The sequence below is a fragment of the Comamonas thiooxydans genome (genome assembly GCF_002157685.2).
GTDB lineage: Bacteria > Pseudomonadota > Gammaproteobacteria > Burkholderiales > Burkholderiaceae_C > Comamonas > Comamonas testosteroni_H.
Genome location: NZ_AP026738.1, coordinates 1484111 through 1945483, shown reverse-complemented (window position 1 = coordinate 1945483; position 461373 = coordinate 1484111). Strand labels below are relative to the sequence as shown.

Genomic DNA, 461373 nt, shown 5'->3' with positions numbered 1-461373 from the left:
TCCAGCCTGGAGCGCTTCATCATCGGCGGCGGCCGCAAGATTGACGCCTGGACCGGCCAGCATCATAACGCCCAGGCCGTATTTGACCGTCCCGGAGACGAGCAGGCCTTCAGCAACGCCAACACGCTGGCCCAGTTGCTTGATCTGGAGCAAATCGCCACCGAACGCCCATCCTGATTCACCGGCACGTCAAGTCAAAAGCGTAAAGTGCCACGCAGCCCCATGGCCGCATCCCGTCATGAGGTTTTTTTATTTTTTGCTGTTATGACTGCGACTTTTCAACCTGCCGCCTCCACCAGCGCCCAGACGCTGACCACTGACCAGGTGCTGCAACAGCTGCAGGCGCTGCTGCAGCCGCTGGGTGCGGTCGCCGAGCTGGAAACCGTCGCCCTGCCCGATGCTCTGGATCGTGTGCTGGCAGCCGATGTGATCTGCCCCGTCAATGTCCCCCCTCATGACAACAGCGCCATGGACGGCTATGCCTTTGCCGGCAGCGAACTGGAGCAGGTGCGGCCCGGCCAGCCACTGATGCTGCGTGTGGTGGGAACGGCTCTGGCCGGCGGGCCGTGGCAAGGCCGGCTTGGAGCAGGCCAATGCGTGAAAATCATGACGGGCGCCGTCATGCCTGTGGGTGCGGATACCGTAGTCGCCCATGAGCAGGCCAGCGCTGGCGAGGAGTGCATTCAGTTTGACGGCTGTGCCCTGCATGCGGGCGCCAATCGTCGCCTGCGCGGCGAAGACCTGGAGCAAGGCTCTGTGGCGCTGCAGGCCGGCCAGCGGCTCACACCGGCCGCCCTGGGTCTGCTGGCCAGCCTGGGACTGGGCCAGGTCAGCGTGCGGCGCAGACTCAGCGTGGCTTACTTCTCCACCGGAGACGAGCTGCTGAGCCCCGGCGCCGAACCGCGCGAGGGAGCCATCTACGACAGCAACCGCTTCAGCCTGCAGGCGCTGCTACGCCGCCTGGGCGCCCATGTGCTGGACCTGGGGGCCGTGCCCGATGAGCCGACCGCGCTGGAAGAGCGCCTGCGCGAAGCAGCCACCCTGGCCGATGTGGTGCTGACCAGTGGCGGCATCAGCACCGGCGAGGCCGATCACACCCGCGCGATGCTGCAGCGCCTGGGCACCGTGCAGTTCTGGCGTGTGGCCATGCGCCCCGGTCGGCCACTGGCAGTGGGGCTGCTCGCTCCCGCCGGCGGGATCTCCTTGACCAAATCGGCAGGCATCCCGATCAAGACAAGCGCAAACAGCTCCCAAAGTCAGGGCAATACACCACCCACCCAACGCCCTGCGGTGCTTCTGGGACTGCCCGGCAACCCGGTGGCCGCCATGGTGAGCTTTCTGATGTTTGTGCGCCCAGCCCTGGCCATGCTGGCAGGCGAACGCGGCGCCCCCGTGCCATTGCTGCAGGCGATCAGCAGCGAGCGCCTGCGCAAACGCCCCGGCCGTACCGAATATCTGCGCGGCGTGCTCGAACTCGACGAGAAGGGTCAGGCCGCAGTGCGCACCACGGGCCCGCAAGGCTCGGGGGTGCTCAGCTCCATGGTCGCAGCCGACTGCATCATCGTGCTGGACGATGCGCGTGGCGATGTCCAGCCCGGAGAATCCGTCAACATCCTGCTGCTGCAGGGTCTGATCTGAAGACAGACTTGCCGCCTGATCCTCGACCCTCGATCCATTCTGGGAAATATTTCATGCCATACCAAGCCACCCACTGGGCCACAGAACCCACAAGGCAGGCCATCGATGCGCTCAAGGGCGCGAACTTGCTGGAATTCGGCACCCCCTGGTGCGGCCACTGCCAGCGCGCCCAGCCGCTGTTGCAGGCTGCGCTGGCGGCCCAGCCGGAAGTGGCGCACATCAAGGTGGAAGACGGTCCCGGCCGGCCTCTGGGCCGCAGCTATCGCGTCAAGCTCTGGCCCACGCTGATTTTTCTGCGTGACGGCAAGGAAGTGGCACGCATCGTGCGCCCCGAATCCGAGCAGCAGATCCAAGAAGCGCTGGCACAGATCACGAACTGAGCCAGCGCAGCTGGCCCGGCTCCTGGCTCAGCCGTTCTTGAGCGCCAACTCCACGCCCTTGTTGGCCAGCGCATCGGCGCGCTCATTGCCGGGGTCTCCGGCATGACCCTTGACCCAGCGCCAGTCGATACGGTGGCCGCTGCCCTGCACCAGCGCGTCCAGCTGCTTCCAGAGTTCGACATTCTTGACGGGTTCCTTGGAAGCGGTAACCCAGCCCTTGGCCTTCCAGCCCTGTATCCACTCGGTAATGCCTTTGCGCACGTACTGACTGTCCAGATACAGCACCACATCGCAGGGACGCTTGAGCGCGGACAGCGCCTCGATCACGGCCTTGAGTTCCATGCGGTTATTGGTGGTTCCCAGTTCACCACCGAAGAGTTCTTTCTGCGCCGATCCGGCCTGCAGCAATGCGCCCCAGCCGCCGGGGCCGGGATTGCCCTTGCAGGCACCATCGGTATAGATCACAACTTGATTCAATTTTCTTCCTTGTTACGCCAGGACATGTCCGGCGGCTGCCTCTGGGTCACGGGCGCCTTCATTCCGGCCGGCACGCTGCTCTTGCGCCAGCTCGGGCTCATCAACCGCATGCCCTGCACACGCTTGACGGCCACCACGCAATAGACGCCCCCCATCACCGGCCAGCAGCGGTGGCCTAGGCCTTCCATGAACTGCCAGCGGCTCAGCCACTTTTCACTTTGAGTGGCAGGACGATAACAGCCAAATTGCACTGCTTCGATCTCGAAGCTCAGCAATCGCAGCCAATCGCGCAAACGCCAGTAGCCCACACCCAGGCTCAGGTCCGGCAAATAACCCGCACTGCGCTCCACCCGGCGCTGCAAGCCCAGCAGACTGGAGGGGTTCAGCCCGCTGATCACCAGTCTGCCTTCCGGCACCAGCACGCGCGCAGCCTCGCGCAGCGCGGCATGCGGATCGTTGCAAGCCTCCAGCGTATGCGGCATCAGCAGCAGGTCGAGGCTGGCCTCGGCAAAAGGCAGGGCTTCCGGGGCGGTTCTGAGCGCCGGCATCAACGGGGCAAAATTCTGTGCTTCATCAGCGGGCGGCAGCGGCGGCGACACTGCGGTCGCCTTCGCTTGCGCTACAGTGCCTGCTTTTGCATCCGGAACAGGATCGAGGCCCTCCAGCGCCAGCCAGCGATGAGGCATGCGGTTGCCGCGCAGGCCTTGCAGCTGTGGCAAGCCCAGCTGCAAGGCATGGTAGCCAAAGATATCGGCCACCGCCTCGTCAAAGCGCTGCTGCTCCCATTCCAGGAGATAGTGCCCGAGGGCTGAATCCGTCCAGTGATGCATCTCTATAATTTTGCAGCTCATGAACCTGTTGCCCATTCCCGCTTTTTCCGACAACTACATCTGGATGCTCCACGATGCAGAACATGCCGTGGTCGTCGATCCGGGTCAGGCCGAGCCTGTGCTGAGCACATTGGCACAGCGGGGTCTGAAACTGCAGGGCATTTTAGTCACCCACCATCATGCCGACCATGTGGGCGGCATTGACGCCATTCGCGCGGCCACCGGTGCCCCCGTCTGGGGCCCTGCCTACGAGTCCCTGCCCGAGCCCGTCACGCGAGTGCAGGGTGGCGACAGCGTGGAGCTGCTCGGAGGCCCCTGGCGGGTCATTGATGTGCCGGGACACACCAGCGGTCATATCGCCTTCTTCAGCACCCAGGCGCAAGACCAGCCTCTGCTGTTCTGCGGCGACACACTGTTCTCGGGCGGCTGCGGCCGCCTTTTCGAAGGCACGGCAGCGCAGATGCAGGCTTCGCTGGACGCACTTGCCGCCCTGCCCGCCAACACGCTGGTGTGCTGCGCACATGAATACACAATTTCCAACCTGCGATTTGCGCAGGCCGTGGAACCAAACAACCCGGAACTGGCTCAGTATCTGGAACATTGCCAGCAACTGCGCAAAAGCGGGCAGCCCACGCTGCCCTCCACATTGCAGACCGAGCTGGCCATCAACCCGTTCATGCGAAGCCGCGCTGCCGACGTGATCGCAGCCGCCGTGCACCATGATCCCCAAACCAGGCCCGAGGACCCCGCCAGCGTGCTGGGCACCCTGCGCCAATGGAAAAACGTTTTCTGATGAAGCTGCTATCCACCCTGCTGCTGACAAGCGCACTGATATTGACCGGCTGCGCCACCACCAGCAGCGTCGACCCCATGTATCCGAACGGCCCGCTCAAACCCCTGGGCCAGGGCAAAGTCGGCAGCTCCGAAGTCGCAGAACTGGAAGCCACGGGCGACCTCTGGGTGCGTATCCGCAAGGGCTTTGCCATGCCCAACCTTGAGCAGGATCTGGTCCAGAACCAGGAGCAGTGGTATGCCACGCGCCCCGACTACATCCAGCGCATGACGGAGCGGTCGAGCAAATACCTGTTCCACATCGTCGAGGAGCTGGAGCGCCGCAATATGCCGACAGAGCTGGCGCTGCTGCCCTTCATCGAGAGCGCCTTCAACCCTCAGGCCGTATCCAGCGCCAAGGCCGCCGGCATGTGGCAGTTCATGCCGGCCACGGGCACCTATTTCGACCTCAAGCAGAATGTCTTCCGCGACGATCGCCGCGATGTGCTGGCCTCGACCCGTGCCGCGCTCGACTATCTGCAAAAGCTCTACAACATGTTCGGCGACTGGCATCTGGCCCTGGCCGCCTATAACTGGGGCGAAGGCAGCGTGGGCCGCGCCATCAAGCGCAATGAAAAGCTGGGCCAGCCCGCCGGCTACCTCGACCTGCAGATGCCGGCCGAAACCCGCAACTACGTGCCCAAGCTTCAAGCCGTCAAGAACATCGTGGCCGAACCCGAGAAGTTCAACACCGAGCTTCCCATCATCGAGAACCACCCCTATTTCCAGGCCGTGGATCTGCCGCACGACATCGACGTGGAGCTGGTGGCCAAGCTGGCCGATGTCAGCGTCAAGGACTTCAAGGCACTCAACCCCAGCTTTCACAAACCGGTGATCTTTGCGCGCGCCACGCCACAGGTGCTGCTGCCCTGGGACAACGCCAAGGTTTTCCGCCGCAATCTGCAGGCCTATAGCGAAGGCCAGTTTGCCAGCTGGACGGTATGGACCGTGCCCACCACCATCACCGTGGCCGAAGCCGCCCAGCGCGCAGGCCTGGGCGAAGCCGACCTGCGCGCCATCAACAACATCCCGCCGCGCATGCTGATCAAGGCCGGCTCGACCCTGATGGTGCCGCGCGATGCCAATGTCAAGACCGATGTGCCCGGCCATGTGGCAGACAACGGTCAGATCTCCTTCGCCCCTGAAGTCGTGACCGTGCGTACCACGGTCAAGGCGCGCAAGCGCGATACCCTGGTCAGCGTGGCCAGCCGCTATGGCATCAGCGTCTCCAACCTCGCGGACTGGAACGACCTCAAGTCCACGGCATCCTTGCGCCCCGGCCAGTCGCTGATTGCCTACCTGCCCAGCCGCGCCGCCCGCAGCGCACGCGCCGAAGCCAACGACAGCCCACGCGAGTCAGCCCGCAACACCCGTGGCGGCAGCAAGGTGGCAGCCGCCAGCAAGAACGCCAGAGCCAGCAGCGCGCCCGCTCCCCGTGGCGGCAAGAGCGAACCCAAGGCTCGTGGCGGTACACCGGCCAAGAAGCGCAAATAAGCTTCGCCGCCCGCAAAAAAGCCCGCTGTTCGCAAAAACCAGCGGGCTTTTTTATTTCTGCTCTCTCAAAGAAATCAATAGCAGCACACGCCTGATTTCAAAGCGCTGGCAGCCAATTCAAGCGATATTTTCAGCGCCTGTCCACCAGCGCGTGGGCAATCGTGCCGAGATCCACATATTCAAGTTCGCTGCCTATCGGCACACCACGCGCCAGCCGCGTAACCAGAATGCCGCGCGACTTGAGCGCCTCGCTGACAGCATGGGCTGTGGCCTCGCCCTCTGCCGTGAAGCTGGTGGCCAGAATCACCTCCTGCACCACGCCATCACAGGCACGCTCCAGCAACTGCTTCATGCCGATTTCCTTGGGACCCACGCCGTCGAGCGGGGACAGTCGCCCCATCAGCACATAGTAATAGCCCTGATAGGCCCCCGTGCGCTCCATGGCAGCCAGATCGGCCGGAGCCTCGACCACGCACAGCCGAGCCCCGTCGCGCCCGGCGTCATCACAGATGCTGCAGATCGCGCCTTCCGTAAACGTATGGCAGCGCTCGCAGTGATGAACAGAGTTCACCGCAGAATCCAACGCCCGCGCCAGCTGCAGCGCACCAGCCTGATCACGCTGCAGCAAATGAAACGCCATACGCTGCGCCGACTTGATGCCCACGCCCGGCAGTCGGCGCAAGGCCTCGATCAAGGCGTCCAGAGATTGCACATCAGACACAGGCTTGTCCTTTCAGTCACCAGAAAAAAGGCGACCCGGAGATCGCCTGATATTTGAATGCAGGATTTCGCACACTGCACTCAACGCTGGCATGCCCCAAGCCAGAGGCAGCAAGCAAGCGCCGCCGCGCAGCGAGGCTGCCGTCCCCCTCAGGGGGAAGCGGCTTCGCCGCACAGGGGGGAGCCGTTTAAAACGGGAACTTCATCCCGCCGGGCAGGCCGGGCATACCAGCAGTGATCTTGCCCATCTTCTCGTTGGAGGTCTCTTCCGCCTTGCGCACGGCCGCGTTGAAGGCGGCAGCCACCAGGTCTTCCAGCATGTCCTTGTCTTCGGCCAGCAGGCTGGGGTCGATGGTGATGCGCTTGACGTCATGCTTGCAAGTCATCACGACCTTGACCAGACCGGCACCGGATTCGCCTTCGACTTCGATATTGCCCAGCTCTTCCTGAGCCTTCTTCAGGTTGTCCTGCATGGCCTGAGCTTGCTTCATCAAACCGGCGAGTTGTCCTTTGTTGAACATGAGAATTCCTTCTTTTGTTGAAACGCCTTATTCAGGCTGAATAGATATGGGCTTGATGCTACCGGGCACGATTTTCGCGCCAAAGTCTCGCATCAAGGTTTGAACCTGCAGATTGCTTTTGACAATGTCCTCGGCCAGCAACTGGCTGGCTTGTCTTTCCAGGGCCAGTCGACGGGCAGGACTGTCCGTCACAGGCCCCTGCTCAACCTGCAATTGTCGCGCATGACCGGCCGCTTCCAGCGCAGCGCGCAGACGATCACGTGTGCCGGCCTGATTCAGCGAGCTGGACTCCACGCGCAGTAGCCACAGATCGCCGTCACGACCCAGAAGCTGCGACTGCAGTGCCAACTGCCGCGCCACGGCCACCACGGCCTCGCTCTGCAGCAACTGTTGCACCACGCCAAACCACAGATCACCCTCGGCTGTGCGCTCTACGGGGGCTGCATCCTGGGCCGTGCTGACATAGCCGCTTGCGCTCTGGGCCGCCGGCTCGTCCGACTCCATGGGCGGCATGACATGCAAGGGCTGGCCGATATCCAGGTCGGCATCATCGCCCCAGCGCCCATCGTCAGACCAGCCCTCATCGGGCATGCCTGCCCAGGCAGCCTCGCTGGCATCCTGCTCTTCGGGAGCGTCAACCATATCGGCGGCCTCGGCGCTCTCGGACGCATCGTCGGCAGGTGTCTGCTCGACCTCGGTGGCGGCTTCCTGATTCGCAGCAGCCATGTTTTGCCGAACCGAAGCAGGCTCAGGCGTCACTTCAGGAGCTGGCGGCTGGATCGACTCCGGGACTGCCTGCATCACCGGCCTTGCGACGGAATACGCAGCTGAATCCTCACGATCAGCCACCGCTTGAAGCTGTTGCGGCTCGGCCATGCCAGCGACTGACACAGGCTCTTGCGCCAGAGCCGACTCCGATGCGGGCCCCGGGGCGGCTTGCACAACAGGCTGCTGCACAGACGGCAAGGCCTGAACCTCTGCCGCTGGCTTCTCCGTCACCGCCGGAGGCGGTTGAATCTGAGCCGGAGCCTGGACAACAGGCCGGCTAGGCCTCAGCGCCGGAGTTTTTTTTTCAGCCATGCCGGCTTCGGCGTTTTCCGGCTTGAAGGCCAGCAGCCGCAGCAGGGCCATGGTCAGTGCCGCATATTCATCCGGGGCCAGTCCCAGCTCGACGCGCCCGTGCAGGCAGATGCTGTAGAGTAGCTGAGTCTCGTCGCGCGGCATCAGACTGGCTAGCCGGTCGACTTCGGCGGCCTCCGGGTCGCTAGCATCCAGCGGCATGTCGGGCACGGCCTGCAACACAGCCATGCGCTGCAACACTGCGCACATTTCTTCCAGCGTCGATGCAGCAGACAGACCGTTGTGACGCAGCTCTTCGGAGACTTCAACCACCGTGCGCCCATGACCCTGAGCCAGGGCATCGATCAGGCGGAATACATGGCTGCGGTCCACGCTGCCCAGCATCTGGCGCACCGTCGCCTCCTGCAACTGCCCGCTGCCAAAGGCAATCGCCTGATCGGTCAGGCTCAGTGCATCGCGCATGGAGCCACGCGCGGCGCGCGACAGCAATCGCAGCGCCTGAGGCTCAGCCGGCACGCTTTCCTTGTCCAGCACATGGGTCAGGTGCTCCAGCACCGTCTCCGGCGCCATGGGACGCAGATTGAACTGCAGGCAGCGCGAGAGCACAGTGACAGGCACCTTCTGCGGATCGGTCGTGGCCAGCACGAACTTCAGATACTCCGGAGGCTCCTCCAGCGTCTTGAGCATGGCGTTGAACGCGGTGTTTGTCAGCATGTGCACCTCGTCGATCATGAAGACCTTGAAGCGCCCCTGCACCGGCTTGTACACCGCCTGCTCCAGCAGGCTCTGTACCTCATCCACACCACGGTTGGACGCAGCATCCAGCTCGGTGTAGTCGGGGAAACGCCCGCTATCGATTTCAGTGCATGCCGCGCAGACCCCGCATGGGGTTGCGGTGATTCCACCATTACCGTCCAGGCCCTGGCAATTCAGAGACTTGGCCAGAATGCGCGACACCGTGGTCTTGCCCACGCCACGTGTGCCCGTGAACAGATAGGCATGGTGCAGGCGCTGCTGGGTCAACGCATTGGTCAGAGCCTGAACCACGTGCTCCTGCCCCACCATTTCAGTGAAGGTACGAGGCCGGTATTTGCGAGCAAGCACTAAATAAGACATAGCCTCTGATTCTACGGGGCCGGGACATGCCAACAAGCCTGCTCCTGGAATCTCATTTCACGGCTCGCGGAACTGTGTCGGTTTTGCATCTATAATCGAGAGTGACGGGCCTCCTCGCATGGGGAAGCAGCCAACCGGGTCAGGTGGGGAACCAAGCAGCCCTAACTGTGGATACAGTGCCGAGATCAGGCTCGTCACCTTTCGATGGAAACCTCTTTACAGACAAGAGGCTGTCTTCCGAGAAAGGCAATTCCTCACATGAACAACAAATGCTGCGGCGCTTCCCCCTGGAAAAGTGCTTCGTGCTGACGTCATGTCTTGAATCTCAAATCGACCCCGGAGGCGGTGCTGCCCCGATCTGAACCGAATCTGAGCCCGTCATTGCATCAGGATCTCCCACAGGCCATTGGCAGACAAGAGCGGTAACAAAGAGGCCAAGAGATCAGATGCAGAAAAGGCCGCAGTCGCGGCCTTTTTGTCTCTACTGGATTGAAGTGGCGCCGCACAGTGACGCCATGAAAATTCAAACCGGAACGCCCACCAGATCATGCCCCTGCGTGCCCACGATGCGCACGCTGATCAGCTCGCCCACCTTGTAGGTCTTGCTGGCCTTCTCGGGCGGCTGGATGTGAACCACGCCGTCGATCTCGGGGGCATCGGCATAGGTTCGGCCCACACCGCCCTTTTTGCCCAGGCTGACAGCCTTGTCCACCAACACCTTCATGACCTGGCCTACGCGGCGCTGCAGACGCTTGGTGGAGACCTCCTCTGCCACCTCCATAAAGCGTGCACGACGTGCTTCGCGCACTTCTTCAGGCAGCATGCCGGGAAGTTCGTTGGCGGTGGCGCCTTCGACGGGGCTGTAGGCAAAGCAGCCGGCACGGTCGATCTCCGCTTCGCGAATGAAGTCCAGCAGATGCTCGAACTCCTCCTCGGTCTCGCCGGGGAAGCCGGCAATGAAGGTGGAACGAATCACCAGCTCTGGGCAGATCTTGCGCCACTCGCGGATACGGTCCAGGTTCTTTTCACCCGATGCGGGTCGCTTCATGCGCTTTAGCACATCGGGGTGGCTGTGCTGCAAGGGCACGTCCAGGTAGGGCAGGATCTTGCCCTCGGCCATCAAGGGCAGGACCGCATCCACAGTGGGATAGGGGTAGACATAGTGCAGACGCACCCAGGCACCGTGCTGCTGCGCCAGCTTGCCCAGCTCGTCGGCCAGCTCCAGCATGCGGGTCTTGACGGGCTTGCCGTCCCAGAAACCTGTGCGGTATTTCACATCCACACCATAGGCCGAGGTATCCTGGCTGATCACCAACAGCTCTTTCACGCCCCCTTCGAACAGCGCCTTGGCCTCCTTGAGCACATCGCCGATCGGACGCGAAACCAGATCGCCGCGCATGCTGGGAATAATGCAAAAGGTGCAGCGATGGTTGCAGCCCTCGGAAATCTTCAGATAGGCATAGTGCTTGGGCGTGAGCTTGATGCCTGCATCGCCAAAGCTGCCAGGCACCAGGTCCACGAACGGGTCATGCGGCTTGGGCAGATGAGCGTGCACCGCATCCATCACTTCCTGCGTCGCATGGGGCCCCGTGACTGCCAGCACGCTGGGATGCACCTCGGCCACCATGGTGGAGCCCCCCTCTTTGCCAGCCTTGGCACCCAGGCAGCCTGTCACGATCACCTTGCCGTTGGCGGCCAGAGCTTCGCCAATGGTGTCCAGGCTTTCCTTGACGGCATCGTCGATGAAGCCGCAGGTGTTGACGATGACCAAATCCGCGCCTTCAAAGGTCTTGGAAGTCTGGTAACCCTCGGCGCTGAGCTGCGTGAGAATCAGCTCGCTATCAGTCAAGGCCTTGGGGCAGCCCAGCGAAACAAAGCCCACTTTGGGGATTGCGGTTTGCGTGGGGCTAACGGAGTCGATTGATTTCATTTGATTTTTCCAGCAGCGCAGCGTCTACGCGCCAAGCAGAAATTTTATTTCAACGGCCAAATCAGCAGACTCGACTCTGTTGTTCGAGTCAGCCACACGCACGATGAAAAACTGGTAAACGAAAAAGGCGCTACCGCTTCTATAGCTGTAGCGCCTGTATTCTGGCTGGTTCCACGAGATTCAAGCTCGCGACCAACGGACTAAAAACCCGAGTCATCGACAAGCATTGACACGGTCCAAAACAGGTTAATCGGCTGATTTTACCAGCTGCGCACCCAGGCTGCTCGCGCCCTCCAGGCCTTCCCAGGGCTAAGGTATGCGATGGAAGCTTGAAACCTCCCTGCTCTGCCTAGCAAGAGGCACCAATAGTCGCCCTCAATGCTTGCTGCAGCGAGCCCAGTCAATATGAGCAGATAAGAAGTGGCAGCAAGGCATTGCTCACTAGAGAAAAGCCGTTAGCAGAGGATTTCCGACACGCACTGGGCAAGCCGACACCCCTGACGATTGTCGAGTGCCAGGGCCACGCCGAAATTTGCTGTAATCGCGCCATGGGATTGCCGTAAATTCGCACGATGGCCCCTGACAAGAGCTATGGCCGTGGACCCCTTGTCACGACCACTCGAAATTCATGGATCAACAACTCCCACAACATATTCAAACGACTCCAAGCATTCATGCCCCCTGAGCCAACAGCGCTTTCAGCAAGAAAGATACATACTGCCAAGTGCACGGGAGTCACCTATGCGTATCGGTGAACTCGCCGCACTCACAGGCTGCACGCCCAAAGCGCTACGCCTGTATGAGGCGCACGGCTTGCTCGGCACCGTGGCACGCCGGGGTAGCTACCGCCACTACGACCTGGAAGATGTGCAGCGCGTGCAGTGGATCCGCCAGGCGCTGTCGCTGGGTTTTCGCCTGGCTGCGCTACAGCCGCTACGCAGCATCGACACCCCCGCCGGTACTGCCGCCGTCCAGGCGCTGCTCCAGACCCGGCGACGCGCCATTGCCGACGAGCTGGCGCGACTGCAAGCTGCCGACATCGCCCTGGCTGCATTGTCAATGGAGCTGAGCACATGCGACGGTGCAAAGACATGCCGTTCACCAGAGCCACTCTTCATTTGACGCTGCGGGGCTTGACTCTGTCCCCAAGGACAAGGTGATGCTGGCTGCTTACGAACTAAGCCCGCCTCTATCACCATGTCCCGTCGCATCCTGATCATCCTCGGCCAGCCCTCCACCAACAGTCTATGTGCCGCCTTGGCGAGCACCTATGCCGATGCCGCGCGCCATGCTGGAGCCGAGGTCCGACTGCTGGAGCTGGGCGAAATGCAATTCGACCCCATCCTGCGCCACGGATACGAGCATAGCCAGCCGCTGGAGGCCGACCTGCAGGGCGCTCAGCTCGACATTGCCTGGGCGCAACACCTGGTGTGGGTCTACCCGATATGGTGGGGCGGGCTACCGGCGCTGCTCAAGGGCTTTCTCGATCGCATCTTCCTGCCAGGTTTCGCCTTCAAATACCGAGCCAACTCTGCATTGTGGGACCGCCTGCTGGCCGGCCGCACTGCCGAACTGCTTGTGACAATGGATTCCCCTCCGTGGTACTACCGCTGGGTACAGCGCCAACCAGGTCATCGGCAAATGAAGCAGAGCATCCTGGAGTTCAGCGGGATCCGGCCCGTGCATGTGCACAGTTTCGGCCCGGTGGTCAAGTCCAGTGCGGCCAAGCGCGCCGCCTGGATAAAGCGCGCGCAGACGCTGGGCACCCATGCGGGCTTACGCTGACAGCGTCCTTTCTTATCCCTCATCCACCGTTCTTTGCTGCGACAGGAAGGGCCGGCAAGCCACCCCGCTTTCGTTCCGTGAAGCTCCGCGCGACCAAGGAATACGGCCACAGACTGCTGCGTGGCGGATGCATCGACCGGTTGAATCGCCGCCTGTTGCAGTCATTCATCGAAGCTAAAAACCTGCCTCCCTCCAAAAAACACTCGTCGCAGTTTTCACAAACTGCGCCGCAGCCGCGTCCCATTGGCCGCGAATGCTGACCTTGCCACGCCAGCGGTGTTGCAAAACAGCGTCTGCTTCAAGCGGTGTCACCACATCCAGCACCACTCTGTAGACTGGCCGCTCCGGGTATAGGGTGCCTTGCATGCTTCGGACCTGAATCATGCCTCCAGCTACCGCAGACAGCGCAGCCTCCGAGAGGGTACGACTCGCATCCTGATCAACGCTGCGCACCGTCAAATCCAGTACCGGACCCACACCAGCGTCAGCGATAAAAATTGCGCTGTCGCCGATGCTGATACGTTGAATATCTTCTTCCTGCACATAGGCAAGAACCTCCAGCCGATCGCCGCCCACGACTCTACCCAGCAATTCATTCCGGGCCAGCCAGTCTCCCGGTCGAAGATCCGGATCCACGTCGCGCAGAACTCCAGCACCCAAGGCATTCAGACGGTAGCGGCTTGCTTCGGTTTCCACCGCCTGCTGCTGGATGGCCGCCTGCAGCTGACGCTCTTGCAGAACCTGCCAGTCCCTGCGCAGCTCGGAGTCGAAACCTGCTGCCGCTATTTGCTGCGAATACTGGGTCCTCTGCGCATCGTTTTGAGCCTGCGCGGCCTTGAGAGCCGGGGAGTCCAGCATAAAGACAGGGGCATCAACCTCGACCATGCGTACGTCGCCAAACATTTGCTGCTGCAACTGCGATGCATCAAGCGCATGCAAAGGCCAGATTTCGCTGGATTGCAACATACCCTCGGTGCGGATTGGGGCAGGCAGAGGCAGCCAGCAAAGTGCAATAACTGCAAAGGCTCCGATGGCACTCCAACGTGCTCTTCGACTACGGACGATCTGAGGCCAGCGCAAGTACCATGCTGCAATCTCGGACCAGAGAGGTTTGGCAATGAACCACACAATCTCCACCAGAAACAGCAAGATGCCCAGCGCCTTGATGAAGAAGTGATAGACCAAGGCGGCAATACCCAAAAAAAGAACCAATCGATAAATCCAGGTAGCCCAGGCAAACAAGATGAGTCCGTGACGCTTGGCATCGGAAAAAGACTCCGGGGGAGGCTCACCGAGCTTGAATAATTTCTCTCTGAGATCCCAGCGTGCCAGTGCAAAGGCACGTGAGTGCAGATTAGGCATCTGTAGAAAGTCGGACAACAGAAAATATCCATCAAAACGCATGAACGGACTTGCATTGATGACCAGCGTGCTGACCCATGTCGTAGTGGCCAGCAAAAAAGCCATGGACTTGGGGGCTCCTTCAGGCAACCAGACCCAGGCCAGCAAGGCCCATGCGGCAATCATCAGCTCCGTTGCGATGCCAGCACCCGCGACCTTGAGGCGCTGATCGCGCCGGGTCAATTTCCAGACCTCGTTGGTATCGGTGTATGCCACCGGCCAAAGCACCAGAAAGGCGACACCCATGGTCGGAACTCGGCATCCAAATCGCTTGGCCATCAAACCATGCCCCAGTTCATGAAGCACCTTGACAAACCCTAGCGTCAAACCATAGGCCAGCAGTCCTTGCCAGGTCAGCGAATCAACCAGGGTGGCCGTGAACGTTTCCCAGGAGCGTGAAACGCCCCAGACCCCGGCAAACAGAGCCAGCAAGCTGACCCAGCCAAACGTTCGGCTGAATAGAAACTCCAGCGAGGGCGCCCATCGTGTCAGCCAGCGATCAGGCCTGATCAGCGGGACCCGAAAGAAGAGGTAGTTATGAAGAAGCCATTGCATCCAGCTTGAGCGTCTGCCCTGCCACCGTTCAGCCATCGCATCGGCGCTATTGGGAGGAGGCTCCAACAGATCATTTCTCTGCGCAAACTGCAAGAGCGCATTCACGTCTTCCTCATGGAGCGTCAATGTCGTTTGAGCACAGACATCTTGCACAATCGCGTCAGCGACGCCCAGATGCCAACGCTTGAACACCTCAAAGCTGGCCCAGTCCAGCTGAAAGAAAAGGTTGCGCACGGGATCATGCAGGGTCCAGCTGGGCTGACCATCGGGCAACACAGGACCGGGAAGCAAATCCAGCTCTTCACGCAAAGCAGGCCATGCGGTACTCATGTTGACTTACCAGGCAATAAACTGGCGCAGGACGGCCCAGGGCTTGCGCAGAACCCAGTAGACCAAAGGCACCCAATCGCCTTGCAGCTTGGCGGTACCCTTGAGGCCGATACGAGCCTCCTCCTTGGCGAGCGACATGGACGCACGCACTCGATAGGCGTAGCTGCCATCCGGCCTGGCACTGGCGTCGTATGCCATGTACCGAAGCTTGCCCTCCAGCCCTGCCATGGGATTCGCTGCCAGATACAGCTTCACTGTGGCGCCCTGGGCCAATGGAATGGCATCACCGATGGGAACCCAGGCCTCGATTTCCACCTCATCAGGCCGGGCAATACGCATCACCCGCTCACCGGTCTGTACAGGCTTGCCAAGCCATTCGGTGGGAGAGTCAAACAAAACCATGCCATCTTCAGGTGCCAGCACCCGGCTGCGATCACGCTGATCGCCCAGATATTGCACCTCGGCACGCTTCTCGCCTATGCGTCCGACAAGCGCTGCAAGCTGAGCCTTGGAGCGGGCGTCGCCCAAGGCCAGTTGGGCAGATTGTCGATATTCGGCTTCAGCGGTCAGCAGAGCTTGCCGGGCAACCTCCAGCCGACTGCTGATCTGCGCCTCATCCAGTCCAAACAAGCGCTCGCCTTTACGTACCATTTGATTGGGCTGGACGTGGATCTGATCAATGACACCGTCCAATGGTGCCCTGAGAACCACAGGCTGCGCAGCAACGAGCTCACCAGGAGCAAGCACGCTCATGTGCACAGGAACGGCGCCAAACACAAAAAGCCCGCCCAGGATCCAGATAGATTTTTTTTGCCACCAGCTTTTGGCGCTGACTCTCGATGCCGCAGGTTTTCGCCAGAACCTGGGCTGGCCTGCCTGCAATGCAGAATAGGCATGAAACCAGATATGACTCCATTCGGCGAGAAGCGGAAAGCGCTGCTCTTCAATTGCCTGCGCCCCCGAAAGAAGCAGTCCGCCTTTAGGAGCAGGCTTTTGGCCATCTTGCAGCAGAGGCACCCATACCGCATAGGGCCCCAACCATTCGCTCCATGAGCTTGCCAACTCGGAAGGAAGCTGAGCCGGTTCAATGCGCCGAACCTGCATGGGTTGCTGCTCCTGGAGAAACTGGCATACCCCATGCAGCCATTGGGCATAAGGCGTATTTCTATCGGTCTCCACCACGCCGGATAGGGCCGTTACCCCGCCGTCATCCAGCCACAAACATGCTTGACGGTAAGGTACGAGCAAACGGCTATCGTTGACCAGCAAAAAGCGCAGCTCGGCATTGCTGCGTGCAACCCTGGCGCGATGCCCCAGCTCAAGCAGCAGCATTGCCGGGTTCACGCTCTGAGGAGAAACGGCTGCGTTCATGGCGCAAGCGCCTTATATGCTGTACTCATGACTCCATCAACCATGGACATACTGGGACATCCTTTTCCCCGTCTGCTGATTTGCCGCATTTGCCATCTTCTCACTCAGTCCGGCTCGCCCTGTGGGCACACTGGATGTAGCCTGTGCATCGCCGACTATCAGCTTGACAGTTCGCACCGACTCGTGTCCCTTTCCATCGCTAACCTTGATCTGCAGAACAAGCGTTGTGCTGAGGTCCTTGGGTGCGTTGATGGTTAGCTGACCGCTATGACGGTCCAAGCGCACCCATCCGGGCAGCTCCTGCTTACCGGAGAAGCTGAACTGGAGCGACTCGATATCCCAAGGGCTCTCCGATGCCAGGAGGACGGGCTTCAGGTCCAGAGTGCTGCCCCCACTCGTGACCGAGAACTGCTCAGGTGCTGGATCAAATCCAGAGCGATTGGGTTCTGCCCGCGCGAAAAGCGATGCCCACATCCAGTCATTGACGCCTGCAATTGACTGCGGAAGGCCATATTCAGACCAGCCATCTTGACGAGGCATTCCTGCGTCTCGAGATACGGAGCCGAGCATCATCGATGCAGGGTGTAGAAAACCAGCATTCGGCTCTGGTACCTCGGAAAGTTGAAATGGAGCGAGACCAAGTCCATCAGAGGGACTACTCACAGCAAAGGCAAATGGAACAGGCACGGCAGGAGGTACCAGCGGTTCAACAACGCCGCTGAGTGACGTTACCGAAGATACATTGCCCGCAACGTCCCTTTGCTGAACCCAGAGACTGAATGCCCCGAGACCAGGTAGCTGGAGAGAGTTCCCGCGGCCTTCAATCCAGGAAACGCCATTGTCCAAGGAATACTGCCAACGACCTCCTGCTTCCAGACCAGAAATGAAGACCAAGCCCGTTGGCGAGACTTGCCGCCCATTCACCAACGTGGCTTGATCCAGAGTAATTTCTGGCGCAACCGGATCCAGGGTATCGATGGCATAGCCATTGGATGCCGTAGTGCCCGTTCCGCTATTGCCGGCCGCGTCCGCATAGCCGGTGTTGTTCAGCGTGATCACATTGCTGGCATCGGTGATGCCGGCCCTCGGCGTCAGCGTCGCCGTCCAGGTGAGACCGCCATCGCTGGTGGTCAGGTCGCTCAGCACTCCGTTCTCCACCGTGAAGTCGGACAACTCCAGCCCGGTCACGGCTTCACTAAAGGTGATGGTCACCAGCGAGGTCTCACCGACCGCAAGGCTGGTATCCGCCACGACAATGGTCGCCGTTGGGCGCAGGGTATCGATGGCGTAGTTGTTCGAATCGGTGGTTCCCACTCCGGCATTGCCCGCCTTGTCTGTCACTCCGGCATTGTTCAGCGTGATCAGGTTGCTGGTGGCCGTGATGTGGGCGGTTGGCGTGAAGGTGGCCGTCCAGGTGACGCCGCCATCGCTGCTGCTAACAGCGCTCAAGGTGCCGCCACTAACGCTCAGATCGCTGTTGTCAAACCCGTCCACCGCTTCACTGAAGGTGATGGTCACCAGCGAGGTCTCACCGACCGCAAGGCTGTTGTCCGCCACGACAATGGTCGCCGTCGGGCGCAGCGTATCAATGGCGTAGCTGTTGGAGTCGGTGGTTCCCACTCCCGCATTGCCCGCCTTGTCTGTCACTCCGGCATTGCTCAGCGTGATCAGGTTGCTGGTGGCCGTGATGTGGGCGGTCGGCGTGAACGTCGCCGTCCAGGTGACGCCGCCGTCGCTGCTGCTGACAGCGCTCAAGGTGCCGCCGCTGATGCTCAGGTCGGCATTGGTGAAGTCGTCCACCGCTTCACTGAAGGTGATGCTCACCAGCGAGGTTTCACCGACCGCAAGGCTGGTGTCCGCCACGACAATGGTCGCCGTTGGGCGCAGCGTATCGATGGCGTAGCTGTTGGAGTCGGTGGCGCCGCTGCCGGCATTGCCTGCCTTGTCTGTCACACCGGCGTTGTTCAGCGTGATCAGGTTGACCGTGCTCTCCAGGTTGCCCATGGGCGTGAAGGTGGCCGTCCAGGTGACGCCGCCGTCGCTGCTGCTGACAGCGCTCAAGGTGCCGCCATTAACGCTCAGATCGCTGTTGTCAAACCCGTCCACCGCTTCACTGAAGGTGATGGTGACGGTGCTGGTCTCGCCGACTGCCAAGGCGGCATCCGCGACCGTGATGGTGGCGGTCGGGCGCAGCGTATCGATGGCGTAGTTGTTCGAGTCGGTGGTTCCCACTCCTGCATTGCCTGCCTTGTCTGTCACCCCGGCATTGTTCAGCGTGATCAGGTTGACCGTGCTCTCCAGGTTGCCCATGGGCGTGAAGGTCGCCGTCCAGGTGACGCCGCCGTCGCTGCTGCTGACAGCGCTCAAGGTGCCGCCATTAACGCTCAGATCGCTGTTGTCAAACCCGTCCACCGCTTCACTGAAGGTGATGGTGACGGTGCTGGTCTCGCCGACTGCCAAGGCGGCATCCGCGACCGTGATGGTGGCGGTCGGGCGCAGCGTATCAATGGCGTAGTTGTTCGAATCGGTGGTTCCCACTCCCGCATTGCCCGCCTTGTCTGTCACTCCTGCATTGCTCAGCGTGATCAGGTTGCTGGTGGCCGTGATGTGGGCGGTTGGCGTAAAGGTGGCCGTCCAGGTGACGCCGCCGTCGCTACTGCTAACAGCGCTCAAGGTGCCGCCATTAACGCTCAGATCGCTGTTGTCAAACCCGTCCACCGCTTCACTGAAGGTGATGGTCACCAGCGAGGTTTCACCGACCGCAAGGCTGGTGTCCGCCACGACAATGGTCGCCGTTGGGCGCAGCGTATCGATGGCGTAGTTGTTCGAGTCGGTGGCGCCGCTGCCGGCATTGCCTGCCTTGTCTGTCACTCCGGCATTGTTCAGGGTGATCAGGTTGCTGGTGGCCGTGATGTGGGCGGTCGGCGTAAAGGTGGCCGTCCAGGTGACGCCGCCGTCGCTGCTGCTGACCGTGCTCAAGGTGCCGCCGCTGACGCTCAGATCGCTGTTGTCAAACCCGTCCACCGCTTCACTGAAGGTGATGGTCACCAGCGAGGTCTCACCGACCGCAAGGCTGGTATCCGCCACGACAATGGTCGCCGTCGGGCGCAGCGTATCAATGGCGTAGTTGTTCGAGTCGGTGGTTCCCACTCCTGCATTGCCCGCCTTGTCTGTCACTCCGGCATTGTTCAGGGTGATCAGGTTGCTGGTGGCCGTGATGTGGGCGGTCGGCGTAAAGGTGGCCGTCCAGGTGACGCCGCCGTCGCTGCTGCTGACAGCGCTCAAGGTGCCGCCGCTGACGCTCAGGTCGGCATTGGTGAAGTCGTCCACCGCTTCACTGAAGGTGATGGTGACGGTGCTGCTCTCGCCGACTGCCAGGGCGGTATCCGCGACCGTGATGGTGGCGGTCGGGCGCAGGGTGTCGATGGAGTAGTTGTTCGAATCGGTGGTTCCCACTCCCGCATTGCCCGCCTTGTCTGTCACACCGGCGTTGTTCAGCGTGATCAGGTTGCTGGTGGCCGTGATGTTGGCGGTTGGCGTAAAGGTGGCCGTCCAGGTGACGCCGCCGTCGCTGCTGCTGACAGCGCTCAAGGTGCCGCCGCTGATGCTCAGGTCGGCATTGGTGAAGTCGTCCACCGCTTCACTGAAGGTGATGGTCACCAGCGAGGTTTCACCGACCGCAAGGCTGGTGTCCGCCACGACAATGGTCGCCGTTGGGCGCAGCGTATCGATAGCGTAGTTGTTGGAGTCGGTGGTTCCCACTCCCGCATTGCCCGCCTTGTCTGTCACACCGGCGTTGTTCAGGGTGATCAGGTTGCTGGTGGCCGTGATGTTGGCGGTTGGCGTAAAGGTGGCCGTCCAGGTGACGCCGCCGTCGCTGCTGCTGACCGTGCTCAAGGTGCCGCCGCTGATGCTCAGGTCGGCATTGGTGAAGTCGTCCACCGCTTCACTGAAGGTGATGGTCACCAGCGAGGTTTCACCGACCGCAAGGCTGGTGTCCGCCACGACAATGGTCGCCGTTGGGCGCAGGGTGTCGACGGCGTAGTTGTTCGAGTCGGTGGTTCCCACTCCCGCATTGCCCGCCTTGTCTGTCACACCAGCGTTTTTCAGCGTGATCAGGTTGACCGTGCTCTCCAGGTTGCCCATGGGCGTGAAGGTGGCCGTCCAGGTGACGCCGCCGTCGCTGCTGCTGACAGCGCTCAAGGTGCCGCCGCTGATGCTCAGGTCGGCATTGGTGAAGTCGTCTACCGCTTCACTGAAGGTGATGGTGACGGTGCTGCTCTCGCCGACTGCCAGGGCGGCATCCGCGACCGTGATGGTGGCGGTCGGGCGCAGCGTATCGATGGCGTAGTTGTTCGAGTCGGTGGCTCCCACTCCGGCATTGCCTGCCTTGTCTGTCACTCCGGCATTGTTCAGCGTGATCAGGTTGCTGGTGGCCGTGATGTTGGCGGTCGGCGTAAAGGTGGCCGTCCAGGTGACGCCGCCGTCGCTGCTGCTGACAGCGCTCAAGGTGCCGCCGCTGATGCTCAGGTCGGCATTGGTGAAGTCGTCCACCGCTTCACTGAAGGTGATGGTCACCAGCGAGGTTTCACCGACCGCAAGGCTGGTGTCCGCCACGACAATGGTCGCCGTTGGGCGCAGGGTGTCGATGGCGTAGTTGTTCGAATCGGTGGTTCCCACTCCTGCATTGCCCGCCTTGTCTGTCACTCCGGCATTGTTCAGCGTGATCAGGTTGCTGGTGGCCGTGATGTGGGCGGTTGGCGTAAAGGTGGCCGTCCAGGTGACGCCACCGTCGCTGCTGCTGACAGCGCTCAAGGTGCCGCCGCTGATGCTCAGGTCGGCATTGGTGAAGTCGTCCACCGCTTCACTGAAGGTGATGGTGACGGTACTGGTCTCGCCGACTGCCAAGGCGGCATCCGCGACCGTGATGGTGGCGGTCGGGCGCAGCGTATCAATGGCGTAGTTGTTCGAGTCGGTGGTTCCCACTCCCGCATTGCCCGCCTTGTCTGTCACACCGGCGTTGTTCAGGGTGATCAGGTTGCTGGTGGCCGTGATGTGGGCGGTTGGCGTAAAGGTGGCCGTCCAGGTGACGCCACCGTCGCTGCTGCTGACAGCGCTCAAGGTGCCGCCGCTGACGCTCAGGTCGCTGTTGTCAAACCCGTCCACCGCTTCACTGAAGGTGATGGTCACCAGCGAGGTTTCACCGACCGCAAGGCTGGTGTCCGCCACGACAATGGTCGCCGTCGGGCGCACAGTGTCGACAATCACGCCAGACGTCGCGCCCAGGCCGTTAAGGGTCAGAACGAGGTTGTTGCCAGCGGCATCACGGACACTGCCACCATTGAGGTCAAGACTGGCGCTGACGCTGATGCCGTCGGCGTCGTTGTCGCCCGCCTGGACGGTGTACTGGAAGACCAGGGTCGAAGTGCCGGAACCGGACACCAGATTGGCGAATACCGTGCTGCCGCCGATATCCAGGAGCAGCCTCGGGACGCCGTTGACCAGTACTGTTTCGCTGATGTTGACCGTGAAGGTCAGGGTGTCGCCGGCATTGTAGGCAGCGCCGGCCGGCACGCTGACATTGCTGACCGTGGGCACCACGGCATCGACCAGCACACCGGTGGTGCTCGCCACGCTGTTCAGGCCGGTGATGATGTTGTTGCCGACCGTATCGCGCAGGGTGCCGCCGTTGGCCTGGATGGACGAGCCCAGGGTGATGCCATTGGTGTCCAGCTGACCGCTGGCCGCCACTAGGCGGAACACCAGGGCGCTACCACCGCTGCCGCTGAGGTACTGGGCATAGACGGTGCCGCCGATGTCCAGGGTCACAGCGATACGGGGCGTGCCGCCGCTGGTGTCGACGATGACGTTCTCGCTGAAATTCACCGTGAAATCGAGGTTTTGCCCGGCGATGTAGCTGCCGTTGGCTGGCACGTTGACGCTGGTCACCGCTGGCGCCACGCGGTCGATGGCGTAGGTCTCGCCGGTCAGGCCACCGGTCACCGCGTTGTCGACCGCATCGACGATGCCGGTACCGCTGCCGTTCAGGGACAGGGTGACGTTGCCCGCACCGCTGAGGTTGTCGATCACCACGGTGTAGGTATGCCCGTTCACCTGGGTGACACTGGCCAGGGTGCCGGTGACGGTTCCACCAAAGGTGACGTCAAAGTCGCTTGCATCGACGCCGCTGACATCCTCGCTGAAGGTCACGGTGTAGCTGACCGAGCCGCTGCTGGACGGCGAGCCGCCCGCGCGGACGATGCTGGTGACGCTCGGCGCCACGGTATCCACCACCACCTCGGCGGTGCTGCCGACGCTGTTCAGGGTCAGGTTCAGGTCGTTGCCGGCCGCATCCTTGACGCTGCCGCCATTGAGATCGAGGCTGCTGGCGACGCTGATGCCATCGGCATCGTTGTCACCGGCCTGGACGGTGTACTGGAAGACCAGGGTCGAGCCACCGCTGCTGCCGGCCACGAAGGTGGCGTAGCGGGTGGTACCGCCGATATCCACGGCCAGGCGTGGCGAACCGCTGGTGAACACGGCTTCGCTGGCATTGACGGTGAAGCTCAGCACGTCGCCGGCCTTGTAGCCGCCGTTGGCCGGCACGATGACGTCAGCCACCGTTGGCACCACGCCATCCACCAGGATGCCGCTGGTGGAAGGTGCGATGAAGCCGGTGGTGCTGTCGTTGCCGGCCACGTCGCGGATGCTGCCGCCATTGAGCTGGACGTTGCCCGCAACCCGGATGCCGTCGGTGTCCAGCTGGCCGCTGGCGACGGTCAGGCGAAACACCAGGGCGCTGCCGCCGGAGCCGGACAGGTAGTCGGCATACACGGTGCCGCCGGTGTCCAGGGTCACCGCCAGGCGTGGGGCGCCGCCGGTGCTATCGACCGTCACCGTCTCGCTGAAGTTGACGGTGAAGTCCAGGTTCTGCCCTACTCCGTACACGCCATTCGCAGGCAAACCCACATGGTTCACATTCGGCGCCATAGTGTCCAAGACATAGGCCTGCGATAGAACAGCCCCTTCATTGCCTGCGGCATCACTCACCTTCACCTGTATCGTATTGTTGCCGGGAAGAAGGCTTGCGCTTGCAGACCAACTGCTACCCGAAACAGAAGCACTGGTCCAGTTTGCACCGCCATCCAGCGAAATCAGCACCTTATCGCCTTGCGCCAACGGCGCCGACAAACTCCCACTGATGGTCTGCGCACCCACATTGGTGATGAAATCGCCTTGCACACCGCTGTCGTTGGAGAAGTGAATTCCTCCCGGTGTCGCTGTCGGCGCCACCGTATCAATCTGCAGTGAGGAAAGCATCCCCGCAGTGCCCGCATTTCCCGCCGTATCCGTATATTCACCTCCTCTGACAAGGATAGAGGCAGAACCGCTGGCGATACCGCTGTTTGGTGTGAATGTGGCAATAAACACCTTGGGGTCGCCGGTGGCCGTCAACGCGCCCAAGGTTCCCCCGGCCACAGAAATAGCGCCAGCATTAAACCCCACAGGCGCTTCCGAGAATGTGAAAGTGATCAGCGCTGGTGTCACACCATTTACCGTCGCCACATCGCTGGAGATAGCGACTGTAGGGGCTGATTGATCCAATATATAAGCCGCTGCGTAAACCGCTCCTGTGTTGCCAGCGCCATCGGCCACGCGCACCTGCAAGACCCCGCTGCCTGACAAAGTTTGGCCGCTCAAGGTCCAATCTCTGCCCACAACAGCCGCTGCTACCCAGGTCGCGCCGTTATCCAGTGATACCTGGACCAGCTCCCCTGCAAGCAGATTGGTTGACAGCGTACCGCTAATGGTTTGCGCGGAAACATTGGTAATCAGGTCGGAGGCACTTGCACCCGTGTCACTGGAAAACTGAACGCTTTCCACCGTAGTGGTCGGCACACCAGTGTCGTAATGGATAGTCGCACTGCTTGTGCCCTGCCCCAAATTGCCAGCAGCGTCCGTGTAACTGCCCGCGTTTATCGACACCTCTGCCAAGCCTGAATTTACATTCGCCGCAGGTGTGAATAGGGCCGTATAGACCCGCGGGTTGGCTGTGACTGCGAAGCCACTCAACGTTCCACCCATCACGGTGACATCGGTCAAGTCAAAGCCCTGGGGGGCTTCACTGAAAGTGAAAGTAATCACCGCAGTCTCACCCGCCTTCAGACTGCTTGCACTGCTGGAAATAAAGGCCACTGGTGCAACAGTATCGATTGCGATGGGGGTTGATATGCCTGCCCCACCCGCATTGCCAGCCGTATCGGTGTAAGTGCCGGCTGCCAACGACACAGCACCGCTGGAACCCGTAAGTCCTGCATTGGGTGTGAAATCCACCGTATAGACCAGCGGATTGGAGGTAGCAGTGAAATTGCTTAAGGTGCCATTCGTTGCTGTCAAGTCGCCCAGAGTGAACTCGCTTGGCACTTCGCTAAAGGTGAATGTGAAGGTTGCCGACTCGCCTGCTTTGAGAGCAGCGACACTGCTGGTGATTACGACGGTGGGCACTGAGGTGTCCAGCACATAAGAGAAAGAGGCAGCCGTGCCGACGTTACCTGCGGCATCTACGACTCGCACTTTCAGGGTGTCGCTGGCGATCAGCGTCTGACCAGCCAGCGACCAGTTGGGAGAGCCTGGGGAAGCAGAAGCCGTGGCCCAGGTGAAGCCATTGTCCAGTGAAACTTGTACCGATTCACCACTGGCCAGATTGGCCGTCAGCGTACCGCTGATGGTTTGTGCGGTGGTATTGGTGATCAGATCGGTGCTGGAGCTGCCGGTGTCGGCCGAAAAAGCCACTGAGGTGGCTGTGGTGGTCGGCGCAACGGTGTCGATCACGATGTTCTTATTGGCGCCCAGCGAACCGGCGCTGCCCGGCGCTGCTAGTGCCAGCGAGGCATTGCGGCCGTCGACCGCATCGGTGATGACCGCGCCGTTGAGCGCCAAGGCGTTGATGCTGGCGTAATCCAGATCGGCGCTGTTTTGGCCGACCCCCACGGTGTAGGTGAAGGTCAAGGTGCTGCTGCCGCTGCCACCGGAATAGGTGGCTGTGCCGCCGGAGCTCAGGATCAGGGTCGGCACGCCGCTAATGGTATCGACATCCACCGCGCGGCTGAAATCGACTGTGACGGTGATGGTGTTGCCGCTTTTGTAGCTGCCATCGGATGTGCTGGAGCTGACGCCGACGATACGCGGGTTGGGCTGCTCGACGTTGATCGAGATGATATCGGTATCGGACTGGGGGCCGCCGGTACCGGACTGCCCCTGGTCATTGGTGATGATCTGCAGAGAAGCCGCGCCGTGGTAGCCGGGCGTCGGGCTGAAGCGCAGGCCTGCCAGCGCATTGTTGATGTCGGCGAGAGAGCCATCGAAGGTCATGCTGGCATCGACTGTGCCATCACCGGCCAGGAACGACAGGCCCGAGGTGCTGCCCAGGGTGATCAACCCGTTGATGCCGAAGAGCGTCACGCGCAGGCTCCCACCCGCGACATCCACGTCCGAGATGGAGATCGCGTTGCCATTGCCGGCGCTGAAGACCAGCGTTTCGTTCGAGAGCACCGTCTGGGCACCCGGCACGCTGTTCACCGGAGCGTCGTTCACCGGGCTGATGGCCAGGTTGAAGGTGGCCGATGAAACCTTGGCGCCGCCCGTGCCGGTATTGCCGCGATCATCGAGGCTGACCGTCACGATGACGGTGCCCGAAGCATTGACCGCCGACAGGTAGCTCACCTGGCTGCCGGCGATGAAGGCGTTGATATCGCTCAGGCTGCCGCTGAGCACCAGCTGGTTGGTGCCCGAGCCTGTCAGCGTCACGCCGGCGCCCGCCAGGGCACTGAAGGTGCCGCTGCCCGGGGCGACGCTGAAGGTCGCCTGGACCACATCCGATCCGGCGTCGATGTCGCTGAAGCTGATGCCGTTCAGCACCAGGGGAACGTCCTCGCTGCCGCTCACCGGCAACGACGGCACCACGGGGGTGCCCGGAGCATCGTTCACCGCATCGACCTGCAGTATCAGGCTGCCGCTGTCGGTCTTCGCCGGGCCACCGCTGTTGCCTAGGTCAGTGATACTGACACCGAGGGTGACGTTGCCGTTGAAGTTCGCGTTCGGCGAGTAGAAGAGGTTCATCCCGGCGATGTAGGCGTTGATCTCCGCGACCTTGCCGATGATGTACACGGTGTTGAGCCCAACGCCGACCGTGATGTTGCCGCTGGCGGTCGCGAGCACGGTGCCGCTGTTGGCCGGCAGCGTGAAGGTGACCTGAACGTTGCCGGTACCCGCGTCGACGTCGGAGACGACGATGCCGGTAATGGTCCCGGTGGTGTCTTCGCTGAGACTGATCACGCCAGGCAGGCTGAGCTGCGGGGAATCGTTGGCGGCGGTCACGGTCACGCTGCGGGTGGCGTCGACGCTGTCGAGCTGGCCGTCGCTCACTCTGAAGCTGACGCTGCGCGTGGTGGTGTCCGGGGTGTCCGAGCTGTTGCTGTAGGTCACCGAGCGCAGCGCTGCCTGCCACTGGGCGGCGCTGGCGCCACTGGCGGAAGTGAGGGTCAGTGTGCCAGTGCCGGCGTTGTAGCTGCCGCTGATGTCGCCCATGGTGGCAGGATCGTTGGTGAAACCGAGCACATCCTCGGAGGGCCGCAGATTGCCAGTGATCTTCACCGAGGCGCTGTAGAGCAGCGGCGAATCGTTGTCCGACACGGTGAGGCCGCTGTCGACCACCACCGGCGTGGACGCCACGTCTGCCCCTTCGACGAAAGCCGCGCTGCCGCCACTGCCGGCGACCACCGGAGCGTCGTTGATCGAGATGACGGTGACGCTGGCGGCATCGGTGGACAAGGAAAACGGCGTGGTGCCGCCGCTGCTGGAAGCGTCGAGCTTGAACCCCTGTTGACCGGCGGTGATGCCGCTCTGGTCCCAGGCCTTGAAGGTGAAGCTGGCAGTGGTGCCATTGACGCCGTCGGGCACGAAGCGCACCCGGTCACTGCTGCGCAGCAGCAGCGCCGAAGCCGTGGAAACCGTACCGACGTCCTGCCAGCTGGCGCCGCTGTCCAGGCTGAACTGCCAGGTGCCACCGGCGCCGGAGTACAGGCCGGTGATGGCAATGCCCTGCACCGCGCCCGTGTCCACGTCGCTGACATGGCCGGTGATAAGGCTGGAAACTGCCTGCCCGAGGTTGTTCACGTCACTGTCGATCAGCGTGTTGAGCATCGGGCTGGAGGGAGTCAACACGGGCGCATCGTTGACGCTGCTGACGCTGATCATTGCCTGCGCGATGCCCGTCGAGAACGCCGTGCTGCCGCCGTTGGAGCTGGTATCGGAGGTGGAGCGAATGCCGTTGAGGGAGGCGATGCCGAAGGACTGGTCCCAGGCGCGGAAAGTCAGTGTGGCCGTCCCACCGTTTTTGCCATCGGGCACATAGCGAAGCAGGGTACTGCCCGACAGCAGCAGCGCGCTGCCATTGGACACCGCGCCGACATCGGTCCAGGTCACGCCATCGGTGGAGTACTGCCAGACGCTGCTGCCGGTGCTGGCCGTCAGCGCGATTCCGCCGGCGGGGCCATCGACGTCGGCGTAGGTAACGCCGCCCAGCAGGCTGCTGACCGTAACCGCCGCCGAACTGGTGTCTTCGTTGGTACCCGACCATACATAGGGGCCGCCGGACAGGGTCGGCGCGTCGTTGATGGCGATGATCGCCACCTGGACGACGGCGGTATTGGAGTCGGCGCCAGCGCTGTCGGTGACCACGAAGTTGATCTGCCGGGTGGTATCGGAACCCCCGAAGGTCGGGTCATCCGAGCTGGAGGAGAAACTCACCGAGCGCAGGACGGCCTGCAGCGCCGCGGCATTGCCGGCCCCGGTGATCGTCAGGACGCCGGTGGCGGCGTTGTAGCTGGTGGCGAAAGCGCCCGGGCTACCGACGCTGAGGGAATCGCCGATGCGCAGATCGCTGATGGTGACCGTGGCCTTCTGGAAGCTGCTGCCGTCGTCCACCAGGGTCAGCGTGGGGCTCAGCGCCACTGCGGCTGCGTTCTCGGTATAGCCGATGACGTTGTTGGCCGGCGCGAGCATCGGGGCGTCGTTGGTGGCGATCACACTGAGGGTGACGTTCGATGCTGCACTGGTGCCGCCATCGCCATCGGAGACAGTCACGCTGATGGTGCGCGTTGCGGTGTTGGGGTCGAGCCCGTTGCTGTTCACGTAGGTCAGGTTGCGCACCAGCGCGGTCACCGCGTCAGCGTTGGCATTGGCGTTGAGGGTGATCACCAGGGCGTTGCCGCCGGTGCCGCCGGCGAGCTCACCGATGCCGACACCGCCGTACAGCACGTTGCTGCCAGAGACGTAGATCTGCCCTGCGGCGGTGCCAAGGCTGAAGACCGACAGCACGTCCTCGCTGGTCACGGCATTGCCGGTGACCGCGACGCGCACGTTGCCGCCGTTGAAGTTGGCCGAGTCGGCGTCGGTGACCGAGGCGTTGGATAACGCATCGAGCAACACCGGGGCGCCGTCCTCAAGGTAGGTGACATTATCGCCATGGAGGTTGCCAATCGTCGGCGGCGCGTTCGCTGTGACCATAATGTCAAAGGTGTCGGTCGCCGTTCCACCTTTGCCGTCGAAGGCCGTCACATCGATGCTAAAGCTGCCGCTATCGCCACGGCCAGGTGTGCCGCTGAAAGTGCGGGTCGCTGTATCGAAGCTGAGCCAGGCTGGCAGAGCACCGCCTCCGGTCAATCGCGCGCTGTAAGTCAGCGTATCGCCGGCATCCGCATCGCTAAAGGTATTGGCTGCAAACTGAAATTCGAAGGCCGTCTCTTCGCGGGCAGTCCGGTCGGGTATTGCGTTGGCAACAATGGGAGCGACATTGGTAATCGGCGCCGCAATCACCAGGTCATCGATATCGAGATAGATCAGCTCTCCCGGCTTGCTTATGAAGCTAATGCTGGTGATGTTGTAGAAGTTCGCGTTGTTGGAAAAATCGACGTTTGAGTGTGTTGTGTCGGTCGCATACTCCAGAGCCAAGCCACCTGCCGGTGTCAGATAAAAAATGTTTGACGGACCACCAGAGGCTTGGGCGTCCTCTACAAAGAAACTCAGACCTATCAGGCGGAAGGCGCTGCCATCGGCCAATTCGATCTTGATACTGGTCGCACCCTCACCGAACGTATCAAAGCGGAGGTAGTTGTCAGGCCCCAGCCCTTGCCCAGGCGGAGCAAACTGCGCATTGGTCAGAAAGTGGTCGTAATTGCTGCCACCCGGCCCGGTGACGGTATACCTGAAACCATCCAAGACAAAGGTGTTGGTTCCTCTGAACTCCTGCGTGGGGTTGTCATCAAAATTTTCACCTGCGGGAGCGCTCAGCAATCTGCCATAGGCCTTTTGTGCTTCAAACATCGGCCCATGGCGCAGACCACTGGCAATCTCCGCCGCAGGATCTGCGCCCTGGGCCACATCCGCCGCAGCGGCGACCGCTGCGCCATCAAACATAAAGCGCTGCTCCAATGCCAGCGGACGCACGGCAGATACTGGCCGCGAACGCTGGGAAACATCGGTCTTCACGGTCTGTGTCGTCAATGACTGTGTCAGACGGCTCCAGAATGAGCGAGATTTGCGGGTCATCAAAGTGTCCTTCCTGTGTGAAGGTGGCATGGCGCTTGCCTGCCTTGCAGTTTCAGACCGCCGGCTTGCCCTCTTCCCGGGAGCTGTCGGTCTCTTGCTATCGGACTATAAAAATATGAGCTTTTGGCGCCTTTCATATATAGACTTCAGCATTAAATTGATCTGAAACCTTTGAATGGCATGCGCAATATGCTCTTATATTTGAATGTCTAGGGCTTGCCGGTCTGGGGTGGTGCCAGCAGCACCTGCCCGCTCATTCCGGCGATCAGCTCGGTAAACTTTCCGTGAATGGCCGCATTGACCTTGACGGACTGGCTCACCGGGTCCACCCGCGCGGCCAGGCGCTGCACCTTGGCAGGATAGGTTTTGCCGGTTTCGTCAATACGCACCTGGAATTCCGAGCCCGAATGCAGCCAGCTGAGCCAGCGCGAGGGCACCAGGAACTCCAGCTCCAGCGCGGAGTCGTCCAGAATGTCCAGCAGCGCCTGGCCCGGCTGCGCATATTGCTGCTCACGGATCTTCTGCTCGGCCACACGACCGGCATAGGGTGCGGTGATCTGGCATTTGCTCAGCAGGCTACGGTTGGCTGCGACTTCGGCCCTGGCCTTGTTCCATTCGGCCTGAGAAATATCCAGTTCCACCTTGCCGACGGAGTTCAACTCCGCCAGGCGCTGGTTGGCCTTCCAGGTCTTCTCGGTGGCATCAACGCCCGCCTGGGCCTTGTTCAGCTGGGCTTGCGGCAGGCTGCAGTCAAACTGCACCAGCAGCTGTCCCTGACGAAATGCGCCTCCCTCCACCACGGGCAGACGCTGTACCTTGGCACCGATCTCTGCTGCCAGAGTGGTGTAGCGGCGCGGTGAAAGCTGGGCACGGATCTCACGCTGGTCCAGCACGCTGGGCAAGGATGCCTGAGTCTTGGGAAGGCTCTGGGCAGCCGAGCCGCCTTGGCCATGAGCGGCGAGCGACAGGCCCAGCGCCAGGCCCAGAATCAAGGGGGACATGCAAGACTTCATTGGAATTGGCCCGCGTCCCAGCTTTGCAGCGATTTGCCAACGGCCTGCGTGAGTTCGGGCAAGGGCATGCTGTCGGAGCCCTCGATCACGGGCTCCATGCCCAGGGTGGCTTGCAGGCGGGAGCTGGCGGCCTGCATATTGGATTGGGCCTGATACCGGCGCAGCACGGAAAGAATGGTGGTGGTCTGCTGGGAGACCCGCTCAAGCGCATTGAGCTTGTCAGCCTGCACCTGATTGTTCACATGCTCGGACAGGCGCTGGTCCACCGAGGCGATGGTCTGTGCTCTTTCATACTGGCGCACGGCGTTCGCAAATTGCAGACGTGCCACGTGCAGCTGTGTCAATACCGCCATCTGGGTAGCCAGACGACGCTGATCGGCCAGTTGGACACCCGCGTCAGCCAGCTGACGCTGTGCAGGCAGTGACAGCAATCCCAGCAGATTGAAGGAAATCTGCAGGCCCGCATCCTGCCAGCGGTCGTTGATCAGATAGCTGTCGCTGCTCTTGTTGACACCGTAGTTGAAGGAAAGGCCGGGGAACATGCGCAGCATGACGCGCTTGGTCTCTTCATTGGCGATACGGGCGTTGTACAGGCTCTCGCGCAGATCCGGGTTCAGCAGCAGGGCTCGGTCTTCCAGCTTGTCCACCGGCTGCTCCAGCCAGCGCTGGGCATTCGAGGCGGCAGGCTCGATCACGCGCAGCGGCTGGTTCAGCTCTGCGGGCGAGACTCCCATCAAGGATGCCAGCTCGATGCGCGAGGAAGACAGCTCCTGCTGAATGGCCTCCAGCAGTCGGATGTTCTCCAGCAACTGGCGCTGATAGCGCAGCGGCTCCATGGGGGAGCGCAGCTTTTCCGCCTCGACCTTGCGCGAGTCTTCCAGGGCCTTGTCTGCATCCTGGCCTGCGGTCTGCAGCGAAGACTCCAGCGCCTGGGCCGCAGCCACACGCCAGTATGCGATACGTACGTCCTGGATCAGCGTGTGTATGGCCTTGCGGCGACGCTCAGCCGCAATCTGGGCGCGATCCGCGTGCTGACGAGCGGCGTAATAGCTTTGACCGAAGTCCAGCAGGCTCCAGGAGAAGCTCAGCGAAGCCAAGGTCGACTCACGATCCGACGAGATATAGGGATGGGCCAGGGAAGGCGCGCCCGTGACCGAGTCGGTGCTGCGGCTGATCAGATCCTTGTCGCGGTAGCGGTAGCCAGCCGAGGCCACCAGCTTGGGCAGCATGTCGAACTTGGCAACATTGGCCGTGCCCTGGGCCACTGCCTCTTCCATGCCACGCAGACGCTGGGCTGCGTTGTACTTGATGGCCCGCGCAATCGCCTCTTCCAGGCTCACGGGCCCGGTCAGAGGAGCGACGTCCTTGCCAAGGCTTTGCCGATCGGCCTGAACCTGGGACTGAATTTCTTCCGTGGAAAGCGCCTGGCTTGTCAAATTGGCGCAACCGGTGAGCCAGATGGCCGAGCCTAGCAGGGCCGTGAACCGGACACGGCTACGAAAATTTGTCTCAGACCGGAGGTAAGCAAGGGCGTTCATATCTGCAGGGGGATAGTGACGAAGGCTGTTTGACAAGAAGACGCCGGCGAGCTCTAGCAACAAGCCCTCAAAAAGTATGCAAAAGTCTTAATTGTCAAAAAGTGTGCCAAGAATATTAACTGGGCAAGGACTGCAAGAGCAATCACTGAAATCAGGTATTTCTTCTGCCAGAAGCACCATGCAGCCGCACTCATTTTTTGCCCCAATTGGTGCATTGAGTCCTTGGTGGTGACTGGTCAAGCGATTCGGTGGTGATGCAGTGTGTAGTTGCCTGAGGCTGCTTCCAAAGCCGCTTCCGGTTGGAGACAGCAAGGCGCTCCTTCGGGTTTTCTCAGAGCCGACGGCGCATAGCTGCTATTGGAGATTTCAGCCCTGATCTATGAATTTCAGATCAACATCGCTCACATGCGCGCTTGCCACGCATTCCCGAGGCATTGGAAGGCGCATCAAGCTGCGCCAGCAAAGCCAGGCAGTTCGATCGCGGCAGCTACATCGTCAAGCTTGAGGGATTTGGACGCCCAATGGAAATAGACCGCAACATCATGGGCGTGACGATTGCAATCGATGGTGTGGAAATGCCTCATGAGGGGTCCTGAAAACCCCGGTAGTCAATCCTGATCGCTGCCTTGCCTCAGGTCGTCCGCGACCGACGCGACAAAGCTGACGCAGAGCGTCAACACCATGAGCGCAAAACTGACAAGCAGCCACTTCATAGCGTCCTCGTGCAATTGATATTCGCAAACAGTATGCTCGCATTGATTGACAGCACTAAATAGATGTTTACGCTAGGGCCAAGCACGAACCAAGCACCCGTCACCCGAGGCTCCATATGAGCTCAGTCCCACAAGGAGTCACGAGAAGAGCCAAGGCCTGCTCGATGCAGGCGAACGAAGCCAGCCAAGCCATCTGTCTGCTGGACGAGATCGGCTGCCAGACACTTGAACGATGCGACCACCCATGCAGCGACACATCCCTCAGCACACCGACTAGTGAAGCGAGAACACCGCCGCAGCATCAATCTCAAGTGGCCTGGAAAGCAAATACCCTTGGGCGCAATCCACTCCAAGCCTTTTCAGCATATCCAGCTCTTCCGGCCGTTCAACGCCCTCTGCAATCACCAGGCTTCCTATTTCATGCGCGAAGCTGATGAGGCCTCTGGCCAGTGCACGCCGTTTCTCATCTGTATCGATAGAGTGAGTAAGACTCATATCCAGCTTGATGATCTCGGGCTCAAGATTGAGGATATGCCGCATGCTGGAATAGCCTGCACCAGCATCGTCAACCGCCAGTTTCACGCCCCGGCGACGGTAAGGCTCCAGCCCAATGGCAAGGGCTTTGTAATCCTTGACCGCAGCATGTTCTGTAATCTCCAGGACCAGACGGGAGAGATCATCAATGCCATCAAGTAGTTGATGGAATTTGCTGCTGAGCAGCAATTGTGGCGAGCAGTTGACACTTACGCTGCTGTTGACGGGCAGCCGCTCCAGCGCTGGCAGCACCTTGGAAACAGCGCACAACTCCAGGTCGATGCCTAAACCTGCCTTGTCTGCCACATCGAACCAATAATCCGGCGCATGCCTGGGCTCGACATCAAAACGCGAAAGGCTTTCAAAGCCGCAGATGGCCTTGTCACGCAAACTGCAGATCGGCTGGAAAACCATCCTCGGATCACCGTGCGCCAACGCGGATCGGACCTCACCGACCAACCGTGCCTTGACCTGCTCCTCGGCAGCCTGCTCTTCGATGCGGTCTGCCAGGATCTCTGCAAATGCGCGCAGCAATTGCATGTCGCGCTCCCCTAGCGTTGGATTCGGGAGGTAGCTGAAGCAGCAAAGCGTCCCATACACATGCCCATCCGTGAGACGGACGGGAACACTCAAATGGGAACCTATGGGAATGGCATGTGTTGCAGAAATGTGCTGAGCGGCCGGCACACAACTTGTGTCCGGAATGCACTCGGGCAGCTCGCCATGCACAACCTTCAGGCAGTATCCCTCTTGCATGGGAATGCTCTGGCCTTGATAGAGCGGCCCACCCGAAACACTGTCCAAATGCTTGAGCACCCGTTCGGCAGCACCGAAGTGTGAGACAAAGGCGATATCCATTCCCAGGTGCTTGCGAACCGCACGCAGTATGCGATCCACTCCTTCTGCGCACACACCTGATCTCATCAAATGATTGAGATGGCGATTCCCGTCAACCTCCAGATCGTTCATCTGCATGCCCCCTCCTACATACAGTCGACTCACACGGCTTTTGTCAATATTTAATCTGGAAAAGCATGCAATGTGAAGCGATGATCATCGACATTCAACAAGTGTCTCAGCAGCAGCCGTGGCGAAAATGTCAATCAATCCACTAGTTTCGCCATCCACCTGGATTTCAGCTGCTGCTCCAGGCATGTTTCCGCGGTGAGTTTTTCTGTATGACGGCTTCGTGGCACAAGCCACCACCTGTGGTCCGCTTTGAAGCCTCCTCGAATCTTCGCTCCACTCAAAAGTAGAGAACCCACCCCATGAAGGTCTCTGCATGAAGAAATCCAGAGTTGGTGAAGCGCAGATCTGCTACTTGCCCAGGGCAGTCCATTCTCGCGAATCAGTCTGCATCTGCTGCATGTTCATCAGAACCAATAACTCAAGCATGCCTGCTTAGCGCCGGGCCAGTCTTGCCCGCACCAAGGACACGATGCGATTGCACCGCTCCCCATCGAAATTGAAGGCGTCGCTGAGCGCCATATCCAGATCCTGTGAAAGCCCTTCACGAAGCATGCTTCGTGCACGGAAGAAGCGCGTGCGCACCGTAGCCTCTGGAATTTCCAGTATCTGCGACACCTCTTGCGCACTCATCTCTTCCACCCCGCGCAACATGAAAACCCGGCGGAAGTCATCGGGCAGCAGGTCAATGCGCGCCTCCATGATTTGACGCAACTCCGAACGCATGACTGTTCGATCGGGGCCCCGATCCATATCGTCCTGCTGCCAACTGGCATCCGTCTGCTGGGGCGATGCCATCGCGGACTCCAGCGGCACGATCTTCAACTGACGACGTCTAATCTGTCCAAGAGCTTCATTGACGACAATGCGTACCAGCCATGTCGACAACTTGGCATCCGCCCTGAAATTTCCCAATGCCTGCCAAGCCTGCAAATAGGCCTGCTGCACGACATCTTCGGCATCCATATCGCTTTTCAATATGGCTCGTGCGGTGCGAAACAACAAGCGATTGTGGCGTCGCATGATGGCCTCGAAAGCCACCTCATCGCCAGCTGCAGCTCTGAAAGCGAGCTCCAGATCCGAAGCATCAGCAACCGCAGGGCTGTGGCTCGAAGGTTGAGTGTGCGGCATGTACGCCTCCTTTGACCATTGGATGGTGTATCCGCATCCAGCGTTCCCGTGTCGATCTGATTCTCGGCCCTGCTGCCAACAGGGGCGGAACGTGGTGACGCGCCGATCCATCCAATGGATGAGTGCTTGTCCTGGACGCCGGATTTTCGATCTCCCAAAGCAGGCCTCGTTATCTACGAAGGAGTGCATCATGTCGTTTTTGCATATCGCTCATCCACAGGGCGCGCGCCGCCTCTTTCTTGGCCAATCCGGGCTGATGCTTTCAGGTGCCGCTGTTGCGCTATTAGCCGGCCGTGAAGCGCTAGCCGCCAAAACCGGCGATGGAAAAGCCCAGGACACTCAAATCCTGAACACCGCCCTGAGTGCAGAGCTGGAGGCCATCGCTGCTTATCAGTTGGGAGCAGAAAGCAAACTGCTGCAACCCTCCGTGCTGGATCTGGCCCTGACCTTCCAGGGCCATCACAAAGCGCATGCCGAACTACTAGCCAAGACGGTTGAAAAACTGGGTGGCAAGCCGGTGGTCCCCAAGACTGCTTACAACTTCCCAGCAAATCAGCTGAAATCACAGGAGGATGTGCTGCGCTTTGCGGCACGACTGGAGCAAGGGGCCGTCAGTGCCTATCTGGGAGCCGTTCCCTTGTTCGGCAATCGAGAACTATCCAAGGCTGCGGCCAGCATTCTGGGTGATGAAGCCATGCACTGGGCAATACTGCGCCAGGCAGTGGGCGAAGCACCGGTCCCCACGGCATTCGTATCATGAACACCGAACGGTGGCTGCTGCCTGGCATGCTGTCGTTCGCGGCGGCAGTGCATGCAGCACCAGACAAGCTTCCTGGCGAGCAGATCTACGCCCGCTGTGCGGCCTGCCATGCGCTGGCATATGACCGAGTGGGACCGCATCATTGTGGCCTGCTGGGACGGCGTGCGGGCACGGTTCCCGGCTTTGCTTACTCGGATGCCATGAAGAACTCCGGCTTCATCTGGGACGAAAAAACACTCGATCGTTTCCTGACCCAGCCCATGAAGGTGCTACCAGGTACAACAATGACGTACGCCGGAATCCCTGACTCCAAGGAGCGTAGCGACTTGATTGCCTACCTCAAGCAAGCTAACGATTCACGAGAGTGCCATTCACTTCGAGCACTCTCGCATTGAATGCATATACCCTAGCTGCCCGTCGCAATCGGCCTGAAGCAATTCACCAAGAAAATGCTCAGGCTGACCGCTTCAGGCGGTGGACTCACTCGGCCGATGCAACACCATGCCTCGCCTCCGGCGTGAGGAGTCGGCCCAACCGGAATACGCATCGCGGCAGGATGTAGACGACAGATCGCCGGCTGCATCTATTTGGGTCTAGCAGTCACAGTCGAAGGCATCGCCCACCTGGACACATTGCCGTGCAGCAATCAAGGCGAATGGGTCAAAGGTCAGAGCGTCCGGGACGACGGTACGCACAGTCCCGCGCCACGACGCCAAGCATGAGCCGACTGAATCCAGACTGGGAGCCGCATGGGCCGACTTTTTGCTTGCCAAGTCCTGTACCTTTTGCTGCCGCTTTGCAACATATCGCTGCAGTGCTTGAACTACTGTGCGACAACCTGCACACGACTCAGATCAACACCCAGTGACTGTGCCTTTTCAAGCAGTCGTCTGAATTGCTGCTCGGGCATGGTCTTGCTGCGCGAAAGCAACCAGAAATAGTCCAAGCTGTTGCCTATCACCAAGGAAGTCTGGTAAGCGTCATCCAGGCTCACCACGTTGTAGCCGCCATAGAACGGGCCAAAGAAAGAAACCTTGAGCGCTGCCACACTGGAATCGCCCTGAAAGCGCGCCCTGCCCTTGGCCTCACGCCATTTCTTCTTCGTTTCGTCATAACCTCGGTTGACTACCGTCACTGTGCCATCGTCGTTGAGGCTGTATTGCGCGGATACCTGCGTTAGTCCCGTTTCGAAACTATGGTCAATCCTTGCCAATTCATACCAGGTGCCCATGTAGCGCTTGGCATCAAAGCCGCTCACAGGCTGTAGGCCTCGGGGTACCAAGACAGCGCAACCCCCAAACGCAGCTGCAATTCCTGCAGCAACCGCCGTCAAGGCGGCAGTACGAAGCAAAGCACTTCTCGAAAAATGCATTGTTGTTCATTGAGGTTGAAAGCCTCATTCAACCATCCATCACCCTGCCCGTCTTCCAAAGCGGACTTTTCTCATTCCTGGGACCAATATGCCCGACGAGAATTCCCCGACGCTCTGTTTGCAGCGTTTGAGCCGCCACACAGGGCTCAGGCCGTTTCAAGGCTGACGCCTTGACGGGAACACAGCCCCATCCTCCAAGCAGCAACTATCCGCATCCACCCTAAAAAACCCCTTAGTAGTCGTGATTCCAACGCAATCCAAGCGATCCGTCATTCATCAGGCGAATTCACTGGACTCGCCATCCCGTCAGCTGTACCGTCTTCTTTAGGTTCAGAAACTTGATTGAAGGCCGCCTTCCCCATGAGTAAATCCAAAGAGTCCACAGTCCATCGCATCGTGGATGCAAAGCAGTGGGAACTCAATCGCGAAAAAGAGCGCATCACCTATCCTGCCAACCACGCCGGACCGATTCAAATGGACTGGCGCAAGCGTGAAAACTACTCGGCCACTGACCTGAACTACCGGGGAAGAAGCAAAACCCCATAACAGCAGCTCGGTCTCCGATCTCCTGACGAACCCCGCCACTGTTGAACTGAGCGGGGTTCTGCTTTTTCGGCAAGCACACGGCGACCAGCGCCAGCACCGCTGGCCCGCCAGAAGACAAGGCCTGGCGCCACCATCACCTCAACTGACCGATCTGCTGAGCCGCTGCCTGTCCAGTGAAAAGCAGGTTCACTACTCACTCCGACGGAGAAAGCCTTTGGTGAAGCACAAAACCTGGCTGCAGAGGCCACTCAGCCTCTGCAAGAGTCGTTTCTGTTGATTGATAACCCGGCACAGGAATGGATACGGAGCGCTACCCGAACCGTAGGCCGACAGAGCAAGGGCTGCCCGTGTCCATGAACGCTCAAGAAGGGCAAACCGCAATGCCTTGGAGCGATGAATACTCCCACCGCGGGAATAAAACATAAAAGCCGCTACAACTTTAATAGCTGTAGCGGCTTATGCATTCTGGTGGGTCCTGCGAGATTCGAACTCGCGACCAACGGATTAAAAGTCCGCTGCTCTACCGACTGAGCTAAAGACCCTGCCACACATCAAAAGCAGTAGTTGCCTAATCAGTGGAATGACGTTATTGTAATCTATTTTTCCCGGCTCTTTGCCTAATTCTTGAATTAGTTGGATTAGCTTGGTTTGCGAGCCAATTGATCAAGTACCCAGCCTGCTGCGCACTGACCAAAGGTAGCTGTCACCGCCACGACCGAGCCATAGCCGTGGCAGTTGAGACTGCCATCACCGCCCTCGATTGAGCAAGATGCATCAGGTGGTGCGACGGCCTCACGGCTGAACACACAAGTCACCCCCATGCGCTTGCCATCCTTGGGAGCACCATGCTGCTTGCGCAGTCGGTAGCGCAGCTGCGACAGAAGCGGATCATGGGTTGTCGCACTCAGGTCTGCAATGTCCACCAAGTGGGCCATGCGCTTGCCACCTGCAGCACCAACGGAGATAAAGCACTGCCGGGTCTTGCGCGCATGCGCCGCCATTTCGGCCTTGGCCTTGATCTGATCGCAAGCATCTATCACCGCATCGGCATCTGCCGGCAAGAGTTGCAGCCAGTTGTCCGGATCGACAAATTCATCGATGCAATTGACCTCGCAGCCTGGATTGATCTCGGCGATGCGATCACGCATGGCATCGATCTTGGCCTGACCGACAGTGCTGGTCAGCGCGTGGATCTGGCGATTGATATTGGACTCGGCCACATGGTCCATATCGATCAGAGTCAAACGACTCACGCCGCTGCGCGCCAGAGCCTCGGCCGTCCATGAACCGACTCCGCCCACACCAACCACCACCACATGGGCCGCACGAATCCGGGCTGCCCCCTGCACGCCGTAGAGGCGCTCCAAGCCGCCAAAGCGGCGCTGTACATCTGCTTCTTCCATAGAAAAAACAGCGCCGGATTGGGGCGCTGTTTCCGCTTGAGGCTGAGAATATTCGGCCATTACTTGAGCGTCGCCAGCTTGGACTTGGCAATCCCTGCGGCTTCCGAGTTCGGATAGGCCTGCAGCAGCTCTTCCAGGGTCTTGCGAGCTGCCTTGGTGTCCTTGAGTTCCACCAGACAGTTGGCGATGGACAGGGCCGCTTCGGGTGCACGAGCATGCATGGGCGCATTGGTCATGACCGAACGGAAATTGGCGATGGCATTCTTGTAGTCGCGCGTGGCGTACTGCGAGTTGCCCAGCCAGAAGCGCACCGACGGCGTATAGCCGCTCTTGGGCCATTGGCGCAGGAAAGCGGCGAAGGCCTGGCCGGCCTCGGGGAACTTGCCCGAACGGAACATGCCCAGAGCCTGCTCGAATTCCTGCTGCTCATTGCGATCGGCGGTGAACTCCACGCCGTCCACAGTGACGCTGACGGGCTCGAACTGGCGCAGACGCTCGTCAAAGCCCTTGGCCAGATCTTTCTGACCACGCTGCAACTCTGCGGCGTCGCGTGTCAGTTGCTCGTTCTGACCTCGCAGCTTGGCCTGGTCCGACTTGAGCGACTCGATCTGCGACTGCAGATCCAGCAGGCTGCGGCGGGTCTGCTCCTGCGATTGCTGCAGGCTGTCAACGCGCTGGCGCAGTTCGATGATGGCGCGGCGCGCCTCGTCATCACCAAACAGGGCTGCATGGGCGCTGATGGCAGAGCCGGCCAGCAGGCCGGCCGCCACCATGCGAGGCAGCGTTGCGTGACGGAGAGTCAACAAGGCCTGCTTCATCATTAACGGTAGTTGATTTCAACGCGACGGTTTTGGGCGTAAGCGTCTTCGCTATGACCTTCAGCAGCGGGCTTTTCCTTGCCGTAGCTCACAGCTTCAACCTGGGCGTCGTTCACGCCCAGCAGGCCCAGAGAGCGGCGCACGGCTTCAGCGCGCTTTTGACCCAGGGCCAGGTTGTATTCACGGCCGCCGCGCTCGTCGGTATGGCCTTCCAGCTGTACCTTGGCAGCGGGGTTGGCCTTGATGAACTTGGCATGGGCTTCGATCTGGGGCTGTGCATCAGCCTTGACAGAGTAGCTGTCAAAGTCGAAGTAGACGATGCGGCTGACACCCTGAGGGCCGGCCTTGGAAGCGGCGGAACCGGTCAGGTCTACGCCCGACACGCCACTTTGGCCCTGGCCGCTGGTGCCGGCACCCTGGCTGGACAGCGAACCGTCAACGGGCTTGTCGTCCAGCTTGACGCCAGAGCTGCAACCTGCGACCAGCGCGGTCACAGCCAAAGCCAGGGAAAGACGTTTGATAGTCAACATGAGATTTCTCCGAACAGTCCACAACGGACTTCATCACTAGAAAGAAAGAGGGAAAGCAAACTTCAGATCAGTGTTTTTGGAACGGGCCCCAGTCGGGCTCACGTATGTCTCCACTTGCACCGGCCAGACGCGCCTTGATCTTGCCGTCCAGCGTGGTGGTCATGAGTGCTTCACGGCCGCCCTGAATGGTGGCGTAAACAATCAGACGGCTATTGGGCGCAAAACTCGGGCTTTCGTCCGCCGTGGTGTCCGTGACCGAGTTCACTGTGCCTGTCGCCAGATCCATGACCTGGAGCTTGAAACCACCGCCCACGCGGGAGATATAGGCCAGCCATTTGCCGTCGGGGCTGATGGCGGGCGAGATGTTGTAGTTGCCAGTGAAGGTCACTCGCTCGGCGCTGCCGCCCGAGGACGAGACCTTGTAGACCTGAGGTGCACCGCCACGATCACTGACAAAGTAAATGGTGCGGCCGTCACTGGAGAAGCAGGGCTCGGTATCGATGCCGCTGCTTTGCATGAGACGGCGGGGCTCACCGCCCTGGGCGCTGAGCAGATACAGCTGCGAGCCGCCGTCGCGGCTCAGCGTCACGGCCAGACGGCTGCCATCTGGCGACCAGGCGGGAGCGCTGTTGGAGCCACGGAAGTTGGCCAGCAGACGACGATGGCCGCTGGCTACATCGTGCACATAGACCACGGGCTTGCGTGACTCGAAGGACACATAGGCCAGTTGCGTGCCGTTGGGCGCCCAGGCAGGGGAAATGATGGGCTCGGGACTGGACAGCGCGGACTGGGCATTCTCGCCGTCCGCATCGGCAATCCACAGGCGGTAGTGGGCACCGGCCTTGGTCACATAGGCAATGCGGGTGGAGAAAATGCCTTTCTCGCCCGTGAGCTTTTCATAGATGTAGTCGGCAATGCGGTGGGCCACGAGGCGCAGATCGCCGGTGGTGACTGCGAAGCCCTGACCACCCAGATCCTGGCCCTTGACCACATCCCAAAGGCGGAAGCGCACATCCCAGCGGCCATCCGCCAGACGCGTGATGCTGCCGGTCGCCAGCGAATCGGCACCCTTCTGACGCCACTGGGCCACATCGGGGCGTGAGGTCTCGTCAAGCGCCAGGCCTGAGGCATCCACGCCGCGGAACTGTCCGCTGCGCTCCAGGTCGGCCTGGATGATGGCGGAAATCTTCTGTGGGGCCGAGCCCTCTCCCTTGAACTGGGCAATTGCGATCGGCAACTGTGTCAGGCCCACGCCTGTTACCTCAACCCTGAACTGGGCCAGTGCCGGAAGGGCCGGCGTGGCGGCTAACGTTGCCAGCATGGCTCTGCGGGAAGCGCGCGGCCCTGCCGCCCAGGTTGTCAGGGATGGAAGTCGGTCAATAGTCATTGGCAGCCATCAAAATTTCCGGAATTGCCCGGTACAAACACAAGCGCGAATGTTACACACACTGACGGATTCCTGATGTAAGAACGTGCTCAGTAGGGTGATCAAACGCAAGTGCCACAAAACTTTCAGATCGGGAGCATGCCAGAGTCTGCATGAGTGCAGGGACAAGCCCCAGGCCAATTCTGCCGCAGGCTTGCGCTTTATATTCAAACAGGCATAGTTGGTTACAACTTCATCCCGAATTTCATCTATTGAGATCCGTGCGGACTCCAAAAGCACAAGCCCTAAAATCACGCGCTTATGCAAGCCACACCGTCCCCATCGCCGAGCGAGACCGCCAAGGCCGTCCCTGCCCCAGCTCCCGCTCAAGCAGCCCCCGTCAATCCATCCGAGCTGCCGCTGATGCAGCGCCTCAAGCGCCTGACGCCTTATTTCTCGGGCCAGCGCTGGGCCTGGGGTCTGGCCATACTGGCCACGCTGGTGGGGGCAGCCACCGAGCCCGCCATGCCGGCACTGCTCAAGCCCTTGCTCGACAGCGGTTTTACGGCTGGCTCGCTTCCGCTGTGGACGGTACCGGTGTTTCTGATCGGCCTGTTCGTCATTCGCGGCCTGGCCCAGTTCACGGGACAGTACGCCCTGGCACGCATCACCAATGACGGCATGCTGGGTCTGCGCCAGAAGCTGTTCGAGCGCCTGCTGGCCGCCGACATGAGCCTGTTTTCCAGGCAATCGGCATCGGCGCTGTCCAACACCATCGTCTACGAGGTGCAGACCGGTGCCCAGCAGCTGGTGCAGGCCATGATGAGCATCTCCCGCGACGGCTTCACGCTGATCGCCCTGCTCGGCTACCTGATCTATCTGAACTGGCAGCTCACGTTGATCGTGGCCTTCATGGTGCCGGGCGTGGCCTGGGTCATGAAGACGCTGTCGCGCCGTCTGTACCGCATCACCAAGTCCAGCCAGACGGCCACTGACGAGCTGGCCTATGTGGTGGAGGAGAACGTGCTGGCCCACCGCATGGTGCGCCTGCATGGCGCCCAGGCTTCGCAGCAGTCGCGCTTTGGCGAGCTGAGCCGCCAGCTGCGCGGCCTGAACACCAAGGCCACCATCGCCTCGGCCGCCATGACGCCGCTGACCCAGGTGCTGGCGGCAATTGCGCTGTCGGTGATTCTCTGCATCGCCCTGTGGCAAAGCCGCGAAGGCGCCGCCGCCATCGGCTCGGCCAGCGTACAGGATGTGACCGTGGGCGGCTTTGCCGCCTTCATCTCGGCCATGCTGATGCTGATTGCGCCCATTCGCCGCATGGCCGATGTGGCCAACCCCATCACGCGCGGCGTGGCCGCACTGGAGCGTGGCCTGGCCCTGCTCGAAGGCTCCACCGACGAGCAAGGCGGCAGTTTCAAGCCTTCCGCCAAGGTCAGCGGCGCATTGCAGCTGAGCGATGTGAGCGTGCAGTTCGGCCCGGACAAGGCTCCGGCCCTCTCGCACCTGAACCTGAATGTCAAGGCTGGCGAAGTGGTGGCCCTGGTCGGCCCGTCCGGCGCCGGCAAGACCACGCTGGTCAATCTGCTGCCCCGCTTTTTCTCGCCCACCAGCGGCCAGATCATGCTGGAAGGCGTGCCCGTGGCCGACTGGGACCTGAACACGCTGCGCCAGCAGTTCGCCATGGTCAGCCAGGACGTGGTCATGCTCAACGACAGCGTCGCGGCCAATGTGGCGCTGGGCAAGGATATTGACAAGGCCCGCGTCTGGTCCGCGCTGGAGGCGGCCAATCTGGGCGACTTCGTGCGCAATCTGCCTCAGGGCCTGTACACCCTGGTGGGCCACAATGCCAGCCAGCTCTCGGGCGGTCAGCGCCAGCGCCTGGCCATTGCCCGCGCACTTTACAAGGACGCGCCCATCCTGATTCTGGACGAGGCCACTTCGGCGCTGGACAACGAGTCCGAGCGCCTGGTCCAGCAAGCCCTGAACCGGCTGATGCAGGGACGCACCACGCTGGTGATCGCCCACCGCCTGTCCACCATCGAGCATGCGGACCGCGTGGTGGTCATGGAGCGCGGCCAGATTGCCGAGCAAGGCTCGCATGCACAGTTGATGGAGCTGGGCGGCCTCTATGCCCGCCTGCACAACCAGGTGCGCAGCTCGACCCCTGGCGAGCCTCAAATTTAAGAGCTACTACCGCATATGAATAAAGGACTTCAGAGTCAAACAACTCTGAAGTCCTTTTTCATTGGGCGCTAGCAGCTATCAAAATAGCTGGACCGGTACTGAACCCGTCTGCTACCAGCTCCCTCGGGGAGGCTGGGTACGGCGCTCATGCTGCAGCGCCTTGCCCAGCAGATCGACCATGTACTGCCGGTCCGCGAGTCTGGCGAAGTCCGCTGCCGTCATGTTGCGCTGGTTGCGCAGCGTGATGTCCGCGCCCTCCTCCAGCAGCAGCCTGACCACGGCTTCGCTGCTGTACTGGGCGGCCAGCATCAGCGGCGTGCTGCCGTTCGGCGACGCGGCATCGATATAGGCGCTTTCCTCCAGCAGCAGCTTGATGATGTCCAGCGTCTGCGGCGTATCGGCAGAGGCCGCGTAATGCAGCGGCGCCCAGCCCTCTCGATTCACATCGGCACCGCGCTTGATCAGCTCGCGCACGATGTCGAGGTGGCCCTTGATGCAGGCCATCATCAGCGGCGTCTCGTTCTGGCGCGAAGCCAGATTGACATCGATGCGCGGCGCCTTGAGCAGCACGTCGAAGACCTTGAGCGAGTCCTGATGCAAAGCCGCCACCAGCCCTGGCCGCCCGCGCGAATCCAGGGTGTTGGCGTTGAAGCCGCGAAAGATCAGATTCACCATGGCACTGGAGTTGTCGCTGACCAGCGCCCGCGAATAGTCCTCGTAATCATTGGCTCGTGCCAGTCCTGGCAGGCCTGCCACCCCGACGACAGCAGCACCGGCCCAGCGCAGGCTCTGGCGGCGGTTCAATGACGATGCAATCGATGGGGCAGCAAAAAGAATCATGCACTCGCTCCAGAGTTCGCTGACAAGGTCACGCCCTTGAACAGGCGGTCGAAGTTGGCACTGGTGGCGGCAGCCACCTCCTCGATGGAAATGCCGCGTACCTCGGCAATCTGCTTGGCCACAAAGGGCACGTAGGAAGGATTATTGGTCTTGCCGCGGTAGGGCACGGGCGCTAGATAAGGGCTGTCGGTTTCTATCAACAGTCTGTCCAGCGGCACGAAGGCCGCCACGTCGCGCAGATGCTGGGCATTCTTGAAGGTCACGATGCCCGACAGGGAGATGTAGTAACCCATGTCCAGACCGGCACGGGCCACTTCGGCGGTTTCGGTGAAACAGTGAAAGACACCGCCGGCCTGGGTGGCGGAATCTGCCTCCCCGCACTCGCGCAAAATGCCCAGGGTGTCGTCGGAGCTGCTGCGGGTGTGGATGACCAGCGGCTTTTGCGTGATCTGCGCTGCCCTGATATGCGTGCGAAAACGCTCGCGCTGCCATTCCAGATCGGCAATCGTGCGGCCGCCCTTGCGGTCTTCCATGCCGTAGTAATCGAGCCCGGTCTCGCCGATCGCCACCACGCGCGGCAGCGCGGCGCGCTCCACCAGATCCTGCACGCTGGGCTCGGTCATGTCTTCGGTATCGGGGTGCACGCCCACGGTGGCCCAGAAATTGTCGTAGTCCAGCGCCAGCTGGTGCACCTCGGGAAACTCTTCCATCGTCGTGCTGATGCACAGCGCGCGCGTGACCTTGGCGGCAGCCATGGCTTCGCGAATCTGCGCGATATTGGCACTCAGCTCGGGGAAATTCAGGTGGCAGTGGGAATCGGTAAACATAGAAATTGGACCGCCCCTGAGCGGCTGCGCCGCTTCCCCAGGGGACGACGCCATCGCTGCGAGACGGCTCTTGTTCGGCGTCACTGATGTGGGAGTGCGCCAGTATTAATAATCAGATTGTCTGGGTCGGCTTCTCGGAACTCAGGGCCGTGCCCAGAATCTGCTCGATCTTGGCCTTGAGCTCGGCGGACTTGGCATCCTTGGGAAACTGGATGCCCACGCCCTGGGTCCGGTTGCCGGAAGCACGCTCCGGCGTCACCCAGGCCACCCGACCCGCGATCGGGTAGCGCTGCGGATCATCGGGCAGGGTCAGCAGCACATAGACATCATCGCCCAGACGATAGTCACGCTGCGTGGGCACAAAAATCCCCCCTTCGGCAAACAACGGAATATAGGCGGCATACAGCGCCGCCTTTTCCTTGATCGCCAGCTGCATCACGCTGGGACGAGGGGTGGTAGTTGCGTTCATAGTGGGTAGCGGAATTCTTGTGGCAGCCGGGCGGCGGTAGTCGCGAGGTTAACACCCGGGAATATTTTGACCAAACCGTGCTTCATGACCTAGCGCACGGCTCTGGCAGCTTTGCCCGAGATCAGCACCGCCCGCGCCCTGGAGGCCAGAGCCTCCATCATCAGCCCCGCATTGAAAGGGTGATCGGCCGTGCGCGCCGCCTGCACCAGCTCGCGCGACCATTCGGCCAGCAGCGCCATGGGCAGCGGCTTGCCCGGCAGATCGGCAGGCGAGAAATACCGGGGCTCGCCGCCACCGGCCAGGACCATCAGGTCGTGGCAGATTTTCTGCAACGCCTGCACGGCATCCACCGGGGCAAAAGCCGCCAGCGCCGCCACATCCCCCTTGGCCAGCTGCCTGGGCAATTGGGCCCAGGCGGCGGCCTTGCCCGCATCCGCCGCCATGCGCAGCGCATCGCCGGGTCGACCGCCGGCGGCCTGCAAGGCCGCTGCCGCATCCGGCTCGTTCAGGCCTTGCGCCTGCAGCCACTGAGCGGCCTCGGCCGCCGCAGGCCAGGTCATGGTGTGCGTCAGGCAACGGCTGCGAATGGTGGGCAGCAGCTGGTGCGCGGCCTCGCTGGCCAGCACAAAACGGGTGTCTCCGGGCGGCTCCTCCAGCGTTTTGAGCAAGGCATTGGCGGTAATCGCATTCATTTGCTCGGCCGGGTAGACCAGCACGGCCTTGCCGCGTCCGCGCGCGCTGGTGCGCTGGCAGAACTCCACGGCATCGCGCATGGCTTCCACGCGGATTTCCTTGCTGGGCTTGCGCTTCTTGTCGTCGATGTCGGCCTGGGCCTTTTCCGGCAGCGGCCAGCCCAGCTCCATCATTTGCACCTCCGGCATGAGCACGCACAGATCGGCATGGGCACGCACCTCGATGGCATGGCAGCTGGCGCAGCGGCCGCAAGCACCTTGTGCAGAGGGCTGCTCGCAGAGCCAGGCGCGCACCAGCGACAGCCCCAGTGCGTACTGGCCCAGACCCGAAGGCCCTTGCAGCAGCCAGGCATGACCACGCTGGGCCAGCAGGCGGCCACGCTGCGCGGCGATCCAGGGCGCTTCGAGATCGGAGGCACTCATGGCTTGCTGCCCACCATGATGGCCAGCCACCCCTTGCGCACCACGGCCTGGGTGATTTGCTGCCACACGGCGTGGCGGCTGGCATGGGCATCGACGCGCACAAAGCGCTGCGGTGCCGTCCGGGCGCGCTCGGCATAGCCTTGGGCCACGCGGGCAAAGAACTCGCCGGGCTGGGCTTCGAAACGATCGGGAACACGGGCCGTGGCCAGGCGCTCGGCCGCCACTTCGGCGGGCAGGTCAAACCAGAGCGTCATGTCGGGCTCGCGCACGAAATCCGGGGCCTGCCCTGCCTGCAGCGCAGTACCGGTCTGCGCCATGCGCTCCAGAACCGACAGTTGCTCCCAGCTGAAGCCGCGGCCCGCGCCCTGGTAGGCAAAAGTGGCATCGGTGAAGCGGTCGCTGATGACCACCTCGCCGCGTGCCAGCGCCGGCTCTATGACCTGCACCAGATGGTCGCGCCGGGCCGCGAAGGCGATCAGCGCCTCGGTCAGCGGGTCCATGGCGTCATGCAGCATCAGGGCGCGCAGCTTTTCGGCCAGCGGCGTGCCACCGGGCTCGCGTGTCAGCGTGACCACCCGGCCCTGATCGCGAAAAGCCTGTGCCAGTGCCTCGATATGCGAGGACTTGCCCGCACCGTCGATGCCTTCGAAACTGATGAACAGACCCTTGGGTAAAGCTGTACTCACTGATATTTCCTCTAGTGCACCGCAGGGGCTGCACCAGTTGTTTGATTCGACACAGGGCACAGGCCACGGCCTGCCGCCCTCAAAGATTGCTCACTGACCGCGCTGGTAGCGGTTGACGGCCCTATTGTGCTCGTCCAGCGAGGCGCTGAAATGGCTGGTGCCATCGCCCCTGGCCACGAAGTACAGCGCCTTGGTCTGATCGGGCTGCACGGCCGCCATCAGCGCGGCCTTGCCGGGCATGGCGATCGGCGTGACGGGCAGGCCCGCACGGGTATAGGTGTTCCAGGGCGTGTCCTCCAGCAGATCGCGCTTGCGCAGATTGCCGTCAAAGCTGGCCCCCACGCCGTAGATGACCGAAGGATCGGTCTGCAGGCGCATGCCTATGCGCAGGCGGTTGGAGAAAACGCCGGCAATCTGCGCCCGGTCCACAGCGCGGCCGGTTTCCTTTTCCACGATGCTGGCCAGGATCAGGGCTTCATCGGCAGACTTGAGCGGGGTATTGGCCGCCCGCATGGCCCAGGCATCGGCCAGACGGCGATCCATGGCATGCAGCGCACGGCGCAGCACGGCCATGTCCGAGCTGCCCTTGGCATAGGTATAGGTATCGGGGAAAAAACGGCCCTCGGGCGGCACGCCCACCCGGCCCAGGGCCGTCATCACGGCCTCGTCGCTGAGCCCTGCGCTGTCCTGCTTGAGGAATTCCTCGCGCGCCAGCGCCGCTCGCACCTGGCGCCAGTTCCAGCCTTCGACAAGGGTCAGCGCACGCAGGCTTTCCTCGCCCCGTGCCAGCTTTTGCAACAGCACATAAGGTGTGAGACCCGTGCTCAGTTCGTAGTTGCCGGCCTTGATGGCGCGGTCCTTGCCCGAGAAGCGAAACCACGCATAGAGCAGGCGCGCATCGGTTTGCACCCCGGCCTTGACCACGTTCTGCGCCACGCCACGCGGCGTGGTGCCGGGCTCGATCTCCAGCTCCAGATTGGGTCCGGACAGCTGCAGCGGCTGGTTCAGCCACCACCAGGCGCCTCCTGCCGCCAGAGCAGCCAGCAGCAGCAAAAATATCAGTGCTCGAATAAGGGCACGCACAAGCTAGATCCATCAGTACACAGAGCGACGATCATAATTCAGCCATGACCCAGCCCAAGACGCTGCCCCTGAACGGCATTACCCCCATTTCCCACCTTGGTGTCATCCGCGCCGTTGGCGCCGACGCAGCCAGCTTTCTTCACGGCCAGTTGAGCAACGATTTCGCGCTGCTCAAGTTCGATCAGGCCCGCCTCGCGGCTTTTTGCACGGCCAAGGGCCGCATGCTGGCCAGCTTCATCGGCTTCAGGCGCAGCGCTGACGAAATCGTGCTGATCTGTGACCGCAGCCTGCTGGCCCCCACGCTCAAGCGCCTGTCCATGTTTGTGCTGCGCGCCCAGTGCAAGCTCAGCGATGCGACGGCTGACTTCGCACTCTACGGCCTGACCGGCGAGGCCGCCGAGCAGCTTGCCGGCAAGAATGCAGCGGCCTGGACGCTCCAGCAGCAAGGCGATGTCCATGTGATCGCGCTCTACCCCGCTGCAGGCAACCAGCGTGCGCTGTGGATCGGCCCTGCGGGTCAGGCCCCCGAAGGACAGTTGCTGAGCGAAGGCCTCTGGCAATGGTCCGAAGTTCAGAGCGGCGTAGCCACGCTGTCGGCTCCGGTGGTGGATGCCTTCGTGCCCCAGATGCTGAATTACGAATCCCTAGGCGGCGTCAACTTCAAGAAGGGCTGTTACCCCGGCCAGGAAGTGGTGGCCCGCAGCCAGTTCCGCGGCACGCTCAAGCGCCGCGCCTATCTGGTTCATGCCGAGCAGGCTCTGAGCGTGGGCCAGGAAGTCTTCAGCGCCGAAGACCTCGAGCAGGCAACCGGCACCGTGGTGCAGGCAGTAGCAGCTCCGCAAGGCGGCTGGGATGCCATCGTCTCCATGCAGATTGCCTCTTCCACCCGAGACGATCTGTTTGCCCATGCGGCGCTGGCCGAAGGCCAGAGCGCCGATGCGGGCAAGGGCATTGCGCTGCAGCTCCTGCCCCTGCCCTACGAGCTGCTGGCGGATATCTAAACGCCCCGCCCCCGGGCCTGCACTGCTGCTGGCCCGGCATTGCCGGCCCGGCCACCGCTACACTTCGGCGCATGAGCAACTCTTCCCCGGACTACCGCCACCGCTGGCTGCTGGCCCTGGCCTGAGGGCTGCTCTGCGCCTTGATCCTGGCCCTGCGGTGGTGGCAGGCTCATGCCCGGCAGCAGCAGCAGTTGCAGCTGACCCAGACCGTGCAACGCCGGACGCTGGAGAAAGTGGCTCAGCACAAGGCCCACCTTACCGCCCTGACTGCCGTGGCACCGTTGGATGCAGCCAAGGAGTCATCGGCTCTGCCGCATATTGCGCAATCGGTGCAGACCATTTACCCACGTGTCCAGGAAATCCAGCGGATCACTGCGGCCACGCCCGCCACAGGCGGCTGCCGGGACCCGGCCGTGGCGCAGACTGCCAGCTCCGCTGGCACCGCGAGCCAGCGCCAACCTGCCTGACTCCCTGCACTCCGGCCATTATCTTCTCCTCAAAAAGATAGCAGACTCCGAAGGTTGGCTCTGCGTTCGCATTGATTCCTCCCACTTGCTGGACGACAAGGATGGCGAATATCCCCCGGCTTCCTGGTGCTGGGCGGCGGCGTGCCCCTGAAGATCGGCAATGAAACCATTGGAGCCATTGGCGTGGCCGGTGCGCCTGGCGGCCATCTGGACGAAGCCTGCGCCCAGAAGGCCATCACCGCGCTGAAGGATCAGCTGCAGTAAAGCCGGCTCGTGCCTGCGTGCGGCAAGGCCTGCAAAGCAGGCCGCCGCAAAGCGCCTCCCCCAGCGGGTGGCGCCCACCTTCAGCCGCCCGGTCACCTCTGTCCCGGGCTTCGCCTGATCGAGCTCAGAAAACCCCGTAGCGATAAGCCACGTAGGCGGCCACGGCCACCCCGATCAGACTGAGGACGGTCATGATTCTTGCCATGGGCGCTCCTTCGCATCAAGCATCAAATCGGGCTTGAATGCTTTCAGACAAAGCGCTTCAAGCTATCAAAAAAGATGTATTAAAGCACTCTGCACATCGTGATGTGGGGAATGCCCGCCTCCTCATAAGGCTCGCCTACCGGCGTAAAACCGGCGCGCAGATAGAAGGCTTCGGCATGGCGCTGCGCGTGCAGCACGATTTCCCTGTCGCCGCGATCGCGCGCCGCATCCATCAGGCTCTCGAGCACCATGCGCCCCCAGCGGCCGCCGCGCACGCTGCGATCCACGGCCATGCGGCCGATACGCCCCACGCCCGGCGCATCGCTGACCAGTCTGCCCGTAGCCACGGGCTGGTTCAATCCGTTGAACAAGACCACATGACGCGCCACAGGGTCGAGCTCGTCGATCTCGATCTCGCGCGGCACGCCCTGCTCGCGCACAAACACGGCCAGGCGCAGGCGCTCGGCATCGCGCCCCAGATCGTTCCAGCTGCCCGAGCGCAGCGTGACGACTTCCTGCCCTGCTTCATAGGCCGTGAGCAGATCCCGCATGGCTTGCGGCACGGGCCTGGGGCTCTGCGTCGCCGCATCGGCAAACACATAGACCAGCTCCACGGTATTGAGCAGTTCCATGCCCCGGAAGATGCCTGCCTCGAACTGCAACGAGGTATTGCCCTGTTTGACGCAGCGGATGCCAACATCCAGCACATCGCCCAAAGTGGCCGAGCCGTGATAGACCGTGCTGGCCTTTTTCACAAACAGCTCGCCACCCAGCGATGCAAAGCCGGCCTCATAGGGAATGGCCAGCTGGCGCCAGTAGTTGGTGATGGCCACATCGGCATACATCAGATAGTGGGCGTTGAAGACGATCTTCTGCGCGTCCACTTCGGCCCAGCGCACCTCGATACGCGTAAAGCTGCGAAAGTCCTGTCGATTCATTGTTCTCACTCTGGTTTCAATTCAATCCAAACGCGCCGCGCAAGGCCTGCGCCATATCCCGGTGCGCCTGACGCGCCTCGGCAATCACGCGGCCCATCTTGACGAACTCATGGGTCACGCCCTTGTAGATTTCCAGTTCCACAGGCACACCCGCCATGCGCAACTTGTCAGCATATTCCACACCCTCGTCCACCAGGGGATCGCACTCGGCCAGGCCGATCCAGGCGGGTGCGACATCGTCGACTTCGGGAGCCAGCAAAGGAGCGAAGCGCCAATCCTCGCGATCCTGGCGTCTGGCGATATATTGCGCAAAAAACCAGGTGATGGACGCTTCTTCAAGTACCAGTCCATGGGCAAAGCGGCGATGGGAGTCGGTATCCTGGTGGGCCGTGGTGCCCGGGTAGATCAGCAGTTGCAAGGCAAGCTCGAGGCCGGTGTTGCGCGCTTCGATCGCACAGGCTGCCGCCAGCGTACCGCCAGCGCTGTCGCCGCCGACAGCCATGCGGCTGCCATCCGCCCCCAGGCTCGCCGCATGGGCCGTCAGCCACTGCAGCGCATCCCAGGCATCGTTATGTGCAACGGGGAACTGGAACTGCGGCGCCAGGCGGTAGTCCAGCGATACAACCATGCAACCCGCCAGATGTGCGAGCTGGCGGCAAAGCTGGTCATGCGTAGCCACACTGCCTACCGTAAAGCCACCACCATGCAGATACAGCAGCGCAGGCAAGCCCGCAGCGGGGGCTTCATTCCGGGTCACAGGCGCGTAAAGGCGGGCCGGCAGATTCGCTCCGTCGCGTGCGGGAATCTGCAGGTCCTCCACGCGGGGCAAGGCCTGCTTGGGGATTTCAAGCACGCCGGCGCCAGCCTCATAGGCCGCCTTGGCAGCTTCCGCACCGAGCTGATGCATGGGAGTGCGCGCGGCCCGCTCCATGCGACGCAGCACATCGCGCATGGAAGCTGTCAGGCTGGCTGGCAAAGCCGCAGAGGAATCGGACATGATCACGACGATAAAAAAACACAGGATGGCATTGTGCGTTGCAACTCCGAAGTCTGCAGGCAAGTGCCGACAATTGTTGGTAATCAATACCGTCGCAGACGCATTCCCCGAAGCCGGCCGATGCCGGTGCTTGCTCCCGGTCGTCACTGGGGCAGTCCGCGGCATGCATGGATGCGGCATGCGGCAAGGAGCTTCAAGGCGGGCTCATGGCACCGGCCAGGCCCGCCAGCATCACATCGCGGCTACTAGCAGCTCGCTAAAGGTGTCCTGTGCCAGATCCGAAGCGTCCTGCACACAATGCACTCGCCGCTTCAGCCAGTTCAGCAACCATCCGTGGTGGTCGCAATAGAGCGTGTGGAGAAGAGGAAGAAGAATAGAACTAGCTTGCGCACCAGCTATGGCTCAGGGGAATACCGGCCTGCCCCCGGCGATGAGTCGCCCACCGCTCCAGGTAGGGCTTTCAGGCGTCCGCCAGGCCATGGCCCAATGATGGGAAGAACTTCAGATGCCGCTTTTAGGCCGTACAAGCCGAATCAAAAAATAAATAACAATCATTCTCAATTAACTCTATACTCGGCTTTACATTTCTTCGCACGCCAGCATGATTTCTTGACACAAGCCAGCCAGCGAATCGGCCACATCGTTTGCTTGTCTGTCATGCTGAGTTTTCCGTCTACCTGCTTTTCCTCGTCAAGGGTGATTCACCCGCGCTTTGTCGTTGCAGCTCCTGTCTGCGGCAATCTTTGCCGCCCAGCGCCAGCACACCAAGAGGCGGTATGAAAGCTACATCGCCCCTTGCTCACTACCGCCTTGCGGTTGCCTCGCGCAGTTTGGCAGCCGTCCTTGGAGGCTATGCGCTGGCCGCAGTCAGTACTGCTGCCCTGAGTCTTCTGCTGGGTTCCTTGATGAGCCGCGTGGAAGCGGTGATGACAGCCACCTTGCTGTCCTGGGTCATCTACGCCATGGCTATTGCCTGGACCTTCTATGCACGCACGGCTTGGCTTGCCTGGGCCGGTGTACTCCTTCCTGCCCTAGCCCTGAGCACAGCGCTGTATGGGTCATTGTGGTTGGGAGTGGAGGCATGACCACCCCTCAAACCAAGACAAGCGCCAGAACCACGCGCCAGCCCGAACAGGAGGGTTTTCGCCAGGCCATGTCCTGGCTGCACACCTGGTCGGGACTGATTCTGGGCTGGCTTCTGTTTGCGATTTTCGTCACCGGCACGCTGAGCTTCTTCAAGAACGAATTCAATCTGTGGATGCGACCCGAGCTGCATGGTCTGCCACCGTCCGACAGCGACGTTGCACAACGCGCCCAGGCGGCGCTGCACGAGCACGCGCCGGGCGTCAGCAACTTCATCATGCGCCTGCCCGATGAACGTACGCCGGCCGTCAATGTGCTGTGGCGCGACAAGCCCAACAGCCGCTTCGAGACTTTGCTGCTGCACCCGCAAACCGGTGCCGCACTGCAGGCCCGAGAGACCGCCGGCGGAGAATTTTTCTACCGCTTCCATTTCGAGCTTCGCACCGCTCACAAGGGCCGCTGGACGATCCAGGGCCGCTGGGTAGTGGGCGCGGCGACGCTGATGATGTTCATTGCCTTGCTGACGGGCGTGGTCACGCATCGCCGCATCTTCAAGGACTTCTTCACCTTTCGCCCGCGCAAGGGCGGACAGCGCGCCTGGCTGGACGCACACAACGTCTCGGGGGTTCTGGTGCTGCCGTTCTATCTGATGATCACCTTCAGTGGTCTGATGATTTTTCACGCCATGTATATGCCGGCCGGCATAGCCACCGCCTACCCTGGCGCAAAAGGAACGGACACTCAAAGCTATTTTTCCGAACTGCAGGGCGATGCTCCCGGCGCGCGCAGTGCCAGGCGTGGCAGCAACGCACAGGCCGAACCCCTGCCTATGCTGGATCTGGCCCCCATGCTGAGCCAGGCCAGTCAGCTGTGGCGGGGCGGTCGTGTCGGCAGCATCACCGTGCGCAGCGACAGCCAGGGCCCGCTGGTGGAGATCACCCGCCACGACGGCGACAGGCTGCAATACGGACCAGCGCGGCTGCGTTTCGATGGCCGCACCGGCCAGCTGCAAACCCAGGTCGATCCGCAAAGCCCGGCCATCAAAACCTATGGCGTGCTCTATGGCCTGCACCTGGGGCGCTTCGCCGATATCGGGATGCGCTGGGTGCTGTTTGGTTTTGGCGTCATGGGTTCGCTGATGATTGCCTCGGGCCTGATACTGTGGTCGGTCAAGCGCCGTGCCCAGGCCTTGCGCAAGACACCTGCCGCCCCCCTGCCCTTTGGCGAACGGCTGGTGGCAAGTTTCAATATCGGCCTCATGGGCGGCCTGCCGCTGGCGATCGCGGCCTATCTGTTGGCCAACCGGCTGCTGCCATTGGAGATGCCAGGCCGCCCCGATGCCGAACTGTCCTGCTTCTTCGGCACCTGGGCGCTGGCCTTGCTGATGGGTCTGATCCGGCCCATGCGCCAAGGATGGGCGCTGGTGCTGGGCATGGCCGCTACCGCATACCTGCTATTGCCTTTGGTCAATGCCTTGACCACTTCAACGCATCTGGGCATCAGCCTGCCGGCCATGGACTGGAGCTGGGCCGGCATGGATCTGAGTTTTGCGGCCACGGGGCTGATGCTCGCCGCCCTCACCCGGCATCTGCTGAAACACAGGCCCCATCCCGCAGCCAGACATGCGCCCCCCGCCAAAGCTGCGGCTGCCCCTGGACGCAAGCCCGGCTCCCAGCGGATCCCTGGCGACAACACTACGCAGGAGGCATAGAAATGCTGCTCGACTTTCTGTTGTGCTTTGCCGCCTGGACGGCTCTTGCCCTGGCCATGGACCGACATCATGAAGACGCTTGGCCGGATATCGAGAGTGAAGCTCCCGCCGCAGTACTGCGCCGCCAGCGCCTGTTCCAAGCCGGCTGGATCCTGCTGGCCTTGTCACTGGGCATTGCTCTGGGCCTTCCGGGCGCAACCACCGCTGCCATGTCAGCCACGGTGTGGACGGCCGCTCTTTGCCTGGCGGCTCTGGCCGCCACCGGCATGGCGACCTGGCAAGCGCAGCGCCTGCCTCTGTTTGGCTTGATGGCACTGGCACTGGGAATACTGATTTTTACCTTCGACCGCCTCGGTCCTTGACGGACTGCACTCAGAACCCGCAGGGGTCACCAATCAGAGAGTCGCTGAGCATCAATGGCTGAGAACCCAAGCAGCAATTGATGCAACAGGAATCCCGATCACGACCGGGCAAGGACATTGCATGCGCATCGCGATGCAGCAGCTGCCTCGGCCCTTGCATGGCTGGCCATGGCCAATCGATTGAACAAGAGGTGCAAGGAAAGAGCACAGGGCCATACAAGGGATCAACAGGCTCTCTTTTCCTGGAATCCAGGCCGGTGCCTGAGTCTGGATCTCAGGCAGAAGACCTTCACTCGTGCAGAGCAACTCATTCACCTATCCAGAACCCAAGGAGATTTTCATGCGCAATTTTTATCATCCCATTGCTCTCGCCACTCTGCTGCTTGCCAGTCTGGGCACAGCCCATGCTCATCAAGTCTGGCTGGAGAACGATGGCGGCCAAGCCCAGTTATTTTTTGGTGAGTTCAATGACAACCTGCGCGAGACCTCACCCGGGGCGCTGGACAAATTTCTGGCCACACCCACGCTGGCCCAGCAAACAGCCAGCGGCACGCAGCAACTGAACGGCCAGCGAAACGCCACGGGCTTCAGCTACAACACGGCAAGCCAGGCCCAAACCCTTTTTGCCAGCGCCGCCTATCCCTTGATTGACCGCAGCAAGCGCAATGAGCCAGCCTTGCTGTGGGTACCTGCGGCCCGCTGGGTGGCAACGCCGACACAGGCCGTGGCCGTGAATGCCCAGGCCCTGGATTTGGTGCCCACGGGCCAGCCGGGCCAATTCATGGTGAGCTTCAACGGTCTGGCCCTGCCCAAGGCCAAGGTGCAGATCGCCGCCCCATCGGGCTGGTCGCGCGAGGCGCAAAGCGACGAGCAGGGCCGGGTCAACTTTGCCCTGCCCTGGAAGGGCCTGTACGTGGCCGAAGTGCATCACAGCGACAAGCAAGGCGGCGAAGCGCAAGGCAAGCGCTATGGCGAAGCCAGCTATGTGACCACGTTGAGTTTCAGCGTCAAGGACGGCATGCCGTCCCCCGCTCTGCCGTCCTCCGTCAAGCCCTGACGCAGAGCCCCCCATTCACTCCAGCAGCCGCTCCGACCACCCTTGGTGGTCATTGTCCGTGGCCATCTATTTGACAACAGCACCATGAACTACCCATTCCCCGGCGTACCCAGCCGACCATCGCTGGCCTTGCTCAGCGCCCTGGCCTGCCTGAGCCTGGGCACTCAGGCACAGACCTCGCCTCCCGCCCCCAGCGCAGACGGCAGTGCCGAAGCCATGCTGGCCCCCGTTACCGTGCAAGACAGCCTGGCCGGTGAAACCGCCACAGGTCCGGTCAGTGGCTTTGTCGCCCGGCGCGCGATCTCGGCCACCAAGACAGATACACCCTTGATCGAAACGCCGCAATCTATCAGCGTAGTCACGCGCGACCAGTTCGAAGCCCAGGGCGTGACCACCCTGCGCGAAACCACGCGCTACACGGCGGGCATCAATTCCAGCTATTTCGACAACCGCGTGGACTCCTTCAAGGCCCGCGGCGGTGATGTCAGTCAGTACCAGGACGGATTGCTGCGCACCTACGGCACCTACAACAATATCAAGGTCGAGCCCTATACGCTGGAGCGCGTGGAATTTTTACGCGGCCCCTCCTCCGTGCTGTATGGCCAGGGCAGCGTGGGCGGCGTGCTCAACCTGACCAGCAAACGTCCCCAGGCCGAGCGCATGCGTGAGGTACAGATACAGCTGGGCAGCCACGGCCGCAAGCAGATTGCCAGCGACATGACCGGCGCCATGGACGAGGAAGGCAAGTGGCTCTATCGTCTGGTGGCCGTGGGCCGCGACAGCAACACCCAGGTCGATCACGTCAAGGACGACCGCGTGGTGATTGCGCCTTCGCTGACCTATCGTCCCAGCACCGATACCTCGCTGACGCTGCAAGCCCTGTATCAAAAGGACAAGAGCGGCTCCATCACCCAGTTCTTTCCCTGGCAGGGCACGCGCCTGCCCAGCCCCTACGGACAGATTCCGACCCGCACCTTTATCAGCGAACCGGGCTGGGACAAGTACGACTCCGAAAACAAGTCCTTTGGCTATCTGTTCAGCCACCGCCTGAACTCGCAATGGACACTGCGTCAGAACCTGCGCCGCACCATCAGCGAAGTCGACTACCGTACGCTCTACACCAGTTTTGCAGCCAACGCCGCCACGGGCCGTCCGGCACGTCCGGTGTTTGACGCCAACGGCCGCACCGTACAGCGCGATGCCGTATGGCAGATCAATGGCGGACGCATGCTGCTGGTCGACACGCAGCTCGAAGGCCTGCTGCAAACCGGCGAGGTGCAACACCAGTTGCTGGCCGGCATGGACTGGCAGCGCAACACCAGCAACCAATCCAACTGGCGCGGACCAGGCACTGCGCTCGATGTCTACAACCCCGTGTATGGCACGTTCACGCCGCCCTCTGCCTCCCAGCTGGTACGTGCGCCCAACGTGGCACAGCGCCAGCTCGGTTTCTATCTGCAGGACCAGTTGCGTTGGGGCCCCTGGAGCGCGACAGTAGGCTTGCGTCACGACAAGGCCAAAACCGAGACCGAAGGTCGCCCGGCAGCGGCTGCCGACGACTCTGCCACCACCAAGCGCCTGGGCGTGACCTATCAGGCCGGCGGCGGCTGGGCTCCGTATGCCAGCTACACCGAGTCCTTCCAGCCGCTGGGAGGCGTGGACTTCTACGGCACGCCGTTCAAGCCCCAGCGCGGCAAGCAGTTGGAGGCCGGCGTGAAATGGATTCCGGAGGGCAAAGGCATCTCTGGCTATGCCGCGGTATACGGCCTGCGTGAACAGAATCGCAAGACCAATGACCCGGGCAACCCACTCAACAGCCTGCAACTGGGCGAGGTCAAAACCCAGGGCTTTGAAGCCGAGCTGATCGCCAGCCTGGCCAGAAACTGGGACTGGACGCTGGCCTACGCCTATACCGACGCAAAAATCAGCCGCAGCAACGCTGGCGACCAGGGGCAGCGCGTGGCCTCGGTATCACGCCATATGGCCTCCAGTTGGCTGATGCATCGATTTGCCGCTCAGGGTCGCGGAGGCTGGAGTCTCGGTGCCGGTCTGCGCTATATCGGACCACAGTGGAGTGGCACCTCTGCCATCGACACGCCCTCATCCCTGCTGGCAGACGCGATGGTGGCCTATGACGCCGGCGACTGGCGCCTTGCCCTGCATGCGAACAATATCGGCGACAAGGTGGTGATCACCCAATGCCTGTCGCGCGGTGACTGCTTCTACGGCGAACGCCGCAACTTTCTGCTGACTGCCACCTATCGCTACTGAACGGGCAGGCAATGCGAACAATGTCCAGCCGCCACTATGAAATCCGAGGCGAAGGCGTCAAAAGACACCTGCTCTTCAGTTTGTGAGGTCAGCTGGCGAGGCAGGCTGCGTTTGATTGAAGTACCGCTGGAGAACCTCATTTCAGCGCAGCAAATTCGTTTCTGAGCGCCTTGGTGCTGCGCTGATAGGCGCGCGGCGGCAGACCGCACCAGCGCTTGAAGGCGCGGGCAAAAACGCGCTCCGACTCGTAGCCGCAATCCTCGGCAATCTGGGCCAGCGGCAACCCCGATTCCAGTTGCTGGGCGGCATGGGCCATACGCTGCTGCTGCAGATAGGCCATGGGCGATTCTCCAACCAGCGCCTTGAATTTTTCGGCAAAGAGCGAGCGCGACATGGCAGCCTCCCTGGCCAGGGCCTGCAAGGTCCAGCCATGGCTGGGGCGGCCGTGGATGGCGGCCATGGCCCTGGCAATCTGCACATCGGCCAGGCCGCGCACCCAGCCTTGACCGCGCTGCTGCTGTGCGGCGAAATGGTTGCTTAGCACATGGATCAGCACCAACTCCCCCAAACGCGCGGCTGCCAGACGCCAGCCGGCGCGTCGCGCCAGCGAGTCTTCGATCAGAGCCTGCAGCATGCTGCCCAGCATGGCCGGTGGAGCGGCCTGCGCTGCAGGTATGTGCAGCAGCGGCGGCAGCAGAGTCAATATGGTGTGCCGGCAGTAGGCCGATATCCAGAGCAGCACCGAATCGATGCGGGTCTGGGCCCCGACTCCGCCATGCTCGAACGTCAGAGGATTCTCGTCCTTCGGACCCTGGGCAAAGCGTTCGATCATGTGTGCGAACGGAACCGGAGCCAGCGCGAGGTCCGACGCAATGACGTGCGGACTGCCCAGCGGCAACACCACCAGATCGCCAGGCAAGACCTGCAACGGTGACTGGCCTTGAACTTGCAGCCAGTACGGCTGCCCCTGGGCGATGCGGATCATGGTCCCCGGCACTCCCTCGGACGCAAGCGCCCAAGGCTCACCCAATGAAAAGCTGGCCGTCACCGCGCGCTCGGCTCGGCAGATGGCCAGCACGTCGCTTAAATGGTCGCTGCTTTGTTTCATGGAGGATTCCGGACGATTTGTGTCATTTTATGGATGCTTTGCGCTTCACGTGACAGGCGGCCTTGTCGACACTGGCTGGCACCGTAAGCGGGCTGCCAGCGCAGCCCGGAACGAGCAAACCATACCCATATCAAGGAGCAAACATGTCCAAGACACGATTGAAAATAGGCATTGTGGGCGGCGGCATTGGTGGCCTGGCCGCAGCCAACGCGCTGCACCGCAGCGGACACGAGGTGACGGTGTTCGAGCAGAGCCAGCAATACCTGCGCGTAGGCGCCGACATCAATCTGACGCCCAATGCTGTACGCGCGCTAGACGGACTGGGCGATGGCATTGCGGCTGCCGTACGGGCTTCGGCAGCCCGCCCAACGCACCGTATCAGCCGCACCTGGGACAACGGCGAGGAAACATCGCGCCTGACGATGGGCAACGAAGCCGAGCGCCAGTACGGCGCGCCGCAGCTCACCATCCATCGCGCCGATCTGCTGGCGGCACTGGCCGATGCCTTTCCCGGCGAGCAGGTGAAGTTCGGCAGACGCGTCAGCCGGATTGCCCAAGACGATGCCGGCGTTGCCGTGGAATTTGCTGACGGCGCGCGAGTCGATGGACTGGATGCGCTGATAGGCTCGGACGGAATTCATTCGGTGGTGCGCACATCCCTGTTTGGCGCAGAGAGCCCACGCTTTACCGGTGTGGTGGCGTTTCGCACCGTGGTGCCCACCGAGCGCGTGCGCCATGTTCCCGATATCGGTGCCTTCACCAAATGGTGGGGACCGACTCCGGACAGCCAGATCGTGACCTTTCCGCTCAATCAGGGCCGCGACACCTTCATCTTCGCCACCACGGCGCAGGAATCCTGGCATGAGGAATCCTGGACCACCGAGGGCAGCGTGGCCGAGCTGCGCGGCTTTTATGCCGGCTTTCATCCACACGCACGAGCCCTGCTGGATGCGTGTGACAGCGTACTCAAGACGGCTCTGTATGAGCGCGACCCTCTGTCGCACTGGTCGCAGGGGCGAGTGTCGCTGCTCGGAGATGCCAGCCATCCCATGATGCCGTTCATGGCCCAAGGTGCCGGCATGGCGATCGAGGACGCCGTGGTGCTGGCCCGCAACCTGGATGCAGTGCAGGATGCCGAAGGCGTTGCGCAAGCCTTGCAGAACTACGAGGCCATGCGCAAGCAGCGCACCAGCCAGATCCAGATAGGCTCGCGAGGCAATAACTGGCTGCGGGCTGGCGGCAATGCCGACTGGGTCTATGGCTATGACGCGTGGCAAGTTGCTTTGACGGCCGAGCCGGTTGCCGGCTCCACCTGAACGACAGTACACCGGCAGTGTTGCCCTGCGCAGCACCTCCGGTGGGTCGATGGTGCGGTCTTGAGCGGGCATCGTGGCGCTGTCGGCATCTGGCGAAAAGCCATGATGCATGGCTGGCAGGCGCCATGCGTTGCTTGCCCATTGCATGAGCCTGCCTCTGCCCATGAGCAAGAAGACCGGTGTCTGCGGGAGCGCGTCCTGCCATGGTGGAGCCGGATCTCGCCAAGCGCTGCTGACTTGCGAGACATGTCAGAGGACGGTGACGAGCGGCCCCCGGAACCCCGTTCTCATTCTCAAAATGACGCCTCAGCCGGCGACGCACATGTAATGTGCGGATGCCTCCCGCCTCCCGCCTCCCGCCTGCCGCATGCAGAAATTCGTGCATCTATATGTGTTGCAGCAGCATCCAGGCAGCTATCCAACACAGGGCCACAGGAACTATTCAAGGCCTGCTTCATCCTCGCCGGACAAAGCGCCTGCTTTCTCGCAATGTGCACGCAAGCGCATCAGCGCGTTGTACATGGCGTTGCGCTCATCTTCGGGCAAGGCCCGAATGGCGGCAGCCTGGCTGGCACGCGCCAAGGGCATGACCTGTGCATGCAGGGCCTCGCCCTGTTCGGTGATCCGGCAAAAAATCTTCTTGCGCGGCGTATTGCCTTCACCCTGCAGATCCACCAGGCCTTTGGCTTGCAGCCGCTTGAGAGCGCGGCTCACCAGGGCCTTGTCCGAAGTGGACTGAATGACCAGATCCGAGAAGGCCAGCCGCCTGGCGTGGGCAATCAAGGCCAGCAAGCGCCACTCCGAGACCGTCAGATCGTGCTTCTCGGCATAAGGCACGGTAATCGTGCGCCGCAGAGCATTTCCCACCTGACTCATCAAGGTGGTGATGAAGTCGTCCACCGTCAGTCCGTCGCCTTGCGCATTGAGGTGCGACCAGGGCGTTTCGCATGTTTTCTTGTTCATGCGCCATTGTTTCACCTCAAATAACAGAATCGCATGTCAATAGTGAAAACAGCAATTTGATTGATCAACTACAGGCGTATAACTCCGTTTTATTGTTTCTCTATAGATTCAATGTTTCACTCATGAATCAATTGAGATTGCACACCAGATTTATACCCACGGCCCAAGGAGAGGCGACCATGTCAGTTGATAGACGCCAGTTTTGCTTTACCGCGCTTGCCTGCGGCACGCTGCTTGCGCAGCCGGTGCTTGCCGAAGAGACTTATCCGAGCAAGCCCATCACGGTGATCGTGTCCTACCCGCCGGGCGGGGATACCGATGCAATCGCCCGCCTCTTTGCCGACAAGCTCAGCCACAGGCTCAAGCAGACAGTGCTGATCGACAACCGCCCGGGTGCTGGCGGGGCAATAGGCAACGGCATGGTGGGGCGTGCACGCTCCGATGGCTACACATTGCTGTTCACTCCCAACCCCTTCACCACCGCGCCCCTGGTCATGAAGCTATCGGGCGCTGCTGCCTACGACGTACTCAACGGCTACGAAGCCATCATCAACACCGCCACCCAGCCCCTGGTGCTGGTCACGAGCCCCAAGCTCGGTGTCAAAAACCTGCCCGAGCTGATTGCCAGGGCCAAGAGTGGCGCCACCGTCTCCTATGCCAGCCCCGGCGCCGGCTCGCCCATGCACATCGCCGGCGAATGGCTGAACAAGGCCGCTGGCGTCAAGTTGTCCCATGTTCCATACCGCGGCGTCGGGCCCTCGGTGACCGATGTCGTGGCCGGCCATGTCGATACTGCCTGGGTCACTTTCGGGCCTGTGCGCCAGTATCTGGACTCCGGCAAGCTGGTGGCGCTGGCCATCGGCGATACCAAGCGCTCATCGCTTGCACCGGCCGTTCCGACATTGACCGAACTGGGCTACAAGGATGTGGTGGTCAGCGCCTGGAACGGCTTCTTCGCGCCGAAAAAGACTCCGGCAGCGGTGATCAATCTGCTCAACGAGCACCTCAATGCCATTTTGCGAGAGCCCGAAGTCGTGGAAAAGCTCGCCGTCTTCGGCGCCCTGCCAGCCGGCGGCTCTCCCAAGGTGCTCAGCGATCTCAATCAACGCGAGTACATGGTGATGGGCAAAGCCATCAAGGACCTCGGCATCGTAGCCGAGTGACATCAATGAATCGTTCAGGCGCAGTCCTGGGCGACTCCAACAGACCTCTATATGACTGAAGTGGCACAAGCCTCTGGTCCGCAGCGACCCGGGGCCTTCCGCTGCGAGGTACGGATATGACATCTGCTCTTTCATCTCGATCCACGCTGGGCATGGACACTCCACAGGTGACGGCCAGGGCAAAAGTGCTTGGCCGAGCCATCTACGCAGGAGATCTCAAGCTTGCCGGCATGCTGCATGGCAAGGTTCTGCGCAGCCCGTACCCGCATGCGCGCATCGCTCGCATAGACACTGCCGAGGCGCGCTCGCTGCCGGGCGTCAAGGCGGTTCTGACCGGCGAAGATGCGCCTGCCACTCTCTGGGGGGCGCATCACAAGGAGCGCGCCGTTCTTGCCAAAGGCGTGGTGCGTTATTGCGGCGAGGAGGTGGCCGCCGTGGCCGCGGTCTCCGAAGAGATCGCACGCGACGCGCTGGATCTGATTCGGGTGGAATACGAAGAACTGCCGGCCATTCTGACGCCCGAGGAAGCCATGGATGAGGAGGCCTTCGGCATCCATCCAGGGCGCAACAATGTGGCCCAGCATATCCAGTTCGAGCGCGGCGACGTGGAGGCAGGTTTTGCCGCAGCGGATCTGATTCACGAAGCCACCTACACCACGCACTCTCAATACCCCGGCTATATGGAGCCCATGGCCACGGTGGCCTCGCTGGACCCCGATGGCCGGCTTGTGCTCTATACCTCGACCCAGGCAGTGAATCTGGTGCGCATGCAGGTGGCCATGACCCTGGGTCTGCCCATTTCCCGCGTGCGCGTGATTCAGGCCGCTACCGGAGGTGGCTTCGGCGGCAAGATCGTGGAGGACGACAACCAGTTGCTTGCCGGCCTGCTGGCCCTGCATACCCGACGTCCGGTGCGGCTGGTCAACAACCGCCTGGAGGACTTCCAGGCCGCATGCGCCAGCGTGCCCGAGCGCATCACCCTCAAGCTGGGCATGCTCAAGGACGGCAGCATTGTCGCCAAGCAGGTTCGCATCATTGCCGAATGCGGTGCATATGCAGGCCTTGCCGGTGATGTGATGCACGTCAGTGCCATGCGCAGCGACAACATGCACCGCAATCCGAATGTGCGTTCAGAAGCGACGCTGTACTACACCAACAATCCGCCACGCGGTGCCTTCCGGGGCTTTGGCGGAACCCAGATGCAGTTTGCGCTCAACAGCCATATCCACACCATGGCGGAGAAACTGGGCCTGGACCCGGTGCAGGTGCACAAGATCAATGCGCTCAAGGCCGGTGATGTCTCGATTCACGGCTGGCATATCGGCAGCACAGGACTGCTGGAGTGCATAGACATGGCAACCGAGGCCATAGGGTGGGCAAGCAAACGCCAACGCGTCAAGGCCAGTGGCACCAAGCACCGCGGCGTGGGCATGGCCGCAGCCATGCATGTGAGCGGCAACCGCACCATAGGCAACTGGGACGGATCGACGCTGGTCATCAAGATCAATGAGGACGGTCGAGTCTTTCTCATCAGCGGTGAATGCGATATGGGCCAGGGAGCGAGCACCATGCTCAGCCAGATCGTGGCCCATGAACTGGACCTGCCTCTGGCCGATATTCATGTGCTTGCGCCCGATACCGATGTCTCTCCGGTGGCCGTGGGTACTCTGGCTTCGCGCGTCACCATGTCGGGCGGCAACGCGGCCATCATCGCTGCGCGCAAGGCGCGCCAGGAGTTGCTAAGCCTGGCTGCCGAGCGTCTGGGTGCGCCACCCGATGCGCTGACGCTGGAAGGCGGTGCGGTCTACGTGAGTGCGGAGCCAGAACGCCGCAGCACCGTGGCCGAGTTGGCACGCCAGCATATCTGGCGCCATGGTGGCGGTGGCATCCAGGTCACCGGGACCTGGGACCCCAAGACCGTCATGCATGACGACAAGCTCTACGGCAATATCGCCGCTGCCTACTCCTACGCTGCCCAGGCCGTCGAAGTCGAAGTGGATATCGAGACCGGGCAGGTCAGCGTCCTCGACAGCTATGTCGCCGACGACTGCGGCAAGGCGCTCAACCCGATTGCGATTCATGGCCAGACCAATGGCGCCACCGTCCAGGCCATAGGCTGGACGCTGTATGAGCAGCTGCACTACGAGGGTGGACGCCTGGCGAACGGCAACTTCGCGGACTACAACATGGCCACCGCCGATGCGGTTCCCATGCTGCGCGGCGGCCTTGTGGAATCCAACGATCCCAACGGTCCCTATGGCGCCAAGGGGGCCAGCGAGACCGCCATCCTGCCAGGCGCACCAGCCATTGCCAACGCCGTCTATGACGCGATTGGCGTGCGCATCACCGATCTACCCATCACCCCGGAAAAAGTGCTGGCTGCATTGCGCGACAAGCAGCGGCAAGGAGCAAGCCATGCGTGAATTTGATTTTGCGGAGCCCCGCTCGGTAGCGGAGGCCAGCCAGATGCTGGCCGAGTACGGCGACGATGCACGCATCATCGCGGGCGGGTCGGCGCTGATGCTGGCCATGCGCCAACGCATGCTTGCGCCCACGCACCTGATCTCGGTGGCAAAGCTGCCCCGGCTGCATGGCATCGATTTCGATCCGCACCAAGGTCTGCGTATCGGGGCCATGAGCCGCCATATCGATGTGGCCAGCTCCGAGCTCGTGAAAGCGCATGCACCGGTGCTGGCCCGGATGGCCGCCCAGGTGGCCAATCCCCAGGTGCGCAACCAGGGCACGATTGGCGGCAATCTCTGTTATGCCGACCCCTCCACGGACCCGCCCGGCTGTCTCATGGCCCTCGATGCCTCGGTCGTTCTGGGCAGCACACGCGGAGAGCGCGTGCTGTCGATGGAAGAGTTCCTGGTCGACTACTACACCACGGCCATGGAGAGCGATGAGCTGCTTCTGGAAATCCGGGTGCCGCTGCCAGCGCCCGGCACCCAGGGGGAATACACGCGCTTTCTGCGCACGGCAGCGGAACACCGGCCCCTGGTCAGCGTGGCCCTGGTCGTGCAAAGAGAAGGGCAGACATGCCATCAGGCACGTCTGGCTGTGGGCGCATCCACGCCCATTCCCACCAGGCTGCGCCGCGCCGAGGACTGCTTGCGTGGCAAGACCGTGAATGCGCAGCTTGCTGCGCAGGTCGCCGCCATCGTGGCCGAGGACATCCAGCCGGTTTCGGACCTGCGCGGCAGCAGCGAGTTCCGCCGCGCCATGGTGCGCGCGGTGACTCGTCGCACGGTGTCCACGCTGTTCGGAATCGATATCAATGAAGGAGTTGCCGCATGAGCACGCATCGCATCGAATGCCAGGTCAACGGCGAATCGCACAGCGCCGAAGTCGCATCACGGCGACTGCTATCGGATTTCCTGCGGGACGACCTGCATCTGACCGGCACCAAACGGGGTTGCGAGACCGGAACCTGCGGCGCCTGCTCGGTGCTGCTGGACGGTGAAGTCATCAAATCCTGTCTGATGCTGGCCGTGCAGGTTCACGGGCGCAGCATCACCACCATCGAAGGGCTGGCCGCCAACGACCAGCTGCACCCCCTGCAGAAGAACTTTATGCAGTGTGGCGGCCTGCAATGCGGCTACTGCACGCCGGGTTTCATCATGGCCTCCTGCGACCTGCTCAAGAACACGCCCCAGCCCAGCTGCGAGGAAGTGCGCCACGGCCTCAGCGGCAATCTCTGCCGCTGCACCGGCTACACCCAAATCGTCGAATCCGTGCTGCATGCAGCACAGGAGATGCATCATGGAAATTGAAAAAAACCTGACCGTTTCAGCCCCTCCGCAGCAGGTCTGGGATCTGCTCCTCAATCCCCAGATCATGGCCGGCGCCGTGCCCGGGATGAAGTCCATCGAGGTCATCAGCCCCACGGAATACGTGGCGGAGATGCACCAGAAGATTTCCTTCATCAGCGCCAGGTTCAAGCTCAAGACCAAGATCGTCGAGCAGAACGCTCCGGAATACATGCGCGTGGAAGGCACCGGCGAGGATGCCTCGGTGGCCAGTTCGCTCAAGCAGACCAGCGAGGTGTTCCTGACGCCTGCCACCAATGGCGGGACGGATCTGCGCATCAAGGTCAATGTCGACGTGCTGGGCCGCCTGGGCGCCTTTGGCCTGTCGGTCATGAAGACCAAGGCCGATCGTCTCTGGGAAGAGTTTGGCAGCAATCTGGCGGCTCGCATCGAGGCTGGTGGCTTGCTCGTTGATAGCACACCACCTTCCTCCGCCAGCCCCTCGACAGCGCCCACCATGCCTTCATTGGCCAAGCAAGCTGTCGTGAGCCCTGAGATCAAACCTGCCGCCGCGTCGACCGTCTCCTCTGGCGCAGTACCGCAGGGACAGATGGAAGCAGCCATCACAGCCTCTACACAGGACACATACAGCAAAGCCGGCTGGTGGGCCCGCACCTTCGGAGGTGCCCGCAGTGCACGCGGCGCCGGCCAGGTCATACGCGTAGAAGTGCGTCAGATGGACAAGACGATCTGTGTCGAGTGGCCTGCCACAGCTGCATCCGAATGCCGGGAATGGCTCCAGTCTCTGCACAAGTAAGCACTGTTTTTGCACCGACAAGCAAGGAGGCTCACGACTCAACAGCTCAATCACATCAAGCCACGCATGCAAAAAATACTGAACGACATTAAAAATTGGAGACATTCATGCTGAAGAAGGTAGCGAGCGCCATTGCGCTTCTGGGGGCGGGAGGGTTGGCACATGCACAATCGTCCGTACAGATTTACGGCATCATGGATACGGCCGTCGAAACCATGAACAACGTGGGCGCAACCAAGTCCAGCCTCACACGCATGCCCAATCTGGCGGGCAGCGCTCCATCGCGCCTGGGCTTTCGCGGCCGCGAGGATCTGGGAGGCGGATTGAGTGCATCCTTCACGCTGGAGATGGGTATCGGCCCCGACAGCGGAGCGCTCAACCAGGGCGGTCGCGGTTTCGGCCGCCAGTCTTTCGTAAGCCTCAATGGTCCCTGGGGATCGCTGGGTCTGGGCCGTCAGTACACCATGCTGTTCTGGTCCGTACTCGACGCTGACGTGATCGGTCCGAGCCTGCACAGCATGGCCAGTCTGGACAACTACTTTCCCAATGCACGTGCCGACAATGCGATCTCCTACAAGGGAACGTTCTCGGGCCTGACGATCGGCGCAACCTATAGCTTTGGCCGCGATGCCGTCAATGCGGGCCCCAGCCCCGGCGGAACCAACTGCGCGGGAGAAAGCAGCACCGACTCCAAGACCTGCCGCGAGTGGTCGGCCATGCTCAAGTACGACGCAGCGGCATGGGGAGCGGCGCTGGCGCATGACGAGCTGCGTGGCGGCCCCGGTGCTTTCGCGGGGCTGACCAGCAGCGACAAAGTCGACAAGCGCACCATGCTCAACGGCTATGTGAAGCTTGGTGGCGCAAAGATTGGTGGTGGCTATATGCGCCGCAAGAATGACGGCTATATCGCATCGCCGCGCAACGACCTGTGGTTTGTGGGCGTGACCTACCCTCTTGGTCAATGGACCGTGGACGCCCAGTACAACCAGCTCAAGTACAAGGACAACGCGGACAAGGGTCAGCTGCTGGTACTACGCGGTACTTACAACCTGTCCAAACGCACTGCGGCCTATGCATCGCTGGGCTACATGAAGAACAGTGGCAATGCGGCCTTTGGAGCAAGCAGCGCTCAAGCTGGTGGAACACCGCTGCCGGGTGTGAACCAGACAGGCTTTGGCATGGGCTTACGCCATACGTTCTAGAACCGGTGCCGATACAGCGGATGCGGGTAGCCTGGTGGCCTGCACCCGCTTCTCAAAAGAGGCGACAGTCCCTCATGCGGGGCTCGTTCACCCACATAGACCGGGCATGTCTACCTGGCCAAGGGCAGTCCAGGTCGGCATGAGAAGAAGCTGACAACAATGTCACCGCGCTGTCCCGCTTCTGTTGGGGTCGGATTTCTAAGATCCACACATCTCCTCCTTACCTTTATCAAGGCCTGGGAGATTGTGTTTCACCGACTTTCTTAGGAGCTATCACCATGTCTCAACGTCGTCTCTCCATCGCGTCCGTATTTGCAAGCGCAGCAGCAGTAGCTGTACTAGCCGTGCCGGGGATGGCTTCGGCAGCCTATGAACACCCAGCCAATAACGAGCAAGGCGTGACTGTTCATCCGGAACATTTCGTGAGCCAGAAGACACGTGATCAAGTCAGGGCCGAAACTGCAGATGCAATGAAAAGCGGCCGCCTGTCGTATGGAGAAAGCAACTTCCCCAACTTTGCCCCCCCTGCAGGCCCCGGTAAAACACGCGAAGAAGTGATTGACGAATTGCTGCGCGAATCTCCTGCTGCGCGGAAAGCTCGTTTGCAGTCCATCGCTCGCTGAGGCCTGTAGAGGCCTTATTGGGGCACCGGTCTTCCTTGAGCAGCATTGCACGACGCGATGACCGGCATGCTTGATCTGGCCACCGGCAGCAACTGCCCCATTGCTGCCAGCCGAGTTGCGATGATCAATGCCTGGATTGCCGGCATCACCCAGTCCAAGCCTCTATCTGCTTCCTTCCATTGATCATCGCCCCACAGACGCCGCCTCCTGAGCCGTTCTTGAAGACCAACCAACGGAGGGTCGGGCGAGCAGCAGACAGTGCCCGTCAATTGGCAAAGCGCAGTTCACATGCTCCGGATACCGGCGACCACGCGCCTGAGCACCTCTGCCGACGTCGCAGAACGGTAGATCCCACAGCCATCAGTCTTGGCTCTGCAGCGCGCCGTACAGATGAAGTACTTCGCTGATGCTTATTGAGTGACCGCGCGCGCTCACACATAAAGCTTGATATATGGCCACCGGCCAGACGCCACCACACAAATCTTGGCGAAGCTGGAAGAGTTCCAGCAGCGCCTCAGCGCTGCATCAGTTGCTGGCATTGTCGGCGGCGCCAGACAGACTCGCGAACCGCTCCGGTCTCATCGAACACCACTTTGTACTGGCACACCAGCAGGTTACCGGATTGCGCTTGACGGAGCTTGAAGTTGTAGTCCCACTCTTGGCCTCTCGGGCCTGTAGTTTGCGTCAGAGGCTCGCCCAGCGTCTGCTTCACCTTGTCCTGGGCCATGCCAGGCTGGATGGCGCGAATACCTTCGAGCTGCTCTGCCCGCACGCCATCGCGGACAAAGTCCTTCTTCATATCGGCATAGCGCATATTGACGTCGGAATACTGCAGCTTGTCGGGATTGCTGACAGCATCCTCCGGATTGTCACGAGCCACGGCCGGCATGGCAATGCAAGCGGCCGCAGCCAGCACCAGAGTGGAAAGGCGGAAGGTGGATTCAAACATGCTCATGGCATCCTCTTTCATCAACATCGAAAGTCACGCGCTGTAGGGCTTCAGCGCTCACGCAGGGCCTCGCGCGCCTTGTTCAGCGGCTTGGTCAAATAGTCCCAGACGGTCTTGCGGCCCGTTCGGATATCGGTGGCTGCCACCATGCCCGGCACAATGGGCATGCGCTGGCCTGCCTTGTTCACAAGCACATCCGAGTCGGTGCGCACCAGAACCGGGTAATAGACGATTTCGGGCTTGACCTCGTCGCGCTGGGTATCCGGGGCAATCGTCACCACCTGGCCCTTGAGGCCGCCATAGACTGCGTAGTCGTAGGCCGTCACCTTGACCAGAGCCTCCTGGCCTGGACGGATGAAGGCAATGTCGCGCGGCGAGATATGGGCCTCCACCAGCAATTGGTCATCGAGAGGTACCAAGGCCATCAGCAGGCCGTTGGGCGGCACCACGCCCCCGATGGTAGTCACCTGCAGGCTCTTGACCACGCCTCGCACAGGCGACTGCAGTGTCAGGCGATCCAGTGAATCCGCACGCCCGCGCACCACTGAAGACAGGGACTTCGCCTCCGCATCCGCCTTGGCAAGTTCTTCGCGGCTGCGCACCATGTAGCCAGAACGCGCCTCGGCGATCTTCAGCTCCAGCTCCGCTCCCTGGCGCTGCAGGCGGATGAGTTCGACGCTGCTAGCAGCACCGCTGGCTTGCAGCGACTGCGTGATGCCCAGCTCCTTGCGCACCAGGGCCAGCGCCTGGCTCAGACCTGCCACCGTATCGTTCAGCGCCGCGCGGCGTGAACGGAACAGCGCGCTCTCCGAAGCCTTGAGTTGCGCATGATCATCCAGCTCTTGAGGGAACTGCAGGCTGTCGCGGCCCTCGACCTCGGCACGCAGGCGCACGCTGGCGGCCAAAGCCGCACGGTATCGGGCCGCAGTCTCCTCCACGCTGGACTCGCCACGCGTAGGTTCCAGCTTGGCAAGCACCTGACCTTTCTCCACGATATCGCCTTCGTGCACCAGCAGCTCGGACAGAATTCCGCCCTCCAGTGACTGGATGCGCTGTTCGCGCGAGGACGGGATAACCTTGCCGCTGCCGTTGGACACCTCGTCGATCTCGAAGAACCAGGCCCATGCCAGAAAAGCCAGCACAAAGGCCGTGACCAGCCACACCACGCGATCCGAGTGACTTGCGCGTACCTCATCGAAGTCACCGATGGCCGGCATGGCGGCATGCCGACGCGCAGACCCGGGCATAGGTGAAAGCATGGGCGCGGACTCAACCGTCATCGCGGGTGTTGTTGTAGATGTTGCCTTCGATGTCTCACCGGGAACTGCTGTCTCCGTCATTCCTGCCCCTCCTCTGCAGAGACCAGCCTTTTCACCGGCTGCACCGCTACCTTCATGCGCCCGCTCTGCACGACGCGAACATTCTGCTGCGGGGCTGCCTGCTGGACACCGCCATTCAGGCGCTTGAGCACCTCATCGCGCGCGCCCTGCAACACCACCTGCCCCTTGTCCACCACGATGATCTTGTCCACCGCCTGCAGCACAGCGGGCCGGTGCGTGGCGACGACCAAGGTGCGCCCCGGTGCAAGCTTGCGCAACCGGGCAATCACATCGCGCTCGGCCACATCGTCCAGCGCCGCCGTGGGCTCGTCCAGCAGCAGCACGCGCGGCTGGCGCAACATCAGGCGCGCCAACAGCAGGCTCTGACGCTGACCGCCCGACAGGCCCTGCCCTCCCTCCATGACCATGTGATCCAGCCCCGTGGGCAGGGTGCACACAAAGGCCCAGGCACCCGCGTCCTGCAGCGCGGCCATGAGTTCCATATCGCTCGCATGAGGAGCGCCCAGCAGCAGGTTCTCGCGCAGCGAACCGTAGAACAGGCGCGCATTCTGCGTCAGCAGGCCTACGTCGCGGCGCACGTCGGCCGGGTCTATGTGAGCCAGCGCCACGTCGTCCAACAGCAGGCGCCCGCTCACGGGCTCGGTCAGACCCGATAGCGCCTGCAGCAGCGTCGACTTGCCCGCTCCGTTGCGCCCCAGGATGGCAATGCGCTCACCGGCTGCGATCTGCAGCTTCTTGACTTGCAGTGCCGGGGTCTTGCCGTCGTAGCTGAACACGGCTTCGCCGAAGTCGTAGCGCCCCTCGATGACAGGACGGTGGACGCGGCTGCCGTCCTCGGCGTGGTCCACGGGCAGGCGCATGAGCTGGTCCAACCCATCGCTGGCCATCTTGGCCTGCTGCCAGCGATTGAGCACACCGGTCACGCTGGACAAGGGCGCCAGCATGCGGCTGACCAGAATGGAAGACGCAACCAGCACGCCGGTGCTCATATCGCCGCGCATCACCTGGGGAGCGCCAAAGAACACCACAAAGGCGAAAGCACTGCCCTGCACCGTCTGCATCCAGTTGCTCAGATGATGCAGCAACGCCCGCAGCTTCAGACCCGACTCGGCATTCACGACGTTGTAGTGATTCCACTGATTCTGAAAGCGCGGCTCGGCCTGCAGCAGCTTGATGTCTTCAATGCCCTGCACCGTCTCCACCAGCATGGCGTTGCGCAGCGCCGATTCGCGCATGCTGGCCTGAGCCAGGTTGCGCAGACGCTTTTGCGCCAGCAGGCTGGGCGCGAGCAGCAGCACAAAGGCCGCCAGCGGTACCCACACCAGCGAGCCCGCGATCATCCAGAAGATGAAGCAGAACAGGACAAAGAACGGCAGGTCGGCCACGGCCGCTGCCGTGGTGGAGGTCAGCATCTCCCGCACCGGCTCCAGCTCACGGATCTGGGCCACAAAAGTTCCTGTGGCGCGCGGACGGGCGCCGTTCTTCACGCGCAGCGCATGACCGAAGACGCGGTCCGAAATGCGCAGGTCTGCCCGCTTGCCCAGCATGTCGGTAATGTGCATGCGCGCGGCGCGCATGGCCCAGGCGAACGCAATGGACAGCAGCACACCGCCGAACAACACGTACAGCGTAGGCTCGGACTGGGACGGCACCACACGGTCATAGACCTGCATGGAAAACAGAATGCCGCCCAAGGCCATCAGATTGGTGATGAACGAGGCCAGCAGAATATGGCCATAGGGTCGCAGATCGGCAAACACGATGTCGCGCAGCCAGTGACGCTCCACGGGGCGCAGGTAGCTGTCCACACGCGAATCGGGGGCCGACTGCAACGGACGCAGCACCGCCATGGTCTCCACCTCCGGCTGCAACTCGGCCAGCGTGTGCGTGCTCTCGCCGCCCTCGTCGCCGCTCAGCAGCAGGCGCAAGCCGCTCTCGGTCAGAGCCGTGACGATAGCCACCTGCCCCCCGCGCAGCTGCACGGCCACGGGTAGACGCCAGGCCGTCAACCGCTTCAGGTCCGGAGCCACCTCGGTCACGGCAAGGCCTGCCTGCTGGGCCATCTGGCGTATGCAGTGGCGCAAATCCTCGCTAGACATGCCATCGGCCGCCCAGGCCGCGTCCACACGCAGACGCTCGCGCGAGGTATCGATCTGGTAATGCGCTGCCACTGCCAGGACGGCGTCCAGCCAGCCCTGCATCAATGGCGGCAATTGCTTGGCGCTTGCCTGCTCGGCAGCTACCTGGTTCATCGCGTCGTTCATCGCATCGCTCCCTGGCCCCGGTCACGCAGCCGGGTATCCAGCGCGAACTCATCGGCCAACCTCCCGCTCTGGTACCAACACTCCACAGCCAGCCGCTGCAGGTCATGTGAGCTATCCACCTGCTCGAAACGTGCGCTGTGATATTCCTGTTCGGCGTTGAGCAGATCCAGCAGCGAGCGTGTGCCCAGTTGCAGATATTGCTCACGGTACAGATCGCGCGTGATGCGGATGCTGGTGATACGCTGGTCCACCACTGGCTGACGCTCCAACAGGCCCAGGCTCTGGTCCTGCGCGTCGCGCAGCGACTGACGCGCCTGGAACTCGGCGTTGGCCACTGCCGCGTCGGCGGCCTCCAGCGCATGGCCGGCCGCGCGCTGGCGTGCCTGGTTGCGCCCGCCTTCGAACAGCGGTGCCGAGACATTGAACATCACGCGCATGTCCACATCCGGATAACCTGCCGGACGCGAGGCTGCATTCAACCCGCGCGAGGCCGAGCCATCCACCGACAGCGTCGGCAAGAGTTGCGCATCTGCTGCCTTCAATTCGGCCTGGGCCTGCGCTCGCTGCCCCTGGGCCCGGCGCACCGCTGCCGTGGGTTGCACCTGCGCGGCGGCGCAGGCCTGCGGCAGAGCATCGGGCACATCGCCTTTTCCTGTATTCGCTTCACCCACTGTAGGTGGCGTCTGCAACCCGATCAGAGTCATCAGCCGCGCTTGCCAGCGGCGCGCCTGCGCCTCGTAATTGATCAATTGGCCACGCGCGCCATCCATGCGCGACTGTGCCTGCATAAAGTCCGAACGGGTGCTCGCGCCCTTGATCTGGCGCTCCCTGGCCAGCTCCGCCAACGCACTCACGCCCTCGAGCTGACTTTTGGCAATCGCCACCATGGCCTGCTGGCGGCGCAGCTCCACCCAGGCCTGCGCAGCCTCGCGAGCTACATCGTCGGTGGACAGATAAACCTGCGCCTGGGCAACCTCGATGCTGGCTTCGGCCTGCTGCACAGCGCTGTCCACCTTGCCGAAGTCGTACAGCATCTGCGACACCGAGACGCTGGCGTCATAGACACGTCGCGAGGTATAGGGGTAGACATCCCGGTTGTTCACCTGCGCCCCCAACCCGCCCTTGACCTGCGGGTAATAACCGGCGCGGGCCGACGCCACGCCCTCGTCCGCCCCCAGCAGTTGCCCCTGCGCCGTACGCACTGCAGGGTGCCATGCCACAGCCGCCTGTACCGCTGCACGCATATCCATGGCCTGGCTCGGCCTGGCCTGGCTTGCAGGCTCTGCTGCATGGGCTGCGCCCATCGCGCAGACCAGCGCGGCCGCTGCTGCGGCCTGGCGCATGGAAGGCACAGGGAGTTGGGACTTGATCAACATATCCATCGCTATCGCTATCTCTATCGCTGGGGACTTACGCAGATCAGGACTCGCCAGGACCGCTTCCTTGAAGCGAAGCAGGTACCTGAGCCTGATTTGCGTAAGTCGTGTTGCTGTTTCACAGCTTGGCATCGCGGCGCTCTGCCGCGATCACCACTCCACATCGCAGCACCCAGGCCAGCGACACGGACTGTTTGTTCTTCTGATTGCTATCGCGTATATAGCTGGCAGCGCGCACAGCACGCCGTTTCAAGCATTTCTCATACTTGAAACGGCGTACCTCAGGCACTAGCAGCTATCAGGTTTGATGAAGCATCAAACATGCACCGGCTGGTGCAGCTCCTCCTCGGGCAGCGGAGCTGGCATATACAGGGCCAGATCCTGCGGCGCAGCTACAGGCGCTGCAGGTGCAGCGGGCTCGTCCGCCGAACCCAGGCCGGCGATGTTGCCGCCAGCCTCGCCCAGCTCACTCTGGGGCTGCAGCACATCGTGCAGCGCAGGCAGCGCGGCAGGTTCGTCCGCATCCGCCGCCAGAGCGTCGAGGTGCTCCAGGTCCAGGCCTGCGCTCATGGCAAACGCCGCCGGGGCCGGAGATGGCAATACCGTGCCTGCAGGATGGACCGTGAGGGTCAGCGTCGAGCCGGCCTTATCGCCATCCGCATCAATCAGCTCGAAGCCGATGTTCTCGACATGCGTGCTGCCTGAGGCAATCAGCGGCGGCACATAGGTGTAGCTGCCGTCGTCCATGCTGATGACCAGCTTGCCTCCCTTGTTGACGTCTCCACCCGAACCCTCGGTATTGATGGTCCAGGTGTGGGTAGTGCTGTTCCAGGTGCCATTCGAAGTACCGCCTGTTACCGTGCCATCGGCGTGGTAGACGCGGCCATTGACCGTAATCGAATCCACGCTGCCGCCATCGGCCCCCCATTCCGACTCGCCAAGCAATCCACCGCTGGTCACACTGCCGCTGGTATTCACCCCAACCGAATCGCGCAAGATCGGGGGCAGCTTCGCTGTATCGGGCACCATGACAGCATCAGTATCTTCTCCGGTACGGCCATCGTAAGCAGCCGGATTGATATTCTTTTCCGTCCCAGCAGCACCAGGCGAAATACCGAACGCCATGGAGTTCATATGGTTGTCGGTCAGGAAGGTCTTCCATTGGCTTTCCAACGCCGTTTTGATTTCGTAGTTGGGAGTCGATGCACCATCGGTCAGAAGGTAAGCGACATTGTTCCCACCACTGATCTTGCCAGCCGATGTCTGGAACGCATTCATCGCCTCTGTCAACGCGGTGGAATGGTACGTCCCGCCATTGATGCCGTTGGGCATGCCGCTAGTCTTCAGACTGTCAACATAGGCCTTAGCACTGTCGATGCTCTCCCACTGCGAACCATGGGTTGAGGCCCCGGCCCCGAAAATCACGATACGAACTGCGACATCGCCCAATGCGTGATAGCTGTCAAGCATCATCTTGACGGCTTCCTGCATGATCTGCATCCGGGTCTTCGTGCCGCCGTCCTTCCCGCTCATGCTCCCTGACACATCCAGGATCAGCAGCAGGTTGGTGTGCTGCGTCGGCAGAACATAATCACTTTCGGTCGGCTCCGCCACGGGAATACCGTCCCCGATTGTCACAGTCAGCTTGCCGGTGTCTGTATGCACGCCATCGCTGACGGTGACCTTCAGGTTCAGCTCCAGCGAGTTCTCGCCATTGTTTGCAGGGAGCTTTGGGTGATCCACCGGCCCCTTTAGCGTCACGGTGTAATGGCCCGCATTGTCAATGCTGGCTTCAATGATCACCTTACCGCCAGCCTTGCCGACCAGCGGATCGTCAGTCGTGCCGCTGCCGCTCCAGACCACTGCTACCCCACCAGAGGTCAGTGGCTCGGTTGGAGCCGACAACGTCACGGTCTGGGTGCCAACTGCAACGGTATCGGGATCAGTAATCTCGATCGTACCCGTCACTGCCGCCGGTTTCGGATTGGCGGGATCCGTCTGCGCGCCGCTAGGCAAGCCCTCTTCAGACACGATAACCGCAGTGTCCTTGGTCCACACGGGAGCGTTGTCGTTCAGATCCCGCTCCTTGAGCGTGACAGTGATCTCGGTCTTGCCACCTTCGGTATCAGTCGCCACCACTTTGATCTGCTGGACGTTACCGCCCCTCTCAAAGTCGTTGGCTTCCGACGCCACTCCAGCAACCGTCAAGGTGATCTCGCCAGTCGCCGTATTGATTGCATACCAGCCATTGGGGTTGCTGGCTAGGTCGATGCTATAGGTCACCGAATCGCTGTCGCTATCGGTAGCCTTCACCTGGCCCAGCACCTTGCCTGCGACGCTGTTCTCGTCGTAGCTGAAGGTGTAGTCCGTCACCGGCGACTCGCCCGGAGCGCCTGGATCGACAAACACCGGCGGCTTGCTCACGGTCACGGTGACGTTGGCCGTCTCGGGCGTGCCGCCATCGGTCTGCGCCGTGTAGCTGAACTTGGCGTCGCCCACAAAGCCCGCCTTGGGCGTGAACTCCAGTTGGCCGCCCACCAGCTTGACGCTGCCGCTGCCGTTGGTCAGAGCCACCGCAGCGCCGCCTTCGGTGATGGCCTGGCCATCGACCTGCGTGATCGTGACGTTGGCACCTTCGAAGTCGTCGTTGCCCAGCACGTCAATGCTGACGGACTTGTCGTAGCCGGTGGTGGCTGTGTCGTCGGTCACATCCTGCTCGGGCGTGAACTCGACCGTCACCGTGGTGGTGGTCTTGCCGCCCTTGCCGTCGTCCACGATCACCGTGAATGCATCGGGGCCGTTGTAGTCCGGATCGGGCGTGTAGGTGTACTTGCCGGTGTCCTTGTCGATGGTCACCGTGCCGTGAGCGGGCGGATCGCCCAGCTCGTAGGTCAGCGGATCATTGTCCTTGTCCGTGCCGGTGACCTTGCCGTTGAACGGTGTGTCCTCACCCACGGTGATCTTGTAGCCACCGCCAGGGCCTGGCGTGAACGTCTGACCGGGGAACTCCGGGTTGCCCGGATCAATGTTGGGATCGGTAGGCTCAGGCAGCTGATTGGCCGCCACGGTCACGGTGACGTTGGCCGTCTCGGGCGTGCCGCCATCGGTCTGCGCCGTGTAGCTGAACTTGGCGTCGCCCACAAAGCCCGCCTTGGGCGTGAACTCCAGTTGGCCACCCACCAGCTTGACGCTGCCGCTGCCGTTGGTCAGAGCCACCGCTGCACCGCCTTCGGTGATGGCCTGGCCATCGACCTGCGTGATCGTGACGTTGGCACCTTCGAAGTCGTCGTTGCCCAGCACGTCGATGGTGACCGGCTTGTCGTAGCCGGTCGTCGCAGTGTCGTCGCTCACGTCCACTTCCGGCGTGAACTCGACCGTCACCGTGGTGGTGGTCTTGCCACCCTTGCCATCGTCCACGATCACCGTGAATGCATCGGGGCCGTTGTAGTCCGGATCGGGCGTGTAGGTGTACTTGCCGGTGTCCTTGTCGATGGTCACCGTGCCGTGAGCGGGCGGATCGCCCAGCTCGTAGGTCAGCGGATCATTGTCCTTGTCCGTGCCGGTGACCTTGCCGTTGAAAGGCTGGTCCTCACCCACGGTGATCTTGTAGCCACCGCCAGGGCCTGGCGTGAACGTCTGACCGGGGAACTCCGGGTTGCCCGGATCAATGTTGGGATCGGTAGGCTCGGGCAGCTGATTGGCCGCCACGGTCACGGTGACGTTGGCCGTCTCGGGCGTGCCGCCATCGGTCTGCGCCGTGTAGCTGAACTTGGCGTCCCCTACAAAGCCCGCCTTGGGCGTGAACTCCAGTTGGCCGCCCACCAGCTTGACGCTGCCGCTGCCGTTGGTCAGAGCCACCGCTGCACCGCCTTCGGTGATGGCCTGGCCATCGACCTGCGTGATCGTGACGTTGGCGCCTTCAAAGTCGTCGTTGCCCAGCACGTCAATGCTGACGGACTTGTCGTAGCCGGTGGTGGCTGTGTCGTCGCTCACGTCCACTTCCGGCGTGAACTCGACCGTCACCGTGGTGGTGGTCTTGCCACCCTTGCCATCGTCCACGATCACCGTGAATGCATCGGGGCCGTTGTAGTCCGGATCGGGCGTGTAGGTGTACTTGCCGGTGTCCTTGTCGATGGTCACCGTGCCGTGAGCGGGCGGATCGCCCAGCTCGTAGGTCAGCGGATCATTGTCCTTGTCCGTGCCGGTGACCTTGCCGTTGAAAGGCTGGTCCTCACCCACGGTGATCTTGTAGCCACCGCCAGGGCCTGGCGTGAACGTCTGACCGGGGAACTCCGGGTTGCCCGGATCAATGTTGGGATCGGTAGGCTCAGGCAGCTGATTGGCCGCCACGGTCACGGTGACGTTGGCCGTCTCGGGCGTGCCGCCATCGGTCTGCGCCGTGTAGCTGAACTTGGCGTCCCCTACAAAGCCCGCCTTGGGCGTGAACTCCAGTTGGCCGCCCACCAGCTTGACGCTGCCGCTGCCGTTGGTCAGAGCCACCGCTGCACCGCCTTCGGTGATGGCCTGGCCATCGACCTGCGTGATCGTGACGTTGGCACCTTCGAAGTCGTCGTTGCCCAGCACGTCAATGCTGACGGACTTGTCGTAGCCGGTCGTCGCCGTGTCGTCGCTCACGTCCACTTCCGGCGTGAACTCGACCGTCACCGTGGTGGTGGTCTTGCCGCCCTTGCCGTCGTCCACGATCACCGTGAATGCATCGGGGCCGTTGTAGTCCGGATCGGGCGTGTAGGTGTACTTGCCGGTGTCCTTGTCGATGGTCACCGTGCCGTGAGCGGGCGGATTGCCCAGCTCGTAGGTCAGCGGATCATTGTCCTTGTCCGTGCCGGTGACCTTGCCGTTGAACGGTGTGTCCTCACCCACGGTGATCTTGTAGCCACCGCCAGGACCTGGCGTGAACGTCTGACCGGGGAACTCCGGGTTGCCCGGGTCGATGTTGGGATCGGTAGGCTCGGGCAGCTGATTGGCCGCCACGGTCACGGTGACGTTGGCCGTCTCGGGCGTGCCGCCATCGGTCTGCGCCGTGTAGCTGAACTTGGCGTCGCCCACAAAGCCCGCCTTGGGCGTGAACTCCAGTTGGCCGCCCACCAGCTTGACGCTGCCGCTGCCGTTGGTCAGAGCCACCGCAGCGCCGCCTTCGGTGATGGCCTGGCCATCGACCTGCGTGATCGTGACGTTGGCACCTTCGAAGTCGTCGTTGCCCAGCACGTCGATGCTGACGGACTTGTCGTAGCCGGTCGTCGCCGTGTCGTCGCTCACGTCCACTTCCGGCGTGAACTCGACCGTCACCGTGGTGGTGGTCTTGCCACCCTTGCCGTCGTCCACGATCACCGTGAATGCATCCGGGCCGTTGTAGTCCGGATCGGGCGTGTAGGTGTACTTGCCGGTGTCCTTGTCGATGGTCACCGTGCCGTGAGCGGGCGGATCGCCCAGCTCGTAGGTCAGCGGATCATTGTCCTTGTCCGTGCCGGTGACCTTGCCGTTGAACGGTGTGTCCTCACCCACGGTGATCTTGTAGCCACCGCCAGGACCTGGCGTGAACGTCTGACCGGGGAACTCCGGGTTGCCCGGGTCGATGTTGGGATCGGTAGGCTCGGGCAGCTGATTGGCCGCCACGGTCACGGTGACGTTGGCCGTCTCGGGCGTGCCGCCATCGGTCTGCGCCGTGTAGCTGAACTTGGCGTCCCCTACAAAGCCCGCCTTGGGCGTGAACTCCAGTTGGCCGCCCACCAGCTTGACGCTGCCGCTGCCGTTGGTCAGAGCCACCGCTGCACCGCCTTCGGTGATGGCCTGGCCATCGACCTGCGTGATCGTGACGTTGGCACCTTCGAAGTCGTCGTTGCCCAGCACGTCGATGGTGACCGGCTTGTTGTAGCCGGTCGTCGCAGTGTCGTCGCTCACGTCCACTTCCGGCGTGAACTCGACCGTCACCGTGGTGGTGGTCTTGCCACCCTTGCCATCGTCCACGATCACCGTGAATGCATCGGGGCCGTTGTAGTCCGGATCGGGCGTGTAGGTGTACTTGCCGGTGTCCTTGTCGATGGTCACCGTGCCGTGAGCGGGCGGATCGCCCAGCTCGTAGGTCAGCGGATCATTGTCCTTGTCCGTGCCGGTGACCTTGCCGTTGAAAGGCTGGTCCTCACCCACGGAGATCTTGTAGCCACCGCCAGGGCCTGGCGTGAACGTCTGACCGGGGAACTCCGGGTTGCCCGGGTCGATGTTGGGATCGGTAGGCTCGGGCAGCTGATTGGCCGCCACGGTCACGGTGACATTGGCTGTCTCGGGCGTGCCGCCATCGGTCTGCGCCGTGTAGCTGAACTTGGCGTCCCCTACAAAGCCCGCCTTGGGCGTGAACTCCAGTTGGCCGCCCACCAGCTTGACGCTGCCGCTGCCGTTGGTCAGAGCCACCGCTGCACCGCCTTCGGTGATGGCCTGGCCATCGACCTGCGTGATCGTGACGTTGGCACCTTCGAAGTCGTCGTTGCCCAGCACGTCAATGCTGACGGACTTGTCGTAGCCGGTGGTGGCTGTGTCGTCGCTCACGTCCACTTCCGGCGTGAACTCGACCGTCACCGTGGTGGTGGTCTTGCCGCCCTTGCCGTCGTCCACGATCACCGTGAATGCATCGGGGCCGTTGTAGTCCGGATCGGGCGTGTAGGTGTACTTGCCGGTGTCCTTGTCGATGGTCACCGTGCCGTGAGCGGGCGGATCGCCCAGCTCGTAGGTCAGCGGATCATTGTCCTTGTCCGTGCCGGTGACCTTGCCGTTGAAAGGCTGGTCCTCACCCACGGTGATCTTGTAGCCACCGCCAGGGCCTGGCGTGAACGTCTGACCGGGGAACTCCGGGTTGCCCGGATCAATGTTGGGATCGGTAGGCTCGGGCAGCTGATTGGCCGCCACGGTCACGGTGACGTTGGCCGTCTCGGGCGTGCCGCCATCGGTCTGCGCCGTGTAGCTGAACTTGGCGTCCCCTACAAAGCCCGCCTTGGGCGTGAACTCCAGTTGGCCGCCCACCAGCTTGACGCTGCCGCTGCCGTTGGTCAGAGCCACCGCTGCACCGCCTTCGGTGATGGCCTGGCCATCGACCTGCGTGATCGTGACGTTGGCACCTTCGAAGTCGTCGTTGCCCAGCACGTCAATGCTGACGGACTTGTCGTAGCCGGTGGTGGCTGTGTCGTCGCTCACGTCCACTTCCGGCGTGAACTCGACCGTCACCGTGGTGGTGGTCTTGCCACCCTTGCCATCGTCCACGATCACCGTGAATGCATCGGGGCCGTTGTAGTCCGGATCGGGCGTGTAGGTGTACTTGCCGGTGTCCTTGTCGATGGTCACCGTGCCGTGAGCGGGCGGATCGCCCAGCTCGTAGGTCAGCGGATCATTGTCCTTGTCCGTGCCGGTGACCTTGCCGTTGAAAGGCTGGTCCTCACCCACGGTGATCTTGTAGCCACCGCCAGGGCCTGGCGTGAACGTCTGACCGGGGAACTCCGGGTTGCCCGGATCAATGTTGGGATCGGTAGGCTCGGGCAGCTGATTGGCCGCCACGGTCACGGTGACGTTGGCCGTCTCGGGCGTGCCGCCATCGGTCTGCGCCGTGTAGCTGAACTTGGCGTCCCCTACAAAGCCCGCCTTGGGCGTGAACTCCAGTTGGCCGCCCACCAGCTTGACGCTGCCGCTGCCGTTGGTCAGAGCCACCGCTGCACCGCCTTCGGTGATGGCCTGGCCATCGACCTGCGTGATCGTGACGTTGGCACCTTCGAAGTCGTCGTTGCCCAGCACGTCAATGCTGACGGACTTGTCGTAGCCGGTGGTGGCTGTGTCGTCGCTCACGTCCACTTCCGGCGTGAACTCGACCGTCACCGTGGTGGTGGTCTTGCCACCCTTGCCATCGTCCACGATCACCGTGAATGCATCGGGGCCGTTGTAGTCCGGATCGGGCGTGTAGGTGTACTTGCCGGTGTCCTTGTCGATGGTCACCGTGCCGTGAGCGGGCGGATCGCCCAGCTCGTAGGTCAGCGGATCATTGTCCTTGTCCGTGCCGGTGACCTTGCCGTTGAAAGGCTGGTCCTCACCCACGGTGATCTTGTAGCCACCGCCAGGGCCTGGCGTGAACGTCTGACCGGGGAACTCCGGGTTGCCCGGATCAATGTTGGGATCGGTAGGCTCAGGCAGCTGATTGGCCGCCACGGTCACGGTGACGTTGGCCGTCTCGGGCGTGCCGCCATCGGTCTGCGCCGTGTAGCTGAACTTGGCGTCGCCCACAAAGCCCGCCTTGGGCGTGAACTCCAGTTGGCCACCCACCAGCTTGACGCTGCCGCTGCCGTTGGTCAGAGCCACCGCTGCACCGCCTTCGGTGATGGCCTGGCCATCGACCTGCGTGATCGTGACGTTGGCACCTTCGAAGTCGTCGTTGCCCAGCACGTCGATGGTGACCGGCTTGTCGTAGCCGGTCGTCGCAGTGTCGTCGCTCACGTCCACTTCCGGCGTGAACTCGACCGTCACCGTGGTGGTGGTCTTGCCACCCTTGCCATCGTCCACGATCACCGTGAATGCATCGGGGCCGTTGTAGTCCGGATCGGGCGTGTAGGTGTACTTGCCGGTGTCCTTGTCGATGGTCACCGTGCCGTGAGCGGGCGGATCGCCCAGCTCGTAGGTCAGCGGATCATTGTCCTTGTCCGTGCCGGTGACCTTGCCGTTGAAAGGCTGGTCCTCACCCACGGTGATCTTGTAGCCACCGCCAGGGCCTGGCGTGAACGTCTGACCGGGGAACTCCGGGTTGCCCGGATCAATGTTGGGATCGGTAGGCTCGGGCAGCTGATTGGCCGCCACGGTCACGGTGACGTTGGCCGTCTCGGGCGTGCCGCCATCGGTCTGCGCCGTGTAGCTGAACTTGGCGTCCCCTACAAAGCCCGCCTTGGGCGTGAACTCCAGTTGGCCGCCCACCAGCTTGACGCTGCCGCTGCCGTTGGTCAGAGCCACCGCTGCACCGCCTTCGGTGATGGCCTGGCCATCGACCTGCGTGATCGTGACGTTGGCGCCTTCAAAGTCGTCGTTGCCCAGCACGTCAATGCTGACGGACTTGTCGTAGCCGGTGGTGGCTGTGTCGTCGCTCACGTCCACTTCCGGCGTGAACTCGACCGTCACCGTGGTGGTGGTCTTGCCACCCTTGCCATCGTCCACGATCACCGTGAATGCATCGGGGCCGTTGTAGTCCGGATCGGGCGTGTAGGTGTACTTGCCGGTGTCCTTGTCGATGGTCACCGTGCCGTGAGCGGGCGGATCGCCCAGCTCGTAGGTCAGCGGATCATTGTCCTTGTCCGTGCCGGTGACCTTGCCGTTGAAAGGCTGGTCCTCACCCACGGTGATCTTGTAGCCACCGCCAGGGCCTGGCGTGAACGTCTGACCGGGGAACTCCGGGTTGCCCGGATCAATGTTGGGATCGGTAGGCTCAGGCAGCTGATTGGCCGCCACGGTCACGGTGACGTTGGCCGTCTCGGGCGTGCCGCCATCGGTCTGCGCCGTGTAGCTGAACTTGGCGTCGCCCACAAAGCCCGCCTTGGGCGTGAACTCCAGTTGGCCACCCACCAGCTTGACGCTGCCGCTGCCGTTGGTCAGAGCCACCGCTGCACCGCCTTCGGTGATGGCCTGGCCATCGACCTGCGTGATCGTGACGTTGGCACCTTCGAAGTCGTCGTTGCCCAGCACGTCGATGGTGACCGGCTTGTCGTAGCCGGTCGTCGCAGTGTCGTCGCTCACGTCCACTTCCGGCGTGAACTCGACCGTCACCGTGGTGGTGGTCTTGCCACCCTTGCCATCGTCCACGATCACCGTGAATGCATCGGGGCCGTTGTAGTCCGGATCGGGCGTGTAGGTGTACTTGCCGGTGTCCTTGTCGATGGTCACCGTGCCGTGAGCGGGCGGATCGCCCAGCTCGTAGGTCAGCGGATCATTGTCCTTGTCCGTGCCGGTGACCTTGCCGTTGAACGGTGTGTCCTCACCCACGGTGATCTTGTAGCCACCGCCAGGACCTGGCGTGAACGTCTGACCGGGGAACTCCGGGTTGCCCGGGTCGATGTTGGGATCGGTAGGCTCGGGCAGCTGATTGGCCGCCACGGTCACGGTGACGTTGGCCGTCTCGGGCGTGCCGCCATCGGTCTGCGCCGTGTAGCTGAACTTGGCGTCGCCCACAAAGCCCGCCTTGGGCGTGAACTCCAGTTGGCCGCCCACCAGCTTGACGCTGCCGCTGCCGTTGGTCAGAGCCACCGCAGCGCCGCCTTCGGTGATGGCCTGGCCATCGACCTGCGTGATCGTGACGTTGGCACCTTCGAAGTCGTCGTTGCCCAGCACGTCGATGCTGACGGACTTGTCGTAGCCGGTCGTCGCCGTGTCGTCGCTCACGTCCACTTCCGGCGTGAACTCGACCGTCACCGTGGTGGTGGTCTTGCCGCCCTTGCCGTCGTCCACGATCACCGTGAATGCATCGGGGCCGTTGTAGTCCGGATCGGGCGTGTAGGTGTACTTGCCGGTGTCCTTGTCGATGGTCACCGTGCCGTGAGCGGGCGGATTGCCCAGCTCGTAGGTCAGCGGATCATTGTCCTTGTCCGTGCCGGTGACCTTGCCGTTGAACGGTGTGTCCTCACCCACGGTGATCTTGTAGCCACCGCCAGGACCTGGCGTGAACGTCTGACCGGGGAACTCCGGGTTGCCCGGGTCGATGTTGGGATCGGTAGGCTCAGGCAGCTGATTGGCCGCCACGGTCACGGTGACGTTGGCCGTCTCGGGCGTGCCGCCATCGGTCTGCGCCGTGTAGCTGAACTTGGCGTCGCCCACAAAGCCCGCCTTGGGCGTGAACTCCAGTTGGCCACCCACCAGCTTGACGCTGCCGTCGGCCACGACCACGGTCTGGCCTTCAACGATCGCTGTGCCGTTGACTTCCGTGATCTTGACGTTGTTGCCTGCGAACTTGTCGTTGCCCAGCACGTCAATGGTGACGGACTTCCCAAAGCCGATGCCCTCGATGTCGTCGTACGCATCCTGCTCCGCTCCGACATTGACCGTCACCGTGGTGGTGGTCTTGCCGCCCTTGCCGTCGTCCACGATCACCGTGAACTCGTCCGTACCCGGGCCGCTCCAGTCCTTGTTGGGCGTGTAGGTGTACTCGCCGGTGTTCCTGTCAATGGTCACTGTGCCATGAGCGGGCGGTGTGCCCAATCCGTAGGTCAACGAATCGCCATCAGAATCCTTGCCCACAACCTTGCCATTGAAAGGCTGATCTTCGCGCACAGTGACTTTGTAACCGCCATTGTTGAATTCCTGCCCGGGCACGTGACCCGGGGTACCAGGGTTCAACCCTTCATTGGGATCGATAGGCTCTGGAGGATTGTTGGCATTCTTGCCACCTCCACCGCTACCGCCACTCGACACAGCCAGCCCCCCCAGACCCAACCCCACAAGCCACGGCAGCCACGCAGCAACAGACTCATTCGATTCGATCTCAGTGAACTCGAAGCCTTCCCAGGCCCCACCATATTGACCCCACCAAAGCACGCCCTGCTGATCCTCCAAGACCAGATCGTTGCGCCCTTCCTCTGCATATGCAGCGAAGAATCCGTTCACATAGATTTGTTTTCCATCGACCAAAGTCAGTACCAGGTCATTACCGACACGAGTCGATTTGACGATCTGTTCCGGTGCAACTTTGAGGATGACTGCAGAAGGCTTATCTAAAACCAGGCCTTGCTCTGTAGAGGCGACTTTTCCACCAGACTTGTATACGGCTTCCATGAACTTCTCCTTGATTCCTAACCTTGGCAAAGTTCTGAACCCTCTACCTTGGGGTGCTCAATGCCAAATGCTTGCGAATGCTAGGAGTTAGCGGTCTGGAACGCTTTTGAAAAAGCGAACATTCCATCTGCCTACCAGACAACAATTCAAAACAAATGTCAATTTCTCTTTCGACAGACATTTGCTCCATCACACCGATGTTTAAAAACAGGAATCTGCTTTTGAATTCCAGAAAAACTTGTAAACAAACGTCAGATTCGGTGCATCTACGTCACCCGCAGCGCCAAAACGTAACACGTCGTTAAAAATCATCTTCACAATCCATAGTTTTTCAAAATAACCATCTAACTTCGGATTGTTGCCGTGTCTTACTGGTCACCTGCAGGCCCTTCGAGTGAACGAATCCTTGTCATCGACGACAACGTGACTGAACTGAAAATCCTGCTGGAACTGCTTCGAAGTAATGGCTATCGTCTTTCCGTCGCCATGGATGCCATGCAGGGTTATCGCCGTGCCACTACTCAGCAATTTGAACTAATCCTATTGGACGTAAATATGGGCAGCGTAGATGGATTTGCCGTCTGCAGGCTATTGAAGGCAGATCCATCCACAGCAGGCATTCCCGTTATCTTTGTGACTTCTTGTGCCTCCCCCAAAGAGCGTTTAATGGGGTTGCAGTTAGGTGCTGTGGACTACATTCCAAAGCCGTTCGACATCAATGAAGTTTTAGCGCGTGTGGAAATCCACTTGGCTTTGGCGAAACGCCAAGAAATGTCATATCAAGATGTTCGCGCTTCACCAGAGCCGCAACCGTCAGTCCCTGCTCTTGAGCGAGTAACGGAAGCACTGAGCCTTGATCACAATTTAACGTTGCTGCGAGCGGCCCAGCAGTTGGTGCTTTCCGATTTGTCCAAGGTTCCTACTCTGCCTGAACTAGCCTCCAAATTAGGCACCAATGAAAAGCGCTTAACACGCGTCTTCCAGGCTCACACGGGCAGCACGGTCTACAAGTTCATCCGGGAGGCTCGCCTTCACGAAGCTCAACGCATGCTTGCTAGCTCTGCCATGCATATAGAGGAAGTTGCGGCAGCGGTAGGGTTCTCCAGCGCTGCTAATTTCTCGTCAGCCTTTCATTCCTATTTTGGATGTACCCCATCATCTTTTCGGCGCTCATACATGAGTCCAAAGCCATGAGGCAATGTACATCGAGCTATGTTCGTCTGCTCTGCAGCATATTCCTATGGTGGGCGATCAATGCGAGCGCACTTGAAGCGTCTGCGCCCCCTCGAATTCAGATCAGCGATGTAGCTCTCGGCCTCCCGGTCCTGAACAACACTGTTGAGGTCTGGGAGCGAGGTATGGCAAACGAAGCACCACTACAGGTGGTAGCCCTTCCGAGCAATGAGATTGACGGATTCCATACCGTTACAGCCAAAGCGCTTGATGGGCGGTTCGACATGACACATCTGTGGCTCAGGCTGGCACTGCACAACGATCTAAACACCCCTCAATCAGTGCAACTGGCTTTGGGGGTTAGTTGGCTACAACATGTGACTTTTTATGTTGTACGCATGCAGGAAGGTCAAGTTCGTGCAAGTCGAACCCTGGCAGGAATCAGTGACCCTAACGAGTCGCTCAATCGAGTACCTCAGGTCGCCATAAATCTCGCGCCAGGAGAGAAGGTGCGCATACTTGTTCACGTCAATAGTCACGCGTCAAGTAAGTTGAAAGTCACGCTGCATACAGTAGATCAATGGCACAGGGTGGAGCGTGACTATGCGTTGTTCAGCGGACTGCTGATTGGCAGCATACTGGTGTTCGTAGTCTATTCTGCGGCTCTCTGGAGAATTCTGCGATCTCCCTTGATGGGATGGCAAACACTGGGGCTGTTGCTGACTGCACTCTATGAAGCTACCTACCGAGGCTATGCACAGCCAATACTTTGGCCCAGCAGTACGGAATGGGGCTACCGAGCTCATCACGTTTTGGTTGCAGGCATCGTGCTGAGCATATTGCTATATCTGCGTGTGCGATTAGAAAAAACCCAGAACTATCTACCCTCAGCAGGCCTAATTCTGCTGAAGGTCGTTGCCCTCTTAGAGAGCATTGTTCTCATCGGTGCTTTATTTGGGCCTTATGACTGGTTTGCCCCTACTGGCATCATCGTTGCACCACTGAGTCTGCTAGCAATTCTGGCTTGCACCTACATCTATCATCGTAGTGGAGGGCCTGGCAGCCTGACAGCTTTGCTGCTCGTATCTGTCTTGGCATGCTGTGCATTGTTGCGCGCCGTAGCTCTCTTGATACCAAACATCGCACTGGTTCAGCTCTTCGAGCAATATGCGCTTGTAATACCCGCCTTGACTGTCGGCCTGTTCGTCATCACCAGCTGGGCCTATCAGCATTCCCACCAACGTCACCAGGCACAGCGCACATTGCTCCAATGGCAAAGCCAGCAGCAAGAACGCCTTGAACATGAGGTCAAGTACAAAACTCGCGCTCTTAAAGAGGCTCTAGAACAAGCTGAGCAACGTTCGTTGGAGCAAAAGGAGCTGCTCGCCTATGTCAGTCATGATTTGCGAGCGCCAGTCTCCGCGATCATTGCTTATCTGCAACTGATGCACCTGTCCCCGAGCAAAGTTGACATAGATAAATTGGCCGCAGTTGAAAGAAGCGCTACTTATCAATTGGCATTGATCGACGAATTGGTGGACTATGCCAAAGATGAGTTGCAGCCTCCTTTGGCATTGAATGAGCAGTTGGTAGATCTAAGCTCTCTGCTGGATGAACTCACAAAGTACGCCCATGCTCTGGCCCATCGTCAACGCAACAGGTTCTCACTGCAAATACAGAGCATGCTGCCCGTGCATATCTACTTGGACGGCAAGCGCCTGCAACAGGCTGTACTCAATCTCTTGTCCAACGCCGCGAAATTTACATTTGACGGAAGCATTGACCTGAAGCTGCAAGGTAAGTACGTCGGCCAAGACAAATGGCATCTTCGCTTTGAGGTTAGCGACAGTGGTTCCGGCATGGAGCCAGAAGTACTCGCCAAAATTCAAAAATCGCTGACGGCTAGTCGCACTCATGCAAAACGAGGACTGGGGCTACTGATCGCACAACGCATCATTGAGAAGATGACCGGCCATCTATCTATTGATAGCCATCTAGGACGCGGTACCAATGCAGTCTTTTTTCTCATGGTCAAACAGGCATCAGATAGTCCTCTCTTCCAAGCTTTGATGCCTCTGCCCACATCTGATAAACACAGTGAGCACAAGACTATGCAGACACTGGAGGCTCTTCAAGAGGAGCAGAAGCACGAATTGGAGCTGCTTGCAAGGCGAGGGAACTGGAGCGATTTGCACGCCTGGATTGATGCCATGGACAACGGCACAGACTACCAAGGCTTGGTCAGTGCGGTCAGGCATGCGCTGGATGAATTGGATTTTGAGCAAATCAGCAATATTGCACGCACTGCGCCATTGCGGAGTCTGAACAGAGATTCTTCATAAAAGCTGCTTTTCGGCCTTTCAGGAAGCTGGCGTACCCATAGCCTGCTCTATGCTCCTAGAGACTGTCTGTCCTGCACTGCTCCAAGCGGCCATACATCGAACTTCTCCCGTCACACGCGTGTGACACCTTCTCTCAGTAGGAGCCCCTGCTAGTCAATGGCGGCAAGACTGACTTGTAGCGACGACACTGCCCATCTTCAGGCACCCATACTCGATCAGCGACACCCTCATCTTGAGCGAGAGCCCGCACGTGCTCTCGCGTGACTGGGCAATGGTCCAGCGCTTCAAGATGATTCACCACCAGCTCGCCAGGCCAGCAACTTGCAGCGTCCATTACATCCTTGGCATCCATAAGGATTTCCCCTCCCAGATCGAAGCGTGCTCCGCCTGCAGGCAGGATGGCGATATCGGGCCTCAGCCTATGCAGGCAGTCACTTACTGCTGGGGTAAGCAAAGTGTCGCCAGCCATATAGACACTAGGTTCGCCAGGCAATTCCAGCAGGTAGCCGTGACCATGCTCCATGAATCGCCCGATCCATCCCTTCCCATGTACACAGAGGATTGGGGTAATGTGACCGCCGAGACTCCACAACTGACGCTCATGACCGCTCAACGACTCAACATTGAGGCCCCGCTGGCAAAGGTACTCCGCGTCACGTGGCATGCAGAACACAGGGATCCTTCTCTCACGCAGAAAGCGCTTACCGATGCGATCCAGGTGATCGAAGTGTCCGCGCTGGCAATGGGTAATAAGTGCATGCGTAACCCGTTCAAGCACGGCCTCTGAATTCGCAGGAAGTTCGACGATTGGATTGCGCTGCCGCCCACGTCCCAGATAACGCAACCCAGGCAGACTTCCGCGAGGAGCGAGCATTGGGTCGACAAGCAGACCAATAGCCCTGCCCTGGGCCTCAAACTCTAGAACGATAGTGGCATTGCGTAACTGAGTGATCAGCATGAAAAACTCGGAGGTGGAGGAAATGCCTCATTCTTCCGATATGCCTCTGCATGGAAAATGGCCAGACTAGTCAGTTAATTACCAATTCATGCCATATTCCACAGCTCAAATGGAACCATTGCGCCTTGCATTGCTGCTGTATCCCGAATGCATGCCGGCCGGCCTATTTTCTGTAGCAGATATGGTGCGAGCCGCTAACCTGCGCGCCAGGCGTATGGTGTGCGACGTGATATGGGCAGGAGTAGATACAACACCAGTCACAACCTGGCAAGGACCGTCGATAGCTCCGAAGACCTGCCTACATGCGGTGCGCGCGGACGCAGTGGTGGTACCAGGCCTGTGGCTATCGTCTGCAAGTGACCTGCGAGCCCCATTGCAGAAATTAGCTCCGGTGATCCGAGCATTGCGGGAATTGCCCAAGGAAACCCAGGTGTGGAGCTATTGCGCAGGAGTACTGCCAGTTGCTGCGAGCGGGAGATTGCATGGGCAACGTGCAACGGCAACATGGTGGCTGCGGGAGTCATTGCAAACCAGCTTTCCACACGTTGAATGGAGCTTTGATGAGCCAATGATCATCAGCGAAGGCTCGTTGACGGCTGCCGGCGCTCACGGATATCTGCCGCTCGTGCAGCACATGTTGACCGAGAGGCTAGACCCCGCTGAGCTTCGCGATCTACAAAATCTACTAATGCTGCCACGCCCGGCAGTGTTGCATGCCGCATTTGCCAATCTGGAACTCATTACTCTGACTGATGAGTCTCTACGTCAGGCACAGATGATTGTGCAACGCAGCCCCGCAGGCGAGTTGCGCTTGCCGACGCTTGCTGCCCAACTGCATATCTCTCCACGAACATTGGCTCGACGAGTGCAGGAGCATACGGGTCTGGCAGCAGCTCAGTGGATGCGACGCATCAAGCTGCGCCAAGTGGCCGAAGCGCTATGTGAAACCCAGCAGCCACTCAAACGCATTGTCGATGACCTTGGCTTCGCCAGCGAGCCGAGCCTCATCCGGGCATTCAGACAAGCTACCGGCATGACGCCTGTGGCGTATCGTACGGTCCATGCCTGAATGTCCACTCCGATTGAACTGGCCACGGCCGACCAGTCCGCTGGCTGTGACCGCCTGAGTTCGACCACCGGCACTCAACTTGAATTGCGACTCAGTGACTGCTTGCGTTTGTGCCATGCATGTGGATCGCTTAGGAAACCTTTGCATAAATCCCGCACGCATGTGCTGGCGCATGCGTGCCAATTGCGGCAGCATCCCGGCTCATGCAGTAATCGGATCTGGGCCAGAACCTCTTCACCTAGAGCCGCTCACACGCCCCATCCACGAAGCATGCACAGATGATTGCGGCAGTCGGTTTCAGCAACACCTCGGGTATCCAGCCGCCTTTCAAGGCCAGCGTTCGGCGTTGCAGCTCTCGACTCCTCGCCTAGCAATCCTGCAAGTGATAGCGCGCAGCCTCAAAAAGGCACGGCAGCGTCTTTTGTCATAACCTTGGTCGACGTGAAGCTTTACCGTTCGTTTGCGTGACCGCCCCGGCAGGTCTGCAACGGTTGCATCGCATCCAGATACTTTTCGAACGTCATGAAGTAGGCCTATTTGCACCACTGACAAGGATCACCAGCAGTGATGCATCTGGCATCTCCTACGATGTGTCGTTTGCAGCCGAACTCGCCCCCGGCCACACACTGGATGCCATTGAGAGCTGCTTTATCGCTCACAGAACGCTTACGTGCGCAACCTTTGCAAAGGGCGCGAAGGCTGGAATCAGGGCTGCAGCCATCATCACTGTTCTTTGTCAACGGATTGACTTGCCATGAATGCATGAAGCATCGATGGTTCAAGTTGGCATCGAAAGGGATGGCGTGATCGACTCTACCCAGAACACCTATGCCGGGTAAATAAAGTCGTAAGCACAGGCCTAGCATCCACGCACCCTCCAGAGCATCACTTGCTGTGAAAGTGTTGATCCAAAGTCGCAAACACAATCAAATTTCTACAAAAACAAGCGCTTGCAATACCTCACATCCCAGATGTTTTGCCAAGTTGAGGCCATTCTGGCAGGCGCTTGATAGCGGCGTTAAACACTCAGACAGTTGACCCGATGGAGCATTGGACAGAATCAAGTCCATCTCCAAGATACCGGCGTTGAAATTCAATCTTTCTGTGAACCTTCAAAACAATCCCAGCCTGCTGGTCTCGGAGTCAGAATGAATGCTGAACTCCCAACTGGACTCCAGCTTTACGTCGGATTTCGCCATTACTCCGTGCATGATCGGCCTCAGCATATAGACGCGTACGCTTGGAAAGGCTGTAGCGAGCAGCCACCAAGCCCTTCCGTTCACGCAGCACTCCGCTATCGAGAGCGCTCCTCGTGTGCCAGAAGGCTGCCGTCAGCTCGATCTCGGGCGTGAACTGGTAGAAGCCTCCCAAACCCTGCGTGGTAATGCGGCGGGCGCCGCTGTAGGGCTCGTTCGTCGTTCGATAGTAGGTGGCCTGCACGGTGAGCTTGCCGATCTCGTAATAGGCGCCGAGGTTGGCTGTGGACCAGTTTTTATCCTTGACGCTGCCGTAACCTGCTGCCACGCCGAACGGGTGGCCGTTGTACAGCAAGCTGGCGGCCTGCCGGTTGCCCTTGGAGCCGTGCTGCTCGCCTGGTGCAAACGTGGCGCGGGCAATGTAGTCGCCAAAACGGCCCGTGTAGGCGATGGCGTTGTCCCAGGCGAAGTCCAGCTGATGGACCACGGTTGGCGACCAACTGGAGACATAGGTAGGGTCACTGTGCCAGGAGCCGGTGTAGTACAGCGCGTTGTACTGACGGCCTAGCGTGATCTCGCCATATGAGCTTGCAAGACCCACCATGGCGGTACGGCCAAAGACCTTGCCTCCGCGCAACGTACCGGTGTCGATGTTCAAGCCACCTTCCAGGTTCATGATGACCTTTAGGCCGCCGCCCAGGTCTTCGGATCCCAGAAAGCCCCAGCGGCTTCCACCCCAACCGGCATCGGCGCCATCGACCACGGACGTGACGTTGCCCTTGTTGCTGTGTTCGTAGCGCACGCTGGCGTCAATGAGGCCATAGAGCGTGACCGAACTCTGCGCTTGTGCCGTACTCGCATACAAGGCAGCAGCAGCGATGGCGACGCAGAGGGCTAGCGGGCGAATAGGTTGTTTCATGGTCATTGCCCCTTTTGTCTTTTTTCTGTGTGTTGCTTCTGCGCGATCAGCGGTAAGTGCGCAGCAGCTCGGCAGCGCCGCGGAAATCCTGCGTCAGCGCGCGGTCCTTATCGAGGAAGGCCACCTGTTTGCGCAGCGCGTCAAAGAGCGCGGCGGTCGCGGGCGAGAGGCGGAAGTTCGGATCCCTGGCGCGGCGCAGGTCGATAGCCTGTGCTGCATGTACCAGCTCCACGCCGAGCAGTTGGTAGCCCGTCTGGATCTGTAGGCGCAAGTTCTGGGCCACAACGGGAGCGTTGGTGGCCACGTCCTCGATGTTGCCGGCCACGGGCAGGTAGTTCATCGATACAGGTTGTGCCAAGCGCAGGCTTTGCATGGCCAGGGCCATGGCGGGCTTTTCCATGGCGCCAAAGGCATGCACGCTGTGCTCCGTGCCGAGGAAACGGCTGAGCCCAGTAAAGGCCGGATCATTGAGCTTGACCACGCGCTGCGCAGAAGCAAGCGCACTGTGCGCCAGCGACAACCCCGATTTCTCCATAGCCAGCACCCACGGCAGTGGCTCGAAATTGGCATCCGGCAGCACCGCCCCTAGTCCTTCCACATAGGCGCGCTTTTCCTGTGCGCGGTCTGATGCCGGCTTCGCCCCAACGGCCACGCCAGGGTTATCGTCGGACGAATTCAATTGCACGTTGAGTTGTGCATTCGCCTGTTCCAGCGCCAATGCCTGCTCACCTAGCAGATAAACGGCGGTGCGGAAGCTCAGCGGGTCCTGCAGCGCACGCTTGTCATCAGCATTCCAGAGGCTGGAGCCATCGAGCAGATGGCGCAGTTCTTCTCCTGCCTTCTTTGTCTGCGGGAAGGGGCGCAGTGCCAGCGAATCCTTCAGCAACGGAGACACGTTGCCATTGAGCGCCTGCAGGCTGAGAGCAAACACTAACTGCGAGACGCGGTTGAAGTGCGCCATGTCCTGTAGAGCCAGTGCCGCCATGCCGCTGGCGTAGGCGTTGGAGCTAAGAATGGACAACGCATCCTTGCCCACCGGTTCGATCGGACGGATGTGCAACTGCCTGAGCACCTCAGCCGCCGGTTGCTTGCGGCCCTCGTAGTACACATCGCCCTCGCCCATCATGGCCGTGCCCATATGGCTCAGCAGCGTGATGTCGGCCTCACCGATGGAGCCCAGCGCGGGCATGGCCGGTGTGATGCCGTGGTTCAGGAACTGCACATAGGCTTCGACGATGGACGCCTGCACGCCCGCACCGCCATCGAGCAGCGCGTTGAGCCGCGCAGCCATGGCGGCGCGCACATCCTGCACGGGCGCATCAGGACCCACGCCACCCGCGTGTGCATGCAGCAGGCCAATGTTGAATGCCTGCGACGCCTTGATCACCTCCGGACTGAGCTGGCCGTGGGCATCGACCATGTCGCGATCCTTGTTCTGGCCCACGCCCACCGTGAGGCCGTAGATCTTCTGGCCGGCAGCGGCGGCGGCCATGAGCACTTCATGTGCCTTCTTCACACGCACCATGGCGGCGGGCGCCACCTGCACGGGCTCGCCCAGAGTGATGCGGGTGATGACCTCCGGCGTGGCATTGCGGCCGTCGAGTTCGACAGTGGCATGGGCGTGCAAGCTCAGGCTGGCCAAAACAGCCAGTGTCAGGGTGCGCAGAGGCACACGCGGCAAAAAGCAGCGAAGAGAGTTCATGTTGTGAGCCGTTCTGAAAAATGAAGAAATACAACGCCAAGGCCATGCGTGCGGGCCTTGCATCATTTCCATGCCCCATGCATGGCACCCAGTGAAAGAGCCACCCATTGGCAGCCCCTTCATGGCTTTCGTCAGCGGCCCGCCTTGGTGATCGGCAGGCGCATCAGATCTTCGCCCACGACGACCGGGCCCTTGAAGGTGTCGCGTGCCTGCTCCCAGTGGTCACGCGGAGCATCGCCCGGCACCAGGTGCGACAGCACCAGTCGCGCGACACCGGCACGCGTGGCTATCTCACCCACTTCGCGCGGCGTGGCATGGGCTTCCAGCAATTGCTTCGCCAGCGCCTGCTGGCGGGCATCCCAGGGTTTGGGACCAACGATGTGGCTCACCCACGCCGGGTCGATGGCTTCATGCACAAGCACATCGGCACCACGTGCCAGCTTCACCAGGTTCTCGCTGGCTGCTGTATCGCCGGAGAACACCACCGAGCCGTGCACTGTATCGAAGCGATAGGCGAAGTTGGGAAACACCAGACCATGCGGCACCAGAATGGCGCTGACCTTCACGCGGGCGTCTTCCCATACCTTGAAGGGTTCCATGGGGGGTGCCGGATTGGTGTTCGGATCCACCAACAGACCTGCCGGCAAGGCAATGTCATGCGCCTTGAAGAACTGGCGCACATCCGGCACGCCTTCGCTGCGCACGCGGATGTTCAGATCCGCTGCCATGCCCCCCAGCATGGCATCGACCAGGTCGGCCGTGCCGGCATTCGGGTTCTCGGGGTGCACCACCACATCGCCCTTCATGCCATCGGCCAGCGGCGGCAGCACGCCACGACGGCCCGGGCCGAAGATCTCCAACTGCGCCTTGGCGCGGCGGCGCGCGCTCGGGTCGTACATGAGCATGCTGGCGAGGTCGATCACATGGTCGGTATGCAGATGCGTGAAGAACACGGCCGCTTCGCTGCCCGGCTGGATGCCTGCACGGCGCAACTGGCGATAGGCACCGGAGCCCAGATCGACAATGTACGCCTTGCCATCCACCACCAGCGCGGAGGAAATGCCATGGGGCGATTCCTTTCCGTACCAGGTGGGCCCACCCGCCACACCCAGCAGCACCAGTTCGGCGGCGGCAGTGTTTTGCGACGGTGTGGCCTTGCCAGTTGCTGCATCGGTCTTCGCAGGCTGCGTCAGGGAGCAACCCGTGCCAGCGATAGCGAACATTGCAGCGAACATGATCCGGCCAAGCCATGAACGGCGACTGTTTGTTTTCTTCATATCGTTGTTATGGTTCAGGTAGTGGAGAAAGCCGGAAGTTTTCTGTCAGTCTTCGCTGCGTGCGGGGAGGAAACTGATGGCGATGAGCGCCACCACGGCCGCCGCCATTACATACAGCGCCGGGGCATAGGCCACACCGGTCTTGTAGGTGATCCAGGTGAGTAGCGCGGGCGCAAAGCCGCCCAGCACCGTCACGGCCGCGTTGTACGACAGGGACATGCCCGAGGAGCGCACCGCGGTCGGGAAGATCTCGGACAGCGCGGCGGGCGCGGCACCCACGAACAGGGCCACCATGGAGCACATGGCTGACTGCACGATGATCAGCGCCATCGTGGTGTGATTGCCATGCAGCCAGGCCATCAGCGGATAGGCACCGAGCAGCAGCAGGATCGCACCAAAGCGCAGCATGTTTCGACGACCGAAGCGATCAGACAGAGTGCCGGAGATAAGGCAACCAGCCACCAGGAAGATGTTGCCGATGAACGCGGCGGTAAATGCCTGCGAGCTCTCGAAGCCCATGTTCTTCTGCACATAGATGGGAAGGTAGATGATGAGTGCATAGGGCGCAGCAGCCCACAGCACGGACAGACCCAGACCCGTCAGCAGCTGGCGCGGGCAATCGCGCAGCACCTGCAGCATGGGCATCTTCTTCTCGGCTTCGCCGGAAGCCGCGGCACGTTCCGCCTGCTCCTTGAAGTGCGGGGTTTCATCCAGCGCACGGCGCATCCACAGGCCCACGGGGGCGATGGCCAGGCCGATGATGAAGGGAATGCGCCAGGCCCAGTCATGCACCTGCTGAGTGGTAAAGAGCATGGTGACGGCCGTGGCCACCAGCGCCGCCATCATGTTGCTGATGCCCATGCTGGCCTGCAGCCACGAAGCATAGAGACCACGCTTGGCCGGTGGTGCATGCTCGACCAGGAACGCAGTCGCACCGCCGACTTCGCCACCTGCGGAGAAGCCCTGCAGCACGCGGCCTGCCACGATGAGCAACGGAGCACCAATGCCGATAGCCGTATACGGAGGAGCGATGGCAATGAGCAGCGTGCCCACGGCCATCAGCATGATGGTCATGGTGAGCGCGGCCTTGCGACCCTTGCGGTCGCCATAGGAGCCGAGGATGAGCGCCCCCAGAGGGCGCGCGATGTAGCCGATGCCGAACGCGATGAACGACGCCAGCAACTGCACCGTGGGGTTCTCGTTCTGGAAGAAGTTCTGGCCGATGTAGACGGCAAACAGCGCGTAGACCGTGAAGTCATACCACTCCAGCGCATTGCCGGTGGACGCAGCGATCACCGCGCGCTTGCTGGAGCGCTCGTCATGGGCTGCGTGCTGGGTGGTGCCGACCGAAGCCTGTGCGGCTCCTGCATGAGCGGAGACAGTAGGGTGGGTCATGGTGGGGGGTGAGGTTAGGTTGAAGAGTGGATAGGCCAGGGTCGGCCAGCCACCCAGCCTCCGCACGGCATCGGAATGCATGCGTTGGCATGGGTGCTGTCAGGCCGCTCCCGGGCAAGCCTGAAGCGTCAGGCGTGGGCGAAGGTGTCGATGCGGGCGATGCCCTTCTTCTGCACTTCGTCCAGCGCCTCTTCGTAGCCCGCGTCGGCGTAGCGCAGCACGCCGCTGGCCGTGTCGTTGGTGAGCGAGAGATTCAGTCGCTCATCCGCCTGTGCGGTGCCGTCGGCCACCACGGTGACGCCGGCGCTGGTCATGTAGCCGCTGTAGCCGCCACCACCGGAGTGGATGGCCACCAGATCGGCGGAGGATGAGCAGGTCAGCATGGCGTTGAGCAGCGGCCAGTCGGCAATCGCATCCGATCCGTCACGCATGTTCTCCGTCATGATGTTCGGGTGCGCCATGGCGCCCGCATCGAGGTGGTCACGCGTGAAGGCGATCGGTCCGCTCAGTTCGCCATCGCGCACCATGCGGTTGACTTCGAGCGCCAGCTCCGTGCGCTCGCCATGGCCCAGCCACGCAATGCGCGCCGGCAGGCCTTCGAAGGGCACGTTCTCGCGCGCCAGGCGCACCCAGTTGGCGACGATGCGGTTGTCGGCAAAGCGGCGCAGCAGGAAGTCGTCGATCTTGCGAATGTCGTCCGGATCGTTGGACAGGGCAATCCATCGGAACGGGCCGATGGCGCGTGCGAACAGCGGGCGCAGGAAGGCTTCGGTGAACACCGGGATCTCGAAGGCACGCTCCACGCCGCCCTGCTTGGCATGCGTGCGGATGAGGTTGCCGTTGTCGAACACCACGGAGCCCTTGTCCTGGAAACCCACCATGGCCGTCACATGTCGCACGATGGACTCGCGGCTCGCGTTCATCAGCTTCGTGATGTCGGTTCGGCGCAACTCGGCCACTTCGTCGAGCGTGTAACCTGCGGGGATGTAGCCGTACACCAGATCGTGGGCCGAGGTCTGGTCGGTCACGATATCGGGCGTGATGCCGCGCGCCAGGATCTCCGGGAAGATCTCGGAGGCATTGCCCAGCAGGCCCACGGAGATGGGCTCACGCCTGTCCTGTGCTTCGCGGATCATGGCCAGGGCTTCGTCCAGCGTGTCGGCACGCTTTTGCAGGAAACCGATCTGCATGCGCTTTTCGATGCGCTCGGAGTTGATTTCCACCGTCAGGATCGCCGCGCCCGCCATGGCACCCGCGAGCGGCTGTGCACCGCCCATGCCACCCAGGCCCGCCGTCAGAATGAAGCGGCCGCGCAGGTCGTTGTTGAAGTGGCGCTCGGCAATGCGCGAGAAGATCTCGTATGTGCCCTGGATCACGCCCTGCGAACCAATGTACTGCCAGTCACCGGCGGTGAGGCCGCCCCAGCAGATCAGGTTGTCTTTCTCCCACTGGTAGAAATTCTCGGCCTTGGCCCACTGGCCGACCATGTTGCAGTTGGCCATGATGACCAGCGGCGCGGCCGCGTGCGTGCGCAGCACGCCAATGGGCTTGCCCGACTGCACCAGCAGCGTCTGGTCTTCTTCCAGGTTGCGCAGCGCGTGCACGATGGCGTTGTGCGACGGCCAGTCGCGCGCGGCGCGGCCCAGGGCCGCGTACACGATGAGGTTGTCCGGGTCTTCGCCCACAGCCAGCACGTTCTCCATCAGGCGTAGCAGCGCTTCCTGGCGCCAGCCCTTGCAGCGCAGTTCGTTGCCGCCATGTACCTTGAAATCTTCGCGGCTCATCTTTAGTCCTTGCCCAGTGCGTAGTTGCTGATGTTGATGCCCAGGGCCTTTTCCACGGGCGGATACACGGCCGGATCGCTGATGCTGGAAGACAGCGGAATCAGGCTCTTGCCCACGTGGAAGATCAGGATCTCCATGCCTTCGCGGACCTTGCCGGCACTCACAGGGTTGCCGTTGGTATCCAGCGTGGTGATCACGTCCGGATAGGTGGCGATGCGCTGGCCATCGGCGTCTTCCACGGCCATGTGCTCGTTCATCACATGGATGCGGCGCTTGTGTGCGCCTTCGCCGATCTCGATCACGCCCACGTCGAACGCCTCATCCGTGTAGCGCAGCGTGTTGGCCGTTACCCTGCCGCTACCGATGATGCTTCCGCCGGTCTGCTTGCAGATGGCATCCACGATGGCCGTGCCTCCCTTGGCTTGCGCGGCGATGATGGCCTCGCCCAATGCCAATGCACGGCTGATGCCCCCCAGCGCCGCATGCTGGCGCACGTAGGAAGCCCGGATCGGGTTGCGACAACTGGCGATGAAACCGCCGGACATGTCAGAGGCCTTGCGCAGAATCGGCGAAACCTTGGCTGTGGCGCCGCGTACCACCAACTCGATGTACGAGTTGTTGGCGCGCTTGCCGCCCACGGCCGCCTGGATCATCGGCTCGGGGCTGCTGGCCAGGCCGAGCGAGCCCATGTCACCAGTGGGGTGTGCACGCAGATCGCCCACGGCATCGATCACCTTGGTGCCCAGCACTGCGGATGGCAGCCACGCGTTGAGCGTGCTGGACATGCCGTTCTGGCCAATGATGAGGCCGTGCAGTGGCGCTCCCAACTCTTCCTGCACCAGTCGGGCGGCCTTGACATAGTCCATGCCCAGCATTTCCCAGTCGGTCAGTCCACCCGGCGCCCCAATGGCGGCGGCCGTGGCGATCCACGCGTCATCAGCCACTTCGGACATGTCCACAAGTTCGGGGCGGCCGATAGTCACCGCCATCGTGCCCAGTTCGCGACCATGATCGGCCCAGCCGCCACCACCGCATGCGAAAACGGAACCGCCGCGTACTGCAGATTCCACGTCTTTGAGAGTCAAGATACGTCCCATTGCTACTCCAGATTGATCATTCGAGAACCTTGTCCGTGACACCTACAGAAACTGCCTGAGGCCACGTCAAAGAGCTATTGAGTGCAACGGATGCTAGAGACGACCATCAACAATGTCGCATTACTTTTTATTGCGACAAATTAACATCATGTTAATGAACAAATTTGGTGCTTCACATCGTTTTTTAGCCAAAGCCTTTGAAACAAAGGAAAAACCGCCTGAAATTCGTTCCGCCAGAGTGCCCTCATGCCCCAACTTGGATCAGCTGCGCCCCACCCCGTCTAGGGAAAGTCCCAAGGGCACCAACGGGACCTAGCTCGCTCAGGGCAGACTCGAGAGTCTGTCTGAGTGCTCAATCAAATCGATGCAAGCAGTTTTAAGCGCCGTTCAGCGCTTGGCCTCATCCAAGGATTTCAGGACTCCAACAAACTCCTGAGCCAAACGCGACATAGGTTGCAAGGCAAGATTGAAGGCATGGATAGGGGCATGAACCATCGGTGCCACCGGAATAGCCACGATGTTGGACCAGGAAGGTCCTCGAATGGTGAGCTCGTCGACCAATGCAACCCCAACCCCTGCTTGCACCATGGCACATGCAACGTGAGCCTGCTGGACTTCCACGCGTGCAGATGGTTGGTTCTCCTCGCTGCCGAATATCCGGTGCACCAATTGACTGAAAGGAATATCGCTCCCGTAGCCGATGAAGCGCTCTCCTTGCAAGTCACGGCTAGATATCTGATCACGTCCAGCAAGCGGGTGGTCCTGTGGCAGCACAGCGACGATGCGGTTTTCGTATAGCGGCTGCATAGCCAAGCTGGGGTGTGGAATCGGCATATAGGTAACGCCAAGCTCGACTTGCTGTGTAAGCAGCGCTTGCAGCATGACATGCGGTATGTGGGTGTGCAGTACCACTCTCACTTCCGGGAAGAGATGAGTAAACCGAGCCACCGCTCGCGGCATGATGGACTGACCCATATTGGGACTGCATGCGATACGGATATGGCCCTCCCTGTTAAGTGAGAGGTTATCCGCCACTTCATTCACTCTCTGCACGTTTTGGTACAGAGCCGTCACTTCCTCGAAAAGCCTGTGGGCCTCCGGTGTTGGATGAAGTCGACCCTTGATGCGCTCAAACAGCTTGAACCCCAGTCGTTGCTCCGTGTAGCCAATGAGACGACTCACTGCAGGCTGAGAGACATAGAGCAACTTGGCCGCCCCACTAATGGAGCCGCTGAGCATCATGGCCCGAAACACTTCTATCTGACGCAGATTTAGCTTCATATTGCTAATAACCTAATGTTAATTTCAATGCACATAAAAGCATATGACATTTCTTTATGTGAACTCCTACACTTTTCTCATTTGCAGTGATTAGGAGACATCGAGATGAGTGACTTTGACCTTGTCGTTCAAGGCAATATCGTTGACGCACGCCGCGTCGTGAAAGATGGCTGGATTGCTGTGCGCGGCACGAAGATCGTGGCTCGCGGTCAAGGCGAAGCACCTGCTGCCCGTGACAGAGTTGACGCCCGTGGCCAGTGGATCGTACCGGGCGTGGTAGACGGTCAGGTGCACTCGGGCAGTCAGGCTGGACAAGAAGGCCTGGGATGGGCCTCACGTGCTGCAGCTGCAGGCGGCGTGACTGTAATGGTTGACATGCCTTATGACGACCCGGAACCTGTAGCCTCGCGCCCTCAGTTGGATGCAAAGATTGCAGAAGTGGAGCGCGACTGTCACGTGGACGTAGCCCTGTTCGGCACTCTCAACGCGCAGCACGGTCTGCAAGCCGCATCCGGCCTCATCGAGGGGGGTGTGTGCGCCTTCAAGTTCTCCACCTTCGAGGCCACACCGGGCCGCTTCCCGCGCGTGGATGAGGATGATCTGTTTGAAGCTTTCAAGCTCATCGCTCCGTCGGGCCTGGTGTGCGGCGTACACAATCAGATGCAGGAACTCACCCGCAAGAACATCCGCCGCCTTCAGGATGCCGGTGACACCGGATGGGATGCCTTTATGCGCGCTCATACACCGCTGATCGAGAACCTGGCCACAGGCATCATCTACGAGTTGGGCGCCGAAACTGGTGCCCGAGCACACGCAGTGCATGTATCCACCTCGCGCGGCTTCGAACTGTGCAACATGTACCGACGCAGCGGCAATGCCTCCACTATCGAGACATGCATCCAGTACCTCATGCTCAACCATGAGGAACACACCCGCCGCTTCGGCGCCAAGACCAAGCACTACCCACCCATCCGCCCGAAAGCGGAAGTTGATCTGCTGTGGACACATATCGCACGCGATGCCTGCACCTTCGTCTCCTCCGACCATGTGAGTTGGGGTCTGGAGCGCAAGGGCAATCCCGATGTCTTCAAGAACTCTTCTGGCGGACCGGGCCTGGAAACCCTGCTGCCCGCATTCTGGACTGGCTGCGAACAGCACGGCATAGAGCCGTCAATGGTAGTACGCCAGCTATCGCGCAACCCAGCGCGCCACTTCCTTCTGGATGACCGCAAGGGCACGTTGGATGTGGGCATGGATGCGGACATTGTCATTCTGAAGCCCGAACGCCATGCGTTCGACCCATCCTCCAGCCTTTCCGCCGTACAGTGGAGTTCGTTCGAAGGCATGGAATTCACCGTGCGCGTTGCAAGCACTTGGTGCCGCGGTCAGCATGTGTACGACGGTGCCAGGGTACTGAACCAGCCAGGCGACGGCCGCTTCCTGCGTCCACATGCAGCAACCGGCGTAGCCCCTTCATACGATGACTGACCCGACTACTCACAGCATGACATCCCAGCCTCTTTTCCCACCGCTGAATGCCGAGCGTCTATGGCGCCGCATTGAGACCCTATCCACGTTCACGCTACCCGAAGTTCCCTGGACACGCCGAGCCTTTTCACCCGAGTTCGAAAAGGCTCGTGAGTGGCTCGCTAGCGAGTTCAAGGCAGCGGGCATGCAGGTGCACCTCGACGCTGGCGGCAACCTTGTGGGCCGTCTGCCTGCGGCTGCAGGTGCTCCAGAACGATCCCCCATCGTGACCGGATCGCATTGCGACACGGTAATGATGGGTGGCCGCTTCGACGGCATCATCGGCGTGCTTGCAGGCATTGAAGTGGCTCACGCGCTCCACGAAAACGGCATCGCCCTGCAGCACCCATTCGAAGTAATCGATTTTCTCTCCGAGGAGCCCAGTGACTACGGCATCTCCTGTATCGGCAGCCGCGCCATCTCTGGCAAGCTTGATGCAGGCATGTTGGCCGCGAAGAACTCTCAAGGTGAAACACTGGCGGAGGGCATGCGCCGCATCGGAGCCAAGCCGGAAGCACTGACCCAGCCACTGCGTAACAAGGACAGTACGGCAGCCTTCGTTGAACTACACATTGAGCAGGGCCCCGTGCTAGAGCAGAAGAATTTGCCGATTGGTGTGGTCACCAATATCGTAGGCATTCGCCGCGTTTCCTTCGTCGTGCATGGCCAGGCAGATCATGCAGGCACCACGCCCATGGACATCCGCCACGATGCGCTCGTGGGCGCATCACGCATCATCGATGCAGCCAATCGCAAAGCCTCTGCGCTCGCGGGAAAGCCCCATTACGTGGTAGCCACGGTGGGGCGTCTTTCGCTCACGCCCAACGCCTCGAACGCCGTGCCCGGCATGGTGGAGATGATGATGGAAGTGCGCAGCGATGCGCAAAGCGTTCTCAACACCTTCCCAGATGAACTGTTTGCAGAAGTGCAGGCAGGCCTTGCCGAATTGCGCGTGCGCGCCGAAATGAACGATGTGAGTCGCTCCCTGCCCACAGATTGCCAGGAGTTGGTCATGCAGGGTATTGAGCAGGCTTGCGATAACCTGGCCTACGCCAGCATGCGCATGCCAAGTGGCGCGGGCCACGATGCCGTCTACATGGCCCCCACCGGTCCTATTGGCATGATTTTCATCCCGTGCCTCAATGGCCGCAGTCATGCACCCGAAGAGTGGATTAATCCTGGTCAATTGCTCGATGGCACACGAATTCTGTACGAAACGGTGCATATTCTTGACAGCTCTCTTGCCAGGCGTCACCTAAACGAGATACCTGATTGTTAGATTTTTCGGCTACTTGATGAAAGAGTGTTTCCAACTCTACCGCCGCGACCTCCCTCCCCAGGAGCCAGAATGGAACTAGGTCGCTGTTACGTCTTTACAGAAACTTGGAGTGCCCAATGCACTAGAGATATCTAGAAGACTAGGCGTCAGATAATGAGTACTCAACAGACGGCCATTGAACCGCTACCGGCAAGCGGACAGTACCCATCATAAACACAAGTGCCAACGTAAGGATCCTCATAGTGACCTTGCTCGTATGACCGCTATGGAGGACGGATCCAACCGGTCGCGATACGGCTACGAGCAGCAGCAATACGCACAGCTTGCGAACACTACTTTGGCCTCAGACAGGCACGGAGTTGCCTTTCCAGATACCTAAATAAAAAAGCGCTTCAACGAAGCGCTTTTTTCATAACATTGACCCATCCTGAACTGGGTTGACACCTTTCTATAGAGCAGAAAGGAAATTCAAATGGAACAATGGGCCAAGAGAACGCAACGGGACTACACGCTGGCTTTTAAGCTGGCAGTAGTCGATCAATCCAGCCGCTGATACATCACTCTGATCGAGATATCCAGCACTGCGCGGCTCAATACCAGCGCATCCACGCGCGTCATCGCATCACCTGCTCAATGACTGGTAGCTACGATTGCTATCAAAACGCTCTGGCTGAGCGGGTCAATGGCATCCTCAAGATGGAATACTTGCTGCAACGGCCTGCAGATCTCTCGCAGGCACGTACCATGGTGAGCAAATCGGTTTGGTTGTACAACGAACGCCGGCTACACCTGTCCCTAAAATGTAAAGCGCCCGATGCCGTACATAGGGCGTCTCTCGCCAGCCAGCGTGGACGGGATATTACACACCCTCTGTCCCCTGGGAGACGATTTCCCCCACCCCCTAGGGTTTGCTGTCTTTGCGTGGCAGCATTCGGCTTCTAGATTGCCAAGACTCCTCTTTCTACTGAGCAAGCAGAACATGGCCTTCATCAATTACGTGACACAGATCCAGTTTGACTTTGGCGCCGTGCAAATGCTGCGTCAGGAATGCGAGCGTGTGGGTATCAGCAAGCCGCTGATCGTGACCGACCCCGGCGTCAAGGCTGCAGGAATCTTGCAAAAATCCATAAATGCACTGGGCGGCCTGCCCCATGCAGTATTTGACCAGACTCCTTCCAACCCCACTGAAGCGGCTGTGCGCGCTGCGGCTGAAATCTACAAATCCCAGAACTGCGATGGATTGATCGCTGTGGGCGGTGGCAGTGCCATTGACTGTGCCAAAGGCGTGGCAATTGCGGCTACGCATGAAGGCCCGCTCTCGTACTACGCGACGATTGAAGGCGGCTCGCCTCGTATTACGGAGCGAGTTGCGCCGCTGATTGCCGTACCCACCACCAGCGGCACAGGCAGTGAGGTAGCGCGTGGCGCCATCATCATCGTGGACGATCATCGAAAACTGGGATTTCACAGCTGGCATCTGGTGCCCAAGGCTGCCATCTGCGACCCCGAGCTCACCTTCGGCCTCCCCCCCATGCTGACGGCAGCAACCGGCATGGATGCCATAGCCCATTGCATGGAAACCTTTATGGCCTCGGCCTTCAATCCACCGGCTGACGGCATTGGCCTAGACGGGCTGACCCGCGGCTGGGCGCATATCGAGCGGGCCATGCTCAATGGCAACGATGCGGAAGCCCGCCGCCAATTGATGAGCGCAAGCATGCAAGGGGCCATGGCTTTTCAGAAAGGGCTGGGCTGCGTGCATAGCCTCAGTCACAGCCTGGGCGGCATCAACCCGCGCCTGCACCACGGCACGCTCAACGCCATGTTCCTGCCCGCAGTCGTGCGCTTCAATGCCGAAGCCGAAAGCGTTCAGCGCGAGGACCGCCTCAACCGCATGGCGCATGCCATGGGTCTCAGCAGCGGAAGCGATATCCCCGATGCGATTCGAGATATGAATGCCCGCCTGAACCTGCCATCGGGTCTGGCTGCCATGGGCGTGGAGCGCGCGCAGTTTGATGCAATCATCAGCGGTGCACTCAAGGACCACTGCCACGCCACCAATCCACGGCTGGCATCCGCACAGGACTATGAGCAGATGCTCAGCACCTCGCTCTGACAGACAGCACACAAGCGCTCAAGCCTCAACGACAGGGCCCTGCCTGAGCGCTTCGCGCACATCGTCCATCAATTGCCTCGCCATGCTGCTGAGCACCTCGAGCTCATCGTCGGACATGTTTCGAGGCTCGTCATCAAGTATGGAAAGACAGCCCAGCACATGGCCTTTTTTGTCCACCAGAGGCACACCCGCGTAAAAGCGCAGCTTAAGGCTATGCACCACCGAGTCGCTTGCAAATCGGGGGTCTCGCGCCAAGTCTCCGACCACAATGGCCTCTTCTTCATACACGACATACGAGCACACCGAGCCATCACGAGGGACGCCTTGTTGAGCGCCCTCTTGCGCTGACAGCGGAAGCAGACTGCCCGGCGCAAAGACACGTTCAGCATCCACCCAGGAAACTTGAGCCCACTTGGTATTGAAAGCGTTGACGGCCTTCTTGGCCGTATCGCGATATAGCGCTGTCAATGCTGGTGCCAGCACTCCGCTTTCATGCAGCATCTTGACGCGCTGCTCATCGTCATCGGGAATCGGCGCAGCAATCACACACTCGCCGGGATCTCCAACCTGCATCGCCTCTACCCACAGATGCAACTCACGCAGACTGGTAACGCAGGCCTGCGCTCCTGTCTGCCGGGCGAACTCGGGGTCAGCTGCCACGGCTGGAGCATTCCACAGGCACAGCACCACTCGTGCACCCGGCCAATGGCGGCGAATGCGCCGCACAATGCGTCTCGCCATGCTTTGTGGCTGGTGATTGAAAATCGACAGCACCAATAGATCCGATTGCTTCACGGCCTGAACCCACTCGCGATCCGCCAACAAGCCATTGGCATCAAACTGCAAGGACTTCGAGTCCGGGGCAAGCGCCCATCCGGAGCAGCTAACCTCATGACCATGCAAACTCTCTGCATGGGCCACCATGGCTGCGCCCAGGGCATCCACCTCCCAGCGCACACCCGCGCAATGAATGCGCAGGCATCGATGCTGATCACCTTCACCGGGAGCCGCCCGGGCATGCTCCCCACTGCTTCTGAATGCATATTGGTCCTGCAACTCATCAAGCAAGGCTGCCATGCCATTGGACAGCCGCAAGCGATGTTCGGCCGTTGCCGACTCCAGATGCTGCTGGGTTGCAATACGCAGGGCAGGAATGGCAACCTCATCATAAAACCCGCTGACGGCACTGGCTTTGTCATCCTGGTTGGGCTTCGAAAGCAGACGCTCCTCCACGGACTGTACGGCCATGCTGATGGCATCATCCGCGTCATCGGCCAGCAGACGCTGGTACAGCCGTTGCTGCGGCCCGAGAACAGGCTCGCTGCCCAGCAATACCTCCATGAATTTGAGCGAGGGAATGTAGCGCCCCAGCACCAGCAGGCACACCGTCAAAGGTGTGGAAAGAATCAGGCCGATCGGCCCCCAAAGCGCAGTCCAGAAAGTTGCGGCAACAATGATTGACAAGGTCGACAAACCTGTACTTGAGCCATATAGCCACGGCTCGATCACATTGTTGCTGATCAGCTCCAGCAGCAGAATCAGGCCCAGAGTCATCAAAAACATATCCCAGCTGGGATCGACCGCAAAGGCCAGCGCCAGCGGAAATACCGCAGACATCATCGGACCCACATAAGGCACAAATCGCATGATGGCGCCCAGCACCCCCCAGAGAATCGCCCCTGGCACACCAATGAGCAACAATCCCATGGCGAGTGGCACGCCATAGCTGACGTTGACGATGAACTGCATGCGCAGATATTTGCCAATGCGCTGCGAGGCCTCATCCAGCGCATCGGTGGCCACATTGAGGTTGCCCCCCACCAGCCTAAGCAACCGATCCCTCAGCTCGTCCCTGTCAAGCAGAATCAATATGACAAACAGCAACACGATGCCTGCGGTCGTCACCGGCTCGGCAATACGCCCCAGCCATTGCAGCATCCGCGTAGTGGGCTTGGACTCGGGAGGCTGGACCTCCACTTTCTGCACCCGCGCCCTGGCGTTGTCCACGCTGGCAATCTCTTTCTCGACGGTGTTGTAGGTCTTGAAAACGCCATCCCAGGCGCTGGGCATGTTTGCGCTCTTGCGCAGGCTGCGCAATTTGTCGCGAATCGTCGATTGATAGGTCGGCAGATCGGCACTGAGTTGCTGCACCTGACTGCCCAGATACATGCCCAAGCCGCCGAGTGCTGCCAGAGAAAAAGCCACGACCACAATGGCCGAAGCCATTCGCGGCAGCCCCCAGCGCTTGAGCTTGCTGACAGCAGGGTCGAGCAAGAAGCCGAACAGCATTGCCAGGGCCAGAGGAATCAGCATGTCCCGCCCGAAATAGAGGGCAAGAATCACAATGGAAGCGATCATCAGCCCGATGAGCAAACGCAGGGCCGGCAGCATTTCTGTCAGATGCACAAGCCCCGGAGCCACGTTGGCCCTGGCTCGTCTGTCCATGCCCTCCCACAAACCGGGAGCAGGCTGCCGGCCCTCTCCGGCCGAACCCGCCTCTCGCGAGAAAGTCTCGATTTCGACCGGTGCACCCGCATACGGCTTGGTTGGCGCAACCGCGCCAAAGTTGACCTCGGGGATTGCAGACGATTCATCGGACGAGGAATGCTCGTTTCGGTTCTCTGACATTGGCATCCTTGATGGACTGTTGTCTATGATTTTCTGAGACAAAGTGCGCTCGTCCAGAATTCCAACTGGCTCTGCCCCCCTCTGCTGTCAGGCTTTGTCGTAATTTGCAAAAAAGCGCTATAGAGCCTCGACTCGACCCGGATCAGGTGCATGCAGCCACTGCGCAAACTCATCGGCCAGTTGCCGGCTGGCCGCCGCCGCGGCATTCCAGGCCTTGGCGCGCGCATCATGGTCTGTGCCATAGCTCAGAAAATCGTGCCGATCCGGCAACTTGGCGTTCGGCAGGCAAGCCACCCAGGCGGGATCAGGGGCTAGCACAATCATCGAGTCCAGATACGAACTCGGTCCATGACGCCATTTCAGCCCCTTGTCCAACCAGCCAGGAATCACCGCCTTCTGGAAATGAGGATATAGCACCACCCCATCGCCGTTACGAGAGGCCAGATAATCCAGATGCATGTGGTAGTCGGTAATGCCACCATCCCAATAGGCACCCTTGGGAGCATCTGAAATGTCTTGCACGGCATCCAGCACGAAAGGGATGGAGCAACTGGCTCGCAAGGCATCCATGAAATTACTCTCCGTCAACCGGGTCTGAGCAGACCGAATGTCCGCAACCCCAAAGGGAAGAGCATGCACGGCATCGCTTGCAGAAGAGGAAAAGATCACACGCTCCAGCAAGCAGCCCAATGCTGCCCGATGCAATGCATTGCCGGCAAACGCGGCCGCATAGCCCAATGGGGTGCGCCAGGGCGATGCACGTGACAGCAGGCCAAGCCCACGGGCGGCGATCACATGCAGCCTATAGCGCGGATTCGCCAGAACCTCACTCACACGCCCCCCGTAAAAATCCTGTAGAGACTGCGCAAACCGCTCACTGACCAGCGAAGACGGCGTGCGCCTCTGCCCTTCGGGGGGATCAAAGCGCTGTGCAATATAGTCACGCTCCAGTCGCTCAAAGGCCTCCACTGGTGCGTCCAGGCAAGCCGTCGCCATGCGCCAGGCACCGATGGAGGCACCAATCAAATCCACCGGCTGCGCGCTGGCCTGTAACCACTGTCCAAAGATGAAGCGATCCAGAGGTCCGAGAATCAAGCCCTTGGGACCGCCTGCCGCCGCCGGTATGACTCTGACCATCTCCGGTTGCAAGCCCCGCCGCTCTATAGATTGCCGCGCCTTGAGACCGGCATAGATTCGCAATGCTCTTGTGGATGACGTCATGTGGGCATTGTGCTTGCAAGCCCCGTTGCTCGCGATCAGCTCGGCGACTTCACCAGTTGAGCGTGACCGAGGTACCGCCACCGGGTCGCTCGGAGATGCTCAGTTTAGCCCCCATGACAAGCGCTCTGCGACGCATATTGACCCACCCCATGCCAGCAGATGCTACGCCCGGGATTTGCCTGCCATCAGCCGGTCTGACGGGCCCCGCATCCTCAATGCTCAGGCGAGCATGCGCAAAGGAGGCATCTGAAACACTTGAAGCACTTTTCCTCTGTTCGTCGGCAGCCAGCGTGATCCAGAGTTCAAGCGCGTCAGTGTGCTGCAGCACATTGCTCACTGCCTCCTTCACCACTGCCATGATTTCCTCGGCCATGGCGCCGCATGGCAGACTGCCGGTATCGCCAGACATCTCCGGGTCCCAAACATCCCAGTGCAGATTCATGCCTCGATGATCCAGCACAGGTTGCAGCCTGTGCCTGAAACGTGCAAGAAGGACACCCAAGGGCTCGTTTCGGCTATCCATGGAATCAACAATCAGCCTTAGATCGAGCAGGCATTGTTCTGCGTTGCTGCGAATCGCCGGGTCCGTGCCGAGCCCGGTCAGGCTGATCAGTTGCACCAGTTGGCTGCCGACATCATCATGCAATGCCTCCGCTATGCGCCTGCGCTCCAGCTGAACCTCTCTCGATGGACGTGCGCTTTTACGTCTGCGCCACAGCACGCTGCGATATGCCAGAGGCAACAGCCAGACGACCGCCGCCATGCTGCCCGCCGCGCCTAACGCAGCAGTCCACCAGGGAGCTGAATTGAACACCGCTCCAGGCTGCAAAAGCCAGGGCAGCCACAGCAGCAGCTGAACACTCCACAGAAGCAGCTGCCAGACGTAGGACATGGTGAATGCGTTCGCAGACACTGGCGCTTAGAACCAGCCACGCAGGTAGGCGAAACGCACGGCTTGTGCTCGAGTGCGCACCTGGAGCTTGCGATAGATGTTCTTGATGTGCGTGTTGACCGTCATGGTGCTGATCTCCAACTGCACGCCGATCTCTGCACTGGTATTGCCACTGGCAACCATGCGCAAGACCTCGCATTCGCGGCTGGAGAGCCTGTCGGACATACCGGACCCCGGAACGGCCCCGGTGGCCGGCCGCTTGTCATACCGCTGCAACAGCCGCCTGGCGAGACTGGGAGTGATGGATGCACCGCCATTGACGACCTGCAGCACCGCTTGAGGATAGTTGCCAAACCAAGAGTTCTTGACCAGATAGCCGGTTGCTCCCAGCTCGAAAGCGTGCAACACCTGCTCCTCCGTCTCCACCACCGAAACGACAATGACCTCGGCCTGCGGGCGCTGGCTTTTCATCACCTCGATCAACTCAAGACCATCGTCAGCCCCCAGCTTCAGGTCCAGCAACATGACATCAAACTCATGTTGACGAATGGCTTTTCTTGCATCCTTGAGGTTGTCCGCCTGAGCGACCACCATGGTGCGCCGATCATTCATGATCTCCTGTGCGATCACCATGCGTAGATGCGCATCATCGTCCACCAACAGCACTCTGACGGGCTTGTCGGGCTGCCCCACCATATGATCGGGCCACATGGAAGGACTGCCGAGCTCCACAGCCATGGGTCGGAGCATCAAGGCATCACCAGAGTTGTTTGCACCGTTCGGGTCCATTTCTCTCTCCTGGCCAGAGTTGCTTGCCGGGGACTCAGGATGGTGCTCAAGCCACCATATAGAAAAAAACTCCCCAGCGCGTCATTAGATAGTTTTTAGCAATTAAAACTGCAACTCAGCGTAAGAAAAAATGCAATTTGAGTAATCACGGTTTTCTGACGACACCTACTCAAGACCGCCAACTCCTCATCACAGGGGCCCAGGTGCCCTAAAACTGAACATCCAGAGAACCTGCCGCGTGCCAGTCGATGGATGCCTGACGCAGCACCATGTCGATGTCCATGCTCAGCGCCAGTCCAGTTTCAGCAGGGAAAGTCACTGCCAGTTGGCGCTCACCCCAGTTAAGTGCGCGGGTCGATGCCCGCCAGATGGCCAGATGCAGCACCCCCGTCAAAGGCTCGAATACAGGCTGCTCCATCGGCGCATGCATGAACTGAAAGGCATCGCTGACCTGCTCCGGAAAATTCCACTGCCGCGCCAGATGGGCTGTAATCTGCCCCGAGCAATAGCCCATCAGCTGCATTTCCACCTGGGGGCGCTTGGGATGCATGGGCTCCAGCAACTCGGAAAGTCTGAAGAAAGTGTCAGGGTCGGCAGCCTGCAGCAACAGCTCTCCCAGGCCATGCAGCAGTCCCAACGCATAGGCCTGCGAGGCGTTGGCCTGAACTGACATGGCAAGCGCGCGCGCCATGCGTGCCGTGTCCAGGCTGTAGCGCCAGAAATTCGCCAGGCTCCAGCCTGCCGAAACATGAGATGCGCTGACTGGAGCCGCTTTCTGCACCAATTGCCGCAACTGAACCGGCGCCAGCAGCACCAGTGCTTCGGGAATGCTGTGTACGCGCTGCCCCAGCAGGTGCGCAGGCCCATTGGCTTCGGCCAGCAGACGAGCGGTCAGGACCGGATCGGTGGAAAACAATTGCACCAGGCTGCGCATGCCGGGCTCTGTCTTGCGCAGTTCACTCGACAGCAGCGCAACGACGCGCGGCTGGCTTGGCAGCAATACATGCTGCTCCAGCAACGTTGACAGGCTCAATGGTTTGACGCGGCTCATCTGGATCAAAGGCAGTGGCAAGGCTGTCGCCACCAGGAAATGAACACGAGTGGGCTCATAGAAAGGTCAGAGCTTTTCATCTCTATTCAGTTGCACTGGCTGGCCCATGACCAACTGGCTGGCAAGCTTGCGTGTCAGGGGTTGTAACACGGAAAAGTGGTCAGCCCCCTGAACCGAGACACAATGCAGCTGATTCGATTTTCGTGTGGCGCACATATTGTCAAGGCTGTTGATATTGCCGGGGCTCTTGCTGCCCTCGATGATCCATGTCGGGCTCTTTATGGCATGCAGCCAGTAGACGGGCGAACGCAAGCGCTTTTCATCCGCCGAGATCAAGCCCCATTTCACGGGCCAGCCATAGCCGCCGATCTCGTCCACCGGACCAAACGCGAACACCCCCTGAACTGGCAAGCCTGCCGTCGCCGTCAGCAAAGCCAGCGTGGCTCCGGTACTGTGCCCACCGAGATAGATGCGTGCCGGGTCGACATAAGGCAGTTGCGCAGCCTGCAGGATGGCTGCGGCCACATCCTGCACCTCCCCCCAGAAATACTCACGCCGGCCGGGATTGTCATTGCCGCCGCGCAATGTGGGAAACAGCATCGCCATGCCAGCCTTACGAAAAGCGCTGGCGCTTTGATCGTTGGCGGCTGGCCCTTCGCTCCAGAAGTCGTCCAGGCTATTGGTATCTCCCCCCGTCAGCCAGACCATCAAAGGCTGCTTCCTCCCATCTCCGGGGTCCGGGGTGACAAAGGCATTGAGTTTCAGATCCCCGCTCTGATAGCTCATTGAAACAAACAGCTGAGAAGGCGGTTTCGGCATCGGCTGGATAGGCTTATGGGCCGCCGGCAACAAGGCCGTCGCAATCTGTGTTGTCCTGCCGGCGCGAGCCTGCATCAGGTTCTGAAGAGCGATTTCACCAGAAGCGATCTGTTGATCCACCACCTGCTCGATCTGCACTTGCTCCGCGCGCTGGCTCTCGTGCTGCTTGCGAGCGGCAGCGTGACGCACTTTGACCATCTCATGCTCTGCCATCGCAGCACGCGTGATGCAGCGCCGCTGCTGATCTATGTTGATGCCCTCTTCCTGGGCCTTGTCAACCTGGGCAAGATTGAGCTTGACGGTATGACAAAAGTCATCGCTCTCTGGCGCCAGGGCTAGTGGCCAGACCAAGGCTGCAGGCTGCTGGGCATGGGCCTTGTTTTTGATTCTGTCCAACGATATCCAGCCGCGCGATGCCATCTTGGCGCCGATAAAGACCACCAAGATTGCCACCCCTGTGGCCGGCAGTATCACCCGCCCTCTCGCTTTGCGCATTGATGTGCTCCCACGAAAAAGGCCGCCTGTAATGTGAATTAAATGGCGGCCCGGTAGGAGATTATTTCTTCAGTCCCTGCAACTTCGCAAAGGCTGATGCCATGGCGTTTTGCTGTGTAGGCTGGTTGCCACGCTGGGGTTGCGCATAGCCACCACGGTTGCCGGCGCCGTAGCTGTTGCCACGGCCAGCGCCTTCAAAGCGGTTGTCGCGCGGGCCGTCGCGGCGCGCAGGCGCTGCATCCAGCTTCATGGTCAGGCTGATGCGCTTGCGGTCCACATCGACTTCCAGCACCTTGACCTTGACGATCTGCCCGGTCTTGACCACTTCACGCGCATCTTCGATGAACTTGTGACTCATCTGGCTCACGTGCACCAGTCCATCCTGATGCACGCCCAGGTCCACGAAGGCGCCGAACTGGGCCACATTGCTGACCGTGCCCTCCAGCGTCATGCCTTCCTCTAGGTCCTTGATGTCCTCCACGCCATCATTGAAGCGGGCGACGACAAAGTCGGGACGCGGATCACGGCCGGGCTTCTCCAGCTCGCCCAGAATGTCCTTGATGGTCACGGCACCAAATTTTTCATTGGCAAACTGTTCAGGCTTCAAAGACTTGAGCACCTCGCCACGACCCATGATCTGGTCCACGGGCTTGCCGGTAGAGACAATGATCTGCTCCACCACAGGATAGGTTTCGGGGTGAACGCCTGTCATATCGAGCGGATTGTCGCCACCGCGAATGCGCAGAAAGCCTGCGGCCTGCTCGAAAGTCTTGGCGCCCAGACCGGCCACTTCCATCAGCTGCTTGCGGTTCTTGAACGAGCCGTTGGCATCGCGCCAGCGCACCACCGACTTGGCGACCGAACCCGACAGGCCTGAGACGCGCGTCAGCAGCGGAGCCGAAGCGGTGTTCAAGTCCACTCCCACGGAGTTCACGCAATCCTCGACCACGGCATCCAGCTGGCGCGCCAGCTCGCTCTGGTTCACATCGTGCTGGTACTGGCCCACGCCAATGCTCTTGGGATCGATCTTGACCAGCTCGGCCAGCGGATCCTGCAGGCGGCGGGCAATCGATGCCGCACCACGCAGGCTCACGTCGATATCGGGCATTTCCTGCGCCGCAAACTCGCTGGCCGAATAGACCGAGGCGCCGGCCTCGCTCACCACCACCTTGTCGATCTTCTTGTCGGCCTTGGTGGCGATCTTGATGAGGTCGGCCGCCAGCTTGTCGGTCTCGCGGCTGGCCGTTCCGTTGCCGATGGCAATCAGATTGATGTTGTGCTTTTCAACCAGCTTGGCCAACACGGCCAGCGAGCCATCCCAGTCGCGGCGCGGCTCGTGCGGATAGATGGTGGTCGTATCCACCAGCTTGCCGGTGCTGTCCACCACGGCCACCTTGACGCCGGTGCGAATGCCGGGGTCCAGGCCGATCACGGCACGCTGGCCGGCGGGCGCCGCCAGCAACAGGTCACGCAGATTGTCGCCAAACACCTTGATGGCCACCTTCTCGGCGTCTTCGCGCAGGCGGCTGAACAGGTCGCGCTCAGTGGACAGGCTCAGCTTCACACGCCATGTCCAGGCAACGCATTTGCGAATCAGATCGTCAGCAGCACGCTTGGCATGGCTCCAGCCCAAGTGCAGCGCGATCTTGCCTTCAGCAAGGCTGGGTTGGCCCGGTTCAGGCTCCAGCGGCTGGACCAGCTTGGCTTCGAGAACCTCCAGCGCGCGACCGCGAAACACGGCCAGGGCCCGGTGCGAAGGCACGCGGCCAATGGGCTCGTCGTACTCGAAATAGTCGCGAAACTTGGCGACTTCGGGGTCGTTTTCGTTCTTGCTCTCGACCTTCTTGGACTTGAGCAAGCCTTCATCCCATAGCCATTCGCGCAGCTTCTGCACCAGTGCCGGGTCTTCGGCCCAGCGCTCGGACAGGATGTCGCGTACGCCGTCCAGCACGGCAAAGGTGGTGCTGAAGTCAGGGCCGGGCTTGCCGTCGTCCAGTGTCGTCGCGGGCTTGCAGAAAGCCTCGGCTTCCTTGTGCGGGTCCAGTGTGGGGTCGGCAAACAGCTTGTCCGCCAGCGGCTCGATGCCGAATTCCTTGGCAATCTGGCCCTTGGTACGGCGCTTTTGCTTGAAGGGCAGATAAATGTCCTCCAGCTCCTGCTTGGTTGGCGCATTGGCAATCGCCAGGCGCAGCACATCCGTCAGTTTTCCCTGCTCGTCAATGGCCTTGAGCACCGTCTCGCGGCGGTCGTCCAGCTCGCGCAGATAGGTCAGGCGCTCGTCCAGCGTGCGCAGTTGCGTATCGTCCAGACCGCCCGTGGCCTCCTTGCGGTAGCGGGCCACAAACGGAACCGTGGCGCCGCCATCGAGCAACTCCACAGCCGCGCTCACCTGCTGCGGCTTGACATTCAGTTCTTGAGCAATCTGACCAATGATTTTTTGCATTCGATATTCGCCCCACGGCGTTCAACACAGGAAGCCAATGAGTTTGCCATAGGCATGCAGCCACACTGCCCTCGATATCCAGCATAAGTGCAAGCAAACCTTAAAAACTATGCTTTCCATAGCTGCTTTCCCTTGATGAGCAAGCACAAAAGGCCAATTTCATTAGAATTATTGCGACATGCCCGACACCTTCCAGGACGATTTTTTTGCCGATGAGCTGCCTCCACCCGGAGACGGTACCGGCAAGGCTCGGACTGAAGAAGCGCCGCAGGCCGATGACACAGTTGAACGCAAACCCAGGCGCGGTGCTATTTCTCTGGCCTCTGCAGCTGCGCAGTACCAGGACCTGGCCGCACAGTTGCCTCCCCTGCTGCGCATGGGCGTCTCGACCTGGTCCTACCCGGGCTGGGAAGACTTGGTCTGGGATGGTGCGTACGACAGCAGCGTGCTGGCCAAAAAAGGTCTGACGGCCTATCACCAGCACCCGCTGCTGCGCACCGTCTGTGTCGACCGCACCTTCTGGCGACCGCTGACGGCCAGCCAATATGCCGCATTTGCTGCTCAGGTCGATGCTGACTTTCGCTTTGTCGTCAAATGCCCGGCCGGTATCACCGATGCCCAGGTACGCAGCGAGGAAGGCAAGCCGCGCGAGAGCAACCCGGCGTTTCTCGACCCCAACCTGGCCATAGAGCATTTTGTGCAGCCTACTCTCGAAGGGCTGGGCAGCAAGCTGGGCGTTCTGGTCTTTCAGCTCAGCCCCCTGCCCTGGAGTCTGCTCAGCCGCCCTGGCCTGCTGATGGACAAGCTGGACCTGCTGCTGTCCGCCGTGAAACAGGCGCTGCAAGCACATCCGCAGGTCGTCGTTGCCGTCGAGGTCAGAGACCCCGAGCTGCTGACCCCGGCGCTGACCCGCACGCTCAAGACCCATGGCGCCACCTTCTGTCTGGGCTTGCACGGCAAGATGCCGCCCATCGAGGCGCAACTCGACATGCTGCGTGCGCTATGGCCCGGGCCGCTGGTGTGCCGCTGGAATCTGAATCGTATCTTTGGCGCCTATGGCTATGCCGATGCCCAGAAGAAGCACCAGCCGTTCAACGAGATCCTCAGCGAGGATCTGCATACCCGGGAGCGGCTGGCCCGCACGATTGCCGGCATCACCGGTGCCGGTCAACCCGCTTTTGTGACCATCAGCAACGATGCCGAGGGATGTGCCCCACGCTCGATAGCGCTGCTGGCGCAGGCGCTTGCGCGTCTTTCAGACTCAGGCTCTGACAAACATCCTCGGCCGTCATCCTGAATTAATACTCGAATCCCCTCAGACGCTTACGTTCAAAGCGCTGATGGCTATCAAAAACAAAGCCCGACAGGCCACAAACCTGCCGGGCTTTTTGAATGAGGACTTCAATCAGTCCTTCAGCGCCGCCAGCGGGTGCGAGTGCGCAGGCCATGGGCTGTCAAAGAACGCACGCCACTCGGAATCGCTCACCTCTTCGATGCTGGCGGGATTCCAGCGCGGGCTGTGATCCTTGTCCACCGCCAGTGCGCGGACGCCTTCCACGGTCTCGCTGCGACCCGGGCGCAGATAAAAGCAGTGGCGCACCATATCGCGCTCCATGCGCAGATCTTCGGCCAGACTCATCTGGCGCGCGCGGCGGATCTGCTCCAGCACCACATGCAGCATCAGAGGCGAGCGCTTGCGCAGCGTGGCAGCTTCGGCCTGGGCCCAGTCGCTGCCAGCCTGCAAGGCCTGCACAACCGCAGCCACCGTGGGTTGAGAAAAACAGGCATCGATTTCCGCGCGATGATGGACTGTCTTTGGCTCGGCACTCACAAAGCGAGAGCGCACCACGGCGTTGAGCGCCTCCACATTGGCAAAGTCCGTGGTCGCGAGGGTCTCCCACAGCTCTGTCTGCTGTTCGGCAGGAATGCAGCCATCGGCAAGACCAAACGCCAGGGCATCGCCCGCGCCGATGGTATCGCCGGTCAAGGCCAGCCATTCGCCCACGGCACCGGGGCAGCGCGATAGGAAATAGCCACCGCCCACATCGGGGAACAGGCCAATGGCCGTCTCGGGCATGGCCATCTTGGTGCGCTCGGTCACGATACGCAGCGAGCCGCCCTGGCTGATACCCATGCCACCGCCCATGACGATGCCGTCCATGAAGGCGATATAGGGCTTGCCGAAGCTATGAATCAGATGGTTGAGCGCATATTCCTCGGTGAAAAAGTCTTCGAGTTGAGGATTGCCACTGCTGCCGGCCGCATGCAGAAAGCGGATGTCACCACCGGCGCAGAACGCCCCGAACACCCCTTCCTTGTTGCTGCCACGAATGGCCACGCCCAGAATCGAGTCGTCTTTTTGCCAGGCCAGCAAAGTGCCCAGCAGATCGCGCACCATGCCCAGAGACAGCGCGTTGAGCGCCTTGGGACGGTTGAGCGTAATCATGCCCAGCTTGCCACGGACTTCGGCAATCACATCGGACATATCGGCGCTCGGGGTGGGGGTCATTGTGTTGCTCCTTGAATCAATTCCATTGCTGGTCGCCAATCGGTCGCCAGGCCATGCGCACCGATTATGCGGTTGCACTCCGCGCAAGCAGGGACAAGGACGTGACAAATACCGCCAGCATCTGCAGCCACAAAGCCCGAACGGTCTGCAATGCTGACTAATATGGGAGCCGTGCCAGGCTGCAGCTTCACCAGTTTCTGCGGCCCACCCTCTGCCTCATGAACGATCTGCCACCACCGCCCGAAACCCCTCGCGAAGAACCGCACTTGGAGTCCAAGCAGCTTTCCGCGCCGCTGCGCTATCTGCTCATTGCCTTTGCGCTGGTTTGCGTGATATTGGGGCTGATAGGCGCCGTGATTCCCGGCATGCCCACCACGGTATTCATATTGATGGCCGCCTGGGCGGCGGTGCGCAGCTCGCCCAGACTGCATCGCTGGCTCTATGCGCACCGTGTGTTCGGCCCGCTGCTGCACAACTGGGACACTGGCGGCAAGGTCAGCCGCCGTGCCAAATGGACGGCAACCGTCAGCATGGGCGCCAGCAGCCTGCTGATTCTGTATTTCTCGTACAAGCCATGGCTCACTGCCATGACACTGAGCATCATGGCCTGCGTATTGCTCTGGCTGTGGCTCAGGCCGGAGCCGCAGGTTTAGGGATGGAGTCTCCCAAAGTCGCGAGACATGCGCCTGGTTGTTGTTCTCCTCGAACAGGAGAGCTGAAATAGAAAAAGGCCCGTGATTTGCATCACAGGCCTTTTCAATATGGTCGGAATGGCGGGATTCGAACTCGCGACCCCTTGCACCCCATGCAAGTGCGCTACCAGGCTGCGCTACATTCCGTGTCGATGACGCTATTGTAACCGATTTTCGACCATCTTTTGGGAAGGCCGCAACTCAAGCAGTTGCTCGGTTATTAGCCACGACGGTCATCTGGCGCTGCAGGTTTCATAGCAAACCTCGCAGCGACCTTAGAATCGGCATTGAAAAAGGCCTGTGATTTTCATCACAGGCCTTTTCAAATTGGTCGGAATGGCGGGATTCGAACTCGCGACCCCTTGCACCCCATGCAAGTGCGCTACCAGGCTGCGCTACATTCCGTGTCGATGGGATGAATTATAGGGAGGAAAAACACCCTCCCCGGGGAAAACGCGCACTTTTTTCAAAAAAGTATCGAACTGGTGCGGAAAGCTGCAGGCCTGATATCAACGCACGCCCGGCCGCACAAGCGCTCAGCACACTCTGGCCAATCGCGAGCCCTGCGCAAGGCCTGGTCAAGACTGCCCGAGGGAACCACAAGAGTGGGCGCTTCAGCGATTCCAAGCAGACATCCATCGCCGAGTCACTCCTGTTCCATCCGCTGACGCTGTCATCCCCGAACCTCCTGGTCAAACCCCGTCCACCAGGAATGACTGTTATTCCTTGATCACGAAACCCTCAGTACTCACTCTCGCTCGGCAGGCTTCACCCAGCCGCTTTGCACGGCAATATCGATAGCACCAACACGGTGCACACAAGAGATTTCCCTGAGTCCTTGAGGTAAAAAAACCACTGTCATATCGCTGAAAAGATGATTTCATCGGCATCCGCGGAACTGCAGAGCAAGCTGTATACAAACCCCCGCTATATTTCAAAACGTAAATCCAATATCTAACTCGAGAGGACACTCATGAAGACTGCTTTTATCGCCATGGCTGCTGCCCTGGCCTGCTCCGGCGCCGCTTTTGCCCAGAGCAATGTGCAACTGACCGGACTGGCCGATATGTATGCCGGCTCGGTAAAAATGGCCGGCCAGGACCGCAAGGGCGTTGTTGGCTCCGGCGGCATGACCACATCCTGGTGGGGCCTGAAAGGCACGGAAGACCTGGGCAGCGGCCTGAAGGTCGATTTCAACCTCACCGCCTTCATGCGCATGGATACGGGTGAACCCGGCCGCTTCCCCGGCGATACCTTCTTCTCGCGCGACGCCAACGTCGGCCTGAACGGCAGCTTCGGCCGCATCGGCCTGGGCCGCGACAAGGCGCCCAACTTCCTGCCCACCATTCTGACCAACCCCTTCGGCGATTCGTTCACCATCTCGCCTCTGGTACTGCACGCGAACACGCCCACCGCAGCCTGGGGCGGCAACCGCCTGACAACGCCCGCCGACACCGGCTGGAGCAATATGCTGGTCTACACGACACCTAGCTTCGGTGGTCTGACTGCCAATGTCTACTACCAGTTCGGCGAGCAAACGACTCCTGGCAACAAGAGCAAGAAGAACGTCGGCGTGAACGCCCTGTACTTCAACGGTCCTCTGAGCCTGACGGCCTTCTACGAGCGTGACCAGATCACCAACCCCGGCAGCGGCACCGTCATGCCTACCAAGAGCGACTGGATGGTTGGCGGCAGCTACAACTTCAACGTCGTGAAGCTCTACGCCACCTACGGCCAGGCCAAGGTCAAGGATCTGGATAGCAAGAGCAAGACCTACTCGCTGGGCCTGGACATTCCTGTCTCCGGCACACCCGGTACCGTCAAGGCCGCCGTGGCCCGCACCAAGTATGAAGCGGCCACCGACGCCACCCGCACCACAGCGACTCTGGGCTACGACCACTTCCTGTCCAAGCGCACCGATGTCTACACCGCTCTGATGTATGACCGTGTGACCGATGCCAACCCCAAGAGCGGCACCAGCCTGATCGCCGGTATCCGTCACCGCTTCTAAGCACCGGGTTTGAGCGGGCCTCTGGCTCGCCCATCCGCAAAAAAGCGAGGCCTGAGCCTCGCTTTTTTATTTCCAACCCGGTGGCCTGCCTGTTCACTTGGGTGCGGATGTCTCCAGAAGCTTCAGCCGACGCTGCAGCTGCGCCTGTTGTTCCACATCGCCGCCCTGCTGCGCTGCCTTGAGTTGCAGCAGAAGCCAGGCCATCAAAGGCCTGCGCCAGCCTTGCTCCGAAGCGGTATCGACGCCTTGCTGCAGCAGGCCAGGCACCGCAGCGCCACCACGCAGCAGCACACCCGCCGCCACCAGTCTCGATAGCGGATCCTTGATCTCGGCCACTGCTGCACCACCTGCGCCGCCACCGAGCAGTTGCCGCGCCACGGCACGCTGCGCCTCGGGCAAAAGCTCTATATCACCCGCTTGTGGACTGGCCTGCAGATAGCGGGCATAGGCCTGCTCTTGCTTGCCCGCATCCTGCGCCAGCGCCTCATAGGCCGGGCAGCCATTCCAGTCCAGGCTGGCCACCTGCGCCGCGCAGCGCATCAACTCCAGCTTGGCGGCCTGTGCGGGCTGACCGGTGCTGGCCACGGCATCGCGCGCCTTCTGCCACTGCAGCGCCTCCACACGCTGATGCCCCTGCAAATAGGCCTGGGTGGCTTTTTGTGCCGCAGCTTCGGCACTCAAGGCCCAATCCGGTGCCGGGGCTTGGTTGCCACAGGCTGAAATCGCTATGACAGATATAGCAGCTATCGCTCTCCCACATTGACCTAGAGTCTGTTTTTGATTGATTTTTTGCGTCATGGCAGCTTCAACTCCGGCTTGTGGGAAAACGGCCATTTGCGCTGCAGATCGTTGAGCACAGACTCCAGCCTCAGCAGATTGCTTTCGACCTCGGCGCGCAGCGCACCCAGGTCGGTCGAGGCCTCGCGGGCATTGCTGCCCACCACCTGCATATCGGCCAGTACGGCGTCGACCTTGGCCATGCTTTTGCGCGTATCAGCCAGCAAGCCGTTGAGCTGCTCCATAGTGGCCTTGACCTGGGGCATGACGCCGTTTGCATCGAAGACCTGGCTGTCGGCGCGCGCCACCATGCGGTCCATGCGTCCGAGCAAGGAGTTGGCGCGCTCCAGCATCTGGCCGACCTTCTTCGCTTCCTCGTCGCTGCCCAGCACCGCTCCGAGAACCCCGCCCTGGCCCTGCATGCGCTCGGCCAGCTTGCGCACTTCGGCCAGCGATCCGCCCAATGCCGAATCTGTGGCGGTCAGCGCCGCAACATTGGCCAGCACCTCCTTGGCGGAACTGATGATCTGAGGCAGCTCTGCCGTGGCATCACCGCTGAGCACGGGCCGCACGGAGTCCGGCGGCAGCGGCGCATCGCCCAGCATGCCCGTATAGGCCTTGATGGTGGTGCCGCCCACCAGTCCCTTGACCAGCGTGAACACGCTGGACTGGCGCAGCCAGTGGGCATCCTTTTCGGTCACATCGACCAGAATGCGAACCGAGCCGTCCTCGGCCAGCTCTATCTTGCGCACGCGGCCTATGGGAAAGCCCGAGAACGTCATGTCCATGCCTACGATCACGCCCTCGGAGTCATCGGCCGTCAGCACCAGACGCTGCGTAGGCTCGAACACTCCGCGCGCGTAGAGCAGATAAGCGGCCGCACTCAGAATCAATACCAGGGTCAGCGCCAGCAGCGCGGCTGCCTTGGCGCGCAGATGCGCGACGGGTTTGAGGCTGAGCAACTCCTCGTCGATCAGTTGCTCCTCGGCCATACGCGTTTCGCTCATGGCTCCATCCTTTTTAGTAATAGTTGCCCATGAGCGAGATCACCTCGATCAGGAGCAACACGGCAAACATGCGTGCAAAGCCACCCAGCTCCGCCCCGCCCTGCCTGTGTCGCGCAACCGGCGTGTACATGGCAGAGGCCAGCGGCATGACGGCCACCGTGAGGCTGAAAAACCAGGTCTTGAGCACGAACACCAGCGTCAGCGACGGTGTGAAGATCTGGCCAAAGATGCGCGTGTACGCACCAAACCCGGCCAGGCTGAAGCCGTAGACGCTCAGATACACGGTGACCAAGGCAACGATGCAGCTGAGTGCGGCCAATGTGATGGCGGCAAAAACGCCCGCCGCCGCACGCGGCACCAGCGCCGCACGGACAGGGTCAATGCCTTGCGTCTTCCACTTCGCGAGCTGGCCCTGCATACGCATCTGCACCACCTGCACGCCGGCTGGAATGGTGCAGCGCATGGCCACAAACAGTGCGGCCGTCAGCGGTATCAGCTCGATCACCATCACCCGCACCACCAGATCCAGCGCATAGCGCGACAGGCCGTAACTTTGTGCAGTGACAATGACGATGCGCGCAATCACCGCACACAGCAGGGCCGCCAGCGCGGTAAAGCCTGTCAGTATGGGGGCGGTCTGCGCAAACATCTGCTGGGCCAGCATGGCCCGCCCGCGCTTCTGGTAGCTCGACGGCGAGCTGACCAACACCAGCAGCACGGCTGTCAGATAAATGCTGCGCCACCACGCCAGGGCCTGCGCGCCCAGCGCGGCCCAGATCCGCCCCGGCAGCTTGATGGTGGTTTCACTCCAGCTCATGCAGGAATGATAGCGTCCGCTTCAGGGTACGGGCGCAGCCACCACGGTTGTCGTCTGTCAGACATGGCGCTTTGCCGCAGCGCTGCCCTGCAAGCCCTCGGGCAAGGGCTCATCGGCCTGAGCATGCAAGGCCTCGATGATGTGACAAAAGCTGTCCGAGCCGTCGCACTGGCTGCGCAGCTGCATCAGCTCATGCTCCAGAGCCTGCAGCTCGGCCAGCCGCTCGCGCACATGACCCAGATGGGCGTCCAGGGTTGTGTTGGCAGCCACGCAATCGGCCTTGCGCGCACCATCGAGCGCCAGCAGGGTACGCACTTCGTCGAGCGACATATCCATGGCCCGGCACAGCCGGATAAAACGCAGCCTGTGAACATCGCCATCGGTATAGAGCCGGTACTGGTTGTCCTCGCGCATGCCGGGCGAGAGCAGTTGTTCCTTCTCGTAGTAGCGGATATTGGCCGCTGCGATGCCGGAACGCTTGGCTGCCTCGCCAATGCGCCAGCGCGGAATATCGTGCGAATTGAGGGACATGCTTGACCTTGAAGTGACTTTATTGTTTTCAATACTGCCATGAAGCAAGAAAGCCTGTCTACCCACGCCCATGGCGGCGGCCACAATGGTCATTCACATGATCACGATCATGAGCATGACCATGCCCATGCGCCCGCCACGTCCAAACCCGTCGCCGCCACCGCTGCATCGAGCTGCGGCACGGGCTGCTGCGCACCGTTTTCCATCAGCGAGCCGGCCAAGAGCCAGGGTCATGATGAAGGTGACGGTCATGACCATGCTCACGACCATGGCGTGCTGCCGGGCTGGCCGCGCATCTACGCTGCTCTTGCGGCGGCTCTGGCGGCCGAGGCCTGCCACTGGTTTGGCGGCGACGGCGCCAACTCGACGCTTCAATACCTGGGCATGGCACTGGCCGTGCTGGGCATAGCGCTGTCGGGTCTGGGCGTCTACAAGGCCGGTCTCAAGGATCTGCTGCGCTTCAAGCTCGGGATTCATGCACTGATGGCCGTGGCCGTCACGGGCGCCTTCATCATCGGCCAATGGCCCGAAGCCGCCATGGTCATGGCCCTTTATGCAGCGGCCGAGCGCATCGAAGACCAGGCCATGGACAAGGCCCGCCTGGCCATCCGCAATCTGCTGCAGCTGGCGCCAGAGACCGCCGATGTGCTGCAACCCGACGGCAGCACCCTGCGCATGGCCGCCAACGAGGTGCCTCTGGGCGCCGTGCTGCGTGTGACGCCAGGCGCTCGCGTCCCACTCGACGGCCTGGTCACCGAGGGCGAAAGCTCGGTCAACCAGGCCCCCATCACGGGCGAGAGCGCGCTGGCGCACAAAGGCCCGGGCGACGAGCTGTATGCAGGCTCCATCAACCAGGACGGCGAACTGCACCTGCGTGTAACCGCGCCGGCCAGCGACAGCCTGATTGCACGCATCGTCCATGCCGTGGAGCAGGCCCAATCCTCCAAGGCCCCCACCCAGCGTTTTGTTGACCGCTTCGCCGAGATCTACACCCCCATCGTACTGGTGCTGGCAATTGCCCTGGGCCTGCTCGCGCCCTGGCTGCTGGACTGGAGCTGGCATCAGGCCGCTTACCAGGCCCTGGCCTTGCTGGTCATCGCCTGCCCCTGTGCCCTGGTGCTGTCCACCCCGGTCACCGTGGTCAGCGCGCTCACGGCTGCTGCCAAGCGCGGCATTCTCATCAAGGGCGGCAGCGCTCTGGAGTCCGCCCGCCAGCTCAAGGCGATTGCACTCGACAAGACCGGCACGCTGACCACGGGCTCACCCAAGCTGGTGGACTGGCAGGGCTGGAATGCAGCGGGCAGCGATGAAGCCGCAGCCCGCGCCTATGCGCTGGCATCGCGCTCCGACCACCCGGTATCGCGCGCGATTGCCCAGGGGCTGGAGACCCAAGTCGACAAGGACTTTGCCGAAGCACAGCAATTGCAGGCCCTGCCCGGCCGCGGCGTGCAGGCCCAGATCGGCCCTGAACGCTGGACGCTGGCCAATCTACGCTGGGTGGGCGAGCAAGGATGGGACAGCGCCGAACTCAAGGCCGCGCTGATGCAGCAGGAGCAACAGGGCCGAACCGTCACCCTGCTGGCCAATGAGCAGGGCGTGCAGGCGCTGTTTGCCGTGGCCGACCCGTTGCGCCCGCAAGCCAAGGCGGCCGTGGCCCAGTTGCAGGCGCTTGGCGTCAAACCCATTGTGCTCAGCGGCGACAACAGCGCCACCGTGCGCACGGTGGCCGCGGAAGCGGGCATCAGCGATGCGCGCGGCAATATGCTGCCCGAAGACAAGCTCAAGACCCTGAGCGAGCTGCAGCGCGACATCGGCCCCACGGCCATGACGGGCGACGGCATCAACGACGCGCCAGCGCTGGCCCAGGCCGACATAGGCTTTGCCATGGGTGGCATGCATGCCACCGACATGGCCATGGAGACCGCCGATGTGGTGCTCATGAACGACGACCTGCGCCGCATTCCCGAGGTGGTCGATCTCTCGCAGCGCGCGCACAGCGTGCTCTGGCAGAACATCAGCCTGGCCCTGGGCATCAAGCTGGCCTTCTTCGTTCTGGCCGTCAGCGGCAATGCCAGCATGTGGCTGGCCGTGCTGGCCGATATGGGCGTGAGCCTGCTGGTGGTCGCCAACGGTCTGCGCCTGCGCCATTGGGGCAATAGGGCTGAAAATGCATGAAATTCGACCTTAGCCCTTGATGGGCAAGCACAAGCAGCTATCTAATTTACGATTTACTGCACCGGGCGGGGAACTAAACCCCGCCCTTCGCTATCATTCAGCCCATGCGTCGCTTTTTCTCCTTGTTCATGGTTTTGCTGCTGGCCCTGCGTGGCCTGGCAGGCGATGCCATGGCCATGGAGCAGAACACCGACCAGGCCCATCACATGGGACATGCGCTGGTGCAGACGCCAAGCCTGGGTGAAGTGGCCGCCATGGCAGCCGCTGTGCACCACGCGCATGCAAGCCTCGCGGCCGATGCTCGGGCACATGAGCACCACGACATGGGTCCGTCCCACAAGGCGGCCCCCGTTGGTGCCGTGGCCTGCAGCGCCAATTCCGCCGACAGCGACTGCCACCAGCATGAAGGCCATTGCACGGCCTGCGGCATCTGCCACTCGACGCTGGCCAACCCCGAGTTGCTGACGCTTCACTCCAGCCTCCCCCTGGCCGCCCAGCCGGCCCATGGTGCAGCGCGCTTTGCCAGCGCCGCGCCTGCCGAACTCGTCAAACCACCGATTTCTGCGCTCTGACGCCCTAGGTGCGTCCGCATTTTGATAGCAACCATCGCGCTTGCTATCTAGGTTTGAGCCGAAAAACGCTCAAAACTGCGGACTTTCTCCCGGTTTTAGACGACAGGAATCCCCTATGCGCCAAGCGCATCCTCTTTCTTTGACAGCCATGGCTTTGCTCATGGCCGGCGTCAGCCCGCCGGTCCTGGCCCAGCCGTCCGCGCCGACTCTCCCGGTGGCCCAGTCCCCGGCCAGCAGTCACAGCGTTTTCAACCCCGCCGCTCCCACGCTGGCGCTGCAGCACCAGCCGCTTGCCGCCAGCGCGGCCATCGTCGCCCAGCCCGGTGACTGGAAGGCCGCCAATGCCGCGGTAAGCGAGTTCCCGCGCGGCCATGGCGATGTGCTCAGGTGGGAAAAATCCCAGGGCAATGCCTCCGGCCCAGCCCCGGACAGCGGTACTTCCGCACATCAGCACCATCACGGAGGCCAGCCATGAAGCGCCTTGCATTCAAAGCCGCGCCCTTGCTCGCCGCACTGGCGCTGGCCGGCTGCGCCAGCATCTCGCCTGACGGACTTCGCGGCGACGTGGCCAGACATACCGAAGGCAGGCTGCCCGCGGGCGCACAACTGCCGTCGCCGGACGCGCAAGCCCTGCAGGATGCGCAGACCCAGATTGCCGACTGGCTCAAAACCCCTGTCGATGCCGACACCGCCGTGCGCATCGCCCTGCTCAACAACCCCGGTCTGCAGGCCCAGCTGGCGCAGCTCGGCATTGCCGACGCGCAGCGCGTGCAGGTCCTGACCCTGCCCAACCCCAGCTTTACCTTCGGCCGCTTTCGCAACGGCCACGAGCGCGAGATCGAGCGCCAGCTCAGCTTTGGCCTGGTGCAGCTCATCACCCTGCCCTGGCGCAGCCGCTGGCAGGGCTGGCAGATGGAACAGGCCACGCTGACGGCCGCCCAGCAGGTGCTGCTGCTGGCCTCCGACACACGCCGCGCCTGGCTGCGCGCCGTGGCAGCCGAGCAAGCCCTGGCCGCCAACGAACGCATGCATGAGGCGGCTGCCCTGGGCGGCGAGCTGGCCCGCCGCATGGCCCAGGTCGGCAACTTCAGCAAGATGGACCAGGCCAGAGAGCTGGCCCAGCAGCAGCAGGCCGCCGCCCAGCTGGCACGCGCGCGTCTGAACGCCCAGCTGGAACGTGAGCAGCTGGCCCGCCGCATGGGTCTTTGGGGGCAGCAACTGGCCTACAAGCTGCCCGCCCAACTGCCCGCCCTGCCGAAGACAGCCGAATTGCGCAGCGGCGATGACGCAGAGGCCACGGCACTGCGCCAGCGACTGGATCTGGGCGCGCTGCGCCGCGACCTGGATGTGACCGCCGGACGCCAGGGCTGGGCCACGATTGGCACCATCTTTGGCGATATCGGCGCCAGCTACAGCAACAACACCAGTACTGAACGCGCCACCGGCCACAGCGACAAGACCCAGGGCTGGGAGTTCGACGTGCCGCTGCCGCTGTTTGACTGGGGCTTTGCCGCGCGCGGCATGGCACGCAACCAGGTGCTGCGCAGCGCATCGCTGCTGCGCGACAACGCCATACGCGCACGCAGCGAAGCACGCAGCAACTGGCTGGCCTACCGCACGGCTTACGACCTGGCCCAGCAACAGCAGGCCGAGGTTCTGCCCTTGGCCAAGCTGATGCAGGAAGAAACCGTCTACCGCTACAACGGCATGTTCATGAGTGTGTGGCAACTGTTGGCCCAGGCCCGCAGCACCACCCAGGCCGTGGTGACCGCCACCGAGGCACAGCGCGACTTCTGGCTGGCCGAGACCGATCTGCGCCTGGCCCTGACAGGCACATCGCCAGGAACCTCCCCCACCGTCAACACCAGCGCAGCGCCCGCTGCCAACAACGAAGCAGGTCACTGATATGCAACGCCGATCCTTTTTCACCGGCGCTGCCACTGCAGTGGCAGCCGCCACCACTTCAATGGCCGTCAGCCGGGTTGCCATGGCGGCCCTGCCCGAGCCCGTCATTCAAGGCAGCGCCGACACGGCCGCGCCTCTGACGCCGCCCAACGGTCGCCCCTACCAACCCGTGGTCACGCTCAACGGCTGGACCACGCCCTGGCGCATGAATGCGGGCGTCAAGGAGTTCCACCTCGTGGCCGAGCCCGTGGTGCGCGAGGTGGCGCCCGGCTTCTTCGTCAATATGTGGGGCTACAACGGCCAGTCGCCAGGCCCCACGATCGAGGTGGTGGAAGGCGACAAGGTGCGCATCTTCGTCACCAACCGCCTGCCCGAGAGCACCACCATCCACTGGCATGGCCAGCGTCTGCCCAATGGCATGGACGGTGTGGGAGGCCTGAACCAGCCCCATATCCCGCCGGGCAAGACCTTCGTCTATGAGTTCGAGGCGCGCCGCCCCGGCACCTTCATGTACCACCCGCATTCGGATGAGATGGTGCAGATGGCCATGGGCATGATGGGCTTGTGGATCACTCACCCCAAGACAGCCCACCCGCTGATCGACAAGGTGCAGCGCGACTATGCCTTCCTGCTCAGCGCCTATGCGGTCGAGCCCGGCACCATGACGCCGCGCATCAATGAGATGACGGATTTCAATATCTGGACTTTCAACAGCCGCGCCTTCCCCGCCATCAGCCCGCTGGTGGCTCGTCAGGGTGACAAGGTGCGCATCCGCGTGGGCAATCTGACCATGACCAACCACCCCATCCATATCCACGGCCATGAGTTCGAGGTCACGGGCACCGACGGCGGCCCCGTGCCGAAGTCCGCCCGCTGGCCCGAGGTGACGACGGATGTGGCCGTGGGCCAGATGCGCCAGGTGGAATTCATTGCCGACGAACCCGGCGACTGGGCTTTCCACTGCCACAAGAGCCACCACACCATGGGCGCCATGGGTCACGACGTGCCCACCATGATCGGCGTGGACCACCGCGGCCTGGTGGGCAAGATCCAGAAGATCGTGCCCGACTACATGCTGATGGGCGAGCGCGGCATGGGCGATATGGGCGCCATGGAAATGCCTCTGCCCGACAACACCTTCCCCATGATGACCGGCCAGGGCCCTTACGGCCCTATCGAAATGGGCGGGATGTTCACCAGCTTCAAGGTGCGCAAAAACCTGGGTGCCAACGACTACGGCGATCCCGGCTGGTATCAGCAACCCAAGGGCACCAGGGCCTATGAATGGCAGGGCGCGCCTTTCGATGCCAAGGCCCCCCGCCAGACCACGCCCGGCACCGCTCCCGGTGCCGCCACCGTACGCAAACCCGAAACCGGCCCCGCCACGGGTGCACACACCCAGCACTGACGCCAGGAGACTCCCATGAAGACTATTCATTTCATAGCTGCCTGCGCTTTGGCAGCAATCACCAGCGCTAGTTTTGCGCATGGAAACAACGCCCATGCCAGCGGTCCCGTGATCAAGGAGCAAAAGCCCTGGGGCATTGCAGCCGAGGCCAGGGACGCCCAGCGCACCATCACCATCCAGATGACGGACGACATGCGCTTCAACCCCAGTCATTTCAGCGTGAAAAAGGGCGAAACCCTGCGCCTGCGCGTGGTCAACAAAGGCCGTCTCATGCACGAAATGGTGCTGGGCACCCGGGCATCGCTTGATGAGCACGCGCAGATGATGCTCAAGTACCCCGGCATGGAGCATGCCGAGCCCTATATGGCCCATGTAGCCACAGGCCAGACCGAAGACATGGTCTGGAGCTTCAACCGCGCAGGCGAATTCGACTTCGCCTGCCTGATTGCCGGCCACTACCAGGCCGGCATGACGGGACGCTTCACCGTCACCGAATAACGCAAGAAAGGAACTCCCGATGACAAGCACCAACCGTCGCCACGTCCTGCATCTGCTGGCCGCCGCTGCCGGCATGGCTGCGCTGCCAGCAATGGCGGCTGCTCCCGCCAAGATTGCCATGGAGGTCTGGAAAGACCCGAACTGCGGCTGCTGCAAGGACTGGATTGCCCTGATGGAGCGGGCTGGCTTCGCCGTCAAGGTGCACGACGTGGGCAACAGCGCCGTACGCGCCAAGCTGGGCCTGCCTACCCGCCTGGGTTCCTGCCATACCGCCCTGGTGGGCGGTTATCTGGTTGAAGGCCATGTGCCTGCCGCCGATGTGCACAAGCTGCTGAAGCAAAAACCCAAGGCGCTGGGCATCACCGTACCGGGCATGCCGATTGGCAGCCCCGGCATGGACGGCCCCGAATACGGCGGCCGCAAAGACCCCTATGACGTGCTGCTGGTCACCAAGAACCTCATGAACAGCGATGTCAGCACCTCCGTCTTCACCAGCTATCGCGGCTGACCCTCCCTCAATTCAGGAGAACATGATGAGAAACCTCTTTCACACCACTTTGGCAGCCCTGAGCCTCGGCATTGCACTGGCAGCCCCCGCTATCGCACAGGATCACTCGGCGCACGCAGGCCATGGGGCGATGGCCGATGCTTCGACAGCCGCACCGGCTGGCCAGACCGATGTGCTGACCGCCGGTGAAATCACCCGTGTGGATGCCCGCACAGGCAAGTTGACGATTCGCCATGAAGAAATCAAGAACCTGGACATGCCTCCCATGACCATGGTGTTTGCGCTGTCAGGCTCTGCACAGTCGGCCTCTTTCAAGGCCGGCGACAAGGTACTGTTCCATGCAGAGGACAAGGATGGATCGCTGATCATCACCCGTATCCAGCCAGCGTCCTGATGCAATCTCGCCGTTGAGGCGATGACGATGCCATGCAAACATGGCATCGTCATCGCGTCACCGCCCCGCGGGCGGTACGGCCGCATGGCCTGCCACACGCTCCAGCAGATCCCCGGGCACATCACGACCGCTGCACACCAGCAGATCATGGGCATTGCGACCCTGGGTGTCTCTTCGCTGGAGGTCGACCCCGGCCGACCAGAACCAGCGTACGGCCTCCCACGCGCCATGGTCCACGGCAATCAGATACGGGGTTCGGCCTTTGTCATCCCCTGTCTTGTCGAGATCGGCCCCCGCTTGCCGCAGCGCTTGCAGCATCTCTGTGCGCCCGTTGAAGGCCGCCCAGGCGGTGGCGGTCATACCGGTTGCCAGGCTCACCTGATCCAGCGGACTGCCTTGCTCCACCAGCCATTGGGCCGCAGCATCGTTGCCGCAATTGAGGGCTGTGATCAGCGCATTGAGGCCTGTGCTCTTTTGCACATAGGCGATATCGTCACCGTCCTTCAGGCGCAGCTCCAGCGCAGCGATATCGCCTTTTTCAGCGGCCTTGAGCAGTTTCATAGTCATCTCAGTACATCCATTTCCTGATCAGCGCCCGCCCAAAGCGCTTTGCCAGCAGCACTTCGGCCTGCTCATCGCCATCACCCCGCCCCTGGGCCACGGCGTGACTGCGGCATAGCGACATCAGAGCCAGCGCGTCCAGATAGTCACCCGCATCGTCAAACATACGGGCCAGCAAGGGGCTGCTGTCATGGTCCAGATACCAGACAGAGCCATCGCGGCGGTCAAAGCACCAGAGATTGCCATTGCCCAGGTAGTCACCGAACACCACCAGCTCATTCAACTGCGCCATCAAGACCTGTGCCTGTTGCGGCGCACTCATTTCCACAATATCGGCGATACCCGGGAACACGACTTGCACCGGACCGATGGCGTCCATGTCTGCCTCCGGCGCCACCAGATCAAAGCGCGGACTCAGCAAACGCTCGGCCCAGTCCAGCACACCCAGTTGCAAAAGATAGTCACGCAAGGACTGGGGCAGATTGCAACCCAGGCGCCATTCGCACAGGTGCAGCTCGGCCTGGCTGAAAGGCTTGGCTTGGGCAGGCTCTTCGTCCATCCAGGCATGGGCTTGCAGGCCTTGATGCCAATAGGCCAGCCGCTGCTCGAACGAAGCATCGGCGGGCAGCCAATACGGCTCGGGCACGTCGGCCTCATCCCACACATCATGGTTTTCTACAGAGCGCTGGCTGCGCCCGAACTCGGCCTGCAGAAAACGAGACCATGCCACCACGTCCGATGGTGAAGGCCAGTGCATCTGAGCGAGCACCGCAACCGGCATCCAGGGCCTATGGCCCATGCGCGGCACCTCATTCGCATCGCGCACCACAAAGCGCAAAGCAGGCTGAGCCAGCAAATCTGCAGGCGGGGACTGATGTGGCGCATCGAGCTGGGCAGCGGCGTCGGCGGGCAGATCCACCCAGTCGCTCAGCGCCAGCTCGGACAACGCCTGCACCAGCGCAGGCAGGTCTTTGAAGATTTTCATGCAGGCATTCCGTGCATTGTGTGTTTGAGGTGTATCGGGTGCGCAGGGCGTAGACTGCGCGTCCTATGTTGACGCTAGAGCAGTTTCACTCCGGGCTGGCCAATGGTTCACTGGCCCGCACACACCATATCAGGCTCAGCGATGGGCTGACCGAGTTCCCCGCCGCGCTTTATCAGCTGGCCGAGACGCTGGAGATCCTCGATCTGTCGGACAACCAGCTCACCACATTGCCAGAAGAGCTGACGCGTTTTGCGCGGCTGCGTATTCTGTTTGCCTCGAACAATCCGTTCAGCGAACTGCCCCGCGTGCTGGGCCGCATGCCGCAACTTGAAATGGTGGGCTTCAAGGCCTGCCGCATCGAGCATGTGCCCGAGGACAGCCTGCCGCCACGCTTGCGCTGGCTGATTCTCACGGACAACCGCGTGCAGCGGCTGCCCGAATCCATGGGCCGATGCACGCGCCTGCAAAAGCTCATGCTGTCGTGCAACCAGCTGAGACAGCTGCCCCGGAGCCTGGAGCATTGCCAGGCGCTGGAGTTGCTGCGCATTGCAAGCAACCGTTTCGAAGATGCTCCTGAAGTCATCTTCCGGCTGCCACGCCTGGCATGGCTGGCGCTGGCAGGCAATCCATTAACTCAAAAACAGGAGCTGGATACGCTTTCAGGGCATGGGATTGAGCCCATTTTTTATCAAAATTTGCAAATCGCCGGCAAGCTGGGCGAAGGTGCCAGCGGCCATATCTACCGCGCCAGCCTCAACGGACAGGAGTTGGCACTCAAGGTTTTCAAGGCCGCCCGGACCAGCGACGGCACGCCGCAATCCGAACTGGCAGCAGGCATTGCGGCAGGACAGCACCCTCATCTGCTGACGCCACTGGCGCAGGTTATGGGTGCTCCTGACGGGCAAACAGCCACGGCCCTGCCCCTGCTGGATGCGGCCATGCAGCCGCTGGCCGGGCCGCCAAGCCTCGACAGCTGTACACGTGACGTCTATGACCCCGAACTGCGCCTGCAAGCTGGCCAGGCCCACCAATTGCTGCAAGGCATACGCTCTGCCATCACCCATCTGCACGGCCTCGGTCTGCTGCATGGTGATCTGTATGCCCACAATATCCTGTGCAATCTGCAGACCGGGCAGGCCTTGCTCAGCGACTTTGGCGCCGCCGCGCTTTTGCAGGGCCTGCCCGAAACGCAGAAAGCGCAGCTGCAGCAGATCGAACTGCGCGCGCTGCGCCATCTGGAGAACGAGGTTCAGGCCCTTGTCGGCTGAGTCTTACTGCAGGAATGCGGGCTTGGCATAGCCCGCAAACTTGCTGTCCACCACGCTCTTGAACTCGGCGGACTTGTAGGCTGCAGCCAGATCCTTGGCCCATTGCGCATCCTTGTCCTTGGTCTTGACGGCCACGATGTTCAGATAATGCTCGGGCGTCTTTTCCAGCAGCACCGAATCCGAGAGCTTCATGCCCGAGGAAATCGCAAAGTTGCCGTTGATGATGGCGTACTGCGCATCATCCAGCGCACGCGGCAGGTGAGCCGCATCCAGGGGCACCAGCTTGATCTTCTTCGGGTTGGAGGCCAGGTCCAGCTCGGACACGCGCAGCGGATTCACGCCTTCCCTGAGCTTGACCAGCCCGGCCTGCTGCAGCAGCAGAATGCCGCGCGCCAGATTGCTGGCGTCATTGGGCAGGGCAATGCGGTCGCCCTCCTTCAGATCCGCCAGTGATTTGCGCTGCTTGCTGTAGACGCCCATGGGCGCAATCGGCCCCTGGACCAGCGCCGTCAGATCCAGCTTGCGGTCGCCCTTGAACTGATTGAAATACACCTCGTGCTGGAAGAAATTGGCATCCAGCGAACCGTCGGCCAGGGCCAGGTTGGGCTGGACATAGTCGTTGAACTCCACCAGGCGAACCTTGTAGCCCTTCTTCTGCAGAATGGGAACGATGCCGTACTGCAGCTGGTCGATGTTGGAGCCGGCCGTGCCGCCGATGACCAGCTGCTTTTTGCCGGCGTCCTGAGCCGCGGCCGGCAGGGCGCCCATGGCCAGAGCGGCTCCCGCCAGCAAACTTGTGGCCAGAAGACAGCGGCGGCGGTGCGCTGCGGAAAAAAGAGTGGTCATGCTTTGCTCCTCGTTGATGTACTGTGTTTTGATATCAAAGGTCTGACTCTGCATCCATGCAGAGGCCTTTGCAGTATCCAGACACGGAGAGCAAATTCCAACCAATAAAAACCCATGCTCTTATTTGCTTTTGATCTAAAACCAGCAAATCCACGGGCATGAAAAAGGGCCGCATCGCGGCCCTTGGCGTCTTCAGTCCAACCCCATCACTTCAGGAAAGCAGGCTTGGAGTAGCCGGGGAACTGGCTGTCCACCACGGCCTTGAACTCGGGCGAGCGGTAAGCAGCGGACAGATCCTTGGCCCACTGGCTGTTTTCGTTGCCGGTCTTCACGGCCACCACGTTCAGGTACAGATCGGGAGTCTTTTCCAGCACCACGGCTTCGCTCAGCTTCAGGCCCGAGGAAACGGCAAAGTTGCCATTGACCACCACATAGTCAGCGTCTTCCAGCACGCGGGGCAACTGGGCTGCCTCCAGCGCCACAAACTTGAGCTTGTGGGGATTGGCGGCCAGATCCAGCTCGGAGATACGGGCCGGGTTCACGCCTTCCTTGACCTTGACAAGGCCGGCCTGCTGCAACACCAGCAATGCACGGGCCAGGTTGCTGGGATCGTTGGGCAGAGCCACCTTGGCGCCGCTCTTGATATCGGCCAGAGACTTGTGCTTTTTGCTGTACACGCCCATGGGTGCCACCGGTCCCTGAGCAATCGCTGTCAGCGCCAGCTTGCGATCCGTGGTGAACTGATCGAAATAAGCACGGTGCTGGAAGAAATTGGCATCCAGCGAGCCATCGGACAGCGCCAGATTGGGCTGAACATAGTCGTTGAACTCGATCAGCTTGATCTGATAACCCTTTTTCTGCAACTGAGGCACTATGCCTTTTTGAAGCAGGTCATAGTTGGAGCCGGCAGTGGCACCGATCAGCAGGTTCTTCTTGACCGGGTCCTGGGCCAGAGCAGGCACACCGGCAGTCGCCAGCAATGCGACCGCAGCAGTGGCCAGAACGGCACGGCGGCTGGCGGCAAAGGAAAAATGGGCGGGCATGGATCACTCCTTGAATTTGATGCGTGTGGGCGGCACGGTTCTCATTTGTTTACCGGGCTGCAACAATGTGAGCAAGTATGAACCTTACACGGGCAAACCCTAAAGAATAAAAAACCATCTGGTTATCCACAAAAACATATAAGAAATACAAGGAGTACGGGCATGAGCGCTTTTTCAACGATTGAGGATTTGCTCGCACACGAAGGCCATATCGGTCGTGTGCAGGGCATTTCCGTCGGCCATTTCAGCGACTCGCGCCGCCCCACGGGCTGCACCGCCGTGCTTTGCCCTCAGGGTGCCGTGGGTGGTGTGGATGTGCGCGGCGCAGCCCCCGGCACGCGCGAGACCGACTTGCTGCACCCCAGCAATCTGGTGCAGGAGGTCCACGGCATCATGCTGGCCGGCGGCAGCGCCTGGGGGCTGGACGCTGCCACAGGGGCCGTGCGCTGGCTGGAAGAGCAAGGAGCGGGCCTGAATATCGGCGTGGGCCGCATTCCGCTGGTGCCGGCGGCCGTGCTCTTCGACGTGATGATGGGCGATATGCGCATACGCCCCGATGCCGCGGCCGGCTATGCCGCCTGCCGGAATGCGGGGCTGGACTCAGGCACGGGGCGCCCCGCCGAGGGCAGCGTAGGCGCTGGCGCAGGCGCCGTGGTGGGCAAGGTCTTTGGCCATGAACGCGCCATGAAGGGCGGCATAGGCACGGCCAGCTTTACTGTCGATGGCGTCACCGTGGGAGCCATCATTGCCTGCAATGCGCTGGGCGATGTGTTCAACCCCTTCAACGGCGAGTTGCTGGCCGGGGCACGCACGGCAGACGGCCTGCAACTGCGTGGCACCCGCGATGCCTTGCTGGCGGGCGAGGAGCCCAGGCCGGTTCTGGCTGGCAGCAACACCACGATTGGCGTCGTAGCGACCGACGCCGTCATCACCAAGGCCCAGGCCCACCGCCTGGCCGTAGTGGCCCATGACGGCCTGGCACGTGCCATCAACCCCGTGCATACCATGAGCGATGGCGACAGCCTGTTTGCCCTGGGCACGGGTCGCAGCGGCAAATCGCAGGGAATGATGACGCTGAGCACCTTGGCGGCCGAAGCCGTGGCCATAGCCACTGCGCGCGCCGTCTTGCTCGCCCAATCGGTACGCATCGAAGGCCAGACGACGCTGCCCAGCCATCAGGATTTGCGCGCAAGCAGCTAGGCCATCGCCTCAAGTCGCCGCAACTGCCCCTGCGTCAGCAATTTGTCGCGCATGCGGCGCGTCATGGACTGGGTGCTTCCGTCTTCGGCGGTAAACAGAAACAGGCTTTGTTGCGGGCTGACCCAGGTGAGCTTGGTGCGCAGTTGCTGGCGCTCGTTGCACAGCTCCACCCAGGTGCCCAAAGGCCATTCGGCAACATCAGCAGGCTTGCTCTGCCCCATGGATGCATGGGCCGCCATGGCAGCAGAAACAACTGCTTCTGTCTCGTCCAATGGAGCACTTGCTGTCTTTTGCGGCGCTGTGGTCTTGAAGACAGGTCCTGAGGAATGGGCTGCGGCCTGAACCTGCGCCTCTCGCATCACGGCCACTAATGGCAGATCCTCGACTCTGTCGGTCAGTACCGGCAAGGTGATATCCAGTCCTGCGCGCACGGTTTCTGAGGCTCCATCCAGACCCGCCAGCACGCTGGGCAGTTCACCGAGTACATCCACCTTGGCAAACTCGTCGGAGCCGGACTGGCCCGCGGCCTCGGCCGCATCCAGTACCCGCTGCTGAAGGCTTCCCAGTCGGGCCGCCAGTGCGGCGATTTCGACATCCGTGCGGCCCACACTGCGCAAGCCTCGCGCTAGGCGGCGCTGCAACTTGGGCGCCATGGCAACCAGCCGCGTCACATCCTGAGCGGCCTGCGGCGACACGCTCCACAGCAGGCTGGGCACCAGCGCCAGATAGCCCCCTGGGTCGCGCTCCTGCCCTGGCTCAGCCCGCTGCTGTGCCTGGGCAATCACACCGGCCCAAGGGCCGGTCACAAAATCCAGAATGTCTTCAGGCACACCCTTGGCACTGGGCAAACTGCGAATCATCTGCGCCAGTTGCAGGGCATCGGGCTTGATCTGCTCGATGGCGCCCACAATCTGACGATCGACCAGCCCCAGCGCCGAGCTCATCAGCCCTGGCCGCGTGGAATGCTCGACTTCGGTTTGCTGGCTCAGAGCCGCAATGCGGCTCATACGACCTTCCGGCGGCCACTGCTCGCGCACAAATTGCAGCACTCGGGCAAATACATTGGCATTTGCCTGCCCTGCACTGGCCAACTGGTTCGCCGCAGCCTCTGCCACGGTGATGAAGTGGGCAAATCCCAGAGCAGATTCGCTGGCAAACCAGAGGCTGCGAGCCGTCAGCTCGTCCAGCAACTGCCGTGCGGGGTGCAAGCGATCTTCAAAGAAAGCACCGTCTTGCGCCACCAACTGGCTCAACATGGGTTCAAGCCGCAACAAGACCCGCTGCACCGGTGGCAGCAGGCGGCCGTCGCTGGTCATATGGCTCATCATTCGCTGCAGCGTGCGGATCTGAATCAGAGCACTGGGTGCCTGACTGGGCTGTGGCGCGCGCAATCCCCTCAGAGCACTGGGTACCCAGGGTTGCTGCGAAGTCTGCAGCGCATTGGCCGAATACGAAGTCCAGCCCGGCTCCAGCCCCGAATCCTGCACAGATGCAATAGAGGCAGGCTCGGTCGCTGGCCACCCCGCCAGCATGGAGTCCGTCAGCGACTGGGGCACGGTACAGCGCGAATCATCAATCCAGCGCAGATCTGAGGCCAACTCCTGCAATAACCGCAAGGTCAGCAGGCATTGAGGCCGGGTGTCACCGTCCGCGCCATAGCGGGCAGGCTGCACGCCATGCTGGCGCAGCAAATTGGCGGCACGGGAATATTCAGAAGCCAGAATCGAGCCTAGCTGCTGCGACATGAATTCATGCCAGCAATCGGCCACTTCCGTGGCGGGCTGAACAGCTGTCAACGACTGGCTCAAAGCGCGTACATAGTTCTCCAGCCGCAGCGGATTGCATTCTGGCCGAGCAGATTCAAGCCCCTGAGCGCCACTCATCAACGCATCCAGATCGGCCAGCGCCAGCTCGACCTGAGGCTCGACCATCTGCACCAGCTTGTGCTCGGCCTTGAGCTGACGGCTGGCCGACTCGGCCATGGCCGCCAATGGCAAAAGCCGGCCATTGACGGTATCCAGTGTCTGGGCAGAAAAGGAAAAAGGTTGGCGCGCTGACAGCACCAGCGCTTCCAGCAAATTCTGCGGGAAGCTGCTGATCACCGAGGCCCGGTGCTGCTGCAGGTTATGCAGCGCAGCGCCGAGCACATCGCGCCTTGCAGAGTGAAAACCCGTCGAGAGCGATTGCTCCAACGCATATTCGGTGCGCTGCAACAATCGCAGCGCGAATGCATCAGCGCCACGCACCACCTGGACAAGGCAGGTGCGCAGCACGGAAACGGATGCATGTGCGAGGCTCATAGCCCCTAAGAATACCCGCTCCAGCCGATGCCGGAGACATTTTGATGCTTACTTCAACGCCTTGTAACGCATGCGCTTGGGCGCAGCACCTTCCTCACCCAGTCGTTTCTTCTTATCGGCTTCGTACTCCTGGTAGTTGCCGTCAAAGAATACCCACTGGGAATCGCCTTCGGCGGCCAGGATATGCGTGGCGATACGGTCCAGGAACCAGCGGTCATGCGAGATGACCATCACGGTACCAGCATATTCCAGCAGCGCGTCTTCCAGCGCACGCAGGGTTTCCACGTCCAAGTCATTGGAGGGCTCGTCCAACAGCAGCACGTTACCGCCTTGAATCAGCGTCTTGGCCAGGTGCAGGCGACCGCGCTCACCACCGGAGAGGTTACCGACCTTCTTTTGCTGGTCTTGACCGTTGAAGTTGAAGCGGCCCGCGTAAGCGCGCGACGCCATGGTGAACTTGCCCACGGTGATCATGTCCAAACCGCCGGAGATATCTTCCCACACGGTCTTTTCGTTGGCCAGTTCATCACGGTGCTGGTCCACAAAGGCCATCTTCACGGTCTGTCCGATGTCCACCGTACCTGAATCAGGCTGCTCCTTACCCGCGATCAGCTTGAACAGAGTCGACTTGCCGGCACCATTCGGTCCGATGATGCCGACGATGGCACCAGCGGGAATGTTCATCGAAAGGTTGTCGATCAGCATGCGGTCGCCAAAGGACTTGGAGACATTGGTGAACTCGATGACCTTGGAGCCCAGTCGCTCGGCCACAGGAATGAAAATTTCCTGTGTTTCATTGCGCTGCTGGTATTCGTAATCGCTCAGCTCTTCAAAGCGCGCAATACGGGCCTTGGACTTGGCCTGACGACCCTTGGCATTCTGGCGCACCCACTCCAGCTCCTTCTTCAAGGCCTTGGCACGTGCTTCTTCGCCCTTTTGTTCGGCTTCCAGGCGGTTACCCTTCTGGATCAGCCAGTCGGAGTAGTTGCCCTTGTAGGGAATGCCATGGCCACGGTCCAGTTCCAGAATCCATTCGGCCGCGTTGTCGAGGAAGTAGCGGTCGTGGGTAATGGCCACCACGGTGCCGCTGAAGCGGTGCAGGAACTGCTCCAGCCAGTCCACGGACTCGGCGTCCAAGTGGTTGGTAGGCTCGTCCAGCAGCAGCATGTCGGGCTTGGACAGCAGGAGCTTGCACAGCGCCACGCGGCGCTTTTCACCACCGGAGAGCTGGCCCACGATGGCATCCCAGGCGGGCAGACGCAGCGCGTCGGCAGCGATTTCCAGTTGGTGCTCGGAATCGGTGCCTGCGGCAGCGATGATGGCTTCCAGCTCGCCCTGCTCGGCAGCCAGGGCGTCAAAGTCCGCATCTTCTTCTGCGTAAGCTGCGTATACCTCTTCCAGACGGGCCTTGGCATTGTTCACCTCGGCCATGGCTTCTTCCACGGCCTGGCGCACGGTGTGCTCGGGATTGAGCTGAGGCTCCTGGGGCAGGTAGCCGATGGACAGGCCCTGCATGGGGATGGCTTCGCCTTCATACTCCTTGTCCACACCGGCCATGATCTTCAACAGCGAAGACTTGCCCGAGCCGTTCAGACCCAGCACGCCGATCTTGGCGCCGGGGAAGAAACTCAGGGAAATGCCTTTCAAGATCTGGCGCTTGGGCGGCACCGTCTTGGTCAGCTGATTCATCGAAAAAACGTATTGAGCCATGTCCGAATTGCTTTGAGTTACTTGGATTTATGCAAAAAAGTGTGCCGCTTTACACGGCAATCAAACCATGATTATCGGTGCATGCGACAATACCCCTCGCAACAGGCGTCCAGTTGCCTGCTGCAGCAGCACTTCAGCTGGGGACAAAGGAAGCGTTTCCAAGCTCCCAACACGCAAACTATATCTGCCTACAACTGGCCAGGCACCCCACGGGTGCCATGACAGGCTGATACCCCGCGCCCAGGATTGGCGCAATTGATCACAATGACATTTGAAGAACTGAATCTGGCCCCAGCTATTCTGAAGGCCGTACAAGAACAGGGTTATGAAAACCCGACCCCCATTCAGGCACAGGCCATTCCTCTGGTTCTCGCCGGACACGATCTGCTGGCCGGCGCCCAGACCGGTACCGGCAAGACGGCCGCCTTCACGCTGCCCATGTTGCAGCGCCTGGCAAGCGGCACAGCGCCCAAGAACAAGTTTGGCGGCAAGGGCATTCGCACTCTGGTGCTGACCCCCACCCGCGAACTGGCGGCCCAGGTGGAAGAAAACCTGCGCGGCTATGCCAAGTATCTGGACATCACCTCGACCGTGATTTTCGGCGGCGTGGGCATGAAGCCGCAAATTGCCCGCATCGAGAAAGGCGTGGACGTTCTGGTCGCCACGCCCGGCCGTCTGCTGGACCTGGCCGGACAAGGCTTCATGGACCTGTCCACCGTCGAGATGCTGATCCTGGACGAGGCCGACCGCATGCTGGACATGGGCTTCATCCATGATGTCAAGAAGGTGCTGGCGCTCGTGCCCAAAGACAAGCAAAGCCTGCTGTTCTCTGCCACCTTCAGCGATGAAATTCGCGAGCTGGCCAATGGTCTGCTGCGCAACCCCCAATCCATCCAGGTCACGCCGCGCAACACTACCGTGCAGCGTATCAAGCAGGTCATCCACCCCGTGGGACGCGGCAAGAAAAAGCAGGTGCTGCTGCACATCATCCAGGAAAACAACTGGAGCCAGGTGCTGGTGTTCACCCGCACCAAGTTTGGCGCCAACAACGTGGCCGAGTACCTGACCAAGAACGGCGTTTCCGCCATGGCTTTGCACGGCAACAAGAGCCAGAGCGCCCGTACTCAGGCCTTGGAAGGCTTCAAGACAGGCGAACTGCGCGCGCTGGTGGCAACAGATATCGCGGCACGCGGCATCGACATTGATGAGCTGCCCAACGTGGTGAACTACGAGATCCCCAATATCTCGGAAGACTATGTACACCGTATCGGCCGTACCGGCCGTGCCGGCCGCGAAGGCAACGCAGTCAGCCTGGTCTGCATGGACGAAGAAGGCTTCATGATGGATATCGAGCGCTTTACCAAGCAGGAGATTCCGGTGCAGCCCATCGAAGGCTTTGGTCCTGAGGAAGGCGAAATCGCCGAGCCCATCGCCATGGGCCGACAGACCCTGTGGGGTGGCGCCGGCAAGCCTCCCAGCCGCGATGTGATGCAGGCAGCTGCCAAGGCAGCCCGCCAGGAAATGATGGAGCGCATCCGCTCCAACAAGGCGCCCACCGGCGGCCGCGGTGGCCGTCGCCCTGCTGCTGCAGATGCCCAGCAAGGCGAAGCAGAAGGTGAAGCACAGCAACGCCCCGCACGCCAGCACAAGCCCCGCAGCAACAGCCGCGTCAACAGCCAGCGCGGCCAGGGCCAGCAAGCGGTGGAGCGTGGCGAACGCAACTCCGATCGCAGCACCGAGCGCCATGGCGAGCGCAGCAACTCGTTTGGCCAAAGCGACCGCGCTCCACGCCCCCAAGGCAATAGCGATCAACAGCGAGCCCCCAAACGCGGCGGCGCCCGCCAGTTCGGTGAACGTGAGCGCGGCAATCGCTACGACGACCAGCCCCCCCGTGCCGATGCGCACCTGGGTACGCAGCAAGGCCACGCCCGCCACAACGGCGCACGCGGCAGCAACGGTGGTGGCCAGCCAGATCCAATGCGCACCAGCGTGGACAGCATGGCTGACCGTGGTCGCCGTGGCGGCTTTGGCGGCGGTCGTGGTGGCTTTGGCGGAGGCAATCGCGGTGGCAACCGTGGAGGCTTTGGCGGCGGTTACGGCCGTTAATCCACGGCGTCCATGGCTGAAGGTGTGAAATCACCTTCAACCCAACCTCCTGAAGGGCTGCAATCTCCAATATTGCAGCCCTTCTGTTTTTTCCAGCTGCAGCATCGCTGCGCGCTGACAGCCGACAGCAAGCCAGCCGACCTAATATGGGTTCCAGATGTGCGAAGCTTGAGCTTTCGCTCTTGGCATGTTCTTTTTATCTGCGTTGAACTTATGACATTTCTTACCAAGCCTGTTTTCTCTCATGCCAAGCGCACGCAGTCCGTCTGGACCCAAAGCATGCTCAAGCTGACGACAGTGGGCTCGGCAGTGCTGTTGACGGCCTGTGCAAATGTGCAGCTGCCGCCCTGGGCTGGCATGTCAGGCCCTGCAACGGCCCCGGCCCCCTCCGCAGCAAGTTCTCCTGCCGCCCCTTCGGTAATCAGCCAGGCGGTTGCCCCTACGCCACAGCTGACAGCCCTGCCCTATAACCCGGCCATCGAGTCTCGCTTTACCGACCCCACCACTCTTTATGACACTCCGGGTCTGGGTAGCGGGCGACAGCAGTTCAGCACACAGACGGAAATTTCTACATGGCTGCAATCAGTGAGCAGCAAGGCCGGTAACGGCTCGCAACTGTCCACCGTCACTATCGGCACCTCTCAAAGAGGGCTGCCGATTCAAGCGCTTATTGCGACTCAGGGCCAAAGCACCCAGGCAACAACCATCAACAGCAGCGGCAAACCCACCGTGCTCTTGGTCGGCGGCCAACGTGGCGACGAACCTGCCAGCACTGAGGCCCTGTTGGTCGTCGCACGTGAACTGAGCCAGGGCGGCCTGCTGTCGCCCTTGCTGCAGCAGACCAACATCATCATCGTACCCCGGGCCAATCCTGATGCGGCAGGTACAGCCAGCCACGTCACGGCAGACGGCACAGACCTCGTTCACGATCATCTGCTGTTGAGCACTCCGGAAGCACAGGCCCTCGCCCGCCTGACCCGTAACTACAGGCCTGCAGCTGTGATTGATCTACGTGAATTTGCAGCAGCTGGCACGTTGCTGCAGAAATTTCAGGCCGTGCAGCGCTACGACGTACTACTTCAACCCGCTGCCACGGCCAATACACACGAATTTGTCAACAAGGCAGCGCGAGAGTGGTTCAGTCAACCCATACGCAACGCTCTCAAGCAGGCAGAGCTCAGCAATGAATGGTTTTTTCAGCCCAGTGCTCAGCCTGAGGACAAATCAATGTCCATGGCCGGTTTGACTGCCGACACTCTTGCCAACACCAGCAGCCTCAAAAACTCTGTCGCTCTGCTGATAGCCAGTCGCGGCTCCGATCTGGGGCGCCTGCACATTCAGCGTCGCGTACACAGTCTGGTCACTGCGGCAACGGCTGCATTGCGTGCAACAGCCGAAAAATCGAAAAACCTGAAGCAGGTCGAATCCTTTGTGTCCCGCGACATTTCCGCTCTCACGTGCCGCAACACCCTGACCATCCAGGCCAAACAAACACCTGAGCAACGCACCATCCGTATGCTGCAGGCCGAATCCGGCCAGGAAATCGAAGCCCGTGTGGACTGGAACTCATCGCTGAACATAAAGCCCGAACAAAGCCGTCCCCGCCCATGCGGTTACTGGCTGTCGGCTGACTCAGGACGAGCCGTCGACCGTTTGCGCCTGCAGGGAGTGCAAGTCATGCAGATTGCAGAATCTGGTCAGATGCTGGCAGAAAACTACACCCCATCCCGTACCGGCAGCAACACCCCTGTGCTGACGCGTGGCGCCATTGAAGCGCCAATGGGCAGCTACTACATCACCCTCAATCAGGCCAAAGCGCATTTGGCGACTGCAGCCCTCGAGCCTGACACACCCTTCAGCTATGTAAGCAAAAGCCTGATTACTGCCCCCACCGACATTGCACGCGTCGTCGCCGCACCATCGGTCGTTTTTGAAGAAGAGATGGAATGAAAATATAGAGGCAAGATCGCAGAGTCTTAATGCACTCTGCGGTGCACTGCTGATGCAGAAACAAAAAGCCCATTCATGTGATTGCATGAATGGGCTTTTTCTACGCTTGGCCTGCCCGACAGGGATCGAACCTGTGACCCACAGCTTAGAAGGCTGTTGCTCTATCCAACTGAGCTACGGGCAGATACTTGATTTCACTAGGTTTTTTGGGTCTAGCCTCAACCTAGATTTGCGGAGCGCTCCGCATCGGTCATTTCTCGTTTGATATGACCGGTCGTTATTATGCACTGGATAGCAGCCCTCTCTGACTTTGCCCTATGCTCGCCTCAGCCCTCATCCGCCTTGTTGTCGGGGTCTCAGATGACGACGCCCTGACTGCTCGATGTGGCAAGCCAGGGCAAGACGAACAAGTCAAGGTGAGACTGCAGGGCATCGACGCCCTTGAGCGCAAGCAGCCCTTCGGGGGGCGTCCGGCAAGCACCGGCCGAGCTGACATTTCAGAAAAAGGTTGAGCTGCGCTGCACCAAGACAGACCGCTACAAGCGACAGGTGTGCTCTGTGGGGGGTTGCTCCCGCATCAGCCCCGACCGGGCCGGCCTGGCCAGATCTCCACCAGACGTTTTTAGCCGCCCCCCAGTTCAGCTAATCGAACGCCCAATCAAGGGGACTCAAAGTCCCCCGCCGCAAGGCGTGCCGGCGCGGCTCTTTTGAGACTCTCAAAAGTCGCACCGACACAAAGCTTATCCCTTACCTATTTGTTCTCAACCAGTGCCTCAGAGTTCAGGACTGGCGCAACTGTTTCGGACCCTGTAGCTTTGCGCTGAGCCTTCTCAGCCTTCTTTTTCTTCTTCTCGAGCTCCCGCTGCCTTTTTTCGAATTGGTAGTTGGGTTTTGGCATCAGGCGTTTCCTTAGTGGTTTAAGTTACCCACCATACCCTATGAACCGTCCCGGGAGGCCTTAATTCGCCCGGAACTGTTTTTTGTTTTGCTTCCTGCTCAGCTTGACGACATGCATGCCGATGCCAAGGATGAGCGTCACAAGCATGGACGTTGCGAGCTTGCCATCAGCCAGCGCAACCACACGCTAGTTCTCAGGCTGCACTCCTCAAAACCCGCGTCTCATAGAAGGCCAGCCAGCGGCCTGCAAGCCGTAGCAATCGGCCCACTCACTGGAACAAAAACGCCCTCGAACTGAGGGCGTTTTTCTTGAGTTTGCAACTAGATCAGTAGCCGCCGCCATAGCCATCGTTGCCATAGCCAACATTTGGACGAGAGCTGGCGCGGAATTCGCGGTTGCCACCGAATCCACGGCCTTCTTCACGAGGTTTCGCAAGATTGACAACGATCGAACGTCCATCAACGGACATGCCATGCAAAGCAGAAATAGCTGCCTGACATTCGTCCGCAGACGTCATCTCCACGAACGCAAAGCCTTTGGAGCGTCCGGTCTCACGATCCATCATGACTTTGGCAGAGGTAACAGTTCCGAACTCAGCAAAGTTGCTTCGCAGGTTGGAGTCGGTCACGGAGTAAGGCAGGTTGCCAACGTAAATTTTGGTGCTCATAGGAGCCTTTTCTAATGGTGACGCGTCAACGATTGACGCATCGTTTGAATGTGGCAGTGGGAATGGGAGTCCACAGCAACCGGAGGATGAAGTTGGGAGCTCGTTAGCGGCTCAGCACATCGATGGCTGCATGGAGGTATGCAACCAGCCTTGCGTTACAGCAAAGATCTTTGCTGCTTCGGTCGAGGCGAATGTTCTGTCAAAGCGAAAAACACGGCAGTAACTGCTGTTGTGCCTGGTGCGCTGAAGTGCGAAGGAAGCTTGAAAGCGACCGCAATTGGTCTTGTGTGATGTGGGCGTAACGAAGTACTTGCCCATAGCGATAGGAGTCAGTGGAATCTAGTTCAATCAAAGCAGGCCGAGCGGCCCACATGAGCTTTCGATAACTCAATTGGCTGCTGCTCTACAGCCAACGGTGCGAGATGTCTCGCGAAAAATTTCTTGCCGAACGACATTTTTGCCTTCCGAAAGACACTGCAAGACGACTAGTTGAAGTATGCAGCTGCCGCCTATCATAATACTTTTATATAAGAAACACAAATTTTATTATTTTTTCTTTGCTTGATGTTCTGCACATCTGCAGACAGTGCTCCCGCTGATCGATCGTCTGCCTTGGCCGTTTCCGGTCGGGGTTGTCCCATTTGCCCGCGCTGAGACAATCCAGCCATGACCGATGAATCCCCGATCCATACAGTCCACAAGCGCGTTTGCCACACCTTTCTGAGGCACTGGAAGGCGCACAACAACGCCTATCCCAAGCTGATCAAGATGACGCCGGAAGAGCTGAGGCAGTTCAACATCGTTAACTCCTTCGGCAAGCCCAATGAGCTGTGGGGAGTCCCAATAGAAATCGACCCAACACCACGGGCGTGATGATTGCGGTCGATGGAACTGAAATGCCTCTGATAGAGGGGTACTGACCCATCCCGGGGCATCAGCATGCCGACCTTTAAAAATAAACAAAAATGCTTGCACTATACAAGCATTTTTGTTTATACTTGCACCATCGCAACAAAAGAAAGGTGGTCGTGAAAATCAGCGAATTCAAGCGGTGGCTTGAAGCGCAGGGGGTCAGAGTCCAGAACGGTACGAATCACTGGAGGCTGTACCACAACGGCAAAGCAAGCACCCTGCCAAGACACCCAAGTAAAGAGCTGAAGGAAGGCACAAGACGCGCAATCCTGAAGCAACTAGGAATCAACTAAGGAGGCAGGCCCGAAGGGGCCTAGCCTGAATTCCTGAGCTTCACGACCACTAAATGGGAAACAACATGCAAAAGTACCCTGCTCGCTTCGATCCCGCCGACGAAGGGGGCTACACCGTCAGCTTCCGGGATATTCCGGAAGCCCTTACCCAGGGGGATGATCTCGCGGAAGCTGAGTCAATGGCCCGGGACGCGCTGGTCACAGCCATGGACTTTTATTTTGAAGATGGCCGCGCAGTACCCGCGCCCAGCAAGCCCGAAAAAGGCGAGCGCCTGGTGGAACTGCCCGCCAGTGTCGCGGTCAAGGTGGCCCTGCTCAATGCCCGGCTGGCCACCGGTGCGCGCCCTGCAGACGTGGCCCGGGCGATGGGTGTGAAGCCCCAAGAAATGACCCGCGTTTTTGACTTGGGCCACGCCACCAAGATCGACACCGTAGCTGCCGCACTGGCTGCCATGGGGTATGAGTTAGAACTGAATGTCCGGCGAGTAAAGTAGCAAATGGGTCGGCCCTCCATGGATTCGCCTGTGCATATCTCCTCGACTCGCTGGCTGTTGCTACTTGGAGTTGATGGACTTTTACTGGTCACGCTTTGGTACGAACATCTACATCCACACTCTGCACAATTTGCACTAGGCTTCCTCTTGACAACCTTTGTCACTATCAATGCTTGGGTTGCCGGGCTTAGATGGGCCTGGCTCACTTGGCGAGCCCACAAGGTATTTGGTTCATCGATTCGCCACCTTCCATCACCGTTGCCACCAACTACATACCGGCTGGCTAGTGGTTTCGGTGATGCATTGATCCTAATGACGTTACTGTGGACCCGTCAGTTCTGGCTTGCCGCAGCATACGGCCTGTGTGCTCTAGGTGTGCGGATTGCGCACTGCCTCTTAAGTCATTGTCGCAAAAAGCCGAGTGGGCTTAGCACTCCGTAGCACGACGCACCATACGGCACAGGGGTTTCGTCATTTCAGATGCTCCCTGCAACTAGCCAGGGCGGCGACCAGCTTTACCTCGTATGCCTCGCGGCGGTCGATCTCTGCCAGGGAAGCGCGCAGCAGCACGAAAGGCGGCACTCCGGGAGCCAGAGCCTCAGTGGGCATCACTGGGCGCACTGGCTCAGCCGCTTGGCACGACACGGGCACAGCGATGTTGATTTTTTGAAGCTCAACAGGAGTGGCCTCTTTTGTGGTCGTGCAACCCGCCGCCATTGCGCAACAAGCTACAAAATAGATAGCGCGCATCATTGCGTAGCCCTCCCCTTCAACCATTCATCACCCATGGCCTGCATGCTGGTGCAGGCATCCGGGCCCGGCGCGGTCGCCAATGTACTGTCTGCTCGCTTGTTGAGCGTCTGGGCTTGTGCCGCTGCGGCTGCCAGTGCTGGCGCGGCTTGAGCCTGCTGGGTCGCTGCAGCAGCTGCCACAGCGCCCACACCATCGCTGCAGGCCTGGGCGATACCGCGTGCCGCATCACGCTCTTGAATCGCATGCCCAGTATTCGCCTGGGCACTGGTGGCTCGGTCGCGCTGGCCGAGGTAGGCCCACCCCAGCACAGCATTGCCCGAGAGGCTGGCCAGCAGCGCCAGCGCTAGAACTTGAGGCTTCCCAATCATGGCTGGGCCTCCATGCAAGCGCTGTAGCGCCCCTGCTGGCGCGTCCAGACGCCGCGGCATACCTTGTTGCCCGGGGTGCTGCAGTCAAAGCGCCAGCGAGCTGGCTTGCCCGTTTTGTCCCATTGATAGGCCGTCCAGCCCGGGCCCTCTTGTCGAGTGCTCGTCATGAATTTGTAGCCCAGGTAAGCCCGGCATGCGCCGGTATAGTCGCCCGCCTTGGTCTTGGCCAGCATGCTGGAGCCGCGCCAAGCGCTGCAGCCGTACTGGCCCGCAAAATCCGCTGCCTGGTCAAACTCGGCCTGATTCACCAGCGTCTGACCCAGGCTGTCACGCACGCACTGCGCATATGTGCGGTCGAGCTCGCCCAGCGCCAGCTCGACGGCCCGCTTGCGCGTAATGGGCGGATCTGCCAGCGTCACGCCGCGGCCGTCTTCGTAGCGCGTGGAGCCGTGACCGATAGTCGGTACATCGCCTTGCGTGGGCACATAGGGATGCAGCAGGACTTCCCCGGTCTTGCTGACGCTCTTGGGCCCATCCCCTTCTGCTGCAATCCATGCGGTACCAGCAGCCGCAGAAATGGAAAGGGCCGCTGCTGCGACCCTGGTTTTATTGAGCATCATTCTGCGTGCCCCTCCTTCTCTTTGAAGCGCTCCGGATCGCGCCACCACTTATCCCGAACCAAGAAATACAGCTGGGCCAGGGTGTAGACCAAGATCGCAATCGTGAGCCAGCGCTCGAGCGTGACCTCTGCCACCGCTCCGGCAAGCGTCAGCAGCGTGATCTTGAAAGCGGCAACGCGCGTTTCGTTGTTTTCCATAAGCCCCTCCCTGGGCATTAAAAAACCGCCTTGGAGGCGGTCAGGTAGAAGATCAGGCAGGCAGCTGCTGGCGCGGCCGCATCAAGGAGGCTGGGCCAACCCCAGACCTTCCAGTAGAAGCCGCCCCACCATGGCATGCCATCACGATGGCCACCGGCGAATGTGGCGATGTAGCGGTATTCCGCCTGGGTGTGCTCGCGCGCCAGCCACCAGCTGCAGGCCAGCGCGCCGCCCAACCACCAGTTACCCAGCACCAGGCCGACCAGGGCCTGGGCCAGCATGGCGATCAGTGCGTGAATCAGCGGCGTCCAGTCCATCAGACGCTCGCAGTCACAGGCACAGAGCCATAGAGGTCAGTCCCTTCGACCGTGGGCGTCAGCTCATACAGCCACTGCACCACATCACTACCGGGCGGCACCAGGGGCACATCGATCACGCGGCTGGTCAGCGGGCGCTTGCCCGATTGAAAGGCCGACTGGCTCACATAGCCCTGCAGCACGGCTTGGCTGCCAGGTGAGTTGAGCGTGCGGATCGTGTACTGGGCAATCACAAAATGCGTGATGGGCGCGCCCGAGTCGTCATCAAACAGGGAGGCGTGGAGGCCGATAATTTTTTCAGTCATGTTGTTCATCCTTCGGAATAAATAGAGAGAAGCGTTTTGAGGGAGCGTGGATGGTTTAGCTGGTTGGTGCGTCCACCTCCGTCTTGAGCACAGCCTCGCCGTCAACGATGTAGTGAGTGGCGTCGGAGACATCGAGACCGACTGGCACCGCCACCATCCCCGGTGGCGTGACCCGCTTGACCAGGTGTTCTCCCACCTCGAGCATTTGAAGAATGGTGGCCTCCCCCACCCTGTGCATTGCATAGCGCATGAGTTACCTTTTGCTGATGAGAACGGAGATCGTTCGCTCTTTGACAACGAGGCCAGGCCCCACGCCAACCAATCGCACGTAGCGCCACTGGCCGTTACCGACGAACATGTTGATAAAAGAGCATGTGACATACCCCGCACTAGGGCGGTAGGGATCAATGGATATTTGGGTGACACCGTCGACCTGAAGGTCGATGCGCCCGGCTCCTTCTCTGGCCTCGGCCAGAACAACCCAATTCACCATGTACATCGCTTCGCCATCGGCATCGGGAACCCACAGACCCAGGATTTCGGTGGCCGTCCCGATATACGGAATCAAGGCGGTCGACGTGGTGCCAAGGGCAATCGTGGCTGCGTTGGTTTTCAGGTTGTCAGTCGTCACAACCTTCTGCGCGGTCAGAATGCCGCTGAAGCTGCCTGATGCGCCAGAGAGGTTGCCGGAGAAGGTGGCATTGCCGTTCTCGATGCGCAGCCCTGGCGCATAGATGTTGCCGCTGCTCTGGATCTCGACATACCTGCCGTTATTGGCATTGCCCAGCAAGATGCCATTCGGACCAATGTGAAAGCCACTCTGCCCCGCCGGCGGCCACACATAGCCCCAGAAGCCGCCCGAGTTCAGGCCATTGCCATTGATGGTGATGCCGCCAATGGTTCCAGCGCTAGAGTAGATGGTCCCGCGCACGGTCACATCCGAGAACTCGGCTTTTCCGTTCGCGTTGATGCTCCAGCCCGTCGAACCCGTCACGTAGTTCGATGAGTTGATCCAAGATCCCACAGACAGATTGCCGCCCGTGAGCTTGGTCACGCTGATGCTGGTGGCTTGGATCGTGTCCGCGACCAGGTTGCCGAAACGGGCCCAGAGCGCCGTCACGTTGTTGATATAGGCCGCGTCCATATAGACGCCGGCCGGCACCACCACTCCATTGATGGTTTGCGCCGTGGTCTGCACCACAAACGGCTTGACGTTGCTCACCCCGCCCGGCGATCCGCTGGGGGCAGCAATCCAGAAGGAATTGGCCATCACCCCAAAATCGATCTGTGGCCCAGCCGTGCCGCTGGTCGTGCCCGAGATGCCAAACCCACCTACCACCTGCTGACCGCCTTGGGACAGTTGCATGCGCACGGAGTACTGCGCCCCCAGATAGCCATCGGTCGTGGCGCGGGTCGTGGCCTCTGTGGCGATGGCGGCAGAGGCCTGCTCGTCTGCTGTCACATCCTCCAGAGTGATGTAGTCCAGATCGAAAAAGCCGACCTGCCCCTGATAGTTGCCGACGATCATCAGCGCCAGGTGCGCAACCTTGTTGGCGAAGACGCGCGGCGCAGCCTTGGTGCCAGATCCAGTCGCAGCCCCAGCAGCACGCCCTTTGAAGTAGTACTCAACCACCTGCCAAGTGCCCAATGCTGGCTTTGCGTTGTTGATCGCGTAGTGCGCAGCGCTGATCGAGGAGGTCTCGACATTGCTTGTGTTCACGTACAGCGACTTAGCCGCGTTCAGACCAGCAATGCCCAGGTAGATGCCGCCATCGCCTGCCGTGCGCCTGAAGCGCACCGACAGCTTGTACAGCTTGTTTTCATCCATGGGGATCGTGGTCACATGGCGCAGCCAGCGCTCGCCATTGGTTGCACCATTTCCTACGGTCAACACCGCGCCACCGCGAGCATCAGGCTCTGCCGCAGTCACGAACGTGGCCGCTGCAGCCCCGCCGACCGCACTCCACTCCGACTCCCCGCCCAACGGGTTCAGCGCTTGCAGACAGGCCGCAGCAGACCCTACAGCCGCCTGCACCTGGTCAAGGCGCGTGGATTCGCTGGTCACGCGGCCGTCGATGTTCGTCACCCTGGTGTCTACCGCCGTCAGCGCAGCAGCCGTTGCCAGCTGGCCGGTACCGGTGGGCATGCGGCTTTCCAACTGAGTAGCGCGGGATGCCAAAGCGGCATCAGCATTCGCACTGGCCGTTGCCAAAGTGTTGACCGCCGCATTGACTGCACTCAGGCCGGCCACGCCGTTGTCACGCCAGCCAGTCACAGCGGCACCGAACTCAACCTGAGCACGGTCCCATTCAACGAATCCGGTAAACGGCGCAGCGGTGGTCCCTGACACACGGAATCCCACCCAGGCCATGGCCGCGTCAGCGTGAGGCGTCAAATTCTGCAGCAAGATCCGCTGCATCGACCCATCCGCGGTGAGTCCACCTGACCGCTCTTCAAGCCAAGTGCCCTGCGCATTCAGAAAGCCAATAACGACGCGAGCATAGACACCGGCCGTAGCACGGAAATAGACGGAGGCCGACACCTTGATTTTGGAAGTCAGGGGGATGCTGCGGCCATCGGTCCAAAGTTCACCCCAAGTGGCCAAACCTGTGTATTCAAGCCGCTGAGCAAATTCAGACGGCGCCAAGAATGACGGGACAAGGCTTCGCACCGGCTGAGAGGCGCCAGCACCTCCTCGAGTAACCCAGCCTTCTGCCATTCCAGAGACTGCACCAGCAAGTTCAAATGAAGAGTTGTAGAGCAGGTTCTGGCCACCCGCGTCAGTCAGGCCCGCCTGCAGGCTCGTGATCTGCGAAGCCTGCGAGGTCAGCGTGCCATTGATCGTAGAGACGCTCGAATTCAGCCCGCTGATAGCCGTGGCCTGTGAGGTGTTCACACCTTCTGCTGCGGTCACGCGGTTGGTCAGCGCGGTCAGAGCAGACGAAGTGGACGTAATGTTGCCCTCGGCAGCGGTCACGCGACTATCCAGAGCCTGAGTGGTCGAGGCCTGCGCGCTCGCTTCGGCCTTGTCGTTATCACGCCATCCAGTGACAACATCGCCTAGTTCAATCTGTGCACGATCCCACTCTACGAAGCCAGCCGTTACTGAGCCCAGCGTGTTGACGCGCAGAGAGATGTAGAACGTGTCTGCACCGCTGTTAACCGGAGGCACGAAGGACAGGCGCTGCCAGCCATCAGCCAAAGGCGTATAGGCGCTGACGCGCTGGCTTCCGACAACGGCGCCGCTCTTCATCCAAGTGCAGACGATGTAAGCCCGTAGTCCGTCCGTCCCACGGGCATAAGCAGACACAGCCATCGGCTGATCGCTCACCACAGGGACTCGCCGTGTAGTGGCCATCTCAAGAGAGGCATACAGGCTCGTAGTCATCCCTGTGGCGTCGATGCGGCGAGCAGCCCCTCCGTCCAGGCTCGATGTCACCGTTGTCGCCGTTCTGGTGACACCAGACGAGCCGGTCGTCGTCCAGCCATCGGGGCCACCGCCGACCGGCACCTCAAAGCTCGGGTTGTAGAGCAGGTTCTGGCCACCCGCGCTCGACAACGAGTTTTGCAGACTTGTGATCGCACTGCCCTGACTGGTCAGCGTGCCGTTGATCGTGGTCACGCTTGTCTGCAGGCCGCTGATGGCCGTAGCCTGAGAGGCATTGACGCCTTCGGCCGCCGTCACGCGATTAGTCAGCGTCGTGAGGGCACCAGAGGTGGAGGTAATGTTTCCCTCAGCCGTGGTCACACGCGATGTGAGCGCCGTGGTGGCGTCCGCATTCGCGGCATCAGCGGTCGCATCTTCAATCGTGATGGACTGCACGCGCAGCTGCAAACCGCTTGCAAGCGCAGTATTCAGACGCAGTCCGAAGCGCAGCAGCACGGCAGTTGCACCCCAGGCGACAGCGCCCGCCGCATTCGCGGCTTTGTCCGAGAACAGGGCAGTGATTTCCGCGATCTGTCCGGCTGCGGTGATGGTTACAGAGTTGCTGAACGCATCTCCGCCGCTTGCAAAGATGGCGGTATTCCCCCCAGCAACGATGTTCATGCCAAACGGGAACGACGGCGCTGCCACAACCTTGAAGCGAGCCCGCACACGATAGACGCGACCGGGAACGGCTTGCACGAGGCCCTTCGACTGCACGCCTGCTCCAAGCGAGGTCCAGTTGTTGAACTGAGCGCACACGCCGAAGTTGGCGTCGTCGGTCACGATCGTGCCAGGCAAGGTATTCACCGTGGTTGGATCGCCTTGACGCGAAGCAGTCCAGTTGCCCAGGCCTGCACTGAAGTCGCTCGGCAGCACCGGGCCATTGGTTATCGAGTTTTGCAGCGCCGTGATGGCAGAGCCCTGACTGTTCAGGGTATTGCCCTGCGTGGTCACCTTTGAATCCAGCGCCGACAGTGCCGAAGCATCGGCCTTGCCCGTTTGGAGGCCAGTCACCGAGTTCTGCAGGTTCGTGATGCTGGTGGACTGCGACGTGTTCACGCCCTCAGCCGCCGTCACCCGCGCGGTGAGCGATGTCAGAGCCTCGGCCGTCCCGTCAGCACGCATGCTGGCCGCGTTCGGGAACGCAACATAGGGTTCTGTTGCATAGATCTTGTCTCCAGCAGCACCCGTAAGCACTTGGACTGTGAAGGTCATACTTGCCGCGTCGGCCGGCACGTTTGCGCGACCGCTCAGATACTGCCATCCCCCCGCAGTTTTGTTGTAGGTCGTTCCGGCGATTGCTGCGCTGCCAGCGGCTGAGCTATCTTCCTTGAAGTACCAGCACGCCAGGCGAACGGCTGAAATATTGCTTGCAGGTGAGAACACCCAGCACCCAACATCCACGGCACCACCAGAAGGCGCCCACCCGACAACGCGGTTGGCATTGGTGGCATGGATGCTGTCAGTGAATGGGAAGCGCAGCACGGAGCCCGTTCCAGCGTTGAGATTCAGGATCGCGCAGGAAGAAGCAGGGCAGCCGGCAACCACATCGGCAGGTAGCTGATTGCGAGCAATGATCGCAACGGCCCCATTGGCATCCGTGGTCGGCTGCTTGCCTTCGGGAGAAAACGCCGTATTCGCCAGCTTGTTGACAGAGGAGCCGTCCGCCAAGCCAGCCTTCAAGGAAGTTATCGAAGATCCTTGTGCTGCAAGCGTATTCCCCTGGCTCGTCACCTTGGAATCCAGCGCCGTCAAGGCTGATGCATCCGCCTTGGTATTCGCAGTCGCTTGGGCTGCCGCTGCTGCAGCTGCAGCGTCCGTAGCCACCTTGTCCGTCACAGCTGTCCAGGCACTGCCCGTCCAGCGCTTTGGCGTGTTGGCACCGCCTGTGATGTCGATCCACAGGTTTTGCGGCTGCCGGTCTGCTACAGCCGGAGCCGTGGCGCTGTAAATCACTTTACCCTTGCCACCGGCCAGATCACTGGCAGCCTGTGCCGCCGCTTGGGCTGCATTGGCAGTGCCCGTGGTGGTGGTCAGCGTGTTGCTCAGGCTGGTGACCTGGCCAGAGGTAGAGGTGATATTGCCTTCGGCGGCAGTGACGCGCGAAGTCAGCCCCGACAAAGCCGAACTGGTTGCCGCATCGCGGGCCTGGCTGTTGTCACTCCACCCTGTAACCGTACCGCCCAACTCCACCTGGGCACGGTCCCATTCCACCCATCCCGCACTTGCCGTGGCCGAGCCCAGTACCCGCAAAAGAATGACCAGTGCCGTAGTACCAGCCGGCAGTGCCGAGGACAGCAAAGTAAGGCGCGCACCACTCTCCCCTGGCGTCACTACCGGGCCGTTATAGGTGGCCAGAAAAGCAGTGGCGGTCTGACTGGCTCGGGCCTGGATATGCACTCGCACAGTAAGGCCAGCGCTTGCGCGCACATAAGCTGAGAGCGCAACCCGCTGCCCTTCGACTGCAGCCGGCCGGAAATTGTTGTCTGTAAAGATGTCCGAAAACAGCGTGGTCGTCAGACCCGTGCAATCCAGTCGCTGGGCACGCCCAGCAGGATCGATCCACGATGGGACAAGGCTAGGATTGGCGGTAACCCCTGACGACCGGACATTGGCAAACCCGGCTGCGATGCCCGCGACACTACCCTCCAAGTCGAAGCTCGGGTTGTAGAGCAAGTTCTGGCCACCCGCCTCAGCCAGGCTGTTTTGCAGATTGGTGATCTGGCCGCTCTGACTGGTCAGCGATCCCTCGGCCGAGGTCACCCGTGTGTCCAGCGCCGTCACGGCTGCCGCAGTCGCCAGCTGGCCATTGCCGGCAGGCAAGCGGGCCTCAATGACTGTGGTGCGCGAGGCTGCGGCCGCATCAGCAGCCACGCGAGCGGTGGCCTCATCGATCACGCTTGCCTCGCTGGCAACCTTGCCGGTACCGGCGGGCATGCGCACCTTCACGGCGTCGATGGCCGAGGCATTGGCACTATCGCCAGAGACACGCGCCTGGCGCTCGTTCCAGACCAGGCCGGATGTGACCTGGGCCACATCACTGCCGGTGTAATTGCCACGCAACTGGGCAGCCAAAGTGGTGCGGGCCGATGCTTCAGCGGTAAGGCCCTGCTCGGTCTGGGTGATGCGGTTGGCGTGGTCGGCCAGTTGCGCCGCATGCGCGGCCACGGCTTCGCCCAGGCTGGCATAGTCGCCCACCAGATCCCAATAGGTGGTATTCGTGGGCAGGTTGCCCACGGTGTTGATCTTGGCCCTGTAGAGCTTGTTCAGGTACTTGACCAGTTGCCCCAGCTCATAGGCTTGCGCCGGGTCGAATTCGCTCGCGCCGATGATGTCCGAGACCTGGGCATTCACGGAATCTATACGCGCCTGCAGGTCATTGGTGGCCGCTTCCAGATCGGCAGCCATGGCCGCCACGTCCTGGCCGCGCGCTGCCGCCTCGGAGGCCACGGCTTGCGCACGGCTGCTTGCCTCAGCGGCAAGCGCCTGCGCGCGAGTGTTGGCCTCAGCAGCCACGGCCTGGGCACGCGCCTGGGCCTCGGCCAGCACGCGGGCGTTGACGCTGCCGGTACCCGTGCCGCTGATTAGGTCGATTTCTTTGGCCAGATCCGTATAAAGCTGGCTTTCGGTGATCTTGCCTTCCAGCACGCCCAACAGCTTGCCCACATCCTGGGCGGTCACAAACGTCACTCCGGCCGAGGGGGCAGACTCCACCCCGTCCACACTGACATGCGTAACCCAGATGGTGTACTTGGAGCCCAGCTCAACCGGGATCGAGGCAGGGTGCCCCTGCTCGGTACCCACAGACTTGGCGGCACTGAAAGCCGGGGCTGCGCCGCCCGTGGCCCAGAGCGCCGCATAGATCACGCTGTGGTCATGACCATGGCCCACGGTGTAGGTCGGGCTAGTCCAGTTCACCTGCGCGGTGGTCATGAGCGGCACGCCCGTCACGCCCGCGGGAGCTGGTGGCGGAGTTAGATCCGGCACCACATCGGCCACGTTGTGCAGCAGCTGGCCACGCCAGATGAGCATGCCCTCAGAAAGCACTCCGGAGCGACTGCGGGCACGCAGCGCAAATGTCCACAGACCGGCTTCGGGCTTGGTGCTCTCGAAACTATTGGTGTAGTAGCCGCCATCGTCCAGCGGGCGCATCTGCTGCCAGTCAATGTTGACGGGCGATCCGAGGATGTAGCGGATCTCGGCGCCCGCAAGGTCGGCTGGCGGTTTTTGGGTGGTGTAAGCGAAGCTGTACTGTCGCATTCCGCTGCCCGCCTCAGACACCATGAAGGTGTCGAAGTTGCGCGGTGGAAGAGCCTTTGCTGCCACGGTCGTGGCGGCGCTATAGCCCCAGGCGCTCACGGTGTCGATAGCGGAGATTGCGCGCACACGCACCAGGTAGTCGCCCGTATAGGCGTTTGGGATGTCCAACACGGTCAGCGCCGTGCGCGGCATACGCACCCAATCGGACTGCGATCGGGACCATTCCACGTCGTAGAAAGCAGCGCCAGCCACGGCCTGCCATGCCGCCGTGACTGTGGTGCTGACCGTGCCGTCGCCAGCAGTGACGCTGTGCGCCCCCACGGTCACTCCGATAGGGGTGGGCAGCACCTGAGCAGGCACCACGGACACCGGACGCTCGGGCAGCAACGCGCCCTGGTCGATGGCGGCAAACTTGCCCGGCTCGTGCTGAATGGCTGACACATCGAACGTCAGGCCCGGGCCAGTGCCCTCTGTGACCGACAGCACCGTAAAAAGCTGGGTCGCCACATCGGCGGTGCTGATGGCCCAGCTGCTCTCTGTCACAGGCGCCGCATCAAACGCAGGATTGACACTCACATGCTGGGCGCCGTCGATCATCTCCAGGTAGGCAATGCGGCGAGACTGCGCCACCCCAGAGGGCAGCATCACAGTGATGGAGTCACCAGCCCGGGCCGTGACAGGGGCGTCCAGCACAACCTTGGCAGCCGTCGCACTCTTGAGCAAGCCACCCATGCGGCGGCCCGCAAACGCGCTGTCCGCAATCTCGATCACCTGCCCGGGCGAGCACAGCGTGCCCTTGAGGCCCAGAGAGAAAGATACAGAGCGCGTCTCGCGCTGGGCGGTCAGCACAGCCCACTGGCCCACGCGCTGCGCCTGGGCTTCGCTGGTGCAGCCGAAGGCGGAGATTTCCACCTTACGAATGCCGTAGCGTGCCACCGCAGCGTCATCCTGGTATGGGAAAACTTTCTGGCGGCCAAAGTCCGTCATGTCGTTGTACGACACCAGGGCCACCGTGTGGCGGTCCTTCAGGCGGCTGCCGCTGTATGAGAAACGACCGTCAATCACATCGGCCTGGCTGTAGGTGACTGCGGGATCTCGCGGCATGTCCGCCACAGGCACAGCAGCGCCAGCCGCCCAATAGACCATGCCCCGGAAAATGCTGCACAGGTCCTGCAGCACGCGCGTGGCATCACCTCGGCTCTGCAGATAGGCGTTGCAGGTAAAACGTGGCTCCACCCCGCCACGGCCGTTGGAGACCATGCCGTCGCAATAGACCCCGATCTGGTACAGGGACCATTTGTTGATCCAGCCCGCCGGAATGCGCTTACCCAGGCCATAGCGGTCATTGGTGGCCAGGTCGTAGAACACCCATGCCGGGTTGTTGCTGTAGGCGCTCTTGAATGTGCCGTCCCAGATCCCCGCATAGGAGCGCATCACCGGGTCATAGTTGCTCGGCACGCGGATGATCCGGCCACGGCAGTGATAGGCGCGCGTGGGCACGCTGCCGCGAAACTGGCTCGCATCTACCTGCAGGCCCACCAGGGCCGACATGGGATAGCGCAGCTTGGCGTCAATCACCTCTGTGATGCTCTCGATCACCGTAGTGTCAGCAACGGTGTTGCTATTCGCATTGGGCGTGATGCGGCGCACGCGCAGCGTCCAGCTGCTCAGCGCTGCCGGCAGGTCGATTCGATGCGTGCGGCGATATTGCTGCGTGGTCTTGCCGGTGAAGGCTGCAGCCAGCACCTGCACCCAGGCGCCGCCATCGGTCTGCAGGTCAATGGCGTATTCAACGGTGTGGCCGCTGATGTCGCCGTTTTCGGTGTTGGCTTTGGACAGGCCATCCACCCCCAGCGTGATACGCACGGCCGACAAGTTGCGATTGAGGATGGAGCGCACCCAAGCCGTTGCCGCCTTGAGCTCCACGCCCACGGCCGCCGGCGACTCCGCAGAGGGGAAGCCGGGGATTGGGTCTTGCGTTTGCGTGCCAGAGCGGAAATCCGCCGTCACGCCCGCGAAGTTGAAACTACCGCCTGCGTTCTGCAGTGGGGTGTTGTTCAGGTAGACGGACTGCAGGCCATTGACCAGACCGGCAATCTCACCTTCGCTCAGCAGATCAAGCACACGGGCGTAGCTGGTGCTGTGCAGGCTGTCAGCTGCCTCCACAGGCTGACGCGCACCACCGCCACCGCCCTTGCCCTTGTAGCCGCGCAGGGACCAGCCGCCGCGCACAGGGCGAGGCTGCACTACTTCAAAAGCGTTCATTGTTGGTCTTGGGAGTAAATGCCCGCGCTGACAGTCGCCGAGCCAATAATCAATTCGCCGTACAGCAGCGGCACGGGGTTGCCCTGGGCGGTGGTGTTCACCGGCCCATTGAAGTTGTAGGAGGCGCCGTTTTCCGGGCCGTCCTTGGCGCTCAGGCCACGTTGTTGCGGGCTCAGCAGTTGGGCCACGCCGCCCAGCATCATTGCAGCGCCCATACCCGACAGCGCGCTGCTGGTGGCAACCAGAGCATTGATGGCATCAAAGCCCAAAGCGCCGGCCATATTGCCCACCACGGGCGCGATGTACGGCGCCGCGAAAAACAGGGCTGCGCCTAGCACCACCTGAAACAGACCACCGCGCTTTGCACCCTGCACCACAGGAGCGATGCGAATGTCATCGCCGCCGGCGGGATCGCACAGCCGGTCTTCGGACAGATTGCGCTTTCCCAGAAAGCAGGCATAGCCCACGCCACGGCTCTGGCTGGTCATCATTTCGCGCTCAAAGCCGGGCAGTAGCACGGCCAGGGCCTGCACGGCCTCGGCGCAGCTGGCAACAGCCAAGCGGTGCATGCGCCCGTACTGAGCGCCCAGGCGGCCATAGAGCCGCACTGTGCGCAGCGGTTGGTCGTCGGTGTAGGTCATGCCTTGAAGTCCTTGTGTCGAATCACTGCGCGCGTGGTCTCTTGCCAGTAACCGCCGTACACCACACGCTCAGACAAGCGCCCATAGAGGTGATGCAGCATGGCGTTCGGTACCGGGTGCAGGTCGGGCGCCTCGACTAGGGGGCGCTGGTCCAGATAGATGCCGGCATGGTTGGCCACCGGTGAGCGCACCGCCATCAGCACCACATCACCGGCCTGGATGGCGTCACCCTCGGGGATGAGCTCGAAGCCGGCCAGGCCGAATTGCTGCATGTACAAGTCCTGGCCGTTGTTCCACCAGTCATCAGCGCGCTCGAAGTCAGGCAACTCAATGCCAGCCTCCCGGCCGTACCAATCACGGATCAGCGTGTAGCAGTCCAGCACGCCATGGAAAAACTGGCGGCCCAGCAGCGGCGCACGCCAGCCGCAGGGAGCGAGCTGATGCACATCGTCCACAGCGCCCTCGCGCACGCTCACGATCACCCAGGGCACGCCCGAGGCCTCGCATGCGGCCCTGTCGGCCTCGCTGGGCGTTGCCGGGGCGTCGGGGTGGCTATGCACCACCGCCAGCACCTGACCGGCATCCTCGGCTTCGGCCCAGGCCTCGGCGCTCATGCGGAACTGCCCTGTACTGGCTTCGAGGTTCGTGCATGGCCGGTATTCCTCGCGCCGGCCCACTGCCACGATCAGACCGCAGCATTCGCGCGGGTACTCGGCCAGGGCATGGGCCTGAATGGCCGACATGGTTTTCTTGTGCAGCATGGTCAATACCCCCGCAGAGCATCGGCGCCAGGGAAGCCGCCGAAGTTGATGGGCTGCCACTCGCCAAAGCGCTTTTTGCAGTCGCTCACACGGCCACCGCATTTGTCCTGCGTGGGATCTGCGACAGGATTGCCGTCACGGTCAAACATGGCCGAGCCGGTGTAAGCGCAGTACGGGCCTCGGTAGCCACCAATGGAAAGCCAGCCGCAGATGCTGGCCTGGATCTGGCGTGCTGGCAGTTGCTCGCCGTCAAAGTCGAGAGCCGAGCGCAACTCGAATTCGACGGTTTCCTTGTCCTCTGCCGTTTTGGCTTCAATCAGCCAGATCTCCGGAGGCAGCTCCTCGAGCGGGTCGGCTGTCGGGTTGCCGCCTGGAAAGTTGGCTGCGTCCAGGTACTTACTCAGGGTGCTGCGCCGGATGACGCGCGCGCCCACCAGGTCGCCCAGCGCCAGGCACAGCGCCGAGATGACGCCCGGCAGCGGGTTGCCCTGCTCGTCCTGGCCAATGTTGCCAACGCGCAAGGTCGGTGCCGGTTGGGTACCAACCCCAGTACGCGCAAAGCCTTCGGCCTCGATGGCCCAGGGGCCGTACTCGTTGCCCTGCCACCAGATGGGACCGGCCTGGGGGTAGCCATGGAAGCGCAGATGCTCGCCGCCAATCTGTGTGGCGTCCAGCTCGAACAGGTAGACCCGGTCGCCTGGGGTAAGGCCTTGAATGTCAGCTGTAATCATGTGAAGTCCAGAAACGACAAAGCCCGCACAAGGCGGGCTGGTGGCGGATAACAATTGCCGCTATGGCCGGTTGAACTCGGTAAAAGTCACCGACAGCGTGTAGCTCTTGAGTGGCCCTCTACCCCCATGAGGGGTTATCTGATAGTCGCCAGCCAGGTAGTGACCAGGATCTCCAAGGGGAGGTGTCCAGGTAAAAGACCGCGCACCCGCATGTCGATCGAGAAAATCTCTGATCGGCTTGATCTGCCCAGCACGACCGCGAAACTCCAACGGCCACGACTGTTTACGGGGGTTGATGCCATCCCCCGCTACCTGAGCGTATCCATCACCAAATTGCGCTCGCAAAGTCCGATGCGATACCGTCCCTTTCGGCTCAGACAACGGCCGCCATCCAAAGATCTCAGGCATTTAGGCCCTCCCATTTCGCTGCGACCAAAGCAGGCCCCCTGGTCGCATTTCCTGAGCAATGCGCTCGCGCACGGCATAGCCGACGATCTTGCCCAGCTGCGCCATGGAGGATTCCGAATTACCTGCAGCTGTGGCCGACACCTGGGCCTGTCCAGAAGACTGGACATTGACATCCACGTCGATGATCACAGTCCCCGCAGAGGAACCCACCAGACCTGCGCCAGCACCAAAGGCTTGCCCTCCCACCAGGCCTCCGTCTGAATAGCCCTGGGGTTTTCCATTGAGGCGGTTGAGCATGCTTAGGCCGAGGCGCTTGGTGTTCTCGGCATTGATCACGAACTCGCCCTTGTGGACGATGCCCGCCGGCTCCAGCTTTCCACCATCGCCGGTATAGCCACCGTCATCGAAGCCTAGCACGCTGCGCACCGCCCCACCCAACGACACGATGCCCTTGCTGAAGGCGGTGCGTGCCTCCATCATTGCCAGCGTCCGGAGCAGGTCGCCAAGTGACGCCTTCCCATTCACCACCAGGTTCGCCAAGTTTTCGGCAACACCGTTCAGCGCAGTAGTCCATACATCTGCGGTTTGGCGCGCTGTGTTCGCAGCGCTGTCCGCGAAGTTTTGCCAGGCGACACTTGCACCCAGTTGCCACCGCTCCTGCAGCAGGTCTAACTGCTGATAGGTTTGGTCATACACCTGGATCTCCCGATCCTTCTCGACCTGGAGTTCCTGTAGCCGGCGCTCAATCTGTTGTCGCTGCTCAACACTTAGACCAGGGGTAAACATTTGCCGGTCTTCGAGTCGGCGCTGTTCTGCCAGATACCGGTCCTCGATCTGCCATTTACCCTGTGCGCGCCCGCGCTCCTTATCCCCCATCCAGGCTGCAGCGATGGTGCGCTCTTGCTGCTTATCGAGTTGCTCGATGTAGCGCTGATGGGTCTTTGTCAGCGATTCAAGCGCGGCCTTCTGGCGCTCCATCGCCATGGCAGCATCCTGATCGACTGCGGCCAACTTGTTCTCGCCCTCCATCACCTTGACGCTGAGGCGTCCCCTCACATCAACCAATTGCTTGCGGACCTCTAAGGCCTCCTTCCCCTTTACTTTCTCCTGCTCCAACCGATCAATCTGAGCCTGCAGGGCCTTTTGTTCTGTCCCGTTGGCTTGAACAATCAGCTCGCGCTTGCGGCTGTAGAAATCCTGCTCGCTAATCAATCCGGCCTGCCGGCGTAACTCCACAGCGCGCTGCTGCTGGTCAATGGTCGCCAGCTCATCACGCATTTGCTGCTGGATCTCTGAAAGGTCAAGGCGGCGGGAAGCAGGCACCGTGCTGCCACCCTTCTTCTCTTTCTCCTCAAACTTCTTATTGATGCCGGCAATGACAGTGTCATATTGCTTCTGGGCCTCTGCGCTGGTCTTGGCGGCCTCTCCATATTTCTTCTCAGCAGCAGCCAACTCCAAGCGCTTCTGAGTCTGCTTGTCATAGTGCTTGCTGGCTTCTGCGCTCAGATTAATAAGTGCCTGCTCACGTTCACGAGAACCTTGCACATAAGTGTTGGCCGACTCGGAGAGACCCAACATCTCGCGCGCCTTGTCGAGCCTTTTCTGACGAGTCTTGAGGCCCTTGGCATAGCTGCCCGTGCTCTCGGTCACAGAGTTGGTCGGGCCACGCTCCTGGTAGTCATTGACCTCCTTCTGCAGCCGCTCCACCACAGCATGCATGCCCTCCTGGCGCCCGAGAGACTTGATCATGTCGATCACCTCGGCACCCACATTCCTAATGGCAATCCAGGCCTTTTCGACCGACCCCAAGTTGGCGGTGATCGTGCTGGTAGCGCCGGCAATGGCCGAATCGTAGGCGTCCTGGGCCACGCGGGCTGCATCCGTCTCACGCCCCACTTCCTGCAACGACTTGATCTGCTCAAAGGTTGCCGACGTCAGGAAGTCCATTTGCTTGTTCAGCTCAAGCACCGCCTTGACGGGGTCTTCGCCCAACTTCTTGAAGTCCTTGGACACCTCCTCCACGGATTGCCTGGTGGCACGCTCCCACTCAATCGCTGTCGTGGTGTAGCGCTGCAGGCGTTCAGCACCAACGCCAGCATTCGCTGCAAACGTAACCAGGGCCTCTGCCGCTTTGGCCTGGGTAATGCCTGCCACGTCATCCATGGCAGCGGACATGTCCACCAGCTGCTGGACGCTGGTGCCGGCCTGGTTGCCAGTCTTTTGCAGAACGACCAGGAATGCATGGGCTTCTTTGGCGCCTGAGTACAGGCCGTACGCCAGTACGCCAGCTGCTGCGGCCGCAAGCGTTAACGGGTTCACCATCCCCAGCACATAGCCGCCCAGTGCCTTGGCTGCCTCACCCGCCCCACCAAACATGGACATCAGCTGAGAGCCCTGCTGCAGAAATACCGTCATGGCGTTCTGCCCGCCCTGCAGCGACACGATGATGTCTTGGAGCTGCGCAGGAACACCACGCATCGCAGCAGAGTGAGCGCGGTCACTCATGACATATTGGCCGGACTGGCTCAGGCGCTTTTGCGCCGCCTCGGCCTGGCGCAACTGGTCGATATAGGGCTTGAGCACATCACCCGAGATACCGCGCTGCTTGGCCAGAATCTCGTAATACTCCGAGCCGGCCTTGCCGCCCGACTGCATGGCCACCGTGGCGCGCTGGATGCTGCCGACCATGTTTTTCTCGGCCCGAGACATGGCGACTGCAGCCTGCTGCGGCTGTGTCTCCAGGGGCTTGAGACCCTGTGCAGCCTTTTGGCCTGCAGCCTCCACGCCTGCGGCCATGCCCTTGGCTGCCGCCACAGCGTCAACGGCACCCTCGCGCACGCCTGTGGCGTCCAGCGAGGCCTCAATCTGGACTTTACGGCGGTCGGTATCGCTCATTTTTCAGCCTCAGCATAGATTTCTTGAAGTGCGGCAGCCTCCATGACCCGCACCTCGGCGCGCAGCCGGTCGTGGTCTTCATGGGGGATTTCGCGGGCGCGAAGTTCATCGGCCAGCACGCCGTAGTCCAGCCCCACCACGCCGCCGGCGCCGACGCGCCACTGCGTCTGCAGGGCATCGAACAGGCACCAGGCAGTCCAGTTTTCGGGCCAGACCTGGACACTGAACATGTCGGCGTACTGGCTCACCGGCAGCCCCCATTCCTTGAGGTACTGGGCATCCGGGAGCTGCATGTATCGCGCACGCGCTGCCGCAATCAGTTTCCCAAGCGGCCCTCCATGCACAGCTGCTTGTAGGTGTTCATCACGGCCTGGGCCGCTGCTGGCAGTTCGCTTGCCAGCTGGATGCAGTTGTCCAGGGTGAACGGTGCATCCAGCCCCCATTCAAGTAAGCACCCGTGGATGTACTGACCGTTGATCTGCACTACGCCTCGCTGCTGCTGCGTAGAGGGCTGACCTGCAGCGGGATCAAACGCCGGAGGCTCTACAGCAAAGATGCCGTCGAGGAATGCACCGAATTCCACGCGATCGCGGTATCGGAAGGTCACGGGCAGCAGACCCTCGGTGCCATCCGGCATGGTGACCTTGAGGGAATGGACGATGCCCTTGGGCCGCTGGCCCAGCACGATCTGGCGTGCAATCTGCTCGCTCATGATCAAGCAGCCTTAGGCAGAGTGGTCGGAGCGCCACGCAACAGCACCGTGGACTTTGTAGTCATCTCGGCCCCCTTCTCGGTGCTCGGTGTGTCGTCATAGGCCAGCTCGCCCACGTAGTAGCTAGCGGAGCCGTCCTTGAAGTCCAGACGATGCACAGACTCCATGCCGTCAGACGCCTTCAAAGCAGCACGAGCCGCACCATCCTGTTTCCAGCTGTTGGTGTATTCCAGGCGTCGCGCCGAACGGCCCTGGCTGAACTCCTGCTCGCCTTCAACATCGAGATAGCTGCTGCTGCCAGTCTTGAGCTCACCACCGCTCAGCGCGAAACTGGGCACGTAAGGCAAGCGCTGCCATTCGTCGGCAACCAGAGGGATCAGCGATACCTCTCCACCCATCGGAAAATTTGTGAGATCGCTGGTATCAACGCCGTCCAGAGTCACGCTGTCGGGCGTCGCGGCCTTCACCCGGGCCACGCGCCCCTCCAGCTCCGGGTAGTCCTCGCTGGTGATGACGACTACAGCCCTAGCCTGCAATGTATTGGTCACGGTCACCACCGCATGTGCGGCATTGGACATTGCACCAGCAGCCAAGGCGGTAAGAGCGGCGGTGTACAGATTGAGTTTTGCCCCATCGGGCAGAGGAACTTTGCGCATGGTTGTGCCCCTTTCAGGCAAAGAAAAACCCGCCAGGCTTTCCGTGGCGGGTGATGGCCCTTGCGGGCAGTGAAATCAGTAGCTGACGCTCACATCCTGGTCTGCCGAAAACAGATTCATATCGTGGTCGAAGTCATCGCGGAAACTTCCGACTGGCCGAATGGTCAGTTCTGGGTGCTGACGGAGCGCGCTCACCAGTTGCGGCATCAGCCGCTTCGGCTCCAGAACATCTTGGCTGAAAATCCGAATCTGCACATCGGCGGCGTCCACCTGAGAATCCTCGTTGTCCAGGTATTCGCTGGTATCGCCACCAAAGCGCTGCCAGATCACATAAGGCGTTTGCGCGTTGGCAGGGGCCACAGTGCCGTAGCAACTCGGGATTACGGCCGCAATGGCTGCGTGTAGAGCTTCGTCCATCACTTCACCCTTTCCAAGGCTTGCCAAAGCACGTCAGCAGAGGCCAGCACTGCCGCAGGCTCCGCGCGCAGCGAGCCGCGCATGAAAGCCTTGCCCGGGATGTAGACCGGCCCACCCGGACGGGGTAGGTAGTACGCATCCTTCTCGGCCTGACTGGCTCTGCGCCGCGGCTTCTTCTTGCCGGCGCTCTCCGGCCGTGCCAGTGTCACCCAGCCCTTTCTGGTCATCACCACCTGGTAGCGCTGCCAAAAGCCGTTCTCCAGCAGATGGCCGTGCGGCGCGGTCTTGGCATTCCAGCTGATGTGATATTCAGCAACGCCCTGACCGCTGTTCTCAGGTGAGAACGCCTGATAAATAGCCTTGCCCAGGTTCCCCGAGAGCTTCTTGATTCTGGCGACGTTGATCTTGGCTGTGTCGTAGAACACCTGGGCGGCAGCCTGTGCCGCAGGCCGCGCCGCCTCTTCGGCTGCATCTCCCAGATCATCAAAGAGCGATTCGAGGCCTGAAAGATCGACTGCGGCAATCAGGGAGCTTGCCCCCCTAGCCATTGGTCACCTCACAGACCAGATCAACATACTCGCGGCGCTGCCGCTCTGGCAAAACGGCCTTGATGCTGTATTCCACGCCTGCACAAACAACACGCATGTCAGCCTTGATGTCAGTGCGCCATCGAATTCGGATACTGGCTTGAGCTTTGCTGGCCACCTGCCCTGCACGCACGGTTTCGCTGCCCGAGGCAAAGCGAATGTTTGCCCAGGCCTTTGCAACCTCTTCCCAGTTGTTCGATAGCTGGCCAAGCCCGCCACCAGGCAAGCGGCGCTGGATGTGGATGCGGTCTCGAAGACTTCCTGCGTCCATGGTCAAAACCCCGGTTGCACGTTGATGCTGGACAAGAGAGCGGCGCTGATGTGAGGAGGAGCCTTCGCCCCTTCGCGCTGTCCCATCAGTTCACGATTGGCATAGAGCCAGGCGACAACCAGCAGCATCCAGGCGCGCACGCCCGCGTGCACCGCGATGTCGACACCCGCTGTGTATGTGATCTGCGCAGCCTTGCCGACAAATCCAGAGGCCTGAACCAAGGTGCGCCGACCACTCTGCGCAACAACAAAAGGCACAGCATCGCCGCTGACAGTGACACTCTCCACCTCGATCACGCCGCCGCGGGCAAGCACCGAATGGCCTGCGTCACTGGCCTGCTCGATATAGCGCCCCTTGCGGATGGCCGAGCCACTGACCTCCTCGGCCAGCGCGCGTGCGGCCGGGATAAGGACGCCTTCAAAGTAGGCATCCTCATCGTCACCATCCACTCGGCATTGCAGCTTCACCTCGGCAAGTGTCAAAGGCTCATCGCCAAGGTACTGGGCAATCATGCCTTGGAGCTCTTGGGTGCTTTGCCTGCTGGCTTGGACTGCGACTCGGAGGCCTGGGGCGCTTGCTGCGCGTCCTCCGCAGGAGGCTGCTCGGGTGCCAGCTCCTGCAATTTTTCCTCAGCAGCGCCAACTTGGGCAGGTTGGACACCATCCAGCTCTTGCTCAACTTCGTCTGCATCAGGCTCGGCATCAGACTTGGCCACACCCAGATCCTTAAGATGCTTGGCCGCGTCCGCATCAAAGCCAGCGCGGTCGCCCTTGGCGTAAGCCCCGAAGGGCTTGGTGAACAGTACGACTAATTTTTCCATGACTCACTCCTTGAACGCCCCGGCCAGCGGCCAGAGCAGGTCAAAACCAGGCGGGCTTAGCCGAAGCTGGAGCCCCACTGCACATCCTTGAGCACCACGATGGATTCGACGTGGCGGGGGCCAAAGTCGTGCTTGGCAATCACACGAATCAGGGTCTGGTCGCGCTGGAAGGCGGAGATCACATTGCCCTGGCCGTCCTTGTAGGTGGCCTCCTTGGAGTAATCGATCACCAGACCTTCGTCTTCGCCGATGAAGCAGTCGCCGAAGTCGGCCAGGTACAGCTCCGAGCCGTTGGAATCCGCGGCCACGGTCAGGTTGGCCGGAATCTGCGTGGTGAACGCCACCGCGTAGCCCTTGAGGAAGCCGTTATCCAGCTCCGGGTAGGCCTTGTTGCCGTTGCCATCACGGATGGAAGCCAGGAAGCGGAAGGTGCGAGGGTTCATGACCCAGCCGACGCTGGTCATGTTGGCGTTGGCGTTCTCCAGGCGGAAGAGCATCTTGTTCAGGTCCGCATCCACCTGTGCCAATGTGGGCGTGGCCGAGGTCGGTGCGAACACATTGGCAGCCAAAGCCCAATGGCGCAGGCCCTTGGGCGTGTTGGAGGTGCCGTCGTCGCGCAGAAAGGCCTTGTCTTCACGGGCCGCCAGCGCGCTGGTCAGGTCGCCCACCACAATGGCGTCCACATTCGGGTTGGCCGAAGAGTTGGCCAACAGGTCATTGCTGATGGGCACCAGGGCCGCCAGCTTTTTACCCGACAGCTTCAGGTCGTCGAACTCGCCCTGGGTTGCCGGCACGTCAGAATCAGAGCCGATATAGCCAACCACAGCACCACCCTTGAGGCGCGGGATGGTCATATTGCCGTTATTCAGGGGCAAGGGACGCGCGCCCAGCTTGCGCACGGTGGACTTGGGGCGCAGCAGCTCGATCACCTCGCTGGACAGATTGGTAGGCACCAACACGCCGCCGGCGGCCGAGGTCAGGGTGTTGAGGGAAGCGGCGATGTGCTCGCCGTAGCCACGCTCAATGGCCAGTTGCGCCGCAGCCTGGCGGTTGCCTTGGGCTGCAGCCAGAGCCACCACCATCTTGGCCATGCCGGCGCCAGGGGCGTCAGGCGTGCGGGCCTGTGCCGGCACGGTAGGAGGGGCCTGCGCACGGTTGGCAGTGGGGACCGCCTGGGACACAGGCACTGCGGAGGTTGCAGCCATGCGTTCAGCGGCTTCCAGACGCTCGATCTGCGCGCTCAAAGCCTCGAATTGCGCAGTCAGTTGGCCAAACTCGGCCTGCTGCTCGGCCGTCAGAGAGCCGTTATCAGCCTCCTGCTGGGCCAGGGCTTGCACGCGATCATTGATAGTCGCGCGTTCGCTACGGAGTTCATGAATTTTGGACATGCTTGCCTTTCGGGAACGAAAAAACCGCCCGAAGGCGGCCAATAAAAAGCCACACTGAGGCGGCTGGTTGCACTGCGACGCGAACGCGCTTAGGTGCGACTACGGACATCCATCGCTGCAGCGCGGGCGCTGAAGCGTTGGGTGGGTTGTGGTTTGCGCTGGGTAGCGATCTGCGCGGCGATGCGGTTGATGGCCGCTTGCGGTGGTTCGATACGGTCAGCCAATCCCATTTCGATGCCCTTGGCACCGAAGTACACCCCCGCTTCGGTACCGCGCACCGCGGCCACTGTCAGCCCACGATTACGCGCCACCAGCTCTGTGAACTCCGCATAGTTCTGCTGCACCAGCTCGTTCAGCCATTGCGCCGCCTCGGTACTCAGCGGGGCATCACTGGCCAGATCCGCCTTACGCGCGCCGGCAAAGATGGTGGTGACCTTGATGCCCTGCTCTTCATAGCGCTTGCTCATGTCCACATGGCGCGCGATGACGCCGATGGAGCCCACGCCCGAGGAGTTGCTGAGCACGATCTCGTTGGCCGCGCTGGCCAGACCGTAGGCTGCTGAGTAGCACGAGAAGTTCACGATAGCCGTGATGGGCTTGATGGAGCGGGCCGCAAAGATCTCTTCCGCCAGGTCGGTCATGCCGGTGGCTGAGCCGCCGGGGCTGTCCACATCCAGCGCAATATGCTCCACCGCATCATCAGCCAGAGCGGCTTGCAGCTGGGAGCGAATGCCTTCGTAGCTGGTCATGGTGGTGCACATGTCCATGTGCGCGGAGCGCGAGACCAGGGCGCCATGAATGGGCAGGACATAGACACCGCTTTCACGGGCGGCGTTGAGGCGGCGCTCTGCCGGAGAGATGGCGTTGACTGGCTCGTCATCCTCCATGGCCATGACCTGACCGCCAGGGTTGAGGTTGACGATGTTCAGGTTCATCGCCTGGTTGGCCCAGTTCACAGCCATGTCCAGCCAGTCTTCACGCACCATCTGCGGAGTGTTGAAGATCATGCTGGCGATGCGAGGAAAGTTTTTCATGTCAGAGCCTTCTGGATATCGCGGACTTGCTCGTCCGATGCATCAGTGAGTTTTTCGGGCATCTGCGTGCCGGCACCGACCATATTCAGGGGCTGCAGGTACACATCGCCGCCGGTGACCGGCGGCAGGTTTTCCAGGCGGCGGATGTCGTTGACCGACAGCCAACCCCACTGGCGGGCCACTGCATAAGCCTTGAAGCGCGCTTCCTGGTTACCGCGCAGCAGGCCGCCGATGTTGAACTCGATGTAGTAGCGGCTTCGCTCGGAGGGCAGCAGCAAATCGCGCTGCAGCGCCTGCTCATGGCGGCGAAGCCATGGCATCAGGGTGTAGATCACGAACTGGATCTGGAGGTTTTCCACGTTGTTGTACGTGGCGGCCTCCATCATCCCGACCATGGGTGGCGGCATCTTGTAGATGCGGGTGATATCCACCGCGGCCAGCTTCAGCGCACCGATCAGCTCCGCGTCCACGTTGTTCATGGACAGGGCTTTGAAGGTCATGCCCTCTTGCAGCAGGGCCACCTTGCCCGCATTGGGCGCGCCACCGAACTTGGCCTGCCAGTTGTTGGTCAGCGCATCAATGGCGCTTTGCTCCTTGATGGCTGCAGCTTCCTTAGGACGCTCCAGTACCCCAGACAGCGCCGTGCCATGCAGAAAGGACTTGCCGCCGTACTCCTCCAGCGCCAGCGCATAGCCAATGCTGTTGGCATGCAGGGCAATGGGCGACAGGCCGGTGTACTTGTCCAGCGATACCCAGCGCACGTGATGAACAAAGCGCGCCGGCACAGGCTCCTTGCCATCAATCGAGTAATATGGCTTGAGGTCCGGGCCCTTGAACACCTGAACATCGCCCGGGTTGAGCGGGATCAGCGCCGTGGGGTTGCCGCGGCCGTCGCGCTCAATGAAGCTGTAGGCGTTGCCGCGCAGCCCCAGAGCCGTTTGCGCATACTCACGCGACTCGAATGGCGTTTGCCAATCATTGGGAGCGAACTTGAGCAGCGCATAGGCCGGATGGGCATCTGCAGACTTGCGGGAGCCGTCCTCCAGGCGCTCGAACACTTCGAGCGGCAGTTGAGCCACAGACTCTGCCAACAGCGACACACAGTTCTGCAGCACAGGCAAAGCCAAGGCCGTCTGCGGCGTAACCAGCTGGCCGGCAGCCGATTGCTTGGCACCACCAATCATGGATGACAGCCAGCCAACGCGGGTGCCCGCCTGCTCGGCGGTTTCTCGTTTGTTGAACAGCATCAGCTCATCCGATCAATGGCAACGCCTGCAGCAAGCAGCAGGCAACCGCCCACCATGGCCGCGACCGCCAAAGAGAAATGCGCGGCAATGCCGGCCATCAAGCAGACAAAGCCCACCACCATGAAGGCCAGGCCCACGAGCTCGCGCGTGATGAGGTTGAGGAGGTTTTTCATGGCGGAGAGGGAGAAGCCGCTGGGGAGTGAGCCCAGGCGACGGGAATAAAAAAGCCACCCGAAGGTGGCTACTGGAACTGAAGTGAAGGCTGGATTCTCGACATCAGTACATCTGCCGCTCGCTGTAGCGGCGGCTTCCTAGTTTTGTGCTCGCTGAGTCCACGCCCGCACAAGCTTGCAAATTTATCTTGGGCATCCAGGGCCGCCCGTGCCTCGTACCATTCTTGGATGAGCGATGGCGCGGCCCGGTGACCATCAAGGACATCCAGAACCCAGCGTCGGAAATCTTGAGCCTTTGCAGTGCGAGCAAACATTCCGATGAGGTGGGCTCCGCGCAGACTAAAAACCCGCGTCTGAGTCAAGAGGTTACCCGACACCCCCGAAGTGGGGGTCTCGACAATTGCGGTCATTGACGCAGTGAACTCCACGCGGTGACGATCAAAAATACGCGTCACCTTGTCCGCGCGCGAATACCCGAGCGCCCGAGCTATATCGGCAGCACTTGCCCACTTCTTCCCATCCTTTTCGATGAGTCGGATCGGCTGGTTTTGGAACATCAGTTCTTTCATCATTCGCCTTTCGGAAATATAAAAGCCGCCTTGGTAGGCGGCTGATGGATGCCGATCTGCTCCGGCACAAATGGAAAAACCGCCTCGGCGGGCGGTTTGATGTGAGGCTGCTGAGCAGCTCTTTGGATGCGGAAACGAAAAAGCCCGCAATGCGCGGGCTTGGGCTACTGTCAATTCGCACCAGCTTGCCTGAAAACTACCAGAAGTCTCTATGTTGTAAAACTCCTCTCACCAACTTCGCCATCATCTACTTCAGCAGCATCGGCTAGATACCGACTCCACTGTCATAGATGCTGGCCTCCTGCTCGGCCTGTTTGCCAGGCATTGCGCGGCCAATTGCCATGATCAGCGCTACGGCTCCGTCAATCTTGTTGTCGTTACCTTGCTTGATCGGCCGCACGATGTCGTCGTTGCCGACCAGATGCTTGCCAATCACGTTGCCCATGCACCAGGTCATGAGCGAGTTGCCATCATGATGAAAGCGCCCTGACATGATGGCAGCCTCCAGCTCCTTCATCGGATCGCTCATGTTGGTGTAGTTTTGGATGATGGTGATCGGAAGCAAGCCTTCATCGTCGAGCTGATGTGCCAAGTTGGTGGCGCCGTGCGGATCCATGGGCGAAGCTTCGACAGGATTGAGCCTTGCAGCATCCTTGGCTTCTTCCAGAATTTCGCGGTAGTCAATCTCGGCACCGTCGGTGGTCAGCAGATGACCTGTGTTGACCCACTTCTGCAAGCGTTCGGCCATGCGGCGGTTGTCACTGTTGTTGACCGTATCCTCTGGCACCCAGAACCGTGGGGCGATGCTGTAGTAGTGCCGTCTTCCGTCAATGTCGCGCCAGAACAGGCGGGCCATGCTGTTCATGTCCAGCTTGCGCGCCAAGTCAAACGACAGGACCACAGACTGGCCCTCGAAGTCCGCCAGGTTCAGCGTTTCATCCTCACACGCCTCCCACTGGGTCATGTTGAAGTAGCCGGTTTTGGCGGTTACCCAGAGACCCAGGTGCTTGGTTTTGAAGGTATTTGTGAAGCGTGCCTGCTGGATGGCTCTTCGCTGCTGACTCTCCAAGTACTCCTGATAGACCGACACACCAATATTGGGGTTGGCCTTGGCCAACACCTTTGGATCCTTCCAGTCATCCTCTGGATCAACGGTCCAGATCCAGCCAAACAGCTCGTCGTTAGGCACCGTACCGTCGAGCATTTCCACGACTTCGCGGCGTTTGTCGTAGCACGGACCTTCGATGTTGTAGCCAGCCGTAGTGATGATGAACATCAGAGGCTGCTTGCGCGCCCCCATGCCCGTGAGCATGGTGGTGTAGAGCGCATCGCTGTCGTGCTCGTGGTACTCGTCCACGATGGAGCACGAAGGACTGGCGCCGTCACCGGGGTTGCCGATGATGGGCTCAAAGCGGCTGCCATCGCCTGGCTTGTTCAGGTTGGAGGCATTAACCTCGATGCCCGCAGCCTCCAGCAACATGGGTGATCGCATTGCCATCAGTCGCGCCGGCCGAAACACCTCCCATGCCTGCTTTTCTGTGGTGGCCCCGGAGTAAACCTCGGCGCCAAACTCGTTGTCGGCCGCAAACATGGCCAGACCCACGCCGGCGGCAATGACGCTCTTGCCGTTCTTGCGATTGACCTCCCAGTAGCTTTCACGAAAGCGGCGAAGACCATCCTTCTTGCGCTTCCATCCAAAGGTGCAAGCCAAACCGAACTTCTGCCACGGCTCAAGGGTGATCAACTGGCGCTTGAAGCCCCATTCGCCCTTGGTGTGTGGCAGCAGCTCGATCAGAGCAATCTTCTTCTGCGCCTCCTTCGCATCAAACTCGTAGGGGTAGGTCTTGCTTTTGCTGGCCAGCAGATCATCCAGATGACGCTGGCAGGCCTGCCGGACATATCGACATGCAGGAACCTTTCCTGCAATTACGGCCTTGGCGAACTTGTTGACTGCATCCACCGCCGGATATTTAGCCATTGATGACACCTGCAAACGGGTTGTCGCTCTGCTTCTTCTTGCCTGTCCCCATCATTCGCTGTCGACTGGACGGGTCCAGCCCCAGCATTCCGCCATAGCTGGCCATCATGGCCGTCGCCTCTTTGAGGGCCGTCGCGGCAGGGTTCTTGATCACGCCGCCCATGGCTCCAGAGACCGTCACTCCGTTCCGGGCGATATCCGCCTGGGCCATCCGAAACTGGTCATAAGCAGAGCAGTACACCTCAAGGTTCTGAATATCCGTCGCTGCCAAAATGCGCTCTTTGCACAACTGAGGCGCCACGGCTTCCCATAGCATCCGGCCGTTATCTCCCATCCAATCCGGACAATCGATATTCAGTACCAGCTCGAAGTCCGGTTCAGCTTGATTGAGAGCACGCTTGCCTGGATTACCAGCTAGCAGCTTCTTTGCCGTAGGTTTGGGGCGACGGCCAGAGCGCCCAGCAGCACCTGCCATCGGGCCTCCAGTTAAATTTCATATTTCGCGGGCGTAAAAATTCGACGAACCGGTCGGTCTAGAGGGCGGGATCGCCCTGGTTTCGACCCTCCCCCTCCCCGCCCAAAACCACCCAAGCAGCGCGATGAAGTCGCATGCGAAGCGATCAGGTCAGAAGTGGGGTGAACAAGCCCTGCGACTCCCGCGCCGTTTTGACGGCGTGGCAAGCCCTGCAGATCGCCTGCAGGTTTTCTCTTGCGTCCATTTGCTCTCGGGTCCAGCCCAACCGCTTTGCCTGGGCCTTCGAGACAATGTGATCGACCTCTTGCGCGCCCGACACCGCACCGAGCTTGAGGCATGGCTGGCACAAGCACGCATCGCGTTGCATGACCCACTCTCGAATCTTCTGCCACGCATAGTCATAGCCACGCGACTTGGCCGAGCCTCGCCCCGGATGATTCCAGCCACTGGCTTCGGACTGGTGCTCATCGCAAAAACCCGAGGACGAGCGCGACAGGGTATTGCAGCCTCGATGGCGACAAGGCTTGTTAGGGCGCTGAGGCATTACCAACCCGTCCCTGATGCTGCACCGCCTTTTCGATGCACATCCCCGCAAAATACCCAAGGGATAACACCTAGCAACCTCCTGCACCAGAAGATCAGAATGGAATCACTCACCAGAGACTCCATCCAGAGAGAGATCACAACTGAAGTTCATTTACACCCTCGTCTATCGGCAAGTTTCAGTGAGTCAAGGGCCTACCTAGTAGGCCCTTTCTGTGTTTGTCACAGACATAGGTGCCGCCACCGAGTGATCCGCCCCTACTGCAATGTGCGTGATCGTCGGGCGTGCTAGGTGGTAGCGAACCGTGAATAAAAAGCCGCCGAGGCGATCAAAAAAGTGCCCGCGGCACAGCGATAGGGAACACAAATCGTCTTGGACGGAATGTTGGCACATCCACCTACACCAACACACTGCTAGCAAGCACCCAATTGATAGTGAGCTTTCACACCCATTCAGGAGAAGTCAATGAACTCAACCTATCAATACTTAGGGTGCATCGATGCTTGTAACGCCTGCATCACTGCATGTAATGCTTGTATTGCCGAGTGCCTTAAAGAGCAGGACGTGAGTCCCATGGCTGGTTGCATTGCAATGAACATGGATTGCGCGGCCGTATGCGCACTGGCTTCAGGCGCTATGGCTCGCAACAGTGAGATGGCCAAGCACTTTTGCAAGCTGTGCGGCGAGATCTGCCTAGCATGTGCCAACGAATGTGAGCAGCACCTTCGCGAACATACCAGGAGGTGCGCAATTGATTGCCACGCTTGTGCCAAGGAATGTCATGCGCTGATCAATTGACCAATGCCGATTGCAAAAAGCCCCAGCGATTAGGCTGAGGCTTTGTAAATTTTGGACGCAGTTACCCCGGTCCGCTTCGTATTCTGCCAAAAAAATGTGAAGCGTCAAGCATCAGAGCACGCCTTTTGTGATGAGGCCGCGCGTCAGAATATTGCGTGCCTCCAGCAGCAGCACCTGTAGCTCGTCACGTTGAGTGGGCAGACGCGGGCTGCTCCAGACCTGGGCGCGGCAAGCCAGGTTGCGCGCAATGAAAGAGATGGCTGTACGGTGTGGCTGCGGGATTTCGTCGATCACAGCGTCCACAGCTTCCAGGTCCGCAACCTCCCACGCGCCGCCACCTCCTGGGCCAAGGCTGCAGGACACCGACCTATTCCCGTAGCCAGACCCCACTTTGGTGTTCGAGCACCACTGGTGCCACTCTTGCAGGATCTCATTCACTACGCTACTGGCTTGACCAATGTCAATCTGCTGTGTTGCTGTGCTGCTCAATGCTCGCTCCTGATTGTTTTGATCTTCCGCCTGTGGCTGGTCTTCAAACCACCTCGGCAATGAAGCCGGCCACAGGCCCGCCTTCAGAACCAGCTCGCGCGTAAAGCGCCCGGCCTCCAGGCCGTACTCACGGTGGGCCTCGCGCCCTCCGCTCTCCAGCAGTCGATAGTTGTCATAGGCCACATGGCAGCCTTCAACGCCAGGCCGGCTGCAACAGAGCGGGAAGCCCGTGCGGTCGTCCGTCTTCATGCCAAGGCCCTTGCCGTAATTGAGGTGGGCATGCTGGCTGTAACCCTCAGTGCCACACCACATGCAAGGCAGCTGAGCGACCAGCCGGCGGTAGGGCTCGCTCTCGATCGCCTTCTCCTTGCGCACTGCAATCCCAGTGGATCCGGCGCCAGGGACCATCACCACATTGACAGGCACCATCTCAGCCGTTGCACGGGCACTATCTAGCTGGCGCTGGGCGCGCTCCTGCAGCCGTTGCTCACGACTGCCAGCCTGGCCGGGCTCACAGTGATGACCCTCGTCCTGCTCATCGCGGAGCCCAGCGCCAGCCCATGAGCCGCGAGACTTGAAGCCCTTACCGGGCTTGAGTGGGGTACGACGCATCAGCATGTGGATCCTTCTTCCGGCTTCTCGCCGTACTGGAGTTCCAGCGCCAGCTGTGCGTAATGGATCACCTTGCGCAAATCCTCGGCACCGTTCTTGGCCTTGTGCCGGGTTGCGTACTTGACGATGTTTCCCTGAAAGAAGTCCAGACCATTGGCATCGATGAACTCAATCGGCTGGATCTTGCAGTCCTTGTAATGGCTCCCTCCCGCCTGAGTGTCCAGAGCGCTTTTCACCACCATGCCCGCCCCCGGTCCTCTACTGCCACCAGACTTCCGTAGTCGTCGACCACGCAAACCATGCTGCTTCCCACCTGCACCCGGTTGCAGCAGCGGTTCTCCATCCAGTGCTCGATCAGGTAGCGGCCGTCGCTCAGGCGCTCATAGGTCGGCCACACCAGCCGCGTGATGCGCGATGTGCTCGGCGGCTTGCGCTGGCCAGCCAGCGGCACGACCTTACCAAAGAATGCTGGGTTCAATGCCTGGGTCATTTTTTGACCACCTTCACTTCCAGGCCCAGCAGCGCCTTCATCAGGTGCCGCTTGAGCTTGAATTCAGAGGTCTCCACGCCCTTCACATCCTCAATCACCTCGATGCCCTTTTCCATGTACACGAAGTCAGCGATGTAGCGAATGGCGGGCCGGGCGCGCGCAGCGCCAGCAAACTTCACCGATGGGACCATCTCGAACACCACCTGCCGGCGCAGATCGCTGATATGGCCGCCACGCTGCAGCATTTTCAAGTGACCCCAGCGGTTCAACTCAGCCAAGCTGTCGAACTTGGTGCCGTCTCCAGTGACAACCTTCCTATTGCCGTACTTGTGGCCAGAACGCTTTGCGAACATCAATGCACACCCTCCTGCTGCCTACGCTTGTTCAGACCCAAGGCTTCTTTGGCATCCTTCAGGGCGCGATAGCTCACGGTTTTGTCGCCGGCATCCGCGCGGGCCAGAATCTTCCGAGCCCAGTCCTTGCCATCACCATGGGCCACGATGGACACATCGAGGCGCTGGAACTTGGGCGCTGGCAGCGCCAGCAAGCCGGCCTCTTCGGCATAGGTCTTGCGGGGCGTCGCCGCTTTGCACAGGGCCTCAAACTGCGGCAGGCTGGGCGGAAACTCAGGGTGATAGTCGGCAATGCGGTCGGCTGCAGCTTCGATCACCTCCGGCGCGTATTTGCGCAGCGCAGCACCCCAGACCTTGAGCGCAGCCAGCATGCCGATGTCTTGCCCGTCATCGTCCAGAGCACCGGAGCCGAACTTGCTCAGGAAAGCGGTGCCGTAGGAGCCCTGCATCAGCAGGAACAGCTTTGCCACGCCAGCACTCACGGCCTGAGACTCTCCACGACGGGGCGATGCGGCCGCATGGGCCAGTTGTCCAATGGATTTCATTGCAGACCTCCGAGAATGGCGGCCATGGCGCCAGCGTGCTTGCCACCTGCTGCAGAGGCAGGCGCCATGGATGGACGACGGGCCGCGGGCATTTCGGTGCATCGGCGGATCCAGTTGCGCCAGGTAGCAGCCCAGTCGGCCTTGCGCCCGTCCTTGCCAGCCTTGCCGCGCCAGTGGTCGGCAAACATCGCGGCCTGGCGGCGCACCTCTTCCTCGGTCAAGCCGGCATGCTCGGCAATGGCCCAGTCACCCCAGCTCTTGGGCAGCCTCCAGTCATCTGGCAGGCGTGTTCCTGTCGCTGTCGCAGTCTTGCCCCTTCCCTTCGCCTCTTCTGGCTGAGCCGGAGGCGAAGTGTCACGGTCCGCAGCACCTACAGCCTTTGAATAGTTAACTGTCTCTTCTTTATCTGTATCTGTATCTATATCTGTATCTGTACGCGTGACATCCGTACCCGTCACGCGTGACTCATCAGTGACCTGATCGTGACCACCCTCTTCTCCCTCTGAAACAGCGTCTTTTTTGCGCTGGCGCTGGCGGCGTTTACGCTCTGCTGCGGTGTTGTCTGTATCGCTGCGCATCTGCAGGGTGGCCCACTTGGAGGGCTGCAGGGTGGCCTGCTCAATCAAACCGACCTCAGCCAGGCGGCGGGCCACCTCTTCCAGACTGCGCACGTCCAGGCCCAGCTTCACGGCGACCTTGCGCATCAGCAGCGCAGGTGCATCGCCCTTGTCCAGCAGCCCCTCGCCCTTGAGGCACAGCAAGGCCACAAAGTGCCAGCGATCCTCAAAGGCCAGCAGCTTTAGCTTGTCGTCATCGACCATCCGCGTATAGGTGCGGAACCATGGGAGCTTGCTCATTGTCCAGACCTCGCGTTATCTGCGGCGTGCTCTGCATCCAGAGACTGCTGAACGGCGAGCAACGCGGCCACAGCCTCAGCAATTTCGCGCTGCACGACGCGCTTGTCGTTGTCGCTGACGTTGTTGTCTGCCTTCGCCATCGTGGTGGCCATCAGAACGTCTGCGCATTCACGCACAGCGATGGCTGCAGACTTGGAAAGGCATTTTTCAGCGCCTGGCTGCGCTTCGGGCAGCGCCAGCATGCCGGCGTTGAATGAGAAGACCGTGCCCAAAGCATGCGCTTCAGCGCTACCAGCCTCACGGCACATAGACGCAATCTCCTCAGCATCAGCGAGGCCCATCTTGTGGCTCGGGGACACGCCGCTCAGCTCCTTGCGCAGAACTTCTTCGGATTTGTTCAGGCGGGCTGCAAGAGCAGCGCGGCCGCCTGGGTAGTTGGCGACCATGCGTCGCAGTGCATCAAGAGCATTCATGTCGTCCGGACTCCGAGAAAAAGGACGTTGCGGGCTGTGCCGCCGAAAAAGACACTGCCTGCATGCAAACGAAAACAGGCCAGAAGAGCGGAAAAGGTGCCCGCCGCACCCTGGGCTATGCTGGTGGCTTCCAAACCATTACCAACAAGCTCAAGGAGGGCAGACATGAGCCAGGACGAGAACAGAATCAAAGCCTCCAACTTCGACATGAACGTCGACAACGGCTTGGTTACCGTGAAGCGCAAATTCACCTTTACCAAGGCGAATATCGAGTTCGAAATTGCGGTGCCGCTAAAGGATGGAGAGGTCACGGTTGCGGAGATCCATCAGCAGTCGGTGAAGGGCGTGATTGCATTGCTCCAGACGTTGCTCCCCGAGGAAAAATAAGCATCCCAAGTGCATCCAAGCCTACTGGCTTAATGTGTGCGGGTGTGATTGCACGCGCCACTCTCCGTGACTTCAACCGCTGCACAGACTCAGGAATGGGGCCGCCGAAGCGATATCGCTCAGTCATATGTGACCTCCTGGAAAAGGGTGCCCGCCACCTCACGGGGCAGAATGGAAGTTCCCGCACAACCATTCCCGCGAAGGGCGGACATGAACAAAGACATCGAAGCGCTGACCGAAGCGCTCCAACAGAATTTCGAAATCGTGAAACTGCTCTCCAAGCGCATCGAAGCCTTGGAAGGCCAGTTGGAGGAGAGTGCAGCGCAAAGAATGGCGGTCATGCTTTTGCTCCGTGCGACTGTTCAAAGCTCGCCAGACAACACGCAGATCGTTGCGATGGCAGAGCGCCTGGCCGCGTTGATGCAGGTTCAGCCAGGCATCCTTCTTCAGGGAGGAAAGAGCACTTTCCAAAAGATGAAGTCGCAGCTGAACTGGATGACAGCACCAAGCCAGCAGCACGGCTGACTGCCATCACCCCAGAGGCATGCATCGCCCGGTGCATTGCCTCCACAACAGCCACGCTCTGCACGGCGCGGCGATACGCGGCGCGTGCACGCTTGAGCTGCCGGCGTTGCGCGATGCGCTTGGTGGAGTTAGTCATGCATAAGCTCCTCGTGCAGGTTTGCCGCGCAATCCTCTTTGTGCACGGTATGGCGATAGAAGTTGTTGAACAGGTGCCACAGAGGGGAGCCCACCGGGTAGCGATTGGCCAAAGCCAAGGAGATTCGGTTTTGCGCGGCGTGCTGCGCCTGGGTGCCCACCGCCTCCCTGGGCAGAATGGAAGCTCCCACACAACCATTCCCGGGAGGGGCGGACATGGCATTTCTTGAAGCTCTGAGCGCGGCCAGATCGACATTCGAAATAGCAGCCGTGGCTGTAAAAGCCAGAGACGAAATAAAGCTCCAGTCGGCTATGGCCGAACTACGCGAAAAAATCTGGGCGATGTCAGACATGGGGCTCACCCAAGTGCAGGCGCTTCATCGCCTCGAACTCGAAGCTCAGGAACTTCGAGTGAAGCTGGCTAAAGCGCAAGATGAACATGCACAGCTTGAAGCCAAGCTCGAAGAGAAAGACCAATATCAAATCACCGAGGTATGTCCCGGCGGCTGGGCGTACGCGCTGATAAGCGACATGGACAAGCCCGTGCATGGCCGTGCCTACTTTTGTCCCGCGTGCTACAGCCAAGGCAAGAAAGTGCCAATGCGTCATTACCAGGCGCAAGGGCAGCTTGCGGAAAGCTGGACGTGCATGGCTGACAGCACTCACCGACTGAACAAGCCAGACCCCAACAGGAGCAGCTATGTACTTGGACACGATCCGCGCGACTGGATGGCATAAGCGTTCAGTCATTGCCCGCCTCCTTGGTTGAGGTGGACGCCTGGGACAACTCTGGCCAGATATCCTGCCAGTCTTCCGGGCGCAAGTCGCGCCGCGTCACCGCCCCCTTGGTGGTCGATTCAATCGCAACGGCCATCCGCTCAGGGATGGGTCGAACGCCTTTGGCCCACTGATTGATGGTTGGAGCCGTCACATTCAGACAGCGCGCTAGCGCAGCTTGGCTTCCGGCGATTTCTGCTGCGGCGGCGACTGCTAATCCAGGAGTGGCATATGTCATTCCTCAATAATAAGGCATAGCCTAATCATCAACAATAGGCATTGCCTAGAGAACCCTGCAATTGGAACATTAGGCGATGCTTACAGGCGAAAAATTAGGCGATGCCATCGAGGCAGCCATCAAACTCAAGGGCGTCACAAAGAAGGAAGTGGCAGCGCACTTTGGCGTTCAACCGCCTTCTATTCAGGACTGGGTAAAGCGCGGCACGATTGGCAAAGAGAAGCTGCCCAAGCTCTGGTCGTACTTCTCTGATGTGGTGCCTGCGACTCATTGGGGTCTTGATGCAATTCCAGCAGCAGATCACACGGATTCGACCTCACATAATCTGGACACCTCGATCGTTCCCGCCTACCACGCACCCGATGCCGTGCTGGTGCCCTTATTGAGTAACTGCGGAAGCATGGGCCCCGGCTCTGAGTTGTTGGAGTCAGATGTCATCGTGGGTGACCTGGCCTTGTCTCCTCATTGGATCAATCAGCAGATCAGACCCCAGAACCCGCAGGAGCTGCGCTTCATTCACGCCTACGGCGACAGCATGCACCCAACCTTTACAGACGGTGATGTCCTGCTCGTAGATACCGGCCCCAGCGCGCGGGATCCCAGTTCACGCGAAGGCGTTTACGTTCTACGGGCAAATGACCGGACGTTCATCAAGCGTGTCACCCCAACCTTTGACGGCAAGCTGCAGGTGACAAGCGACAACCCCAGCGCAAAGACTGTGCAAACACTCAATGGCGATCACCAGGTAGATGTAGTGGGCCGAGTGGTCTGGGCCTGGAATGGTAAGAGGCTGTGAGCGTCTGCCGAGTAGCTGGCTCAGTGGGGAGGACTCGAGGGTGTTTTTGTATGTAAACAACTATGGAGCAAGCCATTCGCGTCTTCATCGAGTCCCGCTGCTGCAGAATCTCCTGAACAACCCGATTCGTGAGCACTTCAACGAACTGGGACACATCCTAGGTAGCTGAGAAGAGCGACAAAAGAAGGGAACTTCCACAGTGTTTATGCATCTTAAGTGATATCACTGGCGCTATCATCCATGAAAAAAGATAAGATCTCCGGTCTACGGAGAGAACTGAAGCAGATGCGCCAGAACTACACCTCTTATCCAAGTAGAGTGCTGGAGTCATATGCTAAGGCTGTTGGCCGACAACTTGATTCCAGAGGAAAAGAGCCTAATTGGGTAAGAGAGATAGAGCCTGAGCTAAGCCCTCCACTCTCGATTCCGCATCACTCAGCGGGGTTGAAGGCGGGTACCGCACGGAGCATCATTGATCAACTTCTTTCCGATCTGGATGAATGGGAAATGCATCACGATCAACTTGAAAAAGATGAGGCTGATGATGAGTGACGTAACAACTACAGCTAAAAAACCATCAATGGATTCTGCAAAACTGGATGAACGCTATGTGCGCCGTCTGAGCCCCGACCCTTCAGGTGGATACACAGCAACAATTCATGAATTTCCTGGCTGCATTGCAGAAGGTGATTCCGCAGAAGAGGCATTGAGCAATCTCGAAAGTGCCGCTTTGAGCTGGATGCGTTCAGCTCATGCAAACGGCTATCCCGTAAGCCCACCGCTTGACTATGAAGGCGCAAGTGGAAAGATTGCATTGCGCGTCTCCAGACGGCTTCATCAGCTTGCGGCTGAAAGAGCAGATCTGGAGGGCATAAGTCTCAACCAGTTCATTGGCAACGCACTTGCAAGCTACCTAGGTCAACAAGACGGTATGCGGCGCCTAGCCTACGAACTGCATAAAGCAGTACAAAGCAACCTGTACTTCTTCTACCAAAATAATTTTTCAGCAGTGCATGGAAGATCAACGAACGATCTTCGAGTGATCCCCACCATGAAATTTCGAGAAGTTAGCTCGTCTGCTAGCAACTTAATGATCACTGCAGCTCCCGAACCCAAGATGTTCATGGAAATTTCACATGGCTAAAAATGCAAGCTCTTACTCGTTTGACCACAAAGAGATTGTCACGTTGATGCTCAAAGAGGCCGACATTCACGATGGAATTTGGACGCTCAGCGTGAACTTCAGGCTGGGCGCAGGTGCTTTCGGCCCAACACCTGCAGAAGTAGCTCCCACTGGGTTTGTGAGCATAGAGGGGATAGGTCTGCAGAAGATCGATCCAGTTCCTTCAGAGCTACCACCACTTGCTTTTGATGCCGCTGAATTAAACCCAGCCTAGGCAGACGATCGCGCTCAAGAAGCCCACCTCGCGTGGGCTTTTTCACACCCAATACTCGATGGTCATATAGACCACCCAGGCCATCAGTAGGATGATCAACTGCTGAACCCAGAACTGAGTCATGACCAAGGACATCGTCGCTCTCCTCGAAGTGCGTTGATAGACTCACAGTCTCACTGTGAGTACTCACGGGCAAACGGAGACAGCCTGCCCCGACCGGGCTTTTTTACGTCCGCCAGTCGTCCCGGATCTCATTGATCACCCAGGCCACAAGCACGGCCAGGATCCACAGGCCAACCATTTGTGTCATGAGGGTAGACATCGCCGCTCTCCTTGAAGTGCGTGATACCTAAATGCTCCTCCTTCAGGCTGCTGTCTGCAATCTGTGACAGCTCCACAAGTGAGGACTTTTTCATGGCACCATCTCCGCATGACAGCACCCGCACCCCGCCTTCAGTCCACCAACATCCGCACTCGTGTTGTGAGTGGGCAGCCGTTGATCGGCGTGAAGCACACCGCCAAAACCTCGTCGGGCCTGCCCGTTTCAACCGCCTGGATTGATATGTCTCGTGAGGACGTGGAGGGACTGATTAAGTCACTGCAAGAAGCCCTTGACGAGTTAGGCAAGCAGTAGCCCCACTTCTCCCGCACACCAGCCCGCCCTGAGCGGGCTTTTTTTCGTCTGGATGCTGCGTTGGCACGCTGGGCCAAGAAAAAATAAGGCGATGCCTATTGCATTTAAATTAGGCTATGCCTTATTATTCATCCATCGCAGCAATGCAAGGGGTGCCAAGTGATCGAGCCGCGCGCCACGGGTCTTTAAAAAGCCAGAGATTCAATGCACGTCGCGAGACACGCTGCGCCCCGATGACTTACCGGAACGCGCCGCGACTCTGCCGCCCCGAAGCGGTGGATGGTGCAAACGGCGCAGATAGTGATCTGCATAAAGCTGCCAGAGCGAAGCTGGAGCCCGCATGCGGGGAGATGCCAGCACCTCAGCTTTGAGGGCGCTACAACGCTACAAGCTGTGTTTCGTGTTAGATCTCGGTTTTACCGACTGCCCTTGCCTAGGCTAGGAAGGCCGCCCTGCAGTGCGAGTCCAGGCGATTTTCCGACGCGCCCTTTCAGCCGATCCCATGCGCCATTGCGCGGATCCGTTGGGGCCTGTTTCTTTTTCTGCTTCTGCGTCATTCGGCGCGCATCTTGTGCCCGTTGGGCCGCACTGCGGAAAGCGTAGAAAACAAAGTCCAAATCTCTATTGCTCCTGATGAGCAGAGCAATTTTCTGAGATGCGTCAGCATCCCCCTTTTTTGCCTTTGTATAGAGGTCATATAGGTACGTAATTGAATACCCGCTGCGGCCGATGATGGCTGATGCTTTAGCTCCAATACTCATGTTGTAACTATTGGCTACAAACCGCAGGCTGAGTATTGGGGTTTGCAAGCAAGCAGCGCCAGTCCCTGAGCGACATCAGGGGCAAAAGCCAAGCCCTTTCACCCGAGAGCGCTTGGCTTTTTTACGCCGATAACAGGGCGGCCCTTCCCTGTAGATAGAAAGACTCTCTCCATGAACGCAGCTCAAGCAATCATCAACAAGCTCTCCGAATATGACTTCGTGATCGCTATCGACACTTCCGGCTCCATGGGCGAGCCCGTCAAGCGCGGCTCCAGCGTCACACGTTGGCAAGCCGTACAGGAATCGGCAATGGCCATGATCCGCGATGCCCAGCAAATCGATCAAGACGGCCTGGGCCTGGTTCTGTTCGGCAGCAAGGTTGAATCCTTCGACGGCGTGACCGCTGATAAGGCTCGTGAAGTGTTCTCCTCTCACGGTCCGCGCGGCACCACCCCTCTGGCTGAAGCCCTGGATGCGGCGTTTGCGCTGGCTGGTAAGTCCGACAAGAAGGACATGATCATTGTCTTCACCGACGGCGTGCCCGACGACAAGGCTGCAGCGGCCCAACGCATCCTCCAGCAGGCAAACAGCCAAGCCAATGACGACGACTGCACCGTGCTGTTCATCCAGGTGGGCGACGATGCGGCCGCGACGGCCTATCTGAAGTCGCTGGACGACGACCTGAAGGGCGCCAAGTTCGACATCGTGGATGTCAAGACCGTGGCCGAAGCTGATGCGTTCGCCTCCACGGCCGAGCTGGTGGCCGCCGCCATCGAAGACTGATGGTCGACCTGATCCTGCTGATCTTTGTGCTGGCGGTGTTCGCCGCCGGCTTCTGGTGCGGGAAGAAGTACCGCACTGTCGCTGCCATGAAGTCGGCCATTCTGGCCTGGTTCAAGTAAGCAGCTACACGCCCACTCGGAGCGGATCCGGGGTTCAAACGAAAGCCTTGCTAGCAGCGCTTTCGTTTGATTAAAGTGACCCTATGACACGCATAAACACGACCGAAATCTGGGAGCGACACGGCTACAGAGTCGAGCGCATTGAGCAGGTCATGGGCGCACCACAGCGCAATATCTATGGCCCTGACGGTGTGCTGCTGATCGAGGACGCTGAGTACACCCAGGAGACTGAAGCACTGCGCGACCTTGGCTTCATCGAGTGAGCGCGACCACAGCTGCGACAACTTGGCTAGCGTCTATTTTTCGAGGGCACCGTTTAAGGTCATTTAAAAGAGTACTGTGGGACAAGGCAGTCAATCTTGACCAGCCGCCTTAGACCGGAGGTCTATTTGTCAGGTAACCCCATCCCCATCTCCACCCCATCCTTTTTGGACACCTTGAAGCTGATGTTTTTTATTACCGACGGGCTCCCAGCTCCGCAGCAACAAGGCAAACCTCGCGTCCCGAAAGAAAAGAATGAGGAAGAGCAGCAGCAGCAACGCAAGCAGTAGCGAAAAAAAGAGCTACTTTTCTAACTCAGGCTTGTCCCAGATGCCTTGAGCAACCGCCTCAACGCGAGCACACCAGCCACCTCCGGGTGGCTTTTGCTTGCGCCGTTTAAGGTCTTTTAAAAGCGTAATGTGGGTGCATGCAAGTCCTCTTGATTTGCAGCTTTAGACCGGAGGTCTATATGTTCCCACTCCTTGTGTACCAAAGATATGTCGCGTTTTGGCATGACATGTGGTCGATCATCCTTGAGCCCATCTCTGAGCTCCCACCAAGCCCTTCAAGCTTCGATCAAGAGCCTTCAGCAAAGCCAGAAACGCCACCATCCACGCTCGGCTCAGATGCAGCCAACGACAAGCCCTGACTGCCACGCTCACGCCCCAGACTAAGCAGAAAGCCATGATCCTCAGCCACCTTTTCAGGTGGCTTTTCTTTGAGGAAACTGCTGCGGTTTAAGGCCTATTCGAGCATTGCTGACATGGACTTTGAGACCGCCGTTTAAGGTCATTAAAAAGAGTACCGTGGACTCATGTGGCCTATCTTGGACCGCTGCCATAGACCGGAGGTCTATATGTCTTTCATCGACAAAACTATCTTCAGCATCCGCTCCCGATGTCCCGACGTAAAACAGGAAGTCGATTCCCGGAACGTGGCGGATGACGACCGAATCTTTCACACGCCATTTCAAACGGATGCACAGCTGCAGGAGGAGTCACCTGAGCAGATGCTGCGCAAAAAAACGAACCGCCTTTTGCTGCAAGCGGTCCTCAACAAAATCTCTGCCGCTTGAGCAAGCATCTGACCGGAGGTCTATATGTTTTCACTACTTGGCTACAAACGTCAGTCCGAGTTCTGGCGTGATATGTGGGTGATGCTCCTCGAGCCGATTTCAAAGATTCAACCCATCGAACCCAGTCTCGATTCACCACTCGCACCGACGCCAAAAGCCCCACAGCCCAGCTCCGAAACACCTGCTGTCAACGACAAGGCGTGACAGCACCATACGGAGACGCAGCGAGCCCGTAGCTCGCGCGTGTCAGTCTGGAGGTCTATATGTCAGTAAGCCGCATCCCATCTTCATTCCTGAGGGTTTGGAGAACAGTCAAACGAGTCTTCGCCAGAGGTGAGCCACTCCCCAGTTCACCCAACATCGAACAGTGCGGACCTCCTGAAAAAGACAAGAGGAGGCAAGAGGAGAGGCAATCGCGCATGCGCCATAGCTATCGGTACTGGTAGCAAGAGTGCTCGACAGCCCCCACGATTAAGGGCTTCATTTTCAACAGCCACCTTCTAAGGTGGCTTTTTTGTGCCCGGAGATCTTGAGATGTGAGCATTCAGCCAACATGTGGCATACATGCGCCCTCTCCCGCAGGGCTATAGCGGGGCCATCAAGAAAGAGCGCGGCACTGAAAAACTGCAACCGGGCGTGGAGTTTGGCAATCCGAGATGACGCCACCGACAGACCGAAAGCCGGTTGATCCGCTCTTTTTCTTGATGGTGCTGGGGGTCGGCTCCCCGGCTCTTACAAACCAGGCCTGAAAAGGTCTGGCTGGAAAACTGCAAGAGGGTAATCGCACCGGCCACAGGTGCCCATCATGACCACCCCGGGAAAGTAGCGGGGGCTATCTGGCGTGACTGCTCGAGCAGGTACGGCAGCTCAGGAATGGGCCTGGGCTGGCGGCAGTCACGAACTCGGCGCTTTGCGTCGTGGCGACAGTGGTCACGCCAGATGGTTCTACCCTATTTGGTGTAAGTCGAGCTCGCCTTGTTTACCCCAAAAGCGTCAAGCAGAATTCGACGCAATCCACCTGTTACGCCGAGCCTAGGCCCCCCCTCAATCTTTCCCTAGGCATGACTCGAAAGGTCATCGGCCCTCTATTCAAAGCCCGCAGCGCCAGCTCGCGGGCTTTTTCTTTGCCCCAACCACCCTCCACAGGAGTCCTCGTGGAAATCGAGATCGATTTGGACTTGCCCGGCTCATCGTCCAGGCCGTCTGCGCCGAGCGCATCTAGCCAATCGTTGGGTCAATCTGAGCTACTGCACTTTTTGTGTTTCAGTTTGATACATATCAACCGATAACCTCCTATGAACTGAACAGACTCAAGGAGATTTCATTGAAGCGATGCATCATCAAAGTAGCAGGAGCCTGCTACACCGCCCTATTCCCAAGCACATGCGCCGCACTTGAAGATGCCTTGCAACGCTTCCCAAGCGCCACCGCGATATCCGTGAAAGCCGCTTGAGTTCGGTTTGATCTAGCTATTCATCCAACAGCCAACGCCAACTAGCAATCGTGTCTGCGACCGTTGCGCAGTCCCGGCTTAGCCAAATCAATACTGGAATAGCTATGCGTCCATCAACGCTGTCTATCAGCATATCGATCGCCATTTCAGGCTTCATCCTTGTTTCCTGCACGAATGAGGAGAGCCACAAACTTGAGGCCAGGCGAGCTGCCAGGCGGCTGCTTGCCTTTCCTGAGCATGCCGAGTTCAAAGACGTGAAGTTGAGCAAGAACGGCGATGCTGTCTGCGGATTTGTGGGCTTTCGTCAAGGTGAGTTAGCCTCCTATCCAGGCAAGAAACCATTTGTCTATGAACTCAACACGCACACCGCAAGCCTTGTGGAAATGCTTCAGGACAAGGACTTCAAGAACTTTATAGAGGACAGGCTCGAAAGCGAAGATGAAGTTGCCAAAGTAAAAAACTTGATCAAGACCTGCCGCGGGCAATCTCTATGGCAGACGAGCTGCTCTCCTGCACTTGATATCAAGAAGCACGCTCTCTGCACCTACGTTGAGCCTCCCACATTGCTTTAGCGATGCCAAAAAGCCAGCCTTAACACCTGCTCGGGGTTACCGGGCTTCGGAGCGAGAAGGGTGCAGTTCCTCTCCTCTAGCCTCCCATCAAGGCTATAGCGAGGCCATCACGGTATCGCGGTCCGCGCGCCAACATGCCTCGCAAAGAATTGCGCAGCAGCGGTCGGCTGACTGGGAAATTATTCGAGTAGCATCCACATTGGGCCCAGCTATTCGGACGTAGGTGGAGCCTCTTTCGCCACCCACAAGGTGGCTTTTTTTTGTCCTGAGTTCGGGACCATCCGGCGTGACTGCTCAAGCAGGTACGGCAACTCAGGAATTCGCCTGGGCTGGCGACAATTGGGAGCGCGGCGTGGCTTCAGCGTCTTGAGCGAAAGTGGTCACGCCAGATGAGGGAGAGCCTGTTTATGAGCCCCCGCACATCTTGATTCCGTCACTCTCTTTGGGCAAAATTTGCAGCACGTACCTGTTTTGCCGGGCCTGGGGTCACAGACTCCTTTCACTTCCTCAACTTGCCCAGGCATGACCAAATAGGTCACCGGCTTTTTATTCGCGCCCGCAGCAACTGCTTGCGGGCTTTTTCTTTTTCAAGGCAGCTCATCGCGCAAAACAAGCGCCTAACGTCACTGCAGCAGTCTCACGAGCGAACCGAGAGCTACTCTGTTTGGTGTAAGACGAGCTCCTATTGATCACCCTAAAAGCATCATGCAGAATTCGACGCCATCTACCTGTTATGCCGGGCCTGGGATATCTCCTCCCTCCCTTACTGACCTATCTCCCCAGGCAGGACTCAAAAGGGTCACCGGCTCTTTATTCAAGCCCGCAACAACCGCTAGCGGGCTTTTCTTTGTCCGCCAAAGATTTCTCTAGCCGTCGCAAGCCGAAGAAGAGTAGTGCACGCAGCATTTAGCTTGGCAACCTCATCAAAGAAAGACGACAGCCGCGAAGGGAGGGTGCACCGTTCGAGATTCCGCAGATATCACAAGTTGAATCAAAGGTATCCAATCGCTCAATCTGTAAGCGCCTACATACCTACTTACATCTGCCAGTTACAACAAGACGGACTCACAAAGAAACGTCAGCTCGCAGGTTCTGCGGCCAGTCTCTGAGATGTAGGGAGTGTCCTCATGAAGAAAGTTAATCCTGCTGCCAAGCACGCAAACCGAGCCTATGTACGCATGCATACATATGTGACGAAACATTTTGACTGGGATCTCTTCACCAAGGACTACCGCGTAGTCCTGAACACCGATGAGGACGGAGGCGTCACGCTTTACATCGTCAAAGTCTTCGACAAGAACGGCCAGTTGGCTGCATTAGGGCCAAAGATTCCTAACCAGATTACGTTCTCGTACCGCCAGGCGCCCATCATGTCGGTATGGACTGAGTTTTTCAACGACGGCAAATTCACCTGGCGCAATATCTCGTGCCGCTAGATGCGACAGCAGTCACGCCAGGTGGCAAGTCAGATTCATTTCTTTCCACCACCGACAAGGTAGACATTGCCCTCAGTCACTTTGTTGAGAAGCTCGCGATACGCATTCACCAAGTGATCGCGGCCAAGCCTGAATTCGGGATCCGTTCTATCAGGTCCGTCCTGATGCTTGGCATCCAGCTGCGCAGCACGCAGCTCTCTCGCCGCTTGATGCGCGGTCTCGCGCGGTAGCGCCTTGACGACTGCCGTCAAGATCATCGACAGCGCAGCGAATGCGCCAGATTCCTCCTGGGTCATGAAGCACCTCCAGTCTGATGACCCATTTTAGTTTCCAGCCGAGCCTGGGGTTTATCTCCCCCCTCCCTCTCTGAACCATTCCTCAGGCAGACCCGAAAGGTCACCGGCTCTTTATCTAAGCCCGCAGCAATCGCTAGCGGGCTTTTTCTTTGCCCAAACCACCCTCCACAGGAGTCCCCATGGAAATCAAGATCGATTTGGACCTGCCCAGCATCATCGCCCAGGCCGTCAGCGCCGAGCGCATCCAGCCCCTGGTAAACAAAGCCATTGCCGAAGCTGTCGGTGCCGCCATCCGGGACGCTACCGACTATTCCAGCCCGTTCCGCAAGGCGCTTGAAACCCAGCTCAAGGACGCCATGCCCCACGGGCTGGCAATTGATGATGTGGCGAAGTTCCAGCTCATGGCCAATAGCGCAGTCACGGAGGCCGTCATGGGCGCGAACGCTGAAACCATCAAGACAGCTATCGCTCAAGGCCTGAAAAGCTCCATCCCGGACGTGCCAGAGCGCATCAAGCTGTCCGAGTTGGTTGGGAAGGCGCGCGAAGCCTTTCACAAGGAGCGGCATGAAGCCTTCTATGCTCACTACGAACCAAGCGAGTATGGCGGCGGCTGGCTTTCGCTTGATAGCGATGAAAGCACTAGCAGCAAATACAGCGCCGACATGCGACTGTCCATCAACAAAAACGGCGAGGTCTATTCGCTGAAACTAGACGGCCGCGACATCACGCCCAAGAGCATTCCCGATGCTGCGGGCAGGTTTGACGGCCTTCTGCTTGCGCTCTACGTTGGCCGCAGCTCTATCGAGCTTGACATGGACGCGGACGAAGTTGAAAGCGCCGCCGGCGAGCAATGGGATTGAGGGCCGCGCGATGAATCCATACAGCAACCATCAGCCCGTCGATGAAGACCTGGTTCAGCGCCTGCGCGAGAAGGGAGGCCTGTGAAATGGCCACGCATCTACACCATCGCCCTCGTGCTGCTGATAGCCGCCCTGCTCCTGATCGCCCCGACCCTGGAACAAAGCTGCTGCTCGCGGCGCAATGGGCACTCACCGGCTTCGGCCTCTTCTGCCTGGTCGGCGCGGCCGTAGTCATCGCACTCACGCCGGAAGCCTGGCCCCTCTGAGCAGCAGGCACTTAATTGAACAGGAGATCCTCATGCTGAAGACGATTGTTGACTCCCTGCTGGTCATCGTTGGCGCCCTGCTTCTCGCAGCCTGGCTGTCTGCGCCTGATGCCCAAGCCGATGAACCCAAAACCTTCACCCAAAGCCTGCGCGATGAGTTCGCCTGCCCGGGCATGCATGCCGAGTGGCTGGACGAGAAGACCGTGCAATGCCTGAAAGAGCAACCTTAGATTGGGCATGACATGACCTTTTTGCAGGAAGTCTTTTCGCTCTTCTTGCGCATAAGGATAGAGAATAGGCATTGAAAAATTCATTGCAATAGTCTGTCTTCAGACAGAGCTTTTGCCTTCGCTACGCAGACGTCCATTGGAGGTCATCAACATGCGAGCTCTAAGGCGCCAAAGGGTGCAATAGCGGCCGTTGCGTTCGCATCCATCAACATAGACTGAAGCGTATGGCAAAGCCACCAATCCAGCTTGAGTACCTACCCAAGAGGCGAAGCAGCAGGAACCACCTCCTCTGGAGGGCAGGATTCTTCTTGAGCGCCTCGGCGGTTCTGCTGACTTGCCTGGTCATGGGAGGCTGTAAGCCCGAATCGGGAAAGAAGTTTGAGGAAACAACTGCTGCATTCAAAAATTCAGCGCTTAGCGCCTGGCATTGCCCAGGAATGACAGCCATTTGGGTCAGCGAAAATATTGTGAAGTGCGTCAAAGAAGAGCGTTGAGCTCGACAATTTAAAAATGCAAAAAGCCCACACCTTTACAGATGTGGGCTTTTTTACGCCAAGTAAAAATTACTTGCGTGTGTTGGCTAGAGATACAGAGATAACTCGACCACCCAATGACTGATCATTCAGGGAGTCGATCGCTATTTTTGCTTGGGCAGCAGTGCCCATTTCAACAAAGCCGAAGCCGCGCGATTGACCTGTATTTCGATCCATTATGACTTCAGAGGAAATAACATCCCCACAGCTTGAAAAATGTGATTTTAGTGTTTCGCGATCGATGCCATAGCCAAGATTGGAGACGTAGAGATTGCTTTGCATACAGTACCTTCTAAATGAATTTCGCTACTTATTTTTCAGAGCGAAAGATGATTCCCAAGAGAACCACGAGAGTGCTTTGGTGAAGATTAGTCAGTAGCCAAAGCTTCTACTGAGGGTTGAAAAATGATGCAGCTCAATTCAGCTGGTGGCCAAGCACCATGCTCCGGCCTTCAGCCAAAGCATATTTAGAGGCAAGCGACTCATCAGAAAAATGCGGGATAAACCGAAAGATTCGGTCATAAGTACCACGACGAATAGAGACAGCAGCAGTGAATTGACCACTTGCGTCAGTCTGGGTGAGAGGTGTGACCACGTAGCGGCCAATCTGCTCTGTAGTGTTTTTGTGCAGCATGAAAGCGAACGATCGCACGCACGATTGCGCAGACCGTCAAATGAGATAGGGAAGGCCCGTGCTAAGTGCAGGGGGCAACGCAGATCCGCGAGGATGTTCAGGATCTGGGAAGTTCGCCTAGAGGGGTGTGACCACCGCGTGCTTTGCTAGAAGAGCGGCTACCTGCGGCCAAGGGGCGGCATTGGTGTCAGACAGGCACTGTTGGGGCGAACGGCCTTAACAGCGAGTGAGGCCAGTATAGGTGAACCGAAAGACCTTTGGTTGGAAATCTTCCGCTCTCCCGGCCTGACGTCCCTCACATCAAAGCCTTCAAAAAATAAATTGATAGACCACTAAGGATTAACCATGTACTGTGGGCCTAGCGTTCGGATATTTACAGAGAGCCTCACCAATGACCAAAACTAAAAAATCAACCGTTCACCATGTCGTGGAGGCCAAGCGATGGGAGCTCAGTCGCGAAAAAGAGCGCATCACCTACCCTCCGGAACATGCCGGCCCGGTGCAAATGGAATGGCGCAAGCGAGAAAACTACTCCGCCACCGACCTCGACTACCGAGGCCGCAGCAAGATTTAGAGAGCCTCCACAGAATTGCCTTTGCCCGCCATTGAGCGGGCTTTTTTATGAGTATCACCAGCATGACAAATACCACCACCGACAAGCGCTGCGGAAGCTGCGGCGCGCCTCTTCCTGAAGACTTCAAAGAAGAGCAAGGTCAACCACTTCCTTGCGGCCACTAACGGCCTCCACTCTCTCCACTTCAGAGCCCGCCAATCAGCGGGCTTTTTCTATTTCTGGAGTTCAGATGTTCAAGAGCATGATCATTTACCGCATTGCCAAGAGCTGGCAAGGCGATCTGCAGGCGCTGGAGGATGCCCTGCAAAAGACAGTCTTTGAGGAGTGCGGCGCCACACAGGAGCGTTCCGTGGGCTGGGTTCCGCCGCGTGGCGAGGCTCATGGCCCGCTGGTCGAATCCGTGGCCGGCCAATGGGTGATGCGCTTCATGACCGAGGCCAAGGTGCTGCCGGCCAGCGTACTCAATCGCAAGGTCAACGAGAAGGCCGAGCACATCGAAAAGACCGAAGGCCGCAAGCCCGGCAAGAAGGAAAAGCGCGACCTCAAGGACGAGGCCAAGCTGGACCTGCTACCCATGGCCTTCACCAAGCAAGGCAGCATGTGGGTCTGGATTGACCCCCAGGCGCGCACGCTGGTGCTCGATACCAGTGCGCAAGGTCGTGCCGACGAGGTGGTAACGCTGCTGGTCGAAGGCCTGCCCGGCTTTGCCCTGGCCCTGCTGGACACCCAGACCAGCCCGCAGGCCGCCATGGCGCATTGGCTGATGACACAGGAGCCGCCCGCCGGCTTCAGCGCTGACCGCGAGACAGAACTGAAAGCATGCGACGAGTCCAAGGCCATCGTGCGCTACGCCCGCCACCCGCTGGATATTGATGAGGTCCGCAAGCACATCGAGCAAGGCAAGCTGCCCACCAAGCTGGCGATGACCTGGGACGACCGTGTGAGCTTTGTCCTGACAGAAGGCCTGCAGATCAAGAACATCGCGCTGCTGGATGCAGTCATGGACGGCAACAGCAAGGACGACAGCGGCTTCGACACCGATGTGGCCATTGCCACCGGCGAGCTGTCGCGCCTGATTCCGGATCTGATCGAAGCACTGGGCGGCGAAGGCCGCACCCGCCTGGGCGACCTGCCCGCATCGCTTCAGAACGCGCCTGCTGCGGAAACTCTGCCAGCAAGCACTGCCAGGACCGCGCCCGCCCCGCACTGCGAAGCTGCTGGCGACGGTCCGGACCCGCTCTATGCCGAGGCCGTTGAACTGGTGCGCAAGGACCGGAAGCCAAGCATCTCCTATGTGCAGCGCAAGCTGTTGATTGGCTACAACCGGGCCGCCGCCTTGCTGGAGCGCATGCAGGCCGAGGGACTGGTGTCGCGCATGGATGGCAGCGGCAAGCGCACGCTTTTGACGCCGCCCGCCTAGGAGTCCAGCGCCAGCAAATGACTAGGCTCTATCAACTCACTTACTGCTCAGCAGTGCAAAGAGTAGGCAGTGAAGGCTTAATGGCCAGATCCAGGAAATCAAGAAGGTAGTCGCTTGAGCGTACGGATGATCCTGCCTATTGCTAGCTCTAAATGCCATAGTTGCAAACGTATCAATGCTCACAATTCCTATGTAAGTGTTTGCGTTAAAACGGTTTTTTCCATGAAATGGGCGTACCGTAGGGACAAGGCAATTGGTCAAATAACCTGCCTGTATAGATCCGAAACCTACAGCTCTCAAATCGATTGAGCGGCTTGAACTCTCCAGAGTTCAAGCATGCCCGAAATCGAGCTAAATCAAAGATGGGCAAGACGTGGCGCAGTCAATTGACCATCTAAGTGAGCTTCTGCCTCTTGTGCTTGCTCAAGCCTAGTCCCCTTTCGGAACTGCTTTCTTTTCCACTGAAGCAAAGCGAATCCTTGAGGATTGCTCAACTGACAAGACCGGAGACTTAATGCAACGTGAAGATCTAGCAATCACTATTGCTCCAGCGCCACAGGCGCTGCAACCAGAAATCATCAGTCACTCGATTTCTCACGATGACCATGCACGGTCGCCGAATGTGCCTATGAAAAATAGCGATGTGGACATCGACAATCCGGGCGCAAGGTCAGCGCAACCCTCCAATGATATGCAGCTGGAGGCTGAGCATGGTTGGGATGTATATCCAGATCGGATGGCGTAAGGAGTTTTTATGCATGAACTTTCTCAACGCAAAGTTCACGGCTTCTGGGAAAACCTGAAGTGCATGTGTTTCCCGTGGTCAAAAGCAGAAGCGCCGGAAACGAGCGCATCCCCAAAAACAGAAGGCAATAAGCTAGCCGGCTTTCAACCAGGAAACACTATTGCAGGAATCATGCTGACGCTTGCTATCTTTGGCATGATTGCTGCAGGCTACTTTGCTTACAGGTATGGGGCTTTCTGAAAAGCCTTCATTCTATTTCCAGGGGAATTTGCCATAAATAAGATAGCAAATATCTCCAATCTAGAGGGCCCGCCATCGAGCGGGCTTCTTTATTAGAGCAGGGCTGAGAAGCCTAAATTAGCGACAAGAGCAAGCGCTCAATGCCCATTCTTATTCTTTCAAGCCTGTCCCTGAAGCTCTTTCCCTCTTCCACAAGCCGCGCCAGATCGGACTGCTGCCTGGCCTCTTTAAGAGCCGCAAGATGCAGATCCAGCTTCTCCCGCTGCTTAGTCGCCTGCTCTTGCAATCGCTCTATCTCCGCCTGATCAGACGCCTTTGCGCTCGCTTTCTGTGCACGCTTCATAAGCAGGTCGATATGGTCCAGGCTAGCTTCGGATTCGCGGATGTGTCTGTCAGCCATCTGCTCTATCGTTTCCATCACGACCTCCTTGCAGTGAACCCACTGCCTTGCGAATCCAGCTGGCCTGCCTAAGAGAGCTGACTCCTTAAGAAGGAGCAGGTCAAAACTACCAGCAAGCCTTTCCCGTAAGGTACTGCAACGGACCTACTGATGCCAAGAGATCCGTTGCCATCCTTCAAGCAGCTGCCCGGCAATGCAAAGAGCTGGCTGGAGGTTCAGCTTCAGAAAATCAAGAAGCTTGTCTCTTGAGTTGCTCTTGCGGGAAGAGAGGCGGCAAAAGAAAAAGCTCACGCTTTTGGCGTGAGCCCTTCTTACAGATCGAAGAAGATTATTTGCGTGGACGGGCCAAGGCCACTCCCAGTGCGCGACCGCCAAGCGGCTGGTCATTCAGTGTTTCGATCGCTTTCTGGGCCTGCTCTTGAGTGCCCATTTCAACGAAGCCGAAACCGCGCGAACGGCCAGTGTCACGATCAATGATGACGTCTGCAGCGACCACATCACCGCAGCTGCCGAAATGTGTGCGCAGGGCTTCGCTGTCGATGGAATAGCCGAGATTGGTAACGTAGAGATTGGATTGCATTGTGTTCTTTCAAAGATTGCTCACGCATGTCAGCGATGAGCGGTTACAAGATTGATAAGGGTCAGCGGCGGCGCTTGAAGGCAGGTTTGGCCCCAGTAGCAGCACCAGTACGAGGAGGAAGATGGCGAAAGGTCACGCGCCCTTTGTTCAGGTCGTAGGGCGACATTTCAACGGTCACTTTGTCGCCTGCCAGAACGCGAATACGGTGCTTGCGCATCTTTCCGCCGCTGTAAGCAATGAGCTGATGGCCGTTTTCCAGAGTCACGCGAAATCGCGCATCTGGCAGTACCTCGTCAACTCGGCCCGACATCTCGATTAGTTCTTCTTTAGCCAAAGTGTCTCCTGTGAGTGAAGGATTCAGCCGCTCAGTTCAGCCTTTGGTTCAACACCATGTTTCGCCCTTCAGTCAGGGCATAGTTAGAGGCAAGCGACTCGTTAGAAAACTGGGGAACAAATCGAATGACGCGGTCATATGCACCGCGGCGAATGGAAACGGAAGCCAGAAATTGGCCGCTGGAGCTCGGCTGAGTCAGAGGCGTGACCGCATAGCGGCCAATCTGCTCTGTAATGTTTTTGTGCAGCATGAAACGGACGGCTGCACGCACGATTGCGCAGACCGTCAAATGAGATAGGGAAGGCCCGCTCTGAATGCAGGGGGGCAACGCAGATCCATAAGGATGTTCAGGATCTGGGGGAGTTCGCCTAGAGGGGAGTGACCACCGCGTGCTTTGCAAGAAAGAGCGGCTACCTGCGGCCAAGGGGCGGCATTGGTGTCAGACAGGCGCTGTTGGGGCGAACGGCCTGAACAGCGAGTGAAACCAGTATAGGTGAATTGAAAGACCTTGGAATCACAACATTCAGCCTCACTGAAGGACGCGGTCCTTGGAGGCGGTCGAACGATACCCCTCGAAAAAGAAATCAATAGACCTGTCTGCAGTAAGCCTGTACCGTGAGGCAACTGTTTGGAAATTTAGCGAGAGCCTTGCAATGAGCACAACTAAAAAGTCGGCCGTCCACCATGTTGTGGAGGCCAAGCGATGGGAGCTCAGCCGGGAGAAAGAGCGCATCACCTATCCTCCCGAACATGCCGGCCCTGTACAGATGGACTGGCGCAAGCGCGAGAACTACTCAGCGACCGACCTCGACTATCGCGGCCGAAACAAGACCTAGAGGTCCCTCCACCCAATTGCCATTGCCCGCCTCGTGCGGGCTTTTTTATGAGGAGCAACGAGATGAGCAATACCAATCCAGACAAACGCTGCGGAAGCTGCGGCGCGCCGCTGCCTCAAGACTTCAAAGAGGAGCAAGGTCAGCCACTTCCTTGCGGCCACTGACAACCTCAACCTTCACAACTTTCCGGCCCGCCACTGAGCGGGCTTTTTGCTTTCTGGAGCCCTATGCGAGCAATTGACCTATTCGCCGGCGCAGGCGGATTCAGCACCGGCGCGGCCATGGCCGGCCTGGAAGTAGTCTGGGCGGCCAACCACTGGCCGCTTGCAGTGAGGTACCACGCGGTAAACCATCCAGCCGCAGATCATCTCTGCCAGGATCTGCACCAGGCCGACTGGAGCGAAGTCCCCGCCACAGAAATAATGCTGGCTGCACCCTGCTGCCAGGGCCACAGCAAGGCACGCGGAAAGGCAAGGGGCAATCCCCAGCACGATGCAAGCCGCAGCACCGCCTGGGCAGTTGTCAGCGCCGCCGAATACCTCCGGCCACAGGGCATCGTGGTTGAGAACGTGCCCGAGTTCCTGCAGTGGGAGCTGTTTCCAGCTTGGGAACTCGCAATGCAGAAGCTGGGCTACACGCTGTCCCCTCACATCGTGGATGCAGCAGACCACGGCGTACCACAGCACCGCGTGCGCATGTTCATCGTTGCCACCAAAAGCCGCGCACCACTGGTACTGGATCTGCAGAAGCGCGCCCACGTACCAGCCAGCGCCTTTCTCGACTTTGACTCAGGACACTGGAGCCAGATCGACAAGCCCCGCCGCTCTTGCGCGACCCTGGCACGCGTTGCTGCCGGCCGCGCCGCCCACGGCGACCGCTTTCTGGCGCCCTACTACGGCAGCGGCTCTGGCACCACTGGTCGAAGCCTGCACCGCCCAATCGGCACGGTGACGACAAAGGCGCGCTGGGCTCTGATTGACGGCAGCCGCATGCGCATGCTGACAGTGCCGGAAAGCTGCGCGGCGATGGGGTTCCCGAAAGACTACCAGTTGCCCCCGCAGACGCACCAAGCAATCCACATGCTCGGCAACGCCGTATGTCCGCCTGTTGCGCGCGATGTGATCCGCGCCCTCACTCAACAAATCTAAGCCCGCAGCCGCGGGCTTTTCTCATTCTGGGAGCCACCAATATGAACATGACGCCCTGCGTCCTCGATGCCTGCTGCGGCAGCCGAATGATGTGGTTCGACAAGACCGACTCGCGCGCGGTATTTGTTGACCAGCGCAGCGAAACCATCATCGTGACGGACAACTCGCGGGGAAATGCATCTGGCCAGCGTGTTCTGCGAATTGAGCCCGACTGTCTGATGGACTTCCGCGCGCTGACCTTCCCTGATAGCGCCTTCAAGCTGGTGGCGTTTGATCCACCTCACCTTATTCATGCCGGACCGAAATCATGGCTTGGAGCCAAGTACGGAAAGCTGGGGCCCGACTGGCGCGAAGACCTGCGCCAAGGCTTTGCCGAGTGCTTCCGCGTGCTGGAGCCAGGTGGAACCTTGGTGTTCAAGTGGAACGAAACGCAGGTGAAAGTGAAAGAAGTCCTAGCCCTGACATCTGAAAAGCCTTTGTTCGGCCAAGTCAGTGGCCGCTCGGGAATGACTCACTGGCTCGTATTCATGAAGGCGGCAGCCTAGGAAGGAGCGCAGCAAGCATGAGCCGACGAGCCCGCGACCGAGGCGACAAGCGCGACAGATGGCGCGAACCTATCAACCACCCCGAGCCCCGCTGATGCGGGGCTTTTTTATGGAATTAATGATCATGAGCACGTTCTTAACTCCAGATGAAATCAGGGAACTCACCGGCATCGCGCGCGGCAAGGCGGGGAAGACCCGCGAAATGCTTCAGGCAGCCGCCCTGCGCACCATGAAGATTCCGTTTTATCTCAACGCTGTGGGTCGGCCTATCGTTACCCGTCACTCTATTGAAGGCCAGGCCATTCCAGAGGTCAGCACCGCAACATGGGAGCCAGCGTTTAGCCATGGTTAAAGCAATGCCCAACTTCCGGGCCCGCAAACAGAAGTCCGGCACAACCTACTACTACTTCGACACCGGTACCAAGCCGCGCAAAGAGATCCCTCTGGGCAGCGATTACCGAGTCGCTGTGCAGAAATGGCTTGAACTCTCTGCAATGCCTGCCCGGCCCGTCGCCGAGAACTTCGCTGAGCTGGCCGACAAATACGAGGCCGAGGTCATTCCCCTCAAAGCCAAGTCCACGCAGGCCACCCAAATGGGTGATCTGAAGAAGCTTCGCACCTTCTTCTGCAACCCGACGCCGGCCCCGCTGAATGCAATCAAGCCCAAGCACATCTATCTGCTGCTGCAATGGGCAAAGGACACACCCACCACAGCCAACCGGCTCAAGCGCGTGTTCTCACACATGTTCAACATGGCCCGGGCCTGGGGTTGGACGGAGAACGAGAACCCTTGCACGGGCATTGAAGGCCACTCGCTTGGCAAGCGCGAGGTCTACATCTCCGATGAGGTCTATCGCCTAGTCTACGAGCATGGCAATGTGGCATTGAAGGACGCGATGGACCTGGCCTATCTGACTGGCCAGCGGCCCGGCGATACCCTGTCCCTTACCGAGCACGACATCATTGACGGCTACCTCGTAATCAAGCAGAGCAAGACCTCCGCGGCGCTTCGATTCATCATCGAAGGCGAGCTCAAGGCCCTGCTGAATCGTATCGAGGGGCGAAAGCGATCACACAAGACTTGGAGCGCAAATCTGCTGGTCAGCCAATACGGCAAAGCCATGTCCAAGCAAATGCTTCGCAAAGCGTTTGAGACTGCGCGATCTGACGCCGCCGACGAGGCTGACAAGTCAGGCAACGCCGCGCTGGCCGCGCAGATCCGCGCCTTCTGGTTCTACGATTTGCGCGCAAAGGCCGCTGACGATGTTGCCGACGAACGCGGAGAGCTGGCTGCGTCCAAGCAATTGGGGCACACGTCTGTGCAGACAACCAAGCGCCACTACCTGCGCCGAGGCACTAGGGTTCAAGCTACAAAATAGAGAAATTCTTGCTCCGCAAAGGCTTTAGCTGCAACACGTTTGCGCCATTTAAAAACTGTTTAAACATACAGCAAAGCGGAGCAAAAAACCTCGGGAAACCCGCTTGTGCGCTTGATTGTTGGGTGAGCTTAGAAGGCTGTTGCCCTATCCAACTGAGCTACGGGCAGTCTGATTGAAGCAACCCAGCATGTGCTGGGTTGTTGGGATATGGTGGACTGCCAGAATTGAACCCGCGTCCATCCCTTATTCTTAGCGGCCCTCAGGGAGACGGTGTGAACTCGGTGCGATTTTTCACCCCACTCACGACACGACAGGGCACCGACAGCGTCTCGTGCAGCACGCATACCCGTGGTTGTATTGCCGAAAGTCGAGCCTCAATGGCATGTGATTGCGGGCTATTTGCATCAAATTGCACATGAATTTCTGAATTCCGAGCCCAATTTCAGGCTACATTAACGGTCTTCGGAGCGTAGCGCAGCCTGGTAGCGCATCTGCTTTGGGAGCAGAGGGTCGCGAGTTCGAATCCCGCCGCTCCGACCAAATGGCAAGGGGTTAGATCGAAAGGTCTAACCCCTTTTGTCTATCCACACTTACGCCCCCATAGACTTTAAAGCGCGGCCATCTACTTGTAACTTGAATAGACTGAATCCATGCTCGCTCCCCGCTTCTGCCTTATCGTCGGCATCTCAGACAGCGGCACCCTGACCACCCGATACGGAGACCAGGGCAATACGAACGGATCAAGGCAAGACTGCAGGCATTGACGCCCCTGAGCACAAGCAGCCGTAAGGAGGGCTCGCCCGGCAAGTAGCTGACATTTCAGAGAGAGAGAGAGAGAGAGAGAGGCTGAGCTGCGCAGCACCAAGACAGACCGATCCAGGCGACAGGTCTGCTCTGTTTAGGTAACGCCTGCATTGGCACCCAAGAGACCACGCACACCCGATGCCCGTGAGCAGTCGCCACAATAACACAGGCTGTCCAGATTCCGCTTCCCGCAGGAAGCCAATGATCTGTTCTTCTGTAAATCTCTTTTTCACGTCCAATCTCCTATCTTCGGGATGGGGGACGCTACTCAAATCCGGGGGAGCGTCGAGTCCGCCGGCAGCTTGGGATCAGGCTTGTGCATGCGACTCATCAGGGATGGGTGAGTCAGCATTGATGAAACATGGTGCAGCTCTCCACGAGTGCACTCAATGCAAGGTCTGAGCGCGCCCTGACCGGCTGCGCCCGCGACTACATCACAGAAGACCCCCCCAGATAGCTGCTTGTGGTCACCATCAAGGACTGGCTTGTGTATTTCAAGCTAGGCACTGCAAAGCTGAAGTGTTCCGCTGCACCTTTTTGACAGCCTAGCGCAAGGCAGTGATCGACCCAGAGCAGTTACTTTGAAACATGCGCCAAAGATTAGCCATAGATCTCCTTTATATCCCTCTAAGTCAAGAGGCGCTTTGGTTCTTCATTCTCGTAAGCTAAGCAGTAACTGCCTGATGATCGAATGTGCTCTCACTCGCTTGTTCACAAGCCGATTCGATGATGCGGCCTTTGCCTGCGTTCTTTGCCAGGTACATAGCCTCATCAGCACGCTCTAACAACGAGTCGCAGGACTCTTTTTCGCCCTCATAGTAGGCAATGCCAATGCTGCACCCGACCATTGCGGTATGACCGTCCTCAACCGCAATGGGAACCTGCACCATGTCCAAACAGCGCTGCATGGTTTGCACGGCATTTTCGTGATTGCCTCGCCCAGTCAACACCACCACGAACTCGTCGCCACCCAGCCGGGCTACACAGTCATGGGTGCGCACTGCACTTGTTAATCGTTCGGCGACTGTCTTCAGCACGATGTCACCTGCATCGTGCCCGTAGGTGTCGTTGACACTCTTAAAGCCATCCAAGTCTATAAAACATACTGCAACTGTGCCTTGGTCTCGATCCGCAAGCGCAATGAATTGCTGCATTTGCTTGTTGATGAAGCGACGATTGGCGAGGCCCGTCAAGGCATCATGCGTTGCTTGGTACTCAATCTCTTGCTGGCGCTTTTTGTGAGCTTCTACATCTACGAAAATCCACACCGAATCAGTATCAGTGATCTGCGCTGCATTGGCATCAACCCAGAATGCGTGCCCGTTGCAATGCTGCAGTTGCACCTCGGTGCGAAAACGCCTGTTGTGGCCGAGAGCCTCACTGGACAGTCTCCCCATCCGTTCATATGTCTCGTTGTCAGGGTAGATGCAGCGTTTGGATTGCTGGAGTAACTCGGAAACGCGCTTGCCCAACATGCGTGCCATGGCCTTGTTGGCCCAGAGTATTTTCCGATCACGGACCTTAATCATGCCGATCAGGTCGTTCTCCACAAAGAAGTTTTGCTCTTTCAGCAGCTGTGCGTTCTGAAGTTTGGCAGCCAGTTCTCGCTGCTGATGCACAAACAAGCTGCCTGCACCAAACGCCATAAGCAACACACAAAATGCGGTCAAACTCCAAACGGCCACGACTTCGTTGCGCCAAGGCTGAAGGTAGCTTTCAGTACCAATACCTGTGTACACCGTCAACGAATAGGGTGTTGACAGACTTTGATAGGCAGTGATTCGCTCTATGCCATCCAGCGCAGTGGGCGTGACGTACCAGCCATGCTCTGGGTTGAGTCGTCGCGTTTCCTTGAGCGCCAACGATGTCAAAGTGCCGCCAACACCTGCCGTCGATGTGGGATCCGCAGCGGAGTAACGCGCCACCAAGCGGCCCTCAGCAGAGCGCAAAGTGGTTGCGCTATCTTCACCAGGAGTTAACTTCTCAAACAGTTTGCGGAAATGCTCGACCTCCAAAACCACAAAGACTGCGCCCTTGAACGTCCCATCGGGAGCCTCCAGCTTGCGACTCAGGACCACGCTCCATTCCTTGAAGGAATGACTGATCAATGGCTCCGAGATCACCATTTGAGCTGAGCGCTTTAGGGTACCGAAGTACTCCCGCTCATTGATCGAAAAGGGATGCTCGCCAGGCAGAAGGCCCAGGCGAACCATGCCAGCTTCATCGGCCACGCGCACAGCCTTGGAGAAAGGCAGCAACGCGCGCTGATTGACAACGGCATTCTCAAACTCCCGCGTGCTGGATCCAGTCTCTTGGAATTCGTGAGCAATCGTCGCCAGAGCGTTATCGATAAGCCTCATCTCGGTGTTTAACTCGTAGCTCAACACGCGAGCTTGGTTCACCGCTGCATCCACTCCCCGCTGAACGTGATAGTCATACGACTCGTTCAAATTATGCCAAGTGATTGCTATCAATATTGAAGCAATAAATAAAACCCCCGCAACGGTCTTTAGCAAAAGCTGTCTGGACTGGATAAGACTCTCAACTAAGCCATTTATCAGCTGGTCAATGAAGCTGACTTTCTTCTTGTATGGGGCGCGAATACTCAACATGAATTCCGTTGCGTCAGGAAAAGCTCACGCAGCGAGTAGAGCATAGGCCCCATTAACCTTCTAAATCGATGTAAGTAATTGCCAATTGCACGTCAATTAACTTGAAGCCTGGGCTTGTTGAACAACAACGACGGCTTTTGTTAGGCATCTGCTTTCGACAAGCCTATGTGACTGCTTCTGGCCGTTTCCAGTTGGACGCCATGGCACAGCCACCCGCTCTGAGACAATCGTGCCATGACCGATGAATCGCCAATCCACACCGTCCACAAGCGCGTTTGCCAAACCTTCCTGAGGCACTGGAAGGCCCACAACAATGCCTACCCCAAGCTCATCAAACTGCCACCGGATGAACTAAGGCAGTTCAATCACGTCAACTCCTTCGGCAAGCCCAATGAGTTGTGGGGAGTCCCAATTGAAATCGCCCCCAACACCACGGGCGTGATGATTGCGGTCGATGGGACGGAAATGCCTTTGGTTGAAGGCTACTAAGGGAGCGCGCGGCCTTGGCTCCTCCTCTGTCACGCTCCTTCACACAAAGGAACTGAGATAGGTGAGATCTATGCGTTTTAAGATCCAGCTCTTCCTGCTTGCAGCGTCGTCTCATGCTCGACTAAGCTGCGTAGTAGTAGCCAAGGCTACAGTCCTATCAAGCAGAGGAGCCTTGCTCAGATCGAGGGGTTGAGACTTATGCAGCTGAGTTGGGCCGGCGTCGACCATTGGGTAGTCTCCTTAGGCTGTGGTCTGCTTATCGGTCTCGTGAGTGAGCGTCGCAGGAGTGAGCACGAGAGCATCGCTGGAACTCGTACCCATGCCATAGCAGCGTTGCTTGGTTGCGCGGCCTGGTGGCTAGGCGTGCTGCCCTTTGCTGCAGTACTCCTGTTGGTCGGGGCACTGACCGTTGCTGCCTACTGGCAATCAGCCCCCAATGACCCAGGCCTGACCAGTGAAGTGACTCTACTTTTTTCGTTAACTCTGGGCGCTCTATCGCACAAGAGCCCTACCTTGACTGCAGCTCTGGGCATTCTTTGCGCCTTACTGGTGCATTCAAAAGGACCAATACAGCGCTGGAGTCGTGAGTTACTCAGAGAGAATGAGTTGAGGGACGGCCTTCTGCTGGGCGCTGCGGCGCTGGTCGTGATGCCACTTCTGCCGCAGGCGCCTGTAGATCCATGGGATGTACTAAGCCTCGCAGCCCTTTGGAAAGTGGTTGTGCTGTTCATGGCTGTCGGTATGCTGGGCCACATACTTACCCGAATGCTGGGCCCACACTGGGGCCTACCTGTGACCGGATTCTTTTCTGGATTTGTGTCCTCTACTGCGGCTATAGCCAGCCTTGGCCAGCTGGCCAAGTCCGACGAACATCAGCAGGCGCAGGCCTTTGGCTGTGCCATGTTGGCTCAGTTGGCCTCGCTATGCCTGTTCATAGCGATTCTCTCGACAACATCCATAGCTCTGATGCTGTCTATGGCACTCCCTCTACTCGTTGCAGCTCTCTGCCTTGTGTTGGCTGCAGCCACAGGATTGCTGAATCGACAAAAAACTTCCACGCAAACTAAATTTGAGACCGAACGGGTATTTAAGCTCTCAACTGCATTGCTGATTGCCGGCACCATTGCGTTGATGTTAGTTTTAGGCGCCTGGCTCCAGCATATCTTTGGCAGCACTGGCGTGCTGGTCGCGGCAGCATTTGCAGCGTTGGCCGAACTTCATGCCGCTGCTGCTAGCTTAGGGCAGCTTTTTGCGTCAGGTAGTTTGCCCCTGCCCACCGCTCAGTGGGGATTGCTTGTGATTCTTGCATCCAGTGCAATCGCCAAATCAGTACTGGCGTTCGCCGTCGGAGGGGTTAAATATGGAACACGAATCAGCCTGGGACTAGCCTCTATGGTGACAGGTGCAGGCCTGTCACTGCTATGGATTGGCTAATACGAACTCCCCATCAGCGATGGAATCCTTGATGATTGCAGTCGGTAGAACGTAAATGCCTTTGATGGAAGGCTATTGAGATGGCCCTCCGCAGCGGTGAGAGCATACAAAAAGTCCGCCAAGGCGAGCCTGATTGCGGGACGCGAAGGCGTTTCTAGCGCTTCATCTGATCACAGGTGCTTTTTTGTTTTGCCGGGGTCATGGTGCCCCATTTCTTCTTGAAGTCGGATGCGTAACCAGCATACATCTTGTCGTAGCTGGCGGGAGCAACACCAAGATCCTTGATGGCCGCGCCGCGTTGCTTGATGCGGCCAGTCTCCACATCCTGGGAACTCATGTGCCCACAAGCCAAAGCGAGTTCATTCATGTTTGCGGCCATGTTGATGGTTCCTGAAGCTATGGCTGCTTTTGCCTCATCGGCATGTGCAGAAAAAGCCATGCCTGCCGACAGCAATGTAGCCAAGATCATCAGTGCAGCTTTCATGAGCATTCATCTCCTTTGAGTGTGAGCAAGGATCGTACTGACTTCATCGTGCGCGGCTACCCCTCTTTAGGGGGGATATGGTGACATCTGCGACCTGACTGCCACGTTGGAATGCAGAAAATACCTAATTGAATCAATCTTCCCTGCAACAAACCCCACGCAGGAAGAATGATCCACCCAAAGTCCGATCCGTCACCTCCCAAGCAGCTACCTGCGACTGGCAGCGCTGCAGAAGCGCCCTATTAGTGACTACCTGTCTAGCAGCATATAGGCCGGATGACCCACCTGATCTCTGCCACTCGCAGGTAGGCGTGGAGGCCGCACGAAGACGGCACGGGTTCAAAGTTGGCCGATGGCTTGAAGGCTCGCCCGCCCTCCTACGCCAGATGATGCCGCAACACGCGCAAGACTACGCAAGCAGCGCCAACCCCTGAGCGGCATCAGGGCTCAAACCAGAACGTCTTGAGTCTTGATTCAGGGCGTTGCGGTTTGTCTGATCATGGCACTCGCTATGACTTGATCAGCCTGGAGACGGCGGCTGCGCCAGGTCCTCGATCCTGAGCCAGGTGCTGAATCAGATTGTCCCGATCAGCGGCTGTGCGCTGCTGGGATAAGAATCGCTTGCCGCATAGGTTTTCTATGTCCACCTCGAAGCCGATGAGCCCCGCCGCCACAGCCCCCAGGAACTCGGGATCCGCTTGAGTTGGTGACCATGGCTCTTCCCTCAACTCCTCTTGGGAAAGGGTTAAGGCATCCAGATGCTCGCGCATCCACAGAGCATCATCGATAAATCGAATGCGGCCTTGTGCTTGAACGGCCATGTAGTTCCAGCTTGGGGCATTTCGCCCGCTTCGCTGCCCATTGACATACCACTTGGGAGAGATATAGGCATTCGGACTTTGGAAGATCGCAGTCACTGTCTTGATGCTGCGGCCCTTTGAATACAAGCTATGACTCTTGCTCACGTGTCCGGTGAGCCTTCCCAACGAGCCCGCCTTCACCAACAGCAGTGGCAGCAGATTGATTTCCACCTCGCCTGCACCTTCAGCAATCAGTGTTGCAAGCGGATAGCTCTTCATGACCTTCTGCAACTCACTGACCTCAGAAATGGCAAAAAGCGGCTGTATGTACATACCATGTGGCTTTCATCAAGTGCAGCGATCAGTGTCGAGCATTCAATTGCATCCGAAAGTCACCTCTGCGCCAGTCCTAGTGGCAGCAGTTGTTAAAACCAAAGCCTTGCTTGCAGGGCTTCAGTTTGAGTAAAGTGATCCAATGACACGCATCAACACCACCGAGATATGGGAGCGGCACGGCTACAAAGTCGAGCGCATCGAGCAACCCATGGGCGCGCCCCAACGCAATGTGTATGGGCCTGACGGCGTGCTGCTGATCGAGGACGCTGAGTACACCCAAGAAACAGAAGCACTGCGCGAACTCGGCTTCATTGATTAACCAATACCTGCCCTGAGCGATCTTTCTCTGACCGGCCACCTTTGAGGTGGCTTTTTTGTACCCGGAGATTTTGAGATGCGAGCGTTTAACCAGCATGCGGCATGCATATGCATTTCCCTGCAGGGCTAAGCGGGTCATTCGAAACATATCCGGTTTTCAAACTAGAGCCTTGCATACAGAGCTGCAGTTTGTTTCAATCTCACCTTTATAGCTGCGAAGGAGGCGGCTCGATTTGAAGTTATTGAAGAAACACAAGACCAGTTTGGCAGCGGTAGCTGCTGCCTTTGTATTAGCAGCATGCGGTCAAAAAGTGGAGGTTCCGCCTGCGCACGTTGGCAAGATCATGACCAAAGATGGCTATCAGGACAACCTGATCCCAACCTCCAAGTTCCGTCTGGGCAAGTGCTGGGCCTACTGTGATCGACTAGTCTTGCTGGATGTGTCTGACAAGGCCTATGAAGAGTCCATGAGCATCTTTATCCCCGAAGACAAGCTCAACCTGGATGTGACCATTCGCGCAACCTTGAGCATCAACTCCAAAAAGACGGCAGAGCTTTTTAATGCTGTCGCGCCAAAAGAGGTTTCGGACTATGTGTCCACGATTGCCAATGAGCAGGTGTACCGCACCTATGCCAGCCAGATTATCCAAGCCGAGGTACGCGAATATTTGAGCAAACTGTCGATCAGTGAAATCGCCTCAAGCAACGAGAAAATCAACTCTGACTTGCGCGTACAGCTGGGCAAAGCCATTGAAGCGCTTACACCTTTCTCGGTGCGCTTTGTTGGTATTACCAACCTGCGATATCCAAAGATCATTACAGATGCTCAGGAGTCCGCTGCTGAACGACGCGAAGCTATCCAAAAGGAAGAAGCGCAGCTGGCCATCTCCAAGGCGCAGTTAGAGCGCGAATTGCAGGAAGCTCGTCTGCAACGTGCGATTGACAAGGAAAAGGCAGAAACCGAAGCCATGTCTCAGTCCGTACTGGCTCAATCCGTCGATGCGCGAGTGCTGCAACTGCGCAAGCTGGAAAATGAGCGCGCCTGGATTGAAAAGTGGAATGGCCAGCTCCCCACCACCTCCCTGGGCGATGCCGTTCCAATGGTTAACATTGGCAAATGACCCTGCTCATCAACCTGATCCCACTCTTGATCGCCGCCATAGGCCTTGGCTTGAGCTGGAAGCTTCGTAAGCTATGGGTTGCTGCAGCCACTGCTGTCACCCTATTTCTCTACTTCCAGGCTCAGCCTTCATACATGCCCAAAGGGCAGGTTACACGCTCGGAACCGCCGACCTTCACCGAGTCTGAGGCCAGAATCGAGGATCGCAATAGCAAACCAATGTCCGGGGATGAGCGGGACCAGCGTATGCGAGATGCCGTCAAACAAGGACTGGACTTCAAGCAGTAGCCCTATCTAATCACCAGCAAAGCCACCTACCGGTGGCTTTTTTGTGCACTGAGATCTCGAGATGTGAGCGTATAGCCAGCATGCAGGCATACATGAGCCTTTCCACGCAAGGCTTTAGCGGAGCCATCTGGTGCGACCACTTAAGCAAGTGCGGCAGTTCAGGAATTCGCCTGGGCTGACGTCGATTAGGAGCACGGCGCGGCAGCCGCGTCGTGGCAACAGTGGTCACGCACAGATGGAGCATCACCACTTTTAGGTAAGCAGAATTCGTCTTGTTTGCGTCAAAAGCGTCATGCAGAATTCGACGCAATCCACCTGTTACGCCGGGCCTGGGGTTTGCTCCTCCCCCCTTCTGACCCCTCCCCAGACACGACCCGAAAGGTCACCGGCTCTTTATTCAAGCCCGCAGCAACCGCTCGCGGGCTTTTTCTTTACCTAGAGGAGACCCCATGCATTTCCCCTTCGACAAATTGCTGGTCGCTGCGTAATGGGCGCAAACCGACTTCGGCCTCTTCTGCCTAGTCGGAGCGGTCGTGGTGATGACGCTCACACCAGATGCATGGCCGATGTGAGGCGAGCGGCCACCAATACTGATAGCTACTCGCACTTTCCGTATAAGCGCTACGAAGCAAAACCATGACAAAGCGACTTGAGGGCCTGATCTTGCTCGTTGCTATCTGCGCGAAGACTGGCCTGGCGGCCGTGCCAGATGCCCTAGCCGATGAGCCACAAGGCTTCACCCAGAGCCTGCGCGACGAGCTCGTCTGCCTGGGCACGCATGCCGAGTGGTTGGACGATAAATGGAGCAGTGTCTGAAGGAGGCACCTACCAGAACTATTGACCGCTGTGGATCATTTTTTCCTGATGGGAGCTCAAGAGGCTGTCCATTATTTGCTCTACAGCCTGCAAATACTGAACATTGGCCTTGACACTTCGCGTATTCAGCGACAGCCAGCCATGGGCCCGCTCCATCGCTGTGGATGTGAAGAAATACTTGTCAACAGCAGTGCCACTGCGATTCGCGGTTGCGGCAATTCGCTGTGATGCCACGTCAAGGTAAAGGCAGAAATCACGCGGCTGTTGCCAGCATTCCGACACAGTCCCCTTCAGCCCCGCCATGCCATGTCTTCGATAAATCTTCAACGATTCTGAAGCTGCTCTATTGACTTCACTGGCGACAACATTTGAGTTTTGCCCGAAGCAGTCCGAAGCAAGTGAAGTAGCGCAAATAGCCGCGATACCAACTGCTATAGCTTTAGTTCTCATGACCTCTAACGCTTACTTAAAAACTCGACTCCACCATCTCATTTTGATAGCACCCGGATCATTCTCTAAAGCCAATCCGGTCGAATTATTTCATTTCTTAGTGAGAAACCACTACCCGCAATCAGAAGGTTATTTTTGGAGACTCAATTTTCAAGAACATGAACATTTATCGCATTGCATATATCAGGGAAGGCGCTGCAACATGCTTTGCAGCAGCAGGTTTCCGCCATGCTTGAGCTGGTCACCTACGAGCGCCCTTGACCCTGAGATGTGTCTCTTGACCACAAGGTCTAGGATTCCCTCTATTCAGATATGAGAGGGCACTACCTTGTTTCGATTGATCATTTATGCACTGATTGCTATTGGAGCCTGAAAGGTCTACGCAACCTATCAGGCGCGGCAGCAGCAAGCCGCAGCAATTCAGCTCCTCATCAACGAGCCGCGCGCTCGTGACATTGACGTGGGCCGCAGCCTCAACCCCAGCAAGCCGAAATACCAGTGTGATGGGCGCCCCCATTGCTCTCAGATGGCTTCATGTGAAGAGGCAACCTTCTTCATACGCAGCTTCCCCGGGACCAAGATGGATGGAGACAACGACGGTAACCCAGCTGCCGTCCAGCCCGCGCCGCGAAACACGATCAGCGCCATACTGCTGCAGCACCCACAGCCGCCCTTGGGCATCTGGCCAAACCAGAGATGAGCTGACTTTGTCGTTTATCACTTCCAAGGCGTGAATCGACATGGTTGAGTAAGCTGCGTGCACCTCTTCCTCCGGATCGAACTCGCCGCGCGCTTCGTCGCCATTAGCCCGCCATAGAGCCCAGCCTACAGCTACCAGTCCCAACACCATGCTCAACATCACTGACCGCTTGCGCATCGCGATTCTTCCCCCATCCGACCCTGCGCTGCGTATTCTCCGGCATGCGTTGCAGGTCACTCGTGAGCTGGCCGATGTCTGCCAAACACCGCGCGACACAGGAGCGCCCAATGGCCCCCACAAAATGCCTCAACGAAAAGCCTCGAAGGAATAGCAATAGGTCAAGTAAATAGTTGCCTGACATCCTTCCGAAGACACAACAGCAATGGGTTTTATTTTTTTTTGGAAATGAGTATCGACTGCGTCTACTTCTCCAAATTCGAATCCGGATGACACAGATCTGGCATTGGACATTGCAATAGCTTTTGATGCCGCACACCAAGATGTACGAATAGCTGCCGAAGGCTGTCGCTTTGCAATCCAGGAACAGGCAATGCAGCTCCGTGTCGATCTTTGATCGAGGAGGCGATGGTCAGATGTTCACGAATAACGACCTTATCCTGGTTCTGACGCCTTCGCTGGCGATACTGGTTCTGGCTGCCATATTGATCGTTGCCTGGCTTGTCCAACGGTCCCAGCGCTTTCTGCTTTGGCAAGCTTGCGCCTATTCACTCACTGCTCTGACTCTCGGAGCACAGACTCTACTTACCCCGGAGGAGCTGAATCGCTATGCACTACTGATCGGCAGCTGCTATCTGCTGAGTGCGTGGTGTCTTGCCAGAAGCTGGGCAGAACGCTGGCGTGTATCGACCCAACCACAAGTTGCATTGCTCATTGCCATAGTCACCCTGGCTGCGCTCTATCAATTCAGCCAGATCGAACCCAATGTCTGGGCTCGGGTGAGCTCTTTCAGCGTGGGTTCCAGCCTTGTTTTACTGCTCCCCATCCTGCAGGTCCGCTCGAAGAAAAACTCATTTGACTGGCTCGATAAATCGCTGCTCTGGCTGAGCATCCTCTTCACCGCCTACACCCTCACTCGACCCGCCTTGATCTGGCTGCTGGGATACACGGATTTGCGAGCCCTGCCAAGGTCACCCTATTGGATCCTGACGCTGCTGAGCATTCTGAATTTCTCGCTGCTCTTCACCGTGGTGATGGCCGCGATTGCCGTGAAGGAAACAGTCGGCAAGCTGCGCATGGAACGAGACATGGATGCGCTAACGCTGATCCTGAATCGCCGGTCTTTTCAAGAACATGCCCAGAAGCGTCTCGCCGACATGAGACGCTATCCCATGGCAGTGCTGGCCTGCGACATAGACCATTTCAAACGCATCAACGACACCTGGGGGCACGAGCGTGGCGATATGGTGCTGCAACTGGTTGCCTCAACTCTGCAAAACAATGTGCGAGAGCACGATCTGGTTGCTCGGTTCGGTGGCGAAGAGTTTGTGCTGCTATTGGCAGACATAACGCTGGGAGATGCGGAACTCATTGCGCAGCGAATCCAGCGTGATCTCGGGTCAAGAAATACCGTTCTTCCAACTGGCCCCAAATTGACCATGAGCTTCGGAATTTCATTGATCACCAGGTCCTTCCAGTTTGAGCAAGCCATGAAGGAAGCCGATCGACTCCTTTACCAAGCCAAGAATGCGGGGCGTGATCGGGTTCACGTATCAGGAGTTTCCTATCCAGACATATCTGTAGAGAATCATCAGCTGTGGAGCAGACCTGCCGCTTAAAAGGCTCAGATAACAAGAGCCATTCAATTGCCCAACCTAACGCCAGCCACTGAACGGACCTTGCCAGCTTGACGGATATCCACAATCCCGCTGCGCATCATCTTTGACGAAGCGCTGTGGAAACTGCAGAAAGCCTCAGAAGCAGCACCCCAGGCGCAGGCAGACGCGCGGGATGCGCAATGGCTTCAGGCCCTCGACATGGCCGCGCTGGAGCGTTTCGATGAAACCGCTGACGGTGACCAGAGCTATGACATCGGCAAAGGCGCAGTGACACGCTTGGCGCTCTTCGGCTGCCTTCAAAACCATGGATTCGGCCAATACAGCATCACCGCATTTGGCAACTACGTGCTGAATAACTGGTCACTGGTGCGCGAGTTGACTTTCAAGATGCAGTCCGAGCGTGATGCAGAACACCGCACCGCTATCGCGGCAGCAAAGGCGGAGTAAGCCATGGAGACTTGTTTCGTTGTCGTATCCATTGTTTGCATCTTGTTCATGGCATCCGTCATCACGCTCGCCGTGATCGGCGGCGCAGAGGTGGTGAGGCACATGAAATACCAAGCGCGTGGGCGACGAGTCGAACGCGCTCGCAAGGCAGCACAGCGCACAACCCAGGCAGCGCAAGGGGGTGAGTGATACAAGGATGGAAAATTGAAAACTGCGTGACCGTCATTGCGACAGCTGCGCTTGTTCTTGGTGCTATGGCTTTAGGCGCTGGTGGTCACTCTTGGTGGGGCCTGCTGCTGTTGTTAAACCTCAACTACACGAAAAAGGCAGCAGCCAAGGAAGGAGCGCAGCAGGGATGAGCCTCGTTGAACTTTTGGCTATTCACTGGAAGGAGTGGCATGGCCTCAGTCGCACCTCCCAAGATGAAGATGGATGTCCGAGGCCAGCAGGCGATTTACGCAACAACGCCGTAGGGATAAACCAGACGTTCCACTTCCCCAAAATCATAAAAATCAATCACTTGCCAAGCACTCTTGGCAGAGGTTAAGCAGCACATCGTCTAAACAAGGTATGCCTTGCACAGACCTGCTCTCCATCATGAACCGAGTGTTTCACCGTTCATACAACAAGCTATTGCAAGGAGTGCAGATGATTGATTTCACACGGAAAACGGTACTGGTAACCGGGGGCGGCTCCGGCATCGGGCGTGCCACCGCCGAGGCGTTTGGCGCAGCAGGCGCACGCGTGGTGGTGGCAGAGATCAAGCCCGAACTTGCCGATGAAGTGCGCAATCAGCTGCAGCAAGCCGGGGTCGAAGCGCTGGTGGTGCAGGCCGATGTCACACGCCGCGCCGACGTGGCGCGAATGGCAGACACCATTGAGCAGCGCTTTGGCGGTCTAGATGTGCTGGTCAACAACGTAGGCGACTATCTAGTTTCCAAGCCGTTCGAGCAGTTCAGCGACGAGGAAATTGACCGCCTCTACAGCCTCAACCTGCGACATATCTTTGATGTCACGCGCGCCATGCTGCCGCTGCTGCGCAAGCAGGGTGCAGGCGCGAGCATCATCAGCCTGTCCTCGATCGAAGGGCTGCGTGGCGCACCAACCTGCGCCATCTATGCGGCCTTCAAGGCGGCGGTGGGTGGCTTTACCCGCACGCTGGCGCTGGAGCTAGCGCCCGAAGGCATTCGCGCCAACGAGATTGCTCTGGAGACCACCGAAACCAGGCAAGTGCCCGTCAGCCTGGCCATACCCGATGCCAACAAACACCATATTCCGCGCTGGATTCCGCTTGGCCGGTTTGGCCAGCCACAAGACTGCGCAGGAGCAGCCCTGTACCTGGCCAGCCCGCTGGCAGCGTGGGTGACCGGCACCACGCTCACCGTCGATGGCGGCGCCATGGCAGCAGGCGGCTGGATGCGCGACCCCAGCGGCGCCTGGACCACCATCCCCGTCATTACTGGCAACGGCTTTATCGACGCCAGCCAGGGCGCGCCCGCACAGCTGCGGCCCGAGGCCCAGCCCGCCTGAGCACTTTTCTCTCGTTGATTTCACACAGGACAATTCATGAATATTCTGATCGTTGGCGGCACCGGCCTGCTGGGCGGCCACGCCGCGCTTTATCTGCAATCCCTGGGCCATCAGGTCACCATCGCCGCACGCAGGCCTGCGCCAGCAGCCACGCCCATGGCCCAGCTGCCTTTTGTGTCCATAGACTTTGTGGCGGGCAACGCGCGCAAGGAAGATCTACAAGGCTTTGACGCCATGGTCTTTGCCGCAGGCAATGACATCCGCCATGTGCCACCCGAGGCCGACGCTCCCGCCCACTGGCTGCACGCCAATGGCGAGGCCCTGCCCCGCTTCTTTGCGCTGGCCCGCGAAGCAGGCATCCGTAAAGCCGTGCTGATCGGCAGCTTCTACCCGCATGTGGCCCCCGAGCTGACCGAAAGCGATCCCTATGTGCGCTCTCGCTATCTGGCTTGCACGGGCGCACGCGCACTAGCCGCGCCAGGCTTTGAAGTCTGCAGCCTGAACGCGCCCTTCATGGTGGGTGCTGTGCCCGGTTTGCCCAGTCCTATTTTTGAGGCCTACACCGCCTACGCACAGGGCAAGATGGGCGATATGCCGATCTTCGGGCCCACGGGAGGCACCAACTTCATGTCCACCCAGTCGCTGTCCGAAGCCGTGGCTGCGGCTCTGGAACATGGCGAATCGGGCCAGGCCTATCTGGTGGGCGATGAAAACCTGAGCTTTGCCGAGTTCTTCACACTGTTCTTCAAAAGCCTGGGGAGCGACACCGTGGTGCCCGCGCTGGATCAAAGCCACCCCATGCTGCCAGACGAAGTTCTGTCGGCCGGTCGTGGCACGCCGGTGCGCTATGAAGCTGATCCCCGTCTGCAGTACCGCCGCGGCGACGTGACCCGAGCCGTGCAGGAAGCCGTAGACCAGGTACTGACAGGCCAGTTGCAAGCGGCCTGATCGCTAAAAACATAGCAAAACAGGGTGTAGCCAGCCGTTGTTGCACTACAGGGGCTTCCCGTCAATGCAACAACGCCCCATCAGCCCAGAAGGATCGCACCCCAGTCCAATCTCGCGCATGGCTTATGGCATCACCACCCATCGATCCTAGTAGTCGCTGAAATCCACGTCCACCCCACACACACCCGCCACTCGGCGGGTTTTCTCTTTTGGAGCCTTCATGAAAGAGCGCGGCTTGATGTTCAAGGCGCCCCTGGTGCACGCCATCCTGAGCGGCCAGAAGACACAGACGCGCCGACTGGTGAAGCCACAGCCAGCCCTGTACCAAGGCATGGTGAATGCAGCCTACTGCGGCGACCGCCACCTTTGGCTTCCAGACGACCGCATCGATGCGCTAACCGACTCAGCGAAGGAGTAGCGCTGGCCTTTTGACCAACGGTGAGCGCATCTATGTACGCGAGACATTCGCGCGCGTTCCCACTATCTGCGGCAACGAAGAGCTGGTCTATGCAGCCGACTACCAAGACGGCAGCGACAAAGCCTCCGGAGTCAAATACACGCCTTGTCTGCTGATGCCGAAGAAGGCGGCGCGCATTTGGCTGGAAATCACTGGAGTACGCGTGGAACGCCTGCAGGGCATCAGCGAGCAAGACGCCATTACCGAGGGCATCGAGCGCATGGACGACTTTCTCGGATGCCCGTGCTGACTAGTTCAGGCAGCTTGAACCTAGGAGCCCACCAATGAAGACGGTGTATCGAAGGTGACTCGTTGGTTTACCCGGTGATGGGGCCAGTAATCCGCGACGGCGTAGTGCTGCGTGCTCCGGTTATCCCATATCGCAATGCCGCCAGCTTCCCACTGGTGATGCACCATGAACTCTGGTCTCTGTAGCCAGCCAAGCAGAAAGTGAAGGACCCCACGAGCTTCATGGCGGTCGATTCCAATGATGTTTCGGGTGAAGTCGGCATTCACGAATATGCATTTACGGCCTGAGTCAGGATTCACTCGGACCACAGGATGTGTGACAGGCTTGCCCGCCTTGATTGCAGCGATAAGCGCTTCATCCCCCTTTTTTCCAAGGTATTCACGAAAGCCTGATTGCTCCCAGGTGTGCACGGCACTCAACCCCTCCAAGTACTGCTGCATGCCGGGGGATAGCCATTCAAAAGCTTTGCTGGTGCTGCTCCAGCAAGTGTTTCCACCAGCTGGAGGAGTCACGGTGATCTGTATCGCTGTTCCCAATGGGGGGGTGAGCTTCCAGCTGATGTCTGTATGCCAGTTGTCGATGGCAGGCGGCCGGTCGCGGTCGGACACGATCATTTCCATCTCGGGAGCATTCGCGTTGCGGTCGAAATAGGAGCCATTTGAGATTGGTCCAAATACCTGCCCCAATGCAATGTGTTGCTCTGGTGTGATTGTTTGCGGCTTAAAGAAGATGACCTCGAAGTCGAACAACGCCTGGCGAAGTTCAGCCTTAACTTCATCAGTAAGAGGCTTCGTGAGGTCAACGCGTTCGATCCAAGCCGCGAAGTTCGGCATTCTGGGGACCGGCCGTATGTGCTTGTAGCGGCTAGCAATATCGATCAACTCCATGGGTGTGGTATTAGCCATGTTCAATGCCTTTCAGGGATAGCAGGTGGTAGTGAGGGAACTGCTTACTGCCAGTGCAGCAGTCGTTTTTCGAGCCAGGTCATGAAGCGCACGATGCCAACCCCTAGCAATGCGAGTACCAGCAGGAGAGCCATAACGCCATTGATATCGAAGGTGGAGCCGAGATAGGCCAAGGTTTGACCCAGGCCCTTTTCGCTTGCGATGATTTCGGTGCCGACAACTCCAAGCAGGGCATAGATCAACCCCAGCCTGAGGCCTGAAAAGATCACAGGAACCGCACCAGGCAAAGTGACCTCGAAGAACGTTGTGCCGGCTTTCGCCCCCAAGGTCTTGCATAACGTCAAGTGGTCCTGGCTCACCCCGCGGATGCCAGCCACAGTCGCAGAGAGAACGATGAAAAAGGTAAGCGAACAGCCAACGGCAATCTTGCTGCCTATTCCAAGGCCGAACCACAGGATGAACAACGGAGCCAGAGCAATGCGTGGCATCACATTGAGCGCGTTGAAGTAGGGGTCAGCGAATCTCTCAATCGCAGGCCAGCGAACACAAATGAGTCCAACGGCGAATGCGGCCAGGCTGCCCAGCACAAAAGACGCTGCTACCGCTGTCAGCGTCCAGCCTAGGTCGCTCCAAAACTTTGCTGTTTTTACGTTTTCCCAAAGGTAGGCCAGCACTCCACTTGGTTGGCCAAAAAATGTCGGATCAGCCCATTTACGCGAAGCAGCGATCTCGGCAAATCCCAGCATTAAGGCTATGAAAACGATGTGCCAGAGCACCCACTGCAGTCGATTAGCCTTCATGGTGTACCCACCCCGATTCAAGCTGCGACCAGAGAGTCGCATAGAGTTCGTGGAAACGTGTCGACTTTTGCAATTCACGAATTGAGCGAGGTCGAGGTAGGTCAATCGGCACGTCAGCAATGATGCGTCCTGGCCGGGACGACATCACGATCACACGATCGGAAACGGCCACAGCCTCTGCCAAATCGTGAGTTACGAACAAAGCCGTTTGTCGGTGCTGATGACAGAGACGCAGAAGCAAATCTTGAAGCTGCAACTTGGTTTGCGCATCAAGTGCTCCAAATGGCTCATCCATCAAGAGCAACGGTGCATCCAGTGCAAATGTCCGTGCGAGCGCGGTACGCTGACGCATGCCGTGTGAAAGCGCCTTCGGCAATGCACTGGCATGCTCCGCAAGGCCTACCTCGGCGAGCATTTTTCGTGCGCGTTCAAGGCTTTGCTCCTTGGTTTGCCCTCTGACCTTTGAGCCAAAGGCGGCGTTTTCCAAGGCGGAACACCATGGCAAGAGGCTATCGCGCGCGAGCATGTAGCCGATTTGGGGATTGCCGCATCGTGGAGGGCTACCCATCACCTTGATGGATCCGGAACCCGTGTGTTCGACCAGGCCCGCACACAGATTTAGCAAGGTTGTCTTGCCGCAGCCGCTTGGGCCAACGAGAGAGACAAATTCTCCTTCGGCAATATTCAGAGAGATGTCCGCCAGAACCGGCTTGTTGCCGCCGAAGCTCAAATGCAGGCCACCTACGGCAACCGCAGGCTCTCTGGAGGCAAGAGCGTTGGGAATGGACATATCGCCTCCGCTTACTGCACCAGCAGCGTAGAGGTGTCCACCACCTTGCTGATCTGGCCTGTACGCTGCATATACCTCGCTGTATCCTGGAAGGCCTTGGGGTCTACAGGAAATTGCAAAGAGGGCAAAGAGTTACGCAGCGACACCTCAAGAATCTGGTCTCCATTAGGAACATTGATCTTGAAGGTGTCTTGCGCAATCTTGAGCAGCGCCGCAAAGTTTGCGGGGTTCTGCGCAAACTCACTCGCTTCAATCATGGCCCTTCGGTACCCCTCTATCGCCTTAGAGTTTTTCTGAAGAAATTCATCGCGCACGACTTGCAGCATCGAGGCTCCGTTGGTCTCCAGGACATCACTGGGACCTTGCCCCTTGCGAGGATCAACCACCATCCGGCAGACCTTCGACACTTCGCAAAAGCCATCCATCGGGGTGAAAAGCATCAGTCCATCAATCTGCTTCTGCGAGATCGCAGGAAAGGCTGTGTTGGGTGAGCCGACCGCAACAATCGTGACGTCCTGGGCAGACATGCCTGCACCCTTGAGCAGGCTCACCAACTGGAACTCGGCTGCGCTGCCTCTTGCTGTAACACCGATTTTCTTGCCTTTGAAATCCTGCATTACCGTTGGATAACCTTTGGCCGCATTGGGCGTATCCAAGCCAGCTCCCGCCATGAGGAAGAATGTGGGCCCGCGAGCTCCGCTGCCAATCGCTTTGACTGCAGCTCCCTTGTTCACTGCCTGGACAAGAACCTCCGGAGGCGTAAATGCGACGTCGAGATCTCCTGCCAGCAGTGTCTGCATCGCTAACGGAGCCTGCGGAATGCTGCGCAATTCGCAGGTGATGGCATGCTTTGCGCAGAGACCATTCGCTGTGGCGACACGAACTAGAAAGTTGCCCAAGCCTGGATAGTCCTGTATGCGCAAGACGGTGGACTGAGCCATAGCCGAAGTGGATAGCACCGATACGGAAGCTATAGCGAGAGCGATCAATTTTTTTCGAATCATGGGAATCCCTTCCGTTGGAGAGAGCGTTACGACAATCGGTACGCAAACGGATTTAAAAATCGACCAGCCAATTGAATTGCGCCTCAGGTGACAATGTTCGGATGAACACCAAGCTCGACTTCCCTAGGCTTCTATCGGGTGATCGTTACCGCGTGGATTGGCTGGCGAACGTCCCTGAGCCCTCTAGGCAGCGGCTTCGTGCCATTGGCATCAAGCGAACGTTTCACGATGGCCAACTCGTACAGAAAAGAGGTGACTCTGCACATCATGTGCTGGTTGTGCTGTCAGGACGTCTGCGCTCTGTGGGCTACACCGCAGGAGGGGCCGAGCAATTTACGCGCTGGATGGAAGCAGGCGAAATCAGCGGTTTTAGTTCGGTGTTGGGAAATGCGCCTGTGCCGGTAGACCTTGTCGCAGCCGGAGACGTCGAACTTCTAATCTTGCCAAGTCAGCCCTTGCTCGAGGTTTTGGCAAGCGATGCTCTGGCATCTTTGGCCGTTGCTCGTGCACTAAGCCTACGCGTGAACGAACTGTTCGACATGATCTTTATCAGGGCGGAGGAGACTCTCAATGCGAGAGTTTGGGCGACGTTGCAGCGCATAGCAGCGGAAAACGGAAAGCCTGTTCACGGCAATATCGCGCTTCTCATCTCTCAAGGTGATCTCGCGCATGCCGTTGGAGCATCTCGCCAAAAAGTCAACGTCGAGCTGCGCGAACTTCAAGCGCAACAGAAGATTCGCCTGGGTTATCGCAGGATTGAGATTCTCTGCGGCACACAACCCTGAGAAAGTCCATCATCTGCAGGCTTCATTTAAACCGGTGCTCTTCATGAAAGTTCAGTATGAATTGCAGAGTGGGTTTCCGAAGGCAAGTCGGGCTGGCAGCACGCCATGGCTCGGCGATATACGAGGATGGGGACAAACAGTAGGCTTGGCGCATAGCTATCAGATCACCGAGTCAACATCTCTCAGTTCATGGCATCCCGGCGTAACCAATTCGGCGAAAAACACCTACCACGGCATGGGACGCATGAGCAGGCCAGATCGCAAGGCTGCAAAGGGCGCAAAGCAACCGCTGCTTCATGGGGTATGAACGGCTGCAATGGGTCGGCAGCACCTGTTCATGAGCAGTGAAAGCGGACTTCCAGCAGCCTATCGACCCGCAACTGGCGGCCACTGTCCACTGCTCACCTAAAACCCGTCAGTGGACAGTCGTCGGCATCAATGCTCGGATGGCCGTTATGAAGCGTCGATCGATAGATCGCGATGCGGCTACGAGGTGCAGCAATCGCTGCATAGGAGTCTTTTTATACTGAAGCAATGGACCGTGAGAAGGCCCGCCGTTGAGCTTCTCCAGCTTGCGGGCCTCGATAGGGTCGCTGCCCTGCGCACGTTGCATCTTGGCAACATCACGCGCTTTGCGGGCTGCGGTCAGCCCTACGGCGGGGTAACTGCCCAAAGCAAGCTGCTTTTCTTTTCCGTCAGTACGGTACTTGTAGAACCAGCGCTTGGAGCCGCCGGGGCTGACTTGCAGGTACAGCCCGCCAGCATCGGTGAAGCGCGCCTGCTTGCGATCAGGTGGGCAGATGGCGTTGCGGCAGTGGGCATCGGTCAGCATGGGGTACAGCCTTCCTAGGTGGGGGTACAAATTCCCGCTCTCGGCCCCAGGGTGGGGGTACAACGCATGGGCCGCCAAGCCGCATGGTTGCTGGGTTTGGGCTGAAAGTGGAGGTACAACTTAGCCAAAGTATAGGCTTTTGGCGAGTTGTACCCCCCACTCTGCCTCGGATGCCCGCGAACCTTGGCGGACGATTGCGGAAGGCAAGTCTTTGATTTACCAAAGAAAAAGGGGTTCAATGAACTTCATTGAACCCCTTTGGATGGGTGAATGGTGGGCTGGCGTCTATCGAATCATCTCTTCAAAACCTCATGAAATCAAGACTTTGAAGATTTTTTCGTCCAGCTGTTCCCCATGTTATTCCCCCGTTTTACCTTGTTTAAGGTTGGACGTCTTTGAACAACTTGGGAAATGATCCTCCTCACGGATTATTGCACATGCTTAAGATGAAGAAAGTGAGCTGCGCACATTCTTGCAACCCAAAATGCCTTAGCTAAGTGAGGAGATCTTGTAAGCGATCTCTCGAAAGTCCTCCTTCTCTAAGAAGCAATCTTCTAGAAATCGAACTCCCGGTTTGGCCCTTGAGCAACATCCCCCCAGATCCTGTTCGGCAGCTCATGACGGCTGAAAAATACCAAGTGATACAGAGGTCGATTCCCTTCATCACGAATCAGTGGCATCCGATGACTGATCGCAAACCCAAGTCCTCGTACTAGCCCACACCAGTAATCAAAGAATGCTTCATCAGCATCTCCACGCACAAAAGCAAGTGGGTCGATGTGCTGTCGCCATCCAGGAGCTGCTGCGTCAAATCGAGCACGCTCCGGGTTGTATTCCATCAGAACGTTGCGCCGCAGATCCATCGTGCTGAAATGAACTGCAAAATCGACACGCGGTAACTTCGCCAACTTTTCGATCACATTGAACGAAAGATACTGGAGGTTATAGGGATCAAGGTACGCCAAGCACAACGCGCTCCTTGGGATCGCATTAAGCACTTGATCGACAGTGCTCTCCGCAGCCCCTGGAAAGGCAGTAACTGGCGCGCCTTTCGCACGCAGCCGCTCGGCGCAAGCGGATGCCCTCTCTGCATCCAAATCACCGACAAAGCAGGAAGTAAATCCAACGTCGTCAAGGAGAGAATGCTGCCATGCGACTTGTGCACCTCCCGGGCGTGTCATGGTTTCGCCTTTAACTTGGATGCGTCCAGGGCCGCAAAACAGATCAACAAATACCCGTTGCCTGTGCTTCTCCCGTGCTCGACGAGTACCCTCCACATACTTGGCAAGATAGGTGTGCTTCATGTCTGGCACCCACCGCCCTACCCCCTCCCCTGCTCGACCACGCTCGATAGGAAGATGGGGCCATGGATCTTCATCGCAAATAAGGCGAAAGCTCATAAGCTACACCGTCCTAGGCGCATCAAAAAGAGAGAACTGCTTGTGGCGCTCAATCCAATCCGTATCACGCATATACCGAGCATGCTTCCGCTTCTTTCCATCCTCGCCGGTGATTAAGATATCTTTCTCTGCAGCAAGCCTCTCAAGCACTTCTTTGTACATGAGAGAGGTACCAGGCGAAGTGTTGCAAGTGGAAGAGTAAAGCTGCCCAATTTGTATTGGCTGCCCTCGCTGGGTGATGTTCTCGGCAAGCTGCGTAGTTAGTGCGGCGAATGAATGCGCCTGAGCAACATCATCAAAGCGGAACCCGCCATTGAACTCTTGGCGAAATCCCATCATTGGGGTTGCAAGCATATTCAGGCCAGCACCTCCATAGTGGAGAAAGCAGTTTTGCTTAGCCCAGTGCACTTGCTTCATAACGTCCTGAGCTCTTGGGTGCCTTGAAAGGTGGACGAGCCAGTACTCACCGTGACCAGCCCCCTCCCCGCGTATGAAAAAAGGGGTGAAGTACTCGGCTCCGCACCTCACTACCAAAGCCTGATAGAGCGCGGCTTGAATCAACCGGCGCCAGTCTGCAGCGTCCTCATCTTTAATCTGCTCAATCGAGCGGCCCTCCAAAGCAGTACGGATGTCAATGGAAAGCTTACTGGACATTTGGTCCGCAAAAGCGTCGTTGGTATAAGTGGCGAAGGAGGATACGTGAAATGTGAGGACCACTTCACTCTTTGGCAGCTCCGTAAATATTCGTTGAATTAACGGAGCTGGCACATCGCTGTAGCCGTATTGATCAAGAAAGAAGAGCGCCGTATTCGCACGCGGGGTATGCAGCCCAACTAACTGCAAGACGGAGGATGATGCAGATACAAAATCGTCGCAAATCAAATGGATCGAACGGCCAACTTCATCGCCATAGCCACGCTCATGCAAGACATGCTTCAGATGAGAAAGCGCCTTCGTATCCTTGTCGATAAACACATATTGGACATCTAAGTCGATGGGCTTGCGGCGATGGGCATTGATGCGTACACGAGCCTCCGCTACAGCTCCTAGCATGCGAAGTGGGGAGCCGAGAACTTCGGTCCCCTTCCCTTTAAGGGTGTAAAGCCCGCCGCCACAGAATCCATCAACTAGCGTGATGCGCAGTTGCTCCCTTCCACGGGCGTTCAGTGTTCGCTGCTCAAAATACCGAATCAAGTAATCAACCAGCACCTCATGCTTTGTCAAGCTGTGCGCATCGATCTCTGCGGGCCCATTTGCCCAATCGTAGTGCCTTCGTGCCAAGAGCCAGCCTTTCTGCGAGTACTGAATTTATAAGCTCTACACAGTATTTCCTGTATTTGGGAATTGATCCCAATGGCGCCCCCCCAAAGAGCGACCAGCCTTCCCTTTTCCAACTGCAGCTAGTTTAATCTCCGAACCGTCACGTCGAACGATATGAATTGGAGTTCGTCCGGTGACCAAGCCTTCGGCTTGCTCAAGAGGAGCCCAATGGCCCCATTGCTTGAAGTGAAATGCAACGTCAGCCTCATCGCACTGTTCTTGCAGATCCTCAGGCCATTGAGGCTCCATAGGACGAGCGCCTGGTCCAGACTCGCCTCCGGCAATTACCCAGTCGACACGAGGTTTACCTTTGCCAGGCTGCAGCCATGGTCGCAGATTTAAAGGACCGAGCAAGGGTTCGCAGGAAAGAAAACGGACTGCTGGAGAACTGAATTCAAGCAGGTACTTGATACGTTTCTTTGCCGCATCTTGGTTCTCGACCGTCGCGCCAAGCCAAACATTGGAGGGAAATTCGTAGCCCGTGGGGAGTTGCTTACGCACCAGATGAATCCGCTTGGTCAATAGTAGCCAATCCAGATGCGGAGTGGCTGTAATGAGTTCCAAAAGGCGAAGGCGATGAGGAATCAAGTCCTTGCGGTTTTCAAAAACGTCGGCCATCGAAGCGCAAAACACGCGCCGCCGCGTCTTGCTTTCCTTGGCTTCACGATCCCACTTCAGCGGCTCTTTCCAGTGGGCATCACTGAAAAACCGCCGTTCGGATTTCGCCCCCCACACGTCCTCTCCCAAGCGCTTAGCCCATGTCTCGGCATAGCAATGATCACAAGCGTCGGATACGCGCACGCATCCCCACCACGGGTTGAAGGTGTGGTGTGTCCATTCGATACGGGAGTCTTTTGCCATTGGTTATCCGTCTAGTGTATTGCAGCAGGCTACTGTATTTTTTTACAGTATACCTGCCAGTATTACACCTAGCCTAACTATGTAGCCTGCAGAGCCGGCACCTACAGCAGTACACGAAAACGGCGATTGTCTGCATCAGAAGATTTTAGAATGCGGTATTCCATCCCGCTGGCCACCGCAATCTGCTGCGCAAAGTCCTTCTTGGCCTGCACCACAGCATCCTCGATTTGATTGTCAGCTTTCACCTCAACGATCACGTACTTCAGGCTGCCATCCGGTTCTTCGCGTTGAAAGATGAAGTCCGGGTAGTAACTACGCACGGTGCGCGAATCGGGGTCGATGTACTGAATGAAAAAATCGGACTGGCCGTGGGTCAGCATCCCGGTGAAGTAGATCTTCCGGACTCGCTTCTCACGCAACAGATCCCAGAACAGCCAGTTCTCTGAGCCGGAGTCGAAGCAATAAGTGTCGAGGTGAAAGCTCTTTGCGCGCTCCTCGTCCTTGATTTGCGTGTCGTGCATCCGCACTATCTTGTCCTTAGCTGCAGACACCTCGTAGTAGCCGTTCGGAGGCATCTTGATCAGATCAACCTCGTACTCGTCTTTCTTCTCGTACTCGTCAAGGTCAAACAGCAAGCGGAACAGGCGTGGGATGATCTCGTCGTACAGCAGCTCGTTGAACTCGTTGGTGATGGTCACCAATTCGCCAGTGCCTTCCTTGGTCGCGTCGAGCAGCTCCTCGATCTCCAATGGGCTACGGTTGAGATAGCGAGACACTTCGGCAACCAGCGTCATGGGCGAGAACATTCGTTTCTCGCGGCGGGCGGTCAGGTCGAAGGTACGGCTGTCGGAGGCGCGCGCCGCATCGGCGGCGGTCAGCCCGTCTTGCTGTGTTTCGATCAGGCGGTACTTTTCAACCAGCTCATTCCACTTCTCCCTGCTCTCTCGCTCGGGTATCAGTTCCTGCCCTTGTACGGGCTGCTTCTCGCGCATCTGGAAAAGCTTGCGCACGCGCACCAGCTTGATCTTGACCGGTGGCTCAACCACGCGCACTTCCACGCGCTCCTTTTCCTTTCCGGTTTTCTGCAGCTCGTCGGCGCTGATGCGGAAGTTCTGCTGCAGCTCATCGTTGAGCGTGTTGAGGTTGTCGCCCGAGAGGAAGACGTGGCCCGTGTGCTGGGCCTCGCCGATGGCGCGTAGGCAGCGCATCGTGGCTTGCAGCACAAACACCTTGGACTTGGGCTCGCGGAACAGGCCCACACCGAACAGCGAGCGGCAGTTCCAGCCTTCGCGGCCCTTGTTGACCAGCAGGATGAACTGCTTTTCCGAGCCTTCGGTGTCGAGTCGGTTGAATTCGCGGATGTCGTCGTTGGTAGTGATCTTGCTGTCGCCCACGTTCACCAGGATGCGCGAGGTCGGGATGCCGTGCTTGAGCAGCGCACGCTCGACGGCGGGCTTCAGCTCTTCCGTCAGCTCCTCCACGGTGGCTGCAAAGAAGGCCAGCTTCGGGGAAAGCCCTTCGGGTCGTAGCCCGTCCGTCTCCTTCAGGAAGTTCTCGATGGCAATGTCGACAAACTCGTCGGTGCGCGTGTTGGCGTAGCCGTGCAGTGTTACCTTCTTGAGGAAGCCCTTGTCGATGGCCTCCTTCAGGCCGTAGGCGTAAACCACTTCTGGCAACACCTCGCGCCCCACGTAGGGCGTGCCAGTGTAGTTGTAGCAGGCCACTACGCGCGTGCCCGCAGCATTCAGGCTGGCAGCCAGAATGTCGATGGTAGTGCGCAGGCTAGTGTCCGTTTCCTTGGCCCCGACGCCCATGTCCTTGGCCAGCGCCTTGCCGAAGGCGTGGTGGGCCTCGTCCACGTAGATGCCGAGTTGTTCCAAACGACGCAGCTTCTCGAAGCGCTGGTTGGTGGTCAGTTCGCCTTCTTCCTCTGGCTGGTCAAAGTTGTAGAGGTCGGCGGCGTCGGCATAAACGCCGTTGGCAGCCAGGGTTTCGCCGCTCGAGGCGAACAACTTGGCAGCAGGCGTTTTTTCCTTATGTTGGCGCTTGAGGATGATCTTCTGCGTGTTCGAGACGACAATGTTGAACCGCGAGCGATCCAGCGTGTCCAGCGAGGTACCAGCCTCTTCGAGATAATGGAAACGCAGATGGGTAGTCAGGAAATTGACGTACTCCGGTGGCACCACGCGCATCAGGTCGAAGGACTCGATTTCCTTGAGCGATTGCAGCACCGTCTTATCCGGTGCGAACACCAGTGCGTTGTGGCAATAGTGCGCATCCTTCGGAAATTTGTTGGCCAGCAAGAACTCATAGAAGATGCAGGTAGCCATCAGAATAGTTTTGCCGGTGCCCATCGTTAGCGCAAAGATGTAGTTCGGATAGGCGCGTGAGCTCTTGCGCATCTTCTCGAACAGCACCTTGTACGAATTCAACTCCAGCTCATCGGACTCACCAAACTGGAACATCTCCTGCCCGGCATTACCGAGGAAAGAGCCGAACTTGCGGCCTTCGAACTTCCCGCTACGCTCGTACCACGCCTTGAAGATCTCCTCGACCTTGGCGTTATCAAGAAACTCCTTGAGGAAAACGTAGGTTTCCAGCGCCTCAAACTGCGGCTGGCGCAGGAAGGCTTTGGGGTTCTTGTCCGGGTTGTTGAAATCGAGGTACTTGCGCGTGAGCTCACGATAACTCTGGCGCAGCTTTCCCCGATTGTCCTTGTGGAATTGCCACAGAAAGCGAAAGAAGGCAAAGTCCAGCGACGCGCTGGCGCTGCTCGCCCCCTTGCCACTGGCTTTGGCGGCTGCGCGCTTAGTCGCCATAGCTCACGCTCCCTTCCCAAGATTCCGAAAGCAGGTCGGTAATCTTCACGCGGATGGTACCCGCATCCTGGGGCACAGTGTATTCGCCCTTGACTAGGTCGTTCTTGCCGGGGATGTCTACTACCATCGGTTGCAGCACTGCACCGTCGTAGTTCCAGTCGATCAATACCGACTCGACAAGCTCCTTCCAGTCTTCGACCGACTCCTTTTGAAGCGAGAGCTTTTGCAGCAGGTTCATCGGGTAGAACTTCTCGATAACCAGTTCAGCGCTCTTAATAGAGATCTTCGCCTGCGAGTCGCGCTTGAACTCCAGATCAGCCTTGTCACGCAGAATATCCACTACCTCAACGTCGATCCTAAAGGGCTTAGCGGCTAGCTCTAGTTGAGCAGCCAAATCCGGCTCATGGCCCATGCAGACGAGTGTAATCTTCTCGACCGGACGGTTTGGGGACTCATTCTGCTTGTGCTCCCACGCCCTGTAATCAAAGCCCGCGATCAGCTCGTTCAGATCGGCACGCGTAGCGATGCGGTTGACGGGCATGATTTTGACCATGCGCCCGTCCTTCTCGCCGTCAAATACGGTACTGAACTCCAGCTTCTGCACTTCCAGCGCCTCTATCAACAATTCTTTCGCTTGAACAGGGTTGCGGAACACATCGTAGTGGTTAACGTTATGTAGTTCGAAGCCAGTGAAGTACTGGCTCTTGCCATCTAAGTCTTTCTGGCGCAAGCCATCAGCAACGCCGAGAAGGCGCTTAGTGGTTGTTTGTATCGCACCTAGATTGATGTCCGCACCGATGAAACGGCGTCCGAGTTTCATTGCCACAGCCTGAGCGGTTCCTGACCCCATGAAGCAATCAAAGACGATGTCACCCGGCTTGGAACTAGCAAGGAGAATGCGCTCCAACAGCTCTTCTGGTTTTTGTGTTGGATAGCCCGTCCGCTCTTTTGCAGCCTGATTCACCGGATTTATATTCCACCAGTCCAATGGGAGACTGCCATCTTTGAGGTAGTGCCTAAAGACAAGCTCAGGATTGGTTTTCTCCCATTCAGGACTTACATCCCTATGCCACTGAATCGGGCTTCCTGCTACGTTCTTACCAAATAACCTATAGCGACCATTTTCGTCCTCATATCGATACTTCTTAATGTTCTCCTCAGTATGAGGCCGTAGTACTGCTTCATAGTTAAACGTCCACTCCTCCGATTTCTTAAAGAACAAGATAGTATCGTGCTTAGTGTTCCAGTATTTTTTGCTATTCGCAGCATCTGAATAGCACCAAACCACGTCGTTTAAGAAGTGTTCCTGACCGAACACCTCTTCCATGATGCATCGGAGATGATGCGATTTATGTGAGTCACAGTGAACATAGATGCTCCCGGTCTTCGACAGCAGCTCACGCATAAGAACAAGTCGTTCGAACATGAACTGCAAATATTCATCATTCGACCATAAGTCGGTGTATTGCTTTTCTTCAAAAACAGGCTGGTCCGTAGTCGCAGACTTCCCGCCAAGTTGAACCTTTTTCTTGTAATCAGCACCTGAGTCAAATGGTGGGTCGATATAGATCAAATCCACCTTGCCCCGAAATTGCTTTAGCAAATGGCTCATTACCTGAAGGTTGTCGCCCCAGAAAATCTTGTTGCGCCAGCCGTCCGCCTCCTCTCCGTGAACTTCCTTCAACTGAGCCGGGTAGTACTGCGTCGAGGTGAATGGGCGCTTGCCACGCCAATTGAGCATCGGGTAGCCCTTGATCGGCTCGAACTCGTATTTCTCAACATTGGTAGTACCGCCATCGGGTGTGGCCAGTTGCAGGCTTTCCTGCGCAGGTGTTTTCTTGCTCATCAGTTGTTTTTCCTGAATTTCCAATTCTTGTTATCGCAGTAAGCACGGATATCACAGCTCAGGCACAGCTTGGTCGGGCGTGCTGCGATAGCATAGTCCTGCTGTTCGATGCGTGCGACGATGTCGTCGAAACGCGCGATGGTCTTGCCGATAGCGCGTTCGTCCTTGGTGAATGACACATAAGGGTTACCGCCATCTTCGCCTGTGTAGTACAGGTGCATGCGGCTGACTTTTTGGCCAGTACGCCCTTCAACAAGGTGAGCGTACACCTCTAACTGATGCTGGTACTGGCGCAAGCGCTCTCGATCTTTCTCCATGTCAGGCTTCTTCTCCGACTTGAAGTCGATGATCTCGACCGTATCGTGCTCGCCCCGTATCAAGTCTACGCTGCCCTTCAGAATGTACTGCGGTTTGATAAGCGAAATCTCAACTTCGGCTTCCTTGAGACGATCCCAGTTGCCGTTTTCCCGCTCGTAGTAGCGCAGTACATGCTGCAGCGCCGCCTGCTGCGAGGAGGATGCGAGATAGACGCGCTCCTTCTTCGAGAGCATGGTGTAGTTGGCCGAGAACCAGCCCTTGATGCCGTCCAGGGTAATGGAGCCTTCCTCGCCGCGCAGCACGGTCTTGTGGATGTCTTCGATGGTCTGGTGCACCAGAGTACCGAACAGCATCGGGCTTTCGCGGATGGGCGCGAACTCCAGCTCCTTGAAGAAGCGGTACTGCTCGGCGCAGTTCTCGAACACGGTGATGTGTGAGGTGAAGGAGTACTCGCGCTTGAGGTTGATCTGTTTCACGGCCTCGAAGGTCAACGCCGACAGATCAATATCGCGCCAGCTCGGAAGCTCGTAGAACAGGCGCTCGAAGTATTTGGACGGCGATTTGCCGCGCCCCTGCTTCTCCTGCGCGGCCAGCACCAGCAGGTTCTGGGCGCGCGAGAAGGCGGTGTAAAACAGCCGCCAGAAGTCGAAATTCTTGATGTGGTCGAGCGGCTCGAAGCGTTCCTTGGAAAGGTAGCCGCCGTCCTCCAGCAGCACGTCCAACGCGCTGTACTGCTTGCGCGGCACCGCCTCCAGCGAGCCACACACCACCACCGGAAACTCCAGCCCTTTGGACTGGTGTACGGTCAGAAACGAGACGCAGCCCTTGGGTGCGTACTCGGATTCGTCCTCGTACTCGCCGATGCCGCCATCGACGAGGAAGCGCATGAACTGGTTGAACAGGTCGCGCAGGTTCTTTTCCAGCCACTCGGGGTTAAGCACGCTGACGTAGTGCAGGTACTCGAACTTGGTCAGCAGCTTGGAGAACGTGCCAAGGTTGCGCGCCGCGCGCCCCTTGTCCACGCCTTGCACGGCCTCCTCGGTGAGAAAGCGCGAGAACAGCGGGAATTGCAGCAGTTGATAGAACAGGCCGGAGAAGGCGTAGTCAGTGTTCTGCGCCAGCACCGCATGGCGCTTGGCCAGGGGGCGTGCCCAGTCGAGCAGCGGCTTGTTCTCCGGCTTGCGCAGCTCGTCGATGAAGGGCTTGAAGCACTGGTGGTCGTAGTAGACCCAGATTGGCAGCGTGATGCCTTCCACCCACGCCCGCACCTTGGGAAACTGCGGGAACAGGAAGATCAGCGCGCCGATCATCAGGCGGATTTCCTCGCGATCGAAGAACATGTTCGAGCGGGGCGAGAACACCGGTACCCCCTGCGCTTCGAGAAAGCGGGCCAGCGCTACCACCTTGTCGTTCTTGACCGAGCGGAATAAGAAGGCGACCTGATTCCAGTCCGCAAGCTGGCCGGAGTCCTTCAACCCGTTGAGAAAGGCCAGAACCTCGGCATGCCAGTTGGTGGTGTCGTCCTTGTCATCGCTGGCTGCCAGCCGCACGGCAGTGGGCAAGTCCGGAAAGTCGTCCTCGCGCGGCACGATCTGCTTGGCGAAGCGGAACACGCGCGTGCCGTCGTCCCAGACTTGCTCCTTCATCCACTCGTTGTAGAAACGGATGATGTCCGGGTGCGAGCGGTAATTGACGGTGAGCTTGACTTGCTTGCACTGGCCGTCGTCGAACAGCGTCGGGAACTCCAGAATGTTGCGGATAGTGGCGCCGCGAAAGCGGTACAAGCCCTGGTCATCGTCGCCCACCACGCACAGATTGCGGCGCTCTCCCGCTAACAGCAGGAGGATGCGCTCCTGAATGGTGTTGGTGTCCTGGTACTCGTCCACCATCAGGTGAGTGAGCTTTTCGCGCAGTTGCCCCAGCACCTCGGGGCGCTTTTCCAGCAGTTGCAGGGCCTCGTACTGGATGCCGGAAAAGTCCAGCGAGTTGTGCTCGTGCAGCAGCTCCTGGTATTTGGCAAAGCATGTGGCCAGGGCCCGGATTTCCGGCTCCGGGGCCGCCGCCAGCGTGGTCGCATCGAGCGCCTCCTCGCTGACCTTGTTGAGCCATTTGAGCAGGTTCTCCGACTGCGCCCAGCGACCCGTCTGGTCATCGCCCATGACGAGCCGTGCGTCGGGCAGTTCGCGGAAGTCCTTGATGTGCTGATAAAGGAAGTACTGCTGGTCAAACTGGTCGAACAGCGTGAAGCTGCGCTTGAGTCGGGTGAACTCGCGGTAATCCTCCAAGAGCCGCAGGCAGATAGAGTGGAAGGTACCGAGGTACATCTCGTTCAGATTGAACTGGATGCTCAGCTCGGTCAGACGGTTGGAGATGCGCGTAGTCAGCTCGCGCGCGGCCTTGTCGGTGAAGGTGACGACCAGCAGCGACTCCGGCGCGACGCCCTTACGCGTGATGAGGTAGACGATGCGCTCGACCAGCGTGAAGGTCTTGCCAGAGCCGGGGCCCGCGATGATGAGCACCGGGCCGTCGGTGGCCAAAATAGCTTCGAGCTGCTGGGGGTTGGCCTTGGACTGGAGGGTGACGGAACTGAGGGTCACTCCACCCCCTTGTCGTCATCCACCATCGCCTTGCCGATGCGGCTGGCGATCCACTGATCCAACTCACCGCGACGGAAACGCCACGTGCCGCCGAGCTTGAACGCCGGGAGCTTGCCGCTGGCGGCCAAGCGATAGACCGTGCGCTTGCCTGCCTTCAGGTAGGCAGCTACCTCATCAATCGTGAGGATCTCGTCCGGTTGGTCGCTCATCGGCTTTCCTATGTGATCTGTGCTGTGCTTGGTTTACCGCCACATCTTGTCATAATCTTTCACGATTGTGCAGACTTGAACAAACTTGGCATCCAAATCGGAGCCTGACCAAGAGGGAGTGGGCGTGGCATCGAACTACGAGGCAATTTGCGAGGAGAACCGGGAGAGCTACGGCACTAAAGGCGCTCAGAAGTCCGGCCAGCTGGCTGCTGGACTGTACGACGACCGCACGCACTTCATCTTCGAATTGCTGCAAAACGCAGAGGATGCGCTCGGTCGGCGTGGTGAGTGGCACGGATCACGCAAGGCTGCGTTCATCCTGAACCCGACCCGCCTGACGCTCTCACATTTCGGCAAGCCGTTCGACGAGGCTGACGTCCGAAGCGTCTGCGACATCGCCGAGAGCACCAAGAACGAGTCCTCTATCGGTCGTTTCGGCCTCGGCTTCAAATCCGTCTACACAGTCACCGAACTTCCGGAGATTCACTCTGGCGAGGAGAATTTCGCCATCGAGAACTACGTCTTCCCGAAGCGGTTGGCGCGTTCGGCGCGCGCGGCAGACGAGACGCAGATCATCCTGCCCCTGAAGCCGGAGGACTCGAGCGCAGCGCAGGATATTACGGCAGGGTTCCGCCACTTGGGCCCGGGCGCGTTGCTGTTCCTGCGCCATATTGACGAAATCAGCTGGAGCGTCGAGGGCGGCGCGTCCGGATTCTATCTACGCAACACCCCCGAATCGCTCGGGCCCAATGTCCAGCGCGTCACAGTCATCGGTAAAGAGGATGATCGGCCGGAAGTCGATCAGAACTGGCTGGTGTTTCACCGCGACGTGTTTTCTGCCGAGGGTAACAAGGTCGGACGGGTGGAAATTGCCTTCTCACTGGTTGCGGTAAGGGACGTTCTGGGTCGCTGGGCTGTGCAGCCGCTGGCCAAGTCGCCGCTGGTAGTGTTCTTCCCGACGGTGATTGAGAGCCACCTTGGCTTTCTCGTGCAGGGGCCGTACCGCACCACGCCAAGCCGCGACAACATCCCGCCCGGCGAGCCGTGGAACCAGCATCTGGTCATGGAAACGTCTGGCCTGCTGGTGGATGCGATGCGATGGATGCGGGACAACGCAATGCTGGATGTCGCTGCGCTGCGCTGCCTACCACTTGACCGCGGAAATTCCCAGAGAATTCACGGTTTGTGCCGATGTTTGATGCCGTCCGGCAGGCGTTTCAGGACGAGGAACTGCTTCCGACCTTCGACGACGGGCATGTCACTGCCCAACAAGCAAAGCTGGCGCGAACGCAAGAGTTGCGCGAGCTGTTCAGTCCGGAACAAGCTGCGGCGCTGTTCGGTTCGGAGGTCGCCGCTTGGTTGTCTGGCGACATCACGCAGGACAAGGCACCCGAGATTCGCCAGTACCTGATGGACGAACTCAACGTTTCCGAGATCAGACCAGAGAAATTGGTGCCAAACTTGACCAAGCCATTCCTCGAAGCACAGCCAGACGAGTGGGTGTTGCGACTCTATGAGTTCCTGAATGGTCAAGGGAAGACCGTGCGCCCCCATCTTGACACTGTTCCTCTCATCCGTCTTGATGATGGAACTTACATCGTTGCGCATGAGAACGGCGAAGCGAAGGCCTTCTTGCCCAGTGCCATTGCAACCGGTTTCCCGACAGTGCGTCGTGCAGTGTGCGCGACATCAGAGGCTCTCGCTTTTCTAAGCTCCCTGAAAATCACTGAGCCCGATCCAGTAGATGACGTCATTCAGAACGTCCTGCCGAAGTACCGACAAGACGAAGTGGACATGGCCGAGGATGCCTACGCTGTCGACATCGAGCGCATCCGTGCTGCTTTCAGCACCGACTCGACAGCGCAGAAGGAGAAGCTCCGTTCAGCCCTGCGCGACACCAACTTCGTGATGGTGGTCGACACAGGCGATGGCAAAGCCTACGTCGCCAAGCCCGGCGACATCTACATCGCCACCGACCGCCTGCCGCAGCTCTTCGCTGGTGTTCCCGACATTCTGATCGTTGACAACGAATACGACTGCCTGCGCGGTGAGGATATCCGTGACCTGCTGGTGTCGTGTGGCGCGAGCCGCTACCTCATGCCGCAAGCAACGCCGTCGGGTTTGGGGTATTCGGAAAAGGCGCAGATTCGCAGAGAAGCAGGACTTGAACGTGCGAGCTGGGAAAGCCAGCCAGAAGACTTCACTCTTCGCGGTCTGACGCAGCTGCTGGAGTTTTTGCCAACACTAAAACCCGAGGATGCTGCCGCCAGAGTGAAGGTGCTGTGGGAGGCGCTGGCTGACCTCGAGGCCCGTGGCACTGCCGCCTTCTACGGCTCCTACAAATGGGGCTATTCCCACGAGACAAAGACCGCACGATTCGACGCCAGTTTCATCCGGACGCTCAATGAGGACGCCTGGCTGCCGAACGCCGACGGCGAGCTTGTACCGCCAGGGCTCGTGGTGTTCGATCTCCTTGGCTGGAAGCCCAACCCCTTCCTGTTGACCAAGATCGCCTTCAAACCGCCGATCATCGACCAACTGGCCAAAGAGGCAGGCATCGATCCAGCGATTCTCGATCTACGGCGAAGAGACCCCGCTATCGTTGCCGAGCTGGCATCCCGGTTGAGCGCCAGTCCAACACTGGATCCCGAGCCATCGACAGCCCTCGAACCGGAGGCCGACGAGCCATCCAACGGCGATGTGTATGACGGCGCGAAAGATTTGTACGGCGACGACATGCAGGATATCCTGCCCGGCACACCTGATCCCGATGGCTGCGACGGCGTGGGCAATGGCGGTCGGGCCGGTGGTGGCGGAACCAGTGGTGGTGGACAGAGATCGAGGCCGCCTGGCTCGGCTGGTAGCAGGCCATTCATTTCCTACGTCGGAATCCACCCGAACGATGATGATGCCGATCCAGATGGCCTCAACCAAGCAACGCGAATGCAAGTTGAGGAACAGGCCATCACGTTGATCATCGAGCTGGAACCGACGCTACAACGCACATCAAAAGGCAACCCTGGTTTTGACCTCTTCGAAGCCGACAGCAGTGGCAGGTTAATTCGGTGGATCGAAGTGAAATCGATGATGGGCACCATGGCAGATCGTCCTGTAGGTCTGTCACACACACAATTCAACTGCGCGCGTGAAAAGGGAAAAGCTTACTGGTTGTACGTGGTCGAACACGCAAGCAATCCAGCACAGGCGTGTGTGCTCAAAATTCAAAACCCCGCCGGTCAAGCCAGAACATTTACATTAGATAGAGGTTGGCGTGAGATAGCAAAATCTAATAACCAGATTTATGGATATCATGATCTGACAGTTAAACCTACTTAGTTATGTACGACTATTAGAACGAATATTAATTCCTACAAATCATCCTCGACTCTGTATTCGTATTCAACGATTACGTTGATGTCATACCGCTCAAAAATCATTTAAATAATTTCATTCAGATCGATAGCAGATCAAAGCTCACCAAAAATATACATCGATGAATTCCAATATCAGAATAACTCCATTCTACCTAAAACCATCGAAAGCTCTGAAGGATTTACTTATTACAGATGAATCCGAAGCAGGCTTAGTACTAAGTGCCACGAAAAAATTCATCCCCAATTTACCCGAAAAATTAAAAAACATATTTACAGAATCAATAAAAGCAATTCACCTCACAGAAAAATATCATGAAGAAGAAATAATTAAAGTATTACCCTATCGCGACATTATTGGTAAAAAGTCCTTTTCAGAAAAAATTAGACTATTAGGAGAAGAAAAATTTCGTACAGATAAACCACACACTACAATTCAAGCTGAATACATTACCTTATTTACCAATATTCAACAACTAATATTTGACTATGGGATCATTCGACAATCTCAAAAAGAACTCAAATATGCAACCCCAAATAATAACACAATTGAAGAAATCATAATAAATTCATTTTATAAAAATGAACACCTTGCTGACCACAGATATCAAAATTTGATTATAAGTAGACTTTTTTCTATACAAATTAATTTCTATGAATTACTTAATTCTTATAACAATATAGTTGACAAAGAAGATAGAAAAACTATAGCTAAATTTGGTGGCACCACTAAAAATTATGGTGAACATATTTTATTAAAAAATATTCTCAATTATTTTTCAGAGAACCTCCCAGCTGAAAATGAAAAATCATCATCCATTGCTTTCCTGCATCGAAAGCATTATAAAAATCTTGAATCCACTCTAGAAAAATATCAAAAAAAAATAGGTACCCGAGAAGAAGGCAGTAGACATTTTATTTACTACGGGTCCAACTTAACAACAGATGGATTATTGCGAAAAATTAGAGAATGGTGCAAAGAAGATAAAAATTTCAGAAAAGAGATAGAAGAATATCACTTAAAATCAAAAAAGAAAAAATAGCCCCTCCAAAGAGGAGTTCCTAGTTCATTTTTCATCGATATTTATCGCCAAATTTTCGAGTCACGCCTAATACCTAGGTACGTACCCCGCTCCACGGGTTTCAATGACAATATCATCACCATCTATGCTCGATACATTACGGTACGTGAGATCCAGAGATTTACTCTGGAGCTATACGCCACTACTTATCCTTATCCCGCGATGACAAAAAGCTTGTAAGCCTCCTGACGTCATTTTGATTGGGCTGTGCCAGTAGAGCCAGTAGGTTGAAATTCATTTGAAGTGCAACACGTTTTCCGCCTTCTAAATGCAGAATAACCTTGTTTCGCCCCACCAACTGATCGATAGCGAAATCAAGGTTCGCAGCCTTACGCAAGCATTTAGGCCCCTTGCGCAGCAAATCAACTCTGTTAAAAAACCCTCCAGGATTAGTTGAGAGCTTACGCTGCATATACGAATACAAGGCATCGGCGAAATCGACCATACCCGTACTACGCACCAACTCCTCTGATTTTCCTAAACCCATCAATGCTTGCTGAAGGTGCCAATTGACCAACTCAACAGCCGCTTCCATCATTGGTAAGTCAATCATAGGCTTCGGCCCATTGAACCATTGCAGCACCGCAGCGACTCTCAGCGCCTGCTCACCAGCACGCTCCAGAAATGGCTTCATCCCTCTCCACTCTTGGGCAAACAACTTTTTTTGATGCCAGTCGGCAGCTGCAGTTCTCCAGCATCCCAGAGCTGCGGGTGAGAGCTGAATATGACTTCTTGGGCACGAAGAAGCAAAGATGTCTCGGTAGTCATTCATCAACTCACGAACACGGGTGTTAAAGGGTTGCGTCTTCGGGTCCGAAACACTCCTACCAGCACAACCACTGTAGACAAATGATGTTTTGGTAAAGGAGTAGAGGTTGCGGGCATGCAAGCCCGAGTGCATCATCATTTTCCCCTGTGCTCCCTCCAAAAACTCCGCATACACCGCGTCCTGGACGGCCATGCAAAACGTCGTCCGCGTATTCGGTATCTGTGTGATCTGATACTTACGTATTACGCGTAAGTCACTCCCATCAAATCGCTTGCACATGGACTGAATATCGAGATGCTTGGCCATCATTCCACCTTCATCCATCACAATGGCAGCCGCCTGCGCACCATTACCAAATAAGCTGACGATGCCACTCTCAGACGTGTTCTCCCAGAGATAGGGGTGTGCACCAATTTCACAAAAATTCATCTCGCCTGTCTGGCATCCATTGAAGGCAGCCTCGAAGTCACGGAACCCGTGAAACGCATGTTTGATCACTGTGGATTTGCGCATCCCGGACTCCGCAATCACAGAGACGTACAAGCTCGCAGGCATGACCGTAAAGAAAGGCGTATGAATGTCCACAGTACCCTGTACAGCAGCGGCCATCGCTGCGAGTACCACGGGCCCCACCAAAGCCGTTTTAGCTTGCGTGGCATCTGCAACGCACTGGGCAAAATCACTGCCTAGTGACTGCAAGCAATGTAGAGGATAAGGAGACGCTTTGTTCATCATTGATTCCCTTTGCTTGCCTTCGCTACATTCAATTCACGCAATGGACGACGCACTGCCCATGGATCAACAACTTGTTCCGGCTTGCTACGCTTAGGACCCGTTTTGCGCTTGACAACTTTGGGCACCTTGGAAGATCCAAATCCGTGCATCCGCTCAGGAGCCCTTAGATGCACCACATAGTCGACCTTCGTGAGGTACTCGGCATACCCACCCACGATGAGCCATAGCAAAGGGTCGCTGTAGTCGATCACACGCAAGATGGCGTCTTCGTTCTTTTGCTGAGCATTCAGATTCCACGTGTAAGTATCAGGGTTGCCAACAGCAGCATCCCACATCTGGGCAATGGCTTTAGGCACATTGATGCGATCTTGGTGCTTGGTTCCATTGAGGCCAATCAGCCAGTGGATGTGCAGCCCTTTGATTGGCGCACATTCAATCTTCCATACGTAAAAAGCCAAGTCCTTTCTGTACTTCTTGCGAAGTGCCTTGAGCTTCTTATCCCGGTATGCACAAACGATCTTGAAACGTTGCTCAAAGTCCTGCGAAGACAAAAAGACTCCCCGCCGATCTGGGAAAGGTTTCTTGTAGCCCCAATCCAATCTGATCAGCAGTACCTTTCCAAATCGCTGCCACTTGGACTCAGCCATCTTCAGGACTTGCTTATAGTTCTCAGTAGCATTTCGTTTGAAGCTGTGCACCTTTTCTCTGTGCCCTTCAGCCATCAGTCTTTGACGTATCTGTTGAGAAAGATGGTTCAACTCCTGATGCACCTCACAACGTTGGTCAAGAGTCATCAAGCGATAGGCATTTAAATCAAAGTTATTCAAAAGCTGGAATAAACGATCATCGACATATACTGCATTCAAAATCCAGTGCTTGATCACATCCAGAATAGACGTAATTTCAAGAGAAACATTGAGATAAAACGCACTACCTGAAATATCAGAATCCAATAAAATTGGGCTCATCATCTCGGACACGCAAGTGATCAAGGAGTACTGATAATTTCTCAACCCAATATAATTTTTGACAGCTCCTTCAGGGAATGGATAGACATGGGGTATTCTCGAAGAAAATTCATAAATTATTTTACATGCCTCAATAAGCTCCCTGTCTAAGACATGAGGAAGCACCTCTTCTTCCCCATCCAATGAATCTTCAAAGCGGAGATACTTGTTAATATATTGACTCTGATTGATATCATCATTGGTCATTGCATACACCTTATATTTAGTTACTAAATACCTAATTAACTCAAAATATCACAACTAAGAATTAAGCATCCAACACATCGAAATTAGCGCAAGAAAATCGTACAAAACCGCCGAATTTCAATACGATTCTTTTTGAAAATTTAGTACCCCATTTCATAGGTCCGTTTCCCTGTACCGCAGCTTCTCGATATAGGAATACACATCTTCCAATTTCCACCCAACTGCCTTCATGCCGAGCTGAATGGGTTTCGGAAAACTCGGGTCGTAGTACTTGGTCTTGGGATTCAGACGCAAATACACCGTGGAACGGGAGAGCCCCACCAATTTCACGAACTGCGGTAGGCGGATGATAGTTTTCAGATCCAGAGTGGATCTCTGGTGAGCAGAAGGCTGCATGACTTGCGGCTCTTCATTCTGGCGTTCAGTACCTAGATCCGCCTGCAAGGAGGTATTCGTACCAGCCAGCTTGGCTCGAGATATAGCTACAGCCCGTGCTGCATCAGGCACAAGCGCCTTGCTTCCCACAGCCGTTGCCGAAGGGTAAAGGGTCTGATTCATGAAGTCTTCCTTTTGTTGCTTGAAGGCCTTCATTGAATCGAGAGGGGCTTCTCACTTCGAGGCAGCTGCTTCGCGGAGCCTCAACTGACAAGCAGGTCTCTTGACTTTTATTTATTTTATTGATAGGAAATCACACACCCCTCACCTCGCATCAAAATCCTCAAAATTCGAAGTCATGCGAACGTGCGAATTCGATGAAAAATTTAGTTCCATACAGAGGAAAAATCCACTCAGAATTGGTCTGTGCGAAAACCTCAAATTTCGCATGCAAGATCCGCTCAAATTCAAAGCATTCGGACCCGTTCATTCAGCTTCGCAATCCTTCCGTAGCAGAAATTCGCGCCAAAAACAACAAAACCCCAGAACTAAAGAATTTTTAAATCCAGTTTTTTTGATCCACATATCACTGCTTCGAGTTGCTACTACGGCGCTTCCGTCTACACCTCAATCCTTGCTGACAAGCCTTGAGGTGCAAGCGGTATTTCAACGATCGGAGCATTTGATGAGCACCTTTCCCCCTCGCCCTTGTCCTTGCCTTTGCCCTTTATGTGGCAGTCTTCAAGTCGTCCAACGATGTTGGGGACGTAAAACGGGCGGTTTCGTCGGATCGCTTGCCGGTGCTGCAGGTGGTTTTGCAGGTTCTCTGCGTGGAGCACAAATCGGCGGTATTACAGGCGCACTTCTGGGCCCAGCAGGCATCTCTATTGGAGGGCTGGCTGGTGCCGTTCTTGGCGGTTTAGTGGGCAGCTCCATTGGCTGCGAGGTTGGTTCAGCCGTTGGTGAAACCATTGATGCCCACGTCCTCAACGATTTCAAATGCCAGGAATGCGGTCATAGCTTTGCGCATTCACATTCCAGCTCGCTGTAATCAGACGAAATCCGCCTTACCGTATTAATCCTCGTTTCAAATTTCACCAAGCTTCTTTTCCAGCTTTATTCGATTTATCGAATACTCCCCCATTCATTCGACGACCTCTCCAAGCCCATTTTCAAAAATCCGAAGCCGTGAAATCAACCGGCTCGCGGAAGTTTTTGAATTTCTGAGGTGATGAGAGGTTTCCATCCATTTGGAGATTTGTATGTCCCATCTTGTAGAAACCATGGCATATACCGGCCAAACCCCTTGGCATGAACTGGGCCACGCCCTTCCGGCCAAACAAGGCATCGATGTCTGGGCCCAGGCCGCCGGCATGGATTGGCGCATCCAGGAAACACCGGTGCGTTATCTGGCTTCCAATGCTGATTCAGGCCTGTCAGGCCTGTACGCCGAGCCCAAAGAGTTCCCTGAGCAAAAGGTGCTGTACCGCAGTGACACCCAGACTCCGCTGTCTGTGGTGGGAAGCCGCTACCAGGTAGTCCAGCCCCGCCAGGTGCTGGAGTTCTATCGTGATCTGACGGAAGTGGCCGGCTACGAACTGGAGACCGCAGGTGTACTCAAGGCTGGTCGCAAGTTCTGGGCTCTGGCCCGTACTGGCAAGTCAGCAGCGCTCAAAGGCAATGATGTGGTCAACGGCTATTTGCTGCTGGCGACGTCCTGTGACGGAACGCTTGCTACGGTAGCCATGCCGACGACGGTGCGGGTTGTGTGCAACAACACGCTGACGATTGCACTGCGTGACGGTGTCGGTGCTGTCAAGGTACCGCATAGCACGACCTTTGATGCCCAGGTGGTCAAGCGCCAGTTGGGCGTGGCCGTGGGCCAGTGGGACAGCTTTATGTACCGCATGAAGACGCTGGCCGAGCGCAAGGTCAAGACCCATGAGGCGCTGAACTATTTCCTGAAGGTGATCTGCAATACAGACTCCCATTCGGATTTGTCTGTGGGACTGACCAATGAACGGGCTCTCAAGAAGGTGCAGATGCTCTATGAGGGCCATGGCCGTGGGGCTGAGATGCATGCGGCCAAGGACACGGCTTGGGGCCTGCTGTGCTCCGTGACGGAGTTTGTTGACCATGAGAAGCAGGCTCGTAGTCAGGACAACCGTCTGGACAGCGCTTGGTTTGGTCAGGGAGCAGTGATCAAGCAGCGTGCTCTGGATCATGCACTGCAACTGGTCGCCTGACCGTGACCGACCGTTGGCTTTTGGGGTCGTCTTTGGACGCCTTAGTTCTCTTCCCCTCTCTCATCTTTCCTACACCCCCAGCCACCTTTTGAGGTGGCTTTTTTATGCCCGTAGTTCGCGGGCCAGGAGATTTTGATGTCTGTGCATGTTCTCAAGAATGGCAATCTGGATGGCGGCGCTGCTGGCACACGCACCCCTCGCAAAGGTGTTGCTTTGCGTCTGGTATCTACCAAAGACATGGAGCGCGATGACTGGCTGGAGATTCGCCGTACCGGCATTGGCAGCTCGGATGCCGCTGCAGCGATTGGCCTGAACCCCTACCAGTCCCAACTGGAGTTGTGGATGCAAAAGACGGGCAAGGGTGATCTGCTGCCAGTCTTCGATCCGAATGATGACACCAGCCCCATGTTCTGGGGAACGATGCTGGAGCCCATTGTGGCGGCTCACTACACCAAGCGCACAGGCAACAAGGTGCGCAGAGTGAATGCGGTTTTGCAGCATCCTGAGCATCCTTGGATGCTGGCTAACGTGGATCGTGAAGTGGTCGGCTCTTCGGCGGTGCAGCTTCTGGAATGCAAAACTGCAGGTATCCATGGCGCCCGCCTGTGGCGTGACGGTGTTCCCGAGTATGTGCAACTGCAGGTGATGCACCAGTTGGCCGTGACTGGCCATCGTGCTGCTGACGTAGCTGTGCTGGTCGGCGGTCAGGAGCTGCGAATCTTACGGATTGAGCGAGACGAGACATTGATTGCTCGACTGATCGAAATGGAGCACGCATTCTGGCAAATGGTGGGGAGCAAAACGCCGCCTGCTGGCGATGGATCGGACAGTGCAGAAAAAGCCTTGCGTAGCCTCTATCCAAACAGTTCAGGCGATGACGTAGACATGAGTGATGACCCAGAGCTCAATGCCACGTTTGAAGCCTTGTTAGCGGCACGTGAGCAGCTTGAAGTGGCACAGAAAAATGAAGCCCGCTTGCGCCAGGCCATCCAGATCCATATGGGAGAAGCGGGCAAAGCAACGTTTGCCTGCGGCGGCAGCGTGACATGGCGGCGCAGCAAGGATGGCCAAGTGTTCAATACGGCGCAGTTCAACAAAGACCATCCAGAGTTGGCCAAGGCCTACCTGTCCACGCGGGCTGGTGCTCGGCGATTTTGCGTCAATGAAACGTGAGCGGTGACTCACGGCCCTTTTTATCCATCCCCCTCTGCTCTCTGCGGTTCACAGCCCCAGAGAGCTTTCTTTTTTGGAGCAAGACATGATCAAAGGTTTGATGATCACCCCGCCTGTGATTGGCAGGATTTCGATTGGCAAGGTGGTGGAGAAGAACGGCAAGCGTCTGCCAGAAAAGGACGATGAGTTCACCATCACCACGCAGGTGCAGCAGCGAGGCCAGTGGGTGCTACACCCTTTGGATGAGGCTTTGCGCCAGAGCCAAGCACCTGGTCAAGTTTCCTGCGGCATAAAAGAAGGCACAGAGCCTTCCGATGTGCAAAGTGAAACGTCAGCAAGCGCTACCCAAACTCGCACAGGCAAACGCTCACTCAAAGACAAGATGGGTGTGGCAGATACGCCAACGGCTGCACCGAGCACGACAAGGCGCAAGCTGCGCAGCATCCCAGTGCGGGTGCTGTTCAATGATCCAGATTTGAACCTACGAGCTGATTACTGCATGTTCGATCGCAGTACCGCTCGCCCGCTGTGCGTCGGCAATGGCGAGAGCTGCAAGCGTGTGACAGACAAAGGTCTGGAAGAGTTGGCCTGCCCTGGTCCGGATACATGCCGGTTTGGCATGGGCCATTGCAAGCCCTACGGCCGCTTGAACGTGAGTATTGGCGACAGCGATGAGTTGGGCAGCTTTGTATTCAGAACCACGGGCTTCAACAGCATTCGCACTCTGGCAGCGCGGCTGCAATATTTCGCTGCAGTCTCTGGTGGCAACCTGGCCTGCATGCCGCTGGAGCTCAAGCTGCGTGGCAAGTCCACCACGCAGTCGCATCGATCGGCCATCTATTACGCGGACTTGGTGGTGCGTACTGGTGCCTCTTTGAACGAGGCCATTGGGCAAGCCCACACCTTGGCGGCTGAGCGCTTGGCAGCCGGGTTTGATCAGTCTGCCTTGGACGGAGCCGCACGACAGGGCTTTGCCAATGGCAACTTTGAAGATGCGCCCGATGAGGGGGTTGAGATTGTGGAAGAGTTTTATCCCGAAGAGTGCGAAACACCCACCGCCCCTACTACAGCTGCAGCCAATGAGCACTGGCCCCCTATCGCTCAGGCCAGTCAGCGAAATGGTACGCATAGTCCGTATCCGCAAAAGCAGTGGCTGTGACGACCGTAGCACTTAAAGCAGTGTTTCTACACACCGTGATCGCTATCACGGTGTGCTTTTGCACTGTGGCCAAGCATGCTACGAATCGTAACCATTGCGTCCCATGGCAAGCAAACCAATGACCAATGCAGACCGATCTCCAGTGCTCAAGGCATTTGGGCAGGCCGTGCGTGAGTGCCGAAGCGCGCGAGGGTTTTCTCAGGAAGGTTTTGCGCATTACTGCGGCTTGGATCGCAGCTACATGGGTGGCGTGGAGCGTGGTGAGCGCAATGTGACGCTGGTCAACATGGAGCGCATCATCGCCGCCCTTGATATGAAACCATCCGAATTCTTCCTGACTTTGGATGGACATTTCCGGGACCTCGCCGTACAACGCGATGCTGCGCATTTAAACGACTTTGCGCCTTATTTCCGACCTGGAATTCCTCGAAAAACACCCTAAAGCTCAGACTTTTCTCCGCCCTCTTTTCAAGGTGTGAAGAGTGCGTGTGTATTTTCATTTCAAATTTAAGAGATGGCCCTATGAAAAAACGAATACTTCTTTGTTCAGCCTTAAGCTTCGCATTGACCGGCTGTAACTCTTCCCCAAGCAATAGCGATCTAGAAGCTTATCTAGAGCCCAAGTTCGATAGCTGCAAAAATCTCAAAATCGTAGACATCAAAAAGACCAATGGCTATCAAGAGGATGGCTACTATAGGGTGGAATTTTCTTACGGATTGGAACTTAAAGATTCCAGCCTATTAGATACTATGCGCAATCAATGGAAAGAAGAAAAAGAAGAATCAGAAAGACGACTAGAGAAAAATAAAAAATTTCTCGAAACAAGAGAAACACTTGAAGCGGAAATAAAAAAAATAGCAGATGAATTCGAACTGCATGCACCTTACATGCCCTCTTCCGATGAAATTATTGTCTTTAAACGAGGGCTATCCGCAGAGATAGCGCCAGAAATACCATTACCCCTTCAAGAAAAGATTAATATCTGGAAAAAACTTGTAGAATCTAGAGAACAAGAGATAAATAATCAAAAGCCATTCAAAATTTTTGGCAATGAAGAGACTATTATTTACAGAAACTACTACAACGGCTGCAATCCTAGTGTGAAACAATTCACAAAAAATCTTTTTGAAGGACAACAACTCGCATCATTACGTAGTGAGAACAAAGATCCAGAACTTTTATTTGACGAATATAAAGTAAAAGTAACTTTGACAATTCCAATGCGAAAAACAGAAAATGGGTGGCGTGTAATCAGCGATAACTGATTACCACGAAGCAGTGATCGGCACTAACTGGCGCAGTCAGTGCCGATCACATGCCTTTATTTTTTTGTAGGTGCTTTCGCCGACACCCTTAAATTTTAGGCGCAACAACACTCGCTTGAATGAAAAAATCCTGTAGCCGCCTTCGCGGAATAAGTGAATCACCCCGGGTTTGAACTGTCCCCAGAAGTTGGTCGGTTACCGTCCCGCCAACTAGGCGGTGTTTCTCAGCCAGTATCCCACCGCGTGGCGCCCAGGTCTATCCGCACTCCGGTGGACTTCTGGCGCGAGCTGTTGCGGCTTCACTTCGCCAACCGTTCGTTGCCGCCCCTGTTCGCCCAGCACGCGGCAGGCATCATTCACGGCAAGGGGCTGTTCACCGACCAACCCGTAGCCACATGGGTGGAAATCAACAAACTGCAGACAGCTCCAAAGCAGCGCTGCTTTCGCTGTGCAAGCGATACGCGGATGTAATGGGTGATAGCGCTGAACTGAAAATGGCAGCAGCAGCATCTATCGCGAATGAATATGAGTGGCAGATCACTCAGTTCTAGAGCGTGTTATGAACTTCCGTTCAAGACACGCGGCAGCCCAAGTAGAGTGCTGCAATGCCCCGCAAGCCTTACCCGCATGACCTGCGTGAGGTCTTCAATGCGCTGCGTTGGCTGGTGCGTGCAGGTGCACCTTGGCAGCTGCTGCCCAATGACCTGCCGCCATGGGAGGCGGGATGCTCCGAGGCGATGGTGTCGGACCTGCGCTCCATCATCCGTGTGGCCCAAGGGCGCCAGGGGCAGTCCAGTGCCGCAGTGCTAGATGAGCGTACGTTGCAGTCAACCTGCGAGTGTCACCCGCGTGCGAGCTACGACAACGACAAGCGCCGCCGCGGCAGCAAGGTGCACATGGCCGTTTACTTTTACTGAACACATACGCGCACGAGGCGAATGGATCCAGGCCAAGGGCCTGTTCCACCAACAGGGCCGCCCAGTCAAGGCTGCGCCAAAGTTGCAGGATCGATTGGTGACGCCGATCAAGGCCATGCTCGAGGAAAACCTATCCTTCGGCTATCGAACGGTGGCGCATCTGCTGGGGTTCAACAAGAACACGGTGCAGCGCATCTTCTAGATAGAGGGCTGGCAGGTGCGAAAGTGCCCGGTAGGCTTCAGGCCCAGGATCCAATCCCTGCCCTCGGTGGCCAAGGCACTGAATGAGCGCTGGGCCACCGACATGTGCCGGGTCTGGGCCGGACGGGCTGGCTGGACCACGATGGCCCTGGTGATCGATTGCCACAGCCGGGAACTGCTGGGCTGGAACCTGTCGCGTAGCGGGAGATCCAAGACTGCGGAGTCAGCACTGGAGCAGGTGCTGATTGCACGGTTCGGGACACTCGGGCGTGTGCCAGCGCCGTTCCTACTGCTCTCGGACAATGGGCTGGTCTTCACCAGCCGCAGCTCCACGGCCCTGGTCAGAAGCTATGGCCTGCGCCATGAAGAATCGCTTGCCGAGTCGCTCGCCTCGCTAGTCTTGGCTCGCAGTTCATACCTCTACCATCGCGCCCGTCTCAACGCTGACGAGAAGTATGTCCTGGTGTGCCGATCAATCACCAACATCTTCGAGCGCAACCATGGCTGCTTTGGCTACCGACGGGTTACTGCAACGCTGTGCAGTTCAATGGCGGAGCCGGTCAACCACAAACGCGTACAGCGAGGAAGCAAGTTCGTCGGCAATGGCATGAATGCTTTTATTACTGCCTCAAGTCCGCCGTGTTGATATCGCATGGGTAGCTACTTCTAGTGGTGACCAGTCGGGCCTGTCGCAAAAACATCCGCGTGGAAGTCCTGTGCAAGCAGGCCCATATCGGAAGCGGCTGTGCGCACTGATTGAACCAGAGCTGGTGAGCCACAGCAGTGCACCACATGATCGTGCAGGTTGCCAAAGTGAGTGCGTAGCGCGTCATCCACCCGACCTGCGTGAGCATCCGCAGGCATATCGCCTAGGTCGGTGATGGCTGCAATGTAGCGAAACTGTGGCCAGACTTTGCGCCACTTGTCGATGGCGCTAGGAAGATACAGGCCCGAGGGGTTGCGAGCCCCCCAGATCAGCGTGATGTCGCGCTGAACCTTGCGTTTGGCTAAGTCATCAAGAACGGATTTAATGGGCGCAAATCCCGTGCCACCCGCAACGCAAATCAGGGGCCTTGCGTCATCAGGCTTCAGTGCGATGCTGCCGAATGGCAGTTCGATATCCAATGTGTCACCAGACTTCAACTGCTGAACGATAGTGCTGAAGCGACCACCAGGTACATGCCTGACATGCAATGTGATGCCATCGCTCTCATGGGGTGGATTGGCCATAGAGTAGCTGCGGCTTTCCCCGTCGTCGAGGTGAATCAGCAGGTATTGGCCGGCTTCAAATTTGGCGCGCTTGCCCACAGGCAGGCGCAGGCGCAGCAGTGACACATCGGGAGCCGCCAGTGTATTGCTGTACACCTTGGCCATAAAACGTTTTCGGGCTTCCGGGTCAAGGCGGCGAAAGGAGCTCGGCTGGATACGTATATCGCTGGCGGCGGTGCAGCCGCACAGCAATACCTGCTCCGAGGTGCAGAGTTCGCTGCGCACGGCCATGCCATTGAAAGAAGTAATATTTCCGTCGAGCAAGGCGCTCGCACAGTTGCCACAGCTACCTTTGCGACAGGAATAAGGCAGCTCGATGCCTGCCTGCAGGGCTGCATCCAGTACGGATTGCCCGGGCGCGCAGGTGAACGCGATGTCAGAGTCGTGGATATGGATCTGGTGGTTCATGGAGGGTCCTCAGCCCGGTTGGGCTCCGAGCAGGGCGATCGTGCGTAGGAGGGCCGTGGAGTCGGCCACGCCCCGGCCGGCAATGTCCATGGCGCTGCCATGGCCCACGCTGGAAAGCACCACCCTGCCGCCGATGGAGAGCGCGCTGGCTCCGTTAGGAGCCAGCAGCTTGATGGGGATGTGCCCTTGGTCATGCAGCATGGCCACATACAGGTCGTGCTTGCGCTGTGCCAGAACCATGTCGGCCCCCATGGGACCATCTACCGCCAGGCCGCACTTGCGCAGTGTCTCGACGGCAGGAGCGGTGATCTGGGAGTCCTCCAGGCCGAACAACTGTCCTTCAGATGCATGAGGGTTGATCCCGAATACAGCGACTTGTGGTTTAGGCACTCCGAGTAAGGTGCATGTCTGCACGGCGGCATCCACCGCGTCGACCACCAACTGAGGAGAGAGCCGCTCTAGTGCGCTACGCACGCTTTCATGCAAAGTGACATGCACTATGCGCAGGCCAGCACCCACCAGCATCAGGAATACCTCGTCTTCGTTCATGCCAAGAACATTGGCGAGCAAAGATGGGTAGCCGCTGAACGCTATGCCTGCGCGGTGAATGGCCGTTTCATGGTGGGGGCAGGCAATGACGGCATCGACCTCGCCGTTTTCGCACGCCCGGATGGCTGCTGTTGCGGATTGCACCGTGGATAGGCCTGCCTGCGGGGTGATCTCTCCCCATTGCGCTGGTTGTGCAAGCGAGCCGGCTTCCTCATGAATGAGGTCTTGAAGAAGGGACTCCATTTGGCAGATCTGCGCTGCTTGTTCAAGAGCGCTCCACGGTCCATAGACCTTGATAAGGGACCTTTCGGTGGCAGACAGCTGCTGGAGAGCTTTCAGTGCGATTTCTGGGCCAATACCGTGGGGATCGCCGATGGCCAAAGCCAATCTACGGTGCACTATTGTCATAGCGGCAATGCCATCAGCGTGTCCGTCACCGTGCTGTCGCAAACCGCGACGCGCTCTTGCAGACGTAACTTGCCATCGATCGTGGTGAATTTGTCGTGGTACTCACCGCTGGCAAAGACCTCCGTTTCCCCGGTATGCATGATGCGCAGCACCATGAACGGCGTGGAAGCACGGGCCTGTGTTGCATCGGTTGACTGGATCGAAGGCAGACCCAGGATATGGCGATAGCGGTGGCGCTCATAGATATTGGCTTCGCGCAACGCAGAAATTCGGTCGGTGAGCATGTCCTGCGAATCCGCCCAGACAATGCCGGCAGCAAGTCCCTCATCATGGTTGTCGACATTGGTGACGCAATAGTGGCAATCCTTGGTGAAAAAGGTTGGCCATTGCTCCATTGCATCACTGTCTATGGTCTTCGCGTAGGCGGCATTGAAGGCCGCGATTTGAATTTCATTGATCATGCTTGCATCTCCTGTCCCATATGCTTGCGGTAGGCCTTCCAAAAGCCGCGTACCGAGGCTTCCGTGGCGCGGCCCTCGCTAGAGCCTTCGTGGTCTCCGCCCATCTCGATGACTGCATCAAGGTTGGCAGCGCCTGCGATGCCACGCTGCACGAATCCACCGACAGCTCCGTCTTCCATGGAAATGAATCCGGCCGGGCCGATAAGGTTGGCCTGTTTGAGTCTGACCTTGCGTTGCTCGGCACTGTCATCTGCATAGCCAAGATAGGTCCAGTTGAGTTCCGAGCTGGAGATGCTCTTGGGCAGCAACTGACGCACGGCGATGCTGTTCTGAATCTGCTGCAGCACAAAGCCAGGGAACACAGAAAGGATCTGCAGGGTCACGCCGTCCTCGAACTCCTCGAAGCCCTCTAGAAGGCTGGGATCTTTGAGCCGGTAACGCTCGTTGTCGGAGCGGATGGCCTGGTCCTTATACGAGTCGTCTTTGGCGCTGCGATCGATCATGGAATAGCTCACATGGTGACCACCCGACTCGTCGACGATGACACCGCCTTTTTGTGAGAGGCGATTCAGCTCGAAGGTGGTGAAGAACATATGCAGGAGGCTGGCGTGATAGCTGTCCTTCACGTTCTCGAAGTAGAGCTTCCAGTTGTTAGGCAGCTTTTGCGTGAAGCGACCGATGACTTCTACGGGCTTGTGCAGCACGCGCTCTATGCGCTCGCAAATCTCAGGGCCAAGGTAATCCTCAATGCTGGGTACATCCTCGGAAAAACTGCCAAAGACCAAACCGCAAAAGACAGCCACGCGGAGCTTGCGCGGGCCATGCTCTTCTTTGCAGAACGAGGCCGGCATGCCACCCTGGCCCTTGACACCTTTCTCGAAGGCAACGCCGGTCAGATCTCCCTGTCGGTTGTAGCTCCAGGCGTGATAGACGCACTGGAAACTATCCGTACGACCCGATTTCTCCAGAGCGATGAGAGCGCCGCGATGCGCGCAGCGGTTCTCGAAGGCGTAGATTTCCTGGTCGGCATCCCGTACGACAACTATCGGTGTTTCACCGGCAAAGGTAGTGCGGAAATCACCGGCCCCGGGAATTTCAGATTCCAGGCACAGGTAGTTCCAGACCTCGCCGCGATAGATTCGCTGCTGTTCCTGATCAGCATTGGCTGTGTCGGTATAGATACCAAAAGGCACGCGCGTATTAGTGGCCCCATGCCACTGGATGATGGATTCTTGCATGTTGGTTCCTAAGAGTTAGAGCTTGACGTTGGCGGCCTTCAGCACCTTCTTCCACTTCTCGGTTTCCTGGCGGATGAACTGAGCAGTCTTGGACGGGTCCCAACCACAAGGCACGGCACCTTGTTCCTGAAAGTGCTTGCGGATGTCGTTCGATGACAGAGCCAGGGCCATCTGCTTCTGAAGCTTCTGAGCGATTTCTGCACTCGTGCCTGGGGGAGCCACAACAGAAAAGAAAGTCACGGCTTGCATGGCGGGCCATTGCTGCTCGGCGAAGGTGGGGACCTGGGGCAATATTTGAGAGCGCTGCTCGTCGGCAACGGCCAGAATGCGCACCTTGCCGGCCTGGTGGTAGGTGGCCGACGAGCTGATGTTGTCGAAAAACACATCCACATTGCCGCCGATCAAGTCAATCAGTGCCGGGGCTGTTCCCTTGTAAGGGATGACAGTCAGTTCAGTGCCAGTCAGCTGCATAAACATGGCAGCAGTCAGGTGGGATGTGGAGCCGTCGCCTTGCGTCGCCACAGTCACTTTTTTGGGATTGGCTTTGGCGTATGCGATGAACTCGCCAAGTGACTTAACAGGCAGCTTCGGGTTGATGACCAGGACGTTGGGCACTGTGGCCAAAATCGTCACCGGTACCCAGCGAGTCGGGTCGAAGCTGAGCTTTTGATAGAGGTTGTGGTTGATGGCGATGGGCCCCGGAGGGGAGGCCAGCACAGTCATTCCGTCCGGCGGTGCCCGGAACACTAGATCGGCACCGATGTTTCCACCAGCCCCGGGCTTATTTTCAATGATCACGCCACCTGCGTAGTCCGCGCGGATTTTTTCGGCTACTAGGCGCGGCAGTACATCGGCGGTACCTCCCGCTGAGAAAGGCACGACGATCTTGAGAGGTTGATTTGACTGAGCCAGGCTACCTGTTGCAGCGACCGCAGCGGCAATGCCGATCAATGCTTCGCGTCTGCGAATAGATTCGTTGCGCATCTTGTCTCCTTCTTGTGTGGGGAACTGCAGTATGAGGATGTCGTACTTTGTGTTAAACCTGTTTTTGCGCTATGCGCAAAAATGTTGAAAACACCTTGATTTGATCGCTATGCAGGACAAGAACTTTGTGGAATCGCTGCGCAAGGGATTGGGGGTACTGACTTGCTTTGACCGTCGGCATACCCGGCTGACGCTGTCAGAGGTAGCCAGGCTCACGCAGTCCACGCCAGCATCCGCCAGACGTTCGCTCAGCACACTGGTACAGCTTGGCTATCTAGAGAGCGACGGCAAACTGTTCTGGATGCAGCCCAAATCGCTGCTGATCGCCTATTCATTTCTGTCATCGCGCCCCATGCCTGCATTGGCCCAGCCACTACTGGATGCACTGTCGGAGCGCACCAGAGAATCCGCTTCGCTTGGTACTTTGTTGGAGGACGATGCCATCATCATTGGTCGTTCGACCGCACGGCGCAGCTTGAGCACGGGCCTAGGAATAGGATCTAGGTTGCCGGTGTACTGCTCTGCGATTGGTCGGATGCTGTTGTCAGGACTCCCCCAACAGGAGGCGCGTGCAAGGCTAGAGATGATCGAGCGGGTGGCACTGACCCCTCATACGGTGACTGACTTGGAGGAGCTGCTAGGTCTGCTTGAAACTTGCCGGCAATCAGGGTGGTCATGCAGCGACGGAGAGCTGGAGCTGGGGGTGCGCTCTATGGCAGCGCCAGTGCGCGACCCTCAAGGCAACACAATTGCTGCTATGAGCATTGCAGTTAGGGCAGAGAGACTCAGCATGAGTGAGTTCAAGGAGACTTTTTTGATACCGCTGAAGCGCGCTCGCAATGAGTTGGAAAAAAAGCTATATCCGCAGGGGTTGTAGTGCTCCACGATGTCCTTGCTGCTACCGCAGCGCAAGCTCAACGGTAGAAGTAGGAACTACGCGCAAGAGCCAACTGAGCAAGGAGTTCTGGCAGAACCATAGTGCTCCTTGATGGCGTCCTCAGCAGTGTCTTCTCCCGGTTAAACAGGAGTTGCATATTGACGCACAGGCTGTTGATTTCCACGCAGAACTGACCCGCCGAGGATGCGGACAAAAACTTGGACTACCAGGAGATGTAATGGATGCCTCCCTGCCTACGGGCAGCTCAAAGGCCGCAGAAGCATAAAGATGAACAGCGTGACCGTTTTGGGAGTGTGCTTGTTCGCTAGACGAGCTGGGCTCTTGAATGGATACGGTATCAAAGTGCCCGTGGCTTGATAGACCAATGTCTTCACAAACATCAGCGAGGTTTCGTCATGCATCGTTGTACTACCCAAAGCGCGGGGCAAATCATCGGTCAGGTGGCCGGCCTGCAGGTCATTGGACTGGACATCGCCAAAAGCGTGTTCCAACTTCACACCGTGGACATGAGCACAGGCGAGATTGTCAACGTGCAGCTAAAGCGGGCCAAGGTTTTAGGGCACTTCGCCAACCGTGCACCTTGCTTGATCGGCATCGAAGCCTGCGGCGGAGCGCACCACTGGGCCCGTGAGTTGACGGCGCAGGGCCATGCCGTGCGGCTGATTCATGCCAAAGCCGTGCGCCCATTCGTGAACGGCAACAAGACCGACGCTACAGATGCACGCGCCATCTGGCTGGCGATCCAGCAGCCGGGTACCAAATTCGTGGGCGTGAAGACGCTGGCGCAACAAGCCACGCTCACCTTGCATCGTCAGCGCGAGATGTTGATGCGGATGAAGATCATGCAGATCAATGCGTTGCGGGGACTACTCTATGAGTTTGGAGCCACCTTAGCGCGAGGCAAGAAGGCGTTGTTGGGCGAGTTGGAACTCGCACTGGAGGCGCTTGCCAACAGCATTCCACAGTATGTCGTCGATAGCCTGCGCGAGCAGGCCCAGCGCATCAAGCAACTGGCGATAGACATTAAGGCCATCGAGGTGAGGCTTGCAGAGGTCCTGCGCATTGACGTGGACATGAAGCGTGTGGCGGCGATACCCGGGGTAGGCCTGCTCTCGGCTACAGCGGCCATCGCCACTATGGGAGAAGCCAAGGCATTCAAGTCGGGGCGCGAATTCTGTGCCTGGCTGGGTCTGGTACCCAAGCAACGAGGCACAGGTGGCCGGGTAAATCTTCTGGGGATCTCCAAACGGGGCGACACCTACCTGCGGACTTTGCTTATTCACGGTGCGCGTGCGGTACTGAGACATGCGAAAGAGCCCGGCCCATGGCTGGAACAGCTTCAAGCCAGGAGGCCAACGAACGTTGTGATCGTGGCACAGGCGGCCAAGATGGCGCGAACGATCTGGGCCGTTACGGCCCGACAGCAGGACTACCAACGAGGCCACCAGAGCACCAGGCCGCTTGGGGCTTGAACGGATAGCAGATCAACCCGAGAAAGGAGGATGTGAACCTTTGAAGGCGATGAGGCAGCAACAAAGCAGCGTGATGTGAAACAGGTCAGACCGGGACGAGCTAAACCTGGATGAACTACCGGACTTCAAAAGTCCGTCCTAGGAGATGAGGCGCTCGTCAGCGGATTACATCGGGGCCAGCGGACAAGGGGCAACCCAGCGTCCACATCACAGGCCGGATACAAGGCAGCAGCCGACTTCTTCACAAAGCATTGCGGGTTACTACTCATGGCTGGGAGGCATCCATACAAGGTAGTTCATGTACTCATACGCAGACAGGATTCGTGCAGTTGAGCTTTATATCAAGCTTGGCTTGCGTGTCAGAGCCACGATTCGCCAGTTGGGATACCCAACCAAGAACGCATTGAAAGGCTGGTATCAGCACTACCTGAAGCATCAGGATTTGCCAGCGAGCCAAGCACCAAGAGCACCGAAATATTCGCTACAGCAAAGACAGGTGGCGGTTGCTCATTACCTCGCCCACGATCGCTGTATTGCCGCCACGATGAGGGTTTTGGGTTACCCGGGTCGAGGAACGTTGACTGCGTGGGTTCGGCAAGACTGCCCTGAGATCAGTAAATCGATGGTCGGCAGGTCTTGGCCGACTACAAAGCCTGATGCCTTGATGTGCGAGGGCGTGGTGCAACTGTGTACCCGTCAATCAACTGCGCAGGAGATAGCGGTCAAGTTTGGGGTATGCAGAGGGACCTTGTACAACTGGAAAAATCAGTTGCTTGGCCCTTGTGCCCCCACCTCGATGAAACACAGTCCAAAGCGATCGCCTGTGTTGGATGCAGCAGCGCTCAGGCGCCAAGTTGAATCATTGCGCCAGGATATTCGGCGACTAAAGATAGAGCGTGAGCTTCTCAAGCAGGCCCATGAAGTCTTAAAAAATGGGGCTGGCATTGATCTGCATAGGCTGGCAAACAAAGATAAGGCTGTGCTGGTTGAAGCGTTGCGCGGTCAGTATGAATTACCAGAACTGCTTTCTCTTGTTGGCCTTGCTAGAAGCTCGTACTTTTACCATCGTGCCCGGCTGAAGCTGGCTGACAAATACTTGGATGTACGCCGAAGCATCACAGAGATCTTCGACAACAACTACCGTTGCTATGGGTACCGCAGGGTGCAGGCATCTCTGCTCAAGGAGTGCACGGGCATCTCAGAGAAGGTGGTTCGTCGGCTGATGAAGCAGGAGGGCTTGATCGTGGCCAAGCCCAAACGCCGCAGATATAACTCCTACCTTGGAGAGATAGGTGCCGCCCCGCAAAACCTCATCAATCGAGACTTCCGTGCCGCTGCGCCCAATGAGAAGTGGCTCACCGACATTACTGAATTCCAGATTCCTGCTGGCAAGGTTTACCTGTCGCCAGTCATTGATTGCTTTGACGGGCTGGTGGTGAGCTGGTCGATTGGGACTCATCCCAACGCACATCTCGTCAACACAATGCTGGATGCGGCCATTGATGCTGTTCAAGGCAGCGAGAGCCGCCCTGTGATTCATTCTGATCGTGGAGCTCACTACCGCTGGCCAGGCTGGCTCTCGAGGGTCCATGATGCAAAGTTGACTCGCTCGATGTCTCGCAAAGGGTGCTCACCAGACAACGCTGCGTGCGAAGGCTTTTTTGGAAGGCTAAAGATGGAGCTGTTCTATCCCAACAACTGGCAATCAACAACGATTGAGCAGTTCATTGAAGCTGTCGATGCGTACATTCGTTGGTACAACGAAAAACGTATCAAGGTATCTCTGGGACTTTTAAGTCCTGTGGAATACCGGCACAAGCTTGGCCTAGCCGCATAAAACCAGTCCAAGTTTTTATCCGCCCCCCCCCAACACAAGGACTCAGCCCTGCGAAATACAGACTGAGAAACACCTCCTGCTCGGCAGCACGGTAACCGTCCAACTCCTAGAACAGTTCAAATCCAGGGCGAATCGCTGCCACGGCATGAGATCAGGCAAGGGATGTAAAGTGAATTCGGCCCAGACGGCCAGCTTTCCTGATCATTCGATCAAGCTTATGGTGCTCAGGGCCGCGGCAACACATCGCCGCCTAGTCGCCGACAAGGACTGTCTGTTTCTCGACCAACCGCAGCGCGCTCGACAGTCGCCCCGCCTTTAGCAACTCCCGCGTGAGGCTTCGCGCGGCAAGGAGAACATCTCTTTGGCCGAGCCATATTCCGCGATTTTTCCACGCTACATGACCGGCACTTCATCGACAATCGACTCCATCACATTGAAGACGTGGCCGGTGAAGATCAGCATCAAGTCTCGCTCCTTGCACAGCTTGGTAAGCAAGGCCAAGACTTGATTACGCACTGTGGCGTCCAGAGCTGACACGAGTTCGTAGCAGACTGGCAGGCGCGGATTCATGGTCAGTGCGCGCGCAATGACTACACGCTACCGCTAGCCACCTGATACCTGATGCGGAAGTCGCGCCAGGAGGGCTGGATTCATGCCGACCTCTTCCAGCATATCCATGTAGCGGCGGGGCCGTGCGTGCTAAGTGGATCAAGTCGAGCAACATCAAGCTGGATTGCCAGCCTCTGATACAGCATCCCAAGCCCTTCCGGAGAATTTCGAGAGGGCTTTGTTTCATGTCTCTCAATCAAAGGTTTGTGATTGGCCACAGGCCGCCCCCATCGAAGCCACACAATCTTGTCAAACAGGCTTGTCAATATAACTAGATCTCTAATATAATTAAGTACCCCTACTGCTGAAGGCGAGTAATCGCCAGGAGACAACGATGCTGACTCATGAAGAAAACGAATTGCTGTGCCGCGTAGAAGGCGAAGCCCCCATGGGCAAGCTGATGCGCGAACACTGGACCCCGATCTGCCTGATTGAAGAGGTCCGTGAACCGGACGGCACGCCGGTCAAGGCACGCATCCTCGGCGAAGACCTCGTCGTGTTCCGCGACAGCGAAGGTCGCGTCGGCGTGGTTGGCGAGTACTGCCCACATCGCCGCGCCTCGCTGGTCTACGGCCGCAACGAAGACGGCGGCCTGCGCTGCCTGTACCACGGCTGGAAGTTCGACGTGCAAGGCAACGTGCTCGAAATGGTCTCCGAGCCCGCCGCCAGCAGCATGGCCGAAAAGGTCAAACACACTGCCTATCCGACCAAGGAATGGGGCGGCATGGTCTGGGCCTACATGGGTGCTCAGGACGCCATCCCCGAATTCGTCGCTCCAGCCTGGGCACCGACTGCAGACACCCGTGTGAGCATCGGCAAGGTACTGCTGCCATGCAACTGGGCACAGATCCTCGAAGGCGCCATCGATTCCGCACACAGCTCTAGCCTGCACTCGTCGGATTTTGTGCCGGCACGCGTGACCGGCGCCGAAGCCACGGACAATAACTGGCTGCGCCCCTCCACCGACAAGGCTCCCCGCCTGCAAGTCCAGCGCACCGAATATGGTTTCCGCTACGCCGCCCTGCGCCGCCCGATCTTCAATGCCTCCACGCACGACTATGTGCGCTCGACCGTGTTCGTCGCACCCGGCACTGTGCTGATTCCGCCGAACAACCTGTACAACGTCGCCAACGTCAACGTTCCGATGGACGACACCAATACGGTGTTCTACTTCATCGCCTGGGGTGATGCAGCTACCACGCCGGAAACCGAAACCTGGCGCAAGTTCCTGCATACTCAAGTCGGCCCAGACCTTGATGAACGCTACCGTCCTCTGCGCAATCACGAAAACCGCTTCTGGCAAGACCGCCAAGCTATGAAGGCCGGCAACTTCACCGGCATCACCGGCTTCCCGAACCAGGACATCGCCATGTGGGTCACGATGGGCCCCATCGCCAACCGCTCGGACGAACGCCTGGGTGCCAGCGATCTCGCCATTGTCGAGTTCCGTCGTCGCATGCTCGATGCCATCGCCGAATACAAGCAGGACGGCAAGGCCATCGGCACCGGTGCCAAGACAATCCCTGGCACGATCTGCTCATACCAGGCTGTGGTGCCGAAGGAAACCGACTGGCGTGAATACCAGGTCCGCTACGTGAGCGCCAAGCATGCCGTGTCGGACGAACAAGCCGCCGAGGCCGCGACCGACTACCAGGTCAAGCAGTAATCAACGGATGGAACTGGCCATGGAACAGCGCCGTTTACGGATCGGGGTTGCAGGACTGGGGCGGGCATTCTCGCTGATGCTGCCCACCTTCCTTCAGGACCCCAGGGTCCAGCTCGTTGCCGCGTGTGACCCGCGCGAGGAAGCTCGGCAGCAGTTCGCTGCCGACTTCAACGCAAGGACTTACACAGACGTGCAGGACCTGGCCGAAGATCCGAATGTGGAAGCCATCTACGTGGCCAGCCCGCACCAGTTCCACGCCCAACACACCGAGATTGCCGCAGCCAGGGGCAAGCATGTGCTGGTCGAGAAACCGATGGCGCTCAACGCGGCTGACTGTGATCGCATGATCGCGGCCTGCCGCGCCGCGAACGTGCATCTGATCGTCGGGCACTGCCACAGTTTCGATACGCCGTACCGGCGCACGCGCGAGCTAATCCGCTCGGGCGATTTCGGTGCGGTGAAGATGATCCAAGCTTTCAACTACACCGATTACCTGTATCGTCCGCGCCGGCCCGAAGAACTGATGACGGCCGAAGGCGGTGGTGCCGTCTTCAGCCAGGCTGCGCACCAGGTCGATATCGTGCGAATGCTCGCGAGCTCGCGTGCCACGCGCTTGCGCGCAAGCGTCGGTCGCTGGGATCCGCTGCGCCCGACCGAAGGCGCCTATTCCGCCCTGATCTGGTTCGAGAACGGCGCCTATGCCTCGCTCTCGTACAACGGCTACGGTCACTTCAACAGTGACGAGTGGACTGGCTGGATCGGTGAAATGGGCGATCACCTGAATCCGGATGCCTACGGGAGTGCGCGCAAGCGTCTGGCCACCATTGCCTCGGCAGAGGACGAAGCCAAGCTCAAGGCTGCCGGTACGTACGGTGGTGCCGCCTACAAGCAGCCCTCGTGGGCAGCAGAAGAGCCGGCACGCAGTCATCAGCATTTCGGCCCGGTGATCGTGTCCTGCGAACGTGCCGACCTGCGCCCCCTACCCGATTCCGTCGTCGTGTACGGCGACAAGCAGCGCGAAACGCTTGCGCTTTCGCGCCCGACCGTGCCGCGCGCCGAGGTGATCGACGAACTATACGATGCCGTCATCCTGGGCCAAGCCCCCCTGCATGATGGGGAGTGGGCAAAAGGCACGCTGGAAATCTGCATCGCGATTCTGAAGTCGAGCGAAACGGGTACGGACGTACTGCTCTGACAGCAGGCTCCAGGAAAGAAAAAACCTCGCAATGCGAGGTTTTTTCTTTCCTGGAGCCTGCTCAACAGTTTTCGCACTCCTCGCCGCGAGCGGCAATCAGGTGCCCCATTTCCCGGGTGGAAGGAATCCGCAGCACGGAGTCATGCACCTTCTCTGCTTCGTCGCGTGCCATGTTTTCGATGATCGTGAGCAGCACCTTGCGCGCGATATCGATCTCCGAGCCTTTCAGGCCCTTGACGCTGATCTCGTTCACTTCTTCGGCCAATGGAACCAGCTTGCTTTCCAAGCTGCGACCGCGAGGCGTGAGATACACGTGGGTATTCTTGCGATTGCCGGGCGCATAGCGGCGTTCGACGTATCCCAGCTTCTCCATCGCCGACACCGCACTGAAAGTGGTCGGCGTGGTGGTACCTGCCTCGTCACTTAGTTCCTTCTGCGTCAGTCCATCGGTGACCCACAGAATGCGCAGAAACGCCCAGTGACCGAAAGAAACTTCATACTGAGCCAGGCGCATCTGCAGCCCCCGAACCATCGCCCGGCCTGCATCCTTCACCAGGTGAGCGAGACGATCATCCGGTACGGCCTCGCGCCAATGCCGCAGGATCGGGTTCTCTTTGGAATCCGGTGCCTTGCTGGAAGAGGGTCTGGCTGTCATGCTTTCTCCTTCACGGCCATCGTCAGACTGCTTGAAATCATAGTGCCTTCACAAGTGCACGGACCGCTTCCCCGGTTCTGCACTCATGCTTTGTCAATTCAAAAGGTATGCCAACCACACCGATACGAACAAGCCGAGCACCACGGTATCGGTACGGATACCTTGCGCCATCGCAGGGCGAGTGCATTGTAGACGTGATGCTGCGGCTAACGGAAAAGCAGACTGTACATACAAAACGCCGCGCACTTGGTCGACCAAGTGCGCGGCAATATCCGCAGCAGCTGATGAGATCAGATCTTGAAGCTCTCCAGGCTGGCCGGGTGGAACAGCTCAGCAGGCTGGAGGCGGCGGCTCGACAGTCCTTCGGCATGGTGCTGCGCGAGGAAACGGTCAACCACATGGGCATTCTCGGCAAAACCATACGACCAGAAATCCTGGCCCATCAGGCGGCGCGCATTGCGCAGTTGGTCCTCGATGAACGGAAGCGTGACCTTGGTAGCCGAAGTGTCGCTCAGGCGCGTCAGTGCCACCGCCTTGGAATGCTCGAAGGCCTTGACCAGTGCGCCGGGCAGCCAGGGATGCTGCTCTGCCAGGGTCTTGCGCACGCCTAGCGTGTGCATGATCGGGAACAGCTTGCGACGCTCATACCATTCGGCCGCAGCCTTCTGCGGGTCCTCGAACAGGTACTTGACCTGCGGGTGACCGCGGTCGAAGCACGACGGGGCACGCGGCCCGATCACGCCATCGATTTCGCCATCGGCCAGCAGGTTCGAGATGGTACGGCCTTCCGGCGCATTCACCAGCGACACACCTTCGGGCAGCTTCAGCGAGATCTTCTCGATGCGGGTCGGATCTTCGTAGCCGCCGCGCACCCACTGGATGTCGGAGGCCTTCACGCCGTACTCCTCTTCCAGGAACATGCGCACCCACACATTGGCGGTCAGCTGGTATTCGGGCACGCCGATGCGCTTGCCCTTGAGGTCGGCCGGGCTGTTGATGCCGCGATCGGCACGCACGTAGACCGAGCTGTGGCGGAATGCCCGCGAAGGGAACACCGGCACGGCAATGTACGGCGAGGTGCCGGCTGCGGTCTTCACCGAGTAGCTGCTGAGCGACAGCTCGCAGATGTCGTAGTCGGCGGTGCGGAACGCACGGAAGAAGATTTCTTCCGGATCCTGCAGCATGAACACCGGGTCCACACCGTCGATCTGGACGTCGCCGTCGATCAGCGGACGCATCCGGTCGTAATTGCCCACCGCGATGGACAGTTGAAGCTTGCTCATGTTGATTCCTTTGTGACGATCAAAATCGATTCGGAGCGCATTGTCATGCGCCTGTTTGTGACGCCTGCTGGCGTGGCACGCCAAAGAAGACGGCAAGGCCTCCGATGAAGACCAGCGCAGCCACCAGCAAAATGCCAGCCGAGAAACTGCCGGTAGCGCTTTTCACCCAACCCAGGACGATGGGCGCAAAAAAAGCTCCGACCTGCCCCAGACTGCTGATGACGCCAATCCCGCCTGCTGCAGCCTCACCCGTGAGATAGTTCGGCGGAATGGTCCAGACAATAGCCGCCGCAGCGAAATAGCTCACCGAAACCAGGCTCAGGCATACAATCGCAGCCACCGGGCTTTCTGTAAACAACGTCAGCATCAACGCGCCAATGGCACCAGCGGTGGTCGACAGGGCGAAATGCCAGCGGCGCTCCAATCGCAGGTCGGAGCTGCGGGCAATAAACAGCATGGCAACGGCACCGACCAAGTAAGGCAGAGCCGACAGAAAGCCGATGTGCAGCATGTTGGAAACGCCCGTCTGCTTAATGATGGTGGGCGTCCAGTAGTTCAGGATCGTGCCGCAAATGGGTACCGTGGCCCAGCCTGCAGCAATCACATAGACGCGCGGATCACGCAAAGCGGCCATCAGGCTGCTCGGAGCGTTCTCCGGCTTCTGGCGGTTCTCTTCTTCCAGGGCGTTCAGGACGATGAGCTTTTCCTGATTGGTCAGCCACTTCGCATCCTGTGGTTTGTCGGTCAGGTAGAACCAAGCCACAATGCCCGCGACCACGGCCGGCAGGCCTTCTAAGAACAGCAGCCACTGCCAGTTGCGAAAGCCCCAGACTTCATGGAAGTTCTCGAGGATCAGACCCGACAGCGGACCGCCGATGATGCCGGCCACAGCAATCGCCAGCAGGAACCGCGACGTGATGCGGGCGCGGAGCTTGGCGGGATACCAGAACGAGAGATAAAGAATGATGCCGGGCCAAAAGCCTGCTTCCGCCGCGCCAAGCAGCGTCCGGGCCAGATAGAACTGCCACGGGGCGTTCATGAATGCCATGGCAGTAGAAATCCCCCCCCACAAAAGCATGATCCGCGTGATGGTCTTGCGTGCGCCGATGCGCCTGAGCAGCAGCGTGCTCGGCACCTCCAGCAGGATGTAGCCAATGAAGAACAGACTCACGCCCAGACCGTAAGCGGCATCGCTCAGACCAAGATCGTGCTTCAGATGCAACTGCGCAAAGCTGATATTGACGCGATCAAGATAGTTGAGCACCCAGCAGAAGAACAGAAAGCTCATCAGCCTGAGAGTGATCTTGCGATAGGCTGTCTCGACGGTTGCCGGGTCGGAAGTTTGATGCGGAAGCGCACCCACGTAGTTCAACGTGGAATCTGTCATTTCGGAGTCTCTTGGAGGCGTTTTGTCTGCTGCCGGCTTGAGCTGGCGGAGCAGCGAACACGTCTGAGTTCGCTTTACCGGCCGCCGCAATCAAGCCTTTATTGCTAGAAATCTATTCATTAGATATCTATTTATTAGATTACGAGGCTTCGAGAGTAGCGACAAGCAGGGTTTTCCCCTGGCGCGAAACCGTGCGCAAGTCAACTACTCCGCTTGCATAATTAGATCTCTAATAATAGAATTGCAAATATTGTCGAGCAAGTAAAGGAAGACAGGCATGACCACCCAGGAAAGCGGCTTTCTGCGTCTGAAGATCGCGGAGAAGGAAAAGATTGCACGCGACATCTGGCGCTTTGAACTTACCCATCCAGAGGGCGCGCCGCTGCCCCCGTTCGAGGCTGGCTCGAATCTGACGCTGGTGGCCCCCAACGGCATGCGCCGCAGCTATTCGCTCTGCAACGACTCGCAAGAGCGCAATCGCTATGTCATCGCCGTGAAGCGCGACAGCAATGGCCGTGGCGGCTCGATGAGTCTGGTCGACGACACATCCGCAGGGGATTCGATCGAAGCCTCTCTGCCGCGCAACGAATTTCCGCTTGATGAACGCGCCAAGTCGTTCATTCTCGTGGCTGGCGGCATCGGCATCACGCCCATGCTGTCCATGGCACGCCAGTTGAAGGCGGAAGGCCTGCGGGACTTCAAATTGTATTATCTGGCTCGGGATCCAGAGGGCACGGCCTTTCTCGACGAGCTCAGCAGCGACGAATGGCGCTCGTTGGTGAAGATCCACCACAGTTTCGGCGACCCGGCGAAAGCATTCGACTTCTGGGCCTTATTCGAGCGTCCCAAGGCTGCACATGTCTATTGCTGCGGACCGCAGTCGCTGATGGATACCGTTCAGGACATGACAGGCCACTGGCCGTCCGGCACCGTTCACTTTGAAAGTTTCGGCGCCGGCAATGCCAACACAAAGGAAAACACGCCATTCACGGTGCAGCTTAAGCGCACCGGCACCTCATTGGAAATTCCGAGCGACCGCTCGATTCTGGACGTTCTGCGTGCCTCGAACGTGCGCGTGGCAAGCTCCTGCGAAAGCGGTACCTGCGGCTCCTGCCGGGTAGGATTGTGCTCGGGCGAAGCGGACCACCGGGATCTCGTGCTACGGGACGATGAAAAGGATGCACAGATTATGGTCTGCGTATCGCGTGCAAAATCTGCGGAATTGGTACTGGACCTCTGAGCCACCAGCCACTTCGGTTGGCACGGCCAGGCATTGGCCTACCAACATAACAAGGGACATTGAACATGGATGAGCAGACTTCTACCTCAGCCACCAGGGCTCGGGATGCCAGTGCACCCACGCCGGTCGACGACAACAGTCTCGCCTGGACCGATGCACGCTTACTGGGATTTACGCCCATGGATGATGTGCATGAGGAGTTCTACGCGACTGCGCTGAAACTGGTGACCTGCACGGAGAAGAATGCCGCCCAGGCCATCGAACAGTTCGAGCAGCATGCCATCAGCCATTTCGAGCAGGAAGATGAATGGATGCGCACCACGAACTTCCCTCCTCGGGACTGCCATCTCGACGAGCATGCAGCAGTGCTGAAGTCGGTCCGCGAGGTCAAGGAAGCTGTTGCACAAGGACAAGCCGGCGCCGACATAGTCCAGGATATCGGCATGGCCCTCTTCCAGTGGTTCCCAGGTCATGCAGACTATCTGGATTCCGCACTGGCCGCCTGGATGACCAAGCTGAATATGGGCGGCAAGCCCATCGTGTTGCGACGCAAGCTTTGACAGTGCTCCAAGGAGCATCCGAGACACCCCTCTCCCCAAGCCAAGACCCAGATATCCCCACCAGAACGCGGGATCCATGCTCTATTTGATCCCAGGTTTTGATGGTGCAATCTTTTACCTTGAATGGAAGGAAGCACTATGGGCCAGGTTCTGCACGGGAGCGCCACAACGGCAGAGGCAGTCCGTCGAGCAATACAAAATAGTCAAGAGAGCCTGAGAGCGCTTTCTGCGCGCTATGGCATCAATCAGAAGACGGTGGCGAAGTGGAAGAAGCGGGCCTCGGTCACCGATCTACCAACAGGGCCGAGGCGGCCGCGCTCCACCGTTTTATCCGTTGAGGATGAGGCTGCGATCGTCGCCTTTCGCAGGCATACCTAGCTGCCACTGGACGACTGCCTTTATGCACTGCAACCGACCATCCCGTATCTGACGGCTCCTCGCTGCATCGATGTCTGCAGCGTCATGGCATCTCGCGGCTACCAGAGGTGGGTGGCGGCAAGCCTGCCAAGAAGAAGTTCAAGATCTACCCCATCGGCTACTTTCACGTCGACATTGCCGAGGTGCAAACAGCCGAAGGCAAGCTCTATCTGTTTGTGGCCAATGACCGAACTCCATGCCAAGGCCGGCAAGATGATTGCTGCACAGTTCTTGCGCAATCTGATCAAGGTAGTGCCATACGCCCTCCATACGGTACTGACCGATAACGGTATCCAGTTTGCGAACCGTGCCTGCGATCGGTACGCTGGCGATCACATTTTTGGCCGCGTCTGCACTGAACATGGCATTGGACATCGCCTCACCAAGATTAAGCATCCCTGGACTAATGGCCAGGTTGAGCGAATGAATCGGACCATCAAAGAAGCTACCGTCAAACGCTTCCATTACGACGATCACGAGCAGCTACGACAGCATCTGGCGGACTTCATCGATGCCTACAACTTCGGCCGAAGACTCAAGACGCTCAAGGGCTTGACCCCGTATGAATTCATTTGCAAGCAGTGGACATCCGAGCCCAAACGCTTCAGGATTGATCCAATCCATCAAATGCCGGGACTAAACAACTAGGACGTGTCATCTAATACGATAGTTGCTACGTTATCAGTAGCGTCATTCGTAGACATGCACTGACCAATGCCCAATGGGAGCAAATCAAAAGCCTACTTCTTGGCAGGGCCGGGCATGTGGGCGCTCCTGCCAAAAATAGCCGTCTCCTTGTTGACGCTGTGCTGTATCGCTATCGCTGCGGTATTGCTTGGCGCGATCTGCCCCAGCGCTTTGGCGACTTTCGAGTCGTTCACCTGCGCCACATGCGCTGGAGCCGCTCGGGCGTGTGGCTGCGGGTGTTTGAAGCACTCAGTGCGCTGCCTGATAACGAGTACGCCATGATCGATGCAACCATCGTGCGTGCCCATCAGCACAGCGCGGGTGCAAAAAGGGGGCAAAGCCAAGCCATCGGTCGCAGCCGAGGAGGTTTGAGCACCAAGATCCATGCCACCGTTGACGCTCTTGGCAACCCCACTGGTTTCCATCTCACAGCAGGGCAGGCATCGGATTTGGAAGGTGCAGATGTCTGGCTTGCGCGCACCGACGCGCAAGCCGTGATTGCCGACAAAGCGTATGACGCCCATGAACGCGTGGTTGAACCACTGCTGCGCCAGGGCAAGCAGGTTGTCATTCCCAGTATTCGGACGTGCAAAACTCAGCGCGGGTATGACCGCCATGTCTACCAAGAGCGGCATCTCATTGAGAACTTCTCTGCGCGGTTGAAGCAGTACAGGGGCATTGCCACGCGTTATGACAAAACGGCAGCGGCATTCTTGGGAGGGATCCACCTTGCGGCCGCTGTCGTCTGGCTCAATTGATGACGAGCCCTAGGGATATCACCGACCAAAAATCACGCTAGCCCTCTAATAATAATTTTAGACGTCTAATAAAATAGAGGTGAGGCATGTCAATGAAGAGAAGCAGTTGCGACGCAGAGAACAAGATTTTGTGCGCCGCAGCCGAAGCTGCCTCCACCATCTAGAAGAGGTGGCCAAGCCCGACTTCGCATCAATCTGCGTCGCCCGCATGCCGACATCGTTGCTGCTGGCTGCAAATGTGCATGTCATTTTTTAAACAGGAATTGTGCGGACATCTTAATGCCGGTACATGAGCGGATGGCGTCGGTGCCGTAAGAAATCACAAAAATCAGGAGACATGTCATGACAAGAGGAACTTTCTTGAAAATATCGGCTGCAATTGCCCTCCAGGCGTTGTCAATCTTTGCCTATGCTGATAGCGATTTCCCGAACAAGCCCGTAAAGCTGGTCATACCCTACGCTCCAGGGGGACTGCCGGACACCGTGGCCCGGGTTCTAGCCGAGAAAATGCAGGCAGACCTCAAGCAGCCGGTAATTGTCGAAAACAAGCCCGGCGGCGGCGGCGGCGTCGCCGTCACGGCCATCAAGCAATACCCTGCTGATGGTCATACCCTCCTGGTTACGGACGGCCCTCTGCTAGCGGTTTCTCCGATCATTATCAAGAACCTCAAGTACGATGCCCAGAGAGATCTGGATCCCGTTTCCCTGGTCGGTGTGGCCCCTCTGCTCCTGGTAACGAACTCTTCCGCCCCCTTCAAGAACATGCAGGATTTCATTCAATATGCGAAAGAGCATCCTGGCGAGTTGAATTACGGGTCTTCCGGAATCGGTTCAATCCACCACCTGACGGCAGAGGCCATGGCCCATTCGCTGGGCATCAATGTCAAGCATGTCCCATTCAAGGGTAGCTCCGCCTCCATTCCGGCACTGATCGGCAACCAAGTCGACATAACATTCGCCTCCCCCCCGAACCTGACGGGCTTCGTCCAAAGTGGCAAGGCCAGAATACTGGCGACCAACACCTTGGCTCGCAGCAAGGCCAATCCGGACATTCCTGCCATTTCCGAGTACGCCAAGAACTTCGACTTTGGCTTTACCGTGGTCATGCTGGCCAAGAAAGGAACGCCTGAGGCGTATCGGAACAGGATCAGCGATTCGGTCAAGAAAGCCGTCAACGATCCCGAAGTGAAGAGCAAACTGGAAAAAGCAGGAGTCGACTCCATTGCTGGAGGTCCTGCCGAGTTGGCGGCAAAGCTCGCATCTGAAAATAGCCGGGTCATTGCAGCGGCCAAGCTGGCCAACCTGAAACCGGAATAGAACCGGAAGCCTATTGCGACGACCTCGCAAACGCGGCTGTCGGGCCTGCTCAGGCTCATTCCGACCACCGCCGAGGGACGGGATCCGAGCGTGGCGACCAAGAGCATCTATGGCTTCTGGGCCACCAGGGATTTGCCTGCGGCGGAATTCGCCCATCTGAGCGATGCCCTGCGCAAAGTCACCGAACTGCCCGACGTAAAGCAGCGCCTGGAAACGCTGGGCGTGCTGCCGACCAGGGAGTCCCCAACAACCTTTGCCCAGAACATCGAAGAAGAGCTCAAACAAACTCGTGCGGTGCTGACACGGGCAGAAGTCCAACCAGAGTGATGAGCTAACAGCCACTCATGCGGATGCTGGAAGGTTGCGCGTAGGGCTGCCCGTAAAGAATCAAGCGCATTGTGAAGAAGAGGAATTGGGGCAAAGGCCCCAAACAAAATGAAGGAGGCACCAATGATCGGACTAGCCAAGCATGCTGTGGCATGCGCTGTGTTGCTCAACGTTTGCGGAGCTGCAAACGCGCAAGGAAATGTCACCATTTATGGACGCATGGACTCCGGCGTCGACTCGCCCCGCTCGGGCGGCTCCAGCATCAGTCGCGTGTATTCGGGCGGCAGTGCTGGTAGTAACCTAGGTTTCCGAGGTGTAGAGAACCTGGGAGGAGGGCTCTCCGCCGTTTTTCGCCTAGAGCAAGGCTTCTATCTCGATGAAGGTACATTGGCCCAAGGCGGCCGTGCGTTCGGGCGCGAAGCATCGGTTGGCCTCAGCGATACAAGGCTCGGTACCGTGCAGATGGGGCGCATTCCTACGCCCTACTATTCAGTACAGGGTAATGTGGATGCCTTCATCTGGGAGGGGGCGGGCGGGCTGCTGTCGCTCACCCGAAACATCAACACAACAACGCAGCGTCAGGTGTTGCCGATGGGGATAGCGGCGCGCCAGGACAACGCCATCAGTTATGTATCCCCACGTTGGGGTGGCCTTGAGGTGCGCGGGCAGTATTCCTTTGGCGAGAAGTCCGCGACGATCGGTCGCGGTTACGGAGTATCTGCACGCTATCAGGTTGATAGCTTTGACCTCAATGCTGGCTTCCAACAGCAGGATGGCGCGGACAACGCTGCTTCAGGCAAGGTCTCGGCAATGGTGCTTGGGGGGTCCTATGATGCCCGCTTCGCCAAGTTTTTCTTCGGTACGACGGTTGAAAAGAACTCCTGCAGCACCTGCACCGGCACCATCGCCCGAATGCCTGGGACTTCAAGGAGCGAGTTCAGGCTGACCAACGTTGGCGTACGCGTGCCATTCGGGCCGTTCACCGCCATTGCCCAGTTCACTCGAGTTAACGACCGTTCCGACTACACGACCTCGACTGGCAATCGCGATGCCAATTGGATTGCCCTTGGCGGTGACTATGACCTGTCTAAGCGAACGCGTCTCTACTTTGGCGCCGCACGGATTACCAACAAGAACGGATCGCAGTATGTACTGGGCACCGGAACTGCTCAAGCTCCAGCAACTTTAGTCGGCTCGGCGAACGGAAGCTCGCGCAATATCTACATGGGAGTCCGGCACAACTTCTGAGGGCCGCCCTAGGCGCAACAAAGCATCCTTTCAATGCTTTGTTGCGCCTAGAGGTGCGCCGTCCTGCACAGGGCATCCCGCCTCCTTAGCATGGCAAGAACAGGCGTGATGCCGATCCCTCCGGCCACCAACACGCTATGGGAGGCAGTCTCGACCAGGGGGAAATGATTGTGCTGTCCGCTAATCTGGATGACGTCCCCGACCCTCAGCTTTTGATGGACAAAGCGTGAACCGCCACGACTGGCTGGGTCCAGGGACACCGCCACCACATAGCGACGGCGTTCGCCGCCTGCGAGAACGCCAAGGTGACGCACATCAAAAAGACCAACGGCTATGAAGAGGATGGTCATTACCGTGTCGAATTCACGTACGACATCGAGCTCAAGGACCCCGACACCTTGAAGCGCATGCGCCAGACCTACCAGGAGGAGCGTGACCGCGTGAAAGCCTGGGAGGATGCCGGAAAGGCCGACCAGCAGCAAATCGCAACGCTCAAGACTGAGATCCTGGCGTTACGCAAGGAACACAACAGCAGCGCCCCCCGTCGCGAAGACTTCAACTTCAACAATCCACCGGGAATGGGTTTCCTGGAAGAAGACGCATATCGGAAAGCGCTGATCCAGTGGGAAAACGAGCATCCGCTGCCAAGCAGCCTGCGCCAGAAGATGCAGGCGCTCGATGCGATGGAGCAGGAAGCACGGCAAAAGCAAGAGCGCGACCAGCCCACGAACACCATCTACAACAAGGTGACAGACAGCGTCTGGTCCATGTACGTTGCAGGATGCCCGAATGGAGGCTCCACCAAGTTTTTGTATCCTGCGCTGCTTCAGATCCGCAACGATGCCGCCAAGGCACAGGACGTCCTGTACTGGCTGCAAGATCAGCAGCTTCAGATGAAGGGCAAGATCACCATGCGCAAGACTGAGAACGGTTGGCGAGCACTCAGCGAGGGCTGAGCCCTAAAGCACACCCGTTATGGATGCCCAGCGCCTAGTGCGCTGGGCATCCATGAATACACTTCTTTTTTTTTATATTAACGTGTGGCATGTGCGGAAACAGGTTCGCGCAACTGTCGATATACCTCTGCCACTAACAGATTCGCCAAGCCCTTGAACACCTTTTCATGTCGCAAAGCTTGATCGACCATACTGTAATGACTCTCTAAAGCGTCCACCACTGCATTATTGAGTTTGGTTTCGTATGCGCCATTAGCAAATGGCATCCACCGTATCGTTGGCCTGCGCTTGCTCCTGAAGGGATGGGTCATCAACCATCTTGCCGATCAACATGGTGATGTAGCCCTTGAAATCGGCATCTGAAAGGTTTCCCGAGAACACTTCGTTCATCTTTTGATGATGACGGAGAGTCGGTCTTCCGGGTCTTCCCAGGCTTGCCCCCGCCCGTGCCTATGGACTTCATCGGTTCGCCCGTGCCGGATTCCAGCCGCCGGGCAATCGGCATATGCCCGAGGCTTCCTGCCTCCTCGGTTGCGCACAATCGGTCCTCGAATGCAGGACCGCGCAATGCTCGACCCCAAGACGCTGCAGGCGATGGATTCCGCGGCGATGGCCGAGGTCCCCAACCGCATGCTGGCCGAGTTGGTCACCAAGAACCACCAGTTGCAGCCCAGTCGCTGGTCGCCGCGGGCTCCCATGAATGCGGTATTTGGTTTACAAAACGTCCAGCTAGATTCTGGCCGTTCCTAGTTGGAGGCAATGAGGATGAGGGTCTGTTACCTACTTGCAATCGCAGTATTGCTTTGGACCGGCTTACTAGTTCACGCATCCCCCTCAAATGACATTTCTCATGCGTCGCCTCACGGCTGCGAAATCATGGCCAAAGATTTGGAGGGAATGAATAGCCTTCCGAATACCCCTGAGGTAAACACTGCGCGTGCCGCGAAGTTGTACGCATACGCCAACAGAGGCTGCGGAAAAGCCACAGAGGCTCACAAAAAAGAATTTCTCGACTCGTATCGCCAACTTTCATCAGAATGCAAGCGAGCCCGGGGCAGAAACTGCGACCCGTTGAAAGACGCTGAACGCCCGTCAGCTCAGGCGAGCAGCGCGAATCCCCTCTCCCCGGATATCAACGGGAGCGGCCGCAAGGCCGCGCGCCCAGTGACAAATGCCAACGATAGCGTGCGCCCCATTTGGCCTTCGGACATGGAGCCCGGCAACATCTATTTCGTCGTTGAGAGCGGCTTCGAACAGGACGCTCCCATTATGGTTTCAGCCTCCAGTGGACAAGAGGCTGTGGCTCGGGTTCAAGCCGCTCGGGCAAACGACCGTTATCTGCGCCCCGCCACCTATCAACTCTTGGCAGGCCGGGAGTGCATTGGCCCGGCCTGGGGAGCTGTAGTTAGCAACGCGGGCGGTTCTCGTTGGGGTGGCGCTTGCGCCAAGACACCAGCCGCGGCCATCGAAGGGGCATTTGCCGGATGCCGGCAAGAGAACCCGCAAAGCCAGAATTGCGAGCTTGAAGTTTCCGTCGTGCTGGCACTGAGTGGCAATACCTCATGGAGCCCCGGAATCAGTTCCGGTGGTCACAATGGCCTACGCGGTAGATTTGGCTCATACAACGCACAGACCTGGATGGAGCAGTACACACAGAGTCCCGTCAAAAGCATGCAGCAGGCGCTTACGGGTTTTGACAAAGCATGCGCCGATGGACGGCCATGCTACAAGACCTCATCAAATATGGGCTGCATCCACACAACCCCACATTCAGAGACGCTCGAAAAGTGCATGGACAGGAAGCTGACACCTGCTGGATTGAGCGGCTCGATACGTAGCCGCATACGCTAAGAAAATTCTGAACGCAGAACTACTGGACGACCTGGTTCGCTATGTCACCCGGCAATCCCTCATTGAAGTGTGCACGGGCTACATAACCATTTCAGGCCGGGGCAGTAGGCTGTCAGCGCCGGTACCACCTCAGCTTCTACTGTTGCCTCCCAACCACGCAACCTTTGATTGCGAGATGGTGCAGTACAGTGGGAGAGCAAAAGGTGGCTTTGAATCACTCCGACCCGGGGCGATTCAGGGCTCACTTGCCACGCCATCAGCAAACATCGCCTCAATGACTGACTCATCCACCCCGGCCTGAGCGAGAAGCGCGCGCGAATCCGTTCCGCGGCGTACCGGGGTACGCAACTGGGGAGCTAAAAGCTCACTGGAGGTAACACCGACCCCGGGCACGGGTAGCCACGCAGCACGTCCAAGATGAACTTCTCTTCAATGGCTTGGCGCACAGAATACACATGGAAGGGCACGGGCGTGCCGTCCGTGCCCGTTCGCCCAAACAGCTCCATGATCTGGGGTTTAGGCGTCGCCGTAAAAGCGTAGTACGACACATTGATCGGTCGCGGGCGCAAAATCATGCTGCTAAAGCATCCACTCATAACACACAATCCAGTGCCCTATTCGCTGGCTTGTCTCACATAACTTTGTTTTTTTGTGGAAACTCGATCACGGCAGCACCCTCGCGCAAGCGATCCAAGTAATCAGCCCACTGCTGAACCTGATCGAAGCGCTTTGCCAAGTACTTCGTCCGGTTGTAGCTACGTCCGTTGGCATCCTTGACGGCATGCGCCAGATTGGCCTCAATCGCCAGCGGATCAAGGTCAAGCTGATCGACCAACATGGTTCTGGCACTCGCTCGAAAACCATGCCAGCTTTGCTCTTCGCCAACTCCCAGGCTGTACAGAGCTGTACGCACAGAGTTATCGGACATTGGGCGGTCGTGGTCACGTTGACCAGGGAATACATATCGTCCACGGCCACTAAGCGGCAGCAATTCACGCAGCATCGCCACAGCTTGCTTTGGCAGTGGCACCACATGCGGTTCCCCATTTTCTTTTTCCTGCACGCTACGCTTCATCTTGGCGCTAGGGATCTTCCAAAGCGCTGCATCCAGATCCAATTCTGCCCACTCCATCATCCGAAGATTACCTGGGCGTTGATAAAGCAAAGGAGCTAACAAAAGAGCTGTGCGTACAAAGGGTCCACCTTTATAGGCGTACATGGCTCGCAGAAGCTCCCCAAAGCGCTGGGGCTCCACAATCGCAGGAAAGTTCGTGCCTCGATATGGAGTCAATCGAGCTTTCAGGCCTTCGGTGATGTCACGTTGAGTATTGCTGGCTGTTGGTAGCCAGTAGCGCCAGACCTGCCGCGCCAACATCAGTGCACGGTCAGCGGTCTCCACAGCCCCGCGCGCTTCCACTTTCTGTAGCACAGCGAGTAACTCCATGGGCTGGATCTGCGCCATTTCCCGTTCACCAATCCACGGGAACAAGTCGCGCTCCAGTTGACGATGCATTCGCTCAGCATGACCTGGGCTCCAGCGCGGCACCTGCTTTTCGTACCATTCCAGCGCCACCGCTTTGAATGTGTCAGCTACCCCAGTTGGGTTGACCAATTTTTCCAGCTTGCGTGCCTTAGCGGGGTCGATGCCTTCTGACTTCTGCAACCGAGCAGCATCCCTAGCTTTCCGAGCAGCAGTCAAACTAACTTCCGGATAGCGGCCTAACGCCAGGCGCCCCTCTTTACCATCTTTTCGATACTTCCAGAACCAGCGTCGAGAGCCTGCAGGGCTGACCTCAAGGTAAAGGCCGCCTGCGTCAGAAAAACGCTCTCGCTTGGCACCGGGGGAACAAACTGCGTTTCGGCACTGTGCATCAGTCAACATAGGGGGAACAAATCCTCTCACAAAGGCCTCCCCCAGAGGGGAAAGGGGGAACAATAGTGGGTAAATTTACCATTACCCCCGCTTGTTCCCCCAACTGTTCCCCCTCTATGCATTGGCAGCAATGAAATCACTTAAGACATAAAAAGACGATAAGTCATTGATTTCTCAAAAGAAAAAGGGGTTCAATGAACTTCATTGAACCCCTTTGTACAGGTGGATGGTGGAGCTGGCGGGAATTGAACCCGCGTCCGTAAGCCTTCGCCGGACAGATCTACATGTTTAGTGCTCTGTTTTAAATCTCGCCACCCAAACCCCGCAGGCACACGCTGCTTGGGTAGCCAGCTTCCTAAAATCTCGCCAAATACCAAGAAGCCCGGTATCCAGCCAGCTAATGTAAATTCCCTTGCAGCCGGGAGGTATTGCTACCCCCTTGCCCAGCCCACTAGCGTGCTGTTGCAAGGCTCACCGGATTAAGCGGCGAGTGCGAAACGTTCGTCGTTTGCAGTTAGTTTTTTGAATGGAGATTTACGAGCGTCACTCAAGCTCGACATGCACCGCACCGGTCCCGAACCCACGTCGAAACCAGGACAGCCCCTTAGTGCCTATTCTAGCCTCATCCCAGCAACTTCAACAGCTCAAGCGGTGAATTGATATGTGCATCAGCACCCCAATGAACCGTATCTGCTGTCGCACCGAGGTAGCCATAGCGTGCAGCTACAGTTTTCATGCCCGCTGCTGCACCCGCCTGGATATCGCGCTCGTCATCCCCGACATAGATGCAATGCTCGGGAGCAATCTGCATGCGTCGCGCGGCTTCAAACAGAGGCTCGGGGTGAGGCTTGGAATGCGGCGTCGTGTCCCCGCTCACCACGGCCGCAGCCTGGGCAAACAAGGGCATCTGACGGGTCAACGGTTCGGTGAAGCGCATGGACTTGTTGGTCACCACCCCCCACAACAACGGGCCGGCTTCCAATGCCCGGATCAACTCGGGCACGCCATCAAAGGCATAGGTGCGCTCGGTCATGCATTGCTCGTAATTGCGAAAGAACTCCTCGCGCATTTCCGCAAAGCCTGCAGACTCAGGCGTCATGCCGAACGCAATACCCAGCATTCCACGAGCCCCGGCCCCGGCCATATGGCGATAGGCATGGAGTGGCAGCGATGGCATGCCACGGTCCACACGCATCTTGTCTGCCGCAGCACCCAGATCAGGAGCGCTGTCGATCAAAGTGCCATCCAGATCGAAAAGAACGGCTCTAACGTGCTTCCACATGGCTGTCACTCCTGAGGGCGGCGTGTTGCCAGCATGTAATTGACCGAGGTGTCATTGCTAAGCCAATAGCGGCCCGAGATCGGGTTGTGCTCCATGCCTTTGCTGCCTTGCACATCCAGGCCGGCTTCGCGCACAAAGCGAGCCAACTCGCTTGGGCGCAGCAACTTGGCGTACTCATGAGTCCCTTTGGGAATCATCTTGAGCATATATTCGGCAGCCACAATTGCCAGCGCAAAGGCCTTGGCATTGCGATTGATGGTGGAAAAAAACACCCAGCCACCAGGCTTGACCAGCTGGGCACATGCCCGCACGATGGACGCTGGATCGGGCACATGCTCCAGCATTTCCATGCAGGTCACCACATCAAAACTGGCCGGCTGCTCCTGCGCCAGCTGCTCGACGCTGACCTCATGGTATTGAATATTGGGCGTTCCCGCCTCCAGAGCATGCAACTGCGCGACGCGCAAAGCCTTGGTTGCCAGATCGATCCCCACCACCTTGGCCCCTTTGCGCGCCATGGAGTCTGCCAAGATGCCACCGCCACAGCCCACATCCAGCACACGCTGGCTCGCCAATGGGGCCTGGGCGTTGATCCAGTCCAGTCTCAGGGGGTTGATCTGATGCAGTGGCTTGAATTCACTCTCGGGATCCCACCAGCGATGGGCCAGGCTGGAGAATTTTTCCAGTTCTGCCGGGTCGGCATTGATAGTGTTGCTCATGGTGCAATTGTCCGCGATTACCGCAATGGATCAGGCATAAAAAAAGCCCCGTTACCGGGGCTTTTTGTGTAGCAATCGAAAGATTACTGAGCAGCCTTGGTGCCCACAACTTCGATTTCCACGCGACGGTTTTGAGCGCGGCCAGCAGCAGTCTTGTTGTCTGCCACGGGTTGCTTCTTGCCCTTGCCTTCGGTGTACACGCGGCTCTTTTCGATGCCCTTGGACACCAGATAAGCCTTCACAGCTTCAGCGCGACGCACCGACAGCTTCTGGTTGTAAGCATCGGAACCGATGGAGTCAGTGTGACCCACGGCGATGATGACTTCCAGGTTGATGTCCTTGATCTTGCCGGTCAGGTCATCCAGCTTAGCCTTGCCTGCGGGCTTCAGCACGGACTTGTCGAAGTCGAAGAAAGCGTCAGCAGAGTAGGTAACCTTAGATGCCACTGCAGGCTGGGGAGCCACAGGAGCGGGAGGCACAACGGCGGGAGCGGGAGCAGCAACCTGGGCCTTCAGAGCACCGTCGCAATCAACAGCGGCAGTAGCAGGAGTCCAGTTGGCATCGCGCCAGCACAGTTCGTTCGTGCCGTTCTTCCACACCAGTTCGCTGGTGCCGTTTTGCCAGTTGTCGATAGTCTTGCCACCGTCAGCAGCCTTCACTTGTGCGCCAGCGGCTGTCACGAGGGCAGCAGAGGCAAACAACATCGCCACTTTGTTCAGTTTCTTCATGGTTCTCCTCTTGGGGAAAAAGCCGCAGCAGGGCTGCGAATCTGTGGACGTCATCAGTGACCATCACCAAAAACGTTGAAATGATTGTGCCATACGTAACATGCAAGAGTGTTGTCAACTAGGCACCAACAAGTAGGACAGCTATGTAATTCCTCAGTTATGTTGCTCTGCTGCCACACGCCATTCGACCTAAAATGGCTGTTTTCCAGCCGTCAAAGTATCACTAGACATGACCCAGTTTGCTAAAGAAACTCTGCCCATCAGCCTTGAAGAGGAGATGCGTCGCAGTTATCTCGATTACGCCATGAGCGTGATCGTGGGCCGGGCGCTTCCTGATGCGCGTGATGGCCTCAAGCCCGTGCACCGCCGCGTTCTGTACGCCATGCACGAACTCAATAACGACTGGAACCGCCCCTACAAGAAGTCGGCGCGTATTGTCGGTGACGTGATCGGTAAGTACCACCCTCACGGCGACAGCGCGGTCTACGACACCATCGTGCGTATGGCGCAGGACTTCTCGCTGCGCCACATGCTGGTCGATGGCCAGGGCAACTTCGGCTCGGTGGACGGCGACAGCGCCGCCGCCATGCGTTACACGGAAATCCGCCTCTCCAAGATCGCTCATGAAATGCTGGGCGACATCGACAAGGAGACCGTGGACTTCGGCCCCAACTACGACGGCTCCGAGAGCGAGCCGCTGGTGCTGCCAAGCCGCCTGCCCAATCTGCTGGTCAACGGCTCCTCGGGTATTGCCGTGGGTATGGCCACGAATATCCCGCCGCACAACCTCAATGAGGTAGTGGACGGCTGCCTGCATTTGCTGCAGAACCCCGAGGCTTCCATTGACGAGCTGATGGAGATCATTCCCGCGCCCGACTTCCCCACGGCCGGCATCATCTACGGCATCAACGGCGTCAAGGAAGGCTATCGCACCGGCCGTGGCCGCGTGGTGATGCGTGCCAAGTGCCACTTCGAGGACATCGACAAGGGCCAGCGCCAGTCCATCATCGTTGACGAGCTGCCCTACCAGGTCAACAAGAAGACGCTGCAGGAGCGCATGGCCGAGCTGGTGCACGAAAAGAAGATCGAGGGCATCAGCCATATCCAGGACGAGTCGGACAAGTCCGGCATGCGCCTGGTGATCGAATTGAAGCGCGGCGAAGTGCCCGAGGTGGTTCTCAACAACCTCTACAAGCTGACCCAGCTGCAAGACACCTTCGGCATGAACATGGTGGCCCTGGTCAACGGCCAGCCCAAGCTCTGCAACCTGAAGGATCTGATCCAGGTCTTCCTGGAGCACCGCCGCGAAGTGGTGACCCGCCGCACCGTGTTCGAGCTGCGCAAGGCGCGCGACCGCGGCCATGTGCTGGAAGGTCTGGCCGTCGCACTGGCCAATATCGACGACTTCATCGCCATCATCCGCAACGCTCCCACACCTCCCGTGGCCAAGGCCGCGCTGATGGAAAAATCCTGGGACAGCAAGCTGGTGCGCGAGATGCTCACCCGCACGCGCACCGACGGCGGTGTGGTCAATGCCGACGACTATCGCCCCGAGGGCCTGGAAGTCGAATTCGGCATGCAGCAAAACGGCCAGTACCGCCTGTCCGAAACCCAGGCCCAGGAAATTCTGCAGATGCGTCTGCAGCGCCTGACCGGCCTGGAGCAGGACAAGATCGTGGCCGAGTACAAGGACATCATGGCGGTCATCGAAGACCTGCTGGACATCCTGGCCAAGCCCGAGCGCGTCTCCATCATCATTGGCGAAGAACTCAACACCGTGAAGGCCGAGTTCGGTCAGTCCAAGAAGGGCGAGCGTCGTTCCACCGTGGAGTACAGCGCGCAAGACCTGTCCACCGAAGATCTGATCACACCCACCGACATGGTGGTGACGCTCTCGCACACCGGCTACATCAAGAGCCAGCCCCTGTCCGAGTACCGCTCGCAAAAGCGCGGCGGCCGCGGCAAGCAGGCCACGGCGACCAAGGAAGACGACTGGATCGACCAGCTCTTCATTGCCAACACGCACGACTATCTGCTGTGCTTCTCCAACCGCGGCCGCATGTACTGGCTCAAGGTCTGGGAAGTGCCATCGGGTTCGCGCGGCTCGCGTGGTCGCCCCATCGTCAACATGTTCCCGCTTCAGGAAGGCGAGAAGATCAACGTGGTGCTGCCGCTGACCGGCGAAAACCGCAGCTTCCCCGAAGATCACTTCGTCTTCATGGCCACCAGCATGGGCACCGTCAAGAAGACGGCACTGACCGAGTTCAGCAACCCGCGCAAGGCCGGCATCATTGCCGTGGGCCTTGACGAGGGCGACTACCTGATCGGCGCAGCGCTGACCGACGGCAAGCATGATGTGATGCTGTTCAGCGACGGCGGCAAGGCCGTGCGCTTTGACGAGAACGATGTGCGCCCCATGGGCCGCAATGCGCGCGGCGTGCGTGGCATGAACATCGAGGAGCATCAGAACGTGATCGCCATGCTGGTCGCCGAGGCCGACGACGGCACGGGCAATGTGGTGGCCGGCTCGCAAAGCGTGCTGACTGCCACCGAAAACGGCTACGGCAAGCGCACGGCCATCAGCGAATACACCCGCCACGGCCGCGGCACCAAGGGCATGATTGCAATCCAGCAGTCCGAGCGCAACGGCAAGGTCGTGGCCGCCACCCTGGTGGCGCCCGAGGACGAGATCATGCTGATCACCGACACCGGCGTGCTGGTACGCACGCGGGTTGCGGAGATCCGCGAACTGGGCCGCGCCACACAGGGCGTGACGCTGATCAATCTGGACGCAGGTGCCAAGCTCATTGGCCTGCAGCGCATCGTCGAAAATGATGCGAACGACAGTGCTGGCGAGGACGACGAAGCCGAAGACTCCGGCAGCGCCGGCGCCGAAGGCGCAGCCGAGTCCGGCGACGCCTCCTGATCGACCAGCCCCTGGCTGGCCCGACCCGGACCGGACGCCACGCGACATGCACGCATGTCCGTGGCTGAATATTTTGATAGCTGAAAGCGCAAGCTAGACAAGCGCTTTCATATGTTTTGAGCGTAAATCTGATGAACCGCCCTTTTAACTTCTCCGCAGGCCCCGCCGCCATCCCTGAAGAAGTGCTGCAAACCGCAGCCGCCGAAATGCTGGACTGGCACGGCTCCGGCATGGGGGTGATGGAAATGAGCCACCGCGGCAAGGAATTCATCAGCATTTACGAAGCCGCCGAAGCCGATCTGCGCGAGCTGCTGGCCGTGCCCGCGCATTTCAAGATCCTGTTCATGCAGGGTGGCGGCATTGCCGAAAACGCCATCGTGCCCATGAACCTGTCGCGCGCCGGCGTGGTGGACTTTGTGGTGACCGGCAGCTGGAGCCAGAAATCAGCCAAGGAAGCCGCCAAGTACGCCAGCGACGCCAATGTGGCCGCCACCGCCAAGGACAGCAACTACACCACGATTCCCGCCGCCAGCAGCTGGAATCTGAGCCGTGGCGCCAGCTATGTGCATATCTGCAGCAACGAGACCATTCACGGCGTGGAGTTCCACGAGCTGCCCGACCTCCAGGCTCTGGGCTCGGATGCACCTCTGGTCATAGACTTCTCCTCGCATGTGGCCTCGCGCTCCATCGACTGGAGCCGCGTGGGCCTGGCCTTTGGCGGCGCGCAGAAGAACATCGGCCCCGCCGGCCTGACCATCGTCATCGTGCGCGAAGACCTGCTGGGCCATGCGCTGCCCGTCTGCCCCTCGGCGTTTGATTACAAAACCGTGGCCGACAACGGCAGCATGTACAACACGCCTCCCACCTGGGGCATCTACATGGCCGGCCTGACCTTCCAGTGGCTCAAGCGCCAGACCGAAGGCGGCCTCAGCGGCGTGGCAGCCATGGAAGCGCGCAACATCGCCAAGGCCAAGCTGTTCTATGACTATGTGGACCAGTCCTCGTTCTATGTGAACAAGGTGGCCGCGAACTGCCGCTCGCGCATGAACATCCCGTTCTTCCTTCATGATGAGTCGCGCAACGACGCTTTCCTGGCCGGCGCCAAACAGGCCGGTCTGCTGCAGCTCAAGGGCCACAAGTCCGTGGGCGGCATGCGCGCCAGCATCTACAACGCCATGCCCATCGAAGGCGTGCAGGCGCTGGTCGACTACATGCGTGACTTCGAGCAACGTCAGGCCTGAGCCCCACCCTTAGCCTTGTAAAAAGATGAGCTGCCACCGCTTGATCTGCAAGTATTTCACCAAGGTATTGGTTTGAATTCCTTGTGCAACCAGCGCCAGCAGCTACGAAATTTGAGAGATTCATGAGCCAAGAACCCCAAGCCAGCCCCGAGCTGTTGTCGCTGCGCAACCAGATCGATTCCCTGGACCGCCAGTTGCTGGAGTTGGTCAACCAGCGCGCCCATGTGGCCGAGCAGGTGGGCGAGCTCAAGAAGAAGGAAGGCTCGGCCTTCTTCCGCCCGGACCGCGTGGCCCAGGTCATCGAGAAGATCAAGTCCAACAACCCCGGCCCGCTCAAGGGCGCGCATGTGGCCGCCATCTGGCGCGAGATCATGTCGGCCTGCCTGGCGCTGGAATCCCCCCAGCGCGTGGCCGTGCTCGGCCCGGCCGGCACCTTCTGCGAGGAAGCGGCGATCCAGTACTTCGGCGGCGCGGCCGACCTGATGTACTGCAACAGCTTCGAGGAAGTCTTTCACGCCACGGCCGCCGGCAGCGCCCAGTACGGCGTGGTGGGCGTGGAGAACTCCAACGAGGGCGTGGTCACGCGCTCGCTGGACATGTTTCTGCACACGCCCTGCCATGTGGTGGGCGAGGTCAGCATGCTGATCCGTCACAATCTGATGCGCACCAGCAACACGTTGGACGGCATCGAGGTGGTGGCGGCCCACCCCCAGGCTCTGGCCCAGTGTCAGGGCTGGCTGTCCAAGCATCTGCCCCATGCCGAACGCCGCCCCGTGGAGAGCAATGCCGAAGGCGCACGCCTGGCGGCCCTGCACCCCAACTGGGCCGGCATTGCCGGTGAGCGCGCTGCCCAGCAGTTCGGCCTGCACATCGTCAGCCATGCGATCCAGGACGATGCCTACAACCGTACCCGTTTTGCCGTCATCTGCCTGCCGCACACGCTGGCCACGGCCGCGCCCAGCGGCAGCGACTGCACCAGTCTGGTGGTCTCGGTGCCCAACACCGCAGGTGCCGTGCATGACCTGCTGGTGCCGCTGAAGAAGCATGGCGTCTCTATGACGCGCTTCGAGTCGCGCCCGGCCCGCACCGGCCAATGGGAGTATTACTTCTACATCGACATCGAAGGCCACCCGGCCCAGGCCAATGTGGCCGCCGCCCTGCAGGAGCTACAGGGCCTGTGCGCGTTCTACAAGGTGCTGGGCACCTACCCGGTGAGCAAGTGATGGCGACTCAGGAATTGCAGCCGTTCGAGCAGCTCGGCTTGATCGGCTGCGGATTGATGGGCGGCTCGTTCGCCCTGGCTCTCAAGAAAGCCGGCCTGGTCAAGCGCGTGGTGGGCTACAGCAAATCGCCCTCGACCACCGAGCGCGCCCGCCAGATGGGCGTGATCGACGTGGAGGCACCCTCCGCCCTGCTGGCGGCTGCCGGTGCCGATCTGGTGCTGCTGGCCGTGCCCGTGGCGGCCACCGAGGCCACGCTCAAGTCCATCAAGCATCTGGTCACGCCCCAGATGATGATCATGGACGTGGGCTCCACCAAGGTCGACGTGGTGCAGGCCGCGCGCTCGGCGCTGCGCGACCAGATCGGCAGCTTTGTGCCCGCCCACCCCATCACCGGCAAGGAAGTGGCCGGCGTGGAGCACGCCGATGTCAAGCTCTACCAGGGTGCCCAGGTCGTGCTGACCCCGACGGAGCGCACGCTGACCGCGCATCTGGCCAAGGCCCAGGCGCTGTGGCAGGCCCTGGGCTGCAAGGTCACGGCCATGTCGCCCGAAACCCATGACAGCGCACTCGCCACCGTCAGCCACCTGCCTCATCTGCTGGCATTTGCCATGATGCAAAGCGTGCTGAGCCAGCCCGGCGCCGACGATATGCTGGCGCTGGCCGGCCCCGGTTTCCGTGACTTCACCCGCATAGGCGCCGGCGACCCCAAGCTCTGGCGCGACGTGCTGCTGGCCAACCGCGATCAGGTGCTGGCCCAGTCTCGCCAGTTCCGCCAGGCACTGGAGCAGCTCGAAGGGCTGATGCAAGCCAACGATGGCCAGGGACTGCAGGATCGCCTGACCCTGGCCAGTGCCGCACGCGCCGAATGGACCATGGGCGGCAAGCGAGGCTCTTAAACTAGCGGCGTCGATCTATTCACCCAACCGCCAGAGACACAGGGCAGAGGCAACCGCGCAGCCCTGGTGTCGAAGCAGCCAGGCTGCACAGGGGGTTACGAGAGTTTTATGTTCACCACCGAATTTCTGGACCTGCCCGCACTGGACTCCGCCAACGGCAGCGTCAGCCTGCCCGGCTCCAAAAGCATCTCCAATCGCGTGCTGCTGCTGGCGGCGCTGAGCCAGGGCACCACCACCATTCACGACCTGCTGGACTCGGACGACACCCGCGTCATGCTGGCCGGACTCAAGCAGCTGGGCTGCCGGATCAGTCCCGATGCCGTCACCCCCGGCCAGGCGATTGACGTCACCGGCATCGGCGGCCAGCTGCCAGCCGGCACCAAGGCGACACTGTTCCTGGGCAATGCCGGCACGGCCATGCGCCCGCTGACTGCGGCGCTGTCGGTGCTGGGCGGCGACTTCGAGATGACAGGCGTTCCCCGCATGTATGAACGCCCCATCGGCGACCTGGTCGATGCGCTGCGCCAACTGGGCTGCAAGATCGACTATCTGAAGGATGAAGGCTTTCCGCCCCTGAAGATCGGCCAGCCCGACTTCAGCCAGCTAGGCAGCGAATCCATCAAGGTGCGCGGCGATGTCTCCAGTCAGTTCCTGACCTCGCTGCTGATGGCCCTGCCCTTGCTGGCCAAGGAACGCGACATCACCATCGAAGTGGTGGGCGAGCTGATCTCCAAGCCCTATATCCACATCACGCTGGAGCTGCTGGCGCGCTTCGGCATTGCCGTGAAAAACGATAGCTGGCAGCGCTTCGTGATCCCCGCAGGCTGTCGCTACCAGTCACCGGGTGCCATCCATGTGGAGGCCGATGCCTCCTCCGCCAGCTATTTCATCGCACTGGGCGCGATTGCCACCGGCACCACCGATGATGCGGATGCAGACAATGCGCCGCAGCCCAAGAGCATCCGCATTCTGGGTGTGGGCCAGGACTCGATCCAGGGCGATATCCGCTTCATCGAGGCCGCCCAGGCCATGGGCGCACAGATCGAGAGCGGCCCCAACTGGCTGCAGGTCAGCCGTGGCAGCTGGCCTCTGAAGGCCATCGACCTCGATTGCAACCATATTCCCGACGCTGCCATGACGCTGGGCACCATGGCGCTGTATGCCGACGGCGTGACCACGCTGCGCAACATCGCCAGCTGGCGCGTCAAGGAAACCGACCGCATTGCCGCCATGGCGATCGAGTTGCGCAAGCTCGGCGCCTCGGTGGAAGAAGGTGCTGACTACATCCGCATCACGCCGCCCGCCGGCAAGACCGCCTGGAAAGCGGCCAGCATCCACACCTATGACGACCACCGCGTCGCCATGTGCTTCTCCCTGGCGGCCTTCAACCCGGCCAAGCTGCCCGTGCGCATCGAAGACCCCAAATGTGTGGCCAAGACCTTCCCCGACTATTTCGAGGCGCTGTTCTCCGTCAGCGAAGCCGAGCGCGAGCATATTCCCGTGATCTGCATCGATGGGCCCACGGCCTCCGGCAAGGGCACGATTGCCGCAGAAGTCGCCAGGGCCCTGGGCTACCAGTTGCTGGACTCCGGCGCGCTGTATCGCATCACCGGCCTGGCCGCATCGCGTGCCGGCATGACGCTTGACGAATCGAACGAGGAAACCATTGCCGAGATGGCGCTGGACATGCCCGTGCGCTTCGATGCGCAGCAGCGTGTCTGGCTCGGCGACGAGGACATTAGCCTGGCCATTCGCAGCGAAGAAGCCGGCATGAATGCCTCGCGCGTATCGGCCCTGCCTGCCGTGCGCACCGCGCTGGTGGATCTGCAGCTGTCCTTCCAGGCCCTGCCCGGGCTGGTTGCCGATGGCCGCGACATGGGTACGGTCATCTTCCCTCACGCCCCGCTGAAGGTCTATTTGTGGGCATCTGCCCAGTGCCGCGCCGAGCGCCGATATAAACAGTTGATTTCCAAAGGAATTTCAGCTAATATGTCCACCCTTTTGGCAGACCTTGAGGCGCGCGACGCCCGCGACATGAATCGCAGCACCGCTCCGCTCAAGCCCGCCGAGGATTCTTTGCAGCTCGACAGCTCCGAGATGACCATTGAAGAAGTGGTTGCCCAGGTGCTGTCGTGGTGGCAGGAACGCCAGCCGTTCGGTCGTCCTTGAAATTTCAAGCTTGAAGTTTCAAGGCCGGCCCTCCATCTGGCTTGTTGGCCCTTGATGCCAGGTTCTCGCAGACCGCGGACCGGCAGCAAGGTTGTTAACCTTTAACCCCCGTGGGTCTCAAACCCACAACCTCCGCAATCAGTCTTAAAAACGCTTGGCAATGGTGCCGACGGAAACCTGGTTGCGGGCAAGGAACTACATGTCTGAATCTTTTGCCGCCCTTTTTGAAGAGTCGTTGACACGCACCGAAATGCGTCCTGGCGAAGTTATCACCGCTGAAGTCGTGCGCGTTGAGCACAACTTCGTGGTGGTGAACGCCGGCCTGAAGTCGGAAGCCTACGTGCCCCTCGACGAGTTCAAGAACGACCAGGGCGAAGTCGAAGTCCAAGTGGGTGACTTCGTGTCCGTGGCCATCGGCTCCATCGAAAACGGCTACGGCGACACCATCCTGTCCCGTGACACCGCCAAGCGTCTGGCTTCCTGGCTGTCGCTGGAAAAGGCTCTGGAATCCGGCGAATTCGTGACCGGCACCACTTCCGGCAAGGTCAAGGGCGGCCTGACCGTTCTGGTCAACGGCATCCGCGCTTTCCTGCCCGGTTCGCTGATCGACACACGTCCCATCAAGGACCTGACTCCCTACGAAAACAAGACCCTGGAATTCAAGGTCATCAAGCTGGATCGCAAGCGCAACAACGTGGTGCTGTCGCGCCGCGCTGTGGTGGAAGCCTCCATGGGCGAAGAGCGCGCCAAGCTGATGGAAACCCTGAAGGAAGGCGCTATCGTTCAGGGCGTGGTCAAGAACATCACCGAATACGGTGCGTTCGTGGACCTGGGCGGTATCGACGGCCTGCTGCACATCACCGACATGGCATGGCGCCGTGTGCGTCACCCCTCCGAAGTGGTGACTGCTGGCCAGGAAATCACTGCCAAGATCCTGAAGTTCGACACCGAAAAGAACCGCGTGTCCCTGGGCCTGAAGCAAATGGGCGACGATCCCTGGATGGGCGTGGCTCGCCGCTACCCCTCCGCCACCCGTCTGTTCGGCAAGGTCACCAACATTGCTGACTACGGCGCATTCGTGGAACTGGAACCCGGCATCGAAGGCCTGGTGCACGTTTCCGAAATGGACTGGACCAACAAGAACATCGCTCCCACCAAGCTCGTGTCCCTGGGCGACGAAGTGGAAGTCATGGTTCTGGAAATCGACGAAGACAAGCGTCGCATCTCCCTGGGCATGAAGCAGTGCAAGGCTAACCCCTGGCAAGAATTCGCCCAGAACACCAAGCGCGGCGACCGCGTGAAGGGCCCCATCAAGTCCATCACCGACTTCGGCGTGTTCGTGGGTCTGGCTGCCGGTATCGACGGCCTGGTGCACCTGTCTGACCTGTCGTGGAACGAAGCCGGCGAAGCCGCTGTTCGTAACTACAAGAAGGGTCAAGAAGTCGAAGCCATCGTGCTGGCCGTGGACGTTGAGCGCGAGCGCATCTCCCTGGGCATCAAGCAGCTGGACAGCGACCCCTTCACGACCTTCGTGACCGTGAACGACAAGGGCCAAGTTGTGACCGGCAAGGTCAAGACTGTGGACGCCAAGGGCGCTGAAATCGACCTGGGTGAAGACATCATCGGCTACCTGCGCGCTTCCGAAATCTCGCAAGACCGGGTGGAAGATGCTCGTTCCGTCCTGAAGGAAGGCGACGAAGTGACTGCCGTGGTGGTGAACGTGGATCGCAAGAGCCGCAACATCCAGCTGTCCATCAAGCAAAAGGATCACGCTGAACAGCAAGTCGCCATGGCTTCCCTGTCGGCTCAGTCCTCCAAGGAAAACGCTGGTACCACCAGCCTGGGCGCTCTGCTGCGCGCCAAGCTGGACGCTGACAAGTAAATCTTGCATCAGCCGGTCAGCCAGCTCGCCTGACTGACCGCTAAGCGTCAAAGACAACGGGCGCCCTGTGCGCCCGTTGTTGTTTTCAACCTAGAGCCTCCGCCACCCGATGACCCGATCCGATCTCGTCGAAGAACTTGCCGCCCAATTTGGCCAACTCAACCAACGTGATGCCGAGCAGGCCGTCAAAACCATTCTGGACGCCGTCAGCGATGCCTTGGTGCGCGGTCACCGTATTGAAATTCGCGGCTTTGGCAGCTTTGCCATCAATCACCGCCAGCCCCGCATAGGCCGCAACCCCCGCTCCGGCGAGTCCGTTCAGGTTCCCTCCAAGCGCGTTCCTCATTTCAAGCCCGGCAAGGCCTTGCGCGAAGCCGTGGACAATCTCAAGGCCGAAGACTCCGCTGCCCAGCAGCCGCAGACCGCCTGAAGTCCGCGGACATCGTCAGCCACCTCAGAGCCGGGCATGCCGTCCGTTTGCCTGTCCGTGCATAGGCTGGCCTAAAATCTTCCCGTCACACAAGGCGCATAAAGGGAAGCATGAAATACCTGCTGTGGCTGCTCAAGGCAGCCATTTTTTTCACTCTGTTCGCATTCGCACTCAACAACCAGCAAGACGCCACCGTGCATTTCTTCTTTGGCACGGCCTGGACGGCACCTCTGGTGCTGGTGGTTCTGGCGGCTTTTGCGCTGGGCCTTTTTGTCGGAGTGCTGGGCATGGTGCCACGCTGGCTCAAGCATCGCAGCGCAGCGCGCGAGGCACAGGCCACTCAACAGGCACCGAACGCCGCAGTCAACGCTGCCAGTGCAGCACCTGCGGTGAAGGAACAGAACTCTTCTTCGATCATTGCGCCGGGCGACGTGCATGGAATTTAATCTGACTTGGATTTTGCTGGGCCTGCCTGCAGCCTTTGTGCTGGGCTGGCTGGCCTCTCGCTGGGATTTGCGCCAGGTGCGTGCCGACAACCGCCAGGCTCCCAAGGCGTACTTCAAAGGCCTGAACTTTCTGCTCAACGAACAGCAGGACAAGGCCATCGATGCCTTTATCGAGGCCGTGCAGAACGACCCCGACACCACCGAACTGCACTTTGCACTGGGCAATCTGTTTCGCCGCCGCGGCGAATACAACCGTGCGGTGCGCGTCCATGAGCATCTGCTCAGCCGTGCCGACCTCACCCGTCCCGACCGGGACCGTGCCCAGCATGCGCTGGCACAGGACTTTCTCAAGGCCGGCCTGCTGGATCGCGCCGAGGAGGCTCTGAACCGCCTCGAAGGCACGCAGTACGAAGGCGAAGCACGCCTGGCGCTGCTGGCCATTTACGAGCGCTCGCGCGACTGGGCCCAGGCTGCGGCCATCGTGCGCAAGATGCAGGCTTCGGGCCAGGGAGACTTCAGCACCCGGCTGGCCCATTACCTTTGTGAAGACGCTCAATCCCAGGTGGCCCAAGGCCAACTCGACAAGGCTTTTGCACAGCTCAGGCAGGCTCTGGAGACTGCGCCGCAAGCTCCGCGCCCCCGTCTGGAGCTGGCTCAGCTTCAGCATCGACAGGGCCAGTCCGCGCAGGCTTTGTCGAGCCTTCAGGCTCTGGCACAGAACAGCCCCGCAGCCCTGCCCCTGGCGGCCAGCCTGCTGGTGGAAGTGGCCGAGGCAACAGGTGCTCTGGGAGAGGCCCACAATCTGCTGCTCAAGCACTATGAGCAGGCACCCTCGCTGGACCTGCTGCAGGCACTGGTCGCCATCGACCAGAAAAGCGGCGATGCGGCAGCGCCCGGCCGACAGCGCCTGGTGAAGCATCTGGAGCACGAGTCCTCCCTGGTGGCGGCCGCCCAATGGCTGGAAGGCGAGACTCTGACCGAAGAGCAGTACCATGCCCCCGTGCAGAAGGCGCTGAACCATGCCACCAAGCCCCTGACCCGCTATCGCTGTGCGGCCTGCGGCTTTGAAGCCCGCACCCATTTCTGGCATTGCCCCGGCTGCCAGAGCTGGGACAGCTACCCTGCACGCCGGGTCGAAGAGCTGTAAAGCACTTCCAGAAGACAAAAGAGCGCCCCGGGGCGCTCTTTTTCAATGCATGCAGCCGGCCCGGTTAATGACCGCCCCACTCATCGGCCGGCATATCCTGCTTGCCTATCAGCCAGGGCAGGCGCGAGGACACCCCGACGAGCACCCCCACCGCCCAGAACAGGGCCGAGACACCGACCACCGTGCCCAGCGAGCCGAACAGTACCGGCATCAGCACGCTGGAGCCGTTGATGGCCATCATGCGCAATCCCAGCGCCTCTCCATGGCGCTCGGGTGGCGTGATCTGGTGAATCATGCTCATCACCATGGGCTGCACCGATCCCAGCACAATGCCCAGCAAGACCGAACAGGCGCCCATGCTCCAGGCACCGGGCATGAAGGGATAGGCGATGAACAGGGCGCAAGCGGCAACCATGGCACCCAGCACCACTTGCGATTCGGCCAGGCGGCGCGTGATGATGGGCATCAGCATGCGGATCACGGCCGCAGCAATCGCAAAGGCGCCCAGGATGCTGCCTATCACCGAGGCAGGCAGTCCGCGTTCATGACCCAGAATGGGAACGACAAAGGTATGCACGTCCCAGCAAGAGGAAAGCGCCCAGTTCAGCAGCAACAGGCGCCTGAAGCCCCGGTTCTGCACCAGATCCCAGGCCGTTGCCTTCTGGTTCGCAGCACCGGTCTGCAGCGCGGGCAGCTCCTGCACCGTTCTGACCCAGAACCAGGCCGCCAGAGGCATCAGGGCCAGCAGCAGGAAGGCCGCCCTGAAGCCCGTGGTGCTGGCAGCTTCACCACCGGCATAGTCGATCAGCAGCCCGGCCGCAAACGGTCCCAAAAAATTGGAGATAGCCGGCCCGATCGCCAGCCAGCTGAAGACCTTGCGCAGCTCGTCCTTGTTGTGTGCCATGCGCCCCACATGGCGCTGCAGGGCGATGAGCGCCATGCCGGCCGCGCCACCCGTCAGCAAAGCGCTCAGGCACAGCACCGGATAAATCGGGAACAGCACGGCCACTCCGGCCCCGGAACATGCGGCCACCACGCTGATGATGAGCGGGCGCTTGAGCCCGTGACGGTCCGCATAGCGCCCCGCGGGCAGGGACAGAAACACCTGGGTCAGTGCGAACAGCGCCAGCAGCATGCCGACAGCAGCCGCGCTATAGCCCTCCTTGAGCGCCAAAAGCGGCGTGGCCATGCGCATTCCGGTCATGGTGCCGTGGATACAGACTTGCGCGAGGATCAGGCGCAGCAGGGCCGCATTCATTCTTCATCCTCGCCGGCGGTCTGATCGCCTCCAGACGAGGTGGCCGGAAACAGGGGCTGCTCCTGCCCTGCTTCATTCGGCAGCTCCTGCACATTACGCAAATGGCGCTGAATGGCGCGCGTGCGCACACCCACCTGATCGAACTTGCGCGCAGCGGCATCGATGGACTTGCGCGTGGCCTCCACCACCTCGCCGAACTTGCCGAACTCGGTCTTGACCTGTCCGAGCACGCCCCAGACTTCGGAGGAGCGCTTCTCGATCGCCAGCGTCTTGAAACCCATCTGCAGGCTGCTGAGCATGGCGGCCAGATTCGCGGGGCCGGTAATCACGATGCGATGCTCGTTCTGCAGCGCCTCGACCAGTCCCGGACGGCGTAGCACTTCGGCAAACAGGCCCTCGGTGGGCAGATACATGACGGCGAAATCCGTGGTGTGCGGCGGCGCGATGTACTTGCTCGCAATCTTTCTGGCTTCGCCGCGAATCGATGTCTCGAAGGCATTGCCCGCCGCGACAATGCCCACCCTGTCGGCACTGTCCTGGGCATCCTGCAGGCGCTGGTAATGCTCGACCGGATATTTGGCATCGATGGGCAGCCAGACGGGATGCTCGTCGTTGCGCCCCGGCAGCCGGATGGCGAACTCGACCAGATCATCGCTGTCGGGCACGGTCTTGACGTTTCTGGCGTACTGCTCGGGCGTGAGCACATTGTCGATGATGCTGCCCAGCTGCAGCTCGCCCCAGGTGCCGCGCGACTTCACATTGGTCATCACGCGCTTCAGATCGCCTACGCTGCCCGCCAGGGTCTGCATCTCGCCCAGCCCCTTGTGCACCTGCTCCAGCCGGTCGCTGACCAGCTTGAAGGACTCGCCCAGACGCTGCTCCAGCGTGGCATGCAGTTTTTCATCGACGGTGCGGCGCATCTCGTCGAGCTTGAGGGCGTTGTCGCTCTGAATCGTGGCCAGGCGCTCGTTGAGCGTTGCACGCAGCTGCTCGGCCGTGGTCTGCTGGCCCTGCGTCAGCGCAGCCAGCTGCTGGCTCACCGCATCCTGCAGCACGGCAAACTGATGGCGCAGCTGCTCGCCATTGCTGCCCAGCTGATCCTTGAGCGCAGCCCCCATATTGGTACTCATATGCGTGAGCTGCTGCTGGATGTCGCCCTTGAGCGAGTCCAGCGTGCCGCGCGTGGTCTCAGCCAGGGCCTCGAAGCGCTGCTGGACATGGACGGCCTGCTCCGCACTGCTTTGGGCCAGTGCCGCGCGCGCCTGCTGGCTGTCGCCCGTCAGCCGCTGCGCCAGCTGGGCAACGTCTTCACGAAAGGATGCCAGCGCCGCAGCCTGCTCGCGCCTTGCGGCCAGTGCATCCTGCTGGGCCTGGGTCAACTGGGTCTGTACATGCTGGGTGACACGGTCCAGGGCTCCATCGCTCTTGGCCACCGTCATCTGGGTACTCTGGCTGCTGCGCTCCAGCTGCTGCAGCCTGACATCCAGCCCCTGCAATCCCTGCAGCAGCTGGGCTTGCAGCCTCATCGCATCAGGGCCCAGAGCAAGTTCCGTCTGACGGCGCAGCCCCTGCAGCCACCACAGCAGCACCAGAAGCAGGCCCACCATCAATACGGCCAGCGCCGCAAACCCAAGCCACCACGTAGTCACTGTCTTGCCACGCCTTTCGCACTCTTTTTTCCATAGCTGCAAGCACTTATCAGAAAAGCGCTACAGACCTATTCATTGAATTTCCGCCATGGGCATTGCAGACTGAAGTTTGCAAGCACTAGCGCGCAGGCAAATTATCAGTCCTCAGAGCCACGAAAAATTCAATGCAGTCAAAAGTGCTGCTTCCGGTTGCAGCCTTGGTGACAGCGAGGCTGCAATCGGTTGACGCAGGAATCAGGCGTCGGGGCCCACTTGCTGGGCAATGGCCATGGCGAACTTGCCGCCGCCCACGGACCAGTCGGAATAGTCGTTTTCGTGCGTGAAAATGAACACATCGCTGGGTGCGACGTCCGCATCTTTTTCCAGATTGGCAGCGATGTTGGCGTACAGCGCGCGCTTCATGGCATCGCTGCGCCCACGGCGCATGGTGATCTCGACCACGACCACGCGGTCCGAGCGCTTGTAGCCGTTGAAGGTGCGGCTGAAGAAGAACTTCTGCTCGTCATATTCCTCAACCATGTTGAACAGCTCATCGGCGGGCATGCCGATGCCGTCGATCAGGGCCTGATGAATACCGTTGACGATGGCCTGGCGCTGGGCGGGCGTGGTGTCCTTGTGGACGCTGGTGCGGATAAAAGGCATTGCTGTCTCGCTTGATATAAAAAAGCCCGCTGTGCGCACAGACGCCAAGCGGGCAGAAATTATCAAAGCCGACAACGCACTCAGAGCACGTATTCGCCCTCAAACTGATATGACGTGATACGGCCTAATCGCTGCATCAGGCCAGCTGATTGACGGGCGTCAGCGGCCCCTTGCCGGCAAAGAACGAGATCAGGTTGTCTGCCGCCAGACCCGCCATGGCCGTACGCGTGCCCTTGGTGGCGCTGGCGATATGAGGTGTCAGCACCACATTGGGCACGGTCAGCAGATCTGGATGCACGACAGGCTCACCCTCGAACACGTCCAGCCCCGCTGCGGCAATGCGCTTATCCTTGAGTGCCTGGGCCAGAGCCGCATCATCGACGATGCCGCCACGCGCAATATTGATCAGCGTGGCCGTGGGCTTCATCTGCGCAATTTCTGCCGCGCCTATGGTGTGGCGGTTTTCGGGGGTGAATGGCAGCACCAGCATCAGATGGTCTGCACGCTCGAGCAGCTCCTGCTTGCCGACATAGCTGGCCTTGCACTCGGCTTCCAGGGCAGCATCCAGGCGCGAGCGGTTGTGATAGATCACTTCCATGCCAAAGCCGTAAGCCGCACGGCGTGCAATGGCCTGGCCGATGCGGCCCATGCCCAGGATGCCCAGCGTGCTGCCATGCACCTCGGCACCCGCAAACAGGTCGTAATGCCAGTCCTTCCAGAGCCCGGCACGCAGATAGTGCTCGCTCTCGGCAATGCGGCGCGCTGTGGCCATCAGCAGGGCAAAGCCGAAATCGGCCGTTGTCTCGGTCAGCACATCGGGAGCATTCGTGCCCTGCACGCCCGCAGCCGTCATCGCGGGCACATCGAAATTGTTGTAGCCCACCGCCATATTGGCCACGATCTTGAGCTGCGGGCAGGATGCCAGCAGCTCGGCATCGATGCGCTGCGAACCCGTGGTCAGCACGCCGTCCTTGCCCTGCAACTGCTGCGCCAGCTCTGCCGGAGACCAGACCACATCGTCCTGATTGGACTGCACCTCAAAGTGCTGCTGCAGCCGCTGCACCACCTCGGGTGAAATGGCGCGGGCAATCAGAATGCGAGGCTTGTTGCTCATCGTTGTTTCCTCTTCAAGTGATGGGTGATGGCGGCGCGGCCAGGCCACGCTTTCACGGCCTATAAAAACCAAATCCAGGTGATCAGCAGCAGCAGCGGCACCAGCACGCAGACCGACCAGAGCATGTAGCCGAAAAAGCCCGGCATCTTCACGCCGCGATCTTCGGCAATCGCCTTGACCATGAGATTGGGCGCATTGCCAATGTATGTGTTCGCGCCCATGAACACGGCACCGGCAGAAATGGCAGTTAGCGTCAGCGCCATCTCGGTCATGAGGTGCGCGGGGTCGCCACCGGCGGTATTGAAGAACACCAGATAGGTCGGAGCGTTGTCGAGGAAGGAAGACAGCAGACCCGTGGCCCAGAAATACATGGCCGGGTTGGGCGTGCCATCGGCATTGGTGACTGCGCGCACCACGGCACCGAACGGGCCATCGACACCGGCCTTGAGCATGGCGATGACGGGAATGATGGTCAGGAAAATACCTGCAAACAGCTTGGCCACTTCCTGCATGGGACCCCAGCCGAACTCATTGGCCTGATGCACACGAGCGGGCGTGAGCTTGAGCGACAGCAGCACCACGGCAAGCAAACCCAGATCGCGCACCAGACCGGGCAGGCCCACATGGGTCCCGGCGATCTCGATACCCGCAGGAGTGCGCCAGATGCCGCTGACCAGCACCAGAGCCACCACTACCATCAGCAGCACAAAGTTCACGCGGCCTTCAAAGCCCAGACGGCTTTGAGCCCCGGTCACATCCATGCTGGGCGTGGGATCGGGCAGATCGGTCTCGCCCTTTTGCCCCATCAGCTTGTGATCTATCACATAGAAGATGGCCAGCAGCGCCAGCGTGAGGAACAACATCGGGCCCCAGATATGGCTCACCGTCCAGAAGAAGTCCACCCCCTTCAGAAAGCCCAGGAACAGCGGCGGATCTCCAAGCGGCGTCAACGCTCCCCCGGCATTGGAGACGATGAAGATGAAAAACACCACCACATGAGCCTGATGACGGCGGTTGTCATTGGCGCGCAGCAAGGGGCGTATCAGCAGCATGGAAGCCCCGGTCGTGCCCATGAAGCTGGCCAGCACCGCTCCAATGGCCAGGATGGCGGTATTCAACCCCGGCGAACCACGCAGATTGCCGCGCACATAGATGCCTCCGGCCACCGTGTACAACGCGGTCAGCAGGATCACGAACGGCAGATACTCGGCCAGCAAGGCATGCACCAGATTCACGCCCGCTGCGCCCAGACCGTAGACCAGCGCAAAAGGCAGCAGGAAGGCCAGCGCCCAGCCGGCGGTGACCTTGCCGAAATGGTGATGCCAGAATTGCGGAAGCAGCAGCGGCAGCAGCGCAATGGACAGCAGCATGCCCACAAACGGCAGACCCCAAGCCACGGACATGGCTGCGCCGTCAATGTCTGCGGCCTGCGCAGTGGCCGCTGCCAGCGTCAGCAGCGCGGCCGCAGCGGCTTTCATAAAAGATTTGCTGTTCAAACGCCCATCCTCTCTGCTCTTTGCCCTGCAATGGGCATAACTCCCGCCAATGATTCTTTGATTTCTATGCCGGCGAAACCGGCTCCGGCGGCGCAATGCTGAATACCTGGCGCAGATAGGCCAGGTATTTTTCATCGTCACACATGCTCTTGCCCGGTGTGTCCGATAGCTTTGCCACAGGCTGGCCGTTGCAGCGCGTCATCTTGATCACGATCTGCAATGGCACATGCTCGGGGGGATTTCCCAAATCGTTGGTCAGATTGGTGCCGATGCCGAATGCCAGCTGGCAGCGACCGTTGAAGCGCTCGAACAGCCCGATAGTTTTGGGTATGGTCAAACCGTCGCTGAAGATCAGCACCTTGCTCAGCGGGTCGATCTTGTTGGCCTTGTAATGCGCTATCAGGCGCTCGCCCCAGTCAAACGGGTCGCCGCTGTCATGACGCGCACCGTCAAAAAGCTTGCAGAAGTACAGATCGAAATCACGCAGGAAGGCCGACATGCCATAGACGTCGGACAGCGCAATCCCCAGGTCGCCCCGGTACTCGCGCGCCCAGGACTCGAAGCCGAAGATCTGGCTGTCGCGCAGGCGCGGGCCCAGCGACTGGCAGGCCTGCAGATATTCATGCGCCAAGGTGCCCAGCGGGATCAAGCCCAGCTTCATCGCATACAGCACATTGCTGGTGCCCGCCAGTTGCCCCTTGCGCTGACCGTTGACGCGCGCCGCCCCCGAATGACCCAGCCTGGCGCAAAGCACCCGCAGCACCTCTTCATGCCAGGCCCTGGAAAAGCGCCTGCGGGTGCCGTAATCGGCAATCTTGAGCGACTCAAGGCCAGGTGCCTGAAGCAACTCGATCTTCTCGTCCAGGCGCTTGCGTCCTTCCAGGAAGTTGGGCACAGGCTGCGTATTGCGGAAATACACCTCGTTGACGATGGCCAGCACCGGGATCTCGAACAGGATGGTGTGCAACCAGGGGCCCTGGATGGTGATGTCGATCTCGCCGCTGGCCAGGGGCGTGACCGTGATGTATTTGTCGTTGAGCTGGAACAGGCTCAGGAAATCGACAAAATCGCTCTTGATGAAACGCAGCGAACTCAGATAGGCCAGCTCGGCATCTTGAAAGCGCAGCTTGCACAGAGAGCGGATTTCTTCGCGGATTTCATTGACGTACGGAGCCAGTTGCACGCCAGGGTTGCGGCATTTGAAGCGGTACTCCACCTGCGCGCCCGGAAACTGATGCAGCACCACCTGCATCATCGTGAATTTGTACAGGTCGGTGTCTAGCAGACTGGTGATGATCATGGACGACGGTGGGCCTGACGGTCCGTTCAGTCATGGAACAAGGCTGGCTCAAAACACAGGCTGCGCCAGCCTCAACAGAGACTGACGAGTGTAGGCGATTCCACACCCTGCACCGTACTCACTGCCCCCAAGCGCTTCTTGCAGATGCGGGCTTCGGATTTACCGCAAGATATATCAATCAGATCAGACCCAAGCCTTTGATACACATACGCAAGAAGCTATCGTTTTTGCTATTCCCCAGCTAGCTCTGTACGCAGCAGTGACTGTAGTACCGCCCGCAAGGGCTCGGGCAAGGGCACAGGCCGGCGCGTCTGTCTGTCGACATAGACATGCACAAAATGCCCGGCAGCAGCCGACTGGCTCGCCCCCCTGGCAAACAGACCCACTTCGTAGCGCACGCTGGAGCTACCCAGATGGGCCACGCGAATACCCGCCTCCACGGCTTGCGGGAAAGCCAACGAGGCAAAGTAATTGCACTGGGTCTCTATCACCAGGCCAATCGTCTGCCCATCATGAATATCCAGCGCGCCCTGCTCTATCAGATACGCATTGACCGCGGTATCAAACCAGCTGTAGTAGATGACGTTGTTCACATGACCGTAAACATCGTTGTCCGACCAGCGGGTGCTGATTTCACGAAACACGGGATAGGAGTCGCGCGCCTGCGGCTGGGCGCGCAAAGGTTTGCCATGAGATAACGATGCAGTCATGCAGTCATTTTGCAGAGCCGTTCCGGCGCCGCCAGCACCACCGCGACAGGGCTTGCAGGTTGTCACTCATCAACGCATGACGCACTGCACAAAGAACACACGCTCATTCAATCTTTGTCAGTTATCAGACATAACAAAGTCTTTTAAAAATCAGATACTTATCAAAAACAAAGAGTCATTAGATTTTTTGCTGCAGCGCAACAAATTAAAGCTTGCATTGCCACAAATTCTCTTTCACAATGCACCCATGCTGCACTGCAACATACGACTGGCAAAGATAGCGGTCATGTCAGAGCAGACGTTTCCTCCGGTCCGATCCCTTTGTTAGATCCGTAATTTTGGAGAATTGCCATGAGCCTGACCCCTGACCAAATCCTGAGCGCACAAAAAGCCCACTTCGAGACATTGTTCGGCCTGACCAGCAAAGCTTTCGAAGGCGTGGAAAAGCTGGTGGAACTGAACGTCACCGCTTCGCGCGCCGCACTGGCCGAAGCTGCCCAGCACACCCAGGCCGTACTCAGCGTCAAGGACGCTCAGGAACTGCTGACTCTGCAAGCAGGCCTGTTCCAGCCGCTGGCCGAGAAAACCGCTTCCTACAGCCGCCACCTGTACGACATCGCCAGCAACACTGCCGGCGAATTCAACAAGACGCTGGAAGCCCAGTCCACCGAAGCTCGCAAGAACTTCAATGCCCTGCTGGACAACACAACCAAGAATGCTCCTGCCGGCTCCGAATCCGCTGTTGCCATGGTCAAGAGCGCAGTCTCTGCCGCCAACAACGCCTTCGAATCCGTGCAAAAGGCGGTGAAGCAAGCCTCCGACATGGCCGAAGCCAATTTCAACGCAGCCACCAAGACAGCAACCGAAGCTGTCAAGGCCACGACCGCCGCCAAGCGTTAAGAACATGGTTATTGACATGCTTGGCAAAGCCTAGGGTTTACCCTATAATCACCAGCATATCAGGTCGGCATACATTGAATCAGATGCTGACCTTGCGCAAGTTGTCTCCTTGGATCCTCCTGAAACCCCCGTTTCATGGATCCCTTCAAAGCCCAATCTTTCCGATTGGGCTTTTTTTTATGCGCGCTTTCCTCAGGTCGCAAGTTCCTTCACTCTGTGCATAATTGACGTTTACGTCAACGTCAACAGACATCGAACAAGGAGACAGTTCATGCAGATTCAGGATCGCGTATTCATCGTGACCGGCGGCGCTTCAGGCTTGGGCGAAGGTACGGCGCGCATGCTGGCCGCCAACGGCGGCAAGGTCGTGATTGCCGACATGAATGCAGAGCGCGGCGAGGCCGTAGCCAGTGAGATCGGTGGCGTCTATCTGCGCTGCGATGTCAGCAATGAGGCCGATGGTCAGGCCGTAGTCGCCAAGGCCACCAGCCTGGGCAAACTCGCCGGCCTGATCAACTGCGCCGGTATTGCACCAGCCGAGAAGACCGTAGGCAAGAGCGGCCCGCACAGCCTGGCCGTCTATACCAAGACCATCATGGTCAACCTGGTCGGCACCTTCAACATGATTCGCCTGGCAGCGGATGCCATGAGCAAGAATGAGCCGGAGCCTACCGGCGAGCGCGGTGTGCTGATTTCTACCGCCAGCGTCGCAGCCTATGACGGCCAGATCGGTCAGGCCGCCTACTCTGCCTCCAAGGGCGGCGTGGTCGGCATGACGCTGCCCATTGCTCGCGACCTGGCTCGCAGCGGCATTCGCAATATGACGATTGCTCCCGGTATCTTCGGCACCCCCATGCTGTTCACCATGCCGCAGGAAGTTCAGGATGCACTGGCCGCCAGCGTACCCTTCCCCAGTCGCCTGGGCAAGCCCGAGGACTACGCCAAGCTGGTCAAGCAGATCCTGGAAAACGACATGCTCAATGGCGAAGTCATCCGCCTGGACGGCGCCATTCGCATGGCCCCGAAATAATGGGTAAATCAAAGGCCTTGCCGCAAGGCCTTTTCTCCAGATTCCAGGCAAAGAAAAAGCCGCAATCAATTGCTTGATTGCGGCTTTTCGAATCTGGCGGAGTGGACGGGACTCGAACCCGCGACCCCCGGCGTGACAGGCCGGTATTCTAACCAACTGAACTACCACTCCTGGCAGGAAGCTTTGCTACATATCATGTAGCTTCAAGCGCTTCAAACTTGGCGACCCTACGGGGATTCGAACCCCGGTACTCACCGTGAAAGGGTGATGTCCTAGGCCTCTAGACGATAGGGTCAATCCTAGAACGATTCAAGTCTTGCGACTTGCCGTCAAAATTTTGGTGGAGGTAAACGGGATCGAACCGATGACCTCTTGCATGCCATGCAAGCGCTCTCCCAGCTGAGCTATACCCCCCTGAAGCAATGAAACAGTGTTTCTCTGCTGCAATGCAAAAATTGTAGCACAGGGTTTTTGCCAGTTTTTCCAAACTTCCAACATTTTGTCGAAAGCATGAAAAAAGGGATGCAGAGCGCATCCCTTTTTCCTTCAGTGCCAAGCCTGATCAGCTCACCGCGCCACCGTCACGGATACGGTGCATCTCGCCGATATCCACCGTCCAGACCAGACCGTCGCCGATCTGCCCGGTGCGGCAGGCCGCGACGATGGCTTCGCGAATCGCCCCCACCATGGACTCCTCCACGATCACGCAGACCATGAGCTTGTCCGAAAAGTCGGTCAGCTCATCCTTGACCGTGCGCTTGTCCACTGCCGCGGGGGCCGTAAAGCCCTCGGCTTTGAAAATCGTCACGCCGGGAAAATTCGGAATCGCACGCAGCTCGGTGCGCAGGCGCTCCAACCGGCTGGGACGCACGATGGCGCGGATTTCTTTCATCGTCATCGGATCACTCCTTTCTCAAATCAAGCCTCGGTCGGCTTCTCGTCAAACCAGCGGTACAGCGTGGGCAGCACCACCAGCGTCAACAAAGTCGAGGTAATCAAACCACCGATCACCACGATAGCCAAGGGACGCTGAACTTCGGAGCCAGGACCTGTCGCAAACAGGAATGGCACCAGGCCCAGCAAAGCCACGGTTGCGGTCATCATCACAGGACGGAATCGCTGAGTACAGCCTTCGCGCACGGCTTCGGCCACGTCCATACCGTCCTGGCGCAGTTGGCGAATGCTGGATACAAGCACCACGCCGTTCAGCACAGCAATACCCCACAGGGCAATAAAGCCTACCGATGCCGGCACGCTCACATATTCACCAGTGACAAACAAACCAATCAGGCCACCAATCGAAGCAAAGGGCAGCACCAGAATGATCAGGCTTGCCAGCTTGATGGAGTTGAACAGCAGGAACAGCAGGAAGAAGATGGCCACGATGGTCAGCGGCACGATCACCTGCAGCGTGCCCATGGCGCGCTCCATGTTTTCGAACTGACCGCCGAACTTGAAGTAATAGCCGTCGGGCAGCTTGACCTCCTTGTCCAGGCGCTGCTCGACCTCGGCGACAAAGCCGGCCAGGTCACGCCCTTCCACGTTCGCGCCCACCACCACACGGCGCTTGCCACCTTCGCGGCTGATCTGCGCAGGGCCATCGACCAGCTCAATCCTGGCCAGACTGCTCAGCGGCACTTGTGCGCCAGCCGCCGTGGTCAACAGAGTTGCGCCAATGGCTTCAGGCGATCCACGATAGGACTCGGGGAAACGCACCACGACCGAGTAACGACGCTCGCCCTCATACAAGGTCGTCACGTCCTTGCCGCCAATGGCTGACTCCAGCAGGCTTTGCACATCGGCAACGTTCAGACCGTGACGAGCAATCGCCTTACGGTCGATGTCCACCGTCAGAGCCTGCTGACCCGAGAGTCGCTCGATACGGATATCCGTACTGCCGGAGACGCTCTTCAGGATGCGCGCCACCTGCTCGGAGACTTCCTTGAGGTCTTCCAGCTCGTCCCCGAACACCTTCACGGCCAGTTGCGAGCGCACGCCGGTCACCATTTCATCCACACGCTCGGAGATGGGCTGGGACAGCACAATCTGCACGCCGGGAATCTTGGACAGGCGCTGACGAATCTCTTCGTCGATCTCATCCTGGGTACGCTCGGACTCGGGGTCCAGCAGCACGATGGGGTCAGACTCATTGGGGCCGGCAGGATCGGCTGGCGATTCGCCTCGTCCCAGCTTGGACACCACGGACTTCACGCCTGGCACCTGCGCCACTTCCTTCATGGCAGCCATTTCCATGCGAATGGATTCATCCAGGGAAATGCTGGGCACGCGGTTGATCTGCGGTGTCAGCGCACCTTCCTTCATGGTCGGCATGAAGGACTTGCCCAGGAACGGGAACAGGCCCAGCGATCCGATCAGCAAAGCCACGGCCACGGCCAGCGTCAGGCGGTTGCGTGCAGTCGCACCGTCAAGCAGACGCAGATAGTGGCGCTTGAGGAAGCCAATCAGCTTGGTATCGTGATCGGCGCCGCCCTTGAGGAAGTAGGAGCACAGCACAGGCGACAGGAACAGCGACACTGCCAGCGAGATCGCCAGAGCCATGGCGATGGTCAGCGCCAGCGGGCCGAACATCTTGCCTTCAATACCTTGCAGCGTCATCAGCGGCAGGAACACCAAGATGATGATGGCAATACCGAAGATGGTGGGTGTGGCAACTTCCACGGTGGCCGACAGCACGGTGCGAATGCGCTCGCCGCGCGAATTGCCCGCCTGCCCTAGTTTGTGGAAGACGTTTTCAACCACCACCACGGTGGCATCCACCATCAGGCCAATGGCAATCGCCAAGCCCCCCAAGGACATCAGGTTAGCCGAAATGCCGTACTTGTTCATCATGATGAAGGTGGTCAGCGGCGTAATGATCAGCGTCGCCACCACAATCAGGCTGGAACGCACATCGCCCAGGAAGATGAACAGCACCACCACCACCAGGAAGATGCCTTCAATCAGCACCTTGCCCACGGTCCAGAGAGCGGAATCCACCAGATCGGTACGGTCATAGTAAGGAACAATCTGCAGGCCGCCAGGCAGCATGCCCTTGGAGTTGATCTCTTCCACCCGCTCCTTCACGCGGGTCACCACCTCCTTGGCATTGCCGCCGCGCATCATCAGCACGATGCCCGAAACGCCCTCGGTATAGCCGCCCTTGATGATGGCGCCCTGTCGCACCTCGGCATCAATCTGCACCTTGGCCACATCACGCACATAGACCGGCACTCCTCCCTGCTCCTTGAGCACGATGTTGCCGATATCGTCCAGCGTGCGGATCATGCCCACGCCGCGAATCAGATACTGCTCGGTCACCTGCGGCAGGATGCCGCCGCTGGCATTGGCATTGTTGTCCGCCACGGCTTGCACCACCTGACGCACGCTCAGGTTGTAGTGACGCAGGCGGGCAGGATCGACCAGCACCTGGTACTGCTTGACATATCCGCCCTGAGAGTTGATTTCAGCCACACCGGGAATGGATCGCAGCAACGGACGCGCCACCCAGTCCTGAATGGTGCGACGCTCCGTCAACTCGGCCTGAGTCAGCTCACGCTTGCCATCATCGGGGTGGTCCAGCGTGTACTGGTAGACCTCACCCAGGCCAGTGGATACCGGCCCCAGCACCGGCACGATGCCTTCAGGCATGCGTGGCGTGACTTCGATCAGACGCTCCGTCACCAACTGCCGGGCAAAGTACACATCGGTCGCATCGGTAAACACCAGCGTGATGATGGACAGACCGCTCTTGTTGAGCGAGCGCATCTCCGCCAGCCCGGGCAATCCCGTCATGGCGATTTCGAGAGGCACGGTCACAAAACGCTCGATCTCCTCGGGCGAACGACCAGGGGCTTCGGTGGCAACCTGAACCTGCACATTGGTCACATCGGGGAAAGCATCCACCGACAGATTCATGGCGGCACGCAGGCCAAAGCCACACATCACCAGCGCCAGCACGACCACCACCAGCCGCTGCGATAGCGCGGCACGAATCATGGAGGCAATCATGGGCTTACTCCAGTTCTGCGCGCTTGCGCTCGTTGTTCAGGTGGAATGCACCTTCGATCACGATCTGGGAGCCTTCGCTCAACCCCTTGACCACAGGTCGCAGACCACCACTGACCGCCCCCAACTCCACCGGCGTCAGGCGATAGTGGTTTTCGGCTTTCTTGACGTAGACATGATCCTTGTCGTTCTCGCGAACCACTGCCAGCGCCGGGATTGCCAGAGTCTTCTCCATGGCCCCCTGGATCTTCATGGTGGCCAGCATCTGGGGCTTCAGTGCCAGATCCTTGTTGTCCACCTGAGTGCGAATGGTCACGGTGCGGGTTTCGGGGGACACGGTGTCACCCACGTAGATGATCTTGCCCGAGATAGGCGTCTCCTCGACGGTCAGCCCCAGCGCCGGCACATCGATCTGCACGTTCTGGCCAGTCTGCACGCTGCGTGCAATTTGCTCAGGCAGGGCGCCTACCACCCAGACATTGGAGAGATCTGCCACAGTGAACAGAGGGTCCCCCGGCTGAGCCACCTGGCCCTGGCTGACCTGGCGCTCGATCACGATACCTGCAGCAGAAGCCGTGATGGCGGCATTCGGTGCCACATTGCCCTTGGAGCGCAAACTGCTCAGCGCATCGGCGGACAAGCCCATCAGCTTGAGCTGATCGCCAGCAGCCCTCAACTCTGCGCGCGCAATCTGCACTTCTGATTCGCGACGCAGCAGTTCTGCAGAGCCGATCACATCGGCAGCAATCAGCTGACGCGCCCGCTCTACGGAGCGCTCGGCAAGAGTCGCCGTGGCGCTGGCACGCATATAGGCCAGTTGAGCCGTGGTCAGCTCGGGGCTGGCGACGCGCGCCAGGGTCTGACCAGCTTTGACGCGATCACCGGTTTCGGCCAGCACCTCGGTCACACGTCCTGTCACGGCCGCACCGATCCGGGTGACCTTGCGTTCGTTGGCTTCAATGCGACCGGCAACTTCCTGCACCGATGCAACCTCGGCCTGCGTTACCGCGGCGGTCTTGAAGTTGGTTGCCATTTCGGCCGAGACAACCACTTCCATGGGGTCAAGCTCGGCCTTGGTATCTGCTGCAGCAACCGCAGCAGCCGACTCCTCCTTGCCGCAGCCAGTCAGAGTCAATGTTGTCAGCCCGGCCAACGCCAGTGCCAGAACCAGAGAGGCGGGACGCGCAGTCCTGGAGTGATGATGAGAAGACATAAAGCGAATTCAAAAAATACGAAAACGTGGTCTTGACTTTGAAAGCTCAAAGCGAGGAAGGCTGGGCATAGCGACCAGCCAGAAAATCCAGTTCAATCCGGGCGGATTGCTGCTGATAACGGGCTTCAAGCAAGTCGGCGCGCACCGTGCGCAGCACGCGCTGGGCATCCAGCACATCCAGAATGCCGCGCTCGCCGAAGCGGTAAGCAGCCTCGGCTACGCGCAGGGCCGATTCAGCCTCGCGCACCGACCCTTCGCTCAAGGCCTTGATGCGCACCTGCGCCATTTCCATGACCTTCCAGGCCTGCAACATTTGTTGCTCCAGTTCGGCCTTGCGACCTTCCATGCGCAGGCGAGCACGCTCGGCCTCCGAAGCGGCTTCATCAATCGGGCCGCGACGCTGGTCGAACAACGGAATCTGCATGCTCACGCCGATGGTGTTATTGCGGATATCGGGCTCGCGCGTCTGCGCGTAACGCAGCTCAAGACCCGGCCAACGGCTGGCTTTGGCGCCGTTCTTCTGCGCTTCGGCCTTGTCCACCTCGGACTGCAACTGCAGCAGCTCCGGATGGGATTGCCAGTTGATGTTCTGCAACTGCGCTTTCTCCACCGGATCCTGCAGAGACAGGGCCAGATCAAAGCGATTGGGCAACTGACCTGCAGCCAGACGATTGAGCGTGAGCTGGGACTGCTCGGCCAGCAAACGGGCAGACTGCTCCTGCTGACGAGCGTTGATCAGTTCGGCATCAGCCTTGATGATTTCGTAACGCGCCGCCTCACCGCTGGAAACACGTACGCGTACACGCTCATGGGCCTGTTCCAGCAGCTTGACGGCGTCATAGGCGGCCTGTGCCTGCGCCTGTCGCAGGACCACCTCGTAGGCCTTGAGCTTGACCTGAGCCACAAGTGCATTGCGCGATGCTGCAATCTGGTGCACGGATGCTCGCTGCCCGGCTTGCGCCGCCTCGATACGAGCAGCGCGCACCGAAGGCATTTCTATGGGAACCGAGAGCCCCATGGTCTGTACATTGCCGGGCGTGGCCGATGCCAGACGCGCCTTGTTGTCGCCGCGACTCCACTCCAGCTTGGGGTTGGGCAGCGCGCCAGCGCTGACCACGGCAGCCTGAGCCGTGAGGCTCGACTGCTGCACGGAGCGCAGCTCGGGATTGTTGTCCAGCACGGTCTGCACCAGCTGCGTCAAAGTCAGCTTGGGCTGCGCCTGATCTGAAATGGTGCTGCTGATTTGTGGTGTGCCATGAGAATGGGTCTGAGCATGCGCAGCCAGAGCTGCAGCGAGGCACAAGCCGAATACAGCCGCGCGTTTGGGGCTCCGCAGTGGCGCATGGCCAGAAGAATTCTTGCTGGCCTTGGCCGGTAAAAAAGCCGGCACTATCGATCTATTGAACATAGAACACAGCTGCCTTCTTGAGGGCAGATAAAGTGAGGAAAGGGTCGAAAACCCGTCATGCACATGCGGCGGCTGCCGCACGCGATGCAGGATCAGTTACACCTGAGCAGGTGATGCAGCCCCAGACCTGTCTCAGAGCCATGCTCTGCAGACAAGCACATTCCAGGCCAGCAGGCGCTGGAATAACGGGCGGCAGGTATCGGGGTCTAAAAAGCCCAGCGCAAACGTTCTGACGTGATGACGTCAGCTGAGCTGGAGCTAGCCTGCCTGCGGCAGGCCGAGACTTGGCGGACGCAATATGCTTTCCGGCCAGGGATGAGTCGGGTGCACCACATGCCCCTGAGGAGGCACCCGGACATCGGCCACACCTACAGCTACCGCTTCAGGAGGGCCAAACAATTCATTGCGATCATCTTGCGCCGGATTGAGTTCGGCAGTGCGATGTGGACGATGAATGGAGAACTCCACCGTATCTTCCTCCACATCGTCCTCGAACTCCTGCAGCACATCGACACCGTATTCGTGCGGCTCTGCGTCGAGTACATAAGCCATGGCCACCACATCTTGCGAACCTGCGGGCCACATGGCGATGAGTTGCACCCCGATGATGGAGGCAAACATCAGCAGCGACAGCAGAAAGGAAGACGCCGGGCGCATGGATCGAAGGAGCTGTGGTTAAACGAACAACAATGAAGGGATGAGACAGTCACCGGGAAGCAGGCCCGATGGTGACAAGATGGTGTACCGATTGGCAGCAAAAGTTCCCCCATGGAAAACTTTTGTCAACATCTGTAAGGGTGAACGATAGCGTATCGCCATAGCACTTGCATGGCAAGGGTATCTTGCTAGAAAGTCAGGAGCACATCAGACCTGCCAGATCGCCACAGACAAAAAAAAGCCGCAATCAATTGCTTGATTGCGGCTTTTCGAATCTGGCGGAGTGGACGGGACTCGAACCCGCGACCCCCGGCGTGACAGGCCGGTATTCTAACCAACTGAACTACCACTCCTGGCAGGAAGCTTTGCTACATATCATGTAGCTGCAAGCGCTTCAAACTTGGCGACCCTACGGGGATTCGAACCCCGGTACTCACCGTGAAAGGGTGATGTCCTAGGCCTCTAGACGATAGGGTCAATCCTAGAACGATTCAAGTCTTGCGACTTGCCGTCAAAATTTTGGTGGAGGTAAACGGGATCGAACCGATGACCTCTTGCATGCCATGCAAGCGCTCTCCCAGCTGAGCTATACCCCCAAAAACTGTGGCGGAGTGGACGGGACTCGAACCCGCGACCCCCGGCGTGACAGGCCGGTATTCTAACCAACTGAACTACCACTCCTGGCAGGAAGCTTTGCTACATATTATATAGCTGCAAGCGCTTCAAACTTGGCGACCCTACGGGGATTCGAACCCCGGTACTCACCGTGAAAGGGTGATGTCCTAGGCCTCTAGACGATAGGGTCAATCCTAGAACGATTCAAGTCTTGCGACTTGCCGTCAAAATTTTGGTGGAGGTAAACGGGATCGAACCGATGACCTCTTGCATGCCATGCAAGCGCTCTCCCAGCTGAGCTATACCCCCAAAAACTGTGGCGGAGTGGACGGGACTCGAACCCGCGACCCCCGGCGTGACAGGCCGGTATTCTAACCAACTGAACTACCACTCCTGGCAGGAAGCTTTGCTACATATTATATAGCTGCAAGCGCTTCAAACTTGGCGACCCTACGGGGATTCGAACCCCGGTACTCACCGTGAAAGGGTGATGTCCTAGGCCTCTAGACGATAGGGTCATAACCTAGAATCTCTGCTTTCGCATCGATTAAAAAAGCGCCTTTTGCAAATAAAGGCGCTTTTTTAATCAAGCGACTAGCCAAACTGGCGGAGTGGACGGGACTCGAACCCGCGACCCCCGGCGTGACAGGCCGGTATTCTAACCAACTGAACTACCACTCCTGGCAGGAAGCTTTGCTACATATTATATAGCTGCAAGCGCTTCAAACTTGGCGACCCTACGGGGATTCGAACCCCGGTACTCACCGTGAAAGGGTGATGTCCTAGGCCTCTAGACGATAGGGTCAATCCTAGAACGATTCAAGTCTTGCGACTTGCCGTCAAAATTTTGGTGGAGGTAAACGGGATCGAACCGATGACCTCTTGCATGCCATGCAAGCGCTCTCCCAGCTGAGCTATACCCCCAAAACTCTCTGCAAGACAACCTTTTAATCAGTCGCGTTTTGCAGAGACTCGAATTATAGACAGGTTTTTAGCGATTTTTCAAACGCGCGATAACTTTTTCACGTCCTAGCAATTCCAGCACCGCATCGACCGAGGGCGTATGGGCTGTGCCCACCGTCAAAACGCGTACGGGCATGGCCAGCACGGGCATCTTCACGCCCTGCGCCTTGAGCAGCTCCTTGATCGCAGCCGCAATGGCTTCCTTGGTCCATTCCACGTTTTCCACCACGGCAGCAAATGCATCCAGCACGGGGTTGGCTGCCTCGGTCACATGCTTGGCGTAGTCTTCCGCATTACGCTCCACGCTGTCCACATAGAAGACCTTGGCCCAGTTGGCCAGATCCACCAAGGTCTCGCAACGATCCTTGAACAAGGCAGCAATGCGCACCAGACGGTCGTCGGCGTCGATCAGGCTCTCTGCCACACCCGCCTTGACGACAAAGGGCTTGACCAGTTGAGCCAGCTCGGCATCGTCCATGGCCTTCAGATGCTGGGCATTGACCCAGCGCAGCTTGGCTTCATCAAACTGGCCGGCACTGCGGCCCAGGTGATCCAGGTTGAACCACTCCAAGAACTGGGCACGACTGAAGATTTCGTCGTCGCCGTGGCTCCAGCCCAGGCGGGCCAGATAGTTCACCATGGCATCAGGCAGATAGCCTTCATCGCGGTACTGGGTCACGGCCTTGGCACCGTTGCGCTTGCTCATCTTTTCGCCTTGCTCATTGAGCACGGTGGGCAGGTGGGCAAAGGTAGGCACGGTGGCACCCAGCGCTTCAAAGATGTGGATCTGGCGCGGCGTGTTGTTCACATGGTCGTCGCCACGGATGACATGAGTGATGTTCATGTCCATGTCGTCCACGCAGACGCAGAAGTTGTACGTAGGCGTTCCGTCGGGGCGGGCAATCACCAGATCGTCCAGCTCGGAGTTCTGGAACTCGATACGGCCCTTGCACTTGTCGTCCCAGCCCACCACACCGGTTTGCGGAGTCTTGAAGCGCAGCACGGGCTTCACGCCTTCGGGAATGGCGGGCAGCACCTTACCCTCCTCGGGGCGCCATGTGCCGTCATAGCGGGGCTTTTCCTTGGCCGCCATCTGCTTTTCACGCAGCGCGTCCAGCTCCTCCATGCTCATATAGCAGGGGTAGACATAGCCCTTTTCCTGCAGCGTGGCCAGCACCTGCTTGTAGCGATCCATGCGCTGCATCTGGTAGAACGGACCTTCGTCGTGGTCCAGTTGCAGCCATTCCATACCTTCCAGGATCACGTCCACGGAAGCCTGGGTGGAACGCTCCAGATCGGTGTCTTCAATGCGCAGCACGAAGTCGCCGCCATTGGCGCGCGCAAAAGCCCAGGGGTAGAGGGCGGAACGAATATTGCCCAGATGGATGAAGCCCGTGGGCGAAGGGGCAAAGCGGGTGCGAATTTTGTTTGTCATATCAGAAATCCTTGTACGACATTCCCCGCACCAAGGCTGCGGCGCTTGATGCGCACGCAGTCTCGGTCAGAGATGCCGAGCAAGAGCCGCCTCGCAGCACAGGCATCGTCCCCTTGAGGGGAGAAGGCGCAAAGCGACTCAGGGGGTATGTCACAGCGTATCCAGTCCGCGAGCCAGATCGACCTTGAGGTCTTCCAGATGCTCAAGACCCACGGAAATACGAATCAGGCCCTGACCCACGCCGGCAGCCTGACGCTGGTCCTCGGTCAGACGACCATGCGAGGTGCTGGCGGGATGGGTGATGGTGGTCTTCACGTCACCGAGGTTGGCCGTAATCGAGCACAGACGGGTGCTGTCGACCACATGGAAGGCATTGGCACGCAGCTGCTCGGCCCCCTCGCCCACCACGTCGAATGCCAGCACGGCGCCGCCCATGCCGTTTTGCTGACGCATGGCCAGCTCGTGCTGAGGATGGCTCTTGAGGCCCGGATAGTACACACGCGCCACCTTGGGGTGGGCTTCCAGCCAGGCGGCAAACTCCAGCGCCGCAGCGCTTTGCGCCTTGACACGCAAAGCCAGGGTTTCCAGGCCCTTCATCACCGTCCAGGCGTTGTAGGGAGCGATGTTCAGACCACCGCTGCGCAGGAAAGTGCCCATGACCTTGTCCACGAGGGCAATGGTGCCGCAAACCGCACCGGCCATGACGCGGCCCTGGCCGTCGAGGAACTTGGTGCCCGAGTGCACGACGAGGTCGGCGCCGAACTTCACGGGCTGCTGCAGCACGGGAGTGGCGAAGCTGTTGTCCACGGCCAGCAGCGCGTTATTGGCGTGCGCCAGCTCGGCCAGTGCGGCGATGTCGCAGAGATCGGTCAGCGGGTTGGTGGGCGTCTCGGCAAACAGCATGCGCGTGTTGGGCTTGATGGCCGCCTTCCAGGCTTCGATATCGGTCTGCGAGACAAACGTGGTTTCCACGCCGAAGCGCGCCATCTCGGTTCCCAGCAGCTTGATGGTGGAGCCGAACATGGACTGCGAGCAGATCACGTGATCGCCTGTCTTGAGCGCCGTCAGCGCCACCAGCAAGATGGCCGACATGCCGGTGGAAGTCGCGACCGCACATTCCGTACCTTCCATGGCCGCCAGACGCTTTTCAAAGCTGGTGACCGTGGGATTGCCGGTGCGGCTATAGGTGAAGCCCGGCTCTTCATTGGCAAAGCGGCGCGCTGCGGTCGCCGCATCGGGCTGCACAAAGCTGCTGGTCATGTACAGGGCTTCGCAATGCTCGCCCCACTGGCTGCGCTCGACCGCTTCGCGCACGGCCAGAGTTTCAGGATGCAAACCTTCGGGTAATGTCTTGTTGGTCACAATCGTCAAATCCAGATGGTTGGTACCGGTCATGAGTCTGCTGCAGACCGCCAATCAGGCCCGCACGCATGCTGCTCTACCAGCTTGACCGGCGGCACTCGCCATGCCGGTCTTTGAATATGCCTTGCTCACATGCCAAAAGATCTGAGTCAAATCAGACTCAAACACTTTATGGACATACGTCATGTACTCACTATTAAAGAGCACACCGACCGCACGGCTCTGCCATTGTCCTCCCGAATGAAAAGGGTTGCCTCAGCAACCCTTTCACACTCAGTCATTCGCTGCGATCAAACGCCAGCGCTCAGCTTTCCTGAGCATTCGGCAGGGACAGGCGCGAAGTGTCTTCGCTCTCCTCTTCGCTGCCACGATTGCGGCCCTCGTTGAGCGCCGTCACCTCTTCATCGGAGATATCGCCAGTGATGTAGATGCCGTCGAAACAGGAGGCCTCGAAACCGCTCACCTGGGCATTGATCTTGCCCACGGCCTGCTTCATGGCTTCCACGTCCTGGTAGATCAGCGCGTCGCAGCCGATGACCTGGCGAATTTCCTCGACCGTGCGGCCGTGAGCGACCAGCTCGGAGCGCGTGGGCATGTCGATGCCATACACATTGGGGTGACGCACGGGAGGCGCAGCGGAGGCCAGATACACCTTGTTGGCACCGGCATCGCGCGCCATCTGCACGATTTCCTTGGAGGTGGTGCCGCGCACGATGGAGTCATCGACCAGCAGCACATTGCGGCCCTTGAACTCGCTGCTGATGGCATTGAGTTTCTGGCGCACCGACTTCTTGCGCGCCCCCTGGCCGGGCATGATGAAGGTACGGCCCACATAGCGGTTCTTCACAAAACCTTCGCGATAGGGCTTGCCCAGCAACTGGGCCAGTTGCATGGCGCTGGGGCGGCTCGACTCGGGGATGGGAATCACCGCATCGATTTCATTGGGAGGCACCATGGAGATCACGCGCTTGGCCAGCGTCTCACCCATGTTCAGACGAGCCTGATAGACCGAGATACCGTCCATGGTGGAGTCGGGACGTGCCAGATACACATACTCGAACACGCAGGGATTGAGCTGGGTCTTTTCAGCACATTGCTGGCTCTCGATGCGGCCGTCGTTGTGCACAAAGATCGCTTCGCCGGGAGCGATGTCGCGCTCGAACTGATGGGTCGTACCTTCCAGCGCCACGGACTCGCTGGCCAGCATGATGGTGCCATCACTGCCGCGGCCCATGCACAGCGGACGAATGCCGAAGGGATCGCGGAAGGCCAGCAGGCCGTAACCGGCGATCAGCGCGATCACGGCGTAGGAGCCCTTGATGCGCTTGTGCACCGCACGCACGGCCTTGAAGATTTCCTCACTCTGCAGCGGAGCGCCGCTGGAGGCGCGACCGATCTCATGCGCCAGCACGTTGAGCAGGACTTCGGAGTCGCTTTCGGTGTTGGTGTGGCGGTGATCGGTATCCGCCAGTTCGCGGCGCAACTGCTTGGCATTGGTGAGATTGCCGTTGTGCACCATGACGATACCGAAGGGCGCATTCACGTAGAAGGGCTGAGCCTCTTCTTCGCTGGAGGCATTGCCCGCCGTGGGATAACGCACCTGACCCAGACCCACATCACCGGGCAGAGCACGCATATTGCGGGTGCGGAACACATCCTTCACCATGCCCTTGGCCTTGTGCATGAAGAACTTGCGTTCCTGCTGGGTCACGATGCCGGCTGCATCCTGCCCACGGTGCTGCAGCAGCAGCAAAGCGTCATAAATCAGCTGATTCACGGGTGTGGTGCTCACCACACCAACGATTCCACACATAGTTGCGTTCCATCTGTTCGCGAAAGTCGCCCTTCGCCACACTCGCCTGCTTCGCCACCCATTGGCTAGCCTGCGCTTTGATATCCGGCATGGCGGATCACGCCAACACCAAACTCTCGTCGGCACCCACTGCGTTTTACAGCAAGCGCCTTAGCCACTTTCAACCCAGAGGTAAATTGCGGCAAAAAACTTCGCTTCAAGAGGAAGCCCTGGGCAGATACTGCCCCCACTCCTGCGGCAGTGCCGGCAGCGCCCAGCCCAGCACCTCGCTCAGCCAGGGCGCCAGAGCCGAGTCCTGCCACCACAAGGCCTTGTGCAACGGCGTGTACTGGATCACCAGCACCAGCACCAACAGCAGCAGGCCGCCGCGCAGCACACCGAACAAGGCGCCCAAGGTGCGATCCACAGGCCTCAGCCCCACGGCTTCAATCAACTGCTTGGACAGCCAGGAGATCACTCCCCAGGCAAACATGGAGCCCACCAGCAGCAGCACAAAGCCTGCCGCATAACGCAGCTGCATGTCCCAGCCGTCCAGCGGCAGCCATACCGCCACCTCTTGCGCCCAGCTGCGTGCGACCACAAAGCCCACCACCCAGCCCAGCAGAGACAGGACTTCGTAGACCAGACCGCGCCAGGCTCCTAGCAACAAGGAGGCCAGCACAACGGCCACAAACATCCAGTCCAGCGTGCTCATCAATCAAACCGTTGCCGGAAAACCGGACTCAAGCCTTGAACACCGATGCGGGCAAGCCCAGGGACTTGGCCCTGGCCGCAGCCTTCTCGGCTTCCTCGCGGCTCTTGAAAGGCCCCATGCGAACCCGTGTGCGCTTGCCGTCCTTGGTATCCACGGTCTGGGTAAAGGCTCCGGCACCCAGCTTGCCCTTGATTTCGTTGGCCTTGCCGACCTCGGCAAAGGCGCCAATCTGAACGATAAAGCGTTCGTTAGTCGCTGCAGCCTCCTTGGCCGGAGCAGCTTCCGAGGTACTGCGCCCCTCAAGCAGTGCACGGGCACGAGCGGCCTCGTCCACCTTGGGTGCTTCAGGCTTGTGCTTGGGCTCGGGTTTGGCTTCCGGCTTCTTGATCTCGGGTTTAACCTCTGGCTTGACCTCGGCCTTGGGCTTTTCGGGCTTGGACTCCGGCTTGCGCTCGGGCTTTACCTCGGGCTTGGGCTCCGGCTTGGGCAGAGGTTTGACTTCTGGTTTGGGCTCGGGCTTGACCTGAGATGCCACCGCAGCGGCAGTGCCGACAGCAGCCGCAGTCACCGCAGCACCCACCGCAGGAGCAGTAGCCGCAGGAACGGCAGGCCTGGCCGAGGGCGCAAGCACTTCTTCGCCGTCATCCAGGGAAGCATTGGCAGCAACACGCCCCGATGGAGCGGCCGTCTGGCTCGCCACATGGGCGCCAGGCACGACCTCAGGGGCGGAATTGGCCTGATCGGGAATTTCAATCGGGATATTGACCGGAATGGGACGTGGCTGCGTATCGAACAGCAGCGGAAAGCCCACCACACCAATCAGCACCAGCACGGCCGCCCCGATGAGGCGATGACGTGCGCGGCGGCGCATGGCTTCCACGCTTTCGCCCTGTGCCAGGCGACTGGGGCGCTTGGCTCCAGCCACGGACTCGGCTTCGTCTTTTTTGCCAGGCCAACGGAAATTGAAAAATGCCATGAGTGAGGACTTGTTGAGGCCCGCCGACCGGCAGATGCCGGGGCGACGGACCGCTGGCTCAGTGAGCCAGGTGTTTGGCGTTCAGACGAGGCGTGCCGTTTTGCAACACTCCGCCCACGGTGAAGAACGATCCAAAGACCACGATTCTATCAGCCGCCTCCGAGGCCGCGACTGCGGCATCCAGGGCCTGCTGCGGATTGGCGAAGGTCTGCATGCTCACATCTTTGCGGATCACGCCCTGTGCCTGCAACTGCTGCAGCTTGGCCTTGAGGTTTTCTGCGGAATCCGCACGCGGTGTGGGCAGATCGGTGAAATACCAGCGGTCGACCAACGGCCCCACCTTGGTGAGCATGGGCTCCCAGTCCTTGTCGGCCATGGCGCCGAACACGGCATGCGTGGTCGGGAAGTAGCCCATGGCATCGAGATTCGCGGTGAGCGCCGCCACCGAATGCGGGTTGTGCGCCACATCCAGCACCAGCGTGGGTTGACCGGGAACGATCTGGAAGCGACCGGGCAGCTCCACCATGGACAAGCCCGTGCGCACGGCCTGTGCCGTCACCGGCAGCTTGCCGCGAATGGCCTCATAGGCGGCCAGCACGCCGGAGGCATTCATCAGCTGATTGGCACCACGCAGCGCCGGATAGGCCAGCCCCGCATAGCGGCGGCCACGGCCGGCCCAGCCCCATTGCTGCTTGTCGCCGTCGTAGTTGAAATCCTTGCCGAAGCGCCAGAGGTCGGCACCGATTTCGGCGGCGTGATCGATCACGCTTTGCGGCGGCACCGGGTCGCTGACGATGACGGGACGGCCGGCGCGCATGATGCCGGCTTTTTCGCGGCCTATGCTTTCGCGGTCCGGACCCAGCAGTTCCATGTGATCGAGATCGATGCTGGTGATGATGGCGCAGTCGGCATCGATGATGTTGGTCGCATCGAGGCGGCCTCCCAGGCCCACTTCCAGAATCGCCACATCCAGCCTGGACAGGCTCATCAGACGCAATATCGCCAGCGTGGTGAACTCGAAGTAAGTGAGTGCAACCTCTTTGCCATCCTTGACCCTGGCCTGCTCCACCGCTTCAAAATGCGGGATCAGCTCCTCGGCCTTGACGATCTCGCCGCCCACACGGCAGCGCTCTTCAAAGTGAACCAGATGCGGCGAGGTATAGACACCGGGGCGAAAGCCGGACTGCAGTGCCACGGCCTCCAGCATGGCGCAGGTCGAACCCTTGCCATTGGTGCCGGCCACCGTGATGACGGGGCAGTCGAATTGCAGGCCCATGCGCTGTGCGACTTCACGCACGCGATCCAGACCCAGGGCGATGTTCTGGGGATGCAGGCGCTCGCAATAAGCCAGCCAGGCATCCAAGGTGGGAAATATGGTGTGCATACTGGGCGCTATTGTCGCCCACTGTCAGAGGCCCTATGGCTGCCGGCACTTGGCAAATGCGTTACATCTGACTCCAACCGTTTCACCGATACCGAACACCATGAGCAAGATCACCACCGTCTACGGCATCCCCAATTGCGACACTGTCAAGAAAGCACGCAGCTGGATCAGTGAGCAAGGTATTACTTACCAGTTCCACGATTTCAAGAAGCAAGGCGTTCCTGCCGAGCGTCTGCCCCAGTGGATGCAGGCTGTTGGCTGGGAAAAGCTGCTCAACCGCCAGGGTACGACCTGGCGCAAGCTCGATGATGCGACCAAAGCCGCTGCCGTTGACGCAGCCAGTGCCGCTGCCGTGATGCAGGAGCACGCCAGCACCATCAAGCGCCCCGTGGTGGAATGGGCTGACGGGACCATCACCGTCGGCTTCAAGGCTGATGACTGGAATGCGACGCGAAGCGCCTGAGCAACCGCTCACATTCACACATGGCTTTACCTAGTTTTACGGGGCCGAGAGCTTGAATTTACACAGATCCCCTAAACTTTTTGGTGATCTGGTGCGTTAAAGCTTCAGAGACAGGAGAGATGTTGATGAAAACTCTGGCAGTTTTGACTTTGACCGCCGTGGCCGCCGCCGGGGCCTATGCCCAGGAGCAGGGCCGCGTGCTGTCCTCGACCCCCATCACCCAGCAAGTCGCCGTGCCGCAGCAAGTCTGCAGCGATCAGCCGGTGGCGGTCGCTCCTCGCCCCACCGGTGCAGGTGCCGTGGTCGGAGCCATTGCCGGCGGCCTGATCGGCAGTGCCATCGGTGGCGGCGGCGGCCGTGCCGCGGCCACGGCAGCCGGCGTGGTCGGCGGTGCCATGCTGGGCAATCAGGCCGAGGCCTCCGGCCCCGTGCAGTACCAGAACATGCGCCAGTGCAGCACGCAGACCTTCTATCAGAACCGTACCGTGGGCTACAACGTGACCTATGAGTACAACGGTCGCAACTACACCACACAGACAGCCAACCCGCCCGGCCGATGGATTGCGCTGAATGTGCAACCCGTGGCCAACGACCCTGTCTACAGCAACGACGGCTACTACAGCACCCAGACGCCTCCTCAGGGCGCCTACAGCACCAGTTACCCGCAGAATTACGACAGCGGCTATTACGCCCCTCAACCCGTGGCGCCCACCTATTCGGTAGGCTCGACCTATTCGGCCTCTGACTATGTTGCGCCGCTGCTGATCGGCGCAGCCATTGGTGCGGGCGCCTACTACGCCACCCGTCCTGGCCACTACTACCGTCCGGGCTGGCACGGCGGTCATGGCGGCCATGGCTGGCGCCGCTGACCCGAGCCGATCCGGCCTTGCAGGCCGCCCAGGAGCCCCTTCACGGGGCTCTTGTTTTTCCTGCCTTTGCCTGGCATTCGCGCAGGTGCAAATCCCGTGGCCTAAAATCAATGCTTTTGATCTTCGACCACGCACAGCGTACTTCTTCCATGACCACCGAAACCATCGCAGGCGTCAGCCTCACCACCAAGGCCAATGTTTACTTTGACGGCAAGTGCGTCAGCCACAGCTTCACGCTGGCCGACGGCACCAAGAAGTCGGTGGGCGTGGTGCTGCCTGCAACGCTGACCTTTGGCACCGCAGCTGCAGAAATCATGGAATGCGTGGGCGGCTCCTGCGAATACAAGCTCGACGGCAGCGACGAGTGGAAGAAGTCCTCGGCCGGCGAGAGCTTCCAGATTCCCGCGAACTCCAAGTTCGACATCCGCGTGACCGAGGCTTACCACTACATCTGCCACTACGCCTGATCCGCGCCTGGCCCGGCGTCGGGCCAGACCCGAGAATTTCAAGCCTTTTCAGCCCCAATCGCTTACCCATCAAGCGCTTGCAGCTATCACTTTGAAGAGAAATCTCATGGAAACCATTCTGCAACATGTTCCCGTCGGCCAGAAGGTCGGCATCGCCTTCTCCGGCGGCCTGGACACCTCTGCCGCTCTGCGCTGGATGAAGAACAAGGGTGCCCTGCCCTACGCCTACACGGCCAACCTGGGCCAGCCCGACGAAGCCGACTACGACGAAATTCCCCGCAAGGCGATGGAATATGGCGCAGAAAAGGCCCGTCTGATCGACTGCCGTCCCCAGCTGGCCAACGAAGGCATTGCCGCCATCCAGTCCGGCGCCTTCCACATTTCCACTGGCGGCATCACCTACTTCAACACCACACCCCTGGGCCGTGCCGTGACCGGCACCATGCTGGTGGCTGCCATGAAGGAAGACGACGTCAACATCTGGGGCGACGGCTCGACCTTCAAGGGCAACGACATCGAGCGCTTTTACCGCTACGGCCTGCTCACCAACCCGGCACTGAAGATCTACAAGCCCTGGCTGGACAGCAACTTCATCGACGAGCTGGGCGGCCGTGCCGAAATGTCGGCCTTCATGACCAAGGAAGGTTTCGGCTACAAGATGTCGGCCGAAAAGGCCTACTCCACCGATTCCAACATGCTGGGCGCCACCCACGAAGCCAAGGATCTGGAGTTCCTGAACTCCGGTATCCGCATCGTGAACCCCATCATGGGCGTGGCTTTCTGGAAGCCCGAAGTCGAAGTCAAGGCGGAAGAAGTCTCCATCACCTTCGAAGAAGGCCGCCCCGTGGCCATCAACGGCAAGGAATACACCGATGCCGTGGAAGTCTTCCTGGAACTGAACCGCATCGGTGGCCGCCACGGTCTGGGCATGAGCGACCAGATCGAAAACCGCATCATTGAAGCCAAGAGCCGCGGCATCTACGAAGCCCCCGGCATGGCCCTGCTGCACATTGCCTACGAGCGCCTGGTCACCGGCATCCACAACGAAGACACCATCGAGCAGTACCGCATCAACGGCCTGCGCCTGGGCCGTCTGCTGTACCAGGGCCGCTGGTTCGACCCCCAGGCCATCATGCTGCGCGAATCCTCGCAGCGCTGGGTGGCCCGCGCCGTGACCGGCACCGTGACGCTGGAACTGCGCCGAGGCAACGACTACTCCATCCTGAACACCGAGTCGCCCAACCTGACCTACGCTCCCGAGCGTCTGTCCATGGAAAAGGTCGAAGACGCGCCTTTCAGCCCCATCGACCGCATCGGCCAGCTGACCATGCGCAACCTGGACCTGATCGACACCCGCGCCAAGCTGGCCATCTATTCGCAAGCCGGCCTGCTGAGCGTGAGCAGCGCCAACGCTCTGCCGCAGCTGGGCAACGACAAGAAGTAATTCGGTCCGCGTCCGCGAAAAAGCCGCTGCAGTGCAGCGGCTTTTTTCATGCTGAATACACCTTAATCGCTTGCGGACAAAGCACCAAAAGCTATCAATACTGCAGCATCAGCGATTGATCTGATGCACTTGCTGCTCGAGCTGCCCCACATAGGCGGCCGTGCTGTTGTCCGACTCCTGGGCACGCTGCACCAGATGCGCCTCCAGCACGTCGAGCCGGGCCATCACCTCTTCCTTGTCCCTGGCATGCAGTGCTTCGAGCACGCTGCGCAGCTCGGTGAAGCGCGAAGCCTCGGCCTTGTCGGCCAGATCACGCTGGGCCTGCATCTCCTTGGCGTGGCGACGCGCCTCCAGCAGCACCGAGCCCTGCATCCACAGCACATAGGCGATGAAGAACACGCTCAGCAAAATCGTCAGCCCCAGCATGAGCACGCCCAGCGGTGCCTGGATTTCGGTCACGCCCAGCGAAACCGCGGCAGGAGCCGACAGCGCCGTCCAGTTGAAAGCGGCCAATACGGCAATCAGGGCCACGATGAGGGCAATGCAGATGGTGCGAAAGTTCATGCTCTTCTCCTTGTACTCCGGGATGCCTTGTTTTAACCCAAGATCGCATCGGCTTGCGTCAGCAAGCGCCAGAAATGACAAAGCCGCTGTTGCCAGCGGCCTTGTCGTCGTCATGCGTTCAGATCAACGGCATTCGCCGGCTCAATTGGTCTCCGACAACTGCTCCAGGATCGCTGGATTCTCCAAGGTACTGGTGTCCTGGGTGATCGCCTCCCCCTTGGCCAGCGAACGCAGCAGGCGGCGCATGATCTTGCCGCTGCGGGTCTTGGGCAGGTTGTCGCCAAAGCGGATGTCCTTGGGCTTGGCAATGGGGCCGATCTCCTTGGCCACCCAGTTGCGCAGCTCGGCCGCAATCTGCCTGGCTTCCTCGCCCGTGGGCTTGCCGCGCTTGAGCACCACAAAGGCGCAAATGGCTTCCCCGGTCAGGTCGTCGGGACGGCCGACCACGGCGGCCTCGGCCACCAGATCGGTCTTGGCCACCAGGGCCGACTCGATTTCCATGGTGCCCATGCGGTGGCCGGAGACATTGAGCACATCGTCGATACGGCCCGTGATGCGGAAGTAGCCGCGATCCTCGCTGCGCACGGCGCCGTCGCCAGCCAGGTAGTAGCCCTTGAGCTCGTCGGGGAAGTAGCTCTTCTTGAAGCGCTCGGGATCGCCCCAGATGGTGCGGATCATCGAAGGCCAGGGCTTTTTCACCACCAGGATGCCGCCTGCTCCGTTGGGGATCTCGTTGCCGGCCTCGTCGACGATGGCGGCCGTGATGCCGGGCAGAGGCAGGGTGCAGGAGCCGGGCACCAGAGGCGTGGCACCGGGCAGCGGCGTGATCATGTGGCCGCCGTTCTCGGTCTGCCAGAAGGTGTCCACGATGGGGCAGCGCTCGCCGCCCACATGCTTGTGATACCACATCCAGGCTTCGGGGTTGATGGGCTCGCCCACCGAGCCCAGCAGGCGCAGGCTGGACAGATTCCAGTTCCTGGGGTGGACGCTGGGGTCGGAGTCGGCCGCCTTGATCAGCGAGCGGATGGCCGTGGGCGCCGTGTAGAAGATGCTGCACTGGTGACGCTCGATCATCTGCCAGAAGCGGCCGGCATTGGGGAAGGTCGGCACGCCTTCGAAGACGATCTGCGTGGCACCGGCAGCCAGCGGGCCATAGGCCACATAGCTGTGGCCGGTGATCCAGCCGATGTCTGCCGTGCACCAGAAGACATCGCTGTCCCTGACATCGAAGGTCCATTCGAAGGTCTGCTTGGCCCACAGCACATAGCCGCCGGTGGCGTGCTGCACGCCCTTGGGCTTGCCGGTGGAGCCGCTGGTGTAGAGGATGAAGAGCGGGTGCTCGGCATTCACGGGCACGGCCTCGCACTCGGTGGACTGGCCGGCCAGTGCATCCGTGAAGCTGATGTCGCGGCCCGCGACCATATTGCAGGCGGTGGCCGTGCGCTCGTAGACCAGCACGCTCTTGACGGCTTCGCAGCCGCCCAGCGCAATCGCATCATCGACGATGGCCTTGAGCGGCAGCTCCTTGCCGCCACGCATCTGGTAGTTGGAGGTGACGACCAGACTGGCGCCCACGTCCACAATGCGCTCCTGCACGGCCTTGGCCGAGAAGCCGCCGAACACCACGGAATGCGTGGCGCCGATACGTGCGCAGGCCTGCATGGCCACCACGCCCTCGATGGTCATGGGCATGTAGATCAGCACGCGATCGCCCTTTTGCACGCCGCGCGCCTTCAGTGCGTTGGCGAACTGGCTCACGCGGGCAAGCAACTCTTTGTAAGTGACCTTGGTGACCTCGCCGCCGTCGGCTTCAAAGATGATGGCCGTCTTGTTCTCCACGGGCGTGCCCATGTGCTTGTCCAGGCAGTTGGCGCTGGCGTTGAGCTCACCGTCGGCAAACCATTTGTAGAACGGCGGGTTGCTCTGGTCCAGCACCTGGGTGAAGGGCTTGGTCCACTTCACGTTCTCGCGGGCCAGCCGTGCCCAATAGCCTTCATAGTCGCGTTCGGCTTCGTCGCACAAGGCCTGGTACTGCGCCATGCCCGAGATGCGGGCCTTGGCGGCGAAATCCGCAGGGGGCGGGAACACACGGTTTTCCACCAGCACGGATTCGATGGTTGATGTCGCAGCGCTCATCGTTTTGTCTCCTGATGCATAAGCAATGAAATAATTGTGGGTGTACTGTCAAGGCTCGGTCTTACACCCCACTGACTGAAATTGAGAAGCGGCTTTTGCGCGCCGTCAAGCCCGTCATTCGCTCCCATTTTTGCAGCAGAAAGCAACTGCTTGGTGTTGATTTGCTTGCACTTTTCTCAAAACACCCCGGAACAAACCCTTAGAATCGCGCACCTGCTGCTCCAGAGGCCGGGGCCCACGTTGCGGCCAGCTCTCGAAGGCGCAGGCAGTCCGGGACGCGGCCCCAGCAAAACCAGTCTTACAAGGTGGCGGCATCCCGTTGCCCACCCATCGCATCCAGCCAGCCCCGCATACACATCATGAGCCGCATCCCTTCCGACGAAGCAGGCAACCCCAACCACCACACGCCGCATGGCGGCTACCAGCCTTCCGGCGTATTGCGTCCCCTGCCCTCGCTGATCTTTGCCAGCCGCTGGCTGCAGCTGCCGCTGTACCTGGGTCTGATTGCCGCCCAAGGTGTCTATGTCTGGCACTTTCTGCTGGAGCTCTGGCATCTGGTGGAGGCTGTCTTCGGCAATCAGGAAGCCCTGCATGCCCTGATCACCAATATTGGCTACAAAAGCGATGTCCAGATCACCCATCTGAACGAGACCATCATCATGCTGGTGGTACTGGCCTTGATCGATGTGGTCATGATCTCCAACCTGCTGATCATGGTCATCGTGGGTGGCTACGAAACCTTTGTCAGCCGCATGGGCCTGGAATCCCACCCCGACCAGCCCGAGTGGCTGAGCCATGTGAATGCCTCGGTACTCAAGGTCAAGCTGGCGCTGTCCATCATCGGCATCAGCTCCATCCACCTGCTCAAAAGCTTTATCAACGCCGGCAGCTATGAAGTGCAGGTACTGATGTGGCAGACCATCATCCACGTGGTCTTCCTGCTCAGCGCCCTGGCCATTGCGCTGACCGACAAGCTCACCCAAAGCGCTCATCATTGAGACAGCACGCCTTCCCCAAAAAGCCCCGCATGGTTGACCATGAAGGGGCTTTTTTCATGCCCGTGGCAGCGGTAAAACGCGTCAAAAGCTGACAACCGGCAAAAATAATCCGTCAATCCTGCGTAAGTCCTTATCTATCAATGACTTGCGCCAGCCACTTTTACGTATGCGAATGTTTCAGCAGCGCCATTTCCGGCGGATGCGGGCGGCAAAGCTTACAGCTTGATTTGACGCATAAAACTCGATTCGATATATTAAAAAGTCATTTACAACCTGCCGTGCAGGTCGTCAACGCATTGTTGAGATGCGGTTGACTCACTTCCCGGCGGATCGTTGTGTCAATTCAAGAGCGCTTGCCGCTCTTTGGCGCAGCCCCGTCAACCGGGCCGAAACACGGCCCTGATGCAGGGGGCTCTCCCCGGCCGATGTGCCGGGGTTGGCCTGACAAGAAGCCGTGCAGATGCGTGCCAGTCGGTACCTGCTCTGCCTGCCAGCTGCTTCTTCCAATTTGCCAGCTCTTGCGCACACCTGACTGTGCCATCCGGGCTGAAAACTCGGCGCTATCGCTGCGCCATCTGCATTGCGCAGCCCTGTCCACAAGGCCGGGCTGAGCTGCGGCATCAGGGCTTTTATTTTGGCTTGTGCGCCAGCGCCCACCGGCATTGCCGGCTGTGGGCGCTGGACTGTGTTCCATCTCATCAAAAAGGAGAACGCCACAGTGGCCAAGCAAATCGCTATCGATCATGTCTTCAAGGTCTTCGGCAACGATCCGAAAACCGCGCTCAACCTGGTGAAACTGGGCCGGAGCAAGCAGGAGATCCTCGCCCAGACCGGGCAATCCATCGGCGTGTTCGACGCCGACTTCACCATCGAAGCCGGTGAAATCTTTGTAGTCATGGGCCTGTCGGGCTCGGGCAAGTCCACCCTGGTGCGCATGCTCAATCGCCTGATCGAGCCCACCAGCGGCCGCATCCTGGTCGACGGCCAGGACATCAATACGCTCAATGACAAGGAACTGCGCGCGCTGCGCCGCAAGGACATCTCCATGGTGTTCCAGTCCTTTGCCCTCATGCCCCACCTTACGGTGCTGGACAACACGGCCTTTGGTCTGGAGCTGGCCGGCGTGGACCGCGCCACGCGCCAGCAGCAGGCACAGGATGCCCTGGAGCAGGTGGGCCTGGGCGCCTGGGGCGCCAGCTATCCAGACGAGCTCTCCGGCGGCATGCAGCAGCGCGTGGGCCTAGCCCGCGCGCTGGCCTCCGACCCGTCCATTTTGCTGATGGACGAAGCCTTCTCGGCACTGGACCCCATCATCCGCACCGAGATGCAGTCCGAACTGTTGCGTCTGCAGGAAATCAAGCGCCGCACCATCGTCTTCATCTCTCACGATCTGGACGAAGCCATGCGCATTGGCGACCGCATCGCCATCATGAAGGACGGCATGGTGCAGCAGGTCGGCACGCCCGACGAGATTCTGCGCAACCCGGCCAACGCTTATGTGCGCACCTTCATTCAGGGCGTGGATGCGGCAGCCGTGTTCAAGGCCGCCGACATCGCCCGTCAGGCGCTGACCGTGATTTCCGAACACAGCGACCGTGGCTGCCGCGCCGCGCTTCGCCTGCTGGAGGACTCCGACCGCGATTACGCCTATGTACTCAATGCCCGCAAACGCTTTCTGGGCGTGGTCTCGTCGCAGTCGCTGCGCGATGCGCTGCACGGCCACGAGGGAATGCTGGGCCTCAAGCACGCCTTCATCTCCGATGTGCAACCCATCGCCAGCAGCACGCCGGTGGCCGAACTGTTCGGCACCGTAGCCACTCCTGCCTACCCGCTTCCCGTGGTGGATGAAGAGGGCAAGTACCTGGGCGTTATCAGTCGCACCACCATGCTCAAGTTCCTGGATCGCGCCACCCCGCCGGTGCCGCCACCCCAGAAAGAAATTCCGCCCATCAAGCTGGACCAGCACTTCCAGCCCAAGCCCAACACGCAAGCTGCCCAGCATGCAGCGCAATAAAAGAAGGGAGCCGATTTGAACGACAACGCACTGAATACCCCCAACACAGAAACCAACAGCGCGGCCTTTGAAGATCCGTGGGCAGCGGCCTCTGCGCCCGCCACCGAGCCCACCAGCGCCGATACCGCAGCTTCGGCCGCAGATGCCGATCCCTGGGCTGCTTCCTATGCCGATGCGAATGCAGGCTCGGGCAGCGATGCCTGGAGCAGCGGCGATGCCGCCAGCCAGGCCAGCAGCACCGACTGGCTCAGCGCTCCCTCGCCCACCGATGTGCCCGAGCATGACGGCGGCATAGGCCAGCTCTGGCACCAGATCACCACCGAAGGCCTGCCCGTGCAGGACTCGATCAACAACGGTCTCACCTGGGTCGTCGATCATTTCCGCCCCTTCTTCCAGGCCGTTCGCACCCCCATCGACGCCACGCTCAACGGCGTGACCGATGTGTTGCAGACCATTCCCATGCCCGCACTGGTGCTGCTGATTGCTCTGCTGGCCTGGCAGTTTGCAGGCCGCAAGCTGGCCATTGGCTCGGCAGTTTCGCTGCTGATTGTGGCCCTGCTGGGCATCTGGTCCGAAGCCATGGTCACGCTGGCCCTGGTGCTGACCTCGCTGTTCTTCTGCATCGTGATCGGCCTGCCCGTGGGCATCCTGCTGGCCAGCAGCGACCGTGCCCAGCGCTGGACGCGCCCCTTCCTGGACGCCATGCAGACCACGCCGGCCTTCGTCTATCTGGTGCCGGTGGTCATGCTGTTCGGCATCGGCAATGTGCCCGGCGTGATCGTGACGATTGTGTTTGCCCTGCCGCCGCTGATCCGTCTGACGAACCTGGGTATTCGCCAGGTACGCCCCGACCTGATCGAGGCCAGCCGCGCCTACGGTGCATCGCCCGCCCAGCTGCTGTGGAAGGTGCAGCTGCCACTGGCCATGCCCTCCATCATGGCCGGTATCAACCAGGCGCTGATGCTGTCCCTGTCCATGGTGGTGATTGCTTCCATGATCGCCGTCGGCGGTCTGGGCCAGATGGTGCTGCGCGGCATCGGCCGTCTGGACATGGGTCTGGCCACCGTTGGAGGCCTGGGCATCGTGCTGCTGGCCATCGTGCTGGACCGCATCACCCAGGCCATGGGAGAGCCCAAGCGCGGCAGTGCCCGCTGGTGGGCCACCGGCCCAGCTGGTCTGGCCGTGCGTCTGCTGGGCAAAAAGCACTCGGCACCGGCTCCCAAGCCCGGCACCGAAGCCGCCAAGCCAGCAACGATCTGAATCAAGAACAAGGAGAACGCATGAATACAGCCAACAACACTGCCAGCATCCGCCACGGCCTGGGCCGCTGGCTGCTTGCCAGCACGGCCGCTGCCTCCATGGCCCTGTCCATGGTCAGCACCGGCGCCTTCGCTGCCGACGAGCTTCCAGGCAAGGGCATCAAGGTCCAGCCGCTCAAGAGCTCGATCGCCGAAGAAACCTTCCAGACCCAGCTTGTCATGAAGGCCCTGGAAAAGCTGGGCTACGAGGTCCAGCCCATGAAGGAAGTGGAATACCCCACGGCCCATATTGCACTGGCCAACGGCGACGCCACTTTCATGGCCAATCACTGGAACCCGCTGCACGCCGACTACTACAAGAACGCGGGCGGCGACGCCAAGCTCTACCGCAAGGGAGTGTTCTCGGCCAATGCCGCTCAGGGCTATCTGATCGACAAGAAGACGGCCGATGCGCACAAGATCACGAATCTGGGCCAGCTCAAGGACCCCGAAATTGCCAAGCTGTTCGACACCGACGGCGACGGCAAGGCCGACCTGACAGGCTGCACCCCCGGCTGGGGCTGCGAGGCCATGATCGAGCACCAGCTGGGCGCCTACAAGCTGCGCGACACGGTCACTCACAAGCAGGGCACCTATTCGGCGCTGATGGCCGACACCATCACGCGCTACAAGGCCGGCAAGCCCATCCTCTACTACACCTGGACGCCCTACTGGGTGAGCAATGTGCTCAAGCCCGGCAAGGATGTGGTGTGGCTGGAGGTCCCGTTCTCCGCGCTGCCCGGCGAGCAGTCCGGCACGGACACCAAGCTGGCCAACGGCAAGAACTACGGTTTCATTGCCAACAACCAGCAAATCGTGGCCAACAAGGCCTGGGCCGAGCAGAACCCTGCGGCAGCCAAGCTGTTTGAAATCATCAAGCTGCCCGTGGGCGACATCAACGCCCAGAACTACATGATGAGCCAGGGCCAGAACAAGGCCTCCGACATCGAGCGTCACACCGACGGCTGGATCAAGGCCCATCAGAAGACTTTCGACGGCTGGATCAGCCAGGCACTGGCGGCTGCCAAGAAGTCCTGATCACACCCTCGAATCACGGCGACCGCTACGGCGGCCGCCGTTTTTTTATCGCCGGGCCGCCCCAAGACAAAAACGCCCCTCCTGGAGGGGCGGCGAACCACACGCAGTGGGGAGCGCGGGGTGTCATTTTCAATCGGGCCGCAAGCCCACCCAACCCAAGGAGAGACAAGAACAATGAGCAAGTCTGTGCAGACCCCGACCTCAAACCGACACACCAAGCGCCAGCTGCTGCTGGGCACGGCCGGCGCTGCGGCGCTGGGTCTGGGCCAGCCGTCTAGCTGGGCAGCCGGACAGAAGGTGCCTGGCGATGCGCTTCCGGGCAAAGGCATCACCGTGCTGCCCGTCAAGAGCGCTCTGGCCGAGGAGAACTTCCAGACGCTGCTGGTGATGAAGGCGCTGCAGCAACTGGGCTATACGGTCAAGCCCTGGGAAGAGCTGGACTACCCGCTGATCCATGTGGCCGTAGCCAATGGCGATGCCAGCTTCATGGCCAACCACTGGAACCCTCACCATGCCGAGTTCTATCAGCAGGCCGGCGGCGACGCCAAGCTCTCGCGCAAGGGCGTGTATGCAGCCGGCGCCGCACAGGGCTACATGATCGACAAGAAGACGGCCGACGAACACAAGATCACCCATCTCGACCAGCTCAAGGAGCCTGGACTGGCGGCCCTGTTCGATATCGACGGCGATGGCAAGGCCAATTTGATCGGCCCCAACGCCGGCTGGGGCGGCGAGGCCGTGGTGGCCCACCAGATCAAGGCTTTCGGTCTGGAAAACACTGTCAGCTACACCCAGGGCAACTATCCGGCCCTGATTGCCGACACGCTGGCGCGCTTCAAGGCCGGCAAGCCTGTGCTGTATTACGCGTGGACGCCCTACTGGCTCAGCAATGTGCTGCGCCCGGGCCAGGAAGTGGTGTGGCTGCAAGTACCGCGCTCCTCCATGCCCGGGGTGCAGGCCGGCACCGACACCAAGCTGCCCAATGGCCGCAACTACGGCTTTCCGCTCAACAACGAGTACATCGTGGCCAACAAGCTCTGGGTCGAGCAGAACCCGGCTGCCGGCAAGCTGTTCGAGATCATGCAGATTCCCATCAACGACATCAGCCGCCAGAACCAGCTGCTGCGCGAAGGGGAAAGCAAGCCCGCCGATATCCACCGCCATGTGGACGCATGGATCAAGGCTCACCAGAAGACTTTTGACGCCTGGATTGCCCAGGCCAAGGCCGCAGCCCTGAAATCCTGATTCGCCAACGGCGCACCGGACCGGGTTCGGGCGCCGTTTCCTTCATCAACCCTCTCGCTTTTGTCATGCCGATTTCGGGGTAGGCACCCAGCATCCAAGGAGTATTCATGCACCGCAACACGCCCGCACATTCCCCTCTCCCAACCCTGCAGTCCCAATACCGCTGTCTCGCTGCCATCGCCTTGCTGAGCCTTGGTGCTGCTGCCGCTCAAGCGCAAACGAGCTCTGGTGATCTGCCCGGCAAAGGCGTCTCGGTGCAACCGCTCAAGGGCACGGTGGATGAGGAAATGTTCCAGACCCTGCTGGTTTCGCGTGCTCTGGAGAAGCTGGGCTACCGGGTACAACCCGTCAAGAGTCTGGAAAACGGCACCCAGCATGTGGCCGTGGCCCATGGCGATGCCACCTTCACCGCCACTCACTGGATGCCGCTGCACCGTGCCTTCTATGAGAACAATGGCGCAGACAAGGCCTTCTATCGCGCAGGCACCTATTCGCGCAATGCGGTACAAGGCTATCTGATCGACAAGGCAACGGCCGAGAAGTACCACATCACCAGCATCACGCAGCTCAAGGACCCCAAGCTGGCCGCGCTGTTCGACACCGATGGCGACGGCAAGGCCGATCTGACGGGCTGCAACCCGGGCTGGGGCTGCGAGCTGGCCATCAACAAACATCTCAAGGGGCTGGATCTGGAGTCCAGCATCACCCACAGGCAAGGCAACTACCAGGCCTTGATTGCCGACACCATCACCCGCTACAAAAGCGGCAAGCCCATTCTCTATTACGTCTGGACCCCGTTCTGGGTAAACACTGTGCTGCGCCCGGGCAAGGAGGTCAGCTGGCTGGAGGTACCCAATGTCCCCGGGGCACAGGGCGAGGACCAGACCCAGCTGCCCAATGGCAAGAACTATGGCTTCCAGCTCAATCAGCAGTACATCCTGGCCAACAAGGCCTGGGCCGAGAAAAATCCCGCGGCAGCCAAGCTGTTTGCCGTAATGCAGCTGCCTATCGAGGACATCAACGCCCAGAACATGCGCATGCGCCAGGGCGAGAGCAGCTCGGCCGACGTCAGCCGCCATGTGGATGGCTGGATCAAGGCCCATCAGCAGACTTTTGACAGCTGGCTGGAGCAGGCTCGCGCTGCAGCCAAATAAGGATCAAGAAGCGGCTTCAGCGCTTGATCGCAAAGCGCTGGTAGCTATCAAAAATGCTTTCGGCAGCGGGCCGCTGCCTACCAGTTGGCCTTGGCATTGCGGCAGGCCGCCTGGCTGGACAGGGCAACAAAGCGCTCCACCCGCAGCGCCAGCATCTTGCGCCCCTGTCGGGCCAGCACCGGATCGGCCACGGCTCGCTCCACCACCCTGCCCTGCACCTCGGCCAGCATGGCGACAGTAGCGCTGCTGCGCGTGTTCAGATAGGCCTGCTCCAGCAGCACGCTGTCTCCCTCGGGCAGCACGCCGATGATCTGGCCGCTTTCGCATTCCTGAAACCGGGCCGTCTCGCCGTCCAGGCTGTACAGGCCCTGCCAGCGCCCGCTTTCCTCGCCGGGCTTGAGGCCTACGGCGGCGGGGCCGGCCTGCTTGACCTCGGTCTGGGCCTGGGCCTGCTTCTTGCCAGTCAGACCGGTCCAGGTCTTGTCCCAGGTCTGGGAAACCTTGTCCGTCATGCCGGACAAGCTCGAACAGGCGGTCAAACCCGTCACCACAATGACACTGGCCGCCAGGCGCCACAGCTTGCTCTGCATGAATACCTCTGATTTTCCAAAAGCAGGCACGTTAACAGACAGCAGCAGCCTTCAATTGCTGCAGATATATCTATGCAACAAAGTGTTGCATACATAATCAGCCATCTCTTGAACCAATGCAGCCATGAGCCAACCCACCGCCCCCATCGTCCACGGCACCGAAGATGTGCTGATTGCCCTGTGCAACTCCGTCTCGCGCGTGCTGCAGGTGGCCACCCAGTGCCCGATTCAGTACTCGGGCATGGTGCAACGCATCACCAAGACCAGTCTCAAACCCGATATCGGCTGCTTTGTGCTGATCGATGGCGGCTTTTCTGCGCTCATCATCATCAACTTCTCGGCCGATGCGGCCATGGAGCTATACCGCAGCTATCTGCTGTCCATGGGCATGGCCGAGAGCGACCTGGCCAGTTCCTATACCTCGGATGACGTGAGCAACGTCATGGGCGAGCTGATGAACCAGGTCGTTGGCGACTTCACCAGCAAGGTGCAGCGCGAGCTGCAGACCCATATCGCGCAAAGCCAGCCCAAGATGATCCGCCTGAACAAGCAGGTCAATCTGAGCGTGGATGCCAATCTGGATGCCCCGGAAGCACGCCGCGTGACCTTCTACACAGGCAACAACAACATCTTCTATCTGGAGATGGCGGTGGATCACATGGAGTTCATCAAGATCAAGGACTTCGAGGCCCAGGAAAAACCGGACCCTGATGTTGTCATGGCCCAGGCCCGTGAAGCCCAATCTGGACAAGCGCCTGCCGCTATCAATACTGCTGTAGCCTCCAGCGATACCGACGACCTGCTCAAGTCGCTGGGCCTCTAAGGCAAGAGGCCTGTCGTGCCAACGACGGCCCGGGAGCTCGCTTTTGTACGTGATCGGTCTTGCGTCGGCGGCGCTTACCGGCCTTTTTCTGCCGGCAGGCCCGGTCTTACCGCATCTGCCATTGCGAGAATGAAGGCGCGTAGCTTTTGCACATCATCGTCGCTGAGCTTGCCCGCAAAATCGGGCATGCCACGCGAGGTGGCCGGGCCGTTGATGATGAAGCTGCCCAGATTGTCAATCATGGCCGTAGGCAGATAGGTCAGGCTGGGCAGGGCTCCTCCCTTGCTGATGCCAGGATAGCCGTGACAGGCAATGCAGTTGCTGTTGTAGAGTGCGGCGCCGGCCGGCACCAGTTGCTGGTCGTACTTGAGCCCACCGATCAGGGCATTCATCTGATAGGCCACCCGTTCCGGCATCGGGGCCTTGCCTCCCAGCACAAAGGTATAGACCGTGCCGGGGCTCTTGAAGTCGGCCACGCGGTCACCCAGGCCAAAGGCACCACCCCAGCCCACGGCAATCGAGACATATTGCCTGCCGTCCAGTTCATAGCTCACCGGTGCCGCAATCACGCCGCTGCCCATGGGAGCAGCCCAGAGCTTTTTGCCGCTTCTGGCGTGATAGGCCACCAGTCGCGCATCGGCCGTTCCCTGAAAGACCAGATCACCGGCCGTCGCCAGCGTTCCGCCATTCCAGGGCGAGACATGCTTTTGATGCCAGGCTTCCTTTTGCCGCACCGGGTCCCAGGCGATCAGGCGACCAAAGGGCAGGCTGCTGGGCTCCAGCATCACGCGCCCCGTATTCCAGCCGGTATTGCTCATGAGCTGACCCGGCGTATTGCTATTGAAGCCGGTCCAGTTCGGATCGTCGGCCATGGCCGTGGGAATATGCTGGGCTGGAATATAGGCCAGTCCTGTCTGCGGGCTATAGGCCATGGAATGCCAGTTATGCGCCCCCAGAGGGCCGGGAATGATCTCGGCCTTGCCGGCGCTGCGCACGGCCTCCTCCATGATGGGACGGCCGTTGCCGTCATAGCCCCTGGCCCAGTTCACGGGCACAAAGTTCCTGGCGGAGATGAATTTGCCGCTCTGACGGTCGATCACAAAAAAGTAGCCATTCTTGGGCGCATGCAGCAATACCTTGCGCAGCTTGCCGTCAATTCTGATGTCAGCCTGCACGATATCCTGGGCAGAAGTGAAGTCCCAGTTATCGCCCGGCGTTTCCTGGTAGTGCCATTTGTAGGCACCCGTGTCCGGGTCCAGCGCCACGATGGAGCCCAGGTACAGGTTGTCTCCCCCGGCAGGACTGCGCTTGCGGTGCGCCCAGGGTGAGCCATTGCCCACGCCGATATACATCTGATTGAGCTCGGGGTCGAACACCAGCGAGTTCCAGACCGTTCCGCCACCGCCGCTCTCCCAATACCTGCCTGCCGGGTCCCAGGTTTTGGCCGCCTCCTCCAGCGCCTTGCTCTCATAAGCCTGAGCCGGATCACCGGGCACGGTATAAAAGCGCCAAACCTGCTTGCCGGTCTCGGCGTCATAGGCCGTCACATAGCCCCGAGCACCATATTCGGCGCCGCCATTGCCGATATAGACCTTGCCCTTGAACACGCGCGGAGCGCCCGTGATGGTGTATGAGAAATTCTTGTTGTCTATGGTGTCCGTCGACCAGACCTGCCGGCCCGTGGCAGCGTCCAGCGCAATCAGCCGCCCGTCGAAGGCACCCACAAACACTTTGCCCTTGTAGACGGCCACACCGCGGTTGACCACATCGCAGCAGCCCTTGTAGGCCATCTCGCGCGGCACCTGTGGGTCATAGGTCCACAGCGCCTTGCCCGTGCGCGCATCCACCGCATGCACCACGCTCCAGGGAGCAGAGACATACATCACGCCATTCACCACGATGGGTGTGGCTTCCACGCCGCGCGACGAATCGAGCTTGTACGACCAGGCCAGGCCCAACTGATCCACATTGCCACTGTGGATCTGCGTGAGCGGGCTGAAGCGATTCTCCTGATAGTTCAGCCCATGGCTGGGCCAGTCCTTGCCGGTCCTGGCATTGGCTTCGATATGAGCGTCATCCACCTGCTCCGCAGCCAGCGCCAGTATGGACAGCCAGCCCAGCAATCCTGCAACGGCCAGGGTCACCAAACGCCGGTTTGGCCGGTGGTGGGATCGAATGCATGCAGGGCTTTGCATAGGGTCTGTCTCCTGTGGTGATTTGTCGTTTTGCCGCAGCGCTCCCGTCAGCAATCAGGAAATTGTTGAACAAGCAGGAGCTGTTCACATCACAGGCAAATCCGCACTCCATTTGGACGATGCACTGCTCATTCGACAAGGCGCCATGTCTGACGACAGTCAGGCCATCGCATCCTTGCCTAAAACCCTGTTAACAAGATAAATACTGTTTGCGCAATAATTTGAATACCAACTATTTAAATGCATTCGGAATGTCCAGCACCGCCTCACTGTCCAGTCGTCAGCGCCAGCTCATCTTCGTCATGGCGCAGGTCAACAAGCAATGGCGCCGCACGCTGGATAAGGTCCTGGCACCCTTGGGTCTGACGCAGGCGCTGTGGCTTCCCCTGGTCCATCTGGAGCGCAGCGCGGGTGCCATGCGGCAAAAGGACCTAGCCCAGGCGCTGGCGCTGGACAGCTCTTCCATCGTGCGACTGATTGACGGCCTTCAGGCCCAAGGCTGGGTGGAACGCATCGATGATGCCGATCGGCGCGTCAAGCGCATACAGCTCACGACGGCCGGACTGCTTCAGGTCGAGACCGTCAAGACCATCGTGGCGGATGTCCGCAGCGAAGTCATGCAGGAGCTGGCCCCCGATCTGCTGGATGCCACACTGGATGCACTGGAAACCATGCTGGAAAAGATGGCTGCACTGGAAGCGAGCGCCAGCGAGGGCTCCCAGCCCGAAAGCTGAACTGACGCCACACGCAACAGAACCTCACAGCTAGTTCCGGATTTCACTTGTATGCAAAGTCCCGTCACCCCTGTACGCAAAGCGCCGCTCTGGCTGCTGGTCATGGTCACCATTGCCGGCACCATGGCCATGCATATGTTCATCCCGGCTCTGCCCGATGCGGCTCGCCACTTCGGCGCCAGCAGCGGACAGATGCAGCAGACCATCACCGTCTACATCCTCGGCCTGGCACTGGGCCAGCTGATCTACGGCCCCATGTCGGATGCACTGGGCCGCCGCCCTCTGTTGCTGGTCGGACTGTGTCTCTACACCGTCGCCAGCCTTGCGGCCTTTCTGGCCCCCAGCGCGAATATGCTGATTGGCGCGCGCCTGATTCAGGCTCTGGGCGGCTGCGCAGGCCTGGCACTGGGTCGCGCCATTGCCCGCGACACGGCGACACCCGAAACCGCCGTGGGCAGTCTGGCCTTGCTCAATCTCATGATGATGATCGGCCCGGGCATCGCCCCCTCCATAGGCTCAGCGCTGGATGCCCTGTTTGGCTGGCGCATCATTTTTGCGGTGCTGGCGCTCATGGGCGCGCTGACAGCCATCGGAGTCTGGCGCCTGCTTCCCGAGACCGGTCACCCCACCGGCAAGCTCAACTGGCGCACCGTGCGCAATGACTATCGAACCTTGCTGGGTTCCCCCCAGTTTCTGGGCTTCGCCATAGGCGGCGGTAGCGCCACCACATCCATGTACGCCTTTATTGCTGCAGCGCCGTTCATCTTCATCGAGCAGTTGCACACCAGCAAGGCGCAGCTCGGCATCTACCTGGGGGTGCTGATGGCCGGCATGGCAGCAGGCAATGCGCTGGCACGCCAGCTCATCAAACGCTGGCCACTGGAGCGGCTGATACTGGGCGGCAATATGCTGAGCCTGGGCTGCGCGGCTGCACTGGTAGTACTGACGCTGCTGCAGCTGCTCAACGTGCCGGCTGTCGTGACATTGATGCTGCTGTTTACCTTGGGATCCGGCATGACCAGCCCCGCCGCACTCTCCAAGGCTCTGGGGGTACACAGCGATTTGACGGGGTCGGCCGCCGGGGTCTACGGCTTTTCCCAGATGGCCGTAGGCGGCCTGTGCACGCTTGGAGCCAGTCTGGGCAGCAGCCCTGCACTGTCGGCCTTTTCCGTGTTGCTGATTGCCTGTGTTGTGGGTCAGCTGGGCTTTCGCAGCGCGCTCAAGATGAAACCGGCCTCTAGCTCCTGATGGAAAATCGTAAACAGCTATATATTCAGTAGCAGACAGATTCAAGGAGCACCATGTCATCCATCGCCCAAAGCTGGCAGCGCATCGGCGCCTGGTATGCCCAGAACACACCCAAAGACACTCTGGTCTTGGCCGATGGCGCCAGCGAGGCAGAAATTGCCGAGCTGGAAAACGCCCTGGGTCAGCGCCTGCCGGACGATATGCGTGAGTCACTGGCCCTGCACAACGGCGCGGCCAATGAGGCCTATCTGCTGTACTTTGGCGAGCTGCTGTCCACACAGCGCATGCTGGAGGTCTGGCAGATGTATGCGGACATGCAAAAGAGCGAGGGCTGGGGGCTTGGCCCGGACTACAGCCCTGACTATCTGCAAGGCCCCCTGCGCCCCGTGTACTGGGATGCACTGCGTATTCCCCTGACCGACAACTGCGGCGATGGTGCCATGCTGGACCTTGCGCCAGCGGCTGGTGGCCATGCGGGCCAGATCATCGAGTTTGACCACGAGGCAGGCCCCAAGGGCGTGTTTGCACCCAGCTTCTCGGCCTGGCTGGCGCTGCTGGCCGACGAGCTGGAGCAAGGCAAGCATGTCTATATCGAAGACGCAGGCTGCGTGGCACCACCGGGCACCTGGTGAAAATCGGCGGTCAAGGCCTGCACGGCATCGTCCACGCTCCAGGCTGAATAGCAGTCGGGGTTGAGCCCCGGCATCTGCACGCGCTGCAGCAGCTCGCGCAGACTGTCCTTGACGCGAGCCAGCCGCAGCAGCACCCCGGCTTGCTGCAGCTGACGCGCCAGCTCGCCCAGTGCCTCAATGCCGGTGCTGTCCAGATCAGGGCTTTCTTCCAGACTCAGCACCACGGCATGCACATCGGCTGCTTGCGCCACGCGCGCGCGGATATCGCTCATCACGGCCTCGGCATTGCCAAAGAACAGGCTTTCCTCGGGCCGCAGAATCAGCAGACCCGGCACAGGCTGCGCTTCTGGGTGGCGCTGGCGGTCCACAAAATCATGGCTGCCCACCAGCCGCCCCAGCTCGCTGACATGGGACTGGGCCATGCGCTTGAGCAGCATCACAATGCTGACCACCATAGCCAGCAGCAGGCCGTCAAGCACACCCAGCACAATCACGGCAGCAAAAGCTGTGAGCGCCACGGCGCGATCACGCTGCCAGATGAAATAAGGCTGCAGCGTGCGCCAGTTGAGCGAATGCGCCACCGCATGAATGACGATGGCGGCCAGCAAGGGCTCAGGGATTCGCTCCATCCAGGGCAGCAACTGCCACACCAGCACGGCCACCACGGCGCAGGAAATCAGGCCTGCAGCCTTGGTCTGCGCGCCAGCCACCTCATTGGCCGAGCTGGCCGAAAACCCCGCACCCACAGGCAGGCCCTGAAACAGGGCCGAGGCCATATTGGCGCCGCCCAGCGCCAGCAGATCGCGGTTGCTGTTCACCCCATCGCCATGGCGCAGCGCCAGCGAGCGGATGGAGCTGTATGACTCGGCATACAGAATCAGGGCCAGCGCCACAGCCAGTTGCCCCACGCGCAGCCAGTCGGCCCAGTCCAGCTCAGGCAGGGCCAGATGCGCAGCACCCAGTTGCAGCGAACCCACAGGCGCTATGCCCCAGCTCCTGCAAAAGCCCAGTGCATCCAGCGCAATGCCCGCCGCAATCACCAGCAAAGCACCGGGCACGGCCTTCCACCGCGCCAGAAGGCGCAGCGCCAGCAAGGCCACAAGCAGCATGGTCAGGCCATACCAGTTCCAGCGCGGTAGCAGCGCGATCAAGTCCAAGCTGAAATGCAGAAAGTCGCTATGCGCGGGATGCACGCCCACAGCCAGTGGCAGTTGCTTGACCACAATGGTCAGCGCCAGACCAATGGCAAAGCCGCGCAGCACGGGCTTGGCAATGAATTGCGAGATGCCGCCCAGCCGCAGCAGGCCCGCCAGCACAAACATCACCCCAGCCACCAGCACCATGGCCACACCCATGAGCGCGCGATGATCGGCCGAGACATGCAGCACCGAGCCCGTGGCCGCCAGCAGCACAGCCGCTGAGGATGAGGTCGACGACACAATCGCAAAGCGGCTGGTACCGAGCAGCCCATAGACCAGCAAGCCCGCAAACAGCGCAATCACCCCGGCCTGGGGCGGCGCACCGGCAATGCCAGAATAGGCCACGGCCTCGGGCAGCAGCAGCCCCGCGATAGACAGGCCCGCAATCCAGTCCGCGCCGGCAGGCATCCAGCGCGCAGTCATAAAGGCTTGTGCAGATTGCTGGTCACACCTGACCAGCCGGGCAAGAACTGCGCCTTGGGGTTGCGCGCCAGTGCCACAGCCTCGGTCACCAGCGATTCCGGCAGGCCTTGCCCGCCGCTGCTGCGCAGATCGCTTTTGCGAAACAGCGGGCGAAAGAAATCGGCCCAGAGAAATTCGGTATAGGGTGCGGCCTCCTTGGCATAACCACCAGCCTTGCGCACCTCTCCGGCCAGGCTGCGATAGGGGTCGTCCTTGAGTCGCTCAAGCTGCTTGGGAATGGCCGAGAACTCGCAGCGCTCGCCCTTGTCGTTGTACGGATGGGCCCACTGGTGAAACTCCATGAGCCGCCAGAACATACCCATCTCCATGGCGCTGAAGTCCGCCAGCTGCATGACCCAGACCGATGTCACCTGCTCCTGCCACAACGCTTGCCCCAGATGGTGGTGGTCGACGATGTAGTGCAGCCCCTTGGGGCCTTTGACCGCCGGAAACCAGTGGCTGAGCAGCAGCTTGCCCCGCGCCTTGGGTTTGAGCCTGGCCCACTCGGCGCGCTTGAGCGCCACCTCCGCCGCGCCCACCGTCATCTGCGTAGGGCGCAGATCGGAAAGCGATACCTGCTCCAGATGCTGCTGTGCGCTCATGCCGACTCCCTTGATTGAGATCAGCCATTGTGGGCAGACGCATGGCAAAAGAAAAGAGCCCGACTTGCGGGCTCTTTTTCAACAACGGTCAGCGCTCACCAATCTTCAGAGATTGCCGACCATCTGCTCGGGCACGACCCACTGGTCAAACTGCTCGGCCGTCACATGGCCGCTGGCAATGGCCGCGTCTCGCAGGCTGCTGCCTTCCTTGTGCGCCTTCTTGGCGATATAGGCGGCCTTGTCGTAACCGATATGCGTGTTGAGCGCCGTCACCAGCATCAGCGAACGACCTACCAGCTCGTCGATGCGCGCGCGGTTGGGCTCTATGCCCACGGCGCAGTGATCGTTGAAACTGACCATGCCGTCGGCCAGCAGGCGCACGCTTTGCAGGAAGTTGTGCGCCACCATGGGGCGGAACACATTGAGCTCGAAGTTGCCCGAGGCTCCGCCGAAATTGATGGCCACATCGTTGCCGAACACCTGGGCGCAAAGCATGGTCACGGCTTCGGACTGCGTGGGATTGACCTTGCCCGGCATGATGGACGAACCCGGCTCGTTCTCGGGGATCGAGATCTCGCCCAGGCCGCTGCGCGGCCCGGATGCCAGCCAGCGCACATCGTTGGCGATTTTCATCAGGCTTGCAGCCAGCGTCTTGAGAGCGCCATGTGCATAAACCAAGCCGTCGCAGCTCGCCAGAGACTCGAACTTGTTGGGCGAGGTGACAAACGGGGAGCCCGTCAGTCTGGCCAGTTCCGCCGCCACGCCTTCGGCGTAGCCCTTGGGGGCATTCAGCCCCGTACCCACGGCCGTCCCCCCCAGGGCCAGCTCATACAGATGCGGCAATGCAGCCCGCACATGGGCTTCGCCATGGGCCAGCTGGGCCACCCAGCCGGATATTTCCTGACCCAGCGTCAGCGGCGTGGCATCCTGCAAATGCGTGCGGCCGATCTTGACGATGTCGGCAAAGGCTTCGCTCTTGGCCAGCAGCGTGACACGCAGCTTGGCGATGGCGGGCAGCAGCTTGTGCTCGATGGCCGTCACCGCCGCCACATGCATGGCCGTGGGATAGACATCGTTGCTGGACTGGCTCTTGTTCACATCGTCATTCGGGTGCACCAGACGGGCTTCACCGCGCTCGCCACCCATCAGCTCGCTGGCCCGGTTGGCCAGCACCTCGTTGACGTTCATATTGGTCTGCGTGCCGGAACCTGTCTGCCAGACCACCAGGGGGAACTCATCGGGGTGCTTGCCCGCGAGCACCTCATCGGCGGCCGCGTTGATGGCTCTGGATTTTTTCTCGTCCAGCAGACCCAGCGCCTGGTTGACGCTGGCGGAGGCCTTTTTGACCTGCGCCAGCGCAGCAATGATTTCACGCGGTTGCTGCTCGCCGCTGATGTCAAAATTCTGCAGCGAGCGCTGCGTCTGCGCGCCCCAGAGCTTGTTGGCGGGTACATCGATCAGGCCAAAAGTGTCTTTTTCCTGGCGGGTGACTGTCATGGAATCGCTCCTTGCAATACAACTCGGCGCAGCTGGCTGGAGAAATCTGGCTGCCGTTGGCCGCAAACGGAAGTCGACCCACCGCCAGGCAGGCCACTCCCACAACCGGCCCATGCTAGCTCAGCCCGGCAGGCGGCAAGCACAATCGAGGCAACACCCCTGCGCCGGCAAGGCCAGAAATACATAGTTACATTAAATCATTGTCGGACAAAGAATCCGACCGGCCGTGCTGGCCCGCCACATCAATGTTCACTGATCTTTCCCCCCCCATCGCCACCACCGTCATGACATCAAGTTACAGCACGATGATGGTGTGTGTCTCCATCGTCATCGCGGTATTTGCCTCTTTTGTGACGCTGGGTCTGGCCCGTCGCATGCGCATGGCCTCGGGCAGAATCGGACGCATCTGGTGGGCAATCGGCGCCATGGTGATGGGCACGGGGGTCTGGGCCATGCACTTCATCGGCATGCAGGCGTTCGAGCTGCCCATCACCCTGGGCTACAGCGGTGCTCTGACGCTGGCATCCTGGGTCGCGGCAGTCGCGGCATCGGCATTGGCCTTTGGAGTGGCAACCAGGGTCGAATACCGCTGGCCTCATTTTCTGGGCGCCTCACTGCTCATGGGCGGCGGCATCTGCGCCATGCACTACCTGGGCATGCTGGCCATCGAGATGTCCATCCCGATTGCCTGGGACTGGCCACTGGTGGCGGCCTCCGCTCTGATCGCAGTACTGGCCTCGGCCACGGCGCTGACTCTGTTTCGCGCGCTGTTTTCGCTCTCCGGCAAGCGGCTGTGGCTGTTCCAGACATTGGCGGCACTGGTCATGGGCTTTGCAATCTGTGGCATGCACTACACCGGGATGTCGGCAGCCAGCTTTGCCAGCGGCTCGGTCTGCCTGAGTGCGGAAGCCCTGAGCGGCCCCGAGCTCACCACCATCATCATCATCACCACGGTCATGCTGCTGATTGCGGCGATGTTCAGCACCTTGCTCGATGCGCGCCTGCAAAGCACAGCCTTCAAGCTCAATCAATCGCTGCAGGAAACCAATGCCAAGCTGCAGCTGGCCAATACCGAGCTGCGCCAGCGCGCCTTTGCCGATCCGCTGACCAATCTGCCCAACCGGCTGCTGTTCGAAGACCGCCTCATCCATGCCCTGCTGCGCCTGGAGCGCGCCAACCGCTCGCGCATCAAGGAGAGGCTGGGCATTCTGTTCGTGGATCTGGACGGCTTCAAGCCCATCAACGACTCCTTCGGTCATGCGGCAGGCGACCAGATCCTCGTCAGCGCGGCCGAGCGCCTCATGGCGGAAGCCCGCAGCAGCGATACCGTGGCCCGCGTGGGCGGGGATGAGTTCCTGGTGCTGCTGGAGGACACCCAGGACGTGGCCGCCTGCATGGCGGTGGCCAATCGCATTCTCAAGGCGCTTAGTCAGCCCTTTCGCCTAGGCAACAAGGAGCTGCAGATCACCTGCTCCATCGGCATCGTGGCCTTTCCCGACCATGGTGACCGCGATCACCTGATCGCCAACGCCGACGCCGCCATGTACGCAGCCAAACGCAATGGCGGCAACGGTTTTGCAGTGTTCGAGCCGCATATGGGCAGCGATGCATCCGAGCAGCTGGAGCTGCAAAACGACCTGCGCCACGCCATTCAGCGCGGTCAGATGGAGTTGCATTACCAGCCCAAGATCGACAGCGAGCGCGGCAACATCATCGGAGTCGAGGCGCTGCTGCGCTGGGCTCACCCTGAACGCGGCATGATTGCCCCGGACATCTTCATTCCCCTGGCCGAGCGCTTCGGCATCATCAACAGCCTGGGCAACTGGGTGATCGAAGAAGCCTGCCGCCAGCTGGCCCTGTGGCGCGATATGGGACTGCAGATGCGGGTGGCGATCAATCTTTCCGTGCACCAGCTGCGCGAAAGCGGCCTGGCAGATCGCATCACCCAGACGCTGCTGCGCCACGACGTACAGGCCAGCCAGCTGCTCTGCGAGATCACCGAATCCGTGGCCATGGAAGACACCCAGGCCACGCAGCGCGCAATCGAGGAATTGCGCGACATCGGCATCTTTCTCTCGATCGACGACTTTGGCACCGGCTACTCCAGCCTCAACTATCTGCGTCAGTTGCCCGCGCAGCAACTGAAGATCGACCGCAGCTTCATCCGCGACCTGGAAACCGAGGAAGATGCCCGTGCCGTGGTCCATGCCGTCGTGCGCCTGGCCCATGCCCTGGGCCTGCGCGTGGTGGCCGAGGGTGTGGAAACTGCGGGTCAGCGGGACATCCTGATCGACATGCAATGCGATGAGCTTCAGGGCTACTTCTACGCGCGCCCCATGCCGGCGGACCGCCTGCTGGCCTGGGCAAGAGACGATCGCCGAGGTGGTCAGGCCGATTTTTCGGCCTCCATCCTCGGCGCACTGACCGGCTGAAGGCCACACAGCACCCGCCAGTCATATATAAGACTGGTGGGTTATGGCTGCAAGAATTGTCGTCTGGACCGATAATCGATGGGTTTACCGTGCGCGCCCCACGCGTACAGATTGCAACCCCCGAGAAGCTTCACGATGACCACCTCCATCCGCCAGCAGGACCTGATCGATTCGATCGCAGGTGCCCTCCAGTACATCAGTTACTACCACACACCGGATTTCATCCAGCATCTGGCCCGCGCCTATGAACGCGAGCAAAGCCCTGCGGCCAAGGATGCGATGGCGCAGATCCTGACCAACTCCAAGATGGCGGCCACCGGCCAGCGCCCCATCTGCCAGGACACCGGCATCGTCAACGTGTTCCTGAAAGTGGGCATGGACGTCAAGTGGGAAGGCTTCACCATGGGGTTGGAAGACGCCATCAATGAAGGCGTACGCCGTGGCTACAACCACCCCGACAACACGCTGCGCGCCTCCGTCGTGGCCGATCCCCAGTTCAAGCGCAAGAACACCAAGGACAACACCCCCGCCGTGATCAATGTGCAGATCGTGCCCGGCGACAAGGTGGACGTGACCGTGGCCGCCAAGGGCGGCGGCTCCGAGAACAAGTCCAAGATGATCATGATGAACCCCAGCGACAACATCGTGGACTGGGTTCTCAAGACCGTCCCCACTATGGGTGCAGGCTGGTGCCCGCCCGGCATGCTGGGCATTGGCATCGGCGGCACGGCTGAAAAGGCCGTCCTGCTGGCCAAGGAAAGCCTGATGGAAGACCTCAACATGTACGAGCTGCAGCAAAAAGCTGCCAGCGGTGCAGAGCTCGATGACGTGGAAAAGCTGCGCCTGGAACTGTTCGAAAAGATCAACGCCCTGGGCATAGGCGCCCAAGGCCTGGGCGGCCTGACCACGGTGCTGGACGTCAAGATCAACATGTACCCCACGCACGCGGCCTCCAAGCCCGTGGCCATGATTCCCAACTGCGCCGCCACACGCCACGCCCACTTCGTGATGGATGGATCAGGCCCCGTGCACCTGGATGCTCCCTCGCTGGACACCTGGCCCAAGATCGACTGGCACCCCGACTACAACAAGTCCAAGAAGGTCGATTTGAACAATCTGACCAAGGAAGAAGTGGCCAGCTGGAAGCCCGGCGACACCCTGCTGCTCAACGGCAAGATGCTGACCGGCCGCGATGCCGCCCACAAGCGCATCCAGGACATGCTGGCCAAGGGCGAAAAGCTGCCTGTGGACTTCACCAACCGAGTGATCTACTACGTCGGCCCCGTGGACCCCGTGCGCGACGAAGTGGTTGGCCCTGCAGGCCCCACCACGGCCACCCGCATGGACAAGTTCACCGACATGATGCTGTCGCAGACCGGCCTGATCTCGATGATCGGCAAGTCCGAGCGCGGCCCTGTCGCCATCGAGGCCATCAAGAAGCACAAGAGTGCCTACCTGATGGCCGTGGGCGGCGCCGCCTACCTAGTTTCCAAGGCCATCAAGCAAGCCAAGGTGGTGGGCTTTGAAGACCTGGGCATGGAAGCCATCTATGAATTCGACGTGGTCGATATGCCTGTCACGGTGGCCGTGGATGCCGGTGGCACCAGCGCCCATATCACCGGCCCCGCCATCTGGAAGGAAAAGATTGCGACCGGGGAATTCAAGGGCATTGAAGTGGCCGGTGTGTAATCACCCAACAGGCCCCGCCATAAAGAACCGCCTTCGGGCGGTTTTTTTGTTCCGCAGCTTCGAGAAAGCAGTTGCAATAGGCTGATGGGCCGAACTGGCCTTTTTCCAGGATTTTTCGAAAACCCAATCCAACCCATGCATATTCGAGCAGAACTGCCCACCGATGCCAAGGCCATCGAGCAGGTGACGATCCAGGCCTTCAAGGACGCACCGCATACCGCTCACACCGAGCAATTCATCGTGCGTGAGTTGCGCGCAGCCGGGGCGCTTGCCCTGTCCCTGGTCGCAGAGATTGACGGGCAAATCGTCGGGCATGTCGCCATCTCTCCCGTCCACATCAGCGACGGCAGCCAGCACTGGTTTGGCCTGGGGCCCATCTCCGTCACTCCCCAAAGACAGCGGCAGGGTATTGGCGGCGCACTCATGCAGGCGGCCATCAGCGCTCTGCAAGCGCAGTCTGCGCAGGGATGCGTGCTGCTTGGCGATCCGGACTACTACCGGCGCTTTGGTTTCCGGACGGTGCCGGGCCTAGTGCTACCCGGAGTGCCTGCCGAGTACTTTCAGGCACTGACTTTCAAAGGCCTGCCGCCGCAAGGCGAGGTGAGTTATCACCGGGCATTCAACGCCCGGGACTGAGCCTGCCGGTTTTGACAGTCTGTCGGCTCGGCAGCGAGGCGGCATCCGCTCTCGGCCATCGGCGCAGCACCGACGACAAAGCAGATGTGCTGGCTAAGCCCACATTGGGCACACCGCTGCCATCAGCAAGCAAAGCTTTCGGGGTTCACGGCAACTCAATGTCTAGTCTTCATCGAAATCAGGGCTTCTTGGTAAATACGAGACACAGATACCAAGCATGCTAATTAAGATATGCGACAGAGTGGGTATTTGTCTGACGCCGTCCAGAATGATTTGCATCGCAAGCACAAGGAGTTCAGCATGAGCCATGTCGCAGCAAAGATGGTGATCGGTGCGCTGGTGGCGCTCTCGGGCTTTGCTTCCGCACAGACTCAGCAGCCATCGGCTGCGCCCAAACCGCTGCCCTCCCCTGCGACTCAGGTACTGGTCCCCCAGGGAGTCTATGCGCAGATCGACACCAGACTGGGGCAGGAGGCTCTTCGCTTGCTGTCGCAGGGTACGCCTCAGCAGCAGCAAGCCGTGCTCGAGCGCGTACGCGCCGCGCCCGAGCGCTTTCAACCGCCCGTGTTCTATGTGCTGTCGCAAACACTGTTCAAGGCAGGTCTGCGGGACGAGGCTGCCTTCTGGTTCTACGCCGGCCAGCTGCGTGCCCGCTTTGACGCCAATCGCTGTGCCGACGTCACTGCCAGACAAGCGGTCGATGTGATGAATCAGAGTTATGGAGCCCCCATCAACCGCCATCTGTTTCAGGATCTGGACAAGGCCCAGGAGTTGATTGCCAAGGTTGTGGACTGGGATCGCCGCACACCCCACGCCTACGACCCGCACTGGATCAATCTGCACGGTATGCAGGCGGTGCTGGCCTCGCGGGACCCGCAACTGGCCGCCAGGCTGACGATGGAATCGCTGAGCCTGCCAGCCGCACAGTGGCCTAGCCTGGCCGAGCAGACGCGCACCAAGTATCTACAGGGCTTTCAGGAAGCCATCAGCCAGCTCAAAGCCGAATCAAAATCCAAGTGAACGATCGCTCGACCCGCCGAAATCAAAGTCAAAAGGTCTATATCCCTTATGTAGAAATCGCTTGCGGCTACTCTTTTTGAATAATCTTCCGGCAAGACTCCACGCAAGCTTGATAGCAGCCCCTATTGGCGCATGCCCTGTTTGCTCTACGATGACTCGGACCTCTGCACCTCGGGCCACTGCAATGCCACTCAAAAGGAGTCCTCATGCACAAGCTTTTTGCGCTGTTGACGACCACAGCCCTCGTCGCCTTGCTGACCGCCTGCCTGGTACCAGAGCGCTTCTCCGCCAGCGTGGAAGTGCAGGCCGATGGCAGCTACAGCTACCGCTTTGACGGCACGGTGGTGAATGCCCTGGCCGTGATGAAGCTCAGAAAACAAGGTGTGCTGAGCGAGAAAGAGCACCAGGAGCTGGCGGCGCAAGCGCAGCAACTGAGCCGCGAACCCGAGGTCAGGAAAGCCGTCTACAAAGGCAATGCGCGCTATGCGCTGGAGATTGCCGGCCAGCGAAAGCCCGGTGAAGGTCTGCGATTGCTGGACATGTTCACCGTGCAGACCGACAGGAATGGCGTGATGACGATTGCGGCCAAACCGCTCAAGGACAAGGAAAAGAGAGACTTCGCGCAACTGGGCATCACCATGAATGGCAGCCTGAAGGTCAGTCTGCCCGGCAATGCCGAGGTGCTCTCGCAAAACGCCAGCTCCACGCCCACGCTGGGCCTGGGCGCATACAGCTGGAAAATCGGCGGCCTGAACGTGCGGCCCGAGATCAGGCTGCGCCTCAGGCACTGAAGGCCGTCGCGCTGCGTGGACTTGCCGTTTCAGTGGAAGATGTCCGCACGATTTCCCGTGTCTGCCGCCAAGTTCCCTATGACCCCGAACCTTCCATCGACAGCCCCGCAACTGCCTTTTTCCCAGGCCTGCGAAAACAATCAGGCCGCTATTTTCGAGGTGCTGAGGCCCGCTCTTCAGCACAGCCGGCATGTGCTGGAGATAGGCTCCGGTACCGGGCAGCACAGCGTGTACTTCGCTCCACGCCTGCCTCAGCTGGTCTGGCAGAGCAGCGACCTGGCCGACAGTCATGCAGGCATCCAGGCCTGGCACGCCGCCCATGGAGCACCCAATCTGCGTGCTCCGCTGGAGTTCGACCTGGCGACCGATGCCTGGCCCGCAACCACGGATCCATCAGGCTTTGATGCCGTCTTTACCAGCAACACCTGCCATATCGTGGCCTGGCCGCTGGTGCAGCGCATGTTTGATCTGGTGGGCTCGCACTTGCCCGAAGGCGGCGTGTTTGCCATCTACGGTCCGTTCAACTACGGCGGCCACTTCACCAGCGACAGCAACCGCGCCTTCGACGCCTGGCTGCGCCAGCGTGACGCGCGCAGCGGCCTGCGCGACTTTGAAGCCATCGTGGCGCTGGCCTCAGAGCACGGCATGGAGCTGCAGCTCGACCAGGCCATGCCGGCCAATAACCGTACGCTGGTATTTCGCAAACGCTGAACTCTTTACACCATGGCCGCCATCTTTGCCTACCAATGCAGCAAATGCGATCAGATTCACGAAGGATCGCCAAGCTTTGCTTTCGATGCCCCTGCACCCTACCGACGCCTGAGCGAGCAAGAACGCGAGGCATGGGCCGAGCTGACCGACGAGCTCTGCGTCATCGCCCACCCCGAAGGCACCCAATACTATGTGCGCGCCATTCTGGAAGTGCCGATCCATGGCCTGGACGAGCCCTTTCTCTGGGGCATCTGGGTATCGGCCAGCGAAGCCAGTTTTCAGCGCCATCTGGACTCCTTCGACAAGCCTCCCGAAGACCCGATTTTCTTTGGCTGGCTGTCCAATCTGATTGCCGTCTACCCCACGCAGAAATCACGCCCGGCCGATGTGCATATCCAGGCCGACGGCACACGCCCGCGCGTGGTGCTGCACCGCGGCGATGAGGAAGGCGATGCGCTGGTCATCGATCAGCATGAAGGCATTTCGATCGCGCGTGCCCAGCAACTGGCCGAGCAATCGCTGCATGGCCTTTAAGCCAAACATAGCCCAAGCGCTGGCTCCTTCGAAGCTAGCTGCCATGCGCTGATACGCAAAAAAGCCGCCAGAGGAAGATCTTCTGGCGGCTTGGGTTGAACGCGAGCGCTTATCCGTTGTTCCAGCCGGTCTGGTAGAACTGCTGGATGAAGGACCAGGCCTCGGCTGGATCGTCGGTGTAGCGGAACAGGTTCAGATCCTTGGCGGAAATGGTGCCCTCTTCCACCAGCACATCGAAGTTCAGCACCCGCTTCCAGAACTCCGTGCCGAACAGGATCACGGGCACGGGCTTGCTCTTGTGGGTCTGCACCAGCGTCAGCACCTCAAACAGCTCGTCCATGGTGCCGAAGCCGCCAGGGAAGGCCACCAGCGCCTTGGCGCGCATCATGAAATGCATTTTGCGCAGTGCAAAGTAGTGGAACTTGAAGCTCAGCCCCGGCGTGATGTAGGGGTTGCCATGCTGCTCATGCGGCAGATAGATGTTCAGCCCCACATTGGGAGCACCCGCATCATGCGCGCCGCGGTTGGCCGCCTCCATGATGCCGGGACCACCGCCCGTGCAGATGTAGAAGCGCTCGCTGGGCGCCTGCTTCATGCCTTCGGTCGCCACGATGCGCGCAAAGGCGCGTGCCGCCTCATAGCGCTCGGCATTGCGCATGCCGCGTTCGGCCAGCGCCATGCGCTGGGTATCGCCGCTGGCCTTGGCTTCTGCAAGCTGCTGACGCGCCTGCTCCATATCGACAAAGCGCGCGCTGCCGTAGACAACCACAGTGTGCTCGATGCCGCGCTCGATCTGGGTCAGATCTGGCTTGAGCATTTCCAGCTGCATGCGGATGCCACGGGTTTCGCGGCGGAACATGAACTCCGGATCGGCGAATGCAAGGCGGTTGGACTGAGGTTCCAGCTCTTTGCCGTTATGGGCCTGGTTGTGCAACTCGGCCCAGGCATTGGCCAGATCGGTATCGGACAGGGGTGAAGAAATTTGCATGGACCCTCGGTTCTTAGAATGCTGAGTAGCACGGACTACAGCCATCCCTAAAGATTTCGTAGCGCTGACCACCCATCCGTCAAGTACTTCAAGCTCAAATGCACCTGTAGTGCAGATGATGCTTGCACTATACGCTCACAAAGCTATAGCCCTGGAGAGTATTTCGCCTCTAAACGCTGAAGCAGTTTGCCGCAATAGTGGCAAATGGTCTGCCAGCTTAACGGCTGAACCCGATGCTCCAGCTGAGCATACCCATGTAGGTCATGAACAGAGAGCCGACCAGATGCACACAGGCCCAGCCCAGGGCTGCGCCCAGGCGCTGCTGCTGCAGCAGGCCGATGACCTCGGCCGAGTAGCTGGAAAACGTGGTCAGGGCACCGAGAAAGCCGGTGATGATGGCCAGTTTCCAGACCGGATCCAGCTGGGGCATGGCCTGAAACAGCGCGATGAAGACGCCGATCAGATAACCGCCGATCAGATTGGCGACAAGAGTGCCCCAGGGCATGCTGGCTCCGGCACTCAGCCACAGTCCCAGCCCCCAGCGCGACAGGGCGCCCAGGCAGGCACCGATGCAGATGGCGAAAATATTGAGCATGGCTGCCAATCTAGCGCAAGACGGTGGCCCTGAAAGCCTTGGGCGGCAGGATTTCAGGCTTTATGCGCCGCAGGCTTTTCGTCGGCCTCGGCGGCCTCTTCTTCGTCCAGGGGTTCGTTGCGCACCAGATTGCTGAGCGTGGGCGGTACGCTCTCTCCTGCCCGGCGCGAGCGAAACAGCGCTGCGCGCATGAGGAAGATGGTGGTGATGGGCACGGTCACGGCAATGAAGATGGCAATCAGCACCGAATGCATGACGAAGCCCTGGCCGCTGACGGAAAAGTAGATCCAGGTGGCATGCATGATGAGCCAGCAGCCCATGGTAGCGATGATGGAGGGCGCATGCACGCGCTCGAAATAGCTTTTGAGCCGCAGCAGTCCTACGGAGCCCATGAGAGCAATCAGCGAGCCACCGAAGACCAGGGCCGCCACCAGGATCTGGGCCCACAGCGGTAGATCCACGCCAATGACCTCGGTACTCATTCGATCACCTCGCCGCGCAACAGGAACTTGGCCATGGCCGTGGAGCCGACGCAGCCGAACAGAGCCACCAGCAAGGCTGCCTCGAAATAGTTGGTGCTGTCGTACAGAATGCCCATGACCAGCATGGCCAGCATGCCGTTGAGATACATGCAGTCCAGCGCCAGCACGCGATCTTGCGCATGCGGCCCCTTGAGCAGGCGCAGCACCGAGCAGCCCATGGCCGCCAGCAGCATGACCAGAGATGCCATCAGCACCCAATAAAACCAGGGGTTCATTCAAAAATCTCCATCAGCAGGCTCTCGTAGCGGGACTTCACAAAGTCGGCCATCTGCTTGGCATCCTCCACCTCCAGCGCATGCAGCAGCAGCATGGAGCGGTCGCGCGAGATTTCGGCCCAGGAAGTGCCGGGCGTCAGGCAGACGATCATGGCCAGTACTGCCAGCCCATTGGGATCACGCAGCTCGAGCGGAATATGGACAAAGGCCGCCGGGTGCTTGCGCATGCGCGGCAGCAGCAAAAAACGCACCACATTGAAGTTGGAAACCGAGGTGTCGCAGACCACACGAAAGGCCAGCTTGAGAATGCTCAGCGGACGGCTGACCCGCACCGGCAAGGGGCGCAGGCCGCGCAGCAGCACGGGAATCAGAAGGCCCAGGATCAGGCCCAGCAAGATCTGGCCAGCACTGACCGAGCGGTTGAGCAGCAGCCACAGCACCAGCAGAGCTACCGACAGCAGCGGTGCCGGGAAGATGGATTTCATGATGTTCTTCATGGGCGGCCCTCCTCTTTCTGAGCCGAGGCTGCGGTCTGGGTAGCGGCATCCTGTGCAGCTTCGCTTTCATCGCCGATACCGGGGACGGGCTCTGCCTGCATTTCCAGTGCTGCAGCGCGTGCCGCAGCCTCGGGCCCTGCAGCCTCCTGAGCCTTCTTCTCCTTGGGAGCAGGTACCGGAGCAAGACCCAAGACGGTACGCACATAGACATCGGGCGAGTGCAGGGCATTGGCCGCTCGCTGGGTATAGCGCATCACATCATCGGCCTTGACCGTCAACACCACACAGCACAGCAGCAGTGCAACGATGGGCAGGCCTTCCGCCACCTTGAGTGACGGCGCGCTCTGCTCCGGATTGGCCCAGAAATGCCGGATGCCGGCGCGCGTGAGTGCCACCAACGCCATCAGACCGGTGATGATGAGCAGGGCCACCATGCTCCAGCCCAGCGGACCGGCCTTCACACCACTGGATGTCCCCATGCCCAGCGGATTGAGCAGGCTGGTCAGCATGGCGAATTTGCCGAGAAAGCCGGACAGAGGCGGCAGGCCCGAGATCAGCAAGGTGCAGGCCATGAAGCTCAGACCCAGAAAAGCCGCTGCCGCCGGGAAGGCCCGGCCGATCATGAGCTCTTCCTCGTCGTCGAGGTTGAAGCCCTCGGTAGGCAACAGCTCTGCATTGAGGAATGGTGCTTCATCGTCCTCATAGGGCTCGCCCGCGTCATCATCCACGCGCCAGCGGTCCACCACATCGGCAATCAGGAACAGAGCCGCCACGGCCAGCGTGGAGCCTGGCAGGTAATACAGCAGGCCGGCGGTCAGCAGGTTCTGGCCAAAGCCCGTCGCTGCCAGCAGGGTGCCGGACGAAAGAATGGCAGCAAAGCCAGCCAGATGGGTCAACCGTTGCGAGCCCAGCATGCCTATCGCACCAAAGGCCATGGTCAGCATGCCGCCCACGATCAGCCAGGTACTGCCAAACAGGGCCGATGCCCCGGCTTCCGAGCTGAACAGCAAGGTCCACAGGCGCAAGATGACATAGACCCCCACCTTGGTCATGAGCGCAAACAAGGCTCCCACGGGCGCAGTCGCCGCGCTGTAGCCAGGCACCAGCCAGAAGTTCAGCGGCCACAGCGCCGCCTTGATCAAAAATGCCGTTCCCAGCACACCCGCTGCCGCATGCAGCAGGCCGCGGTCGGCGTCCTGCACCAGCGGAATGGCCCGGGCCAGATCGGCCATATTAAGCGTTCCGGTGATGCCATAGAGCATGGACACGCCGATCAGGAACAGCGAAGACGCTGCCAGATTGATGGCGATATAGTGAAGACCGGCCTGAATGCGCGTGCTGCCGGAGCCATGCAGCAGCAGACCGTAAGAGGCTGCCAGCATGATCTCGAAGAACACGAACAGATTGAACAGGTCCGCCGTGATGAAAGCACCGCTGAGCCCCATCAGCTGCAGCTGGAACAAGGGGTGGAAGTGCACACCGGCCTTGTGCCAGCGCGCCGCAGAAAATACCAGTGCGGCCAGTGCCACCACATAGGTGACCAGCAGCATCAGGGCGGTGAGCCGGTCCAGCGCCAGCGCGATGCCAAAGGGCGCAGGCCAGTTGCCGGGCATATAGACCGACATGGTGACAGCCGAGCCCGCCTGGTTGGTCCAGCTCAGCAGCATGACCACAATCACCAGACTGATCGTGGTGGACAGGATGTTCATGCCCAGCTTCAGGCGCTGGCGCTCCTCGCGCAAGAACAGCATCAGCGCTGCCGTCAGCATGGGCAGCATGATGGGGGCCAGCATCAGGTGCGGCATCAGACGCTCAATCCACTCGCTCATAGCATTTCCTGTTCGGTTCGCGAGTGCGCGCCATCCACATGGTCGTTTCCGGAAGCGCCGCGCGATGCCAGCAGCACGACTAGGAACAGCGCCGTCATGGCAAAGCCGATGACGATGGCGGTCAGCACCAGCGCCTGCGGCATGGGGTCGGCGTAATGCGACAAATCAGTGGGCACGCCGTTTTGCAGAACCGGCACCTTGTTGATCGACAGGCCCTGACGCCCCATCGAGAAGATGAACAGGTTGACGGCATAGGACAGCAGCGCCAGCCCCATGATGACCTGGTAGCTACGCGGGCGCAGCAGCAGCCAGACGCCCGAGCCGGTGAGCACACCGATGGCAATGGCCAGAACGATTTCCATTACATACCTCCCCTTGCCAGTGCCGCGGCCGTGGCGGCCTGCACCTCGGCCTCGGCCTTCTTGGCCTCTTGTTCCTGCTCTTCCAGCAAGCGCGCGTGGAAGCGGTGTCCGCGTACCGATTGGTGGGCAATCGCCGTCAAGATCAGCATGGTGGAGCCCACCACCAGCGCGAACACGCCGATATCGAAGAAGGTGGCGCTGGCGAAATGCACATGTCCCACCAGGGGCAGCGAAAAGTCAAAGCTGTGACTGGTCAGGAAGGGGTAGCCCACGGCCACCGAGCCCAGGCCCGTGCCCAGCGCAAACAGCAGGCCCGCAGCAATCCAGCGGCGCGGATACAGCGGCAGATGCGCCTCCACCCAATGTGTGCCCGAGATGATGTACTGCATCAGCAAGGCAACCGAGAACACCAGCCCGGCCACGAAACCGCCACCCGGCTGGTTGTGGCCGCGCACAAAGATATAGGCAGCCACCAGCGTCGCGAACGGCAGCAGCAGCCGCACCAGCACGGCGGGCACCATGAGGTAGCCCACGGCCGTATCGCTGGCATTGCGCGGGTTGAGCAGGTCGGTCTGCAAATCGCCGGGCACATAGCGCTGCTGCTCCGGGATGTCCATGGCCTCGCGCGCCGGGCGGAAGCGGCGCAGCAGCGCATAGATGACGACGGCCACGATGCCCAGCACCACAATCTCGCCGAAAGTGTCGAAGCCACGGAAGTCGACCAGCGTCACATTCACCACATTGGTGCCGCCGCCGCCCCCCAGCGCGTTCTCGAGGAAGAAGGTGGAGGTGCTTTCGTAGAAGGGCCGGCTCATCATGGCAAAGGCCAGCCAGGCCATGCCGCCACCGGCAATCAGCGACAGCACCAGATCGCGCAGGCGGCGTGCCTTGGCCCGCGCATCGGCACTATCGGCGGTACGCATGTTCTTGTCCCGCTTGGGCAGCCAGCGCAGCCCCAGCAGGATCAGCACCGTGGTGGCGACTTCCACCACCAGCTGGGTCAGCGCCAGATCGGGCGCCGAGAACCAGAGGAAGGTCAGCACCGTGCACAGCCCCGTCCCGCCGAGCATGATCAATGCGGTCATCCGGTGGTATTTGGCTTTCCAGGCCGTGCCTAGCGCACACAGGCAGCCAATCGCCCAGAGCAGCACAAAAGCCGAAGACACCGGCAAAGTGCCGCGGTCACCCAGTTTCATGCCCCATAGCCAGAGCGGCAGGGCCGCTGCGACCAGAGCAACGCAGACCAGCCACAGCATCTGCCACTGCAGGCGGCGCGTGGACAGATTGCGGCGTCCCGCCCGGCCCAGCCAGGTGATGCGAGCCAGCAGATTTTCAAAAATCCTGCGACCGCTGACACGGCCCAGCACGGGCGTCGTATCAAAGTGTCCGACCGTGCGCTGCCAGCGCAGCATGGTGTAGAGCACTATACCGCCGGCCAGTGCCACCAGGCTCATGATGAGCGGCATATTCCAGCCATGCCAGATGGCCAGGCTGTACTGGGGCAAGTCACCGCCTACGACCGGAGTTGCAGCAACAGCCAGAAAACCGCCCACCGCCCAGGCCGGGAAGATGCCGACGATCAGGCAGGCCAGCACGAGTAGCTCCACCGGCACACGCATCCAGTGCGGCGGCTCGTGCGGCTCGTGAGGGAGATCATTTGCCTGGGGCCCAAAAAAGACATCGAACGTAAAGCGCAGCGAATAGGCCACGCTGAACATGCCCGCCACGGTCGCAACCACGGGAAGCACGGTCTTGACCCAGGGCGCTGCATCCAGATAGACGGTCTCGGCAAAGAACATTTCCTTGGAGATGAAGCCGTTGAGCAGCGGCACACCGGCCATGGCGGCACTGGCCACACAGGCCAGCGTGGCAGTGATCGGCATCATGAAACGCAGACCCGACAGACGCCTGATGTCACGCGTGCCGCTTTCATGGTCCACGATGCCTGCAGCCATGAACAGCGAAGCCTTGAAGGTCGCATGGTTCATGATATGAAACACCGCCGCCACAGCGGCCAGCTTGCTGTTCAGGCCCAGCAGCAAGGTAATCAGACCCAGGTGTGAAATCGTCGAATACGCGAGCAAACCCTTGAGGTCATGCTGGAACATCGCGCAATAGCCGCCAATCAGCAGCGTCATGGCGCCGGCCCCACCGACCAACCAGAACCATGCATCGGTGTCCGCCAGCACCGGCCACAGCCGTGCCAGCAGAAACACGCCGGCCTTGACCATGGTGGCCGAGTGCAGATAGGCGGACACGGGCGTGGGAGCCGCCATGGCGTTTGGCAACCAGAACTGAAATGGGAATTGAGCACTTTTGGTGAGCGCTCCAAGCAAAATCAGCACCAATGCCAACAGATAAAGGTGGCTATCGCGAATCTGCTGCCCAGCCGCCAGAACATTATCGAGGTCATAGCTGCCCACGATATGACCCAGCACCAGCATGCCCACCAGCATGGCCAGCCCGCCCGTGCCCGTGACCGTCAAAGCCATGCGTGCGCCCCGGCGCGCATCCTTGCGGTGATACCAGTAGCCGATCAGCAGAAACGAGAAAAGACTGGTCAGTTCCCAGAAAAATACCAGCTGAATGATGTTTCCCGAGAGCACCACCCCTGCCATGGCCCCCATAAAGGCCAGAAAAAACGAGAAAAAGCGCGGTACAGGATCAGTGGGCGACATGTAGTAACGCGCGTAAAGCACCACCAGCGCACCAATGCCGAAGACCAGCATGGAGAACAACCAGGCGAACCCATCCATGCGGATCACCAGATTCAGCCCCAGCGCCGGCAGCCAGGAAATCTCCTGCCTGAGCACCGCTCCGTCGGCCATTTCCGGGAACAGCATCCCTACCTGAATTGCGCATATCAGCGCAATGACACCCGCGAGTGTTGATTCAGTATTGCGCGCATTCGCCGGCAATAAAGCAGCCAGAAGGCTGCCTGCAAAAGGTAGGAGGATGAGGTATATCAAGGGCATGGGCGGATCATTCTAGAGGTTGACGTTATTTTTTCCGCTATAAAAACCTGAGCATTTCACAGACTTTAGACCACCGTTCACCTTCAGTTGATGACAGAAAATTCATCAAAACAGCGGGTTGCATGCAGATGAAGAAGTGCTTCCACAGCCGCCCTTGCGTGCTGCACCGATGTCATGCCTCTGCTGCAAACCATTTTTGCCAAACTCAATCAATCTGCCAACCCATGCATGTACGCAGCTATCGTCCCGGCGATGAAATCGCGCTATGGCAGGTGTTTCACGATGCTGTTCATCAACTGGCAGTGACTCACTACAACCAGGCGCAGCTTGACGCCTGGGCGCCACAACGTCCCGACTGGATGGAGTGGCGCCAGCGCATCCAGGCACTCAAGCCTTTTGTCGCCGTCTGCGCCGATGATTTACCCATGGGTTATGCAGATCTGCAGGCCAATGGCTATATCGATCACTTTTTTGTAGCTCCGCAATACGCGCGCCAAGGCGTGGGCCGATTGCTGCTTGCACATATCGAACTAGCAGCACGGCAAACCGGCCTGCCTGAACTGACCGCCGATGCCAGTCTCAATGCCCAGGCTTTCTTCGCACATTTCGGCTTTGAGCTACAGCGCCGGCAAATCCCCGTCGTACGTGGCATTGCCCTGAGCAACGCACGTATGCGAAAAACTCTTTGAGCCTGGCTCAGCTCAAACTACTGGCAGCACCCCAACAGATGCAACAAGCATGAACTGGCTCTGGAAACCTGAAACGTCCAATCCACAGAAATGGCTGATCGTCGCTTTCATGGCAGTGATGATGGGCGCACTCGCCCCCATTTTCTGGCGCAGCTTCATACCCGATGCGCATTGGCAGCTGATCGCGCTGTATCTGGCGCTGGCACTTACGGCAGCCGCCGGCATCTGGCTGCGGCGACTCCATGGGCTGGGACTTTGGCAACCCGCAGGCCCCTGGCTCAGCTACGGCCCCATCAAGCGCTGGCTGATGGCCTTGCTATGCACCGCTTTCATGGCTTTCATGCTCTGGCTCAACCTGGCAGCCACCCTGCCCATGGCCTATACGGCGGTCCTGGGAAGCAATACCAGCATGCAGACCATTGCCGAAAAAAAACGGGGCTCGGGCCGCCACGCCTGCCGCCATCAGCTCAAGCTGCCCGAAATTGACTACCTGTTTTTCGAATTCTGCATTGATGAAGATGGCTACGACAGCCTGCCATCCGCCCCATTGCCCGCCTCGCTGTCCATGCGCGAAAGCTACTTCGGCAGGCTTGTGGACAGCATTCGTCTGGCGGCCTCACAACAAAAAGATGAGCATTGATCGCTATGCCACAATAAAAAAATATCTGATTGGCCGCTGAAACCACCAGTAAACAAGCGCTCTCAGCTCCTTTTTTTATCTTTTCAAGCCGCCATGCAAATTCTTCTGCCGCCATTGATGCTGATTTCCGGAATGGGCTTTGCGCTCAGTGCAATCACACATTTGACCGCACTTGCAGGGCAGATCGATACACTTGAAGCACACTTGCATCAAGATATCCTGGGGATGTTCAAAAGCGCCATGAGCATCGGGATTTTTGTCGTCTGGATTCCTGCCGTGATGATCGCCCAGCGCATCAACAACGGCAATCGCCTGCAGTTTTCCTGGAAGAAGGTGCTCGCAGGCTGCCCCGCCTGGATGCGCAACAGCGCTTACGCGATCTTCATCTACGCTTTTGTCAACTTTTTTCTCGGCATTTCGGGCGGCATGGCCGAGCAGCAGCAGGGCTTGCGCGTGTTTTCAGGCCACTGGATGATCTTCTACGGCATGGCGTTTTGCATCTTCTTCTCGAGCTGGAACCTGCCTTCCATGCTCAAGACCCGCCACTGCCCGGCCGGACATGAAGTCGGTCATGGTGATAATTTCTGTCCGGTCTGCGGCTTGCCTGCAACCCAGAGCAGCCCGAATCCCTGATAAACCATAGCCCTGGACGCGCCGTCGGTACGCAAAGCGGCGCATACTGACGGCCGCACCATCGCCTCCACCCGCCTCTTGCACCATGCCCACTCATCACTCCCCCATCGGTATTTTTGATAGTGGTGTGGGCGGCCTCAGCGTGCTGCAGGCACTGCGCCATGAGCTGCCGCACGAGCAGTTTGTCTATCTGGCCGACAGCGGCAATGCACCCTATGGCGATGCACGCGGCGATGCGTTTGTGCAGGAGCGCAGCTTGGCCATTGCGAAATACCTGCTGGAGCAGCACGACATCAAGATTCTCGTGATTGCCTGCAATACGGCCACCGCTGCGGCCGTGGAACTGTTGCGCGAGCGCCTCCCGCAACTGCCCGTCATTGGCGTGGAACCGGCCATCAAACCTGCCTCTTTTTCCAGCCAGACCCATCATGTGGGAGTGATGGCCACTCGTGGCACCATCTCCAGCCAGCGTGTGGCGCGCCTGGTGTCGGAGCATGGCCAACGCGCCGAGTTTCACCTTCAAGCCTGCGACGGCCTGGCCAGGGCGATCGAGCAAAGCACGGAGCAGGCATTGCCCGAGGATGCAAGCGCCACGGAGATCAGTGCGCTGTGCGCAAAGTACACAAGCGCTTTAGGGAGTTTCGGCCTTAAGACAGGACAGATGGATACGCTGGTGCTGGGCTGTACCCACTATGTGTTCGTCAAGGACGATTTGCGCGCCCTGCTGGGGCCCGATATTCAGTTCCTGGACACGGGTGCCCCCGTGGCACGCCAGACCCGGCGCATGCTGGAGCAGCGCAACCTGCTGGGGGCCGAAACCGATGGATCGTTGCAGCTGGCCCAGGCCGACCAGATTCAGCTCATGACAACCGGCCGCCTGACGGCCATGCAAGCCGCAGCCCAGCGTTGGCTGGATCTGCCCATCGACTGCAGCCAGGCCGTCAACGTGTGCTCGCCCAGCGCAGTGCCCACTCTCGCCTGATCTGCGCCATCAGCTCCAGAGCAGCTCGCCACCCTGATCCAGGTAACTGAGATAAAAACGCACATCGAACTCCAACTGATGGTAATCAGGCTCCATATGCGTGCATAACTGATAAAAAGCCTTGTCGTGATCCATGATGCGGATATGTGCCAGCTCATGCACGCAAATCATGCGCAAAAAGGCATCTGGCGCCTGCTTGAACATGGCCGCCACATGAATCTCGTGCCTGGCATTGAGACGGCCTCCATGCGCAATCGCGCGCCGAGTATGCAGACCCAGGGCATTGCGCACCACATGAATCTTGCTGTCATAGGCCACCTTGTGCAACTGCCCTGCATTGCGCAGATATTGCGCCTTGAGCGCATCGACATAGTCATAGAGCGCCCTGTCCGTGCGAACCGCATGGGCCTGCGGATATTTGCGCAGCAGCCAGTCACCGGCCTTGCCGGCCAGCAGCCAGTCGCGCACTTGGTTCTGCAGCGATGGCGCGTAGCCCGAGAGATAGGGCAATGCCAGCGGCAAGGATGCATTCACCCCCTCTTCGCCCATGCTGGCGCGCGCAGCCCTGTCCTTGCGCAGCTGCTGGGTCACGGCTCCTGAATACTTGGGTGTAGGAATGGGCTTCATGACAAAAGACAAGCCCTCCGCCACAGTCTCGGGACTGCAGCACAGAGGGCTTTGACAGCGAATGATCGAAGGAATCAATGCAGATGGCGCGGGCGGCGATTGCCGCCATGACCAGAGGCCGAGCCCCCCGATCCACCACGCGGCGGCTTGCCCAGCTCCAGCGAGCTGACCAGGGCTTCGAAACGCTGAGAGAACAGCTTGTCGATTTCCTGCACCACGCCGCCGAGTTCGGCGCCATCGAAGTGGCGCTCCATCATGTTGATGACGTCCTGCACCAGCAGATCGCGCTGCACCTGCATGATGGCCGCAGGATTGGGGCCGACAAACAGCATCAGGAAGTCATCGCGGCTTTGCGCCTCTGCAGGAGCCTCTTCCTCGTCGAACTCGGTGTCATAGAAGGTCACCTCGATGGGCGAGCCCTGCTCGGCCAGCTCGTTCAGGCCCATGCACATATCGTCCAGGGCCTGGCGGAAGTCATCGTCGCCGCGCACGGTCCAGCACATCTGCAGCAGATGCTCCTTGGCCTCGAACTGGATGCCGGGCTCTTCTTCGTAAAGACTTCCCTCGCCGTCGGTCAATGAGCGCGCACCAGCATAGGCCCACAAGGGACGCAATGCATCTTGCAGCTGCTCATACGTAACATCAGCACGGAGCAGAACCTGTCCGTGGACATGAATTTCAAAAGCAGCGTTGTAACTAGACATCTTTTTTCTCTGGGAGTGCAGGCCTCATCAGCATGACAGAACTGCAAGCCATATTGCATCGAAGCCAGGACTTTTCCAAGCGCCTTGGCCAAGCCTTGACGCCCACAGCCCTATGGCATCGCAGTGACTGAATTTTCCCACCTTCAGCAAGACTGCGGGCAGCAACGGCTACTCAAGTCACAAATAAAAAAGCCCGCTATACAAGATATAGCAGGCTTTTCAATTCTGGTGCCCCGAACCGGAATCGAACCGGTACGCTTCGTTAAAAGCGGCAGATTTTAAGTCTGCAGTGTCTACCAATTTCACCATCGGGGCCCACTTCATAACCGGCGCAGGGCGCCAGCGAGAAGTATTGCATCAGCCATGCGACCAAAGCAATAAAAAAGGGAAGCTTTTGCTTCCCTTTTCAAAATCTGGAGCGGGAAAACGGGTTCGAACCGTCGACCTATACCTTGGCAAGGTATCGCTCTACCAACTGAGCTATTCCCGCACTTCTGTAAAGCTGTTCGCCTTACAGAGCAGACTTGAATTATAGCCACGATTTTGAGCCGGTTCTCGAAAACTGCGTGGCTTTTTCAGATGGCCCTGTTCAGGCAGGCTGAGGTACAGACGCAAGCCTGTCCTTGACGATCTGCAGCAGATCGCGTTTTTGCACCTTGTTGGATGCGTTGACGGGCAGGCCATCGAGCTGCAAGACAAAGCGCGGAACCTTGTAGTTGGCCATATTGGCGCGGCACCAGGCGATGAAGGCCTCCTGGTCCAGTGTCACGCCGTTGCGTGTCACCACGCAGGCACAGCCTACCTCGCCCATGCGCTCGTCGGCCACCCCGACCACGGCAACCTGCGCCACCTCGGGGTGGTTGGAGAGCATGCGCTCGATTTCTGCAGGGTAGCAGTTGAAGCCGCCCACGATGAACATATCCTTGAGGCGGTCGGTAATACGCAGATAGCCGCGCTCGTCAAGCACGCCCACATCGCCTGTATGCAACCAGCCATCTGCATCAATGGTTTCTTCCGTGGCCTTCTCATCCTCGAAGTAGCCCTGCATGATGTGATAGCCGCGCAGCAGCACCTCCCCCGCTTCGCCTGGGCCAACAGGCCGTCCTTGCTCGTCCACACAGCGCACCTCGGTCCCTGGCAGGGCCTTGCCACAGGTATTGGCCACGGTTTCCACATTGTCGGAGGGCTCGCAGAGCGTGGCACAACCACCGCACTCTGTCAGGCCGTAGGCCGTGGTGACATTCATGATGCCCAGCTCCTCGCGCATGCGCTTGATGAGAATGGGAGGTACTGTGGAAGCACCGGTCACGGAGGACTTCAGCGAACTCAGATCGAAATTCTTGAGGCCCGGATGCGCCAGCATGGACAGAAACAGAGTGGGCGGCCCTGGCAGGAAGCTGATACGGTCGCTCTCGATGCGATGCAAGATGGCTTGCGCATCAAATATCTGCTCGGGATAGACGGTAGAGCCCTGCAGCAAGGCTGCCACCCAGCCGGCCTTGTAGCCAAAGGTGTGAAAGAACGGATTGACGATCAGGTATCGGCTGCCTTCGGTCAAACCCACCACATCCGACCATGCCTTGAAAGCCAGGATCGTCGGACGGTGCGCGCACATCACTCCCTTGGGACGACCTGTGGTGCCGGAGGTGAACATCAGATCGGCCGTATCGTCAGGTTTGATCCGGGCTTCACGCTGCTGCTGGGCTTCGGCCGTCGTGCCATCGGCCCTGGCCATGAACTGCGCCCAGTTCATATCTGCGCTGGGCAGCACCTTGTCACCGAGCACCACCACCTGCTCCAGCGTGGCAGGACGCAGGCCGTTCAGCAGATCCGGATAGTAGTTGTTCAGGAAGTCGCCCACGCACACCAGCACCCTGGCACGGCTGCGCTCGAGAATGTCGGCAGCCTCGGCGCCCTTCATGCGGGTATTCAAGGGCACCAGCACGCCGCCCGCAGCATGGACGCCGCAGGCGGCAACGATCCACTCGCTGAGATTCGGTGCCCACAGAGCCACACGGTCGCCAGCCTGCACACCCAGACTCATCAAGGCACGTGCGGCCAGGCGGCTCAGCTGCTGCAGCTGGGCATAGCTGATGGACTTGCCGTTTTCGACAATCGCCGCGCGACCGGCAAAGCGGCTGACCACGTCAGCCAGCATGCCAGGCAAGGTCAGCGAAGACTCGGGCATCGCGTTCTGGTTGGGTTTCGACATAAGTTACTCCGGAAATTTGACGCGCAGCTTTTCGCTGGTGGGCACGGATTGACAGGCCAGCGTCCACTTCTTGGACAGATCCTTGGCATCCAGCACTTCGTTGTGTCGCAGATGTACGCTGCCATCCTGCACCTGGCACATGCAGGATGCGCACATGCCGGCCTGGCAGGAGAAAGGCACATTGATGCCGGCGCGCAGTCCGGCCTCCAGAATGGTCTCCGTGCCACTGCAGTTGAATTCGTATTCCTCGCCGTCCAGGCGCAGTTGCACCAGGGCCTGGTCGACAGCGGCCTCCACGGGAGCAGTTGCCTCCTGCATCAGCTGCAGAGTCTCCTCGTCAGGCAGAGAGACAAAGCGCTCCACATGTACCTGCTCGGCAGGCATGCCGGCCTCGATCATCGCGGTCTGTGCGGCATCCATGAAGGGACCCGGCCCGCAGATAAAGGCCTGGCCTGCCTCGGCCACCCAGGGTGTGGCCCAGGCTGCGAGTTGCTTCTGCGAAGGTGCGCCTTGCACAGAGTCCAACCAGTGAATGACCTGCAGGCGATCTGGATACTCGGCCGCCAGCTGCTGCAGGTCCTTCTTGAAGATGACCGAACGCTCATCGCGGTTGGCATAGAACAGCACCACATTGCCCTGATGCTGCTTGAGTACGGTGCGCAAGATGGAGAACACCGGTGTGATTCCGCTGCCACCGGCCAGCAGCAAAAAGTTCTGAGACAGATTCCGGGGCGAGAACAGGCCCGAGGGCGGCATCAGCTCGATGGAGTCACCCACCTGAACCCTGTCGCAAACCCAGTTGGAACCTCGTCCCTTGTCGACGCGCTTGACAGTCACCCGCAAGGCATCGTCGAGCATCGGGGCACTGGACATGGAGTAGCAGCGAGGCACATAACGGCCCTCGATAGGCAGTCGCAGAGTCAGAAACTGGCCGGGACGATAGCTGAATTGCTCAGCCAGAGCCTCTGGCACCTCGAACACAATTGACTTGGTATCGTGCGTCTCGTCAATCACCGCGCGCACGCGCAGCGGGTGATACCGCGATGCGGTTGTTGTGGCTTCACTGCTCATTTCTTCTTACCCCTTACTCACTCACTCTTTTTGTGCAACCTTGCACTGGCGCCCCGGCACAAGATCGTCCCCAATCCACGGGGTCAGGAACTGACGCTCTCCACAGCACTTGCCTGCGGACACACAGCCTGGGTAGCAGGGGACTCGCCCCCGTCCAGTGCAGCCGCCTTGCCCGCTCGGCGGCCCGAGAACACGCAGTCGGCCAGGGACAAGCCGCTCACATAACGCGAGGACGCCACACCAATGGCGGTGCGCCCCGCGGCATACAACCCGGGAATGTCATAGCCGGCACCATCAATCACCGCACCGTTGTCCTCGTTGACCTTGAGGCCCCCCAGGCTCAGGACGGCCAGCGGGAACATCTTCTGGCTGATGGAGATATCAATGGCGAACAACGCACCACCCTTGAACTCGTGACGCATGTCTTTGGATTTACCCAGCGGGTCTTCCACCTCACCGCGTGCAGCGGCATTGGCGCTGTCAAACTGGCGCTGCAAAACGGCAGCGTCCATATGGAGCTTGCCTGCCAGATCGGCGATCGACTTGCCCTTGACGGCGACCTTGTACATCAGGGCCAATGCAGGCATGGACTGGAAGGCCCAGAGCCCGCCGAACAGGCATTGCCAAGTGGCTTGACGACGCAGGTTGCTGTCGATGATGAGCCAGGCCTTGCCGCCCTGCTTTTCCATCAGCTCGTAGCCTAGCTTGGCACCGTAGACCTGTTCATTGCAGAAGCGCTCGCCTTTGGTGTTGACCACCAGACCCTTGGGCCAGACCGAGGGCGGCGTGATGAAGCGCCAGGCCGATATATTGTTCAGATCCTGAGCGATCCCTCCCACGGATTGCCCCAGTCGCAGTCCAGAGCCATCGCAGCCCGCAGCACCGGTCAGCCAGCCGGGCTTGTAAGCCGGTGCATGCCGTTCCAGCAACTCCGAATTGAAGATATAGCCACCAGTGGATAGCACCACACCTTTGCGAGCACGGATGTAGCGCTTCTCGCCGATCTCGCTTTCGATCTGCGCAGCTTCACGACGACCCGCCTGGGCACGTGGTGCCTGATACAAACGCCACTTGGCCACCAGCTCATCGAGCTTCTTGTGGCGTTCGGTACGTGGATCTCCTTCCGGCAACACCATCACCTCCACGCCCAATACACGGCCACTGTCCTTCTCGCGCACCAGGCGCTGGACGCGGGCCTGCGTCAATGTGCGGGCTCCGTGCGCCAATGTGGACTTTTGCAGCGCGGCAAAGAACGTCGCTCCCGACTGCCCCTTGGCCACCACGCGATGACCGCGCGGTGCAGGCTTCTTGACCAGTTGCGGGTTGCCGTAGGCCGGCACCACCTCGTTGCCCGAGTAGTACAGGTACATGCCGTCGGCCGGATAGGAGGTCTTGTACGTCGGCATGGTGGATGCAAATGTGGCGCCCTGCTTTTCCAGCCAGTTCAGGTTGGCCACGCTGTCGCGGCTAAAGCGAGCCAGAGTCTCGTCACTGACCACACCATTGACCTCATGCTTGAGGTAGGCAGTCATGGCTTCGGGCGAATCCTCGAAACCTGCTTCCTTCTGGTACCGGGTACCACCACCGGCATAGACCACACCGCCCGACAGCACACTGGCGCCACCGCCGCTGAAGCGGTCTATCACCAGAACTTCGGCCCCCTGCTCGCGCGCCTCAATCGCTGCACTGGCACCCGCGCCTCCCCAGCCGACCACAACCACATCGCTTGCATCGGACCATTGGACCTCATCGGCCGCCCCCACATCCAAGACGGCTCCCACAGGATTGATGGTGCTGACATGCTTTTTGAAATTGGACATTTCCGCGCCTCCTGATCAAACCGTCTTGCCCAGCAGATGCGGGTTCTCGATGGGCAAGGGTTTGCCTAGCATGTCGGCCACGGCGCGAAAGGCAAATGTCATGGCCGGCCCCAGGGTGGAGCCAGCGCCGGCGTAGGCCGGCCCCATGACGGAGGCGGAGTTGTTGCCCACGCAGTACAGCCCCTCGATGATCCTGCCTTGCGTGTCGAGCACACGCCCCTCTCTATCCGTGAGCAGCCCCCCCTTGGTGCCGATCTCGCCGGGCCACAGGCGCATGGCGTAGAACGGACCTTTCTCGATGGGGCCGAGGTTGGGATTTTTGAGACGCGGATCGCCGTAGTAGCGGTCAAACACATTGCCGCCCCGGTCAAAGTCCAGGTCCTTGCCAGCTCTGGCGTATTCGGTCATGCGGCGCGCACTGTCCTGCAGCCCGGTAGCGTCCACGCCGATCTGGCGTGCCAGATCCTCCAGCGTCTCCCCCTTCCAATAGACATTGTTCAGCCAGCTCTTGCGCACCTTGCTGTCCGGCACGGCCGAGCCAGGCATCAGCGGCCCCATGGGGTTTTGCGCGCGGAAGCTGGCGTCGAACACAATCCATGCAGGCACGCCACCATTGCCCTTGGCATGTTCGGCCAGCATGGCCTGCTGGAATTCCGGATAAGGGCCGGACTCGTTGAGGAAGCGCTGCCCCCTGCTGTTGACCACCATGCACCCCGGCAGCGAGCGCTCCACGAAGATGCCGCGAAAGGCCGGCTCCTTGGGAACATCCATGGTGGGTACGCCCCAGGACCAGTCCATCAGCGCCAGTTGCGCGCCCACGGCCTGACCGGCCCGGTGAGCATCACCTGTATTGCCTCCCACTGGGGTGGCCGTCCACTCTGCCTTGGAGGGCTTGTTCAGATACTGGTCGCGCATCTCCTGATTGCGCTCAAAGCCACCAGCACCCAACAACACGCCACGCCTGGCGTTGATCTGCTGGCGCTGACCATTCCTTTCAACGATGACACCCGTCACACGGCCCGATGCATCCTGCACCAGCTCCTTGAGCGGAGAGTTGTGCCACATCTCGACACCGACCTTGTTGGCGGCAGTCAGCAGACCTGCCACCAGCGCCTGGCCCCCCGTCATGCGACGATCACGCCTGGTCTTGTTGCGCCATGGGTAGTCCAGAAAATACTTGAGCATGATGCCCAGGATGGTGAAGCGCGACTTGAGCTCGCGCGAGAGCATGGAATGCGCCTCGAAGGCACTGATGCTCATGCGGCCGAACAACTGATTGCCGGGAGGGCCGGGGCGCATGGTTTCCAGCGCTGCCAGGCCCAGCCTGGCGGCATTGAAGTCAACCGGATCCATGGTGCGGCCGCCGGGCCTGGAGCCTTCGATATGGGGGTAGTAATCCGCATACTTGGCCATGGCGCGATAAGGAATGCCGATCTGGCGCAGATACTCGGCCATCTTGCTGGCGGTTTCCACATAGGCCAGCACGCGGTCGTCCGTCGCCATGCCGCGCACACAGCGCTTCATATAGCCAAATGCGGTTTCCAGATCGTCCTTGATGCCAGCGGTCTTCTGATCGTAATTGAGCGGAATCCAGATGCCGCCCCCCGACAGGGCCGACGTGCCGCCGAACAGCTCGGTCTTCTCCACCACCAGAGTCTTGAGGCCCTGCTCCTGCGCGCGAATGGCGCCCAACATGGCACCTGCCCCCGACCCCACGACGATCAGGTCATATTCTTGTTCTGCCATACCTTGTCTCCGTCAATCTTTTGTTTTATGGATGGACTGTCGCAAATACACGCTGGCGGCAGCCCACGTTGTGAGAGTGCTGCCCCAGCTTGGCCTGAATTCAATCAGACAAAGGGTTCCTGGTTGGGAATGCCCAGCACATGCGAGCCATAGGCGCGCACATAGGCATCCGTGTTGTTCGCAATGTGGGTACGTCCCTGATGGATGTCGCGGAAGATGCGCTCGATGGGATTGTTCTTGAAAGTACCGCTGGCTGCGCAGGCACGCATCAGCTCATTGGCATGAAAGCCCGTCAGCTTGGGAACGTATGACGCCTGAGCACGCTGCAGCAGACGTTCTTCCAGCGTCAGCTGAATACCAGTCTTGGCCGCATCCACAATGCGTGCGTAATTACGGAACAGAACCATCTTGAGCTGGTCCAGTGCAATCGTGGCTTCGGTCACGGCCGTCTGGGCGTTCACGTCCTCGGCCATCCGGTTGCCATGCTTTCCAACGTGCGCCGTCGCGCGCTCGGTAAAGGATGCGATGGCGCTTTCCAGCGCGCCCAGGCAGGCGGTGGACACCGCACGCTGGAACACATGGGTAAAGGGGATACGGAACAGCCAGCTGGTGTTCTCCGTGCGACCGGGGCAGCCCACATCGCTGTGGTCGTTGGTGTACTGGATGCGATGTGCCGGGACAAACGCGTTTTCCACCACGATGTCATGACTGCCTGTGCCGCGCAGGCCCAGCACATCCCAGTTGTCCTCGATTCGGTAGTCGGACTTTGGCAGCAGAAAGGTCACATGCTCCAGGCCAGGCGTGCCATCACGCTTGGGCAGCAGGCCGCCGAGAAACAGCCAGTCGCAATGCTTGGAGCCGGTAGAAAAGCTCCAGCGGCCGTTGAACCTGAAGCCGCCTTCCACGGGCTCAGCCTTGCCGGTGGGCATATAGGTCGAGGCAATGCGCACGCCCGTATCCTTGCCCCAGACATCTTCCTGCGCCTGGGCGGGAAACAGCGCCAGCTGCCAGGGATGAACACCGACCACGCCATAGATCCAGGCGGTGGACATGCAACCCTTGGCCAGCTCCATCTGCACGCTGTAGAACACACGGGGATCCATTTCATAGCCGCCCCAGCGCTTGGGCTGCAGCACACGGAACAGACCTGCCTCGGCCATCTCCTGAACGGTTTCGTCGCTGATCTTTCCTTCGCGATCCGCCTGCTGGGCGCGGGCCGCCAGCTTGGGCGCCAGGGCCTTGGCACGCTCGATCACGGCCAGCGCATCAGGGGTGAGGTAGTTATCTGTCATTGTGTTCATTCAGGTCTCCAGTTGCCGCTCCACCGGACGGCTTGTGGTGTGGTGGGCAAGGCCTTTTCGCCTATGACAGAAATGCTCTCACCATGCAATTTTCCGTTCATCGTCCGATCAGACTAACGATGAAGCAGGCGTTTCCGGACCTCTCCAAAGCCTGATCCCGCACAGCAAAAACACTGAACCTAGGACAAACACCAAGCCCTGTTTTGCACTGCTAGTCCATGTGAAGGATTCATAAAAGCCCTGCTCGCAGCACTCTTGCACCAAGGAGACATTCACCCCATGCAAAGCACTGCTGCAACCTTCGACCCCAAAGACTTTCGCCGCGCCCTGGGCATGTTTGGCACCGGGGTCACCATCGTCACCACTCGCGCCGAGAATGGCGAGCCTGTAGGAATCACTGCCAACAGCTTCAACTCGGTTTCGCTGGAGCCCCCCATGGTTTTGTGGAGCCTGGCCAAGAACGCCCGCAGCCTGCCTGTGTTCCAGAGAGCCGACACCTGGAATGTGCACATCCTCTCCAACGAGCAAGAAGCCCTGTCGAACCGCTTTGCCCGTGCTGGCGAAGACAAGTTCTCCGGCCTGCCACTGGACTCCGAGGCAGCCCATGCCCCGCTGCTGCAGGACTGCAGCGCGCGCTTCAGATGCAAGACGGCATTTCAGTACGACGGCGGCGACCACATCATCTTTGTGGGCGAGGTGACCGACTACGACGCCAACCCACACCCTCCCCTGCTCTACGTGACCGGCGGTTACGCACTGGCTTCACGCAAGGCCAACGCCGTGGCCAGCGAACCTGCCGCAGACACCAATACCGTCTACTCGGAAAACCTGATCGGATATTTGATGGGCCGCGCGCACTTTCAATTTCTGAGCGGCTTGCGCAAGCCCATGGCGGCTTACGGCATGACCGATGCCGATTTTTACGTGCTCTCGCTGCTCAGCATCCAGCAACCCCAGTCGCCTGCCGAAATTGCGTCTCACATGGCCTACACCGGCACCGACATCGGAGCCGTGGCCCTGCAGTCGCTGATCAGCAAGGGCTGGGTGGAGGAAAGTCGCGAGCGCGCCGAGTCGCTGCAGCTCACCCCCCTGGGCAACGAAGCGATCTTGCATGTGCTGGCCGCAGCCAAAGCCGTGGAAACCGATTTGATAGCGAGCCTTGGCGAGATGGAAGCAGCCACGCTGCGCAATCTGCTCAAAAAGGCGATTGCCGCCACCGACCCCGGCCTGCCCAAGCTCTGGCAAGCCAGGGCTTGACAAGCCTCGTCATCCAAGATTTCTCACCCGAAGGCAGGAGACAGCCTTCGCCTATCCACTCCAAGCATAAAGAACAGAGATGAGCCAATTTTCCATCCCAGAAGGCAAGTATGTGGACATCGGCAATGTGGCCGGTCATCCTCAGCGCGTTCACTACCATGAGCAAGGCTCTGGCGACCCCGTGATCTTTCTGCACGGCGCCGGCACGGGTGCCAGCGGCTATAGCAACTTCAAGGGCAACTACCCCGAGTTTGCTGCGGCCGGCTTTCGCTCCATCGTTCCCGACCTGCTCGGCTACGGCCTCTCGTCCAAGACCGAGGAGCCCAGGCAGTACGACATGGATTTCTTCATCGCCGGCGTCAAAGGTCTGGTGGAGCAACTGGGCCTGAAGAACATCACCCTGCTGGGCAACTCGCTGGGCGGTGCCGTGGCGCTGGGATATGCGCTCAAGTACCCCGAAGACGTCAAGAGCCTGATCCTCATGGCTCCTGGCGGCGTGGAAGAGTTCGAGGCCTATATGGCCATGCCCGGCATTGCCAATATGTTCAATGTCTACAAATCCGGCAAGACCGGCCCCGAGGCCATGCGCGCCGTGATGAGCATGCAGGTGGTGGATCAGTCATTGCTGACCGACGAGATCATCAATGAACGCGCCCCGATTGCGCTGACCCAGACCGAGGCCTCGCGCCAGCGCCTGTACATCCCCAATATGACCGATCAGCTGCCTGAGCTCAGGTGCAATGTGTTGGGCTTCTGGGGCATGCAGGATGCCTTCAACCCCGTGGGCGGCGCCGACAAGCTGGCCAAGGGCATCAAGAATTGCCGCGTGGTGCTGGTCAACCAGTGCGGCCACTGGGTGCAGGTCGAGCATCGAGAGATGTTCAACCGCAGCTGCATCGACTTCATGAAGAACGGCTGATGAATCATGAGTGACAAGCAGTTCATCGAAACGCAAGGCCAGCGCCTTTATGAAGCCCTGCGCTCGGCCAGGACGCTGGCACCGCTGACCGACAACCACCCCGAAATGACGGTGGAAGACGCCTATCACATCTCCCTGCACATGCTGCGCCTGCGCGAAGCGTCGGGCGAACGTGTGATCGGCAAGAAGATCGGCGTGACCTCCAAGCCCGTGCAGGACATGCTGAATGTGCATCAGCCCGACTTCGGCTTTCTGACCGACAGCATGGAATACGAGGACGGTGCAGCCGTCTCGCTCAAGGCAGCCGGTCTGATCCAGCCCCGCGCCGAAGGCGAAATTGCCTTCATGCTCAAGAAGGATCTGCAAGGCCCGGGGGTGACCAAGGAAGACGTGCTGGCCGCCACCGAGTGGGTCGCCCCCTGCTTCGAGATCGTCGATTCGCGCATCAACGACTGGAAGATCAAGATCCAGGACACCGTTGCCGACAACGCCTCCTGCGGCGTCTTTGTCATCGGCAAGCAGCACACCGATCCAGCCTCGCTGGACTTGGCTGCTGCAGCCATGCAGATGACCAAGAACGGCCAGCCTGCTGGTTCGGGCCTGGGCAGTGCTGTGCAAGGCCACCCCGCCGAAGCCGTGGCCTGGCTGGCCAACACCCTGGGCGCGTTCGGCATTCCCTTCAAGGCCGGTGAAGTGATTCTTTCCGGCTCTCTCGCCCCCCTGGTGCCCGCCGCTGCCGGCGACCGTTTCGACATGGTCATCGAAGGCATGGGCACCTGTTCCATTCAATTCACCGAGTAAGAAACCATGACGCAAAAAAAGATCAAGTGCGCACTGATCGGCCCCGGCAATATCGGCACCGATCTGCTCATGAAACTGCAGCGTTCCCCCATTCTGGAGCCTGTATGGATGGTCGGTATCGACCCTGAATCCGATGGTCTCAAGCGTGCCCGCGAGATGGGCATCAAGACCACGGCCGACGGTGTGGACGGCCTGCTTCCCTTTGTCAAGGAAGATGGCATCCAGATCGCCTTTGACGCCACCAGCGCCTATGTCCACGCCGAAAACAGCCGCAAGCTCAACGAGCTGGGCGTGCTGATGATCGACCTGACGCCTGCAGCGATCGGGCCCTACTGCGTGCCCAGCGTGAATCTGGCCGAGAAGGTTGCAGAAAAGGCCATGAACGTGAATATGGTCACCTGCGGCGGCCAGGCCACCATTCCCATGGTCGCGGCGGTTTCGCGCGTGCAGGCCGTGAGCTACGGAGAGATCGTGGCCACGGTATCGAGCCGCTCGGTCGGCCCCGGAACGCGCAAGAACATCGACGAATTCACCCGCACCACATCGGGTGCCGTGGAAAAGATTGGCGGCGCACAAAAGGGCAAGGCCATCATCGTCATCAACCCCGCCGAGCCACCGCTGATCATGCGCGACACCATCCACTGCCTGACGGTGGATACGCCCAAGAAAGAAGAGATCGAAGCCTCGGTGCAGGACATGATCAGGGAAGTGCAGAAATACGTGCCCGGCTACAAGCTGGTCAACGGCCCTGTCATCGACGGCAACCGCGTCTCCATCTACATGGAAGTCGAAGGCCTGGGCGACTACCTACCCAAGTACGCCGGCAATCTGGACATCATGACCGCCGCCGCCGCGCGCACGGCCGAGATGTTTGCCGAAGAAATTCTGGCCGGCCGCTTCGAGCTGGCTGAAGCCGCCGTTGCCGCCTGAACTTAGGAGAAGAACATGTCCCTCAAAGGCAAGAAGATCACCGTTCACGACATGACGCTGCGTGACGGCATGCACCCCAAGCGCCACCTCATCTCGCTGGAGCAGATGAAGGCAGTGGCCACGGGTCTGGACGCCGCTGGCGTGCCCCTGATTGAAGTGACCCACGGCGACGGCCTGGGCGGCAGCTCGGTCAACTACGGCTTTCCCTCGCATACGGATGAGGAATACCTGTCCGCCGTCATCCCTCTGATGAAAAACGCCAAGGTCTCGGCCCTGCTGCTGCCCGGCATTGGCACTGTCGATCACCTGAAGATGGCCCACGAACTGGGCGTCTCCACCATCCGCGTGGCCACGCATTGCACCGAGGCTGACGTCTCCGAGCAGCACATCGCCATGGCCCGCAAAATGGGCATGGATACCGTGGGCTTTCTCATGATGGCGCATATGAACAGTGCCGAAGGTCTGGTCAAGCAGGCCAAGCTGATGGAAGGCTACGGCGCCAACTGCATCTACATCACGGACTCGGCCGGCTATATGCTGCCGGACGACGTGAAAGAGCGTCTGTCCGCCGTGCGCCAGGCTCTGAAGCCCGAGACCGAACTGGGTTTCCATGGCCACCACAACCTGGCCATGGGCATCGCCAACTCTCTGGCTGCAGTGGAGGTCGGAGCCAACCGCATCGACGCTGCGGCTGCGGGCCTGGGCGCCGGTGCAGGCAACACGCCTATGGAAGTGCTGGTGGCCGTGTGCGCGCGCATGGGCATTGAAACCGGCGTGGACGTATTCAAGATCCAGGACGTGGCCGAAGACCTGGTCGTGCCGCTGATGGACTTTCCCATCCGCATCGACCGCGACGCGCTGACCCTGGGCTATGCAGGCGTGTACGGCAGCTTCCTGCTGTTTGCCAAGCGTGCCGAAGCCAAGTACGGCATTCCCGCGCGCGAGCTGCTGCTGGAGCTGGGCCGCCGCGGCATGGTGGGCGGCCAGGAAGACATGATCGAGGACACGGCACTGACCATGGTGCGCGAGCGCCAGAAGCTGGGACGCAAGGTGGCCGTGGCAGCCTGATACGTCTGACTTCACATTCTCTTGCCACTTTGTATCGGGTTCAGCAGCTGCTTGGGGCGGCCGTTGAACCCTTTTTTACAGCATCGTCCCGATGCGTCAGGCCTCTATCCATCCAGCCCGTCGCCCCTGGCAGCGGCTCTGACCCAGCCCAGCCGGCCCGGGCCGTATGGCACACCTTTTTAGAAGCGATAGCGCGCCACCACCTGGGCCGAGCGAGGAGCACCCGGCAGGTTGAGATTGGGCGAGCTGCCATGACCGGCCACGATGTAGCGACGATCCAGCAGATTGTTGAGCTTGAGCTGCACATCCCAGGGGCCCATGCGGTAGTAGGCCATGGCATCCAGCGTGGTGTAACCGGGCAGGGTCACGGTGTTGCCGGGATTGGCGAACCGGGCACCGACATAGTTCAGCCCCCCGCCCAGGCCGAAGCCGTGGCCCAGTGCCTTGGTCACCCAGAGGTTGGCGCTTTGCCTGGGGGTCAGCGTGGGGCGCTTGCCCTGGACCGGCTGGCCGGCATCGACGGCCGGCGATGTGCTCATCTCACCGTCGAGGAATGCATAGCCGGCCCAGACCTGCCAGCTGGGTGCAATCTCTCCGGCAAAGGTCAGCTCCAGCCCGTTGGTGCGCTGCACGCCCAGAGGCACCACGGTATTGCTTGTGGGATCGACGCTCTTGATATTGGTGCGCTCCAGCTTGAACAGCGAGGCCGTGACCGAAGCCTTGCCATCGGGCAGATCCCATTTGACGCCGACTTCCTGGCTGGTGGTTTTTTCCGGCGCCAGTTGCGCATTGTTGGCTGCCAGCGCAAAGGTTTCGCCCGAGGGTTGGAAGGACTTGCTCCACGATGCATAGTAAGACCATGCCGACGAGGGCTGATAGACCAACCCGATGCGCGGACTCCAGGCGGTGTCCGTACGGCCCAGATCCGGCTTGCCCGGCTGGCGCTCATGCGTTTCCTGCTGGAAGCGGTCATAGCGCACGCCGGCCAGGACCTTCCACTGAGAGTTAATGCTGACCAGATCCTGCAGATACAGGCTGGCCACCTTGAAGACGCTGTGGTTGTCCGCCGAAGGCTTGCCGTCGATGCGCAGCGGCAAAGTCGGCAGCACCGGATTGAACAGCGAGACCGTCGCCACATTGGCCTGGCTGTATGACAGCAGGTCCTTGCTCTGGCGACCGAATTCAAAGCCGTACAGCAGCTGATGCTTCATCCCCGCCAGCTCAAGCTTCTGGGTCAGTTCGGTCTGGTTGAAAAAGCCGCTCTCATCACGCTGGACATTGCCCCGGGTCAATGATGCGGTAAGAGCCTTCTCGTTGACCGAGCCCACCAGCGTATTGTTTCTATCCAGTGAGTAATCGTAGAAGCGCAAGGCATTGCGCAAGGACAGGCTGTCGCTGATACGGTGATTCAGCGTTGCACCCAGCGATGCCACTTCGGCACGGCTGACATCCACATCCCTGGCATTGGCCGCGCCGTAGTAGGTGCCGGGGGACACATTGACGGGTCGACCCTGGTACGCGGGGATACCGAAGTCCGTCAGGCGGCTATCTTTCAGATAGTCGGCCTGCAGCAGCACGCTGGTGTCCGAGCTGGGCTTGATCAGCACCGATGCCGCTAGCGCCTTGCGATCGAGAAACTGCTGGTCGCGGTAGCTGTCGGCGCGCTCGATGGCGCCGGTCAGGCGATAGGAGACTGGACTGTCCTGCGGCGCGCGCGCCAGGTCGAACTCGCCGCGACGCTGATTCCAGCGCCCCAGAGTCAAGCCCACTTCGCTGAGATTGACGCCTGGCTTCTTGGTGATGCGATTGATCAGGCCGCCCGACGAGCCGCGTCCGTACAGCACCGATGCCGGACCCTTGAGCACTTCGATCTGCTCGATATTGGACAGATCGCGGAAATACAGCGCGTCATCGCGCAGGCCGTCCACAAACTGGTCGGCAATGGCCGAGAAGCCGCGAATGGTGACCTGATCGCGCTGACCGTCACCATGAGAAAAGCCCACGCCGGGCACGGCCTTGAGAGCATCCTGCATGGATTGCGCGACCTGATCGCGCAGCAGGCTCTGAGGCACCACATTCACGGTCTGAGGAATATCACGCAACGGGGCCTCGATCTTGGTGGCGCTGGTTGCCGTGGGTGGGTTGTAGCTCGAATCCGGCTGGCGATCGCTGCGGACCTGTACCTCGTCCAGTACCACCTCTGGAGCCTTCTGCGCCCATGCTGCGCCGGAGAAAGCCAGCCCCAATGCCGCTGCCAGCGGCGAATACCTCAATGCCATGAATGCCTCGTTATACGGAGTTTTAATTCGGCTTGGCGGGTATCGTCCGCAGCAGGGACTACGGCATCAATTGGCTACAACCTGTGTGCTGTGCAAAAGCGTGCGCATCATAAGCGAGAATCAGTCTCATTTACCTGTACTTTACAGTACAGAAATTATCTGGAAATCAAAGTCCTGTGCGTGCTTTGAAAGCAGCAAGATCCATGGTTTGACAGGGCCGTATCTGCCCCGCCGAGGCGGGCTGGAGGCGATGCCGATGCAACGGCAACTCGCTGCCATCAAGCCACCGATTTCGAGACCGATCAAGGGAAAACGAGAGAGCCCAACCGGCAGAGCTTTCAGCCCAGGGCTCAATAGCCCGATGCAAAAACCGCGCTCCAGGAGGTCTGGGCACTGGCCAGCACAATGCCGGCGGGCAGCTTGGGCGCGGAGTCCGCCTGCGCCGCCACTGCGGCACTCTGTGGCAGGTTCATGGCGGGCAGGTATAGCGCCAGCGCCGCAGCGGCCAGCGACACTGCGCGAAGTGCATTCATCCAGCGAAAAGAGGTTTTCATGCTTGTCTCCTGTGCAGGCTCTATGGCCTTTGTGGTTTGCAGTATGGCCAGCACGGAAAACGCAACATCGTCCGTTTTGATGAGCAGGTATTTACTTAGGTGGCAACCCCAGATCGCCGCCCAGATGGCGCCGCGCATGGCTTTGACTCCTGCCACGCAGAGTTTCAATAATTTGATAGCTTCCAGCGCATTTCAGACATAGATATAAAGCCAATTTGACTGATATCTCTCGCATTCCAGCAAAGCCAGAAACCCATCTGTGAATGGCCGCAAAAAAAGGGCTTTGCCTGCGCAAAGCCCCAACCCTTGAAGAAACTGAAACACCCGCCTTCACCGGGCGGGCAGCGGCGATCACATGTAGAGAATCACCAGATCGTTGATGACGGCCGGACGGTCCTGGCCGACCACATGGATGTTGAGCTCCATCGTGGCCTGTACGCCGCTCTTGACCTGCTCCACCGCCTTGATGCGAGCCCGCGCACGGATCTTGCAGCCGGAGGGCACGGGTGTCGGGAAGCGCAGGCGGTCCGAACCATAGTTGACCATGTTGTTGAAGTCCACCACCTCGTAGTCCAGCGGAATCCTGAGCTGACTGGCCAGCACCTGCACCAGGGCGCCATGGGCGATGGTGGTGCCGAACGGGCTTTTCTCGCGCGCCTGCACGGGGTCCGTGTGAATCCAGTAGTCGTCGCCGGAGAGCTTGGCAAACTCGTTGATGACCTCCTGGCTTACAGTGAACTCGTTGGACCAGGGGCTGTATTCCTCGGACACCAGCGACTTCATGGCCTCGATGTCCTTGACGGAAATCTGGCGCTTGGCTGCGGCAGCCTCCTCCACCACGGCAACCGCAACTGCCGCCTCGGCGTCGGCCTTGATGACGGCCGGGTGGCTGCCCGCATGGGCGGTAAAACGCAGCAGGGTGACCTCGCCGGGGCGCTCGTCAAACACGGGACGCACCTCCATGCCCACCTTGAGCGCCTCGGGAGCCACGCCGACCATGGTGGTGTTGATGCGCACGCCTTCACGGAGTTCGACCACGGCCAGGGCCTGGGGCATCTCGTCGGTGAATTCGGGCATGGTGGGAATGCGCGCGATGGTGAAACTGTAGAGCGTGCCTTCGCCCGACACTGTATTCCACTTCAAGGAGCGCGATCCGCAAGTGGGACAATGGGTGCGCGGGAAAAACAGCGAATGTCCACGATCGCACTGCTGAATGCGCACTTCGTGGGCCTTGAGACCTTCCCAGTACGGTGCAGAAATTTCCGTGGGATGGGGCAGAGGTTTGTTCCAAGCCATGTTCTTATGCTCCCCGCAGGATCAAGGCGCCCTGCTCGCTCATCACGCCACCGGTGCCGGACACATAGGCCAGATCGTTGCGACCCAGCTGCCTGTCACCGGCACGTCCCTGAATCTGATGCACCGCTTCGATCACCTGGGACATGCCGCCCGCCGTGCCGGACTGACCGAAGCTCAGCTGGCCGCCATGGGTGTTCATGGGGAAGTTGCCCTTGAAGGTGAAATCGTTGTTGCGCAGAAAGTCCATGCCCTTGCCCTTCTCGCAAAAGCCCGCGTCTTCCAGCGTCAGCATCACGGTGATCGTGTAGCAGTCATAGATCTGCGCCATATGCATGTCTGAGGGACGCATGCCCGCCATTTCGAAAGCCTTGGCAGAAGCCGGACCGATGGGGGTCTGCAGCATGTCGGCCATATAGGTCGGCGACTTGCTGCTCACATGCTCGCCGCAGCCGACGATGCTGACGGGGCGGTGCCGGGTGGTTTTGGCGCGATCGGCACGGGTGACGATCATGGCGCCGCCGCCCGCAGCCGGCAGCACGATTTCCAGCACATGCAAAGGGTCGGCCACCATGCGCGAGTTCAGCACGTCATCCACCGTGATGGGCTGACCATAGAACATGGCATTGGGGTTGTGACAGGCATTGAAGCGCTGGTCCACGCTGATGCGCGCCAGAGCGGCCGCGTCGTAGCCATGGACCGCGCCATAGCGCTGGGCGATCATGGCATAGCCGGTGTTCTGCGCCATATGACCATAGGGCAGGTCCATCTCGGCCTCGGGCGCTCCAAAGCGAGTGCTGTGGCCGCCGAAGCGGCTGGCCTTCATGACTTCCTTGATGTGGTCGTCATGTTCGGAGATCGGCGCCATGCGCGACGGCAGCACGCAGACCACGGTGTTGCACAGCCCCAGCTCGATCGCGGCCGCCGCGCGCCAGACCATGGCCACGGAACTGGCTCCACCCAGGTCCACGACTTCAGCAAAGTTCAGGCGCACGCCCAGGTATTCGCCGGCCATGGCCGGCACAAAACAGCTGGCTTCATGAAAGTGCGGAGCGCTGGTGATCAGACCGTCCACCTCGGACAGCTCCATGCCGGCGTCCTCCAGAGCCTGCAGCGTCAGGTCGGCCACCTGTTCCAGATGGAACATGCGCGGCGCCGTTGCGTACTTCTCCGGCTTGTACTGCGCGACGCCGACCAGCGCCGCTTTTCCTTGCAAACCCATATGTCTCCCTTACCAAGAAAGTGTGCATTCATTGTGTAAATGAAGCAGACCGAATCCATCGTCTGTAGAGACTAAAAAGCCGGCCCCGTACATACCCCTAATTCTCCAGGCAAACGTCCATTCGGACGATGTTGCTGAAGCTCCAAATCAAGAACCTGCACCCGTGTTTGCAATACATGCACAGCGTGTACGAATCAACAAGGAGACAACGTGAAAACAGCCGTCGGTATAGGCGCAGCAGCATTGGTGGCCTTTGCCTCAGCGCTCGCCTTTGCACCCCGCACACCGCCCCCCCTGGCCCCCACCACCATTGGCATCGAGCGCAGTCACTTCAACACCATCACGCAGGTGGGCGATCGTCTGCTGACAGCCGGCGCACTCGGTGAAATCCTGTACTCGGACGACAAGGGTGCTCACTGGCAGCAGGCACAGCTCAAGGAGCAGCGTCAGGCGCTCATCGTCAGCATGGCTTTTGCGCCCGACAGAAAGACAGGCTTTGCCGTGGGGCACGAAGGCTGGATTCTGCGTACCAAGGACGGAGGCAGCACCTGGGAGGAAGTCGCTTTCTCCAAGGAAAACGGAGAGCCTCTGATGTCGATCGCGCGCCTTCCTTCGGGCGACTGGATTAGTGTCGGCGCCTTCGGCCGTGCCATCACCTCCAAGGATAACGGTCAGACCTGGGAGCAGTTGCCCCTGCCCTCGGAGGTGGAGGACAAGCACATGAACCGCATTGCCAGCTCCGAAGATGGCAAGCACTGGCTGATAGTGGGCGAGCGCGGCCTGGTCATCAAGTCCGAGGACTCCGGCGCAAGCTGGCAGATCGAGCCCGGTTTCTACAACGGATCTTTCTACAACGCCATGGCGACACGCGATGGCGGCTGGCTGATCTATGGCATGCGCGGCAACGCCTTTGTGCAGGCCGCACCGGGCGCGCAATGGGTCAAGTCGACGATTCAGGCTCCGGTCTCCTTTTTTGGCCATGCCCAGGAAAAGGACGGAACCATCGTCCTGGTAGGACAGGGCAGCATGCTCGGCCTGAGCAAGGACGGCGGCAAGAGCTTCAGCCTGCAACGCGCCAAGGGCCGCGCCACCCTGACCGACATTGTGCTTACCGGCCCCGACAGCGGATGGATGTCCAGCGACGCAGGCCTGCAACCCTTTCCCCCACCACAACAAGCCAAGGCAAACGCTCAGGCTGCCCCAGGAGCGACTCAATGACTCTGAGCGAACCCACCAGCCGGCTTGACCGGTTTATTGCATCCACGGCACGCTGGCTGATCTCGTGGAGCAAGTCCATCGTCGTGCTGACGCTGATTGCCACGGCACTGCTGGCTGTCTCGGCCATGCGCACGCACCTGGATCCGGGCTTCAACAAGTTGATCCCCATGCGTCATGAGTACATGACGGCATTTCTCAAGCATTCAGCCACCTTCTCCGGAGCCAACCGCATTCTGGTGAGCGTGGAATGGAAGGGCCGGCAAGGCGATATCTATAACAAGGAATTTCTCGAAGCACTGCGCGGCGTGACGGACGAGGTCTTCTTCACGCCCGGCGTCAACCGTGGCCAGGTGTATTCGCTGTTCACACCGAACGTGAAATACATCGAGATCACCGAAGACGGCTACGTGGGCGAGGTGCTGATTCCTTCGCGCTTCGAGGCCAACGAACAAGGCCTGGCCCAGGTGCGCTCGAACGTGGCCAAGTCCGGTCAGATCGGCTCTCTGGTCAGCAACGATCTGAAGTCCGCCATGGTGCGCGCCGACCTGCTCGAGGTCGACCCAAAGACCGGAGAAAAACTCGACTATCACAAGGTTGCGCAGCGCCTGGAAGAGATCCGCAGCAAGTTCGAAGGCAAGGATATCTCCATCCACATCATTGGTTTTTCCAAGGTACTGGGCGATGTGATGGACGGCCTGACCACGGTGATGACCTTTTTTGCCATCGCCTTTGTCATCACGGCCATCATGCTGCGCCTCTACACCAAGTCCACCAACATCACGGTGGTCGGCCTGGCCGTGGCACTGCTGCCCGTGATCTGGCTGCTGGGCATTTTGCCGCTGATCGGCTATGGCATCGACCCCATGTCGATCCTGGTTCCCTTTCTGATCTTCTCCATCGGCGTATCCCATGCGGTGCAGATGACGGGAGCCTGGAAGCATGATGTGCGCGCCGGCCTAAGCTCCAGTCTGGCCGCAGAGAACGCGATTCGCAAGCTGGCCATTCCCGGAGCTCTGGCGCTGCTGACCAATGCTCTGGGCTTCATGGTCATCATGCTGATCGACATCCCCATCGTGCACGAATTGGGCGTGACCGCCTGCATGGGCGTGCTGCTGATGATCATCACCAACAAGGTGTTCCTGCCCGCGGTGCTGGCCAATCTGCGCCTGGAAAAAAAGGCCATGCAAGCCCCCTCTTCCTCCGCCAACGGCCGCAACCCCATCTGGTGGAAGCTGTCGGCACTGGCCGAATCCCGTCCCGCCATGCTGACTCTGGCGGTGTCGCTGCTGCTGCTGGCCGCCGGCACCTACGAATCGCGCAAGCTGCTGACAGGTGATGTGGGCACGGGCGCTCCCGAGTTGCGCGCCGAGTCGCGCTACAACCGTGACAACGACACCATCATCGGCAGCTATTCCATAGGTATGGACGTGCTGTCCGTCTTCGTCGAAACCTCCAACCTCGACGAAGGCTGCCTTAACTGGCAGGTCATGAACGCCGTGGAGCGCTTTGAATCGCGCATGCGCCGGGTTGACGGCGTGCAATCTGTCTCCACCGTCTCCGGTCTGGCCAAGATCGCGGCCTCCAGCAACAACGAGGGCAACCCCCGCTGGGCAGCTCTGCAGCGCACCGAAGCCGCATTGCGTTCGGGCGCCAAGGCACTTTCTCCCGATATGGGCCTGAACACCGAGGGCTGCAAGGTCATCAATCTGCAGGTCTTCCTCAAGGACCACGAAGGCGCCACGCTGACCCATGTCGTCAATGAAGTGCGTGATTTCATCGTTGCGGACAAGACGCCCAACGTCAAGTTCCTGCTGGCTGGCGGCAACGCCGGCGTGGCGGTCGCGACCAACGAGGCCGTGGAACATGCCGAAGTGCAGATGCTGGGCTCCATCTTCGGCGCCATCACGCTGCTGTGCTGGCTGACCTTCCGCAGCTGGCGCGCCGTGCTGTGCATCGTCGTGCCCCTGGCCATCGTCTCCATACTCTGCAATGCCTTGATGGCCATGCTGGGCATTGGCCTGAAGGTCCCTACGCTGCCCGTGGTGGCGCTGGGCGTGGGTGTGGGCGTGGACTACGGCATCTACCTGTTCGAGAGCATGCAACATGAGCTGCGCGAGCGAGACATCACGCTGCGCGAGGCCTTCTATGAAGCCATGCGCCAGCGCGGCAACGCCGCCATCTTCACGGCGCTGACCATGTCCATAGGCGTGGGCACCTGGGCGTTCTCGGCACTGAAGTTCCAGGCCGACATGGGTATCTTGCTGGCCTTCATGTTCCTGGTGAACATGCTGGGCGCGATCTTCCTGCTGCCTGCCATGGCCTATTGGCTGAATGTGGGCACGGCGGAAGCCAAGGCACGCGTCAAGCGCCTGCACCGGCAGCCCAGACATGCCCATGCGGCTGGCAGCGCCGGCGGCATCAGCCACGCAGGCGGCATGCTCAAACCCGAACCCCAGTCATCCGTGAACGGCAAAGTGTGATGCGGATCACAGCAAGCACGCTGGAGCAGGTTCTTCTTGAACATGCTCTGGCCCAGACCCTGACCCGCTACGCCACGGCCTGCGACACACGCAACTGGGACTTGCTGCAGCAGGTGTTCGCACCTGACTGCACCACGGTCTACGGTGGCAGCTACATCTGCGAAGGGGTTGCCAAGGTCCGCCGCATGATCAGCACCCACCTTGACGGCTGCGGCCCCACCCAGCATCTGCTGGGCAACCTGGAAGTCGATGCCGGCGACCCGCAGCGCCCGCTCAGCAGGATTCAGGTGCGAGCCGCGCATCAGGGACTGGGCCAGCGCAGTCATCTGCGCTACGACGCCATCGGTTTCTATGAAGATGAATGGGTAAGACTGCCCGAAGGCTGGCGCATCCAGAAGCGCAGCATGACGATGCTGCTGGAAATCGGTGATCGCAGCGTGCTGCAACCCGGCTCCTGAGCGGCCACACTCCATCAATCAAGCCGCGCGGCCATGCTGCACGGCTTTTTTTGTTTCCGGACGACTCAATTGACTGAAGCCTACGCTTCATCAAAAAAAATTTCGGGCAGATTTGACACTTGAAAAAGGCCAGCATTTGCTGGCCTTCTGCTTTTCCGCCTAATTTTCCGCCTAATCCTGTCTACTGCTCGAACTTTACCTTGAGAAACTGCAGCAACTGCTTGCCGGCCAGACTGCGTGCGCTTTCATCGCGCCCGGCGATATAACCCACCTTGACGCAGTCCCCCAGAGCCTTGCCGCTCTGCACCCGAATCCTGTAGCGGGTCTGGCGATCGGGCTGGGCCCCTGCGGGAATCAGCGGCTGGCCATTGAGGACGGGGAAGTCCTTGTCATTGAACTCTATCGTGCAGCCGGACAGGTAGGGGCGATTCGTCATCTCTCGTGGCTTGTCGCTTTCCCAATCATGGCCGGCCCTGGCATAGACCACGGTACTGACCTCGGAGCCCGCCTCACGCAGGATTTTTTCCTGCTGCGCACAGGCCACCAGATCATTCGATGCATCCTCCCCCGCTCTGAAGCTGAGCAAGGGCGAACCCGTGGTTTTACGTGACTGCAGCAGCGCATAGCAAGGCCCGTAGAAGTCCACATGCAAGGCAAAGGGCTGAATGAAAGGCGCCAGCTTGTCGCGAATGCGCGTATCCAGGCTCATGCGTGCCGCAATTCCACCTTTGGAAAATCCCATCACCCCGATACGCCAGCCATCGATGGCCGGGTGCTTGTTCAAGGCCTTGAGGGCAGCATAGGCATCGGCCACGGCATCGAACTCGGAGGTACCCATGATCTTGAGCGCGTAAGGCATGTCTTCGCTGATGCCACGCGGCTTGAAGTTATCGACCAACAGCGCAGCTATGCCGTTGTCGGCCAGCATCTGGGCCATTTCGCTCTCGCGCCCGGGAATGGCCCCCGCGCCACCTGGCAGGACAACCATGGCCGGCACCTGCTTCTTTTCGCTGGCCCCCTTGGGCAGGAACAGCTTTCCCATACCCATGGTTGCCTCTGCCTTGGCAGGCTGACTGAGCAGCACATCGAGGTCATACGGACTGCTGGACTTGAAGCGGATATCGCCCTGTGTATCACCATGCAGCTCCGTGGGGGCCATCAAGGGAGCCACCTTGGGCAAAGGAGGCAAAGCATCGAACAGATACTGTCCTGATGCCGCACTGCTCATAAGGCTCAAGGCTGCTGCTCCCAAAGGGGTTACCCATTTTCCGTTCAGTATTTGCATTCGCTTGCGCCTCTTTCAAACACAAAAGCCCGGAGAGCCGGGCTTTTGTGGTGTTGGCTCGTTGGTGTGGTTCAGAACGAGTACTTGGCGGTAACAGACAGCTGGTCGCGATCGGCCAGCGGGCGTGCACGCAGGGAATCGGCAGAAGGATTGCCCAGGTAGTTGATGTAGGCCACGTTGATCGAGAAATTGCTCTTGCGAACAAAAGTCGCGCCAATGCTCAACCGGCTGTCGCTCTGGCCGCCGCCGAAGGTGCCGACCAGAGAACGGCCGCGCAGCTGCGACTGGTAGCTGATGGGGATACTCAGATCCCAGCCTTCGAAGATGCCGGGGTAGCCCAGCGTCAGGGTCGCACCGGCCACCAGAGAGTTACGGGTCTTGAAGCTCAGGTTATCGGTAGAGCTACCATCGGCCACACTGATCACGCGAGAGCCGGAAATTTCGGCAGCCAGGGACATGTCGTCCGCGATACCGGTGCGGCCGATATTGAAGATACCGCCGACGTTGCCCTGCACCACATCGCCACGCACCGCCACACCATTGCCGTTGAGCACTGGCGTACCTTTTCGATAGCTGGCTTCACCAAATGCAGAGAACTTGCCGAAGGTCGTGCTGACCGTCGTTCCCAGCATCTTGATATCGTCGAAATAGCGAACCTGATAGCCGGTCGGTATCGCACCATTCATGTTCACGACCAGCGATGGAGTGCGGTCGTTGTAGTTCAGGTAGTACAGACCGACTTCCGTCTCGTCGGTGACGCGGTAGCGACCGCCGATACCCCACTGACCCGAGCTGCTGGGCCGGATGTCGGTACCGCGTCGCAGGCCGCGACAGGTCGCACCGTTGTAGACACCCAGGCAGGAGGCACCAGGGCCCAGGGCATTGCTGGTGCTGGTGTACATGCCGGGAGCCGGCAGCAGCGTTTCATGGAAGCCGAACTGGTAGTGGCCAAGCAGCGAGAGTTTGGGACTGACTTCCAGCGAGGCCGAGATCTGGTCTTCAGGCAGCAGGATTTCCTTGACCTCAGCGCCAGGCGAAGCTGCCTTTGCGGCATCACTGGGTCCCTGGGCCGCAGCGATATTGGCAAAGTACATGGACTCGCCCCAGTTCACCACCTGCTTGCCCAAGCGTACCGTGGCGCGGGCCTCGCCCATGTTGAAGCTGGTGTAGGCGTAGGTATCCAGCAGGCGTGAATAGCCGCCACCATAGCGCTTGGCAGCAGAGTTGAACTCGTCCACGGGACCGGCCGTGCTGATCGGGCCCTTGTTGTCGTTGCGCTGGTGGTAAACGTCGTCATAGAAGGTGCTGGCGTTCAGCACAAAGCCGCTGTCGCCTTTTGACAGCTTGCTCTCCCAGACGGCACCCAGTCGGTTCGCCGTCAGAGCACCTTTCTTGAAATTGTTGTTGCCGTCCGTGTTCAGCACCGGAGACGGGTTATCCAGACGAACACCCAGGCCATAGCTCACGTTCAGACGCCAGTCGAACTTGAGGCCATCTCCCAGCTCGACAGTCTCCCCCGCCTGAACCGCTCCCATACCCAAGGACAGCAGCGCCGCCACTGCGATGGGCGTGAGTTTCTTCATATTGTTTTTCATAATGAGTCGCTCGTTGATAAAACTTAGTTGCCCGCGTTGCGTGCGGCTTCTGGTGTGAACATGGCGGGCACGAGATCACCCTTGTTCAGGATTGGCCCCTGGGGACGCTCCTGAAAAAGGTTGTAGCCCATGTAACCGCCGGAATTCAGGTCGTGATAGAAGGACGTGCCTGCATGCCAGGCCTTGATGTCAAAGGAGTAGTAGTAGTTGATGAAGGCGTGCTGCCACAACTGGCCACGCGCGTCGTACATGTCCGCGGCCACGGCCTGGCCGGTGTCCTCGTCCACGAACAGCACACGCTTGCCATAGACATGTCGGAAACCGTCCTTCAGCGTGCCTTCCACGGCCCAGACTCTGCGCAGCTCGTAGCGCATGAAATCGGGGTTGGCATGACCGGGCTTGAGCAGGTCGGCATACTTCACCGTGGGCTGATGGATCTTGTAGTTGTTGGCGGGGATATACATCTCCTTCTTGCCCAGCAGCTTCCAGCTGTAGCGCTCTGGCGAGCCATTGAAGAGACGATCCGAGTCGATGGTCATCTTGCCGCCGGTGCCAGCCATGGGCTGGTCAAAGCCATACTCGGGCACCTGGCGCACGCGGCGTGTACCGGGGTCATAGCTCCAGGCCAGGCGCTTGTCCTTGCCGAAATTGACGGGCTCTACCGAGTGGGTCACACCGCCCTTTTCACGCTCGGGAGCCAGCGTTCTGGTGCGCGTATAGGCCATCACGCCCTCAACCGGCTTGCCCAGCATTTCAGGCTTGTTGACCATGTCCAGGTTCAGGTTCTGCATACGGCCAAAGCTCATGCTGCCGTCTGACAGCACATTCGCCATGTCACGCGTGATGGCCTCGGTGTAGGCACGTGTGGGCAGCAGGTTGTTCCAGATCACTTCCTGCCCGGTCTTGGGAATCGGGAAGTTGATCGCACCAAAGCTGCCCTTGATTCCCATGCCGTTATCGACGACCTCCGACTCCAAGGCATTCTTCTTCAGCACTGCGCACACCTCATCGGTGTAGCGGAAATCGCGGTGCCCCTTGTAGACCGGAATCTGCATGGTCTTGGGGTACTTCTGGAACATGGCTTTCTGACCAGCGCTGAGCTTGTCGCCATACTTCTCCATGTTCTCTGCGGTGATCACGAACAGTGGCTTTTCATCGGCATAGATATCTACGGGATGCTTGCCGCTGGATTGCACATGAGCCACGCCAGTCGGTGCGCCAGCCCACTTGCCAGTGAATTCGGGAATCGTGCCTTCCTTGTTGCCGGCCTTGATGGCACCCACGCATGTCAATTCCTTGCCCAGCTGTTCCGCCTCGTTCGCCGGCACCTTCGCCCATACCGACGTCGCCACCATCAAACCCACTGCCGCTGCGAGTGGAGTCTTGGCTGTCACAAACTTCATCTCTGTCTCCTAGGTTCTAGAACTTATTTTTGGTGGGTGCTACAAACGAGGTGCATTGCCTCGCATCGCCCCATTGGTTTTGCCGTTTGCAGGCAGTTGCATACTGCGTCAGCAGGCCTCTTCAACCATCGTCTGAGTTGACTACTGACAGACCCTAGAGACCTAGTCCACATGGGTAACTCAAAGCGCTTTGCCCAATGAAAAAGCCTGCTGGTGCGCGAGGCAGCAGCAGGCTTTTGGAGCGTGATCGGGAAAGTCCTAGGACCACCCAATTCCGTGAATCAGGTCAGCAGGTGAGCGCACTCCTTGCGAATCGATGCCTTGAGCATCTTGCCTGCGGGATTGCGAGGCAAAGGCTCCGCGCGCACAACGATCCGACTGGGAACCTTGTAGCCCGCCAGGCGCTGTGCCACGAACTCGCGAAGCAGCTCGGGAGTCACCTGACTCCCGGACTTCCCGACCACCACGGCAACGACCTGCTCACCCGTGACCTCATGCGGCATGGAGAACACTGCAGCCTCCTCCAGTGCCTCATGCTGCAGCAGACAGGCCTCGACCTCCGCCGCAGCAATCTTTTCACCGCTGCGGTTGATCACGTCCTTGATGCGATCGACGATGGTCAAAAAGCCTTCATTGTCCAGAACGCCTATGTCTCCGGTGTGGAACCAGCCTCCCTGCATGGCCTTGGCGGTGGCCTCTGCATCACCGCAATAGCGCTCCATCAGGGTCACGCCACGCAGCCAGACCTCGCCGGGCTCACCGATAGGCAAGGCTGTGCCATCCAGGTCTGCGATTCGTACCTCGATAATGGGCGACAACACCCCCGAGCTGCGCGGATGCGCCTCGAACATGCGCCCCGAGCTGCCTGCGCAGACGCCATTGGATTCGGTCAGACCAAATCCAATGCCTGACATACGCCCCTTGAACTTGGCCAACACCTCATCAATCAGGCGCGGGTGCAGGCCCGCTCCGCCAAAGCCCACACCGGAGAGGTTGCCAGAGCTTTCAGGCTGCTCGAAGCCGGGCAGACCAATGAGCTGCTGCACCATGCTGGGCGCACCATTGAACTGCGTGACCTTTTCCTTGCGAATCAGCTCGACGGCCTTCTCGGGCTCCCAGCGGTGAATGAATATCAGGCGGCGGCCATGGCGCAGGCTGACCAGCAGCTGAGCATGCAGTCCACTGACATGAAACAGAGGAACTGCCGACAAGATCGTGGGCTGCAGCTGTCGCGCCATGATGGCGGCGATGGCGTCCGGCGAAGTCATGGCTGCCACTGCACCGATGAAGTCAATATTGAAGATGCCCTGGCAAACGGCGCGGTGGGTGGACTCCACGCCTTTGGCCCGGCTGGTGGCGCCCGAAGTGAACAGAATCAGCGCAGGCTCATCGGCACTCAGCTGCGGCGACACGAAGCCATCATGACCGCCTGCGGTCAACTCCGACCAGCTGATATCGCCCCCCTCGCCATCCACCACCACCGTCTTGATGGCCGTCTGCGCAATAGCCTCCCTGATGCGAGCATGGCGGTCCGCATCACAGATCAGCATCACCGGCCGGGTGTCCTCCAGATTGGCCATCAGCTCGCTGCTCAGACCAAAGCTGTTCAAAGGCACCGGCACTGCGCCAAGCAAGGCAATGGCAGCAAAAGCCACGGCCCATTCGGGACGGTTGCGCATGGCAATCGCCACCCGGTCGCCGGGCTTGATACCGCGCTGCTTCTGCAAACGACTGGCCAGTGCATCGGTTACGGCAAAGAACCTGTCGAAGGTCCATCGATCATCGCCATAGACCATGAACTCGGCCGCACCATGAACCCGGCCGGCATCAATTACCTGCGCCAGATTCTGAAAGGCATTGCGATAGGCCGCCACGCTGCGTCCATCGGACAGCGTGACCTGCTGCACTTCAAAAGGTGCGCCCTGCGAAGTCAGCTGCGCACGAATGTTCCTGATCTTTTCACCCATAGAAACCAAGGCATCGCTCATCTCAGAAACCTTTCAGTTGTGCAAAGCGGTTGCGGTGATAACCACCGTCGCCCAGCAGCCTTTGCAAAACGCGTGCCCGCTTAAAGAACAGGCCAATATCCAGTTCATCGGTCACCCCGATGCCGCCATGCAACTGGATCGCCTCGTTGCACAGCTTCTCGCACAAGTCAGATGCCTTGGCCTTGGCCACGCTGACCAGCTCGGGCACCTTGGCTTCCCAACCGGAATCAATGGCCTCGAAAGCTGCCAGCACACAGCTCTCCAGCAGCTCAAGTTCCACATACAGACGTGCAGCACGGTGCTGCAATGCCTGGAATGAGCCGATCTGCACGTCGAACTGAACGCGCTCCTTCAGATAGCTAACCGTACGATCAAACACCTCACGCATCAGACCCAGAGACTCTGCGGCGAGGCAGCCACGGGCTCGATCCAGCACTTCATCAAGCACCTGAGCAGCGGGCCGGGCCACCAACGCCATATCAGCGCTCAACTCCACCTTATCGAACTGCACGCGGGCCATGCTACGGCTGTCAATCATGCTCATGGGTTTGATGCTGACGCCTTGTGCATCAGCTGGCACCAGCCACAAACCGGGAGCACCTTCGCCAGACGCCGCAAGCACCACAAAGCCATTGGCGCCCACGCCATCCATCACAAAGGCTTTCTCGCCGCTCAGGCACCAGCCCGTGCTGGTCTGCTCGGCTACCGTGCTCAATCTGGCTGAAAGATGCTGGCCGGACTTTTCATCCAGAGCCAGTGCCAGCCTGGCCTGCCCGCTGCCCAGCAGGGGCAGCCACTGCGCCTGCTGAGCTTCGGAGCCGGCGCGAATCAGCAGTTCAGGTGCGATCACTGCCTGACTCAGCAGCGGCTGTGCCGACAGGTTCCGGCCGATGGCTTCAAACACGGCGCCCATGCCCAGATAGCCTGCAGCCAGCCCGTCATGCGACTCGGGCAGCACCGCCACGGGCCACCCCATCTCCACCATCTGCTGCCACAGTTGTGTATCAAAGCCTTGTTCCACCTTGTCATCCCGCAGACGGCGCTGCTGGGCCACGGGAGCTTCCTGCGCGAGAAAGGCTGCAGCACTGTCCTTGAGCAGCTCCTGCTCTTGCGACAAAAGCATGGTCATATTCTTGTCTCCATTTCAATTCGTTATCCGGCGCCCGCAGCGGGGCGCAAAGCCGCATTGCGGCCCAGGGATCAAGGCAATTCCAGCACTCTCTTGGCAATGATGTTCAGTTGCACCTCCGAACTTCCGCCTGCAATCGTGTAGCTCTTGGAGCGCAGCCATGCACGTCCTATATCGATTTCATCGGCTGTGAAATCATCGCCAGCTTCCCAGCCCAGACCGCGCAGGCCCAGCACCTGCTCCAGCAGTTCGTACTTGGCAACTTCCTGCTCGGTCTGCACCAGCTTCATGATGCTGGAGGGGCCGGCAACGTCCTGACGCGCCAGGGCCTTCTCGGTCACCCGACGATGGGTCAGGGCGAAAGACTGTGCATCCATCAGCAGTCCTGCCAGCTTCTCGCGCAGCGCACCATCGCTGATCTGCCCCTGTTCGTCCACCATGTAGGGCAAGGCAGTCTTGAGTGCATCGTGCGACGGCGCGCCACCTTCCGTGAACTTGGACATGGCTGCACGCTCATGCTGGAGCAGCTTTTTGGCCAGCGACCAACCTTCGCCTTCCTTGCCCACGAGCTGTCGCACAGGCACCCGCACATCGTCGAAGAAGACCTGACAGAAACTGGACTTGCCGCTGATCAGCTCTATGGGCTTGACGGTGACGCCGGGACTCTTCATGTCGATCAGCAAAAAGCTGATGCCGTCTTGCTTCTTGCCTTCGCTGCTGGTACGCACCAGCGCATACATCCAGTCGCCCTTGTCTCCGTCCGAGGTCCAGATCTTGCCCCCGTTGACGATATAGGCCTCGCCCTGCTCATCCGTCACGCGCCTGGCCGAGGTCTTGAGGCTGGCCAGATCCGAGCCGGCGTTGGGCTCCGAAAAGCCCTGACACCAGCGCTGCTCGCCGCGCATCATGGGAACCAGATGCTCGAGCTTTTGCTCATGCGTCCCCACCTCCACCAGAACCGGCCCCAGCATCCACACGCCCAGGTTGTACTGGGGCTGACGGCAGCCAAGACGGGCCATCTCCGTGTCCAGGATACGGGCTTCCCTGGGGGAGAGCCCGCCGCCGCCGTATTCACGCGGCCAGGACGGCGCGAACCAGCCGCGGTCGCGCATGCGCTCAAACCACAGCTTCTGATCCTCGTTCAGAAACTGCAGCCTGGAGCTGCCCCAGACCATCTCCTCTGAAACAATGGGCCGGCGCATGCTCGCAGGACAGTTCTCCTCCAGCCACTGCGCCACTTCTTGTTTGAATGTTTCCAGTTCCGTCATGGCTTCCTCACCTCAGGCCAACGAGAAATATGCAATCTTGCCCTCACCCGGGGTACGCAGCAGCGTTCCATCCTGGTGAAGCAGGTTCAAATGGGCTATCGTTTCCCCTAGGGCCATCAGGCGATCCACGGGGCTGCGCAGCCTGGGAAAGAGCACGGGCACCAGCTCGGCAGCCGTTGCCCGCCCCACCTCGCCCAGATGTCCGGTCAACAGTGCAAACTGCTCGGCATGGTGCTCCAGCACCTGCACCAGGCGCTCATGCAGGCCGTAGAAAACGCCCTGGTGCGATGGAAGCACCAAGGTCTCGGCCGGCAGCTCACGCAAACGATGCAGCGAATCGATCCAGAGTTTGAGCGGATTGCCCTCAGGCTCGATGGGGCTGACCATCACATTCGAGGTAATGCGCGGCAGCACCTGATCACCGGCCAGCAGAATGCCGTCTTCCTCGCAATACAGACAGGCATGCTCGGGCGAGTGCCCCTCGCCCAGCACAATGCGCCACCGGCGCTCCCCGATCTGCAGCACCTCACCCGGATGAATGCGCTGGTAATGGCTGGGCTGCCTGGGCATGAACGGATCCTTGCGCATGGCAGTCAGCATGTCGTCCAGCTCTTCGCTGCTCACCCCAGCACGCGCATAGAACTCGCGATGCGCTTCGGGCAGAGGATCGGGCGGCGGCCCCATCAGCGAGCGCAGCATCATGAACTCGCCATAGCTCATGAGCAGCGGCACGCCAAAGCGCTCCTGCAACCACCATGCCGCACCCGCATGGTCATAGTGACAGTGGGTGCAGATCACACGGGTCAGCGGCTGGCCGGCCAATTTCTCCGTGAAGATTCTTTCCCACAGCTCGAAGGTGCCGGGAATTCCCAGCCCCGTATCCACCACCGCCCAGCCATCGCCGTCCCTGAGCAGATAGACATTGATATGGTCCAGAGCCATGGGCATGGGCATGCGCAGCCACAGCAGACCGGGGACGATCTCCACATGGCTGCCATCGGATGCAGGCGGAGCAAAGGGATAACGCAGCACATCTGCGGGCTTGGCCCGTACGCGCTCCTGCGCGACGGCGCTATCCACGCAGAGCCTCTTCAAGCGTTGCAGCGTTCAGCGGCACATAGGTCTGCAGCTTGTCATTGCGTACAAACAACGGGTCGCCAGTCTGAGCGCTGTCATAGCCCTGCTTTTGCAGATCCACCTTGCGCAGCTTGTAGTTGCCGGTCATGTCCGGCGTATCCATCAGACGCACGAACAGTGGTGCCGCATAGCGCGGCAGACGAGCGATGGCCATCTTCCAGAAGGCCTTGGGATCGAACTGGGCTCCCTCATGCATCACCAACGCTGCCATGCCCGCACGGCCACCGTGACCAGGAACCTGCACACCATAGACGGTAATCGCATCCAGCCCCTGGAAGTCCCCGAGTGCATCGCTGACCTCCATCGTCGAAACGTTCTCGCTCTTCCAGCGGAAGGTATCGCCGATACGGTCCACAAACCAGCAGTAGCCGTCTTCGTCGCAGCGCAGCAAGTCGCCCGATGTCCACCACACATCGCCCTGCTGGAAGACATTGCGCAGCAGCTTCTTTTCGGAGGCCTCCTCGCTGGTATAGCCTTCGAAGCGCCCGGCAACCACACCAGGATACTGGATGACCATGCCGATGGCCTCGCCAGGCTCGTTCACGCCTGCCAATTGCAAAAAGCCGTTTTCATCTCGGATGTAATCGCCTTTTTCCTGGTCGTAGCGAACCAGGCGCAAATTGGTTTTTTCCCAGAAGGGAACGCGGCCGCAGGAGCCGATGCGATTGTCCAGATTGATGGTGTTGGTGTTGGACTCCGTGCCACCCCAGCCCTCGTAAATCTGAAACACGGCGCCAAAGCGCGAGGTCCATTGCTGCCAGATCTCGGGCGTGAGGCCAGTCCCGGCCATCTTGCGCAAGCTGTGCTCCCGGTCGCTGTCCGTCGCGGGCGCGCTGAGCAGGAAGCGGCAGATCTCCCCCACATACTGGCAAAAGGTAATGCCATGTGCGCGGATATCGCGCCAGAACTCGCTGCGGCTGAACTTGCGGCGCACCACGATGCGCGCTCCCGCAGCCATGGCGGTTGCCGTCAGCGACATGGAAGCCGCGCCGTGGTAGAGCGGCAGAAAGCAGTAGAAGCAGTCATCCCTGGTGATTTCCCACAGCAGCTGCATGGAGTCCCCCGCCATCAGCCAGCGTGCATGGCTGATGACCGCGGCCTTCGGCAGGCCGGTGGTCCCTGAGGTGAATATGTACTGCGCCGTATCGCCGGCTACCACTCCCTCGCGCCACTCCAACGGTACGGCCGTGCCGTCCCGGCTCATGGCAAGAGCCTGCAAATCAGGGCCGAACTGCTGCAGAACTCCCACCGCGGCGGGGCGCACTTCATCCGGCCAGTGCCAGTAGCTCAGCGCGGTGTTCAGCCCTTCGGTCTGCGCAAAGCGCTCTGCGCACTCCTCGCCCACGATCACATGGCTGGCGTTGGTCACCTCCAGTGCGTGCGTCAGAGGCTTGCCCATCACATGGGTGTTGATGAAGGCCACCACGGCACCCAGCTTGGCCACGCCAAACCAGGCAAAGAAAAAGGCTGGGCGATTCTCGATGGCCATGGCCACCACATCGCCCTTTCTCACACCCTGCTCGTGCAACGCTCGTGCCACTTGATTGGCACGCTGGTTGAATTGCGCATAGGTGTAGCGCACATCGCCTTCGGTCAGAAAAATGCGCTCGCCGAAATCTCGCGCACAGTCCTCCAGACGATCAGCCATGGTGTAGGGCGTATCGGCCAGGTATTTGGCCGCAATGGGCGCGCGACGATCCAGCTTGAGCTGGGTTTGCTCGCGCGACACCACAGTCGTGTCGCTCATCACATGTCTCCTTGGTATTCGTTATGTGTGAGATGTCTTCGATCAGCGCTGAGGGCGCGGCATGCCGAGGCCGAACTGGGCAATCAGCTCGCGCTGAATCTCGTTCGTGCCGCCACCGAAGGTGTTGATGGTGGAGGCGCGCAGCTCATACTCCAGCTCGCCCATCAGATAGGAAGCCGCCGAGCCACCACGCACCAGAGCGCTGCTGCCCACGATGTCCATCAATCGATGCAGCACCTCGACCACACCTTCCGAGCCATAGACCTTGGTGGCAGATGCCAGGCTCACGTCCATGGCACCGGCTTCCAGACTGGCCGCGATGCGGAAGTTGGTCAGTCGCATGGCTTCAAGGCGGGCATAGCACTGCGCCAGACTGCGCCTGACCCAGGCCTGATCGACGGCGCGACGGCCCTGCTCATCCTTGGCCTTGGCCCATTGCAGCACCTTGACGAAGGGAGCAAACACCTTGTCCGACCAGGCCCCCAGACCCAGACGCTCGTGGTTGAGCTGTGCAGTGATCAGCTTCCAGCCCCCATTGAGCTCGCCGATCAAACGTGCTGCGGGCACTTCAACGTTGTCGAAGTACGTGGCTGCCGTGTAGTTGCCCACGGTCTGAATCAGCGTATGCGAAAAGCCCTTGTCCCGGGTATCGACCACCATGATGGAAATACCCTTGTGGCGAGCCAGCTCCTGGTTGGTACGTGCGGCCAGCCACACATAGTCGGCAGATTCGATGCCCGAAGTCCACAGCTTCTGGCCGTTGACCACGAAATGCCCGCTTTGAAGATCGCCCTGCAACTGAGCCTGTGTCTTGAGCATGGCGAGGTCGGAGCCAGCACCGGGCTCGGAATAGCCAATGGCGAAAATGATGTCGCCGTTGGCCATGCCGGGCAGAAACTCCTGCTTCTGCGCCTCGGTGCCATGCTCCATCAGCGCGGGGCCGACGGTGCTGATGGTGACGAAAGGCAGGGGAGCTCCGGCAATATTGGCTTCCTCAAAGAAGATCAGCTGCTCGGTGGCCGACAGGCCCTGGCCGCCGAACTCCTTGGGCCAGCCTATGGCCAGCCAGCCGTCGCGTCCCATCTTGCGGATCAGGTCGCGGTACTCGTCGCCGCCCTCGGCACCGCGCATGCGGGCCTTCAGCTCGGGCGTCATCAGCGCCTGAAAGTAGTCACGGCACTTCAGGCGCAGCGCATGCTGCTCGGAAGTCAGGTCAATGAACATGAATGTCTCCCTTGCAATCAGGCCTCATCGCCCAGGATCAGACCGCTGGTGGGCACGCCGGTACCGGCGGTCACCACCATGTTGTGCACGTCCTTGACCTGGTTGACGGAGCTGCCACGGATCTGGCGCACGGCTTCGGCAATGCCGTTCATGCCGTGGATATAGGCTTCGCCCAGCTGGCCGCCATGGGTGTTGATGGGCATGGAGCCGCCGCGTGCATGCTCGCCGGCACGGATGAAATCCTTGGCCTCGCCGCGCTTGACGAAACCGAACTCCTCGAGCTGAGGCAGCACAAAGGGCGAAAAATGGTCATACAGCACTGCGCTTTGCACATCCTTGGGCGTCAGGCGGCTTTGCTGCCACAGCTGGCTGGCGACATGCCCCATCTCGGGCAGACCGGTGATGTCTTCGCGGTAGAAGGAAGTCATGGACTGCTGACCGTCGGAGATGCCCTGGGCCGCGGCCTTGATATAGACCGGCTTGGCCTTCATCTCGCGCGCACGATCGCTCGATGTGATGACCATGGCCACGGCACCGTCGGACTCCTGGCAGCAGTCCAGCAGATGCAGCGGCTCGCAGATCCAGCGGCTGGCCTGGTGCTCCTCCAGCGTGATGGGCTTGCCGTAGAAGAATGCGTTGGGATTGGTAGCGGCAAAGTCGCGCACGGCCACGGCCACGCGGCCGAAGTCCTCGCTGGTCGCGCCGAAGGCATGCATATAGCGGCGGGCAAACATGCCCACCCAGGATGCCGGCGTGTGAAAGCCGTGGGGCATGTACCAGCCATAGTTCACATTGTCAAAGAATGGCGTGCTGCCAAAGCCATAGCTGCCGGTGCCGAAGCGATACCAGCTGCGCTCATTCATGGCGCGGTAGACCACGACCGTCTTGGCAATGCCCGTGGCCACGGCCATGGCCGCATGCAGCACGGGGCCGCAGGCAGCACCGCCGCCATGCGGAACCTGCGAGAAAAAGCTCACGTTGCGAGCCCCGAGCAGACGGGCAATCTCATACTCGGGAACCTTGTCCACGGAGTACGAGGAAAAGCCGTCCACCTCCTTGGGATCGATGCCGGCATCGCTCAGCGCAGCCAGCGTGGCCTCCATGGCCAGACGCAGCTCGGTACGGCCCGAGTTCTTGGAAAATTCTGTTGCACCCAGACCCACAATGGCGGCGCGACCGGAAATATTCATATCGTTCACAGGAATGTCTCCGCTTGTTGTTCTTAGGCCAGGGCCACTTGCACGGTGCCGCTGACATGAGAGCCCATGGAATTGCTGCCCTTGAGCGCGATCTGAACGCTGCGCGTGGCCTCGTTCTTCTCGGTCACGGAGCCCGTGAACTTCATGGTGTCGCCGGGATAGTTGGGCGCACCCAGGCGAATCTTGAGATCCATGAGGCGCGCATCGTCGCCAGCCCAGCTCTCGACAAAGCTCTGCACCAGACCGTTGGTGGTCAGGATGTTCATGAAGATATGGGGTGAACCCAGCTCGCGTGCGGCATCGCGGTCATGATGTCCGGGGAAGTAGTCACGCGTGGCGATGGCGCCGCCGGCAATCAGCGGCACGGTGATGGGCACGCTGACGGGCTGCAGTTCGTCGCCCACGTTCACCGACTCGAAGCGAATAGATTGGTTTGCCATGTTGTTGTCTCCTTAGCGGTCTTCGGGCAGGTCGTACTTCCAGCCGAGCGTGTCGTTGTCTGCGAGCCACTGGCCCAGCGCTTGCAGGTGCTGTTCGGCGCTGCCGACTTCGGCAGCCAGTGCACGACACCAGAACATGAAGCGGTGAATGTGATAGGTCACATCCACGCCCATGCCGCCATGCACATGCTGTGCAACGCGGCCCACCTTCAGGCCCAGCTCGTTGGACTGGGCGCGCACCGCGTGGGCCTGCGGCGTGCAGGGCAGGCCGGCATCCAGACGCCAGACCAGCTGGCTCAGCGCGCTGCGCTGCGCCTGCATGAGGATGTAGCCGTCGGCCATCTGGCCCTGCACCAGCTGGAAAGTACCGATGGGACGATCGAACTGCTTGCGCTCGCTCACATACTCCACGGTGCGGCGCAACTGCTCCTGTGTCACGCCCTGCTGCAGGCTGGCCAGGCAGGCGATTGCCATTTCGCTGACCCAGTCCAGCGCACGGCCGCCCAGCACGGCCAGCACCGGCGTATTGCGAAAGCTTATGTCGGCCACCGCACAATAGTCCTCGCGCATGCCGGCCACGCGGCTGACACCATCGGCCTGCAGGCTCACCAGCACCAGCTTGATCTCATCGCCCGCAGCCGCTGCCACCAGAGCCACCCGGGCCTGTTCGCCCAGCGGAACGGCTTGCAGCTGGCCTTTGAGTCGCTCACCCTGCAGCTCAAGCGCCGGCCCGCGTGTAGCCACGGCAGCCTGCAGCGACAGAGCCAGCAACTCGCCCTCCATGGCGGACTGAACGACTGCGTCCTGTCCATCGGCAAACCTGGCAATCGCGGCAGCAGCGACCTGCTGCTGCCACAGCGGAACCTGCGCCAGCGCGCGGCCTTGCTGCTCCAGCACGGCCAGCATCTCGCTCATGCCCAGACCCAGGCCGCCTGCCGCCTCCGGCACCAGAATGCTGTGCAGGCCCGCAGCCACGCACTGCTGCCACAGCTCCTGCATGAAAGGCTGACCCGAGGCATCGTGCTCGCGCAGCTTGTCGTCGGTGCAATAGTCTGCAAACAGGCTTTGCGCCATGTCTGCAAATGCACGTTGGTCTTCACTGAGTTGAAAGTCCATGACGGTCTCCTAGCATCAGCCCACGGGACGGAACTGGGCCAGAGTCAGATCACCGTCGAAGGTGTTGAACTCCACCTGCACCTTCTGACCGATCTTCACCTCGCCGGGCTTGACGCCGACCAGCTGGGCAATCAGACGCACGCCCTCTTGCAACTCCACCAGACCGATGGGATTGGGGTGGTCGAAAGGCGGTACTTCGGGGTAGTGCATGACCACGAACGAGTACACCGTGCCCTTGCCGCTGGCCTCCACCGCATCCCAGTCGAACGAATGGCACTTGGGGCAGACGGGACCCGGTGGATGGTGCAGATCGCCGCAGCTCTTGCAGCGCTGAATCAGGAGCTTACCTTCCTTGAGCCCTTCCCAGAAGAAGCGGTTGTCATCGCTCACGCCGGGAGCGGGCCGCTTGATCTTCGGGGCGGCAACCTGCGCGGGCTCGGCCTTTTGCACATTGGCGGGGCGGAACTTGAAGACGCGGAACATCAGCTGTCCGACCTTCTCGTCTTCGCCATTCGCTGCCTTGATCGAGAAGTACTCCATGATCTGCGTCACGAAGTAGCCTGTTCCCAGGGCCGTGGTCTTCTCTTCGCTGATGGCTTCCAGGCGTGTCGTGTAGTACAGGTCTTCACCTTCGAGCACATCGCGCTCGAAGCTCAGTTCGGAATTCACCGCCACGGTGGAAGGAAAGTCGTGCGCTTCGATCAGCTTCAGAACTTCATAAGGATTCTCGGTCGTGGAGCCTGGCGGGTAGTTGTTCTGCACCGGCCCTTCCATGCACCAGACCTGCAGCATGGCGGGAGGGGCAACGGTCTTGCCATCCTTGTTGGTCTTTACGGCCACACCCATCAGCTCGCTCCACTGACGAATCATGGGGCTGTTGACCTTGTCCCAGGCATAGACACGCCCGTATTGCTTGCCCACGTACGCGCGGACCTCTGCCATCCAGTCTTGATCGGTCAAGATTGTCTCCTTTGAAATTCAGTGTTTTTGTTGCACGGATTCCGAGTTCGATGCGCTCAGAAATGCGGGGCGCTCACCACCGCCATGCAGCAGCAGATTGGTGCCGCTCATGTAAGAAGCGTTTTCGGAAGCCACATACAGACAGGCATTGGCAATGTCCTGCGGCTCGGCCAGACGACCCGCAGGAATGGTCCCGGCGACAGAGGCAATTCCCGCCTCATCCCCGAAATGCAGGTGCGACTGTTCGGTGCGCACCAGGCCGGGGCTGACGGCCACCACACGCACCTTGGGCGCCCACTCCACAGCCAGAGAGCTGACCAGGCTCAGCACTGCGGCCTTGGCCGCTCCATAGGCCGCCGTACCGGGGGAAGGACGCAGCGCGCTGATGCTGCCGATGCAGACAATCACGCCACCGCCGTCCTGCTGCTGCATCACTGCATTGGCGGCCTGAGAGGCGTGCAAGGTCGAGAACAGGTTCAGACGCAGCACGCTTTCATGAAAGCGCGGCGACACCGTAGCGGCATCCACATGGGGGGCGCCACCGGCGTTGTTGACGAGAACGTCCAGACGGCCATGGCGGCGCTGCACCTCATCGACCATGTCCTTGACGGCCTGGGCCTCCCGCACATCGCATGCAACGAAGTCTGCGCTGCTGCCATTGATGCTTGGCAACGCTTCGGGTTGCTGACGGCCGCACACCACTACCGTGGCACCTGCCGCGAGAAACGCCTGGGCAATGCCCTTGCCGATGCCCTTGGTGCCGCCAGTGACCAGCACCACCTTGTCTTGAAAGCTTTTGTTCGTATCCATGCCTGCCAATTTAGGTTTCGGCACCGGCAGCAGATACGTCCAAAAGGACGATGTTGCCCTATCCCTTGAAAACGACCATCGTCCCTGTTCAACTCCTTGGGAATCCTTATGTCGGCATCGCTTTCCGCTATTGAAAACATGGACACCGCGCAGCGAGAGCTACTGGTTCGGCATCAGGACCATGGCGTGGCAATCGTTCAGCTCAACCGCCCCGAGGCAACGAATGCGCTGAGTCTTTCTCTGCAGGCTGCACTGTCCAGGACCTTCGCTGAGCTGAGCGCAGACACCAGCGTGCGCTGCATCGTTCTGACCGGCGGCGACAAGGTGTTTGCGGCAGGCGGCGACATCAAGAGCATGGACTCCTGCGGCCCCATAGAGATCATGAAGCGCCACACCGAGCGTGTCTGGGCGCCGATCGAAAAATGCCCCAAACCCATCATCGCAGCGGTCTGCGGCTATGCCTTTGGCGGCGGGGCCGAGCTGGCCATGCATTGCGACATCATCATTGCCGGGCAAGGGGCCAGCTTTGCACAACCCGAGATTCGGATCGGCATCATGCCCGGTATCGGCGGCACCCAGCGGCTGGTGCGCGCCGTGGGCAAGTTCCAGGCCATGCGCATTCTGCTGACCGGCAAGCCCGTCAGCGCCGACGAAGCCTATGCCATGGGTCTGGTCAGCCTAGTCTGTGCAGACGATCAGGTAATCCCTGAGGCGCTGAAAATGGCAAAACTGATTGCCAATATGCCGCCACTGGCCGTGGAGCAGATCAAGGAAGTGGTGATTGCCGGCATGGACGCATCGCTCGATGCCGCCCTGATGCTGGAGCGCAAGGCCAACCAGATTCTGTTTGCGACCCGCGACCAGAAGGAAGGCATGAATGCGTTCATCGAGAAACGCCAGCCGGTGTTCAAGGGGGAGTGAACGCCTTCTGCCCTTGGAGCCGACCGTGCTGGCAGAGGACTGCCCTCAGCCAGGCGGCATGCAGCCGGAGGCAAAGTCCGACCACAAGGGCCGAGAGTCCAGACGCACATGCTTTTGCTGCGATGCCGTGAAAGGCGAGTCCAGCGTGCCCAGCGCTATGCATATCCAGTCGGCCCAGTCACCGGCCTGCCTGGACCAGAACAGGGATGAACCGCAGTGCTGGCAAAACTGTCGATGCACGGAAGCCGACGATGCATAGGATTTGATGTCGCTCTGCCCGGAGACTATGCACAAATCCTTGCGCGGCACGGCGCCATAGCTCGCGAACGCGGAGCCATGGCTTTTGCGGCACTGCCCGCAATGGCAGTGAGTCACGGCCCTGGGCGGCGACAGCAGCCGATAGCCGACTCTCGCACATAGCTCGATGGCTAATGAAATATTCAGACTGAAAGAAAACGGCGGATACAACGTGAGCCACAATCTTATGCAAGTCGAGATTCCGAGAGTTGGCCAAAGCGGCCGAGTTTCAGCCACCTTGCGTCCGTGGCCTCCGGCCCCTTGATGGAGGCGAGTCATATGAGCATTTACGCTAGTTGGCGAACAGAAAAGAGCATCCTCCAGATCATCGGCAGGGACTTTGACGATCAGGAGAAGGAGCGCTGGAGCGCTGATGAGAGAGCGCTGGAACAATACGCGCAAGGAGGAAATCCTTTTAAGGACCCGGTCGATCGGACTAAGGCATCCTCGGCACCATTCGCTATCAACGTGACATGGGTGTTGGGATACTCCGGTCGAGCCCACGCACTCGCGATGAAGAGTCTTTTCTCATCGAAGTCCGGCGACTGGTTGCTACAGTACCGGACTTTTACTGCTGTCCAATTTTGGCGAAGCACGTTAGATCATCATGTACTTCGGTTCGATCTATCGTTTTCGCACGCAATGGAATCGATCAGCGATTGTCTCTATCTGGGATGGTTGGACAAAGCTGAGTTGCTGGTCAAAGAAGTACACGCTGCCTATAGCGCCAAGCGGTTTCGAGGGGTAACCGGAGGTTATTCACAACCTCTCTACCATTTCCTTCTACGTGTTTGTTTCGACTGGTGCCAGTTCAAGTTCGACGGATGGGGCATTGGATATCACGGCGAAGTGATCGACCCCTACGTTCCGGGCGAATGCCTAGGCGAACCAGTGCTCAATGAGCTTTTCGCTCACTGGAAAGACTCTGACTTGAGCGGCATGCAGGGTGAGCTGCAATGGCTGTGCGACTACTACACCCACCGCACAGCGCGCAAAGACGGCACGGAGTTTGGCAACGATTTGCTGCACACTCGCTTCCCCGCGCTGGTACTCGCCTGGTTCCGTCTGCGCGAAAGCCTTGGCCTGAGCAATCCCGTCATCGACCACCCGTTGATGAGGCCACACTATGCCTGGCTGCCGCCACCTCAGCCGTTCTATACCGACGACCTGCTGGATGGCGTGATTGCCCGCCTACGTCGCGAAGAGTTACCGGACCTGGGTATTACGCCCGCTCAGGTCGCACCCAGGGTCCTGCCGGAAGAACCCAAGCAAGGTTTCTTGGCGCGGCTCCTTGGAAGGAAGTCATGAACAAGGTTGAGGCGACTGCCCACGCCAACACCCCCCCAATTTTCTTGCATGACCACTATGTCACAAGGCCCACTGAATTTCGGGGAACCCACCGCGGAACCGATCTATTTAGCGCCTGCTGGCGACGATGTCCTGGGGAAGAGCTTGCGCGAAGCCTTATCAAAGAGCCGGCTTGTCAGCGCGGAGGAATTTACAGAAATCGTAAGTTCAGGTGTTATCCAGCGGAATGCCAAAGAGAGGGAATCTTGGAGGATGAAACAGCTTCCCAGGTAGTTCTCGGGCACGACTCAGTCTCCAGATCCTCTATCCAGGCACAGGGCCGCAGGCATCACACCTGCCGCTGAGCGCCTGCATGCGCCCTGTGCCGCTCAGAGCATCATGCCACCAGAGACTTCAATGCGCTGGCCCGTGACCCAGTTGTTGCCATCGGCAAGCAAGGCGGCAACCGCGGCGCCCACATCGTCGGGGCGCCCCGCCCGGCCCATGGCGGTCAGGCCGCTGATATGGGCATTGAGTTGTGCATTGTCGCGCACCACGCCGCCACCGAAATCCGTCTCTATGGCGCCGGGTGCAATGGTGTTCACGGCGATGCCGCGTGCGCCAAGCTCCTTGGCCAGATAGCGCGTCATTACCTCAATGCCGCCCTTCATCACCGCATAGGCGGCATAGCCAGGGAGGCTGAAGCGAGCCAGCCCGGACGAGGTATTGATGATGCGTCCGCCGTCCCGGATCAGGGGCAGCAGTTTCTGCGTCAGAAAGAACGTGCCCTTGAGGTGAATGTCGACGAGCAGATCGAACTGCTCTTCCGTGGTTTCGGCAAACGGCGCCACCAGGCCGATGCCGGCATTGTTCACCAGATAGTCGAACTGCTCGCGCTGCCAGGTGTTGTCCAGCACGTCCCTGACACGGTCGGCAAACGCGGCAAAGCTCTTGCTGTCGCCCACGTCCAGGCGCAGCGCCACGGCGCGGCTGCCCAGTGCCTCGATGCGGGAGACCAGCTCCTGCGCATCGCTTTCGCTGTCCTTGTAAGTGACGATCAGATGAACGCCGAGTTCGGCCAGTTTGAGGGCTTCGCTACGGCCCAGGCCACGGCTTGCGCCGGTGATCAATGCGATACGGGGTGCAGATGCTTGCATGTCGGTCTCATGGAGGATGTCAACAGACCAGGACTTTAGGTGTTCTCCACCAACGAATAAACACTTTGATAAAGATCTCACTGTTCACTTTGAAAATACAATCAAGCCATGGACTTCAATGCGCTTCAGGTGTTCAGCCGCGTTGCCGAACTCTCCAGCTTCACCCTGGCCGCGGACCAGCTCGGGCTGACCAAAAGCCGTGTGTCGACCGTGGTGCAACAGCTGGAAAAGCAGCTCGGAACCCGTCTGCTGCAACGCACCACCAGACATGTGCGGCTGACCGCCGATGGCGAGCAGTTCCTCGAACGCAGCAAGGAGCTGATGGCCGACCTGGAACAGCTGCAAGCCATGTTCCAGCCCGCCACCAGTGGACTGCGGGGCAGTCTGCGCATCGATATGCCCAACACCCTGGCCCGGGACGTCGTCCTTCCGAAGCTGCCCGAATTCCTCTCGGCCCACCCTTTGCTGGAAGTAGGCATCAGCACCAGCGACCGCCGCGTGGATGTCGTGCAGGAAGGCTTTGACTGCGTGGTGCGCATCGGTCCGTTGGCAGATACCGACCTGATTGCCCGCACCATCGGCGCGCTGGAGATGTGCAATCTGGCCAGCCCCGCCTATCTGGAGCGCCACGGCACACCCGCAACACTGGCCGATCTGTCACGCCACCGGATCGTTCACTATGCGAACCAGCTCGGACGACATGGCGCGGGCTGGGAGTATCAGCGCGGCAGGGAGACCGTGCTGCTGCCCATGCGCTGCGCCCTGGTGGTCAACGGAACGGATGCCTACCAGGCAGCCTGTCTTGCCGGCCTGGGCCTGATTCAGGCGCCTGTCCGGGGTGCACGCCATCTGCTCGATCAGGGCCTGCTGGTCGAGGTCATGCCCGACTTCAAGGCCGCGCCCATGCCGGTGTCCCTGCTCTACCCGCATCGCAGACATATTGCGCCGCGGGTCACCGCGTTCCTGAACTGGATCACCGAGGTGCTGGAGCCCCATCTGGCAGGTCTCGCAGATCTGGCAGGCATGGAGCGCTCTTGATGCCTGGCCCTGGGTTGGCAGGGTTGGTATGCATAATCCGTCTATGACTTCCATTCGAGCTTCCCGCCCCGACGAAGGGGCACGAGCAATCGAGATCTGGCGCCATGCCGTTGATGCCACGCATGACTTTCTGAGTCCGCAGGATCGCGCTGAGATTGACGAGATGGTGTGCGGCTTTCTGCCAGACGCTCCGCTGTGGTTCGCTGTCGACGAGCAGGACCATCCCCTGGCCTTCATGCTCATAGACCAGGGCCATATGGAAGCGCTGTTTGTGGACCCCGCCTTCCGGCACCGGGGCCTCGGTGCGGCGCTGGTGCGCCACGGCCTGACGCTGCATCCCGAGTTGAGCACCGATGTGAACGAGCAGAACGCACAGGCGGTGGGCTTTTACGAGCATCTGGGCTTCAGGCGCACGGGCCGCTCCCCGCTCGACGGGCAAGGCCGTGCCTACCCCATCATCCATCTGAAATACGCCAAGCCCTGAACGGCCGGTCCAGCTGGATCAAACGCATCGATCCGGCCCGATTCGCTGCCTTCAGTGCCTCATCGCTATCTAAACAAGAGCATTTAGCGCAATTCTGTTATCGTTTTCAGCTATGAAACAATCGTAATCTGAATGCGTTAAAGCGCAAGCAGCTTCCGAATTCAGAGCATGGCAGGCGTAGGCCGTTGCGGCCCTGCAGCGCGGCACCATGGCTTCTTCCACCTGCAGGGCAGGCTCGTCATAGACCGAGCGAAGCGATGCGAGATCGGCGCTGCGCCTGCGCTGCAGAATCTGCGTGCCTAGAATCGACCACTGTGTCGAAAGAACCGTCATGGCCCGCGCCGTGGCCATGAAAGGCTTTCATTCTTGCAACCCACGGTGTTGAAGATGAGCAAGCCTTTCATATCCCTGTGCCCGGAAATCACGCGGGCCAACGCGCAGCATCTGGTCGACTGGCTGAACGACGAGGACGTCGTGCGCCACCTCAGCGATTCGCGCCATGTCTCGCGTCACATAGAGCAGCTCATCGACCGGGTTCGGCTGCCGGTACTCACCCATCTCTTCAATCAGGGCGGCCGCTTCTTCATGGCCTACGATCGCGACGACCTGCCCGTGGGCTTTGTGCGTCTGGTCAGGAATGGCGCGGACTGCGAAATCGTGCTGGTCATCGGCAAGCGCGACAACTGGGGGCGCAAGCTCGGCGTCAGCGCCTTGCACGAGGGTATGAAGCTGGCCTTTTTCGACATGCGGGCCGAAAGACTGATTGCCAGAATCCATGCCGACAACACGCGTTCACTCAAGGCCTTTGCGCACAACGGCTTTGTACTGGAGAAGGAAACGCCTGCACTCAAGTCCTATGCGATGACGGCGCAGCGCTACCTCCAGCGCTTGCGCACCGGGCTGTCGGGCGCAGCGGCCGGCATCTGCATCACCGCCGTGGATCAGGCGCGTCTCAGAGATCTGCTCGCTCTGGAATGGGAGTCGCAAGCAGCCGATCTGGAGCATGAGATCGAGCGGGCCTGCGTGATCGATGCGCGGCGGGTACAGGGCGATGTGGTCACGATGAACTCCAGAGCCTTGCTGCGCCTCGATGAGGAGGCCGTCGAAGTGGCCCTGGTCTACCCCGAGGATGCCGATGACAGTGCCGGAAGGCTCTCGGTCTTCTCGGGCGTGGGCACGGCCATTCTGGGCTGTCGGGAAGGAGATCGCATCGACTGGCGGATTCTCGATCGCACCCGCCATATCCGGATCGAAAAATTGCTCTACCAGCCCGAAGCGGCCGGGCACTTCCATCTGTAAGCCGGCTCGGGCCAGGAGCACTCACCGCACTGCCTTGAACAGACAAAGCAATAGCAGCTCGCGCATTATCTCAATGGATTTCAGATTCAAATATTCTTGCAATCCTTTTAAATCAGGCGAAGACAGCTTCCATATCAGGAGCAGTCAAGCGCCTGGCTCTCCTCAGACTGCGGCGTGAATATTCTTCTCGCCAAACAAGGCGCGCATGCTCACCACCTTGCCCGCGCCATTGAAGCGAAAGTGATCGATGGGCGCGATCACGGTCTTGCGGCCCTGATACTCAAAACTGACGGTGAAAGCGAAGGCTGCCTCGTCGGCAACCGCGCGCACCTCCTGCGTCAGCTCCACCACCAACGGCAGCTTGAGCGAGTTGGCGTAAAACGCACGAATCGCAGCCGTGCCGCACCTGGGCTCGGAGCCCACGGGGTCTTCCACCGTGGCGTCATCGGCAAACAGCGCGACGATGCCGTCCAGATCGCCGGCATTGAGCGCAGCCACATAGCGCTGCACCACGGCGGTCATATGTTCTGGGGTATTCATCTCAAATCATCCTTTTAGCAAGTGCCGTTGAAAACCGGCAATGCCCAAACGAGGGGGCGGTGAACAAAAAAACCGCCTTGCGGCGAAGCCGTCATTCCCCTCCCGCAAAGAGAGGGGGAAGGCGCAGGGCCACCAAGGCAAAGCGTCTCAGGGGAATGTCAGAACTGTGTCGGACGCATCACCGCATCAATGCCGCCATCGATCACGATCTGCGCGCCATGCACATAGCTTGCGGCCGGGCTCATCAAGAAGGCGATGACCGACGCCATCTCGGACGGCTCGGCTCGGCGGCCCATGGGAGGCACGAACTTGGCAATGGATTCGCCATAGCGCGGGTCCTGCAGGCCCGCCTGCAGCAAAGGCGTCTCGGTCGCGCCAGGGGCGATGGTGTTCAGGCGCACGCCGGCTTCTCCCCAGGCTGCGGTGCGTTTGCGCACAGCCACCGTCAAGGCATTCTTGCTGCCCGCATAGGCCAGATTGCCACCCTGCTCTCCCGCTTGTTCGACAATGGCGCGGGCCTTGGCTTCCTCGCCGGCCTCCAGTGCCGGTGCCAGTGGGTTCTTGTCAAAAGCCAGATGCGCGGAAGCCACGGACGAGATGACGACGGCTGCGGGCTGCCGGCCCTGTTTCAGCAGCGGCAGAAAAGCATCCATCAGCTCGGTCGCGCCAAAATAATTGACCGAAACCACATTGCCGAGCACCCTGGTCTGCGGTCCCAGGCCGGCGCACAACACCAGGCCGTCCATGCCCTTGCTGCACTTCGTCAGTACATCGGCAATCGCCTGCTTTCGACCTTCGGCCGTCGAGAGATCGGCAATCACTTCCGCATCGCGTATATCGATACCTACGATCTGGTGGCCGGCCGCTTCCAGGACCTTGCGCGTAGCGGCACCAATGCCGGTGGCGCAGCCGCTCATCACGATGATGGACATGTCTTGTTTCCTTTTGTCTGGGTGGTGATGGCGCACATCAAAGCCCATCATGAAAAGTCAGACTACATGCAAACGGACGATGTGATTCCCCTAGGGAGAATTTACCGTGGCTCTTCCTACACTGGCGCGAGATTTGCGCGTGAGGAAATTCAGCCATGTACCCCCATCTCTTCCAGCCCATCACCATCGGCCATATCACCCTCAAGAACCGGATTCTGATGGGCTCCATGCATACCGGGCTGGAGGATCAGGCACAGGGTTTCGAGAAGCTGGCCCTCTTCTACACCGAGCGTGCCCGGGAGGGGCTGCAGCTCATCGTCACCGGGGGCTTCGGCGTCAACGAGTACGCACTGGGAATGCCCGAGCATGCCGAGTTCTCGACGCTGTGCACGCCAGAGCAGGCGGCCCGGCACCGCCTCATCACCGACGCGGTGCATGCCGAGGGCAGCCATATCCTCATGCAGGTACTGCATGTGGGCCGCTACGACCACGGCAGCGGCGGCGTCTCGCCCAGCAGCGTGCTCTCCAGGCTCAGCAACCGCAGCTCGCGCGAACTCAGCGCGACCCAGATTGAGCAGATCATTGCCGACTATGTGCGCTGCGCCTGTCTGGCCCGCGAAGCCGGCTATGACGGCGTGGAAGTCATGGGCGGCGAGGGCTATCTGATCAACCAGTTCCTGGCGCCGCTGACCAACTTCCGCACCGACGAATGGGGCGGCGATGCCGCCGGCCGAAGCCGCTTTGCGCTGCGCATCGTGCAGGGCATACGCGAGGCTGTACCCGAGAACTTCGTCATCAGCTTTCGCCTGTCCCTGATGGACCTGGTCGAGCATGGCAGCCACTGGAAGGAAGTGCTGGACCTGGCCCGCCAGCTGGAAGCCGCTGGCGTGAACCTTTTCAACACCAGCGTGGGCTGGCATGAGGCGCGCATTCCCACCATCGCCATGATGGTGCCGCGTGCGGCCTTCAGCTGGGCTGCCGAGCAGCTCAAGCAGGCGGTCAGCGTTCCCGTGGCGGCCAGCAACCGCATCAACACCCCCGAAGTGGCCGATGATCTGATTGCCCAGGGACATGCCGACATGGTGGCCATGGCCCGCCCCTTTCTGGCCGACCCGGCCTTTGTGCGCAAGGCGCAGGCGGGCCAGAGCAGCGCCATCAACACCTGCATTGCCTGCAATCAGTCCTGTCTGGATCGCATCTTCACGCGCCAGCAGGTCAGCTGCCTGGTCAACCCCAGAGCCTGCCGCGAATGGGACTGGCCGCAGGAAAAAGCCGCAGTTCCGCGCAAGATCGCCGTGCTCGGTGCTGGACCTGCAGGACTGGCCTGCGCTCGCGAGGCGGCCGACCGAGGCCACAAGGTGACGCTGTTCGAGCCCGGCATCCGCATCGGCGGCCAGTTCTTTCTGGCGCAGAAGGTGCCCGGCAAGCAGGAGCTGGGCGAGACGCTGCGCTACTTCGAGCATGAAATCCAGCGCCTGGGCATAGAACTGCGGCTCAACACCACACCGGACATCAAAACCCTGAGCGTCTTTGATCACGTGGTCGTGGCCACGGGAGTGACACCGCGACGCAGCGGCATTGAGGGCGAGAACAGCTCCAAGGTGGTGGACTATATCGAGGCCCTGCGCAGCCCTCGCTTTGTCGGCGAACGCGTGGCCATCGTGGGCGCAGGGCCTCTGGGCTTTGACATGGCCGAGTTGCTGGCCCATCACAAGGCCGACGACGGCAGCGTGGCCGCCTTTGAGCGCGAATGGGGTATCGACCCCGAGCGCGAGCAGCGCGGCGGCATCAAGGCCAGCGAGAGGGCCGATTCGCCGCGTCAGATCTGGCTGCTTCAGCGCAGCAAGGCGGCCATGGGCAGCACCTTGCCAACCACCACGGGCTGGATTCGCCGCACCCGGCTCAAGAACAAAAGCACACGCATGTTCAACGATGTGGAGTACATCCACATCGACGACAACGGCCTGCACCTGCGCATACGCGGCGAGCAGCGCTGCCTGAGCGTGGACAACATCGTGGTCTGCGCCGGCCAGGAATCACATGACCCCTGGTCATCCAGACTTCAAGCACAAAACATTGCGCACAGTGTGATTGGAGGCGCGCGCAATGCCCACAAAATTGATGCAGCGCGCGCCATCGAAGAAGGGGCCGAACTCGGCCGAAAACTATAGGAGACAGCGAAACAAAATGAGCAATCCCCACGCATCAATGCTGGAGCCGGGCCGTATCGGCACCATGGAGCTGAAGAACCGCATCATCATGGCCCCCATGGGCGAGAACTACGGCGGCACCGACGGTATCTGCGGCGAACGCGCCCAGGACTATTACGAAGAGCGTGCCAAGGGCGGCACCGGCCTCATCATCATGGGCACGGCCGCCATCTCCTGGCCCACCGGTACCAGCGAGCCGCACCAGCTGGGCATCTCCAACGACAGCTTCATCCCCGGTCTGGCCGAAGTCACGCGCCGCGTTCACTCGCACGGCGGCAAAGTCGCCATCCAGATCAATCACAGCGGCAAGGTCGCTGCCAATGACCGCACCCACGGGCGTGAGATGTGGGTGTCCTCGATTCCGCCCGACGGCCCTGTGGCCGAAGCCATGCGCACCGTCACACCCAAGGAGTTCTCGACCTTTGTGGGGGTTGGCCCCTACCCCGACCGCTACCGCGTGATGGACAAGGCCGATATTGCACAGATGGTGGAATGGTTTGCTGCGGCCGCCCTGCGCGCCAAGCAGGCCAACTTCGATGCTGTGGAAGTGCACTGTGCGCACAACTACATGATCGCCAACTTCCTCTCTCCCTTTTTCAACAGCCGTACCGACGAATACGGCGGCAGCTATGAAAACCGCAGCCGCCTGCTGCGCGAGGTGCTGACTGCCGTGCGCGAGCGCGTGGGCGCTGACTTCCCCATCTGGGTGCGTATCGATGCCGAAGAAATGCACACGCCCGGCGGCATCACCATGGACGAGGCGCTCAAGACCGCCAAGCTCTGCGAAGAGCTGGGCATGGATGCCATCAACGTATCTGCCTATGCGCGCCTGCCCACAGGCACGGCCTTCACCGATGCACCGATTCCGCAAAAGCAGAATGCTTATCGCGAATTTGCCACCGGCATCAAAAAGGCTGTCGGCATTCCCATCATCTCGGCCGGCCGCTGGGAACTGGATGCCGCCGCTGCCGCCATCAGCAATGGCGAGATTGACTTCGTGGCCATGGGCCGCAAGCTGCTGGCCGACCCCGACCTCGCCAACAAACTGCAAGCCAACGCCGCCCAGAGCGTGCGCCCCTGCATTTATTGCTATGCCTGCGTAAGCGAGATTTTCATCAACAAGGGCATCAAGTGCGCGGTCAACGCACAGACCGGCCACGAGGCGAGCAGGACCATCACCTTTGCCGAAAAGCCCAAGCATGTACTGATCGTCGGTGGCGGCCCTTCGGGCATGGAAGCCGCCCGCGTCGCCGCCCTTCGCGGCCATCGCGTGACGCTGGTCGAGCGCAGCGACCGCCTGGGCGGCACGCTGTTCTTTGCCGCACTGGCCTATCCGGAGAACGGCCGCCTGCTCGACTATCTGGTGCGGCAGATGGACCACCCGAGCATCCAACTGCGCTTGAACACCACGGTCGACGCCGGGCTGCTGGCCGAGCTGCAGCCTGACGAAATTCTGGTGGGCACCGGCGCCAGGCGTGCCGCCCCCGCCATCGAAGGCGCGCAGCAAAGCCATGTCTGGAGCGGCGACGAACTGCGCCGTCTGATGACAGGTGATCGCGCCGAGGAAATTGCCAAGGCCAAGCTGAATCTGGCCGAGCGCGCGCTGTTCAAGGCCGGCGGCATGTTCAAGGTGACGGACAGCACGGCAGCGATCCAGAACCTGTCCAAGCTGTGGATGCCCCTGGGCAAGCGCGTGGTCATCATCGGCGCAGGCCTGGTCGGACTGGAACTGGCCGAGTTCCTGCTCGATCGCGGCCGCGAAGTCACCGTGCTGGACCCTGGCACCCATCCCGGTACCGAGCTGGCCATCGTGCGCCGCTGGCGCGTGTACGACGCCGTGAAAAAGCACGGCAAGCTGCTGATGCAGTCCAACGTCACGCGCATCGAGCGCAAGGAAGTCGTCTGGACGGACAAAAAGGGCGAGGAATACCGCACGCCCGCCGACTCCGTGGTGCTGGCCATTGGAGCCGAAGCCGACTCCGCCGTTGCCGACCAATTGCAATCCCTTACCCAGACTCCCGTGCGCCGCATCGGCGACTGCCAGGACCTGGGCTATATCGAGGGCGCCATGCACTCAGGCCATCAGGCCGGGCGCGAAGTCTGACGATACTCCTTGATAGCTGAAACCGCCTGCGTGCATTGAGTTCGCAGGCGGTTTTTATTGGAATCACAGTATTTCGGCTGCACCTGGCCCTTTGCCGATGCTCACCATGCGGCCTGCCGGAGCGAGGGCTTCATCTGGCCGGAAGCGGGTCTTCGCCGCTGAAGCAAAATAGGTTCGAACCTGCCTCTCACTTTTGCTCCACCAAGGATTCACTGTCCCGATGCCTACGCCTGAGCGCTTCGTTGTGGATGTCCTCCAAAATATCAACAATCGTACGATTCTTGAACGCTGGGATGAATTGAATCTTCCAGATGGCTGGCTTGTTGCAGGCTGCTTATTTCAGACAGTGTGGAACTTGCAGGCGCAGCGGAATCCAGAGGATTCCATCAAAGACTACGATCTCTTCTACTTTGATCCATCGAGCACCACTGACGCTGCGGAGCAGAAAGTGCAAGCACATGCCGATCACGTTTTACGCGACCTTGGCATCAGGATTGAAGTCACGAACCAAGCTCGGGTTCACCTGTGGTATGAGTCATATTTCGGTCGACCATATGAGGCACTGCGCAGTTCTTCCGAGGGAATAGATCGATTCCTGATCCCTACCACTTGCGTTGGCCTTCGCCCAGGCTGCCTCTATGCTCCGAACAGCCTGGAGCTGATCTATGACGGAGTTTTGGCACTCAATCCATTGACCCCGCATCGCGAACTTTTCCAACAAAAGGCCGAGTCTTACCAAGCGCGTTGGCCATGGCTGCGAATCGTTGCCCAGGGTCATCGGTCTCAGAGAATTGATGCACGCTGATGTGTTTGTGCGTGTCCGCCTTGGGTCGTTCTGGGACCGTGGCCTGTCGGCCACGAGCAGACCTTACACTTCCATGCAGGTCGTTCGATTTACCCCCGGTTCGCACTATGAAAAGTCTTTCCTATGTCCAGAAGTGATGCTGCAACAACTGTAGTAATAAGAGAAGTCCAACCACATGACTTTGAAGCGTGGCTTTCACTTTGGGATGGCTATAACGCTTTCTATGGAAGGGCCGGTGCTACCGGACTGGCAAAGGAAATTACCCGGAAAACCTGGGAGCGATTCTTTAATCCCATCGAACCGGTATTTGCGCTGGTCGCTGAAGATGCAGGAGAAGTGGTTGGTCTGGCGCATTACATATTTCACCGTAGTACTACGAGACTCGGCCCGGTCTGCTACCTGCAGGATCTTTTCACGGCCCCGACAAGGCGTCAGCTTGGAATTGGCAAGGCACTCATCAGCAGCGTCTATAGGCAAGCAATGCTGGCTGGCTCAAATCGCGTCTATTGGCAAACACAAGCAACCAATGAAGCCGGCCGTGCGCTCTACGACAAGTTAGCCAAACATAGCGGTTTCATCGTGTATAGCCATGAACTTTAGTCTCTCACGCCAGAGGAACGAATGAGGCTCGTCAATTAATGGCGGCTTTGGGTTGAATCGATGGTCGAGTGCAGCCGCAGCATTCAACCAGGATGGTCTTGCCCAGTGCCTTTGGGCGAGACCTCTGCATCGACCTGGTCAGGCCATGCATGGCCCAAGACGCCCAAACTCGAGATAGACCCAGCCTCACAAGCTGTATGAAAAAACAGTAGACTTTGGACTTGATAGCTCAGGGAAAAGTCCAGACATGCCAGCAGAACTCGAACCAGAAGACGTCTCCATCTTCGAAGACCGCCTTTGGCACCACAAGGGCTGGGAAGCCCGCGTCATCAAGAATGAGGACGATGATGGCTGGGCGGTGTCAATGACCCAGGACGGCCAAGCAGAACCAGCTCTGGTCGGCCCATGGACCATGGGGCGCGACAAGAAGAATCCCAAGCCTCTTGACGTGTCGGCCTTCAACACGCTGGTGAAGACTGCCAGCGAAGTGATACGTCGCCATGAGCAGCACCAGGCAGCGCTGTTGCACAGAGCCATACAGATTGAAGTTCGCGGATTGCGCGTGACGGTGGCTCTCGATATTGAGCCCGATGAGGACAATCCCACGGCGACTCTCACTGCCACCGCAGCGGACGGCAGCGAATTGGCCAAGGTCAGAGTCCGACCGGACCATAGTCTCACCCGTGCTTCTGCACAGCGCTGGGCAGACGCAGGCTACCCGCGTGAGCGCGAGGACTGAACCTCTGGACAAGACCCTTGCTCAGAAGTCGGGTGGGCTCTTTCGGGGCGACCAATGTCCGTAGCATGGCCTTGGCCAAGGCTGCTGGAAGCTTGCTTGAGCACCGGAAGAAAGTAATACCGGAGAAATTGAGCACACCATCCAGCCGACCTTGCCGGGCATGCCCGACATTCCGGAGCCCCGCTCAAGGAGCTGCATTGAGCAGTTGAAGCCACGGCCATCAGCGGACATTGGATATCGCACCACATCTTCGGATTGCATGAGTTAGCTCGAAAATCAGCCAGATGCCCAACCTCGACCTGTTTGATATCCACCTCCACCGTTGGAGTGCGAAGGCGGCTGGCGCCCCTTTCACAACTCATACAAGTGACCTTCTGCCAGTCATCCTTGCAAGGAACTGGGCAGGTCTTCCTGCGATGATCAAGATCACGCGAGATCTTGACGAGCGCATCGGCGGCAGAGTGCTTCAATGGTGGGGCGGCAATGGAGCAGCGCGAGTCTATGCTTGCGACCAAGATACAGGAGCGCTGCTGATGGAGCGCGCAACCGGTTCCAAGCATTTGCTGCACATGGCTAGAAAAGGCGAAGACGATGCAGCGACAAGCTGTATCTGCCACACCATCGAGCAACTGCATTCAAAGAGATCCTCGGCCCCGCCTGAAGAACTGCTGCCACTGACGGATTTCTTCAAGTCACTCGCGTTGATGGCGCAGCAGGAAGGCGGCTTGATGGCCGAATGCGCAACGGTGGCAGATGAGCTGCTGAATGAGCAGCGTGAGCCTGTCGTCCTGCATGGTGATGCGCACCACGGCAACATACTCGATTTCGACAGACGTGGATGGCTGGCGATAGATCCAAAGCGCGTCACGGGTGAGCGCTACTACGACTACGTTAGCGTGCTGTGCAACCCCGAGCTGGAGACCTGCACCGACCCGGAGCGCTTCGCGCGGCAGCTTGCAGTAGTCATCAATGTCACGGGGCTGGAACGCCGGCGTTTACTCAAATGGGTTATGGCTCACGCCGCCTTGTCGGCGGCCTGGTTCCTGGAGGACGGAGAGCGCACCAGGGCCAACAGGCAACTGGCCGTTGCGCATCTCGCCCGACAGGCACTGGGATAAGGCTTCCAGATCTGCCGCCCCAAAGGCCGGCTCTCGGACGGCCGGCCTCGGGTTCACGCGCCGGCCCGATCGCGCAGCGCCGCTTCGAAACGGGCCAGCTCCTGCTGCAGCGTGCCGCGCTGCCTGAAGCGCTGACCGGCGCGCTCATACCAGTTCTCGGCGTCCTCCAGATCGCCTTCCTGCAGATGCAGCAGCCCGTGCAGCCAGGCCGCGAGCAGGCCTTCATGCCGCTGCACGGCAGCGTGCGCTGCATTCCATTGCCCGGCCCGCATCAGCGACAGGATGGCTTGCAGCTGCGCATTGACATCGCTCATGGCAGGACTCCGTCGCGCTCAGGCCAGCAGCGCCTGTTGCACCAGGTGGCTGTCCACATACTGCTCCATGCTCGTGATCCTGCCCTCGTTGAGCCGGTACAGATGGGCGAAGCTCGCCGTCATCGCCTTGCCCGTCTTGCGATAGGTTCCCGAATAGACGCCGAAGGCTGCCACACGGTCGCCATCGGCCAGGTAGGTGTGGACCTTGGCGCTGTAGCCGTCCCACTCCGTCGCCAGCCGCTGGAACACGCCCGCGACGATCTGCTGCGGGCCGACATAAGTTCCTGCATAGGGAAAACCGGCTGCCTCTGCCCATCGGGCATCGGGCGCCAGTGCTGCCAGCAGATTCCTGCCGTTCTCTTCGGACGAACCTTCGTAGGTCGCGCGGATGATATCCAGATTGGTGGTCATGATGTGCATCCCGGGCTTCAGCCCCACTTCATCTCACCCATGGCCACCTTGGCGCCGATCTGCAGCGCGGCGGCCAGGCCGGCGTCAGGATAGCGCTTGTTCATGGCTGCGATCAGCGCGTCGCCATTGGCCGCCCTGGCCAGCTCCTGCTCGAAGGTCAGCAGGTACTCGCGGGTGTAGTTCACGGCCGAAACATCCAGCGCTCCATGGGCGCCCAGGTGGCCCGGCACGACCACGGCCGGATTGCGCGCGGCGATGGCTTCCAGGTTCTTGACCCAGGCAGCGCGAGAGGCTGACGTCGGGGTATCGGCCGTCCACACATGCAACCCGGAGAAGATCAGCACGCCACCGAAGACCGCATTCAGCGAGGGAACCCACAGGTAGCGGCGATTCTCCAGTCCCTGTGCCTTGACGATTTCGATGCGGTTGCCTTCCAGCGTCAGTGCAGGACCGTCATAGGCTTCGGGAAAGACAATGTCGGCAAGCTTCTGCGGACCGTTCTCCTTGAGCTGAGGCGCCCAGGTAGCTATCTTCTTTTGCACGTTGGCGCGAATGGCGGCAATGGTGTCGGAGGCGGCCAGCACCCTGGCAGCAGGGAAGGCGGCCTTGATCGGGCCCAGGCTGAAGTAATAGTCCGGGTCGCTCTGGCTGACGTAGATGGTCGTCAGCTGCTTGCCCGATGCCTTGATGGCTTCGGCCACGGCGCGGCCATCGGGCAGGGAAAAGCCGCCGTCGATGAGAATGGCCTCCCGATCGCCCGAGAGCAGCACGGGCGCACGGAAGAAGCCCTTGTCGCCTGCAGGAAAGTGCTTCCATTGCAGCCTGGAATGGCTGCTCACAGCGGCGGCGCAACCAGCCAGGCCTGTAGCGATGCCGGCAGCGGCAGCGGTTTGAACAAAGTCTCGACGATTCATCATGATGGTCCTTCAGTGAATTTCAAAAATGGCGGGGGTCAGACGCGAAAGACTCAGGCCACGCTGAGTTGCTCGGCAAAGGCCTGCGGATTGGAGTAAGCGGCACTGGAGTTCAGCAATTGGCGCCGGCCATTGGTTTCCAGGATGAAGCTTGGAACGCCACGCGCGCCAAGCTGGCTCTGCAGCGCCTTTGCGCTCTCGATGCGGGCGCGATTGGCAGCCAGCAGTTCACCATCAGACCGGAGCAGGCTTGCAGCAGCCTGCTCCAGCCCCAGGACCTGCAGAATTGCCATCAGTGTGTCCGGTTGCGTGATGTCCTCGCCATTGACGTAGCGGGCATGCTGAATGGCCTCAAGGACGCCAAGCTCACGCTCTGGGGTGCACAGACTGACAGCGCTCAGCGCCAGGGTCGCCGGGCCGCTGTCGAACAGTTGCTGACGATCCGACAGCACATGGCTGCGGTAGCGCTCACTAAAGCGCTGGCCCGTCAGGCGCTCGATGCGCTGATCGTTGCTCTAGGCATAGGCTGCAAAGCCATCGTCCATGAGACGTGCACCCGTGCCTGCGAAAAGGCCGCTGGGCAGCAGGCGCAGCTCGACCTCAGGCACTTTGCCCAGAGCCGCCACCGCTGCGGCGGCACCGTAGCACCAGCCGCACAGGGGGTCGAATACGTAATGCAGGGTCTTGGTCACCAAGGGCTCCGTTGCTTCAATACCGTGATCGTAGGAACAAAGCATTGACAGAAAAAGCCTGATCGAATAGATAAATCGTATGTCAATGGCAAACAATTCAGAAGAATCCGTCGCCGGCAAGCTTGCCAATCTCAAGCGCCTGGCCTACTTCGCGGCCGTGGTGGAAACCGGCAGTTTCACGGCGGCCGCGGACCGGCTGGGCATCACCAAGGCCGTGGTCAGCCAGCAGGTCGCAAGGCTGGAGCGCGAATTCCACACGACGCTTCTGACTCGCACCACCCGCAAGGTCGTTCCCACCGATGCAGGCCGGATCTTTTATCAACGCTGCGCATCCATCCTCAAGGAGGCAGGTGATGCTTTCGACGAGCTGGGGGAAGTGGCGGCCGAGCCTTCGGGAACCTTGCGCCTGACCGCCCCGCTGGACTATGGCATCACGGCAGTGGTGCCAGCCATCACCGAGTTCACGCGGCGCTATCCCCAATGCAAGGTGGACGCAGTGTTCAGCGACCAGCCGCTTGATCTGATGTCGGGGCAGGTCGAGCTGGCAATCCGCGTCGGCTGGCTTTCCCACCTGAATGTGCAGGCCCGTCAGATCGGGAGCTTCAGGCAATTGCTGGTCGCCGCACCCTCATTGCGCCGGCAAGTGACGCAGCTCAAACAGCCACAGCACATCAGCGAGCTGCCCTTTGTCGCGAACACGGCCTTGCGTGAACCCTGTAACTGGAGCTTCTCGCGCAGCGAGCTGGAGCGCCAGAGCGTGACGGTGCACCCTGCGATCTCGCTCGATGCGACACTGGCCGTGCGCGAAGCAGTGCGTCATGGGGCAGGCTTGTCGGTACTGCCCGACTTCGCCGTGACCGATGATTTGAAGAGTGGCGCGCTGATACTGGTGCTGCCCAGATGGTCGCTGCCATCGGGGGGCATTCATGCCGTGTTCCCGACCGCACGATTCCGACCGGCAAAGGTCAAAGCCTTCGTGGATCTGATGCAGGAGCAAATCCGCTCCAGGGCATGACCAGGTCCGGCCATCAGACAGCTGACAAGCGGCTCAGGCGACGCCACATCGGACCACCATCGCACAGCAGCCACGCCATCCGGGCAGGAGCTTGCAGACGTTGCAATTGCGCTTGACCGGGAACGCAGCGGCTCGATTCCTTCTGGGGATCGAGCTCAAGCGACATCGTCAGGAGTGCATAGAAAAAGGGAGCCCAAGCTCCCTTTTTCTGCGCGAAGCGGTCGCTCCCGCCTGAGCGATGCCATCAGGCTCAGAAGTTGGGCGCTTCCACGCCTCCGTCCACTCCCAGCACCTTGCCGGTCACCCAGCTGGATGCGGGGCTGGCCAGAAACAGCGCGGCATTGGCAATGTCTTCGGGCTGGCCCATGCGTGCCATGGGCGTGGTTTTTTCCATGCGCTCCTTGCGCTCCGGCGTGAGAAACGGCGCCAGTGCATCAGTCATGATGGTGCCGGGCTCGATGGCGTTGATACGCACCCTGGGGCCGAAGTCCTGTGCCAGGCAGCGCGTCATCTGGTTGAGAGCGGCCTTGGCCGCACCATAGGCGCTGAAGTACTTCTGTGAGTAGCGTGCCGCCGTGGACGAGATGTTGACCACCGCACCGCCGCCCGCTGCCTCCATGGCGACGGCTGCCTTCTGGATCAGCGTATAGGCCGGCACCACATTGAAGGCCAGCATGTCCCCCACGGCCTTGCCCGTGACCTTGCGCGGGTCGTTGGGGCCGCCACCGCCCACATTGTTGATGAGCACATTGATCTTGCCCAGCTCCTCCACAGTGCGGACGATGAGTTTGTCCAGATCTTCTTCCTTGTTCACATCGCCCTGCACGGCAATGGCGCGGCGGCCCAGCGCTTCAATTTCGGCCTTGACTGCCTGCAGATCCGCCTCGGTGCGCGCAAACAACGCCACATCGGCGCCGGCCTTCGCCAGCGTGACAGCGCATGCACGGCCGATACCCTTGCCCGCGCCGGTCACCACGGCCACCTTCCCCTCCAGCGAAAACTGGCGAAAAATCTCGTTCATGTCTCTTCCTATGATTGCGTTCAGACCCGCCCATGCTCTGTACGAAACGCTTTCAGGGCATCAGCCAAACGGACCATGGGGCAAGCCCCATGGTCAGCCCCCGCAGCTTGCGTCAACACGCCAAAATTGAGCCCTGGAAATTGATAGCACTGCACCAGGGTAGAGCCGTGAATCAGGCAAATTCCAGATCAGAGACAGCGAGCAGGGACCCAGGCGGCCCCGCGGCCCCGCAGCCCCGCGACGAGACTGTCGTCTCCCTCAGCGAAGCACAGCGGCTCAGGGGGTGACTGCAGCCTGCAGCATCTGCTCGAACTGCGGGTTGTAGGGCGGCAGCATGCCCCACTCGCGACGCGGGTCGTGGTTGCCGGCCTTGTAGACGGAGCGGGCATGGCTGAACTCGAGAAAACCCTCGCGGCCATGATAGTGCCCCATGCCCGAAGCGCCCACGCCGCCAAACGGCGCATCCTCCAGCGCCGGATGCATGACCACGTCATTGATGGAGACACCGCCGGACAGCGTGTTGTCCAGCACCCAGTTCTGCTCCGTCTCGTCGTTGCCGAAGTAGTACAGAGCCAGCGGGCGCTCGCCGGCATTGATCGCTGCCACCGCATCGCGGATGTTCAGGAAGCTGCGCAGCACCACGGCCGGGCCAAAGATTTCGTGCTGGGAGATTTCAGCTTCGGCTGGCGGGTTGACGACCAGCGCCAGCGGCAGGCGGCGGTCTGCGCCGGCTTGCGCGGCACCGACTTCCAGCACGGTCAGACCGCGCGCCTTGGCATCATCGACATAGGCTTTCACACGTGCATGGTGGCGCTCGTTGATCACGGGCGTCATGTCTGCGTTGCCTGTCACCGAGGGGTACAGCGCCTGGTATTGCGAAGCAATGCCATCGGCCAGCGCCTGCAGGCGGGATTCATGGACCCAGACCACGTCGGGTGACACGCAAAGCTGGCCGGAGTTGAGCGACTTGCCTACGGCGATGCGCTCGGCCGCATTGGCGATGTCGGCGGAATCGCCCACCAGCACGGGGGACTTTCCACCCAGCTCCAGCGTCACGGGAACCAGGTTTCTGGCGGCGGCAGCCATGATGAGCTTGCCCACGCTGGTGGAGCCCGTGAAGACCAGATGGTTCCAGGGCTGCTCGGCAAACGCCGCAGCCACCTCGGGGCCTCCCTGCACCACGGCCAGCACCTGAGGATCAAAGCGCTTGGCCACGGCCTCGGCCAGCACCTGGGCCGTACGCGGCGCAATTTCGGAAGGTTTGAGCACGGCCCGGTTGCCAGCCGCGAACGCGCAGGCCAGCGGCGACAGCAAGGTGAACAGCGGCGCATTCCAGGTGCCGATGATGCCGATCACACCCTTGGGCTGGTACTTGACCCAGGCCGTGGCGCCAAACATGTCAAAGGGTTTGACGCTGGGACGCTCGGAGTCACCCAGCCAGTCCCTGAGGTGATCGCGTGCATGCTTGAGCGAGGAGAGCGAGCCAAGAATGTCATTGGCCAGCGAGAACACGGCGGGGCGGCCACCAAAGTCTTCGCCCATGGCCTGGCAAAGCTCCTCCTTGTGCTCCACCAGCATGTCGATGACTTGCTGAATGCGCTGCATGCGCACATCGGCGCTGACCGCAGCCTCTTCGATAAAGGCCTGTTTTTGCATGTCCAGCAGCTGGCGAATGCCGATGGACGAATTCGTCTGGGTCATTTTGTCTCCTCGATACTTCTCTTGAAAGCCATGAACGGAAGGCACATGCTCAGACCTCCGGATTTCGCGGTCGTCGTCCAAAAAGACGATGGCATAACCCTGAGCCCCTCGCACGATGCAGCGCATGCACACCCATCAAACCCCGCCTCCCGCCGTCAGCTGGCGCACTCATCTCAGCCTCGCCCTGCTGGCGCTGGTCTATATTTTCTCCTTCATTGACCGACAGGTTCTGTCTATTTTGCTGGAGCCCGTCAAACAGGAATTCGGCGCCTCCGATACCGAGATGGGTTTGCTCACGGGGCTGGCCTTCGGTCTGATCTATGCCATGCTGGGTGTGCCTGTGGGACGTCTGGCCGACACACGCAACCGCCGCAACATCGTGGCCCTGTGCTGCGGGATCTGGAGCCTTGCCACCGCTGCCTGCGGCATGGCCACCCAGTACTGGCACATGCTGCTGGCCCGCATGAGCGTGGCCGTGGGCGAGGCCGGCGGCATGGCGCCCTCGGTGTCCATCGTCTCGGATCTGTATCCTCCCAAGATGCGTTCGTTTGCCATCAGTCTGTTCATGATGGGCCCCAACCTGGGAACGTTGCTGGGCCTCGTCATAGGCGGCATGGTGGCCCAGCATTACGGCTGGCGCTCCGTGTTTCTCGCCTTCGGCATTCCGGGCGTAATTCTTGCGCTGCTGGTGTATTTCTTTGTCAAGGAACCGGCACGAGGCGCCTATGAAAGCATCAAGCCTGCAGCTCAAGGCAGCGCTGCGCGCGAATCCATGTTTCACCAGGTCAGGCGCCTGCTGGGCATGGCGCCGCTGCGCCATATCTGCATCGCCTGCGGCGTGGCCGGTATTGCAGGTTATGGCTACGGCGTCTGGGCGCCGAGCTTTTTCATGCGCATTCACGGCATGAGCATCTCTCACGCCGGCCTGGTGTTCGGTCTGGCCAGCGGCCTGGGTGCCGTGGCCGGCGCCATGTTCTGCGGCTGGCTCAGTGACAGATTGACCCAGCGCGACTCGCGCTGGCAGCTGCGTCTGGCTGCAATGGGCACCTTCTGCGCCGTGCCTGCAGGCGTCGCCGTGTTTTTCTGGCCCGTGTCCGACTTCTGGACGGTTGCCGGTATCAAGGTCCCCTATGCCATGGCATTTGCCCTGCTGTTCGGCTTTTTTGCGAGCTGGTTTGCCACGCTCTCATACAGCGCCGTCAGCCAGATGGTGACTGCAGCCGAACGCAGCGTCGCCTCGGCACTTCTCAATCTTTTCATGACCTTGCTGGGCGTTGGCCTGGGTCCGCTGGTAACCGGCATTCTGTCGGACTACTTTGCCCGGACTCATGGCTCCGAAGGCCTGCGCTGGGCGCTGATGGGCGTGACCTCGCTGCTCGTCATCACTTCGCTTTTCTTCGCGTTGGCCATCCGCCCCTACAAGCAGCGCCTGCAGCAGTTGCAGATGAATGCCGCCTGATCATCAAAAATTGGAGACTCTCGTGAGCCAACCCGTAGTTCTCATCACCGGTGCCAGCCGCGGCATTGGCGCGGCAACCGCCGTCTACTTTGCCACCAAGGGATGGCGCGTGGCCATCACCGCCCGCACGCTGAGCGAAGGTACGCAGATGGAAAACCAGCTGCGCCTGCCAGGCGGCCAGCTTCTGTCCGGCAGTCTGGAGTCAACAGCCAAGGCCATTGAGGCCGCTGGGGGCGAGGTATTTCCGCATGTCATGGACCTGATGGACCTGACCAGCCTGGACAAGGCCGCCGACGCTGTGCTGAAACGCTTTGGCCGTGTCGATCTGCTGATCAACAACGCCGTCTACCAGAACCGCGAGATCAACCACCTGATCCCCGAGATAACGGCCGAGTCGCTGCAGCGCTCCATGCAGGGTAATGTCATCGCCCCTTTCCATCTGGCTCAGCGCCTGCTGCCGGCCATGGCGGCACAAGGCGGCGGCCGCATCATCAATGTGTGCTCGGCTGCGGGCCAGTACAACCCGCCCGTGCCCGCCGACCAGGGCGGCTGGGGCTTTGCCTATGGAGCCTCCAAGGCCGCCATCGCGCGCCTGGCCGGCTGCATCAACACCGAATACAAGCAGCAGAATGTGCGCGCCTTCAGCGTCAACCCAGGCGTGGTGAGCACCGAGGCCGTCAAGGCCACGCTGGGCGACGACGGCCTGCTGGCTCAGCGCTATGGCGCCTCCACCCCCGAAGAAATTGCAGCGGCACTGTTCTGGCTGGGCACTGAAAAAGACGCTCTGCCACTGGCCAAGAGTTACACCATGATTGACCTGCAACCCCTTCACAAAGAGCGCGTGACCGCGACCACGTGAGCAGCATGTAAGCGTGCACAAACACCCAACCAAGGGCAAACCCTGTGCGGTTTGCGCCAGATCAAAGCCGCGCCTTCACTCGTCCAAACAGAGTATGCGCGGCGACGCCTCTTGCCAGAAGATTCATCCGTCCAAAACTAAATACGGAGACCTCTGCAATGGCAACCACGAAGGACTACCGCCTCGGTGAATTTACCTACCCACGTGGCTGGTTCATGATTTCCGAGGCCAAGGCGCTCGACACCCACAAGCCCGTGGCCGTGCGCTTCTTCGGCCAGGATTTCGCGCTGTACCGTGGCCGCGAAAGCGGCAAGGTCGTGCTGCTGGACGCTTACTGCCCCCATATGAAGACCCATCTGGCAGCGCCCAATGCCACCAGCTATGTGGTGATCGATGGCGGCGGCAGCAATGTGGAAGGCGACGGAATCCGCTGCCCCTATCACGGCTGGCGCTTCGGCGCGGACGGCAAGTGCAACCACATCCCCTATCACGACGGAGCCATTCCGGCCGCGGCCGCAGTCAAGAGCTGGAAGGTTGTCGAGCAGTACGGAGCCATCTGGGTCTGGTTCGATCCCGAAGGCGGCGAGCCCGACTACGATCTGCCCACTTTTGGCGACTGGCATGACGAGACCTATGTCAACGGCCAATGGGATTACCTGGGCGAGCTGAACCAGCACCCCATGGAGGTCGTGGACAATATTGCCGACTATGGTCATCTGAGCCCCATCCACGGCTCCACCGTGGCGCGCTTCGAGAACGAATTCAAGGGCCACAACGCCATCCAGCGCCAGTGCGGCGGTCACCGCACCCTGGTGGGCGAAGGCGGTGCCAGCGCCGATCTGCACACAGACACCTGGTACCACGGCCCCGCCATCCTGGTCGCCAAGGTCAGCGGCATGTTCAACTCCTTCATGATGATCATGCATACCCCCATCGAGGACGGCAGGATCAAGGTCTGGCACAACCTGCTGGTCAAGACTGCACACGGCGGCCTGCCCACCAAGGCGGATGAAATCGCGGCCAAACAGTACCAGGAGTCCAGCCGCCTGGCCTTTGCCCAGGACTTCGAAGTCTGGTCTCAGAAGGCGCCCTGCCTGAACCCGCTGTTTATCCCCAGCGACGGCGCCTTCCTCAAGGCCCGCATCTGGTACAAGCAGTTCTACAACCCCCGCACCAAGGCGGCCGAGTATCTGGACCAGTGCGAAGGCAGGTACATTCCTCGCGGAATGGTGGCCTATACGCAGGAAGCCGAGGAAGCGACGGCCTGATCCCGAGAACCTCCAAGGCCAAAGGTCCATGCGCTTGCATGGGCCTTTTTTATCGGGGTGAGGGCCTCTCCTTGAAAACCATAGCTTCCAGCGCTTTATTTCCATGGAAATTCAATACAAAACATATTGAATTCCTTATTCATAAAGCGCAAGCAGCTACCATCTTTTCAAGTCCTCAAGGTCTGGCATGCGTCACCTCCGTCAGCATGAAGACATGTTCGCCCCAGCCAAACTCGCCGTCCTGCGCACGGGCCGAGACATCGAGTGAAGCCGCTGCCGCCTGCGCCTGCTCCACCGAGTCAAACCACCACTCGACCACATGGCGGTAGCCATAGCCAGAAGGTGGCTGCTCATCGATGGTGTTGCAGACAATGCGGCTGGCCAGGCCCAGGGCAAGGCTTTGCCACTGCGGTGGACAAATCTCCGGCAAGGCCGCAGCTCCGCGCCAGACGTCGCTGCGCTGCAAAAAGCCGATCAACATGACTTGCTTCTGCTGCGGCAAGACATCTACACACAGGCTGCCACGCAACACCTGCTGACGGCATAGCAGCGAGAAATTGCGCACATAGTCGGCAAACACGCGCGGCTCGTCGGGGCGCATGATGGCCAGGGTTTCGGGGTCGCTCCAGATCGCAGAGCCTGCTTCGCGCTCGGCCAGCACCATGAGGTTGACGCCGTCATAGTCCTTGCTCAGTTCTGCGGCATCTGTCTGTAGATGTCGTGAGCACTGTGCCACGGCCTTGACGCGCTGGCCCACGTTGCGACACAGACGACCCAGCGCGGAATGCTCGCGCCAGGCCCGCGCGAACTCCTCTGGGCGCAGCGCCGGGTTGCGCCGCGCCAGATAGATCATCTTCCAGACGACGCAAGAATCCTTCTCGGTCACTTTTTCCGCCTTCATGCGGCAGCGACCACGGGGGCGTGAGCCTTGCGATAGGCGCCGGGGTAATGCTGCAGAGCACGGTAAAACGCCCACACCGCCGGCATCAGTGTGCACATCATGATCGCCATCGCATAGCGCAGGCCTTCGCCGGGCGCAACGGTGTTGAGCACATCACTGAGCCAGCCAGCCACGATAGGCCCCACTCCGTTGCCCAGCAGGGCTCCGGCCATCAGCACCATGGCGCTGGCCGTGGCGCGCCGCTCGGTCGGCACGACCAGGCTCAGGGCAGCGTAGGTGGCCGGAGCCCACCAGGCGGTAAAGAACGAATAAATCAACATGCAGGCCATGGACAACATGAACATGTCCGAGCCCACCAGCAGATAGCCGAAACCCAGCACCATGGCCAGGCTGGTGCCGATCACGGGGATGCGAATCTGCCAGCGCACATCGCTGCGCGCCAGCCGGTCCGTCAACCAGCCAGAGAAGAGGCTGCCCGAGACCGAGAGCACAGCGGCCCCTGCAGAAATTGTCCCTGCCTGCTTGAGACTGAGATCGAAACGCCGCGCAAGCAAGGCCACATTCCAGGAGCCGATCGAGATTCCCGCGATCAGGACACAAGCAGCGCCCACGATTAGAAATCGGGTCACGGGCTCTCTCCATATCAAGGCAACGGCAGACCTGGTCTGCTGCCGGCCGTCCTGCGGGTCGGAGATCACCTGCGGGATGGTACGAACGGGTTCGCTGATGCTCAGGCGCAGCACCAGGGACAAGACCATGATGGCCACACCGATGATGACCATGGTCACACGCCAACCCCACAACTCGGCAAACAACGGCCCCAAAAGCAAAGCCAGCAAGGCGCCCATCGCATTGCCGACACCAAAAACACTCATGGCACGCGAGCGCTCATGGGGCTTGTACAGATCAGCCAGCATGGACATGGACGCAGCGCCGCCACCGGCATCCCCCAATGCGGCACCGGCGCGCGATGCAGTCAGTCCACCCGAACCAGTGGCCAGGGCGCCCAGCGCCGCAACGCTGCCACCAACGCCACGGCACCAGGCAATCAGGCTGCGGCGCTCTTGTCTGTCTGCCAGACGTCCCAGTGGAATGCCCAGCACTGCGAACGTCAGCGCAAAACCGAGTCCGGTGATCAGGCCGATCTGCAGGTCCGAGAAGCCGAACTCCTGCTTGATGGGCTGCAGCAGCACAGCCAGGATCTGCCGGTCCATGAAGGTCAGGGCAGACAAGGCCGTCAGCAGTGCCAGCACATACACCCTTGATGGGTTCTGATGATTTTTGTTTGTCATTGTCTTCTTGGTTTTTTGCATCACGCCGCAGCTCACACCTCTGCGCCACTGCCAGGACGAGATGGCGGCCGCATCCCGGCGCCGCCTTGAGCATCGTGGTCATGGGCAGCCGCTCCCACATCGTCCCAACGGACGATTCCCTAACCCCGATTGGCCTTGCGTGCGGATTGCCTCTTAATGGAATACGGCGGCGAGCTCTGCCGTACACCAGAACTTCAAGGAGACTGACACATGCAGCAATTCGACTTGCTGATCCGTAACGGCCGCATCGTGGACGGCACCGGCGCCCCCGCTTACCGCGCGGACATCGGCGTGCGCAACGGGCGCATCGCCGCCATCGGCCAAGACCTGGGCACCGCCGCGCAGCAAATCGATGCAGACGGATTGCTGGTGACGCCGGGCTTTGTGGATGTGCATACCCACTTTGACGGTCAGGCGACCTGGGATGAAAGGCTTTGGCCAAGTTCCCAGCAGGGCGTGACCACCGCAGTGATTGGCAACTGCGGCGTGGGCTTTGCCCCCTGCCGGCCCGAGGACCGCGACACGCTGATTGCGCTCATGGAGGGCGTGGAAGACATCCCCGACACCGCGCTGCATGAAGGCCTGCCCTGGAACTGGGAAAGCTTTCCTGAATATCTGCAAGCCTTGGCAGCGCGGCGCTACGACATCGATATCGCAGCCCTGCTGCCTCACGGCCCGCTGCGCGTCTATGCAATGGGCGAGCGCGCCATACGGCGCGAGCAGGCCAATGCCGAGGACATCAGCACCATGCAGGAACTGATCAAGCACGGCCTGGCAGCCGGGGCCGTTGGTCTGTCAACCTCGCGCACCATGGCCCACCGCTCCAAGTCGGGGGACTTCACCCCCATGTACCAGGCCGTGGGCGAGGAGTTGCTGGAGCTGGGACTCTCGCTCAAGAGCTATCCGAACAGCGTCTTCCAGATGATCTCGGACTTCGAGCACATCGAGGACGAATTCAGCATTCTCACACGCGTCAGTCAGGACACGGGCTGCGCCGGCACGCTCACCGTGCTTCAGTATCCGCACCGCCCGCAACTGCACCGAGAGCTGCTACAGCATATTGAAACTGCCAATGCCGGCGGGCTGCGCATCATGGGCCAGGTGCTCAACCGCCCTGTGGGCGTACTCATGGGGTTCGAATGCAGCCTGAACCCCTTTTCCTGCAAGCCCAGCTATGAAGCGCTGGCGCAGCTCAGTCCGGCAGAACGCATCAAAGAGCTGTCCCGACCAGGCACGCGCAGCGCCATCCTCGGCGAGAAGGACCGCAATCCCCACTTGTTCATGGAGTACTTCGGCCAGAACTTTGCGGGCATGTACCCCTGGTGCGACCAAGAGCCCAACTATCTGCCGCAAGAAGGCGATTCGGTTCAGGCTCTGGCCGATGCAGCCGGCCAGCCACCGCTGGATTGGATGTATGACTTCATGCTGGGCAATGAAGGCCAGGCGCTGGTCTATCTGCCCATGGCCAATTATCTGGACCATGACTGCAGCGCTCTGCACGAGCTGCTCGGCCATCCCCACACCGTACCCGCCTTGGGCGATGGCGGCGCCCATGTGGGCACCATCTGCGACGGAAGCGCAACGACCTTTCTGCTCACCGAATGGGTGCGCAAGCGCGGCCTGTTCAGCATCGAGCAGGCCGTCCATATGCTGACGCAGCGGCCGGCTTCGCTCTATGGCTTTGCCGACCGTGGAGTCCTGCAGGTCGGCAAGCTGGCGGATCTCAACATCATCGATCTGCAAGCGCTCAAAATTCTGCCGCCGCACATCGTTCGTGACCTGCCCGCCGGCGGCAAGCGCTTCCTGCAAGGCGCGCAGGGCTATCGCTACACCATCAAGTCCGGCCAGATCACCTACCGCGACAGCATGGCCACCGATGCATTGCCGGGCCGCTTGCTCAAGCGCAGCGAGCAGAGGGCAAGCTGAACGCTGACGCTCCCCCCACCGGGCCTCGAAGCAAGCCGGCTCTTGAGGCCTGCGCTCGTTTTTCACCCCCTCCTCATCCAAAAACGGACCAGATCCGGCAGGCCCGCCCTGCTTGCGAGCAGCCCCCCTCCCCGGCCTCCTTCGCAGAGATCGGGCACCTCGACCAAGCGCCTTGAGCAGATCGTGTTCACGCCATGCGGATGCCAGCGATATAGTGACCCCGTCATCTTCCATGTCCATACCCCATGCATTTGCGCAAGTTCCATACCCTGCTTCAGACGTGGCTCATGCTGCTGGGCTTTTGCGTCGTGCCTTGCAGCGCGCAGGAAGCTGCTGCCTGGGAAAAGCAGGTCACGGGCCGCACTTCCATCACCAGGCTGGGCACGATTGACTACGAAGTAAGCTACAGCAGCGCAGGCTTTGACCATTTCTCTTCTGAAATCGTGGCCAGATGGAATGACGGGGAAGCGCAGGAGCAGACGCTGTACGAAGGGATTTACGACCGGCCGCCCGCCAAGGTCTGGGGGAACGGGCCCCATCTTTGCATTGCCATGCAGGCCTGCGCGCGCTATTCGGATCGCTGCAGCCAGTATGTGATTGCACACCGCTATGACACGCAAGCCAAAGCCTTTGTGGCGCTGAAGTCCGAGAAGACGGCGCGCCGTATCTGCGCTGCGGCACGCTGAAGATAAAAAAGAAGGAGGCCGAGGCCTCCTTTAAATCCCGTCGTCAGGCGCGACGAACAGGGTATCCTTTCTGCTGTCTGTAACTGTTCTTTCCTCCGGCTCAGGCCTCTATGGCGCTCAGCGGTTCATGCTCTGCCGCATAGGCCTTGGCCCAGCGGTAATCCGCCTTGCCTGCCGGGCTGCGCTTGACTTCAGTGGCCAGATACACGGCGCGCGGCAGCTTGTAGCCCGACAGATTGCTGCGGCAGATCCTTTCGAACTCCTGCAGATCGAACTCGTGGCCCTGCTGCACCTGCACCACGGCCACCACCTTGCTACCCCAGCGTTCGTCAGGAAGGCCCACGACCACCACATCCTGAACCAGCGGGTAGCGGCGCGCGGTTTCCTCCACCTCTTCGGGGTAAACCTTCTCGCCTCCTGTGTTGATGCACTGCGAACCACGGCCCAGCACCACATATTCACCCGTGGTGTCGATGCGAGCCCTGTCCCCTGTCAACACCCAGCGGCTGCCCTCGACCATCACAAAGGTCTCGGCCGTTTTCTTGGGATCTCCGTAATAGCCCAGGGGCATGTGACCCCGGCGCGAAAGAATGCCTTCCTCCCCTGGCTGCGTGAGAATGCGCAGATCTTCGGAGATCACGCTGAGGTCGGGACGCGGCGCGATGCGCATAAAGCCTTCGCCCTTGGGCGTTTTCTCCCCTCCGCCCAAGACTCCGGATTCGGAGCTGGCCATGCCGTTGTTGAGCACCAGATGAGGCAGCTGCACCAGCAGCCGCTCCTGCAGATGGCGCGAGAACACGGCACCGCCATTGCCGAAGATCATCAGTGACTTGAGAGGCCAGCGCCCGGGGTTGCTCTCCAGCGTCTGGATGATGGGCAAGGCCATGGCATCGCCAACCACGGCCATCACATTGATCTGGTGATGCTCGATCAGGTCCAGCATGTGTACAGGATCAAAGTTCTTGCGATCGTTCACATAGACCGGATGCCCGGAAAACAGGCTGATCAGGGTGGCCCACATGGCTGCGCCATGCATGAGCGGTGCCGCCGCCAGATAGGCCAGCGCCGGGCCGTTGGGCACCAGCTGCAGCAGCTCCTCCGGCCTTTCGATGGGAGGCCGGCGGAAGTAATAGCCGCCACCGCCCAAGGCCCCCATGAACAAGGATTTATGCGGCCACATCACCCCCTTGGGCAGCCCCGTGGTGCCGCCGGTGCAGAGCATGAAGATATCGTCATCGCTGCGCTCGGCGTCCGTGAGTTCCTTTCCACCTTCGGCCAACACGCGCTCGTAGGGTTGCACTGTCCTGGGCAGGCCATGACGCTCCTCGCCAACCCGCAGCGCCAGACGCAAAGTGGGCACCAGGGCAATGACTTCCAGCACCGACGCATCGAACTCCGCGCCATAGACCAGGCCGCGCAGATCCAGGCTGTTGAACAGCCCCTGAAGTTCATCGGCCACGTAGCGGTAGTTGACGTTGACCGGCACGGCTCCGATCTTGCTGCAGGCGAAAAAGGCCTCCAGATACTCGGCGCAGTTGTAGAGCTGGATGCCGACGTTGTCTCCCCGTCCTATGCCACGCGCGCGCAGCGCGTTGCCCAGCTGATTGGCTCGCTCATCGAGCTGTTTGAAGCTGAGCTTCTGCCTGCCGCAGCCAAAGGCAATGCGATCCGGCACAGCTTGCACCACCAACTCAAAAATATCCGCCAGATTGAAGGTCCGTGTCATCTCTTGTCTCCGTCTGTCTTCCCGTTTTACGAATCCACTTGTCCCGCAGGTGCTGCAATGCTCGACGACGGTCTGTCCACATTCATCGTCCGCTTGAACCTGGTGCAGACCCTTGTGGTTTCGAGGGAGCATGCTCGCAGATAGACAGGCAGCACCCAACAGCACCTACCCTTAAAAAACTTCCACCAAGGCATTTCCCAAGACTTGGTCGAAGAATGCAGAATCTCAGTGGAAGCTCTCTCCATCGTCTGTTTCCAGGTCGCCTCAAGCGATCTTTTTCGTAGTCACCATCGATGCATAGGGCTTGATGGTCCAGGCATAGATCAGCAGCGCCAGCGCATAAAAGGCGAGCATGCAGACCAGCGCCCAGCGCAGCGATTCACTGCCCGCCCGAACGATGAATGCATCACTGAGCAGACCCACCGTCAGAGGTCCCAGGCCACCGCCAACTGCAGTCAGCAGCAGGTTGTAGATGGACAGAGAAGTCGCCAGACGGCTGGAGGCAATCACATTGGTCAGCGCAGCAAACACCGGCGCGGCCCAGAAGCTGGAGAAGATGGAGAACAGGCCGTAGTAGGCAATCGCATGCGGAATCTGCAGGCCGGCCAGCGTCCACTGTCCCGCAGAGTCATTCAGATAGAAAGCCAGCCCCAGCGGAATCGAAATCAGCGTCCCCAGAACCGGAACGCCAATCTGCCAGCGTACATCCCTCCTTGCCATCAGATCAGTAATCCAGCCGCTGAGCAAAGCCCCAAAAATCGCCCCCGGCCCACCGATAAATCCCATGATGGCGCCCGCATCCTTGAGCTGAAGACCATGGGAGCGCACCAGAAACGCGGTATTCCACATGCCGATCGCATAGCCCGAGAACGCCATCAGCATGCTGGCCAGACCCAGGCCCACAAACGCCTTGTTGCGTGCCAGCGCGGCCATGACATCGCCAAATTTCTCGGCAACGGCCTGTGCCGCAGGGCGCCCGTCCTGAGCCCCCCGCACGGGCTCACGGCAGGTCAGGCGCAGCAGCACGGCCACCAGCACGCCCGGCAGGGCCAGCCACAGGAAGGCCGAGCGCCAACCGTAGTGCTGGGCGATCCAGGCTCCCACGCCCAGGCCCACCAGCGACCCCAGATGCGGTCCCAGGCTGAACACGCTCATGGCTCGGCTGCGCTGTTCGGGCGGGTAGATGTCAGCGATCATGGTGGTCGATGCCGCCGTGCTGCCCGCCTCGCCCACCGCAACACCCACACGAGCAGCCGTCAGGCTCCAGAAGCCCACCGCCATACCGCAAAGACCCGTGGCAACGCTCCAGCCGGCGCAGCACCAGGCAATCAGGTTGCGGCGGTTGGTACGGTCGGCAAAGCGGCCAAATGGTACGGCCAGAATGCTGTAAAACAGAGCAAAGGCCAGACCCGTGAGCAGGCCCATGGCACTGTCAGAAACCCCCATCTCCTGCTTGATGGGCTGAATCAGCACCCCCATGATCTGACGGTCTATCATGCTCACGCCATAGACGAGCAACAGCACCAGCAGCAGATAGTGACGACGCCAGCCCGTCACATTGCTGACCGGCATCACCCTGGCCGAAGCGGCTTGCGGCACACGGGCCACAGCAGATGCACTCATTTCCTGTCTCCTGAAAAACGTGATCTCCGCCACGTGGATTGAATGGAGGCTTGTATGCCCAGTAAAAAGGACGCGGCACATTGCGGTGTGCCGCGCCAAGTCACTAGGCAAGCAGTTCGCAGAAGGGCAGATCCTTGTCCGCACGGGGCTCGGCAGCCAGCCCCAACACGCGTTCGCCAATGCTGTTGAGCACCACCTCGTCGGTACCGCCCGCAATGCGCATGCCGGCAGAGCCGAACCACAGGCGCTCCACCATGGCAAAACGCTCGCCAAGTTCGCTGGCGGCCAGCACGCCGCGCTCGCCAAGCAAGTCGATAGCGAAGTAGCTGAAGGACTGCAGCGCGGCAGCGGCCACGTTCTTGGCGCCGCTCATTTCGGGGCCGGGCTGGCGGCCCTTGCTCAGCGCCGTCAGCGCGCGGCACTGCAGCAGCCATAGCGCCTGCTCCTTCAGATAGAGGTCGGCCCAGCGCTCGCGTAGGCGACCGTCCTGCAGCGCAGGCCTGCCGTCAAATCGATGATCGGCCAGCAGGCCAGCCGTGGTGCGCCACAGCTCGGCGGGCATCACGCCGCCAATGGCCAGGCGTTCTGCCATCAAGCCTGTCAACGTGACCTTCCAGCCACCGCCCAGCTTGCCCACCATCTGACTATCGGGCACGAACACGTCCTCGAAGAAGACTTCGTTGAACTCGGACTCGCCCCCTGCCTGACGAATCGGGCGCACGGTAATGCCGGGCGACCGCATATCGAGGAAGAAAGTGGTCAGCCCCTCAAACTTGCTCGCCTGCGGATTGGTCCTTGCCAGCACCAGACCAAACTGGGCAAACTGTGCGAGAGAGGTCCAGACCTTCTGGCCGTTGAGGATCCAGCCTTCACGGCCATCGGTCGCACGCTCGGCACGTGTGCGCACCATGCCCAGATCGGAGCCGGCACCCGGCTCGCTCAGCAACTGGCACCAGAGGTTTTTTCCACCCAGGGCCGGAGCCACATGCTTGCCCAGCACTTCGGCGCTGGCGTGCGCCATCACCGATGGCAACACCATGCCCAGGCTGACGTTGAACATGCCCGTGGGCACTTTGACCTTGCCCTCTTCCTGACGCCAGATCAACTCTTGCATGGGCGTTCCGCCACGACCACCCAGCACCTTGGGCCAGGTAATCGCACCAAAACCCGCTGCAGCCTTCTTGCCCTGCCAGACCCGGGCTGCCTCCATGCGCTGCTCGGCAGTCATGTCACGACCAAAGTAGTCGTCGGCACTTGCCTTGGGATCGGCATTGGCTTGCAGCCAGGCGCGGCATTCGGCGCGGAAGGCGGCTTCTTCGGGCGTGTCCCCAAAGTCCATGGACTGGCGGTCGGCTGCGGCCGAGCTCTGCACAATCGTCTCTTTCGCAGGAGCAAGCAACCGCTTTTGCAACTCGGCAGCCACCTGTTCGCGCCAGGCGTGGATACTGCCCAGCTCCACGGCCTGCTGGCGCGCACGGCGGTAGAACAGATGGCAATCCATCTCCCATGTATAGCCCATGCCGCCGTGGGTGTGCAGGTTTTCCTGTGCAGCGTCCGACAGCGCCTGGGTGCTGCTCACGCGTGCTGCCGCGGCTGCGCCGGGCAGCTCGGGCGCACCATCAGCCAGATTCATGTCTGCCGTCAGCGCCCAGGCTCCGTAGTAGCAATGCGCACGGGTCAGCTGGTTGTTGGTGTAGAGATTGGCCAGCTTGTGCTTGATGCCCTGATAGGACCCAATGAGCCGGCCAAAGGCCTTGCGCTCCCTGGCGTAGCTGCAGGCCATCTCCAACGCAGCGTCGGCCGCTCCCAGCTGTTCGAAGGCCAGCATCACGGCAGCACGATGGCGCACGCGTGCCAGCACCTGGGCTGCGCTACTGGCTCCGTCAAGTTGCTCGGCCGCCGTGCCGTCAAAGCGCAACAAGGCATAGGGCTTGGAAGGATCCAGCGTCTTGAGCTTCCTGCGCTGCACCGAGCCATCACATCTGAAGGCCACCAGCACATCCGCCCCCGTCGCATTGCGCGCCAGCGCCACACCCCATTGCGCGGCCATGCCATCGGCCACCAGAGGACACTCTCCCTTCAAGGTCTTGCCGTCAAACAGAGGCAGACCGGATGGCTGATTCTGCCCGTCCGTCGGCGCTGCCAGGCAGCCAATGCTTCCGCCCGAAACCGGCAGCAACCATTGCCGGCGTTGCGCAGACTGATCCTGTGTGGATAGCAGGACGGCCTGCACCGCCAGATACATGGTCGATGCCAGAGGCACGGGACTGAGCTGGCGGCCCACTTCCTCGGCCACCACGCACATTTCCATGGCACCGAGGCCGATACCGCCACAGTCCTCCGGCAGCATCAGGCTGGTCACACCCAGCTGGGCCATGCCGCTCCATACGTCCTGGGCATGGTGACCCTCGCCCTCGAGCAAGGCACGCGCCTGCGTCAGCGGCGATTCCCTGGTCAGGAATTTTCGTATTTCGTTGCGCAATGCGTTCTGGTCGTCACTGAAATCGAAGTTCATCTTTTTGTCTCCACCCATTCTTCCAAAGCTCAAACCACGGCAGCGACACCCGCGACATCCGGTAGCACAGCAGCCACATTCCACTGCCTTGCAGCTGGCGGTGCCAGGCCCAGCACCAGATCCGCGCCCTTGTCGCCAATCACCACCGATGCCGCATTCGTATTGCCCGACACCAGATGCGGCATGACCGAGGCATCGATCACGCGCAGACCCTGCACGCCCTTGACCCGGAGGTCGGGCGTGACCACGCTTCGCGGATCGGCTACATGGCCCATGCGGCAGCTGCCGCTGGCGTGATGGCCCGAGCCCAGGTACATGGAGATCCAGTCCAGCAGCTCCTCGTCGCTTTGCAGGCCAGGTGCCGGGCGCGTCTGCGTTTCGATCAGGCCGGCCAGCGCGGGCTGGCGGGCAATCCTGCTGGCCATGCGTACTCCATGGAGCAGTGCCTTGCGGTCACGCTCGTCGTGCAGAAAGTTCATGCGAATGCTGGCCAGCTCCTCGGGCTTGCTGCTCCTGAGCCTGAGCTGGCCGCGTGAATAGGGCCGCACCTGATAGGGCGCCATCGTCATGCCGGGGAAAGCCTCGGTGCGGTAGTTCTTTCCGCCCTGCATATAGCCCTCGATATCGCCGGTCACGGGCAGGCCGTGAATCTGGATGTCGTTGTAGGGCAGGCTGGAGTCACTGCGGAACCATGCGGCAAACTCCGAAGCCGGCATGGCCATGGCTCCCTGCCTGGTCAACAGGTACTGAATGAGCGAAGCGCCAATCCCCAGGCCGCGCAGCGAGCGGTTGAGGCTGGGCGTTCCGGCCTTCATGCGCCAGGACATGGGGACAATCGCATGGTCCTGCAGATTGGCACCCACCCCGGGCAGATCCACCTTGACCTCGATCCCCATCTCCTGCAGGTGCGTTGCCGGGCCGATGCCCGAGAGCATCAGCAACTGGGGCGACTGCAGAGCCCCTGCACACAGCAGGACTTCCTTGCTGGCGCGGGCGGCGTGGCTTGCGCCGGCCTTGTCCTTCCAGTGCACCGTGCTGGCGCGCAGCCCATCCAGACCTATGCGGGTGACCAGCACCTGCATGCGCACATCCAGATTGCGCCGCTGCATGGCGGGCTCGATGGCGTTTTTGGCCACCGACGAGCGCTGACCATTCTTGAGATTGACCTGAAACAGCCCTGCCCCGTCGGGATGGCCGTTGTTGAAATCCTTGCATGCGGGCATCCCGGCTTGAATGGCGGCCTGCACCATGGCCAGCGATACCGGATGGGGGTTGTGCAGATTGTTGGCCGTCAGCGGCCCGCCGCGCCCATGCCAGGGCCGGGTGAATTCTTGTTCGCTGCGCTGCTGGTCTTCTGTGCGCACAAAGTAGGGCAGCAACTCGTCATAGCTCCAGCCCACTGCCCCTTGCTCAGCCCAGCTATCGAAGTCCGCGCGATCGCCGCGCACATAAATCATGCCGTTGATGGAGGATGAGCCCCCCAGGCGCTTGCCTCGCGGCAGGCTGATGCGGCGCTTGGCTGCGTACTGCTCGGGCTCTGTCTCGTGCCCCCAGGAATAACGGGAGCTGTTGATCATCTGGCCCCAGCCAGAAGGCATGGAGACCAGCAAATCCTTGTGGCTTGCGCCGCCTTCGAGCAGCAGGACCTTGTGCTGCCGGTTCTCGCTCAGCCGCGCAGCCAGTGTGCCGCCCGCCGAGCCCGCGCCTATGACGATGTAATCGAAGACTTCATCCATGGCTTGTCTCCATTGATGTATTTATCGGATGAGTGTCTGCACATGGGGCGAGCCCTGGCCCGCCCCTAGCGGCACGTTTGTGCTCCTGTCAGGCTCTTGCGCTCTTGCCGTAGAAGGTCTGGCCCTTGGCCGCCATATCGCGCAGCAGCTGAGGCGGGCGCAGTTGCTCGCCAAACAGATCTGCCAGACGGTCGGCCTCGGCCACGAACTGCGGCAGACCTATGCCGTCGATAAAGCAGAAGGGGCCGCCGGTATAGGCGGGAAAGCCCACTCCCAGAATCGAGCCGATGTCGCCGTCGGCCGGCGCCAGCAGCACGCCCTCCTCCATGGCACGCGCTCCTTCGACGGCCTGCACATAGAGAATGCGCTGCTTGAGGTCGTGCGCGCTGGGCTGCAGGTCTTTTAGCGGGTAATGCTCGGCCAGGCCCGGCCAGATGCGCTTGCCGCTTTCATCGTAGTCATAGAAGCCCTTGCCCGCCTTGCGGCCCAGGCGGCCCAGCTCGAACAGCTTGCCGATCACCGGCACGGAGCGACCGGGCTTGTATTCCCCGGGGAACTCCTTGGCCTGGGCTTCGCCCGCGTGCTTGGACAGATCAATCGACAGCTCGTCGGTAATCGCCAGCGGCCCCACGGGCATGCCCGCATGCCTGGCACAGTTCTCTATCAATGCCGGGGCAATGCCTTCTGCCACCATGCCGATGGCATCATCCACAAACGCGCCGATGAAGCGGCTGGTGAAAAAGCCGCGCTTGTCGTTGACGACAATGGGTGTCTTCTTGAGCTGGGCCACAAAATCCAGTGCCTGCGCCAGCGTGGCATCCGATGTCAGCTTGCCGCGAATGACTTCCACCAGCGGCATCTTGTCGGCCGGCGAGAAGAAATGCAGACCGATGAAGCGATCGGGCCTGTCGCTCGCCTGCGCCAGCAGGCTGATGGGCAGGGCCGAGGTGTTGCTGGCCAGCACGCAGCCAGGCGGCAGCACGGCGTCCAGCTTGCGGGTCACTTCCGCCTTGATGGCTCGGTCTTCGAACACGGCTTCGACCACCATATCGGCATCGCGCAGCAACTCGTAATCGGTGCCGGGCGTGATGCGCGCGAGGATGGCATCGGCCTTCTCGCGGCTCTGGCGCCCCTTGTCCACCTGCCTGGCCAGCGTCTTCTCGGAGTACTGCTTGCCCTTGTCCGCAGCTGCCTGATCCCGGTCTATCAGCACCACCTGAATACCGCGCTGGGCTGCAACCAAGGCAATGCCCGCCCCCATCATGCCTGCACCGATCAGACCCAGCTTGCGGCATTGGAAGGGCTCAAAACCTGCAGGCCGGTGCATGCCTTTCTCGGCCTTGGTCTTGTTGACGAAGAGCGTGCGAATCATGCCGCGCGCCACGGGACTGCGCGACAGCGTGGCCATGTATTTGCTCTCGATGCGCAGGCCCTTGTCGATGGGCAGCTGGCAACCTTCGTAGATGCAGCTTTGAATGCACAGCGGCGCCGGCATATTGTGAAAGGTCTTGGCCTGCAGCAGGGTATTACCCACCACGAAGGCCGGGGCCACGCGCGAATCCAGCGGGCCGCCACCGGGGATGCGAAAGCCTTTCACATCCCAGGGCTGCACTGCCGTGGGGCTGGCCAGCAGCCAGGCCTTGGCAGCGCCGAGCAGCTGCTCGGGAGCCACCACCTCGTCCACCAGACCGGCCTCCCTGGCCTTCACGGCCTGCAGCTGCTTGCCCTCCATCAGAAAAGGCATGGCGGCCAGAATGCCGATCATGCGCGGCAGGCGCTGGGTGCCGCCGGCGCCGGGCAGCAAGCCCACTTGCGCCTCGGGCAGGCCGACCAGAACCGTGGGGGCATCGACGGCAATGCGGTGGTGACAGGCCAGGCAGATTTCATAGCCGCCGCCCAGTGCCATGCCGTTGATGGCTGCCACCAGCGGCTTGCCCAGGGTCTCCAGTTTGCGCAGCAGCCTGGACAGCGATGCGCAGGAGGCGAACAGTTCCTCGATGGGCATGTCCGCCATGGCGTCGATATTGGCTTCCATGCCCATCAGGTCGGCCCCCGCGACAAAGCTGTCCTTGCCCGAGGTGATGATGCCGCCGCGCACCCGGTCGTCGCCGTGCATGCGTGCGATACAGGCTTCCAGGCTGTCCATGAAAGCCTGGTCGATCACATTCATGGTCTTGCCGGGGTAATCCAGCGTCAGCGTGGCAATGCCGTCCCCGTCTACGGCGTAGCGAATGATTTCCGTTGTCATGATGTCTGCTCCCTCACTCACACGCGTTCGATGATCATGGCCGAGCCCATGCCCGCCGCCACGCACAGGCTGATCAGCGCCGTGCGCTTGCCAGTGCGCTCCAGCTCGTCCAGCACCGTGCCCAGAATCATGGCGCCCGTCGCACCCAGCGGGTGGCCCATGGCAATCGCTCCGCCGTTGACGTTCATGCGCTCATGGGGAATGTCCAGCTCCTCCATCATGGTCAGCACCACCGTGGCAAAGGCCTCGTTGAGCTCCCACAGATCGATGTCCGAAGCCTGCATGCGCGCCCTGGCCAAAGCCTTGCGTGCGGCATGAGCCGGGCCGTCCAGCATCAGGGTCGGCTCGGAGCCTATGCTGGCAAAGGCACGGATGCGGGCCCTGGGCTTCATGCCCTGCCTGGCACCGGCCTCGGCCGTCCCGATCAGCACGGCAGCCGCACCGTCGACAATGCCCGAGCTGTTGCCTGCATGGTGATGATGGTGAATCTGCTCAACCTGCGGATAGCGCTGCAGCGCCACGCTGTCATAACCGTATTTCTGGCCCATCTCGGTGAACGCGGGCTTGAGGGCGGCCAGCGAATCGGCGGTGGTCTCGGGGCGAATGGTTTCGTCCTTTTCCAGCAGCGTCATGCCCAGGAAATCTTTGACGGGAACCACAGACTGGTCAAAGCGACCTTCCGCCCAGGCCGTGGCCGCGCGGCGGTGGCTTTCGGCCGAGTACTCATCCAGATCACGGCGGCTGTGGCCGCGCAGCGATGCCAGCAAGTCTGCCGAAATGCCCTGCATCACGAAATAGGTCTTGCTGGCCAGCTGCGGGTCCTGCGCCCAGGCGCCTCCGTCCGACCCCATGGGCACGCGGGACATCATCTCCACGCCGGCACCGATGGTCATATCGGCCTGGCCGGCCATCACCTTGGCCGCAGCAAAGCTCACCGCCTCCAGGCCCGAGCCGCAGTAACGGTTGAGCTGCACGCCGGCCACGCTCTGCGCATAGTCGGCCTGCAGCACCGCCATGCGGCCCACATTGCCGCCCTGCTCGCCCACGGGTACCACACAGCCCATGACCACATCGTCCACCGCCGATGTATCGAGCTGGTTGCGCTCACGCAAAGCCAGCAGCGGCTGGGCTGCCAGCCAGACCGGCGTCACCTCATGCAGTGCTCCATCCGGCTTGCCCTTGCCTCGGGGGGTACGGACATGGTCGAAGATCAATGCCTCCATCTGCTTTCCTCACATCACCAGGTTGTTATCGAGTTCTTATTCAGATTGCCATACGGCTTTGGCCCAAACCTACCTGATTCAGACTAGGGGCAGACTATGAGAAAAACCGGCCGCAACCGCCCCTGGTGGCACATGGCTTGCCTCTTCGGCCGCAAAAGCCGGTTTGCGACCCCAGAATGCCCGCGGCGGGAGCCTCCTCGCCTTCAGCGCCACCGCTCGCGGTCTCTTGGGTGAAAAAAAGCCTCCCGGCTTGAACCACCGGAAGGCTGTTGAGGACGGCTGCTGAACTCAGGCCACCAGACCACCGCCGTTGACCGGCAGCACCTGGCCGTTGACCCACTCGGCCTCGGTCGATGCCAGATAGCTCACGGCCGCGCCCACATCCTGGGGCGATCCGGCCCGCCCCACGGACGTGCCCTTTCTGGCGATCTTCTCCGAGCCTTCCCAGTTGTTCATGGTGCCCAGCGACAAGGCGTTCGCCGTCACGCCATGCGGGCCCACTTCGCCCGAGAGATTGCGAATGAAGCCAATCGCTGCCGCCTTGGCTGCGCCATAGGCGCACAGCCCCATGCCCGTGGCCGTGCGCGCCGCGTCGGAGTTGATGGCCACAATGCGGCCCCAGCCCTTTTGCTGCATGGCGGGCAATAGCGCCTGGCAGGCATGCATCAACCCATGCAGATTGAGCTGCAGCCAGGCGTTCCATTCGGACTCGGGCGACTGCAGAAACGGCGTGTAGCCCCAGCCCTGGGCCGGAATGCCGGCGTTGTGCACAAAGATATCGACCACGCCCACCTCGGCCTGGATGCGCTCGACCATGGCAAAGATGGCGGCGCGGTCGGTCAGATCCGCCGCCTGTGCCGACGCGTTCAATCCCGCCTCGCGCAGTTGACGTGCAGCACTCTCGGCGCGGTCCTGATGAAAGTCGTTCACCACCACATGCGCGCCCTGCACGGCGAGCGCCTGCGCGATGCCGAACCCCATGCCGCGCCCGGCGCCGCTGACCAGCGCCACTTTCCCATCCAGCCTGAACATGTCTTGCACTCCTTGGTTTATGGAATGCCCAGTGTTGGCCTGGCCTGCGCCCCGGACATACTCCAAATGGACGGGGTCAAAACCGGCGGGATCCACAAGATAGAAAAGTCAGAGACACCACAGGAGACCGACTTGAGCACAGAAAACCCATCCCAGGGCCAGAACGCTGGCCCCTTGTCCGGCATGCGCATCCTCGAATTTGCAGGCATAGGCCCAGCCCCTTTTGCCGGCATGATGCTGGCCGATATGGGCGCCGAAGTGATTCTCATCGAGCGCAGCGCCGACCATGCAGCGGCATCCCGCTACCCCCGCATGGCGCAGAACCGGGGCAAGAAGTCCATCGCGCTGGACCTCAAGTCCGAGGCCGGACGCGCCGCTGCCTGGAAGCTGATCGAGTCTGCCGACGCACTCATCGAGGGCTTCAGACCCGGCGTGATGGAGCGCCTGGGCTTCAGCCCCGAGGAAGTCGTCCGCCGCGCGCCCCGCCTGGTCTTTGGCCGCGTCACCGGCTGGGGCCAGACCGGCCCCCTGTCCCAGGCCGCAGGCCATGACATCAACTATGTGGCGCTGACGGGCGTGATGTCCACTTCCATGCGCCCCGGCCAGGCGCCCGTGCTGCCGCCGACCATCGTGGGCGATATGGCGGGCGGTGCCATGTTCCTGCTGTTCGGCCTTATGTGCGCCATGCACGAGGCGCGCCAATCCGGCAGGGGTCAGGTGGTGGACGCCGCCATGATCGACGGAGTGACCGCCATGAGTGGCCTGATTCACCAGATGCGCGGCGCCATGGGCTACTGGAAGGACGACCCCGCACAGAACCACTTTCTCAACACCTCGCCCTTCTACGAGGCCTTCGAGTGCGCCGATGGCAGATACATCACCCTCGGCGCCATCGAGCCGCAGTTCTATGCCTTGCAGCTACAGAAGCTGGGCCTGACCGATGTCGATCCCGGGCGCCAGTACCAAAGCGCGGACTGGCCCGAAATCAAGGCCCGCGTGGCCGCGATTGTGCGCGGCAAGACCCAGGCACAGTGGTGCGAAGAGCTCGAAGGCAGCGATGTCTGCTTTGCCCCGGTGCTGAGCCTGGCCGAAGCCCCCTCTCATCCGCACAACGCCCAGCGCCAGCTGTTTGTCGATCTGGAAGTGGAAGGCAGCAGCCAGCGCCAGCCGGCACCCGCTCCACGCTTTTCGCGCACCCCGGCGCGCCGCCCCACGCCGGGCAGCAGGATCGGCCAGGACACCGATGCCGTGCTCGCGTCCCTGGGATATGCCCAGGCCGATATAGCGGCGCTGCGCGAGAGCAGGGCCTGCGCCTGAGCGGTCAGGGACAGGGGATTGATGCTTCTTGAAATATAGCTTCTATCGCTTTTAATCATTGGACTTCAGGTATCTATTACTCTGAAATCCATACAAAACAAGCGATATAAGCTATCACTATTGAAGCAATCTGTGATGTCGAAGCGGATGCTGCCCTGCAGGGCAAGCCCCGGCGTCAGCAGCGCGGCTGCGCCACTATGCCGCAGACGAGCTGGATAGAACGACCTTGTTGCGGCCGGTCATCTTGGCGCCGTATAGCGCCTTGTCGGCCGAACGCAGGACCTCCGGCACGTCCAGATCCTTGCCCGGCACCCAGGCCGCGCAACCGATGCTGACCGTGATGCAGCCGAATTCGCTGCCCGTGTGCACGATCGCCAGTTCGGCGATGGCCTCCCGGATGTTCTCGGCAATCAGCGCGCCTCCATCCAGCGTCGTGTCCGGCAGCACCACGATGAATTCCTCACCCCCATAGCGGGCCGCACTGTCCTCGGGGCGCCGGATATTTTCGGCAATGCATCTTGCCACGGTCGCCAGCACCGCGTCTCCGGCCTGATGCCCGTAGGTGTCGTTATAGGCCTTGAACCAGTCGATATCCACGAACAGCAGCGAGAAGGCACTGTGACTTCTCTTGGCCTTGTGCCACTCATGCTCGATGATCTCGTCGAGCTTGCGGCGGTTGTTCAGGCCGGTCAGACCATCGGTACGCGCGAGCAACGCCAGCTCGGACTCTGCGCGCATGCGGCGCTTGAGCTGCACCCCGAACGCGAAGGACAGGCCAATGAACGCCATCGTGAGCGTCCCCATGACAGAGGTAATCAGCACGGCTCTCTGTCGCCAGACCTCGTAAATATCGGAATGCGCCTTGGCCACCATGATGATGAATGGCAAGCTGGGCAGATTCTTGAAGTAATACGCCCGCTGGGCGCCATCAAGGTAGGACGTATCCGAAAAGCTGCCTTCGGGTGCCGACATGAATTGCTGGAACGTGCTTGCATTGCGGATATTGCGCCCGATGACCTTTGCATCGAAGGGCTGCCGCATCATCATGGCTCCATCTTTCCTTATCAAGGCCAGCGATCCGTGTTTACCTAGCGAGAGCACAGAAAACAGTTTCTGAAAGTACTCCAGCTGAACATCTATCAGCACAATGCCCGCGAAAGAGCCGTCCGCATGGGAAATCCGACGACTCAGAGGAATGCTCAGGGAGCCGCCATGCAGCGTGGATGAATAAGGGTCGCCCACGTAGAGCCCGATGCTTGGGCTTTCTTTGTGCACCTTGAAGAAGTCATGATCCGAGTAATGCCCATTCACCGAATCCGCGCCCCCTGCATTGAGGGCAATTTTTCCGTCTGCGTCAAGAACCAGGATAGATCCCAGATAAGTCGCGGTCGCGGCCTTGTCGAACAAGGCCGCATTACGCAAATGCGGCGAGGCGGCCATCACTTCGGAATCGTTGAGTCCGTCGACCACGGCTTGCAACGACAGTGCATAGAGCTCGAAGTTCCGAACCACGTCATTTTCGGCAAGAAGGGCCACATTGCGCGATGTTTCTATCGCGTGCTCCATCGTATCCAGCCGGCTCTGATAGAGGACGACGGTACAGATCACTGTCATCGACAGCGCAATAACCCCTCCCACCAAGAGCATTGCATAGGGAGCACGGGAAACGACGTTGCTGTGATCAAAAGCAGGCTTGCGAAATAGTTTCATGTCGTTGCTGTATTTGAGCGAGCCGGTCACATTTCTCCTGTTTAGCCATGCCAGTGCTTTCTCCCGTAGGAACACCGGATACTCCCCCCGCGCCCGTCATTCTGCCTTGGTTTCTCTGGTGAGGGGTGGGGGTTATCTTGCTCTGACAGGCATTCGCACCGCGACCGCCAGCTTGTTTTCAAACGATTGAACTTGCGTGGATGGAATATATGAGAAGCAAGCCCGGGAAACCATGTGACCATCCTGCACGGATAAGCTGTGCGCAAGCAAACTCCAGGGCCTGGAGATTTCGCCAAGGAATGCATGGAGCACATTCGCTGGGCTTGCCTGCAACCGTCAAGTCATTTCTGCATAGGCGCCATTTCGGCCCGGCCTGGCCTGGCCCGGCCTGGCCTTCAATGAGTCGCGGTCGCTCTATGCCCGATCACGAGCTGCCTGAACCGTGCCTACGATCGACATGCTGCGCGAAGTATTTTGCACGGTCATGGTTGAAAGCAGACTGCCCGGTTCTGCTCCATATGCAAAAAACGGGCCGAAGCCCGCTTTTTATTTCCACCAACCGTCTTCACTTGTTCCCCAGCCAGGCCACGCTGTTGAGGAAGATGCGCACCAACTCGGTCTGGCGGCGCACTCCCGTCTTGGAAAAGATGGAGCGCAGATGGGCTCGCGCCGTGTTGCGGCGGATGTTGAGTGCTTCGGCAGCCTCTTCAAGCGACAGGCCGTTGGCCAGTTGAATGGCCAGTGAAGTCTCGGCCGGCGTCAGCTGGAACAGCTGCTGAGCCAGCTTCACGGGTGGGTCGGCCTTGCCGCCGGTGTCACGCACAAAGACGGCGACACTGGGGCGCTGCTTGCCCTCGGTCCACTCGTCGGGAGAAATGCTTTGCACCACCACGCCCCAGTTGAGCTGGCCGGACTGCCGGCTGACCGACATGCCTTCGGTCATGGACAGGCGCGAGACCTGGGTATGCATTAGCGCATCCTTGATCAGGCGCTGCAGCTTGCGGTTGTCATTGGCGTAGTTGGCCTCCAGCATGCCGCCGGAGATCTTCAGACCGTCCTGCATGTCCAGAATGCTGGCTGCTGCGGGATTGCACTCCAGCACATTGCCGTTCTGATCGAGGATGACCACCCCCACCATCAGCTGGGCCGTGGCCTTGCTGTAGAGGGAGATGACCTGACGGTCCTGGTTCACCGACAGATGCAGGTTCAGCGCGCGCTTGATATGCGGCAGCATCATGGAGCCAAAGGCACGCTCCTGCTTGTTGAAAGCCGGGGCACCTTCGGGCCGCGTGATGCGCAGACCGTAGACGCAGCTGTCCTTGGTAACGATGTCGGCAGCCATCACGTGAAACACCTGCAGCTGCTTGCACCAGTCGTTGTAGTAGCTTGAAGCGCGCCACTCGGACTCGGGCATCACGTCCCCCACGGTCACGATACGGTCGGTAGGCATGCTGCGAAACGGGCTCATGCTGATCTTGGGACAGTTCGGCATCAGATCGCGGCGGTCGCCTGCGGCCGAGACGATCAGCCCCACATCATCGGCGGAGCCGGGGCGCACTATGAGCGAGGCGTAGTTGCCGCCCAGTTGCAGACGCAGGGTCTCCAGAAAAGGCTTCCAGCCTTCCGGGTCCATGGCAGCTTCATAGAGCTGACTGATCAGCGCACTGAACTGCTCGGCGCTCACGAAGGGCGCATCGGCCGATGCGCGCACGGGGGCCGGGGTGTCGAATATGGGCACATCCTTGATCACGCAAGCGATGGAACTTGGCGTGTAGGTGGAAAAACCCATCTTGGCGAAAGCGCTGTCCATCATGTTCAACTCCTTGGTTGAAGGTTGGTTGCAGACAGGTCAGTTCAGCTCAAACAGGCCGGCCGCACCCATGCCGCCGCCAATACACATGCTCACCACCACAAAACGCACGCCACGGCGACGCCCCTCCAGCAGGGCGTGCCCCACCAGACGTGCGCCCGACATGCCGAAGGGGTGGCCGATGGAGATCGCGCCGCCGTTGACGTTCAGGCGCTCATCGGGAATGCCGAGTTTGTCGCGGCTGTAGATTACCTGACAGGCAAATGCCTCGTTGATTTCCCACAGGCCGATGTCGCCAACCGTCAGCCCATGCTGCTTGAGCAGCTTGGGGATGGCATAGACGGGGCCGATCCCCATTTCATCGGCACGGCAGCCTGCCACGGCCACGCCGCGATAGATGCCCAGAGGCGCGAGGCCGCGACTGCGGGCTTCGTCGGCACTCATCACCACACAGGCGCTGGCACCGTCGGACAGCTGGGAGGCATTGCCGGCCGTGATGAACTGGCCTTGCTCCACCCACTGGCCGTTCTTCCATACAGGCTTGAGCTTGGCCAGGCTCTCAAGCGTGGTGTCGGCACGGTTGCCCTCGTCGCGGGTCAGCGTGACTTCCTCGCTGCCGGTGACATTGCCTTCCTTGTCAAACAGCTGCTTGACCGTGGTCAGCGGCACGATTTCATCGTCGAACAGACCACGGGCCTGTGCGGCGGCCACGCGCTGCTGGCTGCGCAGCGAGTACTCGTCCTGGGCTTCACGACTGATGCCGTAACGCTGGCTGACCAGCTCGGCCGTCTCTATCATCTGGATGTAAGCTGTGGGCTCTGCGGCCAGCACCGCCTTCGATTGGGCACGGTACGAGTTCTTGTACTTGTTCTGTACCAGGGAAATGGACTCCAGGCCGCCGGCCACAGCGATATTCATCTCGCCGGTCATGACACCCTTGGCAGCCGTGGCAATGCTCATCAGGCCCGATGCGCACATGCGATCGATCACCATGCCGCCCACGGATTCCGGCAGGCCGGCGGTGTAGCCGCACAGACGCCCCAGGTTGTAGCCCTGCGTGCCCTGCTGCGCGGCAATGCCCAAAATGACGTCATCCACATCGGCACCAGCCACGTTCGCCTTGTTGAGCGCCGCGCGAATGACGTGTCCGCCCAGCACCGGAGCTTCGGTGTCGTTGAAGGCACCACGGTAAGCCTTGCCTATGGGGGTACGTGCCGTCGAAACGATGACTGCGTCTTTCATGTCTTTGTCTCCTAACTTTCTTTTCGTCGCGCCCTGGGCAGCTTTTGCTGCCGTATCGAGGTCGGCCACTCTGTCGGCAGCTCATCCCTCTTCACAAAAAATGCAATCGCCCGCCGAAGCAGGCGCTTGCACACACTCAATTTTCCCGGATAAAGAACAGCCTGCTGATGGTTTCAACCACACAGCCGGGTTTATCCTGATTCCTGACCTGTACGGTGATGCGGATCGTGACCTGTACGCCGTCTTCTCCGATAGGCGTTGCCGCCACCACCTCACCGCTGCCACGCACGAAGCTGTTCACCAGCACCGGAGCCGGAAAACGCACCTTCTCGCAGCCATAGTTGACGCCCATCTTCAGCCCCTGATAGCTGACCAGCTGCGGCAAAAACAGATTGGCCAGAGACAGCGTCAGATATCCATGGGCCACGCAGGCGCCGAACGGGCCGTTCCTGGCCTGCTCGGGGTCCACATGAATCCATTGGTGATCGCCCGTGGCATCGGCAAACTGATTGATCCGCTCCTGCGTGATCTGCACCCATTCGGTCTCGCCCAGCTGACGCCCCACCGATGCCTGCACCGAGGCTGCCGAGTCAAACAGCATCTTGTCTGCGACTGCATTCATGTTCAGGCCCTCTGCGAGCTGACGGACACCACTTCACCCGTCATGTACGAGGAGTAGTCGCTGGCCAGGAAGATCATCACATTGGCTACTTCCCAGGGCTCGGCACCCCGACCAAAGGCTTCCTTCTCGGACAGCTTGGCCAGCAGCTCTTCAGAGGCAGACTTCTTGAGGAAGGCGTGGATGGCAATGGAAGGTGCCACGGCGTTGATGCGGATGCCGAATTCGGCAGCTTCCAGCGCCGAACAGCGTGTGAGGGCCATCACGCCTGCCTTGGCGGCCGCGTAGTGAGCCTGCTCGGTCTGAGCGCGCCAGCCCAGCACCGATGCGTTGTTGACGATCACACCCTTGCCGCGTGGCTGCATCAGCTTGAGCGCTGCGCGCGTCATGCGGAAGGTGCCGGTCAGCGTGATGTCGATGACCTTGCTCCACTCGTCATCGCCCATGTCGACGACCTTGCAACTGGTGCCCAGACCCGCGTTATTGATCAGCACATCGATACCGCCCATGGCGCTGTCGGCTTCGGAGATCAGCGCCTGAACCTGTTCTTCCTTGCTCACGTCGCAGAGCTTGCCAAAGACCTGGGACAAACCCGTGTCCTTTTTGATCTGCTCCACGGCTTCGGCCAGCCGACGCTCATGCACATCGGAGATGAACAAGGCCCTGCAGCCCTCCTCTGCTGCTCGTTTTGCAGCTGAAAAGCCAATACCGGCGCCAGCAGCAGCGGTAACGAGCACAGTTTTGTCTTTGAGCAGGCCGTGGGGAGCAACGTAGGAGGGAGCGCTAGTCATTTGTCATTCAAAAGGTAGTTACCTTGATCTTCCGGCTCCCGCTGCGCTGCAGCATCGTCACTTTGGACGATAGGTCATTCCCTAATGTCGCTGGACGGACATTTCAAACGCAAAAGTGCCGTAAACCTTCAGGGTCAACCCGCGATTTACGGCAGCTTTACGTAAGCCAGTCAGAGTAATCACCTACCCAAAGACGAGCACTCCAGGCTCCTGGAATCAGCGCGGCATGCCCAGCGCACGCTCGGCCATGAGGTTCAGCTGAATTTCGTTGGTGCCGGCGTAAATGGTGTCGGCGCGGCTGACCAGCCACAGTTGCTGCAGCGCAGCAAGCGCAGGCTCCTTGAGCACCAGTTCGCCCTGCTCGCCCAGCACATCCATGGCCAGCTCGCCCAGATCACGGTGCCAGTTGGACCATGCGTATTTGGAGACGGAAGCCACACGGAAGGGCGTGCTCTCATCGCTGGAGCGCAGCGCATGGGCGCGCAGAGTCTGCAGGCCCATATCGGCCTTGGCCAGGCGCTGACGGATCAGGGGGTCGCGGGCCGCGCCATTGCGCTTGGCCAGGTCGATGATCAGGTCCAGCTCATAGCGGAAATGTGCCTGCTGGCCCAGAGTGGATGCACCGCGCTCGCAGCCCAGCAGGTACATGGCGACCTTCCAGCCGTCACCCACGGGGCCCAGATGCAGCGCGCCTTCGGTGCGTGCGCCGTCAAAGAAAACTTCGTTGAACTCCGAAGTGCCGGTGATCTGGCGAATCGGACGCACCTCCACACCGGCCTGCTTGATGGGCACCAGCAGCAGCACCATGCCCGCATGGCGGGGGCTGGCAGTGCTCGCTCCAACCTCGTCGGTGCGAGCCAGCACAAACACCCATTCGGACTCATGGGCCCAGGAGGTCCAGACCTTCTGACCGTTGATCACCCACTCGCCCGTGGCCGCATCGCGATGGGCTTTGGTACGAATGCCCGCCAGGTCGGAGCCCGCGCCGGGCTCGGAGTAGCCCTGAGCCCAGTAGTCGGTACCGGCCAGAATGCCGGGCAGAAAACGCTGCTTCTGCTCGGGCGTGCCAAAAGCCATCAGTGTGGGTGCCAGCAGGGTCTCGCCGATATGACCGATGCGGCCGGGACCGCCGCAGCGCACATATTCCTCGTGAAAGATGACTTGCTGCGCCAGCGGGGCGTTACGGCCACCGTACCGGGTCTCCCAGCCCAGGCCGGTCCAGCCGCCCTTGGCCAGCTCCTGCTCCCATTCCTTGGCCAGTTGTGCGTCATAACCTTCGGCACCCAGACCGCTGGCATGTTTGAGCGGGGCGAACCGCCCTGTCAGATGTTGCGCCATCCATTCACGCACTTCAGCGCGAAAGGCTTCATTGATTTCCGACTCTTGCATCTTCATGCTGCCTCCGCCATCTGACCTTCTGTCGCTTCGTCCAACAAACGCGCAGCCACCAGCTCGCGCCACTGCTCCACCGTGCCCATGCGCTGGCTGGATGCCTGCGCGCGGCGGAAGAACAGATGCGGATCAAACTCCCAGGTGAATCCCACTCCGCCGTGCAACTGAATGCTTTCGCGCGTGGAAAAGAGAGCTGCCTCCGTTGCATCTGTGCGAGCTTGAGCCGCGAAGTAGCTCAGGTCGCTTGTGACGTCGGCGCTATCAGCTATGAAAGCTGCTGCATAGACGGCAGAACGAGCAGTCTCCACCTTCACCAGCATCTGCGCTGCCCGGTGCTTGACGCCCTGAAAGCTGCCCACGGCCTTACCGAACTGCTGACGCTCCTTGGTGTATTCCACGGCCAGATTCAGCGCGCGTTCGGCCACACCGACCTGCTCAGCCGCCAAACCGATGGCAGCCAGATTGCGGGTCTGGGCCCACAGGCTCCTGAGCGCCTCGCCATGCATCAGCACGGCAGCGCCAGTCAATCTCACATCAACGGCCATGACATCGGCACTGCTGCGTGTGGCGTCCACCGTAGTCAGCGCCTGAACGCTCAAACCTTCCGCCTTGGCGTGCACCTCCAGCAGGCCCAGCGAGCCGCAAGGCAGGGTAGCGGGCAGCAGGAACACATCGGCATGTGCTCCTGATCCCACCTGACTCCACTGGCCATTGAGCACCAGTTCATCGCCTTCGAGCCTCACGGTCGCGGCCGCGGGCAGCTCGCCACGCACCGTCATGCCCAACACGCAGATCCGGCCAGAGGCCGCCAGGCGCTCCACCACGTCCTGGCCCTGCCCGGTCTGGCTCAACGCTTGCCACAACGGCGTCACTGCGACGACAGCGTCAAAAAACGGCACACAGGCCAGGTGATAGCCCATCTGCTCCTGAAGCAGCACCAGCTCGCGCCAGCCCAGACCCATTCCACCTGCGGCTTCGGGCAGAGCCACGCTGCACCAGCCCATGTCCAGCACTTCCTGCCACAGGGCACGGTCCAGCCCGCCCTCGGTTTCAGAAACCT

Annotated in this window: 409 protein-coding genes, 21 tRNA genes, 2 other RNA genes and 6 pseudogenes (2 of these 438 only partly in view); 188 read left to right on the top strand and 250 right to left on the bottom strand. The window is 59.9% G+C overall.

What is annotated here, in order from left to right; genetic code table 11:
* The 3 genes from mobA to CTR2_RS08925 form a co-directional block, all read left to right on the top strand.
* Window positions 1-177: the 3' end of a molybdenum cofactor guanylyltransferase MobA gene (mobA, locus tag CTR2_RS08935; RefSeq protein ID WP_087084360.1), read on the top strand. It extends 489 nt beyond the left edge of the window; only the last 177 of its 666 coding nucleotides appear in the window; its start codon lies off the left edge, out of view; the stop codon is at window positions 175-177.
* A gap of 87 nt (window positions 178-264) precedes the next feature.
* A complete protein-coding gene (gene moeA, locus CTR2_RS08930; protein ID WP_087084361.1) occupies window positions 265-1638 on the top strand; it encodes a molybdopterin molybdotransferase MoeA in 1374 nt (457 codons plus the stop codon).
* Window positions 1639-1691: 53 nt separating this feature from the next.
* Window positions 1692-2018, top strand: coding sequence for a thioredoxin family protein (locus CTR2_RS08925; protein ID WP_012837792.1), 327 nt, complete (start codon window positions 1692-1694; stop codon window positions 2016-2018).
* A 27-nt stretch (window positions 2019-2045) separates the two neighbouring features.
* Here CTR2_RS08925 and rnhA read toward each other — a convergent pair whose 3' ends face one another.
* Entirely contained in the window at window positions 2046-2495 is a 450-nt protein-coding gene (gene rnhA / locus CTR2_RS08920) for a ribonuclease HI (RefSeq protein WP_003056672.1), read from the bottom strand.
* A complete protein-coding gene (locus tag CTR2_RS08915) occupies window positions 2492-3325 on the bottom strand; it encodes a class I SAM-dependent methyltransferase (protein WP_012837791.1) in 834 nt (277 codons plus the stop codon). The genes rnhA and CTR2_RS08915 overlap by 4 nt, the downstream gene beginning before the upstream one ends.
* Before the next feature lie 19 nt (window positions 3326-3344).
* Here CTR2_RS08915 and gloB point away from each other — a divergent pair, with 19 nt between their 5' ends.
* Window positions 3345-4118, top strand: coding sequence for a hydroxyacylglutathione hydrolase (gloB, locus tag CTR2_RS08910; RefSeq protein ID WP_087084362.1), 774 nt, complete (start codon window positions 3345-3347; stop codon window positions 4116-4118).
* Window positions 4118-5650: a transglycosylase SLT domain-containing protein gene (locus CTR2_RS08905; RefSeq protein ID WP_046460686.1), complete on the top strand. Its 1533-nt coding sequence runs from the start codon at window positions 4118-4120 to the stop codon at window positions 5648-5650. The genes gloB and CTR2_RS08905 overlap by 1 nt, the downstream gene beginning before the upstream one ends.
* Window positions 5651-5780: 130 nt before the next feature.
* On the opposite strand, the gene recR is transcribed toward CTR2_RS08905, so the two are convergent.
* The 3 genes from recR to dnaX all read right to left on the bottom strand — a co-directional run bounded on the left by recR (window position 5781) and on the right by dnaX (window position 9087).
* Window positions 5781-6371, bottom strand: coding sequence for a recombination mediator RecR (gene recR / locus CTR2_RS08900; RefSeq protein WP_003066191.1), 591 nt, complete (start codon window positions 6369-6371; stop codon window positions 5781-5783).
* 187 nt (window positions 6372-6558) lie between these two features.
* Window positions 6559-6891 (bottom strand): YbaB/EbfC family nucleoid-associated protein, encoded by a 333-nt coding sequence (locus CTR2_RS08895; protein WP_003066189.1) that lies wholly within the window; start codon window positions 6889-6891, stop codon window positions 6559-6561.
* Between the two features lie 27 nt (window positions 6892-6918).
* Window positions 6919-9087 (bottom strand): DNA polymerase III subunit gamma/tau, encoded by a 2169-nt coding sequence (gene dnaX, locus CTR2_RS08890; protein ID WP_087084363.1) that lies wholly within the window; start codon window positions 9085-9087, stop codon window positions 6919-6921.
* A 103-nt stretch (window positions 9088-9190) separates the two neighbouring features.
* On the opposite strand from dnaX, the gene ffs reads away from it, so the two are divergent.
* Window positions 9191-9286: signal recognition particle sRNA small type (gene ffs / locus CTR2_RS08885), an RNA gene on the top strand.
* A 324-nt stretch (window positions 9287-9610) separates the two neighbouring features.
* On the opposite strand, the gene rimO is transcribed toward ffs, so the two are convergent.
* Entirely contained in the window at window positions 9611-11017 is a 1407-nt protein-coding gene (rimO, locus tag CTR2_RS08880) for a 30S ribosomal protein S12 methylthiotransferase RimO (protein WP_087084364.1), read from the bottom strand.
* Window positions 11018-11758: 741 nt separating this feature from the next.
* Between rimO and CTR2_RS08875 the strand changes: the two genes are divergently transcribed.
* Both CTR2_RS08875 and CTR2_RS08870 read left to right on the top strand, forming a co-directional pair.
* On the top strand, window positions 11759-12139 hold the full coding sequence (locus tag CTR2_RS08875; RefSeq protein ID WP_087084365.1) for a MerR family transcriptional regulator: 381 nt from the start codon (window positions 11759-11761) through the stop codon (window positions 12137-12139).
* Window positions 12140-12214: 75 nt separating this feature from the next.
* A complete protein-coding gene (locus tag CTR2_RS08870; RefSeq protein ID WP_087084366.1) occupies window positions 12215-12802 on the top strand; it encodes an NAD(P)H-dependent oxidoreductase in 588 nt (195 codons plus the stop codon).
* A gap of 174 nt (window positions 12803-12976) precedes the next feature.
* Here the strand turns inward: CTR2_RS08870 and CTR2_RS08865 are convergent, their stop codons facing one another.
* From CTR2_RS08865 to CTR2_RS08845, 5 genes are all read right to left on the bottom strand, one after another.
* The gene (locus CTR2_RS08865; protein ID WP_176391688.1) at window positions 12977-15088 is read right to left on the bottom strand and encodes a site-2 protease family protein; all 2112 of its coding nucleotides are present in this window, start codon (window positions 15086-15088) and stop codon (window positions 12977-12979) included.
* A gap of 6 nt (window positions 15089-15094) precedes the next feature.
* Window positions 15095-16459 (bottom strand): efflux RND transporter periplasmic adaptor subunit, encoded by a 1365-nt coding sequence (locus CTR2_RS08860; RefSeq protein WP_087084368.1) that lies wholly within the window; start codon window positions 16457-16459, stop codon window positions 15095-15097.
* A gap of 36 nt (window positions 16460-16495) precedes the next feature.
* On the bottom strand, window positions 16496-30067 hold the full coding sequence (locus CTR2_RS08855; protein WP_310223762.1) for an Ig-like domain-containing protein: 13572 nt from the start codon (window positions 30065-30067) through the stop codon (window positions 16496-16498).
* A gap of 209 nt (window positions 30068-30276) precedes the next feature.
* The gene (locus tag CTR2_RS08850; RefSeq protein WP_087084676.1) at window positions 30277-31059 is read right to left on the bottom strand and encodes an efflux RND transporter periplasmic adaptor subunit; all 783 of its coding nucleotides are present in this window, start codon (window positions 31057-31059) and stop codon (window positions 30277-30279) included.
* 17 nt (window positions 31060-31076) lie between these two features.
* Window positions 31077-32618, bottom strand: coding sequence for a TolC family protein (locus CTR2_RS08845; RefSeq protein ID WP_254913406.1), 1542 nt, complete (start codon window positions 32616-32618; stop codon window positions 31077-31079).
* 413 nt (window positions 32619-33031) lie between these two features.
* On the opposite strand from CTR2_RS08845, the gene CTR2_RS08840 reads away from it, so the two are divergent.
* Window positions 33032-33214 (top strand): hypothetical protein, encoded by a 183-nt coding sequence (locus CTR2_RS08840; protein WP_087084370.1) that lies wholly within the window; start codon window positions 33032-33034, stop codon window positions 33212-33214.
* A 390-nt stretch (window positions 33215-33604) separates the two neighbouring features.
* Here the strand turns inward: CTR2_RS08840 and CTR2_RS08835 are convergent, their stop codons facing one another.
* Window positions 33605-34840 (bottom strand): sensor domain-containing phosphodiesterase, encoded by a 1236-nt coding sequence (locus CTR2_RS08835; protein WP_087084371.1) that lies wholly within the window; start codon window positions 34838-34840, stop codon window positions 33605-33607.
* 426 nt (window positions 34841-35266) lie between these two features.
* Complete coding sequence (locus CTR2_RS08830; RefSeq protein WP_087084678.1) at window positions 35267-35962, bottom strand: RNA polymerase sigma factor; 696 nt, start codon at window positions 35960-35962, stop codon at window positions 35267-35269.
* A 190-nt stretch (window positions 35963-36152) separates the two neighbouring features.
* On the opposite strand from CTR2_RS08830, the gene CTR2_RS08825 reads away from it, so the two are divergent.
* A complete protein-coding gene (locus tag CTR2_RS08825) occupies window positions 36153-36722 on the top strand; it encodes a ferritin-like domain-containing protein (RefSeq protein WP_087084372.1) in 570 nt (189 codons plus the stop codon).
* Window positions 36719-37117, top strand: a complete 399-nt coding sequence (locus CTR2_RS08820; RefSeq protein WP_087084373.1) for a c-type cytochrome — start codon at window positions 36719-36721, stop codon at window positions 37115-37117. Before CTR2_RS08825 ends, CTR2_RS08820 begins: the two co-directional genes overlap by 4 nt.
* Window positions 37118-37545: 428 nt before the next feature.
* On the opposite strand, the gene CTR2_RS08815 is transcribed toward CTR2_RS08820, so the two are convergent.
* On the bottom strand, window positions 37546-37980 hold the full coding sequence (locus CTR2_RS08815) for a lipocalin family protein (protein WP_254913407.1): 435 nt from the start codon (window positions 37978-37980) through the stop codon (window positions 37546-37548).
* Between the two features lie 474 nt (window positions 37981-38454).
* On the opposite strand from CTR2_RS08815, the gene CTR2_RS08810 reads away from it, so the two are divergent.
* Window positions 38455-38640: a hypothetical protein gene (locus CTR2_RS08810; RefSeq protein WP_003070780.1), complete on the top strand. Its 186-nt coding sequence runs from the start codon at window positions 38455-38457 to the stop codon at window positions 38638-38640.
* 466 nt (window positions 38641-39106) lie between these two features.
* Here the strand turns inward: CTR2_RS08810 and CTR2_RS08805 are convergent.
* From CTR2_RS08805 to tolB, 5 genes are all read right to left on the bottom strand, one after another.
* Window positions 39107-39182 (bottom strand) — tRNA-Lys (locus CTR2_RS08805).
* A 96-nt stretch (window positions 39183-39278) separates the two neighbouring features.
* Window positions 39279-40103 (bottom strand): tRNA threonylcarbamoyladenosine dehydratase, encoded by an 825-nt coding sequence (locus CTR2_RS08800; RefSeq protein ID WP_087084375.1) that lies wholly within the window; start codon window positions 40101-40103, stop codon window positions 39279-39281.
* On the bottom strand, window positions 40103-40864 hold the full coding sequence (gene ybgF / locus CTR2_RS08795; RefSeq protein WP_012837777.1) for a tol-pal system protein YbgF: 762 nt from the start codon (window positions 40862-40864) through the stop codon (window positions 40103-40105). The genes CTR2_RS08800 and ybgF overlap by 1 nt, the downstream gene beginning before the upstream one ends.
* The gene (gene pal, locus CTR2_RS08790; protein ID WP_003061517.1) at window positions 40864-41391 is read right to left on the bottom strand and encodes a peptidoglycan-associated lipoprotein Pal; all 528 of its coding nucleotides are present in this window, start codon (window positions 41389-41391) and stop codon (window positions 40864-40866) included. Before pal ends, ybgF begins: the two co-directional genes overlap by 1 nt.
* A 67-nt stretch (window positions 41392-41458) precedes the next feature.
* The gene (gene tolB, locus CTR2_RS08785) at window positions 41459-42778 is read right to left on the bottom strand and encodes a Tol-Pal system beta propeller repeat protein TolB (protein ID WP_034361226.1); all 1320 of its coding nucleotides are present in this window, start codon (window positions 42776-42778) and stop codon (window positions 41459-41461) included.
* 300 nt (window positions 42779-43078) lie between these two features.
* On the opposite strand from tolB, the gene msbA reads away from it, so the two are divergent.
* Window positions 43079-44947, top strand: coding sequence for a lipid A export permease/ATP-binding protein MsbA (msbA, locus tag CTR2_RS08780; protein ID WP_087084376.1), 1869 nt, complete (start codon window positions 43079-43081; stop codon window positions 44945-44947).
* A 111-nt stretch (window positions 44948-45058) separates the two neighbouring features.
* On the opposite strand, the gene CTR2_RS08775 is transcribed toward msbA, so the two are convergent.
* The 6 genes from CTR2_RS08775 to mltG form a co-directional block, all read right to left on the bottom strand.
* Window positions 45059-45787 (bottom strand): ankyrin repeat domain-containing protein, encoded by a 729-nt coding sequence (locus tag CTR2_RS08775; RefSeq protein ID WP_087084377.1) that lies wholly within the window; start codon window positions 45785-45787, stop codon window positions 45059-45061.
* Window positions 45784-46614 carry a TatD family hydrolase gene (locus CTR2_RS08770; protein ID WP_003061510.1) on the bottom strand — a complete coding sequence of 277 codons (831 nt, stop codon included), beginning with the start codon at window positions 46612-46614 and terminating at the stop codon, window positions 45784-45786. Before CTR2_RS08770 ends, CTR2_RS08775 begins: the two co-directional genes overlap by 4 nt.
* A gap of 112 nt (window positions 46615-46726) precedes the next feature.
* Window positions 46727-47050: a PilZ domain-containing protein gene (locus tag CTR2_RS08765; protein WP_176391731.1), complete on the bottom strand. Its 324-nt coding sequence runs from the start codon at window positions 47048-47050 to the stop codon at window positions 46727-46729.
* Window positions 47051-47172: 122 nt separating this feature from the next.
* On the bottom strand, window positions 47173-48198 hold the full coding sequence (locus CTR2_RS08760; protein ID WP_087084378.1) for a DNA polymerase III subunit delta': 1026 nt from the start codon (window positions 48196-48198) through the stop codon (window positions 47173-47175).
* Window positions 48195-48884, bottom strand: coding sequence for a dTMP kinase (gene tmk / locus CTR2_RS08755; protein ID WP_087084379.1), 690 nt, complete (start codon window positions 48882-48884; stop codon window positions 48195-48197). Before tmk ends, CTR2_RS08760 begins: the two co-directional genes overlap by 4 nt.
* Before the next feature lie 90 nt (window positions 48885-48974).
* Window positions 48975-49967, bottom strand: a complete 993-nt coding sequence (gene mltG, locus CTR2_RS08750; protein WP_087084380.1) for an endolytic transglycosylase MltG — start codon at window positions 49965-49967, stop codon at window positions 48975-48977.
* 44 nt (window positions 49968-50011) lie between these two features.
* On the opposite strand from mltG, the gene ygfZ reads away from it, so the two are divergent.
* The 3 genes and pseudogenes from ygfZ to CTR2_RS08735 all read left to right on the top strand — a co-directional run.
* Window positions 50012-50968 (top strand): CAF17-like 4Fe-4S cluster assembly/insertion protein YgfZ, encoded by a 957-nt coding sequence (gene ygfZ / locus CTR2_RS08745; RefSeq protein ID WP_087084381.1) that lies wholly within the window; start codon window positions 50012-50014, stop codon window positions 50966-50968.
* A 140-nt stretch (window positions 50969-51108) separates the two neighbouring features.
* Window positions 51109-51435, top strand: coding sequence for a hypothetical protein (locus CTR2_RS08740; protein ID WP_310223741.1), 327 nt, complete (start codon window positions 51109-51111; stop codon window positions 51433-51435).
* 114 nt (window positions 51436-51549) lie between these two features.
* Window positions 51550-51699: pseudogene (locus tag CTR2_RS08735) on the top strand (heme-binding protein); the annotation flags it as partial.
* A gap of 284 nt (window positions 51700-51983) precedes the next feature.
* Here the strand turns inward: CTR2_RS08735 and CTR2_RS08730 are convergent.
* From CTR2_RS08730 to CTR2_RS08720, 3 genes are all read right to left on the bottom strand, one after another.
* Window positions 51984-52841, bottom strand: a complete 858-nt coding sequence (locus CTR2_RS08730) for a GNAT family N-acetyltransferase (protein ID WP_087084382.1) — start codon at window positions 52839-52841, stop codon at window positions 51984-51986.
* A 16-nt stretch (window positions 52842-52857) separates the two neighbouring features.
* Window positions 52858-53838, bottom strand: coding sequence for an alpha/beta hydrolase (locus tag CTR2_RS08725; protein ID WP_087084679.1), 981 nt, complete (start codon window positions 53836-53838; stop codon window positions 52858-52860).
* A gap of 231 nt (window positions 53839-54069) precedes the next feature.
* Window positions 54070-54213, bottom strand: a complete 144-nt coding sequence (locus CTR2_RS08720) for a sigma factor (protein ID WP_087084383.1) — start codon at window positions 54211-54213, stop codon at window positions 54070-54072.
* Window positions 54214-54614: 401 nt separating this feature from the next.
* Between CTR2_RS08720 and CTR2_RS08715 the strand changes: the two genes are divergently transcribed.
* From CTR2_RS08715 to CTR2_RS08695, 5 genes are all read left to right on the top strand, one after another.
* Complete coding sequence (locus tag CTR2_RS08715) at window positions 54615-54923, top strand: DUF3649 domain-containing protein (protein ID WP_087084384.1); 309 nt, start codon at window positions 54615-54617, stop codon at window positions 54921-54923.
* Window positions 54920-56632 carry a PepSY-associated TM helix domain-containing protein gene (locus tag CTR2_RS08710; protein ID WP_087084385.1) on the top strand — a complete coding sequence of 571 codons (1713 nt, stop codon included), beginning with the start codon at window positions 54920-54922 and terminating at the stop codon, window positions 56630-56632. The genes CTR2_RS08715 and CTR2_RS08710 overlap by 4 nt, the downstream gene beginning before the upstream one ends.
* 2 nt (window positions 56633-56634) lie before the next feature.
* A complete protein-coding gene (locus CTR2_RS08705; protein ID WP_087084386.1) occupies window positions 56635-56994 on the top strand; it encodes a DUF3325 domain-containing protein in 360 nt (119 codons plus the stop codon).
* A gap of 340 nt (window positions 56995-57334) precedes the next feature.
* Entirely contained in the window at window positions 57335-58051 is a 717-nt protein-coding gene (locus tag CTR2_RS08700; RefSeq protein ID WP_087084680.1) for a TonB-dependent receptor, read from the top strand.
* An 84-nt stretch (window positions 58052-58135) separates the two neighbouring features.
* Window positions 58136-60322, top strand: coding sequence for a TonB-dependent siderophore receptor (locus tag CTR2_RS08695; RefSeq protein ID WP_087084681.1), 2187 nt, complete (start codon window positions 58136-58138; stop codon window positions 60320-60322).
* A gap of 136 nt (window positions 60323-60458) precedes the next feature.
* Here the strand turns inward: CTR2_RS08695 and CTR2_RS08690 are convergent, their stop codons facing one another.
* Window positions 60459-61430, bottom strand: coding sequence for an AraC family transcriptional regulator (locus CTR2_RS08690; protein ID WP_087084387.1), 972 nt, complete (start codon window positions 61428-61430; stop codon window positions 60459-60461).
* Between the two features lie 143 nt (window positions 61431-61573).
* On the opposite strand from CTR2_RS08690, the gene CTR2_RS08685 reads away from it, so the two are divergent.
* Window positions 61574-62746 (top strand): FAD-dependent monooxygenase, encoded by a 1173-nt coding sequence (locus tag CTR2_RS08685; RefSeq protein WP_087084388.1) that lies wholly within the window; start codon window positions 61574-61576, stop codon window positions 62744-62746.
* A gap of 438 nt (window positions 62747-63184) precedes the next feature.
* On the opposite strand, the gene CTR2_RS08680 is transcribed toward CTR2_RS08685, so the two are convergent.
* Window positions 63185-63709, bottom strand: coding sequence for a MarR family winged helix-turn-helix transcriptional regulator (locus CTR2_RS08680; RefSeq protein ID WP_087084389.1), 525 nt, complete (start codon window positions 63707-63709; stop codon window positions 63185-63187).
* A 179-nt stretch (window positions 63710-63888) separates the two neighbouring features.
* Between CTR2_RS08680 and CTR2_RS08675 the strand changes: the two genes are divergently transcribed.
* The 8 genes from CTR2_RS08675 (at window position 63889) to CTR2_RS08640 (ending at window position 71446) form a co-directional block, all read left to right on the top strand.
* On the top strand, window positions 63889-64872 hold the full coding sequence (locus CTR2_RS08675; protein ID WP_087084390.1) for a Bug family tripartite tricarboxylate transporter substrate binding protein: 984 nt from the start codon (window positions 63889-63891) through the stop codon (window positions 64870-64872).
* Window positions 64873-64988: 116 nt separating this feature from the next.
* On the top strand, window positions 64989-67295 hold the full coding sequence (locus tag CTR2_RS08670) for a xanthine dehydrogenase family protein molybdopterin-binding subunit (protein ID WP_087084391.1): 2307 nt from the start codon (window positions 64989-64991) through the stop codon (window positions 67293-67295).
* On the top strand, window positions 67288-68169 hold the full coding sequence (locus tag CTR2_RS08665; protein ID WP_087084392.1) for an FAD binding domain-containing protein: 882 nt from the start codon (window positions 67288-67290) through the stop codon (window positions 68167-68169). The genes CTR2_RS08670 and CTR2_RS08665 overlap by 8 nt, the downstream gene beginning before the upstream one ends.
* Window positions 68166-68645, top strand: a complete 480-nt coding sequence (locus CTR2_RS08660) for a (2Fe-2S)-binding protein (RefSeq protein ID WP_003056048.1) — start codon at window positions 68166-68168, stop codon at window positions 68643-68645. Before CTR2_RS08665 ends, CTR2_RS08660 begins: the two co-directional genes overlap by 4 nt.
* Window positions 68635-69438, top strand: coding sequence for an SRPBCC family protein (locus tag CTR2_RS08655; RefSeq protein ID WP_087084393.1), 804 nt, complete (start codon window positions 68635-68637; stop codon window positions 69436-69438). Before CTR2_RS08660 ends, CTR2_RS08655 begins: the two co-directional genes overlap by 11 nt.
* A 107-nt stretch (window positions 69439-69545) precedes the next feature.
* Window positions 69546-70640 (top strand): porin, encoded by a 1095-nt coding sequence (locus tag CTR2_RS08650; RefSeq protein WP_087084394.1) that lies wholly within the window; start codon window positions 69546-69548, stop codon window positions 70638-70640.
* A gap of 278 nt (window positions 70641-70918) precedes the next feature.
* Window positions 70919-71263, top strand: a complete 345-nt coding sequence (locus tag CTR2_RS08645; protein ID WP_087084395.1) for a DUF4148 domain-containing protein — start codon at window positions 70919-70921, stop codon at window positions 71261-71263.
* Window positions 71264-71320: 57 nt separating this feature from the next.
* Window positions 71321-71446 (top strand): hypothetical protein, encoded by a 126-nt coding sequence (locus tag CTR2_RS08640; RefSeq protein ID WP_254913409.1) that lies wholly within the window; start codon window positions 71321-71323, stop codon window positions 71444-71446.
* Window positions 71447-71777: 331 nt separating this feature from the next.
* On the opposite strand, the gene bamE is transcribed toward CTR2_RS08640, so the two are convergent.
* The 6 genes from bamE to CTR2_RS08610 all read right to left on the bottom strand — a co-directional run bounded on the left by bamE (window position 71778) and on the right by CTR2_RS08610 (window position 88991).
* Window positions 71778-72218, bottom strand: a complete 441-nt coding sequence (bamE, locus tag CTR2_RS08635; RefSeq protein WP_238707816.1) for an outer membrane protein assembly factor BamE domain-containing protein — start codon at window positions 72216-72218, stop codon at window positions 71778-71780.
* Between the two features lie 44 nt (window positions 72219-72262).
* Window positions 72263-73471 (bottom strand): beta-barrel domain-containing protein, encoded by a 1209-nt coding sequence (locus CTR2_RS08630; protein ID WP_087084396.1) that lies wholly within the window; start codon window positions 73469-73471, stop codon window positions 72263-72265.
* 77 nt (window positions 73472-73548) lie between these two features.
* Window positions 73549-75816, bottom strand: a complete 2268-nt coding sequence (locus tag CTR2_RS08625; RefSeq protein ID WP_087084397.1) for a type I secretion system permease/ATPase — start codon at window positions 75814-75816, stop codon at window positions 73549-73551.
* Window positions 75813-77192, bottom strand: a complete 1380-nt coding sequence (locus CTR2_RS08620) for a TolC family outer membrane protein (protein WP_254913410.1) — start codon at window positions 77190-77192, stop codon at window positions 75813-75815. Before CTR2_RS08620 ends, CTR2_RS08625 begins: the two co-directional genes overlap by 4 nt.
* 118 nt (window positions 77193-77310) lie before the next feature.
* The gene (locus CTR2_RS08615) at window positions 77311-77445 is read right to left on the bottom strand and encodes a hypothetical protein (protein ID WP_254913411.1); all 135 of its coding nucleotides are present in this window, start codon (window positions 77443-77445) and stop codon (window positions 77311-77313) included.
* A 62-nt stretch (window positions 77446-77507) separates the two neighbouring features.
* A complete protein-coding gene (locus tag CTR2_RS08610; RefSeq protein ID WP_310223724.1) occupies window positions 77508-88991 on the bottom strand; it encodes an Ig-like domain-containing protein in 11484 nt (3827 codons plus the stop codon).
* Window positions 88992-89354: 363 nt separating this feature from the next.
* On the opposite strand from CTR2_RS08610, the gene CTR2_RS08605 reads away from it, so the two are divergent.
* Window positions 89355-90185 (top strand): response regulator transcription factor, encoded by an 831-nt coding sequence (locus tag CTR2_RS08605; RefSeq protein WP_087085801.1) that lies wholly within the window; start codon window positions 89355-89357, stop codon window positions 90183-90185.
* Between the two features lie 164 nt (window positions 90186-90349).
* Window positions 90350-92506, top strand: coding sequence for a sensor histidine kinase (locus tag CTR2_RS08600; protein ID WP_254913497.1), 2157 nt, complete (start codon window positions 90350-90352; stop codon window positions 92504-92506).
* A 133-nt stretch (window positions 92507-92639) separates the two neighbouring features.
* On the opposite strand, the gene CTR2_RS27535 is transcribed toward CTR2_RS08600, so the two are convergent.
* Entirely contained in the window at window positions 92640-93380 is a 741-nt protein-coding gene (locus tag CTR2_RS27535; protein ID WP_409021393.1) for an MBL fold metallo-hydrolase, read from the bottom strand.
* A 496-nt stretch (window positions 93381-93876) separates the two neighbouring features.
* On the opposite strand from CTR2_RS27535, the gene CTR2_RS08590 reads away from it, so the two are divergent.
* Window positions 93877-94533 (top strand): helix-turn-helix domain-containing protein, encoded by a 657-nt coding sequence (locus CTR2_RS08590; protein ID WP_254913498.1) that lies wholly within the window; start codon window positions 93877-93879, stop codon window positions 94531-94533.
* Window positions 94534-95676: 1143 nt separating this feature from the next.
* Here the strand turns inward: CTR2_RS08590 and CTR2_RS08580 are convergent.
* The 7 genes from CTR2_RS08580 to CTR2_RS08550 form a co-directional block, all read right to left on the bottom strand.
* The gene (locus tag CTR2_RS08580) at window positions 95677-96648 is read right to left on the bottom strand and encodes a porin (protein WP_176391775.1); all 972 of its coding nucleotides are present in this window, start codon (window positions 96646-96648) and stop codon (window positions 95677-95679) included.
* 46 nt (window positions 96649-96694) lie between these two features.
* Window positions 96695-98350: an HAL/PAL/TAL family ammonia-lyase gene (locus CTR2_RS08575; RefSeq protein WP_087085806.1), complete on the bottom strand. Its 1656-nt coding sequence runs from the start codon at window positions 98348-98350 to the stop codon at window positions 96695-96697.
* 131 nt (window positions 98351-98481) lie between these two features.
* The gene (locus tag CTR2_RS08570; protein WP_254913499.1) at window positions 98482-99573 is read right to left on the bottom strand and encodes an MBL fold metallo-hydrolase; all 1092 of its coding nucleotides are present in this window, start codon (window positions 99571-99573) and stop codon (window positions 98482-98484) included.
* A 99-nt stretch (window positions 99574-99672) separates the two neighbouring features.
* Window positions 99673-101022 carry an MFS transporter gene (locus tag CTR2_RS08565; protein ID WP_087085808.1) on the bottom strand — a complete coding sequence of 450 codons (1350 nt, stop codon included), beginning with the start codon at window positions 101020-101022 and terminating at the stop codon, window positions 99673-99675.
* Window positions 101023-101150: 128 nt separating this feature from the next.
* Complete coding sequence (locus CTR2_RS08560; RefSeq protein WP_087085809.1) at window positions 101151-102806, bottom strand: urocanate hydratase; 1656 nt, start codon at window positions 102804-102806, stop codon at window positions 101151-101153.
* 2 nt (window positions 102807-102808) lie between these two features.
* The gene (locus CTR2_RS08555) at window positions 102809-103903 is read right to left on the bottom strand and encodes a DUF917 domain-containing protein (RefSeq protein WP_087085810.1); all 1095 of its coding nucleotides are present in this window, start codon (window positions 103901-103903) and stop codon (window positions 102809-102811) included.
* A 387-nt stretch (window positions 103904-104290) separates the two neighbouring features.
* Complete coding sequence (locus CTR2_RS08550) at window positions 104291-105184, bottom strand: LysR family transcriptional regulator (RefSeq protein ID WP_087085811.1); 894 nt, start codon at window positions 105182-105184, stop codon at window positions 104291-104293.
* Window positions 105185-105289: 105 nt separating this feature from the next.
* On the opposite strand from CTR2_RS08550, the gene CTR2_RS08545 reads away from it, so the two are divergent.
* From CTR2_RS08545 to CTR2_RS08530, 4 genes and pseudogenes are all read left to right on the top strand, one after another.
* Window positions 105290-106672, top strand: coding sequence for a dihydroorotase (locus CTR2_RS08545; protein WP_087085812.1), 1383 nt, complete (start codon window positions 105290-105292; stop codon window positions 106670-106672).
* 16 nt (window positions 106673-106688) lie between these two features.
* Window positions 106689-107990, top strand: a complete 1302-nt coding sequence (locus CTR2_RS08540) for a Zn-dependent hydrolase (protein ID WP_087085813.1) — start codon at window positions 106689-106691, stop codon at window positions 107988-107990.
* Between the two features lie 543 nt (window positions 107991-108533).
* Window positions 108534-108821, top strand: a pseudogene (locus tag CTR2_RS08535) (integrase core domain-containing protein); the annotation flags it as partial.
* Window positions 108822-108969: 148 nt separating this feature from the next.
* The gene (locus CTR2_RS08530) at window positions 108970-110106 is read left to right on the top strand and encodes an iron-containing alcohol dehydrogenase (protein WP_087085815.1); all 1137 of its coding nucleotides are present in this window, start codon (window positions 108970-108972) and stop codon (window positions 110104-110106) included.
* Window positions 110107-110124: 18 nt separating this feature from the next.
* Here the strand turns inward: CTR2_RS08530 and CTR2_RS08525 are convergent, their stop codons facing one another.
* The 6 genes from CTR2_RS08525 to CTR2_RS08500 all read right to left on the bottom strand — a co-directional run bounded on the left by CTR2_RS08525 (window position 110125) and on the right by CTR2_RS08500 (window position 117626).
* The gene (locus tag CTR2_RS08525; protein WP_087086083.1) at window positions 110125-112551 is read right to left on the bottom strand and encodes an AI-2E family transporter; all 2427 of its coding nucleotides are present in this window, start codon (window positions 112549-112551) and stop codon (window positions 110125-110127) included.
* A gap of 300 nt (window positions 112552-112851) precedes the next feature.
* Window positions 112852-113871 carry a patatin-like phospholipase family protein gene (locus tag CTR2_RS08520; protein ID WP_087085816.1) on the bottom strand — a complete coding sequence of 340 codons (1020 nt, stop codon included), beginning with the start codon at window positions 113869-113871 and terminating at the stop codon, window positions 112852-112854.
* 133 nt (window positions 113872-114004) lie between these two features.
* A complete protein-coding gene (locus CTR2_RS08515) occupies window positions 114005-114718 on the bottom strand; it encodes a sensor histidine kinase (RefSeq protein WP_238707806.1) in 714 nt (237 codons plus the stop codon).
* Between the two features lie 156 nt (window positions 114719-114874).
* On the bottom strand, window positions 114875-115636 hold the full coding sequence (locus CTR2_RS08510) for a response regulator (RefSeq protein ID WP_003063334.1): 762 nt from the start codon (window positions 115634-115636) through the stop codon (window positions 114875-114877).
* 208 nt (window positions 115637-115844) lie between these two features.
* Window positions 115845-116687, bottom strand: coding sequence for an HDOD domain-containing protein (locus tag CTR2_RS08505; RefSeq protein WP_087085818.1), 843 nt, complete (start codon window positions 116685-116687; stop codon window positions 115845-115847).
* Window positions 116688-116753: 66 nt separating this feature from the next.
* Entirely contained in the window at window positions 116754-117626 is an 873-nt protein-coding gene (locus tag CTR2_RS08500; RefSeq protein WP_254913500.1) for an alpha/beta hydrolase family protein, read from the bottom strand.
* Between CTR2_RS08500 and CTR2_RS08495 the strand changes: the two genes are divergently transcribed.
* Complete coding sequence (locus CTR2_RS08495) at window positions 117618-117845, top strand: hypothetical protein (protein ID WP_254913501.1); 228 nt, start codon at window positions 117618-117620, stop codon at window positions 117843-117845. The two genes, CTR2_RS08500 and CTR2_RS08495, sit on opposite strands and share 9 nt — an antisense overlap.
* Window positions 117846-118062: 217 nt before the next feature.
* On the opposite strand, the gene CTR2_RS08490 is transcribed toward CTR2_RS08495, so the two are convergent.
* Complete coding sequence (locus CTR2_RS08490; protein ID WP_087085819.1) at window positions 118063-120444, bottom strand: Tex family protein; 2382 nt, start codon at window positions 120442-120444, stop codon at window positions 118063-118065.
* A gap of 178 nt (window positions 120445-120622) precedes the next feature.
* On the opposite strand from CTR2_RS08490, the gene CTR2_RS08485 reads away from it, so the two are divergent.
* Window positions 120623-121741, top strand: coding sequence for a DUF72 domain-containing protein (locus CTR2_RS08485; RefSeq protein ID WP_087085820.1), 1119 nt, complete (start codon window positions 120623-120625; stop codon window positions 121739-121741).
* A gap of 108 nt (window positions 121742-121849) precedes the next feature.
* Here CTR2_RS08485 and CTR2_RS08480 read toward each other — a convergent pair whose 3' ends face one another.
* On the bottom strand, window positions 121850-122953 hold the full coding sequence (locus CTR2_RS08480) for an enoyl-CoA hydratase/isomerase family protein (protein WP_087085821.1): 1104 nt from the start codon (window positions 122951-122953) through the stop codon (window positions 121850-121852).
* Between the two features lie 218 nt (window positions 122954-123171).
* Here CTR2_RS08480 and CTR2_RS08475 point away from each other — a divergent pair, with 218 nt between their 5' ends.
* A complete protein-coding gene (locus CTR2_RS08475) occupies window positions 123172-123606 on the top strand; it encodes a YbaN family protein (RefSeq protein ID WP_087085822.1) in 435 nt (144 codons plus the stop codon).
* Between the two features lie 109 nt (window positions 123607-123715).
* Here the strand turns inward: CTR2_RS08475 and CTR2_RS08470 are convergent.
* Window positions 123716-123792 (bottom strand) — tRNA-Pro (locus CTR2_RS08470).
* A 181-nt stretch (window positions 123793-123973) separates the two neighbouring features.
* A tRNA-Pro gene (locus CTR2_RS08465) sits at window positions 123974-124050 on the bottom strand.
* A 568-nt stretch (window positions 124051-124618) separates the two neighbouring features.
* Between CTR2_RS08465 and CTR2_RS08460 the strand changes: the two genes are divergently transcribed.
* Window positions 124619-125656 carry a porin gene (locus CTR2_RS08460; protein ID WP_087085823.1) on the top strand — a complete coding sequence of 346 codons (1038 nt, stop codon included), beginning with the start codon at window positions 124619-124621 and terminating at the stop codon, window positions 125654-125656.
* 93 nt (window positions 125657-125749) lie between these two features.
* On the opposite strand, the gene CTR2_RS08455 is transcribed toward CTR2_RS08460, so the two are convergent.
* The 4 genes from CTR2_RS08455 to CTR2_RS08440 are packed head-to-tail and all read right to left on the bottom strand — an operon-like array spanning window position 125750 to window position 128788.
* Window positions 125750-126454: a hypothetical protein gene (locus tag CTR2_RS08455; RefSeq protein ID WP_087085824.1), complete on the bottom strand. Its 705-nt coding sequence runs from the start codon at window positions 126452-126454 to the stop codon at window positions 125750-125752.
* Window positions 126451-127440 carry an MlaD family protein gene (locus CTR2_RS08450; RefSeq protein ID WP_087085825.1) on the bottom strand — a complete coding sequence of 330 codons (990 nt, stop codon included), beginning with the start codon at window positions 127438-127440 and terminating at the stop codon, window positions 126451-126453. Before CTR2_RS08450 ends, CTR2_RS08455 begins: the two co-directional genes overlap by 4 nt.
* A 13-nt stretch (window positions 127441-127453) precedes the next feature.
* The gene (locus tag CTR2_RS08445) at window positions 127454-128257 is read right to left on the bottom strand and encodes an MlaE family ABC transporter permease (protein WP_003077169.1); all 804 of its coding nucleotides are present in this window, start codon (window positions 128255-128257) and stop codon (window positions 127454-127456) included.
* Between the two features lie 57 nt (window positions 128258-128314).
* A complete protein-coding gene (locus CTR2_RS08440) occupies window positions 128315-128788 on the bottom strand; it encodes a Cd(II)/Pb(II)-responsive transcriptional regulator (protein WP_087085826.1) in 474 nt (157 codons plus the stop codon).
* 39 nt (window positions 128789-128827) lie between these two features.
* Between CTR2_RS08440 and CTR2_RS08435 the strand changes: the two genes are divergently transcribed.
* From CTR2_RS08435 to CTR2_RS08400, 8 genes are all read left to right on the top strand, one after another.
* The gene (locus CTR2_RS08435) at window positions 128828-130963 is read left to right on the top strand and encodes a heavy metal translocating P-type ATPase (protein ID WP_087085827.1); all 2136 of its coding nucleotides are present in this window, start codon (window positions 128828-128830) and stop codon (window positions 130961-130963) included.
* A gap of 104 nt (window positions 130964-131067) precedes the next feature.
* Window positions 131068-131535, top strand: coding sequence for a hypothetical protein (locus tag CTR2_RS08430; protein WP_087085828.1), 468 nt, complete (start codon window positions 131068-131070; stop codon window positions 131533-131535).
* A 115-nt stretch (window positions 131536-131650) separates the two neighbouring features.
* Window positions 131651-132010, top strand: coding sequence for a hypothetical protein (locus tag CTR2_RS08425; RefSeq protein ID WP_087085829.1), 360 nt, complete (start codon window positions 131651-131653; stop codon window positions 132008-132010).
* Entirely contained in the window at window positions 132007-133440 is a 1434-nt protein-coding gene (locus CTR2_RS08420; RefSeq protein ID WP_087085830.1) for a TolC family protein, read from the top strand. The genes CTR2_RS08425 and CTR2_RS08420 overlap by 4 nt, the downstream gene beginning before the upstream one ends.
* Window position 133441: 1 nt before the next feature.
* Entirely contained in the window at window positions 133442-134848 is a 1407-nt protein-coding gene (locus tag CTR2_RS08415) for a multicopper oxidase family protein (protein ID WP_087085831.1), read from the top strand.
* Between the two features lie 15 nt (window positions 134849-134863).
* Complete coding sequence (locus tag CTR2_RS08410; RefSeq protein ID WP_087085832.1) at window positions 134864-135346, top strand: cupredoxin domain-containing protein; 483 nt, start codon at window positions 134864-134866, stop codon at window positions 135344-135346.
* Window positions 135347-135365: 19 nt separating this feature from the next.
* On the top strand, window positions 135366-135854 hold the full coding sequence (locus CTR2_RS08405) for a DUF411 domain-containing protein (protein ID WP_087085833.1): 489 nt from the start codon (window positions 135366-135368) through the stop codon (window positions 135852-135854).
* 25 nt (window positions 135855-135879) lie between these two features.
* A complete protein-coding gene (locus CTR2_RS08400; RefSeq protein ID WP_087085834.1) occupies window positions 135880-136248 on the top strand; it encodes a copper-binding protein in 369 nt (122 codons plus the stop codon).
* A gap of 57 nt (window positions 136249-136305) precedes the next feature.
* Here CTR2_RS08400 and CTR2_RS08395 read toward each other — a convergent pair whose 3' ends face one another.
* Window positions 136306-136815, bottom strand: coding sequence for an ankyrin repeat domain-containing protein (locus tag CTR2_RS08395; RefSeq protein ID WP_087085835.1), 510 nt, complete (start codon window positions 136813-136815; stop codon window positions 136306-136308).
* Window position 136816: 1 nt separating this feature from the next.
* Window positions 136817-137794: an SMI1/KNR4 family protein gene (locus CTR2_RS08390; protein WP_087085836.1), complete on the bottom strand. Its 978-nt coding sequence runs from the start codon at window positions 137792-137794 to the stop codon at window positions 136817-136819.
* Window positions 137795-137859: 65 nt separating this feature from the next.
* Here CTR2_RS08390 and CTR2_RS08385 point away from each other — a divergent pair, with 65 nt between their 5' ends.
* Window positions 137860-139062 carry a leucine-rich repeat domain-containing protein gene (locus CTR2_RS08385; RefSeq protein WP_087085837.1) on the top strand — a complete coding sequence of 401 codons (1203 nt, stop codon included), beginning with the start codon at window positions 137860-137862 and terminating at the stop codon, window positions 139060-139062.
* A gap of 3 nt (window positions 139063-139065) precedes the next feature.
* Here the strand turns inward: CTR2_RS08385 and CTR2_RS08380 are convergent, their stop codons facing one another.
* Entirely contained in the window at window positions 139066-139908 is an 843-nt protein-coding gene (locus CTR2_RS08380; protein ID WP_087086085.1) for a MetQ/NlpA family ABC transporter substrate-binding protein, read from the bottom strand.
* Between the two features lie 206 nt (window positions 139909-140114).
* Window positions 140115-140951: a MetQ/NlpA family ABC transporter substrate-binding protein gene (locus CTR2_RS08375; protein ID WP_087085838.1), complete on the bottom strand. Its 837-nt coding sequence runs from the start codon at window positions 140949-140951 to the stop codon at window positions 140115-140117.
* A 162-nt stretch (window positions 140952-141113) separates the two neighbouring features.
* Between CTR2_RS08375 and CTR2_RS08370 the strand changes: the two genes are divergently transcribed.
* Window positions 141114-142151, top strand: coding sequence for a P1 family peptidase (locus tag CTR2_RS08370; RefSeq protein WP_087085839.1), 1038 nt, complete (start codon window positions 141114-141116; stop codon window positions 142149-142151).
* Here the strand turns inward: CTR2_RS08370 and CTR2_RS08365 are convergent.
* Together CTR2_RS08365 and ettA are read right to left on the bottom strand one after the other, a co-directional pair.
* Window positions 142148-144451, bottom strand: coding sequence for a DUF1631 family protein (locus CTR2_RS08365; RefSeq protein ID WP_087085840.1), 2304 nt, complete (start codon window positions 144449-144451; stop codon window positions 142148-142150). The two genes, CTR2_RS08370 and CTR2_RS08365, sit on opposite strands and share 4 nt — an antisense overlap.
* Before the next feature lie 48 nt (window positions 144452-144499).
* A complete protein-coding gene (ettA, locus tag CTR2_RS08360) occupies window positions 144500-146161 on the bottom strand; it encodes an energy-dependent translational throttle protein EttA (protein WP_003063408.1) in 1662 nt (553 codons plus the stop codon).
* 264 nt (window positions 146162-146425) lie between these two features.
* On the opposite strand from ettA, the gene CTR2_RS08355 reads away from it, so the two are divergent.
* The gene (locus tag CTR2_RS08355) at window positions 146426-148267 is read left to right on the top strand and encodes a DEAD/DEAH box helicase (protein WP_087085841.1); all 1842 of its coding nucleotides are present in this window, start codon (window positions 146426-146428) and stop codon (window positions 148265-148267) included.
* Window positions 148268-148480: 213 nt separating this feature from the next.
* Window positions 148481-150217, top strand: a complete 1737-nt coding sequence (locus tag CTR2_RS08350; RefSeq protein WP_087085842.1) for a M14 family zinc carboxypeptidase — start codon at window positions 148481-148483, stop codon at window positions 150215-150217.
* A 107-nt stretch (window positions 150218-150324) separates the two neighbouring features.
* Here the strand turns inward: CTR2_RS08350 and CTR2_RS08345 are convergent.
* The 4 genes from CTR2_RS08345 to CTR2_RS27530 form a co-directional block, all read right to left on the bottom strand.
* A tRNA-Arg gene (locus tag CTR2_RS08345) sits at window positions 150325-150401 on the bottom strand.
* 567 nt (window positions 150402-150968) lie between these two features.
* Window positions 150969-151115, bottom strand: a complete 147-nt coding sequence (locus tag CTR2_RS08340; protein WP_003063417.1) for a hypothetical protein — start codon at window positions 151113-151115, stop codon at window positions 150969-150971.
* 325 nt (window positions 151116-151440) lie between these two features.
* Window positions 151441-151782, bottom strand: coding sequence for an RNA recognition motif domain-containing protein (locus CTR2_RS08335; RefSeq protein WP_003063420.1), 342 nt, complete (start codon window positions 151780-151782; stop codon window positions 151441-151443).
* A gap of 111 nt (window positions 151783-151893) precedes the next feature.
* The gene (locus CTR2_RS27530; RefSeq protein WP_080554114.1) at window positions 151894-152100 is read right to left on the bottom strand and encodes a hypothetical protein; all 207 of its coding nucleotides are present in this window, start codon (window positions 152098-152100) and stop codon (window positions 151894-151896) included.
* A gap of 348 nt (window positions 152101-152448) precedes the next feature.
* Between CTR2_RS27530 and CTR2_RS08330 the strand changes: the two are divergent.
* The 3 genes and pseudogenes from CTR2_RS08330 (at window position 152449) to CTR2_RS08320 (ending at window position 153481) form a co-directional block, all read left to right on the top strand.
* A pseudogene (locus tag CTR2_RS08330) lies at window positions 152449-152702 on the top strand (hypothetical protein).
* A gap of 45 nt (window positions 152703-152747) precedes the next feature.
* Window positions 152748-152987, top strand: coding sequence for a type II toxin-antitoxin system HicA family toxin (locus CTR2_RS08325; protein WP_409021389.1), 240 nt, complete (start codon window positions 152748-152750; stop codon window positions 152985-152987).
* A gap of 65 nt (window positions 152988-153052) precedes the next feature.
* The gene (locus CTR2_RS08320; protein WP_059440524.1) at window positions 153053-153481 is read left to right on the top strand and encodes a type II toxin-antitoxin system HicB family antitoxin; all 429 of its coding nucleotides are present in this window, start codon (window positions 153053-153055) and stop codon (window positions 153479-153481) included.
* Between the two features lie 749 nt (window positions 153482-154230).
* Here the strand turns inward: CTR2_RS08320 and CTR2_RS08315 are convergent.
* The 25 genes from CTR2_RS08315 to CTR2_RS08195 form a co-directional block, all read right to left on the bottom strand.
* Window positions 154231-154602: a hypothetical protein gene (locus CTR2_RS08315; RefSeq protein ID WP_087085844.1), complete on the bottom strand. Its 372-nt coding sequence runs from the start codon at window positions 154600-154602 to the stop codon at window positions 154231-154233.
* Window positions 154599-155219, bottom strand: a complete 621-nt coding sequence (locus CTR2_RS08310) for a glycoside hydrolase family protein (RefSeq protein WP_476390650.1) — start codon at window positions 155217-155219, stop codon at window positions 154599-154601. The genes CTR2_RS08315 and CTR2_RS08310 overlap by 4 nt, the downstream gene beginning before the upstream one ends.
* The gene (locus CTR2_RS08305; protein WP_087085846.1) at window positions 155219-155419 is read right to left on the bottom strand and encodes a hypothetical protein; all 201 of its coding nucleotides are present in this window, start codon (window positions 155417-155419) and stop codon (window positions 155219-155221) included. The genes CTR2_RS08310 and CTR2_RS08305 overlap by 1 nt, the downstream gene beginning before the upstream one ends.
* A 17-nt stretch (window positions 155420-155436) precedes the next feature.
* On the bottom strand, window positions 155437-155736 hold the full coding sequence (locus CTR2_RS08300; RefSeq protein ID WP_087085847.1) for a hypothetical protein: 300 nt from the start codon (window positions 155734-155736) through the stop codon (window positions 155437-155439).
* Window positions 155736-156041 (bottom strand): hypothetical protein, encoded by a 306-nt coding sequence (locus tag CTR2_RS08295; protein WP_140401098.1) that lies wholly within the window; start codon window positions 156039-156041, stop codon window positions 155736-155738. Before CTR2_RS08295 ends, CTR2_RS08300 begins: the two co-directional genes overlap by 1 nt.
* A gap of 55 nt (window positions 156042-156096) precedes the next feature.
* Window positions 156097-156291: a hypothetical protein gene (locus CTR2_RS08290; protein ID WP_087085849.1), complete on the bottom strand. Its 195-nt coding sequence runs from the start codon at window positions 156289-156291 to the stop codon at window positions 156097-156099.
* 3 nt (window positions 156292-156294) lie between these two features.
* Window positions 156295-165993, bottom strand: a complete 9699-nt coding sequence (gpJ, locus tag CTR2_RS08285; RefSeq protein WP_087085850.1) for a TipJ family phage tail tip protein — start codon at window positions 165991-165993, stop codon at window positions 156295-156297.
* Complete coding sequence (locus CTR2_RS08280; RefSeq protein WP_003063441.1) at window positions 165990-166634, bottom strand: tail assembly protein; 645 nt, start codon at window positions 166632-166634, stop codon at window positions 165990-165992. Before CTR2_RS08280 ends, gpJ begins: the two co-directional genes overlap by 4 nt.
* Window positions 166631-167395, bottom strand: coding sequence for a C40 family peptidase (locus tag CTR2_RS08275; RefSeq protein ID WP_176391777.1), 765 nt, complete (start codon window positions 167393-167395; stop codon window positions 166631-166633). The genes CTR2_RS08280 and CTR2_RS08275 overlap by 4 nt, the downstream gene beginning before the upstream one ends.
* Window positions 167396-167397: 2 nt before the next feature.
* Complete coding sequence (locus CTR2_RS08270) at window positions 167398-168126, bottom strand: phage minor tail protein L (protein WP_087085852.1); 729 nt, start codon at window positions 168124-168126, stop codon at window positions 167398-167400.
* 60 nt (window positions 168127-168186) lie between these two features.
* A complete protein-coding gene (locus CTR2_RS08265; protein WP_087085853.1) occupies window positions 168187-168534 on the bottom strand; it encodes a phage tail protein in 348 nt (115 codons plus the stop codon).
* Window positions 168535-171429 carry a phage tail length tape measure family protein gene (locus tag CTR2_RS08260; RefSeq protein ID WP_087085854.1) on the bottom strand — a complete coding sequence of 965 codons (2895 nt, stop codon included), beginning with the start codon at window positions 171427-171429 and terminating at the stop codon, window positions 168535-168537.
* Window positions 171426-171722: a DUF1799 domain-containing protein gene (locus tag CTR2_RS08255; RefSeq protein ID WP_003063452.1), complete on the bottom strand. Its 297-nt coding sequence runs from the start codon at window positions 171720-171722 to the stop codon at window positions 171426-171428. The genes CTR2_RS08260 and CTR2_RS08255 overlap by 4 nt, the downstream gene beginning before the upstream one ends.
* 23 nt (window positions 171723-171745) lie before the next feature.
* On the bottom strand, window positions 171746-172141 hold the full coding sequence (locus CTR2_RS08250; protein ID WP_087085855.1) for a phage tail assembly chaperone: 396 nt from the start codon (window positions 172139-172141) through the stop codon (window positions 171746-171748).
* Window positions 172142-172143: 2 nt separating this feature from the next.
* The gene (locus CTR2_RS08245; RefSeq protein ID WP_087085856.1) at window positions 172144-172797 is read right to left on the bottom strand and encodes a phage tail tube protein; all 654 of its coding nucleotides are present in this window, start codon (window positions 172795-172797) and stop codon (window positions 172144-172146) included.
* A gap of 75 nt (window positions 172798-172872) precedes the next feature.
* The gene (gene gp17, locus CTR2_RS08240) at window positions 172873-173214 is read right to left on the bottom strand and encodes a tail completion protein gp17 (protein WP_087085857.1); all 342 of its coding nucleotides are present in this window, start codon (window positions 173212-173214) and stop codon (window positions 172873-172875) included.
* The gene (locus CTR2_RS08235) at window positions 173214-173762 is read right to left on the bottom strand and encodes an HK97 gp10 family phage protein (protein ID WP_087085858.1); all 549 of its coding nucleotides are present in this window, start codon (window positions 173760-173762) and stop codon (window positions 173214-173216) included. The genes gp17 and CTR2_RS08235 overlap by 1 nt, the downstream gene beginning before the upstream one ends.
* Window positions 173755-174072 carry a phage head closure protein gene (locus tag CTR2_RS08230; protein ID WP_254913507.1) on the bottom strand — a complete coding sequence of 106 codons (318 nt, stop codon included), beginning with the start codon at window positions 174070-174072 and terminating at the stop codon, window positions 173755-173757. Before CTR2_RS08230 ends, CTR2_RS08235 begins: the two co-directional genes overlap by 8 nt.
* Before the next feature lie 2 nt (window positions 174073-174074).
* Entirely contained in the window at window positions 174075-174584 is a 510-nt protein-coding gene (locus CTR2_RS08225; protein WP_087085860.1) for a head-tail connector protein, read from the bottom strand.
* Window positions 174581-174892: a hypothetical protein gene (locus CTR2_RS08220; protein ID WP_087085861.1), complete on the bottom strand. Its 312-nt coding sequence runs from the start codon at window positions 174890-174892 to the stop codon at window positions 174581-174583. Before CTR2_RS08220 ends, CTR2_RS08225 begins: the two co-directional genes overlap by 4 nt.
* 56 nt (window positions 174893-174948) lie before the next feature.
* The gene (locus tag CTR2_RS08215; protein ID WP_087085862.1) at window positions 174949-176280 is read right to left on the bottom strand and encodes a phage major capsid protein; all 1332 of its coding nucleotides are present in this window, start codon (window positions 176278-176280) and stop codon (window positions 174949-174951) included.
* A gap of 89 nt (window positions 176281-176369) precedes the next feature.
* On the bottom strand, window positions 176370-177314 hold the full coding sequence (locus tag CTR2_RS08210; protein WP_087085863.1) for a S49 family peptidase: 945 nt from the start codon (window positions 177312-177314) through the stop codon (window positions 176370-176372).
* On the bottom strand, window positions 177311-178561 hold the full coding sequence (locus CTR2_RS08205; protein ID WP_087085864.1) for a phage portal protein: 1251 nt from the start codon (window positions 178559-178561) through the stop codon (window positions 177311-177313). The genes CTR2_RS08210 and CTR2_RS08205 overlap by 4 nt, the downstream gene beginning before the upstream one ends.
* Window positions 178561-178734 carry a hypothetical protein gene (locus CTR2_RS08200; RefSeq protein WP_176391778.1) on the bottom strand — a complete coding sequence of 58 codons (174 nt, stop codon included), beginning with the start codon at window positions 178732-178734 and terminating at the stop codon, window positions 178561-178563. The genes CTR2_RS08205 and CTR2_RS08200 overlap by 1 nt, the downstream gene beginning before the upstream one ends.
* Window positions 178735-178802: 68 nt before the next feature.
* Window positions 178803-179306, bottom strand: a complete 504-nt coding sequence (locus CTR2_RS08195) for a BRO family protein (RefSeq protein ID WP_087085865.1) — start codon at window positions 179304-179306, stop codon at window positions 178803-178805.
* 41 nt (window positions 179307-179347) lie between these two features.
* On the opposite strand from CTR2_RS08195, the gene CTR2_RS08190 reads away from it, so the two are divergent.
* Complete coding sequence (locus tag CTR2_RS08190) at window positions 179348-179572, top strand: hypothetical protein (protein WP_087085866.1); 225 nt, start codon at window positions 179348-179350, stop codon at window positions 179570-179572.
* Here the strand turns inward: CTR2_RS08190 and CTR2_RS08185 are convergent.
* The 3 genes from CTR2_RS08185 to CTR2_RS08175 all read right to left on the bottom strand — a co-directional run bounded on the left by CTR2_RS08185 (window position 179569) and on the right by CTR2_RS08175 (window position 182123).
* Window positions 179569-181281, bottom strand: coding sequence for a terminase large subunit (locus CTR2_RS08185; RefSeq protein ID WP_087085867.1), 1713 nt, complete (start codon window positions 181279-181281; stop codon window positions 179569-179571). The two genes, CTR2_RS08190 and CTR2_RS08185, sit on opposite strands and share 4 nt — an antisense overlap.
* A complete protein-coding gene (locus tag CTR2_RS08180; protein WP_087085868.1) occupies window positions 181274-181756 on the bottom strand; it encodes a phage terminase small subunit P27 family in 483 nt (160 codons plus the stop codon). The genes CTR2_RS08185 and CTR2_RS08180 overlap by 8 nt, the downstream gene beginning before the upstream one ends.
* Before the next feature lie 145 nt (window positions 181757-181901).
* Window positions 181902-182123 carry an HNH endonuclease signature motif containing protein gene (locus CTR2_RS08175; protein WP_087085869.1) on the bottom strand — a complete coding sequence of 74 codons (222 nt, stop codon included), beginning with the start codon at window positions 182121-182123 and terminating at the stop codon, window positions 181902-181904.
* A 642-nt stretch (window positions 182124-182765) separates the two neighbouring features.
* On the opposite strand from CTR2_RS08175, the gene CTR2_RS08170 reads away from it, so the two are divergent.
* Window positions 182766-183098, top strand: a complete 333-nt coding sequence (locus CTR2_RS08170) for a four-helix bundle copper-binding protein (RefSeq protein ID WP_003063504.1) — start codon at window positions 182766-182768, stop codon at window positions 183096-183098.
* A gap of 111 nt (window positions 183099-183209) precedes the next feature.
* Here the strand turns inward: CTR2_RS08170 and CTR2_RS08165 are convergent, their stop codons facing one another.
* From CTR2_RS08165 to CTR2_RS08135, 7 genes are read right to left on the bottom strand one after another with little or no spacing between them, the layout of a single operon-like run.
* Complete coding sequence (locus CTR2_RS08165; RefSeq protein ID WP_003063505.1) at window positions 183210-184205, bottom strand: hypothetical protein; 996 nt, start codon at window positions 184203-184205, stop codon at window positions 183210-183212.
* On the bottom strand, window positions 184199-184441 hold the full coding sequence (locus CTR2_RS08160; RefSeq protein ID WP_003063508.1) for a DUF3310 domain-containing protein: 243 nt from the start codon (window positions 184439-184441) through the stop codon (window positions 184199-184201). Before CTR2_RS08160 ends, CTR2_RS08165 begins: the two co-directional genes overlap by 7 nt.
* Window positions 184432-184677 carry a hypothetical protein gene (locus CTR2_RS08155; RefSeq protein ID WP_218894993.1) on the bottom strand — a complete coding sequence of 82 codons (246 nt, stop codon included), beginning with the start codon at window positions 184675-184677 and terminating at the stop codon, window positions 184432-184434. The genes CTR2_RS08160 and CTR2_RS08155 overlap by 10 nt, the downstream gene beginning before the upstream one ends.
* Window positions 184678-184685: 8 nt before the next feature.
* Entirely contained in the window at window positions 184686-185042 is a 357-nt protein-coding gene (locus tag CTR2_RS08150; RefSeq protein WP_003063512.1) for a DUF1064 domain-containing protein, read from the bottom strand.
* Window positions 185042-185587: a hypothetical protein gene (locus tag CTR2_RS08145; protein WP_087085870.1), complete on the bottom strand. Its 546-nt coding sequence runs from the start codon at window positions 185585-185587 to the stop codon at window positions 185042-185044. The genes CTR2_RS08150 and CTR2_RS08145 overlap by 1 nt, the downstream gene beginning before the upstream one ends.
* Window positions 185584-186444: a hypothetical protein gene (locus CTR2_RS08140; RefSeq protein ID WP_087085871.1), complete on the bottom strand. Its 861-nt coding sequence runs from the start codon at window positions 186442-186444 to the stop codon at window positions 185584-185586. The genes CTR2_RS08145 and CTR2_RS08140 overlap by 4 nt, the downstream gene beginning before the upstream one ends.
* Window positions 186441-186917: a phage regulatory CII family protein gene (locus tag CTR2_RS08135; RefSeq protein ID WP_087085872.1), complete on the bottom strand. Its 477-nt coding sequence runs from the start codon at window positions 186915-186917 to the stop codon at window positions 186441-186443. The genes CTR2_RS08140 and CTR2_RS08135 overlap by 4 nt, the downstream gene beginning before the upstream one ends.
* A gap of 165 nt (window positions 186918-187082) precedes the next feature.
* Here CTR2_RS08135 and CTR2_RS08130 point away from each other — a divergent pair, with 165 nt between their 5' ends.
* Both CTR2_RS08130 and CTR2_RS08125 read left to right on the top strand, forming a co-directional pair.
* Window positions 187083-187304, top strand: a complete 222-nt coding sequence (locus CTR2_RS08130; RefSeq protein ID WP_087085873.1) for a hypothetical protein — start codon at window positions 187083-187085, stop codon at window positions 187302-187304.
* Window positions 187305-187514: 210 nt separating this feature from the next.
* Window positions 187515-187829, top strand: coding sequence for a hypothetical protein (locus CTR2_RS08125; RefSeq protein WP_087085874.1), 315 nt, complete (start codon window positions 187515-187517; stop codon window positions 187827-187829).
* 128 nt (window positions 187830-187957) lie between these two features.
* Here CTR2_RS08125 and CTR2_RS08120 read toward each other — a convergent pair whose 3' ends face one another.
* Complete coding sequence (locus CTR2_RS08120; protein ID WP_140401099.1) at window positions 187958-188182, bottom strand: hypothetical protein; 225 nt, start codon at window positions 188180-188182, stop codon at window positions 187958-187960.
* Here CTR2_RS08120 and CTR2_RS08115 point away from each other — a divergent pair.
* Window positions 188181-188702, top strand: coding sequence for a hypothetical protein (locus CTR2_RS08115; RefSeq protein WP_087085876.1), 522 nt, complete (start codon window positions 188181-188183; stop codon window positions 188700-188702). The two genes, CTR2_RS08120 and CTR2_RS08115, sit on opposite strands and share 2 nt — an antisense overlap.
* A gap of 4 nt (window positions 188703-188706) precedes the next feature.
* Here the strand turns inward: CTR2_RS08115 and CTR2_RS08110 are convergent, their stop codons facing one another.
* Complete coding sequence (locus tag CTR2_RS08110; protein ID WP_087085877.1) at window positions 188707-188979, bottom strand: transcriptional regulator; 273 nt, start codon at window positions 188977-188979, stop codon at window positions 188707-188709.
* A 76-nt stretch (window positions 188980-189055) separates the two neighbouring features.
* Here CTR2_RS08110 and CTR2_RS08105 point away from each other — a divergent pair, with 76 nt between their 5' ends.
* The 4 genes from CTR2_RS08105 to CTR2_RS08090 all read left to right on the top strand — a co-directional run bounded on the left by CTR2_RS08105 (window position 189056) and on the right by CTR2_RS08090 (window position 191172).
* On the top strand, window positions 189056-189775 hold the full coding sequence (locus CTR2_RS08105) for a S24 family peptidase (RefSeq protein ID WP_254913509.1): 720 nt from the start codon (window positions 189056-189058) through the stop codon (window positions 189773-189775).
* Window positions 189776-190015: 240 nt separating this feature from the next.
* Window positions 190016-190327: a hypothetical protein gene (locus CTR2_RS08100; RefSeq protein ID WP_034361190.1), complete on the top strand. Its 312-nt coding sequence runs from the start codon at window positions 190016-190018 to the stop codon at window positions 190325-190327.
* Complete coding sequence (locus CTR2_RS08095) at window positions 190317-190919, top strand: type II toxin-antitoxin system HicB family antitoxin (protein WP_160162801.1); 603 nt, start codon at window positions 190317-190319, stop codon at window positions 190917-190919. Before CTR2_RS08100 ends, CTR2_RS08095 begins: the two co-directional genes overlap by 11 nt.
* Entirely contained in the window at window positions 190912-191172 is a 261-nt protein-coding gene (locus CTR2_RS08090; protein WP_003061355.1) for a hypothetical protein, read from the top strand. The genes CTR2_RS08095 and CTR2_RS08090 overlap by 8 nt, the downstream gene beginning before the upstream one ends.
* A gap of 251 nt (window positions 191173-191423) precedes the next feature.
* On the opposite strand, the gene CTR2_RS08085 is transcribed toward CTR2_RS08090, so the two are convergent.
* Together CTR2_RS08085 and CTR2_RS08080 are read right to left on the bottom strand one after the other, a co-directional pair.
* On the bottom strand, window positions 191424-191588 hold the full coding sequence (locus CTR2_RS08085; RefSeq protein WP_167599015.1) for a hypothetical protein: 165 nt from the start codon (window positions 191586-191588) through the stop codon (window positions 191424-191426).
* Window positions 191589-192222: 634 nt separating this feature from the next.
* On the bottom strand, window positions 192223-192615 hold the full coding sequence (locus CTR2_RS08080) for a hypothetical protein (protein ID WP_140401100.1): 393 nt from the start codon (window positions 192613-192615) through the stop codon (window positions 192223-192225).
* Window positions 192616-192738: 123 nt separating this feature from the next.
* On the opposite strand from CTR2_RS08080, the gene CTR2_RS08075 reads away from it, so the two are divergent.
* From CTR2_RS08075 to CTR2_RS08045, 7 genes are all read left to right on the top strand, one after another.
* On the top strand, window positions 192739-193350 hold the full coding sequence (locus CTR2_RS08075) for a VWA domain-containing protein (RefSeq protein ID WP_087085881.1): 612 nt from the start codon (window positions 192739-192741) through the stop codon (window positions 193348-193350).
* A 202-nt stretch (window positions 193351-193552) separates the two neighbouring features.
* The gene (locus tag CTR2_RS08070; RefSeq protein ID WP_003061345.1) at window positions 193553-193732 is read left to right on the top strand and encodes a hypothetical protein; all 180 of its coding nucleotides are present in this window, start codon (window positions 193553-193555) and stop codon (window positions 193730-193732) included.
* Window positions 193733-193828: 96 nt separating this feature from the next.
* Window positions 193829-194020: a hypothetical protein gene (locus tag CTR2_RS08065; protein ID WP_003061342.1), complete on the top strand. Its 192-nt coding sequence runs from the start codon at window positions 193829-193831 to the stop codon at window positions 194018-194020.
* 566 nt (window positions 194021-194586) lie between these two features.
* A complete protein-coding gene (locus CTR2_RS08060; RefSeq protein ID WP_003061337.1) occupies window positions 194587-194805 on the top strand; it encodes a hypothetical protein in 219 nt (72 codons plus the stop codon).
* 24 nt (window positions 194806-194829) lie between these two features.
* Complete coding sequence (locus CTR2_RS08055) at window positions 194830-195009, top strand: hypothetical protein (protein ID WP_087085882.1); 180 nt, start codon at window positions 194830-194832, stop codon at window positions 195007-195009.
* Between the two features lie 1353 nt (window positions 195010-196362).
* On the top strand, window positions 196363-196830 hold the full coding sequence (locus CTR2_RS08050) for a hypothetical protein (protein ID WP_087085883.1): 468 nt from the start codon (window positions 196363-196365) through the stop codon (window positions 196828-196830).
* Between the two features lie 1190 nt (window positions 196831-198020).
* A complete protein-coding gene (locus tag CTR2_RS08045) occupies window positions 198021-198266 on the top strand; it encodes a hypothetical protein (protein WP_254913510.1) in 246 nt (81 codons plus the stop codon).
* A 35-nt stretch (window positions 198267-198301) separates the two neighbouring features.
* On the opposite strand, the gene CTR2_RS08040 is transcribed toward CTR2_RS08045, so the two are convergent.
* Window positions 198302-198562, bottom strand: coding sequence for a hypothetical protein (locus tag CTR2_RS08040; protein ID WP_046462301.1), 261 nt, complete (start codon window positions 198560-198562; stop codon window positions 198302-198304).
* 179 nt (window positions 198563-198741) lie between these two features.
* Here CTR2_RS08040 and CTR2_RS08035 point away from each other — a divergent pair, with 179 nt between their 5' ends.
* The 3 genes from CTR2_RS08035 to CTR2_RS08025 are packed head-to-tail and all read left to right on the top strand — an operon-like array spanning window position 198742 to window position 199918.
* Window positions 198742-199422, top strand: a complete 681-nt coding sequence (locus tag CTR2_RS08035; protein WP_046462302.1) for a hypothetical protein — start codon at window positions 198742-198744, stop codon at window positions 199420-199422.
* A gap of 41 nt (window positions 199423-199463) precedes the next feature.
* Window positions 199464-199688: a hypothetical protein gene (locus CTR2_RS08030; RefSeq protein ID WP_057091909.1), complete on the top strand. Its 225-nt coding sequence runs from the start codon at window positions 199464-199466 to the stop codon at window positions 199686-199688.
* 32 nt (window positions 199689-199720) lie between these two features.
* Window positions 199721-199918, top strand: coding sequence for a hypothetical protein (locus CTR2_RS08025; protein WP_003061330.1), 198 nt, complete (start codon window positions 199721-199723; stop codon window positions 199916-199918).
* 563 nt (window positions 199919-200481) lie between these two features.
* Here CTR2_RS08025 and CTR2_RS08020 read toward each other — a convergent pair.
* Entirely contained in the window at window positions 200482-200733 is a 252-nt protein-coding gene (locus CTR2_RS08020; RefSeq protein WP_087085885.1) for an RNA recognition motif domain-containing protein, read from the bottom strand.
* A 133-nt stretch (window positions 200734-200866) separates the two neighbouring features.
* On the bottom strand, window positions 200867-201085 hold the full coding sequence (locus CTR2_RS08015; RefSeq protein ID WP_080554076.1) for a hypothetical protein: 219 nt from the start codon (window positions 201083-201085) through the stop codon (window positions 200867-200869).
* 391 nt (window positions 201086-201476) lie between these two features.
* Here CTR2_RS08015 and CTR2_RS08010 point away from each other — a divergent pair, with 391 nt between their 5' ends.
* The 4 genes from CTR2_RS08010 to CTR2_RS07995 all read left to right on the top strand — a co-directional run bounded on the left by CTR2_RS08010 (window position 201477) and on the right by CTR2_RS07995 (window position 204064).
* The gene (locus CTR2_RS08010; RefSeq protein ID WP_034349191.1) at window positions 201477-201659 is read left to right on the top strand and encodes a hypothetical protein; all 183 of its coding nucleotides are present in this window, start codon (window positions 201477-201479) and stop codon (window positions 201657-201659) included.
* Between the two features lie 229 nt (window positions 201660-201888).
* Complete coding sequence (locus tag CTR2_RS08005) at window positions 201889-203079, top strand: recombination-associated protein RdgC (RefSeq protein WP_087085886.1); 1191 nt, start codon at window positions 201889-201891, stop codon at window positions 203077-203079.
* Window positions 203080-203593: 514 nt separating this feature from the next.
* The gene (locus CTR2_RS08000; protein WP_140401101.1) at window positions 203594-203824 is read left to right on the top strand and encodes a hypothetical protein; all 231 of its coding nucleotides are present in this window, start codon (window positions 203594-203596) and stop codon (window positions 203822-203824) included.
* A gap of 9 nt (window positions 203825-203833) precedes the next feature.
* Window positions 203834-204064: a hypothetical protein gene (locus CTR2_RS07995; protein WP_080944582.1), complete on the top strand. Its 231-nt coding sequence runs from the start codon at window positions 203834-203836 to the stop codon at window positions 204062-204064.
* Window positions 204065-204176: 112 nt separating this feature from the next.
* Here the strand turns inward: CTR2_RS07995 and CTR2_RS07990 are convergent, their stop codons facing one another.
* From CTR2_RS07990 to CTR2_RS07975, 4 genes are all read right to left on the bottom strand, one after another.
* The gene (locus CTR2_RS07990) at window positions 204177-204482 is read right to left on the bottom strand and encodes a hypothetical protein (RefSeq protein WP_057091907.1); all 306 of its coding nucleotides are present in this window, start codon (window positions 204480-204482) and stop codon (window positions 204177-204179) included.
* A gap of 310 nt (window positions 204483-204792) precedes the next feature.
* A complete protein-coding gene (locus tag CTR2_RS07985; RefSeq protein ID WP_034383899.1) occupies window positions 204793-205044 on the bottom strand; it encodes an RNA recognition motif domain-containing protein in 252 nt (83 codons plus the stop codon).
* Between the two features lie 61 nt (window positions 205045-205105).
* Entirely contained in the window at window positions 205106-205378 is a 273-nt protein-coding gene (infA, locus tag CTR2_RS07980) for a translation initiation factor IF-1 (RefSeq protein ID WP_034383896.1), read from the bottom strand.
* A gap of 31 nt (window positions 205379-205409) precedes the next feature.
* A complete protein-coding gene (locus CTR2_RS07975; protein WP_057094605.1) occupies window positions 205410-205628 on the bottom strand; it encodes a hypothetical protein in 219 nt (72 codons plus the stop codon).
* 403 nt (window positions 205629-206031) lie between these two features.
* Between CTR2_RS07975 and CTR2_RS07970 the strand changes: the two genes are divergently transcribed.
* From CTR2_RS07970 to CTR2_RS07945, 6 genes are all read left to right on the top strand, one after another.
* Window positions 206032-206214: a hypothetical protein gene (locus CTR2_RS07970; RefSeq protein WP_003061314.1), complete on the top strand. Its 183-nt coding sequence runs from the start codon at window positions 206032-206034 to the stop codon at window positions 206212-206214.
* Between the two features lie 227 nt (window positions 206215-206441).
* Window positions 206442-207362 carry a DNA cytosine methyltransferase gene (locus tag CTR2_RS07965; protein WP_087085887.1) on the top strand — a complete coding sequence of 307 codons (921 nt, stop codon included), beginning with the start codon at window positions 206442-206444 and terminating at the stop codon, window positions 207360-207362.
* A gap of 41 nt (window positions 207363-207403) precedes the next feature.
* The gene (locus CTR2_RS07960; protein ID WP_087085888.1) at window positions 207404-207907 is read left to right on the top strand and encodes a class I SAM-dependent methyltransferase; all 504 of its coding nucleotides are present in this window, start codon (window positions 207404-207406) and stop codon (window positions 207905-207907) included.
* Window positions 207908-208031: 124 nt separating this feature from the next.
* Window positions 208032-208259, top strand: coding sequence for a DUF4224 domain-containing protein (locus tag CTR2_RS07955; protein WP_100086377.1), 228 nt, complete (start codon window positions 208032-208034; stop codon window positions 208257-208259).
* A 4-nt stretch (window positions 208260-208263) separates the two neighbouring features.
* Complete coding sequence (locus CTR2_RS07950) at window positions 208264-209286, top strand: tyrosine-type recombinase/integrase (RefSeq protein WP_087085889.1); 1023 nt, start codon at window positions 208264-208266, stop codon at window positions 209284-209286.
* A gap of 463 nt (window positions 209287-209749) precedes the next feature.
* Window positions 209750-209826: transfer RNA gene (locus CTR2_RS07945), tRNA-Pro, on the top strand.
* A gap of 929 nt (window positions 209827-210755) precedes the next feature.
* Here CTR2_RS07945 and CTR2_RS07940 read toward each other — a convergent pair.
* Window positions 210756-212702 carry a bifunctional diguanylate cyclase/phosphodiesterase gene (locus tag CTR2_RS07940; protein WP_087085890.1) on the bottom strand — a complete coding sequence of 649 codons (1947 nt, stop codon included), beginning with the start codon at window positions 212700-212702 and terminating at the stop codon, window positions 210756-210758.
* A gap of 234 nt (window positions 212703-212936) precedes the next feature.
* On the opposite strand from CTR2_RS07940, the gene CTR2_RS07935 reads away from it, so the two are divergent.
* Window positions 212937-213191 carry a hypothetical protein gene (locus CTR2_RS07935; protein ID WP_087085891.1) on the top strand — a complete coding sequence of 85 codons (255 nt, stop codon included), beginning with the start codon at window positions 212937-212939 and terminating at the stop codon, window positions 213189-213191.
* A 198-nt stretch (window positions 213192-213389) separates the two neighbouring features.
* Window positions 213390-214625: an MgtC/SapB family protein gene (locus CTR2_RS07930; protein ID WP_087085892.1), complete on the top strand. Its 1236-nt coding sequence runs from the start codon at window positions 213390-213392 to the stop codon at window positions 214623-214625.
* 154 nt (window positions 214626-214779) lie between these two features.
* Here CTR2_RS07930 and CTR2_RS07925 read toward each other — a convergent pair whose 3' ends face one another.
* Window positions 214780-215109, bottom strand: a complete 330-nt coding sequence (locus CTR2_RS07925) for a hypothetical protein (RefSeq protein WP_087086088.1) — start codon at window positions 215107-215109, stop codon at window positions 214780-214782.
* 509 nt (window positions 215110-215618) lie between these two features.
* Window positions 215619-216242, bottom strand: a complete 624-nt coding sequence (locus CTR2_RS07920; protein ID WP_087085893.1) for an FMN-binding negative transcriptional regulator — start codon at window positions 216240-216242, stop codon at window positions 215619-215621.
* Window positions 216243-216384: 142 nt separating this feature from the next.
* On the opposite strand from CTR2_RS07920, the gene CTR2_RS07915 reads away from it, so the two are divergent.
* From CTR2_RS07915 to CTR2_RS07900, 4 genes are all read left to right on the top strand, one after another.
* Window positions 216385-216564, top strand: coding sequence for a hypothetical protein (locus CTR2_RS07915; RefSeq protein ID WP_034407284.1), 180 nt, complete (start codon window positions 216385-216387; stop codon window positions 216562-216564).
* Between the two features lie 232 nt (window positions 216565-216796).
* Window positions 216797-217684: an SPFH domain-containing protein gene (locus CTR2_RS07910; protein ID WP_238707791.1), complete on the top strand. Its 888-nt coding sequence runs from the start codon at window positions 216797-216799 to the stop codon at window positions 217682-217684.
* Window positions 217681-217971 carry a hypothetical protein gene (locus tag CTR2_RS07905; protein WP_087085895.1) on the top strand — a complete coding sequence of 97 codons (291 nt, stop codon included), beginning with the start codon at window positions 217681-217683 and terminating at the stop codon, window positions 217969-217971. Before CTR2_RS07910 ends, CTR2_RS07905 begins: the two co-directional genes overlap by 4 nt.
* Window positions 217972-218607: 636 nt before the next feature.
* Window positions 218608-218787 (top strand): hypothetical protein, encoded by a 180-nt coding sequence (locus CTR2_RS07900; RefSeq protein ID WP_310223612.1) that lies wholly within the window; start codon window positions 218608-218610, stop codon window positions 218785-218787.
* 18 nt (window positions 218788-218805) lie between these two features.
* Here CTR2_RS07900 and CTR2_RS07895 read toward each other — a convergent pair whose 3' ends face one another.
* Window positions 218806-219237, bottom strand: coding sequence for a hypothetical protein (locus CTR2_RS07895; RefSeq protein ID WP_254913528.1), 432 nt, complete (start codon window positions 219235-219237; stop codon window positions 218806-218808).
* 526 nt (window positions 219238-219763) lie between these two features.
* On the opposite strand from CTR2_RS07895, the gene CTR2_RS07890 reads away from it, so the two are divergent.
* The 7 genes from CTR2_RS07890 (at window position 219764) to CTR2_RS07860 (ending at window position 225365) form a co-directional block, all read left to right on the top strand.
* Entirely contained in the window at window positions 219764-219937 is a 174-nt protein-coding gene (locus tag CTR2_RS07890) for a hypothetical protein (protein WP_087085897.1), read from the top strand.
* Between the two features lie 593 nt (window positions 219938-220530).
* Window positions 220531-221733 carry a GGDEF domain-containing protein gene (locus CTR2_RS07885; RefSeq protein ID WP_087085898.1) on the top strand — a complete coding sequence of 401 codons (1203 nt, stop codon included), beginning with the start codon at window positions 220531-220533 and terminating at the stop codon, window positions 221731-221733.
* Window positions 221734-221931: 198 nt separating this feature from the next.
* On the top strand, window positions 221932-222180 hold the full coding sequence (locus tag CTR2_RS07880; RefSeq protein ID WP_087085899.1) for a hypothetical protein: 249 nt from the start codon (window positions 221932-221934) through the stop codon (window positions 222178-222180).
* Window positions 222181-222828: 648 nt separating this feature from the next.
* A complete protein-coding gene (locus CTR2_RS07875; protein ID WP_087085901.1) occupies window positions 222829-223710 on the top strand; it encodes an SDR family NAD(P)-dependent oxidoreductase in 882 nt (293 codons plus the stop codon).
* 36 nt (window positions 223711-223746) lie between these two features.
* Window positions 223747-224658 (top strand): NAD-dependent epimerase/dehydratase family protein, encoded by a 912-nt coding sequence (locus CTR2_RS07870; protein WP_087085902.1) that lies wholly within the window; start codon window positions 223747-223749, stop codon window positions 224656-224658.
* A 220-nt stretch (window positions 224659-224878) separates the two neighbouring features.
* On the top strand, window positions 224879-225076 hold the full coding sequence (locus CTR2_RS07865; protein ID WP_087085903.1) for a hypothetical protein: 198 nt from the start codon (window positions 224879-224881) through the stop codon (window positions 225074-225076).
* Between the two features lie 10 nt (window positions 225077-225086).
* A complete protein-coding gene (locus CTR2_RS07860) occupies window positions 225087-225365 on the top strand; it encodes a hypothetical protein (protein WP_176391779.1) in 279 nt (92 codons plus the stop codon).
* 20 nt (window positions 225366-225385) lie between these two features.
* On the opposite strand, the gene CTR2_RS07855 is transcribed toward CTR2_RS07860, so the two are convergent.
* From CTR2_RS07855 to CTR2_RS07840, 4 genes are read right to left on the bottom strand one after another with little or no spacing between them, the layout of a single operon-like run.
* The gene (locus CTR2_RS07855; RefSeq protein ID WP_087085904.1) at window positions 225386-226270 is read right to left on the bottom strand and encodes a TauD/TfdA dioxygenase family protein; all 885 of its coding nucleotides are present in this window, start codon (window positions 226268-226270) and stop codon (window positions 225386-225388) included.
* Window positions 226271-226314: 44 nt separating this feature from the next.
* On the bottom strand, window positions 226315-227070 hold the full coding sequence (locus CTR2_RS07850) for an ABC transporter permease (RefSeq protein ID WP_087085905.1): 756 nt from the start codon (window positions 227068-227070) through the stop codon (window positions 226315-226317).
* Entirely contained in the window at window positions 227060-227860 is an 801-nt protein-coding gene (locus CTR2_RS07845; protein ID WP_087085906.1) for an ABC transporter ATP-binding protein, read from the bottom strand. The genes CTR2_RS07850 and CTR2_RS07845 overlap by 11 nt, the downstream gene beginning before the upstream one ends.
* 11 nt (window positions 227861-227871) lie before the next feature.
* Window positions 227872-228801 (bottom strand): ABC transporter substrate-binding protein, encoded by a 930-nt coding sequence (locus tag CTR2_RS07840; RefSeq protein ID WP_254913513.1) that lies wholly within the window; start codon window positions 228799-228801, stop codon window positions 227872-227874.
* A 164-nt stretch (window positions 228802-228965) separates the two neighbouring features.
* On the opposite strand from CTR2_RS07840, the gene CTR2_RS07835 reads away from it, so the two are divergent.
* Window positions 228966-229649 (top strand): Crp/Fnr family transcriptional regulator, encoded by a 684-nt coding sequence (locus CTR2_RS07835; RefSeq protein ID WP_087085908.1) that lies wholly within the window; start codon window positions 228966-228968, stop codon window positions 229647-229649.
* A gap of 415 nt (window positions 229650-230064) precedes the next feature.
* Here CTR2_RS07835 and CTR2_RS07830 read toward each other — a convergent pair whose 3' ends face one another.
* The 8 genes from CTR2_RS07830 to mads1 all read right to left on the bottom strand — a co-directional run bounded on the left by CTR2_RS07830 (window position 230065) and on the right by mads1 (window position 241851).
* Window positions 230065-230481 (bottom strand): Arm DNA-binding domain-containing protein, encoded by a 417-nt coding sequence (locus CTR2_RS07830; RefSeq protein WP_087085909.1) that lies wholly within the window; start codon window positions 230479-230481, stop codon window positions 230065-230067.
* 554 nt (window positions 230482-231035) lie between these two features.
* Window positions 231036-231785: a three-Cys-motif partner protein TcmP gene (locus CTR2_RS07825; RefSeq protein WP_230630451.1), complete on the bottom strand. Its 750-nt coding sequence runs from the start codon at window positions 231783-231785 to the stop codon at window positions 231036-231038.
* A 99-nt stretch (window positions 231786-231884) separates the two neighbouring features.
* A complete protein-coding gene (locus CTR2_RS07820) occupies window positions 231885-233162 on the bottom strand; it encodes a three-Cys-motif partner protein TcmP (RefSeq protein WP_019043825.1) in 1278 nt (425 codons plus the stop codon).
* Window positions 233163-233198: 36 nt separating this feature from the next.
* Window positions 233199-234062: a DUF5131 family protein gene (locus CTR2_RS07815; protein WP_019043826.1), complete on the bottom strand. Its 864-nt coding sequence runs from the start codon at window positions 234060-234062 to the stop codon at window positions 233199-233201.
* Window positions 234063-234163: 101 nt separating this feature from the next.
* Window positions 234164-236881, bottom strand: coding sequence for a TnsA endonuclease N-terminal domain-containing protein (locus tag CTR2_RS07810; protein ID WP_019043827.1), 2718 nt, complete (start codon window positions 236879-236881; stop codon window positions 234164-234166).
* The gene (locus CTR2_RS07805; RefSeq protein WP_019043828.1) at window positions 236871-238727 is read right to left on the bottom strand and encodes a site-specific DNA-methyltransferase; all 1857 of its coding nucleotides are present in this window, start codon (window positions 238725-238727) and stop codon (window positions 236871-236873) included. Before CTR2_RS07805 ends, CTR2_RS07810 begins: the two co-directional genes overlap by 11 nt.
* Complete coding sequence (locus tag CTR2_RS07800; RefSeq protein ID WP_019043829.1) at window positions 238727-241642, bottom strand: ATP-dependent helicase; 2916 nt, start codon at window positions 241640-241642, stop codon at window positions 238727-238729. The genes CTR2_RS07805 and CTR2_RS07800 overlap by 1 nt, the downstream gene beginning before the upstream one ends.
* The gene (gene mads1 / locus CTR2_RS07795; RefSeq protein WP_019043830.1) at window positions 241639-241851 is read right to left on the bottom strand and encodes a methylation-associated defense system helix-turn-helix domain-containing protein MAD1; all 213 of its coding nucleotides are present in this window, start codon (window positions 241849-241851) and stop codon (window positions 241639-241641) included. The genes CTR2_RS07800 and mads1 overlap by 4 nt, the downstream gene beginning before the upstream one ends.
* A 124-nt stretch (window positions 241852-241975) precedes the next feature.
* Between mads1 and CTR2_RS07790 the strand changes: the two genes are divergently transcribed.
* The 3 genes from CTR2_RS07790 (at window position 241976) to CTR2_RS07780 (ending at window position 246265) form a co-directional block, all read left to right on the top strand.
* Window positions 241976-243262, top strand: coding sequence for a sacsin N-terminal ATP-binding-like domain-containing protein (locus tag CTR2_RS07790; protein WP_230630453.1), 1287 nt, complete (start codon window positions 241976-241978; stop codon window positions 243260-243262).
* Complete coding sequence (locus CTR2_RS07785; protein ID WP_019043831.1) at window positions 243262-245187, top strand: protein NO VEIN domain-containing protein; 1926 nt, start codon at window positions 243262-243264, stop codon at window positions 245185-245187. Before CTR2_RS07790 ends, CTR2_RS07785 begins: the two co-directional genes overlap by 1 nt.
* 157 nt (window positions 245188-245344) lie before the next feature.
* Window positions 245345-246265: a hypothetical protein gene (locus CTR2_RS07780; protein WP_131326359.1), complete on the top strand. Its 921-nt coding sequence runs from the start codon at window positions 245345-245347 to the stop codon at window positions 246263-246265.
* A 181-nt stretch (window positions 246266-246446) separates the two neighbouring features.
* Here CTR2_RS07780 and CTR2_RS07775 read toward each other — a convergent pair whose 3' ends face one another.
* The 3 genes from CTR2_RS07775 to CTR2_RS07765 all read right to left on the bottom strand — a co-directional run bounded on the left by CTR2_RS07775 (window position 246447) and on the right by CTR2_RS07765 (window position 249580).
* Window positions 246447-247808: a DUF3987 domain-containing protein gene (locus tag CTR2_RS07775; protein ID WP_034358032.1), complete on the bottom strand. Its 1362-nt coding sequence runs from the start codon at window positions 247806-247808 to the stop codon at window positions 246447-246449.
* Window positions 247805-249022 (bottom strand): YagK/YfjJ domain-containing protein, encoded by a 1218-nt coding sequence (locus tag CTR2_RS07770; RefSeq protein WP_019043833.1) that lies wholly within the window; start codon window positions 249020-249022, stop codon window positions 247805-247807. Before CTR2_RS07770 ends, CTR2_RS07775 begins: the two co-directional genes overlap by 4 nt.
* Before the next feature lie 153 nt (window positions 249023-249175).
* A complete protein-coding gene (locus CTR2_RS07765) occupies window positions 249176-249580 on the bottom strand; it encodes a helix-turn-helix transcriptional regulator (protein ID WP_230630455.1) in 405 nt (134 codons plus the stop codon).
* Window positions 249581-249680: 100 nt separating this feature from the next.
* On the opposite strand from CTR2_RS07765, the gene CTR2_RS07760 reads away from it, so the two are divergent.
* From CTR2_RS07760 to CTR2_RS07720, 9 genes and pseudogenes are all read left to right on the top strand, one after another.
* Window positions 249681-250448 carry a hypothetical protein gene (locus CTR2_RS07760; RefSeq protein ID WP_230630456.1) on the top strand — a complete coding sequence of 256 codons (768 nt, stop codon included), beginning with the start codon at window positions 249681-249683 and terminating at the stop codon, window positions 250446-250448.
* 211 nt (window positions 250449-250659) lie between these two features.
* Window positions 250660-251643 carry a DUF932 domain-containing protein gene (locus tag CTR2_RS07755; RefSeq protein WP_012837669.1) on the top strand — a complete coding sequence of 328 codons (984 nt, stop codon included), beginning with the start codon at window positions 250660-250662 and terminating at the stop codon, window positions 251641-251643.
* 135 nt (window positions 251644-251778) lie between these two features.
* The gene (locus CTR2_RS07750; RefSeq protein WP_012837668.1) at window positions 251779-252816 is read left to right on the top strand and encodes a YqaJ viral recombinase family nuclease; all 1038 of its coding nucleotides are present in this window, start codon (window positions 251779-251781) and stop codon (window positions 252814-252816) included.
* An 85-nt stretch (window positions 252817-252901) separates the two neighbouring features.
* On the top strand, window positions 252902-253975 hold the full coding sequence (locus CTR2_RS07745; protein ID WP_012837667.1) for a recombination directionality factor: 1074 nt from the start codon (window positions 252902-252904) through the stop codon (window positions 253973-253975).
* Window positions 253976-254093: 118 nt separating this feature from the next.
* Window positions 254094-254417, top strand: coding sequence for a helix-turn-helix domain-containing protein (locus CTR2_RS07740; protein WP_080571293.1), 324 nt, complete (start codon window positions 254094-254096; stop codon window positions 254415-254417).
* Between the two features lie 80 nt (window positions 254418-254497).
* The gene (locus CTR2_RS07735; protein ID WP_123974928.1) at window positions 254498-255241 is read left to right on the top strand and encodes a hypothetical protein; all 744 of its coding nucleotides are present in this window, start codon (window positions 254498-254500) and stop codon (window positions 255239-255241) included.
* A gap of 270 nt (window positions 255242-255511) precedes the next feature.
* Window positions 255512-255712 carry a hypothetical protein gene (locus CTR2_RS07730; RefSeq protein ID WP_019043838.1) on the top strand — a complete coding sequence of 67 codons (201 nt, stop codon included), beginning with the start codon at window positions 255512-255514 and terminating at the stop codon, window positions 255710-255712.
* Between the two features lie 134 nt (window positions 255713-255846).
* Window positions 255847-256146, top strand: a pseudogene (locus CTR2_RS07725) (transposase); the annotation flags it as partial.
* A gap of 229 nt (window positions 256147-256375) precedes the next feature.
* Window positions 256376-257005 (top strand): DDE-type integrase/transposase/recombinase, encoded by a 630-nt coding sequence (locus tag CTR2_RS07720; protein ID WP_122974732.1) that lies wholly within the window; start codon window positions 256376-256378, stop codon window positions 257003-257005.
* A 20-nt stretch (window positions 257006-257025) separates the two neighbouring features.
* Here the strand turns inward: CTR2_RS07720 and tphA1I are convergent, their stop codons facing one another.
* The 5 genes from tphA1I to CTR2_RS07695 are packed head-to-tail and all read right to left on the bottom strand — an operon-like array spanning window position 257026 to window position 261643.
* Window positions 257026-258036 carry a terephthalate 1,2-dioxygenase reductase TphA1I gene (gene tphA1I, locus CTR2_RS07715; RefSeq protein ID WP_310223570.1) on the bottom strand — a complete coding sequence of 337 codons (1011 nt, stop codon included), beginning with the start codon at window positions 258034-258036 and terminating at the stop codon, window positions 257026-257028.
* Between the two features lie 9 nt (window positions 258037-258045).
* Window positions 258046-258993: a 1,2-dihydroxy-3,5-cyclohexadiene-1,4-dicarboxylate dehydrogenase gene (gene tphBI, locus CTR2_RS07710; protein ID WP_087081136.1), complete on the bottom strand. Its 948-nt coding sequence runs from the start codon at window positions 258991-258993 to the stop codon at window positions 258046-258048.
* The gene (gene tphA3I / locus CTR2_RS07705) at window positions 258990-259454 is read right to left on the bottom strand and encodes a terephthalate 1,2-dioxygenase terminal oxygenase subunit beta TphA3I (RefSeq protein WP_087081134.1); all 465 of its coding nucleotides are present in this window, start codon (window positions 259452-259454) and stop codon (window positions 258990-258992) included. Before tphA3I ends, tphBI begins: the two co-directional genes overlap by 4 nt.
* Window positions 259451-260692 carry a terephthalate 1,2-dioxygenase terminal oxygenase subunit alpha TphA2I gene (tphA2I, locus tag CTR2_RS07700; protein WP_087081131.1) on the bottom strand — a complete coding sequence of 414 codons (1242 nt, stop codon included), beginning with the start codon at window positions 260690-260692 and terminating at the stop codon, window positions 259451-259453. The genes tphA3I and tphA2I overlap by 4 nt, the downstream gene beginning before the upstream one ends.
* Before the next feature lie 15 nt (window positions 260693-260707).
* Window positions 260708-261643, bottom strand: a complete 936-nt coding sequence (locus tag CTR2_RS07695) for a Bug family tripartite tricarboxylate transporter substrate binding protein (protein WP_254913514.1) — start codon at window positions 261641-261643, stop codon at window positions 260708-260710.
* A 142-nt stretch (window positions 261644-261785) separates the two neighbouring features.
* Here CTR2_RS07695 and CTR2_RS07690 point away from each other — a divergent pair, with 142 nt between their 5' ends.
* From CTR2_RS07690 to CTR2_RS07680, 3 genes are all read left to right on the top strand, one after another.
* A complete protein-coding gene (locus tag CTR2_RS07690) occupies window positions 261786-262553 on the top strand; it encodes an IclR family transcriptional regulator domain-containing protein (protein WP_012837656.1) in 768 nt (255 codons plus the stop codon).
* A gap of 416 nt (window positions 262554-262969) precedes the next feature.
* A complete protein-coding gene (locus CTR2_RS07685; protein WP_012837655.1) occupies window positions 262970-264046 on the top strand; it encodes an IS110 family RNA-guided transposase in 1077 nt (358 codons plus the stop codon).
* Window positions 264047-264344: 298 nt separating this feature from the next.
* Window positions 264345-265883: an IS3 family transposase gene (locus CTR2_RS07680; RefSeq protein WP_034358991.1), complete on the top strand. Its 1539-nt coding sequence runs from the start codon at window positions 264345-264347 to the stop codon at window positions 265881-265883.
* A 393-nt stretch (window positions 265884-266276) separates the two neighbouring features.
* Here the strand turns inward: CTR2_RS07680 and CTR2_RS07675 are convergent, their stop codons facing one another.
* A complete protein-coding gene (locus CTR2_RS07675) occupies window positions 266277-266453 on the bottom strand; it encodes a hypothetical protein (protein ID WP_019042642.1) in 177 nt (58 codons plus the stop codon).
* Between the two features lie 373 nt (window positions 266454-266826).
* Between CTR2_RS07675 and CTR2_RS07670 the strand changes: the two genes are divergently transcribed.
* Both CTR2_RS07670 and CTR2_RS07665 read left to right on the top strand, forming a co-directional pair.
* Window positions 266827-268158: a Rieske 2Fe-2S domain-containing protein gene (locus tag CTR2_RS07670; RefSeq protein ID WP_012837653.1), complete on the top strand. Its 1332-nt coding sequence runs from the start codon at window positions 266827-266829 to the stop codon at window positions 268156-268158.
* A gap of 19 nt (window positions 268159-268177) precedes the next feature.
* Entirely contained in the window at window positions 268178-269353 is a 1176-nt protein-coding gene (locus CTR2_RS07665; RefSeq protein WP_029158425.1) for a Gfo/Idh/MocA family protein, read from the top strand.
* 61 nt (window positions 269354-269414) lie between these two features.
* Here the strand turns inward: CTR2_RS07665 and CTR2_RS07660 are convergent, their stop codons facing one another.
* The 3 genes from CTR2_RS07660 to CTR2_RS07650 form a co-directional block, all read right to left on the bottom strand.
* On the bottom strand, window positions 269415-270008 hold the full coding sequence (locus tag CTR2_RS07660) for a MarR family winged helix-turn-helix transcriptional regulator (RefSeq protein ID WP_012837651.1): 594 nt from the start codon (window positions 270006-270008) through the stop codon (window positions 269415-269417).
* A gap of 290 nt (window positions 270009-270298) precedes the next feature.
* A complete protein-coding gene (locus CTR2_RS07655; protein ID WP_012837650.1) occupies window positions 270299-271291 on the bottom strand; it encodes an ABC transporter substrate-binding protein in 993 nt (330 codons plus the stop codon).
* Between the two features lie 43 nt (window positions 271292-271334).
* Entirely contained in the window at window positions 271335-272678 is a 1344-nt protein-coding gene (locus tag CTR2_RS07650; RefSeq protein WP_087085911.1) for an MFS transporter, read from the bottom strand.
* A gap of 277 nt (window positions 272679-272955) precedes the next feature.
* Between CTR2_RS07650 and CTR2_RS07645 the strand changes: the two genes are divergently transcribed.
* From CTR2_RS07645 to CTR2_RS07605, 8 genes and pseudogenes are all read left to right on the top strand, one after another.
* A complete protein-coding gene (locus CTR2_RS07645; protein ID WP_012837648.1) occupies window positions 272956-273918 on the top strand; it encodes a PDR/VanB family oxidoreductase in 963 nt (320 codons plus the stop codon).
* 65 nt (window positions 273919-273983) lie between these two features.
* Window positions 273984-274478 carry a bacteriohemerythrin gene (locus CTR2_RS07640; RefSeq protein WP_012837647.1) on the top strand — a complete coding sequence of 165 codons (495 nt, stop codon included), beginning with the start codon at window positions 273984-273986 and terminating at the stop codon, window positions 274476-274478.
* A 138-nt stretch (window positions 274479-274616) separates the two neighbouring features.
* A pseudogene (locus tag CTR2_RS07635) lies at window positions 274617-275543 on the top strand (IS481 family transposase).
* A 44-nt stretch (window positions 275544-275587) separates the two neighbouring features.
* Window positions 275588-276340, top strand: coding sequence for an IS5 family transposase (locus tag CTR2_RS07630; RefSeq protein ID WP_034358988.1), 753 nt, complete (start codon window positions 275588-275590; stop codon window positions 276338-276340).
* 342 nt (window positions 276341-276682) lie between these two features.
* On the top strand, window positions 276683-277657 hold the full coding sequence (locus tag CTR2_RS07625; RefSeq protein WP_012837644.1) for a Bug family tripartite tricarboxylate transporter substrate binding protein: 975 nt from the start codon (window positions 276683-276685) through the stop codon (window positions 277655-277657).
* Between the two features lie 90 nt (window positions 277658-277747).
* Window positions 277748-277984: a type 2 periplasmic-binding domain-containing protein gene (locus tag CTR2_RS07620; protein ID WP_012837643.1), complete on the top strand. Its 237-nt coding sequence runs from the start codon at window positions 277748-277750 to the stop codon at window positions 277982-277984.
* Between the two features lie 123 nt (window positions 277985-278107).
* Window positions 278108-279232: a porin gene (locus tag CTR2_RS07615; RefSeq protein ID WP_012837642.1), complete on the top strand. Its 1125-nt coding sequence runs from the start codon at window positions 278108-278110 to the stop codon at window positions 279230-279232.
* Between the two features lie 305 nt (window positions 279233-279537).
* Entirely contained in the window at window positions 279538-280188 is a 651-nt protein-coding gene (locus CTR2_RS07605) for a hypothetical protein (protein ID WP_012837641.1), read from the top strand.
* A 252-nt stretch (window positions 280189-280440) separates the two neighbouring features.
* Here CTR2_RS07605 and CTR2_RS07600 read toward each other — a convergent pair whose 3' ends face one another.
* Complete coding sequence (locus CTR2_RS07600) at window positions 280441-280578, bottom strand: hypothetical protein (protein WP_019043395.1); 138 nt, start codon at window positions 280576-280578, stop codon at window positions 280441-280443.
* Between the two features lie 177 nt (window positions 280579-280755).
* On the opposite strand from CTR2_RS07600, the gene CTR2_RS07595 reads away from it, so the two are divergent.
* Entirely contained in the window at window positions 280756-280938 is a 183-nt protein-coding gene (locus CTR2_RS07595) for a hypothetical protein (RefSeq protein WP_123974922.1), read from the top strand.
* Between the two features lie 1732 nt (window positions 280939-282670).
* Here CTR2_RS07595 and CTR2_RS07590 read toward each other — a convergent pair.
* The 5 genes from CTR2_RS07590 to ompA form a co-directional block, all read right to left on the bottom strand.
* Window positions 282671-283921 carry a tyrosine-type recombinase/integrase gene (locus tag CTR2_RS07590; protein ID WP_012837638.1) on the bottom strand — a complete coding sequence of 417 codons (1251 nt, stop codon included), beginning with the start codon at window positions 283919-283921 and terminating at the stop codon, window positions 282671-282673.
* 218 nt (window positions 283922-284139) lie between these two features.
* Window positions 284140-284516: a transfer-messenger RNA gene (ssrA, locus tag CTR2_RS07585) on the bottom strand.
* Window positions 284517-284534: 18 nt separating this feature from the next.
* A complete protein-coding gene (locus CTR2_RS07580; RefSeq protein WP_012837600.1) occupies window positions 284535-285194 on the bottom strand; it encodes an HAD-IA family hydrolase in 660 nt (219 codons plus the stop codon).
* Window positions 285195-285199: 5 nt separating this feature from the next.
* A complete protein-coding gene (gene ubiG, locus CTR2_RS07575) occupies window positions 285200-285913 on the bottom strand; it encodes a bifunctional 2-polyprenyl-6-hydroxyphenol methylase/3-demethylubiquinol 3-O-methyltransferase UbiG (protein ID WP_087085912.1) in 714 nt (237 codons plus the stop codon).
* A gap of 83 nt (window positions 285914-285996) precedes the next feature.
* Window positions 285997-286641 (bottom strand): outer membrane protein OmpA, encoded by a 645-nt coding sequence (gene ompA, locus CTR2_RS07570; protein WP_003077020.1) that lies wholly within the window; start codon window positions 286639-286641, stop codon window positions 285997-285999.
* A 229-nt stretch (window positions 286642-286870) separates the two neighbouring features.
* On the opposite strand from ompA, the gene gyrA reads away from it, so the two are divergent.
* From gyrA to lapB, 9 genes are all read left to right on the top strand, one after another.
* Window positions 286871-289567, top strand: coding sequence for a DNA gyrase subunit A (gene gyrA, locus CTR2_RS07565; RefSeq protein ID WP_087085913.1), 2697 nt, complete (start codon window positions 286871-286873; stop codon window positions 289565-289567).
* A 131-nt stretch (window positions 289568-289698) separates the two neighbouring features.
* Window positions 289699-290808 carry a 3-phosphoserine/phosphohydroxythreonine transaminase gene (gene serC / locus CTR2_RS07560; protein WP_087085914.1) on the top strand — a complete coding sequence of 370 codons (1110 nt, stop codon included), beginning with the start codon at window positions 289699-289701 and terminating at the stop codon, window positions 290806-290808.
* A 122-nt stretch (window positions 290809-290930) separates the two neighbouring features.
* On the top strand, window positions 290931-292031 hold the full coding sequence (gene pheA, locus CTR2_RS07555; protein WP_003067663.1) for a prephenate dehydratase: 1101 nt from the start codon (window positions 290931-290933) through the stop codon (window positions 292029-292031).
* Window positions 292031-292927, top strand: a complete 897-nt coding sequence (locus CTR2_RS07550) for a prephenate dehydrogenase (protein ID WP_087085915.1) — start codon at window positions 292031-292033, stop codon at window positions 292925-292927. Before pheA ends, CTR2_RS07550 begins: the two co-directional genes overlap by 1 nt.
* Before the next feature lie 108 nt (window positions 292928-293035).
* Window positions 293036-295096: a bifunctional 3-phosphoshikimate 1-carboxyvinyltransferase/cytidylate kinase gene (locus CTR2_RS07545; RefSeq protein ID WP_087085916.1), complete on the top strand. Its 2061-nt coding sequence runs from the start codon at window positions 293036-293038 to the stop codon at window positions 295094-295096.
* 199 nt (window positions 295097-295295) lie between these two features.
* Window positions 295296-296978 (top strand): 30S ribosomal protein S1, encoded by a 1683-nt coding sequence (gene rpsA / locus CTR2_RS07540; protein ID WP_003057144.1) that lies wholly within the window; start codon window positions 295296-295298, stop codon window positions 296976-296978.
* A 109-nt stretch (window positions 296979-297087) separates the two neighbouring features.
* Window positions 297088-297408 carry an integration host factor subunit beta gene (locus tag CTR2_RS07535; RefSeq protein WP_003077008.1) on the top strand — a complete coding sequence of 107 codons (321 nt, stop codon included), beginning with the start codon at window positions 297088-297090 and terminating at the stop codon, window positions 297406-297408.
* Window positions 297409-297518: 110 nt separating this feature from the next.
* The gene (locus tag CTR2_RS07530) at window positions 297519-297854 is read left to right on the top strand and encodes a LapA family protein (RefSeq protein WP_087085917.1); all 336 of its coding nucleotides are present in this window, start codon (window positions 297519-297521) and stop codon (window positions 297852-297854) included.
* On the top strand, window positions 297844-299001 hold the full coding sequence (gene lapB, locus CTR2_RS07525; RefSeq protein ID WP_087085918.1) for a lipopolysaccharide assembly protein LapB: 1158 nt from the start codon (window positions 297844-297846) through the stop codon (window positions 298999-299001). The genes CTR2_RS07530 and lapB overlap by 11 nt, the downstream gene beginning before the upstream one ends.
* Before the next feature lie 64 nt (window positions 299002-299065).
* On the opposite strand, the gene CTR2_RS07520 is transcribed toward lapB, so the two are convergent.
* The 7 genes from CTR2_RS07520 to CTR2_RS07490 form a co-directional block, all read right to left on the bottom strand.
* Complete coding sequence (locus tag CTR2_RS07520) at window positions 299066-300259, bottom strand: MFS transporter (protein ID WP_087085919.1); 1194 nt, start codon at window positions 300257-300259, stop codon at window positions 299066-299068.
* Window positions 300256-301866 carry a DNA recombination protein RmuC gene (locus CTR2_RS07515; protein ID WP_087085920.1) on the bottom strand — a complete coding sequence of 537 codons (1611 nt, stop codon included), beginning with the start codon at window positions 301864-301866 and terminating at the stop codon, window positions 300256-300258. The genes CTR2_RS07520 and CTR2_RS07515 overlap by 4 nt, the downstream gene beginning before the upstream one ends.
* A gap of 276 nt (window positions 301867-302142) precedes the next feature.
* Window positions 302143-302550: a tautomerase family protein gene (locus tag CTR2_RS07510; protein ID WP_012837593.1), complete on the bottom strand. Its 408-nt coding sequence runs from the start codon at window positions 302548-302550 to the stop codon at window positions 302143-302145.
* A gap of 136 nt (window positions 302551-302686) precedes the next feature.
* A complete protein-coding gene (locus CTR2_RS07505) occupies window positions 302687-303664 on the bottom strand; it encodes a 2-hydroxyacid dehydrogenase (RefSeq protein ID WP_087085921.1) in 978 nt (325 codons plus the stop codon).
* A 59-nt stretch (window positions 303665-303723) separates the two neighbouring features.
* The gene (locus tag CTR2_RS07500) at window positions 303724-305142 is read right to left on the bottom strand and encodes a sodium:proton antiporter (RefSeq protein ID WP_087085922.1); all 1419 of its coding nucleotides are present in this window, start codon (window positions 305140-305142) and stop codon (window positions 303724-303726) included.
* 82 nt (window positions 305143-305224) lie between these two features.
* Window positions 305225-306460 carry a nicotinate phosphoribosyltransferase gene (gene pncB, locus CTR2_RS07495; RefSeq protein ID WP_012837590.1) on the bottom strand — a complete coding sequence of 412 codons (1236 nt, stop codon included), beginning with the start codon at window positions 306458-306460 and terminating at the stop codon, window positions 305225-305227.
* A gap of 230 nt (window positions 306461-306690) precedes the next feature.
* Entirely contained in the window at window positions 306691-307170 is a 480-nt protein-coding gene (locus tag CTR2_RS07490) for an acyl-CoA thioesterase (RefSeq protein ID WP_087085923.1), read from the bottom strand.
* 351 nt (window positions 307171-307521) lie between these two features.
* Here CTR2_RS07490 and CTR2_RS07485 point away from each other — a divergent pair, with 351 nt between their 5' ends.
* Window positions 307522-308070, top strand: coding sequence for a phasin family protein (locus tag CTR2_RS07485; RefSeq protein ID WP_003067688.1), 549 nt, complete (start codon window positions 307522-307524; stop codon window positions 308068-308070).
* A gap of 271 nt (window positions 308071-308341) precedes the next feature.
* Complete coding sequence (locus CTR2_RS07480; RefSeq protein WP_003057163.1) at window positions 308342-309100, top strand: 3-hydroxyacyl-CoA dehydrogenase; 759 nt, start codon at window positions 308342-308344, stop codon at window positions 309098-309100.
* Between the two features lie 94 nt (window positions 309101-309194).
* On the opposite strand, the gene CTR2_RS07475 is transcribed toward CTR2_RS07480, so the two are convergent.
* The 26 genes from CTR2_RS07475 to folC form a co-directional block, all read right to left on the bottom strand.
* Window positions 309195-309271: transfer RNA gene (locus CTR2_RS07475), tRNA-Asp, on the bottom strand.
* A gap of 48 nt (window positions 309272-309319) precedes the next feature.
* A tRNA-Glu gene (locus CTR2_RS07470) sits at window positions 309320-309395 on the bottom strand.
* A 43-nt stretch (window positions 309396-309438) separates the two neighbouring features.
* Window positions 309439-309514 (bottom strand) — tRNA-Ala (locus CTR2_RS07465).
* Window positions 309515-309662: 148 nt separating this feature from the next.
* Window positions 309663-309998, bottom strand: a complete 336-nt coding sequence (locus CTR2_RS07460; protein ID WP_039050540.1) for a P-II family nitrogen regulator — start codon at window positions 309996-309998, stop codon at window positions 309663-309665.
* 20 nt (window positions 309999-310018) lie between these two features.
* Window positions 310019-313108: an efflux RND transporter permease subunit gene (locus CTR2_RS07455; RefSeq protein ID WP_003061132.1), complete on the bottom strand. Its 3090-nt coding sequence runs from the start codon at window positions 313106-313108 to the stop codon at window positions 310019-310021.
* A gap of 4 nt (window positions 313109-313112) precedes the next feature.
* Window positions 313113-314318, bottom strand: coding sequence for an efflux RND transporter periplasmic adaptor subunit (locus CTR2_RS07450; RefSeq protein ID WP_087085924.1), 1206 nt, complete (start codon window positions 314316-314318; stop codon window positions 313113-313115).
* 46 nt (window positions 314319-314364) lie between these two features.
* Window positions 314365-315654 carry a TolC family protein gene (locus tag CTR2_RS07445; RefSeq protein ID WP_087086089.1) on the bottom strand — a complete coding sequence of 430 codons (1290 nt, stop codon included), beginning with the start codon at window positions 315652-315654 and terminating at the stop codon, window positions 314365-314367.
* A 330-nt stretch (window positions 315655-315984) separates the two neighbouring features.
* Complete coding sequence (locus CTR2_RS07440; protein WP_087085925.1) at window positions 315985-316383, bottom strand: hypothetical protein; 399 nt, start codon at window positions 316381-316383, stop codon at window positions 315985-315987.
* A 276-nt stretch (window positions 316384-316659) separates the two neighbouring features.
* Window positions 316660-316736: transfer RNA gene (locus CTR2_RS07435), tRNA-Asp, on the bottom strand.
* Between the two features lie 48 nt (window positions 316737-316784).
* A tRNA-Glu gene (locus CTR2_RS07430) sits at window positions 316785-316860 on the bottom strand.
* Window positions 316861-316903: 43 nt separating this feature from the next.
* Window positions 316904-316979 (bottom strand) — tRNA-Ala (locus CTR2_RS07425).
* Between the two features lie 8 nt (window positions 316980-316987).
* Window positions 316988-317064 (bottom strand) — tRNA-Asp (locus CTR2_RS07420).
* Window positions 317065-317112: 48 nt separating this feature from the next.
* A tRNA-Glu gene (locus CTR2_RS07415) sits at window positions 317113-317188 on the bottom strand.
* 43 nt (window positions 317189-317231) lie between these two features.
* Window positions 317232-317307, bottom strand: a tRNA-Ala gene (locus tag CTR2_RS07410).
* Window positions 317308-317315: 8 nt separating this feature from the next.
* Window positions 317316-317392 (bottom strand) — tRNA-Asp (locus CTR2_RS07405).
* Between the two features lie 48 nt (window positions 317393-317440).
* Window positions 317441-317516, bottom strand: a tRNA-Glu gene (locus tag CTR2_RS07400).
* Between the two features lie 86 nt (window positions 317517-317602).
* A tRNA-Asp gene (locus tag CTR2_RS07395) sits at window positions 317603-317679 on the bottom strand.
* Window positions 317680-317727: 48 nt separating this feature from the next.
* Window positions 317728-317803 (bottom strand) — tRNA-Glu (locus CTR2_RS07390).
* A gap of 43 nt (window positions 317804-317846) precedes the next feature.
* Window positions 317847-317922 (bottom strand) — tRNA-Ala (locus CTR2_RS07385).
* 67 nt (window positions 317923-317989) lie between these two features.
* Window positions 317990-319396 (bottom strand): glutamate--tRNA ligase, encoded by a 1407-nt coding sequence (gene gltX, locus CTR2_RS07380; protein WP_087085926.1) that lies wholly within the window; start codon window positions 319394-319396, stop codon window positions 317990-317992.
* Between the two features lie 150 nt (window positions 319397-319546).
* Window positions 319547-320758 carry an O-succinylhomoserine sulfhydrylase gene (locus tag CTR2_RS07375; protein WP_003061097.1) on the bottom strand — a complete coding sequence of 404 codons (1212 nt, stop codon included), beginning with the start codon at window positions 320756-320758 and terminating at the stop codon, window positions 319547-319549.
* 304 nt (window positions 320759-321062) lie between these two features.
* Window positions 321063-322571, bottom strand: a complete 1509-nt coding sequence (gene purF / locus CTR2_RS07370) for an amidophosphoribosyltransferase (protein ID WP_087085927.1) — start codon at window positions 322569-322571, stop codon at window positions 321063-321065.
* Complete coding sequence (locus CTR2_RS07365; protein WP_003057184.1) at window positions 322516-322662, bottom strand: hypothetical protein; 147 nt, start codon at window positions 322660-322662, stop codon at window positions 322516-322518. The genes purF and CTR2_RS07365 overlap by 56 nt, the downstream gene beginning before the upstream one ends.
* A gap of 105 nt (window positions 322663-322767) precedes the next feature.
* Window positions 322768-323265 carry a CvpA family protein gene (locus CTR2_RS07360; RefSeq protein ID WP_087085928.1) on the bottom strand — a complete coding sequence of 166 codons (498 nt, stop codon included), beginning with the start codon at window positions 323263-323265 and terminating at the stop codon, window positions 322768-322770.
* Window positions 323266-323293: 28 nt separating this feature from the next.
* Entirely contained in the window at window positions 323294-324241 is a 948-nt protein-coding gene (locus tag CTR2_RS07355; protein ID WP_087085929.1) for an SPOR domain-containing protein, read from the bottom strand.
* 58 nt (window positions 324242-324299) lie between these two features.
* Entirely contained in the window at window positions 324300-325625 is a 1326-nt protein-coding gene (gene folC / locus CTR2_RS07350) for a bifunctional tetrahydrofolate synthase/dihydrofolate synthase (RefSeq protein WP_087085930.1), read from the bottom strand.
* A 100-nt stretch (window positions 325626-325725) separates the two neighbouring features.
* Between folC and CTR2_RS07345 the strand changes: the two genes are divergently transcribed.
* The 4 genes from CTR2_RS07345 to argG all read left to right on the top strand — a co-directional run bounded on the left by CTR2_RS07345 (window position 325726) and on the right by argG (window position 328868).
* Window positions 325726-326088, top strand: a complete 363-nt coding sequence (locus tag CTR2_RS07345) for an ArsC family reductase (RefSeq protein ID WP_087085931.1) — start codon at window positions 325726-325728, stop codon at window positions 326086-326088.
* A 125-nt stretch (window positions 326089-326213) separates the two neighbouring features.
* The gene (locus tag CTR2_RS07340) at window positions 326214-326957 is read left to right on the top strand and encodes a glycine zipper 2TM domain-containing protein (RefSeq protein ID WP_087086090.1); all 744 of its coding nucleotides are present in this window, start codon (window positions 326214-326216) and stop codon (window positions 326955-326957) included.
* A gap of 149 nt (window positions 326958-327106) precedes the next feature.
* On the top strand, window positions 327107-327424 hold the full coding sequence (gene ppnP, locus CTR2_RS07335; protein WP_003057202.1) for a pyrimidine/purine nucleoside phosphorylase: 318 nt from the start codon (window positions 327107-327109) through the stop codon (window positions 327422-327424).
* 106 nt (window positions 327425-327530) lie between these two features.
* Window positions 327531-328868 (top strand): argininosuccinate synthase, encoded by a 1338-nt coding sequence (gene argG / locus CTR2_RS07330; RefSeq protein ID WP_003057205.1) that lies wholly within the window; start codon window positions 327531-327533, stop codon window positions 328866-328868.
* Between the two features lie 108 nt (window positions 328869-328976).
* On the opposite strand, the gene CTR2_RS07325 is transcribed toward argG, so the two are convergent.
* The gene (locus CTR2_RS07325; RefSeq protein WP_087085932.1) at window positions 328977-329432 is read right to left on the bottom strand and encodes a Signal transduction histidine kinase; all 456 of its coding nucleotides are present in this window, start codon (window positions 329430-329432) and stop codon (window positions 328977-328979) included.
* A 141-nt stretch (window positions 329433-329573) separates the two neighbouring features.
* Window positions 329574-331568 (bottom strand): acetate--CoA ligase, encoded by a 1995-nt coding sequence (gene acs / locus CTR2_RS07320; RefSeq protein WP_087085933.1) that lies wholly within the window; start codon window positions 331566-331568, stop codon window positions 329574-329576.
* A gap of 359 nt (window positions 331569-331927) precedes the next feature.
* On the opposite strand from acs, the gene CTR2_RS07315 reads away from it, so the two are divergent.
* The 6 genes from CTR2_RS07315 to proX (CTR2_RS07290) all read left to right on the top strand — a co-directional run bounded on the left by CTR2_RS07315 (window position 331928) and on the right by proX (CTR2_RS07290) (window position 339315).
* Window positions 331928-332566: a YqhA family protein gene (locus CTR2_RS07315; RefSeq protein ID WP_172415253.1), complete on the top strand. Its 639-nt coding sequence runs from the start codon at window positions 331928-331930 to the stop codon at window positions 332564-332566.
* Between the two features lie 718 nt (window positions 332567-333284).
* Window positions 333285-334580: a glycine betaine/L-proline ABC transporter ATP-binding protein ProV gene (gene proV, locus CTR2_RS07310; protein WP_140401103.1), complete on the top strand. Its 1296-nt coding sequence runs from the start codon at window positions 333285-333287 to the stop codon at window positions 334578-334580.
* A gap of 15 nt (window positions 334581-334595) precedes the next feature.
* Window positions 334596-335840: a glycine betaine/L-proline ABC transporter permease ProW gene (gene proW, locus CTR2_RS07305; RefSeq protein WP_087085934.1), complete on the top strand. Its 1245-nt coding sequence runs from the start codon at window positions 334596-334598 to the stop codon at window positions 335838-335840.
* A gap of 20 nt (window positions 335841-335860) precedes the next feature.
* Window positions 335861-336916 (top strand): glycine betaine/L-proline ABC transporter substrate-binding protein ProX, encoded by a 1056-nt coding sequence (gene proX, locus CTR2_RS07300; RefSeq protein WP_087085935.1) that lies wholly within the window; start codon window positions 335861-335863, stop codon window positions 336914-336916.
* A gap of 174 nt (window positions 336917-337090) precedes the next feature.
* Entirely contained in the window at window positions 337091-338161 is a 1071-nt protein-coding gene (gene proX, locus CTR2_RS07295; RefSeq protein WP_087085936.1) for a glycine betaine/L-proline ABC transporter substrate-binding protein ProX, read from the top strand.
* Between the two features lie 107 nt (window positions 338162-338268).
* The gene (gene proX / locus CTR2_RS07290) at window positions 338269-339315 is read left to right on the top strand and encodes a glycine betaine/L-proline ABC transporter substrate-binding protein ProX (RefSeq protein WP_087085937.1); all 1047 of its coding nucleotides are present in this window, start codon (window positions 338269-338271) and stop codon (window positions 339313-339315) included.
* Window positions 339316-339392: 77 nt separating this feature from the next.
* On the opposite strand, the gene CTR2_RS07285 is transcribed toward proX (CTR2_RS07290), so the two are convergent.
* Window positions 339393-339905, bottom strand: a complete 513-nt coding sequence (locus tag CTR2_RS07285; RefSeq protein ID WP_087085938.1) for a hypothetical protein — start codon at window positions 339903-339905, stop codon at window positions 339393-339395.
* 124 nt (window positions 339906-340029) lie between these two features.
* Between CTR2_RS07285 and CTR2_RS07280 the strand changes: the two genes are divergently transcribed.
* A complete protein-coding gene (locus CTR2_RS07280; RefSeq protein ID WP_087085939.1) occupies window positions 340030-340728 on the top strand; it encodes a DUF3334 family protein in 699 nt (232 codons plus the stop codon).
* A 74-nt stretch (window positions 340729-340802) separates the two neighbouring features.
* Here CTR2_RS07280 and CTR2_RS07275 read toward each other — a convergent pair whose 3' ends face one another.
* Entirely contained in the window at window positions 340803-342923 is a 2121-nt protein-coding gene (locus CTR2_RS07275) for a PQQ-dependent dehydrogenase, methanol/ethanol family (RefSeq protein WP_254913517.1), read from the bottom strand.
* 251 nt (window positions 342924-343174) lie between these two features.
* Here CTR2_RS07275 and CTR2_RS07270 point away from each other — a divergent pair, with 251 nt between their 5' ends.
* Genes CTR2_RS07270 through CTR2_RS07260 form a run of 3 tightly spaced genes read left to right on the top strand, consistent with a single transcriptional unit; the run spans window position 343175 to window position 345537 of the window.
* Window positions 343175-343657: a MarR family winged helix-turn-helix transcriptional regulator gene (locus tag CTR2_RS07270; RefSeq protein ID WP_087085940.1), complete on the top strand. Its 483-nt coding sequence runs from the start codon at window positions 343175-343177 to the stop codon at window positions 343655-343657.
* Between the two features lie 51 nt (window positions 343658-343708).
* A complete protein-coding gene (locus CTR2_RS07265; RefSeq protein WP_087085941.1) occupies window positions 343709-344905 on the top strand; it encodes a multidrug effflux MFS transporter in 1197 nt (398 codons plus the stop codon).
* Window positions 344906-344958: 53 nt separating this feature from the next.
* Window positions 344959-345537, top strand: a complete 579-nt coding sequence (locus tag CTR2_RS07260) for an SMI1/KNR4 family protein (RefSeq protein ID WP_087085942.1) — start codon at window positions 344959-344961, stop codon at window positions 345535-345537.
* On the opposite strand, the gene CTR2_RS07255 is transcribed toward CTR2_RS07260, so the two are convergent.
* The 3 genes from CTR2_RS07255 to fumC all read right to left on the bottom strand — a co-directional run bounded on the left by CTR2_RS07255 (window position 345492) and on the right by fumC (window position 349297).
* Window positions 345492-347159: a SulP family inorganic anion transporter gene (locus tag CTR2_RS07255; protein WP_087085943.1), complete on the bottom strand. Its 1668-nt coding sequence runs from the start codon at window positions 347157-347159 to the stop codon at window positions 345492-345494. The genes CTR2_RS07260 and CTR2_RS07255 overlap by 46 nt on opposite strands.
* The gene (locus CTR2_RS07250) at window positions 347156-347800 is read right to left on the bottom strand and encodes a ParB-like protein (protein ID WP_087085944.1); all 645 of its coding nucleotides are present in this window, start codon (window positions 347798-347800) and stop codon (window positions 347156-347158) included. Before CTR2_RS07250 ends, CTR2_RS07255 begins: the two co-directional genes overlap by 4 nt.
* 105 nt (window positions 347801-347905) lie before the next feature.
* A complete protein-coding gene (gene fumC, locus CTR2_RS07245) occupies window positions 347906-349297 on the bottom strand; it encodes a class II fumarate hydratase (protein WP_003061054.1) in 1392 nt (463 codons plus the stop codon).
* Window positions 349298-349542: 245 nt separating this feature from the next.
* On the opposite strand from fumC, the gene CTR2_RS07240 reads away from it, so the two are divergent.
* The 7 genes from CTR2_RS07240 (at window position 349543) to CTR2_RS07210 (ending at window position 357110) form a co-directional block, all read left to right on the top strand.
* Window positions 349543-351729, top strand: coding sequence for a putative bifunctional diguanylate cyclase/phosphodiesterase (locus tag CTR2_RS07240; protein WP_238707687.1), 2187 nt, complete (start codon window positions 349543-349545; stop codon window positions 351727-351729).
* A gap of 135 nt (window positions 351730-351864) precedes the next feature.
* Window positions 351865-353418, top strand: coding sequence for a fumarate hydratase (locus CTR2_RS07235; RefSeq protein WP_003061052.1), 1554 nt, complete (start codon window positions 351865-351867; stop codon window positions 353416-353418).
* Window positions 353419-353553: 135 nt separating this feature from the next.
* The gene (locus tag CTR2_RS07230; protein WP_087085946.1) at window positions 353554-354054 is read left to right on the top strand and encodes a GNAT family N-acetyltransferase; all 501 of its coding nucleotides are present in this window, start codon (window positions 353554-353556) and stop codon (window positions 354052-354054) included.
* Window positions 354055-354354: 300 nt separating this feature from the next.
* Entirely contained in the window at window positions 354355-355074 is a 720-nt protein-coding gene (locus CTR2_RS07225) for a hypothetical protein (protein ID WP_087086093.1), read from the top strand.
* 206 nt (window positions 355075-355280) lie between these two features.
* Window positions 355281-355865: a hypothetical protein gene (locus CTR2_RS07220; protein WP_087085947.1), complete on the top strand. Its 585-nt coding sequence runs from the start codon at window positions 355281-355283 to the stop codon at window positions 355863-355865.
* Between the two features lie 78 nt (window positions 355866-355943).
* Entirely contained in the window at window positions 355944-356576 is a 633-nt protein-coding gene (locus CTR2_RS07215) for a DUF938 domain-containing protein (RefSeq protein ID WP_087086094.1), read from the top strand.
* 12 nt (window positions 356577-356588) lie between these two features.
* On the top strand, window positions 356589-357110 hold the full coding sequence (locus CTR2_RS07210; RefSeq protein ID WP_087085948.1) for a DUF2199 domain-containing protein: 522 nt from the start codon (window positions 356589-356591) through the stop codon (window positions 357108-357110).
* Between the two features lie 109 nt (window positions 357111-357219).
* On the opposite strand, the gene CTR2_RS07205 is transcribed toward CTR2_RS07210, so the two are convergent.
* The 8 genes from CTR2_RS07205 to CTR2_RS07170 all read right to left on the bottom strand — a co-directional run bounded on the left by CTR2_RS07205 (window position 357220) and on the right by CTR2_RS07170 (window position 365113).
* Window positions 357220-358098: an LOG family protein gene (locus tag CTR2_RS07205; RefSeq protein ID WP_003061045.1), complete on the bottom strand. Its 879-nt coding sequence runs from the start codon at window positions 358096-358098 to the stop codon at window positions 357220-357222.
* A gap of 217 nt (window positions 358099-358315) precedes the next feature.
* Complete coding sequence (crcB, locus tag CTR2_RS07200; protein ID WP_087086095.1) at window positions 358316-358693, bottom strand: fluoride efflux transporter CrcB; 378 nt, start codon at window positions 358691-358693, stop codon at window positions 358316-358318.
* 53 nt (window positions 358694-358746) lie between these two features.
* Window positions 358747-359175 (bottom strand): monovalent cation/H(+) antiporter subunit G, encoded by a 429-nt coding sequence (gene mnhG / locus CTR2_RS07195; protein ID WP_045840133.1) that lies wholly within the window; start codon window positions 359173-359175, stop codon window positions 358747-358749.
* A complete protein-coding gene (locus CTR2_RS07190; protein ID WP_003057255.1) occupies window positions 359172-359450 on the bottom strand; it encodes a K+/H+ antiporter subunit F in 279 nt (92 codons plus the stop codon). The genes mnhG and CTR2_RS07190 overlap by 4 nt, the downstream gene beginning before the upstream one ends.
* Window positions 359447-359947 (bottom strand): Na+/H+ antiporter subunit E, encoded by a 501-nt coding sequence (locus tag CTR2_RS07185; protein ID WP_087085949.1) that lies wholly within the window; start codon window positions 359945-359947, stop codon window positions 359447-359449. Before CTR2_RS07185 ends, CTR2_RS07190 begins: the two co-directional genes overlap by 4 nt.
* On the bottom strand, window positions 359944-361776 hold the full coding sequence (locus CTR2_RS07180; protein ID WP_087085950.1) for a monovalent cation/H+ antiporter subunit D: 1833 nt from the start codon (window positions 361774-361776) through the stop codon (window positions 359944-359946). The genes CTR2_RS07185 and CTR2_RS07180 overlap by 4 nt, the downstream gene beginning before the upstream one ends.
* Entirely contained in the window at window positions 361773-362138 is a 366-nt protein-coding gene (locus tag CTR2_RS07175; RefSeq protein WP_003057261.1) for a Na+/H+ antiporter subunit C, read from the bottom strand. The genes CTR2_RS07180 and CTR2_RS07175 overlap by 4 nt, the downstream gene beginning before the upstream one ends.
* Window positions 362138-365113 (bottom strand): monovalent cation/H+ antiporter subunit A, encoded by a 2976-nt coding sequence (locus CTR2_RS07170; protein WP_087085951.1) that lies wholly within the window; start codon window positions 365111-365113, stop codon window positions 362138-362140. The genes CTR2_RS07175 and CTR2_RS07170 overlap by 1 nt, the downstream gene beginning before the upstream one ends.
* Before the next feature lie 224 nt (window positions 365114-365337).
* Here CTR2_RS07170 and CTR2_RS07165 point away from each other — a divergent pair, with 224 nt between their 5' ends.
* The 4 genes from CTR2_RS07165 (at window position 365338) to murI (ending at window position 368057) form a co-directional block, all read left to right on the top strand.
* Window positions 365338-365802 (top strand): GNAT family N-acetyltransferase, encoded by a 465-nt coding sequence (locus tag CTR2_RS07165; protein ID WP_087085952.1) that lies wholly within the window; start codon window positions 365338-365340, stop codon window positions 365800-365802.
* Between the two features lie 49 nt (window positions 365803-365851).
* A complete protein-coding gene (locus tag CTR2_RS07160; RefSeq protein WP_087085953.1) occupies window positions 365852-366442 on the top strand; it encodes a hypothetical protein in 591 nt (196 codons plus the stop codon).
* A gap of 240 nt (window positions 366443-366682) precedes the next feature.
* Window positions 366683-367075 (top strand): hypothetical protein, encoded by a 393-nt coding sequence (locus tag CTR2_RS07155; protein ID WP_087086096.1) that lies wholly within the window; start codon window positions 366683-366685, stop codon window positions 367073-367075.
* An 85-nt stretch (window positions 367076-367160) separates the two neighbouring features.
* Complete coding sequence (gene murI, locus CTR2_RS07150) at window positions 367161-368057, top strand: glutamate racemase (protein ID WP_087085954.1); 897 nt, start codon at window positions 367161-367163, stop codon at window positions 368055-368057.
* Window positions 368058-368066: 9 nt separating this feature from the next.
* On the opposite strand, the gene CTR2_RS07145 is transcribed toward murI, so the two are convergent.
* The 9 genes from CTR2_RS07145 to CTR2_RS07105 form a co-directional block, all read right to left on the bottom strand.
* Window positions 368067-368684, bottom strand: a complete 618-nt coding sequence (locus CTR2_RS07145) for a M48 metallopeptidase family protein (protein ID WP_087085955.1) — start codon at window positions 368682-368684, stop codon at window positions 368067-368069.
* A gap of 74 nt (window positions 368685-368758) precedes the next feature.
* Window positions 368759-369388: a DUF6806 family protein gene (locus CTR2_RS07140; protein ID WP_003057277.1), complete on the bottom strand. Its 630-nt coding sequence runs from the start codon at window positions 369386-369388 to the stop codon at window positions 368759-368761.
* 226 nt (window positions 369389-369614) lie between these two features.
* A tRNA-Leu gene (locus CTR2_RS07135) sits at window positions 369615-369703 on the bottom strand.
* A gap of 99 nt (window positions 369704-369802) precedes the next feature.
* Window positions 369803-369878 (bottom strand) — tRNA-Gly (locus CTR2_RS07130).
* Window positions 369879-369977: 99 nt separating this feature from the next.
* Window positions 369978-371600 (bottom strand): FadD3 family acyl-CoA ligase, encoded by a 1623-nt coding sequence (locus CTR2_RS07125; RefSeq protein ID WP_087085956.1) that lies wholly within the window; start codon window positions 371598-371600, stop codon window positions 369978-369980.
* Window positions 371601-371603: 3 nt separating this feature from the next.
* The gene (locus CTR2_RS07120; RefSeq protein WP_087085957.1) at window positions 371604-372671 is read right to left on the bottom strand and encodes a ferredoxin--NADP reductase; all 1068 of its coding nucleotides are present in this window, start codon (window positions 372669-372671) and stop codon (window positions 371604-371606) included.
* Between the two features lie 83 nt (window positions 372672-372754).
* Window positions 372755-374491, bottom strand: coding sequence for an FAD-binding protein (locus CTR2_RS07115; protein ID WP_087085958.1), 1737 nt, complete (start codon window positions 374489-374491; stop codon window positions 372755-372757).
* A gap of 15 nt (window positions 374492-374506) precedes the next feature.
* Window positions 374507-376237, bottom strand: a complete 1731-nt coding sequence (locus CTR2_RS07110) for an FAD-dependent oxidoreductase (RefSeq protein WP_087085959.1) — start codon at window positions 376235-376237, stop codon at window positions 374507-374509.
* Between the two features lie 104 nt (window positions 376238-376341).
* Window positions 376342-377529 (bottom strand): acyl-CoA dehydrogenase family protein, encoded by a 1188-nt coding sequence (locus CTR2_RS07105; RefSeq protein ID WP_087086097.1) that lies wholly within the window; start codon window positions 377527-377529, stop codon window positions 376342-376344.
* 288 nt (window positions 377530-377817) lie between these two features.
* Here CTR2_RS07105 and CTR2_RS07100 point away from each other — a divergent pair, with 288 nt between their 5' ends.
* From CTR2_RS07100 to tesG, 5 genes are all read left to right on the top strand, one after another.
* Window positions 377818-378795 (top strand): flavin reductase, encoded by a 978-nt coding sequence (locus CTR2_RS07100; protein WP_087085960.1) that lies wholly within the window; start codon window positions 377818-377820, stop codon window positions 378793-378795.
* Window positions 378796-378874: 79 nt separating this feature from the next.
* Window positions 378875-379714: an alpha/beta fold hydrolase gene (locus CTR2_RS07095; protein ID WP_087085961.1), complete on the top strand. Its 840-nt coding sequence runs from the start codon at window positions 378875-378877 to the stop codon at window positions 379712-379714.
* A 6-nt stretch (window positions 379715-379720) separates the two neighbouring features.
* Entirely contained in the window at window positions 379721-380515 is a 795-nt protein-coding gene (tesE, locus tag CTR2_RS07090; RefSeq protein ID WP_087085962.1) for a 2-hydroxyhexa-2,4-dienoate hydratase TesE, read from the top strand.
* A 6-nt stretch (window positions 380516-380521) separates the two neighbouring features.
* Window positions 380522-381445, top strand: coding sequence for an acetaldehyde dehydrogenase TesF (tesF, locus tag CTR2_RS07085; RefSeq protein ID WP_087085963.1), 924 nt, complete (start codon window positions 380522-380524; stop codon window positions 381443-381445).
* Window positions 381446-381460: 15 nt separating this feature from the next.
* Window positions 381461-382513 carry a 4-hydroxy-2-oxovalerate aldolase TesG gene (gene tesG, locus CTR2_RS07080; RefSeq protein ID WP_087085964.1) on the top strand — a complete coding sequence of 351 codons (1053 nt, stop codon included), beginning with the start codon at window positions 381461-381463 and terminating at the stop codon, window positions 382511-382513.
* A 179-nt stretch (window positions 382514-382692) separates the two neighbouring features.
* Here tesG and CTR2_RS07075 read toward each other — a convergent pair whose 3' ends face one another.
* The 4 genes from CTR2_RS07075 to CTR2_RS07060 form a co-directional block, all read right to left on the bottom strand.
* Window positions 382693-384792 carry a TonB-dependent receptor gene (locus CTR2_RS07075; RefSeq protein ID WP_087085965.1) on the bottom strand — a complete coding sequence of 700 codons (2100 nt, stop codon included), beginning with the start codon at window positions 384790-384792 and terminating at the stop codon, window positions 382693-382695.
* 350 nt (window positions 384793-385142) lie between these two features.
* The gene (locus CTR2_RS07070; RefSeq protein ID WP_087086098.1) at window positions 385143-385346 is read right to left on the bottom strand and encodes a hypothetical protein; all 204 of its coding nucleotides are present in this window, start codon (window positions 385344-385346) and stop codon (window positions 385143-385145) included.
* A gap of 351 nt (window positions 385347-385697) precedes the next feature.
* Window positions 385698-386642 (bottom strand): bifunctional OB-fold nucleic acid binding domain-containing protein/MaoC family dehydratase, encoded by a 945-nt coding sequence (locus CTR2_RS07065; protein WP_087085966.1) that lies wholly within the window; start codon window positions 386640-386642, stop codon window positions 385698-385700.
* Window positions 386643-386646: 4 nt separating this feature from the next.
* The gene (locus tag CTR2_RS07060; RefSeq protein WP_087085967.1) at window positions 386647-387861 is read right to left on the bottom strand and encodes a thiolase family protein; all 1215 of its coding nucleotides are present in this window, start codon (window positions 387859-387861) and stop codon (window positions 386647-386649) included.
* A gap of 210 nt (window positions 387862-388071) precedes the next feature.
* Between CTR2_RS07060 and CTR2_RS07055 the strand changes: the two genes are divergently transcribed.
* Genes CTR2_RS07055 through CTR2_RS07045 form a run of 3 tightly spaced genes read left to right on the top strand, consistent with a single transcriptional unit; the run spans window position 388072 to window position 392017 of the window.
* Window positions 388072-389079: a WD40/YVTN/BNR-like repeat-containing protein gene (locus CTR2_RS07055; RefSeq protein WP_087085968.1), complete on the top strand. Its 1008-nt coding sequence runs from the start codon at window positions 388072-388074 to the stop codon at window positions 389077-389079.
* Entirely contained in the window at window positions 389076-391559 is a 2484-nt protein-coding gene (locus CTR2_RS07050) for an efflux RND transporter permease subunit (protein WP_087085969.1), read from the top strand. The genes CTR2_RS07055 and CTR2_RS07050 overlap by 4 nt, the downstream gene beginning before the upstream one ends.
* A complete protein-coding gene (locus CTR2_RS07045; RefSeq protein WP_087085970.1) occupies window positions 391559-392017 on the top strand; it encodes a nuclear transport factor 2 family protein in 459 nt (152 codons plus the stop codon). The genes CTR2_RS07050 and CTR2_RS07045 overlap by 1 nt, the downstream gene beginning before the upstream one ends.
* 181 nt (window positions 392018-392198) lie before the next feature.
* On the opposite strand, the gene CTR2_RS07040 is transcribed toward CTR2_RS07045, so the two are convergent.
* The 14 genes from CTR2_RS07040 to CTR2_RS06975 all read right to left on the bottom strand — a co-directional run bounded on the left by CTR2_RS07040 (window position 392199) and on the right by CTR2_RS06975 (window position 409318).
* The gene (locus CTR2_RS07040) at window positions 392199-393245 is read right to left on the bottom strand and encodes a dienelactone hydrolase family protein (RefSeq protein ID WP_254913518.1); all 1047 of its coding nucleotides are present in this window, start codon (window positions 393243-393245) and stop codon (window positions 392199-392201) included.
* Between the two features lie 128 nt (window positions 393246-393373).
* Window positions 393374-394885: a DUF1302 domain-containing protein gene (locus CTR2_RS07035; protein ID WP_238707690.1), complete on the bottom strand. Its 1512-nt coding sequence runs from the start codon at window positions 394883-394885 to the stop codon at window positions 393374-393376.
* A 35-nt stretch (window positions 394886-394920) separates the two neighbouring features.
* A complete protein-coding gene (locus tag CTR2_RS07030; protein WP_087085973.1) occupies window positions 394921-396300 on the bottom strand; it encodes a DUF1329 domain-containing protein in 1380 nt (459 codons plus the stop codon).
* Between the two features lie 281 nt (window positions 396301-396581).
* Window positions 396582-398288: a class I adenylate-forming enzyme family protein gene (locus CTR2_RS07025; RefSeq protein WP_087085974.1), complete on the bottom strand. Its 1707-nt coding sequence runs from the start codon at window positions 398286-398288 to the stop codon at window positions 396582-396584.
* A 1-nt stretch (window position 398289) separates the two neighbouring features.
* Window positions 398290-399417, bottom strand: a complete 1128-nt coding sequence (locus CTR2_RS07020; protein ID WP_087085975.1) for an acyl-CoA dehydrogenase family protein — start codon at window positions 399415-399417, stop codon at window positions 398290-398292.
* Between the two features lie 71 nt (window positions 399418-399488).
* The gene (locus CTR2_RS07015; protein WP_087085976.1) at window positions 399489-400685 is read right to left on the bottom strand and encodes an acyl-CoA dehydrogenase family protein; all 1197 of its coding nucleotides are present in this window, start codon (window positions 400683-400685) and stop codon (window positions 399489-399491) included.
* A gap of 12 nt (window positions 400686-400697) precedes the next feature.
* The gene (locus tag CTR2_RS07010) at window positions 400698-401765 is read right to left on the bottom strand and encodes an MBL fold metallo-hydrolase (RefSeq protein WP_087085977.1); all 1068 of its coding nucleotides are present in this window, start codon (window positions 401763-401765) and stop codon (window positions 400698-400700) included.
* Entirely contained in the window at window positions 401758-403569 is a 1812-nt protein-coding gene (locus CTR2_RS07005; protein ID WP_087085978.1) for a long-chain-acyl-CoA synthetase, read from the bottom strand. Before CTR2_RS07005 ends, CTR2_RS07010 begins: the two co-directional genes overlap by 8 nt.
* Before the next feature lie 42 nt (window positions 403570-403611).
* Window positions 403612-404793 carry an acyl-CoA dehydrogenase family protein gene (locus CTR2_RS07000; protein WP_087085979.1) on the bottom strand — a complete coding sequence of 394 codons (1182 nt, stop codon included), beginning with the start codon at window positions 404791-404793 and terminating at the stop codon, window positions 403612-403614.
* Between the two features lie 17 nt (window positions 404794-404810).
* The gene (locus CTR2_RS06995; protein ID WP_034410426.1) at window positions 404811-405983 is read right to left on the bottom strand and encodes a lipid-transfer protein; all 1173 of its coding nucleotides are present in this window, start codon (window positions 405981-405983) and stop codon (window positions 404811-404813) included.
* A gap of 32 nt (window positions 405984-406015) precedes the next feature.
* Window positions 406016-406432, bottom strand: coding sequence for a MaoC family dehydratase (locus tag CTR2_RS06990; RefSeq protein ID WP_087085980.1), 417 nt, complete (start codon window positions 406430-406432; stop codon window positions 406016-406018).
* Between the two features lie 12 nt (window positions 406433-406444).
* On the bottom strand, window positions 406445-407548 hold the full coding sequence (locus CTR2_RS06985) for an acyl-CoA dehydrogenase family protein (RefSeq protein WP_087085981.1): 1104 nt from the start codon (window positions 407546-407548) through the stop codon (window positions 406445-406447).
* 15 nt (window positions 407549-407563) lie between these two features.
* Entirely contained in the window at window positions 407564-408508 is a 945-nt protein-coding gene (locus CTR2_RS06980; RefSeq protein ID WP_087085982.1) for a Zn-ribbon domain-containing OB-fold protein, read from the bottom strand.
* Window positions 408509-408526: 18 nt separating this feature from the next.
* Window positions 408527-409318 (bottom strand): SDR family oxidoreductase, encoded by a 792-nt coding sequence (locus CTR2_RS06975; protein WP_034360305.1) that lies wholly within the window; start codon window positions 409316-409318, stop codon window positions 408527-408529.
* 108 nt (window positions 409319-409426) lie between these two features.
* On the opposite strand from CTR2_RS06975, the gene CTR2_RS06970 reads away from it, so the two are divergent.
* The gene (locus CTR2_RS06970) at window positions 409427-410239 is read left to right on the top strand and encodes an enoyl-CoA hydratase (protein ID WP_087085983.1); all 813 of its coding nucleotides are present in this window, start codon (window positions 409427-409429) and stop codon (window positions 410237-410239) included.
* A gap of 45 nt (window positions 410240-410284) precedes the next feature.
* Here CTR2_RS06970 and CTR2_RS06965 read toward each other — a convergent pair whose 3' ends face one another.
* Window positions 410285-410707: a GFA family protein gene (locus tag CTR2_RS06965; protein WP_476390649.1), complete on the bottom strand. Its 423-nt coding sequence runs from the start codon at window positions 410705-410707 to the stop codon at window positions 410285-410287.
* 108 nt (window positions 410708-410815) lie between these two features.
* Here CTR2_RS06965 and CTR2_RS06960 point away from each other — a divergent pair, with 108 nt between their 5' ends.
* Entirely contained in the window at window positions 410816-411844 is a 1029-nt protein-coding gene (locus tag CTR2_RS06960) for a hypothetical protein (protein ID WP_140401104.1), read from the top strand.
* A gap of 48 nt (window positions 411845-411892) precedes the next feature.
* On the top strand, window positions 411893-412117 hold the full coding sequence (locus CTR2_RS27525; protein ID WP_087085985.1) for a contact-dependent growth inhibition system immunity protein: 225 nt from the start codon (window positions 411893-411895) through the stop codon (window positions 412115-412117).
* A 95-nt stretch (window positions 412118-412212) separates the two neighbouring features.
* On the opposite strand, the gene CTR2_RS06955 is transcribed toward CTR2_RS27525, so the two are convergent.
* A complete protein-coding gene (locus CTR2_RS06955; RefSeq protein WP_087085986.1) occupies window positions 412213-412980 on the bottom strand; it encodes an SDR family NAD(P)-dependent oxidoreductase in 768 nt (255 codons plus the stop codon).
* Window positions 412981-413088: 108 nt separating this feature from the next.
* Between CTR2_RS06955 and CTR2_RS06950 the strand changes: the two genes are divergently transcribed.
* Complete coding sequence (locus tag CTR2_RS06950) at window positions 413089-414018, top strand: LysR family transcriptional regulator (RefSeq protein WP_087085987.1); 930 nt, start codon at window positions 413089-413091, stop codon at window positions 414016-414018.
* A 43-nt stretch (window positions 414019-414061) separates the two neighbouring features.
* Complete coding sequence (locus tag CTR2_RS06945; protein WP_087085988.1) at window positions 414062-414502, top strand: acetyltransferase; 441 nt, start codon at window positions 414062-414064, stop codon at window positions 414500-414502.
* Between the two features lie 69 nt (window positions 414503-414571).
* On the opposite strand, the gene CTR2_RS06940 is transcribed toward CTR2_RS06945, so the two are convergent.
* A complete protein-coding gene (locus tag CTR2_RS06940; RefSeq protein WP_087085989.1) occupies window positions 414572-414853 on the bottom strand; it encodes a hypothetical protein in 282 nt (93 codons plus the stop codon).
* Between the two features lie 36 nt (window positions 414854-414889).
* Between CTR2_RS06940 and CTR2_RS06935 the strand changes: the two genes are divergently transcribed.
* The gene (locus CTR2_RS06935) at window positions 414890-415801 is read left to right on the top strand and encodes a bifunctional GNAT family N-acetyltransferase/nucleoside diphosphate kinase regulator (protein WP_176391780.1); all 912 of its coding nucleotides are present in this window, start codon (window positions 414890-414892) and stop codon (window positions 415799-415801) included.
* A gap of 162 nt (window positions 415802-415963) precedes the next feature.
* Here the strand turns inward: CTR2_RS06935 and CTR2_RS06930 are convergent, their stop codons facing one another.
* Both CTR2_RS06930 and CTR2_RS06925 read right to left on the bottom strand, forming a co-directional pair.
* Window positions 415964-416341, bottom strand: coding sequence for a steroid Delta-isomerase (locus CTR2_RS06930; RefSeq protein WP_034378486.1), 378 nt, complete (start codon window positions 416339-416341; stop codon window positions 415964-415966).
* 158 nt (window positions 416342-416499) lie between these two features.
* Entirely contained in the window at window positions 416500-417273 is a 774-nt protein-coding gene (locus tag CTR2_RS06925; protein ID WP_087085991.1) for a 3-alpha-hydroxysteroid 3-dehydrogenase, read from the bottom strand.
* 155 nt (window positions 417274-417428) lie between these two features.
* Here CTR2_RS06925 and CTR2_RS06920 point away from each other — a divergent pair, with 155 nt between their 5' ends.
* From CTR2_RS06920 to CTR2_RS06895, 6 genes are all read left to right on the top strand, one after another.
* Window positions 417429-419444: an NADPH-dependent 2,4-dienoyl-CoA reductase gene (locus CTR2_RS06920; RefSeq protein WP_087085992.1), complete on the top strand. Its 2016-nt coding sequence runs from the start codon at window positions 417429-417431 to the stop codon at window positions 419442-419444.
* 16 nt (window positions 419445-419460) lie between these two features.
* Complete coding sequence (locus tag CTR2_RS06915; RefSeq protein ID WP_087085993.1) at window positions 419461-421587, top strand: NAD(P)/FAD-dependent oxidoreductase; 2127 nt, start codon at window positions 419461-419463, stop codon at window positions 421585-421587.
* A gap of 220 nt (window positions 421588-421807) precedes the next feature.
* Window positions 421808-422392, top strand: a complete 585-nt coding sequence (locus tag CTR2_RS06910) for a nucleotidyltransferase family protein (RefSeq protein WP_087086100.1) — start codon at window positions 421808-421810, stop codon at window positions 422390-422392.
* A 123-nt stretch (window positions 422393-422515) separates the two neighbouring features.
* On the top strand, window positions 422516-422992 hold the full coding sequence (locus CTR2_RS06905) for a GNAT family N-acetyltransferase (RefSeq protein WP_087085994.1): 477 nt from the start codon (window positions 422516-422518) through the stop codon (window positions 422990-422992).
* Between the two features lie 247 nt (window positions 422993-423239).
* On the top strand, window positions 423240-423731 hold the full coding sequence (locus tag CTR2_RS06900; RefSeq protein WP_087085995.1) for a hypothetical protein: 492 nt from the start codon (window positions 423240-423242) through the stop codon (window positions 423729-423731).
* Window positions 423732-424015: 284 nt separating this feature from the next.
* Window positions 424016-424849: an aminoglycoside phosphotransferase family protein gene (locus tag CTR2_RS06895; protein ID WP_087085996.1), complete on the top strand. Its 834-nt coding sequence runs from the start codon at window positions 424016-424018 to the stop codon at window positions 424847-424849.
* Window positions 424850-424902: 53 nt separating this feature from the next.
* Here CTR2_RS06895 and CTR2_RS06890 read toward each other — a convergent pair whose 3' ends face one another.
* The 4 genes and pseudogenes from CTR2_RS06890 to CTR2_RS06875 all read right to left on the bottom strand — a co-directional run bounded on the left by CTR2_RS06890 (window position 424903) and on the right by CTR2_RS06875 (window position 427180).
* Window positions 424903-425163 (bottom strand): hypothetical protein, encoded by a 261-nt coding sequence (locus tag CTR2_RS06890; protein ID WP_087085997.1) that lies wholly within the window; start codon window positions 425161-425163, stop codon window positions 424903-424905.
* Window positions 425164-425181: 18 nt separating this feature from the next.
* Window positions 425182-425574 (bottom strand): nuclear transport factor 2 family protein, encoded by a 393-nt coding sequence (locus tag CTR2_RS06885; protein WP_087086101.1) that lies wholly within the window; start codon window positions 425572-425574, stop codon window positions 425182-425184.
* A gap of 17 nt (window positions 425575-425591) precedes the next feature.
* Entirely contained in the window at window positions 425592-426491 is a 900-nt protein-coding gene (locus CTR2_RS06880) for an MBL fold metallo-hydrolase (protein WP_087085998.1), read from the bottom strand.
* 50 nt (window positions 426492-426541) lie between these two features.
* A pseudogene (locus CTR2_RS06875) lies at window positions 426542-427180 on the bottom strand (DsbA family protein).
* A gap of 79 nt (window positions 427181-427259) precedes the next feature.
* Between CTR2_RS06875 and CTR2_RS06870 the strand changes: the two are divergent.
* A complete protein-coding gene (locus tag CTR2_RS06870; RefSeq protein ID WP_087085999.1) occupies window positions 427260-428195 on the top strand; it encodes a LysR family transcriptional regulator in 936 nt (311 codons plus the stop codon).
* 250 nt (window positions 428196-428445) lie between these two features.
* Here CTR2_RS06870 and CTR2_RS06865 read toward each other — a convergent pair whose 3' ends face one another.
* A complete protein-coding gene (locus CTR2_RS06865; protein WP_087086000.1) occupies window positions 428446-429216 on the bottom strand; it encodes an SDR family NAD(P)-dependent oxidoreductase in 771 nt (256 codons plus the stop codon).
* Window positions 429217-429492: 276 nt separating this feature from the next.
* Window positions 429493-430917, bottom strand: a complete 1425-nt coding sequence (locus tag CTR2_RS06860; protein ID WP_087086002.1) for a coniferyl aldehyde dehydrogenase — start codon at window positions 430915-430917, stop codon at window positions 429493-429495.
* 124 nt (window positions 430918-431041) lie between these two features.
* Between CTR2_RS06860 and CTR2_RS06855 the strand changes: the two genes are divergently transcribed.
* From CTR2_RS06855 to CTR2_RS06845, 3 genes are all read left to right on the top strand, one after another.
* On the top strand, window positions 431042-432376 hold the full coding sequence (locus CTR2_RS06855) for a spinster family MFS transporter (RefSeq protein WP_238707693.1): 1335 nt from the start codon (window positions 431042-431044) through the stop codon (window positions 432374-432376).
* A gap of 22 nt (window positions 432377-432398) precedes the next feature.
* On the top strand, window positions 432399-433235 hold the full coding sequence (locus CTR2_RS06850; protein ID WP_087086102.1) for an SDR family NAD(P)-dependent oxidoreductase: 837 nt from the start codon (window positions 432399-432401) through the stop codon (window positions 433233-433235).
* 158 nt (window positions 433236-433393) lie between these two features.
* A complete protein-coding gene (locus tag CTR2_RS06845) occupies window positions 433394-434503 on the top strand; it encodes an aromatic ring-hydroxylating dioxygenase subunit alpha (RefSeq protein WP_087086004.1) in 1110 nt (369 codons plus the stop codon).
* A 175-nt stretch (window positions 434504-434678) separates the two neighbouring features.
* Here the strand turns inward: CTR2_RS06845 and CTR2_RS06840 are convergent, their stop codons facing one another.
* Window positions 434679-435404 carry an EthD domain-containing protein gene (locus CTR2_RS06840; RefSeq protein ID WP_087086005.1) on the bottom strand — a complete coding sequence of 242 codons (726 nt, stop codon included), beginning with the start codon at window positions 435402-435404 and terminating at the stop codon, window positions 434679-434681.
* Window positions 435401-436696, bottom strand: coding sequence for an MFS transporter (locus CTR2_RS06835; protein WP_254913521.1), 1296 nt, complete (start codon window positions 436694-436696; stop codon window positions 435401-435403). The genes CTR2_RS06840 and CTR2_RS06835 overlap by 4 nt, the downstream gene beginning before the upstream one ends.
* A 231-nt stretch (window positions 436697-436927) precedes the next feature.
* Between CTR2_RS06835 and CTR2_RS06830 the strand changes: the two genes are divergently transcribed.
* Both CTR2_RS06830 and CTR2_RS06825 read left to right on the top strand, forming a co-directional pair.
* Complete coding sequence (locus CTR2_RS06830; protein ID WP_087086007.1) at window positions 436928-438643, top strand: N-acyl-D-amino-acid deacylase family protein; 1716 nt, start codon at window positions 436928-436930, stop codon at window positions 438641-438643.
* A gap of 245 nt (window positions 438644-438888) precedes the next feature.
* Window positions 438889-439329, top strand: a complete 441-nt coding sequence (locus tag CTR2_RS06825) for a hypothetical protein (RefSeq protein WP_087086008.1) — start codon at window positions 438889-438891, stop codon at window positions 439327-439329.
* A gap of 100 nt (window positions 439330-439429) precedes the next feature.
* Here CTR2_RS06825 and CTR2_RS06820 read toward each other — a convergent pair whose 3' ends face one another.
* From CTR2_RS06820 to CTR2_RS06790, 7 genes are all read right to left on the bottom strand, one after another.
* Window positions 439430-441055 (bottom strand): AMP-binding protein, encoded by a 1626-nt coding sequence (locus CTR2_RS06820; RefSeq protein ID WP_087086009.1) that lies wholly within the window; start codon window positions 441053-441055, stop codon window positions 439430-439432.
* A 264-nt stretch (window positions 441056-441319) separates the two neighbouring features.
* Window positions 441320-442678: a spinster family MFS transporter gene (locus tag CTR2_RS06815; protein ID WP_087086010.1), complete on the bottom strand. Its 1359-nt coding sequence runs from the start codon at window positions 442676-442678 to the stop codon at window positions 441320-441322.
* 103 nt (window positions 442679-442781) lie between these two features.
* Complete coding sequence (locus tag CTR2_RS06810; protein WP_087086011.1) at window positions 442782-445193, bottom strand: acyl-CoA dehydrogenase family protein; 2412 nt, start codon at window positions 445191-445193, stop codon at window positions 442782-442784.
* 29 nt (window positions 445194-445222) lie between these two features.
* A complete protein-coding gene (locus tag CTR2_RS06805) occupies window positions 445223-446929 on the bottom strand; it encodes a GMC family oxidoreductase (protein ID WP_087086012.1) in 1707 nt (568 codons plus the stop codon).
* Between the two features lie 88 nt (window positions 446930-447017).
* Complete coding sequence (locus tag CTR2_RS06800; RefSeq protein ID WP_087086013.1) at window positions 447018-449177, bottom strand: 3-hydroxyacyl-CoA dehydrogenase NAD-binding domain-containing protein; 2160 nt, start codon at window positions 449175-449177, stop codon at window positions 447018-447020.
* 17 nt (window positions 449178-449194) lie between these two features.
* Window positions 449195-450400: an acetyl-CoA C-acetyltransferase gene (locus CTR2_RS06795; RefSeq protein ID WP_087086014.1), complete on the bottom strand. Its 1206-nt coding sequence runs from the start codon at window positions 450398-450400 to the stop codon at window positions 449195-449197.
* A gap of 288 nt (window positions 450401-450688) precedes the next feature.
* The gene (locus CTR2_RS06790) at window positions 450689-451432 is read right to left on the bottom strand and encodes an SDR family NAD(P)-dependent oxidoreductase (RefSeq protein ID WP_087086015.1); all 744 of its coding nucleotides are present in this window, start codon (window positions 451430-451432) and stop codon (window positions 450689-450691) included.
* A gap of 183 nt (window positions 451433-451615) precedes the next feature.
* On the opposite strand from CTR2_RS06790, the gene CTR2_RS06785 reads away from it, so the two are divergent.
* Entirely contained in the window at window positions 451616-452749 is a 1134-nt protein-coding gene (locus CTR2_RS06785; RefSeq protein ID WP_087086103.1) for a CaiB/BaiF CoA transferase family protein, read from the top strand.
* 195 nt (window positions 452750-452944) lie between these two features.
* Here CTR2_RS06785 and CTR2_RS06780 read toward each other — a convergent pair whose 3' ends face one another.
* The 7 genes from CTR2_RS06780 to CTR2_RS06750 all read right to left on the bottom strand — a co-directional run.
* Window positions 452945-454396 (bottom strand): sensor domain-containing diguanylate cyclase, encoded by a 1452-nt coding sequence (locus CTR2_RS06780; protein WP_087086104.1) that lies wholly within the window; start codon window positions 454394-454396, stop codon window positions 452945-452947.
* A gap of 628 nt (window positions 454397-455024) precedes the next feature.
* Entirely contained in the window at window positions 455025-456272 is a 1248-nt protein-coding gene (locus CTR2_RS06775) for a LuxR C-terminal-related transcriptional regulator (RefSeq protein WP_012837485.1), read from the bottom strand.
* Window positions 456273-456308: 36 nt separating this feature from the next.
* On the bottom strand, window positions 456309-457511 hold the full coding sequence (locus tag CTR2_RS06770) for an acetyl-CoA C-acyltransferase (RefSeq protein ID WP_053282976.1): 1203 nt from the start codon (window positions 457509-457511) through the stop codon (window positions 456309-456311).
* A 136-nt stretch (window positions 457512-457647) separates the two neighbouring features.
* The gene (locus tag CTR2_RS06765; RefSeq protein WP_004341299.1) at window positions 457648-458133 is read right to left on the bottom strand and encodes a MaoC family dehydratase; all 486 of its coding nucleotides are present in this window, start codon (window positions 458131-458133) and stop codon (window positions 457648-457650) included.
* Window positions 458134-458135: 2 nt separating this feature from the next.
* Window positions 458136-458921, bottom strand: coding sequence for an SDR family oxidoreductase (locus CTR2_RS06760; protein WP_087086016.1), 786 nt, complete (start codon window positions 458919-458921; stop codon window positions 458136-458138).
* 216 nt (window positions 458922-459137) lie between these two features.
* On the bottom strand, window positions 459138-460316 hold the full coding sequence (locus CTR2_RS06755) for an acyl-CoA dehydrogenase family protein (protein WP_087086017.1): 1179 nt from the start codon (window positions 460314-460316) through the stop codon (window positions 459138-459140).
* Window positions 460313-461373: the 3' portion of an acyl-CoA dehydrogenase family protein gene (locus tag CTR2_RS06750; protein ID WP_087086018.1), read on the bottom strand. 61 nt of this gene lie beyond the right edge of the window; only the last 1061 of its 1122 coding nucleotides appear in the window; its start codon lies off the right edge, out of view; its stop codon occupies window positions 460313-460315. Before CTR2_RS06750 ends, CTR2_RS06755 begins: the two co-directional genes overlap by 4 nt.

What these genes read in the sequence shown, in the direction of transcription:
- CTR2_RS08710 (WP_087084385.1), top strand. Translation starts at nt 54,920, where the DNA reads ATGACCACCCCTCAAACCAAGACAAGCGCCAGAACCACGCGCCAGCCC.
- CTR2_RS06890 (WP_087085997.1), bottom strand. Translation starts at nt 425,163, where the DNA reads ATGAGCGATGTCAATGCGCAGCTGCAAGCCATCCTGTCGCTGATGCGG.
- CTR2_RS07745 (WP_012837667.1), top strand. Translation starts at nt 252,902, where the DNA reads ATGATCAAAGGTTTGATGATCACCCCGCCTGTGATTGGCAGGATTTCG.
- CTR2_RS08185 (WP_087085867.1), bottom strand. Translation starts at nt 181,281, where the DNA reads ATGGCTAAATATCCGGCGGTGGATGCAGTCAACAAGTTCGCCAAGGCC.
- CTR2_RS08555 (WP_087085810.1), bottom strand. Translation starts at nt 103,903, where the DNA reads ATGGGACGTATCTTGACTCTCAAAGACGTGGAATCTGCAGTACGCGGC.
- mads1 (WP_019043830.1), bottom strand. Translation starts at nt 241,851, where the DNA reads ATGAGCGACCAACCGGACGAGATCCTCACGATTGATGAGGTAGCTGCC.
- CTR2_RS08320 (WP_059440524.1), top strand. Translation starts at nt 153,053, where the DNA reads ATGCAAAAGTACCCTGCTCGCTTCGATCCCGCCGACGAAGGGGGCTAC.
- CTR2_RS08705 (WP_087084386.1), top strand. Translation starts at nt 56,635, where the DNA reads ATGCTGCTCGACTTTCTGTTGTGCTTTGCCGCCTGGACGGCTCTTGCC.
- CTR2_RS07650 (WP_087085911.1), bottom strand. Translation starts at nt 272,678, where the DNA reads ATGACAGATTCCACGTTGAACTACGTGGGTGCGCTTCCGCATCAAACT.
- gp17 (WP_087085857.1), bottom strand. Translation starts at nt 173,214, where the DNA reads ATGGACGAAGCTCTACACGCAGCCATTGCGGCCGTAATCCCGAGTTGC.
- CTR2_RS08030 (WP_057091909.1), top strand. Translation starts at nt 199,464, where the DNA reads ATGAAGACCTGGTTCAGCGCCTGCGCGAGAAGGGAGGCCTGTGAAATG.
- CTR2_RS07040 (WP_254913518.1), bottom strand. Translation starts at nt 393,245, where the DNA reads ATGAGCAGTGCGGCATCAGGACAGTATCTGTTCGATGCTTTGCCTCCT.
- CTR2_RS08110 (WP_087085877.1), bottom strand. Translation starts at nt 188,979, where the DNA reads ATGACATATGCCACTCCTGGATTAGCAGTCGCCGCCGCAGCAGAAATC.
- CTR2_RS06795 (WP_087086014.1), bottom strand. Translation starts at nt 450,400, where the DNA reads ATGGAGGCATTGATCTTCGACCATGTCCGTACCCCCCGAGGCAAGGGC.
- CTR2_RS07265 (WP_087085941.1), top strand. Translation starts at nt 343,709, where the DNA reads ATGCAAAGTCCCGTCACCCCTGTACGCAAAGCGCCGCTCTGGCTGCTG.
- CTR2_RS08565 (WP_087085808.1), bottom strand. Translation starts at nt 101,022, where the DNA reads ATGACCCACCCTACTGTCTCCGCTCATGCAGGAGCCGCACAGGCTTCG.
- CTR2_RS06950 (WP_087085987.1), top strand. Translation starts at nt 413,089, where the DNA reads ATGGACTTCAATGCGCTTCAGGTGTTCAGCCGCGTTGCCGAACTCTCC.
- CTR2_RS08015 (WP_080554076.1), bottom strand. Translation starts at nt 201,085, where the DNA reads ATGCTGCACAAAAACACTACAGAGCAGATTGGCCGCTACGTGGTCACA.
- CTR2_RS06940 (WP_087085989.1), bottom strand. Translation starts at nt 414,853, where the DNA reads ATGGCCACGGCGCGGGCCATGACGGTTCTTTCGACACAGTGGTCGATT.
- CTR2_RS08895 (WP_003066189.1), bottom strand. Translation starts at nt 6,891, where the DNA reads ATGTTCAACAAAGGACAACTCGCCGGTTTGATGAAGCAAGCTCAGGCC.
- CTR2_RS08550 (WP_087085811.1), bottom strand. Translation starts at nt 105,184, where the DNA reads ATGAAGCTAAATCTGCGTCAGATAGAAGTGTTTCGGGCCATGATGCTC.
- CTR2_RS06835 (WP_254913521.1), bottom strand. Translation starts at nt 436,696, where the DNA reads ATGACAAACAAAAATCATCAGAACCCATCAAGGGTGTATGTGCTGGCA.
- CTR2_RS07050 (WP_087085969.1), top strand. Translation starts at nt 389,076, where the DNA reads ATGACTCTGAGCGAACCCACCAGCCGGCTTGACCGGTTTATTGCATCC.
- CTR2_RS08255 (WP_003063452.1), bottom strand. Translation starts at nt 171,722, where the DNA reads ATGCAGCTCCCGGATGCCCAGTACCTCAAGGAATGGGGGCTGCCGGTG.
- CTR2_RS06840 (WP_087086005.1), bottom strand. Translation starts at nt 435,404, where the DNA reads ATGAAGGCGGAAAAAGTGACCGAGAAGGATTCTTGCGTCGTCTGGAAG.
- CTR2_RS06920 (WP_087085992.1), top strand. Translation starts at nt 417,429, where the DNA reads ATGTACCCCCATCTCTTCCAGCCCATCACCATCGGCCATATCACCCTC.
- CTR2_RS07000 (WP_087085979.1), bottom strand. Translation starts at nt 404,793, where the DNA reads ATGTTCATTGACCTGACTTCCGAGCAGCATGCGCTGCGCCTGAAGTGC.
- CTR2_RS08265 (WP_087085853.1), bottom strand. Translation starts at nt 168,534, where the DNA reads ATGCCTGAGATCTTTGGATGGCGGCCGTTGTCTGAGCCGAAAGGGACG.
- CTR2_RS08685 (WP_087084388.1), top strand. Translation starts at nt 61,574, where the DNA reads ATGTCCAAGACACGATTGAAAATAGGCATTGTGGGCGGCGGCATTGGT.
- CTR2_RS07770 (WP_019043833.1), bottom strand. Translation starts at nt 249,022, where the DNA reads ATGACCAATGATGATATCAATCAGAGTCAATATATTAACAAGTATCTC.
- CTR2_RS07140 (WP_003057277.1), bottom strand. Translation starts at nt 369,388, where the DNA reads ATGTCTAGTTACAACGCTGCTTTTGAAATTCATGTCCACGGACAGGTT.
- CTR2_RS08860 (WP_087084368.1), bottom strand. Translation starts at nt 16,459, where the DNA reads ATGAACGCAGCCGTTTCTCCTCAGAGCGTGAACCCGGCAATGCTGCTG.
- CTR2_RS08825 (WP_087084372.1), top strand. Translation starts at nt 36,153, where the DNA reads ATGTCGTTTTTGCATATCGCTCATCCACAGGGCGCGCGCCGCCTCTTT.
- CTR2_RS08195 (WP_087085865.1), bottom strand. Translation starts at nt 179,306, where the DNA reads ATGATGAAAGAACTGATGTTCCAAAACCAGCCGATCCGACTCATCGAA.
- CTR2_RS08690 (WP_087084387.1), bottom strand. Translation starts at nt 61,430, where the DNA reads ATGAAACAAAGCAGCGACCATTTAAGCGACGTGCTGGCCATCTGCCGA.
- CTR2_RS08515 (WP_238707806.1), bottom strand. Translation starts at nt 114,718, where the DNA reads ATGGCGGCGGTCGTCTGGCTGTTGCCTCTGGCATATCGCAGCGTGCTG.
- gltX (WP_087085926.1), bottom strand. Translation starts at nt 319,396, where the DNA reads ATGACAAACAAAATTCGCACCCGCTTTGCCCCTTCGCCCACGGGCTTC.
- CTR2_RS07270 (WP_087085940.1), top strand. Translation starts at nt 343,175, where the DNA reads ATGTCCAGCACCGCCTCACTGTCCAGTCGTCAGCGCCAGCTCATCTTC.
- CTR2_RS07250 (WP_087085944.1), bottom strand. Translation starts at nt 347,800, where the DNA reads ATGAGCGCACAGCAGCATCTGGAGCAGGTATCGCTTTCCGATCTGCGC.
- CTR2_RS08600 (WP_254913497.1), top strand. Translation starts at nt 90,350, where the DNA reads ATGGCAAACGAAGCACCACTACAGGTGGTAGCCCTTCCGAGCAATGAG.
- CTR2_RS08505 (WP_087085818.1), bottom strand. Translation starts at nt 116,687, where the DNA reads ATGAGCCGCGTCAAACCATTGAGCCTGTCAACGTTGCTGGAGCAGCAT.
- CTR2_RS08715 (WP_087084384.1), top strand. Translation starts at nt 54,615, where the DNA reads ATGAAAGCTACATCGCCCCTTGCTCACTACCGCCTTGCGGTTGCCTCG.
- CTR2_RS08220 (WP_087085861.1), bottom strand. Translation starts at nt 174,892, where the DNA reads ATGGAAAAATTAGTCGTACTGTTCACCAAGCCCTTCGGGGCTTACGCC.
- CTR2_RS07905 (WP_087085895.1), top strand. Translation starts at nt 217,681, where the DNA reads ATGACCCTGCTCATCAACCTGATCCCACTCTTGATCGCCGCCATAGGC.
- CTR2_RS08665 (WP_087084392.1), top strand. Translation starts at nt 67,288, where the DNA reads ATGCGTGAATTTGATTTTGCGGAGCCCCGCTCGGTAGCGGAGGCCAGC.
- CTR2_RS08305 (WP_087085846.1), bottom strand. Translation starts at nt 155,419, where the DNA reads ATGGAAAACAACGAAACGCGCGTTGCCGCTTTCAAGATCACGCTGCTG.
- CTR2_RS06995 (WP_034410426.1), bottom strand. Translation starts at nt 405,983, where the DNA reads ATGAATATTTCCGGTCGCGCCGCCATTGTGGGTCTGGGTGCAACAGAA.
- CTR2_RS08040 (WP_046462301.1), bottom strand. Translation starts at nt 198,562, where the DNA reads ATGACCCAGGAGGAATCTGGCGCATTCGCTGCGCTGTCGATGATCTTG.
- CTR2_RS08875 (WP_087084365.1), top strand. Translation starts at nt 11,759, where the DNA reads ATGCGTATCGGTGAACTCGCCGCACTCACAGGCTGCACGCCCAAAGCG.
- purF (WP_087085927.1), bottom strand. Translation starts at nt 322,571, where the DNA reads ATGTGTGGAATCGTTGGTGTGGTGAGCACCACACCCGTGAATCAGCTG.
- CTR2_RS08670 (WP_087084391.1), top strand. Translation starts at nt 64,989, where the DNA reads ATGACATCTGCTCTTTCATCTCGATCCACGCTGGGCATGGACACTCCA.
- CTR2_RS08830 (WP_087084678.1), bottom strand. Translation starts at nt 35,962, where the DNA reads ATGCCGCACACTCAACCTTCGAGCCACAGCCCTGCGGTTGCTGATGCT.
- CTR2_RS07615 (WP_012837642.1), top strand. Translation starts at nt 278,108, where the DNA reads ATGATCGGACTAGCCAAGCATGCTGTGGCATGCGCTGTGTTGCTCAAC.
- CTR2_RS07100 (WP_087085960.1), top strand. Translation starts at nt 377,818, where the DNA reads ATGCAAAGCACTGCTGCAACCTTCGACCCCAAAGACTTTCGCCGCGCC.
- CTR2_RS08175 (WP_087085869.1), bottom strand. Translation starts at nt 182,123, where the DNA reads ATGCAACGCGATGCGTGCTTGTGCCAGCCATGCCTCAAGCTCGGTGCG.
- CTR2_RS07775 (WP_034358032.1), bottom strand. Translation starts at nt 247,808, where the DNA reads ATGATGAACAAAGCGTCTCCTTATCCTCTACATTGCTTGCAGTCACTA.
- CTR2_RS07450 (WP_087085924.1), bottom strand. Translation starts at nt 314,318, where the DNA reads ATGTCTTCTCATCATCACTCCAGGACTGCGCGTCCCGCCTCTCTGGTT.
- CTR2_RS08340 (WP_003063417.1), bottom strand. Translation starts at nt 151,115, where the DNA reads ATGCCAAAACCCAACTACCAATTCGAAAAAAGGCAGCGGGAGCTCGAG.
- ompA (WP_003077020.1), bottom strand. Translation starts at nt 286,641, where the DNA reads ATGAAGAAACTGAACAAAGTGGCGATGTTGTTTGCCTCTGCTGCCCTC.
- tphA1I (WP_310223570.1), bottom strand. Translation starts at nt 258,036, where the DNA reads ATGAACCACCAGATCCATATCCACGACTCTGACATCGCGTTCACCTGC.
- CTR2_RS07845 (WP_087085906.1), bottom strand. Translation starts at nt 227,860, where the DNA reads ATGTCCATTCCCAACGCTCTTGCCTCCAGAGAGCCTGCGGTTGCCGTA.
- CTR2_RS08210 (WP_087085863.1), bottom strand. Translation starts at nt 177,314, where the DNA reads ATGAAAAACTTTCCTCGCATCGCCAGCATGATCTTCAACACTCCGCAG.
- CTR2_RS06815 (WP_087086010.1), bottom strand. Translation starts at nt 442,678, where the DNA reads ATGAGTGCATCTGCTGTGGCCCGTGTGCCGCAAGCCGCTTCGGCCAGG.
- CTR2_RS08765 (WP_176391731.1), bottom strand. Translation starts at nt 47,050, where the DNA reads ATGCAGCTGGCGATCAAGGAAAAGGCGGCGCTGTATGCCGCCTATATT.
- CTR2_RS08050 (WP_087085883.1), top strand. Translation starts at nt 196,363, where the DNA reads ATGCGTCCATCAACGCTGTCTATCAGCATATCGATCGCCATTTCAGGC.
- CTR2_RS08105 (WP_254913509.1), top strand. Translation starts at nt 189,056, where the DNA reads ATGCTTACAGGCGAAAAATTAGGCGATGCCATCGAGGCAGCCATCAAA.
- CTR2_RS08270 (WP_087085852.1), bottom strand. Translation starts at nt 168,126, where the DNA reads ATGATTACAGCTGACATTCAAGGCCTTACCCCAGGCGACCGGGTCTAC.
- CTR2_RS07835 (WP_087085908.1), top strand. Translation starts at nt 228,966, where the DNA reads ATGAACACCAAGCTCGACTTCCCTAGGCTTCTATCGGGTGATCGTTAC.
- CTR2_RS07205 (WP_003061045.1), bottom strand. Translation starts at nt 358,098, where the DNA reads ATGCAAATTTCTTCACCCCTGTCCGATACCGATCTGGCCAATGCCTGG.
- CTR2_RS06905 (WP_087085994.1), top strand. Translation starts at nt 422,516, where the DNA reads ATGTCCAGAAGTGATGCTGCAACAACTGTAGTAATAAGAGAAGTCCAA.
- CTR2_RS07005 (WP_087085978.1), bottom strand. Translation starts at nt 403,569, where the DNA reads ATGAGCGACACGACTGTGGTGTCGCGCGAGCAAACCCAGCTCAAGCTG.
- CTR2_RS07600 (WP_019043395.1), bottom strand. Translation starts at nt 280,578, where the DNA reads ATGAACGAAGTGTTCTCGGGAAACCTTTCAGATGCCGATTTCAAGGGC.
- CTR2_RS07160 (WP_087085953.1), top strand. Translation starts at nt 365,852, where the DNA reads ATGAACTGGCTCTGGAAACCTGAAACGTCCAATCCACAGAAATGGCTG.
- CTR2_RS07325 (WP_087085932.1), bottom strand. Translation starts at nt 329,432, where the DNA reads ATGAACTTTCGCACCATCTGCATTGCCCTCATCGTGGCCCTGATTGCC.
- CTR2_RS08760 (WP_087084378.1), bottom strand. Translation starts at nt 48,198, where the DNA reads ATGAGTGCCTCCGATCTCGAAGCGCCCTGGATCGCCGCGCAGCGTGGC.
- CTR2_RS07510 (WP_012837593.1), bottom strand. Translation starts at nt 302,550, where the DNA reads ATGCCTTTTATCCGCACCAGCGTCCACAAGGACACCACGCCCGCCCAG.
- CTR2_RS08700 (WP_087084680.1), top strand. Translation starts at nt 57,335, where the DNA reads ATGCGCAATTTTTATCATCCCATTGCTCTCGCCACTCTGCTGCTTGCC.
- CTR2_RS08645 (WP_087084395.1), top strand. Translation starts at nt 70,919, where the DNA reads ATGTCTCAACGTCGTCTCTCCATCGCGTCCGTATTTGCAAGCGCAGCA.
- CTR2_RS08400 (WP_087085834.1), top strand. Translation starts at nt 135,880, where the DNA reads ATGAGAAACCTCTTTCACACCACTTTGGCAGCCCTGAGCCTCGGCATT.
- CTR2_RS07815 (WP_019043826.1), bottom strand. Translation starts at nt 234,062, where the DNA reads ATGGCAAAAGACTCCCGTATCGAATGGACACACCACACCTTCAACCCG.
- CTR2_RS07965 (WP_087085887.1), top strand. Translation starts at nt 206,442, where the DNA reads ATGCGAGCAATTGACCTATTCGCCGGCGCAGGCGGATTCAGCACCGGC.
- fumC (WP_003061054.1), bottom strand. Translation starts at nt 349,297, where the DNA reads ATGACAGTCACCCGCCAGGAAAAAGACACTTTTGGCCTGATCGATGTA.
- CTR2_RS07060 (WP_087085967.1), bottom strand. Translation starts at nt 387,861, where the DNA reads ATGGGTTTGCAAGGAAAAGCGGCGCTGGTCGGCGTCGCGCAGTACAAG.
- CTR2_RS07120 (WP_087085957.1), bottom strand. Translation starts at nt 372,671, where the DNA reads ATGAGCAGTGAAGCCACAACAACCGCATCGCGGTATCACCCGCTGCGC.
- CTR2_RS08035 (WP_046462302.1), top strand. Translation starts at nt 198,742, where the DNA reads ATGGAAATCAAGATCGATTTGGACCTGCCCAGCATCATCGCCCAGGCC.
- CTR2_RS27535 (WP_409021393.1), bottom strand. Translation starts at nt 93,380, where the DNA reads ATGCTCGCTCCTCGCGGAAGTCTGCCTGGGTTGCGTTATCTGGGACGT.
- CTR2_RS08120 (WP_140401099.1), bottom strand. Translation starts at nt 188,182, where the DNA reads ATGTCCGCCCCTCCCGGGAATGGTTGTGTGGGAGCTTCCATTCTGCCC.
- CTR2_RS27525 (WP_087085985.1), top strand. Translation starts at nt 411,893, where the DNA reads ATGACCACTATGTCACAAGGCCCACTGAATTTCGGGGAACCCACCGCG.
- CTR2_RS08905 (WP_046460686.1), top strand. Translation starts at nt 4,118, where the DNA reads ATGAAGCTGCTATCCACCCTGCTGCTGACAAGCGCACTGATATTGACC.
- CTR2_RS06810 (WP_087086011.1), bottom strand. Translation starts at nt 445,193, where the DNA reads ATGAACTTCGATTTCAGTGACGACCAGAACGCATTGCGCAACGAAATA.
- CTR2_RS07185 (WP_087085949.1), bottom strand. Translation starts at nt 359,947, where the DNA reads ATGAAGAACATCATGAAATCCATCTTCCCGGCACCGCTGCTGTCGGTA.
- bamE (WP_238707816.1), bottom strand. Translation starts at nt 72,218, where the DNA reads ATGAGCATGTTTGAATCCACCTTCCGCCTTTCCACTCTGGTGCTGGCT.
- CTR2_RS06925 (WP_087085991.1), bottom strand. Translation starts at nt 417,273, where the DNA reads ATGTCCATCATCGTGATGAGCGGCTGCGCCACCGGCATTGGTGCCGCT.
- CTR2_RS07900 (WP_310223612.1), top strand. Translation starts at nt 218,608, where the DNA reads ATGACAAAGCGACTTGAGGGCCTGATCTTGCTCGTTGCTATCTGCGCG.
- CTR2_RS08245 (WP_087085856.1), bottom strand. Translation starts at nt 172,797, where the DNA reads ATGCGCAAAGTTCCTCTGCCCGATGGGGCAAAACTCAATCTGTACACC.
- CTR2_RS07095 (WP_087085961.1), top strand. Translation starts at nt 378,875, where the DNA reads ATGAGCCAATTTTCCATCCCAGAAGGCAAGTATGTGGACATCGGCAAT.
- CTR2_RS08530 (WP_087085815.1), top strand. Translation starts at nt 108,970, where the DNA reads ATGGCCTTCATCAATTACGTGACACAGATCCAGTTTGACTTTGGCGCC.
- CTR2_RS06805 (WP_087086012.1), bottom strand. Translation starts at nt 446,929, where the DNA reads ATGGATGAAGTCTTCGATTACATCGTCATAGGCGCGGGCTCGGCGGGC.
- CTR2_RS07110 (WP_087085959.1), bottom strand. Translation starts at nt 376,237, where the DNA reads ATGGCAGAACAAGAATATGACCTGATCGTCGTGGGGTCGGGGGCAGGT.
- CTR2_RS06945 (WP_087085988.1), top strand. Translation starts at nt 414,062, where the DNA reads ATGACTTCCATTCGAGCTTCCCGCCCCGACGAAGGGGCACGAGCAATC.
- CTR2_RS08650 (WP_087084394.1), top strand. Translation starts at nt 69,546, where the DNA reads ATGCTGAAGAAGGTAGCGAGCGCCATTGCGCTTCTGGGGGCGGGAGGG.
- CTR2_RS08540 (WP_087085813.1), top strand. Translation starts at nt 106,689, where the DNA reads ATGACATCCCAGCCTCTTTTCCCACCGCTGAATGCCGAGCGTCTATGG.
- CTR2_RS07520 (WP_087085919.1), bottom strand. Translation starts at nt 300,259, where the DNA reads ATGAATGCGGCCCTGCTGCGCCTGATCCTCGCGCAAGTCTGTATCCAC.
- CTR2_RS08355 (WP_087085841.1), top strand. Translation starts at nt 146,426, where the DNA reads ATGACATTTGAAGAACTGAATCTGGCCCCAGCTATTCTGAAGGCCGTA.
- CTR2_RS08520 (WP_087085816.1), bottom strand. Translation starts at nt 113,871, where the DNA reads ATGGTCAGAGTCATACCGGCGGCGGCAGGCGGTCCCAAGGGCTTGATT.
- folC (WP_087085930.1), bottom strand. Translation starts at nt 325,625, where the DNA reads ATGCACACCATATTTCCCACCTTGGATGCCTGGCTGGCTTATTGCGAG.
- CTR2_RS08925 (WP_012837792.1), top strand. Translation starts at nt 1,692, where the DNA reads ATGCCATACCAAGCCACCCACTGGGCCACAGAACCCACAAGGCAGGCC.
- CTR2_RS07685 (WP_012837655.1), top strand. Translation starts at nt 262,970, where the DNA reads ATGCATCGTTGTACTACCCAAAGCGCGGGGCAAATCATCGGTCAGGTG.
- CTR2_RS07225 (WP_087086093.1), top strand. Translation starts at nt 354,355, where the DNA reads ATGAGCCATGTCGCAGCAAAGATGGTGATCGGTGCGCTGGTGGCGCTC.
- ettA (WP_003063408.1), bottom strand. Translation starts at nt 146,161, where the DNA reads ATGGCTCAATACGTTTTTTCGATGAATCAGCTGACCAAGACGGTGCCG.
- CTR2_RS06830 (WP_087086007.1), top strand. Translation starts at nt 436,928, where the DNA reads ATGCAGCAATTCGACTTGCTGATCCGTAACGGCCGCATCGTGGACGGC.
- CTR2_RS08090 (WP_003061355.1), top strand. Translation starts at nt 190,912, where the DNA reads ATGGCTAAAAATGCAAGCTCTTACTCGTTTGACCACAAAGAGATTGTC.
- CTR2_RS07480 (WP_003057163.1), top strand. Translation starts at nt 308,342, where the DNA reads ATGCAGATTCAGGATCGCGTATTCATCGTGACCGGCGGCGCTTCAGGC.
- CTR2_RS06985 (WP_087085981.1), bottom strand. Translation starts at nt 407,548, where the DNA reads ATGGACTTTCAACTCAGTGAAGACCAACGTGCATTTGCAGACATGGCG.
- CTR2_RS07735 (WP_123974928.1), top strand. Translation starts at nt 254,498, where the DNA reads ATGAAAAAACGAATACTTCTTTGTTCAGCCTTAAGCTTCGCATTGACC.
- CTR2_RS07960 (WP_087085888.1), top strand. Translation starts at nt 207,404, where the DNA reads ATGAACATGACGCCCTGCGTCCTCGATGCCTGCTGCGGCAGCCGAATG.
- CTR2_RS08140 (WP_087085871.1), bottom strand. Translation starts at nt 186,444, where the DNA reads ATGAGCAAGCTCCCATGGTTCCGCACCTATACGCGGATGGTCGATGAC.
- CTR2_RS07360 (WP_087085928.1), bottom strand. Translation starts at nt 323,265, where the DNA reads ATGAGCACGCTGGACTGGATGTTTGTGGCCGTTGTGCTGGCCTCCTTG.
- CTR2_RS07920 (WP_087085893.1), bottom strand. Translation starts at nt 216,242, where the DNA reads ATGTACATACAGCCGCTTTTTGCCATTTCTGAGGTCAGTGAGTTGCAG.
- CTR2_RS08420 (WP_087085830.1), top strand. Translation starts at nt 132,007, where the DNA reads ATGAAGCGCCTTGCATTCAAAGCCGCGCCCTTGCTCGCCGCACTGGCG.
- dnaX (WP_087084363.1), bottom strand. Translation starts at nt 9,087, where the DNA reads ATGTCTTATTTAGTGCTTGCTCGCAAATACCGGCCTCGTACCTTCACT.
- CTR2_RS08235 (WP_087085858.1), bottom strand. Translation starts at nt 173,762, where the DNA reads ATGGCTAGGGGGGCAAGCTCCCTGATTGCCGCAGTCGATCTTTCAGGC.
- msbA (WP_087084376.1), top strand. Translation starts at nt 43,079, where the DNA reads ATGCAAGCCACACCGTCCCCATCGCCGAGCGAGACCGCCAAGGCCGTC.
- CTR2_RS07505 (WP_087085921.1), bottom strand. Translation starts at nt 303,664, where the DNA reads ATGAGCAACAAGCCTCGCATTCTGATTGCCCGCGCCATTTCACCCGAG.
- CTR2_RS07515 (WP_087085920.1), bottom strand. Translation starts at nt 301,866, where the DNA reads ATGGTGGGCCTGCTTCTGGTGCTGCTGTGGTGGCTGCAGGGGCTGCGC.
- CTR2_RS06970 (WP_087085983.1), top strand. Translation starts at nt 409,427, where the DNA reads ATGTCGGCATCGCTTTCCGCTATTGAAAACATGGACACCGCGCAGCGA.
- CTR2_RS08695 (WP_087084681.1), top strand. Translation starts at nt 58,136, where the DNA reads ATGAACTACCCATTCCCCGGCGTACCCAGCCGACCATCGCTGGCCTTG.
- CTR2_RS06845 (WP_087086004.1), top strand. Translation starts at nt 433,394, where the DNA reads ATGGCAACCACGAAGGACTACCGCCTCGGTGAATTTACCTACCCACGT.
- tolB (WP_034361226.1), bottom strand. Translation starts at nt 42,778, where the DNA reads ATGACTATTGACCGACTTCCATCCCTGACAACCTGGGCGGCAGGGCCG.
- CTR2_RS07880 (WP_087085899.1), top strand. Translation starts at nt 221,932, where the DNA reads ATGGCCGCGCTGGAGCGTTTCGATGAAACCGCTGACGGTGACCAGAGC.
- CTR2_RS08370 (WP_087085839.1), top strand. Translation starts at nt 141,114, where the DNA reads ATGAGCGCTTTTTCAACGATTGAGGATTTGCTCGCACACGAAGGCCAT.
- CTR2_RS06955 (WP_087085986.1), bottom strand. Translation starts at nt 412,980, where the DNA reads ATGCAAGCATCTGCACCCCGTATCGCATTGATCACCGGCGCAAGCCGT.
- CTR2_RS08570 (WP_254913499.1), bottom strand. Translation starts at nt 99,573, where the DNA reads ATGTTCGCTATCGCTGGCACGGGTTGCTCCCTGACGCAGCCTGCGAAG.
- pheA (WP_003067663.1), top strand. Translation starts at nt 290,931, where the DNA reads ATGAGCCAAGAACCCCAAGCCAGCCCCGAGCTGTTGTCGCTGCGCAAC.
- CTR2_RS08770 (WP_003061510.1), bottom strand. Translation starts at nt 46,614, where the DNA reads ATGTTTACCGATTCCCACTGCCACCTGAATTTCCCCGAGCTGAGTGCC.
- CTR2_RS08460 (WP_087085823.1), top strand. Translation starts at nt 124,619, where the DNA reads ATGAAGACTGCTTTTATCGCCATGGCTGCTGCCCTGGCCTGCTCCGGC.
- CTR2_RS07690 (WP_012837656.1), top strand. Translation starts at nt 261,786, where the DNA reads ATGCAGGACAAGAACTTTGTGGAATCGCTGCGCAAGGGATTGGGGGTA.
- CTR2_RS07125 (WP_087085956.1), bottom strand. Translation starts at nt 371,600, where the DNA reads ATGTCGAAACCCAACCAGAACGCGATGCCCGAGTCTTCGCTGACCTTG.
- CTR2_RS08680 (WP_087084389.1), bottom strand. Translation starts at nt 63,709, where the DNA reads ATGAACAAGAAAACATGCGAAACGCCCTGGTCGCACCTCAATGCGCAA.
- CTR2_RS07875 (WP_087085901.1), top strand. Translation starts at nt 222,829, where the DNA reads ATGATTGATTTCACACGGAAAACGGTACTGGTAACCGGGGGCGGCTCC.
- CTR2_RS07315 (WP_172415253.1), top strand. Translation starts at nt 331,928, where the DNA reads ATGAGCCGCATCCCTTCCGACGAAGCAGGCAACCCCAACCACCACACG.
- tphA3I (WP_087081134.1), bottom strand. Translation starts at nt 259,454, where the DNA reads ATGATCAATGAAATTCAAATCGCGGCCTTCAATGCCGCCTACGCGAAG.
- CTR2_RS06935 (WP_176391780.1), top strand. Translation starts at nt 414,890, where the DNA reads ATGAGCAAGCCTTTCATATCCCTGTGCCCGGAAATCACGCGGGCCAAC.
- CTR2_RS07675 (WP_019042642.1), bottom strand. Translation starts at nt 266,453, where the DNA reads ATGAATCCGCGCCTGCCAGTCTGCTACGAACTCGTGTCAGCTCTGGAC.
- CTR2_RS08375 (WP_087085838.1), bottom strand. Translation starts at nt 140,951, where the DNA reads ATGCCCGCCCATTTTTCCTTTGCCGCCAGCCGCCGTGCCGTTCTGGCC.
- CTR2_RS08385 (WP_087085837.1), top strand. Translation starts at nt 137,860, where the DNA reads ATGTTGACGCTAGAGCAGTTTCACTCCGGGCTGGCCAATGGTTCACTG.
- CTR2_RS08300 (WP_087085847.1), bottom strand. Translation starts at nt 155,736, where the DNA reads ATGGACTGGACGCCGCTGATTCACGCACTGATCGCCATGCTGGCCCAG.
- CTR2_RS08325 (WP_409021389.1), top strand. Translation starts at nt 152,748, where the DNA reads ATGCTTGCACTATACAAGCATTTTTGTTTATACTTGCACCATCGCAAC.
- rimO (WP_087084364.1), bottom strand. Translation starts at nt 11,017, where the DNA reads ATGAAATCAATCGACTCCGTTAGCCCCACGCAAACCGCAATCCCCAAA.
- CTR2_RS08725 (WP_087084679.1), bottom strand. Translation starts at nt 53,838, where the DNA reads ATGTCCGATTCCTCTGCGGCTTTGCCAGCCAGCCTGACAGCTTCCATG.
- CTR2_RS08165 (WP_003063505.1), bottom strand. Translation starts at nt 184,205, where the DNA reads ATGCTGATGCGTCGTACCCCACTCAAGCCCGGTAAGGGCTTCAAGTCT.
- CTR2_RS07890 (WP_087085897.1), top strand. Translation starts at nt 219,764, where the DNA reads ATGGCTTCATGTGAAGAGGCAACCTTCTTCATACGCAGCTTCCCCGGG.
- CTR2_RS07950 (WP_087085889.1), top strand. Translation starts at nt 208,264, where the DNA reads ATGCCCAACTTCCGGGCCCGCAAACAGAAGTCCGGCACAACCTACTAC.
- CTR2_RS08625 (WP_087084397.1), bottom strand. Translation starts at nt 75,816, where the DNA reads ATGAACGACGCGATGAACCAGGTAGCTGCCGAGCAGGCAAGCGCCAAG.
- CTR2_RS07190 (WP_003057255.1), bottom strand. Translation starts at nt 359,450, where the DNA reads ATGAACCCCTGGTTTTATTGGGTGCTGATGGCATCTCTGGTCATGCTG.
- CTR2_RS07220 (WP_087085947.1), top strand. Translation starts at nt 355,281, where the DNA reads ATGCACAAGCTTTTTGCGCTGTTGACGACCACAGCCCTCGTCGCCTTG.
- CTR2_RS07810 (WP_019043827.1), bottom strand. Translation starts at nt 236,881, where the DNA reads ATGGCGACTAAGCGCGCAGCCGCCAAAGCCAGTGGCAAGGGGGCGAGC.
- CTR2_RS06885 (WP_087086101.1), bottom strand. Translation starts at nt 425,574, where the DNA reads ATGACCACCAATCTGGATATCATCCGCGCGACCTACGAAGGTTCGTCC.
- CTR2_RS06910 (WP_087086100.1), top strand. Translation starts at nt 421,808, where the DNA reads ATGCCTACGCCTGAGCGCTTCGTTGTGGATGTCCTCCAAAATATCAAC.
- ygfZ (WP_087084381.1), top strand. Translation starts at nt 50,012, where the DNA reads ATGACCCAGCCCAAGACGCTGCCCCTGAACGGCATTACCCCCATTTCC.
- CTR2_RS07915 (WP_034407284.1), top strand. Translation starts at nt 216,385, where the DNA reads ATGACACGCATCAACACCACCGAGATATGGGAGCGGCACGGCTACAAA.
- CTR2_RS08800 (WP_087084375.1), bottom strand. Translation starts at nt 40,103, where the DNA reads ATGGCCGAATATTCTCAGCCTCAAGCGGAAACAGCGCCCCAATCCGGC.
- CTR2_RS08020 (WP_087085885.1), bottom strand. Translation starts at nt 200,733, where the DNA reads ATGCAAAGCAATCTCTACGTCTCCAATCTTGGCTATGGCATCGATCGC.
- CTR2_RS07440 (WP_087085925.1), bottom strand. Translation starts at nt 316,383, where the DNA reads ATGCGCCCGGCGTCTTCCTTTCTGCTGTCGCTGCTGATGTTTGCCTCC.
- CTR2_RS08125 (WP_087085874.1), top strand. Translation starts at nt 187,515, where the DNA reads ATGAACAAAGACATCGAAGCGCTGACCGAAGCGCTCCAACAGAATTTC.
- CTR2_RS08675 (WP_087084390.1), top strand. Translation starts at nt 63,889, where the DNA reads ATGTCAGTTGATAGACGCCAGTTTTGCTTTACCGCGCTTGCCTGCGGC.
- CTR2_RS07840 (WP_254913513.1), bottom strand. Translation starts at nt 228,801, where the DNA reads ATGGCTCAGTCCACCGTCTTGCGCATACAGGACTATCCAGGCTTGGGC.
- CTR2_RS07655 (WP_012837650.1), bottom strand. Translation starts at nt 271,291, where the DNA reads ATGAGCAAGCTTCAACTGTCCATCGCGGTGGGCAATTACGACCGGATG.
- CTR2_RS08835 (WP_087084371.1), bottom strand. Translation starts at nt 34,840, where the DNA reads ATGCAGATGAACGATCTGGAGGTTGACGGGAATCGCCATCTCAATCAT.
- CTR2_RS07550 (WP_087085915.1), top strand. Translation starts at nt 292,031, where the DNA reads ATGGCGACTCAGGAATTGCAGCCGTTCGAGCAGCTCGGCTTGATCGGC.
- CTR2_RS08230 (WP_254913507.1), bottom strand. Translation starts at nt 174,072, where the DNA reads ATGGACGCAGGAAGTCTTCGAGACCGCATCCACATCCAGCGCCGCTTG.
- CTR2_RS07645 (WP_012837648.1), top strand. Translation starts at nt 272,956, where the DNA reads ATGACCACCCAGGAAAGCGGCTTTCTGCGTCTGAAGATCGCGGAGAAG.
- CTR2_RS07230 (WP_087085946.1), top strand. Translation starts at nt 353,554, where the DNA reads ATGCATATTCGAGCAGAACTGCCCACCGATGCCAAGGCCATCGAGCAG.
- CTR2_RS06825 (WP_087086008.1), top strand. Translation starts at nt 438,889, where the DNA reads ATGCATTTGCGCAAGTTCCATACCCTGCTTCAGACGTGGCTCATGCTG.
- CTR2_RS08405 (WP_087085833.1), top strand. Translation starts at nt 135,366, where the DNA reads ATGACAAGCACCAACCGTCGCCACGTCCTGCATCTGCTGGCCGCCGCT.
- CTR2_RS08640 (WP_254913409.1), top strand. Translation starts at nt 71,321, where the DNA reads ATGACCGGCATGCTTGATCTGGCCACCGGCAGCAACTGCCCCATTGCT.
- rpsA (WP_003057144.1), top strand. Translation starts at nt 295,296, where the DNA reads ATGTCTGAATCTTTTGCCGCCCTTTTTGAAGAGTCGTTGACACGCACC.
- serC (WP_087085914.1), top strand. Translation starts at nt 289,699, where the DNA reads ATGAACCGCCCTTTTAACTTCTCCGCAGGCCCCGCCGCCATCCCTGAA.
- CTR2_RS07070 (WP_087086098.1), bottom strand. Translation starts at nt 385,346, where the DNA reads ATGAAAACCTCTTTTCGCTGGATGAATGCACTTCGCGCAGTGTCGCTG.
- CTR2_RS07825 (WP_230630451.1), bottom strand. Translation starts at nt 231,785, where the DNA reads ATGAAGCACACCTATCTTGCCAAGTATGTGGAGGGTACTCGTCGAGCA.
- CTR2_RS08310 (WP_476390650.1), bottom strand. Translation starts at nt 155,219, where the DNA reads ATGCTCAATAAAACCAGGGTCGCAGCAGCGGCCCTTTCCATTTCTGCG.
- CTR2_RS07275 (WP_254913517.1), bottom strand. Translation starts at nt 342,923, where the DNA reads ATGCAAAGCCCTGCATGCATTCGATCCCACCACCGGCCAAACCGGCGT.
- CTR2_RS07755 (WP_012837669.1), top strand. Translation starts at nt 250,660, where the DNA reads ATGTCCCATCTTGTAGAAACCATGGCATATACCGGCCAAACCCCTTGG.
- CTR2_RS07215 (WP_087086094.1), top strand. Translation starts at nt 355,944, where the DNA reads ATGACCCCGAACCTTCCATCGACAGCCCCGCAACTGCCTTTTTCCCAG.
- CTR2_RS07985 (WP_034383899.1), bottom strand. Translation starts at nt 205,044, where the DNA reads ATGCAATCCAATCTCTACGTTACCAATCTCGGCTATTCCATCGACAGC.
- CTR2_RS07490 (WP_087085923.1), bottom strand. Translation starts at nt 307,170, where the DNA reads ATGACTGCATCGTTATCTCATGGCAAACCTTTGCGCGCCCAGCCGCAG.
- CTR2_RS07805 (WP_019043828.1), bottom strand. Translation starts at nt 238,727, where the DNA reads ATGAGCAAGAAAACACCTGCGCAGGAAAGCCTGCAACTGGCCACACCC.
- CTR2_RS08610 (WP_310223724.1), bottom strand. Translation starts at nt 88,991, where the DNA reads ATGGAAGCCGTATACAAGTCTGGTGGAAAAGTCGCCTCTACAGAGCAA.
- gloB (WP_087084362.1), top strand. Translation starts at nt 3,345, where the DNA reads ATGAACCTGTTGCCCATTCCCGCTTTTTCCGACAACTACATCTGGATG.
- CTR2_RS08280 (WP_003063441.1), bottom strand. Translation starts at nt 166,634, where the DNA reads ATGACCTACACCGACGACCAACCGCTGCGCACAGTGCGGCTCTATGGC.
- CTR2_RS06855 (WP_238707693.1), top strand. Translation starts at nt 431,042, where the DNA reads ATGCACACCCATCAAACCCCGCCTCCCGCCGTCAGCTGGCGCACTCAT.
- CTR2_RS07240 (WP_238707687.1), top strand. Translation starts at nt 349,543, where the DNA reads ATGTTCACTGATCTTTCCCCCCCCATCGCCACCACCGTCATGACATCA.
- CTR2_RS08025 (WP_003061330.1), top strand. Translation starts at nt 199,721, where the DNA reads ATGCTGAAGACGATTGTTGACTCCCTGCTGGTCATCGTTGGCGCCCTG.
- CTR2_RS08865 (WP_176391688.1), bottom strand. Translation starts at nt 15,088, where the DNA reads ATGAGTACCGCATGGCCTGCTTTGCGTGAAGAGCTGGATTTGCTTCCC.
- CTR2_RS08660 (WP_003056048.1), top strand. Translation starts at nt 68,166, where the DNA reads ATGAGCACGCATCGCATCGAATGCCAGGTCAACGGCGAATCGCACAGC.
- CTR2_RS07030 (WP_087085973.1), bottom strand. Translation starts at nt 396,300, where the DNA reads ATGAAGTTTGTGACAGCCAAGACTCCACTCGCAGCGGCAGTGGGTTTG.
- CTR2_RS07670 (WP_012837653.1), top strand. Translation starts at nt 266,827, where the DNA reads ATGCTGACTCATGAAGAAAACGAATTGCTGTGCCGCGTAGAAGGCGAA.
- CTR2_RS07145 (WP_087085955.1), bottom strand. Translation starts at nt 368,684, where the DNA reads ATGAAGCCCATTCCTACACCCAAGTATTCAGGAGCCGTGACCCAGCAG.
- CTR2_RS08475 (WP_087085822.1), top strand. Translation starts at nt 123,172, where the DNA reads ATGAACGATCTGCCACCACCGCCCGAAACCCCTCGCGAAGAACCGCAC.
- CTR2_RS08225 (WP_087085860.1), bottom strand. Translation starts at nt 174,584, where the DNA reads ATGATTGCCCAGTACCTTGGCGATGAGCCTTTGACACTTGCCGAGGTG.
- CTR2_RS07155 (WP_087086096.1), top strand. Translation starts at nt 366,683, where the DNA reads ATGAGCATCGGGATTTTTGTCGTCTGGATTCCTGCCGTGATGATCGCC.
- CTR2_RS08160 (WP_003063508.1), bottom strand. Translation starts at nt 184,441, where the DNA reads ATGGTGGTGAAAAGCGCTCTGGACACTCAGGCGGGAGGGAGCCATTAC.
- CTR2_RS08290 (WP_087085849.1), bottom strand. Translation starts at nt 156,291, where the DNA reads ATGCGCTATGCAATGCACAGGGTGGGGGAGGCCACCATTCTTCAAATG.
- CTR2_RS07045 (WP_087085970.1), top strand. Translation starts at nt 391,559, where the DNA reads ATGCGGATCACAGCAAGCACGCTGGAGCAGGTTCTTCTTGAACATGCT.
- CTR2_RS06770 (WP_053282976.1), bottom strand. Translation starts at nt 457,511, where the DNA reads ATGAAAGACGCAGTCATCGTTTCGACGGCACGTACCCCCATAGGCAAG.
- CTR2_RS07175 (WP_003057261.1), bottom strand. Translation starts at nt 362,138, where the DNA reads ATGGAAATCGTTCTGGCCATTGCCATCGGTGTGCTCACCGGCTCGGGC.
- CTR2_RS07830 (WP_087085909.1), bottom strand. Translation starts at nt 230,481, where the DNA reads ATGCTGACCGATGCCCACTGCCGCAACGCCATCTGCCCACCTGATCGC.
- CTR2_RS08730 (WP_087084382.1), bottom strand. Translation starts at nt 52,841, where the DNA reads ATGAATCGACAGGACTTTCGCAGCTTTACGCGTATCGAGGTGCGCTGG.
- CTR2_RS06960 (WP_140401104.1), top strand. Translation starts at nt 410,816, where the DNA reads ATGAGCATTTACGCTAGTTGGCGAACAGAAAAGAGCATCCTCCAGATC.
- CTR2_RS07285 (WP_087085938.1), bottom strand. Translation starts at nt 339,905, where the DNA reads ATGCAGAGCAAGCTGTGGCGCCTGGCGGCCAGTGTCATTGTGGTGACG.
- CTR2_RS07625 (WP_012837644.1), top strand. Translation starts at nt 276,683, where the DNA reads ATGACAAGAGGAACTTTCTTGAAAATATCGGCTGCAATTGCCCTCCAG.
- CTR2_RS08170 (WP_003063504.1), top strand. Translation starts at nt 182,766, where the DNA reads ATGAACTCAACCTATCAATACTTAGGGTGCATCGATGCTTGTAACGCC.
- tesE (WP_087085962.1), top strand. Translation starts at nt 379,721, where the DNA reads ATGAGTGACAAGCAGTTCATCGAAACGCAAGGCCAGCGCCTTTATGAA.
- CTR2_RS07865 (WP_087085903.1), top strand. Translation starts at nt 224,879, where the DNA reads ATGAAAGAGCGCGGCTTGATGTTCAAGGCGCCCCTGGTGCACGCCATC.
- CTR2_RS08350 (WP_087085842.1), top strand. Translation starts at nt 148,481, where the DNA reads ATGACATTTCTTACCAAGCCTGTTTTCTCTCATGCCAAGCGCACGCAG.
- CTR2_RS07930 (WP_087085892.1), top strand. Translation starts at nt 213,390, where the DNA reads ATGCAGCTGAGTTGGGCCGGCGTCGACCATTGGGTAGTCTCCTTAGGC.
- CTR2_RS07035 (WP_238707690.1), bottom strand. Translation starts at nt 394,885, where the DNA reads ATGAAGAAACTCACGCCCATCGCAGTGGCGGCGCTGCTGTCCTTGGGT.
- CTR2_RS07545 (WP_087085916.1), top strand. Translation starts at nt 293,036, where the DNA reads ATGTTCACCACCGAATTTCTGGACCTGCCCGCACTGGACTCCGCCAAC.
- CTR2_RS08575 (WP_087085806.1), bottom strand. Translation starts at nt 98,350, where the DNA reads ATGAACTCTCTTCGCTGCTTTTTGCCGCGTGTGCCTCTGCGCACCCTG.
- moeA (WP_087084361.1), top strand. Translation starts at nt 265, where the DNA reads ATGACTGCGACTTTTCAACCTGCCGCCTCCACCAGCGCCCAGACGCTG.
- CTR2_RS08430 (WP_087085828.1), top strand. Translation starts at nt 131,068, where the DNA reads ATGCGTCGCTTTTTCTCCTTGTTCATGGTTTTGCTGCTGGCCCTGCGT.
- CTR2_RS07015 (WP_087085976.1), bottom strand. Translation starts at nt 400,685, where the DNA reads ATGACGGAACTGGAAACATTCAAACAAGAAGTGGCGCAGTGGCTGGAG.
- CTR2_RS06975 (WP_034360305.1), bottom strand. Translation starts at nt 409,318, where the DNA reads ATGGATACGAACAAAAGCTTTCAAGACAAGGTGGTGCTGGTCACTGGC.
- CTR2_RS08620 (WP_254913410.1), bottom strand. Translation starts at nt 77,192, where the DNA reads ATGTTGATCAAGTCCCAACTCCCTGTGCCTTCCATGCGCCAGGCCGCA.
- CTR2_RS07855 (WP_087085904.1), bottom strand. Translation starts at nt 226,270, where the DNA reads ATGGCTAATACCACACCCATGGAGTTGATCGATATTGCTAGCCGCTAC.
- CTR2_RS07590 (WP_012837638.1), bottom strand. Translation starts at nt 283,921, where the DNA reads ATGTTGACTGATGCACAGTGCCGAAACGCAGTTTGTTCCCCCGGTGCC.
- CTR2_RS07535 (WP_003077008.1), top strand. Translation starts at nt 297,088, where the DNA reads ATGACCCGATCCGATCTCGTCGAAGAACTTGCCGCCCAATTTGGCCAA.
- CTR2_RS07885 (WP_087085898.1), top strand. Translation starts at nt 220,531, where the DNA reads ATGTTCACGAATAACGACCTTATCCTGGTTCTGACGCCTTCGCTGGCG.
- CTR2_RS08000 (WP_140401101.1), top strand. Translation starts at nt 203,594, where the DNA reads ATGCAACGTGAAGATCTAGCAATCACTATTGCTCCAGCGCCACAGGCG.
- CTR2_RS08545 (WP_087085812.1), top strand. Translation starts at nt 105,290, where the DNA reads ATGAGTGACTTTGACCTTGTCGTTCAAGGCAATATCGTTGACGCACGC.
- CTR2_RS08775 (WP_087084377.1), bottom strand. Translation starts at nt 45,787, where the DNA reads ATGATTCTTTTTGCTGCCCCATCGATTGCATCGTCATTGAACCGCCGC.
- acs (WP_087085933.1), bottom strand. Translation starts at nt 331,568, where the DNA reads ATGAGCGCTGCGACATCAACCATCGAATCCGTGCTGGTGGAAAACCGT.
- CTR2_RS06860 (WP_087086002.1), bottom strand. Translation starts at nt 430,917, where the DNA reads ATGACCCAGACGAATTCGTCCATCGGCATTCGCCAGCTGCTGGACATG.
- proX (WP_087085936.1), top strand. Translation starts at nt 337,091, where the DNA reads ATGAGCAAGTCTGTGCAGACCCCGACCTCAAACCGACACACCAAGCGC.
- CTR2_RS08335 (WP_003063420.1), bottom strand. Translation starts at nt 151,782, where the DNA reads ATGAGCACCAAAATTTACGTTGGCAACCTGCCTTACTCCGTGACCGAC.
- gyrA (WP_087085913.1), top strand. Translation starts at nt 286,871, where the DNA reads ATGACCCAGTTTGCTAAAGAAACTCTGCCCATCAGCCTTGAAGAGGAG.
- CTR2_RS08205 (WP_087085864.1), bottom strand. Translation starts at nt 178,561, where the DNA reads ATGCTGTTCAACAAACGAGAAACCGCCGAGCAGGCGGGCACCCGCGTT.
- CTR2_RS07105 (WP_087086097.1), bottom strand. Translation starts at nt 377,529, where the DNA reads ATGACAGATAACTACCTCACCCCTGATGCGCTGGCCGTGATCGAGCGT.
- CTR2_RS08425 (WP_087085829.1), top strand. Translation starts at nt 131,651, where the DNA reads ATGCGCCAAGCGCATCCTCTTTCTTTGACAGCCATGGCTTTGCTCATG.
- pal (WP_003061517.1), bottom strand. Translation starts at nt 41,391, where the DNA reads ATGTTGACTATCAAACGTCTTTCCCTGGCTTTGGCTGTGACCGCGCTG.
- pncB (WP_012837590.1), bottom strand. Translation starts at nt 306,460, where the DNA reads ATGATCATCACCAGTCTGCTAGACACCGACCTGTACAAATTCACGATG.
- CTR2_RS08095 (WP_160162801.1), top strand. Translation starts at nt 190,317, where the DNA reads ATGATGAGTGACGTAACAACTACAGCTAAAAAACCATCAATGGATTCT.
- CTR2_RS08315 (WP_087085844.1), bottom strand. Translation starts at nt 154,602, where the DNA reads ATGATTGGGAAGCCTCAAGTTCTAGCGCTGGCGCTGCTGGCCAGCCTC.
- CTR2_RS08100 (WP_034361190.1), top strand. Translation starts at nt 190,016, where the DNA reads ATGAAAAAAGATAAGATCTCCGGTCTACGGAGAGAACTGAAGCAGATG.
- CTR2_RS08130 (WP_087085873.1), top strand. Translation starts at nt 187,083, where the DNA reads ATGAGCCAGGACGAGAACAGAATCAAAGCCTCCAACTTCGACATGAAC.
- CTR2_RS07925 (WP_087086088.1), bottom strand. Translation starts at nt 215,109, where the DNA reads ATGAAAGCTGCACTGATGATCTTGGCTACATTGCTGTCGGCAGGCATG.
- CTR2_RS08395 (WP_087085835.1), bottom strand. Translation starts at nt 136,815, where the DNA reads ATGACTATGAAACTGCTCAAGGCCGCTGAAAAAGGCGATATCGCTGCG.
- CTR2_RS08115 (WP_087085876.1), top strand. Translation starts at nt 188,181, where the DNA reads ATGGCATTTCTTGAAGCTCTGAGCGCGGCCAGATCGACATTCGAAATA.
- CTR2_RS07595 (WP_123974922.1), top strand. Translation starts at nt 280,756, where the DNA reads ATGCTCGACCCCAAGACGCTGCAGGCGATGGATTCCGCGGCGATGGCC.
- CTR2_RS08435 (WP_087085827.1), top strand. Translation starts at nt 128,828, where the DNA reads ATGAAGCAAGAAAGCCTGTCTACCCACGCCCATGGCGGCGGCCACAAT.
- CTR2_RS08415 (WP_087085831.1), top strand. Translation starts at nt 133,442, where the DNA reads ATGCAACGCCGATCCTTTTTCACCGGCGCTGCCACTGCAGTGGCAGCC.
- CTR2_RS07940 (WP_087085890.1), bottom strand. Translation starts at nt 212,702, where the DNA reads ATGTTGAGTATTCGCGCCCCATACAAGAAGAAAGTCAGCTTCATTGAC.
- CTR2_RS07485 (WP_003067688.1), top strand. Translation starts at nt 307,522, where the DNA reads ATGAGCCTGACCCCTGACCAAATCCTGAGCGCACAAAAAGCCCACTTC.
- CTR2_RS06765 (WP_004341299.1), bottom strand. Translation starts at nt 458,133, where the DNA reads ATGAATGCAGTCGCAGACAAGATGCTGTTTGACTCGGCAGCCTCGGTG.
- CTR2_RS07260 (WP_087085942.1), top strand. Translation starts at nt 344,959, where the DNA reads ATGTCATCCATCGCCCAAAGCTGGCAGCGCATCGGCGCCTGGTATGCC.
- CTR2_RS08200 (WP_176391778.1), bottom strand. Translation starts at nt 178,734, where the DNA reads ATGAAAAACCTCCTCAACCTCATCACGCGCGAGCTCGTGGGCCTGGCC.
- CTR2_RS07680 (WP_034358991.1), top strand. Translation starts at nt 264,345, where the DNA reads ATGTACTCATACGCAGACAGGATTCGTGCAGTTGAGCTTTATATCAAG.
- CTR2_RS07255 (WP_087085943.1), bottom strand. Translation starts at nt 347,159, where the DNA reads ATGACTGCGCGCTGGATGCCTGCCGGCGCGGACTGGATTGCGGGCCTG.
- CTR2_RS08490 (WP_087085819.1), bottom strand. Translation starts at nt 120,444, where the DNA reads ATGCAAAAAATCATTGGTCAGATTGCTCAAGAACTGAATGTCAAGCCG.
- CTR2_RS08655 (WP_087084393.1), top strand. Translation starts at nt 68,635, where the DNA reads ATGGAAATTGAAAAAAACCTGACCGTTTCAGCCCCTCCGCAGCAGGTC.
- gpJ (WP_087085850.1), bottom strand. Translation starts at nt 165,993, where the DNA reads ATGAACGCTTTTGAAGTAGTGCAGCCTCGCCCTGTGCGCGGCGGCTGG.
- CTR2_RS07935 (WP_087085891.1), top strand. Translation starts at nt 212,937, where the DNA reads ATGACCGATGAATCGCCAATCCACACCGTCCACAAGCGCGTTTGCCAA.
- CTR2_RS08390 (WP_087085836.1), bottom strand. Translation starts at nt 137,794, where the DNA reads ATGAAAATCTTCAAAGACCTGCCTGCGCTGGTGCAGGCGTTGTCCGAG.
- CTR2_RS07870 (WP_087085902.1), top strand. Translation starts at nt 223,747, where the DNA reads ATGAATATTCTGATCGTTGGCGGCACCGGCCTGCTGGGCGGCCACGCC.
- CTR2_RS08085 (WP_167599015.1), bottom strand. Translation starts at nt 191,588, where the DNA reads ATGAAAAAGTCCTCACTTGTGGAGCTGTCACAGATTGCAGACAGCAGC.
- CTR2_RS08150 (WP_003063512.1), bottom strand. Translation starts at nt 185,042, where the DNA reads ATGTTCGCAAAGCGTTCTGGCCACAAGTACGGCAATAGGAAGGTTGTC.
- CTR2_RS08380 (WP_087086085.1), bottom strand. Translation starts at nt 139,908, where the DNA reads ATGACCACTCTTTTTTCCGCAGCGCACCGCCGCCGCTGTCTTCTGGCC.
- CTR2_RS08510 (WP_003063334.1), bottom strand. Translation starts at nt 115,636, where the DNA reads ATGGACCCGAACGGTGCAAACAACTCTGGTGATGCCTTGATGCTCCGA.
- CTR2_RS06755 (WP_087086017.1), bottom strand. Translation starts at nt 460,316, where the DNA reads ATGAAGATGCAAGAGTCGGAAATCAATGAAGCCTTTCGCGCTGAAGTG.
- CTR2_RS08445 (WP_003077169.1), bottom strand. Translation starts at nt 128,257, where the DNA reads ATGAGCTGGAGTGAAACCACCATCAAGCTGCCGGGGCGGATCTGGGCC.
- CTR2_RS08070 (WP_003061345.1), top strand. Translation starts at nt 193,553, where the DNA reads ATGACACGCATAAACACGACCGAAATCTGGGAGCGACACGGCTACAGA.
- tphBI (WP_087081136.1), bottom strand. Translation starts at nt 258,993, where the DNA reads ATGACAATAGTGCACCGTAGATTGGCTTTGGCCATCGGCGATCCCCAC.
- CTR2_RS06930 (WP_034378486.1), bottom strand. Translation starts at nt 416,341, where the DNA reads ATGAATACCCCAGAACATATGACCGCCGTGGTGCAGCGCTATGTGGCT.
- tesG (WP_087085964.1), top strand. Translation starts at nt 381,461, where the DNA reads ATGTCCCTCAAAGGCAAGAAGATCACCGTTCACGACATGACGCTGCGT.
- CTR2_RS07765 (WP_230630455.1), bottom strand. Translation starts at nt 249,580, where the DNA reads ATGAATCAGACCCTTTACCCTTCGGCAACGGCTGTGGGAAGCAAGGCG.
- crcB (WP_087086095.1), bottom strand. Translation starts at nt 358,693, where the DNA reads ATGCTCAATATTTTCGCCATCTGCATCGGTGCCTGCCTGGGCGCCCTG.
- CTR2_RS07165 (WP_087085952.1), top strand. Translation starts at nt 365,338, where the DNA reads ATGCATGTACGCAGCTATCGTCCCGGCGATGAAATCGCGCTATGGCAG.
- argG (WP_003057205.1), top strand. Translation starts at nt 327,531, where the DNA reads ATGGAAACCATTCTGCAACATGTTCCCGTCGGCCAGAAGGTCGGCATC.
- CTR2_RS07280 (WP_087085939.1), top strand. Translation starts at nt 340,030, where the DNA reads ATGAGCCAACCCACCGCCCCCATCGTCCACGGCACCGAAGATGTGCTG.
- CTR2_RS07020 (WP_087085975.1), bottom strand. Translation starts at nt 399,417, where the DNA reads ATGACCATGCTTTTGTCGCAAGAGCAGGAGCTGCTCAAGGACAGTGCT.
- CTR2_RS06990 (WP_087085980.1), bottom strand. Translation starts at nt 406,432, where the DNA reads ATGGCAAACCAATCTATTCGCTTCGAGTCGGTGAACGTGGGCGACGAA.
- CTR2_RS07065 (WP_087085966.1), bottom strand. Translation starts at nt 386,642, where the DNA reads ATGGCTTGGAACAAACCTCTGCCCCATCCCACGGAAATTTCTGCACCG.
- CTR2_RS08145 (WP_087085870.1), bottom strand. Translation starts at nt 185,587, where the DNA reads ATGAAATCCATTGGACAACTGGCCCATGCGGCCGCATCGCCCCGTCGT.
- CTR2_RS07975 (WP_057094605.1), bottom strand. Translation starts at nt 205,628, where the DNA reads ATGCTGCACAAAAACATTACAGAGCAGATTGGCCGCTATGCGGTCACG.
- CTR2_RS07355 (WP_087085929.1), bottom strand. Translation starts at nt 324,241, where the DNA reads ATGGCATTTTTCAATTTCCGTTGGCCTGGCAAAAAAGACGAAGCCGAG.
- CTR2_RS06865 (WP_087086000.1), bottom strand. Translation starts at nt 429,216, where the DNA reads ATGAACGAGATTTTTCGCCAGTTTTCGCTGGAGGGGAAGGTGGCCGTG.
- CTR2_RS08275 (WP_176391777.1), bottom strand. Translation starts at nt 167,395, where the DNA reads ATGCTGCACAAGAAAACCATGTCGGCCATTCAGGCCCATGCCCTGGCC.
- CTR2_RS06760 (WP_087086016.1), bottom strand. Translation starts at nt 458,921, where the DNA reads ATGACTAGCGCTCCCTCCTACGTTGCTCCCCACGGCCTGCTCAAAGAC.
- CTR2_RS06800 (WP_087086013.1), bottom strand. Translation starts at nt 449,177, where the DNA reads ATGACAACGGAAATCATTCGCTACGCCGTAGACGGGGACGGCATTGCC.
- ppnP (WP_003057202.1), top strand. Translation starts at nt 327,107, where the DNA reads ATGACCACCGAAACCATCGCAGGCGTCAGCCTCACCACCAAGGCCAAT.
- CTR2_RS07580 (WP_012837600.1), bottom strand. Translation starts at nt 285,194, where the DNA reads ATGTGGAAGCACGTTAGAGCCGTTCTTTTCGATCTGGATGGCACTTTG.
- murI (WP_087085954.1), top strand. Translation starts at nt 367,161, where the DNA reads ATGCCCACTCATCACTCCCCCATCGGTATTTTTGATAGTGGTGTGGGC.
- CTR2_RS07235 (WP_003061052.1), top strand. Translation starts at nt 351,865, where the DNA reads ATGACCACCTCCATCCGCCAGCAGGACCTGATCGATTCGATCGCAGGT.
- CTR2_RS08630 (WP_087084396.1), bottom strand. Translation starts at nt 73,471, where the DNA reads ATGCTTTCACCTATGCCCGGGTCTGCGCGTCGGCATGCCGCCATGCCG.
- CTR2_RS08060 (WP_003061337.1), top strand. Translation starts at nt 194,587, where the DNA reads ATGTCTTTCATCGACAAAACTATCTTCAGCATCCGCTCCCGATGTCCC.
- CTR2_RS08005 (WP_087085886.1), top strand. Translation starts at nt 201,889, where the DNA reads ATGTTCAAGAGCATGATCATTTACCGCATTGCCAAGAGCTGGCAAGGC.
- CTR2_RS07955 (WP_100086377.1), top strand. Translation starts at nt 208,032, where the DNA reads ATGAGCACGTTCTTAACTCCAGATGAAATCAGGGAACTCACCGGCATC.
- CTR2_RS08480 (WP_087085821.1), bottom strand. Translation starts at nt 122,953, where the DNA reads ATGACCCCCACCCCGAGCGCCGATATGTCCGATGTGATTGCCGAAGTC.
- CTR2_RS08010 (WP_034349191.1), top strand. Translation starts at nt 201,477, where the DNA reads ATGACCAAAACTAAAAAATCAACCGTTCACCATGTCGTGGAGGCCAAG.
- CTR2_RS08820 (WP_087084373.1), top strand. Translation starts at nt 36,719, where the DNA reads ATGAACACCGAACGGTGGCTGCTGCCTGGCATGCTGTCGTTCGCGGCG.
- CTR2_RS06780 (WP_087086104.1), bottom strand. Translation starts at nt 454,396, where the DNA reads ATGCTCTTGGTGGGAGGGGTTATTGCGCTGTCGATGACAGTGATCTGT.
- CTR2_RS07115 (WP_087085958.1), bottom strand. Translation starts at nt 374,491, where the DNA reads ATGTCCAATTTCAAAAAGCATGTCAGCACCATCAATCCTGTGGGAGCC.
- CTR2_RS06915 (WP_087085993.1), top strand. Translation starts at nt 419,461, where the DNA reads ATGAGCAATCCCCACGCATCAATGCTGGAGCCGGGCCGTATCGGCACC.
- CTR2_RS08295 (WP_140401098.1), bottom strand. Translation starts at nt 156,041, where the DNA reads ATGACTGAAAAAATTATCGGCCTCCACGCCTCCCTGTTTGATGACGAC.
- CTR2_RS08365 (WP_087085840.1), bottom strand. Translation starts at nt 144,451, where the DNA reads ATGAGCCTCGCACATGCATCCGTTTCCGTGCTGCGCACCTGCCTTGTC.
- CTR2_RS07785 (WP_019043831.1), top strand. Translation starts at nt 243,262, where the DNA reads ATGGACGAACTCAACGTTTCCGAGATCAGACCAGAGAAATTGGTGCCA.
- lapB (WP_087085918.1), top strand. Translation starts at nt 297,844, where the DNA reads ATGGAATTTAATCTGACTTGGATTTTGCTGGGCCTGCCTGCAGCCTTT.
- CTR2_RS08180 (WP_087085868.1), bottom strand. Translation starts at nt 181,756, where the DNA reads ATGGCAGGTGCTGCTGGGCGCTCTGGCCGTCGCCCCAAACCTACGGCA.
- CTR2_RS08135 (WP_087085872.1), bottom strand. Translation starts at nt 186,917, where the DNA reads ATGAATGCTCTTGATGCACTGCGACGCATGGTCGCCAACTACCCAGGC.
- CTR2_RS08845 (WP_254913406.1), bottom strand. Translation starts at nt 32,618, where the DNA reads ATGAACGCCCTTGCTTACCTCCGGTCTGAGACAAATTTTCGTAGCCGT.
- CTR2_RS07995 (WP_080944582.1), top strand. Translation starts at nt 203,834, where the DNA reads ATGCATGAACTTTCTCAACGCAAAGTTCACGGCTTCTGGGAAAACCTG.
- CTR2_RS07640 (WP_012837647.1), top strand. Translation starts at nt 273,984, where the DNA reads ATGGATGAGCAGACTTCTACCTCAGCCACCAGGGCTCGGGATGCCAGT.
- CTR2_RS07340 (WP_087086090.1), top strand. Translation starts at nt 326,214, where the DNA reads ATGAAAACTCTGGCAGTTTTGACTTTGACCGCCGTGGCCGCCGCCGGG.
- CTR2_RS06900 (WP_087085995.1), top strand. Translation starts at nt 423,240, where the DNA reads ATGCCAGCAGAACTCGAACCAGAAGACGTCTCCATCTTCGAAGACCGC.
- CTR2_RS06775 (WP_012837485.1), bottom strand. Translation starts at nt 456,272, where the DNA reads ATGATGGACAGCGCTTTCGCCAAGATGGGTTTTTCCACCTACACGCCA.
- CTR2_RS07530 (WP_087085917.1), top strand. Translation starts at nt 297,519, where the DNA reads ATGAAATACCTGCTGTGGCTGCTCAAGGCAGCCATTTTTTTCACTCTG.
- CTR2_RS07455 (WP_003061132.1), bottom strand. Translation starts at nt 313,108, where the DNA reads ATGATTGCCTCCATGATTCGTGCCGCGCTATCGCAGCGGCTGGTGGTG.
- CTR2_RS08580 (WP_176391775.1), bottom strand. Translation starts at nt 96,648, where the DNA reads ATGAAACAACCTATTCGCCCGCTAGCCCTCTGCGTCGCCATCGCTGCT.
- CTR2_RS07990 (WP_057091907.1), bottom strand. Translation starts at nt 204,482, where the DNA reads ATGGAAACGATAGAGCAGATGGCTGACAGACACATCCGCGAATCCGAA.
- CTR2_RS08215 (WP_087085862.1), bottom strand. Translation starts at nt 176,280, where the DNA reads ATGTCCAAAATTCATGAACTCCGTAGCGAACGCGCGACTATCAATGAT.
- tesF (WP_087085963.1), top strand. Translation starts at nt 380,522, where the DNA reads ATGACGCAAAAAAAGATCAAGTGCGCACTGATCGGCCCCGGCAATATC.
- CTR2_RS07460 (WP_039050540.1), bottom strand. Translation starts at nt 309,998, where the DNA reads ATGACGATGAAAGAAATCCGCGCCATCGTGCGTCCCAGCCGGTTGGAG.
- CTR2_RS08075 (WP_087085881.1), top strand. Translation starts at nt 192,739, where the DNA reads ATGAACGCAGCTCAAGCAATCATCAACAAGCTCTCCGAATATGACTTC.
- ubiG (WP_087085912.1), bottom strand. Translation starts at nt 285,913, where the DNA reads ATGAGCAACACTATCAATGCCGACCCGGCAGAACTGGAAAAATTCTCC.
- CTR2_RS07895 (WP_254913528.1), bottom strand. Translation starts at nt 219,237, where the DNA reads ATGAGAACTAAAGCTATAGCAGTTGGTATCGCGGCTATTTGCGCTACT.
- CTR2_RS08260 (WP_087085854.1), bottom strand. Translation starts at nt 171,429, where the DNA reads ATGAGCGATACCGACCGCCGTAAAGTCCAGATTGAGGCCTCGCTGGAC.
- CTR2_RS07075 (WP_087085965.1), bottom strand. Translation starts at nt 384,792, where the DNA reads ATGGCATTGAGGTATTCGCCGCTGGCAGCGGCATTGGGGCTGGCTTTC.
- CTR2_RS08440 (WP_087085826.1), bottom strand. Translation starts at nt 128,788, where the DNA reads ATGTCCCTCAATTCGCACGATATTCCGCGCTGGCGCATTGGCGAGGCA.
- CTR2_RS08915 (WP_012837791.1), bottom strand. Translation starts at nt 3,325, where the DNA reads ATGCATCACTGGACGGATTCAGCCCTCGGGCACTATCTCCTGGAATGG.
- proX (WP_087085935.1), top strand. Translation starts at nt 335,861, where the DNA reads ATGAATACAGCCAACAACACTGCCAGCATCCGCCACGGCCTGGGCCGC.
- ybgF (WP_012837777.1), bottom strand. Translation starts at nt 40,864, where the DNA reads ATGATGAAGCAGGCCTTGTTGACTCTCCGTCACGCAACGCTGCCTCGC.
- CTR2_RS06785 (WP_087086103.1), top strand. Translation starts at nt 451,616, where the DNA reads ATGCGCATCCTCGAATTTGCAGGCATAGGCCCAGCCCCTTTTGCCGGC.
- proX (WP_087085937.1), top strand. Translation starts at nt 338,269, where the DNA reads ATGCACCGCAACACGCCCGCACATTCCCCTCTCCCAACCCTGCAGTCC.
- CTR2_RS08870 (WP_087084366.1), top strand. Translation starts at nt 12,215, where the DNA reads ATGTCCCGTCGCATCCTGATCATCCTCGGCCAGCCCTCCACCAACAGT.
- CTR2_RS08455 (WP_087085824.1), bottom strand. Translation starts at nt 126,454, where the DNA reads ATGACGCAAAAAATCAATCAAAAACAGACTCTAGGTCAATGTGGGAGA.
- CTR2_RS07180 (WP_087085950.1), bottom strand. Translation starts at nt 361,776, where the DNA reads ATGAGCGAGTGGATTGAGCGTCTGATGCCGCACCTGATGCTGGCCCCC.
- CTR2_RS07750 (WP_012837668.1), top strand. Translation starts at nt 251,779, where the DNA reads ATGTCTGTGCATGTTCTCAAGAATGGCAATCTGGATGGCGGCGCTGCT.
- CTR2_RS07500 (WP_087085922.1), bottom strand. Translation starts at nt 305,142, where the DNA reads ATGAAAGCCGCTGCGGCCGCGCTGCTGACGCTGGCAGCGGCCACTGCG.
- CTR2_RS06870 (WP_087085999.1), top strand. Translation starts at nt 427,260, where the DNA reads ATGTCAATGGCAAACAATTCAGAAGAATCCGTCGCCGGCAAGCTTGCC.
- CTR2_RS08810 (WP_003070780.1), top strand. Translation starts at nt 38,455, where the DNA reads ATGAGTAAATCCAAAGAGTCCACAGTCCATCGCATCGTGGATGCAAAG.
- CTR2_RS08525 (WP_087086083.1), bottom strand. Translation starts at nt 112,551, where the DNA reads ATGGACAGACGAGCCAGGGCCAACGTGGCTCCGGGGCTTGTGCATCTG.
- CTR2_RS07970 (WP_003061314.1), top strand. Translation starts at nt 206,032, where the DNA reads ATGAGCACAACTAAAAAGTCGGCCGTCCACCATGTTGTGGAGGCCAAG.
- CTR2_RS07740 (WP_080571293.1), top strand. Translation starts at nt 254,094, where the DNA reads ATGACCAATGCAGACCGATCTCCAGTGCTCAAGGCATTTGGGCAGGCC.
- CTR2_RS06895 (WP_087085996.1), top strand. Translation starts at nt 424,016, where the DNA reads ATGCCCAACCTCGACCTGTTTGATATCCACCTCCACCGTTGGAGTGCG.
- CTR2_RS07780 (WP_131326359.1), top strand. Translation starts at nt 245,345, where the DNA reads ATGAATTCCAATATCAGAATAACTCCATTCTACCTAAAACCATCGAAA.
- CTR2_RS08410 (WP_087085832.1), top strand. Translation starts at nt 134,864, where the DNA reads ATGAAGACTATTCATTTCATAGCTGCCTGCGCTTTGGCAGCAATCACC.
- CTR2_RS06790 (WP_087086015.1), bottom strand. Translation starts at nt 451,432, where the DNA reads ATGTTCAGGCTGGATGGGAAAGTGGCGCTGGTCAGCGGCGCCGGGCGC.
- CTR2_RS07660 (WP_012837651.1), bottom strand. Translation starts at nt 270,008, where the DNA reads ATGACAGCCAGACCCTCTTCCAGCAAGGCACCGGATTCCAAAGAGAAC.
- tphA2I (WP_087081131.1), bottom strand. Translation starts at nt 260,692, where the DNA reads ATGCAAGAATCCATCATCCAGTGGCATGGGGCCACTAATACGCGCGTG.
- CTR2_RS06880 (WP_087085998.1), bottom strand. Translation starts at nt 426,491, where the DNA reads ATGATGAATCGTCGAGACTTTGTTCAAACCGCTGCCGCTGCCGGCATC.
- CTR2_RS07850 (WP_087085905.1), bottom strand. Translation starts at nt 227,070, where the DNA reads ATGAAGGCTAATCGACTGCAGTGGGTGCTCTGGCACATCGTTTTCATA.
- CTR2_RS07025 (WP_087085974.1), bottom strand. Translation starts at nt 398,288, where the DNA reads ATGAGCGATGCCTTGGTTTCTATGGGTGAAAAGATCAGGAACATTCGT.
- CTR2_RS07365 (WP_003057184.1), bottom strand. Translation starts at nt 322,662, where the DNA reads ATGCCGGATATCAAAGCGCAGGCTAGCCAATGGGTGGCGAAGCAGGCG.
- CTR2_RS07665 (WP_029158425.1), top strand. Translation starts at nt 268,178, where the DNA reads ATGGAACAGCGCCGTTTACGGATCGGGGTTGCAGGACTGGGGCGGGCA.
- CTR2_RS07345 (WP_087085931.1), top strand. Translation starts at nt 325,726, where the DNA reads ATGAGCAAGATCACCACCGTCTACGGCATCCCCAATTGCGACACTGTC.
- mnhG (WP_045840133.1), bottom strand. Translation starts at nt 359,175, where the DNA reads ATGAGTACCGAGGTCATTGGCGTGGATCTACCGCTGTGGGCCCAGATC.
- CTR2_RS06820 (WP_087086009.1), bottom strand. Translation starts at nt 441,055, where the DNA reads ATGACACGGACCTTCAATCTGGCGGATATTTTTGAGTTGGTGGTGCAA.
- CTR2_RS08055 (WP_087085882.1), top strand. Translation starts at nt 194,830, where the DNA reads ATGTTTTCACTACTTGGCTACAAACGTCAGTCCGAGTTCTGGCGTGAT.
- CTR2_RS08450 (WP_087085825.1), bottom strand. Translation starts at nt 127,440, where the DNA reads ATGAGCGAAACGCGTATGGCCGAGGAGCAACTGATCGACGAGGAGTTG.
- CTR2_RS07210 (WP_087085948.1), top strand. Translation starts at nt 356,589, where the DNA reads ATGGCCGCCATCTTTGCCTACCAATGCAGCAAATGCGATCAGATTCAC.
- CTR2_RS07170 (WP_087085951.1), bottom strand. Translation starts at nt 365,113, where the DNA reads ATGCCCTTGATATACCTCATCCTCCTACCTTTTGCAGGCAGCCTTCTG.
- CTR2_RS08855 (WP_310223762.1), bottom strand. Translation starts at nt 30,067, where the DNA reads ATGACCCGCAAATCTCGCTCATTCTGGAGCCGTCTGACACAGTCATTG.
- CTR2_RS27530 (WP_080554114.1), bottom strand. Translation starts at nt 152,100, where the DNA reads ATGGGCAAGTACTTCGTTACGCCCACATCACACAAGACCAATTGCGGT.
- CTR2_RS08190 (WP_087085866.1), top strand. Translation starts at nt 179,348, where the DNA reads ATGGATGCCGATCTGCTCCGGCACAAATGGAAAAACCGCCTCGGCGGG.
- CTR2_RS08560 (WP_087085809.1), bottom strand. Translation starts at nt 102,806, where the DNA reads ATGAGCCGCGAAGATTTCAAGGTACATGGCGGCAACGAACTGCGCTGC.
- CTR2_RS08485 (WP_087085820.1), top strand. Translation starts at nt 120,623, where the DNA reads ATGCCCGACACCTTCCAGGACGATTTTTTTGCCGATGAGCTGCCTCCA.
- CTR2_RS08250 (WP_087085855.1), bottom strand. Translation starts at nt 172,141, where the DNA reads ATGAGCGAGCAGATTGCACGCCAGATCGTGCTGGGCCAGCGGCCCAAG.